The sequence below is a fragment of the Amycolatopsis camponoti genome, from assembly GCF_902497555.1.
Lineage (GTDB): Bacteria > Actinomycetota > Actinomycetes > Mycobacteriales > Pseudonocardiaceae > Amycolatopsis > Amycolatopsis camponoti.
Window position 1 is genome coordinate 236134 of the sequence record NZ_CABVGP010000002.1, and the last position, 461373, is coordinate 697506.

The 461373-nt window shown below is 70.2% G+C and carries 380 protein-coding genes, 1 tRNA gene and 3 pseudogenes (2 of these 384 cut by a window edge); 214 read left to right on the forward strand and 170 right to left on the reverse strand.

Features of this window, described 5'->3' with window-relative positions:
* Positions 1 to 409: the start of an FAD-binding oxidoreductase gene (locus tag AA23TX_RS21905; protein ID WP_155547218.1), read on the reverse strand. It extends 974 nt beyond the left edge of the window; only the first 409 of its 1383 coding nucleotides appear in the window; its start codon is at positions 407 to 409; the stop codon falls past the left edge of the window.
* Positions 357 to 1811 carry a dihydrolipoyl dehydrogenase family protein gene (locus tag AA23TX_RS21910; protein ID WP_155544745.1) on the reverse strand — a complete coding sequence of 485 codons (1455 nt, stop codon included), beginning with the start codon at positions 1809 to 1811 and terminating at the stop codon, positions 357 to 359. Before AA23TX_RS21910 ends, AA23TX_RS21905 begins: the two co-directional genes overlap by 53 nt.
* Positions 1812 to 1885: 74 nt before the next feature.
* Here AA23TX_RS21910 and AA23TX_RS21915 point away from each other — a divergent pair, with 74 nt between their 5' ends.
* The 3 genes from AA23TX_RS21915 (at position 1886) to AA23TX_RS21925 (ending at position 4671) form a co-directional block, all read left to right on the forward strand.
* The gene (locus tag AA23TX_RS21915) at positions 1886 to 2800 is read left to right on the forward strand and encodes an AraC family transcriptional regulator (protein ID WP_155544746.1); all 915 of its coding nucleotides are present in this window, start codon (positions 1886 to 1888) and stop codon (positions 2798 to 2800) included.
* 153 nt (positions 2801 to 2953) lie between these two features.
* On the forward strand, positions 2954 to 3328 hold the full coding sequence (locus AA23TX_RS21920; protein WP_155544747.1) for an STAS domain-containing protein: 375 nt from the start codon (positions 2954 to 2956) through the stop codon (positions 3326 to 3328).
* Positions 3329 to 3396: 68 nt separating this feature from the next.
* Positions 3397 to 4671: an HNH endonuclease signature motif containing protein gene (locus AA23TX_RS21925; protein ID WP_155544748.1), complete on the forward strand. Its 1275-nt coding sequence runs from the start codon at positions 3397 to 3399 to the stop codon at positions 4669 to 4671.
* Positions 4672 to 5179: 508 nt separating this feature from the next.
* On the opposite strand, the gene AA23TX_RS21930 is transcribed toward AA23TX_RS21925, so the two are convergent.
* Positions 5180 to 5581, reverse strand: coding sequence for an ATP-binding protein (locus AA23TX_RS21930; RefSeq protein ID WP_230862655.1), 402 nt, complete (start codon positions 5579 to 5581; stop codon positions 5180 to 5182).
* A 179-nt stretch (positions 5582 to 5760) separates the two neighbouring features.
* On the opposite strand from AA23TX_RS21930, the gene AA23TX_RS21935 reads away from it, so the two are divergent.
* Genes AA23TX_RS21935 through AA23TX_RS21945 form a run of 3 tightly spaced genes read left to right on the forward strand, consistent with a single transcriptional unit; the run spans position 5761 to position 8277 of the window.
* A complete protein-coding gene (locus tag AA23TX_RS21935) occupies positions 5761 to 6522 on the forward strand; it encodes a thioesterase II family protein (RefSeq protein ID WP_155547219.1) in 762 nt (253 codons plus the stop codon).
* A gap of 49 nt (positions 6523 to 6571) precedes the next feature.
* Positions 6572 to 8095, forward strand: a complete 1524-nt coding sequence (locus AA23TX_RS21940) for an acyl-CoA carboxylase subunit beta (protein WP_230862930.1) — start codon at positions 6572 to 6574, stop codon at positions 8093 to 8095.
* The gene (locus AA23TX_RS21945) at positions 8095 to 8277 is read left to right on the forward strand and encodes an acyl-CoA carboxylase epsilon subunit (RefSeq protein WP_155544750.1); all 183 of its coding nucleotides are present in this window, start codon (positions 8095 to 8097) and stop codon (positions 8275 to 8277) included. Before AA23TX_RS21940 ends, AA23TX_RS21945 begins: the two co-directional genes overlap by 1 nt.
* A gap of 56 nt (positions 8278 to 8333) precedes the next feature.
* Here AA23TX_RS21945 and AA23TX_RS21950 read toward each other — a convergent pair whose 3' ends face one another.
* From AA23TX_RS21950 to AA23TX_RS21960, 3 genes are read right to left on the reverse strand one after another with little or no spacing between them, the layout of a single operon-like run.
* Entirely contained in the window at positions 8334 to 8987 is a 654-nt protein-coding gene (locus AA23TX_RS21950; protein ID WP_155544751.1) for a response regulator transcription factor, read from the reverse strand.
* Positions 8988 to 9004: 17 nt separating this feature from the next.
* The gene (locus AA23TX_RS21955; protein ID WP_155544752.1) at positions 9005 to 10120 is read right to left on the reverse strand and encodes a sensor histidine kinase; all 1116 of its coding nucleotides are present in this window, start codon (positions 10118 to 10120) and stop codon (positions 9005 to 9007) included.
* A complete protein-coding gene (locus tag AA23TX_RS21960; protein WP_155544753.1) occupies positions 10111 to 11373 on the reverse strand; it encodes a nucleotide disphospho-sugar-binding domain-containing protein in 1263 nt (420 codons plus the stop codon). The genes AA23TX_RS21955 and AA23TX_RS21960 overlap by 10 nt, the downstream gene beginning before the upstream one ends.
* Positions 11374 to 11656: 283 nt before the next feature.
* On the opposite strand from AA23TX_RS21960, the gene AA23TX_RS21965 reads away from it, so the two are divergent.
* Positions 11657 to 12607, forward strand: coding sequence for a proline iminopeptidase-family hydrolase (locus AA23TX_RS21965; RefSeq protein WP_155544754.1), 951 nt, complete (start codon positions 11657 to 11659; stop codon positions 12605 to 12607).
* Entirely contained in the window at positions 12600 to 13559 is a 960-nt protein-coding gene (locus tag AA23TX_RS21970) for an ACP S-malonyltransferase (RefSeq protein ID WP_155544755.1), read from the forward strand. Before AA23TX_RS21965 ends, AA23TX_RS21970 begins: the two co-directional genes overlap by 8 nt.
* Here the strand turns inward: AA23TX_RS21970 and AA23TX_RS21975 are convergent.
* Entirely contained in the window at positions 13552 to 13797 is a 246-nt protein-coding gene (locus AA23TX_RS21975; protein ID WP_155544756.1) for a phosphopantetheine-binding protein, read from the reverse strand. The genes AA23TX_RS21970 and AA23TX_RS21975 overlap by 8 nt on opposite strands.
* A 231-nt stretch (positions 13798 to 14028) precedes the next feature.
* On the opposite strand from AA23TX_RS21975, the gene AA23TX_RS21980 reads away from it, so the two are divergent.
* From AA23TX_RS21980 to AA23TX_RS22015, 8 genes are all read left to right on the forward strand, one after another.
* Positions 14029 to 15486 carry an AMP-binding protein gene (locus AA23TX_RS21980; RefSeq protein WP_155544757.1) on the forward strand — a complete coding sequence of 486 codons (1458 nt, stop codon included), beginning with the start codon at positions 14029 to 14031 and terminating at the stop codon, positions 15484 to 15486.
* A 214-nt stretch (positions 15487 to 15700) separates the two neighbouring features.
* Positions 15701 to 17149, forward strand: a complete 1449-nt coding sequence (locus AA23TX_RS21985) for an AMP-binding protein (RefSeq protein ID WP_155544758.1) — start codon at positions 15701 to 15703, stop codon at positions 17147 to 17149.
* Positions 17146 to 18354 (forward strand): type III PLP-dependent enzyme domain-containing protein, encoded by a 1209-nt coding sequence (locus AA23TX_RS21990; protein ID WP_155544759.1) that lies wholly within the window; start codon positions 17146 to 17148, stop codon positions 18352 to 18354. Before AA23TX_RS21985 ends, AA23TX_RS21990 begins: the two co-directional genes overlap by 4 nt.
* The gene (locus AA23TX_RS21995; RefSeq protein WP_155544760.1) at positions 18351 to 18827 is read left to right on the forward strand and encodes a cobalamin B12-binding domain-containing protein; all 477 of its coding nucleotides are present in this window, start codon (positions 18351 to 18353) and stop codon (positions 18825 to 18827) included. Before AA23TX_RS21990 ends, AA23TX_RS21995 begins: the two co-directional genes overlap by 4 nt.
* On the forward strand, positions 18824 to 20095 hold the full coding sequence (locus tag AA23TX_RS22000; RefSeq protein ID WP_155544761.1) for a methylaspartate mutase: 1272 nt from the start codon (positions 18824 to 18826) through the stop codon (positions 20093 to 20095). The genes AA23TX_RS21995 and AA23TX_RS22000 overlap by 4 nt, the downstream gene beginning before the upstream one ends.
* Before the next feature lie 38 nt (positions 20096 to 20133).
* The gene (locus AA23TX_RS22005; protein WP_155544762.1) at positions 20134 to 21291 is read left to right on the forward strand and encodes a cytochrome P450; all 1158 of its coding nucleotides are present in this window, start codon (positions 20134 to 20136) and stop codon (positions 21289 to 21291) included.
* A 108-nt stretch (positions 21292 to 21399) separates the two neighbouring features.
* A complete protein-coding gene (locus AA23TX_RS22010; protein WP_196425475.1) occupies positions 21400 to 37266 on the forward strand; it encodes a type I polyketide synthase in 15867 nt (5288 codons plus the stop codon).
* Positions 37263 to 42545 carry a type I polyketide synthase gene (locus AA23TX_RS22015; protein ID WP_196425476.1) on the forward strand — a complete coding sequence of 1761 codons (5283 nt, stop codon included), beginning with the start codon at positions 37263 to 37265 and terminating at the stop codon, positions 42543 to 42545. The genes AA23TX_RS22010 and AA23TX_RS22015 overlap by 4 nt, the downstream gene beginning before the upstream one ends.
* A 173-nt stretch (positions 42546 to 42718) precedes the next feature.
* On the opposite strand, the gene AA23TX_RS22020 is transcribed toward AA23TX_RS22015, so the two are convergent.
* Together AA23TX_RS22020 and AA23TX_RS22025 are read right to left on the reverse strand one after the other, a co-directional pair.
* Positions 42719 to 42985, reverse strand: a complete 267-nt coding sequence (locus AA23TX_RS22020; RefSeq protein WP_230862656.1) for a hypothetical protein — start codon at positions 42983 to 42985, stop codon at positions 42719 to 42721.
* A gap of 117 nt (positions 42986 to 43102) precedes the next feature.
* Positions 43103 to 43870, reverse strand: coding sequence for a thioesterase II family protein (locus AA23TX_RS22025; protein WP_338422508.1), 768 nt, complete (start codon positions 43868 to 43870; stop codon positions 43103 to 43105).
* A 163-nt stretch (positions 43871 to 44033) separates the two neighbouring features.
* On the opposite strand from AA23TX_RS22025, the gene AA23TX_RS22030 reads away from it, so the two are divergent.
* Positions 44034 to 46619: a helix-turn-helix transcriptional regulator gene (locus AA23TX_RS22030; RefSeq protein WP_155544765.1), complete on the forward strand. Its 2586-nt coding sequence runs from the start codon at positions 44034 to 44036 to the stop codon at positions 46617 to 46619.
* Positions 46616 to 46774 (forward strand): hypothetical protein, encoded by a 159-nt coding sequence (locus AA23TX_RS22035; RefSeq protein WP_155544766.1) that lies wholly within the window; start codon positions 46616 to 46618, stop codon positions 46772 to 46774. The genes AA23TX_RS22030 and AA23TX_RS22035 overlap by 4 nt, the downstream gene beginning before the upstream one ends.
* Before the next feature lie 58 nt (positions 46775 to 46832).
* On the opposite strand, the gene AA23TX_RS22040 is transcribed toward AA23TX_RS22035, so the two are convergent.
* From AA23TX_RS22040 to AA23TX_RS22050, 3 genes are all read right to left on the reverse strand, one after another.
* The gene (locus AA23TX_RS22040) at positions 46833 to 47795 is read right to left on the reverse strand and encodes an NAD-dependent epimerase/dehydratase family protein (protein ID WP_155544767.1); all 963 of its coding nucleotides are present in this window, start codon (positions 47793 to 47795) and stop codon (positions 46833 to 46835) included.
* Between the two features lie 74 nt (positions 47796 to 47869).
* Positions 47870 to 49162: a nucleotide sugar dehydrogenase gene (locus AA23TX_RS22045; RefSeq protein ID WP_155544768.1), complete on the reverse strand. Its 1293-nt coding sequence runs from the start codon at positions 49160 to 49162 to the stop codon at positions 47870 to 47872.
* A gap of 34 nt (positions 49163 to 49196) precedes the next feature.
* A complete protein-coding gene (locus AA23TX_RS22050; RefSeq protein ID WP_155544769.1) occupies positions 49197 to 49880 on the reverse strand; it encodes a PIG-L deacetylase family protein in 684 nt (227 codons plus the stop codon).
* A gap of 292 nt (positions 49881 to 50172) precedes the next feature.
* Here AA23TX_RS22050 and AA23TX_RS22055 point away from each other — a divergent pair.
* Positions 50173 to 60993, forward strand: a pseudogene (locus AA23TX_RS22055) (SDR family NAD(P)-dependent oxidoreductase); the annotation flags it as partial.
* A 69-nt stretch (positions 60994 to 61062) separates the two neighbouring features.
* On the opposite strand, the gene AA23TX_RS22060 reads toward AA23TX_RS22055, so the two are convergent.
* Complete coding sequence (locus AA23TX_RS22060) at positions 61063 to 61788, reverse strand: TetR/AcrR family transcriptional regulator (protein ID WP_155544771.1); 726 nt, start codon at positions 61786 to 61788, stop codon at positions 61063 to 61065.
* Positions 61789 to 61864: 76 nt separating this feature from the next.
* On the opposite strand from AA23TX_RS22060, the gene AA23TX_RS22065 reads away from it, so the two are divergent.
* The 6 genes and pseudogenes from AA23TX_RS22065 to AA23TX_RS22090 form a co-directional block, all read left to right on the forward strand.
* Positions 61865 to 62296, forward strand: a complete 432-nt coding sequence (locus AA23TX_RS22065) for a hypothetical protein (protein ID WP_155544772.1) — start codon at positions 61865 to 61867, stop codon at positions 62294 to 62296.
* A gap of 110 nt (positions 62297 to 62406) precedes the next feature.
* On the forward strand, positions 62407 to 62643 hold the full coding sequence (locus tag AA23TX_RS22070; protein ID WP_155544773.1) for a hypothetical protein: 237 nt from the start codon (positions 62407 to 62409) through the stop codon (positions 62641 to 62643).
* Positions 62640 to 63407 (forward strand): ABC transporter ATP-binding protein, encoded by a 768-nt coding sequence (locus AA23TX_RS22075; protein WP_155544774.1) that lies wholly within the window; start codon positions 62640 to 62642, stop codon positions 63405 to 63407. Before AA23TX_RS22070 ends, AA23TX_RS22075 begins: the two co-directional genes overlap by 4 nt.
* Positions 63404 to 65959 (forward strand): ABC transporter permease, encoded by a 2556-nt coding sequence (locus tag AA23TX_RS22080; protein ID WP_230862657.1) that lies wholly within the window; start codon positions 63404 to 63406, stop codon positions 65957 to 65959. The genes AA23TX_RS22075 and AA23TX_RS22080 overlap by 4 nt, the downstream gene beginning before the upstream one ends.
* A gap of 98 nt (positions 65960 to 66057) precedes the next feature.
* Positions 66058 to 66903: a nucleotide disphospho-sugar-binding domain-containing protein gene (locus AA23TX_RS22085; RefSeq protein ID WP_155544775.1), complete on the forward strand. Its 846-nt coding sequence runs from the start codon at positions 66058 to 66060 to the stop codon at positions 66901 to 66903.
* A gap of 149 nt (positions 66904 to 67052) precedes the next feature.
* A pseudogene (locus AA23TX_RS22090) lies at positions 67053 to 72167 on the forward strand (type I polyketide synthase); the annotation flags it as partial.
* 46 nt (positions 72168 to 72213) lie between these two features.
* On the opposite strand, the gene AA23TX_RS22095 reads toward AA23TX_RS22090, so the two are convergent.
* The gene (locus AA23TX_RS22095; RefSeq protein ID WP_155544777.1) at positions 72214 to 73398 is read right to left on the reverse strand and encodes an RNA-guided endonuclease InsQ/TnpB family protein; all 1185 of its coding nucleotides are present in this window, start codon (positions 73396 to 73398) and stop codon (positions 72214 to 72216) included.
* A 71-nt stretch (positions 73399 to 73469) separates the two neighbouring features.
* Between AA23TX_RS22095 and AA23TX_RS22100 the strand changes: the two genes are divergently transcribed.
* From AA23TX_RS22100 to AA23TX_RS50245, 5 genes are all read left to right on the forward strand, one after another.
* The gene (locus AA23TX_RS22100; RefSeq protein ID WP_439328790.1) at positions 73470 to 78197 is read left to right on the forward strand and encodes a type I polyketide synthase; all 4728 of its coding nucleotides are present in this window, start codon (positions 73470 to 73472) and stop codon (positions 78195 to 78197) included.
* 14 nt (positions 78198 to 78211) lie between these two features.
* Complete coding sequence (locus tag AA23TX_RS22105) at positions 78212 to 88438, forward strand: type I polyketide synthase (protein WP_155544778.1); 10227 nt, start codon at positions 78212 to 78214, stop codon at positions 88436 to 88438.
* Positions 88439 to 88616: 178 nt separating this feature from the next.
* A complete protein-coding gene (locus tag AA23TX_RS22110) occupies positions 88617 to 89543 on the forward strand; it encodes an ATP-binding cassette domain-containing protein (RefSeq protein WP_155544779.1) in 927 nt (308 codons plus the stop codon).
* On the forward strand, positions 89540 to 90367 hold the full coding sequence (locus tag AA23TX_RS22115) for an ABC transporter permease (RefSeq protein WP_155544780.1): 828 nt from the start codon (positions 89540 to 89542) through the stop codon (positions 90365 to 90367). Before AA23TX_RS22110 ends, AA23TX_RS22115 begins: the two co-directional genes overlap by 4 nt.
* Positions 90368 to 90499: 132 nt before the next feature.
* Entirely contained in the window at positions 90500 to 91075 is a 576-nt protein-coding gene (locus AA23TX_RS50245; protein WP_230862659.1) for a class I SAM-dependent methyltransferase, read from the forward strand.
* Between the two features lie 67 nt (positions 91076 to 91142).
* Here AA23TX_RS50245 and AA23TX_RS22125 read toward each other — a convergent pair whose 3' ends face one another.
* Positions 91143 to 91907, reverse strand: coding sequence for an AfsR/SARP family transcriptional regulator (locus AA23TX_RS22125; RefSeq protein ID WP_155544781.1), 765 nt, complete (start codon positions 91905 to 91907; stop codon positions 91143 to 91145).
* 292 nt (positions 91908 to 92199) lie between these two features.
* Here AA23TX_RS22125 and AA23TX_RS22130 point away from each other — a divergent pair, with 292 nt between their 5' ends.
* On the forward strand, positions 92200 to 92817 hold the full coding sequence (locus AA23TX_RS22130; protein WP_230862660.1) for a ScbR family autoregulator-binding transcription factor: 618 nt from the start codon (positions 92200 to 92202) through the stop codon (positions 92815 to 92817).
* A gap of 31 nt (positions 92818 to 92848) precedes the next feature.
* Here the strand turns inward: AA23TX_RS22130 and AA23TX_RS22135 are convergent, their stop codons facing one another.
* On the reverse strand, positions 92849 to 93478 hold the full coding sequence (locus tag AA23TX_RS22135) for a ScbR family autoregulator-binding transcription factor (RefSeq protein ID WP_155544782.1): 630 nt from the start codon (positions 93476 to 93478) through the stop codon (positions 92849 to 92851).
* Positions 93479 to 93684: 206 nt separating this feature from the next.
* Here AA23TX_RS22135 and AA23TX_RS22140 point away from each other — a divergent pair, with 206 nt between their 5' ends.
* The 3 genes and pseudogenes from AA23TX_RS22140 (at position 93685) to AA23TX_RS49655 (ending at position 96635) form a co-directional block, all read left to right on the forward strand.
* Positions 93685 to 94653 carry a ScbA/BarX family gamma-butyrolactone biosynthesis protein gene (locus AA23TX_RS22140; protein WP_155544783.1) on the forward strand — a complete coding sequence of 323 codons (969 nt, stop codon included), beginning with the start codon at positions 93685 to 93687 and terminating at the stop codon, positions 94651 to 94653.
* Positions 94650 to 95012, forward strand: a pseudogene (locus tag AA23TX_RS22145) (NAD-dependent epimerase/dehydratase family protein); the annotation flags it as partial. The gene AA23TX_RS22140 and the pseudogene AA23TX_RS22145, both read left to right, overlap by 4 nt.
* Before the next feature lie 1047 nt (positions 95013 to 96059).
* Positions 96060 to 96635 (forward strand): NAD-dependent epimerase/dehydratase family protein, encoded by a 576-nt coding sequence (locus AA23TX_RS49655; protein ID WP_196425730.1) that lies wholly within the window; start codon positions 96060 to 96062, stop codon positions 96633 to 96635.
* Here AA23TX_RS49655 and AA23TX_RS22150 read toward each other — a convergent pair.
* Positions 96610 to 97035, reverse strand: coding sequence for a M15 family metallopeptidase (locus AA23TX_RS22150; RefSeq protein WP_155544784.1), 426 nt, complete (start codon positions 97033 to 97035; stop codon positions 96610 to 96612). The two genes, AA23TX_RS49655 and AA23TX_RS22150, sit on opposite strands and share 26 nt — an antisense overlap.
* An 87-nt stretch (positions 97036 to 97122) precedes the next feature.
* On the opposite strand from AA23TX_RS22150, the gene AA23TX_RS22155 reads away from it, so the two are divergent.
* Complete coding sequence (locus AA23TX_RS22155; RefSeq protein WP_196425477.1) at positions 97123 to 97782, forward strand: response regulator transcription factor; 660 nt, start codon at positions 97123 to 97125, stop codon at positions 97780 to 97782.
* Positions 97783 to 97849: 67 nt separating this feature from the next.
* Positions 97850 to 98857: a sensor histidine kinase gene (locus AA23TX_RS22160; protein WP_155547227.1), complete on the forward strand. Its 1008-nt coding sequence runs from the start codon at positions 97850 to 97852 to the stop codon at positions 98855 to 98857.
* Here AA23TX_RS22160 and vanX read toward each other — a convergent pair.
* The 5 genes from vanX to AA23TX_RS22185 all read right to left on the reverse strand — a co-directional run bounded on the left by vanX (position 98823) and on the right by AA23TX_RS22185 (position 102509).
* A complete protein-coding gene (gene vanX, locus AA23TX_RS22165; RefSeq protein WP_155544785.1) occupies positions 98823 to 99458 on the reverse strand; it encodes a D-Ala-D-Ala dipeptidase VanX in 636 nt (211 codons plus the stop codon). The two genes, AA23TX_RS22160 and vanX, sit on opposite strands and share 35 nt — an antisense overlap.
* On the reverse strand, positions 99455 to 100495 hold the full coding sequence (vanA, locus tag AA23TX_RS22170) for a D-alanine--(R)-lactate ligase (RefSeq protein ID WP_155544786.1): 1041 nt from the start codon (positions 100493 to 100495) through the stop codon (positions 99455 to 99457). The genes vanX and vanA overlap by 4 nt, the downstream gene beginning before the upstream one ends.
* Positions 100488 to 101507, reverse strand: coding sequence for a D-isomer specific 2-hydroxyacid dehydrogenase family protein (locus AA23TX_RS22175; protein WP_196425478.1), 1020 nt, complete (start codon positions 101505 to 101507; stop codon positions 100488 to 100490). The genes vanA and AA23TX_RS22175 overlap by 8 nt, the downstream gene beginning before the upstream one ends.
* Positions 101508 to 101668: 161 nt before the next feature.
* Positions 101669 to 102076, reverse strand: coding sequence for an HPF/RaiA family ribosome-associated protein (locus tag AA23TX_RS22180; RefSeq protein ID WP_230862661.1), 408 nt, complete (start codon positions 102074 to 102076; stop codon positions 101669 to 101671).
* A 64-nt stretch (positions 102077 to 102140) separates the two neighbouring features.
* Positions 102141 to 102509 carry a VOC family protein gene (locus tag AA23TX_RS22185; protein WP_155544787.1) on the reverse strand — a complete coding sequence of 123 codons (369 nt, stop codon included), beginning with the start codon at positions 102507 to 102509 and terminating at the stop codon, positions 102141 to 102143.
* 167 nt (positions 102510 to 102676) lie between these two features.
* Between AA23TX_RS22185 and AA23TX_RS22190 the strand changes: the two genes are divergently transcribed.
* The gene (locus AA23TX_RS22190) at positions 102677 to 103135 is read left to right on the forward strand and encodes a hypothetical protein (RefSeq protein ID WP_155544788.1); all 459 of its coding nucleotides are present in this window, start codon (positions 102677 to 102679) and stop codon (positions 103133 to 103135) included.
* Positions 103136 to 103148: 13 nt separating this feature from the next.
* On the opposite strand, the gene AA23TX_RS22195 is transcribed toward AA23TX_RS22190, so the two are convergent.
* Both AA23TX_RS22195 and AA23TX_RS22200 read right to left on the reverse strand, forming a co-directional pair.
* Positions 103149 to 103658: a hypothetical protein gene (locus AA23TX_RS22195; protein ID WP_230862662.1), complete on the reverse strand. Its 510-nt coding sequence runs from the start codon at positions 103656 to 103658 to the stop codon at positions 103149 to 103151.
* Between the two features lie 53 nt (positions 103659 to 103711).
* Positions 103712 to 104398, reverse strand: a complete 687-nt coding sequence (locus AA23TX_RS22200; protein WP_155544790.1) for a class I SAM-dependent methyltransferase — start codon at positions 104396 to 104398, stop codon at positions 103712 to 103714.
* A 46-nt stretch (positions 104399 to 104444) separates the two neighbouring features.
* Between AA23TX_RS22200 and AA23TX_RS22205 the strand changes: the two genes are divergently transcribed.
* Together AA23TX_RS22205 and AA23TX_RS22210 are read left to right on the forward strand one after the other, a co-directional pair.
* Entirely contained in the window at positions 104445 to 104894 is a 450-nt protein-coding gene (locus AA23TX_RS22205; RefSeq protein ID WP_155544791.1) for a MarR family winged helix-turn-helix transcriptional regulator, read from the forward strand.
* A gap of 83 nt (positions 104895 to 104977) precedes the next feature.
* Positions 104978 to 108673, forward strand: coding sequence for a S8 family serine peptidase (locus AA23TX_RS22210; protein ID WP_155544792.1), 3696 nt, complete (start codon positions 104978 to 104980; stop codon positions 108671 to 108673).
* Here the strand turns inward: AA23TX_RS22210 and AA23TX_RS22215 are convergent.
* Entirely contained in the window at positions 108670 to 109698 is a 1029-nt protein-coding gene (locus AA23TX_RS22215; protein WP_155544793.1) for a helix-turn-helix transcriptional regulator, read from the reverse strand. The genes AA23TX_RS22210 and AA23TX_RS22215 overlap by 4 nt on opposite strands.
* A gap of 148 nt (positions 109699 to 109846) precedes the next feature.
* Here AA23TX_RS22215 and AA23TX_RS22220 point away from each other — a divergent pair, with 148 nt between their 5' ends.
* Together AA23TX_RS22220 and AA23TX_RS22225 are read left to right on the forward strand one after the other, a co-directional pair.
* A complete protein-coding gene (locus AA23TX_RS22220; protein WP_155544794.1) occupies positions 109847 to 110455 on the forward strand; it encodes a TetR/AcrR family transcriptional regulator in 609 nt (202 codons plus the stop codon).
* Between the two features lie 74 nt (positions 110456 to 110529).
* Entirely contained in the window at positions 110530 to 111291 is a 762-nt protein-coding gene (locus tag AA23TX_RS22225; RefSeq protein ID WP_155544795.1) for an alpha/beta fold hydrolase, read from the forward strand.
* A gap of 105 nt (positions 111292 to 111396) precedes the next feature.
* Here AA23TX_RS22225 and AA23TX_RS22230 read toward each other — a convergent pair whose 3' ends face one another.
* Complete coding sequence (locus tag AA23TX_RS22230; protein ID WP_155544796.1) at positions 111397 to 116301, reverse strand: RHS repeat-associated core domain-containing protein; 4905 nt, start codon at positions 116299 to 116301, stop codon at positions 111397 to 111399.
* Positions 116302 to 116494: 193 nt separating this feature from the next.
* Between AA23TX_RS22230 and AA23TX_RS22235 the strand changes: the two genes are divergently transcribed.
* Complete coding sequence (locus AA23TX_RS22235; RefSeq protein ID WP_155544797.1) at positions 116495 to 117634, forward strand: serine hydrolase domain-containing protein; 1140 nt, start codon at positions 116495 to 116497, stop codon at positions 117632 to 117634.
* A gap of 21 nt (positions 117635 to 117655) precedes the next feature.
* Here the strand turns inward: AA23TX_RS22235 and AA23TX_RS22240 are convergent, their stop codons facing one another.
* Positions 117656 to 118273, reverse strand: a complete 618-nt coding sequence (locus AA23TX_RS22240) for a TetR family transcriptional regulator (RefSeq protein ID WP_155544798.1) — start codon at positions 118271 to 118273, stop codon at positions 117656 to 117658.
* Between the two features lie 95 nt (positions 118274 to 118368).
* On the opposite strand from AA23TX_RS22240, the gene AA23TX_RS22245 reads away from it, so the two are divergent.
* The 6 genes from AA23TX_RS22245 to AA23TX_RS22270 all read left to right on the forward strand — a co-directional run bounded on the left by AA23TX_RS22245 (position 118369) and on the right by AA23TX_RS22270 (position 122673).
* Positions 118369 to 118851: a nitroreductase/quinone reductase family protein gene (locus tag AA23TX_RS22245; protein ID WP_155544799.1), complete on the forward strand. Its 483-nt coding sequence runs from the start codon at positions 118369 to 118371 to the stop codon at positions 118849 to 118851.
* Between the two features lie 9 nt (positions 118852 to 118860).
* Positions 118861 to 119811, forward strand: coding sequence for a GlxA family transcriptional regulator (locus AA23TX_RS22250; protein WP_230862664.1), 951 nt, complete (start codon positions 118861 to 118863; stop codon positions 119809 to 119811).
* 107 nt (positions 119812 to 119918) lie between these two features.
* A complete protein-coding gene (locus AA23TX_RS22255; protein WP_155544800.1) occupies positions 119919 to 120635 on the forward strand; it encodes an alpha/beta fold hydrolase in 717 nt (238 codons plus the stop codon).
* Positions 120636 to 120715: 80 nt separating this feature from the next.
* Positions 120716 to 121090, forward strand: a complete 375-nt coding sequence (locus AA23TX_RS22260; RefSeq protein WP_230862665.1) for a putative quinol monooxygenase — start codon at positions 120716 to 120718, stop codon at positions 121088 to 121090.
* Positions 121091 to 121289: 199 nt separating this feature from the next.
* Entirely contained in the window at positions 121290 to 121859 is a 570-nt protein-coding gene (locus tag AA23TX_RS22265; RefSeq protein WP_155544801.1) for a carboxymuconolactone decarboxylase family protein, read from the forward strand.
* Entirely contained in the window at positions 121852 to 122673 is an 822-nt protein-coding gene (locus AA23TX_RS22270; RefSeq protein ID WP_155544802.1) for a helix-turn-helix domain-containing protein, read from the forward strand. Before AA23TX_RS22265 ends, AA23TX_RS22270 begins: the two co-directional genes overlap by 8 nt.
* Here AA23TX_RS22270 and AA23TX_RS22275 read toward each other — a convergent pair.
* Positions 122635 to 123222, reverse strand: coding sequence for a TetR/AcrR family transcriptional regulator (locus AA23TX_RS22275; protein WP_155544803.1), 588 nt, complete (start codon positions 123220 to 123222; stop codon positions 122635 to 122637). The two genes, AA23TX_RS22270 and AA23TX_RS22275, sit on opposite strands and share 39 nt — an antisense overlap.
* Positions 123223 to 123318: 96 nt before the next feature.
* Here AA23TX_RS22275 and AA23TX_RS22280 point away from each other — a divergent pair, with 96 nt between their 5' ends.
* Entirely contained in the window at positions 123319 to 124371 is a 1053-nt protein-coding gene (locus tag AA23TX_RS22280) for an NAD(P)-dependent alcohol dehydrogenase (RefSeq protein ID WP_155544804.1), read from the forward strand.
* On the opposite strand, the gene AA23TX_RS22285 is transcribed toward AA23TX_RS22280, so the two are convergent.
* Both AA23TX_RS22285 and AA23TX_RS22290 read right to left on the reverse strand, forming a co-directional pair.
* Entirely contained in the window at positions 124355 to 127804 is a 3450-nt protein-coding gene (locus AA23TX_RS22285) for a ricin-type beta-trefoil lectin domain protein (RefSeq protein ID WP_155544805.1), read from the reverse strand. The genes AA23TX_RS22280 and AA23TX_RS22285 overlap by 17 nt on opposite strands.
* Before the next feature lie 77 nt (positions 127805 to 127881).
* Positions 127882 to 128526 (reverse strand): NADPH-dependent F420 reductase, encoded by a 645-nt coding sequence (locus AA23TX_RS22290; RefSeq protein ID WP_155544806.1) that lies wholly within the window; start codon positions 128524 to 128526, stop codon positions 127882 to 127884.
* 89 nt (positions 128527 to 128615) lie between these two features.
* On the opposite strand from AA23TX_RS22290, the gene AA23TX_RS22295 reads away from it, so the two are divergent.
* Positions 128616 to 129083: a MarR family winged helix-turn-helix transcriptional regulator gene (locus AA23TX_RS22295; protein WP_155544807.1), complete on the forward strand. Its 468-nt coding sequence runs from the start codon at positions 128616 to 128618 to the stop codon at positions 129081 to 129083.
* Positions 129084 to 129127: 44 nt separating this feature from the next.
* On the forward strand, positions 129128 to 129535 hold the full coding sequence (locus AA23TX_RS22300; protein ID WP_155544808.1) for a hypothetical protein: 408 nt from the start codon (positions 129128 to 129130) through the stop codon (positions 129533 to 129535).
* Between the two features lie 253 nt (positions 129536 to 129788).
* Here the strand turns inward: AA23TX_RS22300 and AA23TX_RS22305 are convergent, their stop codons facing one another.
* The 7 genes from AA23TX_RS22305 to AA23TX_RS22335 all read right to left on the reverse strand — a co-directional run bounded on the left by AA23TX_RS22305 (position 129789) and on the right by AA23TX_RS22335 (position 136181).
* Positions 129789 to 132938, reverse strand: a complete 3150-nt coding sequence (locus AA23TX_RS22305) for an AfsR/SARP family transcriptional regulator (protein WP_196425479.1) — start codon at positions 132936 to 132938, stop codon at positions 129789 to 129791.
* 158 nt (positions 132939 to 133096) lie between these two features.
* On the reverse strand, positions 133097 to 133339 hold the full coding sequence (locus tag AA23TX_RS22310) for a hypothetical protein (RefSeq protein WP_155544810.1): 243 nt from the start codon (positions 133337 to 133339) through the stop codon (positions 133097 to 133099).
* Positions 133340 to 133581: 242 nt separating this feature from the next.
* Positions 133582 to 134172, reverse strand: coding sequence for a DUF3558 family protein (locus AA23TX_RS22315; RefSeq protein ID WP_155544811.1), 591 nt, complete (start codon positions 134170 to 134172; stop codon positions 133582 to 133584).
* Positions 134169 to 134924 carry a WXG100 family type VII secretion target gene (locus tag AA23TX_RS22320; RefSeq protein ID WP_230862666.1) on the reverse strand — a complete coding sequence of 252 codons (756 nt, stop codon included), beginning with the start codon at positions 134922 to 134924 and terminating at the stop codon, positions 134169 to 134171. The genes AA23TX_RS22315 and AA23TX_RS22320 overlap by 4 nt, the downstream gene beginning before the upstream one ends.
* Positions 134921 to 135298, reverse strand: a complete 378-nt coding sequence (locus tag AA23TX_RS22325; protein ID WP_155544812.1) for a hypothetical protein — start codon at positions 135296 to 135298, stop codon at positions 134921 to 134923. Before AA23TX_RS22325 ends, AA23TX_RS22320 begins: the two co-directional genes overlap by 4 nt.
* A complete protein-coding gene (locus tag AA23TX_RS22330; protein WP_155544813.1) occupies positions 135295 to 135606 on the reverse strand; it encodes a hypothetical protein in 312 nt (103 codons plus the stop codon). The genes AA23TX_RS22325 and AA23TX_RS22330 overlap by 4 nt, the downstream gene beginning before the upstream one ends.
* Positions 135603 to 136181 (reverse strand): YbaB/EbfC family nucleoid-associated protein, encoded by a 579-nt coding sequence (locus tag AA23TX_RS22335; RefSeq protein ID WP_230862667.1) that lies wholly within the window; start codon positions 136179 to 136181, stop codon positions 135603 to 135605. Before AA23TX_RS22335 ends, AA23TX_RS22330 begins: the two co-directional genes overlap by 4 nt.
* 266 nt (positions 136182 to 136447) lie before the next feature.
* Between AA23TX_RS22335 and AA23TX_RS22340 the strand changes: the two genes are divergently transcribed.
* The gene (locus AA23TX_RS22340; protein WP_155544814.1) at positions 136448 to 136648 is read left to right on the forward strand and encodes a hypothetical protein; all 201 of its coding nucleotides are present in this window, start codon (positions 136448 to 136450) and stop codon (positions 136646 to 136648) included.
* Between the two features lie 9 nt (positions 136649 to 136657).
* Here AA23TX_RS22340 and AA23TX_RS22345 read toward each other — a convergent pair whose 3' ends face one another.
* Positions 136658 to 137485: a dienelactone hydrolase family protein gene (locus AA23TX_RS22345; protein ID WP_155544815.1), complete on the reverse strand. Its 828-nt coding sequence runs from the start codon at positions 137483 to 137485 to the stop codon at positions 136658 to 136660.
* Positions 137486 to 137505: 20 nt separating this feature from the next.
* On the opposite strand from AA23TX_RS22345, the gene AA23TX_RS22350 reads away from it, so the two are divergent.
* A complete protein-coding gene (locus AA23TX_RS22350; protein ID WP_230862668.1) occupies positions 137506 to 138549 on the forward strand; it encodes a GlxA family transcriptional regulator in 1044 nt (347 codons plus the stop codon).
* Here the strand turns inward: AA23TX_RS22350 and AA23TX_RS22355 are convergent.
* Positions 138539 to 139444: a DUF1963 domain-containing protein gene (locus tag AA23TX_RS22355; RefSeq protein ID WP_155544816.1), complete on the reverse strand. Its 906-nt coding sequence runs from the start codon at positions 139442 to 139444 to the stop codon at positions 138539 to 138541. The two genes, AA23TX_RS22350 and AA23TX_RS22355, sit on opposite strands and share 11 nt — an antisense overlap.
* A 240-nt stretch (positions 139445 to 139684) precedes the next feature.
* Here AA23TX_RS22355 and AA23TX_RS22360 point away from each other — a divergent pair, with 240 nt between their 5' ends.
* A complete protein-coding gene (locus AA23TX_RS22360) occupies positions 139685 to 140176 on the forward strand; it encodes a phosphoribosyltransferase family protein (protein ID WP_230862669.1) in 492 nt (163 codons plus the stop codon).
* Positions 140177 to 140373: 197 nt separating this feature from the next.
* On the opposite strand, the gene AA23TX_RS50785 is transcribed toward AA23TX_RS22360, so the two are convergent.
* Complete coding sequence (locus AA23TX_RS50785; protein WP_277875416.1) at positions 140374 to 140499, reverse strand: hypothetical protein; 126 nt, start codon at positions 140497 to 140499, stop codon at positions 140374 to 140376.
* 165 nt (positions 140500 to 140664) lie between these two features.
* Here AA23TX_RS50785 and AA23TX_RS22365 point away from each other — a divergent pair, with 165 nt between their 5' ends.
* Together AA23TX_RS22365 and AA23TX_RS22370 are read left to right on the forward strand one after the other, a co-directional pair.
* A complete protein-coding gene (locus AA23TX_RS22365; protein ID WP_230862670.1) occupies positions 140665 to 141225 on the forward strand; it encodes a hypothetical protein in 561 nt (186 codons plus the stop codon).
* Positions 141226 to 141313: 88 nt separating this feature from the next.
* Positions 141314 to 142516, forward strand: coding sequence for a L,D-transpeptidase (locus AA23TX_RS22370; RefSeq protein WP_155547236.1), 1203 nt, complete (start codon positions 141314 to 141316; stop codon positions 142514 to 142516).
* Positions 142517 to 142574: 58 nt separating this feature from the next.
* Here AA23TX_RS22370 and AA23TX_RS22375 read toward each other — a convergent pair whose 3' ends face one another.
* A complete protein-coding gene (locus AA23TX_RS22375; protein WP_155544817.1) occupies positions 142575 to 143453 on the reverse strand; it encodes an aldo/keto reductase family oxidoreductase in 879 nt (292 codons plus the stop codon).
* 94 nt (positions 143454 to 143547) lie between these two features.
* On the opposite strand from AA23TX_RS22375, the gene AA23TX_RS22380 reads away from it, so the two are divergent.
* A complete protein-coding gene (locus tag AA23TX_RS22380) occupies positions 143548 to 144402 on the forward strand; it encodes a LysR family transcriptional regulator (RefSeq protein ID WP_155544818.1) in 855 nt (284 codons plus the stop codon).
* Between the two features lie 35 nt (positions 144403 to 144437).
* Here AA23TX_RS22380 and AA23TX_RS22385 read toward each other — a convergent pair whose 3' ends face one another.
* From AA23TX_RS22385 to AA23TX_RS22415, 7 genes are all read right to left on the reverse strand, one after another.
* The gene (locus AA23TX_RS22385; RefSeq protein ID WP_155544819.1) at positions 144438 to 144887 is read right to left on the reverse strand and encodes a DUF1931 family protein; all 450 of its coding nucleotides are present in this window, start codon (positions 144885 to 144887) and stop codon (positions 144438 to 144440) included.
* An 80-nt stretch (positions 144888 to 144967) separates the two neighbouring features.
* Positions 144968 to 145270 carry a putative quinol monooxygenase gene (locus AA23TX_RS22390; protein ID WP_155544820.1) on the reverse strand — a complete coding sequence of 101 codons (303 nt, stop codon included), beginning with the start codon at positions 145268 to 145270 and terminating at the stop codon, positions 144968 to 144970.
* Positions 145271 to 145406: 136 nt separating this feature from the next.
* The gene (locus AA23TX_RS22395; protein ID WP_155544821.1) at positions 145407 to 146006 is read right to left on the reverse strand and encodes an MEDS domain-containing protein; all 600 of its coding nucleotides are present in this window, start codon (positions 146004 to 146006) and stop codon (positions 145407 to 145409) included.
* Positions 146003 to 146626: an MEDS domain-containing protein gene (locus tag AA23TX_RS22400; RefSeq protein WP_230862933.1), complete on the reverse strand. Its 624-nt coding sequence runs from the start codon at positions 146624 to 146626 to the stop codon at positions 146003 to 146005. Before AA23TX_RS22400 ends, AA23TX_RS22395 begins: the two co-directional genes overlap by 4 nt.
* Positions 146627 to 146638: 12 nt before the next feature.
* Positions 146639 to 148330, reverse strand: a complete 1692-nt coding sequence (locus AA23TX_RS22405; RefSeq protein WP_155544823.1) for a PucR family transcriptional regulator — start codon at positions 148328 to 148330, stop codon at positions 146639 to 146641.
* Positions 148331 to 148531: 201 nt separating this feature from the next.
* The gene (locus AA23TX_RS22410) at positions 148532 to 149638 is read right to left on the reverse strand and encodes a Gfo/Idh/MocA family protein (protein WP_155544824.1); all 1107 of its coding nucleotides are present in this window, start codon (positions 149636 to 149638) and stop codon (positions 148532 to 148534) included.
* A 22-nt stretch (positions 149639 to 149660) separates the two neighbouring features.
* On the reverse strand, positions 149661 to 150284 hold the full coding sequence (locus tag AA23TX_RS22415; RefSeq protein ID WP_155544825.1) for a TetR/AcrR family transcriptional regulator: 624 nt from the start codon (positions 150282 to 150284) through the stop codon (positions 149661 to 149663).
* A 135-nt stretch (positions 150285 to 150419) separates the two neighbouring features.
* Here AA23TX_RS22415 and AA23TX_RS22420 point away from each other — a divergent pair, with 135 nt between their 5' ends.
* The 9 genes from AA23TX_RS22420 (at position 150420) to AA23TX_RS22460 (ending at position 160149) form a co-directional block, all read left to right on the forward strand.
* Positions 150420 to 151391 (forward strand): aldo/keto reductase, encoded by a 972-nt coding sequence (locus AA23TX_RS22420; protein WP_155544826.1) that lies wholly within the window; start codon positions 150420 to 150422, stop codon positions 151389 to 151391.
* Positions 151392 to 151418: 27 nt separating this feature from the next.
* Positions 151419 to 152441: an alpha/beta fold hydrolase gene (locus AA23TX_RS22425; protein ID WP_230862671.1), complete on the forward strand. Its 1023-nt coding sequence runs from the start codon at positions 151419 to 151421 to the stop codon at positions 152439 to 152441.
* Between the two features lie 1000 nt (positions 152442 to 153441).
* Positions 153442 to 154056 (forward strand): TetR/AcrR family transcriptional regulator, encoded by a 615-nt coding sequence (locus AA23TX_RS22430; RefSeq protein ID WP_155544827.1) that lies wholly within the window; start codon positions 153442 to 153444, stop codon positions 154054 to 154056.
* A gap of 11 nt (positions 154057 to 154067) precedes the next feature.
* Positions 154068 to 155114, forward strand: a complete 1047-nt coding sequence (locus AA23TX_RS22435; RefSeq protein ID WP_155544828.1) for an SDR family oxidoreductase — start codon at positions 154068 to 154070, stop codon at positions 155112 to 155114.
* 26 nt (positions 155115 to 155140) lie between these two features.
* Entirely contained in the window at positions 155141 to 156091 is a 951-nt protein-coding gene (locus AA23TX_RS22440; protein WP_155544829.1) for an NADP-dependent oxidoreductase, read from the forward strand.
* A gap of 433 nt (positions 156092 to 156524) precedes the next feature.
* Positions 156525 to 157619: a tyrosine-type recombinase/integrase gene (locus AA23TX_RS22445; protein WP_155544830.1), complete on the forward strand. Its 1095-nt coding sequence runs from the start codon at positions 156525 to 156527 to the stop codon at positions 157617 to 157619.
* Positions 157620 to 157965: 346 nt separating this feature from the next.
* Positions 157966 to 158424 (forward strand): hypothetical protein, encoded by a 459-nt coding sequence (locus AA23TX_RS22450; protein ID WP_230862672.1) that lies wholly within the window; start codon positions 157966 to 157968, stop codon positions 158422 to 158424.
* 74 nt (positions 158425 to 158498) lie between these two features.
* The gene (locus AA23TX_RS22455; RefSeq protein WP_230862673.1) at positions 158499 to 159221 is read left to right on the forward strand and encodes a hypothetical protein; all 723 of its coding nucleotides are present in this window, start codon (positions 158499 to 158501) and stop codon (positions 159219 to 159221) included.
* Between the two features lie 115 nt (positions 159222 to 159336).
* Positions 159337 to 160149: a hypothetical protein gene (locus AA23TX_RS22460; protein WP_155544832.1), complete on the forward strand. Its 813-nt coding sequence runs from the start codon at positions 159337 to 159339 to the stop codon at positions 160147 to 160149.
* A 436-nt stretch (positions 160150 to 160585) separates the two neighbouring features.
* Here AA23TX_RS22460 and AA23TX_RS22465 read toward each other — a convergent pair whose 3' ends face one another.
* The 3 genes from AA23TX_RS22465 to AA23TX_RS22475 form a co-directional block, all read right to left on the reverse strand.
* Entirely contained in the window at positions 160586 to 164926 is a 4341-nt protein-coding gene (locus AA23TX_RS22465) for a WD40 repeat domain-containing protein (protein WP_155544833.1), read from the reverse strand.
* A 2-nt stretch (positions 164927 to 164928) separates the two neighbouring features.
* Complete coding sequence (locus AA23TX_RS22470) at positions 164929 to 165759, reverse strand: hypothetical protein (protein ID WP_155544834.1); 831 nt, start codon at positions 165757 to 165759, stop codon at positions 164929 to 164931.
* A gap of 1382 nt (positions 165760 to 167141) precedes the next feature.
* Positions 167142 to 169961, reverse strand: a complete 2820-nt coding sequence (locus AA23TX_RS22475) for a tetratricopeptide repeat protein (RefSeq protein WP_230862674.1) — start codon at positions 169959 to 169961, stop codon at positions 167142 to 167144.
* A 285-nt stretch (positions 169962 to 170246) separates the two neighbouring features.
* Here AA23TX_RS22475 and AA23TX_RS22480 point away from each other — a divergent pair, with 285 nt between their 5' ends.
* On the forward strand, positions 170247 to 171545 hold the full coding sequence (locus AA23TX_RS22480) for an IS256 family transposase (protein ID WP_439328791.1): 1299 nt from the start codon (positions 170247 to 170249) through the stop codon (positions 171543 to 171545).
* 89 nt (positions 171546 to 171634) lie between these two features.
* Here the strand turns inward: AA23TX_RS22480 and AA23TX_RS22485 are convergent, their stop codons facing one another.
* On the reverse strand, positions 171635 to 172849 hold the full coding sequence (locus tag AA23TX_RS22485) for a hypothetical protein (RefSeq protein WP_230862675.1): 1215 nt from the start codon (positions 172847 to 172849) through the stop codon (positions 171635 to 171637).
* Positions 172850 to 173067: 218 nt separating this feature from the next.
* Between AA23TX_RS22485 and AA23TX_RS22490 the strand changes: the two genes are divergently transcribed.
* Positions 173068 to 173418: an RIP homotypic interaction motif-containing protein gene (locus AA23TX_RS22490; protein ID WP_155544836.1), complete on the forward strand. Its 351-nt coding sequence runs from the start codon at positions 173068 to 173070 to the stop codon at positions 173416 to 173418.
* Positions 173419 to 173512: 94 nt separating this feature from the next.
* Here the strand turns inward: AA23TX_RS22490 and AA23TX_RS22500 are convergent, their stop codons facing one another.
* The gene (locus tag AA23TX_RS22500; RefSeq protein WP_155544838.1) at positions 173513 to 173902 is read right to left on the reverse strand and encodes a hypothetical protein; all 390 of its coding nucleotides are present in this window, start codon (positions 173900 to 173902) and stop codon (positions 173513 to 173515) included.
* 197 nt (positions 173903 to 174099) lie between these two features.
* On the opposite strand from AA23TX_RS22500, the gene AA23TX_RS22505 reads away from it, so the two are divergent.
* Together AA23TX_RS22505 and AA23TX_RS22510 are read left to right on the forward strand one after the other, a co-directional pair.
* On the forward strand, positions 174100 to 174558 hold the full coding sequence (locus AA23TX_RS22505; protein ID WP_196425481.1) for a helix-turn-helix domain-containing protein: 459 nt from the start codon (positions 174100 to 174102) through the stop codon (positions 174556 to 174558).
* Between the two features lie 14 nt (positions 174559 to 174572).
* Positions 174573 to 175352, forward strand: coding sequence for a hypothetical protein (locus AA23TX_RS22510; RefSeq protein WP_155547242.1), 780 nt, complete (start codon positions 174573 to 174575; stop codon positions 175350 to 175352).
* A gap of 8 nt (positions 175353 to 175360) precedes the next feature.
* On the opposite strand, the gene AA23TX_RS22515 is transcribed toward AA23TX_RS22510, so the two are convergent.
* The 4 genes from AA23TX_RS22515 to AA23TX_RS22530 all read right to left on the reverse strand — a co-directional run bounded on the left by AA23TX_RS22515 (position 175361) and on the right by AA23TX_RS22530 (position 181572).
* Positions 175361 to 177421 (reverse strand): serine/threonine-protein kinase, encoded by a 2061-nt coding sequence (locus tag AA23TX_RS22515; RefSeq protein WP_155544839.1) that lies wholly within the window; start codon positions 177419 to 177421, stop codon positions 175361 to 175363.
* A 46-nt stretch (positions 177422 to 177467) separates the two neighbouring features.
* The gene (locus AA23TX_RS22520) at positions 177468 to 179468 is read right to left on the reverse strand and encodes a hypothetical protein (protein ID WP_155544840.1); all 2001 of its coding nucleotides are present in this window, start codon (positions 179466 to 179468) and stop codon (positions 177468 to 177470) included.
* On the reverse strand, positions 179465 to 180163 hold the full coding sequence (locus AA23TX_RS22525) for a hypothetical protein (RefSeq protein WP_230862677.1): 699 nt from the start codon (positions 180161 to 180163) through the stop codon (positions 179465 to 179467). The genes AA23TX_RS22520 and AA23TX_RS22525 overlap by 4 nt, the downstream gene beginning before the upstream one ends.
* 398 nt (positions 180164 to 180561) lie before the next feature.
* On the reverse strand, positions 180562 to 181572 hold the full coding sequence (locus AA23TX_RS22530; RefSeq protein ID WP_155544841.1) for a hypothetical protein: 1011 nt from the start codon (positions 181570 to 181572) through the stop codon (positions 180562 to 180564).
* Between the two features lie 518 nt (positions 181573 to 182090).
* Here AA23TX_RS22530 and AA23TX_RS22535 point away from each other — a divergent pair.
* Positions 182091 to 182276: a hypothetical protein gene (locus AA23TX_RS22535; RefSeq protein ID WP_155544842.1), complete on the forward strand. Its 186-nt coding sequence runs from the start codon at positions 182091 to 182093 to the stop codon at positions 182274 to 182276.
* Here AA23TX_RS22535 and imuA' read toward each other — a convergent pair.
* Positions 182268 to 183035 (reverse strand): DnaE2-dependent mutagenesis accessory factor ImuA', encoded by a 768-nt coding sequence (imuA', locus tag AA23TX_RS51285; RefSeq protein ID WP_500676494.1) that lies wholly within the window; start codon positions 183033 to 183035, stop codon positions 182268 to 182270. The two genes, AA23TX_RS22535 and imuA', sit on opposite strands and share 9 nt — an antisense overlap.
* Before the next feature lie 585 nt (positions 183036 to 183620).
* On the reverse strand, positions 183621 to 186221 hold the full coding sequence (locus AA23TX_RS22545) for a DEAD/DEAH box helicase family protein (protein WP_155544844.1): 2601 nt from the start codon (positions 186219 to 186221) through the stop codon (positions 183621 to 183623).
* Between the two features lie 609 nt (positions 186222 to 186830).
* Here AA23TX_RS22545 and AA23TX_RS22550 point away from each other — a divergent pair.
* From AA23TX_RS22550 to AA23TX_RS22565, 4 genes are all read left to right on the forward strand, one after another.
* The gene (locus tag AA23TX_RS22550; RefSeq protein ID WP_155544845.1) at positions 186831 to 189905 is read left to right on the forward strand and encodes a hypothetical protein; all 3075 of its coding nucleotides are present in this window, start codon (positions 186831 to 186833) and stop codon (positions 189903 to 189905) included.
* Positions 189906 to 190079: 174 nt separating this feature from the next.
* Positions 190080 to 190814 (forward strand): hypothetical protein, encoded by a 735-nt coding sequence (locus AA23TX_RS22555; RefSeq protein ID WP_155544846.1) that lies wholly within the window; start codon positions 190080 to 190082, stop codon positions 190812 to 190814.
* Between the two features lie 676 nt (positions 190815 to 191490).
* The gene (locus AA23TX_RS22560; RefSeq protein WP_155544847.1) at positions 191491 to 192375 is read left to right on the forward strand and encodes a pentapeptide repeat-containing protein; all 885 of its coding nucleotides are present in this window, start codon (positions 191491 to 191493) and stop codon (positions 192373 to 192375) included.
* A 541-nt stretch (positions 192376 to 192916) separates the two neighbouring features.
* Entirely contained in the window at positions 192917 to 193450 is a 534-nt protein-coding gene (locus tag AA23TX_RS22565; RefSeq protein ID WP_196425483.1) for an NUDIX hydrolase, read from the forward strand.
* A gap of 46 nt (positions 193451 to 193496) precedes the next feature.
* Here AA23TX_RS22565 and AA23TX_RS22570 read toward each other — a convergent pair whose 3' ends face one another.
* The 11 genes from AA23TX_RS22570 to AA23TX_RS22620 all read right to left on the reverse strand — a co-directional run bounded on the left by AA23TX_RS22570 (position 193497) and on the right by AA23TX_RS22620 (position 214817).
* Positions 193497 to 195152 (reverse strand): phosphotransferase, encoded by a 1656-nt coding sequence (locus AA23TX_RS22570; RefSeq protein ID WP_155544849.1) that lies wholly within the window; start codon positions 195150 to 195152, stop codon positions 193497 to 193499.
* Positions 195146 to 195970, reverse strand: a complete 825-nt coding sequence (locus AA23TX_RS22575; protein ID WP_155544850.1) for an inositol monophosphatase family protein — start codon at positions 195968 to 195970, stop codon at positions 195146 to 195148. The genes AA23TX_RS22570 and AA23TX_RS22575 overlap by 7 nt, the downstream gene beginning before the upstream one ends.
* Positions 195967 to 196545: a P-loop nucleotide/nucleoside kinase family protein gene (locus tag AA23TX_RS22580; RefSeq protein WP_155544851.1), complete on the reverse strand. Its 579-nt coding sequence runs from the start codon at positions 196543 to 196545 to the stop codon at positions 195967 to 195969. Before AA23TX_RS22580 ends, AA23TX_RS22575 begins: the two co-directional genes overlap by 4 nt.
* Complete coding sequence (locus AA23TX_RS22585) at positions 196542 to 197384, reverse strand: nucleotidyltransferase family protein (protein ID WP_155544852.1); 843 nt, start codon at positions 197382 to 197384, stop codon at positions 196542 to 196544. The genes AA23TX_RS22580 and AA23TX_RS22585 overlap by 4 nt, the downstream gene beginning before the upstream one ends.
* Positions 197381 to 198568 (reverse strand): phosphoenolpyruvate carboxykinase (ATP), encoded by a 1188-nt coding sequence (locus AA23TX_RS22590; protein ID WP_155544853.1) that lies wholly within the window; start codon positions 198566 to 198568, stop codon positions 197381 to 197383. The genes AA23TX_RS22585 and AA23TX_RS22590 overlap by 4 nt, the downstream gene beginning before the upstream one ends.
* On the reverse strand, positions 198565 to 199440 hold the full coding sequence (locus AA23TX_RS22595; RefSeq protein WP_155544854.1) for a hypothetical protein: 876 nt from the start codon (positions 199438 to 199440) through the stop codon (positions 198565 to 198567). Before AA23TX_RS22595 ends, AA23TX_RS22590 begins: the two co-directional genes overlap by 4 nt.
* 26 nt (positions 199441 to 199466) lie before the next feature.
* Positions 199467 to 200213, reverse strand: coding sequence for an HAD family hydrolase (locus AA23TX_RS22600; protein ID WP_155544855.1), 747 nt, complete (start codon positions 200211 to 200213; stop codon positions 199467 to 199469).
* 531 nt (positions 200214 to 200744) lie between these two features.
* Positions 200745 to 202640: a DUF262 domain-containing protein gene (locus AA23TX_RS22605; protein WP_155544856.1), complete on the reverse strand. Its 1896-nt coding sequence runs from the start codon at positions 202638 to 202640 to the stop codon at positions 200745 to 200747.
* A gap of 7 nt (positions 202641 to 202647) precedes the next feature.
* Positions 202648 to 206652: an Eco57I restriction-modification methylase domain-containing protein gene (locus tag AA23TX_RS22610; protein ID WP_230862678.1), complete on the reverse strand. Its 4005-nt coding sequence runs from the start codon at positions 206650 to 206652 to the stop codon at positions 202648 to 202650.
* Between the two features lie 126 nt (positions 206653 to 206778).
* A complete protein-coding gene (locus AA23TX_RS22615) occupies positions 206779 to 209643 on the reverse strand; it encodes a DUF8741 domain-containing protein (RefSeq protein ID WP_155544858.1) in 2865 nt (954 codons plus the stop codon).
* Positions 209640 to 214817 carry a DEAD/DEAH box helicase gene (locus AA23TX_RS22620; RefSeq protein ID WP_155544859.1) on the reverse strand — a complete coding sequence of 1726 codons (5178 nt, stop codon included), beginning with the start codon at positions 214815 to 214817 and terminating at the stop codon, positions 209640 to 209642. The genes AA23TX_RS22615 and AA23TX_RS22620 overlap by 4 nt, the downstream gene beginning before the upstream one ends.
* Before the next feature lie 417 nt (positions 214818 to 215234).
* Between AA23TX_RS22620 and AA23TX_RS22625 the strand changes: the two genes are divergently transcribed.
* Positions 215235 to 216434, forward strand: coding sequence for a tyrosine-type recombinase/integrase (locus tag AA23TX_RS22625; protein ID WP_155544860.1), 1200 nt, complete (start codon positions 215235 to 215237; stop codon positions 216432 to 216434).
* Positions 216435 to 216721: 287 nt separating this feature from the next.
* Here AA23TX_RS22625 and AA23TX_RS22630 read toward each other — a convergent pair.
* Positions 216722 to 216794 (reverse strand) — tRNA-Ala (locus AA23TX_RS22630).
* 288 nt (positions 216795 to 217082) lie between these two features.
* Here AA23TX_RS22630 and AA23TX_RS22635 point away from each other — a divergent pair.
* The 10 genes from AA23TX_RS22635 (at position 217083) to AA23TX_RS22680 (ending at position 229981) form a co-directional block, all read left to right on the forward strand.
* Positions 217083 to 219269 carry an RICIN domain-containing protein gene (locus tag AA23TX_RS22635; protein WP_196425484.1) on the forward strand — a complete coding sequence of 729 codons (2187 nt, stop codon included), beginning with the start codon at positions 217083 to 217085 and terminating at the stop codon, positions 219267 to 219269.
* Between the two features lie 149 nt (positions 219270 to 219418).
* The gene (locus AA23TX_RS22640) at positions 219419 to 219988 is read left to right on the forward strand and encodes an HdeD family acid-resistance protein (protein ID WP_155544861.1); all 570 of its coding nucleotides are present in this window, start codon (positions 219419 to 219421) and stop codon (positions 219986 to 219988) included.
* 13 nt (positions 219989 to 220001) lie between these two features.
* On the forward strand, positions 220002 to 220928 hold the full coding sequence (locus AA23TX_RS22645; RefSeq protein ID WP_155544862.1) for a ribonuclease Z: 927 nt from the start codon (positions 220002 to 220004) through the stop codon (positions 220926 to 220928).
* Positions 220929 to 220938: 10 nt separating this feature from the next.
* Positions 220939 to 222591, forward strand: coding sequence for a response regulator (locus AA23TX_RS22650; RefSeq protein ID WP_155544863.1), 1653 nt, complete (start codon positions 220939 to 220941; stop codon positions 222589 to 222591).
* The gene (locus tag AA23TX_RS22655; protein WP_155544864.1) at positions 222588 to 224009 is read left to right on the forward strand and encodes an ATP-binding protein; all 1422 of its coding nucleotides are present in this window, start codon (positions 222588 to 222590) and stop codon (positions 224007 to 224009) included. The genes AA23TX_RS22650 and AA23TX_RS22655 overlap by 4 nt, the downstream gene beginning before the upstream one ends.
* Positions 224009 to 225502: a carboxylesterase/lipase family protein gene (locus AA23TX_RS22660; protein ID WP_155544865.1), complete on the forward strand. Its 1494-nt coding sequence runs from the start codon at positions 224009 to 224011 to the stop codon at positions 225500 to 225502. Before AA23TX_RS22655 ends, AA23TX_RS22660 begins: the two co-directional genes overlap by 1 nt.
* Before the next feature lie 91 nt (positions 225503 to 225593).
* Positions 225594 to 226673 (forward strand): hypothetical protein, encoded by a 1080-nt coding sequence (locus AA23TX_RS22665; RefSeq protein WP_155544866.1) that lies wholly within the window; start codon positions 225594 to 225596, stop codon positions 226671 to 226673.
* Position 226674: 1 nt separating this feature from the next.
* Positions 226675 to 227805 carry a toxic anion resistance protein gene (locus AA23TX_RS22670; protein WP_155544867.1) on the forward strand — a complete coding sequence of 377 codons (1131 nt, stop codon included), beginning with the start codon at positions 226675 to 226677 and terminating at the stop codon, positions 227803 to 227805.
* Positions 227802 to 229418 (forward strand): VWA domain-containing protein, encoded by a 1617-nt coding sequence (locus tag AA23TX_RS22675; RefSeq protein ID WP_196425485.1) that lies wholly within the window; start codon positions 227802 to 227804, stop codon positions 229416 to 229418. The genes AA23TX_RS22670 and AA23TX_RS22675 overlap by 4 nt, the downstream gene beginning before the upstream one ends.
* A complete protein-coding gene (locus AA23TX_RS22680) occupies positions 229415 to 229981 on the forward strand; it encodes a hypothetical protein (RefSeq protein WP_155544868.1) in 567 nt (188 codons plus the stop codon). Before AA23TX_RS22675 ends, AA23TX_RS22680 begins: the two co-directional genes overlap by 4 nt.
* 83 nt (positions 229982 to 230064) lie before the next feature.
* Here AA23TX_RS22680 and AA23TX_RS22685 read toward each other — a convergent pair whose 3' ends face one another.
* The 3 genes from AA23TX_RS22685 to AA23TX_RS22695 form a co-directional block, all read right to left on the reverse strand.
* The gene (locus AA23TX_RS22685; RefSeq protein ID WP_155544869.1) at positions 230065 to 230877 is read right to left on the reverse strand and encodes an LmeA family phospholipid-binding protein; all 813 of its coding nucleotides are present in this window, start codon (positions 230875 to 230877) and stop codon (positions 230065 to 230067) included.
* 197 nt (positions 230878 to 231074) lie between these two features.
* A complete protein-coding gene (locus AA23TX_RS22690) occupies positions 231075 to 231329 on the reverse strand; it encodes a hypothetical protein (RefSeq protein ID WP_155544870.1) in 255 nt (84 codons plus the stop codon).
* Positions 231330 to 231641: 312 nt separating this feature from the next.
* Complete coding sequence (locus tag AA23TX_RS22695) at positions 231642 to 232544, reverse strand: ornithine cyclodeaminase family protein (protein WP_155544871.1); 903 nt, start codon at positions 232542 to 232544, stop codon at positions 231642 to 231644.
* A 44-nt stretch (positions 232545 to 232588) separates the two neighbouring features.
* On the opposite strand from AA23TX_RS22695, the gene AA23TX_RS22700 reads away from it, so the two are divergent.
* From AA23TX_RS22700 to AA23TX_RS22715, 4 genes are all read left to right on the forward strand, one after another.
* Entirely contained in the window at positions 232589 to 233200 is a 612-nt protein-coding gene (locus AA23TX_RS22700) for a pentapeptide repeat-containing protein (protein WP_155544872.1), read from the forward strand.
* A gap of 29 nt (positions 233201 to 233229) precedes the next feature.
* Positions 233230 to 233829, forward strand: a complete 600-nt coding sequence (locus tag AA23TX_RS22705) for a sulfite oxidase-like oxidoreductase (RefSeq protein WP_155544873.1) — start codon at positions 233230 to 233232, stop codon at positions 233827 to 233829.
* Positions 233799 to 234542: a ferredoxin reductase gene (locus AA23TX_RS22710; protein WP_155544874.1), complete on the forward strand. Its 744-nt coding sequence runs from the start codon at positions 233799 to 233801 to the stop codon at positions 234540 to 234542. The genes AA23TX_RS22705 and AA23TX_RS22710 overlap by 31 nt, the downstream gene beginning before the upstream one ends.
* Before the next feature lie 554 nt (positions 234543 to 235096).
* Positions 235097 to 237730, forward strand: a complete 2634-nt coding sequence (locus tag AA23TX_RS22715; protein ID WP_155544875.1) for a fibronectin type III domain-containing protein — start codon at positions 235097 to 235099, stop codon at positions 237728 to 237730.
* Positions 237731 to 237742: 12 nt separating this feature from the next.
* Here the strand turns inward: AA23TX_RS22715 and AA23TX_RS22720 are convergent, their stop codons facing one another.
* Positions 237743 to 240262, reverse strand: coding sequence for a helix-turn-helix transcriptional regulator (locus AA23TX_RS22720; RefSeq protein ID WP_439328773.1), 2520 nt, complete (start codon positions 240260 to 240262; stop codon positions 237743 to 237745).
* Complete coding sequence (locus tag AA23TX_RS22725) at positions 240259 to 241389, reverse strand: Hsp70 family protein (protein WP_155544876.1); 1131 nt, start codon at positions 241387 to 241389, stop codon at positions 240259 to 240261. Before AA23TX_RS22725 ends, AA23TX_RS22720 begins: the two co-directional genes overlap by 4 nt.
* Before the next feature lie 303 nt (positions 241390 to 241692).
* On the opposite strand from AA23TX_RS22725, the gene AA23TX_RS22730 reads away from it, so the two are divergent.
* The 3 genes from AA23TX_RS22730 to AA23TX_RS22740 all read left to right on the forward strand — a co-directional run bounded on the left by AA23TX_RS22730 (position 241693) and on the right by AA23TX_RS22740 (position 245767).
* Complete coding sequence (locus AA23TX_RS22730; protein ID WP_155544877.1) at positions 241693 to 242682, forward strand: IniB N-terminal domain-containing protein; 990 nt, start codon at positions 241693 to 241695, stop codon at positions 242680 to 242682.
* 101 nt (positions 242683 to 242783) lie between these two features.
* Entirely contained in the window at positions 242784 to 244568 is a 1785-nt protein-coding gene (locus tag AA23TX_RS22735) for a P-loop NTPase family protein (RefSeq protein ID WP_196425486.1), read from the forward strand.
* A complete protein-coding gene (locus AA23TX_RS22740) occupies positions 244565 to 245767 on the forward strand; it encodes a GTPase (protein WP_155544879.1) in 1203 nt (400 codons plus the stop codon). Before AA23TX_RS22735 ends, AA23TX_RS22740 begins: the two co-directional genes overlap by 4 nt.
* Here AA23TX_RS22740 and AA23TX_RS22745 read toward each other — a convergent pair.
* Positions 245764 to 246150: a RidA family protein gene (locus tag AA23TX_RS22745; protein WP_155544880.1), complete on the reverse strand. Its 387-nt coding sequence runs from the start codon at positions 246148 to 246150 to the stop codon at positions 245764 to 245766. The two genes, AA23TX_RS22740 and AA23TX_RS22745, sit on opposite strands and share 4 nt — an antisense overlap.
* A 92-nt stretch (positions 246151 to 246242) precedes the next feature.
* On the opposite strand from AA23TX_RS22745, the gene AA23TX_RS22750 reads away from it, so the two are divergent.
* The 3 genes from AA23TX_RS22750 to AA23TX_RS22760 all read left to right on the forward strand — a co-directional run bounded on the left by AA23TX_RS22750 (position 246243) and on the right by AA23TX_RS22760 (position 248746).
* A complete protein-coding gene (locus AA23TX_RS22750) occupies positions 246243 to 246605 on the forward strand; it encodes a winged helix-turn-helix transcriptional regulator (protein ID WP_155544881.1) in 363 nt (120 codons plus the stop codon).
* Positions 246606 to 246671: 66 nt separating this feature from the next.
* Entirely contained in the window at positions 246672 to 248204 is a 1533-nt protein-coding gene (locus AA23TX_RS22755) for an acyl-CoA synthetase (RefSeq protein WP_155544882.1), read from the forward strand.
* A complete protein-coding gene (locus AA23TX_RS22760) occupies positions 248204 to 248746 on the forward strand; it encodes a TetR/AcrR family transcriptional regulator (protein ID WP_155544883.1) in 543 nt (180 codons plus the stop codon). The genes AA23TX_RS22755 and AA23TX_RS22760 overlap by 1 nt, the downstream gene beginning before the upstream one ends.
* Before the next feature lie 43 nt (positions 248747 to 248789).
* Here AA23TX_RS22760 and AA23TX_RS22765 read toward each other — a convergent pair whose 3' ends face one another.
* A complete protein-coding gene (locus tag AA23TX_RS22765) occupies positions 248790 to 249182 on the reverse strand; it encodes a TIGR03618 family F420-dependent PPOX class oxidoreductase (RefSeq protein WP_196425487.1) in 393 nt (130 codons plus the stop codon).
* Between the two features lie 159 nt (positions 249183 to 249341).
* On the opposite strand from AA23TX_RS22765, the gene AA23TX_RS22770 reads away from it, so the two are divergent.
* Entirely contained in the window at positions 249342 to 250547 is a 1206-nt protein-coding gene (locus AA23TX_RS22770) for a family 8 glycosyl hydrolase (RefSeq protein ID WP_155544885.1), read from the forward strand.
* A 61-nt stretch (positions 250548 to 250608) separates the two neighbouring features.
* Here the strand turns inward: AA23TX_RS22770 and AA23TX_RS22775 are convergent, their stop codons facing one another.
* Entirely contained in the window at positions 250609 to 251595 is a 987-nt protein-coding gene (locus AA23TX_RS22775) for a Gfo/Idh/MocA family protein (RefSeq protein ID WP_155544886.1), read from the reverse strand.
* Between the two features lie 96 nt (positions 251596 to 251691).
* Between AA23TX_RS22775 and AA23TX_RS22780 the strand changes: the two genes are divergently transcribed.
* From AA23TX_RS22780 to AA23TX_RS22835, 12 genes are all read left to right on the forward strand, one after another.
* Positions 251692 to 252639 carry an ABC transporter substrate-binding protein gene (locus AA23TX_RS22780; protein WP_155544887.1) on the forward strand — a complete coding sequence of 316 codons (948 nt, stop codon included), beginning with the start codon at positions 251692 to 251694 and terminating at the stop codon, positions 252637 to 252639.
* Complete coding sequence (locus AA23TX_RS22785; RefSeq protein WP_155544888.1) at positions 252626 to 253504, forward strand: amino acid ABC transporter permease; 879 nt, start codon at positions 252626 to 252628, stop codon at positions 253502 to 253504. Before AA23TX_RS22780 ends, AA23TX_RS22785 begins: the two co-directional genes overlap by 14 nt.
* A complete protein-coding gene (locus tag AA23TX_RS22790) occupies positions 253497 to 254264 on the forward strand; it encodes an amino acid ABC transporter ATP-binding protein (RefSeq protein ID WP_155544889.1) in 768 nt (255 codons plus the stop codon). Before AA23TX_RS22785 ends, AA23TX_RS22790 begins: the two co-directional genes overlap by 8 nt.
* The gene (locus tag AA23TX_RS22795) at positions 254261 to 255979 is read left to right on the forward strand and encodes an aminotransferase class V-fold PLP-dependent enzyme (RefSeq protein ID WP_155544890.1); all 1719 of its coding nucleotides are present in this window, start codon (positions 254261 to 254263) and stop codon (positions 255977 to 255979) included. Before AA23TX_RS22790 ends, AA23TX_RS22795 begins: the two co-directional genes overlap by 4 nt.
* A gap of 44 nt (positions 255980 to 256023) precedes the next feature.
* On the forward strand, positions 256024 to 256404 hold the full coding sequence (locus AA23TX_RS22800) for an effector-associated constant component EACC1 (protein WP_155544891.1): 381 nt from the start codon (positions 256024 to 256026) through the stop codon (positions 256402 to 256404).
* Positions 256405 to 256557: 153 nt separating this feature from the next.
* On the forward strand, positions 256558 to 258132 hold the full coding sequence (locus tag AA23TX_RS22805) for an alpha/beta hydrolase (RefSeq protein ID WP_230862679.1): 1575 nt from the start codon (positions 256558 to 256560) through the stop codon (positions 258130 to 258132).
* 208 nt (positions 258133 to 258340) lie between these two features.
* Positions 258341 to 258637, forward strand: a complete 297-nt coding sequence (locus tag AA23TX_RS22810) for a hypothetical protein (protein ID WP_155544892.1) — start codon at positions 258341 to 258343, stop codon at positions 258635 to 258637.
* Positions 258638 to 258795: 158 nt separating this feature from the next.
* Complete coding sequence (locus AA23TX_RS22815; RefSeq protein WP_155544893.1) at positions 258796 to 259704, forward strand: ABC transporter ATP-binding protein; 909 nt, start codon at positions 258796 to 258798, stop codon at positions 259702 to 259704.
* Positions 259701 to 260432, forward strand: a complete 732-nt coding sequence (locus AA23TX_RS22820) for an ABC transporter permease (protein ID WP_155544894.1) — start codon at positions 259701 to 259703, stop codon at positions 260430 to 260432. The genes AA23TX_RS22815 and AA23TX_RS22820 overlap by 4 nt, the downstream gene beginning before the upstream one ends.
* A 57-nt stretch (positions 260433 to 260489) precedes the next feature.
* Complete coding sequence (locus tag AA23TX_RS22825; protein ID WP_155544895.1) at positions 260490 to 261110, forward strand: hypothetical protein; 621 nt, start codon at positions 260490 to 260492, stop codon at positions 261108 to 261110.
* Positions 261107 to 261418: a winged helix-turn-helix domain-containing protein gene (locus AA23TX_RS22830; RefSeq protein WP_155544896.1), complete on the forward strand. Its 312-nt coding sequence runs from the start codon at positions 261107 to 261109 to the stop codon at positions 261416 to 261418. The genes AA23TX_RS22825 and AA23TX_RS22830 overlap by 4 nt, the downstream gene beginning before the upstream one ends.
* Position 261419: 1 nt before the next feature.
* Complete coding sequence (locus AA23TX_RS22835; RefSeq protein WP_155544897.1) at positions 261420 to 262730, forward strand: DNA polymerase IV; 1311 nt, start codon at positions 261420 to 261422, stop codon at positions 262728 to 262730.
* A gap of 1 nt (position 262731) precedes the next feature.
* Here the strand turns inward: AA23TX_RS22835 and AA23TX_RS22840 are convergent, their stop codons facing one another.
* The 5 genes from AA23TX_RS22840 to AA23TX_RS22860 form a co-directional block, all read right to left on the reverse strand.
* The gene (locus AA23TX_RS22840; protein ID WP_155544898.1) at positions 262732 to 263817 is read right to left on the reverse strand and encodes a glycoside hydrolase family 88 protein; all 1086 of its coding nucleotides are present in this window, start codon (positions 263815 to 263817) and stop codon (positions 262732 to 262734) included.
* A 72-nt stretch (positions 263818 to 263889) separates the two neighbouring features.
* On the reverse strand, positions 263890 to 264546 hold the full coding sequence (locus tag AA23TX_RS22845; protein ID WP_155544899.1) for a FadR/GntR family transcriptional regulator: 657 nt from the start codon (positions 264544 to 264546) through the stop codon (positions 263890 to 263892).
* A 3-nt stretch (positions 264547 to 264549) separates the two neighbouring features.
* Positions 264550 to 265575, reverse strand: coding sequence for an ABC transporter permease (locus tag AA23TX_RS22850; RefSeq protein WP_155544900.1), 1026 nt, complete (start codon positions 265573 to 265575; stop codon positions 264550 to 264552).
* Entirely contained in the window at positions 265572 to 267110 is a 1539-nt protein-coding gene (locus tag AA23TX_RS22855; protein ID WP_155544901.1) for a sugar ABC transporter ATP-binding protein, read from the reverse strand. The genes AA23TX_RS22850 and AA23TX_RS22855 overlap by 4 nt, the downstream gene beginning before the upstream one ends.
* 73 nt (positions 267111 to 267183) lie before the next feature.
* The gene (locus AA23TX_RS22860; protein WP_155544902.1) at positions 267184 to 268158 is read right to left on the reverse strand and encodes a substrate-binding domain-containing protein; all 975 of its coding nucleotides are present in this window, start codon (positions 268156 to 268158) and stop codon (positions 267184 to 267186) included.
* Positions 268159 to 268527: 369 nt separating this feature from the next.
* Here AA23TX_RS22860 and AA23TX_RS22865 point away from each other — a divergent pair, with 369 nt between their 5' ends.
* Positions 268528 to 269664 carry a CapA family protein gene (locus AA23TX_RS22865; protein ID WP_155544903.1) on the forward strand — a complete coding sequence of 379 codons (1137 nt, stop codon included), beginning with the start codon at positions 268528 to 268530 and terminating at the stop codon, positions 269662 to 269664.
* A 129-nt stretch (positions 269665 to 269793) separates the two neighbouring features.
* Here the strand turns inward: AA23TX_RS22865 and AA23TX_RS22870 are convergent, their stop codons facing one another.
* The 3 genes from AA23TX_RS22870 to AA23TX_RS22880 are packed head-to-tail and all read right to left on the reverse strand — an operon-like array spanning position 269794 to position 273595.
* Positions 269794 to 270810 carry a family 2 encapsulin nanocompartment cargo protein polyprenyl transferase gene (locus AA23TX_RS22870; protein ID WP_155544904.1) on the reverse strand — a complete coding sequence of 339 codons (1017 nt, stop codon included), beginning with the start codon at positions 270808 to 270810 and terminating at the stop codon, positions 269794 to 269796.
* On the reverse strand, positions 270807 to 272186 hold the full coding sequence (locus AA23TX_RS22875; protein WP_155544905.1) for a family 2B encapsulin nanocompartment shell protein: 1380 nt from the start codon (positions 272184 to 272186) through the stop codon (positions 270807 to 270809). Before AA23TX_RS22875 ends, AA23TX_RS22870 begins: the two co-directional genes overlap by 4 nt.
* A gap of 5 nt (positions 272187 to 272191) precedes the next feature.
* Complete coding sequence (locus AA23TX_RS22880) at positions 272192 to 273595, reverse strand: family 2B encapsulin nanocompartment shell protein (protein WP_155544906.1); 1404 nt, start codon at positions 273593 to 273595, stop codon at positions 272192 to 272194.
* Positions 273596 to 274006: 411 nt separating this feature from the next.
* Here AA23TX_RS22880 and AA23TX_RS22885 point away from each other — a divergent pair, with 411 nt between their 5' ends.
* The 3 genes from AA23TX_RS22885 to AA23TX_RS22895 all read left to right on the forward strand — a co-directional run bounded on the left by AA23TX_RS22885 (position 274007) and on the right by AA23TX_RS22895 (position 277826).
* Complete coding sequence (locus tag AA23TX_RS22885) at positions 274007 to 274771, forward strand: bestrophin-like domain (RefSeq protein WP_155544907.1); 765 nt, start codon at positions 274007 to 274009, stop codon at positions 274769 to 274771.
* Entirely contained in the window at positions 274768 to 276081 is a 1314-nt protein-coding gene (locus AA23TX_RS22890) for a DUF6923 family protein (RefSeq protein ID WP_155544908.1), read from the forward strand. Before AA23TX_RS22885 ends, AA23TX_RS22890 begins: the two co-directional genes overlap by 4 nt.
* A 182-nt stretch (positions 276082 to 276263) precedes the next feature.
* Entirely contained in the window at positions 276264 to 277826 is a 1563-nt protein-coding gene (locus AA23TX_RS22895; protein WP_155544909.1) for an esterase-like activity of phytase family protein, read from the forward strand.
* Positions 277827 to 277830: 4 nt separating this feature from the next.
* Here the strand turns inward: AA23TX_RS22895 and AA23TX_RS22900 are convergent, their stop codons facing one another.
* Positions 277831 to 278847: an autoinducer 2 ABC transporter substrate-binding protein gene (locus AA23TX_RS22900; RefSeq protein ID WP_196425488.1), complete on the reverse strand. Its 1017-nt coding sequence runs from the start codon at positions 278845 to 278847 to the stop codon at positions 277831 to 277833.
* A 262-nt stretch (positions 278848 to 279109) separates the two neighbouring features.
* Here AA23TX_RS22900 and AA23TX_RS22905 point away from each other — a divergent pair, with 262 nt between their 5' ends.
* Entirely contained in the window at positions 279110 to 279565 is a 456-nt protein-coding gene (locus AA23TX_RS22905; protein ID WP_155544911.1) for a DUF4396 domain-containing protein, read from the forward strand.
* Between the two features lie 28 nt (positions 279566 to 279593).
* Here the strand turns inward: AA23TX_RS22905 and AA23TX_RS22910 are convergent, their stop codons facing one another.
* From AA23TX_RS22910 to AA23TX_RS22920, 3 genes are all read right to left on the reverse strand, one after another.
* Positions 279594 to 280829, reverse strand: a complete 1236-nt coding sequence (locus AA23TX_RS22910) for a glycoside hydrolase family 88 protein (RefSeq protein WP_155544912.1) — start codon at positions 280827 to 280829, stop codon at positions 279594 to 279596.
* Positions 280830 to 281057: 228 nt separating this feature from the next.
* Positions 281058 to 282281: a DUF8814 domain-containing protein gene (locus AA23TX_RS22915; protein WP_155544913.1), complete on the reverse strand. Its 1224-nt coding sequence runs from the start codon at positions 282279 to 282281 to the stop codon at positions 281058 to 281060.
* An 87-nt stretch (positions 282282 to 282368) separates the two neighbouring features.
* Positions 282369 to 285302, reverse strand: a complete 2934-nt coding sequence (locus AA23TX_RS22920; protein ID WP_155544914.1) for an AfsR/SARP family transcriptional regulator — start codon at positions 285300 to 285302, stop codon at positions 282369 to 282371.
* A 113-nt stretch (positions 285303 to 285415) separates the two neighbouring features.
* Between AA23TX_RS22920 and AA23TX_RS22925 the strand changes: the two genes are divergently transcribed.
* The 4 genes from AA23TX_RS22925 (at position 285416) to AA23TX_RS22940 (ending at position 290148) form a co-directional block, all read left to right on the forward strand.
* Positions 285416 to 286072 carry a hypothetical protein gene (locus AA23TX_RS22925; RefSeq protein WP_155544915.1) on the forward strand — a complete coding sequence of 219 codons (657 nt, stop codon included), beginning with the start codon at positions 285416 to 285418 and terminating at the stop codon, positions 286070 to 286072.
* A gap of 34 nt (positions 286073 to 286106) precedes the next feature.
* Positions 286107 to 287678, forward strand: a complete 1572-nt coding sequence (locus AA23TX_RS22930; RefSeq protein ID WP_155544916.1) for an alkaline phosphatase D family protein — start codon at positions 286107 to 286109, stop codon at positions 287676 to 287678.
* A gap of 24 nt (positions 287679 to 287702) precedes the next feature.
* A complete protein-coding gene (locus tag AA23TX_RS22935) occupies positions 287703 to 288329 on the forward strand; it encodes a TetR family transcriptional regulator (protein WP_155544917.1) in 627 nt (208 codons plus the stop codon).
* 337 nt (positions 288330 to 288666) lie between these two features.
* Positions 288667 to 290148 (forward strand): glycoside hydrolase family 28 protein, encoded by a 1482-nt coding sequence (locus AA23TX_RS22940; protein WP_155544918.1) that lies wholly within the window; start codon positions 288667 to 288669, stop codon positions 290146 to 290148.
* 308 nt (positions 290149 to 290456) lie between these two features.
* On the opposite strand, the gene AA23TX_RS22945 is transcribed toward AA23TX_RS22940, so the two are convergent.
* Positions 290457 to 291644: a glycoside hydrolase family 88/105 protein gene (locus tag AA23TX_RS22945; RefSeq protein ID WP_155544919.1), complete on the reverse strand. Its 1188-nt coding sequence runs from the start codon at positions 291642 to 291644 to the stop codon at positions 290457 to 290459.
* A 390-nt stretch (positions 291645 to 292034) separates the two neighbouring features.
* Here AA23TX_RS22945 and AA23TX_RS22950 point away from each other — a divergent pair, with 390 nt between their 5' ends.
* Positions 292035 to 293807, forward strand: coding sequence for an alpha-L-fucosidase (locus AA23TX_RS22950; protein ID WP_155544920.1), 1773 nt, complete (start codon positions 292035 to 292037; stop codon positions 293805 to 293807).
* On the opposite strand, the gene AA23TX_RS22955 is transcribed toward AA23TX_RS22950, so the two are convergent.
* Positions 293786 to 295024 (reverse strand): MGH1-like glycoside hydrolase domain-containing protein, encoded by a 1239-nt coding sequence (locus AA23TX_RS22955; RefSeq protein ID WP_155544921.1) that lies wholly within the window; start codon positions 295022 to 295024, stop codon positions 293786 to 293788. The two genes, AA23TX_RS22950 and AA23TX_RS22955, sit on opposite strands and share 22 nt — an antisense overlap.
* 58 nt (positions 295025 to 295082) lie before the next feature.
* Here AA23TX_RS22955 and AA23TX_RS22960 point away from each other — a divergent pair, with 58 nt between their 5' ends.
* Both AA23TX_RS22960 and AA23TX_RS22965 read left to right on the forward strand, forming a co-directional pair.
* Complete coding sequence (locus tag AA23TX_RS22960) at positions 295083 to 296225, forward strand: ROK family transcriptional regulator (protein ID WP_155544922.1); 1143 nt, start codon at positions 295083 to 295085, stop codon at positions 296223 to 296225.
* Positions 296226 to 296528: 303 nt separating this feature from the next.
* Positions 296529 to 298460: a S53 family peptidase gene (locus AA23TX_RS22965; protein WP_155544923.1), complete on the forward strand. Its 1932-nt coding sequence runs from the start codon at positions 296529 to 296531 to the stop codon at positions 298458 to 298460.
* 48 nt (positions 298461 to 298508) lie between these two features.
* On the opposite strand, the gene AA23TX_RS22970 is transcribed toward AA23TX_RS22965, so the two are convergent.
* A complete protein-coding gene (locus tag AA23TX_RS22970; RefSeq protein WP_155547248.1) occupies positions 298509 to 300026 on the reverse strand; it encodes a sensor histidine kinase in 1518 nt (505 codons plus the stop codon).
* 169 nt (positions 300027 to 300195) lie between these two features.
* Here AA23TX_RS22970 and AA23TX_RS22975 point away from each other — a divergent pair, with 169 nt between their 5' ends.
* From AA23TX_RS22975 to AA23TX_RS22985, 3 genes are read left to right on the forward strand one after another with little or no spacing between them, the layout of a single operon-like run.
* On the forward strand, positions 300196 to 301557 hold the full coding sequence (locus tag AA23TX_RS22975) for a purine-cytosine permease family protein (RefSeq protein WP_155544924.1): 1362 nt from the start codon (positions 300196 to 300198) through the stop codon (positions 301555 to 301557).
* Positions 301558 to 301601: 44 nt separating this feature from the next.
* A complete protein-coding gene (locus AA23TX_RS22980; RefSeq protein WP_196425489.1) occupies positions 301602 to 302273 on the forward strand; it encodes an SDR family NAD(P)-dependent oxidoreductase in 672 nt (223 codons plus the stop codon).
* Positions 302270 to 303271: an S-adenosylmethionine:tRNA ribosyltransferase-isomerase gene (locus tag AA23TX_RS22985; protein ID WP_155544926.1), complete on the forward strand. Its 1002-nt coding sequence runs from the start codon at positions 302270 to 302272 to the stop codon at positions 303269 to 303271. The genes AA23TX_RS22980 and AA23TX_RS22985 overlap by 4 nt, the downstream gene beginning before the upstream one ends.
* A 202-nt stretch (positions 303272 to 303473) precedes the next feature.
* Here AA23TX_RS22985 and AA23TX_RS22990 read toward each other — a convergent pair whose 3' ends face one another.
* Positions 303474 to 303860 carry a hypothetical protein gene (locus AA23TX_RS22990; protein ID WP_155544927.1) on the reverse strand — a complete coding sequence of 129 codons (387 nt, stop codon included), beginning with the start codon at positions 303858 to 303860 and terminating at the stop codon, positions 303474 to 303476.
* 35 nt (positions 303861 to 303895) lie between these two features.
* Positions 303896 to 304297 (reverse strand): hypothetical protein, encoded by a 402-nt coding sequence (locus AA23TX_RS22995; protein WP_155544928.1) that lies wholly within the window; start codon positions 304295 to 304297, stop codon positions 303896 to 303898.
* A 187-nt stretch (positions 304298 to 304484) separates the two neighbouring features.
* Between AA23TX_RS22995 and AA23TX_RS23000 the strand changes: the two genes are divergently transcribed.
* The 5 genes from AA23TX_RS23000 (at position 304485) to AA23TX_RS23020 (ending at position 308496) form a co-directional block, all read left to right on the forward strand.
* Positions 304485 to 305546: an ABC transporter substrate-binding protein gene (locus AA23TX_RS23000; protein WP_155544929.1), complete on the forward strand. Its 1062-nt coding sequence runs from the start codon at positions 304485 to 304487 to the stop codon at positions 305544 to 305546.
* 19 nt (positions 305547 to 305565) lie between these two features.
* Positions 305566 to 306357: an ABC transporter ATP-binding protein gene (locus AA23TX_RS23005; RefSeq protein ID WP_155544930.1), complete on the forward strand. Its 792-nt coding sequence runs from the start codon at positions 305566 to 305568 to the stop codon at positions 306355 to 306357.
* The gene (locus tag AA23TX_RS23010; protein WP_155544931.1) at positions 306344 to 307237 is read left to right on the forward strand and encodes an ABC transporter permease; all 894 of its coding nucleotides are present in this window, start codon (positions 306344 to 306346) and stop codon (positions 307235 to 307237) included. Before AA23TX_RS23005 ends, AA23TX_RS23010 begins: the two co-directional genes overlap by 14 nt.
* A 72-nt stretch (positions 307238 to 307309) precedes the next feature.
* Positions 307310 to 307675: a DUF1761 domain-containing protein gene (locus AA23TX_RS23015; RefSeq protein WP_155544932.1), complete on the forward strand. Its 366-nt coding sequence runs from the start codon at positions 307310 to 307312 to the stop codon at positions 307673 to 307675.
* Positions 307672 to 308496: an SMP-30/gluconolactonase/LRE family protein gene (locus AA23TX_RS23020; RefSeq protein ID WP_230862681.1), complete on the forward strand. Its 825-nt coding sequence runs from the start codon at positions 307672 to 307674 to the stop codon at positions 308494 to 308496. Before AA23TX_RS23015 ends, AA23TX_RS23020 begins: the two co-directional genes overlap by 4 nt.
* On the opposite strand, the gene AA23TX_RS23025 is transcribed toward AA23TX_RS23020, so the two are convergent.
* Both AA23TX_RS23025 and AA23TX_RS23030 read right to left on the reverse strand, forming a co-directional pair.
* Positions 308482 to 308847 (reverse strand): hypothetical protein, encoded by a 366-nt coding sequence (locus tag AA23TX_RS23025; RefSeq protein WP_155544934.1) that lies wholly within the window; start codon positions 308845 to 308847, stop codon positions 308482 to 308484. The two genes, AA23TX_RS23020 and AA23TX_RS23025, sit on opposite strands and share 15 nt — an antisense overlap.
* 95 nt (positions 308848 to 308942) lie before the next feature.
* Entirely contained in the window at positions 308943 to 310484 is a 1542-nt protein-coding gene (locus AA23TX_RS23030; protein WP_155544935.1) for a DEAD/DEAH box helicase, read from the reverse strand.
* Between the two features lie 235 nt (positions 310485 to 310719).
* Here AA23TX_RS23030 and AA23TX_RS23035 point away from each other — a divergent pair, with 235 nt between their 5' ends.
* From AA23TX_RS23035 to AA23TX_RS23055, 5 genes are read left to right on the forward strand one after another with little or no spacing between them, the layout of a single operon-like run.
* A complete protein-coding gene (locus tag AA23TX_RS23035; protein ID WP_155544936.1) occupies positions 310720 to 312426 on the forward strand; it encodes an acyl-CoA dehydrogenase family protein in 1707 nt (568 codons plus the stop codon).
* Entirely contained in the window at positions 312426 to 312872 is a 447-nt protein-coding gene (locus AA23TX_RS23040; protein ID WP_196425490.1) for a nitroreductase family deazaflavin-dependent oxidoreductase, read from the forward strand. Before AA23TX_RS23035 ends, AA23TX_RS23040 begins: the two co-directional genes overlap by 1 nt.
* Entirely contained in the window at positions 312869 to 313639 is a 771-nt protein-coding gene (locus tag AA23TX_RS23045; protein ID WP_155544938.1) for a 2-keto-4-pentenoate hydratase, read from the forward strand. The genes AA23TX_RS23040 and AA23TX_RS23045 overlap by 4 nt, the downstream gene beginning before the upstream one ends.
* Positions 313555 to 314262: a VOC family protein gene (locus tag AA23TX_RS23050; RefSeq protein ID WP_155544939.1), complete on the forward strand. Its 708-nt coding sequence runs from the start codon at positions 313555 to 313557 to the stop codon at positions 314260 to 314262. Before AA23TX_RS23045 ends, AA23TX_RS23050 begins: the two co-directional genes overlap by 85 nt.
* Positions 314263 to 314271: 9 nt before the next feature.
* Positions 314272 to 314685: a hypothetical protein gene (locus AA23TX_RS23055; protein ID WP_155544940.1), complete on the forward strand. Its 414-nt coding sequence runs from the start codon at positions 314272 to 314274 to the stop codon at positions 314683 to 314685.
* 130 nt (positions 314686 to 314815) lie between these two features.
* Here AA23TX_RS23055 and AA23TX_RS23060 read toward each other — a convergent pair whose 3' ends face one another.
* Positions 314816 to 317206 carry a Tex family protein gene (locus AA23TX_RS23060; RefSeq protein ID WP_155544941.1) on the reverse strand — a complete coding sequence of 797 codons (2391 nt, stop codon included), beginning with the start codon at positions 317204 to 317206 and terminating at the stop codon, positions 314816 to 314818.
* Between the two features lie 145 nt (positions 317207 to 317351).
* Here AA23TX_RS23060 and AA23TX_RS23065 point away from each other — a divergent pair, with 145 nt between their 5' ends.
* Positions 317352 to 318836: a chitinase gene (locus tag AA23TX_RS23065; RefSeq protein WP_155544942.1), complete on the forward strand. Its 1485-nt coding sequence runs from the start codon at positions 317352 to 317354 to the stop codon at positions 318834 to 318836.
* A 54-nt stretch (positions 318837 to 318890) separates the two neighbouring features.
* Here the strand turns inward: AA23TX_RS23065 and AA23TX_RS23070 are convergent, their stop codons facing one another.
* From AA23TX_RS23070 to AA23TX_RS23090, 5 genes are all read right to left on the reverse strand, one after another.
* On the reverse strand, positions 318891 to 319331 hold the full coding sequence (locus AA23TX_RS23070) for a barstar family protein (RefSeq protein ID WP_155544943.1): 441 nt from the start codon (positions 319329 to 319331) through the stop codon (positions 318891 to 318893).
* A gap of 24 nt (positions 319332 to 319355) precedes the next feature.
* Positions 319356 to 320009, reverse strand: coding sequence for a hypothetical protein (locus tag AA23TX_RS23075; protein ID WP_155544944.1), 654 nt, complete (start codon positions 320007 to 320009; stop codon positions 319356 to 319358).
* 75 nt (positions 320010 to 320084) lie between these two features.
* Positions 320085 to 321743 (reverse strand): GMC family oxidoreductase, encoded by a 1659-nt coding sequence (locus AA23TX_RS23080; RefSeq protein ID WP_155544945.1) that lies wholly within the window; start codon positions 321741 to 321743, stop codon positions 320085 to 320087.
* Positions 321743 to 323206 carry a flavin-containing monooxygenase gene (locus AA23TX_RS23085; protein WP_155544946.1) on the reverse strand — a complete coding sequence of 488 codons (1464 nt, stop codon included), beginning with the start codon at positions 323204 to 323206 and terminating at the stop codon, positions 321743 to 321745. The genes AA23TX_RS23080 and AA23TX_RS23085 overlap by 1 nt, the downstream gene beginning before the upstream one ends.
* 76 nt (positions 323207 to 323282) lie before the next feature.
* The gene (locus AA23TX_RS23090) at positions 323283 to 324368 is read right to left on the reverse strand and encodes a winged helix DNA-binding domain-containing protein (RefSeq protein ID WP_155544947.1); all 1086 of its coding nucleotides are present in this window, start codon (positions 324366 to 324368) and stop codon (positions 323283 to 323285) included.
* Between the two features lie 50 nt (positions 324369 to 324418).
* Between AA23TX_RS23090 and AA23TX_RS23095 the strand changes: the two genes are divergently transcribed.
* Positions 324419 to 325474 carry an AraC family transcriptional regulator gene (locus AA23TX_RS23095; RefSeq protein WP_155544948.1) on the forward strand — a complete coding sequence of 352 codons (1056 nt, stop codon included), beginning with the start codon at positions 324419 to 324421 and terminating at the stop codon, positions 325472 to 325474.
* On the opposite strand, the gene AA23TX_RS23100 is transcribed toward AA23TX_RS23095, so the two are convergent.
* Complete coding sequence (locus AA23TX_RS23100; protein ID WP_155544949.1) at positions 325395 to 326066, reverse strand: TetR/AcrR family transcriptional regulator; 672 nt, start codon at positions 326064 to 326066, stop codon at positions 325395 to 325397. The genes AA23TX_RS23095 and AA23TX_RS23100 overlap by 80 nt on opposite strands.
* A gap of 193 nt (positions 326067 to 326259) precedes the next feature.
* Between AA23TX_RS23100 and AA23TX_RS23105 the strand changes: the two genes are divergently transcribed.
* Entirely contained in the window at positions 326260 to 326571 is a 312-nt protein-coding gene (locus tag AA23TX_RS23105) for a hypothetical protein (RefSeq protein ID WP_155544950.1), read from the forward strand.
* 36 nt (positions 326572 to 326607) lie between these two features.
* On the opposite strand, the gene AA23TX_RS23110 is transcribed toward AA23TX_RS23105, so the two are convergent.
* From AA23TX_RS23110 to paaI, 3 genes are read right to left on the reverse strand one after another with little or no spacing between them, the layout of a single operon-like run.
* Complete coding sequence (locus AA23TX_RS23110; RefSeq protein WP_155544951.1) at positions 326608 to 327201, reverse strand: TetR/AcrR family transcriptional regulator; 594 nt, start codon at positions 327199 to 327201, stop codon at positions 326608 to 326610.
* Positions 327198 to 328475 carry a phenylacetate--CoA ligase PaaK gene (paaK, locus tag AA23TX_RS23115; RefSeq protein ID WP_155544952.1) on the reverse strand — a complete coding sequence of 426 codons (1278 nt, stop codon included), beginning with the start codon at positions 328473 to 328475 and terminating at the stop codon, positions 327198 to 327200. Before paaK ends, AA23TX_RS23110 begins: the two co-directional genes overlap by 4 nt.
* Positions 328472 to 328888 carry a hydroxyphenylacetyl-CoA thioesterase PaaI gene (gene paaI / locus AA23TX_RS23120; RefSeq protein ID WP_155544953.1) on the reverse strand — a complete coding sequence of 139 codons (417 nt, stop codon included), beginning with the start codon at positions 328886 to 328888 and terminating at the stop codon, positions 328472 to 328474. Before paaI ends, paaK begins: the two co-directional genes overlap by 4 nt.
* A gap of 168 nt (positions 328889 to 329056) precedes the next feature.
* On the opposite strand from paaI, the gene paaZ reads away from it, so the two are divergent.
* The 6 genes from paaZ to paaE all read left to right on the forward strand — a co-directional run bounded on the left by paaZ (position 329057) and on the right by paaE (position 334771).
* Entirely contained in the window at positions 329057 to 331084 is a 2028-nt protein-coding gene (gene paaZ / locus AA23TX_RS23125) for a phenylacetic acid degradation bifunctional protein PaaZ (RefSeq protein WP_155544954.1), read from the forward strand.
* A 2-nt stretch (positions 331085 to 331086) separates the two neighbouring features.
* Positions 331087 to 332019, forward strand: a complete 933-nt coding sequence (gene paaA / locus AA23TX_RS23130; protein ID WP_439328792.1) for a 1,2-phenylacetyl-CoA epoxidase subunit PaaA — start codon at positions 331087 to 331089, stop codon at positions 332017 to 332019.
* A 68-nt stretch (positions 332020 to 332087) separates the two neighbouring features.
* A complete protein-coding gene (gene paaB / locus AA23TX_RS23135) occupies positions 332088 to 332372 on the forward strand; it encodes a 1,2-phenylacetyl-CoA epoxidase subunit PaaB (RefSeq protein WP_043792750.1) in 285 nt (94 codons plus the stop codon).
* Positions 332369 to 333226, forward strand: a complete 858-nt coding sequence (gene paaC / locus AA23TX_RS23140; RefSeq protein ID WP_155544957.1) for a 1,2-phenylacetyl-CoA epoxidase subunit PaaC — start codon at positions 332369 to 332371, stop codon at positions 333224 to 333226. Before paaB ends, paaC begins: the two co-directional genes overlap by 4 nt.
* Positions 333220 to 333708: a 1,2-phenylacetyl-CoA epoxidase subunit PaaD gene (gene paaD / locus AA23TX_RS23145; protein WP_155544958.1), complete on the forward strand. Its 489-nt coding sequence runs from the start codon at positions 333220 to 333222 to the stop codon at positions 333706 to 333708. The genes paaC and paaD overlap by 7 nt, the downstream gene beginning before the upstream one ends.
* A gap of 1 nt (position 333709) precedes the next feature.
* On the forward strand, positions 333710 to 334771 hold the full coding sequence (paaE, locus tag AA23TX_RS23150; protein WP_155544959.1) for a 1,2-phenylacetyl-CoA epoxidase subunit PaaE: 1062 nt from the start codon (positions 333710 to 333712) through the stop codon (positions 334769 to 334771).
* A 263-nt stretch (positions 334772 to 335034) separates the two neighbouring features.
* Here paaE and AA23TX_RS23155 read toward each other — a convergent pair whose 3' ends face one another.
* The 4 genes from AA23TX_RS23155 to ccrA all read right to left on the reverse strand — a co-directional run bounded on the left by AA23TX_RS23155 (position 335035) and on the right by ccrA (position 339438).
* Positions 335035 to 336147 carry an adenylate/guanylate cyclase domain-containing protein gene (locus AA23TX_RS23155; RefSeq protein WP_155544960.1) on the reverse strand — a complete coding sequence of 371 codons (1113 nt, stop codon included), beginning with the start codon at positions 336145 to 336147 and terminating at the stop codon, positions 335035 to 335037.
* Between the two features lie 4 nt (positions 336148 to 336151).
* Positions 336152 to 336604, reverse strand: a complete 453-nt coding sequence (locus AA23TX_RS23160) for a universal stress protein (RefSeq protein WP_155544961.1) — start codon at positions 336602 to 336604, stop codon at positions 336152 to 336154.
* 93 nt (positions 336605 to 336697) lie between these two features.
* The gene (locus tag AA23TX_RS23165; protein ID WP_230862682.1) at positions 336698 to 337915 is read right to left on the reverse strand and encodes a coiled-coil domain-containing protein; all 1218 of its coding nucleotides are present in this window, start codon (positions 337913 to 337915) and stop codon (positions 336698 to 336700) included.
* 182 nt (positions 337916 to 338097) lie between these two features.
* Entirely contained in the window at positions 338098 to 339438 is a 1341-nt protein-coding gene (gene ccrA, locus AA23TX_RS23170; protein WP_155544962.1) for a crotonyl-CoA carboxylase/reductase, read from the reverse strand.
* Positions 339439 to 339643: 205 nt separating this feature from the next.
* On the opposite strand from ccrA, the gene AA23TX_RS23175 reads away from it, so the two are divergent.
* Both AA23TX_RS23175 and AA23TX_RS23180 read left to right on the forward strand, forming a co-directional pair.
* Complete coding sequence (locus tag AA23TX_RS23175; protein ID WP_196425492.1) at positions 339644 to 340012, forward strand: SPW repeat domain-containing protein; 369 nt, start codon at positions 339644 to 339646, stop codon at positions 340010 to 340012.
* A gap of 19 nt (positions 340013 to 340031) precedes the next feature.
* Positions 340032 to 340604: a TetR/AcrR family transcriptional regulator gene (locus AA23TX_RS23180; RefSeq protein ID WP_155544963.1), complete on the forward strand. Its 573-nt coding sequence runs from the start codon at positions 340032 to 340034 to the stop codon at positions 340602 to 340604.
* 284 nt (positions 340605 to 340888) lie between these two features.
* Here AA23TX_RS23180 and mce read toward each other — a convergent pair whose 3' ends face one another.
* Entirely contained in the window at positions 340889 to 341344 is a 456-nt protein-coding gene (gene mce, locus AA23TX_RS23185; RefSeq protein WP_155544964.1) for a methylmalonyl-CoA epimerase, read from the reverse strand.
* Between the two features lie 137 nt (positions 341345 to 341481).
* Between mce and AA23TX_RS23190 the strand changes: the two genes are divergently transcribed.
* From AA23TX_RS23190 to AA23TX_RS23200, 3 genes are all read left to right on the forward strand, one after another.
* Entirely contained in the window at positions 341482 to 342669 is a 1188-nt protein-coding gene (locus AA23TX_RS23190; protein WP_155544965.1) for an acetyl-CoA C-acetyltransferase, read from the forward strand.
* A complete protein-coding gene (meaB, locus tag AA23TX_RS23195) occupies positions 342670 to 343635 on the forward strand; it encodes a methylmalonyl Co-A mutase-associated GTPase MeaB (RefSeq protein ID WP_155544966.1) in 966 nt (321 codons plus the stop codon).
* A gap of 273 nt (positions 343636 to 343908) precedes the next feature.
* Positions 343909 to 344634 (forward strand): peptidylprolyl isomerase, encoded by a 726-nt coding sequence (locus AA23TX_RS23200; protein WP_155544967.1) that lies wholly within the window; start codon positions 343909 to 343911, stop codon positions 344632 to 344634.
* Between the two features lie 207 nt (positions 344635 to 344841).
* Here the strand turns inward: AA23TX_RS23200 and pdxR are convergent, their stop codons facing one another.
* On the reverse strand, positions 344842 to 346212 hold the full coding sequence (pdxR, locus tag AA23TX_RS23205) for a MocR-like pyridoxine biosynthesis transcription factor PdxR (RefSeq protein ID WP_155544968.1): 1371 nt from the start codon (positions 346210 to 346212) through the stop codon (positions 344842 to 344844).
* 46 nt (positions 346213 to 346258) lie between these two features.
* Here pdxR and AA23TX_RS23210 point away from each other — a divergent pair, with 46 nt between their 5' ends.
* Positions 346259 to 346720 (forward strand): carboxymuconolactone decarboxylase family protein, encoded by a 462-nt coding sequence (locus AA23TX_RS23210; RefSeq protein WP_196425493.1) that lies wholly within the window; start codon positions 346259 to 346261, stop codon positions 346718 to 346720.
* Positions 346717 to 347454: an isocitrate lyase/PEP mutase family protein gene (locus AA23TX_RS23215; RefSeq protein ID WP_155544970.1), complete on the forward strand. Its 738-nt coding sequence runs from the start codon at positions 346717 to 346719 to the stop codon at positions 347452 to 347454. Before AA23TX_RS23210 ends, AA23TX_RS23215 begins: the two co-directional genes overlap by 4 nt.
* A gap of 63 nt (positions 347455 to 347517) precedes the next feature.
* On the opposite strand, the gene AA23TX_RS23220 is transcribed toward AA23TX_RS23215, so the two are convergent.
* The 12 genes from AA23TX_RS23220 to AA23TX_RS23275 all read right to left on the reverse strand — a co-directional run bounded on the left by AA23TX_RS23220 (position 347518) and on the right by AA23TX_RS23275 (position 359230).
* Positions 347518 to 349128 carry a monocarboxylic acid transporter gene (locus AA23TX_RS23220; RefSeq protein WP_155544971.1) on the reverse strand — a complete coding sequence of 537 codons (1611 nt, stop codon included), beginning with the start codon at positions 349126 to 349128 and terminating at the stop codon, positions 347518 to 347520.
* Positions 349125 to 349487 (reverse strand): DUF485 domain-containing protein, encoded by a 363-nt coding sequence (locus AA23TX_RS23225; RefSeq protein ID WP_155544972.1) that lies wholly within the window; start codon positions 349485 to 349487, stop codon positions 349125 to 349127. Before AA23TX_RS23225 ends, AA23TX_RS23220 begins: the two co-directional genes overlap by 4 nt.
* A gap of 70 nt (positions 349488 to 349557) precedes the next feature.
* Positions 349558 to 351282 (reverse strand): sodium/solute symporter, encoded by a 1725-nt coding sequence (locus AA23TX_RS23230; protein ID WP_155544973.1) that lies wholly within the window; start codon positions 351280 to 351282, stop codon positions 349558 to 349560.
* Positions 351282 to 351632 (reverse strand): hypothetical protein, encoded by a 351-nt coding sequence (locus AA23TX_RS23235; protein ID WP_155544974.1) that lies wholly within the window; start codon positions 351630 to 351632, stop codon positions 351282 to 351284. Before AA23TX_RS23235 ends, AA23TX_RS23230 begins: the two co-directional genes overlap by 1 nt.
* Positions 351629 to 352384, reverse strand: a complete 756-nt coding sequence (locus tag AA23TX_RS23240) for a LytR/AlgR family response regulator transcription factor (RefSeq protein WP_155544975.1) — start codon at positions 352382 to 352384, stop codon at positions 351629 to 351631. Before AA23TX_RS23240 ends, AA23TX_RS23235 begins: the two co-directional genes overlap by 4 nt.
* Positions 352381 to 353433: a sensor histidine kinase gene (locus AA23TX_RS23245; protein ID WP_196425494.1), complete on the reverse strand. Its 1053-nt coding sequence runs from the start codon at positions 353431 to 353433 to the stop codon at positions 352381 to 352383. The genes AA23TX_RS23240 and AA23TX_RS23245 overlap by 4 nt, the downstream gene beginning before the upstream one ends.
* A 45-nt stretch (positions 353434 to 353478) precedes the next feature.
* On the reverse strand, positions 353479 to 354186 hold the full coding sequence (locus AA23TX_RS23250; RefSeq protein ID WP_155544976.1) for a hypothetical protein: 708 nt from the start codon (positions 354184 to 354186) through the stop codon (positions 353479 to 353481).
* Positions 354187 to 354384: 198 nt separating this feature from the next.
* The gene (locus AA23TX_RS23255) at positions 354385 to 355383 is read right to left on the reverse strand and encodes an ABC transporter substrate-binding protein (RefSeq protein WP_155544977.1); all 999 of its coding nucleotides are present in this window, start codon (positions 355381 to 355383) and stop codon (positions 354385 to 354387) included.
* 28 nt (positions 355384 to 355411) lie between these two features.
* Entirely contained in the window at positions 355412 to 356455 is a 1044-nt protein-coding gene (locus AA23TX_RS23260; RefSeq protein WP_155544978.1) for an ABC transporter permease, read from the reverse strand.
* Complete coding sequence (locus AA23TX_RS23265) at positions 356452 to 357216, reverse strand: ATP-binding cassette domain-containing protein (protein WP_155544979.1); 765 nt, start codon at positions 357214 to 357216, stop codon at positions 356452 to 356454. Before AA23TX_RS23265 ends, AA23TX_RS23260 begins: the two co-directional genes overlap by 4 nt.
* Positions 357213 to 358250, reverse strand: coding sequence for a class I mannose-6-phosphate isomerase (locus tag AA23TX_RS23270; protein ID WP_155544980.1), 1038 nt, complete (start codon positions 358248 to 358250; stop codon positions 357213 to 357215). Before AA23TX_RS23270 ends, AA23TX_RS23265 begins: the two co-directional genes overlap by 4 nt.
* On the reverse strand, positions 358247 to 359230 hold the full coding sequence (locus tag AA23TX_RS23275) for a LacI family DNA-binding transcriptional regulator (protein WP_155544981.1): 984 nt from the start codon (positions 359228 to 359230) through the stop codon (positions 358247 to 358249). The genes AA23TX_RS23270 and AA23TX_RS23275 overlap by 4 nt, the downstream gene beginning before the upstream one ends.
* Positions 359231 to 359534: 304 nt before the next feature.
* Here AA23TX_RS23275 and AA23TX_RS23280 point away from each other — a divergent pair, with 304 nt between their 5' ends.
* From AA23TX_RS23280 to AA23TX_RS23335, 12 genes are all read left to right on the forward strand, one after another.
* The gene (locus AA23TX_RS23280; protein ID WP_155544982.1) at positions 359535 to 362759 is read left to right on the forward strand and encodes a GH92 family glycosyl hydrolase; all 3225 of its coding nucleotides are present in this window, start codon (positions 359535 to 359537) and stop codon (positions 362757 to 362759) included.
* A gap of 161 nt (positions 362760 to 362920) precedes the next feature.
* Entirely contained in the window at positions 362921 to 363340 is a 420-nt protein-coding gene (locus tag AA23TX_RS23285; protein ID WP_155544983.1) for a hypothetical protein, read from the forward strand.
* 30 nt (positions 363341 to 363370) lie between these two features.
* A complete protein-coding gene (locus AA23TX_RS23290) occupies positions 363371 to 363955 on the forward strand; it encodes a phage tail tube protein (RefSeq protein WP_155544984.1) in 585 nt (194 codons plus the stop codon).
* Between the two features lie 23 nt (positions 363956 to 363978).
* Positions 363979 to 364287 carry a hypothetical protein gene (locus AA23TX_RS23295; protein WP_155544985.1) on the forward strand — a complete coding sequence of 103 codons (309 nt, stop codon included), beginning with the start codon at positions 363979 to 363981 and terminating at the stop codon, positions 364285 to 364287.
* Between the two features lie 47 nt (positions 364288 to 364334).
* Positions 364335 to 364655: a hypothetical protein gene (locus tag AA23TX_RS23300; RefSeq protein WP_230862683.1), complete on the forward strand. Its 321-nt coding sequence runs from the start codon at positions 364335 to 364337 to the stop codon at positions 364653 to 364655.
* Between the two features lie 4 nt (positions 364656 to 364659).
* Complete coding sequence (locus AA23TX_RS23305) at positions 364660 to 366291, forward strand: phage tail protein (RefSeq protein ID WP_155544987.1); 1632 nt, start codon at positions 364660 to 364662, stop codon at positions 366289 to 366291.
* Positions 366273 to 367142: a phage distal tail protein gene (locus AA23TX_RS23310; protein WP_155544988.1), complete on the forward strand. Its 870-nt coding sequence runs from the start codon at positions 366273 to 366275 to the stop codon at positions 367140 to 367142. Before AA23TX_RS23305 ends, AA23TX_RS23310 begins: the two co-directional genes overlap by 19 nt.
* A 22-nt stretch (positions 367143 to 367164) precedes the next feature.
* A complete protein-coding gene (locus tag AA23TX_RS23315; protein WP_155544989.1) occupies positions 367165 to 368109 on the forward strand; it encodes a hypothetical protein in 945 nt (314 codons plus the stop codon).
* A gap of 9 nt (positions 368110 to 368118) precedes the next feature.
* Positions 368119 to 369231 carry a hypothetical protein gene (locus AA23TX_RS23320; RefSeq protein WP_155544990.1) on the forward strand — a complete coding sequence of 371 codons (1113 nt, stop codon included), beginning with the start codon at positions 368119 to 368121 and terminating at the stop codon, positions 369229 to 369231.
* Positions 369228 to 369659, forward strand: a complete 432-nt coding sequence (locus tag AA23TX_RS23325) for a hypothetical protein (RefSeq protein WP_155544991.1) — start codon at positions 369228 to 369230, stop codon at positions 369657 to 369659. The genes AA23TX_RS23320 and AA23TX_RS23325 overlap by 4 nt, the downstream gene beginning before the upstream one ends.
* Positions 369660 to 369733: 74 nt before the next feature.
* Positions 369734 to 372148 carry a GH92 family glycosyl hydrolase gene (locus AA23TX_RS23330; RefSeq protein WP_155544992.1) on the forward strand — a complete coding sequence of 805 codons (2415 nt, stop codon included), beginning with the start codon at positions 369734 to 369736 and terminating at the stop codon, positions 372146 to 372148.
* A 214-nt stretch (positions 372149 to 372362) separates the two neighbouring features.
* Positions 372363 to 372728 (forward strand): DUF3817 domain-containing protein, encoded by a 366-nt coding sequence (locus AA23TX_RS23335; RefSeq protein WP_155544993.1) that lies wholly within the window; start codon positions 372363 to 372365, stop codon positions 372726 to 372728.
* 56 nt (positions 372729 to 372784) lie between these two features.
* Here AA23TX_RS23335 and AA23TX_RS23340 read toward each other — a convergent pair whose 3' ends face one another.
* Positions 372785 to 373285, reverse strand: a complete 501-nt coding sequence (locus AA23TX_RS23340; protein WP_155544994.1) for a MarR family winged helix-turn-helix transcriptional regulator — start codon at positions 373283 to 373285, stop codon at positions 372785 to 372787.
* Between the two features lie 77 nt (positions 373286 to 373362).
* On the opposite strand from AA23TX_RS23340, the gene AA23TX_RS23345 reads away from it, so the two are divergent.
* The gene (locus tag AA23TX_RS23345; protein ID WP_155544995.1) at positions 373363 to 373665 is read left to right on the forward strand and encodes a thiamine-binding protein; all 303 of its coding nucleotides are present in this window, start codon (positions 373363 to 373365) and stop codon (positions 373663 to 373665) included.
* An 8-nt stretch (positions 373666 to 373673) separates the two neighbouring features.
* On the opposite strand, the gene AA23TX_RS23350 is transcribed toward AA23TX_RS23345, so the two are convergent.
* Entirely contained in the window at positions 373674 to 374081 is a 408-nt protein-coding gene (locus AA23TX_RS23350; protein ID WP_155544996.1) for a hypothetical protein, read from the reverse strand.
* Between the two features lie 91 nt (positions 374082 to 374172).
* Here AA23TX_RS23350 and AA23TX_RS23355 point away from each other — a divergent pair, with 91 nt between their 5' ends.
* A complete protein-coding gene (locus AA23TX_RS23355; RefSeq protein WP_155544997.1) occupies positions 374173 to 375153 on the forward strand; it encodes a tetratricopeptide repeat protein in 981 nt (326 codons plus the stop codon).
* A 51-nt stretch (positions 375154 to 375204) separates the two neighbouring features.
* Here the strand turns inward: AA23TX_RS23355 and AA23TX_RS23360 are convergent, their stop codons facing one another.
* Positions 375205 to 376638 carry a neutral zinc metallopeptidase gene (locus AA23TX_RS23360; protein ID WP_155544998.1) on the reverse strand — a complete coding sequence of 478 codons (1434 nt, stop codon included), beginning with the start codon at positions 376636 to 376638 and terminating at the stop codon, positions 375205 to 375207.
* A 133-nt stretch (positions 376639 to 376771) separates the two neighbouring features.
* Between AA23TX_RS23360 and glgP the strand changes: the two genes are divergently transcribed.
* Both glgP and AA23TX_RS23370 read left to right on the forward strand, forming a co-directional pair.
* Positions 376772 to 379297, forward strand: a complete 2526-nt coding sequence (gene glgP, locus AA23TX_RS23365) for an alpha-glucan family phosphorylase (RefSeq protein ID WP_155544999.1) — start codon at positions 376772 to 376774, stop codon at positions 379295 to 379297.
* A gap of 63 nt (positions 379298 to 379360) precedes the next feature.
* Positions 379361 to 380347 (forward strand): LLM class F420-dependent oxidoreductase, encoded by a 987-nt coding sequence (locus AA23TX_RS23370; protein ID WP_155545000.1) that lies wholly within the window; start codon positions 379361 to 379363, stop codon positions 380345 to 380347.
* Here the strand turns inward: AA23TX_RS23370 and AA23TX_RS23375 are convergent.
* Together AA23TX_RS23375 and AA23TX_RS23380 are read right to left on the reverse strand one after the other, a co-directional pair.
* Positions 380344 to 380739, reverse strand: a complete 396-nt coding sequence (locus AA23TX_RS23375) for a rhodanese-like domain-containing protein (protein WP_155545001.1) — start codon at positions 380737 to 380739, stop codon at positions 380344 to 380346. The two genes, AA23TX_RS23370 and AA23TX_RS23375, sit on opposite strands and share 4 nt — an antisense overlap.
* On the reverse strand, positions 380736 to 381281 hold the full coding sequence (locus tag AA23TX_RS23380; RefSeq protein ID WP_155545002.1) for a cysteine dioxygenase: 546 nt from the start codon (positions 381279 to 381281) through the stop codon (positions 380736 to 380738). The genes AA23TX_RS23375 and AA23TX_RS23380 overlap by 4 nt, the downstream gene beginning before the upstream one ends.
* 327 nt (positions 381282 to 381608) lie before the next feature.
* Between AA23TX_RS23380 and AA23TX_RS23385 the strand changes: the two genes are divergently transcribed.
* The 7 genes from AA23TX_RS23385 (at position 381609) to AA23TX_RS23415 (ending at position 387539) form a co-directional block, all read left to right on the forward strand.
* Complete coding sequence (locus tag AA23TX_RS23385) at positions 381609 to 382430, forward strand: ABC transporter ATP-binding protein (RefSeq protein ID WP_196425495.1); 822 nt, start codon at positions 381609 to 381611, stop codon at positions 382428 to 382430.
* 55 nt (positions 382431 to 382485) lie between these two features.
* Positions 382486 to 383265 carry an enoyl-CoA hydratase/isomerase family protein gene (locus tag AA23TX_RS23390; RefSeq protein WP_155545004.1) on the forward strand — a complete coding sequence of 260 codons (780 nt, stop codon included), beginning with the start codon at positions 382486 to 382488 and terminating at the stop codon, positions 383263 to 383265.
* Positions 383266 to 383269: 4 nt separating this feature from the next.
* Positions 383270 to 384235 carry a class I SAM-dependent methyltransferase gene (locus AA23TX_RS23395; protein ID WP_155545005.1) on the forward strand — a complete coding sequence of 322 codons (966 nt, stop codon included), beginning with the start codon at positions 383270 to 383272 and terminating at the stop codon, positions 384233 to 384235.
* On the forward strand, positions 384236 to 385402 hold the full coding sequence (locus tag AA23TX_RS23400; RefSeq protein WP_155545006.1) for a class I SAM-dependent methyltransferase: 1167 nt from the start codon (positions 384236 to 384238) through the stop codon (positions 385400 to 385402).
* An 81-nt stretch (positions 385403 to 385483) separates the two neighbouring features.
* Positions 385484 to 386248: an HAD family acid phosphatase gene (locus tag AA23TX_RS23405; RefSeq protein ID WP_155545007.1), complete on the forward strand. Its 765-nt coding sequence runs from the start codon at positions 385484 to 385486 to the stop codon at positions 386246 to 386248.
* A gap of 63 nt (positions 386249 to 386311) precedes the next feature.
* Complete coding sequence (locus AA23TX_RS23410) at positions 386312 to 386692, forward strand: DUF427 domain-containing protein (RefSeq protein WP_155545008.1); 381 nt, start codon at positions 386312 to 386314, stop codon at positions 386690 to 386692.
* A 16-nt stretch (positions 386693 to 386708) separates the two neighbouring features.
* Positions 386709 to 387539 (forward strand): LysR family transcriptional regulator, encoded by an 831-nt coding sequence (locus tag AA23TX_RS23415; protein ID WP_155545009.1) that lies wholly within the window; start codon positions 386709 to 386711, stop codon positions 387537 to 387539.
* A gap of 12 nt (positions 387540 to 387551) precedes the next feature.
* On the opposite strand, the gene AA23TX_RS23420 is transcribed toward AA23TX_RS23415, so the two are convergent.
* Both AA23TX_RS23420 and AA23TX_RS23425 read right to left on the reverse strand, forming a co-directional pair.
* Complete coding sequence (locus tag AA23TX_RS23420) at positions 387552 to 388346, reverse strand: TRADD-N-associated membrane domain-containing protein (RefSeq protein WP_155545010.1); 795 nt, start codon at positions 388344 to 388346, stop codon at positions 387552 to 387554.
* An 80-nt stretch (positions 388347 to 388426) separates the two neighbouring features.
* Positions 388427 to 389392, reverse strand: a complete 966-nt coding sequence (locus AA23TX_RS23425) for a chitinase (RefSeq protein ID WP_155545011.1) — start codon at positions 389390 to 389392, stop codon at positions 388427 to 388429.
* A gap of 135 nt (positions 389393 to 389527) precedes the next feature.
* Here AA23TX_RS23425 and AA23TX_RS23430 point away from each other — a divergent pair, with 135 nt between their 5' ends.
* Positions 389528 to 390049 (forward strand): GNAT family N-acetyltransferase, encoded by a 522-nt coding sequence (locus AA23TX_RS23430; protein WP_439328774.1) that lies wholly within the window; start codon positions 389528 to 389530, stop codon positions 390047 to 390049.
* A 199-nt stretch (positions 390050 to 390248) separates the two neighbouring features.
* Here AA23TX_RS23430 and AA23TX_RS23435 read toward each other — a convergent pair whose 3' ends face one another.
* The 7 genes from AA23TX_RS23435 to AA23TX_RS23465 all read right to left on the reverse strand — a co-directional run bounded on the left by AA23TX_RS23435 (position 390249) and on the right by AA23TX_RS23465 (position 395749).
* Entirely contained in the window at positions 390249 to 391715 is a 1467-nt protein-coding gene (locus tag AA23TX_RS23435; RefSeq protein WP_155545013.1) for an FAD-dependent monooxygenase, read from the reverse strand.
* Positions 391716 to 391724: 9 nt separating this feature from the next.
* Positions 391725 to 392300 carry a PadR family transcriptional regulator gene (locus AA23TX_RS23440; protein ID WP_155545014.1) on the reverse strand — a complete coding sequence of 192 codons (576 nt, stop codon included), beginning with the start codon at positions 392298 to 392300 and terminating at the stop codon, positions 391725 to 391727.
* A gap of 41 nt (positions 392301 to 392341) precedes the next feature.
* Positions 392342 to 392770, reverse strand: a complete 429-nt coding sequence (locus AA23TX_RS23445; RefSeq protein ID WP_155545015.1) for a MarR family winged helix-turn-helix transcriptional regulator — start codon at positions 392768 to 392770, stop codon at positions 392342 to 392344.
* Between the two features lie 96 nt (positions 392771 to 392866).
* Positions 392867 to 393637 carry a maleylpyruvate isomerase family mycothiol-dependent enzyme gene (locus AA23TX_RS23450; protein ID WP_155545016.1) on the reverse strand — a complete coding sequence of 257 codons (771 nt, stop codon included), beginning with the start codon at positions 393635 to 393637 and terminating at the stop codon, positions 392867 to 392869.
* Positions 393638 to 393679: 42 nt separating this feature from the next.
* Positions 393680 to 394891: an RNA polymerase sigma factor gene (locus tag AA23TX_RS23455; protein ID WP_155545017.1), complete on the reverse strand. Its 1212-nt coding sequence runs from the start codon at positions 394889 to 394891 to the stop codon at positions 393680 to 393682.
* Positions 394891 to 395286 carry a YciI family protein gene (locus tag AA23TX_RS23460; protein WP_155545018.1) on the reverse strand — a complete coding sequence of 132 codons (396 nt, stop codon included), beginning with the start codon at positions 395284 to 395286 and terminating at the stop codon, positions 394891 to 394893. The genes AA23TX_RS23455 and AA23TX_RS23460 overlap by 1 nt, the downstream gene beginning before the upstream one ends.
* A 67-nt stretch (positions 395287 to 395353) precedes the next feature.
* On the reverse strand, positions 395354 to 395749 hold the full coding sequence (locus AA23TX_RS23465; RefSeq protein ID WP_155545019.1) for an MmcQ/YjbR family DNA-binding protein: 396 nt from the start codon (positions 395747 to 395749) through the stop codon (positions 395354 to 395356).
* Between the two features lie 22 nt (positions 395750 to 395771).
* Here AA23TX_RS23465 and AA23TX_RS23470 point away from each other — a divergent pair, with 22 nt between their 5' ends.
* Positions 395772 to 396923: an MFS transporter gene (locus AA23TX_RS23470; protein WP_155545020.1), complete on the forward strand. Its 1152-nt coding sequence runs from the start codon at positions 395772 to 395774 to the stop codon at positions 396921 to 396923.
* Here AA23TX_RS23470 and AA23TX_RS23475 read toward each other — a convergent pair.
* Positions 396913 to 397707: a helix-turn-helix transcriptional regulator gene (locus tag AA23TX_RS23475; RefSeq protein ID WP_155545021.1), complete on the reverse strand. Its 795-nt coding sequence runs from the start codon at positions 397705 to 397707 to the stop codon at positions 396913 to 396915. The two genes, AA23TX_RS23470 and AA23TX_RS23475, sit on opposite strands and share 11 nt — an antisense overlap.
* 78 nt (positions 397708 to 397785) lie before the next feature.
* On the opposite strand from AA23TX_RS23475, the gene AA23TX_RS23480 reads away from it, so the two are divergent.
* Positions 397786 to 398634, forward strand: a complete 849-nt coding sequence (locus AA23TX_RS23480; RefSeq protein ID WP_155545022.1) for an SDR family oxidoreductase — start codon at positions 397786 to 397788, stop codon at positions 398632 to 398634.
* 1 nt (position 398635) lies between these two features.
* Here the strand turns inward: AA23TX_RS23480 and AA23TX_RS23485 are convergent, their stop codons facing one another.
* Positions 398636 to 399265 (reverse strand): winged helix-turn-helix transcriptional regulator, encoded by a 630-nt coding sequence (locus AA23TX_RS23485; protein WP_155545023.1) that lies wholly within the window; start codon positions 399263 to 399265, stop codon positions 398636 to 398638.
* 58 nt (positions 399266 to 399323) lie between these two features.
* On the opposite strand from AA23TX_RS23485, the gene AA23TX_RS23490 reads away from it, so the two are divergent.
* The gene (locus tag AA23TX_RS23490) at positions 399324 to 399692 is read left to right on the forward strand and encodes a VOC family protein (RefSeq protein WP_155545024.1); all 369 of its coding nucleotides are present in this window, start codon (positions 399324 to 399326) and stop codon (positions 399690 to 399692) included.
* Here AA23TX_RS23490 and AA23TX_RS23495 read toward each other — a convergent pair.
* Positions 399689 to 400228, reverse strand: coding sequence for a hypothetical protein (locus AA23TX_RS23495; protein WP_155545025.1), 540 nt, complete (start codon positions 400226 to 400228; stop codon positions 399689 to 399691). The genes AA23TX_RS23490 and AA23TX_RS23495 overlap by 4 nt on opposite strands.
* Before the next feature lie 68 nt (positions 400229 to 400296).
* Here AA23TX_RS23495 and AA23TX_RS23500 point away from each other — a divergent pair, with 68 nt between their 5' ends.
* Positions 400297 to 401118 (forward strand): MBL fold metallo-hydrolase, encoded by an 822-nt coding sequence (locus AA23TX_RS23500; RefSeq protein ID WP_155545026.1) that lies wholly within the window; start codon positions 400297 to 400299, stop codon positions 401116 to 401118.
* 370 nt (positions 401119 to 401488) lie between these two features.
* Here AA23TX_RS23500 and AA23TX_RS23505 read toward each other — a convergent pair whose 3' ends face one another.
* The 6 genes from AA23TX_RS23505 to AA23TX_RS23530 form a co-directional block, all read right to left on the reverse strand.
* The gene (locus tag AA23TX_RS23505; RefSeq protein ID WP_155545027.1) at positions 401489 to 402634 is read right to left on the reverse strand and encodes an RNA polymerase sigma factor; all 1146 of its coding nucleotides are present in this window, start codon (positions 402632 to 402634) and stop codon (positions 401489 to 401491) included.
* Positions 402635 to 402637: 3 nt separating this feature from the next.
* The gene (locus AA23TX_RS23510; protein WP_155545028.1) at positions 402638 to 403087 is read right to left on the reverse strand and encodes a VOC family protein; all 450 of its coding nucleotides are present in this window, start codon (positions 403085 to 403087) and stop codon (positions 402638 to 402640) included.
* A gap of 13 nt (positions 403088 to 403100) precedes the next feature.
* Positions 403101 to 403598, reverse strand: coding sequence for a pyridoxamine 5'-phosphate oxidase family protein (locus tag AA23TX_RS23515; protein WP_155545029.1), 498 nt, complete (start codon positions 403596 to 403598; stop codon positions 403101 to 403103).
* A gap of 86 nt (positions 403599 to 403684) precedes the next feature.
* Positions 403685 to 404092, reverse strand: a complete 408-nt coding sequence (locus tag AA23TX_RS23520) for a YciI family protein (RefSeq protein WP_155545030.1) — start codon at positions 404090 to 404092, stop codon at positions 403685 to 403687.
* 110 nt (positions 404093 to 404202) lie between these two features.
* Complete coding sequence (locus tag AA23TX_RS23525) at positions 404203 to 405327, reverse strand: C40 family peptidase (RefSeq protein WP_155547252.1); 1125 nt, start codon at positions 405325 to 405327, stop codon at positions 404203 to 404205.
* Positions 405328 to 405350: 23 nt separating this feature from the next.
* Positions 405351 to 406313, reverse strand: a complete 963-nt coding sequence (locus AA23TX_RS23530; RefSeq protein ID WP_155545031.1) for a nucleoside hydrolase — start codon at positions 406311 to 406313, stop codon at positions 405351 to 405353.
* Between the two features lie 52 nt (positions 406314 to 406365).
* On the opposite strand from AA23TX_RS23530, the gene AA23TX_RS23535 reads away from it, so the two are divergent.
* Both AA23TX_RS23535 and AA23TX_RS23540 read left to right on the forward strand, forming a co-directional pair.
* Entirely contained in the window at positions 406366 to 407118 is a 753-nt protein-coding gene (locus AA23TX_RS23535) for an acyltransferase (protein WP_155545032.1), read from the forward strand.
* Between the two features lie 43 nt (positions 407119 to 407161).
* Positions 407162 to 407539: a hypothetical protein gene (locus AA23TX_RS23540; RefSeq protein ID WP_155545033.1), complete on the forward strand. Its 378-nt coding sequence runs from the start codon at positions 407162 to 407164 to the stop codon at positions 407537 to 407539.
* A 1-nt stretch (position 407540) separates the two neighbouring features.
* Here AA23TX_RS23540 and AA23TX_RS23545 read toward each other — a convergent pair whose 3' ends face one another.
* Together AA23TX_RS23545 and AA23TX_RS23550 are read right to left on the reverse strand one after the other, a co-directional pair.
* Positions 407541 to 408866 (reverse strand): APC family permease, encoded by a 1326-nt coding sequence (locus AA23TX_RS23545; protein WP_155545034.1) that lies wholly within the window; start codon positions 408864 to 408866, stop codon positions 407541 to 407543.
* Positions 408863 to 409738 carry a carbon-nitrogen hydrolase family protein gene (locus tag AA23TX_RS23550; RefSeq protein WP_155545035.1) on the reverse strand — a complete coding sequence of 292 codons (876 nt, stop codon included), beginning with the start codon at positions 409736 to 409738 and terminating at the stop codon, positions 408863 to 408865. The genes AA23TX_RS23545 and AA23TX_RS23550 overlap by 4 nt, the downstream gene beginning before the upstream one ends.
* Positions 409739 to 409813: 75 nt before the next feature.
* Between AA23TX_RS23550 and AA23TX_RS23555 the strand changes: the two genes are divergently transcribed.
* Complete coding sequence (locus tag AA23TX_RS23555) at positions 409814 to 410545, forward strand: FadR/GntR family transcriptional regulator (RefSeq protein ID WP_155545036.1); 732 nt, start codon at positions 409814 to 409816, stop codon at positions 410543 to 410545.
* 196 nt (positions 410546 to 410741) lie between these two features.
* Positions 410742 to 410915 (forward strand): hypothetical protein, encoded by a 174-nt coding sequence (locus tag AA23TX_RS23560; protein ID WP_277875447.1) that lies wholly within the window; start codon positions 410742 to 410744, stop codon positions 410913 to 410915.
* 1 nt (position 410916) lies between these two features.
* Here AA23TX_RS23560 and ybiA read toward each other — a convergent pair whose 3' ends face one another.
* Together ybiA and ilvA are read right to left on the reverse strand one after the other, a co-directional pair.
* Positions 410917 to 411483 carry a riboflavin biosynthesis intermediates N-glycosidase gene (ybiA, locus tag AA23TX_RS23565; protein WP_155545038.1) on the reverse strand — a complete coding sequence of 189 codons (567 nt, stop codon included), beginning with the start codon at positions 411481 to 411483 and terminating at the stop codon, positions 410917 to 410919.
* A 20-nt stretch (positions 411484 to 411503) separates the two neighbouring features.
* Positions 411504 to 412760 (reverse strand): threonine ammonia-lyase IlvA, encoded by a 1257-nt coding sequence (gene ilvA / locus AA23TX_RS23570; RefSeq protein ID WP_155545039.1) that lies wholly within the window; start codon positions 412758 to 412760, stop codon positions 411504 to 411506.
* An 88-nt stretch (positions 412761 to 412848) separates the two neighbouring features.
* On the opposite strand from ilvA, the gene AA23TX_RS23575 reads away from it, so the two are divergent.
* Both AA23TX_RS23575 and AA23TX_RS23580 read left to right on the forward strand, forming a co-directional pair.
* On the forward strand, positions 412849 to 413340 hold the full coding sequence (locus tag AA23TX_RS23575; protein ID WP_155545040.1) for a SigE family RNA polymerase sigma factor: 492 nt from the start codon (positions 412849 to 412851) through the stop codon (positions 413338 to 413340).
* A complete protein-coding gene (locus tag AA23TX_RS23580) occupies positions 413337 to 414323 on the forward strand; it encodes a hypothetical protein (RefSeq protein ID WP_155545041.1) in 987 nt (328 codons plus the stop codon). The genes AA23TX_RS23575 and AA23TX_RS23580 overlap by 4 nt, the downstream gene beginning before the upstream one ends.
* Here AA23TX_RS23580 and AA23TX_RS23585 read toward each other — a convergent pair.
* Positions 414313 to 415737, reverse strand: coding sequence for a short-chain fatty acyl-CoA regulator family protein (locus tag AA23TX_RS23585; protein ID WP_155545042.1), 1425 nt, complete (start codon positions 415735 to 415737; stop codon positions 414313 to 414315). The genes AA23TX_RS23580 and AA23TX_RS23585 overlap by 11 nt on opposite strands.
* A gap of 228 nt (positions 415738 to 415965) precedes the next feature.
* On the opposite strand from AA23TX_RS23585, the gene aceA reads away from it, so the two are divergent.
* From aceA to AA23TX_RS23605, 4 genes are all read left to right on the forward strand, one after another.
* The gene (gene aceA, locus AA23TX_RS23590) at positions 415966 to 417246 is read left to right on the forward strand and encodes an isocitrate lyase (protein WP_155545043.1); all 1281 of its coding nucleotides are present in this window, start codon (positions 415966 to 415968) and stop codon (positions 417244 to 417246) included.
* A 100-nt stretch (positions 417247 to 417346) separates the two neighbouring features.
* Positions 417347 to 418954 carry a malate synthase A gene (gene aceB / locus AA23TX_RS23595; RefSeq protein ID WP_155545044.1) on the forward strand — a complete coding sequence of 536 codons (1608 nt, stop codon included), beginning with the start codon at positions 417347 to 417349 and terminating at the stop codon, positions 418952 to 418954.
* 183 nt (positions 418955 to 419137) lie between these two features.
* A complete protein-coding gene (locus AA23TX_RS23600; RefSeq protein WP_155545045.1) occupies positions 419138 to 419629 on the forward strand; it encodes a SigE family RNA polymerase sigma factor in 492 nt (163 codons plus the stop codon).
* A 10-nt stretch (positions 419630 to 419639) separates the two neighbouring features.
* A complete protein-coding gene (locus tag AA23TX_RS23605; RefSeq protein ID WP_155545046.1) occupies positions 419640 to 420506 on the forward strand; it encodes a hypothetical protein in 867 nt (288 codons plus the stop codon).
* Here AA23TX_RS23605 and AA23TX_RS23610 read toward each other — a convergent pair.
* Complete coding sequence (locus AA23TX_RS23610) at positions 420497 to 421030, reverse strand: TetR/AcrR family transcriptional regulator (RefSeq protein WP_155545047.1); 534 nt, start codon at positions 421028 to 421030, stop codon at positions 420497 to 420499. The genes AA23TX_RS23605 and AA23TX_RS23610 overlap by 10 nt on opposite strands.
* Positions 421031 to 421111: 81 nt before the next feature.
* Here AA23TX_RS23610 and AA23TX_RS23615 point away from each other — a divergent pair, with 81 nt between their 5' ends.
* Positions 421112 to 421570: a nuclear transport factor 2 family protein gene (locus AA23TX_RS23615; protein WP_155545048.1), complete on the forward strand. Its 459-nt coding sequence runs from the start codon at positions 421112 to 421114 to the stop codon at positions 421568 to 421570.
* Here the strand turns inward: AA23TX_RS23615 and AA23TX_RS23620 are convergent.
* The gene (locus AA23TX_RS23620; RefSeq protein WP_155545049.1) at positions 421567 to 421983 is read right to left on the reverse strand and encodes a hypothetical protein; all 417 of its coding nucleotides are present in this window, start codon (positions 421981 to 421983) and stop codon (positions 421567 to 421569) included. The two genes, AA23TX_RS23615 and AA23TX_RS23620, sit on opposite strands and share 4 nt — an antisense overlap.
* Positions 421984 to 422126: 143 nt before the next feature.
* On the opposite strand from AA23TX_RS23620, the gene AA23TX_RS23625 reads away from it, so the two are divergent.
* Entirely contained in the window at positions 422127 to 422906 is a 780-nt protein-coding gene (locus AA23TX_RS23625; RefSeq protein WP_155545050.1) for a class I SAM-dependent methyltransferase, read from the forward strand.
* Between the two features lie 141 nt (positions 422907 to 423047).
* The gene (locus tag AA23TX_RS50790) at positions 423048 to 423176 is read left to right on the forward strand and encodes a hypothetical protein (RefSeq protein WP_277875417.1); all 129 of its coding nucleotides are present in this window, start codon (positions 423048 to 423050) and stop codon (positions 423174 to 423176) included.
* Between the two features lie 105 nt (positions 423177 to 423281).
* Here AA23TX_RS50790 and AA23TX_RS23630 read toward each other — a convergent pair whose 3' ends face one another.
* Entirely contained in the window at positions 423282 to 424559 is a 1278-nt protein-coding gene (locus AA23TX_RS23630) for a glycosyltransferase family 4 protein (protein WP_155545051.1), read from the reverse strand.
* 125 nt (positions 424560 to 424684) lie between these two features.
* On the opposite strand from AA23TX_RS23630, the gene AA23TX_RS23635 reads away from it, so the two are divergent.
* Positions 424685 to 426448, forward strand: a complete 1764-nt coding sequence (locus AA23TX_RS23635; RefSeq protein WP_155545052.1) for a glycoside hydrolase family 2 protein — start codon at positions 424685 to 424687, stop codon at positions 426446 to 426448.
* Positions 426449 to 426501: 53 nt separating this feature from the next.
* Here AA23TX_RS23635 and AA23TX_RS23640 read toward each other — a convergent pair whose 3' ends face one another.
* Positions 426502 to 427617, reverse strand: a complete 1116-nt coding sequence (locus tag AA23TX_RS23640) for an ROK family transcriptional regulator (protein WP_155545053.1) — start codon at positions 427615 to 427617, stop codon at positions 426502 to 426504.
* 88 nt (positions 427618 to 427705) lie between these two features.
* Here AA23TX_RS23640 and AA23TX_RS23645 point away from each other — a divergent pair, with 88 nt between their 5' ends.
* Positions 427706 to 428935 (forward strand): YbiU family protein, encoded by a 1230-nt coding sequence (locus AA23TX_RS23645; RefSeq protein ID WP_155545054.1) that lies wholly within the window; start codon positions 427706 to 427708, stop codon positions 428933 to 428935.
* 47 nt (positions 428936 to 428982) lie between these two features.
* On the opposite strand, the gene AA23TX_RS23650 is transcribed toward AA23TX_RS23645, so the two are convergent.
* From AA23TX_RS23650 to AA23TX_RS23665, 4 genes are all read right to left on the reverse strand, one after another.
* Positions 428983 to 429195 (reverse strand): hypothetical protein, encoded by a 213-nt coding sequence (locus tag AA23TX_RS23650; RefSeq protein WP_155545055.1) that lies wholly within the window; start codon positions 429193 to 429195, stop codon positions 428983 to 428985.
* Between the two features lie 217 nt (positions 429196 to 429412).
* Positions 429413 to 429901 (reverse strand): glutathione peroxidase, encoded by a 489-nt coding sequence (locus tag AA23TX_RS23655; protein ID WP_155545056.1) that lies wholly within the window; start codon positions 429899 to 429901, stop codon positions 429413 to 429415.
* A gap of 9 nt (positions 429902 to 429910) precedes the next feature.
* Complete coding sequence (locus AA23TX_RS23660; protein WP_155545057.1) at positions 429911 to 431416, reverse strand: 1,4-alpha-glucan branching protein domain-containing protein; 1506 nt, start codon at positions 431414 to 431416, stop codon at positions 429911 to 429913.
* The gene (locus tag AA23TX_RS23665; RefSeq protein ID WP_155545058.1) at positions 431413 to 432186 is read right to left on the reverse strand and encodes a class I SAM-dependent methyltransferase; all 774 of its coding nucleotides are present in this window, start codon (positions 432184 to 432186) and stop codon (positions 431413 to 431415) included. Before AA23TX_RS23665 ends, AA23TX_RS23660 begins: the two co-directional genes overlap by 4 nt.
* A gap of 53 nt (positions 432187 to 432239) precedes the next feature.
* Here AA23TX_RS23665 and AA23TX_RS23670 point away from each other — a divergent pair, with 53 nt between their 5' ends.
* Positions 432240 to 432665 (forward strand): hypothetical protein, encoded by a 426-nt coding sequence (locus AA23TX_RS23670; RefSeq protein WP_196425497.1) that lies wholly within the window; start codon positions 432240 to 432242, stop codon positions 432663 to 432665.
* Here the strand turns inward: AA23TX_RS23670 and AA23TX_RS23675 are convergent.
* A complete protein-coding gene (locus AA23TX_RS23675; protein ID WP_155545060.1) occupies positions 432643 to 433488 on the reverse strand; it encodes a DegV family protein in 846 nt (281 codons plus the stop codon). The two genes, AA23TX_RS23670 and AA23TX_RS23675, sit on opposite strands and share 23 nt — an antisense overlap.
* Positions 433489 to 433731: 243 nt before the next feature.
* Between AA23TX_RS23675 and AA23TX_RS23680 the strand changes: the two genes are divergently transcribed.
* The 4 genes from AA23TX_RS23680 to AA23TX_RS23695 all read left to right on the forward strand — a co-directional run bounded on the left by AA23TX_RS23680 (position 433732) and on the right by AA23TX_RS23695 (position 437328).
* Positions 433732 to 434517: an electron transfer flavoprotein subunit beta/FixA family protein gene (locus AA23TX_RS23680; protein ID WP_155545061.1), complete on the forward strand. Its 786-nt coding sequence runs from the start codon at positions 433732 to 433734 to the stop codon at positions 434515 to 434517.
* 29 nt (positions 434518 to 434546) lie between these two features.
* Entirely contained in the window at positions 434547 to 435506 is a 960-nt protein-coding gene (locus AA23TX_RS23685; RefSeq protein WP_155545062.1) for an electron transfer flavoprotein subunit alpha/FixB family protein, read from the forward strand.
* Between the two features lie 158 nt (positions 435507 to 435664).
* The gene (locus AA23TX_RS23690) at positions 435665 to 436447 is read left to right on the forward strand and encodes a GNAT family N-acetyltransferase (protein ID WP_155545063.1); all 783 of its coding nucleotides are present in this window, start codon (positions 435665 to 435667) and stop codon (positions 436445 to 436447) included.
* Complete coding sequence (locus tag AA23TX_RS23695; protein WP_155545064.1) at positions 436444 to 437328, forward strand: lysophospholipid acyltransferase family protein; 885 nt, start codon at positions 436444 to 436446, stop codon at positions 437326 to 437328. Before AA23TX_RS23690 ends, AA23TX_RS23695 begins: the two co-directional genes overlap by 4 nt.
* Before the next feature lie 196 nt (positions 437329 to 437524).
* On the opposite strand, the gene AA23TX_RS23700 is transcribed toward AA23TX_RS23695, so the two are convergent.
* On the reverse strand, positions 437525 to 438427 hold the full coding sequence (locus AA23TX_RS23700; RefSeq protein WP_155545065.1) for an NADP-dependent oxidoreductase: 903 nt from the start codon (positions 438425 to 438427) through the stop codon (positions 437525 to 437527).
* A gap of 150 nt (positions 438428 to 438577) precedes the next feature.
* Here AA23TX_RS23700 and AA23TX_RS23705 point away from each other — a divergent pair, with 150 nt between their 5' ends.
* The 4 genes from AA23TX_RS23705 (at position 438578) to mnmA (ending at position 443630) form a co-directional block, all read left to right on the forward strand.
* Positions 438578 to 439861: a helix-turn-helix transcriptional regulator gene (locus AA23TX_RS23705; protein ID WP_155545066.1), complete on the forward strand. Its 1284-nt coding sequence runs from the start codon at positions 438578 to 438580 to the stop codon at positions 439859 to 439861.
* 44 nt (positions 439862 to 439905) lie between these two features.
* Positions 439906 to 441273, forward strand: a complete 1368-nt coding sequence (locus AA23TX_RS23710; protein WP_155545067.1) for an MFS transporter — start codon at positions 439906 to 439908, stop codon at positions 441271 to 441273.
* Positions 441274 to 441337: 64 nt separating this feature from the next.
* Entirely contained in the window at positions 441338 to 442534 is a 1197-nt protein-coding gene (locus AA23TX_RS23715) for a cysteine desulfurase family protein (RefSeq protein ID WP_155545068.1), read from the forward strand.
* A gap of 4 nt (positions 442535 to 442538) precedes the next feature.
* On the forward strand, positions 442539 to 443630 hold the full coding sequence (gene mnmA / locus AA23TX_RS23720) for a tRNA 2-thiouridine(34) synthase MnmA (RefSeq protein ID WP_155545069.1): 1092 nt from the start codon (positions 442539 to 442541) through the stop codon (positions 443628 to 443630).
* A 7-nt stretch (positions 443631 to 443637) separates the two neighbouring features.
* On the opposite strand, the gene AA23TX_RS23725 is transcribed toward mnmA, so the two are convergent.
* The 5 genes from AA23TX_RS23725 to AA23TX_RS23745 all read right to left on the reverse strand — a co-directional run bounded on the left by AA23TX_RS23725 (position 443638) and on the right by AA23TX_RS23745 (position 448053).
* Positions 443638 to 444918 (reverse strand): DUF222 domain-containing protein, encoded by a 1281-nt coding sequence (locus tag AA23TX_RS23725; RefSeq protein ID WP_155545070.1) that lies wholly within the window; start codon positions 444916 to 444918, stop codon positions 443638 to 443640.
* Between the two features lie 229 nt (positions 444919 to 445147).
* Positions 445148 to 445600: a GNAT family N-acetyltransferase gene (locus AA23TX_RS23730; protein WP_155545071.1), complete on the reverse strand. Its 453-nt coding sequence runs from the start codon at positions 445598 to 445600 to the stop codon at positions 445148 to 445150.
* A 10-nt stretch (positions 445601 to 445610) separates the two neighbouring features.
* Entirely contained in the window at positions 445611 to 446012 is a 402-nt protein-coding gene (locus AA23TX_RS23735) for a GNAT family N-acetyltransferase (protein WP_155545072.1), read from the reverse strand.
* Between the two features lie 68 nt (positions 446013 to 446080).
* On the reverse strand, positions 446081 to 447124 hold the full coding sequence (locus AA23TX_RS23740; protein WP_155545073.1) for an MBL fold metallo-hydrolase: 1044 nt from the start codon (positions 447122 to 447124) through the stop codon (positions 446081 to 446083).
* 104 nt (positions 447125 to 447228) lie between these two features.
* Positions 447229 to 448053, reverse strand: a complete 825-nt coding sequence (locus tag AA23TX_RS23745; RefSeq protein ID WP_155545074.1) for an LURP-one-related family protein — start codon at positions 448051 to 448053, stop codon at positions 447229 to 447231.
* Between the two features lie 134 nt (positions 448054 to 448187).
* Between AA23TX_RS23745 and AA23TX_RS23750 the strand changes: the two genes are divergently transcribed.
* The 4 genes from AA23TX_RS23750 (at position 448188) to AA23TX_RS23765 (ending at position 452693) form a co-directional block, all read left to right on the forward strand.
* Positions 448188 to 449225: a uroporphyrinogen decarboxylase/cobalamine-independent methonine synthase family protein gene (locus tag AA23TX_RS23750; RefSeq protein WP_155545075.1), complete on the forward strand. Its 1038-nt coding sequence runs from the start codon at positions 448188 to 448190 to the stop codon at positions 449223 to 449225.
* Between the two features lie 84 nt (positions 449226 to 449309).
* Positions 449310 to 450014: a hypothetical protein gene (locus AA23TX_RS23755; protein ID WP_155545076.1), complete on the forward strand. Its 705-nt coding sequence runs from the start codon at positions 449310 to 449312 to the stop codon at positions 450012 to 450014.
* An 11-nt stretch (positions 450015 to 450025) separates the two neighbouring features.
* Complete coding sequence (gene ligA, locus AA23TX_RS23760) at positions 450026 to 452206, forward strand: NAD-dependent DNA ligase LigA (RefSeq protein WP_155545077.1); 2181 nt, start codon at positions 450026 to 450028, stop codon at positions 452204 to 452206.
* Positions 452199 to 452693, forward strand: coding sequence for a GNAT family N-acetyltransferase (locus AA23TX_RS23765; protein WP_155545078.1), 495 nt, complete (start codon positions 452199 to 452201; stop codon positions 452691 to 452693). Before ligA ends, AA23TX_RS23765 begins: the two co-directional genes overlap by 8 nt.
* A 65-nt stretch (positions 452694 to 452758) precedes the next feature.
* Here the strand turns inward: AA23TX_RS23765 and AA23TX_RS23770 are convergent, their stop codons facing one another.
* Complete coding sequence (locus tag AA23TX_RS23770; RefSeq protein WP_155545079.1) at positions 452759 to 453412, reverse strand: ACT domain-containing protein; 654 nt, start codon at positions 453410 to 453412, stop codon at positions 452759 to 452761.
* A gap of 235 nt (positions 453413 to 453647) precedes the next feature.
* Here AA23TX_RS23770 and gatC point away from each other — a divergent pair, with 235 nt between their 5' ends.
* The 8 genes from gatC to AA23TX_RS23810 all read left to right on the forward strand — a co-directional run.
* A complete protein-coding gene (gene gatC, locus AA23TX_RS23775) occupies positions 453648 to 453947 on the forward strand; it encodes an Asp-tRNA(Asn)/Glu-tRNA(Gln) amidotransferase subunit GatC (RefSeq protein WP_155545080.1) in 300 nt (99 codons plus the stop codon).
* A complete protein-coding gene (gene gatA / locus AA23TX_RS23780) occupies positions 453944 to 455461 on the forward strand; it encodes an Asp-tRNA(Asn)/Glu-tRNA(Gln) amidotransferase subunit GatA (protein ID WP_155545081.1) in 1518 nt (505 codons plus the stop codon). Before gatC ends, gatA begins: the two co-directional genes overlap by 4 nt.
* Entirely contained in the window at positions 455458 to 456963 is a 1506-nt protein-coding gene (gene gatB, locus AA23TX_RS23785) for an Asp-tRNA(Asn)/Glu-tRNA(Gln) amidotransferase subunit GatB (protein WP_155545082.1), read from the forward strand. Before gatA ends, gatB begins: the two co-directional genes overlap by 4 nt.
* Before the next feature lie 3 nt (positions 456964 to 456966).
* Complete coding sequence (locus tag AA23TX_RS23790) at positions 456967 to 457497, forward strand: hypothetical protein (protein WP_155545083.1); 531 nt, start codon at positions 456967 to 456969, stop codon at positions 457495 to 457497.
* Between the two features lie 579 nt (positions 457498 to 458076).
* Positions 458077 to 459189 (forward strand): Gfo/Idh/MocA family protein, encoded by a 1113-nt coding sequence (locus tag AA23TX_RS23795; RefSeq protein WP_196425498.1) that lies wholly within the window; start codon positions 458077 to 458079, stop codon positions 459187 to 459189.
* Positions 459186 to 460106 (forward strand): DUF6807 domain-containing protein, encoded by a 921-nt coding sequence (locus tag AA23TX_RS23800; protein ID WP_155545085.1) that lies wholly within the window; start codon positions 459186 to 459188, stop codon positions 460104 to 460106. Before AA23TX_RS23795 ends, AA23TX_RS23800 begins: the two co-directional genes overlap by 4 nt.
* On the forward strand, positions 460103 to 460852 hold the full coding sequence (locus tag AA23TX_RS23805; RefSeq protein ID WP_155545086.1) for a cupin domain-containing protein: 750 nt from the start codon (positions 460103 to 460105) through the stop codon (positions 460850 to 460852). Before AA23TX_RS23800 ends, AA23TX_RS23805 begins: the two co-directional genes overlap by 4 nt.
* Positions 460849 to 461373, forward strand: the 5' portion of a protein-coding gene (locus AA23TX_RS23810; protein ID WP_155545087.1) for a Gfo/Idh/MocA family protein. Its footprint extends 618 nt past the window's final position; only the first 525 of its 1143 coding nucleotides appear in the window; it begins with the start codon at positions 460849 to 460851; its stop codon lies off the right edge, out of view. The genes AA23TX_RS23805 and AA23TX_RS23810 overlap by 4 nt, the downstream gene beginning before the upstream one ends.

The window sequence follows — 461373 nt, forward strand, 5'->3', positions numbered from 1 at the left end:
TCGACCACGGCGAGCTGGCCGGGTCCGGCGGGTACCAGAGGCCGCGTTCCGCGCAGGCGGCGCGCAGGTCGTCGTTGACGACGCCGGGCTCGACGACGGCGTACCGCTCCCGCTCGTCGATCTCCTTGATCGCGGTGAGCCGGTCGGTGACGAGGACGACGCAGCCGCCGACCGCGTTCGCCCCGCCGGACAAGCCGGTACCGGCCCCGCGCGTGACGAGCGGGGTCCGGTGCTCCAGGCAGGCCCTGACCACGGCCTGGACCTCTTCGGCGGTGTGCGGCCGGACGACCACGGCGGGCAGCGCGTAGGGCGCCCACTCGGCCTCGTCGTGGGCGAAGCCCGCCAGCACGTCCGGGTCACGGACCAGCCGGTCCTTCGGCAGCCGGGCGGCCAGGTCGTCGATCAGCATCCGCGGGAACCTCCTCGTCACCTGTTCCCACGCTAGCCTTGCCGAAGACCTCGTTGAAAGCTTCGGTCGAGCTGGGGTGCGTGTAGATCGAGTTCCGCAGCTCGGTCGCGGTGATGTCGTGGCGGATGGCCAGCGCGACGGTGTTGACGACCTCCTGCGCGTCGATGCTGAGCAGCGCCGCGCCGAGGATCAGGTCGGTGTCGGCGTCCACGACGAACTTCATCATCCCGCGCGTCTCCTCGACCGTGTAGGCCCGCGGCATGGCGACGATGTCGGCGACCTTTTCGCTCGCCACCTTGATGTTCAGGCCCCGCGCGCGGGCTTCGCGCTCGGTCAGGCCGACGGTCGCCAGCGGCGGGGTGGTGAAAAGCGTGTGCGGCACGGCGACCCGGTCGGCCGTGGTGCGCTTGCCCTCGCCGAGCAGCTGGTCCAGCACGATCCGGGCGTCGTCGAGGGCCACGTAGGTGAACTGCGGGCCGCCGTTGACGTCGCCGACGGCGTAGATGTGCGGCCGGCTCGTGCGCAGGTGCTCGTCGACCTGGACGGCGCCGTCCGGGGTGGTCCGGACGCCGGCCGCGTCGAGCCGCAGGCCGTCGGTGACGGGACGGCGGCCCGTGGCCGGCAGGAGCGCGCTCGCTTCGACGCTGTGCGTCTGCCCGTCCTTTTCGTAGCTGACCTTCGCGACGGCGCCGCTGTCTTCGACCTCGGTGATCTTCGCGCCGGTGATGATCCGGACGCCGTCGCCTTCGAGGATTTCCCGGACGGTGCCGGCGATGTCCTCGTCTTCGCGGGGCAGCAGCCGTTCCGCTCCTTCGAGGACGGTGACGTGCGTGCCGAAGTGCTGGTAGATCGACGCGAACTCGAGCCCGAGGTAGCCGCCGCCGACGACGATCAGGCGCTCCGGCAGCGTCGCCGCCTGCGTGAGCTCGGTGCTGCTGACCAGGTGCTTGCTGGTGGCCAGGCCCGGGATCGGCGCGATGACCGGCGCGGAGCCGGTGCTGAGGATGATCGTCGGCGCGGTGACCGTGATGAGGTCGTCGCCTTCGCCGACGGCGACGGTGTGCTGGTCGACGAACCGGGCGGTGCCGGTGATGACGGTCGCGGTGTTCTTCCCGTCGAGCGACGCGAAGTTGCCCGCGCGGAAAGCGCTGGTCAGCGCGCGGACGCCGGCGATCGAGTGGGCGAAGAACTCCTGCGCGTCGTCTTCGACGCGGCGTCCGTTCGAGTAGTGGAAGAGCATCTTGGTCGGCACGCAGCCGACGTTCGGGCAGGTGCCGCCGTACATGTTCGCGGACCGCTCGACGAGGACGACGCGCCGGCCGGCGTCGCTGAGCGCGTGTGCGGCGGTCTTCCCGCCCTTGCCGAAGCCGATGACCAGGACGTCCGCGGTGAGCTTTTCCATGCGGTCGAGCGTGCCTCGGCGAAGATGAGACGACCAGGCTTGCCAGTATCAGTTTTCTGCCCGAAAGTATCACCGTGGACACTGTCAGCCGGTTGCTTCGCATGGCCGACCTCGTGGCTTCGCTCGAGAAGCACTGCCTGCTCGGGGCGGGCACGCGCATGGACGTCGCCCGGTCCCGGGCGCTGAGGGTGCCGTTCCACGTGCTGCTCGAGGGGGAGTGCCGGCTGCACGTCGGCCGTCAGGTGTTCGAGCTGCGCCCCGGCGACGTCGTGCTGATCCCGAGCGGCGCCGGGCACCGGGTGGTCACGGCCGGGGCGGGCCGGCCGCGGGGCACCGTCGAGACCGTCGGCGAGGCGTTCGCGACCCAGCACAGCGAGCGCGGCGGCGACCCGGTCATCGACTTGTTCTGCGGCCACTACGCGGTCAACGCGGGCGCGGGCGCGCTGCTGTTCCGGAGCCTGCCGGGCGCGATCCACGTGTCGTTCGGGCAGTCTTCCGAAACGGACGAAGTCCTGCGTGGGCTGAGTTTCCTGTTGCGGGGGGAAGCGCGCCGCGAGGGGGCCGGGACGGCGGCGATCCTGTCCGCGCTGAGCACGGTGCTGCTGGCGATGGTGCTGCGGACGGCCCGCGGCGCGGCGACGGCGGACGTGCTGTGGACGGCGGTGACCGACGAAGGGATCGCGGAGGCCGTTTCCAGCGTCCTGGACGACCCCGGGGCGGACTGGACGATCGAGCGGCTCAGCCGTCAGGTGGCGATGTCCCGCGCGACGTTCCTGCGACGGTTCGCCCGCGAGACGGGAACGACGGCGGGGGAGTTCGTCACCCGCGCCCGGATGATGGCGGCGGCCCACTTGCTCTCCACTTCCGACGCGACGGTCGCCGTGGTGGCGGGCCGCGTCGGCTACCAGTCGGAGTCGGCGTTTTCCCGCGCGTTCCGGGCCGAACTGGGGACGACGCCCGCCCGATTCCGCCGTGACCAGCGGATTTGATCCACTGTGCATCGTTTGCGCATCGGTTGTAAGGTAGAGGGAGCGGTTCAGCCTGCAGCCGTCGTGCCTCGATCCCCGCAGCCCCCACCCGGGCTGCCGTGGGCCCGGACCGGCTTCCGGCCTCACGGTGTTTTCGCCAAGGAGGCCTTCGCGATGCTCATCCCCGCCCCGCGCACCCGCCGATCCGCGACGTTCGAAGTGACCACGACATCCGAAGCGACGGTGGTGACCGCGACCGGCGACCTCGATCTGGCGGTCACCGGCCGTCTCGCCACGGTATTGCAGGAGGAAATCCGGCTGGCCCCGCAGGCGTTGGTGTTCGACGCATCAGCGGTGACGTTCTGCAGCGCGCGTGTGCTGACGATCCTGCTGGACGCGGCGACGTCCGCGGTGCCGTTCGCGGTCGCCGGCCGGTGCCGTCCACTGCTGCGGCCGATCACTGTTCTCGGGTTGGATTCCTTGCTGCCGGTGCATTGGAGTGCGGAGGAGGCTTTGGCTTGGTTGAAGCTGGTGCCGCTGTTGTCTTAGGTTTCTCGGTCTGATTGATCACCTGTTCGTGTGATGAACATGCGTTCGGGCGGCGGTAATCTTGGTTTGTGGACAGCGAAGCGGTGTGGCGTGCGGATGCGGTGGCTTTGGCCGACCGCATCTCCGCTCTGCTCACCGTTGTGCGGTCCGCGGAGGCGGAGATCGGTTCGCTGCTCGCGGAAATCGAGTCGCGCGGAGTTATGGAGCTGTTCGGATATCGTTCTGTGGCGCGGCTTTTCGAGCATCTGGCCGATGTGCCCAAGGCTGCGGCTGAGGCTGTGGTGAAGCGTGCCCGGGCGCTCACACCGGGCTGCGCGCTTGACGGCACTCCGGTGCCTGCTGTCGCTCCTGGCACCGGGGTTGCTGCTTTGGCTGGCCGGTTGAGCACTCCGATGATCGACACGATCGTCGGCGTGATGACGCAAGTCCCGCCCGAGCACCGCGCCGACGCTGAGCAGCATCTGCTGTCCTTCGCCTCCGATGCCGGGCACAAGCAGGTCGCGGCGTTGGGTGCACGGATCCTGGCCCACCTCGACCCCGACGGCGCCGAACCTGACACCACCGAACCGGCCACCCCGAGCCGCGAACTCTCGTTGCGCCGCAAAAGAACCGGGACCTGGGAGCTTCAGGGCCGTTTCGACGACGAGACCGGCACCCGAGCCAGCGCCCTGCTGGACTCCCTGGCCCACCGCCGCACGACCGACGAAGGCCCAGACTTACGCTCCCCACTGGAACGCTACGGCGACGCGTTCTCCGACGCGATCGACTTGGCGTTGAGCTGTCCGGAGCTGCCGATGCAGGCCGGGGAGCGAGCCCACGTGATGGTCGCGGTGTCGCTGGAGGACCTGAAGTCCGGCCTTGGCCAAGGGATCCTCGGCGACGGAAGCCGACCCCAGGCGCGCACCGGTCGAGCCACCCTCGGCGATCTTGGCACGATCTCCGCGGCCGAGGCCCGGATCCACGCCTGTGACTGCATGCTCATCCCCGCCGTCCTGGGCGCCAAGAGCGAACCTCTCGACCTCGGACGCCAGCGCCGCCTGGTCCCGCCGGGAATCCGCCGCGCGCTCTACCTGCGCGACCGCGGCTGTGCTTTCCCGGGTTGCCACCGCCCACCCCGGCACTGCCAGGGCCACCACATCCGCCACTGGGCTGACGGCGGCCCGACCGAGCTGGGCAACCTGGTCCTGATGTGCGCCCACCATCACCGGCTCCTGCATCGTTCCGGTTGGCAGGTCCGCATCGCCGCCGACGGGTTGCCCGAGTTCCTGCCACCGGTGTTCCTGGACAGGCGTCGAAAACCCAGGCGCAACAACCTTCATCAACCTTTGCCGTTCGCGGCCTGAACAGGACATGGGAAAGGCCCGCAGCCACCGGCTGCGGGCCTACACCCACGCCCCGAACAATCCCCTGCCGCTATTGGCGGCAGTCGTTCTGCTTGTCACCGGTAGTGGCATCTTCGTCCGCAACTACCACGCAACATCCCGTGAAGTCGCAGGGCGATCCGCCGAAGCAGCGATCGCCGCCCGGCCTGTTCAACGGCATCCACGGTCGACCACGACTGTGGCGTTCGTCCGGCCGCAACCGTGGGCGTCGGCAATCCGCAGGTACTCCGCCAGCGTTGGTGACAGCCGATTCGCGGTTCAGCGGGCGTCCACACTCGACACCGGCGGCGGGCTCGCGGCCGTTGACACCAGGCCTACCCGCATCCCAGAGGCTACCGGCGCTACCGAACCTCGAACCCGGCACTGCTAACCGGGCGAGGCACTCCGCCGACCTGGCACCAGCCGATTCGGTATCCGCCCCCGCCACGACCGGCCGAGCAAGCGTGAGCCGATGAACAAAGCCCCCGAGCTAACCCTCCGAACACCCCACCCGAGCCCAAACCAGCTTCCCGTCGTCATGACGGCTGACACCCCAGTCCAAGCAAAGCTGATCCACCAGCAACAACCCCCGCCCACCCCTGCTGTCCGGCGCTCGCAGCTTCGGCTCGCCTCCGCCGACGTCCGCTACCGCCACCGTCACCTCGCAAGGGTCGTGCGCGTGGTGGATCCGCAGCTGGCGGGGCCCTCCGCCGTGGACGTAAGCGTTCTCCAGCAGCTCGCAGACGATGATCAGCGTGTCGATCAGATCCGTCTCGCGGATCGTGCCCAGCTTGGCCTCGGCCCAGCGGCGGGCCGCCGTCAGGCCGGGCCGGTCGGTGCCCGCCACGTCCAGCACCTGCCAGCCTGGCTGGTCGGCTCCGTTCCAGCTCACGCGCACCGTTCGACCTCCTGCCGCCGCGCTTTCCCCCGATTGCGGCACCCATCTCAAGGGGACTACCCGGAACTGCCGCTTTTACCCGCCGCGTTAGGGGGGCTTAGGGGTCGTTGCCCACCTCGCGCGCTGGCTAGCTTGGCCGGAGGAGCCTCCGATACCGAAGGGCGGTGGACGACATGGTCGCCCACGTGGACAACGCCGGGGAGAACTGGTTCCGCCGGTTCGCCGCGTCACCCGAGGCGAAAGCGCGGCTCGTCTGCCTTCCGCACGCCGGGGGGTCGGCACCCTTCTACTTCCCCGTCGCCAAGGCGCTCGCGCCGGACGTCGAAGTGCTCGCCGTCCAGTACCCGGGGCGGCAGGACCGGCGGCACGAACCCTTCCTGACCAGCATCGATGCCATGGCCGACCGGGTCGCCGACCTCCTGCTGAGGCACACCGACCGGCCGCTCGCCCTCTTCGGGCACAGCATGGGCGCCATGGTCGCCTATGAGACCGCCCGGCGGCTCGAGCGGGCCGGTCACGAAATCGCCGCCCTGTTCGTCTCCGGGCGGCGTGCTCCCTCGCGAGTCCGCGATGAAAGCGTGCACACCCGGACCGACGACGGCATCGTCGCCGAGCTGCGGCGGCTCAGTGGCACCGAGGCGGACCTGCTCGGCGACGACGACGTCGTCCGCATGATCCTGCCGGTCGTGCGCAACGACTACCGGGCCGTCGAGACCTACCGGTACACCGCTGGCGACCTCCTGAGAGCGCCGATCGTGGCCTTCACCGGCTCCGACGACCCGATGGCCACCGTCGACGAGGTCGCCTCCTGGGCCGACCACACCGCCGGCGGCTTCGAGCTGGTCGAGCTGGCCGGCGGGCACTTCTTCCTCACCCGGCACCAAGGCGTGATCCTCCGGCGCCTCGCCGACGAGCTGGGAGGCGTCCGTGTCTGAGGCAGCGTTGTCCGAAGCGCCGGCCGCGTTCGCCAGCCGGCTCGGCGAACTGCGGGAGATCAAGGAGGCCGCGCGCCGCGGGCCCGACGACGCCGCGACGCAGCGCCAGCACGACCGCGGCAAGCTGACCGCGCACGAACGCATCGAACTGCTCCTCGACCCGGGCTCGTTCACCGAGCTCGAAGCCCTGCGCCGGCACCGCGCGACCGGGTTCGGGCTCGAACAGCGCCGTCCGCACTCCGACGGCGTCGTCTGCGGCTGGGGCACCGTCGACGGCCGGACGGTCTTCGTCTACGCCCACGACTTCCGGATCTTCGGCGGCGCGCTCGGCGAAGCGCACGCGCAGAAGATCCACAAGGTGATGGACCTCGCCGAGGCCGCGGGCGCGCCGCTCGTGTCACTCAACGACGGCGCCGGCGCCCGGATCCAGGAGGGCGTCACGGCGCTGGCCGGCTACGGCGGCATCTTCCGGCGCAACACCCGGTGCTCCGGGGTCATCCCGCAGATCTCCGTGATGCTCGGCCCGTGCGCGGGCGGCGCGGCGTACTCGCCCGCGCTGACCGACTTCGTGTTCATGGTCCGCGAGACCTCGCAGATGTTCATCACCGGGCCCGACGTCGTGCAGGCGGTGACCGGCGAGGAGATCACGCAGAACGGCCTCGGCGGCGCCGACGTGCACGCCGAGACCTCCGGCGTCGCCGCGTTCGCCTACGACGACGAGGCGACCTGCCTGGCCGACGTCCGCTACCTGCTTTCCCTGCTGCCGGCCAACAACAACGAGGCACCGCCGCACGTGCCCGCCGACGACTCGCCGAGCCGCCGCACCGACCGGCTGCTCGACGTCGTGCCCACCGACCCGGCGCGCGCCTACGACATCTGCGACGTCATCGCGGAGATCGTCGACGACGGCGAGTTCCTGCAGGTGCACGCGGGCTGGGCGACCAACGTCGTGTGCGCGCTCGCCCGCCTGGACGGGCACGTCGTCGGGATCGTCGCGAACCAGCCCGCCGTCCTCGCCGGGGTGCTCGACATCGAGGCGAGCGAGAAGGCCGCCCGGTTCGTGCAGACCTGCGACGCCTTCAACATCCCGCTCGTGACGCTGGTGGACGTCCCCGGCTTCCTGCCCGGCGTCGACCAGGAACACGGTGGCATCATCCGCCACGGCGCGAAGCTGCTCTACGCCTACTGCAACGCCACCGTGCCGCGGGTGCAGGTGATCCTGCGCAAGGCCTACGGCGGCGCGTACATCGTGATGGACTCGCGGTCGATCGGCACCGACGTCTCGCTGGCGTGGCCGACGAACGAGATCGCCGTGATGGGGGCCGAGGGCGCCGCGAACGTGATCTTCCGCCGCGAGATCAAGGCGGCCGACGACCCGGAAGCCGTGCGGGCGCTGAAGATCAAGGAGTACCGCACCGAGTTGATGCACCCGTACTACGCGGCCGAACGCGGTCTCGTGGACGACGTGATCGAGCCGGGCGAGACGCGCGAGCTGCTGATCCGCTCGCTCGCGATGCTCCGCACCAAGCACGCCGACCTCCCGGCGCGCAAGCACGGGAACCCGCCGGTCTGATGGGCGAACCGGTGGTGCGGGTCCTGCGCGGCGCACCCGACGAGACCGAGCTGGCGGCGCTTCTCACGGTCCTGGCCGCGGTCGGCGCCGCGAAGCCCGCCGCGCCGGAACCGCCCAAGCCTGCGCGCCCCCGCCGCCGCCCCCGGTTCCAGGGGGCGACCAGCTGGCGCACCCGCCGCTGAGTGCAAGTGGTCGTGAGTGAGAAACAGGGTTAGAACACTGTTTCTCACTCACGACCTCAGGTCCGGACCGTCGTGCTGTCCAGGTAGGTGAGCACCGCGCGGATGCGGCGGTTCTGGTCGCGGCTGGCTTCGAGGCCGAGCTTCGCGAAGATGTTGCTGATGTGGTTCTCCACCGCGCCCTGGGTGACGACCAGGTTCTTCGCGATGGCCGCGTTCGACAGCCCCTGCGCCATCTCGCCGAGGACCTCCGTCTCGCGGGCGGTCAGGCCTTCGAGGGGGCTGCGGTTGCGCGACAGCATCTGCGCGACGACGTCGGGGTCGATCGCGGAACCGCCGCCGGCCACCCGGCGGACCGCTTCGAGGAAGTCGGCCACGTCGGCGACGCGCTCCTTCAGCAGGTAGCCGACGCCGGAGGTGCCTTCGGCGATCAGCTCGACCGCGTAGCTGCCCTCCACGTACTGCGAGACCACCAGCACCGGCAGGCCGGGAACCTCCTTGCGGGCCGCGATCGCGGCCCGGATGCCCTCGTCGGTGAACGTCGGGGGCATCCGGACGTCGGCGATGACGAGGTCCGGCTGGTGCTCCCGCACGGCGACCAGCAGGTCGTCGCCGTTGGACACCGCGGCCGCGGTCTCGATGCCGACGTCCGCGAGCAGGCTCTGCACGCCCGCCCGCAGCAGGACGGAGTCTTCGGCGATGACGACACGCATTTCGCTCTCCCGGGAGTTCACCAGCGGACGGGCAGGTCGGCGCGCACCACCGTGGGGCCGCCCACCGGGCTGACCACGGTGAGCACGCCGTCGATGGTCGCGGCCCGGTCGGCGAGCCCGGCCAGGCCGCCACCGGGGCGGACGGAGGCGCCGCCGTGACCGTTGTCGAGGATCTCGACGACCACGGTCTCGTCGTCGCGGGTCACGCGCACCGACGCGCGGTCGGCGCCGGCGTGCTTGGTGATGTTGGTCAGCGTCTCGCTGACGATGAAGTACGTCGTGGTCTCCACCGGCGCCGGCGGGCGCGGGTCGACGCTCACCTCGACGACGACCGGGATCGGCATCCGCGCGGTGAGCGACGACAGCGCCGCGTCGAGGCCGCGGTCCTGCAGCACCGGCGGGTAGATCCCGCGGGCGAGGTCGCGCAGCTCGGACACCGCGAGCTTGGCGTCCGCGTGCGCCGCGCCGATCAGCTCGCGGACGGCGACCGGGTCGTCCAGATCGAGTTTCAGCTGCGCCCGGCCCAGGCTCATCGCGACGGCCACCAGCCGCTGCTGCGCGCCGTCGTGCAGGTCGCGTTCGATGCGCCGGCGCTCGGCCTCGACGGCGTCGACGCCCCGGGCGCGCGAGTCGCTCAGCTGCCGGGTGCGGGCCTCCAGCTGCTGCGTCCGGTCCGGTCCCAGCATCGACGCTGTCAGCGCGGCGTGCATCGCCCCGATCCGCGGCGCGACGAAGATCCCGAACGGCGGCACGGCGACCGAGACGATCCCGGCCACGAACTCGACGATGCCCAGCGGGAAGGCGAGCAGCACGTAGTTCACCTCGCGCCAGGTCGTCTGGTCGACCAGACGGACCTGCCACGTCTGCAGCAGCCCGGGCCCGTGTTCGCGCCGGCGCGGCGGCGGGACGTCGACGCCGAGCATGGTGTGGACCCAGCGGCGCTCGAAGGCGGCGAAGTTCTGCACCATCGAGGTGGCGGTGATCAGGATCGGGATGCCGACCCACAGCATGGTGGTGGCGATGCCCAGCAGCATGGTGACCAGCACGACGACGAAGGCCGCGATCCGCATCGGCAGGCTCCCGATGAGGAACCCGATGGTGCGCACGACCTTTGGCCGTCCGGTCACCGGCATCGTGCGATCCGTTCCAGCTCCGGCACGAGGTCGTCCAGGGTCGGCGTGGCCAGCATCTCGTCGCGGACCTCGAGCGCGCAGTCCCGGAAGGACGGTTCCTCGAGCAGCCGGAGGAGTCCACTTCGGACGGACTGCGGCGTGACGTCCTCGAGGTCGAGCACCAGGCCGTTGCCTCGCTTCTCCTGGGCGACGGCGGAGACCCGCTCGCTCCAGGTGGTGCCGGGGATGACCAGCTGGGGGACGCCGTTGACGACCGCGTTGCCGATCGTCGCGCCGCCGCCCTGGTGGATGATGGCCGAGCAGCTCGCGAGGAGCTCGTTCATCGGCACGAAGTCCACCGCGCGCACGTTGTCCGGGATCTTCTTCACCGAGGCGAGCTGGGCGGCGTTCAGCGTCGCGATCACCTCGACGTCGAGGTCCGCGAGACCGTCGAGCAGGTCGGCCACCGACGTCTCCTCGACGCCGAGCACCTGCCGGTTCGAGATGCCCAGGGTCAGCATCACGCGCCGGCGTTCGGGCTTTTCGAGCACCCACGAGGGGATCGCCATCGGCTTGTTCTGCGGGATGAACCGCGCCGGCACGTAGTCGACGTCGACGCCGTCGTAGCGCAGGTAGGACGGGTGGCAGTCGAGGGTCTTGACGCCGTGGCGCAGGGCCTCGTCGTACGACGCGCCGAACCGGCCCACGGCGGCGGACATCCACTCGACGAAGGGGTCCGGCGTGGTGTCTTCGGGATGGGCCGCGCGCAGGTCCCGGTACTGCGCCGCGATCCGCGCGGTCTGGTCCGCCGCGTACATCATCCGCAGGTGCGGGACACCGAGGGCGTGCGCGACGATCGGGGCGGCGTAGATCATCGGGTCCCACACGACCAGGTCCGGTTTCCAGCCCTTCGCGAACCGCACCAGCTCGTCGAGCAGTGAGTCCGGGGTGGTCCAGCGGAAGACCTCGACCCAGTGCTCGTAGACCGTGCGGACGTACTCCTCGGTGTAGCGCTCCGGCCGGCTTTCGGAGATGCGGAAGCCGCCCTGCATGGCGTTGTCGCCGTCCATCTGCAGCTGCCGGTGGCGGGCGATGTCGAGCTCCTCGCCGAACCACATCGCGTCGAGGCCGGTTTCGGCGAACGACGCCACCTCGCGCGGGTTGCACTGGCCGACGAAGCGCACCTCGTGCCCGGCCGCGGCGAGCGCCCAGCCCACCGGGGCCATGCTGTAGACGTGCGTCCTCGTCGGGAACACCATCATCATGACGCGCATCGACGCACTCTCCGAACTCGGGGGCGAAACACCGCTACAAGGGAAAAGGTAGTGCCGGCACACCGCCAGGCCGACCCGGCAACGCGGCGGTAGGGGTCGCGAACCCCTGTTCCGGCGCGGATTCCTTCCCCGGCGCTGCGCCGTGCGCTAAGCAGGTCGAGCAGAGTTTGGACCGGCTTTAGACGCCCCTTAGGGGCTGGCTCCGGCGGGCTCGCGGCGACTAGACAGGAACGTGGGTCCGGCCGCGTGTGCCGGGTGCGAGGGAAACGAAGAGGTGATGAGCATGGCCGTGGCACCCATCGCGAAGGGCTGGGTTCCCTTCGGCGGGTACCGCACCTGGTACCGGGTCACCGGCACCGCCGGGGGCGAGCTGCCGGCCGTCGTCGTGGTGCACGGCGGGCCGGGGAGCACGCACGACTACCTGCTGAACCTCTGCTCGCTCGCCGAGCACGGGTTCCCGGTCGTGCACTACGACCAGCTGGGCAGCGGCGGTTCTACGCGGCTGCCGGGCAAGGGCGCGGACTTCTGGACGCCGGAGCTGTTCGGCGACGAGCTGGACAACCTGGTCCAGCACCTGGGCATCGAGGACAACTACGTCCTCTTCGGACAGTCGTGGGGCGGGCTGGTCGTCGCGCGGCACGCCGCGCAGCGGCCGGACGGCCTGCGCGGGCTGGTGATCGCCGACTCGCCGGCGTCGTACCCGCTGTGGCGCCAGGAGATGGACGTGCTGCGCGCGCAGCTGCCGCCCGGCGTCGACGACCAGCTGCGGGCGCACGAAGCCGCGGGCACCACCGGCGCGCCGGAGTATTTCGAGCTGATGCGCGCGTTCTACGACCGGCACGTCTGCCGCGTGCTGCCGTGGCCGGCCGACTACCTGGCCTCGTTCATGGAGATGGCCGACGACAACACCGTCTACGCCACGATGAACGGGCCGAGCGAGTTCACCGTCACCGGCACGCTCAAGGACTACTCGGTGACCGAGTACCTCGACGACATCGAGGTGCCGACGCTGCTCGTCTCCGGCCGTCACGACGAAGCCACCCCCGTCACGATCCAGCCGTACTTCGACCGGATCCACGACGTGCGCTGGGAGATCTTCGAAGACTCCAGCCACGTCCCGCACCTCGAGGAACCCGAACGGTTCCGCGAAGTCCTCCTGGGTTTCCTCGAGGACATCCAGCCCACCGCACCCGCGAGCCGGGTCGCCGAACGAGAGGTCGCCAGCCATGGATGAGGCCACCCGGCCGGGGTCGGCGGTCGTCTTCCCCGGGATGAGCCCCTGTCGCTTCGCCGACTTCGGCAAGTTCCTGCTCATCAACCCCTTCGCCCGCAAGCTGATCTCGCAGGCCAACGACCGGCTCGGCTATTCGCTGGTCGACCGCTTCCGCGAGACCGAAGGCGACTACTCGGCCTACGCCCAGGTCGGGTTCATGCTCACCTGCGTCGCCCTGGCCCAGTGGGCCGAGGAGGAGCAGGGGATGAGCCCCGACTACTGCGCCGGTCCGAGCTTCGGCGAGAAGCCGGCCAGCGTGTACGCCGGTTCGCTCACCTTCCCGGACGCGGTGTGGATGACGGCGGAGCTCGCCCGCTGCCTCACCGAGTTCTTCGCGACCGAGTACACCGACGTCGTGACGCACTCGTTCGTCCGCACGCCGGAGGAGAAGCTCACCGATGCCCTGTCCCAGCTGGAGGGAAAGGGCGAGTGGTTCGACATCTCGTGCTACATCGACCACGACTTCTACATGGTCTCGCTGCGCGAGCGGAACCTCGACTGGCTGAAGCAGACGGTCCGGAGCATGGGCGGGCTCTCCCTCTACACGATGCGGCCGCCGTTGCACTCACGGGCGTTCGGCGCGCTGCGCCGCAAGGCCGAGGACGAGGTGCTCGGCGGGCTGGACTTCCACGACCCGCTGCTGCCGATCGTCGCCGACCAGGACGGTGAGATCCTGAGCAGCGGCGAGCAGGTGCGCACGATGCTGCTCGACAGCATCGTCAAACCGCTGCGCTGGCCGGACGTCGTCTCGACGCTGGCGGACAACGGCGTGGGCAAGCTCTGGATCGCGGGGCCGGACACGCTGTTCGGGCGCGTCCGCGTCACCACGAGCCGCTTCGAGGTCGTCACGGTGAACCCGCGCCTGGCCCTGCAGCCCCGCCGCCGGGGCGCAGGACCCTCGCGGGTCAGCTAGCGGGCTGCAGCCGGGCCAGCGTGCTCCACAGCCGGCCGGGGTTCTCGAACGTCTCCAGGTTCAGGGCGTCGTCCTCGAACCGCACGTTGTAGCTCTGCTCCAGCACGGAAAGCAGCTCCACGGTGGCGAGCGAGTCCAGCCCGTACTCCCGCAGCGGCGTCTCGGCGGTCAACGCCTCATCGGCCGGCAGGAACGGGAGGTACGAGCGCAGCGTCTCGTCGAAAGTGCTGTCCCACATGGCTACTCCGGATCGCTAGGTTGGGATCTACCGAGAGGAAACCGACCGCCCGGTTCGGTTTTGGACTCTACCGCGCGTCACCGTCCCGGATCGACGCATCGGCACCCCTATTTACCAATCCGGCCAAAAGCAGGCCGACCCCTGAGCGGTAGGCGACTGTTCCTACGAGAGCCGTTCGGCCGTGACTGTGGCCGGATTGGTAACGATCAGCACAGAACGCGGAGGACTTCGATGGACACGGTGCTCACGGGCGGGCCGCACACGCGGTTCCTGCGCGGCCTGGAGCTTTCCGGCGGCGGCGTGGCCGTCCACGTCGGCGACCAGGCGCTCACCTACGAACAGCTGCACGAGCTCGCGCTGCGGTGGGGCGGCGCGCTGGCCGAGCGCGGCGCGCGCACGGTAGGGGTGCTGGCGGGCAAGGGGGTCACCGCGTACGCGGGAGTCCTGGCCGCGTTGTACGCCGGGGCGACGGTCGTGCCGCTGCGCCCCGACTTCCCGGCGGCGCGGACGGCCCAGATGGTCGAGGCCGCGGGCATCGACGTGATCATCACCGATGGGCAGGCCCCGGCGGGGGTGCCCGTTCTCGACCAGCGTGCCGGTCGGGCTCTCTCGGCGCCGCTCGCGCCCGCAGACACGTCGTACGTGCTGTTCACCTCGGGGTCGACCGGACGTCCCAAGGGCGTCCGGATCGGGCGCACGGCGCTCGACCACTACTTCGGCCTGCTCGACGCGCGGTACGACTTCACCCCGGACGACGTCTTCTCTCAGACGTTCGACCTGAACTTCGACTGCGCGATGTTCGACCTGTTCTGCGCGTGGGGCGCGGGGGCACCGGCGGTCGTGCTGCCGGGCGGGGCGTACCGGAACCTGCCGCGGTTCGCGGCCGAGCGCGGCCTGACCGTGTGGTTCTCCACGCCGAGCGCCATCGACCTCGTCCGCCGCACCGGCGGCCTGACCCCGGGTGCGCTGCCCGGCCTGCGGTGGAGCTTCTTCGCGGGTGAAGCGCTGACGGTGCGCGACACGGCCGACTGGCGCGCCGCGGCGTCGTCGTCGATCGTGGAGAACCTCTACGGGCCCACCGAACTCACGGTGACGGTCTCGGGGTACCGCTGGGACGACGTCGAGACGCCGCGGGTCGCGGTCAACGGCGTGGTGCCGATCGGCGAAGTGCACGCGGGGCACGACTACCTGCTCCTGGACGAAGCCGCCGGCGAAGGCGAGCTGTGCATCGCCGGACCGCAGATGACCCCGGGCTACCTCGACCCGGCCGACGAACAGGGCCGGTTCCTGGACCGCGACGGCCGGCGCTTCTACCGCACGGGCGATCGCGTCCGCCGGCTCGCCGACGGTCTCGCCTACCTCGGGCGGCTCGACTCCCAGGTCCAGGTGCTGGGCTGGCGCGTCGAGCTGACCGAGGTCGAGCACGCCCTGCGCGACTGCGGTGTCGGAGACGTGGTGGTGCTGGGCGTCGCCGGAGACGCGGGGACCGAGCTGTTCGTCTTCTACACGGGCGGAGAACGGCCGGTGCTGGAAATGGTGCGCGCCCTGCGGGCGGTGCTGCCGGAAGGCGTGATCCCGCGGCACTACCGGCACGTGGACGAGTTCCCGCTGAACTCCAACCGCAAGATCGACCGCAAGACCCTGGCCGCCCGCGCGGCCGACCTCCTGGCCCCGGTGCCCGTGGGCTGAGCAGTCTGCCGCGGCCTGGTCGTGAGTGGGAAACAGGGTTAGAACACTGTTTCCCACTCACGACCGCTTTGGCGTGCCCGGACTCGGTGAGGCGGGGGTTAGGGGCCGTTAGGGGTGGGGATCCGCAGGTCGGCGCGGCTAGCTTTTCGAAGGTCTCCAGGTGTGTCTTCCACGCCGGCCCGGTGATCCTTCGAGTCCCTACGGAGTGGCAGTCGTGAACGATTCCTTGGTCCATTCTCTGCTCGACGCCGCGGTGGGCGACGCGGCCGGGGCGACGGCCGTCCGCGACCGCGCCGGTGCGTGGACCTACGCGGAGCTCGACGCGTGGAGCCACGCCGTCGCCGTGGTGCTCGCGCGCCGCGGGGTCGGGCACGGCGATCGCGTCGTCGTGCAGCTGCCCACCGATCGGGCGCTCGTCGCCCTCTTCTACGGCACTTCGCGGCGCGGGGCGGTGTTCGTGCCGATCAACCCGGCGATGAAGAAGTTCCACTTCGACTCCGTCGTGGCCAACGCCGAACCCGTGCTGGTGCTGACCCCCGAGGAGTTCGGTCCCTTGTGGACCGAGGTCGAGGAAGCCCGCGGTAGCAAAGCGGAACCCGTCGACATCCACGAAGACGACATCGCCGTCCTCGTCTACACCTCCGGCAGCACCGCCGCGCCGAAGGGTGTGATCGGCCCGCACCGGCAGGTCACCTTCGCCACCCGCGCGATCCAGGAAGTCCTCGGCTACCGCCGCGACGACGTCGTCTTCTGCCGGTTCCCGATGTCCTGGGACTACGGCCTCTACAAGGTCCTGATGTCCACAGTGGGCCGCAGCGAGATCGTGCTCGCCGACGCCGAGTCGGATCTGCGGCTGCTGCAGCGGATGCGGGAGGTCGGTGCCACCGTCGTGCCGATCGTGCCGTCGCTGGCCACCATGATCGCCACGCTCGCCGCGCGCGACAGCGAACCCGCCGCGCCCGTGCGGCTGTTCACCAACACCGGCGCCGCCCTGCCGGACGCCACCATCGCCCAGCTGCGCGCGGCCTTCCCGCAGGCCAAGGTCGTCCGCCAGTTCGGGCAGACCGAGTGCAAGCGGATCACGATCATGCCGCCCGGCGAGGACACCGAGCGACCCGGTTCGTCCGGGCTGCCGCTGCCGGGCACCTCCGTGCTGATCCTCGCCGCCGACGGGACCGAGCTGCCGGCCGGGGACATCGGTGAGATCGTCGCCGCCGGCCCGCACGTGATGCCCGGCTACTGGCGGGCCCCCGAGATCTCCGCCCGCGCGTTCCGCCGCGACGAGACCACCGGCGAGCTGCGCCTGCACACCGGCGACTACGGCCGCCTCGACGCCGACGGCTACCTCTACTTCGAGGGCCGCCGCGACGACATGTTCAAGCGCAAGGGAATCCGGATGTCCACTTTGGAGATCGAAGCCGCGGCGATGGACATCCCCGGCGTCCGCGCGGCCGGCGCGATCCCGCCGAGCGACACGCGGGACCTCGCCATCTGCGTCGAGACCGACCTGCCGCCCACGACGGTGCTGCGCGAGCTGGCCAAACGGCTGGAGCCGCAGAAGGTCCCGTCACTGTGCCACGTCGTCGAGGAGTTCCCGCTCACGGCGCACGGCAAGAACGCCACCAAGGAACTCGCGCTGCTCGTGGAAGGGGCCCGCCGATGAGCATCGACATCGCCGGTGAATACGGCACGCCCACCTACGTCTACGACCTCGACGTCGTCGCCGAGTCACGTGACCAGCTCTTCGGCCTGCTGCCCGAGGGCTTCCACCTGTTCTACGCGCTGAAGTCCAACCCCCATCCCGAGATCGCCCGCGAGCTGCGTCGCGGCGGCTGCCGCGCGGAGATCAGCTCCACCGGCGAGCTGGCCAACGCGCTGCAGGCCGGGTTCGACCCGGCCGGGATCCTCTACACCGGACCCGGCAAGACCGACGACGAGCTGGAGCACGCGATCGCCACCGGCGTCCGGCTGTTCTCCGTCGAGTCGCTGACCGACCTGCAGCACGTCGGAGCCGCGGCGGAGAAGCACGGCGTCACCGCGTCCGCGCTGCTGCGCGTGAACACCACCGCGAGCAGCGGCGGCACCGGCATCCGGATGATGGGCCGTCCGTCGCAGTTCGGCATCGACGCCGAGACGCTGCCCGAGATCATGCCCGCGCTGAAGGCGGTACCCGGCGCCCGGGTCGTCGGCGCGCACTTCTTCACCATGAGCAACGCCCAGGACGAGGACGCCCTGCTCGGCGAGTACGAGTTCGTGCTCACCTCGGCCGCGAAGCTGCGCGACGAGGTCGGGCTGCCCCTGGAGATCCTGGACATCGGCGGCGGGTTCTCCTCGCCGTACGCGGTCCCGGGCCCGCGCACCGACTACCCGAAGCTGCGCTCGGGCCTCGAGACCCTGCTTGACCTGCACCTGCCCGAGTGGCGCGACGGCGGGATCGAGCTGGCGTGCGAGTCGGGCCGCTACCTGTCCGGCAGCTGCGGATCCCTGCTGGCCGGCGTGGTGAACGTCAAGGAAAGCCGCGGCAGCCGGTTCGTCGTCCTCGACGCCGGGATCAACGTCGTCGGCGGCCTGTCCGGGATCGGCAGGCTGCTCCCCGCGGCCGTCGGCATCGAGGAGACCGGCGACGCGACGGGCAGCCTCGTCGGTCCACTGTGTACTCCCGGCGACTCGCTCGCCAAGGCCTCGAAGCTGCCTGAGCTGGCTTCCGGCGACGTCGTCACCGTGCCCAACGTCGGTGCCTACGGCGTCACCGCGAGTCTCATCAGCTTCCTCGGACGGCCCGCGCCGACGGAGGTCGTGGTGCGCGGCGACGAGGTCGTCTCGGTATCGCGGTTGGACTACCAGCGCGTCTACGAGGTTTCGCCATGACGGAAGAACTGCACTCCTACGCGGGCGGGGTCGTCACTGAGCCGTCGCGGCGGACGGTGATCGTGAGCAGCATGGCCTCGGACTCCCACACGTGGAACCTGGTCTACCTCGAGCTGCTCGTCGGCGAGCTGGGCTTCGACGTCGTCAACCTCGGCGCGTGCGTGCCCGACGAGCTGCTGGAGACGGAGTGCCTGAGCCGCCGCCCGGCGATGCTCGTGCTGAGCAGCGTCAACGGCCACGGCCACCAGGACGGCCTGCGCGTGATCCAGCGGCTGCGGACCTTCCCCGAGCTGCGCGCCATGCCGGTGGTGATCGGCGGCAAGCTCGGCGTCGGCGGGGCGCTCAGCGCGGAGGAGACCGCGCAACTGCTGCTCGCCGGGTTCGACGCGGTCTTCGACGACCAGCAGGGTGCCGCGTCGTTCCGCCGGTTCGCCGCGACGCTCTCGGCAGGCGTGACCCAGGTGGAGGCGTGAGTTTCGAAGAGTTCGTCGCGCGTCGCCACGCCGCGGGCGAGCTTGTCGTCCAGCCTCGCATGGGCTTCGCCGACCCCGCCGCCATGCGCGCCGGGCTGGCCGCGACCAGGTCGGCGGCCGCCGCGACCGTCGGCACCGTCACGCTCGACAGCTACACCCGCGTCTGCGACACCGCGTCCGTCGCGCACGCGCTGCGCAACGGGATCGCCCTCAACGGCTACCCGATCGTCAACCACCCGGCCGACGTCACGCGCGCGATGCTCGACGGCCTCGAAGGCCCGGAGTTCCCGGTGCAGGTGCGGCACGGTTCGGCGCGGCCCGCGGACATCTTCCGCGCCATGATCGCCGCCGGCCTGCACGCCACCGAGGGCGGCCCGGTCTCCTACTGCCTGCCCTACAGCCGCACGCCGCTCGACGAGTCCGTGCGCAACTGGGCGCACTGCTGCGACCTGCTCCTGGACGCCGAGCACCCGGCCGGGCGCCCGCACCTGGAGACGTTCGGCGGCTGCATGATGGGCCAGCTGTGCCCGCCGAGCGAGCTGGTCGCACTGTCGGTGCTGGAGGCGTTGTTCTTCTACCGCAGGGGTGTGCGCAGCATTTCGGTCAGCTACGCGCAGCAGACGAACATGACGCAGGACCAGGAAGCCGTCTCCGCGCTGCGCCGGCTGTGCGCCGAGCTGCTGCCCGAGGCCACCTGGCACGTCGTGATCTACGCCTACATGGGCCTGTTCCCCCGGACGTCGGACGGAGCGCGGGGCCTGCTCGGGACGGCGGCCGAGCTGGCCGTGAGCACCGGGTCGGAACGGCTGATCGTCAAGACCACCGCCGAAGCGCACCGGATCCCGACGGTGGCCGAGAACGTGGCGGCGCTGGAACACGCCGGCGCGGTGGCGCGGTCGGTCACCGGCAAGGCCACCGTGGACAGGGACAACCAGGTCTACCGCGAGGCGTACGCGCTCGTCGACGCCGTGCTGAACAGCCACGCCGACCTCGGCCGCGCGATCGTCGTCGCGTTCAAGCGCGGCCTGCTCGACGTCCCGTACTGCCTGCACCCGGACAACGCCGGGCAGGCGCGCAGCTACCTCGACCCCACGGGCCGGCTCGGCTGGTCGGAGCTCGGGTCGCTGCCGCTGCGCCGCGTGGTGGAGAGCCACCACGCGGACCGGATCACGTCGTCGACGCTGATGTCGGCGCTTTCCCACATCCAGAACGTCTACGACGCCGAGGCGCTGGAACAACCGATGAGAGCGATTGGGGGCGAGTCGTGACGAGTTCACGCCGGACAGTCCGTGCGTATCCGTTCGACATGCACGAGATCTCCGTTTCCGAGCAGTACCACGTCCTGCAGCGCGAAGAGCCGATGAGCCGGGTGCAGATGCCCTTCGGCGAACCGGCCTGGCTGGCGACGAAGTACGCCGACGTCAAGCTGGTGACGACCGACCCGCGGTTCAGCCGGGAGCTCGCGCAGGGCCTCGACCAGCCGCGGATGCGCCGTCAGCAGATGGGCGACGGCATCATGGGGATGGACCCGCCGGACCACTCCCGGCTGCGCCGCCTGGTCGGCAAGGCGTTCACCGCGCGTCGCCTGGAGCAGATGCGCGACGGCGTGAAGGACCTGGTCAACCGCCTGCTCGACGACATGCAGGCGCACGGGAACAGCGCCGACCTCGTCGAAGAGCTGGCACGGCCGCTGCCGGTCACCGTGATCTGCGACCTGCTCGGGGTGCCGCAGGAGGACCACAAGATCTTCCGCGAGTGGACCCAGGCGCTGGTCAGCGACGCCACGGCGAAGGGCGACGTCCTCGACGTCTACGGCGACCAGCTCGACAACTACGTCGCCGGGCTGGTGGCCCAGCGCCGCGAGGAGCCGACCGACGACCTGCTCGGCGCGCTCGTCTACGCCCGCGACGCCGGGGACAAGCTGACCGAGAACGAGCTGATCTCGATCGCCGGCGCCGGCCTGCTGACCGGTGGCGTCGAGACGGTGTCGACGGCGCTGCCCAGCTTCGTCTTCACGTTGCTCACGCAGCCCGAGCTGCTGGCGCAACTGCGCGCGGACCCGGACTTGATGCCGACGGCGATCGAGGAGCTCCTGCGGTACGTGCCGATCAACACCGCGGCGATGTTCGCGCGCTACGCCACCGAGGACATCCGCTTCGGTGACGTCGTCGTGCGGGCGGGCGACCCGGTGCTGCCGGCGCTGCACGCGGCCAACCGCGACCCGGAGGTCTTCGCCGACCCGGACCGCATCGACCTGACCCGCAAGCCGAACCCGCACGTGGCGTTCGGCCACGGCCCGCACCACTGCATCGGTGCGCAGCTGGCGCGGCTGGAGCTGCAGGAAGCGCTGAAGGCGATTCTCGCGCGGTTCCCGGACCTGCGGTTCGCGGATGGGCGCGAGGGCGTCAAGTGGGAGTACGGCGTCATCGTGCGCGGGCCTTCGCTGCTGCGCATCGCCTGGTGATTTCCCGCCCCTAGAACGCTTTTCAGGGGATCCGGCCGCGGTGCGCGCCGACCTAAGATCGAAAAAGACGACCATGAGTGCTGGCTTGCTACAGCGGTGGAGTGCGGAATGCGTGAGTTTGAAACCGAATCGAATCGGGCGTCCGGGTTCGCGGAGCGGCTGACCGAACTGCCCTCCGGTGACCGCTCGGCATTCCTGGCCGACGTCGTCCACGACGCCACCCGGGCCGCGCTGCTGGCGGCGCGCCCGGACGTCCCGGCGGTGCTCGACCCCGAAAAGGCGTTCTCCGACCACGGGTTCGACTCGCTGGCCGCGGTGGAGCTGCACGCTCGGCTCACCGAGGCCACCGGGCTCGACCTGCCGGTCACCCTGGCCTTCGACCACCCGACGCCGGTCGCCGTCGCGCGCTTCCTGCACGCGGCGGTGTTCGGTGCGGAGGTCATCCACAGTGGACTCGCGAACACGAGCGACCCGGACGAGCCGGTCGCGATCGTCGGCATCGGCTGCCGCTACCCGGGCGGGGCCGCCTCGCCCGAGGACCTCTGGCGGCTCGTCGCCGAAGAGGTGCACACCATCACCGGGTTCCCGACCGACCGCGGCTGGGACCTCGACGGCCTCTACGACCCCGACCCGGACCGCCCGGGCAGCAGCTACGTCACCTCCGGTGGCTTCCTGCCCGACGCGGGCGAGTTCGACGCGGGCTTCTTCGGCATCGCCCCGCGCGAGGCGTCGGCGATGGACCCGCAGCAGCGGCTCGTCCTCGAGACGGCGTGGGAAGCACTGGAGCGCGCCAAGATCGACCCGACGACGCTGCGCGGCACGCCCGCCGGCGTCTTCATCGGCGCCGAGGCCCAGGAGTACGGCCCGCGCCTGCACGAGGCCCCGGACGGCCTCGACGGATACATGCTCACCGGCAACGCGCCCAGCGTCGTCTCGGGCCGCGTCGCCTACGCGCTCGGCCTCGAAGGCCCGACGCTGACCGTCGACACCGCGTGCTCCGGCTCGCTCGTCGCGCTGCACCTCGCCGTGCAGGCCCTGCGCCGCGGCGAAACCCCGCTCGCGCTCGCCGGCGGTGTCGCCGTCATGGGCGGGCCCGGCACGTTCACCGCGTTCAGCCGCCAGCGCGGCCTCGCCGAGGACGGCCGCTGCAAGGCCTTCGCCGCGGCCGCCGACGGCACCGGGTTCGCCGAGGGCGTCGGTGTCCTGGTGCTGGAACGGCTGTCCGACGCCGTCGCGAACGGGCACACCGTGCTCGCGATCGTCCGCGGCACCGCCATCAACTCCGACGGCGCGTCCAACGGCCTCACCGCCCCCAACGGCCCGTCGCAGCAGCGCGTCATCCACCGCGCTCTCGCCGACGCACGCCTGGAAGCGTCCGAAGTGGACGCTGTCGAGGCGCACGGCACCGGCACCCGGCTCGGCGACCCGATCGAGGCGCAGGCGCTGCTCGCCACCTACGGCCAGAGCCGCGAAACCCCGCTGCTGCTCGGCTCGATCAAGTCCAACATCGGCCACACCCAGGCCGCGGCCGGCGTGGCCGGCGTGATCAAGATGGTCGAGGCGATCCGCCGCGGCCGCCTGCCGAAGACCCTGCACGTCGACGCGCCGACCCCGCACGTCGACTGGACCGCGGGCGCGGTCGAGCTGCTGACCGAGGCCCGCGAGTGGCCCGCGGTCGAGCGTCCGCGCCGCGCCGGTGTCTCGTCGTTCGGCGTCAGCGGCACCAACGCGCATGTCATCATCGAGCAGGCGCCCGAGACCGCCGACGAGACGGTCGACACCCGGCCGCTGCCCGTCGTGCCGCTGCTCGTCTCGGCCCGCAGCGAGGAAGCCCTGCGGGCGCAGGCCGAAAAGCTGGTGTCCGCGGTGGAGTCCGCTGATCTCACCGAGGTCGGTTTCTCCCTCGCCGGCACGCGTGCCGCGCACGACCACCGCGCCGTCGTCGTCGCCGAGAGCACCGAGGACGCCGTCCGCGGCCTGCGCGCACTCGCCGCGGGGGAGCCGGACAGCGCCGTCGTCACCGGCGAACGCACGCCGGGCAAGCTCGCCATGCTGTTCACCGGCCAGGGCTCGCAGCGCCTCGCCATGGGCAAGGAGCTGTACCTCGCCCACCCGGTCTTCGCCGAGGTCTTCGACGAGGCCATCGACCACCTCGACGTCCAGATGGACCGCCCGCTGCGGGACGTCCTCTTCGGCGACGACGCCGAGGAGCTGAACGGCACCCAGTACGCGCAGTGCACGCTGTTCGCGATCGAGGTCGCGCTGGCGCGGCTGCTGGAGTCCTGGGGCGTCAGGCCGGCCGTCCTGCTCGGCCACTCGATCGGCGAGCTGGCCGCCGCGCACATCGCCGGTGTCTGGTCGCTGGAGGACGCCTGCCTGGTCGTCGCCGCGCGTGGGCGGCTCATGCAGGCCCTGCCCGAGGGCGGGGCGATGGTCGCCATCGCCGCGACCGAGGACGAGGTCGGCCCGCTGCTCACGGACGGCGTGAGCATCGCCGCGATCAACGGGCCCACGTCGGTCGTCGTCTCCGGCGAGCGCGCCGAGGTCGAGGCCGTCGCCGAGGTGTTCCGCCTGCAGGGCCGCAAGACGAGCGAGCTGCGCGTGTCGCACGCGTTCCACTCGCCGCTGATGGAGCCGATGCTCGCCGGGTTCCGGGAGGTCCTGGAGGTCGTCGACTACGCGCCGCCGTCGATCCCCCTCGTCTCGAACGTCACCGGCCGCCTGGCCACCGCCGAGGAGCTGTGCTCGCCCGGCTACTGGCTCTACCACGTGCGACGGCCGGTCCGGTTCGCCGACGGCGTCGCCGCGCTCGCCGCGGCCGGCGTCACCACCGCCCTCGAGGTCGGCCCGGACGCCGTCCTGGCGGCGATGGCCGCCACCGGCCCGCACGGCCGCGACATCGCGTTCGTGCCCGCGCAGCGCCGCGGCCACGCCGAGGTCCCGGCGCTCGCCGGCGCGCTCGGCCGGCTGCACACACGGGGCGTGGCCGTCGGCTGGACCGCGTTCTTCGGCCCGGCCAACGCCGTCGACCTGCCGACGTACGCCTTCCAGCGCAAGCACTTCTGGCTCACCGCGCGCGGCGCCACCGACTTCGGCCAGCTCGCCTCCGGCCACCCGCTGCTGGCCGCCGAGATCGGCCTGGCCGACCACGACGGCCTGGTTCTGACCGGCCGCATCGGCCTGCGGTCGCACCCGTGGCTCGCCGACCACACCATCGCCGGCACGGCTCTGCTGCCCGGCACCGCGTTCGTCGAGATGGCCCTGCACGCCGCCGGGCGCGCGGGCTGCGACGTCGTCGACGAGCTGACCCTGCAGGCGCCGCTCGCCGTGCCCGAAGGCGCCGGCGCCGAGGTGCAGGCCGTGGTCGGCCCGGTCGAGGACGGGCGCCGCACCATCGAGTTCTACTCGCGGACCACGCACGACGTCGCCTGGACCCGCCACGCCGTCGGCGTGCTGGCCGAGGCTCCGGCCGCGGAGCCCGCGCCGATCACCGAGTGGCCCCCGTCCGGCGCCGAGGTCGTCGCCACGCACGAGCTGTACGAAGAGCTGGCCGCGCAGGGTTACGGTTACGGCTCGCTGTTCCAGGGCCTGCGGACCGCGTGGAAGCGCGACGACGTCGTGTACGCCGAGGTCGCCCTGCCCACGCGGGACGACTCCTTCGGCATCCACCCCGCGCTGCTCGACGCCGTCCTGCACGCCACCGACTTCGCCCCGGGCGAGGCCCGGGAGGCCGACGAGATCCGCCTGCCGTTCGCGTGGACCGGCGTGCGGCTGCACGCCTCCGGCGCGGCCGAGGTCCGGGTGCGGATCACCTCGCCCGCCACCGGCGGTGTCTCCCTCGAGGTCACCGACCCGGCGGGGACGCCGGTGCTGTCGGTCGAGTCGTTCCGCTCCCGCCCGGTCAGCGGCGCCGACCTGGGCCCGCGGGCCCAGGACCTGCTGCACACCGTCGAATGGACGCCGGTCGCGATCGCCGACGGGGACATCGCCGTCACCGAGGTCACCGACCTGGCCCAGCTGACCGAGGTGCCGGACACGATCGTCGTGCCGGTCGCCGCGAAGGGCCGGAGCGTCCCGGCGGCGGCCAAGCAAGCCGCCCACCGCGTGCTCGCCGTCCTCCAGGCGTTCGTCGCCGACGAGCGCTTCGCCGCGGCCAAGCTCGTGCTCCGGACTCCCGGCTCGCTCGCCGACTCCGTCGTGCGCGGGCTGGTGCGCTCGGCGCAGGCCGAGCAGCCGGGCCGGATCGTCCTGATCGAGGGCGACACCACCGCCGCGACGCTGGCCACCGCGCTCGCGTCCGGCGAGCCGGAGCTGCGCGTCGACGGTGACCGGGTGCTGGCCCCACGGCTCGTCCGCCTGCACACCGACGCACCGGCCTGGCAGCCCGACGGCACCGTGCTGATCACCGGCGGCACCGGCGGCCTCGGCGCGCAGGTCGCGCGGCACCTCGTCACCACCCACGGCGTCCGGCACCTGGTGCTGCTCAGCCGCCGCGGAAGCGACGCCCCGGGCGCCGCCGAGCTGGTCGCGGAGCTGGCGGAAACCGCGACGGTGCAGGTCATCGCCTGTGACGTCACGAAGAAGCGGTCGCTGTCGGCCGCGCTGAAGAAGATCGAGCAGCCGCTGACCGCCGTCGTCCACACCGCCGGTGTGCTCGACGACGCCCTGATCGGCTCGCTCACCGACGAGCGCCTCGACGCCGTCCTCGGCCCCAAGGTCGACGCCGCGTGGGCGCTGCACGAGCTGACTTCGGACCTGGCCGCGTTCGTCCTGTTCTCCTCCTCGGCCGGCCTGGTCGACGGCGTGGGCCAGGCCAACTACGCCGCGGGCAACACCTTCCTCGACGCGCTCGCCGAGCACCGCCGCGAGCAGGGCCTCCCCGCGACGTCGCTGGCCTGGGGCCTGTGGACCGACGACGGCGCCGCGCTCGGCATGAGCGCCGGACTGTCCGAAAAGGACCTGAGCCGGATCGGCCGGCTGGGTCTCGCCCCGCTGACCGCGGCCGAAAGCCTGGCCGCGCTGGACGCCGCGATCGCCTCGGACACGGCCACCGTCGTGCCCACCCGCGTCGACCGCGTCGCCCTCGGGGCCCGCGACGACATCCCGGCCCTGCTGCGCGGCCTGGCCCCGGCCGGACGCCGTCGGGTCGCCGCCGCGGCCGCCGGGGAGCTGACGCCGGAGCGGCAGTTCGCCGAGCGGTTCGTCTCCCTGTCCGAGGCCGACCGCGACCGCGCGGTGCTCGACCTGGTGCGCACCCACGTGGCGGCCGTGCTCGGCCACGACGGCCCGTCGGCGATCAGCCCGTCCCGCCCGTTCGGCGAGATCGGCTTCGACTCGCTCGCCGCGGTGGAGCTGCGCAACATCCTCGACTCCGTCACCGGCCTGCGGCTGCCCGCGACGCTCGTCTTCGACCACCCGACCCCGCGGGCGCTGGCCGGGTACCTCGTGACGCGCATCGCCGGGCTGGCCCCGGTCAAGGCGATCGCGCCGGTGACCACGGCCGACCCCGAGGAGCCGATCGCCATCGTCGGCATCGCCTGCCGCTACCCCGGCGGCGTCGCGACGCCGGAGGACCTGTGGCGGCTCGTCTCGGGCGGCGAAGAAGCGCTGACGCCGTTCCCGGCCGACCGCGGCTGGAACGTCGACGCCCTCTACGACCCCGAGCCCGGCAAGCCCGGCCACTCCTACGTCAAGCACGGCGCGTTCCTGCACGACGCCGCCGAGTTCGACGCGGACTTCTTCGAGATCAGCCCGCGCGAGGCGGCCGCGATGGACCCGCAGCAGCGGCTGCTGCTGGAAGTGTCCTGGGAGGCGTTCGAGCGGGCCGGCATCGACCCGGTTTCGTTGCGCGGCAGCGCGACCGGCGTGTTCGCCGGCGTCATGTACCACGACTGGGGCACCCGCCTCGGCACGGTGTCCGACGACATCGCGGGCTACCTCGGCAACGGCAGCCTCGCCAGCGTCGTCTCCGGCCGCGTCTCGTACGCGCTCGGTCTCGAGGGCCCGACGGTCACCGTCGACACGGCGTGCTCGTCGTCGCTGGTCGCCCTGCACTGGGCGGTCCAGGCGCTGCGCCGCGGCGAGTGCACGCTCGCCCTGGCCGGCGGTGTCACCGTGATGTCCACTCCGGACACGTTCGTCGACTTCAGTCGCCAGCGCGGCCTGTCCGCCGACGGCCGCTGCCGCTCGTTCGCCGACGCGGCCGACGGCACCGGCTGGGGCGAGGGCGCGGGCATGCTGCTCGTCGAGCGGCTCTCCGACGCCAAGCGCAACGGGCACCCGGTGCTCGCGCTGCTCAAGGGCTCCGCGGTCAACCACGACGGCGCGTCCAACGGCCTCACCGCCCCGAACGGTCCCTCGCAGCAGCGCGTGATCACGAAGGCACTGGCCGACGCGGGCCTGAATCCGTCCGAAGTGGACGCCGTCGAAGGCCACGGCACCGGCACCACGCTGGGCGACCCGATCGAGGCCCAGGCCCTGCTGGCCACCTACGGCCAGGACCGCGCCGAGGACCAGCCCCTGTGGCTCGGTTCGATCAAGTCCAACATCGGCCACACCCAGGCCGCCGCGGGCGTCGCGGGCATCATCAAGATGGTCATGGCGCTGCGCAACGAGCAGCTGCCGCAGACCCTGCACGTCGACCTTCCGTCCACTGTGGTCGACTGGGACACCGGTGCGGTGCGGCTGCTCACCGAGGCGCGCGACTGGTCGCCCAACGGCCACCCGCGCCGGGCCGCCGTCTCGTCGTTCGGCATCAGCGGGACCAACGCCCACGTCATCATCGAGCAGGCCCCGGCCGACGCCGTCACCACCGTCTTTCGGGGGTTCCGGGTGGCGGAGCCCCCGGCCCGGGGCGAAGCCCCGGTTGGCACCGAGCAGCCGGCCGAGCCGCAGCCCGAAGCCGTCGTCCCCGTCGCGCTCTCCGGCCGCACCCCGGCCGCCGTGCGCGGCCAGGCCGCCCGGCTGCGGGAGTACGTCGCCGACCACGCGGACGTCACCGTCGCCGAGCTGGCCCGGTCGCTGAACTCGACCCGGGCGGCCCTGGAACAGCGGGCCGTGGTGATCGCCGGGACCCCGGCCGAGCTGGCCGACGGCCTGGACGCGCTGGCGACCGGCGAGCCCGGCACCGACGTCGTCACCGGCACCGCCGGCGAGGGCAAGCTGGCGTTCCTGTTCTCCGGTCAGGGCGCCCAGCGCGTCGGCATGGGCCAGGCGCTGCACGCCACCTACCCGGTGTTCGCCGAAGCCTTCGACGCCGTCTGCGCCGCGATCGACCCGCTGCTCGACCTGCCGCTGCGCGACGTCGTCTTCGACACGACCGCGCTGGCGAACCGCGGCCTGCTCGACCAGACGCAGTACACGCAGACCGCGCTGTTCGCCGTCGAGGTTTCGCTGTTCCGGCTCGCCGAGGCGTGGGGGATCGTCCCCGACGCCTTGGCCGGGCACTCCATCGGTGAGCTGGCCGCGGCGCACGTCGCCGGGGTGCTCTCCCTCGAGGACGCGGCGAAGCTGGTCGCGGCTCGCGGACGCCTGATGGGTTCCCTGAGCGAGCCGCCGGGTGCGATGGTTTCCCTGGCCACGACCGAAGAGGCCGCGCGGGAGCTGCTGCGCGGGCACGAGGACGAGGTCAGCATCGCCGCCGTCAACGGCCCCGAGTCGGTCGTCGTCTCCGGCGTCGCCGAGGTCGTCGCGCGGATCGAGCGGGCGGCCACGGTCGCCGACATCCGGACGCGCCGGCTGCGCGTGAGCCACGCGTTCCACTCGCCGCTGATGGCCCCGATGCTCGACGAGTTCCGCGAGATCGCCGCCGGGCTGACGTTCCACGCGCCGGAGATCCCGATCTTCTCCACGGTTTCGCCCGGCGCGGACCTGACTTCGCCGGAGTACTGGGTCACCCATGTCCGCGAAGCCGTGCGCTTCGGGGACGCGATCACGGCCCTGGAGGCCGACGGCGTCGAGACGTTCCTCGAGCTGGGCCCCGACAGCGTGCTCTCGGCGCTCGGCCCGCAGAGCGTGGCGAACCCGGACGCGGTCGCGTTCGTGCCCTTCGGCCGCCGCGACCGGGACGAGGTCCGCACCGCGCTGGCCGCGCTCGGCCGCCTGCAGACCCGGGGTGCCGCCCGGCTGGACCGCGTGCTCGGTGACGGCCCGATCCGGCTCGACCTGCCGACGTACGCTTTCCAGCACAAGCGTTTCTGGCTCGACGCGACGCCGTCCGGCGACGTGACGGCGGTAGGCCAGCAGCCGCTGCCGCACCCCATGCTGGGCGCGGTCGTCCCGCTGTCCGGCTCGGACACGACGGTGCTCACCGGCCGGCTGTCCGCCGGGTCGGTGCCGTGGGTGGCGGACCACGTCGTCAAGGGCGCGATCCTGGTGCCCGGCACCGGGTTCGTCGAGCTGGCCATCGCGGCCGGCGACCAGGTCGGCCACTCGACGGTCGAAGAGCTGACGCTGCAGGCGCCGCTCGTCCTGCCGCCGGACGGCGCCGTCGCGCTCCAGGTCGTGGTCGGTCCCGCCGACGGCGACCGCCGCCCGGTCACCGTGTTCTCCCGCCCGACCGACGGCGACGAGTGGACCCAGCACGCGCTCGGCACGCTGTCCGCGGCGCCGCGGCCCGAGCCCGCCGGGCTCACCGAATGGCCGCCGGCGGGCGCGAACCGCATCGAGGTCGAAGGCGCGTACGACCTGCTCAGCGAGCGTGGGTACGGCTACGGCCCGTCCTTCCAGGGGCTCACGGCCGCCTGGAAGCGGGGCAACGAAGTCTTCGCCGAGGTCGCGCTGCCGGAACCGGCGGCGTCGACGGCGAGCCTCTACGGCCTGCACCCGGCGCTGCTCGACATCGCGATGCACGCCGACCTGCTCGGCGACCCGGGCGGCGCGACGCTGCTGCCGTTCGTCTGGAACGGCGTCACGCTGCACGCCGCCGGTGCTTCGGTGCTGCGGGTGCGGATCGAGCGGCTGAACGGCGACGAGGTGTCGGCCATCGAGGTGGCCGACAGCGAGGGCCGCCCGGTCGCGACCATCGACTCGCTCGTCTCACGCCCGGTCCGCCGGGAGCTGACGGCGTCGGCCGCCGAGACCGACGGCTCGCTGCTGAAGATCGCCTGGCAGCCCGTTTCCGTGCCGCAGTCCGACGCCGCGGTGGTCGCCATCGGCCGCGGCCGCATCGGGGTGGCCGCCACCTACGCCGGGTTCGCCGACCTCGTCGCGGCCATCGACCGCGGCGAGCCGGTACCGGCCCTGATCACGGTGACCGTGCCGGGCGCCGAATGGGATGTCCCGGCGGCGGCCCGCGAGAACACCGCGTGGCTGCTCGCCGAACTGCAGGCCTGGCTGGCCGACGCCCGGTTCGGGATCACCAAGCTGGCCGTGGTCACGCAGGACGCGGTGCCCGCCGGTGAGTCCACTGTGGACGTCACGCAGGGGCTGCTGTGGGGCCTGGCGCGCGGGGCACAGGCCGAGCACCCCGGGCGCGTGTTCGTGGTCGACGCCGATTCCGGCACGGCGGCCGCCTCGATCGCGGCGGTCATCGCCTCCGGGGAACCGGAGGCCGCGATCCGCGCCGGCGCTACGCTCGTGCCTCGCTACGCCAAGACGGTCGTGAGTGAGAAACAGGGTTCTAACCCTGTTTCTCACTCACGACCCTGGGGCGACGGCGCGGTGCTGATCACCGGTGGGACCGGCGGGCTCGGCAGCCTGCTGGCCCGCTACCTGGTGGCCGAGCACGGCGTCACCGACCTGGTGCTCACGAGCCGTCGCGGGCTCGGCGCGCCGGGGGCCCGGCAGCTGGTCGAAGACCTGAAGGACCTGGGGGCCCGGGTGCGGGTCGCCGCGTGCGACGTCACCGAGCGCGCCCAGGTCGAGAGCCTGCTCGGGGCGATCGACGGCCTGACCGCCGTGGTGCACGCGGCGGGCACGGCCGACAGCGGCGTCTTCGACTCGCTGACCCCGGAACGGCTCGACTCGGTCCTGCGGGCCAAGGTCGACGCCGCCTGGCACCTGCACGAGCTGACCCAGGACCTGGCCGCGTTCGTCCTGTTCTCGTCGGCCGGTGGCCAGGTGCTGCCCGCGGGCCAGGCGAACTACGCCGCGGCCAACGCGTTCCTCGACGGACTCGCCGCCCACCGGCGGGCTTCGGGCCTCCCGGCGACGGCGCTGGCCTGGGGTCTCTGGGCCGAGAACACCGGCCTCGGCGGCGAGCTGGCCGAGGCGGACCTCGCCCGGATGGCGCGGCTCGGCCTCCCCGCGGTCACCGCGGAGCAGGGGCTCGCGCTGTTCGACGCGGCGACCGCCACCGAGGACGCCGTGATCGCCCCGCTGCGGGTCGACGTCGCGGCGCTGCGGGCCCGGACCGACGACCTGCCCGCGTTGCTGCGCGGGTTCGTCCCGCCGAAGGCCCGCCGGACCGCCAAGGCGGCGAAGGCGGCCGACAACGCACTGGCCGCCGAGCTGGCCGGGCTGGCCGACAACGAGCGTGACCGCGTGCTGCTGGACATCGTCCGCACGCAGGTGGCCACCGTGCTCGGCTACGCGGACAAGTCCGAAGTGGACGGCACCCGCGCGTTCAAGGAGCTGGGCTTCGACTCGCTCGCCGCGGTCGAGCTGCGCAACCTGCTCGGCACCGCGACCGGCCTGACCCTGCCGGCGACGCTGATCTTCGACCACCCGACCGCCAAGGCGGTGGCGGACTTCGTCAAGGGCAAGCTGCTCGGCGCCGTCGCCAAGGTCCCGGCCACGACGACCCGGACGAACGCGTCGATGCAGGAGCCGATCGCGATCGTCGGCATGGCCTGCCGGTACCCCGGCGGCGTCCGGTCGCCGGAGGACCTCTGGCAGCTGCTGGTCGACGAAGTCGACGCCGTGTCGGAGTTCCCGACCAACCGCGGCTGGGACATCGAGAGCATCTACGACCCCGAGCGCGGCAAGCGCGGCAAGACCTACGCCCGCGAAGGCGGCTTCCTCCACGAGGGCACCCTGTTCGACCCGGCGTTCTTCGGTATCGGCCCGCGCGAGGCGCTGGCCATGGACCCGCAGCAGCGGCTCCTGCTGGAGACGGCGTGGGAGGCCATCGAGCGGGCCGGCATCGACCCGACCGCGCTGCGCGGCAGCATGACCGGCGTCTTCACCGGCGCGATGTACGACGACTACGGCAGCCGCGTCCCCGGCGCGCCCCTCGACGTCGCCGCCTACATTCCCAACGGCAGCTCGGGCGCGGTCGTCTCCGGCCGCATCTCCTACCTGCTGGGGCTGGAAGGCCCGTGCATGACGGTCGACACCGCATGCTCGTCCTCGCTGGTCACGCTGCACCTCGCGGTGCAGGCGCTGCGGGCGGGGGAGTGCGGGCTGGCGCTCGCCGGCGGTGTCACGCTGCTCTCGCAGCCGGATCTGTTCGTCGACTCCAGCCGTCAGGGTGTGCTTTCGCCCAACGGCCGGTCGAAGTCGTTCTCCGCGGCGTCCGACGGCGTCGGCTGGGCCGAGGGCGCGGGCCTGCTCCTGCTGGAGCGGCTGTCCGATGCCCAGCGCAACGGGCACGAGGTCCTCGCCGTGGTCCGCTCCAGCGCCGTCAACCAGGACGGCGCGTCCAACGGCCTCACCGCGCCGAACGGGCCGTCGCAGGAACGCGTGATCCACGCGGCCCTCGCGGCGGGCGGGCTCACGCCGTCCGAAGTGGACGCCGTCGAAGCCCACGGTTCGGGCACGAAGCTGGGTGACCCGATCGAGGCGCAGGCACTGCTGGCCACCTACGGCCAGGACCGTCCGGACGGGCGGCCGCTGTACCTGGGCTCGGTGAAGTCCAACATCGGCCACGCGCAGGCTTCCGGTGGCGCGGCGGGCGTGATCAAGGTCGTCCAGGCGATGCGGCACAACACGCTGCCGAAGTCGCTGCACATCGACGCTCCGTCGCCGGTCGTCGACTGGACCACGGGCGACATCGAGCTGCTGACCGAGGCCCGGCCGTGGCTGCCCAACGGGCGTCCGCGCCGAGCCGGTGTCTCGTCGTTCGGCATCAGCGGGACCAACGCGCACATCATCATCGAAGAGGCGCCTCCGTCCACTGTGGAACGTCCGCGCCGGACGGCGCCGGTGTTGCCGTCGGTGCCGTTGCCGATCGCCGGGACCACGGCCGCGGCCCTCGCCGGCCAGGCCGCCCGGATGGCCGCGTGGATCCGGTCGAACCCCGAGCTGGACCTCACCGACGTCGGCTACTCGCTCGCCACCGGGCGGGCCGCGCTCGACCACCGCTCGGTGGTCCTGGCGGCGACCCGTGACGCCGCTTTGAAGGCGCTCGACGGCCTCGCCACCGGCGGGACCCCGGCGGGCACGGTGACCGGCACGACCAGCGCGGCCGACCTGACCGCGTTCCTGTTCACCGGCCAGGGCGCCCAGCAGCCGGGCATGGGCCGCGAGCTGTACGAGGCCTTCCCGGTCTTCGCCGGAACCTTCGACGAAGCGTGCGGCCTGTTCGACACCGAGGTCCCGCTGAAGCAGGTCATCTGGGCCGAGAAGGGGTCCGAGGACGGCGAACTGCTGAACAAGACCGCGTACACGCAGTGCGCGCTGTTCGCGATCGAGGTCGCGCTCTACCGCCTGGTCGAGTCGTGGGGCCTCACGCCGGACTACGTCGCCGGGCACTCGATCGGCGAGCTGGCCGCGGCGCACGTCGCCGGGGTGCTTTCCCTGGCCGACGCCTGTGCCCTGGTCGCCGCCCGCGGCCGGCTGATGCAGGCGCTGCCGGCCGGGGGCGCCATGGCGGCCATCGCGGCCACCGAGGACGAGGTGCGCGCCGCGCTCCCGGCCGACGTGGACGTCGCGGCGGTCAACGGCCCGCGTTCGGTGGTCGTCTCCGGGCCCGAGGCCGCGGTGAAGGCGGCGATGGCGGCCTTCAAGAACGCCGGACGGCGGACGAAGCAGCTGGTCGTCTCGCACGCCTTCCACTCCTCGCTGATGGAGCCGATGCTGGCCGACTTCGCCGTGGTGGCGGAGAAGCTGACGTACTCGGCGCCGGGTATCCCGGTCGTCTCCAACGTGACCGGCCGGATCGCCACCGCCGAGCAGCTCTGCTCGCCGGAGTACTGGGTGAACCACGTGCGGGAAGCCGTGCGGTTCGCCGACGGCGTCGGCACGCTGCTCGCCGCCGGGGTGACCCGGTTCGTCGAGCTGGGCCCGGACGCGGTGCTGACCGGCATGGCCCGCGAATGCGACACCTCGGCCGCCGACCGGCCCGACCGCGTCGTGGGCGTGCCCGCGCTGCGCCGGGGCCGCGACGAGGTCCCGACGCTGTTCACCGCGCTGGCCACGCTGTACTCGCGGGGTGCGAAGCCCGACTGGGCCGCGGTGTTCGCCGGCCGCGGTGCGTCCACTGTGGACCTGCCGACGTACGCCTTCCAGAACAAGGAGTACTGGCTCAACGCGACGAACCGGGCCGGCGACGTCGGCTCGCTCGGTGCCAAGGCCGCCGGGCACCCGCTGCTCGGCGCGCTGGTGGAGCTGCCCGACGGCGGCGCGGTCCTCACCGGTCGGCTCGCCGTCGACCGGCAGACCTGGCTGGCCGACCACGTGGTGCTGGGCCGGACGATGCTGCCCGGCACCGCGTACGTCGAGCTGGCCCTGCACGCCGGCGACCAGGTCGGCTGCGACGTCCTGGAGGAGCTGACCCAGCAGGCCCCGCTGCTGCTGCCCGAGGAGGGCGGCGTCGACATCCGCGTCGTCGTCGGCGCACCCGGCGCGGACGGCCGTCGCGAGCTGTCGGTGCACTCCCGTACCGAAGACGTGTGGACGCAGCACGCGGCGGGCACGCTCGCCACGGGTGCGCGGCCGGCGGAGTTCGACCTCTCGGTGTGGCCGCCGGAGAACGCCGAAGCCGTCGACCTCGCCGGCCTCTACGACGACCTGGCCGGGCTCGGTTTCGGCTACGGCCCGGTGTTCCGGAACCTGCGTGCGGTGTGGCTGCGTGACGGCGAAGTCTTCGCCGAGGTGGCGCTGCCCGAGGGCACCGATTCCAGGGAGTTCGGGCTGCACCCGGGTCTGCTGGACTCGGCGCTGGGTGCGACGGACTTCCTCGTCCCCGGCGGCCCGAAGGCGTTGACCGAGACGACGATCCCGTTCGCCTGGAACCAGGTCTCGCTGCACGCTTCCGGTGCCACGACGCTGCGGGTGCGGGTCCGTAAGGAAGGGAAGGACGCTTCGCTCGCCTTGGCCGACGCGACCGGTTCGCCGGTCGCCTGGATCGAGTCGCTGGTGACGCGGCCGGTGTCGGAGGGCCAGCTGGGCGCGAAGGTGCCCGACTCGCTCTACCGGATCGACTGGCAGCCCGCGGCCGGTGTCCGCCTGGTCAAGTCCCTCGAGGGCTGGGCCGTGCTCGGCGCCGACGACCTCGGCCTGGGCGTGCCGACGCACGACGAGCCGGTGGCGGCCGACGTGCTGGTCCTGCCGGTCGTGTCCGGCGCCGGGGACGTGCCGTCGCAGGTCCACGCGACCGTCCGGAAGACGTTGGCGCAGCTGCAGACCTGGCTCGGCGGTTCGTCCGACGGCAAGCTCCTGGTCGTCACGCGCAACGCCGTGGCGGACCGCCCGGACCTCGCACAGGCACCGGTCTGGGGACTGGTGCGGGCGGCGCAGGCGGAGAACCCCGGCCGGATCCAGGTCGTCGACGTCGACGACCTGTCCCAGTCGATGCGGGCGCTCCCCGCGGTGGTCGCCTCCGGTGAGCCGGAAGCGACCGTCCGGGTCGGCGAGGTCCGCGTGCCGCGGCTGGCCAAGGTCACCACGGTCGGCGACCCGGTCGAGTGGGACGCCGACGGCACGGTGCTCATCACCGGCGGCGCCGGCCTGCTCGGCGGCCACCTGGCCCGGCACCTCGCGGCTCGCGGCGCCCGGAAGCTGGTCCTGACCAGCCGCCGGGGCCTGGACGCGCCGGGTGCTCGTGAACTGGTCGACGAGCTGGGCGCTTCGGTGACCGTCGCGGCCTGCGACGTCACGAACCGGGACGAGCTGGCGACCCTGATCGGGTCGCTGCCCGACCTCACCGCCGTGGTCCACGCGGCCGGGCAGATGGACAGCGCGGTGCTGAACGCGCTCACGCCGTCGCAGATCGAGAACGTCCTGCGGCCCAAGGTGGACGCCGCCTGGCACCTGCACGAGCTGACCGCGTCGCTGGACCTCAAGGCGTTCGTCCTCTACTCCTCGGCGGGCGGCCTGCTGCTCGCCGCCGGGCAGGCGAACTACGCCGCGGGCAACGTCTTCCTCGACGCGCTGGCCGAGCACCGCGCGGCGCTGGGCCTCCCGGCGACCGCGCTGGCCTGGGGTCCGTGGGAAGGCAGCGGGGACGCGGTCGACCTGACGCACATCGCCCGGTCCGGGGTCGCGGAGCTGGCCGTCACCGACGGTCTCGCGCTCTTCGACGCCGCGCTCGCGGCCGGCGAACCGGCCCTGGTGCCGGTGAAGCTCGCCGACCTGCGTGAGGCCGACCGGATCGCGCCGCTCCTGCGAGGCCTGGTCACGGCCACTCCGCGACGCGCCGCCGCGGCGGCGGGCAGTGTGACGGCGGCACCCGAAGCCGGGTTCGCCGAGAAGCTGACCGGGATGTCGGCCGACGAGCGGGAAGCGGCGCTGCTGCAGCTGGTCTGCGAGCACGCGGCGGCCGTCCTCGGCTACGACGACGCGTCGGCGGTCGGCGTCGAGAAGGGCTTCACCGACCTGGGCATCGACTCGCTGGCCGCGCTGGAACTGCGCAACCGGCTCGGGGCGGCCTGCGGGCTGCGCCTGCCGGCCACGCTGATCTTCGACTACCCGAGCCCGCTGCCGCTGACCCGCTTCCTGCTCGGCGAGCTGCTGCCCGAACTGGGCGAGCCGGTCGAAGAGGTCGCCGAGGCCAACGGAACCGACGAAGTGGCCGCCATCGCCGGGATGGACCTGGCCGACCTGGTCAAGTCCGCGATGGCGGGCACCCAGACCGATGGAGGGGACTCGAAGTGACTCAGGCGCCGTCCACCGAGCAGATCGTCGCCGCGCTGCGCCAGTCCATGATGGACAACGAGCGGCTCAAGGCGGACAACCAGAAGCTCACCGCGGCGATGAGCGAGCCGATCGCCATCATCGGGATGGGCTGCCGGTACCCCGGTGGCGTCACCACGCCGTCGGAGCTCTGGGACCTCGTCGCGGGCGGCACCGACGCCATCGGCGAGTTCCCGGACGACCGGGGCTGGGACACCGCGGCGATCTTCGACCCCGCCGGCCGGCCCGGGACGACGTACTCGAAGGAGGGCGGCTTCCTCCTCGAAGCCGCCGACTTCGAGCCGGAGTTCTTCGGGATCTCGCCGCGCGAAGCCAAGACGCTCGACCCGCAGCAGCGGATCGTGCTGGAGACGGCGTGGGAGGCCGTGGAACGCGCGGGCATCGTGCCGTCGACGTTGCGCGGCAGCAAGACCGGCGTCTTCGCCGGCGTGATGTACCACGACTACGGCGCCGGGAGCAGCGACGGCAGTCTCATCTCCGGCCGCATCTCCTACACCCTCGGCCTCGAAGGCCCGTCGGTGTCGGTGGACACGGCGTGCTCGTCGTCGCTGGTCGCCCTGCACTGGGCGGCGCAGGCACTGCGCCGCGGCGAGTGCTCGCTGGCGCTGGCCGGCGGCGTGACCGTGATGGTGACGCCGGACATGTTCGTCTACTTCAGCGAGCAGCAGGGCCTCGCCCCGGACGGCCGCTGCAAGGCGTTCGGCAGCGGCGCCGACGGCGTCGGCTGCTCCGAGGGTGCCGGGATGCTGTTGCTGGAGAAGCTTTCCGATGCGCGCCGCAACGGCCACCAAGTGCTGGCCGTGCTGCGCGGCAGCGCGGTGAACTCCGACGGCGCGTCCAGCGGCATCACCGTGCCGAACGGGCCCGCGCAGCAGCGGGTGATCCGCGCGGCGCTGGCCGACGGCGGGCTCGAACTGTCCGATGTGGACGCCGTCGAAGCGCACGGCACCGGCACCAAGCTGGGTGACCCGATCGAGGCACAGGCGCTGATCTCGACCTACGGCAAGGCGGCGACGCCCGAGCGGCCGCTGCACGTCGGGTCGTTCAAGTCGAACGTCGGCCACACGCAGGCGGCCGCCGGCGTCGGCGGCGTCATCAAGATGGTGGAAGCGCTGCGGCGCGGGGTCCTCCCGCGCACGCTGCACGCCGAGGAGCCGTCACCGCACGTCGAGTGGACGGACACGGTCTCGCTGCTCAGCGCGGAACTGCCGTGGCCGGAGACCGGGCGGCCGCGCCGCGCCGGGGTGTCGTCGTTCGGCATCAGCGGGACCAACGCCCACGTGATCGTGGAGCAAGGTGACCCCGTGGCTCTTTCGTCGTCGGACGAAGGGCCGGTGACCTGGCTGCTGTCCGCCAACGACCCGGACGCCCTGCGGGCCCAGGCCGGCAAGCTCGCCTCTTCCGCCGGCGACGCGTCCACTGTGGACGTCGGATACTCGCTGGTCACCACCCGCACCCTCGCCGAGCACCGCGCCGGGGTCGTGGCCGCCGACCGGGCGGGTGCTCTGCGCGCCCTCACCGAGTACGCGGCCGGACGTCCGGCCGGGGTCGTCGAGGGCGTGGCCGGGCCGGGGCGCACGGCGTTCCTGTTCACCGGCCAGGGCGCGCAGCGGGCCGGGATGGGCCTGGAGCTGGCGGCCGCGTTCCCGGCGTTCTCCGAGGTCTTCGACCTGGTGGCCGCCGAGCTGGACAAGCACCTGGACGTTCCCCTCAAGACCGTGCTCGGCTCCGACGACACCGGGTACACGCAGCCCGCGTTGTTCGCCGTCGAGGTCGCGGTGTTCCGCCTGCTCGAGTCGTGGGGCGTCCAGCCGGACTACCTGCTCGGGCACTCGATCGGCGAGCTGGCCGCGGCGCACGTCGCCGGCGTGCTCTCGCTCGAGGACGCGTGCACGCTGGTGACCGCCCGGGCGCGATTGATGCAGGCTTTGCCGACGGGCGGTGCGATGGTCGCCGTGGCGGCGGCCGAAGCCGACGTCGTGCCGCTGCTGACCGAGGGCGTGTCGATCGCCGCCGTCAACGGGCCGTCGTCGGTGGTGCTCTCCGGCGACGAGGACGCGGTGCTCGCCCTGGCTTCGAACTTCTCGAAGACGACGCGGCTGAAGGTGTCGCACGCGTTCCACTCGGCGCTGATGGAGCCGATGCTGGCCGACTTCGCCTTCATCGCCCGGAACCTGACCTACCGCACGCCGGAGATCCCGATCGTCTCGACGGTTTCGCCGGACGCCGACCTGACCTCGCCGGAGTACTGGGTGAGCCAGGTGCGCGACGCGGTCCGGTTCGCCGACGGGATCCGCACGCTGCTCGACGCCGGCGTCACGACGTTCGTCGAGGTCGGGCCGTCGGCGGTGCTCACCGCGATGGGCCGGACGTGCCTGGGCGCGGACGACTCGGCGACGTTCGTCCCGGTGCTGCGCAAGGACCGGCCCGAAGCCGAGTCGGCGGCCGCCGCGGTCGCGGCGCTCTTCGTGACCGGGTCCACTGTGGACTTCTCGGCGTTCTACGCCGGTGGCTCGGTGGTGGAGCTGCCGACGTACGCCTTCCAGCGCAAGCGTTACTGGCTGGAGAACCCGACCGGCGCCCGCGTCCGCGGCGTCGCCGAGATCGGGCAGCGCGACGCGGAGCACCCGCTGCTGGGTGCCGTCGTCGTCGCGGCCGACTCGGGCGGGGCCGTCTTGACCGGCCGGCTTTCGGCGCGGACGCAGCCGTGGCTCGCCGACCACGTCGTGCAGGGCTCGCTGGTGTTCCCCGGGACGGCGTTCGTCGAGCTGGCGGTCCGCGCGGGCGATGAGGTCGGCTGCGGGCGGCTCGACGAGCTGACCCTGGCCGCGCCGCTGATCCTGCCGCCGGACGGGGCCGTCCGGCTGCAGGTCGTCGTCGGTGCTCTCGAAGCAGAGCAGCGCTCTCTTGGCATCTTCTCGCAGGCCGAGGACTCTTCCGAGTGGGTCCAGCACGGCACCGGACGCCTGTCTTCCGCGGTCCCGGCTCCCGCCGCGGTGACCGAGTGGCCGCCCGCGGGGGCGACCGAGATCGACGTGACCTCCCGCTACGACGACCTCGCCGCCCAAGGCTTCGACTACGGGCCGGTGTTCGCCGGGCTGCGTCGCGTGTGGCAGGACGGCGACACGCTGGCCGCTGAAGTCGCGCTGCCGGAGGACGCGGACGCGTCGGCGTTCGGCCTGCACCCGGCGCTGCTCGACGCCGCGCTGCACACGATCGGCCTGGCCGGGCCGACGGAGGACAAGCCGGTGCTGCCGTTCGCGTGGTCGGGTGTGTCGCTGCACGCCGCCGGCGCGGCCGAACTGCGGGTCTTGATCTCTTCGGACGTCGAGAACACCGTGTCGCTGACCGCGACGGACGCCACCGGCGCGCCGGTGCTCAGCGTCGAATCGCTGTCGCTGCGCCCGATCGCGGCTGACGCGTTCCGCGCCGCGCGCTCGGCGGTGGACGACTCGCTCTTCCGCGTCGAGTGGCAGCCGTTCGCGGGTGACGCCGTCTCGGGTGTCTCGTCCGCGGTGCTCGGCACCGGCTTCGGACTGCCGGGTAAGTCCTATGTGGACCTTCCCGAGCTGATTTCCGCCGGGGTAGCGCCGGATGTCGTGTTCGCGCCGTTCGAGGCGCCCGTCTCGGCTTCGCCGGTCGCGGCCCGGGAGGCGACGCATCGGTTGCTGGCGCTGGCCCAGGCTTGGGTCGCCGAAGAGACTTTGGCGTCGTCCCGGCTGGTCGTGGTCGCGTCCAGGGCGATCGGGACGCGTCCCGAGGAGGGCGTCGACGATCTGACGCACGCCGCGCTGTGGGGCGTGATCCGGACCGCTCAGCTGGAGTATCCGGACCGATTCATGGTCGTGGACGTCGACGGTGGTGACCTGCCCCTCGACGCGGTGCTCGGGGCGATGTACGCCGACGAGCCGGGTGTCGCGGTGCGGGACGGTGCGGTGCTGGTGCACCGGCTGGCGAAGTACGTCCCTTCGGCGGAACCGGCCCGCCTCGATCCTGCCGGAACCGTGCTGGTCACGGGCGGTACCGGCGTGCTGGGGCAGCTGATCGCGCGGCACCTGGTGACCGAGCACGGCGTCAAGAGCCTGCTGCTCACGAGCCGTCGTGGTGCTTCGGCACCGGGAGCCTCGGAGCTGGTTTCGTCACTGACCGAGCTGGGGGCCGAGGTTTCGCTCGCGGCCTGCGATCTCGCCGATCGGGACGCGGTGGCCGGGCTGCTCACGGGTGTCGACTTGTCGGCGGTCGTGCACACGGCGGGCGTCGTCGACGACGGCGTGCTGCTCGCGCTGACGCCGGAGCGGATGGACGCGGTGCTGCGGCCGAAGGTCGACGCGGCGTGGAACCTGCACGCGCTGACCGCGTCGCTGGACATCCCGTTCGTCCTGTACTCGTCCGCGGGCGGCACGCTCGGCGCGGCGGGCCAGGCGAACTACTCGGCGGCGAACGTCTTCCTGGACGCGCTGGCCCACCACCGCGCGGCCACCGGACGGCACGCGGTGTCGCTGGCGTGGGGGCTGTGGTCCGAGGGCGGCATGTCGGGCGAGCTGGCCGACACCGACCTGATCCGGATGGCCCGCTCGGGCGTGCTGGGCTTGTCGTTCGCGGACGGGCTTTCGCTGTTCGACGCGACGTTCGGGACCGAGCAGCCGTCGCTGGTGCCGGTCCGGCTGGACATGTCCGGGGTGCGTGCCGACGCGCACAGCGTCCCGGCGATGCTGAGGGGTCTGGTCCGCGGCGGTGTCCGTCGCCGGGCCGAGGTGGTCGACGACTCGTGGGCCCGGGTGGTGGCGCTGCCGGTGGCGGAGCGCGGACGTGCGTTGCTGGACCTGGTGTGCGGCACGGCGGCGGTGGTACTGGGCCACGAGCGTCGTGACGCGATCGACCCGCGCAAGGGCTTCATCGAGCTGGGTTTCGACTCCCTGACGGCGATCGAGCTGCGCAACCGCCTGGAGTCCCTGACGGGACAACGCCTCCCGGCCACGCTGATCTTCGACCACCCGTCGGCCGGCGCGCTTGCTTCGTTCCTCGGCGACGGGCTGGCCGAACCGCCGTCCGCGGTGGAGGTCCGGCTGAGCGACCTGGAGACCGAGCTGCGCGCGCTGGACTCCGCCGGGCGGGCGTCGGTCGTGGGCCGCCTTCGCGAGCTGGTGGCGACGTTCTCCCCGGCCGACCGGGAACTCGAGGAGGCCGGCGCGGACGAGTTGTTCGCGATGCTGGACGAGGAACTGGAGTCGCAGGGCTGAGTCTCCCGGCCGCCTCCCCCGGCCGGGATCAGGGACCGCTTCCGCCAACGGCGTCGGAGGCGGTCCCTTTCGTTGTGCGTGCCGTGCCGGTCGCCGGAACCGGGAGGTCCGTGAGCACAGCAAAAAGGCGGTGTACGGCGACCCGAGCCGTGCACCGCCTCTTCTCAAGCCCGTCACACCTCGGCGAGCAGCCCCAGGGAGCACAGGGAACCCGCCAGCAGCATCATGTCGTACCGCGTCTCCTCGACGTCGGTCTCCCACAGCGCCGCCAGCACCGCGCTGGCGCGGTCCACGTCTCCGTTGTGCTGCTTCAGGGCGATCCACATCGCCGCCGCCACGGGCTCGCACTCGACCTGGCGGCTCGTGTTGCGGCAGCTCAGCCGGAGGTGGCCGTTGGGGAGCATCCGCTGGGTGACGCCGGGAACGGTCTGGATCGCCATCATGACTACCTCCGAGGGGCGGGTCGTTTTCTCGATGTACCAAGTTTCGCGGACCGGGCCCTCCCGGACCATGGGGTCCGCACCTGAACTCCGCCTGGGGTTTCCTCACCCCACCCCCTAGGGGATCCAGTCACCCAGCCGGGCCTTGACACTGGCCAGGACGCCCGCCAGCTGCGCGTTCAGGTAGAAGTGCCCACCGGGGAACACCTCCACGACGCACTCGCCGGTCGTGTGGGCGCGCCAGGCGTCCGCCTCGGCGATCTCCGTCACCGGGTCGTCGTCGCCCACCAGCACGTGGATCGGGCACTCCAGCTCACGTCCCGGGCGGTGCCGGTACGTCTCCACCGCCGTGTAGTCGCCGCGGATCGCCGGCAGCACCATGCGCAGCAGCTCGTCGTCGCCCAGCACGGCGCTGTCGGTGCCGCTGAGCTCCCGGATGGCCGCGATCAGGCCGTCGTCGTCGCGCTGGTGGACGTACTCGATCCGCTGGGCGGACGGCGCCCGGCAGGCGGACGCGAACAGGCCCAGCGGCCGCGCGCCCCGCGCTTCGAGACGGCGGGCGACCTCGTAGCCGAGCGTCGCGCCCATGCTGTGGCCGAAGAGCGCCACGGGCCGGTCGAACCACGGGCCGAGGTCGTCGGCGATCGCGTCGGCCATGGCGTCGACGTCGTCGTAACAAGCTTCGCCGAGGCGGTCCTGACGGCCGGGGTACTGGACGGCGACGATGTCGGCGTCCAGCCCGGCTCCGGCGGCCGCGCGCGAGAACGGGAAGTACGCCGTCGCGGACCCACCCGCGTGCGGCAGGCAGACCAGCCGCACGGCGGCGTCGTCGGCCACGTGGAAGCGCCGGATCCACCGGCTCGTTCTTTCGTTCAGGGCTGTCACAGTTTCCGAAGTGTTCGGGGCTTTCCCCGCTCTGGCAACCCCTACCGAAACTGTGTGCGATTCACTCCGTTGGGTGACTTTAGGTTGCGGTTGGCCCTGCTTAGGCGCCTGCTGCGAACGTCGTAGGGGCAGGAAGACAACCGCCTGCTTCGAGGAGCTTGCGATGGGCGCGATCTGGGGGCAGAACCGCCGCGAAAATCCGCAGGGGGCCTTGGCTTTTCTCGAGGACCTGTTGATCGAATGCGACGCCGGCACAGGAGAAACGGTGCTGGTCGGTGGGGGACCGGCCAGCGGGAAGACACACTTGCAGCACCAGGTGGTGGTGCGGGCCAAAGAGCTGGGCATCGTCACGCTCGCCGCGGCCGGAGCCGCCGACGAGCGTGGCGTGGACGGTGGCGTGATCGACCAGCTGCTGGCGAGCCCGCTGCTGCCGCCGTCACTGACCGGCCTCCCGGCCGGCGGGGACGGCGCCGACACGGATGAACGGATCGCCGCGCTGTGCAGCGCGATCCACCGGCTGGCCCGCGAACGCGCGGTGCTGGTGGCGGTCGACGACCTCCACCACGTGGACGAGACCTCGGCGCGGCTCCTGCTCCGCCTGCAGCGACGGGCGCCCTCCGCGGCGTTGCTGCTGGTCCTCAACCACACCGACGGGTCGTACGCCGATTCGCCGTTCACCTCGCTGCCGCACCGGCACGTCGAGCTGACGCCGTTGTCGGTCCAGGCCATCGCGGAGCTGGTGGAAGGGGAAGGGCTGCCGGAGCGGATCCACGAGCTGAGCGCCGGGAACCCGCTGCTGGTCCGGGCGCTCGTCGACGCCCACCGCGGCAGCGCGGACACCGGCTCGGCGTACTCCGAGGCCGTCCAGCGGCTGCTGCACCGCTACGGCTCGCCGCTCCGCGAGGTCGCGACCGCGATCGCGGTGCTGGACAGCGACGTCACCACCGAGGCCGTCGCCATCGTCGCCGGGGTCGACCCGCTGGAGGCCGAGACGTCCACCGGGCGGCTCGCCGAGGCGGGGCTGGTCGCGGGCTTCCGGTTCCGGCCGCCGGCCGCCGCCGCGGTGGTGTGCGGGCTGCGCGGGCCGGAGAAGGTCCGGCTGCACGTCCGGGCCGCCGAAGTCAAGCACGCCCGCGGGCTGAGCCCCGCCGAAGTCGCCCGGCACCTCGTCGCGGCCGGGGAGGCCGAGGCCGACTGGGCGCTGCCGGTGCTTGTCGCGGCGGCGGAGCAGGTGATGCTCGGCGACGACATCGACTTCGCCACCCGCTGCCTCAAGCTCGCCGCGTCGGTCTCGACGGCGCGCTGGGAGCAGCAGACGATCTCCCAGCTGCTCGCCAAGATCACCTGGCGCGTCAACCCGGCGGCCGCCGCGCCGCACCTGAGATCGCTGCGCGAGGCGGGTTCGCTGGACTCCTCCGACCGGATCGGGCTCGCCCGGCAGTCGCTGTGGCTCGGCGACCGGGACACCTTCGAGCGCTCGTTCGCCGCGCTCGAGCACGACGTCGAACCGCTCGACCCGCGGACCTCGGCCGAGCTCGTCCTCGCCGGCTACTGGCACTACGGCGTCTCGACGACGACGGCCGAGCCCGGCGATCCCTGGCTGCACACGGCCACCTCGCTGGCCGCGATGTGGCGCACCGGGGGCACCGAGACGACGTCGGCGTGCGCGGAACGGATCCTGCAGAACTGCCGGCTTTCCGACACCTCGCTGGAGGCGCTGGCGACGGCGATCCTCGCGCTGGCCCACGACGACAAGGCCGACCGCGCCGAAGGCTGGTGCACCTCGCTCAGCGAGGAAGCCGAATACCGGGGCGCGATCACGTGGAAGGCGATGCTCGACGCGATCGGCGCGAGCCTGCGGCTGCGGCGGGGCGACGTCCCCGGCGCCGTCGACCTCGGGACCCGGGCGCTGGGCATGCTGGACGCGCCGAACTGGGGCGTCGCGATCAGCTACCCGCTGGCCACGCTGCTGATCGCGCACACCGCGGCCGGGGCGTTCAAGGACGCGGCGGCGATCCTGCGGCACCCGCTGCCGGACGCGGCGTGGGGGACCCTGGGCGGCGTCCGGTACCTGCGGGCCCGCGGGCACTTCCACCTGGCGACCAACCGTGGCCTCGCGGCCGTGAGCGACCTGCAGCAGTGCCGCCGGATCCTGCACGAGCAGGACCTGGAGCTGCCGGCGGTCCTGCCGTGGCAGGCCGACCTCGCGGAGGCGAACCTCGGGCTGGGCAACACGGCCATCGCCGTCGAGCTGGCCCGGCAGTCACTGGCCGGCCCGGTGGACGCGTACTCGCGCGGGTCCGCGCTGCGGGTGCTGGCCCTGGCCGGCGACGCGGCGGCCCGCCCGGGGCTGCTGAACCGGGCGGCGGAGGCGTTCAAGGCGTCCGGCGACCGGCTGGAGCTGGCGAAGACGATGCGCACGATCAACCACCTGAGCCAGCGCGCGGAGCGAGCGGGAAGCCTGGTGAAAGCGGTGCACGTGCCGCGCCAGGGCCGGTCCCGGCCGGCGGTTCCCCGCCCGGTGGCGCGCCCCGAGCCGGCGTCGCCGTCGGCGTCCGTGCTGAGCGAGGCGGAGCTGCGGGTGGCCGAGCTGGCCGTGGAGGGCCGGACGAACCGGCAGATCGCGGAGACGCTGTACATCACGGTGAGCACGGTGGAGCAGCACCTGACCCGGGTGTACCGCAAGCTGGGCGTGGCCGGCCGGGCCGCGCTGGCCGGCGAGTTCGCCGACGCCGAGGGCGGACAGTGAACGTGCTGCTGACCGAGGCCGAGCTGCGGGTCGCCGAGCTGGCCGCGGACGCGACGGGCATCGAGGCGATCGCGGAGGTGCTGGGGGTGCGGCCAGAGGACGCGGCGGGGGTTTTGGAGACGGTGTACCGGAAGCTGGGCCCGGCAAAGCGGTAAAGCCGTGAAGGCCACCATGGGATCCATGGTGGCCTTCACGGCTTCGCGCAGACGCGGCTCAGGAACCGCGCTGGTCCGCCACCACCGCGGCGATGATGTCGTCCAGCGTGCGGGTCGGGGAGAACCCGATCTGCCCCAACGCCTTCTCGCAGTTCGGGATGCGGCGCTGCATGTCCTCGTACCCGTCGCCGTACGCCTCCTCGTACGGCACCTTCGCGATCGTGCTCGCCGAGCCGGTCGCCGAGATCACGCGCTCGGCGAGCTGGGCGATCGTCGTCTGCTCGGTGCTGCCGAGGTTGAACACGTTGCTGTACGCGGATTCGTCGGACAGCAGCGCCACCAGCGCCGGGACGACGTCGTGGACGTGGCAGAAGCAGCGCGTCTGCTGGCCGTCGCCGAAGACCGTGATCGGTTCGCCGGCCAGTGCCTGCTTCACGAAGCGGGGGATGACCATGCCGTAACGGCCCGTCTGGCGGGGGCCGACCGTGTTGAACGGGCGGACGATCACCGTGCGGAGGCCGTGCTCGACCGCGTACAGGTACGCGAACGTCTCGTCCAGCGCCTTGGCCTCGGCGTAGGACCAGCGGTTCTTCAGCGGCGAGCCGATGATCCGGTCGGCGTCCTCGGTGAGGCCGTCGGCGGCGTTCTTGCCGTAGATCTCGCTGGTGGACGCGACCAGGATCGGCACGTCGTGCTGCAGCGCCGCGTCCAGCATGGTCTCGGTGCCGTGCAGGTTGGTGCGCAGGCTTTCCATCGTCTTGTCGAGGATGGTGAAGACGCCGACCGCGGCCGCGAGGTGGAAGATCGCGTCGATGCCGGCCATGCACGCCTCGACCGCCGAAGGGTCGGTCACCGAGCCGCGCACGAAGCGGAAGCCGTGGTGGTCGCGCACGCCGGCCAGGTTGTCGAGCGTGCCGGTGCTGAGGTTGTCGAGCGCGACGACCTCGTGGCCGCGCTCCAGGAGGTGCTCGGTCAGGTGGGAGCCGATGAAGCCGGCGCCGCCGGTGATGAGGTAACGCACGTCGGGTGTCCTCTCAATGTCTTTGGGGGGTTCCGGGTGGCGGAGCCCCGGCCTGGGGCGGAGCCCCGGAAGATTCAGTTCGCGAAGAGCGAAGGGTCGAAGCGGTAGGTGGCGTCGATGACGAGCGGGCACTCGCCGAGCCAGTCGTACCCGTGGCCGGGCTGGATGGTGTGGATCAGCGCGACGTCCCAGTCTTCACCGTCCGGCTCGGCGACGTTGTCCAGCTGGCCGCCGGTGACGCGGATGGTCGACACGAGCGGGTCGTGGTAACCGACCTTCGCGCCCTTCGCCGCCAGCAGGTCGATGATGTCCAAAGCGGACGACGACCGGACGTCCTGGACGCCGGGCTTGTACGTCACGCCGACGACCAGCACGCGCGTGCCGGCCAGGCCCTTCCCGTTGCGGGACAGAGTGTTGCCGATGCGCTCGACGACCTGCTTGGGACGTTCGGCGATGGCGTGCATGGCCTGCGTGACGAGCGGCGCGTTGTGCTGCGTCGCGCGCAGCTGCCAGAGCAGGTAGTGCGGGTCGCAGGGGATGCAGTGCCCGCCGACGCCCGGGCCGGGGTGGAAGGCCATGAAGCCGTACGGCTTGCTCGCCGCGGCGTCGATCACCTCGATCGGGTCGATCGAGAAGCCGTCGCTGATCTCCGCGAACTCGTTGGCCAGTGCGATGTTCACCGCGCGGAAGGTGTTCTCGTAGAGCTTCGTCAGCTCGGCGACCTCGGCGGAGCTGACGCAGTGCACCGCCGGGGTCAGCAGGTTGACGACGCGCTGCGCCATCGCGGTGCACGCCGGCGTCACGCCGCCCAGGACACGCGGGGTCTCCTGCTGCGTGTGCGTGACGTTGCCGGGGTCGATGCGCTCGGGGCTGGACGCGACGAAGATGTCGCGGCCGATCTTGAACCCCTTGGCGACCAGCGGCTTCACCAGCAACCGGCCGGCGGTGCCGACGTAGCTGGTGGAGGTGAGGATCAGCGTCTGGCCGACCCGGGCGTGCGCGATCAACGCCGCGCAGGCGCTCTCGAGCGGGCCGAGGTCGGGCATCAGGTACTCGTCCAGCCCGGTCGGCACGCACACCAGCACCGCGTCGGCCTCGGCCATCCGCGCGAGGTCGGCGGTGAGCTGGAAGTCCTCCTGGTGCACGGCTTTCTCCAGCCGGCGGTGGTCGGCCTCGATCAGGTCGACCTCGCCGGAGCGGATCGCGTCGAGGCGGTTCTGCGAAAGGTCGATGCCGATGATCCCGACACCGCTCTCGTGCAGGCCCAGGGCGGTCGGCAGACCGACGTACCCCATCCCGATCACCGCGACGGAGGTCAGTTCGTTCAGCTCGGCCAGGATTTCGTGTTCGGCGACAGTACTCGTCATTGTGGTTCACCCGTCTCTTGCACGGTGGAAGGGGTCAGTACACGACCCGGACGATTTCGAAAGCTTCGGCGAGCTCGGTGGAGATCTGCGAGCCGCGGTATTCGGCCAGGGCGCGCACACCCCGCTCGCTGCGCGGGTGGGGCCACGGCTCGAGTTCCTTGCCGTACGCGCGCAGCGCTTCGACCTTGCGCTCGATGTGCGTCTCCTCGAGGCGCTGCCAGCAGTTGGGGCGGAAGGTGACCGGGAGCCCGGACGCCTCGCCGACGTCGGTGGCGGAGCGGATCTCGAACGTCCGCACCTCCTGCACGCTGCCCTTGCCCGGCCGGCCCGCGACCCGGGCGGCCCGGCTGACCAGCGCGTGGTCGGTGCTCAGGTCGCACATGCTGGTGGTGAGGATCGTGTCGGGCTCGAAGTCCCGGACCTCGTTCTCCACCGTCCGGTTCAGCTCGAGGTGGCTGACGGTGTCGAGGCGGTTGTCCCCGAACTCGTGGATGCGCACGCGTTCGATGCCGAGCGTCTTCGCGGCCAGCTCGATCGCGGCGGTGCGGTTGACGACCCCGGCCCCGTTCGCCGAGCGCGAGCCGTCGTCGTTGGTGAGGATGCAGAGCGAGATCGTCACGCCCTCGTCGGCGAGCCGGGCGATGGTGCCGCCCGCGCCGAGGGTCTCGTCGTCGCCGTGCGCTCCCACGACCAGCAGCTTGCTTATTTTCCTGTGCATAGCGGATCCCCAGTCTCGGTGCTGATGGAAGTGCCGTCGCACGGCATCACGAGCAGCGGAAGTGTCTTCGCAGAAATCTGACATCCGCCGGTCGCGACCGACAACCCCTAAAGACCGTCTAAAGCGGACCTTGGCGGGGCGGCGGACGCCCGGCTTAGGGGCGCGATCACCGTGTCATCCGGGGCCATTAGGGGTGGGTGCGCCCGCGGTGCGCTCGTATCGTCAGCCGTATTGCTGTGGGGGTGCGCGATCCCCCTTTCCAGCGCAGGCGACGTGGAAGGAAAGAGGACTCGTGGGCAACTCCGAAGACAAGCTGGTCGGTGCGCTCCGTGCCTCCCTCAAGGAGAGCGAACGGCTGCGCGAGAAGAACCGGCGGCTCACCGAAGCCGCGCGGGAACCGATCGCGATCATCGGCATGGCCTGCCGGTTCCCGGGCGGCGCCACGACCCCGGAGGAACTCTGGCGGATCCTCGACGGCGGCGTCGACGCGATCGGCGAGTTCCCCGCGAACCGCGGCTGGGACCTGGACCGGCTCTACGACCCGACCGGCGAGCGCACGGGCTCGAGCTACGTCCGCGAAGGCGGTTTCCTCCACGACGCCCTGGACTTCGACGCCGACCTCTTCGGCATCAGCCCGCGCGAAGCGCTGCTCATGGACCCGCAGCAACGGCTCCTGCTGGAAACCTCCTGGGAGGCCTTCGAACGCGCGGGCATCGCGCCGCATTCGGTGAAGGGCAGCCCCACCGGCGTCTTCGCCGGCACGATGTACCACAACTACCAGGGCAGCTACGGCTCTTCCGGTGTCATCTCCGGCCGGCTCGCCTACACCTTCGGCCTGGAAGGGCCCGCCGTCACCATCGACACGGCGTGCTCGTCGTCGCTCGTCGCGCTGCACATGGCCGTGCAGGCGCTGCGCTCCGGCGAGTGCTCGCTCGCCCTCGCGGGCGGCGTTTCGGTGATGTCGACGCCGCGCACCTTCGTCGAGTTCAGCCTCGACGGCACGCTCGCCCGCAGTGCCCGCTGCCGCGCCTTCGCCGACTCCGCCGACGGCACCGGCTGGTCCGAGGGCTGCGGGATGCTGCTGGTGGAAAAGCTTTCCGACGCCCGACGCAACGGTCACCCGGTCCTCGCCATCGTGCGCGGCACCGCGATCAACCAGGACGGCGCGTCCAACGGCATGACCGCGCCCAACGGTCCCGCCCAGCAGCGCGTGATCCGCCAGGCCCTCGCCAACGCCCGGGTCAGCCCGGACGAGGTCGACGTCGTCGAGGCGCACGGCACCGCCACCAAGCTCGGCGACCCGATCGAGGCGGGCGCGCTGCTCGCCACCTACGGTCAGGGCCGCCCCGAGAACTCGCCGCTGTGGCTGGGTTCGGTGAAGTCGAACGTCGGCCACACGCAGGCCGCGTCCGGCGTCGCCGGCGTGCTGAAGATCGTGCTGGCGTTGAACAACGAGGTGCTGCCGCAGACGCTGCACGTCGACCAGCCGACCCGGCAGGTCGACTGGAGCGCCGGGCAGGTCGAGCTGCTCACCGAGCGACGGCCGTGGGAGCGCAACGGCCACCCGCGCCGCGGCGCCGTTTCGTGCTTCGGCCTGAGCGGCACCAACGCCCACGTCATCCTCGAAGAGGCCCCGGACCCCGAGGACATCGAAGAGACCCCGCGTGACGACGCCGCGATCCCGTTCGTCCTGTCCGGCCGGACGCCGCAGGCGCTGCGCGCGCAGGCCGAGCGGCTGCTCACGGCCCTCGACGAGAACCCCGCCGAACTGCTCGACGTCGCTCGCACGCTGGCCGCCGGGCGCACGCACCTCGACCACCGCGCCGCTTTCGTGGCGAGCGACCGTGCCGAGCTGCTCACGGCGCTGCGCGGGTTCGCGGACGGCGAGCCGGGCGCGTTGACCGGCGTCGCCCGCGGTGAGACGAACACCGCGTTCCTGTTCTCCGGCCAGGGTTCCCAGCGATCCGGCATGGGCGCGGTCCTCGGCGCGAAGTACCCGGTGTTCGCGCAGGCGTACGCCGAGGCCTGCGCCGAGCTGGACCAGCACCTCGACCGCCCGATCCGCGAAGTGATCGACACCGACGCGGACGCCCTGTCGCAGACCGGGAACACCCAAGCCGCCCTGTTCGCCTTCGAGGTCGCGCTCTTCCGGCTCGTCGCGTCGTGGGGTCTGGTCCCGGACGCCGTCTGCGGCCACTCCATCGGCGAACTCGCCGCCGCCCACTGCGCCGGCGTGCTTTCCCTCGCCGACGCGGCGAAGCTCGTCGCCGCTCGCGGACGGCTGATGCAGGCCCTGCCGACCGGCGGCGCGATGGTCGCCGTCGAAGGGACGCCCGAAGAGGTCGCCGCCTACGATCCACAAGGGACGGTCGATGTCGCCGCCGTCAACGGCCCGCGATCCGTCGTCATCTCCGGTGCCGAAAGCGCGGTCGTCGCGGTCGGCGACAAGTTCGTCGACGCCGGACGCCGGACGACGCGCTTGAAGGTCTCGCACGCGTTCCACTCGCGGCTGATGGACCCGATGCTCGCCGAGTTCCGTGCGGTGGCGAAGAGTCTCACGTACGCGCGGCCCGAGCTGACCGTCATTTCGAGCGTCACCGGCGCCGAGGTCTCCGCCGAGCTGACCGACCCCGAGTACTGGGTGAGCAACGTCCGGCAGCCGGTCCGGTTCGCCGACGCCGTCCGCGCGCTGGCCGCCGAGGGCGTCAACCGGTTCCTGGAGCTGGGCCCGGACGCGCCGCTGACCGCCGCCGTCCCGCAGTCCGCCGAAACCGCGGTCGCCGTCGCGGCGCAGCGCCGGGACGTCCCCGAGGACGTCGCACTCACCACGGCGCTCGCGCACCTGCACGTCCGTGGCGTCGTCCCGGACTGGGCCGCGCACTTCGCCTCCCGCGGCGCGGGCCGGGCGGACCTGCCGACCTACGCCTTCCAGAACCAGCGGTACTGGCTGGAGGTCTCGTCGGAGTCCGGCGACCTCTCGTCGATCGGCCTCGACCCGGTCGACCACCCCCTGCTCGGCGCGGCCACGCTGCTGGCCGACGCCGACGGCCTGGTGCTGTCCGGCCGGATCTCCGCCACCACCCACCCATGGCTCGACGACCACGTCGTCGGCGGCGCGATCCTGCTGCCCGGCACGGCGTTCGTCGAGCTGGCCGTCCGCGCGGGCGACGAAGCCGGCTGCGGCCGCGTCCGCGACCTGACCCTGCACGCCCCGCTGGTGCTGCCCGCGAAGGGCGCCGCGCGGATCCAGGTCTGGATCGGCAAGCCCGCCGCCGACGGGTCACGCCCGATCAGCGTCCACTCGCGACCGGACGACCTGGCCGTGACCGCCGGCTGGACCCGGCACGCCGACGGCACCCTCGCTCCCGCCACGGCCGGGACGACGTTCGACCTGAGCGCGTGGCCGCCCGCCGGTGCCGAGGTCGTCGACCTCGACGGCATGTACGACCTGCTGGCGGAGGCCGGCATGGCGTACGGCCCCGTCTTCCAGGGCCTGCGCGCGGCTTGGCGGGCCGGCGACGACATCTTCGCCGAAGTCGCCCTGCCGGAGCAGGACCGCCTCGGCGCCGAAGCGTTCGGCCTGCACCCCGCGGTCTTCGACGCGTCCCTGCACGCCGTCGGGCTCAGCTCGGCTGCCGGTGAGGGCACCACGCTGCCGTACTCCTGGTCCGACGTCGAGCTGCTGGCCGCGGGCGCGGCTTCGCTGCGGGTGCACGTCCGCCCGACCGGCGACCAGACGGTCGAGCTGCGCCTGGCCGATTCGGCCGGGGCGCCGGTCGCCCGCGTCGGGCAGCTGGGGCTGCGCCGGATCAGCGAGGAACAGCTCGCCGCGGCCCGCGCCAAGCCGGGTGGCACCGACTCCCTCTACCGCGTCGACTGGGTTCCCACGACGCTGCCGGAAGCGTCCGAAGTGGACTTCTCGGTGTACGAGGTCAAGCCGGGAACGACCGCCGCCGCGGCGAAGAAGGCCGTCCACAGTGCACTGCCGGAGATCCGGGAGGCCGACGGACGCCTGCTCGTGGTGACCTCCGGCGACCTGGCCGGTGCCGCCGTCGCCGGGCTCGTCCGCTCGGCGCAGGTCGAGAACCCCGGCCGGATCGTGCTCGTCGAAGGCACCGCGACGCCGGAGCAGCTCGCCGCGATCTCCGCCGCGGACGAGACGTCCGTGCGCGTCACGGGCACCGAAGTCGCGGTCCCGCGCCTGGTCCGCGCCACCCCCGAGGCCGGAGATACCCCGGAGTGGGGCACGGTGCTCATCACCGGCGGTACCGGCGCGCTGGGCAGGCTCGTCGCGAAGCACCTCGTGCGGCAGCACGGGGTCAAGGACCTCGTGCTCGTCAGCCGTCGCGGCCCGGACGCCGGGGGCGCCGCGGAACTCGTCGCCGAACTGGCCGAGCTGGGCGCCGAGGCGACCGTCGTGGCCGCCGACCTCGCGAACCGCGCGAAGGTCCGTGCCCTGCTGAAGAAGTACCCGGTCACCTCGGTCGTCCACGCGGCCGGCGTGCTCGACGACGGTGTCCTCGCTTCGATGACGCCCGAGCGCATCGACGGCGTCTTCGACCCGAAGGCCCTGGCCGCCTGGCACCTGCACGAGCTGGCCGGCGACCTCACCGCGTTCGTCACGTTCTCCTCGGCCGCCGGCGTGCTGGGCGCGCCGGGCCAGGCGAACTACGCCGCCGCCAACGCCTTCCTGGACGCGCTCACCGCGGTGCGCCGCGCCGAGGGCAAGCCGGGGCACTCGCTCGCCTGGGGCATGTGGGAGTCGGCGGCCGGCATGGCCGGCGAAACCCACGGCAAGCGCGGCCTCGGCGCCTTCGGCGTGGAGGAGGGCCTGGCCCTGTTCGACGCCGCGGTCGGCGCGGCGGGCGACGAGTACGTCCCGATCAAGCTCGACCTGCCCGCCCTGCGCGAGGCGGGCGGCGGCGTCCCCGACCTGCTGCGCGGCCTCGTCCCTGCGTCCCGGCGGACGGTGTCCGACCGCGAGGCGGGTGCGGACTCGCTGCTGGGCAAGCTGATCCGGCTGCCCGCGGAGAAGCGCCTCGGCCACCTGCTCGACCTGGTGGTCCAGCACTCGGCCGCGGTGCTCGGCCACGGCTCGGCCGACCTGGTCGACGCCGACCGCGCGTTCAAGGACCTCGGGTTCGACTCGCTGACCGCGGTCGAGCTGCGCAACGCGCTCAACGAGGCCACCGGCCTGACCCTGACCGCGACGCTCGTCTTCGACTACCCGACCGCGGGCGACCTCGCGGCGCACCTCCACGAGTCGCTGCTCGGCGAGCTGGAAGACGCCGTCGAGGCCGAAGAAGTCACCGCGAGCACCGACGAGCCGATCGCGATCGTCGGCATGGCCTGCCGGTTCCCCGGCGGCGTCACGACCCCGGACGAGCTGTGGGAGCTGGTCGCGGCCGGCCGCGACGGCACTTCGCGGTTCCCCGAAGACCGCTCGTGGGACCTCGACTACTGGCTCGGCATGGCGGCCGCGGCGGGCAAGGAGCCCAACGGCGGGTTCGTCACCGGTGCCACCGACTTCGACGCCGGCTTCTTCGGCATCAGCCCGAACGAAGCCGTGATGATGGACCCGCAGCAGCGGATGCTGCTCGAAGCGTGCTGGGAGGCATGCGAATCCGCGGGCATCGACCCGTTGTCGCTCAAGGGCACCGACACCGGCGTGTTCGCCGGCGTCATGCAGTCCGACTACGACCCGGGCCCGCTCGGCACGGTCGAGCACAACGGCCTCTTCCGCGGCTCCGGCGCGCTCGGCAGCGTCGTGTCCGGCCGGGTCGCCTACACCTACGGGCTCGAGGGGCCCGCGGTGTCGATCGACACCGCCTGCTCGTCTTCGCTGGTGGCGCTGCACCTGGCCGTCCAGGCCCTGCGCCAGGGTGACTGCTCGCTGGCCCTGGCCGGCGGCGTCGCCGCGCTGGTCTCGCCGGAACCGTTCGTGCACTTCGACAACAGCGGCACCGCCACCGACGGGCGGACGAAGGCCTACTCGGCCGCGGCCGACGGCGTGGGCTGGGCCGAGGGCGTCGGCCTGCTGGTCGTCGAACGGCTCTCCGACGCCCGGCGCAACGGGCACGAGGTCCTCGCCGTCGTCCGCTCGAGCGCGGTGAACTCCGACGGCGCGTCCAACGGCCTCACCGCCCCGAACGGCCCGTCGCAGGAGCGCGTGATCAAGCGCGCGCTCAAGATCGCCGGCCTTCGCGCGGCCGACGTCGACGCCGTCGAGGGCCACGGCACCGGAACCACGCTGGGCGACCCGATCGAAGCCAACGCCCTGCTCGCCACCTACGGCCGCGACCGGTCCGACGACGAGCCGCTGTGGCTGGGGTCCGTCAAGTCCAACATCGGCCACGCGCAGGCCGCGGCCGGCGTCGCCGGGGTCATCAAGATGATCCTCGCGATGCGCCACGGCGAGCTGCCGATGACCCGCCACGGCGACGACCCGTCGCCGCACGTCGACTGGTCCGCGGGCGCGGTCCGGCTGCTCGCCGAGACGATCCCGTGGCCGGACCGGGGCCACCCGCGCCGCGCCGGTGTGTCGGCTTTCGGCTACAGCGGCACCAACGCGCACGTGATCCTGGAGCAGGCCCCGCCGGCCGAAGCGGCCGAGCCGGTGCGCGCCGCGGGAGAGCGGCCGTCGGTGCTCCCGCCGTGGCTGCTGACCGCCCGCACCCCGGAAGCCCTGCCGCTGCAGGCCGCCGCGCTGCTGACCCACCTGGACGAGCACCCGGACCTGGATCCCCTGGACGTGGGGTTCTCGCTGGCCGTCCGCGAGCCGGTGTTGCCCTACCGCGCCGCCGTGGTCGGAGACGACTTCGTCGCTGGTCTGACCGCGTTGGCCGCGGGTGAGGACTCGCCGATCGTCGTGCGGGGAACCGCCCGCGGCGGCAAGACGGCGTTCCTGTTCCCCGGCCAGGGCACCCAGCGGCCCGGCATGGGCCGTGAGCTGTGCGCCGCGTTCGGCGTCTTCGAGCACGCCTTCACGCAGACGAGTGCGCTCTTCGACGGCCACCTCGGCCGGTCGCTGCGCCAGGTGATGTTCGCCGAGGAGGGCTCGGCCGACGCGCAGCTGCTCGACCGGACCGCGTTCACCCAGGCCGCGCTCTTCACCATGCAGGTCGCGCTCTACCGCCTGGTCGAGTCGTGGGGCCTGCGCCCGGATGTGCTGATGGGCCACTCCGTCGGCGAGATCGCCGCGGCCCACGTTTCCGGGGTGCTTTCGCTGAAGGACGCCGTCAAGCTGGTCGCCCACCGCGGTCAGCTCATGGGGGAGCTGTCCGGTGGTGCCGTCGTCGCGGTGGAAGCCGCCGAGGACGAGGTGACGCCGTTGCTCACCGCCGCCTGCGGGATCGCGGCGATCAACGGACCCACGTCTCTGGTGGTGTCCGGTGCCGAGTCCGACGTCGTCGCGATCGCCGAGCACTTCACGGCGCGGGGCCGGCGGACCAAGCGGCTGGTGATCAGCCAGGCGATCCACTCACCGCTGCTCGACGAGATCCTGGACGAGCTGCGCGAGATCGCCGAAGAACTGACTTACGAACCCGCCCGGATCCCGGCAGTGTCCACAGTGGACGGCACCGCGATCGATCCGGAGCGGTGGGCCGACCCGGAGTACTGGGTGGCCAACTGCCGGAACTCCGTCCGGTTCCTCGACGGCGTCCGCGCCCTCGAAGCCGCCGGAGTCGGCCGGTACGTCGAGCTGGGCACCGACGGCACCCTCGCCGCGATGACCCAGGGCTGCCTGGCCGGCGACCCGCGCGACGCCGTGGTGATCGCGCTGCGGGCCAAGACCCAGGACGAGGTCCGGGGCGCGCAGCTGGCGGCGGGACGCTTCTTCGCCCACGGCCTCGGCCTGACCGGCGCGAAGCTGTTCCGCGGCGCCGAGCGCGTCGCGCTGCCGCCGTACGCCTTCCACCGCAGCCGGTACTGGCCGGACGTCGACATGGAAGCCCTGCACGCGACCGGCGACCTCGCCGCGACCGGGCTCGATTCGACCGAGCACCCGCTGGTCTCCGCCGCGCTCGCGGTGGCGGGGTCGACGCAGGTGGTGCTGACCGGGCAGATCTCGGTGCACACGCACCCGTGGCTGGCCGACCACACCGTCGGTGGCACGATCGTCTTCCCCGGCGCGGGATTCGTCGAGCTGGCCGTGCGGGCCGGCGACGAGACCGGCTGCCCGCGGCTCGACGAGCTGACCCTGGAAGCGCCGCTGGTGCTGCCCGAGCTGGGCAAGGTGCGGCTGCAGGTCGTCGTCGACGAGCCGGCGGCTTCCGGCCACCGCGCGGTCGCGGTGTACTCGCAGACCGACAGCGACGACCCCTGGATCCGGCACGCCGCTGGTGTCCTGGCGCCCGCCGCGGATGCGGAGCCGGGTGGGCTGACGGCCTGGCCGCCCGCCGGTGCCGAGCCGGTTTCCCTGGACGGGCTGTACGAAGGGTTCGCCGCCGCCGGGCTCGGCTACGGGCCCGCGTTCCAGGGCCTGTCCGCGGCTTGGACCCGCGACGGCGAGGTGTTCGCCGAGGTCGTCGCGACCGAGGCCGTTGCCGGGTTCGGGCTGCACCCGGCCGTCCTCGACGCGGCCCTGCACGCGATCGGCCTCTGCGACACCGTGACGGTCGCGGGCGGGTTGCCGTTCGCGTGGACCGGCGTCGAACTGCACGCGGCGGGCGCGTCCCGGCTGCGGGTCCGAGTCGTCCCGCTCGGCGCCGACTCGGTGTCCCTCGAACTGGCGGACCAGACGGGCCGCCCGGTCGCTTCGGTCGGTTCGCTCGTGCTGCGGGCGGCGGCGGCGACGGGTGTCGCGGTGACGCGGCCGCCCAAGTCCTTGCACGGCTGGGCGTGGCAGCAAGTGCCCGTGCCCACCGGTCCGGTCGCCGACGTCGAGATCCTGGATCCGCCCACTTCGGACTCGGTGGCGGAGACCCTGGCCCGGGTGCTCGACCGGGTGCGGGACCGGCTGAGCGGGTCGCAGGCCACGGTGGTGGTGGTCACCCGCGGCGCGGTCGCGCTCGACGGCGAGGACGTCACCGATCTGGCCGGTGCGGCCGTGTGGGGCCTGATCCGCTCCGCGCAGTCCGAGAACCCCGGCCGGTTCGTGCTCGCCGACATCGACGCGCACGCCGGTTCGGCGGCCGTCCTGCCGCGGCTCGTGGCCGCCGGGGAACCGCAGCTCGTCGTGCGGAACGGCGTCGCGTACGGCGGTCGGCTGACCCGGCTCGCGCCGTCCACCGAAGGGCCCGCGTCGGAGTTCGACGGCACCACGCTCGTCACCGGAGCGACCGGCGCGCTCGGCTCGCAACTGGTGCGGCACCTGGTCACCGAGCACGGCGTCCGGAAGCTGGTGCTCGTCAGCCGCCGGGGCGCGGCTCCCGGCCAGGTCGAGGAGCTGACCGAACTGGGCGCGGACGTCACGGTCGCCGCGTGCGACGCCGCCGACGCCGACGCGCTGAAGGAAGTGCTTGCTGAGCACGAGGTGACCGCGGTGGTGCACCTGGCGGCCGTGGTGGACGATGCGACGCTGCCGTCCCTGACCCCCGACCGGCTGGCCGCCGTCCTGCGGCCCAAGGTCGACGCGGCGCTCAACCTGCACCGGCTGACGTCGAACCTGAAGGCGTTCGTGCTGTTCTCGTCGGTCGCCGGGCTCCTGGGCAACGCCGGCCAGGGCGCGTACGCCGCCGCGAACAGCTTCCTCGACGGACTGGCCGCGCACCGGCGTGCCCAGGGAATGCCCGCGCAGTCCCTGGCCTGGGGGCTGTGGGAGGCGACCGCGGGGCTGTCCGAAGTGGACCGGACGCGGATGGCGCGCACCGGCCTGACGCCACTGTCCACAGAGGAAGGATTGGCGCTGTTCGACGCGGCCGTCGCCCGGCCGGAGGCCCTGCTGGTGCCGATGAAGGTCGACACCGGTTCGGAGGCGGGCGACGTCCCGCCGGCGTTCCGGGCACTGGTGCCGCAAACGCGGCGGACGGCGTCGGCGGGCGGGCCGACGCTGAAGGAGCGCCTGGCCGGGCTCGAACCGCTGCGGCGGGAGCGGGCCGTGCTCGACCTCGTCCTGGACCGGACCGCGGGCCTGCTCGGCTACGCCGGCGGCAGCGCGATCGAGGCACAGCGGCACTTCCTGGAGTCCGGTTTGGACTCGCTGACCGCCGTCGAGCTGCGCAACGGGCTCAACGAGGACACCGGGCTGCGGCTGCCGCCGACCGTCGTCTTCGACCACCAGACTCCCGCGGGGCTGGCCGCGCACCTGCTGTCCGAACTGGACGGTGACGTGGCCGTGGCGGTGCGGGCCGCGGAACCCGACGCGCTGGCGGACGTCTTCGCCGACGCGGTGCGGGCCGGTCGCGTCGAGGACGGGCTGAGCATGCTGGCCGCGGTGGCCAACCTCCGGCCGGCGTTCACCTCGCCCGCCGACATCGACGGCCTGCCGGCCCCGGTGCGGCTGAAGGAAGGCACGGCCGGGACCGAGCTGTTCTGCTTCAGCACGCCGGTCGCGACCGGCGGCGTCTACCAGTACGCGAAGCTGGCCGCCGGCTTCGGCGACGACCGGGAGCTGCACGCCGTGCCGATGCCCGGTTTCCTGCCGGGAGAAGCACTTCCGGCGACGTCGGAGGCGATCGTCGAGGTGCTGGCGGAGAGCCTGCGCAAGTCCGCGGGCGACCGGCCGTTCGCGCTGCTCGGGTACTCCTCGGCGGGCATCCTGGTGCACGCGGTGGCGGAGTGCCTGGAACGCGGCGGAACCCCGGCGGCGGGCATCGTCCTCCTGGACACGTACGTGATCAACGGCGACGACGCGATCGGCGACGGCGCGGCGGACCTGGCGAAGGGCATGCTGGCGAACGAGTCCCAGTACGGCTCGTTCGACCGGGCGAAGCTGACGGCGATGGCCCGCTACATGGACCTGCTGCCCGGCATCGCGATCGGCGGCATCTCGACGCCGTCGTTGCTGGTCCGCGCCGGGGAGCCGTTCGACGCGGAGGCCCGCAACTGGCAGACGACGTGGTCGCACGCGGACGACGTGCGCATCGCGAAGGGGCACCACTTCACGCTGATCGACACCGACGCCCCGACCACGGCGGCCACGGTCGCCGACTGGCTCGCGGGCCTGGACTGACGCGGTCGTGAGTGAGAAACAGTGTTCTAACCCTGTTTCTCACTCACGACCAGCCGCGGCAGACCCGGGTCAGAAGATGCTCGCCATCCCGGCCACGCCGGCCAGCACGGGCTCGAGCCCGGCCGTCAGGAACGCTTCGCGGTCCTCGGCGGTGACCGGGTACCGGCCGTCGGACACCAGGGCCGCCAGCTCGTCCGACCCGTGCCGGGGCAGGTGGAGCGCCAGGTGGTCGCGCACGGCCGCCGCTTCGGCGGGCGCCGCCGGGGTGGCCAGGCGGACGGCCGCGGCGGTGGCGAACCCCGTCACCATCGTTTCGCAGCCGAGCAGGTGCTCACCGCGGACACCCGCGGCGGCACACGCCCGCAGGAGGAGCTCGGTCCACGCCAGGCGGTTCGGGGTCACCGGGTCGCCGCGCATCGGCAGGTCCAGCAGCCAGGTCCGGCTCAGCAGCCGGTCGAGCACCGCCCGCGTCCAGTCCCGGACGTCGGCACGCCAGTCGCCCGACGACGCGAGCCCCTCGGGCGGCGGGCCCCAGCCCGCGTCGGCGAGCAGGACCGTCAGCTCCTCCTTGGAGCTCACGTACCGGTACAGCGCGTTGGTCGTCACGCCCACCTCGTGGGCGATGTTCGGCAGCGAGGCGTTCGCCACGCCCTCGGCGTCGGCGAGTCCCACGGCCGCCGCGACGATCTGCGCCACCGAGTGCGACGGCTTGGGCCCGCGGCGGGGCGGCGGCGTGCCGCCCCAGGCCAGTGTCATCCCGGGGGGCAGCTCCGGGGTGGTGTCCCTGTCCAGCATGGTGCGTCTTCCCTGGCGAGTGCTCCGGCAGTAAACTGTGAGAGTCTTACACTGATTTGGGCGGAGGGCGAGCGACGTGAGCGAGAACAGGCCGGTGGCCACGGCCGTCGGCCGGCTCCTGTGGCCGGAGCGTACGCGGGTCACCGAGCTGGATCGCAAGCTCGCCATCACGCGGATCGAGCACGACCGCGCCGAGGGCCGGTGCCCCGACGCCGAGGTCAGGCTCGCCCGCGTGCGGCTGGCCACGACGCAGGCGGCGCTGGACAGCGCGGTCGCCGGCCGGTCCGAATCCGCGGTGCCGCCCATCCTGGAAGCCGCCCCGCGGGTCGGGCTCGCGGTCTGGGCCGTGGTCAGCGTGGTCAACCTGGTGGTCTACCTGGTCCTCGGGATGGCGAACGGCCAGTGGGACGGGCCGTGGGTGCTGTGGCCGGTGCTCGGCGGCGGCCTGCTGGTGCTCGGCCTGTGGTCCACGCGGGAGCGGGACCGCCGGATGCGGCTGGGCGAGTAGGGGCGACCCCTGTTCCCGGTCACCGGGGTCCGGGTTCCCCTCGGCGCGGGACTGCGTTAAACTGTGCAATCCATACACAGTTTTGTTCGTACCTGAGATCGGGGGCCGAGATGGCCGAGACGACAGACGGTTCCACGACCGGGGGGCGCACGGCCCTCAAGGTGGTCACGATCGTGTGGCTCGCCGGCACCGGCATTCACCTGCTGATCTGGCTGATCATGTGCTTCGCGACGCTCAGCCTGCACTCGCCGTTCTTCATCTGGCCGCTGATCGGCGGCGCGGTCATCGTGGTGCCCTGGTACCTCGCGACCCGCAACCGCTCGACCGAACGGATCGCCCGGGGATGACTACCTTGACGACCACCGGTTCGCCCGTCCGGCTGGACTCGGTGAAGAAGACGTACGGGCGCGGCGAGAGCGGCGTGGTCGCGCTCGCCGGGGTCAGCGTGGAGTTCCCCGCCGGCAGCTTCACCGCCGTGATGGGGCCTTCGGGGTCCGGCAAGAGCACCCTGCTGCACTGCGCCGCCGGGCTCGACCGGCCCGACGAGGGCAGCGTCACGCTCGTCGGCGTCGACCTCAAGGGCCGCAACGAGACCCAGCTGACCGAACTGCGCCGCGAGCACGTGGCGTTCGTTTTCCAGTCCTTCAACCTGATGCCCGCGCTCAACGTCGAGGAGAACATCACCCTCCCGATGCTGCTGGCGGGCAAGGAACCGGACCGGACGTGGATCGCGCAGGTCGTCGAGCGGGTCGGCCTGTCGCAGCGGGTCGGGCACCGTCCCGGCGAGCTGTCCGGCGGCCAGCAGCAGCGCGTGGCGATCGCCCGCGCGCTCGCCGGCCGCTCGGCGGTGACCTTCGCCGACGAGCCGACCGGCGCCTTGGACACGACCACCGCGCTCGAGGTGCTCGGTCTGCTGCGCGAGCTGGCCGACGCCGGCCAGACGATCGTCATGGTCACCCACGACCCGGTCGCCGCGTCGTTCGCCGACGAGGTGCTCTTCCTGGTGGACGGGCAGATCGTGACCAAGATGGCCACCCCGGCCGTCGAGATGGTCGCCGCGGAGCTGGCGCGTCTCGGTGCCCAGGCCAAGCAGGCGAGGGGGCGGCAGTGAGCCCGCGGCGGGTGGTCCTGCGGATGGCGCTGGCCAGCCTGCGGTTCCGCGCGGCCGCCTCGCTGGCGACGCTCGTCGCGGTCCTGGTCGGCTGCTCGCTGCTGATCGCGTGCGGCGGCCTGTTCGAAACGGCGCTCTCGCTCGACGCCCAGCCGCAGCGGCTGGCGGCCGCGCCGGTCGTCGTGACCGGTTCGGCCGGGTTCAAGCTGCCGGACGAGGAGTCGCAGGTCGTTCCCTACGGAGAGCGCTCCGGCATTCCGGCCGGGCAGCTGGCCCAGCTCGCGTCGGTGCCGGGCGTGCGGCAGGTCGTGCCGGACACCACGTTCGCCGCGGTCGTCGTCACCGGGTCCGGTCCGCAGAGCGCCGACGCTCCGCTCGCCGGGCACGGCTGGGACTCCGCCGCGCTCGCGCCTTACTCCCTTGTGGACGGTGCGCCGCCGCACACCCCGGGCCAGGTCGTGCTCGACGAGGCTTCGGCCCAGGCCGCGGGAGTCGGCACCGGGGGCCAGGTCGGCATCGCCGTGAACGGCGCGCCCCCGCGTGACTTCGTGGTCACCGGGATCGCGCACGCGGACACGGTCGGCCCCGCCTTGTTCTTCTCACCCGCCGACGCCCAGCAGTTCTCGGTGCACCCCGGCACGGTCGACCTGGCCGGGATCTTCCCCGCCGACGGCGTGGACGCCGGTGAGCTCGCCGCCCGGATCGCCGAGCGCGTGCCCGGGCTGAACGTGCTGACCGGCGCGGACCGCGGGTCCGCCGAGTTCCCCGGCATCGACGGCGCCCAGCTGCCGCTGATCCTGCTCGCCGGCGTGTTCGGCGGCATGGTCCTGGTGGTCATGGCGCTGGTGGTGTCGGCGACGATCAGCCTCACCGTGCGGCAGCGGCAGCAGGAGCTCGCGCTCCTGCGGGCGACCGGCGCGACCCCGCGTCAGGTGCACCGGATGGTGCTCGCCGAGACGATGGTGGTGGCGGCGCTGGGTGCTCTCGCCGGGCTGGCCGGCGGCCGTTTCATCGGCGCGGAGATCTTCAGCTTCACCACGGGCAACGGGATGCTGCCGCCCCAGCTGGAGTTCCAGCAGGGGATCATCGCCTTCGGCGGCGGTCTCGTGCTTTCGCTCGCGATTTCGTTCGCCGCCGCGTGGTTCGCCGCGCTGCCGGCGGCGCGGGCCCGGCCGCTGCAGGCGCTCGTCGAGGCGTCCATCCCGCCCGCGAAGGTGAACGACGTCCGCCGCTTCGGCGCGAAGGTGTTCGCCGGGGTGACCGTGCTGCTGGCCGTCGCGACCCTGTTCATGCCGGTCGACATCGCCTCCGCCGTGTGCGGTCCCGCCGTGCTCACCGGCTCGATCGCCGTCGCGCTGATCGGCCCCGAGCTGATGGCGTTCGTCGCGACCCGCTTCGGCCCGTTGATCCGGCGGGTCGGCGGCCGGGACGCGGTGCTCGCGGTGATCAACTCGCGGACCCGGGCGGTGGCGTTCGCCGCCGTACTGACCCCGATCACGCTGGCCACCGCGGTCGCGCTCGGCAACGTCTACGCCGAAACCACGCAGCAGCACGCGATCATCGGTGCCTACGCCGACCAGTTGCGGGCCGACGCGGTGGTGACCAGCGGCACCGGGGCGGTCTCGCCCGCGCTGGCCGACGCCGTCCGGCAGGCGCCGGGCGTCGGGTCGGTGTCGCCGCTGGTGACCAGCCAGGGCTGGATCGAAGAGCCCTACGACGGCAACGGCAGCGACCCGGGCCGGCTGCTCGGCCTCGACGTCCGGGACGCGAACGGCGTGCTGGCGACGCCGGTGACGTCCGGCTCGCTGGGGGAGCTCACCGGGGAGACGGTGGCGCTGCCCGAAGGCATCGCGGACGACCTCGACCTGAAGCTCGGCGATCAGATCACCATGCGCCTCGGCGACGGCGCACAGGCGAAGGTTCGCATCGTCGCGTTGCTGGACAGCCCGTCGGGCTACCCCAGCATCGTGCTGCCGGCCGCGCTGCTCGCCCCGCACACGACGTCGGGCGTGGCGAACCGGCTGCTGGTCCGCGCGGCGGACGGACAGGACGCTGCCGCGGTCGTCTCGGCGGTCACGTCGGCGACGGTGAACTGGCCGGGAGCCACCGTCGGCGACTCCGACGCGGTCACCGAAAGCTTCGCGGCCAGTGCCGACATCGAGGCGATGATCCACTACCTGCTGGCCGTGCTGGCGATCGCGTACGCGGCGATCGCGGCGGTGAACACGCTCGCCGTGGCGGTGCTTTCGCGGCGTCGCGAGTTCGGCGTGCAGCGGCTCGCGGGTGCGCGGCGGGGACAGGTCCGGTCGATGCTGATGATCGAGGGCGGCATCCTCGCCGTGCTCGGCCTGGTGCTCGGCACGGGGATCTCACTGTTCACGGTGATTCCCATGGCGCTCTCGTCCGGCACGATCGTGCCGGACGGCCCGCTGTGGGTGTTCCTCGCGGTCATCGCCGCGGTGTTCCTGATCGTCTGGCCGGTCACCGCGCTCTCCTCGCGGCTGGCGATGCGGCGCAGCCCGATCGAAGCGGTGACGCTGCCGGGGCAATAGCGATTCATAGGGGTTAGCGGGCCGGCCCGGTGCGGATAGTGTCGAAATCGACTATCCGCACCGGGCCGGCCCGGTTTCCTTTTCTGGAGTGGATCCCCATGCGCGTACTCCTGGCCGCCCCGCCGTCGCCCGCGCGGCTGCACAACCTGGTTCCCCTCGCGTGGGCACTGCGGACCGCCGGCCACGACGTGAAGATCGCCGGACGGACATCGTTCGTCGACGAGATCCTTCGCACGGGTTGCGTCGCCGTCGACCTCGGCACCTCGGAGTCCGCGGCGCTGACCGGGTTCGCCGAGCTGTGGGGGCCCGACGTCGTGGTCTCCTCCCCGGGGGCCCCTGCTTACGGTGGCGACACGGTCCGGGTGCTGGGTCCGCTGGACGAGCCTGGCTCTTCCGACGCGGACACGACGTTCGACACCGTGCCGCCGTCGCTGCGGGACTCTTCGAACGTCCGCCCGGTCCGGCACGTGCCGTATTCCGGTCCGGTCGTGGTGCCGGAGTGGTTGCGCCGCAAGGCAAGGCGCAGCCGCGTGCTGCTGTCGCTCACGGACCCGACGCTGGCCGGGCCGGTGTTCGACGCCGTCGGCGGTCTCGAGGCCGAGGTCGTCTGGGCGACCGATTCGAGCCCCGCGGGCGTGTCGATGCCGCCCAACGTCCGGCTCGTCGACACCGCTCCTCCGGCGGCGCTCCTGCCGACGTGCTCAGCGGTCATCCACGACGGCGACGCATCCCTCGCCCTCGCGGCGGCGACGCACGGTGTGCCGCAGCTTTCCCTGACGGAGACGGCGATCGGCGCTCGCATCGCGGCGGTCGGCGCCGGGCTGGTGGGGTCCGCGGGCGGCGTCGCGGAGCTGGCTGCGCTGAGTGCCGCGGCGACCGCGTTGCGGGACGAGATCGCCGGCCTGCCGGCGCCGCGCGAGCTGATCGGCGCGCTGACCCGCTGATTGTGGGGCCGTTAGGGGTGGGGCGGCACAAAGACCGTCGGTAGCGTTTTCGACGTGGCACCTTCCACTCTTTTCCGCGGTTAGGTGGTCGATTACGTGAATACCGTTTTCCAGGGGGTAATGGCGTGAGCGCCGAAAACGAGCGGAAACTGCTCGACTACCTCAAGCGCGCGACCGCCGACCTGCGCGAGGCCAAGGGCGCCCTGCAGGAGGTCCGGCGGCGCGACAGCGAGCCGATCGCGATCGTCGGCATGGACTGCCGCTATCCCGGCGGGGTCTCCTCCGCCGACGACCTCTGGGAGCTGGTCGGCACCGGGACCGACGCCATCGGCGCGTTCCCGGCCGACCGCGGCTGGCCCCTCGACCGCCTCTACGACCCTGCGGGCGAGCGGCCCGGCACCACGAACACGCGCGAAGGCGGCTTCCTGCGCGACGCCGCGGAGTTCGACCCCGAGTTCTTCGGGATCTCGCCCCGCGAAGCGCTCGGCATGGACGCTCAGCAGCGGCTGCTGCTGGAGACGTCGTGGACGGCGCTGGAGCGGGCGGGCATCGTCCCGGAAACCCTGCGCGGCAGCAGCACCGGCGTCTTCGCCGGCGTGATGTACCACGACTACCTCGGCCACGCGGCCGCCGGCAGCGTCGTCTCCGGCCGGGTCGCCTACGCACTCGGCCTGGAAGGCCCCGCGGTCTCGGTCGACACCGCCTGCTCGTCGTCCCTGGTCGCCCTGCACTGGGCCACGCAGGCGCTTCGCCGCGGCGACTGCTCGCTGGCCCTCGTCGGCGGCGTCACGGTGATGGCCACCCCCGAAACGTTCGTCTACTTCACCGAGCAGCGCGGCCTGTCCGACGACGGCCGCTGCAAGGCCTTCGCCGCGGGTGCCGACGGCACCGGCTGGGGCGAAGGCGTCGGCGTGCTCGTCGTCGAGCGCCTCTCCGACGCCCAGCGCCTTGGCCACGAGATCCTCGCCGTCGTCCGCGGCAGCGCGGTCAACTCCGACGGCGCTTCCAGCGGTCTGACCGTCCCCAACGGACCGGCCCAGCAGCGCGTGATCCGCCAGGCCCTCGCCACCGCCGGACTGTCCACAGCGGACGTCGACCTCGTCGAAGGGCACGGCACCGGCACGAAGCTCGGCGACCCGATCGAGGCGCAGGCGCTGCTGGCCACCTACGGCCAGGACCGCCCGGCGGACCAGCCCCTGTGGCTCGGCTCGCTCAAGTCCAACATCGGGCACACCCAGGCGGCCGCGGGCGTCGGCGGCGTGATCAAGGTCGTGCAGGCCATCCGGCACGGCGTCCTGCCGAAGACCTTGCACGTGGACACGCCGTCACCGCACGTCGACTGGTCGGCCGGTGCGGTGGAACTGCTCACCGAGGCCCGCGAGTGGCCCGCGGCCGACCGGCCCCGCCGCGGCGCGGTGTCGTCGTTCGGCATCAGCGGCACCAACGCCCACGTGATCATCGAGCAGGCCGAATCCGCCGCCGAAGAGCCCTCGGGGGCTGACGTCCCGGTGGTCGCGTGGCCGGTCTCGGCGGACACCGCGGACGCTGTCGCCGCTCAGGCCCAGCAGCTCGTGGACCACGAGGGAGACCTGGCGGACGTCGGGTTCTCGCTGGCCACGACCCGCTCGGCGCTGGACCACCGCGCCGTCGTCGTCGGCTCCGACATCGCCGAGCTGCGTGCCGGGCTGACCGCGCTCGCTGCCGGGGAGAACGCGCCGAACGTCGTCCGCGACCGCCGGGGCACCGGCCGGACGGCCTTCCTCTTCACCGGCCAGGGCGCCCAGCGCGCCGGCATGGGCACGGTCCTCGCCGCGAAGTACCCGGTGTTCGCCGCCGCGCTCGACGCCGTGTGCGACCGGCTCGACCTCGACCGCGCGGTCTTCGACGACGCCGATGCCCTGGCCCGGACCGGTTTCACGCAACCCGCGCTGTTCGCGTTCGAGGTCGCGCTATACCGGCTGTTCGAGTCGTGGGGCCTGAAGCCCGACCACCTGCTGGGCCACTCGATCGGCGAGCTGGCCGCGGCCCACGTGGCCGGGATCCTCTCGCTCGACGACGCTTGCACGCTCGTCGCGGCCCGTGCGCGGCTCATGCAGGCTCTCCCCGCCGGCGGGGCGATGGTCACGATCCCGGCGACCGAGGCCGAGGTGACCCCGCTGCTGACGGCCGGGGTGAGCATCGCCGCGATCAACGGCCCCCGCTCCCTGGTGGTCTCGGGCGCCGAGGACGAGGTCGCCGCCGTCGTCGCGCACTTCGAACGCCCCAAGAAGCTGCACGTCTCGCACGCCTTCCACTCGCCGCTGATGGAGCCGATGCTGGCCGAGTTCGCGGCCGTGGCGGCGAAACTCACCTACGCGAAGCCCGAAATCCCGATCGTCTCCACGGTGTCCGCCGACGCCGACCTGACTTCGCCGGAGTACTGGGTGGAGCAGGTCCGCGCGACCGTCCGGTTCGACGACGGCCTGCGCTCGCTTCTCGAAGAGGGCGTCCGGACGTTCGTCGAGATCGGCCCGGCCCCGGTCCTGACCGCCGCCGCGAGCACCGCCTCCGACGACGAATCGCTCGCCTTCGTCCCGGCCGCCCGCAAGGACCGCGACGAGGCGCACGCCGTCGTCACCGCGGTCGCCGCGCTGCACGCCCGCGGGATTCCCGTGGACTGGACGGCGTTCTACGCCGGGGCGCGACGCGTCGAGCTGCCGACCTACGCCTTCCGCCGCACCCGCTACTGGCTGCCGGCCACCACCACGACCGGCGACGCCGCCGACCACGGCCAGCAGCCGGCCGCGCACCCGATGCTCAGCGCCGTCGTCCGCGTGCCCGAGTCGGACACGGTCGTGCTGACCGGGCGGCTGTCGGCCGAGACCGTGCCGTGGATCGCCGACCACGTCGTGCTTGGCACGATCCTGCTGCCCGGCACGGCGTTCGTCGAGCTGGCGCGCGCCGCCGCCGACGAGATCGGCTACACCGGGATCGAAGAGCTGACCCTGCAGGCCCCGCTCGCCTTGACGACGGGCGCGGCCCTCCAGGTCACCCTGGACGCCGAGGACGGCGGCCGGCGGCGGCTGACCGTCCACTCGCGACCGGACGGCGAAGACGCCTGGACCCGGCACGCCGAAGGGTTCATCACGGCCGAAGCGGACGTGCCGGCGTTCGACCTCGCCGAATGGCCGCCCGCCGGAGCCACCGAGATCCCCCTGGAAGACCCATACGCGCAGCTCGCGGACCTGGGCTACGACTACGGCCCGGCGTTCCAGGGCCTGCGCGCGATGTGGCGCCGCGGCGACGACGTCTACGCGGAGGTCGCGCTCCCCGAGGGCGCCCGCGACTACGGCCTGCACCCGGCGCTGTTCGACGCCGCGATGCACGCCCAGCTGCTCGGCCCGGCCCCCGGCGACGACGACGTCAAGCCGATGCTGCCGTTCTCCTTCAGCGGCACGACCTGGCACGCCGCCGGAACCGAAGCGGTCCGCGTCCACGTGTCGCCGACCGGGCCGGAGACCATCACCCTGCGGATCGCCGATGCCACCGGAAACCCGGTGCTGACGGTCGATTCCCTGGCCGCACGGGCGATCTCGCTCGACAAGCTCACCCCGAACGCGCTGTTCCGCACGGCTTGGGAGCCGGCACCCTCGGGCCCGGCGGTCGTCGCGAAGGTGCTGGAAGTGTCCACACCGGACGGTCCGGTTCCGGAGCGGGCCCGCGCGGCCACCCGGCAGGTGCTGGCCGCCATCCAGGGCTCCGAGGAGCGCCTGGCCGTGGTCACGCGCGGCGCGGTGTCGGTCGACGGCGAGGACGTCGACCCGGCGCTCGCGACGGTGTGGGGCCTGGTGCGCGCGGCGGAAGCCGAGAACCCGGGCCGGTTCGTGCTCGTCGACGGCGACGCCGAAACCGCGCTGGCCACCGGCGAGCCCGAGGTGGCCGTCCGCGACGGAAAGGCGTACGTCCCCCGGCTGGTCGCGGCGACGCCGTCCGGTGACCTGGGCTGGAACCTCGAACGCACGGTCCTGATCACCGGCGGTACCGGCGGCCTCGGCGCTGTCGTCGCGAAGCACCTGGTGACCGACCACGGCGTCCGGAACCTGCTGCTGACCAGCCGCCGCGGCGCGGACGCACCCGGCGCCGCGGCCCTGCGCGAAGAGCTGAAGTCCTGGGGCGCCGAAGTCACCATCGCCAGCTGCGACGTCACCGACCGCGCGTCAGTGGCGGCGCTGCTCGACGGCGTCGAGCTGACCGCGGTGGTGCACGCGGCGGGCGTCCCGTCCGCGGGCCGCGTCGAGAACCTCACCGACGAGGAGCTGGACCGCGTCTTCGCCCCGAAGGTCGACGGTGCCTGGCACCTGCACGAGCTCACGCGCGACCTCGACGCGTTCATCCTGTTCTCCTCGGCCGCGAGCACGGTGCTGGCCGCCGGGCAGGCCGGGTACGCCGCGGCCAACGCCTTCCTCGACGAACTCGCCCGCCACCGCCACGCCCAGGGTCTCCCGGCGACCGCGCTGGACTGGGGCGCCTGGGCCGAAGACGGCGGCATGGCCGGCGAGCTGGCCGAGGCCGACTTCCGCCGCCTGCGCCGCCTCGGCACCCCGCCGATGGCCACCGCCGACGCACTCGCGCTGTTCGACGCCTGCCTGGTCGCCGAGGACGCCGTCCTCGCGCCGGTGATGCTGGACATGGCGGCCCTGCGGTCTCGCGCGGACTCGCTGCCGCCGGTCCTGCGTGGCATGGTCCGGCCCGCGGCACCTCGCCGGACGGCGGCGAAGACCGACGGCGCCGTCCCGGCCCGGCTCGCGACGCTCCCGGAGTCCGAACGTCAGGCGTACCTGCTGGAGGTCGTGTCCGGCCAGGTCAAGGCGGTGCTGGGCCTGGGGTTCGTCGAGCCGGAGCGGGCCTTCCAGGAGATGGGCTTCGACTCCCTGACGTCGGTCGAGCTGCGCAACCAGCTCGGCGCCCTGACCGGCCTGAAGCTGACCGCGACGATCGTGTTCGACCACCCGACACCGGCCGCGCTGGCCGCGCGCCTGCACGCCCTACTGGGCCCGGGCCGCGGCCCGGCCGACTCGCTGCTGGCCGAGATCGACCGCCTGGAGGCGTCCCTGGCCGCCGCGGGCTCGCTGAACGGCTCGACGGCGAAGGTCACCGCCCGCCTCGAGGCGCTGTCCCGCAAGTGGACCGAGGCGAACACGGGCACCCCCGAGGCCGCCGACCTGGACGAAGCCACCGACGACGAGCTCTTCGCCGTGCTCGATGAAGAACTGGGGATCTCTTGACATCCTCCCTCGCCGGTCGGTGAGGGATTCAACTCAGAACCAGCGCCTACGCGAGGGAGGTCGAGAGGTGAGGTTCACGCTTCGCAGACCGGCTGTTGCCGAGGTCTCCGCGTGCTGCGACCGCCTGCCCGGCGGCGATGTTGCGAGCGGCGTTGACGTCGGCGTTGGCGCGGTGTCCGCAGGCAACGCATCGGAACACCGCTTGGCTCTTGCGGTTTTCCGACGCGCGGTGCCCACAGACCGAGCAAGTCTGCGACGTGTACGCGGCCTTGGTCTTTTCCACCCGACCGGCGGCTTTGTGCTCCAGCCGGGTCGCGAGCAGGCCCCAGCCGCTGGCGAGGATGCCCCGGTTCAACCCGGCTTTGGACGGGACGTGGACGCCCGGCCGCTCCCGGGTGCCCCTCGCGGACCTGGTCATACTCGTGACATCGAGGTTCTCGATTCGGATCACGTCGAACCGGCGAGCCAGCTCGGTACTCGTCTTTTCGACCCAGTCCTTACGTCGATCCCGCTCGCGAGCTTTGAGCTTCGCGATGGCGGCCTTGACGTTGGCTCGCCGGCGCGAACCGGGCACGCAGCGGGCGAACTTGCGCTGCAGGCGAAGGAGCCGCCGCCGTTCGCCGGCGGTCAGCGGGGGAACTACGAGAAGTTCGCCGGTGGAAAGCGCGGCCGAGACCACGACGCCTCGATCGACCCCTACCACCGCACCGTTTCCGGGCGCGGGGATCGGGTCCGGGACGGCGGCGAACGCAAGATGCCAACGGTGCGCCGCATCCCGGGTGATCCGATAGGATTTCACGCCCCCGGGCACTACACGGGACCAGCGAAATCGCACCCAGCCCACCTTCGGCACCCACGCACGGCCGGCCTTGCGGCCGAGTCGCTGCACATGGTCGGGCTTCACCGCAACTTGGCGGAACCCCTCATCGCGGCCGGCTTTCCGCCAGGACGGTTGCCGGGTTGTGCCCGCGAAGAAGTTCCGCATAGCCTGGGCGAAGTCCCGCAACGCTTGTTGTTGCACCGTAACCGATCCGGCCCGAAGCCAAGCGAATTCGGCGCGGGCTTCGGTCAGCTGACGGGCTTGCTCGAAGTAGCCGGGTGCCGCGCCGCCGCCCGGCCGCCGGTACGCGTGCTGTTCGACTGCCAGGTTCCAGACGAACCTGGCTTGCCGGGCGTGTTCCAGCAGCCCGGCCACCTGGACGGGCGTGGGCAGCAACCGGTATCTGGACATCGTGATCAAGGTAGCGCGTCCCACCGACGGAACAGGCTTTCTCTTCTGGGCGAACCCAGGGGGCGCAGTCGATTGGAGCTTCGATGAACGGGAAAGCCATGAGCAACGAGGACAAGCTCCGCGACTACCTGAAGCGCGCGACGGCGGACTTGCAGGCGGCCCGCCGCCGCGTGCAGGAGCTGGAAGCCCAGCACTCCGAACCCATCGCCATCATCGGCATGAGCTGCCGCTACCCCGGGGACGTCCGCACGCCGGACGACCTGTGGGACCTGGTCGACCAGGGGCGGGACGTCATCGGGGAGTTCCCCGCCGACCGCGGGTGGGACGTCGAGGGCATCTACGACCCCACCCCCGACCGGCCCGGCAAGACCTACACGCGGCACGGCGGTTTCCTCTACGACGCCCCGGGCTTCGACGCCGAGTTCTTCGGCATCAGCCCCCGAGACGCCCGCCGCTCCGACCCGCAGCAGCGGATCCTCCTGGAAGCTTCGTGGGAGGCCTTCGAACGCGCCGGGCTCGACCCGCACGCGCTCAAAGGCAGTCCGACCGGGGTCTACGCCGGCGTCATGTACCACGACTACAGCGGCGGCAGCCCCGACGGCAGCCTCGTCTCCGGCCAGGTCTCCTACACCCTCGGCCTCGAAGGCCCGTCCGTCTCGGTCGACACCGCGTGCTCGTCGTCGCTGGTCGCGCTGCACATGGCCGCGCAGGGCCTGCGGGACGGCGACTGCACGCTCGCACTCGCCGGCGGCGTCGCCGTGATGGGGACGCCCGAGATGTTCGTCGACTTCAGCGGCCGCCGCGGGCTGGCCGCCGACGGCCGCAGCCGGTCCTTTTCGGACGATGCCGACGGGACGTCGTGGGCCGAGGGCGTCGGCGTCCTCGTGCTGGAAAAGCTGTCCGACGCACGCCGCAACGGCCACCGCGTCCTCGCGCTGCTGCGCGGCTCCGCGATCAACCAGGACGGTGCCAGCAACGGCTTCTCCGCGCCCAACGGCCCGTCACAGGTCCGGGTGATCGAGGCCGCGCTGGCCGACGCCGGCCTGTCGCGGTCCGATGTGGACCTCGTCGAGGCGCACGGCACCGGCACCGCGCTCGGCGACCCGATCGAGGCGCAGTCGCTGATGGAGACCTACGGCCAGCGGGCCACGGGCGAGCCGCTGCTGCTCGGCTCGATCAAGTCCAACATGGGCCACCCGCAGGCCGCCGCCGGTGTCGCGGGCGTGATCAAGATGGTGCAGGCGCTGCGGCACGGCAAGGCGCCGCGCACCCTGCACGTCGGCACGCCGTCGACGCACGTCGACTGGACGGCCGGCGCCATCGAGCTGCTCACCGAGCCGCGCGACTGGCCCGAGGTGAACCGGCCGCGCCGGGCCGCCGTGTCGTCGTTCGGCGTCAGCGGCACCAACGCGCACGTCATCCTGGAGCAGGCCCCCGAGGCCGACGTCGCCGAGGCGCCGAAGCCCGCGGTCTGCCCGCTCGTGCTGTCGGCGAAGACCCCGGCCGCGCTGGCCGAGGCCGCCGGGCAGCTGGCGTCGCAAGTGGACGGTGACCTCACCGACATCGCCTACACCCTCGCCGCCGGGCGCGCGAAGCTCGACCACCGCGCCGTGGTGCTCTCGACGGACGCCACGCAGGCCCTGGAGACGCTGGCCGCGGGCGGTTCGCGGCCCGACGTCGTCACCGGGACCGCCGACGTCCGCGGCAAGACCGTGTTCGTCTTCCCCGGCCAGGGCTCCCAGTGGACCGGCATGGCGATCGAGCTGATCGAGCAGTCGCCCGCGTTCGCCGAGCGGATGACCGAGTGCGACGCCGCGCTGCGGGAGTTCACGGACTGGTCGGTGCTCGCCGTGCTGCGCGGCGAGCCCGGCACGCCGCCGGCCGACCGCGTCGACGTCGTCCAGCCGATGCTGTGGGCCGTGATGGTTTCGCTGGCCGCGCTGTGGCGCGCGCACGGCGTCGAGCCGGACATGGTCATCGGGCACTCGCAGGGCGAGATCGCCGCGGCGAGCGTCTCCGGCGCACTGTCCCTTCAGGACGGTGCCCGCGTGGTCGCGCTGCGGAGCAAGGCGATCGGGGACGTCCTCGGTGGCCGCGGCGGCGGCATGCTCGCCGCCGGTCTCCCCGCCGCCGAGCTGCTCACCCGGCTGGACGCCTGGGACGGCCGGATCTCCCTGGCCGCCGACAACGGCGCCACCTCGGCCGTGCTGTCCGGCGACGGCGAGGCCCTCGACGAGCTGCGCGACCAGCTCGTCAAGGAGGGCTTCCGCGCCAAGCGCGTGCCGGTGGACTACGCGTCGCACTCCGCGCACGTCGAGCACCTCGCCGACCGCCTGCTGGCCGACCTCGGCCCGATCGCGCCCGGTGCCGGAAGCGTCGCGATGACGTCCACGGTGACCGAGGAGCCCGGGGCCACCATGGACGCCCGGTACTGGTTCACCAACCTGCGCACCACGGTCCGGTTCGCGCCGGTCGTGGCGAAGCTCGCCGAGGCGGGCTACACCCGGTTCGTCGAGATCAGCCCGCACCCGGTGCTCGCGATGAGCATCCAGGAGACCCTGGACGAAGGCGGGTACCACGGTTCCGTCACCGGCACCCTGCGGCGCGACGAAGGCGGCCTCACGCGGTTCGCGACGTCGCTGGCCGAGCACTCGGTCCGCGGCGGCGCGGCGGACTGGGCGTCGCTGGTGCCCGGCGGCCGGATCACCGACGTGCCGACCTACCCCTTCCAGCACAAGCGCTTCTGGCTCGAGGAAGAAGCCACCACGACGGCGGCGCCCGCGCGGGTTGCCGACCAGGACTTCTGGCAGGACGTCACGAGCGGAGACGTCGACAGTCTCGCGGAGCGGCTCGGCGTCGAAGCCGCCCCGCTGGCCGAGATCGTCCCGGCACTCGCGGCCTGGCACGGCCGCCGCACTGAGCTGTCCACAGTGGAGTCCTGGCGCTACCGCGTCTCCTGGGCGCCGGTGAGCGTCACGGGCGGGCTGATCGGCACCTGGCTGGTCGTCGTCCCGGCCGGCGTCCCCGAGGCGGCCGAACTGGCCGACGCACTCGCCGATCAGGGCGATGTCGTCCGGGTGATCGCCGAGCACGGGGAACTGGTCGAGGTGCTCACCGAAGCGACGGCGGTGCGGCCGTTCGACGGCGTGCTGTCGCTGCTGGCCCTCGACACCCGCGAACACCCGGAGCATCCCGCGCTCAGCACCGCCGTCGCCGCCACCATCGCACTTCTGCAGGCCCTCCGCGACAGCGACGCTCCGGTGTGGGTCGTCACTCGTGGCGCCGTCGCGGTCGACGCCTTCTCCGGCGCCGACCCGGCCGCCGCCGCCGTGTGGGGCCTCGGCACGGTCGCCGCGCTCGACCAGCCCGCCACTTGGGGTGGCCTCGTCGACGTCGACGGCCCCGCCGACGCCGCCCGCCTGGCCGCCGTCGTGTCCGGTGTGGACAGTGAAGACCAGGTCGCGATCCGGCCGTCGGGCGTGTTCGCCCGGCGCATGGTCCATGCCCCGCTCAAGGGCACCGCGGACGAGTGGCAGCCGCGCGGGACGGTCCTGGTCACCGGCGGCACGGGGGCGGTCGGCGCGCACGTCGCGCGCTGGCTGGCCGGTCGCGGCGCCGAAAACATCGTGCTCACCAGCCGTCGAGGGCTCGACGCGCCCGGTGCGCGGGAGCTGGCCGACGAACTGGGGGTGACGGTCGTGGCCTGCGACGTCTCCGACAAGGAGCAGGTCGAGGCGCTGCTGGCCGAGCACCCGCCGACCGCCGTCGTGCACGCCGCCGGTGTCCTCACCGCCGAGTCGCCGCTGTCCGACGTCACGCCCGCCGAGTTCGCCGCGGCCACTCGCGCCAAGGTCACCGGCGCGGCGCTGCTCGACGAGCTGCTCGGCGACACCGAGCTGGACGCCTTCGTGCTGATGTCCTCCGGTGCCGCCGTGTGGGGCACCTCGGGCCAGCCCGCCTACGCCGCGGGCAACGCCTACCTCGACGCCCTCGCCCGGCGCCGCCGGGCCGCGGGCCGCACCGCGACCGCGATCGCCTGGGGCTCCTGGGGTGGCGGGGGCATGGTCGACGCCGAGGCGAGCGACCTGCTGCGCCGCATGGGGCTGGCCGAGATGGCACCGGAACTCGCCGTCGAAGCACTGGGCCAGGCCCTCGACCACGACGAAACCCACCTGGTCGTCGCGGACATCGACTGGGCCGCGTTCGCCCCGGTCTACCAGCTCGCCCGCCCGCGGCCGCTGCTGCGCGCGCTGCCCGAGGTCGCCGAGGACAAGACCGAAGCCGTCGAGAACACCGGCGACTTCAAGGCGAAGCTGGCCGCGCTCACCCCGGCCGAGCAGCAGCGGACGCTGCTGGACCTGGTGCGCGGCCAGGTCGCCGTGGTCGCCGGCTACGACGGCGGATCGGCGGTCGAGCCGGCCCGCGCGTTCAAGGAGCTGGGCTTCGACTCCGTCACCGCGGTCGACCTGCGCAACCGGCTCGGCGCGGCCACCGGGCTGAAGCTCCCGGCGACCGTCGCCTTCGACCACGTCAACCCGCAGGCGCTCGCCGAGCACCTGTGGACCCAGCTGGGCGGCGGCGAGGCCGCCGTCCCGCTCGAAGTGGAGCTGGACCGGCTGGAAGCCGTGGCGGCCGGGCTGGACGCCGCCGAGATCGACCGGTCCCGGATCGTCGCCCGGCTGCAGGCGATGGTCACCACCCTGCACAAGACCCTGTCCGGCACCAAGGCCACCGACGTGCTGGAGACCGCGACCACGGATGAGCTGTTCGCCCTCATCGACAACGAGCTCGGCGCCTGAGAGGTATCTCCACGATGACTGACGAAAGCAAGCTGGTCGACTACCTGAAGCGGGTGACCGCCACCCTGCAGGAGACGCGGGAGCGGCTGCGCGAGGTCGAAGCCGCGGACGCCGAGCCGATCGCGATCGTCGCGATGGGCTGCCGGTACCCCGGCGACGTCCGCTCGCCGGAGGACCTCTGGACCCTGGTCGCCGAAGGCCGCGACGCCATCGGCCCGTTCCCCACCGACCGCGGCTGGGGCCTGGACTCGATGTTCGACGCCGACCCCGACAGCCCCGGCACCAGCTACGTGAGCGAGGGCGGCTTCATCCACGACGTCGCCCAGTTCGACGCGCCCTTCTTCGGCGTCTCGCCGCGCGAAGCCCTGGCCATGGACCCGCAGCAGCGGCTGGTCCTGGAGCTGGCGTGGGAGACCTTCGAACGCGGCGGCATCGCGCCGCATTCGCTGGCGAAGCAGCAGGTCGGCGTCTTCCTCGGCAGCGGCGACCAGGACTACTACGACGAGCTGCCGCCGTCGGTGCTCGCCGGTGAAGTGCAGGACTACCTGAGCACCGGCAACGCCGGCTCGGTCATCTCCGGCCGGATCGCCTACGCACTGGGCCTGGAAGGCCCGGCCATCACGATCGACACGGCCTGCTCGTCTTCGCTGGTCGCGCTGCACCTGGCCGTGCAGGCCCTGCGCCAGCGCGACTGCGCGCTGGCGCTCGCCGGCGGCGTGATGGTGATGTCGCGCCCGGGCCCGTTCGTCGCCTTCAGCCGCCAGCGCGGGCTCGCCGCCGACGGCCGCTGCAAGCCGTTCTCCGACAGCGCCGACGGCACCGGCTGGGCCGAGGGCGCGGGCACCCTCCTGCTGGAGCGCCTGTCCGACGCGCGCCGCAACGGCCACCCCGTCCTCGCCGTCGTGCGTGGGTCCGCGGTCAACTCCGACGGCGCGTCCAACGGCCTCACCGCTCCCAACGGGCCGTCCCAGCAGCGCGTCATCCGCCAGGCACTGGCGAACGCGCAGCTCTCGGCGTCCGATGTGGACGCCGTCGAAGGACACGGCACCGGCACCACGCTCGGCGACCCGATCGAGGCGCAGGCCCTGCTCGCCACCTACGGCCAGGACCGCGACCGTCCCTTGTGGCTCGGTTCGATCAAGTCGAACATCGGGCACGCCCAGGGCGCGGCCGGCGTCGGCGGCGTGATCAAGATGGTGCAGGCCATGCGGAACGGCCTGTTGCCGAAGACCCTGCACGTCACCGAGCCGACCACCGAGGTCGACTGGACGGCCGGGAACGTCGAGCTGCTGACCGAGGAACGTTCGTGGGAGGCGGGCTCGACGCCGCGTCGCGCGGGTGTGTCGTCGTTCGGGGTGAGCGGCACCAACGCGCACGTGATCATCGAGGAAGCGCCCGCCATCGACGTCGAGGACGTCACGCCGAGCTGGCCCGCGGACGTGCCGGTCCCGTGGCCCCTCTCCGGGCACGGTGCCGCCGCGCTGAAGGCGCAGGCAGCCCGACTGTCCGAGGTGGAGGCCTCGGCACTCGACATCGGGTTCTCGTTGGCGACGTCACGCTCGCCGCTGAGCCACCGTGCGGTGGTGTTCGACGGCAAGGCGGGTCTCGCGGCCGTGGAAGCCGGCGAGCTGGTCGAAGGGCAGACCGCGTTCCTGTTCTCCGGTCAGGGCGCGCAGCGGGCCGGCATGGGGGCCGAGCTGGCCGCCGCGTTCCCGGTCTTCGCCACCGCGCTGGACGAGGTCTGCGCCGAGCTGGACCAGCACCTCGACCGTCCACTGAAGACGGTCGTGTTCGACAAGCCGCGCCTGATCAACCAGACCGGCTACACCCAGCCCGCGCTGTTCGCGATCGAGGTCGCGCTGTTCCGGCTGCTGTCGTCGTGGGGCATCAAGCCCGACTTCCTGCTCGGCCACTCGGTCGGCGAGCTGGCCGCCGCGCACGTCGCCGGGGTGCTGTCCCTGGCCGACGCCTGCACGCTGGTCGCGGCCCGGGCGAAGCTGATGCAGGCGCTGCCCACCGGGGGCGCGATGGTCGCGCTGCGGGCGACCGAGGACGAGGTCACGCCGCACCTCACCGAAGACGTCAGCATCGCCGCGATCAACGGCCCGGACTCGGTTGTGCTGTCCGGTACCGAAGACGCCGTCACCGCCGTGGTCGCGCGGTTCGAAGGCCGCAAGTCGTCGAAGCTCAAGGTGTCGCACGCGTTCCACTCGCCGCTGATGGAGCCGATGCTGGCCGAGTTCGCCGAGGTCGCGCGCACGCTCACCTACTCCGAGCCCACGATCCCCTTGGTGTCCAACGTCTCCGGCTCGATCGCCGGGGCCGAGATCGCCACGCCGGAGTACTGGGTCTCGCACGTCCGCGCGGCCGTCCGGTTCCACGACGGGCTCACCGCGCTCAGCGACCAGGGCGTCTCGCGGTTCGTCGAGGTCGGGCCGGACGGCGTGCTGTCCGCGCTCACCCAGCAGGCGACGGACGCCGTGGTCGTGCCGGTCCTGCGCAAGGACCGTCCCGAACCGCGGGCGGCGCTCACGGCGCTGGCCGAGCTGTACGTCAGCGGCCTGAACCCGGACTGGGCCGCGGTGTTCGACGGCCGTGGCGCCCGGCGCGCCGACCTGCCGCCGTACGCCTTCCAGCGCAAGCGCTACTGGCTCGACGCCCGCGCCAACCGCGACGAGGTGACCGCGGCCGGCCTGACGTCCGCCGGGCACCCGCTGCTCGGCGCGGCCATCGCGCTCGCCGACACCGACGGCGTCGTCCTCACCGGCCGCCTGTCGCTCGAGACGCACGCCTGGCTGGACGGGCACCGGCTCGGCGACGTCGCCACCATGCCCGGCACGGCCTTCCTGGAGCTGGCCATCCGCGCCGGCGACCAGGTCGGCTGCGGCCGGATCGAAGAACTGACGCTCGGCAGCCCCCTGGTCGTCCCGGACCGCACCGGCGTCCAGGTGCAGGTGACGGTCGGTGCCGCGGACGAGAACGGCGTCCGCCCGGTGCAGATCCACTCGCGCCCCGAAGACACCGGCGAGCCGTGGGTGCTGCATGCCGGCGGGACCGTCGCGCCGCAGACCCACCGCGGCACCGAACTGACCGAATGGCCGCCCGCGGGCGCCGAGCCCGTCGCGATCGACGGCATCTACGACGACTTCGCCGACACCGGCCTCACCTACGGCCCGCTCTTCCGCTCGCTGCGCGCCGTCTTCAAGCGCGGCCGCGAGGTGTTCGCCGAGGTCGCCCTGCCCGAGGACAGCGACGCCGAGCGCTTCGGCCTCCACCCGGCCGCGCTCGACGCCTGCACGCACGCACTGCGCGTCGCGGGCGGGGGAGACGGCGGAGTCGGCCGCGTCCCGTTCTGCTGGACCGGCGTCGAGCTGCACGCCACCGGCGCCTCCGCGCTGCGGGTGCGGTTCACCCCGACCACCGAGGACGGCTTCGCGGTCGACCTCGCCGACACGACCGGCGCGCCGGTCGCCACCGTCGCCGAGACCGTGTTCCGTGCGTTCACCGCGCCGGTCGCGGCCGAGGCGCCGCTCTACCGGATCGAATGGCAGCGAATCCCCGCTGAGTCCACTGTGGACGCATCCGCCGCCGAGGTCTTCGAGTGCGCGGGCACCGACACCCACGAACTGACCCACAGTGTGCTGGCCGCGCTGCAGAACTGGCTCGCCGAGGAGCACCCGGCGGACGCGCGCCTGGTCGTCGTCACCCGCGGAGCCGTTGCCGCCGCCGGGGGCGTCAGCGACCTCGCCGCCTCAGCGGCTTGGGGACTCGTGCGCTCGGCGCAGGAGGAGAACCCGGACACGTTCGTGCTGCTGGACCTGGACGCGGAAAGCACCGCGGCCGAGGTCCTGCCCCAGGTCCTCGGGACCGGGGAACCCCAAGCCGCCGTCCGCTTCGGCACGGTGCTCGTCCCGCGCCTGGTGCGCACCGCGGCGGCCGCCGAACCGGCGTACTTCCACCCGGGCGGCACCGTGCTGGTCACCGGCGCGTCCGGCGCGATCGGCGGCGCGCTCGTCCGGCACCTGGCGCGGCAGCACGACGTCCGGCGCTTCCTGCTGGTCAGCCGCCGCAGCACGCCCGAGCTGGAGAGCCTGGGTGCCGAGCTGGACGTCCACGTCGACATCGCGCTCTGCGACGTCGCCGACCGTGCCGCCCTCGCCGCGGTGCTGGCCGCGATCCCCGCCGAGCACCCGCTCACGTCCGTGGTGCACGCCGCCGGCGTCCTCGACGACGGCGTCATCACCGCGCTGACGCCCGAGCGCGTCGACACCGTGCTGCGGCCGAAGGTCGACGGCGCGCTCAACCTGCACGAACTCACCCGCGACACGGCGCTCTCGGCGTTCGTGCTGTTCTCGTCGGTCTCCGGCGTCCTCGGCGCTCCGGGCCAGGGCGGGTACGCCGCCGCGAACGCGTTCCTCGACGGCCTCGCCGCCCACCGCGTCGCGCACGGCCTGCCCGCGCTGTCGCTGGGCTGGGGCCTGTGGGGCGAGGTCGGCGGTATGGGCGGCACCCTGTCCGCCGCCGAGGTCGCCCGCCTCGGCGCGGGTGGCGTCGTGCCACTGTCCACTTCGGACGCTCTGGACCTGTTCGACCGCGCGCTGGCCTCCCGCCAGGCCGCCGTCGTGCCGGTGAAGCTCGACCTGCCGGCGTTGCGGAAGCTGGACCGGATCCCGAAGACCCTGGAGGAACTGACCGGACGGCCGACCCGGCGCGTCGCGGCCGGAACGCCGACCGTGGCCGACTCGTTCGCCACCCGCCTGCTGGCCCTGCCGGAGGCGGACCGGGCCGACGCCGTCCTCGAGCTGGTCCGCGGCCACGCCGCCACCGTGCTCGGCTACGGCGGTGCGCACGAGATCGAGCCGTCCGCGCAGTTCCAGTCGCTCGGCTTCGACTCGCTCACCGCGATCGAGCTGCGCAACGGCCTCACGGCGGCGACCGGGCAGCGGCTGCCCGCGACCCTGATCTTCGACCACCCGACGCCGTCGGCGCTGGCCACCCACCTGCTCACCGAGCTGGTGGGCGCGCCGGACCAGGTCGTCACCGTGGCGTCCGCGGCGCACGACGAGCCCATCGCGATCGTCGGCATGGCCTGCCGGCTGCCCGGCGGGGTCACCTCGCCCGAGCAGCTGTGGGAGCTGGTCGCCAACGGCCGGGACGCCATCGGCGACTTCCCCGCCGACCGCGGCTGGGACGTCGACGGCCTGCTCGACCCGACCGGCCGCCGTCCCGGGACCACCTATGTCGCCCGCGGCGGGTTCGTCCACGACGCCGGCGACTTCGACGCGACGTTCTTCGGCGTCTCGCCGAAGGAAGCCCCGGCCATCGACCCGCAGCAGCGGCTCCTGCTGGAAGCCTGCTGGGAGGCCCTCGAGCGCTCGGGCATCGACCCGACGTCGCTCAAGGGCAGCCCGACCGGCGTCTACGCGGGCGTCCAGTACCACGACTACGTGGGCGCGAACAGCGCCGGCTCGATCGTCACCGGCCGGGTGTCCTACACGCTCGGCCTGGAGGGCCCGGCGGTCAGCGTCGACACGGCGTGCTCGTCTTCGCTGGTCGCGATGCACATGGCCGCCCAGGCCCTGCGCGGCGGCGACTGCACGCTGGCGCTGGCCGGTGGCGTCACCGTGATGGCGACGCCGGAGACGTTCGTCGAGTTCAGCCGTCAGAAGGGACTGGCCGCCGACGGCCGCTGCAAGGTCTTCTCCGACGACGCTGACGGCACCACCTGGTCCGAGGGCGTCGGCGTGGTCGTGCTGGAACGGCTCTCCGACGCCCGCCGCCTCGGTCACCCGGTGCTCGCGGTGCTCAAGGGCAGCGCGGTCAACCAGGACGGCACGTCCAACGGCCTCACCGCTCCCAACGGCCCCGCTCAGCAGCGCGTCATCCGGGCGGCGCTGGCCGACGCGGGCATCACCGCGGCCGACGTCGACGCCGTCGAGGCCCACGGCACCGGTACGAAGCTGGGCGACCCGATCGAGGTCCAGGCCCTGCTGGCCACCTACGGCAAGGAGACCTCGGCCGACCGTCCGCTGTGGATCGGGTCGGTCAAGTCGAACCTCGGCCACACGCAGGCCGCGGCCGGCGCGGCCGGGGTGATCAAGATGGTCATGGCCATGAGCCAGGGCGAGCTGCCCGCGACGCTGCACGTCGGCCGTCCGTCCACCGAGATCGACTGGTCGTCCGGCTCGGTCCGGGCCCTGGTGGAGCCGGTGAAGTGGCTGCCCAACGGGCACATCCGCCGGGCCGGCGTCTCGTCGTTCGGCGTCAGCGGCACCAACGCCCACGTCATCCTGGAGGAGGGTGACCGCCGGGAAGTCACCGCCGGGCACGACTACGAAGGCCCGGTCGCCTGGCCGGTGTCCGGTCGCGGCGCCGCCGCGCTGCGGGCGCGGGCCGAGCAGCTGATGTCCTATGTGGACGAAGATCCGGAGGGCAGCCTCGCCGACATCGGGTTCTCGCTGGCCACCACGCGCAGCGCGTTCGACCGGCGTGCGGTGCTGATCGGCAGCCGGTCGCCGCAGTTCGTCCGCGGTCTCGCCGCGCTGGTCGACGAAGAGGAGGCGCGCGGAGTCGTCAGCGGTATCGCGACGGCGGGCGGGCGCACGGCGTTCTTGTTCGCGGGCCAGGGTGCGCAGCGCGTCGGCATGGGGGCCCGGCTCGCGGAGCAGTTCCCGGCCTTCGCGGCCGCGTACGACGAGGTCTGCGCGGAAGTCGACCGGCACCTGGACCGTCCGATCCGCTCGGTCACCGACGAGCTGGACGAGACCCGCTACACCCAGCCCGCGCTGTTCGCGCTGGAGGTCGCGCTGTTCCGCCTGGTGCGGGCGTGGGGCGTCAAGCCGGACGTCCTCGTCGGCCACTCGATCGGTGAGATCGCCGCGGCCCACTGCGCCGGAGTGCTCTCTTTGGCGGACGCGGCCAAGCTGGTGGTCGCCCGGGGTGCGCTGATGCAGGCTCTGCCGACCGGCGGCGCGATGGTGGCGATCGAAGCGACGCCGGAGGAAGTTCGCGACGACAGCGTCGACATCGCCGCGGTCAACGGGCCGAACTCCGTCGTGATCTCGGGCGCGGCCGACGCCGTGGCCGCGGTGGCGGCGAAGTTCGAGCGCACCAAGCAGCTGAAGGTGTCGCACGCGTTCCACTCCCGCCTGATGGACCCGATGCTCGAGGAGTTCCGCGCGATCGCCGCGGAGCTGACCTACGCGTCGCCGCGGATCCCGGTCATCTCGACGGTCGCCGAGGGCGCCGACCTGACCTCCCCGGAGTACTGGGTCCAGCAGGTGCGCGAAGGCGTCCGGTTCGCCGACGCGGTCACCCGCGCCGCGGCCGAGGGCGTCAACCGGTTCCTGGAGCTGGGTCCGGACACCACGCTCGCCGCGATGACGGCCGCGTGCTTCGACGAACGGCCGGAGGTCCTGGCGTCCATGCTGCACAAGGAGAACGACGAAGCCGTCGCCGCGCTGACCGGCGTCGCGCAGCTGCACGTCAGCGGCGTCGACGTCGACTGGGCCGCGATCTACGAGCCCACCGACGCCCGGCCGGTCGCCGTGCCGACCTACCCGTTCCAGCGGCAGCGCTTCTGGCTGGAGAGCACCACCGGATCGGTGAGCCAGGAGGACCACCCGCTGCTCGGGTCGGCGCTGGAACTGGCCGGCGCCGAGGGACTGCTGTTCTCCGGACGGCTGTCCGTGGGCACCCACCCGTGGCTGGCCGACCACGTCGTCGGCGGCGCGATCCTGTTCCCCGGTACGGGGTTCGTCGAGATGGCGATCCGCGCGGGCGACGAGGCGGGCTGCCCGCGGCTGGACGAGCTGACCCTGGAGTACCCGCTGGTCGTGCCGGAGCGGACCGGCGTCCGCGTCCAGTTCGCCCTCGACGCCCCGGGCGCCGACGGCACCCGCGCGTTCAGCGTCCACTCGCGTCCCGAAGGCTCGGCGGCCGCGTGGACGCGGCACGCCACCGGCAAGCTCGCCAAGGCGGGCAAGGCGGCGGACTTCGACCTGACGGCCTGGCCGCCCGCCGGTGCCGAGCAGGTCAACCTGGAGGGCACCTACGAGGAGCTGGCCGCCGACGGCCTGGCCTACGGTCCGGCGTTCCGCGGGCTCGTCGCGGCCTGGAAGCGCGACGGCGAGGCGTTCGCCGAGATCCGGCTCCCGGCTTCGGTGTCCGATGTGGACCGTTACGGCGTCCACCCGGCCGTGCTCGACGCCGCGCTGCACACCATCGGCGTCTCCGGCGCGGCCGGGTCCGAACCGGCCCTGCCCTTCGCGTGGGAAGGCGTGCGGCTGCACGCCGTCGGCGCGACGACCCTGCGCGTCCACGTCCGCCCGGTCGGCACCGGTGCGGTCGCGCTGGACGTCGCCGACGGGGCCGGCGCCCCGGTCGCGTCCGTGGAATCGCTGCTGCTGCGCCCGATGTCCGCCGTTCCGCAGGCCGCGCAGACCGGCGGGGGCGACTCGCTGTTCCGCGTCGCCTGGGAGCCGGCCGAGCTGGACGCGGTCGCCGAAGTCACCGACTGGTCCGTGCTGGGCGACGACGCCTTCGGCCTCACCGAGGCCCTTTGCGCCCAGGCGGGGGCAACCGGCCACGCTGTGCTCCCGGTGGCCGGCGACGACCTGCACGCCGAACTGCACCGCGTGCTCGGCCTGCTGCAGTCCTGGCTGGCCGGACCGGGGGAGTCGCTGATCGTCGTGACCCGCGGTGCGGTGGCCACCGAGGCGGGGGAGAACCCCGACCCGGTCGGGGCCGCGGTGGCCGGCCTGGTCCGCTCGGCGCAGGCCGAGCACCCGGACCGGATCACCCTCGTCGACCTCGGCGCGGGCACCCCGGCGGGCCGGACGCTCGCCGCGGTGGCGGCGTCCGACGAGCCGCAGGTCGCCCTTCGGGCCGGTGCGGTCCTGGTGCCGCGGCTGGCCAAGGCGGCCGACGCGGTCGCGGCCCCGGTGTGGGACCCCGAAGGCACGGTCCTGGTCACCGGCGCCACCGGCGCGCTGGGCTCGGCCGTGGCGAAGCACCTGGTCGCCGAGCACGGCGTGCGGAACCTGCTGCTGGTCAGCCGCCGAGGCGCCGACGCGCCGGGGGCGGCCGAACTGGCCGCGCTCGACGCGGACGTCACGATCGCCGCTTGCGACGTCGCCGACCGCGACGCCGTCGCCGCACTGCTGGCCGGGATCCCGGCGGAAGCGCCGCTGCGGGGGGTGGTGCACGCCGCCGGTGTCCTCGACGACGGCATCCTGACGTCGCTGACCCCGGACCGCCTGGACACGGTGCTGCGGCCGAAGGCCGACGCGGCGTCGGTCCTCGACGAACTGACCCGGGACCTGGACCTGACCGCGTTCGTGCTGTTCTCCTCGGCCGCCGGCGTCCTCGGCGCCCCAGGACAGGGCAGCTACGCCGCGGCCAACGCGTTCCTCGACGCTCTCGCCGTCCGGCGCCGGGCCGAAGGTCTCCCGGGCACGTCGCTCGCGTGGGGCCTGTGGGCCGGTGGCATGGGCGAGGCCCTGGAAGGCGCGGACACGCACCACATCGGGATCACGGCGCTGTCCACTGAGGACGGACTGCGGCTGCTGGACTCGACGGCCGGTGCCGCGGAAGCGCTGCTGGTGCCGATCGCGCTGGACACCCGGGTGCTGGCGTCGTCCGGTGACGACGACCTGCCCGCCGTCCTGCGCGGGTTGGCGGGCACACCCGGCCGGCGCGCGGCGCAGGACGCGGCCGAGGACACCGAGACACTGGCCCGCAAGCTGGCGGGCCTGCCGGTGGCCAAGCGCGTCCCGACCGTGCTGACGCTGGTGCGCACGCACGCCGCCGCCCTGCTCGGCCACGCCGGGCCGGAGGCGGTGGAACCGGATCGCTCGTTCAACGAGGTCGGCTTCGACTCGCTGTCCGCCACCGGGTTCCGCAACAAGCTCAGCCTCGTCACCGGCCTGAAGCTGCCGGTGAGCCTGATCTTCGACTACCCGACCCCGCGGATCCTCGCCGAGCACCTGGTCGGCGAACTCGCGCCGGCCGAGGTCGAGGTCGTCGAGGAAACCGTTACCGAGCAAGGGGTTCGCGACGCGCTGGCGGGCATCCCGCTGGAGAAGCTGCGCGCCGCGGGGCTCCTGGACGGGCTGTTGGAGCTGGCCGGAGTGCGTCTGCCCGAAGAAGAAGAGACCGAAGCCGTCGAAGAGGCCACGATCGACGACCTCGACACCGACGCCCTGATCAGCATGGCGATCGGCGGTGGGGACGACGACTAGGGGGTCGTGAGTGAGAAACAGTGTTCTAACCCTGTTTCTCACTCACGACAAGCCGCGGCAGACCCCTAACTTGGCCCGACCCGGCCATTATTGCCGCTCCCGAACGGGCTATGGCCCACTGGAACGGAGAGTTCCCGTGCTTCACCACGATCTTGATCCGAATGAGGAGAGGTAACCGATGGTCACCGGCTACGCAATCGAAGCACGGGGGCTGCGCAAGTCCTATGGCGACGTGGACGTCCTGGAAGGCGTCGACCTGAGTGTCCAGCGCGGCACGATGTTCGCGCTGCTGGGCCCGAACGGCGCCGGGAAGACCACGACGGTGCGGATCCTGAGCACCCTGCTGGACGCCGACGCCGGCACCGTGACCATCAACGGCCACGACCTCGGCGGGCCCAAGCGCAAGGTGCGGGAGCAGATCGGCCTCACCGGGCAGGACACCGCGGTCGACGAGCTGCTCACCGGCCGCGAAAACCTGCGGATGATGGCTCGGCTGTTCCACCTCGCCACGGCCGAGGCGAAGACCCGCACCACCGAGCTGCTCACCCAGTTCGACCTGACCGAAGCCGCCGACCGCCAGGTCAAGACCTACTCCGGGGGCATGCGCCGCCGGCTCGACCTGGCCATCAGCCTGATCACCTCGCCGCCGGTGCTGTTCCTCGACGAGCCCACCACCGGCCTCGACCCGCGCAGCCGCTCGGCGATGTGGGACGCGATCCGCGAGCTGCTCGACGGCGGCACCACGATCCTGCTCACCACGCAGTACCTCGAAGAGGCCGACCAGCTGGCCGACCGGATCGCGGTGATCGACAAGGGCCGCGTCGTCGCCGAGGGCACCGCGGCCGAGCTGAAGCGCAAGGTCGGGACCGAGCGGCTGAAGCTCACCTTCGCCACCGCCGCCGAAGCGGAGCGCGCGTACGGCATCACCGGCGGCGTGCTGATCGACGACACGGTCAGCGTCGCCATCGACCAGCCCGGCCAGGTCCGGCGGGTGCTGAACCAGGTCGCCGACGCGGGTTTCGAGACCACCGGCCTCGAGCTGTCCGAGCCGACCCTGGACGACGTTTTCCACACCCTTACCGGAACCGCGGGAGAGAAGCGATGACCCAGACCCTGTCCAGGGAGGTCGAGGGAACGCAGCTCCCCGACACCCCGAGCCGATCCTCGTTCGCGCTGGCGCTGTCCGACTGCCGCGTGCTGGTCGGGCGCAACGTCAAGCACATCGCGCGCAACATGGAGATGCTGATCCAGGCGGTCTCGCTGCCGATCACGCTCCTGCTGCTGTTCCGCTTCATGTTCGGTGGCGCCATCACCGTGCCGGGCATGGCTTACATCGACTACCTGGTGCCCGGCCTGCTGGCCATCAGCGTCGCCTTCAACTCGACGTCCACGGTGGTGGGCGTGGCCTCGGACCTCACGCAGGGCCTGGTGGAACGGTTCCGGTCGATGCCCATGGCGGGCCCGGCCGTGCTCGTGGGCCACGTCGTGTCCGGCGTGCTGCGCAGCCTGCTTTCGTTCGTGGTGATGGTCGCGGTCGGCCTGGCCGTCGGGTTCCGCCCCGCGGCCGGCGTGCTCGGCTGGCTCGGCGCGATCGGCCTGCTGACGCTGTTCGCCACCGGCGTGTTCTGGCTCGCGACGCTCCTGGGGTCGATCGCCAAGACCGTCGAAGGCGCGGGCGGTCTCGGCATGATCCTCGTCTTCGTCCCCTACGCCACCAGCGCGCTGGTGCCCACGGCGTCGATGCCGTCGGTGCTGCGGGTGGTCGTCGACAACCAGCCGGTGACCGTGCTCATCGACGCCCTCCGCGGCCTGATGAACGGCACGGACCTGGGCTCGACCGGCTGGCTGGCGCTGGCCTGGTGGACGGTCATCACCGCCGGGGCCGCGTACCTGGCGATCCGGAAGTTCCACCAGCGCGCCCGCGGCTGATCTCCCGCGAACGCCCAGGCGGCCCGTGCTCCGAGCACGGGCCGCCTTTTCGCGTGCGCTAGGTCGACTTTAGATCGGTCCGGCACTCTGCGTAGAGAACATCCGACCAGTCCGTGAAGTGAGGTGGCCCCGATGCCGACCCGCATCGCCGAGAACCCGGCCGTGGCCCTTGACGCCTGGTCCGCACCGCTGGCCGCGGATCCGGCCGGCGCGGCGGCGTTCCTCGCCGAGGTCGCCGACCGCGTCGCCCGCCGCCCGCGCGTGCTCGTCCCGGGCGGTGGCCCGGTGGCGGACACGCTCGCGTCGGCCGGGTACGCCGTCACCGAGGCAGGCTTCGACAATCTGCCCGGCCAGCGCTTCGACGTCGTCTACGCGGGCTCGGACGTCCTCTCCCGGCTGCTCGTGCAGCGGGAGCAGGTGCGCCTCGTTCGCCGGCTCGCGACGCTGCTGCGTCCCGGCGGCGGCCTGGTCGTCCAGGGGTTCCACCCCGACCCGGCACGCTGGGCGGCGCACCCGCTCGTCACCGGGCACGACTGCGCCCGCCAGACGCTGTTCCTGAGTGACGGCGTGCCGCTGCGCTACGTGTGGCCCGCGGAGCTGGACCTGATGGCGGAGCTGGCCGATCTCGCGCTCGATAGCCGCTGGGGCGGTTGGTACGGCGAGCCCGCCGCGTGCGGCTCGCCGGTCGTTTCCCTCTACCGCAGCTGACGAAGAAGCCCGGTCCCCCGCTGGTGGCGGTGGACCGGGCTGCCTTCGGGCCGGACGCGGAAGAGGATCAGACCGCGTCCGACATCTCGCCGACGAGGATGCTGTGGTGCAGCTTCCGCAGCGAGCTGCCGGGCTCGATGCCCAGCTGCTGGACGAGGTGGTGCCGGGCGGAAGCGAAGGTCTCCAGCGCTTCGGCACGGCGGTTCGACCGCAGCAGGGCCGTCATCAGGTACTCGTAGAACGTTTCGCGCAGCGTGTGTTCCTTGGCCAGCGCGGAAAGCTGCCCGACGACCTCGCGGTGCCTGCCGATCAGCAGCTCGGTCTCCATCAGCAGCTCCAGGCACTCCAGCCGGGTCTCCTCCAGCAGGGTGGCGTACGCCTGGACGTCGGGGGAGTCGGTGAAGCCGCCGAACGCCTCGCCGCGCCACAGGTTCGCGGCTTGGCGCAGGACGGCCGCGGCCTCCTTGTAGTTGCGGTCCCAGTACAGGGCCCGGCCTCGCTCGTAGAGGCGGGTGAAGCGGTCGGCGTCCAGCTCGCCGTCGGTGACGTGCAGTGAATAGCCGCGCGGGCTCGTCACGACCGGGCTGTCGTCCGCGTCTTCACCCGTGCCGCGCAGGAGCTTCCGCAGCTGCGAGACGTAGACGTACAGCGCGGCGCTCGCCCGGGCCGGCGGGTGCTCTCCCCAGAGCTCGCCGATCAGGTGCTCGGTGGTCGCCACCTGGTTGCGCTTGACCAGCAGCACGGCGAGCAGTGTCTCGATCTTGCGTGCCCGCGGGGCGCTGACGCCGGGCCGCCCGCCGACTTTCAGCTGCCCCAGTATCTCGTAGTCCATTTCCAGTGCCTCCGGTGTCCGCGTCGATCGGATCTGCCCGGCCTGGCGCCCCCAGTGTGTCCTCCAGCGCCCATGTGCCCGGTCCCACACTGGGGAGCGTACTAAACCGGGAGGTCGGTTTTCAAGACAAAACCGGGAGGTCGGTCGGTTTGTTCTTCGAACGGTCGTCAAGTGCCTTGCCAGGGGCTGGTTTCTGGGGTTCCCCTAGTTGTAAACCGGGCGGTTGGTATGTAATCATGATCGGGACGCGCAGGGTCCCTGCGCCGGACGGCTCGACCTGAGGGGACCGACGGTGACCAAGCAGGCACGCTCGGAACACACGCGGCGCCTGTTGCTGGAAGCCGCGGCCGTGCTCCTGCACCAGGACGGGTACGCCGCGACCAGCATGGTGGGCATCGCGCAGGCGGCCGGCGTCACCAAGGGCGGCCTGTACTTCCACTTCTCCTCCAAGGACGAGATCTGCGACGAGGTCCAGATCGCCGCCGTGGACGTGCTGCGCGGGCAGGTGAGCCGTCAGCTCGCCGTGTCCCGGCCGGCCCTGCGGCGCCTCGCCGAGCTCAGCCGCGCCCTCATGCACTGGCTCGAAACCGATCCGAAGGTCGGCGCGAGCTTCCGCATGGCCAGGGAGATGGGGTCCGTGGACGAGCGGTTCGTCGTGTTCTCCCGGACGTGGCTGGCCCAGGTCCACGAGTACGTCGCCGACGCGATCGACGGCGGCGAGCTCGGCCCGGACGTGCCGCTCGAGACCGCCGAGCTGCTGGTGGTGGTCACCTGCGTCGGCCTCGAATCCGTGGTGTCCAGCCGGATCGTCGTGCCGGACAGCGACCTCGCCGTGACACTCGGCAAGCTGTGGCGCCTCATCGAGCTGGCCGAGCGGTCACCGCGGCCGACCGCCGGCGCGGGAGCCTGACCGGCCCGATCCGGCGTGGCTTCTCGCGTGGTCAGACGGAAGCGGGCTCGCCGAGCGTGCCCTGCGGCAGGAAGCGGTGCAGCCGCCGGGGCGGCACCACGGAAACCAGGATCATGTTCCACATGAACGTGATCCGCTCCAGCAGGTCCGTCCGCCCGGTGAGCACCTGCGAGCTCAGCTGGATCCCGGTGAACGACGCCTGCACGAACTGCGCGAGGTCGTGCGGGTTGGTCTCCTTGCGCAGGTCGCCCGCCGCCTTCGCGGCCAGCAGGCAACCGTGGATCGTGTCGATCCACCGCTTGTAGGCGTTGGCCGCCGGCGCGATGAACGAGCCCTGCTCGATGACGAGCCGGATGCTGGCACGCACCCGGACGTCGGACTGCAGGCTGGCCGCCATGCCCTGCGTGAGGTCGATGACCGTCTGCAGTCCCGGGTTCTCGATCTGCTCGAGCGGGTCCGACACCGTGAACTGCTCGTCGATCAGCGCGTCGGCCAGATCTTCCTTCGACTTGAAGTGGAAGTACAGCGCACCCTTCGTGACACCCGCTTCGGTCAGGATGTCCGACAGGCTCGCGCCGAGGAAGCCGACCGCGTCGAACCGGGAGGCCGCGGCCTCGAGGATCGCGTTCCGTGTCTGCTCCGCACGTTCTTGGCGAGCCACGTCCAGCCCCTCTCGCTTCTGGCCGGCGGTCCACAGTAGACCATTCGGCGGTACCTCATGCGTCGATACGCCAGTCTACGGCCCGGGACGCGGGAAAGCCACTAAAAAAAACCGCTCGGTTGGTATGGTTTTAGGTGTCCGGTTCGGCTACAAATGGAGCGGGGGAGTACTGGGGTACTGGGGTAGAACATTCTAGGAGGACCGTCATGGTCGGCACCATCCTTCAGGAATCTGCGCGCGAAATACCGGAAACCAAGATCATCGGTGTGCCCGCGGGGCGGGCGGTCGACTTCCAGCAGACGATCCCGCGGAGCCTCGTGCACCGCGCGGCCGTCTCGGAGGTCTTCGTCACCGATTTGAACATCCTCGGCGAGGGCCGGTTCGAGGTCGGGGCGCAGTGGCCGCGCCGGCACAGCTTCTTCGGGCCGCGGACGCCGGTGTTCCACGATCCGATGCTGTACGCGGAAACGATCCGCCAGGCGGCGCTGCTGATCGCGCACCGCGCGTACGGCGTGCCGCTGAGTCACAGCTTTCTTTCCGACCACAAGGAGTACTCGGTCGAGGAGACCGGGCTGGCCACCCTGGGCCGTCCGGTCGACGTGGTGCTGCGGGTCAGCGCGCACGAGGTCGAGTACCGCGGCAAGAATGTCGGCGGCATGAGGCTCGACTTCGAGTGCTTCCGCGACGGCCGCCGGATCGGCACGGCGTCGGAGCGGTGGCGCACCGTGTCGTCGGCGGTCTACCGCCGGGTGCGGGGCGACCACTTCGCGGCGACCCCGTTCCAGGCGGCGGTCCTGTGCGGCGTCGCGCCGGCCTCGGTCGGCCGGGACCGCGCGGAGGACGTGCTGGTGGCGGCGACACCGACGGAAGGGACGTGGGCGCTGCGCTTCGACCCGGACCACGCGGTGCTCTTCGACCACCCGATCGACCACGTGCCGGGCATGGTCCTCATCGAAGGCGCGCGGCAGGCGGCCCTGCTGGCGATCGGCGACCCGTACGCCCTCCCGGCGCGCGCGGACTTCCGGTTCGACACGTACGTGGAGTTCGACTCCGAGTGCCTGCTGGCGGTCGAAGCGGACAAAGCGGGGCCGGACCGCACGCGGACGGTCCGGGTCGAGGTCCGCCAGAAGGGGACCACGGCCGCGAGCGGCACGCTGGGGATGCGCTTGTCGTGAGAGCCGGTGAGCCGGACATCCTGGTCACCGGCGCCACAGGCTTCGTCGGCACGGCGGTGCTGCGCGAGCTGGTCGGGCGAGGAATGGGCCCCCGGGTCCGCATCCTCGCCCGGCGGCCGCCGCCGGAGTGGATGACCATCGCGGGCGTGACGACGTGGCCGGGCGACCTGACGGACGCGCCGGGCCTCGCGGGGCTGTGCACGGGCATAACGACGCTGCTCCACCTGGCCTCCCAGGTGGGCGGCGACCCCGCCCGCTGCACGGCGGTCAACGAGGGCGGAACGGCGAACCTCCTGGCCGAGGCGCACCGGGCGGGAACGCGAAGCGTGCTGTACCTGAGCACCTGCGCGGTGTACCAGGACGGCACCCACCGCGGTGCGCGGGTCCCGGGTGAGGGGACAGGACGGTTTGCCACGGCGGACGGGGGTCCGGGAGCCGGGTCCGGGTTGGCGGCGGCTCTGGGGCCGCCACCAGTCCGGGGTGCTGCGGGGGTGCGGGGGCCGCTGACCAGTGGGGACTGGTCGGAGGGGGAGCGCTCGGGCGGGTCCGGCGTGGTGGCGGACCCGGGGTTGACCGGTGGGGACCGGTCGGCTGACGGGGGTCCGGGGGTCGGATCCGGGTGGGCTGCGGATCTGGATTCGTTGATCGGTGGGATCGGGTCGGCTGGTGTGGTCTTGGGAGGTGGCCTGGGGTCGCCGGTCAGTGGGGACGGGACGGCGGGCGGGGTCTTGCGCGGCGAGCCCGAGTCGCTGACCAGCGAAAGCAAGCCAGCAGGTGAGCGCCGAGGGTCCGGGCTGGGGGTGGACCCCGCTTCGCTGGTCGGTCGAAGTGGTTTGGTCGGGGAGGGGCTGCGGGCTGGGTCCGGGCTGGTACCGGACTCCGCCTTGCCGGTCGGTCGGAGTGGTTTGGTCGGTGAGGGCCTGCGGGTCGGGTTCGGGCTGGTACCGGACCCCGCCTCGTTGAGTGGCCGGAGTGGTCTGGTCGGCGAGGGGCCGCAGGCCGAGTCCGGGCTGGTACCGGATCCGGCTTCACCTACCGACCGGCGAGGTCTGGCTGGCGAGGGGCCGCGGGCCGGGCTGGTACCGGACTCTGCCTTGCTGGTCGGTCGGAGTGGTCTGGCTGGCGAGGGGCCGCGGGTCGGGTCCGGGCGGATACCGGACCCGGCTTCACCTACCGACCGGCGCGACTTGGCCGGTGAGACCCTGCCCTCCAGGGTCGAGTCGGCGGCGGAGCCGGGCTCACCGACCGGCGGGAGCGGGCCGGCGGGCGGCCGCCTGCCCACCCCGGCCGGACCGGCGGCCCCGGAGTCGTCGACCGGTCGGAGCGGGCCCACACCCGAGTGCGAGCCACCGGCGGATCCGGAGTCGCCAACCGGCGACCACCCACCCGACCCCTCCGAGCTGGTCATGGGCCCGGCCTCCCCGACCAGCCGCAGCAGGCTGGCCGGCGAGCGGCTGGTGCTCGCGGCCGGGGGCACCGTCCTGCGGCCGCACCTCGTGCACGGTCCCGGCGATCGGCACGTCGTCCCCGCGCTCGTCCGCTGGATCCGGGCCGTTCCGGCCTGGGCGGCGGGTGGGGTGGCGCGGACGTCGCTCGTGGCGGTGGCCGATCTGGCCGCCGCGATCGCCGTGCTGGCGCTCGATCCGCGGCTGAGCCGGCCGGGGGAGGTCCTGCACGTCGCCGATCCCCGGCCGGTCACCATCCGGGGCCTGGTCACCGCCGTGTGCGGGCTGCTCGACCTGCCGCTGCCGGCGGCCGATCTGCCGCTCGCCGAGCACCGGGCCCGCACGCGGGCGGCACTCCCGGCGCTGACCGACCACCAGTACTCCCTGCTCACGCGGGATCACTGGTACGAGAGCAGCCGCATCTGGGAGCTCACCGGCGTCTTGCCCGGCCGCCGGCTGGCCGAGGCGGCGGACTGGTACCGCGAGTCACTCGGCATCCCCGGCGGGACCGTCATCGCATCCTCGGATCGTGCGTAGGGTCGGGGTACATCGGCGGGCAGCCGTGCCGGGCAGCCTCGGGCCGCAGTTCGAAGTGCCAGGGCTCGTTGCGGTAGATCTGGCAAAGCCCGTACGCGGCGCCGTGTTCGGACAGCCACGCCCTGGCCTCGGCCGGACCGATGTCGACCGCGTCGCCCGACACGTGCGCGGACGTGCCGGGCGTGGCCACCCAGCGGGCGGCTTCCGCTTCGGACCCGTACTTCGAGACCGCCGCCCGGTACAACTCTGCCTGGTACTCGGCGGAACGCCGGCCGCTGTTGACGACGAACTCGATCCCCGCGTCCGTCGCGGCCCGGCGCAGGGCGGCGAGCAGCGCGGGATCGAGGCCCACCACGGCCGGGGAGTCGTCGAAGACCCGCACCGGGTCGGAAAGAGTCATGTCCGCAGTCAAGGCAGTGCGGCGTTGCCGGCCCGTATCCGGGTTTCGATATGCCGGCGATAGGGCCCGGCTCGTAGCATCGGCACCGTGCGCGTGCTGATCGTCGAGGACGAGCCCTACCTGGCGGAAGCGGTCCGCGACGGCCTGCGCCTGGAAGCGATCGCCGCCGACATCGCCGGTGACGGCCACACCGCCCTCGAACTGCTGGGCGTCAACGCCTACGACATCGCCGTCCTCGACCGCGACATCCCCGGCCCGTCCGGTGACGAGGTCGCCGAGCGCATCGTCGCCTCCGGCAGCGGCATGCCGATCCTCATGCTCACCGCCGCGGACCGGATCGACGACAAGGCGTCCGGCTTCGAGCTCGGCGCCGACGACTACCTCACGAAGCCGTTCGAGCTTCGTGAACTCGTGCTCCGGCTCCGGGCCCTCGACCGGCGGCGCGCGCACAACCGGCCTCCCGTCCGGGAGATCGCGGGCCTGCGCCTGGACCCGTTCCGCCGCGAGGTCTACCGCGACGGCCGTTACGTCGCGCTCACCCGGAAGCAGTTCGCCGTGCTCGAAGTCCTCGTCGGGGCCGAAGGCGGGGTCGTCAGCGCCGAAGAGCTCCTGGAACGGGCGTGGGACGAGAACGCCGACCCGTTCACCAACGCCGTGCGCATCACGGTTTCCGCCCTGCGCAAGCGGCTCGGCGAACCCTGGGTCATCACCACCGTCGCCGGCGTCGGCTACCGGATCGACACCTGACGTGGGGATCCGGAAGCCGGGGCCGAGCGTTCGCCTCAAACTGACCCTCAGCTACGCCGGGTTCCTCATGCTCGCCGGCGCCTTGCTGCTGATGACCGTGTGGGTGTTCCTGCGCAGTCACCTGCCCGAAGTCGCGGTCATGCCCGGCGGCGTGCTGAACCGCGCGACGCTGATGAGCACCTTCACCTCGGCCGCCGGCGTGGTCGTGGTGTTCCTGCTGGTGTTCGGCCTCCTGGGCGGCTGGATCCTCGCCGGCCGCATGCTCGCGCCGCTGACCCGCATCACCGACGCCGCCCGCAGGGCCACCGGCGGTTCGCTGTCCCACCGGATCCGGCTCGACGGCCGCAAGGACGAGTTCCGCGAGCTCGCCGACGCCTTCGACGCGATGCTCACCCGGCTCGAAGCCCAGGTCGCCGAGCAGCAGCGGTTCGCCGCCAACGCGTCCCACGAACTGCGCACCCCGCTGGCGATTTCGCAGGCGCTGCTCGAGGTGGCCCGCACCGATCCGGCGGGGGTGCCGGGCGAGCTCGTCGATCGCCTCCACGCCGTCAACAGCCGGGCGATCGACCTGACCGAAGCGCTGCTGCTGCTCAGCCAGGCCGATCAGCGTTCGTTCACCCGGGACCGCGTCGACTTGTCGCTCGTCGCGGAAGAGGCCACGGAAACGCTGCTCCCGCTCGCGGAAAAGCGCGGCCTCACCATCGAGACCACCGGTGAGATCACGCCGACCCACGGCTCGCACGCGCTCCTGCTGCAGCTGACGACGAACCTCGTGCACAACGCGATCGTCCACGGCCGGGGCACGGTGTGGGTCACGACCGCCGCGGAGCCCAAGGCGGTGGTGCTCACGGTCGAGAACGCGGGCGAGGAGCTCACCCCGCAGCTGGTTTCCACGCTGGTCGAGCCGTTTCAGCGCGGCACCGAACGCGTCCGCGCCGACCACGCGGGTGTCGGCCTCGGCCTGGCGATCGTCAAGAGCATCACCCAGGCCCACGACGGGACGCTGACGCTCACCCCGCGCCCCGGCGGCGGGCTCGGCATCACGGTGCGGCTACCGCGCTGGTGGCTCCGATGATCGGGAAGTCGAAGTACGTGTCCGGAAAGGGCTCGTCCCGCAGCGTGTAGTGCCACCACTCGCGGTCGTACCGCCGGAAACCGCAGGCCTCCATGAGGGAACAGAGATGCCGCCGGTTCTCGGCTTCGACCGTCGTGATCCCGCTCGCGCCGTGGTGGGAGATCGAGTCCATCAGGTCGTGGTCACCGCCCATGGCCGCGAGCTCGCCGGTGGCCAGGTGGTACAGCGTCAAGTCGACGGTGCTGCCCCGGCTGTGCCCGGACTTCGCGGCCACGTAACCCTTTTCGAACATCTCCGCCCGCTCGATGTTCGGGTAGTGCCGCCGCTTCGTCCGGCCGTCCTCGGGCTGCCGCGACCAGCGCAGGAAGCAGTCCACGGCGCGTTGCGGGCGGTAGCCGTCCCACAGGAGCAGGCCGAAGCCGAGCGACTCGGCCTTTTCCTGCGCCCTTTCCAGGGCCACGCACAGGGCCCGCGTGCCGGCGACCCGGTTCGCCAGGTACCCGTCCACCGGCTTGCCGGTGAAGTTGTCCCAGGTGGCGTACTTGGCGTCCCAGCGGATGCCGGGCGCGAACTCGTCCACGAAGACGAAGTCGTCCTTCACTGGGACTTCCCGGTCAACGCCAGCGACACCAGGCGGTCGAGCACTTCGCCCAGCGGCAGCCCGGCGGCCGCCATCATCCGCGGGTAACGGCTGTACGAGGTCAGCCCGGGCAAGGTGTTGACCTCGTTGAGAACCACCGTCCCGTCGTCCTTCAGGAACAGGTCCACCCGCGCCAGCCCGCGGCAGCCCAGCGCACGGTAGATCGCCTTCGCCGTCTCCTGCACCAGCGCGCGCGACTCCGCCGGGATGTCCGCCGGGACGACGAACGTCGAGTTCTCGGAACCGCTTTCTGGGTCGCTTTCCTGGTGGATCTTGAAGAAGCCGTGGGAGAGCGCGACCCGGTCCAGCTCGCCCACGAGCAGGTCCTGGTCGTTCCCCAGGACCGAACAGCCGATCTCGCGGCCGGCGACCGCCTCCTCGACCAGCACCTTCGAGTCGTACTGCCGCGCGGCCTCCACCGCGCCAGGCAGTTCTTCCGCACGGGACACCTTGCCGACGCCGAACGAAGACCCGGAGCGGGCCGGCTTGACGAAGACGGGATAGGTGAGCCCGCCGGGGTCGACGGTCTCGTCCGCCGTGACGGTCCGGAACACCGGCGTCGCGATTCCCGCGCTCGCGGTGACGAGGTAGGTGAGGGACTTGTCCATGCACAGTGCGGAACTCGGGACGTCACAGCCGACGTAGGGGACGCCGGCGAGTTCGGCTAACCCCTGCATCGCGCCGTCCTCGCCGAGCCTGCCGTGGAGGAGGGGCAGTAAGACGTCCAGCCGGATCGTTTCGTACCGCCCCTGCTCCAGGACGAGCAGTCCGTGCACACCGCGGTCCGGCGACAACACGACCGGACGGCTGCCGCCGGTTTCCCAGCCCGCGTCGGGGCCGTCGCAAAGCCGCCATTCGCCGCTTTTCGTGATCCCGATCCAGAACGGCTCGTACTTCCCGGTGTCGAGGTGCTTCGCGACTTCTCGCGCGGATTTGACGGAAACGGGGTGCTCTTCCGTGGCTCCCCCGAAGATGATTCCGATCTTCACCCTATCCATGCTGCTTCCCGCTTTCGAAGGTCAGGCAGTTGACGAGACAGTTTTCGACCGTGTCGCTCAATGCGTGGTCGGTGTAGTACGCGGTGTGCGGGCTGATCAGCACGTTCGGCATTCTTTGCAGCCGCACCAAAGCCTCGCTGCCGAGCGGTTTGTCCCGGCAATCGGCGTAGAAGATTCCTTCTTCACCTTCGACGACGTCCAACGCCGCGCCGCCCAGCTTTCCGCTCTCCAGCGCGAGAACCAGGGCTTCGGTGTCGAGAAGGGGACCTCGTCCGGTGTTGACGACGACCGCGCCGCGCCGCATCTGCTCGATGCGCCGGCGGTCCAGGAGGTGGTGGGTCTCGGCGGTGAGCGGCGTGTGGAGCGTGACGATGTCGCTCTGCACGAGCAGGTCGTCGAGCGGAACGTAGTCGGCGGAGGTCTGCGGACGGCTGTCGTAGGCGAGCGTCTGGCAGCCGAAACCCCGCAGCCGGTCGATGACCGCGGCGCCGATGCGTCCCGTTCCGACGACCCCGACGGTCAGGTCGCGCAGTTCTTTCCCGCGTACCTCGCTCAACCGGTAGTCGTGGACCTCCGCGCGGCGGAGGACGGATTTCGCGTTCCGCACCACCATGAGCATCAACATCAGGGTGTAGTCGGCGACGCTGTCGGGGGAGTAGGCGACGTTCCCCACGGAAATGCCGACGCGCTCCGCGTAGCCGACGTCGATGTGGTCGAACCCGGCGCTTCTAGTGGAGATGTACTCCACTCCGGCTTCACTGAGCGCGCGAAGGGCCGAGCTGGTGACGCGGGTTTTGTGGCCGACACTGATGCAGCGCCGGCCGAGCGCGAGTTCGCTGGTGGTTTCGGACACCGCGGCGTCGGTGATGGTCGGCACGACGCCGAAGCGGGGAGCCATCTCCCGGAACAGGGCGGCTTCGTCCGGCTCGCACCCGTAGATCGTGATCCCGGTGACCGCCGCGGGCGGGGCCGGCGATCGGACCGCGGTGCGTACTGGTTCGCCGTAGGTCATGCCCGGCAGTCAAACCGGCGGGCTGTTGCCGGCTCGTATGCGGTTTTCGATAGGCCGGCGATAAGTGGCCGGTCAGCCTGCGCTTCGCGCCACTACGGAGGTGGCCCGGGCGGTGGGCCGGTAGCGGCCCACCGGATCCGGTGGGGACAGGCGATCGCGGCTCAGTCCCTCGGCTCGTCCTCGAGCACGCCGACCTGCTCGGGGTCCTCGGGCGCGGGCATGTGCCGGATGCTCTCGCTGCCCTTGTGGTCGTGGGCGCGGGTGTACCGGGAATCCAGTACCCGCCCCAATTTGTGCGCCGCCCCGGCATACGCGTCGTCGACGGTGGTCGCGTGGTGGGTGACCGCGACGGGCTGCTTACCGCCGGGCCGCGCTTCGATCACGCACTTCTTGTCATCCGGTTTGCTGCCACCGTCTTCGCTGAGGTGCACCTCCACCCGGGTCACCCAACCGCCGAACCGGGCCAGGCTGTCCTCCAGGTCGGTGGTCACAAAGGTGGCCAGTCGCTCGCCACCGTGGACGTTGTGGTCGGTGTTGACCTGGATCTGCACGAGCACCCTCCAAAGCACGACAGCGATGATCTCCGTCAGTACCACGAGGGCGGCCGGCTCAAACCCGGCACGCGCGCGAGCGTCAGGCGCGGTCGTGGAGGGTGACCTGGTAGCCGTCGGGGTCGGCGAAGGTGAACGTCCGGCCGAAGGGACCGTCGATCGGTGCGGAGACGATGGTGTGGCCGTCGGCGGCGAGCGCGTCGTGAATGGCTTGGACATCGGTGGCGTGGAGCCAGATCGCGGCCCCGATGCCGGGCTGGGCAACGGAAGCGAGATCGGTGCCGGGAACGACATCGCGGAGCGCGAAGGCGATCGGCTTCGTCTCGAAGACGACGGCGTGCGGCGGTCCGGCCGGCGAGCGGACGAGGCCGAGGTAGTGCTCGTAGAACGCCCGCGAAGCGTCGAGATCGCGCGCCTGCAGCGAGAGGAAGTCGGGGCCGGTGACGGGCATGGTGCTGCTCCTTCTCTTGGATGTCAGGTTCCTGACATGCACCACTGTATGTCAGGAACCTGACATAGGTCAAGTCTCGCCGAACCGGCCACGCGGGCGTCGTGACCGCCTAGGATCGGCGCAGCCCGGACGCCGCGAGGTCCGGCGGAGACCGGTGGAGGGCAGGCATGTCACCCTTGACGTTGACGAGCATCGAGATCGTCCCGCGCGTGCTCCAGCTCGTCGTGGGCCTGCTCGGCTTGATCTTTTCGATCAAGGGGCGGTCCCGGGGAGTCTCCGGCCTCATGGTGGCCGCATTCGTCATCATGCTGGCCACGACGGCGGCGGGCATCGCGTGGCAGTTCGTGTCGTTGAACGCGCCGTCGTGGAGCAGGGCCAGTCACCTCAGCATCGACGACATTCAGCTGATTTTCTTGGCGGTGGGCATTCCGCTCGACACCGCCGCGGTGCTGTCGTGGCTCTTGGTCGCGCTCGCGGTCGTCAAGAGCAGCCGCCCGCCCCGGCCGTATCCGGGGCCGGTCGGCTACCCGATGGCGCCGCAGCCGGGTTTCGCGAGTCCTCAGCCCGGCTACGCGCAGCCCGGTTATCCGCAGCCCGGTCCGCAAAGCCAGCAGCCGCCAGGCTAGCGGTGCCGGGGGCTCACAAGGGGTCGTACTCGTCGCCGTTTTCGTTGAGCAGCACGTATCCGGGTGACAGTTCGGTCAGGCACCTGCTCAGCGACGCCAGCAGTTCTTCGACGGAGACCTGGTCGAGGTCCAGCTCCGAGATGACCTCGGCGCCGAGCTGGTCGATCCGCGGCTCGTCCGCCCTCAGCTCGGCGTAAGAAGCTTCGAAGGAGGCGCGCATCGCGTCGGTGTCAGGTGCGTCCGCCACGACGTCCTGCCAGGTCGGCACCCCGACGACCAGCCGAATCGTGGCGTCCAGGTCGGCGGCGACGATCCCCGCGGTGCCCTCGGAGCCGGCGTAGAGCACGGGGCCGTCGTCGCACACGAAGAACGTCCCGCCCGAGGCATCGCCGGCGACGGCGCGCAACTCGCCGCCCGATGCCAATCGCACCGGCTCGACGGGATCGAGGCGGGCGATGTCGAAGTCGAAAACGTCCGCCAGCAACGCGGCGGCGCGGGAATTCTCGCGGATGCGATCGACCATGGCGAGACGATAGCCCATGTGCCGTCAGGGAAAGAGCGGCTCGGCGCCGAAGGTCAGGCCATGTGGGCCGAGAGTAGCCACGCGGGGGCCGACTTGCGGCCGTTGCCCTCGTCCCGGACATCGCTGCCGGCGAACTCCGCGAAGTCCGGGAAGCCCTCGGGGACGTTGGCGTGGATGCGGGCCGGCCGGATCTCGTCGATCGTCCAGTACTCGCGCACCACCTCCCGCAGTTCCTTCGCCGAGACCGGGTTCACCTTGTCCGACGGCACGGACCCACTGTCGAACACCAGCACGAAGTAGGACGCGCCGGGCGCCGCGGCGCGCGCGATCGATTCCTGGTACCCCTGGCGCAGCTCGACCGGCATCGAGTGGAACAACGTGCTGTCGACGATGGTGCCGAACCGGCCGTCGTAGCCGGTGAACGTGCTGATGTCGGCGACCGCGAACCGGGCGTTGTCCAACCCGCGCTGGGCGGCTTCCGTGCGCGCGAGCGCGATCGCGGTCGGTGACTGGTCCAGGCCGACGGTGGTGAAGCCCTGATTGGCGAGGTAGAGGGACGTCGCGCCCTCGCCGCAGCCGGCGTCGAGGACGTCGCCGTGGAAGGCGCCCGCGTCGATGAGCGCGGCGATTGCGGGTTGCGGTTCGCCGAGGCTCCACGGCGGCCGGAAGCCCGGCCCCATCTCCGGAGCCTGGCCACGGTAGGCGGATTCGAACAACGCGTCGCTCGAGTAGTTCGTCATGCACCTCAGAGTGTCAACCGGGTTGATATATGTCAACATGGTTGACATGGAAAGCTTCCGGGACGAGCCACTCGGCTACCTGCTGCACCGGGTCACCGCGGCCTTGCGCGCCGAGGTGGCCGCGGCCGTGCTCGAGCCGGCGGAGCTGGCGGCGCCCGAGTACCTCTGCCTGCGGATGCTGGCGCGGTCGCCGAAGTCCAACGCTCAGCTGGCCCGCGAGGCCCAGGTGTCGCCGCAGGCGATGAACAAGGTGGTTCGCGAGCTGCAGGAGCGCGGCCTGGTGACGCGACCCGCCACGGTGTCGTCCGGCAGGTCGTTGCCCGCCACGTTGACGCGCGAGGGCGCGACCGTGCTCGCGCGCCTCGACCCCGAGGTGGTCCAGGCCGAGGATCGGGTGCTGGCCAACCTCGGCGAACAGGATCGGCGCGAGCTCCGGCGGCTCCTGGTCGCGGTCGGGTCCCCACCACGGCGCGACAACCACTCCCGTGTCCGGTGAACAGCTGACGAAGATGCGACGTGTCGTGATTCGGACGCCTCCGCCCTAGTGACGGATGACGGCGGCGGGGCGAGCCTGGTGCGATGCACTGGAGATCATCTGTTCTGGTCCTGACCTGCGTCGGCACCCTCGTCGCGGGCACCGCCGGAGCCGCGGACGCGGCCCCCGGCCCGACGGCGGCACCGTCACCCGCGGCCACCGAACGTCATTCGGTCACCCTGCTCACCGGTGACGTCGTCCAGGTCGAACGGCAGCCCGGTGGCAAGCAGGCCGCCACCGTCCAGCCCGCGCCCGGCCGCGAGAAGATCCGGTTCCACCAGCAGGAGGTCGACGGCCACCTCAGCGTCTTCCCCGAGGACGTCGCGCCGCGGCTGGGCTCGAAGCAGGTCGACCGGACCCTGTTCGACGTCACCGAGCTGATCGCCGAGGGGTACGCCGACGAGCAGTCGAAGACCCTCCCGCTGATCCTCACCTACCGCAAGGGCGCGGACCTCCGCGCCAAGGAAGCCGCCCCGGCCGCCGCCGAGCTGGGCGCGACGCTGACCAGCGTCAACGGCCGTTCCGCGCGGGCCAGCAAGGCCGACGCCGGCGCGTTCTGGACCTCGTCGGCGGGCAGCGCGATCGAGCGGATCTCCCTGGACCGCAAGGTCCGTGCCTCCCTCGACCGCAGCGTCCCGCAGATCGGCGCGCCCGAGGCGTGGGCCGCGGGCTACGACGGCACCGGCACCACGGTCGCGGTGCTCGACACCGGCTACGACCCCACCCACCCCGACCTGGCCGGCCGCGTGCAGGAGGCGGTCAACTTCACGACCAGCCCCGACACCACCGACCACTTCGGCCACGGCACGCACGTCGCCTCGACGATCGCGGGCTCCGGCGCCGCCTCGGGCGGCCGGCTCAAGGGTGCCGCGCCGGGCGCGAAACTGCTCGTCGGCAAGGTGCTCGACGACGACGGCTTCGGCTACGAGTCCTGGGTCCTCGCCGGGATGGAGTGGGCGGCGCACTCCGGCGCCAAGGCGGTCAACATGAGCCTCGGTGGCGGCCCGACCGACGGCACCGACGAGCTCAGCCTCGGTCTCGACGCGCTCAGCGCGCAGACCGGCACGCTCTTCGTGGTGGCCGGCGGCAACGACGGCGAACAAGGCGCCTACACGATCGGCTCGCCGGGCACCGCCGAAGCCGCGCTGACCGTCGGCGCGGTCGGCCGGGACGAGAGCCTGGCGTCGTTCTCCAGCCGCGGCCCGCGCCTGGGCGACAACGCCGTCAAGCCGGACATCACCGCGCCCGGCGTCGGCATCGTCGCCGCGCGCGCCGCGGGGACCGCCATGGGCGACGTCGTCGACGACCACTACACCGCCGCTTCCGGCACCTCGATGGCGACGCCGCACGTCGCGGGTGCGGTGGCGATCCTCGCCCAGCAGCACCCCGATTGGACGGGCCGCCGGCTCAAGGACGCGCTGGCCAGCACGTCCCTGACCGCCCCCGGGCGTTCGGTGTTCGAGCAGGGCGGCGGCCGGGTCGACGTGGCCCGCGCGGTGAAGCAGAAGGTGTTCGCCACCGGCACGCTCGACCTCGGCGCGGTCGAGGACGGCAAGGCACCGGTGTCCAAGCAGGTCACTTACACCAACGCCGGCACCACGCCGGTCTCGCTGAAGCTCGCCCTCGACGCCAAGTCCCTGGCCGGCGTCCCCGCCGCCGACGGGATCCGGCTCGGCAAATCCACTGTGGACGTTCCGGCCGGCGGAAGCACGACGGTGACGATCACCGGCGACCCGGCGAAACTCGCGCCGGGCACCTACAGCGGACGGCTCACCGCGACCGCGGACGGCGTGGTGGTGCACACCTCGCTCGGCGCGGACAAGACCGCGCCGAAGCACAAGGTCACCCTCACCGCGCTCGACCTGCAGGGCAAGCCCACCGTCGCGCCGTGGCTGCTGATGTACGGCGAGGACTACCGCTTCGACGTCAACACCTGGCTGGGCGGCGACAGCCTGACGGTCGAGCTCGGCGCGGGCGTGTACTACCTGACCGCCGAGGTCGACGGGACCCGGGACGGCCTCACCGCCACCCAGGTCGTCCTGCCGGAGCTGCGGATCACCGGCGACACGACCGTCGTGCTGGACGCCCGCAAGGCGGTGAAGGTGGACATCCAGACCCCGCAACCGTCCGAACAGGCCGGGATCTGGAGCTACTACACCTACCGGGAACTCGGCCCGCGCAAGATCGCGAACTACGCCATGCAGTTCGACTACACCCGCGAACTCCGCGTCACCCCGACCCCGAAGGTGACCACCGGCGCCTTCGAGTTCGGGTCCCGCTGGTCGAGGATCGCACCGCCGTTGACGGTGAACGTCCTGGGCGGCCGTGACGCGCTGACGAACCGCTACCTCGCCGGGTCACCCAAGCTGGACGGCCGGCGGCTGCTGCAAGCCGTCTCCGCGGGGCACGGCAAACCGGGGGACTTCGAGAACGTGCGCGGGAAGGCCGCGATCGTCGACCCGGACCCGGCGGACTACAACCGCGACGAGGTCTCCCGCGCCGCCGCGGACGCCGGGGCGGCGATCGTCTTCATCGTCGTGCCGGACGGCTGGGGGACCGCCTCGGTGCCGTCGATCAGCGCGGCGCCCAACCTGGCGATCCCGACCGTCCAGCTCGACCGGGACCAGGGGCTCGCGCTGCTGGACCGGATCAAGCGGTTCCCGGCTTTCTTGAGCCTGCAGGGGATCGCGGTCAGCCCGTACCTCTACGACGTGGTGCAGACCGAGCGCGACCGGATTCCCGACAAGCCCGTCCACCGGGTCACCGCGGCGAACACCGCGACCGTCACCACTCACTACCGGCAGGCCGGCAGCGGCGGTGAGGCGAAGGAACAGCGGTTCGCGTGGAAGCCGTGGCAGGACTTCGCCGTCAACGAGTACCAGCGGTACGTGGCGACGCCGTCGACCCGGGAGGAGTACGTCAGCTCGGGGGACATCCTGTGGCAGCACCGGGTCAAGCACGGCCTGGTCTGGGACGAGATGTCGCCGCTCGACGGCGGCATGACCGCGGCGCCGCGCACCTACACGGGCAAGGAAAACCTGACCGAGGACTGGTTCGCGCCGGTCGTCCGGCCCGCCATCCCGCGGGGCGTGCCGGGCATGGACTCGACCCGTGACGGCGACAGCCTCCGGATCCGGATCCCGGAGTTCGTCGACAGCCAGGCCGGGCACTACGGCTTCAACGAAGGCGACGACCAGGCCGCGCCGGCCACCACGTCGGCGAAGCTGTTCCGGGACGGCAAGCTCGTGTCGGAGCAGCCCTACGCGTGGGGCACCTTCCCCGCCGGCGCGGACCCGGCGACCTACCGGCTCGACCTGTCGGTGCGGCGCGATTCGCCGGAGTGGCTGTTCGGTACCAGCACGCAGACGTCGTGGACGTTCCGCTCGGCAAGATCGGCGGCACCGGCGCTGCTTCCGTTGCTGCAGCTGGACTACGCGGTGGACGCCGACTCCGGCAACCGGCTCCCGGCCGGCCGCCGGGCCGGGATCGGGCTGACCGCGCGGTTCCAGGACGGGATGGCCGCGCCGGACGTGCGGTCGATGAAGGCCTGGGCGTCCTACGACGACGGCAAGACCTGGCGCGCCGTCGACGTCAAACGCACCGGGAAGTCCTACGAGGCCACGATCGACCACCCGTCGCTCGGGGCCACGAACAAGTACGTCGCGGTGCGGGTGCAGGCCACCGACAGCGCGGGCAACGCCGTGGACCAGACGGTGCTGCGGGCGTACGGGCTGCGCTAGCCGGTTTCGCTCAGGGGCTCCGGGTGCCTCCCGCCGGTTCGCGGCAGGAGGTGCCCGGGGCTCGGCTCGTCCAGCCAGCCGAGCTTGCTGGCCTGCCAGGCCAGCTGCATCCGGGTGCGGGCGTTGACCCGGCGCATCAGGTCCTGCAGGCGCCGCTGGACGGTCCGGTAGCTGACGTCGAGCTGGGTCGCGATCGACTTGTCGCTGACGCCGCCGATGAGCAGGGACAGCAGCCGCCGCTCGTCGGGGTCGAGGTGGCTCGTGGGCGCGGTGTCGCCGATCCGCAGCGGCGACGCGCGTTCCCAGTAGACCTCGAACAACGCGACCAGCGCGGACAGCAGGCTGCTTTCCCGGACGAGCGCGGCGGTGGGTTCGCCCGTGCTGTCGTGGCTGACCAGCGGGCACAGCGCCACCCGGCGGTCGGAGATGGCCAGGCGTACGGGCAGTTTCGAGATCGAGCGGGCGATCTCGCCACCCTCGATGCCCTCCAGGACGTTGACGATCCGGCCGGGTTCCTCGAGCAGGCCGGTCTCGTAGATCACGCGGTACCGCACGCCGCGGGCCTGCGCCAGCGCCTCTTCGACGTTCTCCGACGCCGCCATCGCGACGTTGCCCTCCAGGCAGAACCACAGCGACTCTTCGCGGGCGCCGCGCTGGATGGCCAGTGCCTGCCGCCGGATCGCGTCGACCCCGGTGATGACCTCGACGAGCTGCGCGGAGTCCCGTCGCCGCGCGCTGCCGCGGTACTCCTCGGCGAGCTGGGTCACCGCGGCCCTGGCGGCCTCCAGCCTCTCCTGGCCGTGCACCAGCAGCGGGCCGAGCGAGACGTCCGGTGGCGCGGACACGTAGTGCCCGTCGGCCCGGTTGACGAGCCCCTTCGCCAGCAGGACCTCCAGGATCGGCTCCACCTCGCCGCGGCCCACGCCGAGCTTGCCCGCGATCTCGCCGGGCGCGGTCCGGTATCCGCCGACGACCACGCGGTAGACCCGTTCTTCGTCGGGAGTCATGCCCAGCGCTTCCAGCACAGTGCCTCCTAGCCACGCGGCCCCAGGGTCTCCATCGGCGTTGACGGCTCGTTGACAACGTACAACGCGGGTGCGGGCCGGGAACGGACGGCGGGAGGACGCCGTGGCACACTTCGTTGACCATGAGGCCGGCCAGGGGGTGTGACGCGTGACCGATCGGCCGGCCAGGCGAACGCAGGAGCAGCGACGCGCCGAGGCCGAACGGCGCGTGCTGGACGCGGCGATGGCGCTCATCGCGCGCAGCGGGTCCCGAGCCGTCACGCTCGCCGAGGTCGGGGAGGCCGCCGGGTACAGCCGCGGCATCGTCTACCACCACTTCGGCAGCCGGGAGCGGCTGCTGGAAGCCGTGGTCGACGAGGCACAGCGGTTCGACGTCCCCGCCTACCAGGGCGACGGCCTGGACCACCTGGTGCGGATCGTCGAGGCGTACCTGCGCAACGTCGTGCGGCGGACACCGGCGGCGCGCGCGTTCCTGCAGCTGTGGGGCGAGGCGATCGCGGCCGACCCCGCGCTGGCTCCGCTGTTCGCCCGCCGGGACGCCGACTTCCGGCAGCTCCTGGCCGACGTGGTCCGCCAGGGCGTCGCCGACGGGTCCGTCCGGCCCGACGCGAACCCGGCCGCGGCCGCCGTGCTGGTCGTCGCCCTGGTCCGCGGTACCGGGCTGCAGCTCATCGCCCAGCCTCCGGTGCGCAACGTCCCCGCCCTCATCCGGGAAGCGACGCGCTCGGTACGCGCGGCGTTCGCTGTCTCGCCGTAGTTTTCCGGCCGTGGTCTCCCGCGCCGGCCGCTGCTACACTTACTTGCATACATGCACGCAACTTAGGAGTGATGATGGCTGTTCCCCTGGTACTCGTGCACGGCAATCCGGAGAGCTCCGGCGTGTGGGGACCGCTGATCGCCGCGCTCGGCCGGGACGACGCGGTGTCGCTGTCCCCGCCCGGCTTCGGGGTGCCGGCGTCGGACGATTTCCCCGCCACCGTCGAGGGCTACCGCGAGTGGCTCGCCGCGCGGCTGGAGCAGTTCCGGGAACCCGTCGACCTCGTCGGCCACGACTGGGGTGGCGCGCACGTCGTCCAGATCGCGATGACCCGCCCGGACCTGATCCGCAGCTGGGCGTCGGACGCGCTCGGCCTCTTCGACCCGGGCTACGTCTGGCACCCGCGGGCCCAGGTGTGGCAGCAGGAGGGGGCGGGCGAGGCCTCGGTGAAGGAGATCTTCAGCGGTACGTTCGAGCAGCGGCTGGCGGTCGTCACCGCGCTCGGGATGACCGGCCCGTTCGCGGAACGCGTAGCCGCCGGGATGGACGACGGCATGGGGCGGGCGGTGCTCTCGCTGCTGCGGTCGGCGGCCCAGCCGGTGATGGCGGAGGCGGGCCGCGGCCTCGCGAAGGCACGCCGGCGGCCCGGCCTGGCCCTGGTCGCCCTCGCGGACGCCGAACAAGCCAGTGGAACGCCGGCGCAGCACCGCTCCGCGGGCGCGGCCGCCGGCGCGGAGATCGCCGAACTGGCCGACGTCGGCCACTGGTGGCCGGTGACGGACCCCCACCGGGTGGCGCGCGCTTTGACGGCGTTCTGGTCGCGTGTGGACGGTTAGGGCGCCGTCCGGGAAGACGCGGTGGTCGCGGCACCGAGTCCGACAGCGGCCGTCCCGGCTCGCGCCCGGCGCACCGAATGGTTCCGGCCGACCTCGATACCGGTCCTACCCGAACCTCGGCCGCTTCGCCGGACGGTCGTCGATGGGCGACGCCGGTGGTGTGTGGCCCGGGGGAAGGCCGTTCGGGGGCCGCTCGGTGGTCGGCGCGTGCGGCATCGGGGTGCCGTCCGGCAGGATGCCCGACGAGTTCGGCGGCAGGCCGTTCGGCGCCTGGGGATACGACGGCCACGGACCGCCCGTGTGGCCCGGCGCGGCCGGGTTGGTGTAGCCCGGGTGGGAACCGCGGTCGGGGCGCGGGGGCAGGTACTTGTCCTCGTGCGCGCCGGTGCCCGACGAGCTCTTCGAGTACTCGACCTGGCCGTAGCTGCTGCCCTGCCGGTTGTAGTGCTTGTTGGCCTCGATGGGCAGCTTGTGCCCGGTCTCGTTGAAATAGGTGCCCGCCGCCTTGTTGTGCCCCATGATGGCGTTCTTCTTGGGGACGATCTGGTCCGGCGTGCCGTCCTGGTGGTAGGTCTGGAACTGGCCGTTCTTCTGCATCCACTTGTTCTGCGCGTCGGTCTTGAGACCGGGCGGCATCTGGTGCTTGTTGACCAGGGCGTCCTCGAACATCGGCCGGATGTTCTGGTGCGTCCAGCTGGGGTTGTCCATGCCCGCCGCCGGCCGGTTCTTCTTGTTCTTCATCGGCCCTGCCGGCGCCGACTCCTTGTACCAGCCGCCACCGGGGGACTGGCTGTACTTCCCCCCACCCGGCGACTGCATGATGGGGTTGTTCCCCACGTTCGTGTCGATGGTCAGCTTGGGCTTGCCGCAGGACTGCGGGGCGAGGCCCAGCGGGTCGATCTGCCCGAACGGGTTGTCCACGTAGGCGTAGGGATTGGGTCCCGGCGCCAGGCCGAGCGGGTCGGGGCTGAGGTAGCGCGCGGTCACCGGGTCGTAGTAGCGCTGGGCGTTGTAGTGCAACCCGGTCTCGGCGTCGAAGTACTGCCCGGGGAACCGCAGCGGGGTCGCCGAAGGGCCACCGACCCCGAAGACACTCGTGCGGGCACACCACGTGATCCGGCCCTGGTCGTCGACCAGCTCCGCGGGACTGCCCGTCAGGTCGGCGACGATGGCGTCGAACCGGGTGTCCACCCACGCCTGCCCCGGCCGGGCCGCCCGGCCGCGCTGCGCGAGCGGCCGGTAGTCGCCGGGCTCGTAGTCCCACACCGTGGCCTGCACGCCGTCGGGCGTGTGCCGGGCCTCCTCGACCAGCAGCTGCCCGTCCCAGGTGAACTCGACGCGTTCGAGCGGCGTGCGGCCGTCGGCGGCCAGGTGCTCCTTGGTGACGCGGCGGCCCAGCGCGTCGTAGGTGTAGCGCCAGGTGCTGCCGTCCGGAACTCCGGCGGCGACGAGCCGGTCGTCGCCGTCCCAGGTGAACCGCCAGGTCAGCTTCGCGCCGCCCGGCATCGTGCGTTCGCGCAGCACGACCCGGCCGCGCCGGTCGTGCCCGTACCGCGTCCCGCCGGCCGCGGTGACGAGCGGGCCCGCGAACGTTCGCCTCCCGACGAGGTCGGGCTCGGCCGTGGGCCACGACGCTTCGGTGATGTTCCCGGCTTCGTCGTAGCGGTAGGACTCGGACCCGCGCGGTGAACGCACCTCCGTGACCCGGCCGAGCGGGTCGAGGCCGAACTCGCGCGGACCGGCCGCCTGGTCGTGCAGCGCGACCAGCTCGCCGTCGGCCCGGTAGCCGTACGAGCGCTGCTGGCGGGTGGCGCTGGCCCGGTCGGTGATCACCTGGGACGCCAGCTGCGAGTTCGGCGTCCAGGTCTGCACCAGGGTGGCGCCGGTACCGAGGGTGCGGCGCACCTCGCGCCCCGCGGCGTCGTGGACGAACCGCAGGTCCCGGCCGGCGAGCCGGGCGGCGACCGGCAGCCCGGCGGCGTCGAACTCCCACGCGCTTTCCGCGCCGGACGGCGTGAGCCGGTGCACCCGGCGGCCCGCGGCGTCGTAGGCGGACCGCACCGTGCGGCCGTTGACCGTCTCGGCCAGGACCCGCCCGACCGCGTCCCGCTCGTAGCTGATCCGCGTGGTGCCGTCGTCGGCCGACAGCAGCTGCCCGGTGGCGCTGACCTCGAACCGGGTGGTGCGGTTTCCGTCGACCTGCTCGACCAGGTGGCCGGCCAGGTCGTAGCGGAACGTCGTGCGCTGCCCGTCGGGGCGGACGCGCTCGACCTGCCGGCCGGCCGCGTCGTAGCCGAACGTCGTCACGCCGCCGGCGAAGTCGGTTTCCCGGACCAGGTTCCCGGCCGCGTCCCGTTCGTAGCGCCAGACCCGGCCCTGCCCGTCGGTCACCGCGTCGACCCGCAGCTCGCCGTCGTAGCTGACCGAGATCCGGCTTCCGTCCGGCAGGATCTGCGCCGTCGGCTGGTCGAAACCGCCGTATTCGTAGCGGGTGACGCCGCCGGCCGCGCCGGTGTGCATCCGGTTGTTGCCCTCGCCGTCCAGCACCCACCGGTCCTGGCTGCCGTCGGGGTTCTGGTGCCAGGCGAGCTTTCCGTCGACGGAGTAGGCGAAGCGCTCCACCCCGCCGACGGGGTCGGTGATCGCGACGAGGCGCCCGAACTCGTCCCGTTCGTAGCGGGTGACGGCGCCCAGCGGATCGGTCACCTCGACCGGCAGGCCCGCCTCGTCGTTGACGATGGTGGCCGTGGCCCCGGTCGCGTCGGTCAGCGCGACCGTGAACCCCCGGTCGTCGTAGCGGTAGCGGGTGGTCGCGCCGTCCGGCGCCACGACCGTGACGAGGTTCCCTCGCTCGTCGAACTCCTGGCGCGTCGCGACGCCGGGTGCCTCGTGCAGCACCAGCGTCCGGCCGTCCGCGGCGCGGTCCCAGGTGCGTTCCGTGCCGTCCGGACGGATCTCGGCGACGAGGTTGCCGAGCTCGTCGTAGCGGTAGCGGGTGGTGCGGCCCAGCGGGTCCGTCGAGCTCAGCAGGTGACCGCGGGCGTCCCACTCCGAGACCGTCGCCTGCCCGAGCGGGTCGACCTCGCGGGTCACCTGGCCGGCTTCGTTGTAGTGGAATTCGGAGGTGTGGCCGAGCGCGTCGGTCGACCGGGTGACGCGGTTGTCCGGGTCGTACTCGAGCACGCAGTCCAGGAAGCCGCCCGAGCCTTCGGTGCGCACGACGCGGCCGGCGGGGTCGTAGTGGTAGCGGAACCATTCGCCGTTGCGGTCGGTCCAGCCCACGATGCGCTCCGCGCGGTCGTAGGTGTAGGTCATCGGCTGCCCCGACGGATTGGTGACCGAGACCAGGTTCCGGCGGTCGTAGGCGTAGCGGACCAGCTCGACCTCGCCGTCGCCGGTGACCGCGAACAGCGCGGTGACGAGCCCGTCGGCGGTTTCGAAGCGGACGCGGTGCCCGGCGGTGTGCCGGATCTCCAGCGGACGGCCGTCGTCGGCGCGCACGATCTCGAAGGCGTTGCCGTTGCGGTCGGTCACCGAGGTCAGCAACGCCCGCCGGCCGCCCGGCGCGAAGTAGAGCAGCCGCCCCAGCTCCTGGTCGTCGACCAGGTAGCCGCCGTCCGGCGCGCGCTTCAACGGGCGCAGCGGTCCGCTTTCGGCGACGACCCAGTCGTCCGTGCCCGGCAGCGGGTAGCGCAGCAGGGTGCCGTCTTCGGCGGCGAAGCTGACCCCGCGCTCGTCGGCCTCGATCCGCTGGTCCACAGTGGACACCCAGCTGCCGCCGAGGAAGATTCCCGCGCGGTAGCCGGAGAAGTGCGTCCGCCGGAACACCAGGGGCAGCACGCCGAGGAGACCGGCGTCGACCTCTTCCATCACCATCTGCCCGGTCGAGACGGCGACCGGGTCGGTCACGCAGACCTCGTTGCCGATCGAGCGGTTGTTCTCGCCCTGGCCGCGGATCCCCTGCGGCGTGGTGCCGTCGGGGTTGCCCCGGGAACCGTTGCCGCCCGGGGACTTCTCGCCGCCACCGCCCGGGCCCTTGTCGTGGGCGCCGGAGGGACCGGTGCTGTCGCCGTTGCCCGGGGAACCCTTGCCCTTGTCGCCCGCGGTGTCGGTGGAGTCGCCCTTGTGGCCGCCCGGGGTGCCCCCGCCGTGGTCACCGGCGGCGCTGGTGGAGTCGCCGCCCTTGCCCTTGGGCCCGTCCAGGCCCTTGGGGCTGCCGTTGATGTCGGCGTGCTTCGGCGCCGGCGCGGCCTTGCCCGGCTTGATGTTCTTCAGCGCCTTGCCCGCGTCACCGAACAGGTCACCGGCCCGCTTCAGCAGCGGCATCAGCGCCTTGAGCGCCTTGACCAGCTTGGTGGTGAGCTGGCTGATCTTCGACGCGGTCTTCGCGACGGCGCCGATGACCTGCGGCACCACCCAGGTCAGCCCGATGCCGAGGGTGAACACCACCTGCAACGCCCAGGAGATCAGGTGCCCGATCAGTTCGGCGATGATGTCGCGCACCAGGGCGCGGACCGCCGCGACGACCTCGCCGGCCGTCTTCACGCCGCTGGACGCGCCTTCGCAGCCCTTCTGCGCGCTGGCGATCAGCGTCGAAGTGTCTTCGGCGCGCTGGCGGTAGGCGTCGGCCGCCGGGCCGCTCCACCCGCCGAGGTCCGCCTTGACCATGTCCACCAGGTCGGTGGACACGCTTCCCAGCTCCTTGGCGACGTTCGCCCAGGTCTCCGCCTGCGCGGCGATCTCGTCCGCGTTGCCGGTCAGCGCGTTGAGGGCTTCCTTGAGCGGGCCGACGTGCTCGATCAGCCACCCGACACCGGCGGCGAGGATGGCGCCGAACGGGTCCATCGCCATCGACAGCGCGTCGAGCGCGGTCCCCACCGCGCCCATCGCCACGGACGCCCAGTCGCCGCTCTCGATCGCCGACTTCAGGTCGGAAGCGCTTTCCAGCAGCGACACCCCGGAAATGGCCGTGGTCGAATCCTTCACCGGCGCAACCAGTGGATTACTCACCGCGCGAGCCCCCTACAGCAACCTTCACGATCACCCCGTCGAAGCACTCGACCCTAGCGAAACCGGCCTTCGCCGGGGCGAACCTTGCCTCATCGGGCAAGAAGGAGGGCCGCGGACGCACCCGGCGAACGGCGGACGCAACCGGTCCGGCACCTTGCCCCTGACACCAATGTCAGGTCTTACCGTTGCCCGCATGACCGAAATCCACGGAAAGCACGACCGCCGCTTCGACGACGTCCGAGCCGCGCTCGAGAAGAACGTGGCCTCCGGGGAGGAGCTGGGCGCGTCGCTCGTCGTCGACCTCGACGGCGAGGTCGTCGCCGATCTGTGGGGCGGCTTCCGCGACGAGGCCCGCACCGTCGCGTGGGACGAGCACACCATCACGAACGTCTGGTCGACGACGAAGACCGTGACCAGCCTGGCCGCGCTGATGCTCGTCGACCGGGGCGCCCTCGACGTCCACGAGCCGGTCGCGAAGTACTGGCCGGAGTTCGCCGCCAACGGCAAGGAGGACGTCGAGGTCCGGCACCTGCTGTCGCACACGTCCGGCGTCTCCGGCCTCGAGCGGCCCGCGGTGGTCGAGGACCTCTACGACCTCGAGACGTCGACGGCCCGGATGGCGGCGCAGGCACCGTGGTGGCCGCCGGGCACGGCTTCGGGTTATCACGCGACGAACTTCGGGCACCTGGTCGGCGAGGTCGTCCGCCGGGTGAGCGGGAAGCCGCTCAAGGCGTTCGTCGCCGAGGAGATCGCCGGGCCGCTGGGCGCGGACTTCCGGATCGGGGCCGCCGAAGCGGACTGGGGCCGGATCGCCGACGTCGTCCCGCCGCCGCCGGCGCAGTTCGACCTCGAAGCTCTGGGCCCGGACAACGTGATCGTCAAGACGCTGACCGGGCCGGCCATCGACGCGAGGGTCGCCAACACGCCGGCGTGGCGCCGCGCGGAACTCGGCGCGGTGAACGGGCACGGCAACGCGCGCTCGGTCGCGCGGATCCTGTCGGCGCTCGCGCTGGGCGGCACGGTCGGCGGCGTCCGCCTGCTCGGCCCGGGCACGATCGACCTGATCTTCGAGGAGCAGGCCAACGGCGTCGACCTCGGGCTGGGTGTCCCGCTGCGCTGGGGAATCGGCTACGGGCTGCCCCTGCGCGAGACGGTGCCGTGGATCCCGGACGGCCGCATCTGCTTCTGGGGCGGCTGGGGCGGTTCGATGATCATCACGGACCTCGACCGGCGGCTGACGATCGCGTACATGATGAACCGGATGGCCCCCGGCGTCATCGGCTCCGACCGCAGCGGCACGTACGTCCAGGCGATCTACGACGCGCTGGGCTGATCGGGCACGCCGCGCCTTCGGCTATTCCGCCGAGTGGTTCAAGCCCTTGGTGAGCAGTCCGAACGCCTGGTGGACGAGTTCCGAGACCGGTGTTCCGGGATGGATCTCCTGCCAGGCACCGACGGTGGTCCGGACCGCGCACAGCGAGATCGACGCGACGAGGTGCGGACGCGGGTCGAGGCGGGCGTCCACCCCCAGCCGCCGGGCGAGGAGCTCCGCCAGTTCGTCCAGGCGGCCGGTGCTGCGTCCGAGGCAGGCGGCCATGAGCGCGGGAGTGGCGGCCACCAGGTCCTGCATGCTCCGGTGGCGGTTCCCCTTGCCCGGATCCCCGCCGGTTTCGTAGGTCCGGATGACTTCGACCGCGGCGTTCTCGATGGCGGTGATCACGGGCTCCGCGGCCGGGCGCGCGGCCAGGGCCGTCATCATCTCCGTGAGCTGCTGGTCGAGCGGGGCGAGGGCGAGGTCTTCCTTGGACGCGAAGTACCGGAAGAACGTCCTGGGCGAGATGTTCACGGCGGCCGCGATCTCGTCGACGGTCGTCGCGTCGTAGCCCCGCCGGCGGAACAGCTCGTACGCCGTGTCGACGAGAGCGTCCGTGGTCTGCTGTTTCTTCCGCTCTCGCAGGCCCGGACCGGTCATCAGGCCAGCATACGGGCTGCGCCGGTCGCTGCCACTAGTCAGTCCCTGACAAATGGCAGCTTGTGACAAATGGCGTGCCGTGCCACCATGAATCCATGGTCAAAGCACCTTCGTCTTCATCGCCGTGGTGGACGATCCAGCGCCGGCTGGCCCGCCTCAACAAAGCCCTGTTCTCGGCCACGCGGGGCCGGGTCGGCGCCACCTACTTCGGCGCCCCGGTCCTGCTGCTCGACCACGTCGGCCGGCGGACGGGGCAGGCCCGGACCAACCCGCTGATCTACCTCGACGACGCGCCGAACCTCGTCGTCGTCGGATCCAAGGGCGGCACCGACGCGCACCCGCACTGGTTCCACAACCTCATGGCGATGGACAGCACCGAGGTCGAGCTTCCGGGCGGTGTACGCCGCCGCGTCAGGCCGCGGCTCGCGGACGGGACGGAACGAGAGGCGTTGTGGTCACGTCTGGTCGCGTTGTACCGGCCGTATGCGACGTACGCGAACCGCACCGATCGGCGGATTCCGGTGATCGTGCTCGAACCGGCGCCGGACCACTCTGGCAGTAGTGCCACGCACCACTAGGATACTGCCATGACCCGGCACCGGATGGTGGTCGTCCTGCTCGAGGACGTCCTGCCGCTCGACTACGCCATCCCGGTCCACGTCTTCGGGCGGGAGGCGTCGGAGGCCTACCACCTGGTGACGGTGTCCGTCGGCGGGGGAGCGGTGCCGGTGGCCGGCGGGACGTCGGTGGTTCCGGACGGCGGGCTGGAGCTGCTGCGCCGGGCGGACACGATCGTCGTGCCCGGCTATGCCGACGCGGCGGACCGTGAGCTGCCCGGTTCGCTGCTGCGGGCGCTGGTGGGAGCGCATCGACGAGGTGTCCGGATGGTGTCCATCTGCTCCGGCGCGTTCGCACTGGCGCGGGCCGGGATCCTCGACGGGCTGACCGTGACCACGCACTGGTCGCTGTGCGCGGCGCTCGCCGAGCGGTTCCCGGCGATCACGGTCGACCAGTCGGTACTCGTGGCCGGCACCGGCTCGGTCCTGACCTCGGGCGGCGTCACCGCCGGGGTGGATCTGTGCCTGCACCTGCTCAACGCCGACCTGGGACCGGCGGCCGCGCGGCACGTCGCGCGGCGCATAGTCATGGCGCCGCGGCCGGCCGACGGCCAGCGGCAGTTCGTGGAGAAGGCGGTCGTCCCGCCCGGTGACGACGTCATCGCCCGGGCCCAGCAGTGGATGCTCGTGTCGCTGGAGCAGAACTTGTCGGTGAAGGACGTGGCCACCCGGTTCGCCATGTCGGAGCGGACGTTCCACCGGCGTTTCCGGGAGAAGGCCGGCCTTCCGCCGTTGACCTGGCTGCGCGACCAGCGCATCGCCCGGGCCAAGGAGCTCTTGGAGAGCTCGGAGCTCTCCGTCGAGGACATCGCGCGCCGGGTCGGGTTCGGCACGGCGACCACCCTGCGGGTCCAGTTCCGGCGCGCGACGAACGTTTCTCCGCGCGAGCACCGGAAGGCGTTCACCTTCGACCGCGCCTGACCGGGTGGCGGGAACGTTTCGTTAGTCGGCAGTACTGCCACTGTCCGAGGGTGTCCCCCGAGGCGAGACTCGGTGTCAGACCGATTCGACCTCAGGAGAGCGAACCCATGAACCAGCCGACCTTCGTCCTCGTCCACGGCGCCCTGACCGATGCCTCGGTGTGGCGCCGGGTCTCCGTGCGCCTGCAGGACGCGGGGTACCCCGTCATCGCGCCGTCCCTGCCCCTGCGCGACTTCGACGGTGACATCGCCTACCTCAAGCAGTTCCTGGCCACCCTCGACGGCCCCCTCGTGGTCGCCGCGCACTCCTACGCCGGGTCGGTGATCTCGGCTCCGGAGGCGTTGACGGCGGCGGTCCGGTCGCTGGTGTTCGTCACCGCGTTCCAGCAGGACGCGGGGGAGACGGCGGGCGCGCTGAACGGGAAGTTCCCGGGCAGCCTGCTCATCCCGGACAACCTGGTCGTGCGCGAGTACCCGGGTGGCGCGGAGATCTACCTCCGGCCGGACAAGTTCGCCGACGTCTACGCCGGCGACGCCGGTGCGCGGGACCGGAAGATCCTCGCCGCCGCCCAGAAGCCGTTCGATCCGGTCACCCTGGAAGGCAGCTTTTCGGCCGCTGCCAGCTGGCACACGCTGCCGTCGTGGGCGGTGGTGTCCACTCAGGACAGTTCCATCCCCACCGAGGCCCAGCGGTGGATGGCCGAGCGGGCCGGCTCCACCGTCGTCGAGGTCGACTCCACCCACGCCGTCCCGCTGGTGCACCCCGATGTGGTGGCCAAGGCCATCCTCGACGCGGCGAGCCGAGATCGCCCCTCGGTAGGGTAAGCCGTTTCGCGGCACGGTCGCCGACGAAGATCCGGCTGCGAGCTACCTTCGTACCCATCAGCCGGTAAAGGAGATCTCACGTGACGCAGCACAACGAACCCCACGCGGGCGTCGTGATGACGGGACGCGACGGGGAAGACGGCACGAAAGCCTTCTACATTCACATCGAGGCCAAACCGGACAAGGTCGCCGAAGTCCGGCAGATGCTTGCCGACATCCTCGGCCACGTCGAGGGTGAGCCGGCGACCGGGCCTTGGTACGGGGTGCAGTCCTCGCCGACCACCTTCGCGATCTTCGAGGTGTTCCCGGACATCGTCGGCCGGCAGGCGCACGTCGACGGCGGCGGGGGCGACATCTTCCGCGACGTCGAGCGGATGAACGACATCCTCGCCGCGCCGGCGCACGTTCAGAAGGTCGATGTCCTGCTGAGCAAGCAGGTCTTCACCGCGCAGTGACCGACGCTCGGGCTTTCCGGTGCGAACGGGGGGTCATCCGACGGGAGGCCGGAGGAGCGACGCGACCGCGTCGGCGAACTCCTCCGGCGCTTCCTGCGGAGGGTTGTGCCCGGCGCCAGGCAACGCCGGGCACCGGAGACAGTCGATGTTTACCTCCGAGGGAATTGGTTCGGTGCGGTGACTGCCGCAGACTCGGACCATGACCAGTTACCGGATCCACACCGCCGACACCGCCCCCGAGGCCGCGAAGGAGCCGCTCAAGGTCCTCGAAAGCGCTTTCGGCTTCGTTCCCGCCGGCGCGGGCCTCATGGCGAACTCGCCGGCGCTGATCACCACCTTCTTCTCCGCCTTCGGCCACTTCCGGGGCGGCGGCACGTTCGGGCCGGACGAGCGGCAGGTCCTGCTGCTGTCCAACGCGGTCGCCAACCGCAGCGAATGGGCGGTGGCTTTCCACACCCTGGAGTCCTCGCAGGACGGCGTCGAGCCGGCCGTGGTCGAGGCGATCCGGCAGGGCGAGGTGCCCGGAAACCGGCGGATGGCGGCACTTTCCACGTTCACCCGGTCACTGATCGAGCAGCGTGGGCACGTCGACGACGCCGAGGTGGCGGCGTTCAGGTCGGCGGGCTTCACCGAGGAGCAGGTGTTCGAGGTGATCACCGCGGTGGCGATCTCGGCGATGACCAACTACACGGCCAACTTCACCCGGCCGCCGCTGGAGGACGCGGTGGCGCCGCACGCCTGGAAGGCGGGATACTCGGCCGGTGCCTGACGTCGGTCCTCTGCTGAAACACTGGCGCGGTGCCCGGCGGTTGAGCCAGCTGGCTCTGGCCTCCGAGGCCGCCGTGTCGGTCCGCCACCTGAGCTTCGTCGAGACGGGGCGGGCGAACCCGAGCCGTGCCATGGTGCTGAAGCTGGCGGAGGTGCTCGACGTTCCTTTGCGGGAGCGCAACACCCTGCTGCTCAGCGCCGGATTCTCGCCCGAGTACCCGGAGTCCGCATTGGACGCACCGGAACTGGCCGCGGTGCGGGAAGCGCTGGAGACCGTTCTCGCCCAGCAGGAGCCGTTCCCGGCTCTGGTGATCGACCGCAGCTGGGACATCCGGCACACCAACACCGCCGCTCGCCGCTTCTTCGCCTACCTCCAGGACGGACAGCCGGCGAATCCGCCGGGGCCGGCGAACGTGCTTCGCCGGATGTTTCACCCGGACGGGGTGCGGCAGCACGTGACGAACTGGCTGGAGGTCGCCGAGGCGCTGGTGCGACGCGCGCGGCGCGAGGCGATCGGCGGGGCCGCGGACGAGCGGGCCCAGCTGATCCTCGACGAAGTGCTGGACTACCCGGGCGTGCCCTCGCACCTGCGGGTGGTGGACGTGACCGCGCCGGTCCTCCCGATCGTGCCGATCCGGTACGAGCGCGGTGACCGGCGGTTCGAGTACTTCTCGATGGTGACCACCCTGGGCACACCGCAGGACGTGACGCTCCAGGAACTGCGGATCGAGTGCTTCTTCCCGATGAACGACGAAACCCGGGAGCAAGCCCGTGAACTAGCCGGTCATCACCGCGCGGCGGACGGTCTCCCGTAGCAGCGCGCGGCGTCCGTCGTGCCGGTCCGCGGGCTCGTCCGCGGTCGCCGCGTAGACGTTGCTGACCGGTGACCACGCCATCGACATGGCGATGACCACGGCCATGATGTCGAACGGGTCGCCGGATCGCACGAGCCCGGCGGCCTGCGCTTCGGTGATCGCCGAGAGCTTCCGGTCGTCGAGCCGGTCGGCGTCGGCGACGAGGTGGCCGGCCGGGCGCCGTTCCAGGCGGGCCCACGTGGCCAGGCGGATCAGGTCGGGGCGGCGCAGGTACTCGTCGTAGAGGCGCACGGCCCAGTCCGCGAGGTCGGTGGCGTCGATCGGGACGACGTTCACGATCCGCTCCAGCGAAGCGAAGAAGATCGCGTCGAAGAGTCCGTCCTTGCTGCCGAAGTACGTGTAGAGCTGCGCCTTGTTGGTGCGCGCCGTGCTCACGATCCGCTCGATGCGGGCGCCCGCGATCCCGTGCTCCGCGAACTCCTGGGTCGCCACCTCGAGGATGCGGTCGCGGGTCGCGGTGCCGCGGGCGGTCAAGGGGTGGTCGGCCATCGGGCGAGCCTACCAAACAGAACAGTTGGTTTGCTTTCTGACGAGAGGGTGTCTACGGTGAAATAGACCGAACAGTCTGTTTGGAAAGGAGCCGGTATGCGGGAGACAGTGGGCTGGGGAGTGGACGGCGAAGCCGCGGTGCTGCGGCGGCTGCGCCTCGAACGCCGGGACCTCCGCCCGGACGACATCGCGATCCGGGTCGACTACTGCGGCGTGTGCCACACCGACGTCCACTCCCTCGACGCTCACGCCGGCGGCCTCCTCGTGCCGGGCCACGAGTTCACGGGAGTCGTGACCGAAGCCGGGTCCGAGGTCACGCGGTTCGCGGCCGGCGACCCGGTGGCCGTCGGCAACATCGTCGACTCGTGCGGCGAGTGCGTCATGTGCGAAGCCGGGCAGGAGAACTTCTGCCGCGAGTTCCCCACCCTGACCTACGGCGGCACCGACCGGCGCGACGGCTCGACGACCGCGGGCGCCTACGCCCGGGAGTACGTCGTCCGCGAACGCTTCGCCTACCGCCTTCCCGCCGGCCTCGACCCGGCCGGCGCGGCGCCACTGCTCTGCGCCGGGATCACCGTCTGGGAACCGCTGCACAGCCTCGGCGTGGGGCCGGGCACGCGGGTCGCCGTCGCCGGGCTGGGCGGGCTCGGGCACCTCGCGGTCAAGTTCGCCGTGGCGCTGGGCGCGGGAACGACCGTCATCAGCCGATCGGCGGGCAAAGCCGAGGACGCCCGCAAGCTCGGGGCCCGGGACGTCGTCGTCTCGACCGACCCGGACCAGCTGGCCGCCGCCCGGGACCGGTTCGACGTCGTCGTCGACACCATCTCCGCACCGCACGACCTCGGTCCGTACCTGGGGCTCGTCGCCATGGACGGAACGCTCAGCCAGGTCGGCCACCTCGGGCCGGTCACCGTGCGGACGATGGATTTGCTGGTCGGGCGCAAGAAGCTGACGTCAGCCGGCAGCGGTGGGGTGCCCGCGACCGCCGCCATGCTGGCCTTCTGCGCCGAGCACGGCGTGACCGCGGACGTCGAAGTGCTCCCGTCGGCGCGGGTCAACGAAGCCTTCGACCGCCTGCGGCGCAACGACGTCCGCTACCGCTTCGTGCTGGACCTGGCGGACCTGGCCCGAGTCACGACCCCAGCGTGAACCGCTGCGCGGTGGTCGTGTTGCAGTCGTAAATCCGGAGGCGGTCGCCGGGCTTGCCGGCGTTGTCCGGATCGTCGAGGCAGCGTCCCGAGCCGACGTTGCGCAGCGTCCCGTCCGTGCCGGACGTCCATTGCTGTGCGGCGGATCCGTTGCAGTCCCACAGCTGCACGGGCGTGGTGTTCGCCGTTCCGCCGTTGACGACGTCGAGGCACTTCCCCAGCGTGCGCAGGGAACTGTCGCCCGGTGCGCTCCACCGCTGGGCGTCGCTGCCGTTGCAGCCGTAGAGCTGCACCGCGGTGCCCGACGCGGGATAGGCGTCGACGACGTCGGCGCAGAGCCCGGCCGGGCCGGTGAGCGGGGCCGGCGGGAAGCGCCACACCTGGTCGGCGGTGGCGGCGCAGTCGGCGAGGCGCATCCCGTCCCCGGCCGCCGTGGCGGCCAGGCAGCGGCCGGAGTTCATCAGCCGGCCCGCGGTCGTCAGGGTCCACACCTGCGCGGACGTGCTGTTGCAGGTGTAGAGCTGGACCGGCGTGCCCGCCGTCGTCGAGCCGCCGGCGACGTCCAGGCACTTGCCCGAGACGCGCACCGCGCCGCCGGCGGGCGGGGCGAACTGCTGTCCGGCCGAGTGGTCGCACGCGGCCAGCTCCAGCGCGGTGCCGTCGGCCGTCTGTCCGTTGTGGACGGCGAGGCACAGTCCGCCGCGGCCGTTCACCTGGCCCGCGGCGGGGTTGCCGGCGGCGCTGCCGGTCAGGGTGACCGTGTGCCGGGCGGTCGAGGCGAGGCTCGCCGTGGTCACCGTGACCGTACGGGAGTTGGTGTTGTACGACCACGCCGTCTCGGGCAGCCGTTGACCGTCGACCGAGACGGCGGTGGGCGCGGCGGAGTTGGCCAGCCGGAGGGTGTAGGCGCGGGCCGGTGCGGTACCGGATGCCGGGTCGACAGTGAGCGTCTTCGCCGCGTCCTGCCAGCCGAAGCGGGTGGTCGACGACGCTCCGGCGCCCTCGCCGGAGTCCTCGTAGAGCGAGAAGGTGCCGTCGGCGCCCGCGGTCACGTCGAGCGTCAGCTGGTCGAGTGGTGCGGCGGCGTTGTCGACGTAGTTCGTGCGGATCGGCACGATGCCACCCGCCTTGACGAGCACCGGCATCTCGGATAGCGGCTTGGTGATCGTCGCTGTCGACGGTCCCGTGTAGACGGTGCCGGTGAAGTAGTCGGTCCAGGTGCCCGGCGGGATCCACGCCGACACCGATCCGCCGGCCGTGGTGATCGGGGCGACGAGGACGTTGTCGCCGTACAGGTACTCCTGCGGGTGGGTGTAGGCCGCGTCCTGGTCCGGGTAGTTCAGGTAGAGCGGCTGCGTGATCGGCACGCCGGTCTGGTTCGCCTGCTTGGCCAGCGTATAGGTGTAGGGGACCAGCGATTCGCGCAGCCGCAGGAACTTCTCCGCGCTGTCGCCCGCCGCGCCGGGGTAGTCCCAGGGCAGCCGGTCGCCGTGGTCGGAGTGCAGCCGGTCGACCGGCTGGAACGTCCCCAGCTGCAGCCACCGGGCATAGAGCTCGTCGGGCAGGTGCCCGCCGTGGAAGCTGCCGATGTCGTGGCTGATGTTGCTGAGCCCGGCGGCCGCCTCGTCCGGCGTGAAGTGGGCTTCGTAGGCGAGCATGTCCCAGCTCAGCGGCGTGTCACCGGTGAACTGGAGCGTGGTGCGGCGTTCCGACCAGGGGCCGAGCGGGTAGCTGCTGTGGATGCCGCCCTGCTCGGCGCCGCCGATGCGGCCGAAGGAGAAGCCCCGCAGGCCCTGCGCCGCGGCGTGGTCGGCGTAGGCCTGGTTGATGAAGTTGTCCGGGGCGACGCCCGGGTCGGAGGCGGTCGAGCGGCCGCAGCCGGTGCAGTAGTCCAGCCACCACGTCCGGACGCCCTGGGCGTCGAAGGGCTTGTGCAGGTCGAAGTAGGAGCGCAGGTGCGCCGGGTTCGACCAGTCGAAGACGTAGTTCGAGCCGTCGGGGATCAGGCCGCCCGCCGTGGCGTTGGCCGTCGCGAACCGCGGGTCGTTGCCGGCGATGGACGTGTGGATGTTGAGCGAGACGGCGAGGTTCTGTTGCTTCGTCCAGTTCAGGAAACCCTGCGGATCGGGGAAGAGCGCACTGTTCCAGTTCCAGCCGTTCCACTGCGACGGCGACTTCCAGTCCGTGTCGACGACCAGCCAGTCGATCGGGGTGAACGTCGAGCGGAACTTCGGCAGCAGCGTCGTGCGGTAGTCGTTGTCGGAGTAGGCGAAGTAGCGGGAGAACCAGACGCCGTAGGCGGAGCGCGGCAAGAGCGCCGTGCCGCCGGTGAGCGCGTTGAGGTCGGCCAGGCCCTGCTTGAAGTTCTTGCCGTAGCCGAAGAAGTAGCCGTCCTGGTAGGGCTGCGTGCCGTGGGACGGCCGGTCGGTGACCGTGCGGTCGGCGTTGAGCACGGCGGAACGGGTGTCGTCGAGCAGGTACCAGCCGTCGCGATCGAGCAGGCCGGGGTGTTGCGGTGTCGGGACGGCTTCCGGGTTGTCCAGTGACCGGTCCCAGCCGCCCAGCACGGACTTCGGGCCCGCGCCGTAGGCGGTGGTGAGCAGCGAGGAGTCGGCGGCGGGGTAGGCGGCCGCGGCCGTGGTGACGGCGAGGCTGTCGAGGTTGACGTTGCCCGAGTCGCCGGACTTCCGGTCGATGCGGACGGAGTTCGTCCCGGCGTTGAGCGGGACCGTCACCGACGCCGTCGCCCAGGTGTTCCAGGAAGACGTCGGCGGCAGGCTGAACTTCGGGCCGGGGGCGCCGTTGACCGTGGTGGACAGGGTGCGCGTGGTGGTCTGGCCGTCGCCGCCCTGGGCGTTCGCGTAGCGGACCGTCAGCTTGTACTGCCCGGCCGACGGCACGGCGGAGACGTCCTGACTGAGCGACGCGCCGGTGGACTCGAACCCGGCGAGGAACCCCGAGCCGGTGTTGCCGGTGTGGTCGTAGGCGGTGGACGCCGAGCCGCCCGGGATGCCGTTCTCGGCCTCGCACGCCATGCCGAAGGCGCAGTAGGACGGGAACAGCGGGGCGGCGGTGACGTTCGTCGTCGTGAGCTGGACGGAGGTGTTGTCCCGGGTGAACGGGCCGCTGCCCTGCCGGTACCGCAGCGTGAGGCTCGCGGTCCGGATCTCGCGGTACCCGCCGCTGACCGTGGTCGTGTAGCTGGGCGCGGGGATGGACCGGTTGACGGCGGTGAAGGTGGCCTGGTCCTGGAAGTGGTCGTCACCGGCGTACTCGAGCCGGATCAGCGTCGGCGTCAGCACATCGAACCGCGCGTGGCCGTCCAGGACGACGGCTTGGTCCGCGAGCCGGGTCGCCGGGGCCTGCGCGGCCGCGGTGCCCGCGACCGTGACCAGGCTCGTCAGGACCGCCACCACGGTGTGGATCGTCTTCATCGACACGCGCACTCCCTTGTCCACGCTTCGAACCGGCGATTCCGCACACCCACTGTCAACGTTGTCCACAAGACAAGTCAGCCGCCGAATGCCGCATCCTCCCGACGAGCGGGAACCGCCTGCGGTGCGTCCTCGCGAACCGCGTGCAGACCCGTCAGCGGGCCGTCGATCTGCATGAGCCGGCCCATCGTCAGCGGTCCGAGGTCCACCGGCGCGAAGCCGAATTCCTCCACCACCGCCCGGAAACCGGACTTCGCGTCCGCGTCGTCACCGGCGTAGAAGAGGATCCGCCGGCCCGCCGGAGTGACCGGGTCGGCCGCGATGACCGGGCCGAAGAGGTTGTCGAACGCCTTGATCACGTGGGCGTCCGGCACCAGGGACGCGACCAGCTCGCTGCCGCCGACGTCCAGTAGCTCGGGGACGGCGGCGGGTGGCGCTTCCGCCCACTGGTTGGTCGCGTCGATCAGCACGCGGCCCGGCCGCGACGGCAGCGCGCGCAGAGCATCGCGGATCCGGTTCCACCGCACGGCCAGGACGACGAAATCGGCGTCGCCCGCTTCCTCGACGGTGCCGGCCGAGGCGCCCCGGCCGAGCCGTTCGACCAGCTCGGTGAGGCTGTCCGGCCCCCGGCTGTTGCTGAAGACCACTTCGTGGCCGGCCTTGAGCGGGTGACTGGCGATGGCCTGGGACAGCGTCCCGGCCCCGATCATCCCGAACTTCATCCGGCCTCCCTGACCATTTGGTTAACGTGTTAACCCGAAGCTACGCCGCAATTTGTTAACGTGTCAACCAAATGGGTACAGTGGCGGTCATGACCGAGGTGCGGTGGCTGGACGACCGGGAAGAGCGGGCCTGGCGCAGCCTGATGGCGATGCAGGAGGGCCTGGCGGAGTTCATCGACCGCCGGCTCCGGCACCGGTGCGGTCTGTCCCAGGGCGACTACCAGGTGCTGGCCCACCTGTCGGAGGCGGCGGATCCGCTGCGGGCGTTCGAGCTCGGCCGGTTGCTGCGCTGGGAGAAGAGCCGCTTGTCCCAGCACCTGACCCGCATGGAGAAACGCGGCCTGGTGCGGCGCGAACAGTGCGACACCGATCAGCGGGGTTCGGTCATCGCCATCACCGTCAAGGGCATCGAGCTGATCGAGGCGGCGGCACCCCAGCACGTCGCGGACATCCGCGAGGTGGTCGTCGACCACCTGACGGCGGCCGAGCTCGAAGCGCTCACGGCGATCAGCGACAAGGTCCGCAAACGCCTGGCGGCGCAGGACCCGCAGCGCTGAGGCCGTACGGAAACCCTTTCGCTGCCGTACGGAATGATGGTCCGGTGCTGGTTCAGGTGGAGCGGCTCTCCCGGACTCCCGACGATGTCACGCTGGTCACCCTGCGGACCCCGATCGGGACCGTGTCGGCCTGCTGGGCCGGAAACCTGGAGGCGGCAGCGGGCGAACACCACGTCGAGTGGGAACTGGACGAGGAGTTCCGGTGGGGATCCAACTGCTTGCCGGTCGCCGTGGAGGAACCGTGCCTGCGCCAGGACGAACACGCAGTCTTCTGCCGAGGGCGGCTCGGTCTCACCGGAATCGAGGCGGCGCAGCCGTTCGCGCACCTGGAGCTGGCTGACGCGGTGATCGACCTCGGCCACGTCGACGCCCTGCCGCCGGGGATGGCCGGTGCATGGGTCGAGGTCCACCTCGGACCCGAGAAGATCACGATCTATCCCTATCAGCTATGACCTGCCGGCCAGTGTCGTCCCGAGTTGGCCGCGTCGGCCAGTGACGGCACGTCGAGCTGGTAGTCGCCCGCCAGGTAGACGGGGCCGAGGTTCTCGCGCAGTGTCGCGAGCGAGGCCCTCTCGCCGGGCGCCCGGAACGGCACGACCCGTGGGTGCCGGTGGGCTTGCGCGTCTCCCCGCGACGCAGGGCGGCGGCGTGGTCGGACACCGCCTGGAACGACAGCTTTCATTGACCATGGTGAGCGGCTCGGCTTCAGTCGAGAGCCGCGAGAGTGTCCCGGACGGTGTCGGCGTCGGGGACGTCAAGATCGACAAAAAGTGCCAGCGCCTGCCGCAGGTTGCGTCGTGCTTGCGGGAGATCACCGACGGCGAGATCGTACTGGGCGGCGCCATGGCAGGCTTGGGCCTGCTCGTAGGGGTCACTGAGTTCGGTGGCCAGAGCGAGGGCGGCCCGATGGTGGATTCGCGCTTGGTCCAAGAATCCACTCGCCAGGGAGGTTTCGCCGAGATTGTTGAGCATTTGCGGTTCGGTGACGCGGTCACCGATCTCGCGAGCCGCCGCGAGGGCCTGCCGGTGGTGCGCGGCCGCCCGCCCGTAGTGCCCCTGCCGGCAAAGCACGACGCCGAGGTTGTTCGTGGCCACGGTTTCACCCGCCACGAAGCCGATCTCGCGGAACACGACGAGTGCCTGCTCGAGATGCTCAGCGGCCGGCCCGTATCGACTTCGTCGAATATCGACCACACCCAAGTTGTTCAACGCCAACGCCTCTCCCGCCCGGTCGCCGATGTCACGGGAGATGGCGATCGACCGCTGGTGCTGCTCGATCGCCAGTTCGTGACGACCCTGTAGCCGGTGAACCACACCGCAGTTGTTCATCGCGAAGGCTTCCACCACTCGGTCGCCGATGCGCCGGCCGATCTCCGCCGCGCGTCGGTAACAGTCGATGGCCTGGGCATACTGGCCGTGCTGCGAGCGGACGAGGCCGAGATAGTTCACCGTGGTGGCTTCGGCTGCTTTGTTGTCGTTGCCGCGGGCCAGCACCAGCGCGCGCCGGTAGCCCTCCGTCGCGAGCCGGTGGTTGCCTTGGCGCCAGTGCACCAGGCCGAGATAATTCAGGGCGAGGGCTTCGCCGGTGGGATTGCCGATTTCTCGGGAAATCTTGATCGCGTACTCATGATGGTGGATGGCCTGCTCGTAGTGACCTTGTTGCCAGTGGCCGATGCCGACGTAGATCAGTGCGTAGACTTCGGTGGCGTGAGCGCCGGCATCCCGCGCCGCACGCAGAGCGTGGCCGTAGCTGGTCAACGAGTCAGCGTAGTTTTCCCCGAGTTCGGCACAACGGAAGAGCCGGGCGATGTCGGCGTACGAACGACGTGCGGCCGCGTGGGCGATTATCGCGCTGAGGTTGACCATTTCCGCGGTGAGCCAGGCGTCGGCGGTCGCGAGGTCGACGACCGGTGACGCAACGGGCTGGGGAACATCAGACCAGTACTGGTCTTCCGGATGGTGGAGGAAGCGCATCGCGGAAGCGGTCGTCTGCAGGTAGTGGTCGAACAGGCGGGTCGTCGCACTCGACTGGTCATCTTCCGGATCGTGAGTCGCGGTGAGGCTCGCGGCATAGGCACGCAAAAGATCGTGACACGTGTAACGGCCGGGGGCGTGCTGCATCAGCAGATGCGTCTGGACCAGCTCATCGAGGGTTTCCCGGGTCCGGGCCGGGTCCCGGTCGGCGAGCCGGGCGGCGGAGGACAGGGCGAGATGGGGACCTGGATGCAGCCCGAAAAGCCGGAACATCCGGCCGGCCTCGGCACTGAGGTGGTCGTAGGAACAGGAGAACACGGCACGGATGTTCGTCGCGGCGTCGCCGGTGTCCAAGCCCGCCAGCCGAGTGGACGCGTCGGAAAGTTCTTTGGCGAGCACCCTCAACGCGAAGCTCGGGTAGGCGGTGGCTCGCGCCGCCACGATCGCCAGCGCGAGCGGCAACCGGGCGCACCGCTCGATCAGTTCGGTGACGGTGTCCGGATCGGCGGCCACCCGGTCGTGGCCGAGGTGCCGGATCAGCAGTGCCCGCGCGTCCTCGGCGGTGAGCACGTCCAGCGTGAGGGGACGAGCTCCTTCCTGAGCGGACAGGCCGGCGAGCTGATTTCGGCTGGTGACCACCACCAGGCATCCCGGGCCGGCTGGCAGCAACGGCCGTACGTGCTCGACGTCACGGGCGTTGTCCAGCACGACCAGCAGACGTCGATCGGCCGTGAGGCTGCGGTACAACGCCGCTTGCGCGTCCACGGTGGCGGGAATCTGCTCGGGGTGCACACCGAGGGCGTGCAGGAACCCGCGCAGGGTCTCGCCGGGCAGCGCCGGCGTACCGGTGGGATCGAAACCCCGCAGATTCACGTAAAGCTGCCCGTCCGGGAACCGCTCGGCGACGTGGTGCGCCCAGTGCAGCGCCAACGCGGTCTTGCCGACCCCCGCTGTGCCGTTGATCGCGGTGATCACGACCGTGGCCACGCCGTCTTGCGAGGATTTGTCGACCAAGGTCTCCAGTTCGGCCAGTTCGTTCGCGCGCCCCGCGAAACGGGGCGTACGGGCGGGTAGCTGCCGGGGTACCGGTGGCCGCACGGGCGCCGGGACCGGGATCGATGCGCTCTTCCCGCTCGACAACGGTTCGCCGCGGAGAATCGCGGCGTTCAACGCGCGCAGTTCCGGGCCGGGGTCGCTCCCCAGTTCGTCTCCCAGCCGGCTCCGGGTGAGGGAATACCGGTCCAAGGCCTCGGAGTCCCGGCCCGCGGCCACGAGGGCGCGCATTAGTATCGCGGTCAGTGGTTCGGTCAGCGGGTGTTCGATCAGCAGCTTCCGAACCGGCCCGATCACCTTGTCGTGGTGGCCGAGCCGTAGCTCGGCTCGTGCCCAGGCAACGGTGGCATCCAGCCGTTGCTGGTTCCAGTCCTCGCGCATCCGGGCGGCCCATTCGCCGGGCAGGTCGGCCAGCGGAGGCCCCCGCCACAGGCCAAGGGCCTCGTCGAGCAGGTCGGCCTGCTCGGCGACCGGACAGCCGGGGTGACGGGCGGCGGTGGTCAACCGGTGAAACCGGTGCAGGTCGACGCTGTCCGGGTCGATGTCCAACGCGTATCCGCCCGCTTGGCGCACCGGCTCTCCCCGCGGGACCGTTTCGGCCTGGCTCAGGGCACTTCGCAGCCGAGAGACGTGGGCGTACAGCGCCGGCCTGGCCGCGGCCGGGGGCGCCTGGTCCCAGATCCGATTGATGAGCGTCTGCAACATCACCGGACGGCCGGCGTCCACGGCCAGCGCCGCCAGGACGGTCCGTTGTTGCGGTGTGCCGAGGTCCGGCAGCCGCTTGTCGCGGTCCCAGACCTCGACGACTCCCAGCAGCCGGATTTCCACGACCTCACCACCACCGCCGACGCGCCTTGCCGGACCGGACACCGGCAGCCACCGAGGATCCCCCAGGCTGCGAGTCATTATCCGGCGAGCACAGCCGACCTGTCCATCGCCGATTTCATTTTTCCTGTCTCCATGGACGGCTCAAACGGACGGATCTCCTAGTAGAGCATCCATGCCGCGATCAGGCCATTGCTGAAGTTGATGTTGAGAATCAGTTCTCCCGCCGAAATCCCTGCCCCGTTCGCGACGTTGACCGGGTCGTACACGCTTCCGTAGTTACCCATCCAATGCCACTGCTTGACCCCCGAACTCTCGGCGGCGAGGCGCTTCTGGATTTCGACCCCTTCCGCCGCGGAGAGGACTCGGGTAGGGGCGATGTCGCCATAGTTCTGATTGTTCATGCAGGTCCTCCTGGTTCAATGGCCGCGCTGATCCAGTCTCGGCCGGCCGAATCGTGCCGATATTCGTCACGTGCACCCACCTCTTCGGGTCGGCTGCTTCACCGTCGCGCCCCACCCTGGTTCCGAACCTTGCGCCAACCTTGCAAGCGGGCCCGCGCTGCCTGGCTGGATGGAGGTCAGTCGGAGCTTGGAGAATCCCGTTCGGTCGAGCCGAGGGACGGGCAAGTGAAGGTGCGGTGCGCTTACGCGGTCAGATTGTTGACGGTGAGTGCGGCGATCTTTTTCGCGGCGCCACAGGGGTCGTGCTGCCAAGGGCCGGCTTCGGACTCGTCAGCGGTGGCGGCGTTGATGTAGACGAGGGTGGTGTCGTCGGCGGCGAGTGCGAGAGTGCAACCGAGCGGGCCCTCGGCCTGCTTGCTGGGGACGTTCTCCTCGATGGCGACGATGACCGCTGGGTAGATGGTCTCGACAGTGATCGGCTCCCAGTGATTGCCGGTGTCGTGGCCCAAGGCATGCTCCTGGAACAGGATGCGCAGGCTGTCACCTCGGTTCGAGGTGCTGACACTGGCGACGGTACCGAACCTGGTGACGCATCGGTTCCCGTCGCGGCTGCGTTCACCGCCGGCGAAGCCGATGGCGGTGAGTTGCTCGACGGTGACCGCGGCGCACGGATCGGTACGGAACCGCCCGGCGCCGCTCATCCCGACCCCGGGGATCGGCGGAACCGACACCGACGGCTCTGCCGGGGCCGGTGACCCACCGGGCGAGCAGCCGGCACCCAGCCCCAGACCCAGCACGGCGACGACAACGCAGAGAGTTCGGCGATCGATCATGGGTGAGTGGCTCCAGGCTTGACCCGCCAGCGACCCGGGTCGTCGATGACCTCGTTGCTGTCCCCGACGTCGGGCAGCGTGGCGAAGTTGGCTTCGATCGTGGTCAGCTGGATGCGGTTGCCGAGCAACCTGCCGATGTTGGTCATCAGCCCGCCGAGCAAGGCCAGGCAGTCGTTCCAGAATGTCGCGAACGCCGAGTTGATCGCGTCGGCGACGTCTCTGAAACCGATGACGGCCAGCGGTGGCAGCGCAGCCGACTCCGCAACGGCGATGCCGATTTTCCCACCGAGCTGGGCGAGGTTGATCGCGCATTTGCCGATGGTCATGAGCAGGTTCTTGTAGGTGTCGATGATCGTCTCGGCAATCGAAGACATGGTGCTGGTCAGGCTGATCATCGAGTTCTGGTTCTGGCCCAGCGCAGTCACGGCCTTGCCGGCGTAGGCGTTGAACTGGTCGGCGGCGTCGCCGTGCCAGGCTTTCGCCAGAGTCAGCTGGGCGGCGTTGAGCTGTTCAGCCGCTTTGGTCAGGGCCGTCTCGGTGGCGAACGTGTCGGCGAGGTGGAGGACCTTGCCGATGTCGCCGGCGATGAAGACGCGAAGCTTGTCCAGCAAGGTGATGATGCCGTGCGCACCGATGAATTCGGCCCAGAAGCGGATCTTCGCGTCGGCGTCGGCGGGGTAGGGCATCTCAGCCTGCGACGGTGTGACCGGTGTCGGAGGGGCGGCCGACCATGACGGGGGAAAGGCGCTCATGGGAGGCCTCCTTCGAGCTTCTTGAGCCGCTCGTGCTCGGCGGCGTCCTGCTGTTCGTAGTAAGAGGCAGCGGTCTGCAGAGCGTGGGCCAGCTGCTGCAGTGTCTCCGCGTTCTTGGTCGAGATCCCGCGGATGGTCTCGATGGCCCGGTTGTACTGCTCGACCGTTCCCGCGCCGTTTCTGTTGGGCATGATCGTCGTCAGCGTCCCGGGCAGTCCCAGATCGAACTCGCCGAGCAGCGTTCCGGCCAGGTCCTGCTGAGCGAACGTGACGACGAGCTCGGCGGCGGTGGTGACGTCGTCGGCGGCTTTGCGCAGGGATTCGGGGTAGACGCGGTAGCCGTGGCCGGTGATGTCGTTGGGGTCGAAGGTCATGCCAGCCCCGTTTCGGTGACCGCCGTGGCGATGGTGTCGCCACGGCGCTGATCGGCTCGTTGTTCGGCGTCCCGGATTCCTTGCAGTACGGTGCGGGACAGCGCGTCGGCGGAGTATTGGTGCATCTCGGTGATGTCGAGGGTCGCCGCGGTCAGTTCGCCGGCCCCGGACACGGTCACCGTGCCCAGTTCGCCCGGCAGCCGCCATTCCAGCGGCGCGTGTTCGGCACCGCGAGCGGTTTGCGTCACGGCGGCCACAGTGGCGTCGATTTCCCGCGCCAGGTTGTACAACTCGTCCTGGTAGTTCACCAGCGTCCCCGTTCCTCGTCCTCGCCGCTGTCGTCGCCGAGGAAGTCGAGGTTCTCGAAGTTCTCCTCTTCGGCTTCGTCGGTGTGGGGACGTGCGCGCGCCGGCGGGGAGCTCGGCGGGAGGGGGTCTGGTTGCGTGCGTTGGTCGTGGGTGGCGCCGCTCCAGCGGTCGCTGCCGACGCTGTGCGGTGGCGGGACTGGGGATGGCTGCCATACCTGGTCTTTGTCCAGGACCGCGCGGATCTTCGCGGTGGCCAGGGTGCTGGCTTGCCGGCGTGCGGCCGCCACGGCCTCGACCACGTCGGGTCCGATGGTGTGCGGATGGGCGCCGCGCATCGCTGCCGCGCTGATCTTCAGGTCCATGAGCCGTCCGTGGCCGCTGACGGCGGCGGTCACCGCGCCGTCGCGCGACTGGCCGGTGAACTGGACCCGGTCGAGTTCCTCGTCCAGTTCTGCGGCTTGTTGCCGCATCACGTCCGCGTTGAACACCACGTCGGTGTCGCCTCCCCACGTTCCCGACACGCACTCTCCGGGGTCGATACCTGCGATCATCACTGGTGGTCGCAGGTCGGTCACCCCACGCGGGTCAGCGTAGCTGATCGAGGGGCGGGCGATCCCGCTGTTTGAGGCCACTCTCACCGACAGCGTGCAGGTTTGGGACCCGACCACCCGAACAACCAGGTCTGTCCGCTCGAACATCGAGAGGGCCTCATATCCAGCCCTTCGAGGGCGCAGCAGAGGAGGCGCCGGAAATGTGACAAGCTTGCACCGCAGGCCCTTGCCACCCACGGGCAATCGGCGCCGGGATCGCGCGTTGCGATCGATCGACAGCGAGGCAGGCGATGAGCGAAGGCGAATCGGCGAGGCCGAACGGAAAGTACTCCGTCGGCACTTTCGTTCTCTTTCTCGTCATCTCGTTCGCAGGTGTCACCTTGATCCACCAGGAGGCACTCCGGACGTGGTGGCCGCTCGTGGCCGGTGCGCTGGCCGCCATCGTCGGGCTGGCGTGCCGGCGGCTTCTCGGCGGTCGGAGCGGCGGCTGAGCCTGCCGATCAATGCTCTTCGTGGCCGAGCCGTTCGGCGAGGAAGTCCAGGATCTCGTCCCTGGCGCGCAGCGTGGGGTGTCCGTGCTGGTCGATGAGGTGGGCCGTGACGACGCTGTGAGGGCAGCCGACGACGTCACGGAAGAACGGGGGTGGCGCGGGGTTGGCCGTCTCGCCCGGGATGACGCGTCCGTCGAACGCGTCGCCCAGGAGCGCCCGGTAGGCGGCGAACCGCCGGCCGGTGCACCACCGGTCGTTGTCGAAACGGTAGGCGAGGACCTTCAGTCCGTCACGCTCGACGCGCTCGCGCACCGTGGCCGCGTCCTCGTCGCTGATCTCCAGCCCGGCGGGGTCGTCCAGTGGCAGCGAAGGATGGTTGACCACCGGCGCGATGACCGCCGGTTCGAGTGTCATGGTGAGCGCGAAGTTGCCGGTGAAGCACAGCCCGATCGCGCCCACACCGGGCCCGCCGCACTCGGCCATCGCGGTCCTGGCCAACCCTCGAAGCCAGACCGTGATCGGGCTGGTGCCGCCACCGGCGAACGCCCGGAACTCCGCGCTGACGCAAGCACGGCGGACGACCTTCTCCCCGTCGGCGACGGTGGGGAAGGCGCCGTCGACGCCGAACAGCGACGGCAGGTAGACCGTGAATCCCGCGTCTCGAATCCAGCGCGCCAATCGGACGACGTCCGGGCTGATGCCGGGCATCTCCGGCATCAGCACGACGGCCGGCCCGGACCCGCCGACGTAGACGGTCTTGCCGACGCCCTCGATGTCGACCAGCCGCTTCGAGAAGTCCGTGAGAGCGTCGTCCGGCCGCGGTTCAGTGATCGCCATAGCGGCATCGTCGGGCCGGCGTGGCTGGTACGGCCAGTGGCGAGATCGCCACATGTCCGGGTAATCTCGCCACCGTGGTGGCTCCGCTTCGCGTCGGTGTGCTCGCCTATCCAGGCTGCTTCGCGTCGGAAGTCTTCGGAGTTCCCGACCTTCTCACGATGGCCTCGCACATCGCCGCGCCCACCGGGAATCCGCTGTACGACGTGTCGATCCTGTCGCCGCGGCGGCGCGTGGTCGCCGCCGGCGGGGCGGTGATCACGGTCGTGCCCGTGCGGCAGGTCGACGTTCTCGTCGTACCCGGGTTCGAGCTGCACCCCGGACTCGACCTGGACGCGACCCTCACGTCGCTCAGGCCGGAGATCGAAACCATCAGATCCAGTGCGCAATCGGGAGTCGCGCTGGTTTCGATCTGTGTCGGCGCGTTTCTGCTGGCGGATGCCGGCCTGCTCGACGGGCGGGAGTCGACGACCTCGTGGCTGTTCGCCCACCGGCTGGCAGACCGGTGTCCCGGCACCGACGTCAGACCGGAGAAACTCGTGGTCACCGACCGTGGGGTGACGACGACCGGCGCGTTCAGCGCGATGTACGACTTCGCCCTCGGCCTCATCCGCGAGCACAACGGCAGCCGCGTCGCCCGCGCCACCGCGCGTGTTGCGCTCGTCGACGACGCGAGGTCCAGCCAGGCTCCGTACGTCGACAGGGAACTGTTGCCGGCCACCGGAAGCCAGTTTTCGCAAGGCGTCAAACGCTGGCTGGACCAGAACATGCGCGAGCGCTACGACCTCGGGCTGCTCTCCGCGACGTTCCACGTCAGCACGCGAACGCTCCTGCGGCGGTTCCGCGCCGAGACCGGCCAGACCCCGCTCGGATACCTGCAGGCGGAACGGGTGCGCAAGGCGAAACACCTGCTCGAGACCACCGAGCGGACAGTCGCCGGCATCGCCGCCGATGTCGGCTATCGCGACCCGGGCGCGTTCAGCGCCATCTTCACTCGCCTGGCGGGGAAACGGCCGCAGGACTACCGCGCGACATTCAAGGCGCACGCCGAACCGTCTACTCCGTGAACATGGTCAGCGACCGAACTCGGTCGAAGCGCCGGGCAGCCAGGTCTTCGTGGCGGATCAGGAAGCGGCCGACGTGGACCTGGTCCGCCAACTGGAACTGGGCCAGCGGTATCCACTCGCTCATCAGCCGGGTCGTCTCCTCCTCCACGAGCCGGTCGCGGTCCGGCACGTCGTGCGCGATCGAGTCCTCCGCCATGCCGTACTCGGCGTTTTCGCCGATGCCCAACTCCATCGAATAGCCGCCGAGGTAGAGGTCGGCGCCCGTGGTCACCTGCGGCCAGAGCTCGGTGAACAAGGTGCGGAGATCTTCGAGGTGGGCGGTGTCGCCCACCTGCAGCTGGACGACGTCCGACTCGAACTCGAGGTTCCCCGGTTCGTCGAACCAGCCCGGCATCTCCGGCTGGACCAGAGCGACGAGGTCGGACCGCGGCCGGAGGAAACCCGATTCGAACCAGTCGTCGTCGTGAGGCGGTGGCTGTTCGATCTGTTCGGTGGCGGTGCCGGCCGGAATGTGGACGACCCGTGCGAACTCGTGCTCGTCGTGCGCGTGCAGAGCGTGCTCGTGCGCCAAGAAGAACAGCAGCGACCCGTCCGCCGGGAGCTGGAGGCCGTCGGCCCGTGGCAGCTTCGCGCAGTCGAGCGAGGCGATGAACGGAAGCGGCAACCGGCCCAGGCCGTTGATGTCGGCGTACGGCCATTCCGCGCCGGCCGGCAGGCGGGGCAGCCCGCCGTTCTGTCCGGCCACGCCACCGTGCCGCTCGGCCGACCCGATGCCGTACCGGTTGGCGTTGCACACCCAGATCGCCACACGGAGAAAGCGGCCGATCCGGTCGGCCGCTCCGGCCGGGATGCCGCGCTCGATCGCCGTACTCCGAAGCTGTTCGAGATGGTTCATGGCCGAGCACTCTCGCACATCCGCCGGTGATCGTCCGATCTGAGCCCGGCGATCGTCGTAGTGGTTCATCAATCGGTTCTGTTCATGAGAGCGATGGCGCATCGACGCGAAAGCATGTGCGATGAGTTCTTCCCCGGCTGTGTCGTCGCATTGCGGTCACGGGTGCGGGGAAAGCGGACAGGTCGGGCAGGTGAAATAAACCCGATTGCCGGCAGAAGCCGTCGACGCGATCATGGGCCGGTGTCTGTGGACGTGCGGCTGGAAGAGGTGAAGTCCGGGCTTCGCGGTGCGTTCACCTGGCGGGGCGATAGCACGGATCAGCATCGCTATGCCGACGTCACAGGTTGGTGGCGCCGGCCCGATCTGCTCAAGTGTCTTGGTCCCGCACTGGCGCAGCTGTTCGCGGGCGAGCGCCCCACGGTCGTCCTTGGACCGGAATCTCGTGGCTGTCTCTTGGGGCCGTTGGTCGCTCTGGTCTTCGACGTCGGGTTCGTTGAGGTTCGCAAGGACCGCGTGGGGTCGAGCGATAGTGATGTCTGGTTGCAGCGAACAACACCACCGGACTATCGAGACCGTCACCTCACTCTCGGTTTCCGCAAAAGCCTGATCAACAGTGGCGATCGAGTGTTGTTCGTCGACGACTGGACAGAGACCGGCGGGCAGGCCAGTGGCGCCCACATGTTGATCCAGGATGCCGGGGGCTTCCTGGCTCGGTGTTGCGACGGTGGTTGACGCGCTGAGCAGCAACCAGGTCCGACGGCAATTGAACGTACGGTCACTGCTGCATGTCCGAGAGCTCTGACCTCTTCGGTGGCTGAGCCGTTGCCGTCGCCTCGGTCGTATCAACTGCCGACCAGCGGCATGAGGGTGTGTTTCAGGGCTAATCGCCAGTTCTGAGCCTGGGTCGGACGGAAAAGACCATTCGACCGTCAGCGACTGTCATGGTGTACGTCGTCTCCGGCGGTCCGGGTTCCGCCGATCAATTCGACGCCGTAGATCTCGCCGTCGGGTTCGGTCATCACCTCGTACCGGAAGGTTTGCAGCAGCTCGGTCAAGGACTGCACCGTGCTCGCCCCGGGTCCACCCGCTCTTCAGATCGTCGCACTGGTTCAACGCACATATCGCGCTCAGTGCTCGCTCGTCGCCATGAGCGGATGTCGGCGACGTCCGCTCGATGGCCAGCCCCACCCGAGGGGCGCGGTGATCGGTACTGTCTGCCGGTGGGGTTCACCGAGCGGGCGCGCAGGGTGCGTGACGGGCGGCTGGCGTATGGCCGGCGGGTCGCCGCGCTGTGTTCGTGTGTGGGCCTATACCACCCGATCGGCCATCGAGCGACGTTGAGCTTCCTCGGTGAGCTGGCGGGGCCGTATCAGCAGCACGAGCCGGCTCTGCTGCGGGCGCTCGAGGCGTTGGAGGCCAGTCGCGCGGTGTGGCGCGAGGAGGTCGCTTCCTACGTCGGCGCACGGGTGAGGCAGAAGCGGCTCGGCCGGCGGGTGCCCTCGCCCGGGGATCCGCCGCCGAGCAGGATGGGTGGCCATTGGTACGCCTCGACCCCGGACGTGTCGCGCCGCGCTGCGCTGCACGCGCTCAAACTGTGGGAGCGGGGTCAGCAGGCGGACCACGAGGTGCGGTCCGTCGTGCGGTGCTGCATCGCCACCGGCGGGCGGTTGACGGACGAGCAGCTGGACGTCGTTTCGCGCCGACGTGTGTCGGATGAGACCGAGGAGGCTCGCTGGGCGATCACGCTCGTCGCGTCCGCCAGCGGTGCGGTCCGCGCGTGACTCGCCGGTGGGCGTCGGCGAGCGGTGCGTCGAAGTTCGGATGGTCATGCAACGCCAGGGGCGGTGAGACGTCCTGGTGATCGTGAGACTGATCCGTATCGCCGGGCTCGGCCTGGGTGTCCTGGTCCTGGCCGCGTGCAGCGGGCAGACCGCCGGAACCGCGTATCCGGCCGGAGCTGCCGGAGCGACCGCGACGACGACATCGCCCGGAGCACCGGCCGCGACGGTGGCGTTCGCTCCCGCGGATCAGCTGAACCCGAAGGACCCGATCGTCGTCAAGGCCTCGGGCGGCACACTGCAGGCGGTCACGGTCACGAACCCGCAGACCGGCAACGCCGTCCAGGGCGGTCTCTCACCGGACAAGACGACCTGGACCAGCACGGACCACCTCCGGTACGCGGCCACGTACCAGGTGGTCGCCACCGCGGTGAACCAGGCGGGTGCGGCGACCGAGCAGCGCGGGGAAGTGCACACGCTGAAGCCGGCCGGGGTCGCCACGCCGGCACTCTTCCAACCGGCGTCGGGTGATTTCGGCGTCGGCCTGATCATCGGCCTGAAGTTCGACCACGACATCACCGACAAGGCCGCAGCCGAGAAGTCCTTCAAGGTGACCTCCGCACCCGCCCAGGAGGGCGGCTGGTACTGGGTGGGCAAGCGCGAGGTGCACTTCCGGCCCAAGGACTACTGGAAGGCCGGCTCGACGGTGAAGCTCGAGACCACGACCTTCGGTACGCCGATCGGCGGCGGGGTGTACGGCGGCCAGGACGTCTCGGCCACCTACAAAGTGCATGACTCGTGGGTCGCCAAGGCTGACGGCAAGACGCACCAGATCCAGGCGTTCCACAACGGGCAGCTGGTGAAGACCGCGCCGACCAGCATGGGCAAGACCGCCGACACCCCGCCGCGAGGCGCGACGCCGACCTTCACCGGCACCCACACGGTGCTGGGGAAGGAGGAGCACAAGATCATGGACTCCTGCAGCTACGGCGTGTGCGAGGGCGACCCCGGCTACTACAGCGCGCCGGAGAACTGGAACGTCCGGATCTCCAACGACGGCGAATACCTGCACGAGAACCTGAAGACGGTCGGCGTGCAGGGCAGTGCCAACGTCTCGAACGGCTGCCTCAACATGAACACCGAGAACGCCAAGTGGTTCTTCGACAACTTCAACGTCGGCGACGTCGTCGAGGTCACCAACTCGGGCGGCCCGCAACTGGCGATCAACAACGGTCACGGCGACTGGGCCATCAGCTGGAGTGCTTGGAAGGCCGGCAGCGCCTTGCGCGGCTGAGTTCCGCCTGCAGCGCGTTTCCCGGTCTGTCGAACGCAACGAGCCTGTGCGCGCCGGATCACCCGGCAGCCCCGATCTTGTCCAGCTGGGCCACGTCGTCCTCCGAGAGGCGGACTCCGGCGCCCGCGATGTTCTGGGTCAGGTGCGCCACCGACGAGGTGCCGGGGATGAGCAGGATGTTCGGCGACCGCCGCAGCAGCCAGGCCAGTGCGACCGACATCGGTGTCGTGCCCAGCCGGGTGGCCACGGCCGACAGCGCCGACGACTGCAGCGGGCTGAACCCGCCGAGGGGGAAGAAGGGTACGTAGGCGATGCCCTGGCCGGCGAGTTCGTCGATCAGCCGGTCGTCGTGCCGGTGGGCGAGGTTGTACATGTTCTGCACGCACACGATCGGCGCGATCGCCTGGGCTTCGGCGACCTGTTCGGGGGTGGCGTTGGAGACGCCGAGGTGCCGGATCAGGCCCTGCTGCCGGAGCTCGACCAGGGTGCCGAACGCCTCGGCGAGGGAGCCGGGCTGCGGTCCCGTGGCGTCGCCGAGGCGGAGGTTGACCACGTCGAGCCGTTCGAGGCGGAGGGTTTCCAGGTTGTCGTGGACCGCCCGGCGCAGGTCCGCGGGCCGCCGGGCCGGGGGCCAGCCGCCGTGCTCGTCGCGGTGCGCGCCGACCTTGGTCACGATGTGCAGCGATGCGGGGTAGGGGTGCAGTGCCTCGCGGATCAGTTCGTTGGTGACGCGCGGGCCGTAGGCGTCCGCGGTGTCGATGTGGGTGATGCCGAGGTCGACGGCCTCGCGCAGGACGGCGAGCGCGCCGTCGCGGTCGGCGGGCGGCCCCATGACCCCGGGGCCGGCCAGCTGCATGGCGCCGTAACCGAATCGGGTGACGGTCAGCTCGCCCAGCGACCACGTGCCGCCGGGCAGGAAAACGGTGTTCGTGCTCATGCCGTCGATCTTGGTGCGCGGCCGGGCGCGGCGGCCAACACCGATCCGGTGGACTGTGATACCGGGGAGGTATCACAGCGAGGTACGCTGTGGTGTGGACACCTTGGAGACCCGGGAGCTGCGGTACTTCATCGCCGTCGCCGAAGAACTGCACTTCGGCCGGGCCGCCGAGCGGCTCGGCATGGCCCAGCCGCCGTTGTCCCGGGCCATCCAGCAGCTCGAGCGCCGCCTCGGCGTCACCCTGCTGGAGCGCAACCGCCGCGGCGTGTCCCTGACCGGCGCCGGGGAAATCCTGCTGCGAGAGGGCCGCGCGGCTCTCGACGCGACCACCGCCGCCGTCCGCCGCACCCGCCGGGCCGGCGGACCGGGTGGCTCCCACGATCGGCTGGTGCTGGCGGTGAAGGCCGGCGCGTTCCACGAGCTGCTGAACAAGCTGCTCGACGCCTACACGGCCGAGCCCGGCGCCGCCGCGATCGAGGTCCTGCCGAGCGGCATGTGCGAGCAGGAAGGGATGCTGCGCGACGGCCGCGCCGACGTGGCGCTGATGCACACGCCGTTCAACTCCCTGGCCGGGTTCGACAGCGTCGAACTGATGACGGAGGCACAGGTGGCGGTCCTGCCCGCGAGGCACCCCCTGGCCGCGCGCAAGACGTTGTCCCTGGCCGAGATCTCCGACGTTCCCGGCCTGCCGCTCGCCCGCTGGCCACGCCACGACACCTACCCGCCCGGCCCGGGGCCCGAGGTCCACGACCAGACGCAGCTGGCCCAGCTGATCGCCCTCGGGCGCACCATGACGGTCTTCCCCGAGTCCGCCCGCACGTGGCTGTGGGAAGAGCACGCCGCCGTCCCTCTCAGCGACGCACCACCGGTCACCACCCATATCGTCTGGCCCGCGCACAGCCGCTCACGCGCACTGGCCGGGCTGATCCGGACGGCCTCGCGGCTCTGACCCGCCACGGTGATACCGCCCTGCGCGCAGCCCGTTCAGAGAAGCAGGTCGAACATCCGGAAGACCTGGTCCCATTCGGCGGAGCCGGGGTTCTTCACGCGGGGGTCGATGATCTTGAACGCCTGGGCGAGAGCCACGCTGAGGCCGCCGGCGACGGCCGGGAGCCGGCCCTCGGTCTCTTCGGAGATCGCGACCCCCAACGCGGGACGCGCCAGGAGCTGCTCGAGCAGCGGCACCACTTCCAGGTCCTCGTCCAGCTTGAGGAACTCGTGCATGCGCTCCTGCAGTCCCTTGGTGATCGGCAGGTCCCGCGGTTCGATGACGTCCCGCCCGTTGGCCTTGGCCGTGGCCTTGGCCACCACGAAGAGGTCGTAGACCTTGCGGTCCAGGAACTCGTCGTACCGTTTCAGATCGCTCTTGTCGACGTCCAGGCTCGCGGCCACCCGGAAGAACCGTTCGAACCGCGTCGCACCCATGACCGGCATCAGGCCTCCTGTGAGAGATGTTCGTGGACGAACCGAACGGCTCGAATGGATTTCGCGGACGAGGTCGCGGTGGCGATCCGTCAAGCCAGCTTCGACGCCAGCACATCGAGCTGCGCGACGTCGGGCGGCTTCGCGAACAGCTCGGCGGCCCTCTCGCCGAGCGCTTGGCCGACCTTGCCCTGCAGATGGGCCGTGCGGCCGGCGTCGTCGGGAAAGAAGTCAACGATCGCGTACGTCGTCGGTCCGAGCTTGACGGCGAACCACGGGTAAGTGGCCGGCTCGTCCTCGACCAGCGAGCGACCGGCGTTGAGGAACTCCTCGACGTCGGCCTCCTTGCCCGGCTGCGCCTCCAGCGTCACCAGCAGTCCCACCGTGACGGCCATCGCTACCTCCTGCGGTTCGTTCGATCACTGCGGAGGTCAGCATCGGGCAGTGCGGGCGGGCGGCGCATCAGCCCGCCAGGCCCGACATCGATCGCGGTTGTAGGCCTGGTGGGCCAGGCCTCACGGTGACGGAGGGTTACACCAGGGTCGCCGGGGGCACGTAGTACGGGTTCTCCAGCAGCACTCCGCACATCAGCACCTGCGGGTGCGTCTTCAGCAGGTCGAACACGATGTTCTCGCGGTACCGGGAGACGTCGTACACGCACAGGATCGCCTGTGGGTAACGGCGGGTGAAGTCGTTCAACGCGGCCTCGTACCGGAACAACTCGGGCAGCCCGGGCAGCTGCGGGTGCCACCAACGCGCCTCTGCCCCGAGCCGGACGAACGGGTAGCCCGCGGCCATCGCGGCGGACACGGCCTCGTCCCAGAACTCGATGATCCGGTCCACGGAGAACTCCTCCGGCGACAGCAGCCGGTCTCCCGCCGCCCGGATGTCCAGCTGCGCCGAGTCGACGCGCCCGCCGATGTCGTCGACGTCCTCGCCGAGCCGGTCGAGAAAGCCGTCGACCTCGTCCTCGTGCACGCCGAACAGGCACTTTTCGCCGGCACGCAAGCCTTCGGTCAGGAAGGGCAGGAGGACGCTGTCCCGGTCTTCCTCGCCCACGTGCAGTGCGCAGATGTGCTGCCCCGGCTCGATGACGACGCCAGGGGTGCCGAACTTCCGGGAACCGGTCATGACGGAATCCTCTGTTCGAAATCGGGATCGTAAACGTTTTTCGGCGGTGAGAGGTAATACGGGTTTTCGACGAGCGTCCCGGCCATCCAGACCTTCGGATGTGCCTTGATCATCGGAATGATCAGGTCGCCGCCGAACAGGTCCAGGTCGTAGAAGCACAGCACGACCTGCGGGAACTTTTCCCCCCACGCGGTTATCGCGACCTCTTCGGCGAGGAGCGCGTCGATCAGAGCGGGACTCAGCCGGGGCGCGGCCCAGCTCATGTCTCCGACAATTCGCCCGAACGGATGGTCGCCGGTGCCGAACCTGCGCCGCGACCAGCCGTCCAGCATCGCGAAGAGCTCGTCGGGCGCGAACTCACCGTCCCGGAGGTGGCCGTCGTCCGGCTCGGTCACCACGAGGTCGCCGACGTGGTCCAGCCGTTCGCGGAAGTTCTCCCGCTCACCCTCGGCGCCCAGGTAGAGCACGGCGTCCCCCGCCCGCAGGCCCTCGGTGAGGAAAGGGACCAAGAGGTGGTCCCGCTCGGCTCTCCCCCGGTGGAAGACGCACAGGTGGTCACCTGGCGCCAGCAGGGCCCCGCCGAGGGCCACCTCGCGATCGGTCCGATGCTTCCGGTCCATCGTCACCTCCGGTCACGGCGATCCCCGCAGCACCTGCCACACCCGGGTGGCGAGGTGCAGGTTCAGCCTGCTGTCCACATCGTTGAGGTCGAGCTCCGTGATCTCCCGGATCCGGCCGAGCCGGTAGCGCAGCGTGCTCCGGTGGATCGTCAGCGCGGCCGCGGTGTCGTCGTAACTCCCGCCGCACTCGAGGTACTGCGCGAGCGTCGCCACCAGCTCGGCGTTGCGCTGGGTGTCGTAGTCGAGCAGCTTGCCGAGCCACTCGCGGACGAACTCGACGACGTCGCCGTGGTTCTGCCCGGTGTCGAGGATGCGGTAGATCCCCAGTTGTTCGAAGGTGGTGACACCGTTCGGGGCCTGCGAAGTGCGCCGGATCTCGAGCGCCCGCACCGCTTCCGTGTAGGACTTGGGCAGCCGCCCCGGGGTTTCGCAGCGGCTGCCGATACCGATCGCGCCCCCGGCACCGAGGCTTTCCGACAGCGAGGCGTACAGCGCCGCACCGTCCAGCGGCCCGGCAACCAGCAGCACGATCGCGCCCGAGTGGCGCGAGACGAGCGAGGCGAGCCCGAGCGTCGTCACGGCGCGTCCGGTGGCCTCGGCGACCACGTCCTCGGCGAGGTCGCCGGCCCAGCGCAGCACGACCACGTGGTGCGGACGGCGAAGATCGTGCCCGATCGCCTCGGCGCGGGCGTGCGCGCTGCCGTCGTCGGTTCCGGCGATGAGGTCGTCCACGAGGTCACGGCGCAGGCGCAGCTCGACTTCGGCCAGGCTGCGCTGGTGGGAGAGCTCCAGCGCCAGCACGGTCGAGCCGTACTCGAGGGCGAACACCTGTTCCGCGCCGGCGGTGTGCGCCGGGTCGATGAGGGCGAGCACGCCGAGCACCTCGTGCCGCGGCCGCACCAGGGAGATGAGCCGGTCCTTCACCCGGACCGGCTCGGACAGGGTCGCGGCGTGCCGGAGCAGCTCCTCGCGCCGGTGCACGCCGACCTTCGGGTACGGGTCCGGGCGGCCGGGACCGCCCCACGCGCGCAGGTTGCCGAACCGATCCTCGATCGCTACCGGCAGCGCGGTCAGCTGGTGCAGCGCGTGCGCGATGCCCGGCTCGCCGGCCCTGGAAGCCGGGATGGTGGACAGCACGTCGTGCACCAGCTTCTGCTGCTTGAGCCGCTCCACCGACGCGGACAGCTGATCGTTGAGCTCCCGCAGCGCCACCGACTGCCGCCGCTCCCGCTTGAGCAGCGCGGAGTTCGCCAGCGCCGTGGCGGTCTGCTGGCACAGCGAGTTGAGCAGGAAGACTTCGTCAGGTGAGGGCGGGTGCTCGGCCCGGACCACGAGGTGGCCCGTCAGGCCGCCGAGCCCGCGCAGCGCGTGGCACCAGCGCCAGCGGCCGTCGGCCAGCTCGATCCGCCCGCTCTGCCCACCGAGCTTGCCGACTTCCGCGCCGAGGCCGGGATGAGCCTTCTCCGCACCGTTCTGCGGGGTGACCGTGCCGTCCTCGTCGACGAGGTACGCCGCATCGGTTGTGCAACCACTAAGCGACGCCACCGAGGTCGCGGCGAGCCGCAAAATGTCCGCCGCTTCGCGGCCGTCGGCCATCATCATCGAAATCGCGGAGAGGCCGTAGAGATTCGACAACTGGGCGCGCCACCAGCTGTCCGTTCGGGCTTCCGCGTCCTGTGTGGACGCGTCGTTCTCGGGTGTCATCTCCGGCCTCCCCGACGCGACCTGGTGTTTCGCACCCTACGCGGTCGGCGGCCGTTCTGCCGGGCCGAAAGCCGCGTACCGCGCCTGGCACGCAGGAAGGCTTGCGCAGCAGGCGGTCCACCACAAAATCGGTTTGGATCGGACACTCACGGCATGACGATCCGTCCCGGGATCGGTTCGGTGTTGTTCTTGGTTTCCTTGTCAGAGGCCGGGGAGAGACACTCGTCGTCCTTCGGCGGCGGACCGGCCGATCGCGTCCAGGAGCCGGTGCCGTTTGACGGCGTGGGTGAAGTCCGGGGCGGTCGCGGTGCCGTGGGTGAGATCGTCGCGGATCGCCGCGTAGGCGTGCGCCAAGGTGTGCGTCGGTGTTCCGGCCAGCTGAGGGTAGTCGTCGTAGCCGTCGGGCAAGGTCAGCTCCGACAGCCCGGCACGCCCGTGTGAGCCGCGGACCGTGACGGGGCCGAGGTGCGGGTACCCGGTGGCGGCGGTGACCTCGAGGGTTCCCTCGGTGCCGTCGACGAGAAGAGAGAAGCCAGGTCCCGACAGCGTCCCGCCGCGGTGGTGGGCGGAGAGAACGGCTCCGCCCGGCAACGTGCCCGAGACGGCGATCTGGTCCTCGGCCGTCATCGGGACCGTCCGGCCGGTGCCGCTCAACGGGACGAGCGGTCGCCGGACCGCTGTCGAAGCGACCACGTCCTGCAACTCGCCGACGATCATGGACACCAGGTCGATGGCGTGCCCGAAGGCGATGGTGAGCATCGTGGCCCCGAGTGCGCGTTCGAGCGTGTATCGCATGCGCTCGGAGACGGGGGTGCCCCACTCGACCGATGCCGCCAGCACCGTCGCGGACAGGACCTTTCCCACGTATCCGCCGGCGACGAGGTCGGCCAGCCAGCGGGCGGTGGGGGAGGAACGCCCTTGGAGCCCGATGAAGGTACGCGTCCCGCGGGCGGCTCGGTGCAGTTCTCCGGCCTCGGTCAAATCGACGGCGAGCGGCCACTCGCTGAGCACCGGCACTCCCGCCGCCAGCACGGGCAAGATCAGCTCGCGATGCCTGGGCACCTGGACCGCGACGACCACCAGGTCGACGTTCTCGTCCTCGGCGAGCTGCTGGACCGACGCGTAGCCGGGCACCCCGAACGCGGCGCCGGCCGCGACCGCCGAGGCTTCGGAACTCGTCGCCAGAGCGGTCAGTTCCAGGCCGTCGACGGCCGAAAGCGCGGGCAGGTGTGCTCCGGACGCCCATCCTCCCGACGCGCTCAGGCCCACGATCCCGACCCCGATCGGCCGTTTTCCGGGTTCTGCCATCGTCTTCCTTTGGCATCGCCGGCTACGACGTGCGGGGGTGCTGACCCGGCCAGGCGAGCAGCGCGGTGGCGGCGATCTCATCGAGTTCGGCGGTCCCCAGGCCGTTCGCGGCCTGGACCGCGATGCCGAACCCCATCGTCATGACGAACCGGGCGAGACGCCTCGGATCGGCGTCCGGCCCGAGGTCGCCCTCGTCGACCGCCCGCCGGAAGCGCTCCTCGAGCCGTACGCCCGCATCGTTGCGCCAGTCGACGAGCACATCGTGCGCCGGGCGGCCCTGCTCGCTCAGCGCCAGTGCGCCCTGAACGGACAGGCACCCGGCGGGCGCGCCGGGCGATGTCGTGGTCCGGACGGCTCCGCGAAGGAACGCCTCGGCCACCCCTCGTGCCGTGGGCTCGTGCAGGGCGCGCGTCGCGTAGGAGGCGGGGCCCTCGGCGTAGCGCTTCACCGCCTTGCGGAAGAGCTGCTCCTTGTTGCCGAAGGCGGCATACATGCTCGACTTGGTGATCCCCATGGCACCGGTCAGATCCGTCAGGCTCGTGCCGTCGTAGCCCCGAGCCCAGAACACCTGCATGGCGCACTCCAGCGCCTCGTCGATGTCGAACTCCCGGGGGCGGCCGAACGCTGTGCTCCCCGAACCACCCATGGCGGCGTCCTCCTCGTTCCAGAGCCACCGGCTCTCGTCACAGCAGACTTTAGTACCGAGCGGTCCTGATGTGCTAGCGTTCTGTACCGATCGGAACTTAAAGCGGTCGACCTCACGTCAGAAAAGGACATCAGGATGAAAACCGCCTCGCTCGGAGGGCTGGAGATCTCCCGCATCGGTCTCGGCGCGATGGGAATGTCAGCCTTCTACACCGGAGCCGGCCGGCTGAACGACCAGTCGATCCGCACGATCCGGCACGCTCTGGATCTCGGTGTCACCCACATCGACACCGCCGAGGTCTACGGCCCCTTCGTCAACGAAGAGCTGGTCGGCCAGGCCATCAAGGGGCGCCGGGACGAAGTCGTCGTGGCCACCAAGTTCGGCCTCGTCTCGCACACCGGGCGCCCCGGCCCGGACAGCAGCCCGGCCGGCATCCGGGTCGCCGTCGAAGGATCCTTGCGGCGCCTGGGCACCGACCACATCGACCTCTACTACCAGCACCGCGTCGATCCGGACACCCCGATCGAGGACACCGTCGGAGCCCTGACCGAACTGGTCGCCGAGGGCAAGGTCCGCCACATCGGCCTGTCCGAGGCGGGCCCCACGACGATCCGGCGCGCGCACGCGGTGCACCCGCTCGCCGCTGTGCAGTCCGAGTACTCGCTGTGGACCCGCGACCCCGAAGCGGAGGTTCTGCCGGTCCTGCGAGAGCTCGGCGTGGGCCTCGTCCCGTACTCGCCGCTCGGCCACGGGTTCCTCACCGGCACCATCCGCTCGCTGGACGGCCTCGACGCCGACGATTGGCGCCGCACCAACCCGCGGTTCACCGGCGGCAACCTCGAACTCAACCTGCGCATCGTCGACGAGGTCAACGCCGTCGCCGCCGAAGCCGGGGCCACGCCCGCACAGGTCGCCCTCGCTTGGCTGCTCGCCCAGGGCGACGACATCGCCCCCATTCCCGGCACCACCCGCATCGACCGGCTCGAGGAAAACACGGCCGCCGACCACATCGGACTCACCGACGCCCACGTCGCCCGGCTGAACAACCTGGAGTCGGCCGCCGGTGACCGCTACGCCGAAGCCGACCTGGCCGCCATCGACCGCTGACCGACGATCACACTTTCAGGGGAACACATGAGAAAGAAAATGACGGTCCTGACCAGAACAGTCGTCGCCGTCGTCACCGCGGCCACCGCCGTCGTGGGGACCGGCCTGGTCTCGGCCGATGCCGCCGTGACCGCAAGACCGGAGTCGGCTGCCGTGCAGAGCACCGCCACCCGGACCGGCGAACCGGCCAACCGGCCGCCGACCGGCTACCAGTCGAACTACGCGTGGGTGAACGGTTTCCGGATGCATTACCTCCGTGGAGGCAGCGGCTCACCGGTCGTTCTCCTGCACGGTTTTCCGCAGACGTCCGCCGAGTGGGAGCCGCAACTTCAGGCCCTCGCCAAGAACCACACGGTGATCGCTGTCGACCTTCGTGGAACAGGTGACTCCTCGGTTCCGGAGACCGGCTACGACACGACACAGCTGGCTGACGACGTCCACACGCTGCTCGCCCGCCTCAACCTCGACAAGGGCATCCAGATCGTGGCCCACGACATCGGCGCGTGGATCGCCTACCCTTACGCCGCGATGTGGCCCACCGAGGTCAGCAGGATGGTGGTGATGGAGGGGCCCATCCCCGACCGGTCCCTCTACACGTTCCCGGCTTTCTCTCCCGAGGGCGAGCTTTCGACGTGGCACCTGGGATTCTTCCAGAAGGACTTCGCTCAGGATCTGGTCCGTGGGCACGAGCGCGACCTGGTCAAGGGGTTCATCGAGCAGTACCTGGCCGTGGACAGTGCGTTCGATGACGGCGACTACGAGTTCTACGCCCGATACCTCCGCGAGCCCGGCCGGTTCAAGGCGTGGATGGCCATGTACCAAGCGCTGCACACCGACATCGCCCAGAACGAGAAGTTCCGCGGGGCGGGGCTGCTGAAGATGCCGGTCCTGGCCGTCGGCGGCGAAGAGGCGCTGAGCGGTGCCGTCGGTACACAGTGGAAGGGTTACGCCTCGAACGTCGAGACCCGGGTAATGGCCGACACCGGCCACTGGCTCACCGAAGAACGACCGCGGGAACTCACCGCGCTGCTGCTGGAGTTTCTGCGCTGACGGCTGGAAACGCTGAAGCCAACCGCTGAACATCAGGGCGTGCACTGTCCGAGGACCGTGCACGCCCTGACGTTCTCGATGCGGTGGCCGCCGATCCTCGAGGGCCCGTGGCGTCGACTACGGTCAGGCGCACCCGAGCCTTCGCCACACGGCGGATGGGAACCACACAGTTGCGAGCCAACGGTTGGGCGTGACCGAGTGGGCTCGAGAGCTGGAGCGAGCGGGGCTCGCCCCGTCGACGGTGAGCTGGAGCACAAGATCACACCGCAAGCCGATCACCGAAGATCGAACCCGGAACGCGAAAAACCCCTCCGACCAGCCACAACGGCTGAAACGAAGGGGTTCTGCGAGAGTGGAGCTAAGGGGACTCGAACCCCTGGCCCCTCACTGCCAGTGAGGGCCGATCATGGTCCTGACCTGCGGCGATGGAGAATCGCCTAGTGAAATGATGCGCTTCGGTGCCGTTCTTGGCAACTGGGTGTTGTTGAGCGCGATTGCGGCAGGGGGTTTGCCCCAGCTGTGCCCCGGCGAAATTAGTGAGAGGAATGGCCGCGCTCGTATCGAACATCCGGTGCAGCTGGCAGGCGGTCCGGGCTTGGATCCACCCGAGGGGAACCAGGTCGGGCCGTGTCGTGTGCCCTTGCTCTGACCGTTGCCTTGAGTTGTGCCCTTGTCCCGGCTGCTCTTTGGGCTGATCGTGCGGACGACATCCGATCTGGTCGAACAGCCGTGCGCCGCCTTCTCCGATGTCCTCCCGGCAGTCTGCACCCGAGCCCGACGACCTGCGCATCTCGGCGCGTGCTTGCGTCGCGGCAGCGTGGTGCCGGCATCGGCGAGTGTTCGCGCTGGTGGCGAAGGAGGGAGCCACGACAGCTCCCATGGCTCCGAAGAGCGCTGTTTGACAACGCGTTTTCGACAGCCTACTTTCGAAAAGACGTTTTCGATACATGCCCGGCGAATGATCTCCCAGTGATCGACGCCGGGCTCGGAGGGTTCAGCCATGAGCAAGCAGACGCCAACGCCGGCAGCGAGGTCGGTGCGGCGTAAGCGGCTGACCGCCGAGCGGGAACGCGAGATCCTGGACGCGACGTTCGAGCTGGTCGCCGAGGTCGGCTACGACCACGCCACGGTCGACGAGGTCGCACGGCGCACCCGGTCCAGTACCGCCACGCTGTACCGGCAGTGGGACAACAAACCCACCCTGGTGATCACCGCGCTCCGCACGCGCAAGTACCCGCCGTTGCCCCCGATCGACACCGGTGACCTGCGCGGGGACCTGGTCGCACTGGCCCGGCACATGCCCCCACCGCATCCCGCGGGCGCCCCGACGCTCGGGATCTGGCAGGCGGTGATGTCCGACCCGGCGCTGGCCAGGGCCCTGCGGGACGTCCTGCTCGCCCCCTATGTCCAGGCGCTGCAAGCGATCCTGGAACGGCACGTCGAGCGAGGGGCGATCCGGCCGGACAACCCGGCGCTGGAGCATGCCGAGATGTTCCTGCTCGGCAGCTTCTTCATCGAGAAGCTCCTCAACGGCGAGGAAGCCACCGCGCGGCAGCTGATCGCCGTGATGGACGCCCTGCTGCTCCCTGCTCTCACCGCCGGCACGGCACGTTGAAAGGCACATCGATGACCAGCAGTTCCAGCGACACCATCCTCGTCACCGGAGGCTCCGGGTTTCTGGGCGGTCGCATCATCGCCCAGGCCCTGGCCGCGGGCTACCGCGTGCGCACCACAGTGCGCTCCCCAGATCGCGAACCCCGGGTCCGGCAGAACCTCGAGGCCATGGGCGTCTCCGCGGGCGAAGCACTCACCTTCGTCACGGCCGACCTCACTGGCGACGCGGGCTGGACCGACGCCGTGGCCGGCTGCCGGTATGTCCTGCACGTCGCCTCTCCGTTCCCCGCCGGGGAGCCCGAGCACGAGGACGAGCTGATCGTGCCCGCGCGGGAAGGCACGCTGCGAGTGCTGCGCGCCGCGCGTGACGCCCGGGTGCAGCGGGTGGTCGTCACGTCCTCGTTCGCCGCGATCGGCTACGGCCACCCCCAAACGGATCGCGCGTTCACCGAAGAGGACTGGACGGACACGACCGGGCCGATCACCCCGTACATCAAATCCAAGGCCGTGGCCGAACGCGCGGCGTGGGAGTTCGTCGAGCACGAGGGCAACGGCCTGGAGCTGGCCGTGGTCAACCCGGTCGGCATCTTCGGCCCGGTCGTCGGCGCCGATTCCTCCTCTTCGATCGGCATGATCAGCCAGCTGTTCACGGGCGCCACGCCCGGCACGCCTCGCCTGTACTTCGCGGTGGTCGACGTCCGGGACGCCGCCGACCTGCACCTGCGCGCGATGACCAGCCCCAAGGCCGCCGGGCAGCGGTTCATCGCCGCGGCGGGCGACGCCGTGTCCCTGCACGAAATCGCCCTGGCCATCCGCGACCGGCTCGGCGACGCGGCGAACGCGGTGCCCGCCACCGAACTCCCCGACGACGTGATCCGTGCCGCGGCCGAGAACACCCCCGCGTTGCAGGGCATGCTGCCCAACCTCGGCGTGATCCGCCACGTCTCCAACGAGAAGGCCCGCACGCTACTCGGGTGGCGACCGCGCTCCGCCGCGGACACCGTCGTCGCGACCGCGGAAAGCCTGCTCGCCCTCGGTCTGCTCCCGACCGGCTCGTAGCAACATATGTCCTTAGTGGAGGTTCAATGCGCGCGGTGGTGATGTCCGGCTACGGCAGGCCGGACGTGCTGAACATGTCCGAGGTCGACCTCCCCGAACCCGGTGATGGCCAGATCCGGCTGGCCGTCCGGCTGGCGGGCGTCGGCCCGACCGACCTGGCGATCCGAGGCGGCCACCTGCGGCACGCGTTCCCGATGACCGATCCCGCGATCCTCGGCTTCGAGGCGGCAGGTGTCGTCGACGCGGTCGGCCCAGGGGTCGACGACGTCGCGCCGGGCGACGAGGTCGCCGCGTCCTTACCCGGCCTGGGCGGTTATGCCGAGTACGTGGTGGCGGACTACTGGGTCCGCAAGCCCGAGGCGGTCAGCTGGGCGGACGCCGCCGCGGTTCCTGCCTCGGGCGAGGCCGCCGTGCGCGTCCTGCGCCTGCTCGGGGTCACCGCAGGCGAGACGCTGCTGATCCTCGGCGGAGCAGGCGCGGTCGGGACCATCGCCACACAACTGGCCGTCGCGGCCGGCGTCACCGTGATCTCGGCTGTACGCGAACAGGACTTCGCCGTGACCGGGCAGTGGGGTGCGACTCCGATCGATTACACCCGGCCGCTCGGCGACAGCGTGACCGCGGTGGACGCCGTGTTCGACGCGGCCGGCCGCTCCGACCTCGGGACCGCGGTCCACCTGGCAGGTGGCCCGGAACGCGTGATCACACTGTCTGATCCACGCGGACCGCAGATCGGCGTCACCCTCTCCAGCTCCGTCCCGGGCGGGATCCGACCAGCGTTGAGCGAGGTGATGACCCGGCTCGGCGAGCAGCGCCTGACGCTTCGGCCGCACACGGTCCGGCCGCTGACCGAGGCCGCCGCCGTGCATGCAGGACTGGAATCCGGTGCCCTGCACACAAAAGTTCTCCTCGCCACGAGCAAGACGGGCCGTACGCCGTTGGAGGCTTTGCGCTCGACCGACCGCGAAGGGCGTTGACAGCTCCCGACAGAGCAACAGTCCAGGGCTGGCGTACTCGTCGGACGTCAGCCGGTGCGGCCTCAGAACATCGACTCGCCGCCGTCATCGCGACTTGGACGCGGCCGACATGCCGCCAGATCATGTCGAAGCCCCAACCATGACCATATCCGCCCCTGCGTCGCCTCGGGCCATCCGCCCATCGGCTACTCAAGACTGGGCGATAAGACCGGGTCCGGCCAGACTCTGGTCCAAGGTGCTCGGTGAGTCGCTCCCACATTGCGGCTGCCGCCGGTGTCATGGGCGTGGCTCTCTCATGGCATGCGTCTCACCGAGCACCGGGCGAGGAGTGGCTGAAAGGGATTGTTCTGCTCGACGTGCGGTGCCCTCCTTGCTGACATCGTCACGTCGAGGGTGATGCTGGGACGGCCTTATCTGGTGTGTGGATGTCGTCATGGCGTGGGTCGAGCAGACGGGTCAGGTTTCGTGGCGGGTCCGGTACCGCCGCGTGGACGGGACTGTGGGGTCGGTGCCGGGGTTTTGCAGTCGCCGGAGTGCGGAGGCCTACGCCGGTGACGTGAAGTCCGATCAACGGCGGCAGGTGTGGATCGACCCTGCGGGCGGCCGGCTCACATTGCGATCGTGGGAGCGGTGGTTGCCAATGCAGGATCTGGATCCCCGGACGGTGGACAACTACGAGAGCTACCCGCGGTGCCACGTTCTCGTCCGGTTCGGCGCGACGCCGTTGGGGGAGATCACGGCGCTGGATGTGGATGCGTGGGTGAAGGAGTCGCGGGAGGCCGGCTACGCGACGGCGACGGTGGCGAGTTGGGCGAAGCTGCTGTCGATGATCTTGAGTGATGCGGTGAGGCAGCGGCTGATTTCGGTCAATCCGGTGTGGCAGCGGCGCCGGCGTGGTCGCCGGTCTTGGGCGATGGTGGCGGAGCGGGTGTGGGCGAGCCCGGGGCAGGTGCTGCGGATCGCGAATCAGGCTGGCGTGCTCGGGGGACCGGTGGCGCGGTTGCTGGTGATCACTGCGGCGTGGACGGGGTGCCGGTGGGGTGAGCTCGCGGCCCTGCACCGCGACAACCTCTACCTGGACGCCGGCCGGCTGGTCGTTGACGCCGAGGCCGGGTCCCTGCACGAGTCGCGAGGCCGGCGGTGGCTGGGTCCGCCGAAGACGCCGTCCTCGGCCCGCACCATCGCGCTGCCGCCGTTCCTGATCGGGCTGTTGCGTCGGCATCTGGAGACGCATCCGTTCGAGTTCGTGTTCACCAACGCGTGCGGCACCTGGTTGTGGCGCTCGAGCTTCGACCGCCGCGTGTTGCGGCCGGCGATCGACGGTGGTGGCAAGGCGGGGGTGCGGTTGTATGCGGTCCGGCCCGGGTTGACGTTCCACGGGTTGCGGCACAGCCACAAGACGTGGCTGATCGCCGGAGGAGCTCCCGAGATCGCCCAGGCCCGCCGCTTGGGTCATCACCTGCCGAACCCGGGTCGTCGAGGTCTATTCGCACGTGGCGCCGGAGGTGGAGAGGCGGTTGCTGGCTGATCTGCAGCGCCGTTGGCAGAAGGCGACCCGCAGTCCGTATCCGAAAGGGCCGAAGCCGAAGGTGGCAGCGACAGGCAAGCCGCAGACGGCCCCGTCGGCTAAAGACACCCGATCGGTGCAGGCTGCCCCTATTGCCGCTGGTGGGAGGGACCACCTCGGCGGCACCGTCCGGGAGCGGCGGCGACGGGGTGCCAGAGGCCCGGCGGGCGGGAGCGTAGTGCTCCAGAAACGCCCCAGCAGTGACACCGATGCACCGGTTGAAGCGGATCACCCAAGATCGTTCCGGGATACGAAGAAACCCCTTCGACCTGCCGGAACGGCGTGACCGAAAGGGTTCTGCGAGAGAGTGGACGTTAGGGGACCTTACTCGAACATAAAAGGCCAGCTCACGGCCCTGGAAGAGCTCCGTGAGAAGCTTCCCAGCCTCGATACCCCCGAGCCGCCGTCGATGAAGCGCGACCGACCCGGCCGGGCCCGGCAACTCCGTGCCGACCAAGTCGAGCAGCTGATCGCCGACTACCAGTCCGGCGCGACGGTGTACGAACTCGGCGACCGGTTCGGCATCGAACGGCGAACAGTCAGCACCATCCTCCGCCGACACGGTGTGCCGATGCGCCGCCGCGGACTCTCGCCAGACCAGGTCGACGACGCGATCCACCTCTACAACCTCGGCTGGTCCCTGGCACGAATCGGCATCCACATGGACGTCGCGGCCGACACCGTACGCAAACACCTCCTCGAACACGGCGTCGCCATGCGTGACACCCACGGGCGCCCGCGCACCGAAGCAGGCACCCCACGATGACCCGGCCAGCAACCACACTGCCACCTCGATCAGGTTCGAACAGCACTACCGTCGTTCAAGCCGTCACCGTGCTCATGGGCATCGTCGTCGGACTCACCTTCCTCTTCGGCTTCGGGAACGTACTTAACCTCGCACTCCGCCTCGACGTGCCCGCCTGGGTCGCTCCCCTAGTCGCCCCCGCCGTCGACCTCTCGATCCTTGGACTTCTCCTCGGCAGCCGACACCTCGCCCTGGCAGGAGTGACGCCGGTACAACTGCGGCCGGCACGCCGGCTGCTGATCTTCGCGAGCGTCGTGACGCTGGCCTTGAACGTGACCGACCCGCTCGTAGCCGGCCAGTACGGCAAAGCCGCCTTCGACGCCGTCGGCCCGCTGCTGCTGATCGGCTGGGCGGAGGTCGGTCCCGACCTGCTCAGGGCACTGACCACCGCGAATCGGCCAACCGATGCAGTGCACGACCAGGTGGAAACGGAGCGGACCCCGCACCGCGACGAGTCGACCGCCGTCGTGCAGAGGGCACCCGAAACGTCCGAGGGCGGGGCGAATCCCGACGAGACCCCGACAGACGACCAGATCAATTTCCCAACTACCAGGACGGTTGACAATGAGCTGCTTGAGCGAGCAAGGGAGGAAGACACGCGCCATTGGAACGTGCATGGCCGGCCGATCAGCGCAGACACGCTCCGGAAGAAGCTCCGCATCGGCGCGGCCCGCGCCAGGCTGCTCGTCGCTGTCGTCCGGGCGGACTCGCAACGACGACCAGCTCACGACGGTGTGCCTACCCAGGCTGGAGTGTGATGACCGATGATCACCGCAGTTCGGGTTCCTTCTTGGGCGTGTCGACGACGACCGCTCGAAGGGTAGACAATCGGCCCCCTGCAAGGTCGATATTGAACCGCAGGTTGGGGGTCGTATGCGTTCCATTCCGGAGAAGACCTTGGAGCATTGGGCGAGCATCTACCTGTCGAGCCGGTTTCCGAACGGAGCGATGTGGTGGCCCACCTCCGGCGAGGATGTCTTGGCCGCACTACCGCGGCTCGCTGCGTCCGGGCCGGGAAAGACGTTAGCTCTCGAACTGAAGACAACCGAGGCGACCCGTACCGATCACGCGCTGTGGATCGATACCCGGCAACTGGACCGCTATCTCAACCCACCGTCAGGGCCACCCCTTCCTGTCTATTACGTGTTTCCGGTACCGCATTGGACTGGGCCGCTGACGTCCTGGTCGGGCACAGCACCTGCTGCTCCGGCCACGATGACCGCAGCGCCACCGGAGTGGTGGCGACGGCGGGTGGGATGGCCGTGGTTCGGTGATTGGCTCTACGTGATGTCAGCACAGTCACTCAGCGAGGCATTGCCGACCACCTGGACGGCCTCGTCGAAGGCGAAAGCGAAACTCTTCACCCTGAACGCATCCCGCGCTGTCGGCATGAAGCCGGACTGGACGACTCTGTTCACCCGGACGCCGACCGCGGCACCGATGGACTGGACGTCGTTCTGGAAGGTAGTGACGCGGTGCGGGCCACACGACGGAGTGCGATGGCGCACCATCGCTGGTGAGGGCGACCAGCCAGACCGCGTGCTGGTCCTCAGTAGCAACGAGGAACGCGAGTGGCAGTTCGACCAACTGCCAGGCCGGTTGCGGCGGGAACTCGAACCGCTTGCCGCTGACGAGGGCGGAACCGAACGCGTGGTGCTGCACGTCCCTGAATCGGCACTTATTTGACCGGAGCACCGCGCGCCGACAGACCGTCCTCGATGCCTGGCGGTGCTGCCCGACCTCGCCCAGGGACCGGCAGGAGCCCCATGATCTACGCCGCCGGCGGCATCGTCCACCTCCGGTGCGGACCGCCGCTGTCGCCGGATCGTGGTCATTCGCGATCCAGCACCTCGCAGCGCCTGCCGGGCACGGCAGGATGTCCACGGTACGACGCCTTGCCGTCGTCCATTCCGATGATCACGACCAGTTGCCAACTGCCGCCGCTGCCGGTTCGTCACGCTGACCAGCCACGGGATCCGGCCGCTCACCGACATGATCCGCGAGAATGGCATTCAACTGGAACCAGTACGGACGACGCTATACGACACCTTCAAGGACTGATCACCGAGCACGTACCACAGGTGGGCGGACCGGGCATCCGTCAGCGGCGACATAGCCTCGATCAAACCCGGAGCGGGTTCAGAGTGTCTTGTCCGTGCAATAGTTCAGCAACGATGATGTGGGCGCCACCAATGACGAGCCACGCCGCATCTCTCTGGTGAACTGCCAGCGCGCGGGCATCAACGTTGGTCAGGGAACGGCCGAGCGAAGCGCCAGTGGCCAAGTCATATACACAGACCGTTGCGTCGTCACCGGTGGTGATCGCGGCGATGCGACCGTTGGACAATACTGCTGTGGCTATAGCAAAGAGTCTTCCGGTATGAGCAGTCCATGGCTGGCAGGGCTGGGCCCGCGTAGCCAGGTTCCACAGTTGCACTGTCCCGTCCAGTCCGCCAGCGACTACGACGACAGTCCCGTCAGGCAACACCGCAGTCGCCAATGCGCCGATACCGCCAGCGTGACCCGGCAGCGGATCATAGAGTGGCTTGCCGGCGGCCAGGTCCCATACCCGCACCGTCCCATCCCAGCTGCCGCCGGTGACAGCGACCACGCGTTGGTCGGGCAGTGCGACAGTCGCAACGGCTGCAACTGGCCCCACATGGCCGGTCAAAGGTTCATAGAGTGTGGCCCTCGTTGCTAGGTCCCGTACCTGCACCCTACCGTCGCCGCCAGCGGTGACAGCCACAACACGTTTGTCAGCCAGTACCGCGGTGGCCGCGACTGCGCCGCGGCCTACATGGCCGGACAACGGTGTGCCGACAGGGCCACCAGTGGTCAGGTCCCACATACGCACTGTTCCATCCCAGCCGCTAGCGGTCACGGCAACGACACGGTTGTCGGGCAGTTGCGCCGTGGCTACTGCGTCCACCCCCGTTTTGTGGCCAGTTAGCGGTGGTCCGAAGGGTTTGCCAGTGGTCAGGTCCCACACACGCACTGTTCCATCCCAGCCGCTAGCGGTCACGGCAACGACACGGTTGTCGGGCAGTTGCGCCGTGGCAATGGCTTCGATCTTCCCTGCGTGGGTTCCCAAAATTGTCGAGGATCGAGCGTACGCAGCGAGGTCCCAAACCCGCGTGGCACCGTCGATACTGGTAGTGATGGCGACGGTGCGGTGGTCGGGTAATCTGGCGGCTGCCAGCGACGTGACTTGCTTTGTGTGGCCGGTTAGTGGCAGACCGAGTCGAGTTCCCGTGGCAAGATTCCACAATTGTGGCGTGCTACTATAGGCCTTGACTGTGACGAGGATGGCACGCTCGTCGGGAAGTTTTGTAGTGGCTGAAAAAAATACATTGTTGGCTTTGATTATCCGGGACTTGCGTACATCTTCGGGTAGCTCATCGTTATAATCGCTTTCGCTTCCGCGCAGCGGCTCCCTGAGCGGCTTGCCAACAGTCAGATCCCACATCAGCGTCGGCGTCGGGTCGGGCTTTCTGGCGGAGGCGATTGCTCGCCCGTCAGGTAATGTCGTGGTAGTCAGACCCCATATTTCACCGACGAACCATGGCTCGTACAGGAGGATTCCCGTGATCAGGTCCCACACGCGCACCGTCTCGTCTTTGCTACTGGTAACAGCGAGTGCTCGGCGGTCCGGAAGTATTGCGGTTTCGAGTGCCGTGACAAGATTGGTGTGGCCGGTCAACGGCTCGTATAGTGGGGCGCCGGTTGTAAGATCCCACACCCGTATGGTGTTTTCGAGGCCGCAGGTGACGAGAACAGGGCGTCCGTCGGGCAGTCGGGTCGTTCTGAGGTGCCAGATACCGCCTTGCGCTCGATGATTGAACGGCTCGTAGAGGAGATCGCCAGCGGCGAGATCCCAAACCAGTATCTTGCCTCCGCTGCTGGCTATTGCCACTGCGCGCCCATCCGGCAATTCCGCTGTCGCCAAATTTTCGGCATGGGTAAGTTTGGTTCTTATTTCAGAAGCGCTTGTTTGTTGGGATGCCCAGGCAACTCGCCACGGCCCGCCAATAGGATGATCGGCGAGTTTTTGGTCAAGTGCGGCCTCCAAGCTGAGGGCGACTGCGTTCGCAGAGGGCTGACTCCAATCCCAAAGGTGGCTAGTCGCGCGAATGGCCGGCAGGAGAGGCAGATGAACTGGGTGTTTCTGGGCTGATGTTGACGCGGCCGCACGGAGGACTACTGGGTCCAGATAGGGCAGGAAGGCGTTGGGAATTATGTGCTCGTTGAGAATGCCGCCGAAGGCTGCGTGTTCAGCCAGATGTCGGCGAACATAGGTCGGCGGAGGGCGGTCGCAGTCTGTGGTGGCAGGTACGTCGGCGAGACGGGCGAGCTCACGAGCGATGCGCGCCTCAACGATCGAGGCATCTTTGGACACTGCGTGGCCATGCTCCTCCGCCGTGATCTGATGCTTGGTACTCGTCGTTGGAGCAGTGAGCAAGTCACGCCAGTGCTCCCGCAGAGTTGTTCGCAACATGTCATGGAATAGTCGGTACGTGGTTGTGTCGTCTTCGCGGTCGGCAATGAGGTAAGCTCCGAAGCGAGTGTTGTTTAGAAGCCAGGCTATGTCGCTGTCGCCATAGTAGCCATCGTTGTCGTCCACAGCGTGGGCAACAAGGGGCCAGATATTGCGCCAGGGCAGGCCATCGCCATAAGCGAATGCGACGGCACGCAGGAGAACGACGGCACGATGGCGATCATTGGCAACGGGCAAGCTTTGGTGTAGGTCCTGTCGGAATACCCCGACCACGCCTTGCTCCAGAGCGGCTCGCCAGCTCGCGTCGTCGGCGCCTATGACAGTGTCTTGCGCAGCTAGGGTCGTGGCAGCGAGTCGCGCTATGAGGAAAGACCGGCCCGCGTTGTGTCCGAGTGCTTCCGCGACCTTGGTAGTCATCTCGGCCTCAACGGCTGAGTAAGGCGATTTGGGCGTGTGGCGGAGAATACTCGCCACATAGTCAGCGAGGTCATGCTGGTGCCACCACGGTGCCTCGTCGACCGCGATACGCCGTGCGTGCAAGACGCGCTGCATGGCGTCGGCCATCGCGACTGGCTCGGGACGCTGGATGGTCAGCGCCCCTGAAACGTCGTCGACTGCGAGGGAGCGAATACCAAGGACCATCCGGATACGCGGCTGAGCTGGGTCGGGTTCAAGCTGGGCGAGAACGTCGTTGACAAGGGTCTGCGGGTGGGCAGCTTCGTCGACGGCATCTACGACAATTGTCACCTGGCGAGACTGCCCTTTCAGCCAGGTATGCCAGGCATGCAGCCGCTCGCGGACGGTTGGTTCTGGCTGGATACTGGTGGGAGCCGGGACGTGCAGGGCGGCGCAGATCTGAGCAAGAACTTGCGTGTGCAGTTTGCCCGTGGCGATGACGGCGACATCCACAGCACCCAGTGGGGGTCGCAGATCGTCCGGGATGGAGGCGACCTCGTCTGCGTATTGGCCGAGGAACCGCTCATCGCTTAAAGTGACCAGCCGGGCGAGGGCAGCGGACTTGCCGCTGCCCGCTCCGCCGGCGACCACGGTCGCGCCCGGCGCGCCGGTGGCAGCGTTAATCAGTTCCTGCATTAGCGCGGCGCGGCCGGTGAACAGCCACCTCTTCTCCTCGTCACTGGCCACGCCGCGGGCGCGTGGGCTCCAATGGGTCGTGAGGTCCTGCCGTGGAAGCGCCAGGTCGTGGCGCGCTGCGAGAACTTCGACGACCGAGTCGGGGCGGTAGTGTGGGTTGGGTAGGCATAGATGAGGCCGACGTCGTCGGCTGCCGTATATCGGCAGTAGAGACTGCCCGTCGCCCAGCTTGTCCTGCACTCCCTCAAGGAAGTCATCGACAGTTAGGTAAGGGCTCAACCCGTACTTTTCCCCGCTGTCTGAGCCCAGTTCAGCGAGGAAGTCCCTGATCGCCCCGGTGAGCGCGCCTGTCACCGCTTCCTGGTCCTTCGTGGCACTAGGCAGTACCAGCCACGTTTCAGGCGGTCTCTTGTCTAGCCGTATGGTCTCCTTCTCCACTTGGCCGGCGTAGCAGGCGTCGAGTATCAGTAACAGATGCTGGATGCGGGTCTCGGCCAACCATCCGATCAGATCGGCCGACCGTATTGCGGTTCTGTTCAACTGGGATAAGTTGGTGTTCTTGAGGATCAGGTAATGGGTGTAATTAGCGGCGACGCCATGTCCGGTGATGAACACCACCGCGGCGTCGGCGTCGCGCCAGGTCTCCTCCTCTGGAGGACTTTCCAGTCTGTCGCGGATCTGGCCTTTAGTGGGATTGTCAGCCAACTCTGTGTAACAAGAACGGAATTTGCGGCTGTCGAGAGCGTCACTACACAGCCACTCTCGCACCGCGTCCACCTCTGGTGTGAGCACGAGGTCGGTTACCGCGGGATCGTCGTATTCGCTAGTCGCAATCGCCACGAAATGTCGGCGCAGGATGCTCTCGTCCGTCGTCACGGTTACTCCTCAGTGAGGTGAGGCAAGGCCTGCAATAGGACTTGTCCAACCGTCCGTTTGCTTAGGTAGCATTCCACCGAGTGGGCGTCGCCGTCGTTGTCGACAATCAACTCATCATCGGCATTGATCTGTGGCCACCACTCACACAGAGGGCCTGCGCAGGCTACTGGATCGCGGAGATCCCGCACCGTCACCCAGTTCGGCGTACTCAACGCCACCACTTGTAGTCTGCTGCGGACCATTCGTAGCCCAAGCGGCGATCCAACCGAGATGAATAGTTCGACTCCTGACGACGGATGTTGGCGCAGATACTCGTAGGCCACCACCGACCCCAGCGAGTGACCTATCAGTACGCGGCCCCTCTCCCCGACACCCTCCTCGACGCGTCGGTCGATACGCGCCTTGACGTCGAGGTCATGCAGGTAGCGATACACTTGCCGCAGTACGCCCAGATACAACACCCCGGCTGCGGCACCGAATCGCCGATCCACAGCACGTAGCAGCACCTGCACCGGCCGTGGTACCCGCGTATAGCCCATGGTTACTTGCTGCTCGGCTGCCTCGATGTCGCTGTCCGCCACTGCCTCGGTGAGGACCTGGCTCAGTTCAGCCAACTCCTGGCCAGACATGCCGTCGAGCACCGACTCTGCATCGGCGGTCTTCGTAGACGGGCAGTTGCGGTCAGGTAAGAACACGTCGCCGTAAAATGCTAAGTCGAGATCAGGCAACGTGATTTTTTGCCCTGATGCGCGCTCTAAGCCGTCGCCCAACGCTGGCCGCCAAGCAGCCAGCAGTTGGTGTCGGCCGCGCTGCTGCTGAGCGATGCCGTGCACACCTATAACTTCTGCCATTTCGCTCCCTCAGTCGTCGTAGCAATGATTGCGCTAAATGCGAACCCGTGTCTCACGGCTGGCAGGCCTCTCAGGATTCTACGATCGTCAAGACAACGGGCGATCCGTCGACCAACCGCGAGCCTCCATGGGAAGTCGCCGGGAAACCTACACGCGTTAGCACTCCCCGTGCGGCTCGTAAAGCCGGCGCTGCAGGTGGGAGCTCTGCCCGTGGAGCGATCGGTGGTTCGGATACTGCGCGGATGATCATCTCGTTGTTGTACCGAGCCACCCTTGAGTTGCTGTGCGTGCTGGCGGTAGTGCCGCACCGGGACGCCGCCGAGGACGCCGAGCTGCCGGTGCTGCAGCACCAGAACGCAGTGCTGCGGCAGCTCAGCGGTCCGGTCCGGTCCGCTACGAGCCCACAGATCGGTTCTGGCTGGCCGTGCTGTCGTCGCTGCTCCGTGACTATCGACATGCTGCTTAACCTGCATGGGCATAGTTTTCGGCACGCACACCCACCGACAGGACCTCTGCCGAGCCTGCCGCTGGGACCTCTTACGAGGTCCCATGCGCATTTTCCGGGTGCATGCTGACCTCATGACTCACTCACCAAGAGGCGACTGACCTGGTTGTCGTGCTGAGCTGCCAGTCGCGCAGCCTCGGCTGGGCTCGCCGACGGCGCGACGGTCACAACGGGGTCGTCACCTTGTGAACCCTCCTCCTCAGGCGCGCTCCTGACGACGCTCTCCATCCCGTGGACCCTACGCCGATGTCACCTCTGACCTGGGGAAGTTCGCCGACAGGATGCCCAAACGGTGTAGCGCGGCTCGGAGAGACTCGCCGACAGAGTGCTGACGTCCGGCTGCGCCTTTGTCTACTCGCGCTTCCGCAGTGTGGAGAACGGAACGAGTTGGTCGACCGGTCGCAGCTTGTTGCGTCGACCGTCTGCGAACGGAATCTCATAGTGACGAACTCCAAGCCAGTCGCCTTCGACGCTCGGGAAGCGTCCGTGGAGCCGTCCGTGGGCTCACTCGAAGGATCCTTGCGATGACCGTGCCTGTACTCATCCCGACGCCTTCGCGGACACAGGGTGCTCTGCTGACCGGCGTTCCTGCAGCTGCAGACCGGTCGGCGGCTTCGTTCATGCGGCTACGCTATCTGAATAGTGCCGCGGTCCACGTGACCACCGGCATTGAGGACAACGGTCAGTAAGGCTTTCCGCGCAACTTCGTGTGAGTTGGGAGATCAACTTTGTTGATCACGTGGTGCGGCCGGGCCCATGTGAAGTTGATCTGCGAGAGGACTGCTTCGCAGCAGGACTTCCGCGCTTTCACATGCGCCCTGGCTCAAATCGCACCAAGATCACACAACGGCGCGAATCGTTACCCGAACGGCTCAATATCCGAGGAGCCGACCGCTGCGGACAGCTTCGCGCGAATGGTCTCCGTCAGCGAGTGCTCCACGCCCAGCAATCGCTCACTGTCGACGAGAGCCTGCTCGTAGAGCGGGATCGCCTGGTCCAGATCACCCGCCGCCTGGTAAGCGCAGGCCAAGTTGTTCCGTGAATTCGGGCTGTTGGGGTTGTCTGCGCCTAGCGTTCGTTCAATGTCGGCGAGAGTCTGTTCGAACAGCGGGATCGCTCGTCCCAGATCACCCGCCGCTTGGTAGGCGTACGCCAGGTTGTTTCGCGAATTCAGAGTGTCGGGGTGGTCGACGCCGAGTACTCGCTCCCGATCGGCGAGAGTGCGTTCGAACAGCGGGATCGCCTGGTCCAGATCACCCGCAGCCTCGTAGGCGCCAGCCAGGTTGTTCCGCGAATCCAAGGTTGCAGGGTGATCGACGCCGAGTACCCGCTCCCGATCGGCGAGAGTCTGTTGGTAGTGAGAAACCGCCTGGCCCAGATCACCCGCCGCTTGGTAGGCGTACGCCAGGTTGTTCCTCGTGCTCAGAGTGTCGGGGTGGTCGACGCCGAGTACCCGCTCCCGATCGGCGAGGGTCTGCTGGTGGAGCGGGATCGCCTGGCTCAGGTCACCCGCCGCCTCGTACGCCGTGGCTAAGTTGTTCCGCGAGTTTAAGGTTTGGGGGTGGTCGGCGCCGAGTACCCGCTCCTGATCAGCGACAGTTTGTTGGAGGAGCGGGATCGCTTGGCTCAGGTCACCCGCCGCCTCGTAGGTCTTGGCTAGATTTATCCGCGTGCTCTGCGTGTCGACGTGGTCGACGCCGAGTGTCCGCTCGCTGTCGGCGAGAGCCTGTTGATAGAGAGAGATCGCTTGATCCAGATCACCCGCCGCTCGGTAGGCGCCGGCCAGGTAGTCCCGCGAGGAGATCGTGTCGGGAGCTAGAGCACCCAGCATCTCCTCATTGTCTGCGAGGGTCTGTTGATAGAGCGGGATCGCCCGACCTAGATCACCTGCCACACCGTAGGCGTTCGCCAGGCGATCTCGCGAGCGTTGGGTGTGCGGGTGCTTGGCACCAAGCACCCGCTCCCTATCGGCGAGGATCTGCCGGTGCAGCGATATCGCACGACCTAGATCACCCGCAGCAACATAGGCGGTAGCCAGGTTGCTGCGCGCGGCGAGGGTGTCGGGATGGTCGGAGCCGAGGATACGTTCACGGCTGGTGTAGGCGCGGTGAAAGTATGCCCGCGCCTGGATCAAGTTTCCTTGATCCGCCAGGAAGGTCGCTGCCTCGTTGAGGAGATCGGCGGTGGTGATGGTGTCGAGGGTGGCGTGGCGGGTGAGGGCATCGATGTGTGGGAGCAGGCGCCGCCACTGCGGCCAGGTACGCGGGTCCTCATGGTCGGGGAGGGCGTCATTGAGGAAGGTGGCGGCGTGGTCGCGGGCCTGCGTGATGTGGTCTGTCCTGCGGTGTGGGTCGGGAGAGTCGGTGGGGTCGGGGGTGCGTGCGAGGGTTTGCACAAGCCTGTGCACGCTGATGGCGTGCTCGTCCAGGGTGATCATCGAATAGGTGGCGAGGAGCCCGACCGCATGGAGCAACTTGGGTGGGTCGGCGAGCTCATCGAGGAGAGTGCGGGGAATGTCGGTGGGTGCCCACCAGGCCAGGATCCGCAGTATTTGCCCGGTGAGCGGATCGAGGTGGACGAGATGGTCGAGGGTGATCCGCCAAACCTGCGCCACGCTGCGCTCCGATGCTCCCACACTTGACGGAGACTGAGTGGTGGCGGCGAGCATGCTAGCCGGGTACTGGGCCAGCAGGTCGAGGTAGGCGGTGGGGGTGATGGCGGTCTCGGCGCAATAGGCGCCGATTTGCTCGATCGCCAGCGGCAGATACCCCACCACCGCACACACCTGCTCCGCACCTACATGGTTGATCGCGCGGGCGGGATCGTGGGTCAGGATCGACACCAACAACTGCTTTGCCTCGGCGGGATCGAGCACACCCAGGGTGATCGGGGTGGCGATACCGTGCCACCCGGTGCCCCTCCGCGAGGTGATCAGGAAGCGGCCGGTCCGGACCTGCCCGACCAGGCCGGCGATGTGGGTGGGGTCGGTGACGTTGTCCAACACCACCAACCACCCGCTGTGGGAGCCCAACCACTGCACTGCCCGCTGCTGCAACGCCTCGGCTGGCAACAGCGTCGCCAGCCCCGGCTGTAACGCGGCCGCCAACTCAGCCAAGCCCGTGTCGACACCAGCCGGAGTGTCCGCAGTGATCCACCACACCAACGTGAATGGTGGCCGCCGGGTAGCAGCCCAGTGCGCAGCCAGCGTGGACTTCCCGATCCCACCCAACCCCTGCACCACCACACAAGCAGTGGTGGTGGGGTCGAGGTGCTGCAGAACCTCGCTGCGGCCAACGAACAGGTCCGGGCGGGGCGGCAGGTTCGTCAACCCCCGCGGCACCGACACCACCTCCATCGGCGCATAAGCCTGCGCTGGCAACACGTGCTCTGCGGTCACATTTACCGCGAACGAATTGTCGCCGGTCGCAGCCGCACCGACGTCCCCTGCAGCCGCCACAGACCGCTCCCCCGCACGGACCGACATCCCGGTAGCCGCCGGGTCGGTGAGCTGACGCCGCTGGCCAGTTTGGTGCGCGCGCACCGCCAACACCACCGACACCACCGTCAGGACCACCACTGCGGCCCAAACCACCACCGACCAACCCGACGGCAAGACCACCGTGTTGGTCGCGATGTTGCCAACTAATGCAGCCAGCACCGCGACCAACACGGTGGACACCGCTAGCCACACCCCACCGCGCACCTCAACGCCTCCCATTGTCGCCCTCTATATCGTGGCGCTGGCCGAGACAATTACTGTCGGCTCGGCCCTAACGGTGTCCGGCGTCGATCGCCGAAGCGACGGCTGCCACTACGTCACCACGACTGTGGCTGCCCCTAGAGCCTCGGAACGTCGTGGCTGGCAGCCGCTCTGGTCCTTCTACATCACGAGCACGGCAGCACCACGTGATCAACAGGGACTGTAAAACGAGCGGTGTAACTCCCGATCATGGAAGTGCACCTGATGACCGACATGATGTCCGGCGTGGAGAACACTGAGGACTCGAAGCCCAAGTCCGAGACCGGGCTGGGCGGCCTGGACGAGCAGCTCGTCGCGCAGCTGGAGAGCCGCGCGAAGGCCGGCGGGCTGGCGCTGACCGGCGAAGGCGGGGTGCTGGCGCAGCTGACCAAACGGCTGCTGGAGTCCGCGCTCGAGGGCGAGATCACCGATCACCTGGGCTATGACAAGCACGACCCGGCCGGCCGCGGGACCGGCAACTCACGCAACGGCACCCGCTCCAAGACCGTGCTCACCGACGTAGGCCCGGTCGAGATCGACGTGCCGCGGGACCGGGATGCCAGCTTCGAGCCGAAGATCGTGGCCAAGCGGCAGAAACGCCTGGGCGGCGTGGACGAGATGGTGATCTCCCTGGCCGCGAAAGGTCTCACGACCGGGGAGATCTCCGCGCACCTGGCCGAGGTCTATGGCGCCGAGGTGTCCCGCCAGAGCATCTCCACGATCACCGACAAGGTGGTGGAGGGCATGGTCGAGTGGCAGAACCGGCCGCTTGACCCGGTGTATCCGGTGATCTTCATCGACGCCATCCACGTCAAGATCCGCGACGGGAAGGTCGCCAACCGGCCGATCTACGTCGCCTTGGCGGTCACGTGCGAGGGCCGACGCGACATCCTCGGCTTGTGGGCCGGCGACGGCGGCGAAGGCGCCAAGTACTGGCTGCACGTGCTCACCGAGCTGAAGAACCGCGGCGTGGCCGACGTGCTCATGGTCGTCTGCGACGGGCTGACCGGTCTAGCGGACGCGATCACCGCGGTCTGGTCGCAGGCGATCACCCAGACTTGCATCGTGCACTTGCTGCGCAACAGCTTCCGCTATGCCGGCCGCCAGCACTGGGACGCGATCGCCAAGGCCCTCAAGCCGGTCTATACCGCAGCCACGGAGGCCGCCGCGCGGGAGCGGTTCGCCGAGTTCGTGCAGGAGTGGGGTGCGCGGTATCCGGCGATCGTGCGGTTGTGGGAGAACGCTTGGGCGGAGTTTGTGCCGTTCCTGGCGTTCGATCCGGAGATCCGGCGGGTGATCTGCTCGACCAACGCGATCGAGAGCGTCAACGCCCGCATCCGCCGCGCGGTGAAGACCCGCGGTCACTTCCCGAACGAGCAGGCTGCGCTCAAGTGTGTCTACATGGCGATCATGAGCCTGGACCCGACCGGCGCCGGTCGCAAACGCTGGACGATGCGGTGGAAGCCCGCGCTGAACGCGTTCGAGATAGCCTTCGACGGCCGCCTGGCCGCTGGCCGCAAGTAGTTCCTTTCAACCCGAGTTACACCGCTCGTTTGACAGACCCGATCAACAAGGTCGCTCTCCCAGCGTCACAAGAAGTTACGCGGAAAACCTCAGTCTCCTCGGGCGACCGAAACCGACAGAGGTTCTTCTGCGGTCGGTTCGCTTCGCCACTGGACGTCGATGCGGCTTTGGCCGGCGAGGAACAGGTCGGCCGTGGCGAGAGTCGAAATCTTGATGCTGGTGCCGTGGATTTCGATGTCCTCGGGCCTGACTTGCAAGACTACTTCCCCGTTCTTGGAAGTGTAGTCAACGTCCCACCCTGGTGAGCCCTGGTCGTAGTCGGCTTTGTAGGCCATCCCTGGGGTGTACTGGGGCTTTCCGTTGCGGCCCGAGACGGTGATGCCCAAGACCGTCGAACCAGGAAGCGGAGGCCGTCGAAGTTCAAGGTCGATCGTTAGACGGTCGTTAGCGAAGACGCCGCACAGCTTTCTGATTTCGCCAGTGGTGCGTTCGGTGCACGCCGACTGTGCCGGTCTTCCGGTTGCACTCGCCATCGAGTTGTAACGGCGGCCGAGTTCCGAAAGCTCGTCCGCTCGGGCATCCGCCTGCAGAGAAAGAGCTTTCGCGACCGTTTCACCATTCTTGCGTATGCAATCTCGGTTCCAGAGCGGAGCCACCGTCAGGTTTTCAAGCCCTTCACCAGGGAAGGTGACCAGTGCGGCTGTCCCTGCCCGCGTGGTCTTACCGTCGTCGCCGCGGAGGCCGACGTCGGCGACGATCACCCATGGTGTGGTCGATGACCTGGTCTGCTCCTCGGGGCCGATCGAGAGAGTAAAACGGTCAGTGGTACCGCCCCTGACCTCGAAGCGGATATCGCGAGGGATCGTGAATGGCCGTTCGGGCATCTTGCTTGGAAGCTTGACCGCGTAGTCTGCAGCTACAGTGACCTCACCACCGCGCTCGTTGCAGTCATCGAGTGTCTCTGCGTAGATGACCTTCACGTCGGCGCCGAGCAGCACAGCCGGAGCGGTTCCGTCGTTCTTCAGTGTGACATCGATTGCCGTAGCATCGACGGGATCGTGTCCGAGCACCTCTTCTTGGGTCTTGTTGTTCATCTCGTACACCGAATGCTGCTTGGCGTCGACCTTCGACGGCTCTTGAACCGAGAAGGCGGAGACCTCCAACTCTGCGTGAGGGACGGTTCGGTAGAGCAACACGAAGACGCCGGTAAGGGTGAGCGTGACCACGACCGAGATGCCTATCAGCCACCTGCGCTTGCGCGGGTCCGTGAATATCTGAAGCAGGTTATTGGAGCCGATCTGCACCCCGACAGAATGACTGACGTCCACGCCTGGCGCATCACGCCCATGATCTTCTGTCGGCCATCCCTTGTCTGTCACCTCCTACTAGTCGGCGGAGGGGCGAGATCTGCTACACCGGTCGTTCCGACTTTCGCTACACGATCACTTGTAGCGAAACGGCTGCATCTCGCGACTGAGTCGGTGGCGGTGAACCCGTTGCCGCACGTTGTCAGGGAGTTCAGGTGAGTACTCGCGCGCGTCGAGTGTGGTGGTTTGCCAGCGGGGCAATCGGGAGCGGCGTCGCGGTGTGGGCGGCGTTGCGATTCGGCGTACTGGCGTGGCTGGGTGACGAAAACCACCCGGTACGCCCGGTGGTGGAAGCGTTGAGCTGGGTCGCGGGCGTAGCCGGATTTGCCGTCGCCTTGGTCGCTCTTGTAGCCGCACGGCGCCAGGCAAGAGACACGGCCGATGTTGGCGGTGCGCAGGGCGGGAGCCCGACCGGCACAACTGCGAAGTACCAGGTCGACGTGCGTGACAGCCGGGGCGTTCAGATCGGCGACAACAACACGCAGAAGAACAACTTAAAAGGATGATCAATCCGATACTGAGAACGATGCGACTGATGGCGGCGGCACCCGAATTCAGTAGCTTTTGAGCGATGCTCAGCTGCGGGAACCTGGAGGAACGTCACGTACAACCGGGCGCCCAGCACCGGGTTGAGGGCGTGCTCCAGACCCGTTCGACACCCCACACCTTCAGCAGGTCACCGATGAGGTCGTTGAACAGTTGACCGCGGCGCTGGGGCGTCAGGCCGTCCAGCCGGCGCATCCGGCCGTACTCGGCGATCAACTCCCCGGGCCGCAGCGTTGTCGGCAGATCGAAGTCGTCTTGGTGCACCTTCCTGCCCTGCTGCCCCGACGTTGGCGCAAGGATAGCCGCGTCGGACGTGAACGGACGGCACACATCGGCGGTAAACAGCCGCGTTCTGTTCGACGACCGAGATACTCTCAACGCCGTGTACACGAGCAGGTCACAGTGGGCGTTGGATGGCTGCGCCTCGATCAGTACTGTTCGCATCCGCGTCGGTTCTCGTCAATCACCGACACGAGTGCGCTGCTGACGGTAGCTGCCCATGGCTTCCGATGGGCCGGTTGGCAGGTCGGACGACTTATTGCCTGGCAAGCCTGTGCGGCAAGGTCCCTGATCGGGCACCGATCGAGCCAGCCCAATAACGAAACCGACTCAATTCGGCATCGCGTGTCCAAAATACGTCGGTGGAGGTTAGGGGACCTTACTCGAACACAAAAGACCAGGTCAGAGTCCTGGAAGAGCTCCGCGAGAAGCTCCCCAGCCTCGATACACCCGAGCCACCGTCGATCAAGCGCGACCGCCCGCGCCGCGCCCGACAACTCGACGCCGCTCAAGTCGAGCAGCTGATCGCCGACTACCAGTCCGGTGCGACGGTGTACGAGCTCGGCGACCGGTTCGGCATCGAGCGGCGAACGGTCAGCAGCATCCTCCACCGGCACGGCGTGCCGATGCGCCGCCGCGGCCTCTCGCCAGATCAGGTCGACGACGCCATCCACCTCTACAACCTCGGCTGGTCCCTCGCACGAGTCGGCGACCACCTCGGCGTCAACCACACCACCGTGCTCACCAAACTGCGCGAACGCGGCATCCCCACCCGAGACACCCACGGGCGCCCACGAGTCGAAGCAGGTGATGCGCGATGACACCGCGCGCAGCTATGTCGACTCGATCAGCTTCGGACGGGGCCTCCGTCGTTCAGGCCGTCACCGTGATCATGGGCGTCGTCGTCGGCCTCACCTTTCTCTTCGGCTTCGGCAACGTCCTCAACCTCGCACTGCGGCTCGGCGTGCCCGTCTGGGTCGCTCCGCTCGTCGCGCCTGCTGTCGACCTCTCGATCCTCGGGCTCCTCCTCGGCAGTCGGCAGTTGGCCCTGGCAGGCGTGACGCCAGCGCAACTGCGGCCAGCCCGGCGACTGCTGATCTTCGCCAGCGTGGTGACCCTGGCACTGAACGTAGCCGAACCGGTCATCGCCGGTCAGTACGGCAAGGCTGCGTTCGACGCCGTGGGCCCGCTGCTGCTGATCGGGTGGGCCGAGGTCGGCCCGGATCTGCTAGGGGAACTGGCTGCCGCAAGTCGGCCGGCTGAAGCAACGTTCGACGACGCGAGGCCGGTGCGGGCACCGTTCGCCGTCGAACCAACTAACGTCGGACTGACGCCGCCGGAACTGTCCGTGGAGGATCCGAAGCCAGTTAGCGTGTCGGCAGACGAGCAAAGCACTCATCCAGCTTCCAGGATGGTTGATGACAACCTGCTTGAGCTGGCAAGGGAGGCGGACGCGCGCCATTGGGATGCACATCGCCGACCGATCTCCGCGGACACCCTTCGAAGGAAGCTCCACATTGGAGCAGCCCGCTCCAGGCTGCTTGTCAAGATCATTCGAGACGACTCGCAAGGACGATCGCTCCAAGACGAACCAACGGCCCAGGTAGGAGTGTGATGTCGGGGCTACGAGGAAAGATCGCTGGGTGTGAGGCGGTTGCCGGCCACCACACCGACCACGACCATGCGATCTTTCGTTGCTCCGGGAGGACGATGCCGGGCAAGCCATACCGACTCGTCGAGCCTCGGCGCGCCGTCGGGGTGCGGCGTCAAGTCGAGTACGAGAAGTTGGCCGAACGGCACGTTTGTATTGCTGTATTCGGCAGCTTGGTGGAGGTATTTATCCTCAAGGCTTTCCGGCGTGGAGTCGGTGAATTCCCGTTTGATCTCGATGAGATAGCGGATAGTTCCGAACGTCACGATAACGTCCGCGCGGCCCAGGGCGATGTCGATGCGTTCTACAGCGACCAATCCACTCAGCGGACCGGTCTGAAGCCATTGATGGAAGTCCTGTTGTAGGTCAGCCTCCAGGGGGCGGGTGTCACCGCCTTTGAGCACTCGACGATAGTCGTTGTCCTTCTTGTGCATACCCCATGTCTTGGTCGTGAGGTCGGCTCGGCTAAGAAGAAACAGCAGGGTCTGTTCCAACAGCAGGCCAAAGGTGTCTCGTACGTCGCCGACGAAGTCGGGAGACTGGGCCAGTTGCTGGAGCAGAGCTTCCAGAAGACGGTCGAGTATCGGGTGCGCGGTTCGTGACCGCGCGAGTTCGGTGCTATGCACGATCCCTTCCAGCACCTGGAGCTTGTCATCCGCGATGTCGTTGGCCACGTCTGCTGCCTGGCGCTCGCCGAGGATGTGGACCAGGGAAGGGGCAAGGCGATACAGCCGAGCCGTATCGACCGGGTGAGGCTCCTCGTCGTCGTCCCCATCAGACGCCGGCCGGGGTGAGCGGGTATGGCTTGCGCGCGATCCGGTCGCCGCGGTCTCGATCCTGGTAAGGAGCAGCTCGGCCGTGGTCGCGTCAAGCGGTGGAGTGTCGAGCTTAGACAGTTCGCTCACGGAGCGCCGTAGTGCGGCAAGCAGGCTCTGCTGGCGCATTATCGCGTTCTCGATGGCCGGTTCGACAACGGCGGTCAGTCCGGGTACCGCATCCAAGCCCGGTAGCGGACGGGCCGTTCGTGCTTGAGCATAGGCATCGACAACCGTCGCGAGCGCGTCCCAGACGTCCATCCACACGGTTTCGGCCAGCCGATCGGCAGCCGCGCCCAGAACGAGTGCGAGTCGCCGCCACGCAAGTTCCGCGGCACGCCGAGGTTGCAGCCACGTCGGCGCGTTCATGCCGCTCAGCCACGCGACGCGCTGGTCCAGCGCGGTGGTGAGCCGTCCGTTTGCGTCGACCAGCCGGGCGTGATCCTGTGCAGCGAAAGCGAGCAAGGCGTCGCATGCGGCGGCATACGCTTGCGCGTCGTGGCGGCCCTCCTCTGCGGCGTCGACAGTGGCGAAGTCGGAGCGCGCGGCAGTGAGCGCGTCCATTGCTGCGGACAGCGTTTCCGCGGTGAGCGCGGACCGCAGGCGCCAGCACGCGATCTCGAACGCCGCGTCGACGCCTGCAGCCGCGTCGTGACGCAGTTGGTCCAGGGCAGCGCGCAACGCGGCGGCAATCGTCTCCTCGTTCGCCCAGCGGTCGATGGCGGCGCCGAGCAAGCGTGGGAGGCGTTCAGTGAACTCCTCCGGTGCGCTGGGCGGGGACGCCGTGAGGTGGCCGAGTACTCCGAAAGGTGGCGTGGCCCCGGCGACAGCCAGGCGTACCGCACCTTCCAGCCGGCCAGCTGCCAGCAAGGGGTTGGCATGGATCAGCGGGGTGAGGTCACGCAAGAGCGCGTTTGACAGTTGCGTTCCTTGAACTCTGACCGTGCTCGGGCTGGAGAGGAGTTCATCCAGGCTGCTCGCCAAAGCAAGCAGGCTTTCTTGGCCGGACATGCCTTCGATGAAGCTGGCCGTCGCCGCGTGCCATTCGTCAGGTGCGGTGTCCACTACCGCGGCGAGGGCGCGGGCCAACATTGGGGCCAGCGGGCCCGCGGCAATGTCGCCGGCCTCGTCGGCGACTGCCTCCGCTCCGAGTTGAGTGAGCGCAGGTACCGCTCCTTCGGTCGCGGGGTCAGCAAGGTGTTCGGCCAGAGGGGTCACGACCACGACCGCCCGACGACCGAACGTAGATCCCCAGGACGTGGTATCACCACAGCGGCGCGCCTTCCTCGGCCATCACCAGGCAACCTTCAGGCAGCGCAGACTGGCTAACGTCGAAGTCCGCTGTTGTGATCAACACCTGGACGTGGTCGCCCGCAGCCAACTCGGCCAGTTCGGTGAACAGAGCTGCTGCGTCGAGGTCCTGGACCTCCTCCGCCTTCGGGCTGTCGAGCAGGATCAAGCTCGGATGGGTCGAGATCCCGCGACGCGCACCGATGCGCAGCAACGCGATCACAACAGCGATCCGTAGGCGTACCTGCTCACCAGGACTCTGCTTGCCGAAGAACGACTGTGCGCCACCGCCCTTGATCACTTTCAAGCGGGCAGCACGGTCGATCTCTACTCTTTCCAGAGCGGCCATGCCGAATCGATGACTCAGGTCGGCGATCTCGGTGTTCAGCTCGGCGAGCAGGTCGGCTGCTGCGGATTTGCTGTCCTGATCGAGCACCTTGTCCGCGGCGGCCAACACCGCCAGGACGGTGTTCTCCTGCCCACCGTCCGCAGAATCGTCCTGCGGCAGCATCTCCAGGGCACCTTTCCACCGGGCGACCTCAAGCTCGGCGCTCATGCGCTCGCGCACCGTATCGGCGGTGCTGTCGGTCCGCAGCCGCTCCTGTGCCGTATCCAGTTGAGCGGTAAGGCGTGACAGGGCCGACTCGGCCGCTTCAAGCTCTTCGCGTGCCTTGCTTTCGGCGGCGCGGCTAGCATCCAGCCGCGCTTGTGCCTCCGACACCACCTCCTCATCGTTTCCCGACTCGCCCACCACTTCGGCCGTGCACACGGCACAGCGGTGGACGTTGAGCTCCTCCTGGCGGCGTTGCGTGGTGATCGGCGTCTCGCACCGCGGGCACGCACTCGGGTCCAGGCCGTGGAACAGCAGCCGCGCGATCTCGCTCTCTTTGACGTTGTTCAGGGCCTTTTCGTCCGCCTGCCTTTGCCGTCGGACTTCCCGGTAGACGCGGTTGAGCTCGTCCCACTCGTCCTGAGCATCGGCGACCTCGTGAGCACGCCGGTTCGCAGCGTCGGCAAGGTCAGTCAAGGAGGGCCCAGGGGCCTGCTGCTGGAGTCGAGCGAGCTCGCCTTCCGCCGCGGTCAGTGCTTCCTGCACCCGTGTCCGATCTGTGGCGCGCTGTTCGGCAGCCTGTCGAACTCGCTCTCGCTCCTCGGTGACCTCGGCCTGCAAGACATCACGAGCAGCCTTCACCCGCGTGAGAACTGCCGCGGCCGGCAGATCGAGGAACACCTGCAGCAACCGTCCGGCCAGGCCGCCCATGGACTGCTCGCCGACCAACGGCTTGTCGGGGCCGGCTGGCAGGTTGATCGCGGAGAAGTAGGCCGGCCACCCATGCGTCTGTGTGCCGACCTGCGCGCCCCTGGTAACAGCGTTGACGACGGGCTGCAAATCGAGGCGGTCGAGCATCAGCGTCGCAACTTGAGCGGCGAAGTCGTCGGTGTCCCCGGTGTCGATCAGCGTTGAGACTCCGTCACGGCTGGCGGCAACGTCGCTGTCGGCGAGTATGCCCAGGTCGGTCGCCGCGAGCACGATCCCTCGGGTCAGCTCGCCCGCATCGAGCGAAAGCCGGAACCCGAGAGCCTGTCCGGCCACAGTGGCATCGAGTTCGACGCCCGCGAGCCAGCGGCGAACATCGGCCTGCAACCGATCACGAGGTGACCCCCGCAGGCACCACGTGATGATCTCCAGCACACTGGTCTTGCCGCGCAGGTTCGAAGCGACCAAGGCCGTGAAGTCGTTATCGAAGGTGAACGAGCGATCGAACGGCCCGTCATGACCAGTTCCCGCGCGCACCCCGTGGACACGCAGACGGTGAACGCGCACGTGACGTGGCCGTGCCGGCGGGTAGGCCAACGGGATGCCGTAGGTCGCGAACACCTCGACAACGTCATCTTCCGCCGTGTGCGCTGCCGAAGCGATCCGAGCTACGACTGAGCCAGCATGCCCTGCGCTCGACGGTTCCGCCGCGGTCATGCGCCGACCCCATCTGCTGCCGGTGTCGTAGCCCGGAGTTGGGCAAGTCGGGCACGGGCACGGGCACTGATACTGCCGATCCGTGCGCCGCGCTCGGTGGTCGCGTACTCGTCCTGGAGGTACTGGCGGGTCTTCAACTCGTTCCCTCCTCGTCCGTCGGCCAGATCCAGCACCAACTGCACTCGTTCCACGTAGTAGCGGAACGGGGGTGCGTCGGCGACGACCGTCTGGGCGACTTCCCTGCCCCGGTTGAGCAGGTAATAGTCGTGACGCGAGGTGCGGCCGACCTGACCTCGGCGCCGTCGTACGACCAGTCCGGCGCTGCGCAGGACAGCAAGGGCGTCATCTAGCGGCTCGTAGGCGCCGAAGTGGTGACGAAGCATCGGATACCGGCGGACTTCAGGCTCTTCGGAGTCCAAGATCTGGGTGGCCAAGTCGAGCAGCCGGGCTTCGCCGCTTCGTTCGTAGTCGTTGAGCAGTTCGTCAGCGAGGTAGTCGGGGCTGCGGAGCCAGAAGTCCAGCTTTTGCAGCCGGGTCTGTCCCTCGACCACTCCTACGGCATCCGTCAGGGCCTGGTCGTCGGCTATCGGACCAGGCAACGGCTCGGCGGCGCCATCGATCAGCAGCAGGATCCTGACCGCGTCCTGCTCGCGGCTCGTTACGGCTTCGCCGTTGCCCTCGCCCTCGCCATCCACGAACAGCTACCCTAGGCCACCCTGAGTGACATCTGAAGATCCAAATGCCCGGTTGCGGACTTCGTTATCCAGGTGAGAGAAGGTTCCGCCAGCAAGTGGGGCTTCCTCTTGAAGGATCAGCCGGGCCCGGTTCGGCCGGGCTGCGGACCCGCGGCCACGCACTGTGACCTGACTTGGGCCACGATCTCGGTCTGGGGAGCAGCCCGCTTCGCTGACCTGCGGGTTCGCTGTGGAGGTGCGCGAAATCTGTGCACTAATCCCTACGGGTGGCCTGTGTCCGGACCGTGAAGACCGATGTCAGCTCAAGTTGCTTCAGACCGTGGCCCGTCAGCGGCTTACGGCCGGGCAGGGCCAATTGGACCTCGGGCTGGACCCGACGCCGGAGGCGGTGCTTTGGCTTACCGGGCAGCAGGGCCCAACGATGGACGCAATCTAGTACCTGCGAATTCTATCTCACCAAGATCATGAGCCATAATGGCAGATAACCAGCCTTCGGGCTGGTGGCGGAACTTCTTCACTTGCCCGTCAGACGTAATAGTCGCCTCGTTGTACGCGGCTGAGAAGATCCTGCTCAGCCATGCCACCTGAGCAAAACCGCGATCGCAGACCTGCGACTCCAGCGGAGTTTGGACTAGTCGAGCCTCACGTATACGCCCCATTGTGTCGTTTTCAACCTTGCAGTCCGTTGTCCAGCCCGGCTTATGCAAGCTGTAGAATTTCCACAAGATGGTACGCTCTAGCTCATTTCGAATCACCTGATCGCCGCTTGACATCCACCAATCGGTTAGTGTTGCCTGCGCAATTCCATTTAGAAATTGACCGCCGTCGACGACGAAAGTTGCAGTAATCGGCGGTCTCAGACTTATCAGGAGGTCACCGAGTATGAACAGTTCGTTTGCCTTCATAGCGGTTGGAAAATCGAGAGCGTAGTCGCGGCCTTCCCGCTGCAGTACAGCGGGGTCGATCAGGGTCCATATATTGATGTGCGACCAATAGTGTGCATAGAGTAGTCTACTGCTGGTCAAGTCGGCATAGCGTTTCTCCTGGTCAAGGTCGGAAGCCCTAATTTTCTGACTCTTCTCCTTGTATTTCGGGGCCACGTTCTTGACCTCAACCAACAGTTGCTCACGTTTGTCCGTAACAATACGAAAATCTGGAGGCTTCACCGAGCCATTAATGTCGTCAAAGTGATAGCTTCCGACGTCTTCCTGCTTCACAATGCTGACATGCCGCAAGTGTGTTGCCATCGCCTCGAACAATGCCTGGACGCGCCATCCATGCAACCGAGCTTCTTGAGCAAGGGATTCGTCCATGCCCGCACTAAGTCTGTTGAGGACCGATTCGCGTCGAATAGGATCTGTTATCAGCCCGACCGCTTGATCATTGGTAGAATCAAATTGTTCGAACACGCTGAGGGACTCTATCCCAATAGACATCTTCCGGCTCTTGCGTGTTGACACGTGATCCTCTCTTCAACGTACCGCCGGGGTCACTCAACATGCTATCGCGGTAGTCCATAGAAATATCTGGGAGTCATGGTCGTAAGCGACGCGCGTACCCCTGATCCTCGCGGTTGTCCTGCTGCTGGCCACCATCCGTCGCGGATGTGTCGCCCGGTGTTCGGTGACGGGTGCAGGTCCCGGTTGGCTGGAGTGTGGGACGGGCGCACCCCGGCTTCTTCGATGCCGATCGGAGCCAGCCGGTTTACCCAGGTCAGGACATGGTGTATGAAAAAGCATTGACACCGCCGGTGAATACGAGCACGTCCAGACCCGAGAGCGCCGCAGCCAACGTCGCGATCTCCCGGCGCAGCCCGTGGAGGTAGACCCTCGAACGCCAGCTCCGCATTCCTCGCCACCGCCCAACTCGCCCGAGTTGCTACGCACCAATTTGGCCCAACTCGGGTGCGGAGCCAGAAGTCCAGCTTTTGCAGCCGGGTCTGTCCCTCGACCACTCCTACGGCATCCGTCAGGGCCTGGTCGTCGGCTATCGGACCAGGCAACGGCTCGGCGGCGCCATCGATCAGCAGCAGGATCCTGACCGCGTCCTGCTCGCGGCTCGTTACGGCTTCGCCGTTGCCCTCGCCCTCGCCATCCACGAACAGCTACCCTAGGCCACCCTGAGTGACATCTGAAGATCCAAATGCCCGGTTGCGGACTTCGTTATCCAGGTGAGAGAAGGTTCCGCCAGCAAGTGGGGCTTCCTCTTGAAGGATCAGCCGGGCCCGGTTCGGCCGGGCTGCGGACCCGCGGCCACGCACTGTGACCACCGTTTCGTGGACGGTGAGGTAACCGTGGCCATCGTCGAACCCGCTCCAGCGACGATCGGTCGCGGACAACCTCAACTCCGCCGCAGGCCACAACCCACCGGCGCCGAACGGGACCAAGACGCCGCCCCGGCTGCGCGCCCGCGCAGTCAGTCGCCGGGCCATCGCCTGCCCCTTCATGCCGTCTCGAACAAGGTCGGCAGCGGCGATTACGACCAGGTCAGCGCCGTCGAGCAGAGCCGCGACGACGGACGCGAGTGCGTTTCCAGGGTCAGGAACGAGGACGAGCCGGTGCAGCGCCACGCCGATCTCGCTGGCGGCGAGCAGGCCGATATCTGGCATCCCAACCACCGCGGCCCAACAACCTTCGGACGTGGCTGTCGCCAGCAGAGTTAGCAGTAGTGCGGTCGACCCATCCACGGCGACGGTGGTGCCCCTCCGCAGCCCACCTGCCGGAAGCAGAGTGGCGAGGTCCCCGCGCACCCTCAGCACTGGCCCGGCTGCGCGGTTCTCCGTCGCGGCGGCTACAGCGCTAGCTGTGCTGACCGTGCCGGGGAGCTGACCTTCGATCAGTGACGTTAACGATGCGGTCGCCGCGGCGGACACGGTTTACCCCCTGGTGCGTCGTGCGCGAGGTGCGCGCACCGCCGGGGAAGTCAGCGGCTTGCGGACGTGGTGCTCTTGTTAGCGCCTGGTCTCGCTGTAGGCGGTTTCGTCCAGTTCGGCGCGGTTGGCCAGCGGTCCTGAACTGCGGAAGATCCAACTATGGTCGACGTCGCCGGTCGTCGCGCAGCGGTCGCATCGAACACGAAGTACGCCGTTACCTTCGGTAACCCGGTAGCCAGCTACCGCAAGTCGATGAAGGCCCCGGCGACAGGTTGCCGGCAGCACGACAGCACGGGTGCCGGCGCCGTCGACCCGATACCGGGCGTCGCCGTGACATCGGGGAAGTTCAGGGCCGCGCAGTGCCATGACCAGCACCTTACCATGAATGCGAACACGTGTTCGATCGAGTCTGGCGGCGCGGAAGACGAGGTGCGGCGACGACGTGATCCGTCGCTCTCGGCAAGCTCGGCGCTGTCAGGATCGGGCCCGAACCTGTGCCGCTCACGTCGAGCCGTCTACATCGTGCCACCGGTCTCTGTCGGCAACACGCGTCTCGCGCAGCCGTTACGCGCCATCCTGCATTTCTTACCTCGGCCATTCCCGCAGAAGTGTTTCGCCGTCGGCAAATATGGCCGTGGCGTCAAGGGCGCGAATGAGCCAGCCTGTGGCTGGAAGATATGCCGACACGCTCTCAGCTGCCGCGAGCCGTGCTTCGGGGACTTCCGCGGACCATGTACTTGCGTATACCCCAAGTAGTTCGTTGACGCGAGTCCACAGTGCTGTGACGGCATCCTGACGGACTACTTTGATGACGCCAATGCTGGCGGCTCCTGCGGGATCAAGTTGTTCGAGGTGTGTGACAATGACGCCTCGAATCGCATAGCCTTGACTGTTGAGTTCTGTCCATGCGCGTGATGCCTGATTGTGCGCTTGACCTACAGCATGTGCGTCGACAGCACTGCTGTCCTGATGCTCGATCTTTGCTTCCCAGGTCACCACTTCACGGTGGTTGCCGAATACCCCACGCCACCGACAATCCGTGGCGGCCCCATAGCTGGGTCGCGTTGCGCTGAATCCGAGCAGGGTTCCAAGGATTTGAAGCGCCTCGGCGTATTGATCGTGGCTTCTGGAGGTCAATCCGGCAGTAAGACGCGCTCGCCACTTTTCGAACCGAGGGCCTATGCCGAGCTGTTCCAGACGGTCATCGAAACTCTGCACCACAACAACCCGGAAATCATCCGGATTGACGGGCCGAGCGGCGGGTGCCTGTTGCTGGTGACGGAGAAGGGATGAGCGCAGACGGTTGAACCACGACGATACTCCGCCGCGTGCGATGGCATGCTGGAGTATGTCGAGAGAGCGGACGGCGGCGGACGTGTCCCCGCGGCGGCCTTCAAGAAAGGCGGCCTTCGCTTCACACCACTGTGCGAATGCGCCGAGCTCGCGCATCCCTAAGGTGCTGCATGCTTCTTGTCGCTGGCGAAAGGATTCCTCTGCGGAACGGTAGTCTTGTCGTGAATGCAGCTCCAACCATCCGGTTACCTCGGCGATGGAGTCATCGCGCCCGACATCGTTCACGACCTGCGGCAATGCCGCTGCAGCCTGAGTCAAGTCGCGGTCGAAGTCCTGGAAGTCGCGATTGAGGAACGCGGTGACCCGCGCCACAAGAGCGTTGTCGTCAAGCAGGGTGTCGTTCTCCGCGAGGTCGATCTCGGCCTGCACGTTCGCGGGCAAGCCTCGTCGACGTGACTCCTGACCGAAGTGGGCACCAAAGCGACGATCCGCGAGGATGTAGACGCCGAAGTCGTCCGCTGCCCGATTGCACCGTCCCAGCGCCTGCACGATGCGTTGATTCAAGCGCTGCATCATGAACCCGGCATCGCGGAGGTAGTCAGCGGCGAATTCCTCTTGCGGATTGATGGCTCGCGGCTGGGTTGCGAGGACCACTAGACGACATTGATCGGCCGAGAAGTCCATTCCGTCAAAGCGGCCACCCACAAACAGGTGTCCAGCCGGCGCCGCTTTGAACTGCTCAATCTCGTCCCCAAGACTCGACAGTAGCCATGCGGGTCCCGCGGGCAAGTTCATAGTTCCCAGCCATGGGACGATGGTATTGCGGTATCCCTCGGCGTCCTGCTTAGACGCACACAGCCACACGCTCTTGGGCTGGATCCGCAACGCCGCGGCGATGACGTTCGCGAGTCGCACCGGTACGTCGGCAGCGTCGTCCGGATTAAGTACGAGGAGCCGACGACCGTAGGTCTCCGCCGCCTGGCCAGCATCAATCGGCAATGTCACGATTGGCTTCGTACCTAGCCGGCGTGCAAGATCGGACGGGTCACCAATGGTTGCGGAGAGGTAGAGTCGCTGCTCAGGATCGGCGTATCGGGGATTATCTTGCAGTGGGTAGATGTAGGGTCGCAGCCAGAGGGACCGTGTGGAGCAATAGATATTCACCTCGTGGAGACGTTCACGCACACGGCCCCATCGGTAGCGCAAGTCAATATCTGTCTGCAACTCGGCGGCAGAATCGACGATCGCGCGGAATCTGTCGACGAACGCGCTTTGGTCGAGAAATGACAGCAATTCGGTGCCCGTGCGCGATGAGGTATCCGTCAACGCATCCTGAAAAGTCGCGTAGTCAGGGAAGGCTTGGGCAAGGTCACGCACGAGCGCTTGGAATAACGCCGGCTGGGCGTGGCGATCGATCTCGACGGAGTAAAGGGAGTCTAGTGCCCCCTCGGCCAGATGCGCGTCATCGACAACCAGCAGATCCGCGCTGTCGACCACTGGGTTTTGATTGAACATCACCCAGTAGTTCATGACTGCGATCGCCTGTGCTCGTCGATACAGTCGTCGATCCGGCAGAGGGATCGTGTCCCCTGCGCCCTCAAAGCGCACGACCGGCACGCCGAGCTGCTGCCCCTCATGCTCCATCTGGCGGGCCAGTGTCTTGTTCCCGGTGAGCACGGCGACTGTCTTGCCCTCACGTCGCCATGCCTCGCAGATCAGCAGGGCGATCAGGCTCTTGCCGGCACCGGTGGGTAGCTCAATGGCCAGATCAGGCTTCGCACTGTGATCAGCAGCGTAGCGCTCCAGGGCTGCACGCTGCGCAGGGCGTAGGACGTTGAAGGTGGCTGAGCTCAGCTCTCTGAGCAATCGGACATAGTCGATGTCGCCAGGCACCTAGGTCGTTGTACACGACCAGCAGTACCAGCGACAGCCGACGAGCCGTGAACGCGGTCAGATCCAGTGTCGCCCTGCCTGAGCTGGTGGTCGAGCTCGAAGCTGAGGCATCGGTCGCACCTCATTGGCGGTCCGATCGCACACCATCTGCCAGGCACGCCGCGCCCGGCGCCTCAGCAACCACCGGGCCCGCGCTCCTGGTCGGCACACGCGCGGGAACCACCATCACGCCTCTGCCCCGTCCCTACCTGCGGGTTGTCATGTACAACCTTCCGCGTCCTGATGGCTTCCCTCCCATTTGACCGGCCGCTCGCGGCACCATCCACCGCACGCCGCCAATGCCACCCGACCGAGGACTCACGCCGCCATCGGCGTGACCCCACACGCGATTGTGGGACGGGCGGCCCTGCGGTACTGGGTCGCGAGCAACGCCGACGGCCTGGGCGTCGATGAGGAGCAGCCCGCCCGCGGCGGGCGCTCTAAACGTGACCATGCGTGTCGACACAACGACCCGATCGCAGCCCGTGAGAAGCTTATTCGCTGAGGGCGCAGGGTAGAGCCTGCTCTTGGGAGAGCGGCGATGCCCGCCGAGGCAAGAAATGAGATGCGGTGGCTACTCCGGTCGAGACAGCGCAGATAGTCAGGATCGCGTTCGGCCTGCTGTCAGGGGAGAACGGGCATCACTCCTTCGAGGACCTGTGTCGCCAGGTGGCCAAGAGGCGGATCGCCAGCAACGTTCTGCCGGCCACCGGCCCCGTTTCCGCTGGCGGCGACCAGGGCAGGGACTTCGAGACCTTCCGAACCTACTTGGCCGAGGAGTTGCCCTTCGCCCTCGGGTTCTTGGCCTTGGCATCTCAGGATGTCGTTATCTTCGCCTGCACTATCCAACGGGACAAGCTCAAGGCGAAGTTCGAGGGCGACATCAAGGCCATCTGCACGCAGGGGACCCGTGTCGACCGGATCTATATCTTCGCCGCCGCGGAAGTTCCGGTCCGGCTGCGGCACGACCTGGAAGTCTGGGCTCAAGACCAGTACGAGGTCGGTCTGGAAATCATCGACGGGTTAGCGTTGGCGGAATTCCTTGCCGAGCCCGACCTGTACTGGGTCGCCCAGCAGTATCTTCGCTTGCCGGCCGAACTGGCACCAGATCGAGTCAACCAGCCTGATGAGGCGGGCCTTCCCGCTTGGTACGTCGAGCTCCGGGAGTACTGGCAGGACCCTGTTCGTGCACCATCCAACCTCGGCGACATGTTCGACCTACGTCACGGACTCAGGCATGCGATACCGCCGGGGCCAGCGCGAGGCGACCTCGACGGGTGGTTGACCCTCATGACCCGGCTGGCGGAGCAGAGCCCGGATGTGGAGGTGCGGCTGCACGCCGTCTACGAGATCACGGCCGCGCGCATCCGAGGGAAGGCTGATCTTCGGCCCGCGGAGCCGCTGATCCGCCGGTTCATGTCCGAGATCGAGCTGAGCGACGACCCGAGCATCCTGTTCGACGGGAGTGTGCTGGTCCAGTTCTGTACGACGGCGGCCGTGCTCAACCGCACCGACATATCGCTGTCTGAGGTCATTGCGTGGATCCCACACGTGCGGCGCCACGTCGATGAGATCCTTGAAGAGGATCTTGGGGCGAACGCCCGAGCGGGCCTGCTCCAGGTCTCTGCGCACCTTGCGCTGCACGTCGACTATTCGGATGCGGAGGTTCGGGGCAGCGTTACGCTCGCCGAGATCGATCAGCAGTACGACGCGCTGATGGACGCGATCGCCCAAGGAGGGCTCCAGCAGCACCTGAATGCGGCGCCGCTTGTGGACCTAGACGGCGGCATGCGGCGACTGCTCGAACTCAGCGAGCTGCTGCCCGACGCGCCTGCCTACCCGATCGATACCTTTAGCACCGTCGTTGATCTTCTAGCGCCGAGCCTGCGTGACCATCCTCTGTACCGGCAGGTGTGCGATGGGTTGGACGATGCCGTCAAGCGGCAGGAGGGTGACGCTGCGGTTGGTGACAAGTGCCGACAACGAGCTACCGCTCTGAAGAAGGCCGGACGCCTGCTCGATGCCTTGCGCGAGTTTCACCAAGCCAAAGTCAATTGGTTCCACGGTGATACGCTCTACGGCGCGCTGAGGGCGATGGCCAACATCGTGGACATCTACTGCGCGCTGGGCATGTACCTTGCCGCCAAGAAGTACGCACTTGCCATGGCCGTTTTCGCGCGCGGCAGCCAGGATCCGTCCGATCGCGAGTTCGTTCCGATGGCGCTATTCGCTGCGGCCAACCAGGACCACTTGGCCGGCGCGTGGATTGCCTCCGCAGACCTAGCGTCGATCGCAAGCCTTGCCCATGCCGCCTACGCGCCTGACGCAGCGAACCTCGATCGCCACGCCTACGTGTCCGAGGCAGCGGCGTACCAGGTGAACACGGCGCTGGCGGCACGTCAGGTCCGCCCGGACTTCGAGCCCGCCCTGTGGGAGATCCTCGATCAAGGGCACCTGGGTGCCTTGGTACGGCGCGGGGTCGAAGAGTTCGCCGCGAGGGTGTCGAGGACCGAGCAAGAGTGGCTGGACTGGCTGTCCGACAAGGCTGGCGCACCGTTCAGCGATGTCGGCCCGGAGCGCACTATTGCGTTCCGGGCCCTGGGCGTGCTGTGGACCATCCACGGCCGCAACGAGCAGGACACCGTGCTCGCCATGGAAGACTTTGCTTCGACGCTACAGATCTTGCTGGTGGAGTTCGCCTCCCTCGACCCCGTGATCATTCCCCAGGATGTCGACATCGAGATCCGTGCTTATCCGACCGACCGGCAACCCGCCGACACATACTTGACCCGCGTCGACGGCGATCGGCGCTTGTGGCTGCTGTTCCTGCCTGCTGAGCCGCAAGATGACGTTGACAACGAGGCGCACATGCGCCAGGACGTCGTCCATCTGGCGTTCCAGGTCCTGCTCGGCAACTCCCTTCTTGGCCAAGAATCATTCAGCCGACTCATGGACCGAGCCACGCGAAATGGTCTATTTCACAACCTCGAAATCGGCCGTCCCTACCGGGAACTCGCTCGGTTCCGGACACGGCCCATCCCGCCTCTTGCCGAATCCCGAAACATTCCTCTTGCGGATCGCGATCGCCGAAATCCCCGAGCCGGTTCAGCGCAACTCGATGCGCGCTCCGGTCCTGGACCTGGCTACAACGTTGAGAAGGCGCAATCGATCTTGGCTGAGCGCTACGATTTGCTACCTGTTCCCATCCGCCTGACCTTGCCAGAACTGCTGCAAGACGAGCGGGTGCGGACGCTCTTCCAGGACCTGCGAGAGGAAGGCTGGAAGGACTGGCATCTACTCACCGTCGTGATGAATCTGACCGTCAACCTTCAGGTCGAAGCCCGCCACGAGGCGATAACCGCAGAAAGCGTAGGACGATTGGCGGACGCTGTCTTCGACGAGTCGAAACGAGAAGAACGGCCAGACGATCCACGGATCTCAACCTCGGAGGTCACGCGCGAAGTCATGCTGAACAGAATTCGAATGGTCGCGATGAGCAGCCTGCGCCGCTGGGACCTGACCCTCCATCATGGAGACACCTACGCCGACCCGGTGATGAAAGTACTCGAACACCGATACGGATTCTGGGCTGACGACATCCCTCACTCCGATCCCTTCCACGGGCTACTGACCACAGCGGCTTGACCGTTGCCCTAACGATCTAATTTCAGAGCCAACGCGGGTACTTTGAAGGAACGGAAAGAGGTGACGTCCGTCAACTCCCTCGCAGACTTAAGGATACGTGACCTGCAGGAAGCCATAAACACCCCTGCCTGAGACCCCTCCGAGAGGCCCGTGGTTTACCTCGACTGCCATAGCGTGGACGCCGCGCTGGCGTCCTTCGCAGCTGCTTGCCAGCGACCGGTCGCCGCTGTCGCGGAGGCGGTCCTGTCCTACCGAACTGAATGGACCGAGTACGAGCCGCACCTCGTTGCCGCCGGACCGCGCGAGGTTTTCCGCCTCTTGGACGTGGCCGAGACTGATGCCACATTCGAAGGCGTCTATTACTTCCACGGTACGCGGATCTTCGACACGACAACATTCCGCAAGGAAGGCATTTTGCCGCTCGGCCAGATGATCGACCGGCTCTGGGCTTCCCTGTACACCCTTGTAGCCGACATAGTCACCGACACGGAGTGGCGCCGCCTCCGTGCTGACATCGAAGCTGGAGCAGGAGCTGGTGGATATCAGTACTGCCTCAAAACACCGAGTCCGAACCTGCATGGACCGTACGCTCATTTGGCTCGCGAGCACCACCTCCCGCGAGATGGGCACCACAACTATTTGACGATTCCCGAGATCGTGGAGGATATTGCACGAAGCTGCGGGCTTGACCTCGCACAACGGTTTCAGGACACGACTACGCCTTGTGTCGTCAAGTTTCGTACGACCGGCGTGGACACCGAAACTCTGCACGCTGGCTTCTGGTACATCCATGGCATGTTGCACAACGGGACCCCGGGCTGGTTTTCCCAGTCTGACTACGACGGCAGAGGGAACGCGGTGCCGCCCGAGGATGTCGTCAGCGTCGAGTTGATCGACGCAACCCGATAGCCACGTACTCTGCAGGTACGGGACGCGGGGGAACGTCCTGGGGATAGCTGTTCGCGAGTCGACGACACCCGACCAGCTGGGATACTCCGGTTACGGGGCGTACACAACGAACCCAGGGGTGGGTCCGTTCAACGGCCATAGCGACGCCGTGTGCCACAACCGTCCACGGAAGTGTCGCAGTTACACTGTGTGCCTCCGGGCCGTCTGCCCCGGATGCGGGTACTTGTCCGCTGAGCTGCGGCATTGGCTGTTCGTCACGCGCGGTGACTCGGAGCCGCTGCTGGACGCGGTGACCGGCCGCTACAGCAAGACGATTCAAGGAGCTGGCCTGCCCAGCGCCGGATTCTGGACGCGGCGTCACGGTCAAGCTGCGGGTGATCAAGCGTCGGCGCGGGACTTTGGAGCGACACCGTCGCCTGGAGAGGCAGTCGCCTACGTCGATCGACCACACCACCTATCGGAGGTTCACGCCGATGGTGTCCGCGGCGAGAGTCAACCGTGCCGCGGATCAGGCTAGAAGTGACACAGAAGCCGCGTGAAATGCGACTGCTGTCTTGTGACCGCAACCCGCAGCACCTCCAGTAGACCGCGCCGCCACCTACCTACGTCGCCAGCCTTGGGGCGATCGTCGCGGGTTCGCCTGCGTCGACCAGCCCCGCTGCGCAGCAAGCACCGAATGACTGTTAACTGGGCTGCCATTAGCTCGCTCATCACGGGACTTGCGGCGTTGGGTGCTTTGATATTCACCGGACAGGCCGTAACTGCCTCGCAAGAACAAGTAGCCATCGCGCAGGCTCAAAACCAGCTTGCCGAACAAGGCCAGATTACCGACCGGTACGGCAAGGCTGTCGAGCAAATCGGCCAGGAGGGTCCGGAACATCTTCAGCTCCGACTGGGTGGCATCTACTCGTTGGAACGAATCGCCCACGACTCGCCCCGCGACCAGCCGACTATCCTCGAAGTCCTTCTGGCATTCATCCGAACGAACACGCATGCCAATTTTGTTGCGCCGGCAGGTAGTCCGATCCGAGCCAACAACACCTGCTCAACCCTGCCGACTACCGGTCCGGACATTCAGGCCGCCCTTGCCGTCATTGGCCGCCGCGACGTCAAGCATGACGATTATTCCCGAATTAATCTCAGTAAGGCTTGCCTTCGTGGCGCTAGGATTAGCGGTCGATTTGACAACGCTTCGCTCGACTATGCTGATCTAAGTGGTGCAAATCTTAGCGGCGCCGACTTTAATCATTCAACTTTTCTTTATACCATTTTTAATGGTGGTTTTCTCTTGGATGCCAACTTCGATCACGCGCAATTTCCGAGCGCCTCCTTCTTGGGTACATATCTTTACAGGTCCAATCTTAAGGATGCGCGCCTCAATGGCGCGAATCTCACTAACGGCCTGCTCAACGACGCGCGCCTCAACGGTGCGGACCTCACTGCTGCAAACTTCACCAACTCCATTCTTCGCGGTGTGGACCTCACTGGCGTACGCCACGACGCCACCACCTCCATGGGTGGTGCACAAACGGACGGTGCGACACGGGGTATGTGGTGGTGACGTCGGGTCGCTCGCACTATGAGAGGCGCTAGCGAAGGCACTGGCAACTTTGTGACAACTAGCACTTTGGTGGCAAATTTGCACATCCGCCGGCGTCGAACCGCCAGGTGGCATCCCCCGCGTGGTAACAGATGTCGTCACCGATCACACCTGACACCTCGCACGCCACGCCTGCCCCGTTACCCGTGCGGCGGCCGGCGAACTGTGCGCGGCAGGCGGGCTACTGCGCAGAGTCCGTCACGGGCGTCGAGATGTTCTCCGGCACGAAGGCCCAGCCGAGCACCGGCCGGTAGACCTCCGTCTGGACCGCGTAGATGACCTCGGGGTCGTCCTGGGTCGGCTCGGAGCAGCTGCCAGCAGCGGCGGTGACGGTCGCGACGTCGTGCCACTTGACGTTAAGGTGCGGTCAACCTGAGACCTGCCTCGCTACCCGATCGTTGCCCGAAATCGGATCAGTGCCGGTCAGTGAACAACTCACGACGCGCGAGTATCTCCTGGTCGCGCAATCTGGCCGTGCGGTCGGGCCTGGCAAACTCATGGAGTGATCAAGCACCTCACATCGAGCGTGTTCATCTTCGGGCTGGTCGGTGAAGTGTGGAGTCTGGGGCTGATCGAGCATCCTCGCCTGCGGCGTTGGATGATCCCCGGTGGTCATGTCGAACTGGGCGAGTCGCAGGTTGATTCCGCACTTCGCGAGGTCGAAGAGGAAACTGGCCGACGGGTTCGATTGGTGCGGCCCCCTGGTCCAGCAGTCCCGCCCGCCTTTCCGCGCACCGTGCTGACGATGCCGTGGTGGATCACCGAGCAGCCGGTGCCGCCGGATGCGCACTGCGGGGATCGTCACGTGCATGTCGATCACCAGTACGTCGCCCTCGTCACCGACCCTGACGAGATGATCCGGGAGCCGGAGCACCCGTTCCGCTGGGTTCGGCCGGACGAACTCGACGGCCTCGCGATGTTCGCCGACACGCGGCTGCTCGCCACTGGCTTGTTCGCGGTCGTGCCGATGCTCGGCGCCGGCGACGTCGACGCGGTGACCGTGATGAGGTCGCTGGCGGGTGATCGGCAGTCGTGATTCAGTCCTGGAGGGCACGGACCCGCTCGTGTAGAGCGGTGAACTCTTAGACCCGCTTGGTGCGCTGCTTCCACAACACGGCGAGCCACCGCAGGGCGATGGTGCGCCGCGCGGCGTCGAATCGGGCGCGGTTGCCCGGCGTAATGCCGAGTTCGGCTTCGGCGCTGGTCCAGACGTCGTCGGGAATGACGCGGGCGCTGATGTGCTCGATGTGGTCGGCGGCGTCGACGGCGATGTCGGAGAAGCCGCTGAACTCGAAGTCCGCGACGTAGGTGGTCTCGCCGTCGTGGAGCCAGTTGAGCAGGTTCGCGTCGCCGCGGGAGTAGACGGGGGTGGCGGGCTGTGCGAGCAGTTCGGGGTCGCCGCTGTTCTCCCAGCGGTGCAGGAGAGCGAGCATGTCCGGGGTCTGGGGGTCGTCGGCGGCGTCGGCGAGCTGGCCGGGCCAGACATCGGTGAGCCGGGCGATGTAGTGGCCGATGGAGTCGACGCGTTCCAGGCTGGCTAGCGGTTCTTTCAGCGGAATGCTCTGCAGGACGCGGGTGGTGTTGGCCAGCGACTTGATGGCCGACGCCGGGTCGAGAACGTCGAGGATTGGGGAGCCGGGCAGCAGTGTCATGCCGAGTGCTGGCTGTTCGGGGTGCTCGTCGAGCCACAGCGGTTCCGGTGCGCTGCCCAGGCCGGCGGCGTGGGTGAGGCCGTGCCACTCGCGCTCGACGCGCTGCCGGTCCGTCTTCTTGTAGAGCTTGATGCAGATCGGCGTGGGGGCCGTGGTCCAGGCGAAGACGTCGTTGTTGCGACCACCGTCGAGTGCGTGCAACCCGTGTTCGTCGAGTGTGGCGGCCAGTGCGTCGGCTCCGGCTGCACGCGCGGTGCGCAGGGCGCTGAGCAGGTCGATGGGAGCGGTGTTCTCGCGGTGGCTGGCCAACGTGGTCATCGTCTCGGACTCTCGGTTTCGGCTCGGCGCGGATGGGCGGGATTCAGCGTAGGAGACAGGCTCGGCGGTTTCGTGGTGCCCCGCACACGGGCTCAGGTCGATGTCGCCCGTCTGGCTGATCTGACGCAGAGTGGCGTGAATAGCTTGGTGGGTGTCGACCGGGTCGAGATCGGTGACATCGAGGACGGTTAGCTGGGGGTCTCGTGCGGCAAGCAGTGCGTAGCCGTGGTCGACCCAGGTGAGGTGGGCGCGTTGTTCGCCGGTGAATGCGTGGCGGCGGTCTCCTCCGCGTTGGTCGGCGCGACGAGCGGCGACCTCTGGGGGTACTCGCAGCCACAGTGCTCGGGTGGGGCGTGGCCCGGCCAGCGCTGTGAGGGCGTTCAGCCAGTCGAGCGCGACGTCGGCGGGTGCGCGGTGCTGGCGGAGTAGGGCGGCGATCGCGTAGGAGGCCATCGTGTGTATGCCGCGGTCTTCGATCACGACGGTGGCAGGGTCCTCGGCCAGCGCTGGATCGAGGACGGTGGCGACGAGGTCAGCCCGGATGGCAGCAGTGATCATGGTGTCGGTGATGGCGTCGCCGCTGCGCAGGAAGGGGTCACCGCTGGTGCGCAGCAGTTCGACGAGGCTGGCCGCCACGGGATCGGTGTCCAGGGTGGCCAGGTCGGACAGAACAGTGACGGGCTGACCGCTGGCTTTCAGACACCTCGCGAGCATCCGGCTCTGGGTGCTCTTGCCCGCGCCGGGCAGCCCCTCGAACGTGATCAGCACGCCACGACCTCCTCGCCGGTGAAACCGTTGATCGCGCTCGCACGCTGGACGATGCCGAGGATGTCCTCGATCAGGGTGGGTGCGGCGGCGATGGTGCAGCGGGAGGCAGTGGTGTGGTCAGTGCCGTCGAGATCGGTCACGTTGGCGCCGGCTTCGCGGGCGATGACGGCTCCGGCGGCCATGTCCCAGGTGCGGTTGCCGAGGGTGATCGACGCGCCCAGGGCGGAGTCGGCCAGCAGCGCGAGGTCGGCCGCGGCGGTTCCGAGCATCCGGATGCGTTGCGCTCGGGGCGCGAGGTCGGCGTGGATCGCCAGCATCGCCGCGTTGCGGGCGGCGGCGTCGGGTCCGGTGCCGTAGTCGCCGACCGCGACGATCGCCTCATCCAGGCGGGCCGGGCCGGCGATGCGGATCGGGTGGCCGTCCCGGCAGGCGCCGAGACCGTCCGCCGCACAGTACGTGCGGCCGAGCTGGGGCAGGGCGATGACCCCGAGCGGGGGGTCCTCGTCGACGACCAGGGCAAGGGAGATGCCGGTCAGCGGGATGTCGTGGGTGAGGTTGGCGGTGCCGTCGACCGGGTCGATGACCCAGCGGGTGCCGCTGGTCGGGCCGCCTTCTTCTTCGCCTTGGACACCGATTCCTGGAGTGGCGCGGGTCAGCTCGTCGCGCACGATCCGTTCGATGGCGAGGTCGACGTCGGTGGCCATATCCCGGTCACCTTTGCCAGTGCAGGTGCGGGGACGGTGGGTGCGCAAGAACGCCGCGCCGTGCTCGACGGTCGCCTGCGCGATCAGCAGCAATCCTGGCAGTTCGGTGCTCACGAGGTCTCCACGGTGGTCGGGGCCGGCGGATGAATCACGGCTTCGGACGGAGCGAGGGTGTCCAGGTGGCGCAGGACGATGTCGACGTTGGTCGCGACGGGCTTTCTGGTGTCCAGCAGCAGTTTCGGGCCGGTGATCGGCACAGCGGTGGCGGCGAGTTTCTGGTGTAGCTGCGGGGTGCGGTTGGCCGCTGGGTGAAGGCCATGCTGGTGATCGGCGGTCAGCCGGGCGTGAGCGACGTCCACTGGGCAGACGCATTCGAGCAGCAGCAGGGGTTGCCGGTGCGCCCCGGCGAAGGACCGCAGGTCCTCGACCTGGCCGGGAGCCAGCCAGGTCCGCCCGTCGAGCACGACGCTCGTGGCGGGAGCACGCAGCCACTGCCAGACCGCGGTCGCGAACAGGACCTGGACGCAGTGGTCGTCCTGGTCGCGGGTGTAGGTGGTGTGCTCGGTGCCGAACAGCGCGTGCCGGACGGCGTCTTTGCGCAGCAGCAGCGCGCCGGGAATGTGGCTGGTGAGGTGCTCTGCCAGCGTGGTCTTGCCGACGCCGGGCAGCCCGGCCAAGGCGATGATCATCGGTGCGGCTCCTCGTCGACTGGGAAGCGGGCCGGGTCGGCGGGCAGCAGAGGCCAATGGGAGCGCAGCACCGACCAGCCGGCGAGGACGTCGGCGTGATGCGGTGCGGGCGGCGCGGTCGCACGGACTTGGCGGATCGCGTCGGCGGCGAGCGGCCAGCGCGGTCGTGCCGCGAGCCGGGCCAGTGTGTGGTTGACCGCGTCGGACGGCGCGAGAATGGGCAGCGGATGGTCGTGCGGGGGCACGTTGATCCCGGTGCGGCGGGCCAGCAGGCCGGGGACGTCGTCGGTGCAGCCGCGCGGCAGGGTCGTGGCCAGGTCGACGACTATGAGCGGGACGATCGGGTCGCCGGTCTGCCGCGTCCAGGTCCGGTTGTCCCGGCTGGGCTCGTAGCCCTGGGCGCGGAGGACGACCTGCGCGCGGTCGGCGTCGCCGGGCGCGATGAGCAGGTCGATGTCGCTGAACTGGCGAGCGCCGGTGCTGGCGTAGAGGGCGTGTTCCACGCTGAGCCCCCCGAGTACGACAGCGGATACTCCAGCGGTGCCCAACGCCGCCGTGTCGGCGAGCGCGGCCACGCGACAGGCGTAGGTCTTGTACCGGTTGGCGCGCAACGTGCTGTCGAGGAACCGCGTCACCGCGCGATCCAGCTCGGGGACGGAGTGGTCGTGTAGGTACGCGGCCAGCAGGCAGAGCGTCTTCGACCGTACCGACTGCTCCAGTACCGCGCCCAGCTCGGTGAGCACGGCATGAGCGATCATCTCGTGACTGTCGGCACCGGTGCCCCAGCACAAGGCCCGCACGGCGTCCTCGGCGAGGCGGCCTGCCCGTCGGTCGGTCATCCCCGACCACCCGGCCCGGCCGCCTGGGTTGCTGCGTGGTCGAGCAGGGCAGCCACGCGGGCTGCCAACGTGTTGGGCGAGTCGGTGACCGGGATCCGAACACACGGCACGGTCCGGGCGAGCTGGTCCGCGACGGCGGTGAGCGCGAGCGCGGTCCGATCTTGGTCGGGCGGCAGCAGCCAGTGGTTGCGGTGCGAGGTGACGCGGGTGACCGGATCATGCATGAAGAACTGCGTGCGTACCAGGACGTCGCGTACCTCGGCCGCAGGCACTGGCTCGGGCGGGAGGTCGCTGGCGCTGCGGTAGGGCCAGAGCATCAGCGTGGGCCGGACCTCGCCGAGGATCTGCGCGGCGGGCAGCGCGGCCCGCAGCTCGCCCGGCTCGATTGCGATCTTGCCGCTGGGCGCGGACTGGCCGGCAGGGCTGTTCTGCTGCTGTTCGGCGGGCAGGAACCTGTTCATCCCCGGTACGGCGCGCAGCGTGCTGGCGGTGGCCCGCAGGTGCATCGGCCAGGCGTAGCCGACCGTGCCGCCGTCGGGGTCACGGCGGAGCAGAAGCCGGTCGTTGGTGACGAAGTCCCCGCCCACCAGCCGCAGGGCGCTCAGCAGGGTGGTGGTCTTGCCTGCGCCCTTCGGCCCGGCGATCAGCAGGCCGTGATCGGCGCGCACGAGCGCGGCGGCGTGCGCGTAGACCGCGTCGTGCTCCAGAAGCTGGGCGGTCATGGCCTGCCGCACGAGTCGGGCGGCGAAGAACCTCGCGGCGTCCAGGCCGCCGGCGTGCACGGTGATTGTGCCGAGCAGTTCGTCGAGGTGCACGAGGGTGGCGTGGTCGCGGATCCAGAACGCCCGGCCGCCGGGCACCCCGATCGACTGGGCCTGGAGGTTCGGCCCGATGTCGTGGTCATCGGCGTCGGCGAACCGGGCGTTCACTCCTGCTTGGTCGACGCGCACGCCGGTGTGCAGGGTGATGGTCCACCGGCTGGCCGCGGTCCGAGTGCGTGCGTAGGAGTAGAGCGTGGTCTCCGCGCCCCTGATCAACTCGCCGCGGTCGGCGCGCAGGGTGACGCTGGCCGTGCCCTGGACGAAGCGGCGCGTCGCGCCGGCAGGCGCGCCGTAGCCGATCAGCGGCCGGATCGGACAGGAGGCGTCGGTGGGCGCGGGTTGATGCTTGCGCGAGCTCGTCATGACGCCGCGGCGGGGATAGGGCGGCGGCCGAAATGTGCGGCGTGCTCCTGCAACCGGGCCAGTTCGGCGGCCGGGGCATGGCGGTAGAGCGCCGCCAGCCCGGAGGGCATCAGCAGGGGCTCGGCCCAGCTCGGGGACTCACCGCGCCGCAAAGGTCGCTCGGTGAGCTCGCGGCAGGAGCCGATCACGGCGATCTTCGAGTCCGTGCGTGCGATGGTCAGCTCAGGCGCGGGCGCCACTCGGTACTTCAGGTCACTGTCGACCGCCTCCCGACTGGTGTGTCCGGTCAGCAGGTCAGCGACGTCGGTATAGACGTTGAACACCGCCGCTGGGGCGTCGAGCACGACGGTCAGGTGCCAGGCACCGAACGGGATGACGACGTGATCACCAGCCCGGCACACGTGATAGTCCATTGTGGAGTTGCCGTCGCGGTCGATGTTGGTGTGCAACATGAGAACCCGCCCGGAGAGACACTGGAAGATTTCGACCTGTGCCGGGGTGTTCCAGTGGCCGAGCGACCGGCCGAGTTCCGGGCTGCCACCGAGATTTGCCGCGGTGTAGACGACGAGGTCAGCGAACCAGGTGTGCGTGCCTTCCGCGCCGTCGATCGGCTGGCCGGTCTTGGGCCGGGGCGCGGCGATGTCGCGGTAAGCGAGGTAGAGCTGCGGATCGATGCCGCGATTGAGCATTGCGCGCACCTCGTCCGAGTGGGCCAGGTAGACCGATCCGTCGGCGTCGGCTCCCGTCAGCAGATCGCGGAGATGCCGAGCACGGCCTTCGCGCGCTGATGCCGCGACGAGCAGATCCAGGCCGCCCGGCGGCAGCGGGCATGGAGAGACACGGGCCGTGGGGATGTCCAGCGGCGTGATCATCAAACGGGTTCCTCGGATCGGTGGGTTCAGGAGCAGGTGGCCAGGACGGCGTCGGGCATCTGGTCGAGGCTGGTGATGGCCCGCACGCCGGCCGGGCAGGGTTTGCCACGCGGGTTAAACAGCACCGCGCGGCATCCGGCGTTCAGCGCGCCGTGGATGTCGGTGGTCAGGCTGTTCCCGACGTGCACGACCCGGTCCAGGTCCGCACCTGCGGCGGCGGCGACCGCCACGAACATCTCCCGGCGAGGCTTCGCCAGCCCGACGTCGGAGGAGAAGACGGTCTCGTCGAAAACCGCGGCCAGGTCGTGATCGTCGAGGATGAGCCGGGACACAGACGCCGGGGTGGCGAGTGTGTTCGAGGTCAGCACGAGCCGGGCTCCGGCCTGCCTCAACGCCCAGAGCGCGCTGTGCGCGCCGGGGATGAGGTCGGGGCAGGCTCGCAGGACCGCGTGGGTGTGCGGCACGAGCAGGGTGTCGACCAGCCGCTTGTCCAGGGGCAGATCCATGACGGTGAGCATCTGCTCGACTTGGCCGCGCACTGGAGGTTGTTCGCCAGTCGCGCGTTGGCGTTGCTGGGTTTCCGCCCGCACGGTGAGGATCGCCTCGCGGACCTGGCCGTCGGGTAGGTCGTGGCCGAACGCGGTGAGCACGGTCGCGAACTCGCGGATCCGCCAGGCGGCTTCGGCGTCACGGTCGCCGTAGGTGATCAACGTTCCCCACAGGTCGACGCTGACCACCCAGCTCTCCAGCGGGCCTGCCGCGGCCGGTGTCACGTTCGCTCCTCGACGCGTTTTCCGTCGAACGCCACGTCGCCCCGCTGGTTGTGCAACCAGATGGTGGTGGCGGCGAGATCGTCGCTGCCCAGCAGCAGCGATCCGGCGACCAGGCCACAGCGACCAGCCTGCTGCCCACAAACAAGAAGGCCACCCGCAATGCGGGTGGCCCCTGCTCGCCTTCAGGCGTCGCGGTCCTACTTCGTGGCCTTCAGCCAGGCACTTGTTCTAGTAAGACCTCTAAGGTGGAGCTAAGGGGACTCGAACCCCTGACCCCCTCACTGCCAGTGAGGGTCGATCATGGTCCTGACCTGCGGCGATAGAGAATCGCCTAGTGAAATGATGCGCTTGGGCGCCGTTGTTTGCAACTGTGTGTTGTTGAGTGCAGTTGTGACAGGGGGTTTGCCCCAGCTGTGCCCCAGTGAAATTAGTGAGAGAACTGGGCATGTAGGCCTCGGACATCCGGCGCACCCCTGGACCGTGGCAACGCCGTGCCCGGCGAACGGGGTTCTCAGGCCGGTTGCAAACAGATCAGAGGTCGTCGGCTTCCTGGTCGTCCGGTTCGGGTTCGAACTCTTCGGGGCGCTCGTCGTCGCCGTACTGTGCGACAGCCTGGTCGCTGAGGTCCAGCACGACCGGTTTGCCCATCGCCTCGGATGCCACTTTGACCAAGGCCGCGGTGCGGGCTTCGAAGAACTTGTCGAAGTCGGCGGCGCGGAGGGTCGCGGGATCGATGTGGTGAGTGGCCACGATCGTGTCCAGGGCCTCCGCCGTTAGACCGGTGTCCTTCTCGAGCTTGGCGAGGTAGTCGCGAGGAGATCGTCCGCCGATCGAGCGGTTGGTCTCGTAGGAGATGGGTGTCTTGTTGACGATACTTTCGCGACGCGCATCGTCGACGTCGTTCTTCGCGCACCAGGCTTTCGGGAAGATGTGGTGTACGTCGATCTTGAGCGGCACAAAGGTGGCGTGTCCGATGATCTTCCGGTACTTCCAGTCGGTCGCGCCTCCGCGCATCATCAGCGCGTAGAGACCCTTATAGGCAGAACTGTTCCTGGTCTTCAGCGACAGTAGCCGACTTTCGCGGAAGCCGGCGCGAGCTACCGTCTCCGGCACGGCGGCAGATTCGCCGAGGGCCCAGGCCGGCACCTGTTCGACGTCGCGGGTGAAGCGTGTCTCGACGGCGCCGCCGTACAACTCGCCCAACACTCCGCACCAGTACCACCGGCGGACGCGCCGGCTCGTCGTGTGGACATCGATCCGGTCGCCCAGCAAGACCCGCAGTACAGCCAGCGGGACCAGCTGCGTCCGGTACGACAGGTCGGCGTCGGTGAACACGTTCTCCTGGGCGAGGAAGCCCGCTGCCCACTCCAGTCCATCGGCGACCTGCGGTGCCCACTTGAGGTAGTCCTGCAGCGACAGTTTCAGAATGTCGGCTCGGCGTGCGCTGGTCGCCGGTAGGTCTCCGGTGTTCGTGGCGGCCTCGGTGCGCTTTCGGCGTCCGTGGGTGGCCAGCAGAGTGACCGCTTGCAGCAGGTCGCTGCTCTGCAGCCCTCTGAGCACCAGGTGATGGTCGAGCCGTTCCTTGAGCTGTCGCCAGTTGTCGTTGAGCCGGAAGTCGGTGCCGTGTTCGGCGAAGTAGGCCGCGTCACCGGCGAACATGGCCGTCAGGAGTTCGAAGACGTCGAGGGCGAGGCCGCCGGTGTTAACTTTCTCGAAGACGGTGCAGACGGCTTCCTTCGTGGTGTCCTTGCCGAGCATGATTGCGGGGATGCGGTAGCCGATCATCGGCGTCAGGATCTCCGCCTGGAAGCGTTGTACAGTGGCAATCCGCGCGTTATCGGCCAGTCCGCCGGGGGCTGCGTACTCCATCAACCACTTCATCGCCGCGGCTTGGTCGAAGGCCAGTGACATCGGGAACATGCCGGCGGCCTGCTCCGAGGGGGAGGTGAACAGATCGAGATCGACGGCACGGCCGAAGTCCGACCGCACCTTGCGATCCGCGGGCACGGACACGATGGCCTCGTCGCGATCGACCGGATCGCCCAGGGCGTTGCCGATGTCCAGGTAATACCATCGCTGGAGCTTCTTCTTGCGGGCATCGGTGGTCTCGACGGGTCGTCCTCCGGTGAGCGCTTGGAACAGCGACGTCATGCGCTGCTGGCCGTCGAGGAGAAGATGGCTCGGGTGGACGTCGTTCTTCAAGGACACGCCTGCCAGTGTCTTGGGCTTGAACCTGGTGTGCGTGCTGCCCGTTTCCAGCATCATGAGCACCCCCATCGGATGCCCCAACGTGAGGGTGGCGAGCAACGAGCGGATGCGGTCATCGTCCCACTTGTACTCCCGCTGGAAATCCGGGAGCTGCAGCTTGCCGCTGCGGACCTGCTGCAGTAGGTCCGTCAAGGGCAACTGCGGGCTCTGAAAACTCATGCTCTTCCTACCTCGTTTCTTCGGGTGCAGGGTGACGTTTGGCCGCGCGCACGGTGGGTGTGGCGCTGCTTCTGGGTTGCGGCACCGTTGGATGCGGAGTCGCAGGATGTCTGGGGCCTTCACCGGCTGGTGGCGTCGCGAGCGGGATCCAGCCGTGCCCGCCGCGTGCGGTCGCGTCGGTCATCCGGTCGAAAGCCTCGAGGACGAGACGGCGCGTGCGGTACTCGCTGAAATCGCGCTGCTCGTATTTGCGTACGACGGGGAACGAGTCCAGGATGTGCTCAGACTCGGCGCGGGTCAGGCCGTAGACGTGGAGCATGGCGGCGTCAAGGTCGGCGCGCAGCAGTGCCCGACGGTCGGGGTCCCAGTGGAACGGTGGGCTGTCGTCGTCAATTTCGTTGGCGTACGGCTGAAGTCGCCATGAGGTGTAGGACAGCTCCAGAACGTACGGGGTGACCCACTCGGCAAGAGTGCGTTCGGCTTGCCAGGAGGTCGGTTGGGCAAAGACAGTGGGGGTAGGGCAGGCAAGCTGTTTGACTACTGAGTAGATCATGTGCGTACCACTGATCTTTTGCCTGACGATATAATCGACGGCTATCGACGACCAGATCGCATGCAGGAGCATCCCGTGTTTGGGGTCTTTGGGGAAGGCGAGTGGAAACACGTGGGCGACAGCGCTGCTAGGCAGCACGGATGGTACGAACGTGCGCATGTCGCTGGCGCGGGCAATGTCGCGCCAGCCCAGTAGCCACTTTCGATCCCATTTGGCGTCCAGGGCTGCTGCGACCTTCGGCTGGGCAACCCAGTATCGGGCTAAGGCTTCTGTCTGTGGGTCGTCATGTTGCTCCGCAGTCAGCCTCGGGAGGGAGCCGACGTTCAGCTGAGCCTGGGTCGCATCGCGGTATGTGGAGAAGCGGTGGTCGAAGTGGCCGAGCATCTTCGCCTCGTACAGTGGCAGATACTCGTACTCTTGTCTCTCATACGACCAGCCGTTGAATGTTGCCGCAGTCAGGTCCGTGGGTTGGTGGAACAGCCCTGAATCGTTTGCCATATCGAACAAGCGGCAGAACGACAAGCCCCATGGGTTTCCATCGGCATTGCCGTCTCGGATGAGCACTGGGTGGCGGCGGTAGATGCCTAGGGTGATGTCGGCGTCGGTGCGCGTCCGGAACATGGGGAGCGTTCCGGTGTTGGGGTTCAGCGCCAGAACCTCGTCCGGGGCGAGTTCAAAACGTCTGTCCGGTACATCGGCCAGGTGACGGGTGAGGAAAGCGAAGCGGGTTTGCGCCACGGCCCTGTTTATCCCGGAGATTGCTGTGATCGCGAACCGCATCCGGTGATCGGTTCCGGAGAAGACTCTGTCTTCGTTTTCGAAGTCGTAGAACGTAAGAAGACGCTTCTCGTCGAGTGTGTCCGCGAAGAACGGCGCAGTGGTTTTGTCTGTGGCGAGACCAGTGGGGGTGAGCATGCCGGCGATTCCGGTCGGTGCGGTTATGGTGCGCATGGTTTCTGCGAAGACGCTGTAACTATTGACATCTCCTTGGCCAGTGAGGGGATAGCGGCCGCTGTGAAGAAGGAGGTGGCTGACGCCGTCCGACATGCGAAGTGCTGACAGATAGGCGTCGTACAGGGGCGGATCTTGGATGGCCAGGACCTTGATCATGCTGGTGCGGATGGCGGCGGTTTTGGCGTCGGCGATGTCCTTGCGCCCGATCGCGGAGAAGAACTCTTTGTCTTGGATCTTCACTCGGTCCCAGGTCGGGTTGCCGATGACGCACGAGAAGCCGCCCTGCCAACCGGTTACGGGTTCTACGCTCTTGGAACCAGTTTCGGGGGCGGTGAAGATGCCGGGGAACTCGAGATGCCAGTGGAAGACGCGGTACTGCCGAGCGAGGTCGCCAACAGTCTTGCGAAGGGATGCGGGAACACTGGTGGGGTCCTCGATGATCTGGCGAACGGTGTCGTGGGTGATGCTTTGGCCGGTTGAACGTGATTTGAGCTGGAGGAACGCGGTGCACCAGGCGTCTGCGGCGAACTTCTTGGTAGCGAGGTCAGGATCGTCTTCCAGACGACGCCAGCTGTCAGCTCGGGCACGAATCGTCGCGAGGGTTGTGGCTGGCATCTCCTCAAGTTGGCGTGCCTGCTTGGTCAGCGCGGCAGTCTCGACGTCGAACGCCGTCACTTGGCCGGATTCGCGGGCCCGTTCGGCCTTGTTGCGGGCCTTGAGCTTGGCAGTCCAGGCGGGGTCGTCGCCGGTGAGGACAGCGAACGCAGCGTCGGGGACGCCCTTGCGGATCAGCGCGGGAGTGGTCCCGAGTAAGGAGTTGCCGACCTTGAAGTGGGCGTCGAGGAAGGGAAATGGCCGGGAGCCGTCGAAGGCTTCCAGCCAGAGTGCGACCTTGGTGATCTCGATGGCCAGGTCGTTGAGGTCGACCCCGTAGAGGCACCGTTCGATGACGTCTGCGGTGGCAGCACGGAGTACGCGAGGGCTGGGTTCGGTGTCGCCGGTGCGAACAGTGGCCAGGGCGGTGGCGATGCGTCGGGCTGCAGCGACGACGAAGTGTCCGCTGCCCACGGCGGGGTCGACGACGGTGATGGCCAGCAACGCGGCTTCGGGGTCGGCAGTGTCGAGGGCTTCGGTGATGAGCGGGTCCAGGGCCTCGTCGAGGACGAGCGCGATGAGGCCGGATGGCGTGTAGTAGGAGCCAGATTTCTTGCGGTCGTTGCCGGCGGCGATTTCCAGGCTGAAGGTTCGGGCGGCTGCGTCGTAGCGCGGGGTGTAGGCGAGGAGTCCTTCGTAGATACCGCCGAGTTCTTCGCTGTCGAGGTTGCGGTAGTCGACTGGGCGAGCGGCGCCCGTTTTGATGTCGGTGATCTCGGCGAGGGCGCGGATGGCGGCCAGCAGGTCGCGGTTGGGAAGGACGGCGTTGGCGAGGATGCCGAGGTTTTCCCTGGTGAAGAGGGTGGCGCCGAGTCCGGGGAGGGCGAGTTCGTCGAGGCCGTCGCCGGCGAGGGCGTCGGTGACGATCTGGTGGGCGGCCCACAGGTCGGTGTGCCGGGTTCCGGTGCGGGTGGTCGCCAGGTGGCGTAGGCGAGTGGTGGAGAAGTACTCGTTGTAGAGGTTCTGGGCGTCGGTGTCGGTGCTGGCGTTGTGCAGCAGGTCTCGGTCTTCGGCGACGAAGAGCACGATGAACCGGTAGGCGATGCGCAATAGCGCGCGGTGCAGATCCTTGGCCGCGTCGGGTGATGTGGCGAGCATGGACCGTAGGTGGCTGTTCCACGGGTGGGCGACGAATCCGGTTCCCAGGTGGGTCAGTGCGGTGGCGACGCCTTCGCGCAGTTTGGTCAGGGCGCGGGTGCCGTCGGCGATGGCCGCTGTGCGCCATTGCTCCAGCCAGCAGCTCTCCGGGGCGAGTGTGGGTGAGTCCGATTCCTTGTCGTCTGCGATGGGTGCGACGCGGCTGGCGTGGACGGTGAGGAGGAAGAGCCGGAAGTCGGCGTAGCGTTGGTTGTCGAAGATGTCGTCGAGGTCGAACTCCACATAGGACTGTTTGGTCAGGGTGGAGGCGTCCCGGAGCAGCCGGAGGGTGTGGCCGTTCGAGACGATTCCCCAGAGATTGCTGCGGCTGCGGTTGAGGTAGTCCTGCACCATCGATTGGGGTGCGCGGGCGGTGACGCCGGGGGTGCTGTTGTCGATGCTGATGCCGCCGCCCACCAGATGCAAGGGCACGACAGTGGTGGGCTCGCCGGCTCCAGCGGACCAGGTGATGCGATGGGAGAGGGGGAAGTGCGTCGGTTGGGTTTCGCCGAGGCCCGGGGGCAGGTCGATCCCGCCGGTGAGCGTTTCGGGGCGGCCGTAGCCGAGTTCGTAGAGCAGCGGCAGGAGCCACCGGTCCCGGGTCAACGCGGTGGCCGCGTCCCCGGCCGGCCGCCGCGCTAGGGCGGCTTTCCAGGCGTGGTGGGCGCCCAGCGCGGCGTCCCAGGCTCGGGCGACCGCGGCGCTGACGGTCATGCCTGGGGTGAGCTGGTAGTCCTCTGCGGTTTGGCCTGGCATCCGCAGGTCGACGGCGTGGGTGAGGGCCTCGCTGGGCAGTACCGTGCCGACCGTGGCGACGGAGCGGAATGCCGTGAGAGTGGTCTACGTGGTCCGATCTGGCAGGTAGAGGTAGACGCCGAGGACGTCGGGCGGGGGCAGGAGCCGGGCCTGGAGCCCGCGCAGTGCGACGTGACTGCTGCGGCGCACCGCGCGGTGCGCCTTCACCGCCTCGGTGGCGATCGACTTGCCGCGGACGCCCAGGTGCGCTTGGAGTTCGGGCAGGCGATCCAGAGCGTGCTGGAGCTGGCCCCGGGCGAGGTCGTCGCGGACGTTGGCGGTCGGTCGGGCCAGGAGCAGCGTGTCGGTCGTGGCCGGGTCGAGCCAGCGGACCAGCCCGTTGTGCACGGTGAAACCGAGGAACTGGGCGTCTTCGGCTACTTGGGTGATGGTGCGGCGTGAGCCGGGGATGACGAGTTCGACGCGGAACCGGACGACCAGCAGGGTCGTGACGGTGTCGACGGCGGTGGTCCGGATGACGGCGGCCCGGCGTGCAGGACGCGCGACGTCCGGGAGCAGGGGGTCCAGCGCCGCGTCCAGGACGTAGCGGGCGAGCGCCTCAACGGTGGGATCGGTACGGGCGAGCAACGGCTCGCCTGGCGGGACGGGCAGGGATCGGTGGAATCGCAGTGCCGATGCCTTGGTGGCCGGAAGCTGGTCGACCAGGGCGTGGGGGAGGGTGTCGATGCGCACGATGAACCCGTCGTCGGTGTCGGTGAGCTGACCGGAGAGCAGAGCCAAGGCGTCCCGCGTGAACCGTTCGGCGTCGGCGGGCCCGCCGAGGGACCGGCGGACGTCGGCGAGGGTGGCTTCCACCTCGTCGGGGTGCAGAGCGGCTTGGCGGAACCGGGATCGGGACGCTTTTTCCCGTTCCGCGGCGTCGATCCACCGGGTGAGGACGGCGTCGGCGGTCTCGCTGTCGGTGGCCGCGCCGAGGTCGAGGGAGAGTTGCTGGGGGTCGGTGCCGCGTAGCAGCAGGGACTCCCAGATCGCGTTCATCACGGTGGTGGAGTCGACCGGGACTGGGACTGAGACGCCGGTGGTGCGGCGGATGCTTTCGTGGCGGCGGAGGAGGACGTCCAGGACGACGCCGTCGATCTTGTTGTCGGCGCCGTAGTAGGTGACCGCGCGGACCGTCTTCGCGGTCTGACCGAATCGGTCGATGCGGCCTTCGCGTTGTTCGTGGCGCGTCGGGTTCCAGGCCAGGTCGTAGTGGACGACCGCGGTGAAGCCCTCCTGGAGGTTGACGCCTTCGGAAAGGCAGTCCGTTGAGACGAGGACCCGCGGTCCGGGGTGGGCGGTGAGGTCTTGGACGCGCGACTCGCGCTCTTCGGGGGGCAGGGTGCCGCTGACGGCTTCGACGCGTATGCCGGGCAGCTTGCGTAGGGCTGTCGCGAGGTGTTCGGCGACGTACTCCGTCGTCGGGATGTAGCGGCAGAAGACGATCGGGTGGTAGCCGTCGGCCACCAGCGCGCTGACGATGGCGACGACGCGCTTGAGCTTCGCGTCGAACTTGACTCCCCGCAGCGCCGCGGCTTCGGCGGCGAAACCGCGTAGGCGCCGGCGGGCCGAGGCTTGCGGGCCGTCGCTGGTGGAGATGGCGGCGCCCAAGGCGGTGTCGTCCCCGTCGACGGTGTCGTCGAGGTCGACGTCGAACACGCGAGGTCCGGCGACCGAGTCGGCGTCTTCCACACTCTGGGCGTCGTCGAGTTGCGAGCGGTTGAGGAGCGTTTGCTCCGCGGCGGCCGGGCTGGACGCGATGGAGCGCAGCAGCGCGATCGCGGACCACCAGCGCACTCGTCGCCGGACGTGACCGATCGACGGGTCAGCTACCTGTTCGTGGGCGTAGGAGAGCACGCGGTCGAACAGCTTCCGATATGCCGGGGTCAGCTTGTAGCTCTCCTCTGCGCGTTCGCGGGTGGGGAAGGGTGTCTCCTCGGACAGGTAGTCGCGGATGTCGGCGCGCTGACGCTGGATGAGGAACTTCGCGAGCAGCTTGCGGTCGTCGTCGCGGTCCGGTCCGGAGAGGTCGACGGGCAGTTCGGCGAAGCGGTCGTCCAGCAGGCCGACGAGGCGTTGCCAGGCGCCGTCGTCGCCGTTGTGCGGGGTGGCGGTGAGCAGCAGCAGGTGCCGGGACTGATCGTCGGCGAGTTTGCGCAGCAGGATGTAGCGCTGGTGCGCATGGGAAGAACCGACTGTTGACGTGGGGGCGATGCACGTGTGCGCTTCGTCGACGATCACCAGTTCGGGACAGAGCAGGGCGAACTCGTCGCGACGACTGTGCTGCTTGATGTAGTCGGTGGAGATGATCAGGTACGGGTAGTGCTCGTAGACGGTCGATCCGAACGGCACCGAACGCGCGAGCCGGTTCGCCGTCGAGGGCAGCAGCAGCTCGGCGTTGATCCCGAACTTGGTACGCAGCTCCGACTGCCACTGCGGCGCGAGCTGGGGCGAGCAGAGCACCGCCAGCCGCTGGGCGTCGCCGCTGGCGATGAGCTCGGCGGCGATCAGGCCCGCTTCGATGGTTTTTCCCACACCGACTCCGTCGGCAATAAGCAGGCGGACGGTGTCCTGCGCGGCGGCCATCATCAGCGGGACGAGCTGGTAGTTGCGTGGGGTGACCGCCAGTTGGGCGAAGGATCGGAACGGCCCGGCCGTGGCGCGGAACGACAGGCGTAGCGCGTCGCGCAGGAGGCGGGCGCGGGCGGCGTCTCCGCGGTCGTCGACGCTCGGGACGTCGAAGGTCGCGGCTGTGGGGCTGTCCTGGTCCGGGAGCAGCACGGTGGTCTCGTCGTCGCGGCCGCCCAGCGGGCGAGCGAGGAGCATCCCGGCGGGGGAGCCGGGCAGGACCAGCCATTCGCGGCCGCGCGCGGCGACGAGGGTGCCGGGACGGAACTCAGTCATGGTCATGACGTGTCCTTGCCAGTGCCGAAGACGGTCGGATTGCTCGTCGTCACCTGTTGCCAGCTCGGCGGGTTCCCGCAGGCGCTGGTGCGTTCGTCCTCGTGGTGGAACCGCAGAACCAGCCAGCCGGCTTCGTCTTCGAGCTTGGCCCGGGCAGCTTCGTCCTTGATCGCCTGGTGCGCGCTGTCATGGATCGGGCCGTCGACGAAGATGGCGACGTTTCCGTCGGGGCTGAGGAAGGTGAAATCGGGGCGGACGTAGTAGTCCTCGACGATCTGCTGGGCCTCGTCGGGCAAGCGGTAGCCGCCCTCGGCGAGGAAGTGCAGGAACTGCTTTTCCAGCCCGTTGCTGTGCTCTTCCAAACGAGCCAGTTTTTCCCTGCTGTCCGGCTCGGCGCTGTCCTCAACAGTGAGAGTGGCCGTGGTGAGCTGACTGAGCAGATCGATCACGACGTGGCGATCGAGCGTCTGGTGATCAAGCTGGTTGCTGTAGGACAACAAGCAGTCGTAGCAAGCCTGGGCGCACGGCTCGGTAGCGTGGTCGGCCTTCCCGAGATCTGCGCCGGTATCGGGGTCGTAATGCATGAGCTCGATGGCTCGGCGCGCCACCCGGCGGATCTGATCCGGTTCGGTGGCAAGTCTGCGGAGTACTCCCGCGCCCCCTTCCGCCGCTTCGAACATCAGCAACACCGACCAGGCGTGGTCACTGGTCCGGTCGGGCATCGGCTCAGCCGCGAGCTCGCTGCTTTCCAGCTGGAACTTGGCTTCCACCGCGCGCTTGAGTGCGTACATCGCGGCGATGCGCTGTTCCCTGGCAATGTGCGGGGCAAGCTTGAACAACAGGGCGTTGCGGTGGTCCTCGACGTAGGGCACCACGCGCTGGATACGGCCATCGGGTCCTTGGGGGAGGGCTGAGCCGTCTGCCGCGCTGACGTCCGCGGTGCGGGCCCACTTGCCGTCGAGAGTGTCGAGCAGGTAGCCCTGGTCGGTCTTGTTCTTGCGGCGGCGCAGCCCGACGTTCATCCGGCGGATCAGTGCGGTGTCGCCGTAGCTCAGGTTCGCGAGGAGACCACCGTTGCGATCGGTGAGCGTGCCCTTCAGCTCGCTCGTGCGTTCGCCGTAGGGCTCAAATCGGATGGCGGTGGTGATCTCGTGTCCAGCGCGTTGACGTTCCTCCTCGTCGGCGCTGATGCGATCACGACGCCGGGTCTTCACCGCGAGCAGCTTCATCATCCGGCTCATGGTGAGCAGCTCGCCCGAGCCACAGTACTGGCACGTCTCATGGGCGGTCGGGCCGTTGCTGTCGTGCAGGTAGCCGCAGGCCTGGCAGCGTTTGATCTCGGTGACGTTGATGCCCGAGCCGTCATCGCGGGTCGGGAGGCTGACCCGGTTGACCTCATAACGAGCGCCTTCGTGATAGACGAACGCCCCCGGGCCGAACTCGCTGATCGCCAGGAATCTAGGCCTCTGGACATAGTCTCCCTGTCCATGGCGGGTCTTGCGCTCGGCCGGGATAAACGCCGCCAGCGGCAGCCGGGGGAACGAGTAGCCAGGCAGGAAGCCTTCAGAGGCGAAGTAGCGGTAAGGGTAGAAGTCGCCTTGATTGACGTCGTCGGTCTCGCCCTTGAGGAGGTCCAACGCGGCACGGGCTTCCGATATCTGTCCGCGGGCGCGTCTCTTCGACGGTTCAGAAGCGCCGATGTTTTTCAGGATTTCGTTGGCGGAGTCGAGCTCGGCGCGGGCTTCGCGATAGAGGCCGCGCCAGCGTTCCAGCGCCTGCTGGAACCGCTGGGGCGCTTCCGCGACGGCGGCATTGATCCAGTCGTCACGCCACCATGGAGCACTCGTTACCTCGCGGGTTGCGGACAGGACGGTGCTGATGGCGATGGTCGCTTTCGCCGCCGATCCGGAGATCTTCGAAACGATGTCCTCGCGCAGCGGCTGCTTGGGCAGGTCGACGTCGAGCAGGTCGGTCATGCTCGCCTTGAGGTCGAGATCGATGACGACCAGCCAGATGGCGTGGGCGTGGGCGCGCACGAGGTCCTGATTGCTCAATTCCAGCCGTGGCGGTGCGACCGCGCCGGCGACCATGTCCTGGCTGTGCCCGAAGTAGTAGTTGTCGTGGGCGTTTCCGGTAGCGCAGTACGTCAACACGACGGCCGGTTGCCCGGAGCGTCCCGCGCGGCCGGAGCGCTGGGCGTAGTTGGCCGGGGTAGGCGGCACGTTGCGCATCCCGACGACGTTGAGGCTCTTGATGTCCACGCCCAGCTCCATCGTCGGGGAGCAGTACAGCACGGGCAGTTCAGCGTCACTGAAGCGTCGTTCTCGGTCCTGCCGGTTCTCGGGGCTCACTTGAGCGGTGTGCTCGCGCGCTTCGAGCCCAGCCAGCCCGGTCGCTGTCTCCGCGTAGAAACGTCGGAAGTAGGGGTTGACTCTGCCTGCGAGAGTGTTGGTGCGGAGTGGGTCGGGCGCGCGATGTGTGCCGTCGCCGGCCCGCCACTCGATGATGCCGGCTTGGACGCGGTACCCGGTGCGCCTGGTGCGCTCCTCGACTTTGGCGAGCATGCCGACGGTGGCCAGCACACCCAACAGTGTGGTGATGAGCTTGTCTGCGTCTTTCACCGTCAATCGGGACGTGAGGTGCGGGAATCGGTCCGGGCGGCGGAGCCAACGTCCGAACTGGCCCAAGCCGGAGAGGTACAGGTCACGGCCGATCCCGGCGGGTGCACGAGGACGGGCGCCCGCATAGCAGGTGGCGGCGTAGACACCTTGTTCATCCGTGAGCGCCCACGGCGCACGTAGCCACTCCTGGCTGGCCCGCTTGATGTCTTCGTAGCGATCCTCGGTGAGATAGGACGACTCGATACAGATATTGCGCCGCAACTCGTTCAGCAACGTCTCCATGATCAACAGTCGGGTGGCGGGATCAGTGCCGGTGAGCGGTTGTCCCTTGGTCTCCCACTTCGCTTCGTCCCCGGCCAGTTCGTCCAGACCCGCGTAGGTCAACAGGAGCTGGCCGGTCTGTTCGAGGTTGGGCATGGTGATGCGCCAGCCGCGACGCAGATCGGCCCATACCCGGTAGGTGACCGACTCTCGCAGCGCCCGGATGACCTTCGTCTTGGCCGCGTACTCGACGTCGGGATTCAGGGCGTAGTCAGCGATCTGTACCTTCAAGCACTCGATCACCCGGCGGCCGAGGTCCTCGTCGGTGAGCGATTCATCGGGGAACCGCCGTTGCTGCTGCACTGCCGCCTGGTACAGCGCGGAGCGGACCATGCCGACGAGGACGAAGTCGTTGAAATGTCCCGCCTGCAGACTGGCATCCTGGCGGTTGTCGGAGAAGACCAGGAACTTGCGGGCCTCCGCATCGAGGTCCTCAGCCTCGCGCAAGGTGCGTACCACCGCCTGAGACAGGACGGACACCGCGCTGGCACGCCCTTCCGTGCCCAGACTCGCGACCCGGGAGAACTCAGACTGCATTGCGCTTTCGTAGCTCGTCTTGCACGTCGGGCAGAAATGTAACGTCTCGAAGAACGCGGCCGTGACGCCGTCGTCGCAGGCGTCACCGAAAACGTCGACGCGGACACCCTTCGGCAGCCGCGGCCAGCGGGCTTTGTCCAGCACCCGGTCGTCTCCGGACTCGACGATCCAGTCGTCGGGGACGAGTTCGAGCAGGTCCGGAGATGACCGGTCCGGCCAGGCTTTCTCAGTGATCAGCAGCAGTCCCGCAGCGTTGTCCTGCTCGCCAAGGCCGCCGCCGAGCAGGCGAGGTTCGAACCGCTCGCCACCCTTCTTTCTGGTAACGACAAGGAAATCCTGACCGCATTCGCGGCAGAAGGCGAGCGGGAACAACGGCTGCCCCGCCGGTCCCTGAGGAGCACTGCGCTGATAGTGCGTCGTGAGATATCGCTGTTCGGGACGGTCGAGGGTGACGTAGGCGGTGTCGCCCTTGCCGATGAACTGGTGAAGCTTGAAGGCGAACAGAGAGCGTCCATCTTCGTCGCGGGACTGCGAGCCGGCCAGCAGAGTTTCCCGCAATGCTCGAGCACACGTCGCGACATCTGTGCCGGTCAACTCGGCGAGTCGCCCAGCCGCATCCTGCAGCCGAACGGGCGGTAGGCGGGAGAGGCTGCCTTCGTCGTCCGTACCCAGTCCGAAGGTCTGCTCGATCCAGATCGCCAGGTCGTCGCGGCGCAAGGCATCCTGGTCCGCCGGTGGGCTCGCGAGCACGCGCGTGGCCAGCCGGTGTGAGCTGCTCTCGCCGACGGTCGCCCGCCGCAGGGACTCCCCGACGATATTGGCGGCCGGGATCGACGTACCGAACAACCGGCTCGCCAACGTCGCCACTTCCGCCCGCTGAGCCGCCCTGGTCCCAGGGCCGGCAAGGGTCGCGCTGGTGCCGACGCACTGCAGGTGCTCCGCGCCCACGGCTCCGCGCAGGCGGCGGATCAGCATGGCGACGTCGGCGCCCTGGCGGCCTCGGTAGGTGTGCAGCTCGTCGAGCACCAGGAACGAGAGGTTCCGGGCGCTGGTGATGAGACTCGTGCGCTCCCGGGGGCGGGTCAGCATCAGCTCTAGCATCACGTAGTTGGTGAGCAGGATGTCGGGAGGCCGGGCGAGGATGACGTCGCGTTCGGCCCGGCTCTCCTGACCGGTGTACCGCTTGAACGTCACCTTCGGTGCGACCTTGCCGAGGAACTTCTCGAGCTCGCCACGTTGGCTGTTGGCCAGGGCGTTCATCGGGTAGACGATGATCGCGCGGACACCTCGCCCGGACCCTTCCCGCAGGACGCGATCGACGATCGGCACGATGTAGGCCATCGACTTTCCTGAGCCGGTTCCGGTGGTCAGGACGTAGGACTCGCGGCGCGCTGCGATCTCGATGGCGTCGACCTGGTGCTGGTGAAAGGCGATTTCCTGCCCATCGGCGCTCGAGGTCGCGCGAGCACGGAAGATGCCTCGATTGTCCGGATGCAGGAGTCCCCGGTCGACGAGCTCGCCGACTGAACCGCCGGGCTCGAAGGCGGGATTCAGCGCGAGCCACGGTTCGGGCCACATCAGCCCGTTATCAACTTCACGCTGCACTTTTGCCAGGATTTCCGGGTCGCGAATATTGAGAAATCCCCGCACGAAAGCCTTGTAGTCCTCGAGTACCTCGCCGAGTGCAGCGAAAGCGTCCATTTTCCCTGATCTCCGCACGCCACCCCGCCGTGACAGCGGACGCGGTCAGTGCTGTTCGCCGCCTGGGCTATCAGGATCACGGACGCGACCAAATCCCACGAACCTCGAAACCGGCGCAGATCCGTCGTTTGACGACGTCACAAAACCGGTCGACTCCCTAGTCTAAGTCCTCTCCACGTCACGCTTCCAGACACAGTTGTCACCATGACTGTCGCGCTCGCGGTGCGAACCGTTTCATATTGGGCCATTCGTGGTGCTGAACCGAGTTGACGATGCAATGGGATATGGCGAGATTTCGTCGCTCAGCGCAGGGTGGTCGACGGCTGTCGGGTGCGACCGTCGAGATCGATTTGCGGAGCTGTCGCTGGTGGCGCAGACCTGGTCTGTCCACCTTTGAAGCCAACCCTGGAGGTCACCATGGCCTGGACAGAGAAGATCGGCCCACACTCGTGGCGCGTCCGCTATCCCACCGCCGACGGCAGGATCGGTTCATGCTCCGGCTTCGGGACCAAGAAGATCGCCAACGACTACGCCAACCAGATCGAGGCCGACCAGCGGCGCGGTACCTGGTTGGATCCCCAGGCGGCCAAGACCAGTGTCTCTGTCTGGGCTGCGTTGTGGGCTGACACCCTCGATGTGGAGATCCGCACCGAGGAGAACTATCTCAGCCGGATCCGCAATCACATTGAGCCCCGGTGGGCGAATACTGCGCTGGGTGACATTACCGCGCTCGCGGTCACGCTCTGGATCAAGCAGCTACGGCGTCACTACGCGAGGTCGACCGTGGCCGGCATCGTCACCGTGTTCTCGATGATGCTCGACGACGCCGTCGACGAGCGGCTCATCGCCGTCAATCCGGTGCGCCGGCGGGCAAGGCGGGGCCGACGCCGCGAGCAGTCACCCGTTCCTTCCGAACGTATCTGGGCGACTCCGGAGCAGGTCGTCCGGATCGCGGACAACTCCGAGTCGCTCGGCAACCACTGCTACGGGCTGCTTGTTGTGACCGCGGGTTGGACCGGTGCCCGCTGGGGTGAGTTGACTGGGCTGCGCCGGGTCAACACCCACCTTGACGATGGCTGCCTCGTCATCGATCCCGACACCGGCTGTCTGCACGAAGGTAGCCATCGGCTGTGGCTGGGACCGCCGAAGACTCCCGCGTCGGCGCGCACTATCACCTTGCCGCCGTTCCTGATCGAGCTGCTGCGTGAGCACCTCGATGATCAGGGTGGCGACTTCGTGTTCGCCAGTCCACGTCGCTGCTGGCTGCGGCGCAGCGACTTCGACCGGCGGGTCTTCCGTCCCGCCATCGACGGCAACCTGCATCGGCCGGACGTCGCGGCGCCGATCGAGCCGGTCCAGCCGGGGTTGACGTTCCACGGGCTGCGTCACAGTCACAAGACGTGGATGATCGCTGACGGCATCCCCGAGATTGCCCAGGCCCGGCGGCTTGGCCACCGCCTCGACAACCGCATCGTCGAGACCTACAGCCACGTCGCTCCCGAGGTGGAACGCCGCCTGCTCCGCTGCCTGGAACGCCGCTGGCGCAAGGCGCGGACTACGGTGGACCGTGCGGTGGCTCTACCCGCGGCCATCCAGGGGCCCGCTGGCTCGGCCTGACCCCCCACCGCGTCCCGGTGGTGGGAAACCGGGGTTGTTTCGCAGTGGCCGCGACGAGTTCTCCCGCGCCGCTAAGCATTGAGTCTTCTGCGTTGAGGGGGCGGAAGCCTGAGGGAGATCACTGGGCGCCTGAAGAGCAAGATCGATCCTCCAGAAATCCTCCATCGGGATCGTCTGAATCGATTCACCGTTGATCATCGAATGATCAGCAGAAGATTGGTGATGATACGAAGAAACCCTCCTGGGCCTGCGGAAACTCCGCTAGCTCAGGAGGGTTCTCGGCGATGTGGAGCTAAGGGGACTCGAACCCCTGACCCCCTCACTGCCAGTGAGGTGCGCTACCAGCTGCGCCATAGCCCCGAGGCGAAGGTGAACTCCGCATCTCGTATGGCAATACCGTACATGACCCCCGCGCGGTCTCCGTCGAGGGGGTCCCCCTGTGAGCCGGTCCCGGTGAGCGGGGCGCTGACCTGCCACTTTAAGCCTTATTTTTAGTCGTGTATTGACTCCGGGTGTGGCCGCCGTTACATTTTCGGCGGTTGTGACGCCGAGGTCCCCGCCCGTTACGCCGCGTCTACCCCTAGACCGGGCATGCCTCTGCCGTTTCCTGCTCTACGGACGCCGCGAACTGCGGCAGAGGAGGTTTCGATGAAGACGAGACGGCGGGTGATGACGCTGCTCTCCGCGGCGTTCGCCCTGGTCGCGGGCACCGCGGTCGCGACGAACGCGCAAGCGGCGGTCACCCCGGACGGCTGGTACACCGTGGCCGCCGTCAACAGCGGGAAGTGCGTCGACGCTCGGGCCGCCGGGACGGCCAACGGCACCGTCGTGCAGCAGTACTCCTGCAACCAGACCGCCTCGCAGGAGTGGCAGTTCCAGTCGACCGGCGACGGCTACTTCCGGGTGAACACCCGCGGCAACCCCGCCGCGGCCTGGGACGTCACCGGCGTCTCCACCGCCGATGGCGGGCTCGTGCAGCTCTGGTCCTACTCGAACGGCGCCAACCAGCAGTGGCAGGCCGTCGACGAGGGCAACGGCCGCTACCACTTCGTCAGCCGCAACAGCGGGAAGTGCCTCGACGTCCCCGGGGCCTCCGTCGCCGATTCCGTGCAGCTCCAGCAGTACGCCTGCAACGGCACCACCGCCCAGTCGTTCATCCTGAACCCCGTGAACACGACGCAGCCCGGTCAGCCGGACCTCGGCCCGAACGTGGTGATCTTCGACCCGTCGATGTCGAGCTCCAGCATCCAGAGCCGGCTCAACAGCATCTTCAGCCAGCAGGAACGCAACCAGTTCGGCAGCCAGCGCTACGCCGTCATGTTCAAGCCCGGCACGTACTCCAACGACGTCAACGTCGGCTTCTACACGCAGGTGCTGGGCCTCGGCCTGAGCCCCGACGCCGTGACGATCAACGGCGCCGTGCACGTCGAGGCCGACTGGTTCCCGCCGCAGAACGCGACGCAGAACTTCTGGCGCGGTGCCGAGAACCTGTCCGTGAACCCGACCGGCGGCGCCGACCGCTGGGCCGTCAGCCAGGCCGCGCCGTACCGCCGCATGCACGTCCGCGGTGACCTGCAGCTCGACGACGGCGGCTGGGCCAGCGGCGGCTGGATCTCCGACTCGAAGATCGACGGCCAGGTCCGCTCGGGCTCGCAGCAGCAGTGGATCTCGCGCAACTCGCAGTTCGGCAGCTGGAACGGCTCCAACTGGAACATGGTCTTCGCGGGCGTCCAGGGCGCTCCCTCGAACACCTTCCCGGCGCCGCCGTACACGACCGTCAACCAGACGCCGGTCGTGCGCGAAAAGCCGTTCCTCTACATCGACAACGCCGGCAACTACCAGGTCTTCGTGCCCGGCGTGAAGACCAATGCGTCCGGCACGAGCTGGGCGAACGGCACCGCGCCGGGCTCGTCGATCCCGATCGACCAGTTCTACATCGCCAAGCCCGGCGCCACCGCCGCGGACATGAACGCCGCGCTCGCCGCGGGCAAGAACCTGCTGGTCACGCCGGGTGTCTACCACCTCAACCAGGCTCTGCACGTCACCCGGCCGGACACCGTCGTGCTCGGGCTCGGCATCGCCACGATGGTGCCGGACAACGGCGTCACCGCGATGAACGTCGACGACGTCGACGGCGTCAAGGTCGCCGGCCTGCTGATCGACGCCGGCACGACCAACTCGAACACCCTCATGCAGGTCGGCCAGGCCGGCTCGACCGCCGACCACTCGGCCGACCCGACGTCGCTGCACGACGTCTTCTTCCGGATCGGCGGCGGCGCCGTCGGGAAGGCGACGAACAGCCTGGTCGTCAACAGCAACAACGTGATCGGCGACCACATGTGGATCTGGCGCGCCGACCACGCCGACCGCAACGAGTACGTCGGCTGGGGCACCAACACGGCCGACAACGGGCTCACCGTCAACGGCAACAACGTGACGATGTACGGCCTGTTCGTCGAGCACTACCAGAAGACGCAGGTCGTCTGGAACGGCAACGGCGGCCGGACGTACTTCTTCCAGAACGAGATGCCCTACGACGTGCCGAACCAGGCCGGCTGGATGAACGGGTCCACGAAGGGCTACTCCGCCTACAAGGTGGGCCCGAACGTCACCAGCCACGAGGCGTGGGGGCTGGGCAGCTACTGCTACTTCAGCACCAACCCGGCCGTCGCCAGCGCTCACGCGTTCGAGGCGCCGAACACCTCGGGTGTCCGGTTCCACGACATGGTGACCGTGTCGCTCAACTACCAGGGCACGATCACGCACGTCATCAACACCACGGGTGACACGACCCCGACCGGCACCAAGCCGGTCAACCTGGTCAGCTACCCCTGAGCAACCGGCGTGCGCCGTGGTGGCGGCCGCGGCGCACGCCGGTCCTATGTGTCCGGACACAGTGGACGCATGGCCCGAACGGGTGGTGAATCACGCCGGCCGGGCGATCAGTCGCGATAATGGGACGCCCCACACCCGAGGAGCGACCCATGACCTCCTTCGCAGCGTTTTCCGTTGTCGAACCCCGCCGAGCCTGGCCGATCGCCGCCGTCCGTGGCGTGTTCGCCGTGCTTTTCGGGCTCTTCGCCCTGATTTGGCCGGGCGCCACGGTGCTCGTGCTGGCGATCCTGTACGGCGTGTACGCGATCGTCGACGGCATCGGCGGCCTGATGCAGGCCTTCCGCCCGGGCGACACCGGCCACCGCGTGGCCTACGGAATCCTCGGCGCGCTCGGCATCATCGCCGGAATCCTGGTCTTGGTCTGGCCCGGGATCACGGTTCTGCTCCTGGCCCTGCTGGTCGGCCTGTGGGCGATCATCACCGGCGTCGCCGAGATCGCCGCCGCGATCCGCCTGCGCAAGCAGATCCAGGGTGAGGCGTTCCTCATCGCCGCCGGAGCGCTCTCCGTGATCGCCGGTGTGCTCATCGTGATCAACCCGATCGCCGGCGCTTTCGGCATCGCGCTGCTCGTCGGCATCTACGCGCTGCTCTACGGGATCATGCTGCTGGTGCTGGCCTTCCGGCTGCGCAAACTGGGGGACACCGCTCCCGCCGCGTGAGTAGCGTGCGGGGGTGTCGACCCGCGAACTGGTGGTGCTGGGCACCGCGAGCCAGGTGCCCACGCGCCACCGCAACCAGAACGGCTACTTGCTGAGATGGGACGGCGAGGGCCTCCTCTTCGACCCCGGCGAAGGCACCCAGCGGCAGATGCTGCGGGCGGGTGTCGCCGCCACCGACATCACCCGGATCTGTCTCACGCACTTCCACGGCGACCACACCCTCGGCCTGCCCGGCGTGATCCAGCGGCTGTCGCTGGACGCGGTCAAGCACCCGGTCCACGCCCACTTCCCGGCGTCCGGCACGCACTACTTCGAGCGGCTGCGGCACGCGACGTCGTTCTACGAGCAGGCCGACCTACGTGAACACCCGATCGCCGAGGACGGCCCGATCGCCACCGGGAAGTTCACGCTCGAGGCCCGGCGCCTCAGCCACCCGGTCGAAGCCTTCGGCTACCGCCTGGTCGAGCCGGACGGCCGCACCATGCTCCCCGGAAAACTCCGGGAACGCGGCATCGCCGGCCCGGACGTCGGCAAGCTCCAACGGGAAGGACACCTCGGGAGCACGAGACTCGAAGACGTCAGCACGCCCAGGCCGGGCCAGCGGTTCGCGTTCGTCATGGACACCCGCCTCTGCGACGCCGTGTACGCGCTCAGCGAAAAAGCCGACATGCTCGTGATCGAGTCGACGTTCCTGGCCGAAGACACCCGGCTGGCGGAAGACTTCGGGCACCTGACCGCGCAGCAGGCCGCCCGCGTCGCCGCCGAGTCCGGCGTCCGGCAGCTCGTGCTGACCCACTTCTCCCAGCGCTACCCCGACCCGCAGCGCTTCCTGGACGAGGCGAAAGCCGAGTTCGACGGCGAGATCGTGGTGGCCGAGGACCTGGAGCGGGTCCAGGTGCCGAAACGCCGGTCCTCCCCAGCGGACCACCCGGCGCCGTAGGCTGCATCTCGTGAGCCAGCCGATCCTGATGACCGTCGACGACGATCCCGCCGTGTCCCGCTCGGTCGCCCGTGACCTGCGGCGCCGCTACGGGAAGGACTACCGCGTCATCCGCGCCGACTCCGGCGCGGACGCCCTCGACGCGCTGCGCGAGATCAAGCTGCGCGGCGACGCCGTCGCGGCGATCCTCGCCGACTACCGGATGCCGCAGATGGACGGGATCGCCTTCCTCGAGAAGGCGATGGACCTGTTCCCGCACGCCCGCCGCGCCCTGCTGACCGCCTACGCCGACACCGACGCCGCGATCCAGGCGATCAACGTCGTCGACGTCGACCACTACCTGCTCAAGCCGTGGGACCCGCCGGAGGAGAAGCTCTACCCGGTGATCGACGCCCTGGTCGAGACCTGGAAAGCCGTCGGCGACAAGCCGGTCGAAGAGGTCAAGCTCATCGGCCACCGCTTCAACTCGCCGTCGTTCCACATGCGCGACTTCCTCGCCCGCAACGCCGTCCCGTACCGGTGGTACTCGGTCGAAGACGACGAGGGGCGCCGGATCCTGCAGGCCGCGGAGGCCACCGCCGCCGACATCCCGGTCGTCGTCACCCCCGACGGCACCGTGCTCAAGCACCCCTCCGGCAGCGAGATCGCCGACGCGGTCGGTTTGTCGACCCGTCCGGCGCAGGAGTTCTACGACCTCGTCGTGATCGGCGGCGGGCCGGCCGGCCTCGGCGCCGCCGTCTATGGCGCGTCCGAGGGCCTGCGCACGGTCCTCGTCGAGAAGAAGGCCACCGGTGGCCAGGCCGGCACCAGTTCGCGCATCGAGAACTACCTCGGCTTCCCCGACGGCGTCTCCGGCGCGCAGCTGACCGACCGGGCGCGGCGCCAGGCGCAGAAGTTCGGCGCCGAGGTGCTGACCGCGCGCGATGTCGTCGGCCTCGAAGCGCGCGGCTCGTCGCGGGTCGTCACCTTCGGCGACGGCAGCGAGATCGCCGCGCACTCGGTGATCCTCGCCAGCGGCGTCACCTACCGCGCGCTGGACGCCGAGGGCATCGAGGAGCTGAGCGGCCGCGGCGTCTACTACGGCTCGGCCGCGACCGAGGCGCCCGAGTGCAAGGGCGAGCACGTCTACATCGTCGGCGGCGCCAACTCCGCCGGACAGGCGGCGGTGTTCTTCTCCCGGCACGCGAGCGACGTCACGATCCTCGTGCGCGGGGAGTCGCTGGAGTCGTCGATGTCGCACTACCTGATCGAGCAGATCGCCGGCATCGAGAACATCCACGTCCGCACGCACACCACGGTCAAGCAGGCCCACGGCGACGAGCACCTCGAACGTCTCACGCTGTGCGAGAACGGCGTCACCGAGACGGTCGAGAGCGGCCACCTGTTCATCTTCATCGGTGCCGCCCCGCGCACCGAGTGGCTCGGCGACGCGATCCACCGCGACGAGCACGGCTTCGTGTGCACCGGCCCCGACCTGACGGCGAACGGGCAGCGGCCGGCGGGCTGGACCCTCGACCGTGATCCGCACTACCTCGAGTCGTCCGTCCCCGGCGTGTTCGTGGCCGGTGACGTGCGGGCGCAGTCGGTCAAGCGGGTGGCGTCCGCGGTCGGCGAAGGCGCGATGGCCGTGACGCTGGTACACCGGTACCTGGAGGAACAATGAGCGCACTGCCGCGGGAAGAGCTTCGCGGGCTCTTCCTTTTCGAACACCTTTCCGAAGACCAGCTCGACTGGATCGCCGCCAACGCCGTGCTCGAGGAGTACGCGGCCGACTCCACCGTCATCAGCGAGGGCGACGAGGCGACCTGCTTCTACGTCCTGCTCGGCGGCGCGATCCGGATGACGCGCCTGGTCAGCGGCACCGAAGTGGAGACCAACCGGTCCGACCAGCGCGGCGCCTACTTCGGCGCGACGCAGTTCTTCGTGCACCAGGAGAGCGAGCACACCTACAACGCCACGGTGCGCGCGCTGTCCGACGTCACGTTCCTGACGCTGCCGTCGAAGGAGTTCTCCTTCGAGTTCCGCCGGTGGTTCCCGATGGCGACGCACCTCCTCGAGGGCATGTACCTCGGCTGGCGCAACAGCGACACCGTGATCGGCTCGCGTCGCCGTCTCCTCGCCCTCGGCGAACTCTCGGCCGGTCTCACGCACGAGCTGAACAACCCGGCCGCGGCTGCCGTCCGGGCGACGTCCGCCCTGCGCGAACGCGTCGCCGGGATGCGGCACAAGCTCGCCTTCCTCGCCAAGAAGGACATCGATCCGGAGCTGCTCTACCAGCTCATCGACGTCCAGGAACGCCTGGTCAAGCAGGTCGTCAACGCCGAAAAGCTGTCCGCGATGCAGCAGGCCGACCGCGAGGACGAGATCACCGGCTGGTTCGAGGACCGCGGCATCGACCAGGGCTGGGACCTCGCCGACATCTACGTCCGGGCCGGCCTGACCACGACCGACCTGGACAACGTCCTCGAGCAGGTCGGCGACACCTTCATCGACGGCGCCGTCCGCTGGCTCGCCTACGCGCTCGAGACCGAGATGCTGATGGGCGAGATCGAGGACTCGACGACCCGCATCTCCGCGCTGGTCGGCAAGGCCAAGCAGTACTCCCAGATGGACCGCGCGCCGCACCAGTGGGTCGACGTCCACGACGGCCTCGACTCCACGCTCGTCATGCTCGCGGGCAAGATCGGCCCCGGCGTCCGCGTAGTCAAGGAGTACGACCGCGGCCTGCCGAAGATCCCGGCGTACCCGGCCGAGCTGAACCAGGTCTGGACGAACGTCATCGACAACGCCCTCGGCGCGATGCAGGGCGAAGGCACGCTGACGCTGCGGACGTGGGGCCAGAACGACCAGGTCCGCGTCGAGATCGGCGACACCGGCCCCGGCATCCCGGCGGACATCAAGCAGCGGATCTTCGAGCCGTTCTTCACGACGAAACCGGTCGGCGAGGGCACCGGGCTCGGCCTGGACATCTCGTGGAAGATCGTCGTCGAACGCCACCAGGGCGACCTGCGCGTCGAGTCCGAGCCCGGGAACACCCGGTTCGAGATCTGCCTGCCGACGGTCGAGCAGGCCTCGCTCTGATGGCTTCCGTCCCGACGGTCACGACCGAGCTCGGGGCGCTGGTGGGGCTGGCGGGCGACGGCGTCCGCCGGTGGCGCGGGATCCCGTACGCCCGCCCGCCGGTCGGGGAGCTGCGGTGGAAGGCGCCGCGGCCGCCGTCGCTCTCGGGCGGCGTGCACGTCGCGACGGAGTACGGGCCGCACGCGATGCAGGCACCGGACCCGATGAACCCTTCCGCCGTGTGCGACGAGGACTGCCTGTACCTCAACGTCTGCACGCCGGAAGGCCCGGTCCCCGAGGGCGGCTGGCCGGTGCTGTTCTGGCTGCACGGCGGCGGCTACCGCGTCGGCCACGGCGAGCAGCTCGGTGACGGCGAGGAGTTCGCACGCGCCGGGATCGTCGTCGTCACGATCAACTACCGCCTCGGCTCGCTCGGCTTCCTGCACCTCGCCGGCCTCTTCGGCGAGCCGGAAGCGGACGCCGGCGTGTGCGGGTTCCTCGACCAGGTCGAGGCCCTGAAATGGGTGCGCCGCAACATCTCCGCGTTCGGCGGCGACCCCGATCGGATCACCGTCTATGGCGTCTCGGCGGGCGCGAAGAGCGTCGGGAACCTGATGGGCAGCCCGCTGGGCACGGGGTTGTTCGCCCAGGCGATCAGCAGCAGCGGCGGCGCGGACCACGTCGCGACGCCGGAGGCCGGGACCGCGCTGGCCCGGCGGCTCCTGGACGAGGTCGGCTGCCACGACGTCGAAGCGCTGCGCGCCTTGCCGGCGAAGGAGTTCGTCGAGGCGCAGGAACGGATCCTCACCGGTTTCCAGGCGCTGTGGCTGTGGCGGCCGACGCTGCACCCCCGTGTGCTGCCGGAGGTGCCGATCGAGCCGATCCGCCGGGGGAGCGCGGCCGGCGTCTCGCTGCTCGTGGGCTGCAACAGCAACGAAGGCAGCACGTACGCGCTGATGCTCGGCGACGACGTCGCGACGGCTCCGGCGAGCGGCGTGCTGAACGGAATCCTCGGCGACGAAGGAGCTTCGCGGCTTCTCGAGACGTACCTTCGCCGCGTCCCCGACCTGAAGTCCGCGAAGATCGCCGCGATGGGCGACGAGCGCTACGGCGTCCCGACGCAGCGCCTCGCCGACGCGCAGTCCGCCTACGCGGCCGTCTACCGCTACCGCATCGACATCGCCGCGCCCGGCGTGCCCGAACAGCTCGACGGCGGCCACGGCACCGAGACGACGATGGCCTGGAAGACGCCGCTGCCGCTCGCCACGCAGGGCTCCGCCGTCAACCCGAAGCGCGAACGCGCGGCACTGCTCATCCACCGCAGCTGGGTGCGGTTCATCCGGGACGGCGTCGCGGACGCCGACGGTCCCGAATGGCCGCCGTACGGCCCCGAACTGCGGCCGGTGCTCGTTTTCCGGGAAGACACGGATCTGGTGCTCGACCCACGATCCGACGAGCGGAACGCCTGGGGCGACACGGAATGGGAGTCCGGGACCTGGTTCCCGGTGACCTGAGACCGTTCCTTCACCCGTTGTTCACTTCGAACCGGACCCCTCCCGCGTCAAATGGGCGAAGGCCCTGAAGGGCCGTCGAGGGGAGTGGCTCGTGAAACGCCGGGTGTCCATCGGGCTGGCCGTGGTGCTGTTGCTGGCCGTCGTCGCCGTGATCATCTGGGGCCGGGGGGACGACACCGCGCGGGGTGGCGACCTGACCACCGTGCGCGGCGTGATCGGTTCGGAGAAGCAGGCCTTCTTCACCGACCAGCGCGTCGTCGACGCGTTCGCCCGCCACGGCTTGAAGGTCGAAGTGGACACCGCGGGGTCGCGGCAGATCGCGACGACCGTCGACCTCGGGAAGTACGCGTTCGCGTTCCCGTCGTCGTCGCCCGCCGCGCAGAAGATCCAGCGCGACCGCAAGGTGACCACGGTCTACACGCCGTTCCAGTCGCCGATGGCGATCGCCACCTTCGAGCCGATCGCGCAGCTGCTGAAGGCGAACGGCGTGGTGCACAAGGGCGCCGGCGACTACGACGTCCTCGACATCGCGAAGTACCTCGACCTGGCGAAGGCCGGGACGCGCTGGGACCAGCTGCCCGGCAACACCGCGTACCCGGCGCGCAAGAACGTCCTCGTCACGACGACCGACCCGCGCGAGTCGAACTCCGCCGCGATGTACCTGTCGATCGTTTCCTTCGTGGCGAACGGCAACACCGTCGTCAGCACGCCCGACCAGGAGGCGAAGGTGCTGCCCGCGGTGTCGAAGCTGTTCCTGGACCAGGGGTACACGCAGAACAGCACCGAAGGGCCGTTCGAGGACTACCTGGCGGCGGGGATGGGGAAGACGCCGCTCGCGCTGATCTACGAGTCGCAGTTCGTCGACCGGGTCGTGCGCGGCGACGGCTCGATCCGGCCGGACATGCGCATGATCTACACCGCGCCGACGGTGTACTCGAAGCACACGCTCGTCCCGCTCTCCGGTGACGGCGACAAGGTGGGGCAGCTCCTCGCGACCGACCCTGAGCTGGGCGAGCTCGCCGCGACCTTCGGGTTCCGCACGAACAACCCGCAGCTGTTCGCGGACGTCGCCGCCCCGGCGCACGCGCCGGCCGACCTCGTGGACGCCGTCGAACCGCCGTCGTTCGAGACCCTCGAACGGCTGCTCGACGCCGTCGGCAAGCAGTACTGACATGGACGAGTTCACCCTCGCGCCGCCCGAGCCGGTGACGGCGATCCCGGTCGAGCGCGCCGCCGGGCTCATCACGCTCAGCGACGACACCCGGTCGGAAGTCGCCGTTCGCGCCGCGAAGTTCGCTTCGCGGCTGGAAGCCCTCGACGTCCGGTCGCCGGAGTTCACGGACCTCTTGGACGAGCTGCTGGCCGTCGGCGAGGCCGACATGCGGGCCGCGGCCGGCGTCGCGGGGTCGATGCTGGACCGGTCCCTGCGCAGCGCGGCCTCCCCGCAGGACGGGGTCACGACGAGTCTCACCAGCCTGCGCCGCACCGTCGCCGAGCTGGACCCGGCGAAGCTCCCGCTGACCGGGCGCAAGCTGCTCGGGATGTTCCCGGTCGCCCAGGGCGCGAAGCGGGCCCTGGACCGCTACCGCGCGGCGAACGAGCCGGTCAACGCGCTGGTCGTCGACCTCCGCGGCCGCCAGGACGTCCTGCGTCGCGACAATGCCGCGATCAAGGGCGAGCGTGAGCGGCTGTGGAAGGTCATGGGGAAGCTCGCCGAGGCGGCCGCGTTCGCCGAGGCCGTCGACGGTGCGATCGAGGCGCAGGCCGGCGTCTTCGACCTGACGGATCCCGCGCGCGCCAACGCGTTGCGCGCCGACGTGCTGTACCCGATCCGGCAACGCCACCAGGACCTGCTGACCCAGCTCGCGGTCAGTGCGCAGGGCTACCTCGCGCTGGACCTGGTGCGCAAGAACAACGACGAGCTGGTCCGCGGCGTCGAGCGGGCGGTGTCGACGACCGTGTCCGCGCTGCGGGTCGCCCTGCTGGTCAGCGGCGCTCTGGCGAGCCAGCGCGACGTCCTCGACGAGGTCGCGGCGCTGCAGGCGACCACCGACGGGCTGATCCGCGCCAACTCGGAGCTCCTGACGCTGCAGTCCGCGGAGATCCGCAAGGCGAGCGGCGACCCGGCCGTCGCGACCGAGACGATCCGGCAGTCGTTCGACCGGATCTACGCCTCGATCGACGCGATCGACGGGTTCCGCGCCGACGCCGTCCGCAGCATGGCGGCGACCGTCGAGTCGCTGTCCGGCGAGATCCGCCGCGCCGAAGACCATCTGCGGCGCTCGCACGAGGGGGAAGCATGATCAGGAAAGTTCTCGCGCTGGCGCTGGGCGCGGCCTTGCTGGCCGGGTGTTCCGAACCCTCTTCGTCGGCGCCTCTCGGCGACCCCGAGCCGGGGACGCTGCGGATCCTCGCGGGCAGCGAACTGGCGGACATGCAGCCGGTGCTCGACGAAGCCGCTCGCGCCACCGGAGTGACGGTCAAGTTCACCTTTACCGGGACCCTCGAAGGCGCCGAAGCGCTGGCGAACGGCAGCGTCGACGGCAAGTACGACGCCGTCTGGTTCTCCTCGAACCGTTATCCCGCGGGCATTCCCGAAGCGGCGAAACGACTCGGGAACCAGGTGAAGATCATGAGCTCGCCGGTGGTGCTGGGGCTGGCGTCGTCCGTGGTGCAGCGGCTCGGCTGGGCGGGCAAGCCCGTCAGCTGGGGCGAGATCGCCGCGCAGGCGGGGAAGAAGGCGTTCAGCTACGGGATGACGGACCCGTCGGCGTCGAACTCGGGGTTCTCGGCGCTGGTCGGCGTCGCGTCGGCGCTCGCGGGCGCGGGCAACGCGATCGACGCCCAGCAGATCGCTTCGGTGACTCCGCAGCTGACGCAGTTCTTCAGCGCCCAGGCGCTTTCGGCCGGGTCGTCAGGCTGGCTGTCGGACGCGTACACGCGGCGCGCGACCGGCCAGGACCCGGGGCAGAAGGTCGACGGGCTGATCAACTACGAGTCCGTGCTGCTCTCGGCGAACGCGTCCGGGAAGCTGCCCGAACCGCTGACGCTCGTCTACCCGAGCGACGGCGTCGTCACGGCGGACTACCCGCTTTCCTTGCTGGCCGACGCCGGTTCGGACGCGCGTTCCGCGCACCAGCGGCTTTCGGACTACCTGCGGACGCCCGGCGTCCAGAAGAAGATCATGGAGACCACGCAGCGGCGGCCGGTGGTCCCGGGCGTCGCGTTGGCACCGCAGTTCGCGGCGCACGACCTCGTCGAGCTGCCGTTCCCGGCGACGCAGCAGGCGGTCGACGCGCTGCTCCAGGCCTACTTCGACAAGATCCGGCGGCCGTCGCGGACGCTGTACGTGCTCGACACTTCCGGGTCGATGAAGGGCGACCGCATCGACTCGCTGCGGAGCGCGCTGGTCGGGCTGACGGGCGCGGACACGTCGCTGACCGGGCGGTTCCGGCGGTTCCGGAGCCGGGAGGAGGTGACGATGTTGCCGTTCGACTCGAGTCCTTCGCGGCCTTCGACGTTCACCGTGCCGGAGCAGAACCCCCAGGGCGAGCTGGACCGCATCAAGGCGTTCGCCGAGGGGCTGTCGGCCGGCGGCGGGACGGCGATCTACGACAGCCTGTCCGAGGCCTACCGGGTGCTGGAACCCTTGGCGGCGCGCGATCCCGACCGGTTCACCTCGATCGTCCTGATGACCGACGGCGAGAACGCGAACGGCTCGTCGTTGGCGGACTTCCAGGCGTCGTTCGGCTCGCTGCCGCCCGCCATGAAGCAGGTGCCGGTGTTCACCGTGCTGTTCGGGGAGGGCAGCAGCGACGAGCTGACCCAGGTCGCCGGGTCCACCGGCGGCAAGGTGTTCGACGCGCGGAAAGTCCAGCTGTCCAGCGTGTTCCAGGAGATCCGCGGGTACCAATGATGCTGCGCTACCTGGGGTCGACCAAGAACCTCCTCGGCTGCGTCGGAGGGCTTCTTGGTGTCGTGCTGTACCTGACCGGCGTGGTCGGGTGGTTCTGGCCGTTCGTCGTGGTGGCGTTGTACCTGGTGGGGGCGCTGCTCGCGCCTTCCGAGAAGGTCCGGTTGGTGCCGGACACCTCGGCCGAGCTGCGCTCTTCGCTGGAAGTCCTGGTGCGCCGGGTCTCGGCGCAGGCTTCGCGCATGCCGACGTCCACTGTGGACACCGTGGGGCGCATCGCCGAAGTCCTGCGGGACCTGCTGTCGCAGCCTGCGCGGCTCGCGGCCGATCCCGACCTGCAGCACTCGGTCGGACGGTTGGCGCGCACGGATCTGCCGCTGTCGCTGGAAACCTATTTGAACCTGCCGTGGTGGTTCGCTTCGCGGCGGACCGGTGCGGGCGAAGAACTGGTGGCGCAGCTGGGTTTGCTCGAGGCGGAGGCGCACCGGGTGGCCGAGCGGTTCTACGCTTCCGAGGTCGACCGGCAGGCCGATCACACGCGGTATCTGCGGGACCGGGACGCGTGAATCCCCGGCCCTACCCTTGTGAGTGATGACGTTCGAACACGCGTTCTAGTAGCGTTTTCGGTGTCCGGCTCGTCGAGGAGGGGTCATGAACGGGTGCCGAGGTTCGGCAGGGTCAGTGTCATCGCGGCGGTCGTCAGCCAGCTCAGCAAGTCCGCCAGCGGAATGCGGGAAAGCCGGTCCGGCCATTCCTCCGCCACCGTGTGCAACACGAGTTCGTCCTGCCGTGGCTCGACCTTCGTCAGCTTTATGCCCGGCGGGAGTTCCGGCAGGGGAAGCACGATGGGCCGGAAGCGCTTCGGTGGCCGGAGCTTCCGCTGTCCGATGTGGAGGTTCCGCGGCTCGAGCACCACGGCGTCGTCCTCTACCCGGGCCGCCAACGTCAGGTGGCCCCACTGCGGCTTCTTGGCCCAGTGGATCTGGAGCAGTCCGCTTCCGGCCGGGGCGGCGACGATCCCGGGGCGGACTTTCGCCACCCGTTCGCGCAGCACGTCCGCGGACACGGCGATCCGCAGTTCGACGCGGGCCGGCTTGGCGGCCGGCGTGGGCAGCGAGCGGAGGCGGACGTCTTCGGCGAGCACGGTGACCCGGCGCAGCGGAATGCTGCCGCCTTCGGGCTCGGGCCAGTCGACGTCCTCGGCGACGATCCGGACGTCCCCGACGCGGCCGGTGGCCAGGCGGAGGCTGTCGGCCGGGTAGTCGAGTTCGGTGAGCGTCAGGCCGACGTCGCGGCCGTCGACCTTGGCGGTGAGCCGGCGCCCGACGAGCTGCTCGGTCACGGTGCGCGCCAAGGCGGCCGGCGTCACCGGGACGTTCGGGAGCAGAGAACGTCCGGCCGCGGCCAGCCCGGCCAGTTCGGGCCAGGGCGACCAGCCGTCGAACCACCTGCCGTCGCTCATCCGTCCAGTGTCGCCGAAGGGGAGGAGGTATGCCGACAGGAGGTCACGCGAAAGCGGCGATTCTCACGCGGCGGTGGTGGTACCGAAGATGGGTGCGATGGCTTGTCGCACCCATCGACGAGGTGGTGCACCACCTGCCGTCACCGGAGGGGGCGGTGACGACAGGTGGCCGTTCGGAGGGCGGTGTCGCCCGCCGGTCACCGGCCGGCGAACCGGGCGATGATGCCGGTGATGACCAGCCAGAACACCGCGGCCAAGCCGAAGTCGAGGATGACCTGCAGGCTGGCGTTGTCCACGTTGAACAGCCCCGGCCAGAACAACGCGAGAGGGACCGCCAACGACTTGATGAAGATGAAGAATGCGTTGCCGGCGTTCGCACCGGCGAGCACCATGATCATGTAAAGGACTTCGATCCCCGCGAAGATCGCGCCGATCGCCGTGATGACCCGCACGGCCGTGTTCCGTCTGGTGGTGGTTCGCCAAGGAGACATGTCCGGAAAATTCCCGGAACGGGTGACCGATCAAACGCTCCAGCCCCAAGATTGCGCCGTTCGGCGGCTCCCGTTGCTCTCTGCCGCCCCTCCCACACGGTCCGCAGCCCCTCCCGATGCCCCTCCAGTCACGCATGATGCCCGCCCAGTCACGCTCGATGCCCCTCCAAACACGCGCGAGGCCCGCCCAGCCACGCGGGTTCGGTCCTTGATCACTCGAGTTCCGGGGTTGGTGCCCTCGGCCGGGGTTCGCGTTTCGTCGGTTCGCGACCGTCACCGCGGTCCGGCGTCACCCAGCAACCGGGCGATGGCCCAATCCTGCACGGCGAGCCCCACCGACTTGAACACCGTTCGTCCACCCACCGCCGGCGGCGTCCGCAACGCGTCACCGAACTCGACCAACGAGGAGCGCTTCATCAACCCACTCTCCACCGCGTGGATCACCTCGCCGGCCTCTTCGAGCACGGCCTCGACCTGATCCACCACGACACACCCGGCGGTGCCGAGCAGCTCAGCCGGAAGCTCCCGCATGGAAGGCAGATAGGACCCGATCGCGTTGACGTGGACCTGCTCGGGCAGATCGTCCACTGCGAAGAGAGGAGTCGAAGACGAAGTAGCGCAGCACACGATCTCCGCATCGGCGACCGCGTCGGCAGCCGACCCTGCGACCCGCGTCGCGATTCCCGGGAACTCGGCACGCAGACGGTCCGCGAACCCGTGAGCACGCGACGGATCCCTTCCGAACACCGCCAGCCGGCTCACCGGCCGGACCGCCGCCATCGCCCGCACCTGGTCGGCGGCCTGGGCACCGGTGCCCAGGAGAGCCAAGCGGCTGGCGGAGGCCGGCGCGAGCAGGTCCGTCGCGACGCCGGACGCCGCGCCCGTGCGCAGCGTGGTCACCTCGATCGCGTCGGCGACCAGCTGGCCCGCGGCCGTGTTCCACACCAGCGTCCCCAGGATCATCGGCGTGCGGCCGGCGACGAGACTGAGCGTCTTGACCACCGTCGTCGACGTCGGCGTGTGGCACGCGCTCATCACCAACGTCGTGCCGCCACCGAAGGACAACCGTTGTGGCATCACGAAACGGCCGGCGGCGAGGTCGAGGAAGGCTTCCCGCACCGCGTCGACGGCGGCGCTCATCGGCACGGCCGCCCGGACGGCGTGAGCATCGAGCATGAAGGGACCCTTCGAAGTCGGAAACCTGCGGCTAGCCTGACGAGGTGTCCGACCCCACGCAAGATCAGCCCGCCGAGGAACAGCGGTTCGTCCGCGACGACTGGTACGGGGAGGAGATCACCGGACGGCACTACGTGCGGTGCGAGTTCCGAGAAGTCGACTTCTCGGAGGCGCAGACGCGGAACTCGGTCTTCACCGACTGCGTGTTCGGCAACGTGCGCTTCAACGCGTCCCGGCACGCGGACTCGGCGTTCACCGGCTGCGCCTTCAAGCGGTGCAACTTCTTCGACGCCGAGTTCACCGGGTGCAAGCTCGTCGGCGCGACGTTCAGCGAGTGCGAGCTGCGCCCGCTGCGGGTCACCGGCGGCGACTGGTCGTTCGCCAGCCTGGCGGGCGCCGACCTGCGATCGGTCGCCTTCCACGGGGTGCGCATGCGCGAGGCCGACCTCACCGGGGCGAACTGCGCCGACGCCGTGTTCGCCGACGTCGACCTTTCGGCGGTGGCGCTGCACGCCGTCAAGCTGTCCCGCGCCGACCTGCGCGGCAGCGATCTGTCGGCGCTCGACCCGGTGAACGCTGAGCTGACGGGCGCGATCGTGTCACCCGAACAGGCTGCGGTCCTCGTCACGTCGCTCGGGCTGCGCGTCCGGGCGTAGGCTCGGGCCGACCGGAAGGAGGGGCCGCGATGGGCGTCGTGACACCGGGATTCAGCGGCCGGGCCCGCAGTGGCAACCCGCGCCTGCCACCGGGGCAGTACCTGGCCGAGGACTTCCCCGTGCTGTCGGCTGGCCCGACCCCGCGCGTGCGCACCGAGACGTGGGAGTTCACGGTCACCACGGAGACCGGCGAAAAGCACGCCTGGAGCTGGGCCGAGCTGATGGCCCTGCCCAGCGAGAAGTTCACGGTGGACATCCACTGCGTCACCCAGTGGTCCAAACTGGACACGCACTGGCGCGGCGTCGCGGTGGACACCCTGGTCGGCGGCCTCGACACGGCTGCGGACTACGTCATGGTCCACTCCTACGGCGGTTACACGACGAACCTGCCGCTCGCCGATCTGCTCGACGGGCAGGCCTGGATCGCCTACGAGTACGGCGGCAAGCCGCTCACCCCGGAGCACGGCGGCCCGGCGCGGCTGGTCGTGCCGCACCTGTACTTCTGGAAGTCCGCGAAGTGGGTGCGCGGGCTCGAGCTGAAGACCCGGGACGAGCCCGGCTTCTGGGAGAACGTCGGCTACCACGACTACGGGGATCCATGGCGCGAACAGCGGTATCAGGGCGACTAGCCTGGCGGGTCGCCCGCCTGGCCGAATTCCGCGACGAGACCCCGACGGCCCGCACGCTCGTCTTCGACCTGCCCGGCTGGCCGGGGCACCTGGCGGGCCAGCACGTCGACGTCCGCCTCACCGCGGCCGACGGTTATCGAGCGCAGCGCAGCTACTCGCTCGCCGCGCCCGCCGACGGTGATCGAGTCGAGCTGACGGTCCAGCGCGTCCCCGGCGGCGAGGTGTCGGAGCACCTCGCCGGCCCGTACGCGATCGGCGACCCGGTGGAGATCCGCGGCCCGGTCGGCGGCTGGTTCGTCTGGCGCCCGACGGACCCGTCCCCGGTCCTCCTGATCGCGGGCGGCACCGGAATCGTCCCGGTGATGGCCATGATCCGCGCCCGCCGGGCGGCGGGCGTCCGCACGCCGTTCAAGCTGATCTACTCGCTGCGCACCCCGGCAGAGCTGTACTACGCGGACGAGCTGCGCAAGCCGGTCCCCGGGCTGGACATCACGTACGTGTACACCCGCGAGCTACCGGAGGGCCGTCCGGGAATCCCCCGGCGCATCGACGTGGCCACGCTCAACACAGCAGGCTGGCCGGCCGAGTTCGGGGCGTCGAGCTTCATCTGCGGCCCGACCGGCTTCGTGGAGACGGCAGCGGACATCCTGGTCGCCCTGGGCCACGACCCGCACCGCATCCGCACGGAGAGGTTCGGCCCCAGCCGCGACTGACCCCGCGGGCAGCCCACCACCCGGCCGCGGTGGGACAACTCGCTCACCCAGGCGCGGCCGTGGCGACCCGACACCCGCCACCGCCACCGCCACCCGCCACTGGTTCCGGGGGACCGCCCCCGTGCCTCGGCCGCCGCCGTGCCACCGCCGCCCCGGCCGCCGCCGTGCCTCGGCCACTGCCACTGCCACTGCCACTGCCACTGCCGCCACCGTGCCACGGCCACGGCCACGGCCACGGCCACGGCCACGGCCACGGCCGCGGCCACCGCCACCGTGCCTAGGCCACCGCCATCGCCATCGCCACCGCCACCGCCACCGCGCCTCGGCCACCGCCACGCTGCGCGTGCCGCCCAAGGCTTCCGGAGCAGCCGCCGCATCGGCTCGCATCGACTTGCCCCCGGCAACCTCGCCACAGGGCCCACTGCCATCCTGCCCACCGCTTCGGGCTTCGACACCGCCGTTCGCTCGATATCCATCCGATGATTAGGTGACCCAACGCCCCGCTGAGCGGGAAATCATCGACATTCCCACCCAGAGATCCTATCTTTCTCCCCATGCTGACCAAGCGAGCCTCGAAGCGGCGCAGCACCGTGGTGACCGTCCTCCTCGGGGCAAGCGCCCTGCTCACCACGACCACTCCCGCGGCCGCCGCGGACGCCGGCTCCGCGAGCCGTGATGTCTACGTCTCGCCAACCGGCTCCGATCGCGCCGCCGGGACCGCTCGGCAGCCCCTGCGGACCCTCGACAAGGCACGCGACCTCGTGCGCCAACGGGCGCCGCACCTCACTCGTGATCTCACCGTGCACCTCGACTCCGGGGTCTTCCGGCTGGCTCAGCCGCTGCGCCTCGATGCCCGGGACTCCGGCGGCAACGGTCACCGCGTGATCTGGCAGGGCACCGGTGACACCGAACTGAACGGCGGCGTGCGCGTCACCGGGTGGCGGCCCGTCCCCGGCCGGCCCGGGTTGTTCGCCGCCGCCGCGCCCGCCAGGCTGGATGACACCCGGCAGCTCTACGTCGACGGGGTCCGTGAGCAACGCGCGCGCGGTCCGTTGCCCGTTGCCGTCAAGGCCACCGCCACCGGGTACACCGCCGACGCGGACACCCTCGCGCACTGGCGCAACCCGGAAGACGTCGAGTTCGTCTACACCGCGGGCGAAGCGCTCTGGAACGTCCAGCGTGACGGCCTCGGCCAGTGGACCGAGCCCCGCTGTCCGCTCGCCGCGGCCCAGGGCACGACCATCACCATGGCCCAGCCGTGCTGGGACAACTCGACCAAGCGCGTCCTGTTCCCGGACATCCCCGGCCGCAGCGTGAACATGGTCGGCCCGGCCGACCTCACCAACGGACGGCACCCCACCTACGCGGAAAACGCTCTCGAGCTGCTCGACGACCCCGGCGAGTGGTACCTCGACCGGTCCGCCCACCTCGTCTACTACCGGCCGGCGCCGGGCCAGGACCTGCGGCGGGCCGATGTCGAGATGCCGGTGCTGGAGCAGCTCGTCGACGCGCGGGGCACCGCTGACGCGCCGATCCACGACGTCGCCTTCCGCGGCTTGCGCTTCTCCTACGCGACCTGGCTCCGGCCTTCGTCGCCGGAGGGGTTCTCCGAAATCCAGGCCGGGTACACGATCACCGGCTCCGACGGCTGGGCCGTCCAAGGACTCTGCCAGTTCGTGCCCGGCGGCACCTGCCCGTACGCCTCGTGGACGCGCGAACCCGCGAACGTCTCCGTGTCCCACGGCCGGCGCGTCGAGTTCGCCGACAGCGTGTTCGCACACCTCGGCGGGGCCGGGCTCGACCTCGTCGACGGCACCAAGGAATCCCAGGTCCGCGGCGACGTCTTCACCGACATCTCGGGCAACGGCGTGCAGCTCGGCGGGGTCGACAAGCCGGTCACGGACACTGACGCGGACGTCGTGCGCGACGTCGCGGTGACCGACAACCACCTCTACGGCCTGCCGCGCGAGTTCCACGGTGGCGTCCCGATCGTCGACGGCTACACCGTGCGGAACACCATCTCCCACAACCAGATCGACCACGTCGGCTACTCGGCGGTCTCCCTCGGCTGGGGCGGCTGGCCGGACAAGATCAAGAGCCCGGCGACGCCGAACCTCTCGCACGACAACGCCGTCTCGGACAACCTGATCTTCGACTACATGCTGATGCTGGACGACGGTGGCGGCATCTACACCCAGGGCATCACCGGCAGCTCCCTCGACGATGGCGAGCACGTCACCGGCAACGTGGTCCACGACCAGTGGGGGCTCGGCAAGGGCATCTACACCGACAACGGCAACACGTACGAGACGATCCGCGGCAACGTCCTGTACCGCATGGCGTACGCCAACGTCGGCACGGTGCACGTCGACTACCGCGACGGCCTCGGCAACAACGACCCGACGCTGACCGAGGACAACTACTGGGAGCAGGGCGACCGCGACAAGGTCGACAAGGGCGCGGTCCTGCGCGGCAACAAGCTCCTCGGGAGCCCGGCCGACGCCCCGGCGGCGATCGTCGCGAACGCGGGCCTGGAACCGGCTTACCGCGGCCTGCTCACGCGCCGGGTCGGCGGCGCCGCGCCGCCCGAAGCGCCATCTCGGGTCGGCACGTTCGCCGTTTCGGGAAAGCTGTACGCCACGTGGAACCCGACCTACGCGGTCAACAACGCACCGGTGACGGACTACGTCGTGACGGCGACGGGTGTCGGCGGCGCGAAGTCCGCGACGGTGTCCGCGGCCGACTTCGCGAAGCGCGCGTACGCGGAGGTCCCGGGCCTGACCGACGGGACGCCCTACACGGTGACGGTTTCGGCGCGCAACGCTTACGGCACAAGCCAACCGTCGCTCGCCGCGGCCCCGGTGACGCCCGGCCCGAAGCCGGCGGTGCCGCCGGGCGTCCCGACGAGCGCGAAGGCCTTGCCGAGCGCGACGGCGGCCTCGATCCGCTGGAACCCGCCGGCGGCCGCGGGGGACACCCCGGTGCTGGGTTACGTGATCACGGTGTCCGACGGCCGCACGATCCCGGTCGAGGGCCGTGACGCCCTGGTCACGCAGCCGACGGTCAAGGGCATGACGAGGGTGGTCGGCGACCTCGAGCCCGCGACGGCGTACACGTTCACGGTCGCGGCGGTGACGGCCACCGGAACGGGCCCGGCGGCGTCGTTCACGGCGACGACGGCGGCCTGATCGCGGGCGGGGTCAGGGGGCGTCCGGGCGGGAAAGCAGCTCCCGCAGGGTCGCGAGCAGCTCGCGCCGATCGGCCGCCCCCAGCTTGCCCCGGATGCGGGCCATGTGGTGCTCCACCGTCTTCCCGGAGATGAACAGCTTCGAACCCGCCTGCTTGTACGTCAGCCCCTCGACCACCAGCCGGGCCACCTCGAGCTCTCGCTCGCTCAGCGCCGCCAAGCCCGTTCCGGCCGCCGCGGTTTCCGCTGTCCCCTGCTCCCGGCGGGCCGCCGTTCCCTGGAACTGACGGGCCGCCTCCAGGAGCTGGACCATCGCCTTGCGGTCGGACGTGCGGATCGCCGCCTGGCCGGCCAGGCGGGCCGCGTCCCAGCGCAGGCCCAGGTCGTGCATCTCGGCCGCCGCCGTCGTGATCGTGTCCGGGGCGAACGTGCCGCCGAGGACCGACAGCCAGCACCGGGCCGCCGTGGCCAGCGCGTGCGGGTAGCGGCCGCAATGGGCGTGCGTCGCCAACGTCGCCAGGTGCGCCTCCGCCGCGTCGGCGTCCTCCAGCGTGATCGCCGCGTGCAGCTCGTGCCACACCAGGGAGACCGTCCACAGTGGAGGTTCGCCGAGGCGGGCCAGCAGGGCGTGGGCGCGTTCCAGCTGGCCCGAGATCTTCGCGAACGCGCCGGTGCGGGCCGCCGCGATCGCCAGCTCGCCCAGCGGCAGCAGCGTGAACAGGTCCGTCTGCTGCCGCATCGACGCCTGGTACGCGCGGTGCCACGACCGCTGCAGCCCCACGAGGTCGCTGGCGCGGCGCGCCAAGCCGAGCTCCAGCGTCGCGAAGAACAGCTCGTCGCGGGCTTCCAGCGAAAGCCCGGCGACGGCGTCCCGGTGTTCCGCCGCCGTCGCGAGGTCGCCCGCGGTCATCGCGACCCAGCCCAGCAGCAGGCGGTGGCGCACCGACAGCAGGTCGCCGCCGATCCCGCCGTCGAGGGCGCGGGTCAGCACCGGCTCCGCCAGCGCCAGCTCACCCGTGTGCAGCGCGGCGAGGGCGGCCAGCGCCGCCGGGCTGTCGGGCAGCAACGTGCCGCCCAGCGCCGGTTCCAGCATCGCCGCCGCGCCGAGCAGCGTCGACAACGTCTCCGTCGCGCAGCCGGACACCGAATCGGCGATGCCGCGGGCCATCCGGGTGGCCGCGCCGGCGAACAACGTCGGCGCGACGCCGGGTGCCGGGGAGTCGAGGAGCCGGCGGGCGCCGTCGAGGTCGCCGGTGCCGACCAGCGCGATCGCCGCGAACGCGTCGGCCCCTGCCCAGGCACCCGTGCCGGAAAGCCCGGTGCCCGCGGGGAACCTGCCGCCGCCCGCGAGCCCGGCGCCCGCGGGGAGCCCGGTGCCGCCGGAGACTCCGGCGCCGAGCCCGTCGCCGCCGGCCGCCATCGTGTCGATGCTGCGCGAAGCCCAGTGGTACAGCTCCGCACTGCGCGCCAGCTCACCCCGGTGCGCGAGGACCGTGGCCGCGATCGCCGCCCCGGCCGCGCGGGTCTCGGGGTCGGCCGCGCCGAGCATGCCGTCGCCGAGGCGCAGCGCCGTGTCGAGGTCGCCCGACAACGCGGTCGCGCGCGCCCAGCCCGCCGTGACCGCCGACGAGCGGTCGCCCGCTTCGGCCGCGGCCTCGAACAGCCGGGCCGCGAGCCGCGCGTCGGAGGGCAGGGCTTCCGCGGCCGCCGCGGCGAAGGCGGCCGCTGCGGACGCCCCGGAGCTGCCCGTGCCGAGCAGCGCGCGCGCCAGGTCGAGCACCGGGAGGCCGTTCGCCAGCTGCAGCTCGACGAGCCGCTGCACCGTCGTCAGCCGGCGCGCGGGCGGCCCGAAGTCGCGGACGGCGGCCGCGGCCAGCGGCAGCAGCGCGTCGTCCGGGCCGAGCAGCCCGGTCGCGCGGGCGGCGTCGACGATCGCGGGCAGCTGCTCCGGACCGCGGTCCAGCAGTGCGCACAGCAGGTCGAGGTTGCGCCCCGCGCCGGCTTCGGCCGCGACCAGGTAGCGCAGGACGTCGTCGTCGAGCTCGTCCAGCTCCGGCCGGAAGTCCTCCAGCCGCCCGAGCAGGTCGCGCTCGGCCAGCCGCGGCACCCCGCCGCTGCGGGCGTGCAGTTCGGCGGCCGCCGCGGGGTCGGCGGGCGAACCCGTCACCGCCGAGATCAGCCGCGCGACGTCTTCGGCACCGAGCGGGCCGAGCTGCAGCAACGTCCAGCTCGCGGACACCGCGGCCGGCCGGTGCGCGACGACGATCGGCCCGTCCGCGCCGGTGAGCAGCTCCTCGAGCTGGTCGGGAGCCAGCCGGTCGGCGTCGTCGACGAGCAGGGCGTCGACGCCGGCCGCGCGGTAGACGCGGTCGAGCGCGGCGAGCAGCACGCTCTTGCCGTACCCGCCGGGGGCGACGACGGCCAGCCGCAGCGGCGCGGCCGGGTCGGCCGTGACCTGGTCGAGCAGCCGCAACGCCGCGGGGTGCACGGGGATGGCGCGAAGCGGGGGGACCTGCGTAAGCAGAGTGTTCAACAGTGACCTTCACCGGAGGGGGCGCCGGGGTGGGCGCAGTGGCTCGGGGCGGGGGACGGGCCGGGGCCGGCGGTGGCTTCGCGGGCGGTGACGGTGATGACCAGGGCCGAGAGGGCCGCGGCGAGCACGAGCACCGCGGCGGCGAGGGGGCGCCGCCGCCGGAACAGGTTCATCGGGTTGCTCCGCTCGGGCAGCTCGAACGGCGTGATCTCGACCGGCGGCCGGGGTGGCCGCTCGCCGAGGTCACCGAGCGTGTCCACCTGGGGGAGCAGGGTGGTTTCGACGGCGGGGGGTTCGTGCGGGGCACCCCGGTGGTCCGCGCGCAGCGCCGCGAGGGCGGCCGCGCCGAGCGCGGTGGCCGCCGGCGGAACCGGTCCCGCGAACACCGGGCACGGCGGCCGGGCGGGCAGCGCGTGCGGCGGGACGTCGCCGCAGAACACCACGCCGGCGAGCCCCCGGGGGGACGTCGACGCCGCGCCGGCGAGGGCGAAAAGGGTGCTGAGCGCCGCGGCCGGGGCCACGCCTTCGGCGCTCGCGGCCGGCTGCCAGCCGCTCGCGCCGGTCGCCGTGGCCAGCGTGACGTTCACGCCGTCGGCGCCGAACTCGCAGACGCCGGCGGCGGTGGCGCCGGGGCCGGGGAAGGGCAGGTGCGCGCCGAGCGCGGCGATCGAGCCGGGGACCAGCGTGACCGCGGTGAACCCGGCGTCGGCCAGTGCGCGGCGCAGCACGTCACGGCGGTAGCCGCCCCAGTCCCCGGGGTGGGTCAGCACCAGGTGGTCCGGGGCGCCGCCGAACTGGTTCGCGGCGTGCTCGGCGATGCTCTCGACGAGCACGGTGGTCAGCGTTTCGGGTGGGAACGGCTCGCCTTCGACGAGCATCGGCACGTCGTCGCCGATCCGGCGGTGGAAGCCGGTGAGCAGCCGGGACGGGACCCGGGCGCCGGCCTGCGCGGCGGCGTCCCCGGTCAGCAGGTAACCCTCGTCGTCCAGGAAGAGAGCGGACGCGGCGGCGGGGGTCCGGTCACCCAGCCAGAGCGGCTCGGGTTCGCCCCAGCCGGGACCTTGCCTGCGGCAGGTTGCGGCGTGGGTCCGCCCCTGTGCCACATCGATCCCGAGGACGTAGGACAACGGCGCTTCCTCCTCACCTCGCGGGGGCCGATCGGGGGCGCGGAATCCCCCTAGGGCTCGGGGCATCCTCACCCAAACGGGTTAGTCAATCAAGTGGCTGGAGGGATTTAACCCAACTGAGCGCGTCTCGGATGAGCCCCTAACTCCCTAACGATGACATATCGATCCCCTATCGGCTGACCGGCCCGCAACTCGGAGTGATCCCCGATGTGCGTGGGGGGACCGGCTCCCTAACTTGATGTCGGAGCAGCGGTCCTTGCGGCCGATGCCGTCCCCCGAACCACCGGACCAGGAGAGAACCCCATGGACTCCGTGCAGACGTTGCACGACTTCGCGCTGAACCTGCTCAACGACCCGACCGCGCTCGCGGCCTTCGGGACGGACCCGCAGGGCGTCCTCGCTGCCGCCGGTCTCGGCGACGTCAGCGCCGCCGACGTGCACGAGGTCATCCCGCTGGTCCTCGACTTCGTCCCCGTCGACAGCCTCCCGGCCGTGGGCGCCCTGCCCGTCGTCGGCGACCTGTCCTCGGTCGGCACCGACGCCCCCGGCATCCAGGGTGCGATCGACCAGCTCACCGCCCTCACCGCGGGCCTCGGCCTGCCGGCCGTCCCGGAGCTGCCGGGTGTCGGCGACCTCGGCGGTTCGCTGCCGGGCGTGGGCGACCTCGGCCTGCCGGCCGTCCCGGGCGTCGGCGCGCTGCCGGGCGTGAACGACATCACGACCACCGCCGCGGGCGTCACCGCCCTGGCCGGCGACTTCGGCACCGGCGGCGACCTCGGCTCCAGCCTGGACGCCGTCCAGGTCGCCGGGAACCTCGTGTACTCGGTCACCGACACCGACCACAGCGCGGTCGTCGGCACGGTCGAGCAGGCCGCCCACCTCGGCGACGCCGTCACGAACAACGTGTCGTACAACGCCGTCACCCCGGTCTACGAGGCCACCTCGCAGGTCGGCGACATCAGCGGTGACCTGAACCACACCGTGAGCTCCGTCGTCGGCCAGGTCGGCGACTTCTCCGGCATCCTCCAGGGCGCCGGCAACCTCGACGTCTCGCACGTCACCCACGAGGTCTCGAACGTGACCCACGGCCTCGGCGACGTCACCAGCGTCGTGACGAACGCCACCGGCGTCGACGTCAGCCACAACGTGGCCGGCCAGGTCGGCGACATCGCGAGCGGCAACACCTCCGCCGTCCACGACGTGGTCTCCGACGTCTCCGACGTCAGCCACAACGCCCTGGGCAACCTGCACATCGGCGACATCGCGTCCAACGACATCCACCTCGGGCACTGATTCCCGAACCGGTCACCGGTGCCCGTCCCGCGGTCTGGGTGCAGCCGCGGGACGGGCACCCGGTGTGCGTACGGGGAGTAAACCGGGGACACTCATCCGCTGTGACCGCACCGGCTTGGCTCGAAGTGCTCAACGAGACGCTGGACGCGTGCCGCACCCACGGCCGCGCCGATCTCGCCGAGCGCCTCCGCAGACGTCGTGACGCCCCCGAGGGGCAGATCCGCCTCGGCGTGCTCGGATTCCCCAAACAGGGCAAGGGATACCTGCTCAACGCGGTGCTGAACGCGCCCGTGTGCGCGGTCGGCGACGCCCCGACCCCCGAGGTCCCCACCGAAATCGGCTACGCCCCCGAACCCGCCGCCACCCTGGTCGGCCGCTCCCTCGAACGGATTCCCGTCGCGGTCGAACGGCTCACCGGCGAGCTCGGCGCCCGCCCCGCGGGCACGCTCAGCCGCGTCGAGGTCGGCGTGCCGCGTGAGCTCCTCTCCGCCGGGCTCGTCCTGGTGGACACCCCACCGGTCGGTGATCCGCGGTCGCCGCGCACCGCCGCCGCGCTCGACCTGCTCGCCGAAGCGGACGCCGTGATCCTCGTGTCCGACGCGACCGCGCCGCTCAGCGCCGCCGAGCTCGCGCTGGCCCGCCACGTCCGCACCTGGTGCCCGCACGTCGTGCTGGCGCTCACCAAGATCGACGCTTCCCCGGGGTGGCGCGCGGTCGCCGAGCGCAACCGCGGGATGCTCGCCGAGGCGGGGATCGACGCGCCCGTGCTGCCGGTTTCGGCCGTCGTGCGCCAAGCCGCCGCGCGGGCCGGGGACGCCGAGCTCAACGCGCGTTCGGGCTTCCCCGAGCTGCTCACGTGGATCGCCGAGCAGGCCGCGCGGCCGCCGGAGCAGTCCCGCGCGCTGCTCGCCGCCGTCGGCGTGCGCGCCGCGGCCGCGGAGCTCGTGGAGTCGCTGCGCGACCGCATCGACGCGGCGGCCCAGGACGCCGGGCTCGGCCAGGCCGCGCTGCTGCAGCGCGCGCAACGCCGCGCCGACGACCTGCGGCGGCAGAACACCCGGTGGCAGAACCTGCTTTCCGACGAGGTCACCGACCTGATGGGCGACGTCGAGTACGACCTGCGCGAGCGGACGCGCAAGATCGTCAACACCATCGACCAGACCTTCGACGAGGGCGACCCGGCGAAGGTGTGGGACGAGTTCGCGCCGTGGCTGGACGAGACCCTGGCCGAAGCCGTCGAAACGAACTACGCGTGGCTGGCCGAGCGGGCGCAGTGGACCGCCCAGGCGGTCGCGGCGTGCTTCGGCGCCCAGTACGACCGGGCACTGCCGGAACTGCCGCTCGACGGCTCGGGCATCGAGTACCTCGACGACGTCCGGCGCCCGAAGATCGAGAAGTTCAAGATCGGCCAGCAGGCCTTCACGGGCCTGCGCGGCTCGTACGGCGGTGTGCTGATGTTCGGCCTGGTCACCAGCCTGCCCTGGCTGGGCCTGCCGTTGATCAACCCGGTGTCGATCAGCGCCGGCGCGGCGTTCGCCGTGAAGACGATCCGCGACGAGGGCGGGATGCGGCTGCAGCGGCGCCAAGCCGTCGCCAAGCAGGCCGCGCAACGCCACGTCGACGACGTCTTCCTGCGCTACAGCAAGGAGTTCCGCGACGGGATCCGCGTCGTGCAGCGCCGGCTGCGCGACCACTTCACCGGGCTGGCCGAGGAACTCGCGGACGAGCTGACGCGCGAGCGCGAGACGATCATGGCCGGCACGGCCGAGCGCGAGCGCAAGACCGGGCACATCCGCCGGGAGATCGACCGCCTGGCCGGGCTGCACCAGCGCGCGGGCGAGCTCGGCACGATCGCCGGGCGGAAGCCGCGGGAGCTTTCGGCGTGACGCAGGACGTTCGCGACCTGCTGCACGCCGCGGCGGGGCTCTACCGGGACGACCCGCGCGCGTCGGCCCTGCTGCACGACTGCCTGAACCGGCTGGAGCAACCGCTGCGCGTCGGGTTCACCGGGGCGTCGTCGTCGGGGAAGACGACGCTCGCCGCCGCGCTCGGCGAGTGGCCGACGCGCGCGCTGCGCGACCTCGTGCTGCTGGACGACCCCGGCCCGGCCGACGACCTCCCGGACGCGACGGTGCGCCTGGTGCGTCACCTCGAGCCGGACGAGCTGGCGGCGGCCCACTCGCCGGGTGGCTCGCCGTTCGCCCGGCAGAGCGCGGTCAACTCGGTGCTGGTGCTCGCGCGTGCGGACGAGGTCGGCGCGGGCCGGATCGACGCGTTGCTGACCGCGAAGCAGCTGGCGCGCCGGGCCTGGCGCGAAGACCCGCTGTGCACGGGGTTCCTGGGCGTGATCGCCGTCGCGGGCCAGCTGGCCTACGGCGGCCGGTCCCTGCGCGACGACGAGTTCGACCTTCTGGCGGCCTTCGCCGCGGTGCCCCGCGAAGAGCTGGAACGGCACGTGCTTTCGGTGGACTCGTTCACCGACCCGGCGTTCCCCGGCCCGATCCCGGTCGAGACGCGGCGGTCGCTGGTGGTGCGGTTCGGGATGTTCGGCGTCCGCCTGGCGCTGACGCTGATCCGCACCGGTTGCGACGACCGCGTCAAGCTGTCGGCGGAGCTGGTGCGCCGCAGCGGTCTCGGCGAGCTGCGCGACACCCTCGCCGGGTGTTTCGTGGCCCGCGCCGAGGCGTTGAAGGCCCGCACGGCGATCATCCGGCTGGAGACCCTGCTGGCGGCCCAGCCCCGCCCGGGCGGCGATCGCCTGGTGTCCCGGGTGGAGCGCTTCGCGGCGGCCGCGCACGACTTCCGCGAGCTGCGCCTGATCGCCGACATCCGCGGCGGCCGGACGGCGCTGTCCGGCGAGCCGGCGGAGGAGGCGGTCCGGTTGCTGGGCGCGGAGGGCACGGCCCCGGCGGACCGCCTGAACCTGGAACCGGACGCGGACCCGGGCGACATCTACGACGCGGGCCTGGACGCGCTCCGCCGGTGGCGGCACGAGGCGGAACGCCCGGACAAGCCGCACGCGGAGCGGACCGCGGCGCATGTCGTGGTGCGCTCGACCGAGGGGCTGCTGTCGCTGTTCGCCTAGCGCACCGCGGTGACTTCGACCTCGACGAGGTGCTCGGGAACGTCCAGCGCGGCGACGCCGATCAGGGTGGCGGGCGGCTTCGCGGTGGTTCCCAGCTTCGCGCTGCCCCGGGCGATTCCGTCGAGGAGCGCGGGCATCTTGTCCGGCGTCCAGTCGACGACGTAGCAGATCAGTTTCACGACGTCGTCGAACGAACCGCCGGCCGCGGCGAGGGCCGCGCCGACGTTGACGTAGCACTGCTCGACCTGGGCGGCGAGGTCGGGCCCGGTCTCCCAGGCGACCTGCCCGGCGACGAACACCAGCTTCGTCCCGGACGCGATCGACACCTGGTGGTACACGTCGATCTCGGGCAGCTCCGGGGGATTCACCAGGGTGACAGTCACTTTTCCTCCGTGGTCTCTTGTGGTTACCCAGGAACCATAGGAGAGTGTTGGACGGTACGGAAGAAGGCACTTTTCGGTGACGGGGGAACCAGATGGTGACCAAGCAGGACGCGGACCTTTCCCGCGCGGATTCGCTGGCGCGCGAGATCTTTTCCGACGTCGCCAACAAGTGGGCGTTCCTGATCATCGAGACCCTCGGTGACCGCACCCTGCGCTTCAGCGAGCTGCGGGACGCGGTCGAGGGCATCAGCCACAAGATGCTCACCCAGAACCTGCGCATGCTGGAGCGCAACGGGCTGGTCGAGCGCGAGGTGCACCCGACCGTGCCGCCTCGCGTCGAGTACACCCTCACCGAACCGGGTCAGGGGCTGCGCGCGACCGTCGACAGCATGTGCGGCTGGACGCAGCGCTACCTCGCGGACATCGAAGCCGCCCGCGGCCGTTTTGCCCGTTGACGGACGGGCCACCGCGACGCACCATAGACCGGTCTACGGTCCAGTGCCGGTCCGAAGGGAACGCCCATGCTCGAAGATGTCCGCCCTCGCGTCCGGCTGTTCGGCGAACTCCTGGCGCACTGGGCGCGGGAACGCCCGGGCGACACCGCGCTGATCTTCGGTGAGCAGTCCTGGACCTGGGCGGAGTTCGACGAGCGGGTCCGCCGGCTCTCGGGCGCCCTCGCGAAAGCCGGTGTCGGAAAGGGCGACCGCGTCGCGTTCGTCGACAAGAACCACCCCGCCTGCCTGGAAACGACGTTCGCGGCGGCGGGGATCGGGGCGGCCAACGCCGTGGTGAACTGGCGGCTGTCCGGCGACGAACTGGCCTACGTCCTCGACGACTCGGGCGCGAAGGTCGTGTTCGTCGGCACGGACCTGCTGCCCGTCCTCGACGGGATCCGCGACCGGCTGCCCGCCCTCGAGCGCGTGGTGGTCCTCGACGAATACGAGCCGTTCCTGGCGAGCGCCGAGCCGCACACCGGGTCCGGGCTCGACGAGGACGACGGCGTCCTGGTCATGTACACCAGCGGGACCACCGGCTTCCCGGAGGGCGCGGTGCTCACGCACCGCAGCGTCCTCGCCCACGGCCTCGCCGCGGGCACCGCGTTCCCGATCAGCCCGGGCGACGTCAACCTCGTCGCGATGCCGCTGTTCCACGTCGGCGGCAGCTGCTACGCCGTTTCCGGGTTCCTCTACGGCGAACCGTCCTTCCTGACCCGCGAGCCGGACGCGGCGTCGCTGTTCGCGGCGCTGCGGGCCGGGATCACGCACGCCTTCCTGGTGCCCGCCGTGGTCGCCGGGATCGCGCAGGGCGGCGAGGCCGCGCTCACGGCGTTCTCCCGGCTGAAGTACCTCTGCTACGGCGCGTCGCCGATGCCGCTCCCGCTGCTGCGCACGGTGCTGGCGGCCTGGCCGGACGTCCGGTTCGCGCAGGTCTACGGCATGACCGAGCTGTCCGGCGCGGTCACCGCGCTCGACCCGGAGGCGCACCGGGACGCCTCGCGCCCCGAGCGGCTCGCGTCGGCGGGCACCGCACTGTCCGGTGTGGACATCCGGATCGTCGACCCGGTGACGCTCGAGGACAGTGCCACCGGCGAGGTCTGGATCCGCACCGAGCAGCGGATGGCGGGCTACCTGGGCAAACCCGAGGCGACCGCGGAGACCATCGTGGACGGCTGGGTGCGCACCGGCGACGTCGGCCGGCTCGACGACGGCGGGTTCCTGTTCCTCGAGGACCGCGTCAAGGACATGATCATCACCGGCGGCGAGAACGTCTACTCGCCGGAGGTCGAGCGCGTCGTCGCGGAGTTCCCCGGCGTGGCCGAGGTGGCGGTGATCGGCGTGCCCGACGACCGGTGGGGCGAGCAGGTCAAGGCCGTCGTCGCCGGTGAAGGGCTCGACGCCGACAAGCTCATGGAGTTCTGCCGTGAGCGGCTGGCACATTTCAAGTGCCCGCGCAGCGTCGACGTCGTGGCGGCCCTGCCGCGCAACGCGACCGGCAAGATCCTCAAGCGCTCGCTGCGCGAACCCTATTGGCGGGACCGGGACCGGAACGTCTGATGCCCTCGGTCACGCGGCAGGCGTACTTCGCGGCCGCCCTGGACGTGCTGGCGGAACACGGCTTCACCGAGCTGAACGTCGGCCGGCTGTGCCGCGACCTCGGCGTGACGAGCGGGTCGTTCTACCACCACTTCGGCGGCTGGCCGGGCTTCGTGGAGCAGCTCCTGGACCACTGGGAGAACCGGCAGGTGCTCTTCCTGCGCGAGCGGAACTTCGGCAGCGGCGGGCCGTCGGCGGACTTCGCCGCGCTGATGGACCTGACGCTCGGGTTGCCGCACGAGGCCGAGGCCGCCATCCGCGCGTGGGCGGCGAACGACGAAGCCGTGCGGGCGGCGCAGAAACGCGTCGACTCCGCGCGGCTGCGGACGGTCGGCAAGGCGGTCAAGGGCATCGTCGGCGACCGCGAACTCGCGCGGACGCTGACGTCCCTGGGCATGGCGATGCTGGTGGGGCACCAGCAGCTGGCGTCGGCGGGGGAGCACAGCGAGCTGGCGACGCTGCTGGCCGAGTACACGCGGCTGGTGCACGCCCGCGCCTCGTGAGTGAGAAACTGGGTTAGAACACTGTTTCTCACTCACGACCTCTTCAGGCGTTGCCGAGGATCCGGGTCACCGCGATCTCCAGCACCACGCGCTGCGGGTTCGGCTTGGGCTGCCGGTAGCGCGCGGCGTAGCGGTTTTCCGCGTCCCGCACCGAGTCCGGGTCGTCGCGCAGCACCGCGCGTCCCTCCAAAGTGGACCACTTCGGGCCCTCCAGCTGGCAGACCGCGACCGGGACGCCGTCGGTGCCCGCGGCCCGGATCAGCCGGGCCTTGACGGACGTGCCGAAGGTGATCACGCGGGCGAGGCCGGCGTCGAAGTCCACGGTCACGCCGACCGCGACGACGTGCGGGGTGCCGTCCGGCCGGACCGTCGTCAGGGTGGCCAGCCGGCGTTCGGTCCAGAAGGCGCGGAAGTCCGCGCCGCGGTCGATCTTCATGTGGTCCACGCTAGTCCGTCCGGGTGGCCGAACGGTGGTGAGGCCACTCACGGTAATAGTAAGGAAAGTTTCCTAACGGTCTTGACCTGGTCTTGAACCTTCTGTCAGGCTCTGATCGCCCTCGCCGCAGCCAACGATGACTGTCTTTACGGAGGACCGATGAAGAGAATCGTCCGGGCGGTGGTGGCCACGGCCGCGCTGGCCGCCGGGCTGCTGAGCGTGCCGGCGACCGCGTCCGCCGCGGGTACCCCGTACGTGCCGGGAACCCTGCGGCCGTCCGTGTCGCAGGCCACGCAGGACCAGGCGCTGCAGAAGTACTACGACTTCTGGAAGAAGAACTTCCTCACCACCAAGTGCGGCAGCGGCACCTACGCGGTGCTGTCCAAGGACGCCGACCACGCCTTCGTCGCCGAGGGCGAGGGCTACGGCATGACGATCTCGGCGATGATGGGCGACAAGGACCCGGCGGCCCGCTCGATCGTCGACGGGATCCTGAAGTTCGTGAAGGCGCACCCGTCGGTCAACAACAAGGACCTGCACGCGGCCGAGCAGAACTCGAGCTGCAAGAGCGTCAACGGCAGTGACTCGGCCACCGACGGCGACCTCGAAATCGCCTACGGCCTGCTGATCGCGGACAAGAAGTGGGGCAGCACGGGCTCGGTGAACTACAAGGCCGAGGCCGTCCGGATCATCAACGCCATCAAGAAGAGCGAAGTCAACAACAGCACCAAGTTCACGCTGCTCGGCGACTGGGGCAACGACGCGGAGTACAAGAACAGCTCGCGGTCGTCGGACTGGATGCCGGGACACCTGCGGGCCTTCGCGGCGGCGACCGGCGACAGCTTCTGGGACCAGGTCCGGACCCGGTCGGAGACGGCGGTGAGCCAGCTGCAGTCGTCGTACGCGCCGAACACCGGCCTGCTGCCGGACTTCGTGGTCGGCACGAACTCGACGCCCAAGCCGGCGCCGGGGAACTTCCTCGAGGGCCCGAACGACGGCAAGTACAGCTGGAACGCCTGCCGCGACCCGTGGCGCCTGGGCGCGGACGCGATCACGGCACCCGGGAGCGCGGCCACGGCCCAGGTCCGCAAGATGAACACGTGGATCAAGTCCGCGACGGGCGGCGACCCGGCGAAGATCCAGAGCGGCTACTCGCTGTCGGGCTCGAAGGTGGAGAGCGGCCAGCACCCCTGCTTCACGGCCCCGTTCGCGGTGGCGGCGATGACGGACGCGGGCAGCCAGGCGTGGCTGGACAAGCTGTGGACGGCGGTTTCGTCGTGGTCCCCGGACGCGACGGACTACTACGGGACCGGGATCACGGTCCAGGTACTGCTGATCCTGAGCGGCAACTACGTGGCCGCCTAGTCAAGGTCCGTGAAGGGCACAGCGAGGGACTCCCAGTCCCTCGCTGTGCCCTTCACGGCTTTCAGCTGGGCTCTCGCACCGGGAGCCCGGCCGCGCGGTAGATCTCGTCGATCACGGTCATCGTCTCGACCGCGTCGGCCGCCGAGGTCTTCACCGGTTCGCCGTGCAGGACGGCCGCCGCGAACGCGTCCAGCTGGTACTCGTACGTCGCCCGGCGGGGGAACTTCTCCGTGCGGCGAGCGCCGCCCACCCGGACCGAAAACCGGTGGTACGCCTGGGGCATCAGCGGGTTGATCACGCTGAGCGAGCCCTTCGAGCCGGTCACCTTCGCGCTGATCTTCAGCACCGACGACGACCACATCGAGCACTCCACCCGGCCGGTGTGACCCGACGGGTAGCGAAGCTCCGCCGTCATCGCCCGGTCGACGCCGGGGGACCGCAGCTTCGCCGTGGCCGAAACCACGGACGGCGTCTCGCCGCCGCCGAAGGTCCGGGCCATGTGGACCGCGTAGCAGCCCGCGTCCATCGTCGCGCCGCCCGCCAGTCCGAGGTTGTAGCGGATGTCCGAGAACTTCGGCAGCGGGAAGCACAACGCCGTCTCCACGCGCTCCAGCGTGCCCAGCTCGCCCGACGCCACGATCTCCTCCACCCGCAGCGCCAGCGGGTGGTAGCGGTAGTGGAACGCCTCCATCACGACGCGATCGGACTCGCCGGCCAGGCGGGCGATCTCCCGCGCCTCCGCCGCGTTGGCCGTGAACGGCTTCTCGCACAGCACGTGCTTGCCCGCTTCCAGGGCCGCCCGCGTCCACCGGCCGTGGAGGCCGTTCGGCAGCGGGTTGTACACGGCGTCGAGGTCCGGATCGGCGAGCAGCGCCTCGTACGACGCATGCACCCGGGCGATCCCGTGCCGAGTGGCAAACGCTTGCGCGCGTTCCTTCGAGCGCGCCGCGACCGCCTTCACCGAGACCGAAGAGTTCGAAGAAGCGGGCTTGACCAGGGCAGCGGGGGCGATGCTCGCCGCCCCGAGGATGCCGATCCGGAGGCTCATGCGCGCAAGCTAGCACCGAAGCAGATTTCAACAGCCAGTTGACCTCTTCAACAACGAGTTGTACCGTTCCGGCCAGCCGAACAGTGGAGGTCCGTTATGTCCCGTTGTCGTGCCGCACAGGCAGTGCTGCTCGCGAGCCTGGCCGTCCTGGTGACGGCCTGTGGTGGTGGCCCGGACGGCGCGGGCGGGACGTCGCAGGCCGCCGGCGCGCCCGCGTCCGGCATCCCGGACACCGCCGCGATCGTCCAGGCCGTGCAGAAGGACGCCCAGCTCAACGCGGCTCTGCCGGCGAACGTCAAGCAGGCGGGGCTGCACCTGGCGTCCAACCTGCAGTCCGCGCCCAACAACTTCTACGCCGCCGACGGCAAGACCCCGATCGGCTACGAGGTCGACCTCGCCAAGGCGATCGCCGCCAAGCTCGGCGTCACCGTGACCCACCAGGACATGGCGTTCGGCTCGCTCATCACCAGCCTCCAGTCCGGCCGCATCGACCTCACGATGGCCGGCATGAACGACACCAAGGCCCGCCAGGCGCAGATCGACTTCGTCGACTACTTCACCTCGGGCATCACGATCATGATCCGCAAGGGCAACCCGGACGGCATCACCGGACCGGACGCGCTCTGCGGCAAGAACGTCGCCGTCGTGCAGGGCACCAGCCACCAGAAGTTCGCCGAGGCGCAGAGCACCAAGTGCACGCAGGCCGGCAAGCCCGCGCTGAACGTCACCGCGACCGACAGCGACAACCAGAACCAGAACCAGCTGCGCACCGGCCGCGTCGCGGCGATCCTCAACGACCTCCCCAGCGCCGTCTACATCTCGCGGACGGCGGGCGACGGCAAGTTCTTCGAGGTCGTCCCCGGCGAGCCGATCGAGGGCGGGCCGTACGGGATCGGCGTCAACAAGCAGAACACGCCGCTGCGCGATTCCGTCCAGAAGGCGCTGCAGGCCCTGATCACCGACGGCACCTACGGCAAGATCCTGCAGGCCTGGGGCGTCGAGCAGGGCGCGATCAAGGAGGCCGCGGTCAATGGCGGGTCCTGAACCGCTGCCCATCGTCCGGCTCCGCCACTGGGGCCGGTGGGTCGCCGCCGCGATCATCCTCGCGCTGCTCGTGCTGCTGGGCATCGCCCTCGGCAACGCGCAGATCGCGTGGAACCAGGTCCCGGACTTCGTCTTCTACAAGGTGATGGCGACCGGCCTGCTCAACACGGTCGTGCTGGCGGTGCTGTCGCAGGCCGTCGCGATCGTGCTCGGCATCGTCATCGCCCTGCTGCGCCGCAGCGCCAACCCGGTCGCGCGGTGGTTCGCCGCCGGCTACATCTGGATCTTCCGCGGCCTTCCCGTGCTGCTCCAGATCCTGCTTTGGTACAACCTGGCGCTCGTCTTCCCGGTCATCGACATCCCGTTCCTGGTCCACGAGCAGACGAACGTGCTGATCAGCGCGTTCACCGCCGCGTTCCTCGGCCTCGCGCTCAACGAAAGCGCGTACATGGCCGAGATCGTCCGCGCCGGGCTGAACAGCGTCGACAGCGGCCAGACCGAAGCCGCGAAGTCGATCGGCATGACGCCGGCCGCGACCCTGCGCCGGGTCGTGCTGCCCCAAGCCATGCGCGTGATCATCCCGCCGACCGGCAACGACTTCATCAACATGCTCAAGGGTACGTCGATGGCGTCGGTGATCGGCGTGACCGAGCTGATCCACGCGGCCAACAACATCTCGTCGAACAACCTGCTGGTGATGGAGACGCTGCTGGCCGCGGCCGTCTGGTACATGGTCGTGGTGACCGTCGCCGGGGTCGGCCAGCACTACCTGGAACGCTCCTTCGGGCAGGCCGATCGCGGGCCGCTTTCCCGCGCCGGCAAGGCGTTGCGCGGCGTGCCGCTGGTGAGGAGTGCCCGTGTCTGAGCCGCTGCTGCGCGCCGTCGGCGTCAAGAAGTCCTACGGCCACACCGAGGTCCTCGGCGGCATCGACCTGGACGTCCACAAGGGACAGGTCGTCTGCCTGCTCGGGCCGTCCGGCGCCGGGAAGAGCACGTTCCTGCGCTGCATCAACCACCTCGAGACGATCGACGCCGGCCAGATCTGGGTCGACGGCGAGCCGATCGGCTTCCGGCAGCGCGGCGGGAAGCTGTACGAACTGCGCGAACGCGACGTCGCCCGCCAGCGCCGCGACATCGGCATGGTCTTCCAGCGGTTCAACCTGTTCGCGCACCGGACGGCCCTGGAGAACGTCAGCGAGGGCCCGATCCGGGTCCTCGGCCTCAAACCGGACGAGGCGCGCAAGCAGGGCCTCGAGCTGCTCGACCGCGTGGGCCTCGGGCACCGCGGTGACGCCTACCCGGCGCAGCTGTCCGGCGGGCAGCAACAGCGCGTCGCGATCGCGCGGTCGCTGGCGATGAAACCCAAGCTGATGCTGTTCGACGAGCCGACGTCGGCGCTGGACCCGGAGCTGGTCGGGGAGGTGCTGGAAGTGATGAGTACGTTGGCGGGGGAGGGGATGACGATGGTCGTCGTGACGCACGAAATGAGCTTCGCCGCGGAGGCCGCCGACGAGGTGGTGTTCCTGGCCGACGGCGCCGTCGTCGAGACCGGGCCGCCTTCGGAGGTGCTCAGCGCCCCGAAGCACGAGCGGACCCGGCAGTTCCTGGCGAGGATCCTCGCGTGACGCGGATTTCGCCCCGGTACCTGCTCCAGTTCGACGAGCCCGCCGGCTACCTCGACTTCGCCCGGTTCGGGCCGCCGTCGCACGCGGTGCTCGACACGACGGCCGCGCTGCTCGACCAGGCCACCACGGCCGGTCCGTCCACTGTGGACGAGCTGATGCGGCAGGAGATCCGGGCCAAGGCCGCCGCCGCGCGGCTGTCCGGCTCGGACACCGACCACACGGTCCTGCTGCCGAACACCAGCCTCGGGTTGTTCCAGGCCGCGTTCCACAGCAGCGGCGACGTCCTGGTGTCGGCCGCGGAGTTCCCCGCCAACACCTACCCGTGGGCGCGCGCCGAACAGGCCGGACGCCTTCGCGTCCGCCGCCTGACCGGCGGTTATGTGACCCCTGAGCGGGTCGCGGAAGCGTTGACGCCGGAGATCACCACGGTCAGCGTCAGCGCGGTCGACTTCCGCACCGGCTTCCGCGCCGACCTCGCGGCCCTGCGGGACGTCGTCGGCGACCGGCTGCTGGTCGTCGACGGTATCCAGGGCTTCGGCGTGGTCGAGGAGCCGTGGGAGGCCGCCGACGTCCTGGTCGTCGGCGGGCAGAAGTGGCTGCGCGCGGGCTGGGGCACCGGCTTCGCGGTGCTGTCGGATCTTGCGTTGGAGCGGATGGACCCGGTGCTGTCGGGCTGGACCGGGGCGCGCGACCCCGGCCTGTTCGACGACGAGATCCACCCGCCGGACGCCACCGCCCAGTCCTGGTCCATTTCGAACCTCAGCCCGATCACGTCGGGCGCGTTCGCCGAGGCCCTGGAGCTGGTGGAGGACGCCGGTGTCGGCGCCATCGCGGCGCGGATCGCCGAGCGGCTGGCCTCCTTCGAGGAGGTGCTGGCGTCCTGCGGCGCCGAGGTCGTCTCGGCAACTGAACGGCGGGCGGGCATCCTGGCGTTCACCCTGCCCGGGCACCCGGCCGAGCAGGTCGGCGCGGCGCTGGCCACGGCGGGAATCGCGGCGACCGTGCGGCCCGAGCACGTCCGGCTCTCGCCGCACGCCTCCACTCCGGCGGCCGCCGCGGATCTGCTCCGGGAAGCGCTGGAGACGCTGACGAAGCCGCGCGAACCGCTGGTCGTCCCGGCCGCGGGCGCGACGACGCACGAGGTGCTGACCGCGCTGGTGCCCGCGATCCCGGGGCTGGCCGCGATGCTCGGGCCGGGCAACGAGGTGCTGCTGCACGACCTGAGCCGGCTGCCGGACTCGATCGTCGCGATCGCGGGCGACCTGACCGGCCGCAACGTCGGCGGCCCGATGACCGACCTGCTGCTCGGCCTGGTCCGCCGCGGCACCACCCAGGACCTGACGAACTACCGCACGCACGGCCCGGACGGCCGCCCGATCCGCTCGTCGACGCTGTTCCTGCGCGACGCCGACGGGGTCGCGGTCGGCTGCCTGTGCGTCAACAGCGTCGACGGGTCCGCGCCGGCGGGCGGCAACGGGGAACCGGAGACTTTCCCACCGGACGTCGACAGCCTGCAACGCTTCCTCGTCGACCGCGCGGTCACCAAGGCCGGGATCCCGGTGGACCTCATGAAGAAGCGGCACAAGGCGGCGGTGGTCCGCGAGCTCGACGAAGCCGGTTATTTCCTCATCAAGGACGCGGTCGACCACCTGGCCGGGCGCCTCGACGTCACGCGCTACACGATCTACAACTACCTCAACGAAATCCGCGCCTGATCGGGGCCTTGCCCGCGGTGGTCCGGGAGCGGACCATGGCGCGCATGACCGAATCGGACACCCGGCGGGCGCTGGTGCGGCTCGAAGCGGACGACGAGGCCGACGCCGAGGAGCTCGACCGGCTCGCCCGGCGCCTGCGGGCGGAGCTGGGCGAGCTCGACGTCGACCTGCGGGCGGTGCCGGGCGAGGTACCGGACGGCGCGAAGTCGGCCGACCCGGTGACGGTCGGTTCGCTGATGGTGGCGTTCAGCGCGGCCGGCGGAGTGTTCCCGGGCCTGGTGGAGACGCTGCGCGAGTGGCTCGGCCGCCAGGCGGGCCGCCACAAGATCACGATGACGATCGACGGGGACACGGTCGAGCTGGAGCGGGCGACGTCGGCCGAGCGGCAGCAGCTGATCGACGCCTTCGTCCAGCGGCACGGCTGACCCAGCGTCCACTCCGGACAGTGAGGTGACCCGGGTATCCGATTTCCGCCTTTCGTAGGGCATTCGCCGTGCTGCACCCGTTTGCCGTCCCTCGACGACCGGGGCGGGACTAGGGTTCACCCGCCCGAAGTCGCAGGGGAAAGGGAGAAAACAGTGAGACGTACCGTTTTCGCCGCGGTGGCCGCCGCCGCGGTGGCGTCCGCGCTCGTGGCCGCTCCGGCCGCGACCGCGGCGCCCGCACCGGCAGCCGGGACGATCGCCTGGGGGCCGTGCACCGACCCCACGCTCGTCGCCGCCGGCGCCGAATGCGGGTACCTGGGGGTTCCCCTCGACTACTCCAAGCCGCACGGCGAGCAGATCCAGCTCGCCGTCGACCGCGTCAAGCACAAGGTGCCCGACGCGCAGTACCAGGGCGTCATGCTGACCAACCCGGGTGGCCCCGGCGGCTCCGGGCTGCTGCTCGCGACCCGCGGCCCGCGCGTGCCGAACCACGCCGGCGACGCCTACGACTGGATCGGCTTCGACCCGCGCGGTGTCGGTTCCAGCAAGCCCGCGCTGAGCTGCGACCCGAACTACATGGACTACAACCGTCCCCAGTACGTGCCGTTCACCCCGCAGCTGGAGAAGACCTGGCTGAACCGCTCCAAGGGGTACGCCGAGGCCTGCGCGAAGAACAACTCGAAGGCCCTGCTGGAGAACATGAAGACGACCGACACGGTCAAGGACATGGACTCCATCCGCAAGGCACTCGGTGCGAAGCAGCTGAACTTCTATGGCTACTCCTACGGCACCTACCTCGGTCAGGTGTACGGCACGCTGTTCCCGCAGAACGTCCGCCGGATGGTGCTCGACTCGACCGTCGACCCGCGCGGCGTCTGGTACGGCGACAACCTGGACCAGGACGTCGCGTTCGACAAGAACATCCTCATCTGGTTCGGCTGGCTCGCCCAGCACGACGACGTCTACCACCTCGGCAAGACCCAGTCCGCGGTGCAGCGCGTGGTCAACGAGCAGCTGCTCAAGGCGCAGTTCAACCCGGCGGGCGGCGTGATCGGCCCGGACGAGATCCTCGACGTCATCCAGCAGGCCTCGTACTACCAGCTGCGGTGGACGCTGCTGGGCGACGCGCTTTCGCGGTTCGTCAACCAGGGCGACTGGCAGAACTGGAAGTCGCTGTTCGAGGCCTTCGGCGGCCGTGGCGACGACAACGGTTACGCGGTCTACCTGGCCGTCCAGTGCTCCGACGTCCAGTGGCCGCAGAGCTGGAACCAGTGGAAGATCGACAACTGGAAGACGTTCACGAAGGCGCCGTACTTCACCTGGCAGAACGCGTGGTTCAACGCGCCGTGCCTGTACTGGCCCGCGAAGGCCGGCAAGCCGACCAAGGTCGACGGTCGCGGCGTCCAGAGCGTCCTGATGATCGACGAGACCCTGGACGCGGCGACGCCGTTCCCGGGCAGCCTCGAGGTCCGCGGCCGCTTCCCCGGCGCTTCGCTGATCGCGGAGCCGGGTGGCACGAGCCACGCGATCACCCCGCGCGGCAACGCGTGCGTGGACAACAAGATCGCGGACTACCTGGCGACAGGCGCGCTCCCGGCCCGCAAGCCGGGCCGCACGGCCGACGTCGAGTGCGCCCCGCTGCCCCAGCCGACGCCCCCGGCGCCGACCGCGGCGAAGGCCGATCTCGGCGCGACTCAGGGTCTGGTGGCCGGGCGGTTCACCGGCTGACCTGCGGAAACCCCTGATGGACGGGGTGTCGGGCACGCTGCCCGGCACCCCGTTTTGTTGTGAGGCTGGGTTGTCGAGGGTGTCACGTCGCATTCGACCGTCGACCAGGTCGGCGGCAAGCCGGTGTCCTCCGGCGGCTGATGGCCTGTCCATCTGGCCGGTCTCCCGGCTAAGGGTCAGAGGGAAAGCCAAGAAAATGGAGAACGCCATGACTGTCGAGAAGCTGCCGGATCTGGTCGCCGTCATGATGCCGCGCGATACGGCCGAGGGTATCCGGGAGGCTCTGCGGGACGTCGAGCGAGACGACCCGGTCGCAGTTCGCTACGCGCTCGCTCGTCGCGAGCAGTCCCGTCTCGACGAGGCCCGCGCGGCCGGCGTTGCCACCGACGTCGCCGACTGGCGCGGCCGCGAGTGGCTCTGGAGGTCGCTGCTCCAGCCGACGCCCCCGGGCAAGGCCGATCTCGGCGCGACTCAGGGTCTGGTGGCCGGGCGGTTCACCGGCTGACCTGCGGAAACCCGTGACGGACGGGGTGTCGGGCACGCTGCCCGGCACCCCGTTTTTCGTGCTTTCCAGAAACGTGGGCTTTGAACTTGCGCGGACTTTGTGTTACAAAGTTCGCAGCGACTTTGCGATACAAAGTCCACGGACGAAAGGAGAGCGCCATGACTGGGGGACCGGCGTTCGCGCTCCAAGGGCTGACCAAGCGGTTCGGGCGGGTCACCGCCGTCGACGGGGTTTCCGTCGAGGTCGCGCGCGGCGAGGTCGTCGCGCTGCTCGGGCCGAACGGGGCGGGCAAGTCGACCACCGTCGACATGCTGCTCGGGCTGACCAAGCCGGACGCGGGGGCGGTGACCGTCGCCGGGGGCAGCCCGCGTGAGGCCGTCGACCGCGGGCTGGTCGGCGCCATGATGCAGAACGGTGCGCTGCTGGGGGACGCCACGGTCGGCGAGATCGTCGACCTCATCGTCTCGACGCACGTCCAGCCGCTGCCCGCCGCGGAGGTGATCGCGCGGGCCGACCTGGAGAACCTCGTCAAGCGCCGCTGCGGCAAGCTCTCCGGCGGCGAACGGCAGCGCGTCCGCTTCGCCCTCGCGCTGGCCGGCGACCCGCAGGTGCTGGTGCTCGACGAGCCCACCGCCGCGATGGACGTCGACGGCAGGCGGGCGTTCTGGGCGGCCATCCGCGAGTTCGCCGCCACCGGCCGGACCATCCTGTTCGCGACGCACTACCTCGCCGAGGCCGAGGACTACGCCGACCGCGTCGTGCTGATGCGCCACGGCGTCGTCGTCGCCGACGGCCCGGTCGCCGAGGTCCGGGCCGGGGTGTCCGGGCGGGTGCTCAAGGCCGTCGTGCCGGACGCCACCGAAGCGGACCTGGCGCGTCTCCCCGGCGTCACGACCGTCCAGCTGCGCGCCGGCCGTGCCGAGCTGGCCTGCTCCGACTCCGACGCCGCCATCCGCGCGTTGCTGGCGAAGTACCCGCGGGCGGCCGGCATCGAAATCACCGCGCTGGGCCTCGAAGAGGCCTTCCTGGCGCTCACCGCAGACGAGACCGAAGGGGCGGCCGCGTGAACACCACCTACCTGAGCCTGGAGATCAAGCGGATCGTCCGCAGTCCGCAGTTCACGATCTTCACCATCGGCATGCCGGTGGCGATGTTCGTCCTGTTCGGCTCGATCTTCGGCAAGCTCATCGCGCCGAACGGCATCGCGGCGGACGTCCAGACGATGATCAACCTCGCCGCGTACGGCGCGAGCGGCGGCGCCCTGTTCACCGGGACCCGGGTGGCGCAGGAACGCACCGACGGCTGGCAGCGCCAGCTGCGCCTGACGCCGATGCGCGGCCCCGGCTACCTGGTCGTCAAGGTCATCTCGGCGATGGCCGTGGCGCTGCCGGTGCTGCTCGTGGTCTTCCTGGCGGGCCTCGCGCTCGGCGTCCACATGACCGCCGCGCAGTGGGGCCTGGTGCTGGTGTCGCTGTGGGTCGGCGTGCTCCCGTTCGCCGTGCTCGGCCTGGCCATCGGCCTGTTCGGCAAGGGCGACACGGTCGGCGCGGTCACCGGCGCGCTGATGATGCCGCTGGGCATGCTCGGCGGCCTGTGGATCCCGCTGTACGTCCTGCCGGACTGGATGGCGACGCTGGCGCACTTCTTCCCGACGTACTGGCTCGGCCGGCTCGGCCTGGAACCGCTCGCCCACGCCGGCGGGCTGGGTCTCGCGGTGCTGGTGCTGGCCGGCTGGCTGGTCGTGCCCGCCCTGGTCGTGGTGCGCCGGTTCCGGCTGGACACGGCCAGGCTGTGAATGCTTGTTAACCTCCGTGCAGCGTTGAGGGGTCTGCACGGACGAAGGGCGGGACGGGTGGACGACGAGCCGATGTCGGCGGAGGAGTCGCTGAACCTGATCGCCCAGCAGTCCCGGCGCAACCGCCGGGAACTGGGCGGGGGCCCCGCGCGCATGCTCGCCGCGTGGGCCTTCGCCTGGCTGCTCGGCTGGGGGTTCACCTACTTCGCGACGCAGACCGCGAGCGTGCCCGGCTGGCTTTGCGGGGTGCTCGTCGCGGTGCTGTTCGTCTTCGCGATCACCTACACCGGATACGTGAGCGCCCGGGCCGGCCGGGGGATCCGCGGCCCGTCCCGGACGGTCGGCGCGATGTACGGCTACAGCTGGGCGCTCTCCTCGATCGGCCTGAGCGTGATCGACATCCGGATCACGCAGTTCGGGTCGCTGACCTCCGACCAGGTGTCGCTGCTGTGGTCGGGCACCTGGCTGCTGCTCACCGGTGTCCTGTACCTCGCCGGCGGCATGCTCTGGCAGGACAAGCTGATGTACGGCCTCGGCGCGTGGATGATCGTCTCCGCCGGGCTCAGCGTGGTGGTCGGGTTCCCGGCCAACTTCCTGGTGCTGGCGCTCTGCGGTGGCGGCGGCTTCCTGCTCGCGGCGATCGTCTACTTCGTCCGTGAGAAGTCCGGCCGCCGATGAGCGACCTGCCGCAGCTCGACCCGGTCATCCACGCCCAGGCGCGGCTGCGGGTCACCGTCGCGCTCGCCGGGCTCCACACCGACGACCAGATCACCTTCCCGCGCCTGCAGCAGCTCCTGGACATGACGGCCGGCAACCTCTCGACGCACCTGCGCAAGCTCGAGGACGCCGAGTACGTCGAGATCACCAAGGCCTACGAGCACCGCACGCCGGTCACGCTGGTCCGGCTGACCGCGGCCGGGCGCGCGGCGTTCGAGAGCTACACCAAGGCGCTGCACCAGCTGCTGGACGCCACCGGCGGGGACTGACGTGGCCCGCTGGGTGATCCACCTCGACCTGGACGCCTTCTACGCTTCGGCCGAGCAGCTCACCCGCCCGACGCTGGCCGGGCGTCCGGTGCTCGTCGGCGGCACCGGGCCACGCGGCGTCGTCGCGGGCGCGAGCTACGAGTCCCGCGCGTTCGGCATCAAGTCGGCGATGCCGATGGCCCAGGCGCGGCGGCTGCTCCCGGCGAACGGCGTGATCGTGCCGCCGCGGTTCCGCGTCTACGAACGGCTCAGCCAGGAGGTCTTCGCCGTCGTCACGTCGGTGGCGCCGGTGCTGGAGAAGATCTCCCTGGACGAGGCGTTCGCCGAGCCGCCGGCGCTGGCGGGCGCGTCGCTCGACGAGGTGACTTCCTTCTGCGCCTCGCTGCGGTCCCGCATCCGCGAGGAGACCGGGCTGGTGGCGTCGATCGGCGCCGGCAACGGGAAGCAGATCGCCAAGATCGCGTCGGACGAAGCCAAGCCGGACGGCCTGCTCGTGGTGCCGCAGGGCACCGAACGGGAGTTCCTCGCGCCGCTGCCGGTGCGCGCGCTGTGGGGGATCGGGCCGGTGGCCGAGGGCAAGCTGCGGTTCATCGGCGTCCAGACGCTCGGGCAGCTGGCGGCACTGTCCGAACAGGACGCGGTCGCGACGCTGGGCGGCGTGGTCGGCCGCGACCTGCGTCGCCTGGCGACGGGCTTCGACGACCGCCCGGTGGCCGACCGCGGCGAGACCAAACAGGTCAGCGCGGAGACGACGTTCGACACGGACATCAAGGACCTGGCCTCGTTGCGGGCGGAGGTCCGGCGGATCGCGGTGGGGGCGCACAAGCGGCTGGTCAAGGCCGAGCGCGTGGCCCGCACGGTGGTGATCAAGCTGCGGCACACGGACATGCACACGGTGACCCGCTCCGAGACGATCTCCGCGCCCACGGACGACTTGGCGGAGCTTTCGGCGGTGGCGGAACGCCTGCTGCTGGACCCGGCGGAGTTCGGCGGCATCCGGCTGGCGGGCGTCGCGTACAGCGGGTTGTCGGTGCCGCACCAGGACGCGCTGTTCAGTCTCTCCGTTCCGGAAGCCCCGGCTTCGACGGTGGTCACCGCCGCGGCCCCGGTCGCCGCCCCGCCGCCGTCGGAGTGGCGGCAGGGCGACGACGTGGTGCACGAAGAGTTCGGCACGGGCTGGGTCCAGGGCGCGGGCCACGGCCGCGTGACGGTCCGGTTCGAGCACCGGACGAGTGGCCCGGGCGCGGCGAAGACGTTCCCCCAGACCGACCCGGCCCTGACCCGCGGCGACCCTGGCGACTGCCTGCGCTGACCTACTCGGCCGAGCAGCCCTGCAGCTTGGCCACTTCCTGGCCCGCCAGCAGGAACGCGCCGACGCCGTAAGCCGACGTGTCGGACGCTTGCGCCGTCGCCGGGCGGTCGCCGACCGGCTGCACGTAACCGACCTTGCCGTCGGCCTGCAACGCCTTCGTCGACAGCGCCGTCCACGCCTTGTCCACCACCGGGCGGAACCGCTTCGCATCCAAGACGCCCGCGCTGATGCCCCAGCCGATGCCGTACGTGAAGAACGCCGTGCCGCTCGTCTCCGGGCCGCCGTGGTCCCACGGGTTCAGCAGGTCCGAGTTCCAGAAGCCGTCACGGCGCTGCACCAGCGCCAGCGTCGAGGCCATCTTCTTGTAGACGCGCAGGTACTCCGGCCGCCGCGGGTCGTCCGTCGGCAGCACCTGCAGCACCTTCGTCAAGGCCGCCAGGGCCCAGCCGTTGCCGCGCGACCAGAACACGCCCGAGCCCGTGAACCGCGCGTCGCGGTACCAGAGGCCCGTGAACTCGTTGTACAGCTTGTGTTCGGACGACTTGAACAGCTTGTCCATGGCGTCCGAATAGGACGGATCGTGGTCGATGACGCTCATCCGCGCGAACGACGGCATCGCCATGTTCAGCGCGTCGACGTAGTTCCAGTAGTCGCGGTGCCCGGCCTGCACGGACGCGACCTCGTCCTTGATCCGGGTGCGGATCGAGTCGAGCGAGATCTCCGGGTGGAAGTACGTGTACAGGTCCAGGTACGCCTCGCCGGCGGCCTGGTTGTCCGGGAAGAACGGCCGCTTCGGGTCGAGCGGTAGCTGGTAGTTGTTGGCCTGCGCCCACGGCAGCGTCTTGTGGTTCGACTGGCCGGTGGTCCGGACCAGCGCGAGGTTGCCGACGTGGAACGTCGCGTTCTGCCAGTCCGGGGCGGCCAGGTTCGTCCCGTTGGTCACCCAGTAGTTGCCCGCGGCCACCATCTGGTCGGTGATCGGGCAGGCCGGCGGGGCTGCCGCCGTGGCCGCCGGAGCAGTGAACAGGCTGCCCGCCACCGCAGCGGCCGCGAGCACGCCGAAGCCACGAATACCCGGGAAACGCATGGAAGCGTCCTCCTCAGCACGTCATGGCGGCGGGTGGGTCGCAGCGAGTGTTCAGGCTTCCCGGTGGACGTGTCAAGGTGCCGGTGAGCGGTACGGCGCAACGGTTTCCAGCAACCGGCGCGACGCGGATTCGGCCCCGTCGGCGTTCTTCGCCAGCACCAGCGTCAGCACGCGGGAGTGCGCGACGAGCTCCAGCGGCTCGCCGTGCGCCCGCAGTGCCGCGACGACGGGCACCTGCAGCTGCGCGATGAGCGCGTTGCCGGAAGCGCGGATCAAGGCCGCGTGGAACTCCGAGTCGGCGTCGTGGAAGGCCGCGGTGTCCCCGCGTTCCACCGCGTCCGCCATCAGCTCGTAGGCCGCGGCCATCGCCGACAGCTCGCCCGGACGCCGGTGGTGCGCGGCCAGCCGGGCCGCCTGCGGCTCGATGGTCAGCCGCAGCTCCTGCAGCTCGTGCAGGTGCTTGCGGCCGTCGGGCCCGTTGACGCGCCACGCGATGACGTCCGGGTCGATCGCGTCCCACGCCTCCGGTGGCAGCGTCCACGTACCGACCCGCGGCCGCGCGGTCACCATGCCCTTGGATTCCAGCACGCGCAACGCTTCGCGGACCACTGTCCGGGAAGCGGAGAAGCGGCGGCCGAGCTCCTCGGGGACGAGCGGCTGCCCGTCCCCGAGGACGCCTTCCACGATGAGCCTGCCCAGTTCGTCCACTATCCGGGCGTGGAGGTTCACCCGCTACTCGGGCAGGCCGACGCGGCGCTCTCCGCTGCGCAGCTGCTGCAGCACGACCGCGATCACGAGCAGGGCGCCGTGGGCGACGTTCTGCCAGAACGGGTTGATGCCCAGCCCGGACATGCCGTTGTCGAGCACGCCCAGGATGATCACCGCGAGCACGGTGGAGATGATCGACCCGCGGCCGCCCTTGAGCATCGTGCCGCCGAGCGCGGCGCCGGTGACGGCCTGCAGCTCCAGGCCCTCGGACCCGGACACCGGCTGCCCGGAGCCCGTCCGCGCGGTGATCAGCACGCCCGCGACCGCCGCGACCACGCCGGCCAGCGCGTAGACGCCGATGATGTACCGGTTGATGTTGATGCCGGCCAGCCGCGCGGCGGTGTCGTTGCCGCCGATGGCGTAGACGTTGCGGCCGATGTCGGTGTACTTGAGCAGGAAGTGCAGCAGCGCCGCGACGATCAGGAACACCCACACCAGCGACGGCAGGCCCGCGATCGCGCCCTTGGCCAGGAAGATGAAGAGGTCGTCGCCGCCGGTGTAGCCCTGCGACTTGCCGTCCGAGATGACCTGCGCGACCCCCTTGTAGGTGGCGAGCATGGCCAGCGTCGCGACGACCGGGTTGACCCGGCCGAAGATGATGATCATGCCGTTGATCAGGCCGCAGAGGATGCCGACGCCGACCGCGGCGAGGATGCCGACCCCGGCGCTGCCGGTCGAGGTGAACACCATCGCCGAGATGACCGAGGCGAGCCCGGCCATCGAACCGACCGAGATGTCCAGCGCGCCCAGGATGATCACCAGCGTCTGCACCAGGGCGAGCAGCCCCATGATGGTGATCGCGCTGCCGATCAGCAGCAGGTTGTTGGTGCGCAGGAAGTTGTCGTTCAGGATGCTCAGCAGGACGATCAACGCGATCAGCGTGATGATCAGGCTGGAGTTCTGCACGCCGATGCCGGTGAGCACGCGGCGCGCGGCGCTCGGCTGCGCGGGTGCGGCAGGGGCCGAAGTTTCCTTGGTGGGGGTACTCATGCGCCGATCTCCTGCTGCTCTTCTACTGCGGGTTCGGTTTCGGGGATGGCGAGGGTCAGCACGGCTTCCTCGGTCGCCTCTTCGCGGCTGATCTCGCCGGCCAGGCGCCCGGCGCGCATCACGAGGATGCGGTCGGCGAGCGTCAGCACCTCGGGCAGGTCGGACGAGATGACCAGCAGTGCGATGCCTTCCGCGGCGAGGCCGTCGATGATCCGGTAGATCTCGGCCTTCGCGCCGACGTCGACCCCGCGGGTCGGCTCGTCGAGGATCAGCAGCTTCGGCCGCCGCGCGAGCCAGCGTGCGAGGACGGCCTTCTGCTGGTTGCCGCCGGACAGCTTGCGGACTTCCTGCTCCATCGACGGCGTCCGCACGCGAAGCTCGTTGATGTACTCCTCGACGAGCGCGCGTTCCTTCGCGCGCTTCACCACGCGGAAGCGGCGAAGGCGGTCGAGCACCGAGATGGAGATGTTGTCGCGGACGGACCGCTGCATGAGCAACGCGTCCGTCTTGCGCTCTTCGGGCGCGAAGCCGATGCCGGCCTTGACCGCGTCACCCGGGTTGTGCGCGCGCAGCCGCTTGCCGTCCAGCTCGACCGTGCCCGACCGGATCGGCAGGTCGCCGACGATCGCGCGGGCCAGCTCGGAGCGTCCGGCGCCGACCAGCCCGGCCAGGCAGACGACCTCGCCCGCGCGGACCTCCAGCGAGATGCCGGTGACGTCGTCGGTCGTGATGTCGTCGAGCTTCAGCACGACGTCGCCGGTGTCCTGCGTGACGCGGCGTTCCAGCGCCGAGAGGTCGCGGCCGATCATCATCCGGACCAGGCCGGGCTCGTCGGTCTCCGCGACCTGCTGGACGCCGACGAGCTTGCCGTCGCGCAGCACGGCGACCCGGTCCGCGAGCTGGAAGATCTCCTTCATCCGGTGCGAGACGTAGACGACCGCGACCCCGCTGTCGCGCAGCCGTCCGATCAGCCGGAAGAGTGCCTCGACCTCGTGCTCGGACAGCGACGACGTCGGCTCGTCGAACGCGATCACCTTCGGCGGGGTGGCCGCGGTGAGGACGCGCAGGATCTCGACGATCTGGCGCTGGGCGGCCGACAGCTTGACGCCGAGCGTCGCCGGGTTGAGGACGCCTTCGAAGCCGTACTCGGCGAGCGCGTCCTGCGTCGCCTTCAGCAGCGTGCGGCGGTTGAACACGCGCGCCTTGGCCGGGAGCTCGCCGACGAAGACGTTCTCCGCCACCGAAACGTGCGGGATGATCTCGGGTTCCTGGTAGATCACGCGGACCCCGGCGGCCATCGCCGCGCGCGGGGTGTCGAACGTGACCTCGGTGCCGTCGAGCAGCAGGCGCCCGTCGTCGGGGCCCTGGTCGCCGGAGAGGACGCGCAGCAGCGTCGACTTCCCGGCGCCGTTCTCGCCCATCAACGCGAGCACCTCGCCGGAGCGGAACTCCAGCGAGACGTCGTCGAGGGCGGTGACGCCGGAGAAGCGCTTGCCGATGCCCTCGACGGCGAGCGCGGGTGAAGAGGAGGACATGGTCGCCTTCCGTACGGCGGTCGTGAGTGAGAAACAGTGTTAGAACACTGTTTCTCACTCACGACGGGATCGGTCAGGTGCAGTTGACGCCGGCCTGCTTGTAGTTGTCCTTGTTGACGATCGTGGTCTTCGCGATCGTCTCCGCGGGCAGCTCCTTGCCGTTCTTCACCTTGTCCACCAGCACCTGGATCGCCGAGCGGCCGACCTCGGCGCCGGAGATGTAGAGCGCGGACTTGTTGCCGGTGTCCTTGCCGGCCGCCCAGTCCTTGCAGTCCAGGTAGGCGCCGAGCCCGACGCCGATGATGTTGTTCGCCTGCACGCCCGAGTTGGCGAGCGCGGTCACGACCCCGGTCTCGTTCTCGTCGTTGCAGCCCCAGACGACCCAGTGCTTGACGCCGGGGTTGGAGCCGATCACCGCGCCGGAGCGGTTCTGCGCGTCGACGGGGGAGTTGTCGGTGCCGACGTCGATCACCTGGACGCCCGGGTCGCCGGCCTTCGCGAACGCGGACTTGGCGGCGTTGACGCGGTCGGTGCAGACGCTCAGGTCCTGCTTGTACGCGCTGATGATCTTCGTGTCGGCGGCGGTCCAGCCGGCGGCCTTGAACAGCTTCCCGGCCTCGGTGCCGACCGAGTCGCCCATCTGGCTGCCGTTGAAGCCGACGAACGGGGCCTTCGCGCCGGTGCCGTCCTTGATGACGTCGTCGGAGGCGATGATCGGGATGCCCGCGCTCTTGGCCTTGTCGATCACCTGCGGGCCGATGGCCTGGTCCGGGACGACGATGGCGACGCCGTTCGCGCCCTGCGCGACCGCGGCGTCCAGCTCGGTGATCGCCTTGTTGGCGTCCTGGCCGAGGTTGACGACCTTGAGCTCGACGCCGAGCTCCTTCGCCTTCTCCTGCGCCCCCTGCGCCTGCTCGACGAAGTACTGCTGGTCACCCTGTTTCTGCAGGTAGTAGAGGGTGATCTTGCCGTTGGCGGGCGCCTGCTGCGATGCGGGCGCCTCGGTCTTGCCGGAGGAGCACGAAGCCATCAGGACGCCGGAAATCAAACAACAACCAACAACGCTCCAGGTGCGCAGCCTGTGCGAGTGTGGGGACATCGTTGCTCCCAAGTAGGCCGGGGTTCGAGTGGCGCGTGGGGGCGCCGGTGAGTGACTGGTATTACAAAACACCCGTTCGTGCAGCGTCAAGTCGCAGTTAGCGGAGCGATACCTACTCTGGGTAGTTGCATCGTGGCACACGACCGCGTGATTTATCGTATTTTTTCGGGGCTGTCCTGCACGTTGTCCGGTTTTGTCTTGTGCGAATGTTCTGATCGGTGTTGTCGACTGTGGTGGAAGTTTCCGTTGAACGGGAGGGTGCACGTGCCGGGTTCGTCCGGATGGCAGGATGGCCGGACCACAGCAGCAGGGGGACCGATGACGAAGCTCCGCGTCGCCGCGCTCGCCGGGGTCGCCGTCCTGGCGGCCGCGTGCAGCAGCCCGCCGCAGTCCGGCCCGGCGCCGACGCCGTTCCCGGAGACGGCTCCCGCCGCTCCCGCGTCTTCGGAGGCCGCGCCGGACGGCTCGTTCAGCGTTGTCGCGACCGGCGACGTCCTGATCCACCCGGCGCTCACCGAGCAGGCCGAGGCCGACGGCGGCGGGAAGATCGACTACCGGCCGCTGCTCGCCGGGATCAAGCCGCTGATCTCCGGCGCCGACCTCGGGATCTGCCACCTCGAGACGCCACTGGCGCCGGAAGGCGGCCCGTACAGCGGCTATCCGTCGTTCAGCGCGCCGCCGGAGATCGCGGACGCGCTCAAGGACACCGGCTACGACACCTGCTCGACGTCGTCGAACCACACGATCGACCAGGGCGCCGACGGCGTGAAGCGGACGCTGGACAAGCTCGACGCCACCGGGATCAAGCACACGGGCTCGGCGCGGTCGGCCGCCGAAGCGGCGAAACCGCTGATCCTCGACGTCCACGGCGTGAAGGTCGCGCAGGTGTCGTACGCCTTCGGGTTCAACGGCATCAAGGTGCCGGCCGGGAAGCCGTGGCTGGCCAACCAGATCGACGTCGACGACGTCCTGGCGTCGGCTCGCAAAGCGCGTGAGGCCGGGGCGCAGGTCGTGATCGCGAGCCTGCACTGGGGTGTCGAGTACCAGCACGACCCGACGGCCGAGCAGCGGTCGCAGGCCAAGAAGCTCCTGGCGTCGGACGACATCGACCTGATCGTCGGCCACCACGCGCACGTCGTCCAGCCGTTCGAGAAGATCGGCGACAAGTGGGTGGCCTACGGGCTCGGCAACAGCGTCGCCCGCCACTCCGAGCCGCGCGGCGACACGGAGGAGGGTGCGGCGGCCCGCTTCCGCTTCGTCCGCGACGGTGACCGCTGGAAGGTCGACAAGGCGGAGTACATCCCGACGTACATCAAGCTGGACAACCCGATCCGCCTGATCGACTTGTCGACATCACCGGCGTCAACACAGGTCACGAAGGCCCTGGGCGACACGGACAAGAACATCCTGAGCCTCAAAGCAGACAAAGTCGGCCTGACCCGCCCCGGCAAGTAACCGTGATCAGACGGTCGACACGCGTGATTGAGGAGTCGACACGGCAGCCACCGGCCTACCGCGGCGTGTCGACCCTCCCATCACGTGAGTTGGCGTTCTGATCACGCGAGTTGGCGCTTCGATCACGGCTCAGTGGGTGCGGGTGGTGATCAGGCGGGCCAGGGTGGCCAGTTCGGCTGCCGGGCGGGAGACCGGGTTCACCGTTGCCAGCTCGCGCAGGCCCTTCGCCACCAGCGCCGCGGCCTGGGCCTGGCTCCACTGGCGGCCGCCGGCTTCGTCGACGAGCGTGGCCGCGAGGGCCAGCTCGACGTCGTCCAGCGGGTCGGTGCCGGAGTACAGCGTCGCCAGCTCCGCGCCCGCCGAGGTGCCGGACGCCAGCGCCGTCACCACCGGGAGCGACTTCTTGCGGTTCTGCAGGTCCGAGTACACCGGCTTGCCCGTCTCGGCGGGGTTGCCCCAGATCCCGAGCAGGTCGTCGACGTGCTGGAACGCCAGCCCGATCGACCGGCCGAACGCGCCGAACCGCGGCACCGCCTCGGGCCGCCCGGCGAGCAGCGCGCCCAGCTCGCAGGAGGCGCCGATCAACGCCGCCGTCTTGCCGCCGGCCATCCGGACGCACTCCGCCTGCGTGACGTCGTCGCGCTGCTCGAAGTCGACGTCGGCGGCCTGGCCTTCCAGCAGTTCGAGCACACCCTGGGACAGCAGCCTCGCCCCGTCGGGCGTCAGTTGCTCGAACGCCACGCTCAGCAACGCGTCTCCGGCGAGCACCGCGGGCCCGGTGCCGAACACCGTCCACGCCGTCGGGCGGTGCCGCCGGGTGGTGTCGCCGTCCATGACGTCGTCGTGCAGCAGCGAAAAGTTGTGCACGAACTCGACCGCGACGGCGGCGGGCACGGCGTCCGCCGGGGTGCCGCCCGCGGCTTCCGCGCACAGCAGCACGAGCGCCGGCCGCAACGCCTTGCCGCCGTCCGCCGACGACGGCTCGCCGTGGGCGTCTTCCCAGCCGAAGTGGTAGCCGGCGATCCGCCGCATCGTCTCGGGCAGCCGCTCGGCCGCGGTGCGCAAAGCCGGGTCGACCAGGCTCTTGCTCCACGCGAGGACGTCGGCGAGGGGGCGGGCGGCGGTCCGGGAGTCCATGGTCGTCATCGGCCGACCTCCACGTGGTCGAGGACGCCGAGTGCGTCCGGGACCAGGACGGCGGCGGAGTGGTAGGCGCTGACCAGGTAGGACGTGACGGCGCGGTCGTTGATGCCCATGAACCGGACGTTCAGGCCGGGTTGGTACTCGTCCGGTAGTGACTTGGGGCGGAGGCCGATGACGCCGGCGTCGTCTTCGCCGGTGCGCATGGCCAGGATGGACGTGGTGCCGGTGTCGGTGATCGGGATTTTGTCGCAGGGCAGGATGGGGACGCCGCGCCAGGCCGTCACGCGTTTGCCGTCGAGGGTGGCGGGTTCTGGGTAGATCCGCGCTCGGGTGCATTCGCGGCCGAACGCGGCGATGGCGCGGGGGTGGGCGAGGAAGAATTTCGTCTTGCGGCGGCGGCAGAGCAGGTCGTCCATGTCGAGGGGTGTGGGTGGGCCGGTGCGGGTGGTGAGGCGCTGCTTGAGATCGGTGTTGTGCAGGAGCCCGAAGTCGGTGTTGTTGACCAGTTCGTGTTCCTGGCGTTCCCGTAACGCTTCGACGGTGAGCCGGAGCTGTTGTTCGAGCTGGTTCATGGGCTGGTTGTAGAGGTCGGTGACGCGGTTGTGGACCCGCAGGACGGTTTGGGCGACGGCGAGGTCGTATTCGCGGGGTGAGGGGTCGTAGTCGACGTAGGTGCCGGAGAGGATCGGTTCGCCGTCGTGGCCGGCGGAGAGGTCGATGCTGGCTTCGCCTTTGGGGTTCTGGGGTTTCCGTGGTCGTGTGATGGCTTCGGCGACGTGGGCGCGGAGGGGTTCGGAGCGGCCGTTGAGGCGGGCGTAGGTTTCGGCGGGTAGCGCGAGGGCGATGACGTGGGTGGCGGCGCGGGCGGTGTAGTCCCAGGTGGCGTCGTCGTGGGCGAGGAGTTCGGCGCCGAGGTGGTCGCCGTCGGTGGCGGTGCCGAGGGTGGTTTCGTCGCCGTATTCGCCGCGGGCGTGGCGGGTGACTTTGCCGTGGGCGATGAGGATGAGCGTGTCGAGGGGGCGGCCCGCGGTGACGATGGTGTCGCCGGGTTCGTATTCGCGTTGTTCGAAGGCTTCGGCGAGGGCCGTCAACGCGGTCTCGTCGGTGAAGTCGCGGAGGAGTTCGAGTTCGGTGAGTTCGGCGGGGACGACGTGGACGCGGGCGCCGGTGGTGTAGAAGGAGACTTTGCCGTCGCCGATGGTGTAGGTGAGGCGGCGGTTGACGCGGTAGCTGCCGGCGGGGACGTCGACCCAGGGGAGTTGGGAGAGCAGCCAGCGGGTGGTGATGCCGCGCATCTGCGGCAGGGTCTTGGTGGTCGTGGTGAGTGTCCGCGCGGCTTTGACGCTCAGGGACAGCTGGAGCTCTTCCGTCACCGTCATCGGTGTCAGCCTTCTCGGCCGAGTTCGGCGCTTTCCAGCACCGCGAGCGCGTCCGGCACCAGCACCGCGGCCGAGTAGTAGGCCGACACCAGGTAGGAGATGATCGCCTGCTCCGACACGCCCATGAACCGGACGTTGAGTCCGGGCTGGTATTCGTCCGGGAGTCCGGTCTGGTGCAATCCCACCACGCCTTGGGCCTGTTCCCCGGTTCGCATCAGCAGGATCGAGCTGGTGCGGGTCTCGGTGACGGGGATCTTGTTGCAGGGCAGGATCGGCACCCCGCGCCAGGCCGGGACGTGGTGCCCGCCGAAGTCGACGGCGTCGGGGTAGAGCCCGGCCTTGGTGCATTCCCGCCCGAACGCGGCGATGGTCTTGGGGTGGGCGAGGAAGAACCCGGGGTCTTTCCACACCAACGCCAGCAGCTCGTCCAGGTCGTCGGGGGTGGGTGGGCCGGTGCGGGTGGGGATGCGCTGGGCGAAGTCGGCGTTGTGCAGGAGCCCGAAGTCGGTGTTGTTGATCAGTTCGTGTTCCTGGCGTTCCCGCAGGGCTTCGATGGTCAGCCGCAGCTGCTGCTCGATCTGGTTCATCGGCTGGTTGTAGAGATCCGCGACGCGGGAGTGCACCCGCAGGACGGTCTGGGCGACCGAGAGTTCGTATTCCCGGGGTTGGGCGTCGTAGTCGACGAACGTGCCCGGCAGCGTCGGCTCGCCGTCGTGCCCGGAGGCCAGGGAGATCTCGGCTTCGCCGTGGTCGTTGCGGGCGGATGAGCCGTCGGCGGTGAAGGCGTCGAGGTGGGCTTGCAGGGTCTCCGAGCGGGACAGGACGTCCTGGAACGCGGCGCGGGGCAGGGTCAGGACGGTGCAGGTGGTGACGGCTTTGGCGGTGAACTCCCAGATTCCGTCGGCGCGGATCAGGGCGGTTTCGCCGAAGTAGTCGCCGTCGGCGAGGGTGCCCAGGACGGTCTGGTCGCCGTAGGCGCCGGTGCCGACTTTGGTGATTTTGCCGTGGGCGATGAGGTACACCTGGTCGGCGCGGGAGCCGAACTCGACGAGGGTGTCGCCGGGGACGTATTCGTGCTGGGTGAAGCGGGAGGCGAGTTCGGTGAGGACGTCGTCGTCGTCGTAGCCGCGCAGGGGGGCGAGTTCGCCGAGTTCGGGTGGGATGACGCGGACGTCGGCGCCGGTGGTGGTGAAGGTGACGCGGCCGTCGCCGACGGAGTAGGACAGGCGGCGGTTGACGCGGTAGGCACCGCCGGAGACCTCGACCCAGGGCAGGACTTTGAGGAGCCAGCGGGAGGAGATGCCCTGCATCTGCGGGACCGACTTGGTCGTGGTGGCCAGGGTGCGGGCCGCGGCCCGGCCGAGGCTCAGCGGTGCCTGGTCGGTGTCCACCGGGTCGGTGACAGTCACAACGAGAACCACCCAATCATTCGGAAGCCGGGAATGCCCGAGGCTGGCAACGAAGAATCAACATAGCAACGGCGTGCGGCCGCACAATGACACGATCGGGTCGGCGGGATATTCACCTGGTTGGTTTCCGGTCGTTTCGGGCACCCTCGCCCCGTCGGCGCTCGCCGGTCATCACCCGCCGTTCGCGGCTGTCACCCGGTCGAGAAGATCGCAGGCCATAAGGGGAATTCGTCGTCGCGGTGGGGAGCGACGACGGCCGCCCCGGTGCCGGTGAACTGCGCCGAACCGGCTATGGTCGCGGCCTGGGTGAGGCCACTCGGATGAACCGAACAATTCCCGGTTGTCCGCCCGAAAACGTATGACTAACTTGAGCGATCCGGCGGTGAATCCGTCCGGTGGGAAAGGACGTGGATGAACATCTTCGTGGCCGGCGGTCTGTGGGTGGCCGGCGCGGCCCTCGTCGGGGGCGTGATCGCGTACCTGGTCCGCCGGTTCGGCTGGGACGAGGGGCGGCCGGACAACAACGACGCGGCGGGCCAGGTGTTCACCATCGTCGGCGGGCTGCACGCGGTGCTCGTCGCGTTCGTGCTCATCTCGCTGTTCGACTCGGTCGGCGGCGCGACCCAGGACGCGCAGACCGAGGCGGACAGCCTGATCGCGGCGACCTGGGCGGCCGACGCCCTGCCCGCCGAGACGAAGGACCGGGTGCACCAGCTCGCCGTCGCGTACGCGCGGACCGTCGAGCAGCAGGAGTGGCCGCGCCTCGGCGACGGCAGCGAGATCCCCGCCACGGGCTGGACGCAGCTGGACCAGATGCGCCAGGCCGTCGCGGCCGCCGAGGTCGACGGCGACTGGCAGATCGACCGCAAGACCGAGGCCAGCAACCAGCTCTGGTCGGTCTACCAGGCCCGTACGCAGCGGCTGAACAACGCGGGCGGCGGCGGGGTCGGGGCCGTCGTCTGGTTCGCGCTGATCCTCGGCAGCCTGATCACCGCGATCCTGCTGCCCAACCTCTTCGGCGGCACGCGGCTGGCCGCGCACATCATCATCGTCTCCACCCTGGCCGGCACGATCACGTTGCTGCTGTTCGCGATCTACCAGCTCCAGAACCCGTTCAGCGGGGGCGCGAAGATCCCGGCGGACGCGTTCACCGGCGCGCTGGCCAGGCTGGCTTGACCGGCGGGCGGGCCCGCTGGGCGGCGATGCTCGGCGTGGCCGCGGCGGTGTCGGCTCTGCTCGCGGCGACGGGCTGGCTCGCGCCCGCGTCACCGCGGTACCAGGACCCGGCGGCCCAGGACCCGGGCGCCTGCACGATCCTCCAGGCGGAGAACGAACGCGACGGCGCGCCGACGACGTTGCGGCTGCTGTCCCTGCCCGGCGGGGCGACGAAACGCCTGACCCAGGCGGGCTACTGGATCAACGCGATGGGGTACTCGGCCGCGCAGGACGTCGTGTACGGCGTCGCCGACGGAACGCGCGGCGGCCGGTACGACCACGGTTCGCACGCGGTGCGGATCGACGCGTCGGGCACCGTGGCGGACCTCGGCATCGTCGGCCGCGCGGGCTCGCCGCGTCCGGCGTGGAGTCAGGTCACCGGTGCGACGGCGGGTGCGATCGCCGGGAACCGCTGGTACGTGAGGCAGGACAGCGATCTGTACACAGTGGACGTCGACCCGGCGTCCGCGGACTACGTGCGCGTGGTGCACCGGACGGCGCTGCGGCCGGTGTCGCTCGCGGTGGGGGTCGACGACTTCGCGTACGACCCGTCTTCCGGCTTGCTGTACGGCGTCTCGACGACCTCGCGCGGGGACAGCTCGGTGGTGACGCTGGACCCGGCGACGGGGAAGGTCGCGGTGGTGCCCGGGCTGCGGTTCCCGCCCGGGGGCGCGTACGGATCGGTGGTGCTCGGACCCGAAGCGATCTACGCGACGGCCAACCGGGACGGGCGCCGGAGCGTGACCTACCGGGTGCCCCGCGACGGTTCGGGCCCGGCGGTGGAGGTGTCGACCGGCCCGACGCTGGTGAGCGGGGACGCGGCCGGGTGTTTCGCCGAGGCCACTCCGCCGCCTCCGTCCACGACCGTCTCGGAGACACCGACGTCGAGTCCGCCCATACCGCCGAACACGCCGCCTTCCGAGACACCGCCGCCGAACTCGGCGACTCCGGCACCGACGCCGTCGGCCACGCCGGTGCCGGTGCCGGTGCGGGAGCCACCACCGCCGTCGCGGCCGCCACCGGTGGAGCAACCGGTAGCGGTGGCCGCGACCCCGGCGCCGACCCCGCCTCCGGTGGCCACGCCCACGCCGAGGGCCGTGGAGCTGCCCCCGCCACCGTCGAGGCGGCACGTGCAGCCGACGCCGACGCCGGAGCCGGTGGTCGAAGGCACCGCGGTGAAGACGCAGGAGAAGCGCCGCTGGGGACTGACGGCACTGATCCTGGTGCTGGGCGGTGGAGCGGCGGCAGGCCACGTCCGACGGCACCGCTGACCTGGTGGCCGGTCGTGAGTGAGGAACCGGGTTAGAACACTGTTTCTCACTCACGACCGGCCGCGGCAGACGCGCCGGTCGCACCGTTAACGTCCCGGCCTCCTCGATGCCAGCCGGCGTCCACTTCGGCCACGAAGACTCCTCCTCCGGCGCGGTCCACGCGCCGGAGGAGGAGAAACGGGATGAAGCGGGTAACGATCGCCCTGGTCGCCGGGGTGCTGGCCCTGCCACTGGCCGCCGGTCCGGCCGAGGCGCACGACCACGGGCCGCGGGCGAAGGACGACCACTTCCGCACCCACGCCGGGCGGAGCCTGACCGCGGACGTGCTCGGCAACGACCGCGCCACCGCCGTCGTCCGGCACACCGCCGCCGCGCACGGGACCGTCGACCTCGCCGCCGACGGCACCCTCCGCTACACCCCCGCGCCCGGATTCACCGGCCGGGATTCCTTCACCTACACCGTTTCCGACGCCGTGAAGCTCTACCCGACGGCCCTCGCGCCGCTGGCCACCATCGGCGGCGTGCAGCTCAAGGGCGGTGCGTACGGCTCCGCGCTCACGCCCGTGCCCGGCGAGAAGGACGAGTTCTACGGCCTCACCGATCGCGGCCCGAACGTCGACGCGCCCGACGGCGGCAAGATCGAGCCGCTGCCCGCCTTCACCCCCGCCATCGGGAAGTTCCGGCTCCGGCACGGCAAGGCTGTGCTGGAGAAGACCATCCCGTTGCGCGCCGAGGACGGCACGCCGTACAACGGCCAGGTCAGCCCGCTCGCCGACACCGGCGAGAAGATCGTCGACCTGAACGGGAACGTCCTGCCGAAGTCGGCGAACGGCTATGACTCCGAAGGCCTGGTCGCGCAGAAGGACGGCACCTTCTGGATCTCCGACGAGTACGGTCCCTTCATCACCCACTTCGGCCGTGACGGCCGCGCGCTCGAGCGGCTGTCGCCGTTCGACGGCTCGCTACCCGCCGAACTGAAGTACCGCGTGCCCAACAAGGGCATGGAGGGTCTCGCGCTCACCCCGGACGGCCGGACGCTCGTCGGCGTCATGCAGTCGGCGCTGCAGCAGCCGGACCTGACGAAGAAGCCGGGCAACGTCACCACGCTGCGGATCGTCACCGTCGACCTGCGCACCCGCGCCACCCACGAGTACCTCTACCTGCTCGACGACCCGGACAAGACGAGCACCGCGGTCAGCGAGATCACCGCGCTCTCGGCGACGCGCTTCCTGGTGGACGAGCGTGACGGAAAGCCGGAACCGGGCGCCGTCAAGAAGCTCTACGAGATCGACCTGACCGGCGCCACCGACGTCGGCCCGAAGGCCGCCGGGTACGACGCCGTCAAGGGCGGCCTGCTCGTCGGCGGCAAGAGCATCGACGCCTACGTCGGCAAGGACACGACGGCCGAGGCGACGAAGGACCTCGCCGCCGCCGGGATCACGCCGGTGAGCAAGAAGCTGTTCCTCGACCTCGGTGCCCTCGTCACGAGCCTGGACCCGAGCGGCGGCTTCTTCGGGCACGACAAGGTCGAGGGCGTCGCGACGACCGATGGCGGCCGGACCCTCGTGATCAGCAACGACAACGACTTCGGCATCGACGGCGTGACGAACGCGGCGCCGCCGTACGCGCTGCACCCGAAGACGCTGCCGGACGGCCGCCAGGACGACGGCGAATACCTCGCGGTCGACACGACGAAGCTCCCGGCGGCGACGAGCACCGCGACGGTCACGATCGACGTGCGGTAGCCCGTCAGTACTTGAACTGGTCGACGTTGTCGGCGGTGATGAGCAGCGGATCGCCCAGCAGGACGGTCTTCGACTCGGGGTCGTACTTCACCGCCGGCAACTCCAGGCTCACCTTGTTGAACGCGCTCAGCTGCTTGCCGTCGGCGACCTGCTTCGCCGTCCACGCGGTCAGGTAGCCGAGCGACTCGACGTTCCACAGCACGGACTGCGAGCACGAGCCGTCGAGCAGGTACGGCTTGATCGACTGGGGTGTCCCGATGCCGACGGTGAACACCTGGCCGATCTTCTGCTGCTCCTGGACGGCCTTCGCGACGCCGGGCGCGGACGTCGTGCACTCGCCCACCATGCCGTTGAGGTCCGGGTGGCGGGCCATCAGCTCCTTGGCGAGGTTCGTCGCGTTGTCCTGGTCTTCGCCCGCGTACACGGTTTCGACGAGCTGCGCCTTCGGGTAGTGCGCGGCCGTGTAGGTCTTCTGCACCGAGATCCAGGTGTTGAGGTTCGCCGCGGCCGGGCCGCACGAGACGATCGCGTACTTGCCGGTGCCGCCGGTCCGCTTCATCAGCGCGTCGGTGAGCGCGGCGCCGATGCCCTCGGCGCTGGCCTGGTTGACGAACACCTCGCGCTGCGTCCCGGGCGCGTCGGTGTCCGAAGTGAGCACGTGGATGCCCTTCGCGCGCGCCTCGGCGATGGCCGGCGCGAGCGCGGCCGGGTCGTTCGGCGCGACGACGATGACGTCGGTCTTCTTCGCGATCAGGTCGCGCACGATGGTGACCTGGTCGGCGGGGTCGACGGTCTTCGGGCCGACCATGGACCACTGCACGCCCAGCTGCTTCGCCGCTTCGAGGCCGCCGGTGTTCATCGCCTGGAAGTACGGGATGCCGTCGACCTTGGGCACGAACGCGATCCGCGTCGGCGTCGGCGCCGGGGCGCTGCCCAGCTGGTCCGAGCAGCCCCCGAGCGCGAGCGCCGCACCCAGCAGCAGCGTCGCGACCAGCCGGAACGTCTTCGTCGGCCCTCGCATCCCCACCCATTCCTCGGGACTTTCGAACGGTCTGCGCGCGGTGGAGACCAAGGGCGAAGGTAGGGCCCCGCGTAACGGTGGTCAACGGGATGTGCGCAAAGGGTTACGGAAGCGAGTTCTACCTGGTGGGTTTCTGGCGGGATTCGCCTGGTCGGCGGTATTGGACACGGTGAGTGACGACGGCTCGTCCCAGTGTCACTCGCCGCTGCGGGGTGGCGTACCAGACAGCGCGTTGATACCCCTTGGGGGTATAGTGGCGGGCATGAGCGAACAGCACGGAGCTTCGTGGGCGACAGCGATCCAGGCGACCCTGCACTGCCTGACCGGCTGTGCGATCGGTGAGGTGCTCGGGATGGTCATCGGCACGGCGTTCGGCCTGCACAACGCGGCCACCGTCGTCCTGTCGATCGTCCTGGCGTTCGTCTTCGGCTACGGCCTGACCATGCGGGGCGTGCTGAAGTCGGGGCTGCCCGCGGCGGCGGCGTTCAAGGTCGCGCTGGCCGCGGACACGGTGTCGATCGCCGTCATGGAGCTGATCGACAACACGGTCGTCGTGGCGATCCCGGGGGCGATGAACGCCGGCCTCGCCAGCTTCCTCTTCTGGCTGGCGCTGGTGCTTTCGCTGGCCATCGCGTTCGTCGTCACGGTGCCGGTGAACAAGTGGATGATCGGGCGCGGCCTCGGCCACGCGAAGGTGCACGCGCACCACCAGCACTGACGGGGGAGGTGGCGGCCTCCCCGGCGGGTCAGACGCTCGAGAGGTCGACGGCGCGGTCGACCTTCCGCCGGTCGAGCACCCGCAGGACGCCTTCCAGCAGGTAGTAGTCGGCGTAGGGGAGCGACACCTCGATGCCGTCCTCGGCCGGCCGGTTGCGGGTGCAGCGCGCGACGCTCGCCTCGGCCCGGGTGGACTTCGTCGTCAGGCAGGTCCGCGAGATCGCCGACAGGATCCGCAGCGCGCTGTCGCGGTACTGCGAGCGGTGGGTGAGCTCCGCGAGGTCGAGCAGGCCGCAGGCCATGATCACGCCGGCGGAGGCGTCCTTGACGTCGTCCGGTGCCTGGGGCGCGAGGTAGTCCCACACCGGCACGTGGTCGGACGTCAGGTGCGCCAGCGCGAAGTCCGCGAGTTTCCGGGCGGTGGCCAGGAACTCCTGGTCGCCGGTGCGGCGGTGGATGGTCGTGAAGCCGTAGATGCCCCACGCCTGCCCGCGAGACCAGCAGGACGCCGGGCTGTAGCCCTGCACCGTGTTCGGCCCGATCGGCGCGCCGGTCACCGGGTCGAAGTCGAAGACGTGGGGAGTGGACCCGTCCGGGCGGACGAAGTTCTTCTGCGCGGTCTTCGCGTGCGCCACGGCGATTTCGAGGTACCGCGGGTCCCCGGACTGCTTGGTGGCGAACGCCAGCAGGTCGAGGTTCATCATCGTGTCCATGATGACGCGGCCCGCGTCCTTGGGATCGGTGAGCGCGCCCCAGGCGCGGATGAACCCGCCGGCCGGGTTGTAGCGCTTGATCAGCGACGACGCGGCCTGCACCGCGCCCGCCCGCCACTTGTCGTCGCCGGTGAGCCGCCACGCGGTGACCCACGACGGGTAGAAGAGGAAACCGAGGTCGTGCGTGCCGGTGTCGTTCTGCCGCGGCGCGAGTTTCTCCGCGGACGCCAGGGCGAGGGTCTTGAATTGTTCGTCGCCGCTGTGCAGGTACGCCAGCCACAACTGGCCGGGCCAGAATCCGCCGACCCAGTCGCCATTCTGCGAATAGGTCCATTTCTCGAACTTCGTGCCGACCGGAAACGCGGTGACGCCGGGGGCCACCGCGCGCAGCTTGGCGACCGCGTAGTCGGCCGCTTGGCGGAGCGTCCGGGTGACGGATGCCTGGTCGGAGGCATCGGGGGAGGCCGCGGAAGCGGCCGTGGAAGTGCTGGCGCTCACCGCCACCGCGGCACCGGCCGCGGTGGTCAGCAGGGTTCTCCGGGTAACGCTCACAGGTGCCCGCCATTCCGTGTGGGGAAATGCTCCAGGTGCCCGGAGTTTTTCACAATCGTCACGACGTGTACAGCGGGCGGACATTAGTTCATGAATGTGAATGATAGACCGGTGAGTGGAATACCCCGGAAAGGGCGAAGGCCCGGCGGGGGACACCGGGCCTTCGCTTCTCTCGCGGGGATGAGGGCAGTCAACCACGCGAACCTCGGGGCTCGATCGAGCCGCGGTTCAGCACAGGGGCGCGACCGGTTCGTCGGAGCCGGTCTGCAGGTACGTGTCCGAGACGTAGTTGTTCGGGCCGATCCGGTCCCAGATGGTGCTGGTGCCGAACGTGCCGGTGACGCTGTCGCCCAGGACGTAGCACTCGATGTTGACCCGGGCGTAGTTCGCCGCGAGACCCTTGACGGCGGCCGAGGTGCTCGCGCTCGCCCGCACGTTCATCGGGTCGCCCGCGGTCTTCACCGTGCCGGTCGGGCCGGTGCCGGTCCACAGGTAGGTGACGTTCACGTTCCCGTTGTCCGACATGCCGAGCCCGTCGTAGAAGACGCCGTCGCCGAGGTCGATGCCGGCCGGGTTGCCGACCTTGTAGCCGAGGTCGTCCTTGCCGCCGTTGTAGCCGTTGTGGTAGGCGGCGTAGGCCTCGGGCTGGCCCTGCGGGAGGTCCTTGTACTCGTAGCGCACCGAAGCCGGGTTCCAGTAGTCGTCCTTGGTGTTCCACGGGCCGACGTCCCACACCGGCGCGTACTCGCAGCGGCTGTTGTCGGTCTTGCAGACGCGGACGCTGTACGAGCCGGACGCCTTCGGGGAGAGCCCGCGGCCGGACGGCAGTGCGACGAAGTGGTCGCGGCTGGTGATGACGTGGCCGTTCGCGGTGGTGCCGCCGACGAGACCTTCGCGGGTGGCGTAGATCTTGTAGGTCAGCGCGGCCGTCGCGGCGAGCGCGTTCACCTGCGGGGCGCTGTCGGCGCTCAGCCCGAGGCCCTTGACGGCCGGGCGGACGCCGTCGGTGTCGCTGTGCAGGCTGACCCGCGCCTGCACGACGCTGACGGCGGTCTTGAACGCCGTGCCGGCGGGCGTCCACTCGGTCCAGTCGTTCACCCCGGTGCGGCCGCGGACGTCGACGTCGACCGCGGTGCCCTTCGGGGTGTCGGCCGACAGTTCCGCGCTGACGCGGTTCGCCGGGGTGCCCAGGGCGTGCTCGGCGGTGATGAAGCTGCCTTCACTGCCGGCGAACACCTGCGCGGTTCTGTGCCACGCGGCATCGGCCAGGGTCAGGGTTCCGCCCGCACCGGTGACGTTGACGTCGTCGAAGTCCACAGTGGACACGTTTTCCTGCCAGCTCGCGCCACTGGTGGTGGTCGCGGCCTGGGCGGGTGCTCCGGCCAGCGCCGTCACCGCCCCGGCGGCCAGAACCGCCGCGGTCACGCGGCCGGCTTTCTTGATCCGGATCATCCCCGGTTCTCCTCTCGCACTCGTTCACTCGAACGTGGCGAAAGACTGACGGGGTGGCGTACATGATCCGTACAAGCAGTGCGTGGGTCAGGCCGAAACGATGTGCGGCGGCTCCTCCACCGAGGTCGCGGGCTCCGGCGGCCGCGACGAAAGCTCCCGCCAGATCGCCAGCGCGCGCTCCGAATAGTCCCGCGACCGCTCCGGCTGCGACAACGCCCGGTGCAGCTCGCCGAGCAGCTGCGACACCTCGGCCTCCGAGCGCCGGTCGCCGTTGCGCCGGTGCACCGAAAGGGAGTTCACCAGCAGCAGCTGCGCGTGCGCGAAATCCCCGCTGTGCAAGCACAGCTCTCCGAGGTTCTGGTTCGCGTACCCCACGCAGTGGTCGTCGCCGAGGTCGGTGAAGATCGCGATCGCCTGGTCGACGTGCTCGCGCGCCGCCGCGAGGTTGCCCTGGTGCTGGAACAGCAGCCCCAGCCGCTTGTACGCGTGCGCCTCGCGGTGGCGGTCGCCGATCGCCGCCGACAGCTCCAGCGCGTCGGTGAACCAGCGCTTCGCCGCCGCGTAGCAGCCGCGCGACATCCAGACCGCGCCCGCGCCCAGGCGGGCCACCGCTTCGCCGTTCGGGTCGCCTTCCTCCGCGAACAGCTTCAGCGCTTCGTGGCAGTGGTCGAGCGCCAGGCCGTCCTGGCCGTCGATGCGCAGGATCGTGGCCAGCCCGGTCAGCGCGATGGCCACGCCCTGCGCGTCGCCGACCCGCTCGAACAGCGCCTTCGACTCCGCGAACGCCACTCGCGAGCCCGCGTATTCGTCCTGGTAAAGCAGGTACTGACCGAGGTTGCGCTGGACGATCGCCTCCCCGCGCAGCGAACCGGTCCGGCGGGCCGCCTCGAGCGCGATCGTGTGGGTGCTGTGCCAGTCGTCCTGGTGGCCGCGCAGGTCGAAGTACGGCGTCAACGCCGACGCCAGTTGCCACGCCAAGTCATCGAAGCCGTGCGAAGCGGCCAGCGAGACCGCCGCGACGCTCGTGTGCCGCTCGGCCGCGAACCACGCCGCCGGGTCGTCGGGCAGCACGTCGGCGGGCACGGCCGGGCGCGGCAGCTCGTCGTCGCAGTACATGCCGAAGAAGTGCAACGGCATCCGCCGCGCGGCTTCCAGGGCGAGCGCCAGGTATCCCTCGAGAACCCGGCGAAGCGCCGCGCGCGTCTTCGCCGCGTCGCTCTGCTCCGCCAGCTCCACCGCGTACACGCGCAACAGATCGTGCAGCCGGTAGCGCGGCTGCCCGGCCGAGTCGGAGCCGACGAGCTCGACGAGGTGGCCGTCGACCAGCACGTCGAGGACGTCCTCGGCCTCGCGGCGGCCCAGCACGGCCGCGACCGCCCACGCCGGGAACTGCACCGGCCCGAGCAGCCCGAGCCCGCGGAACGCCGTGGCCGCCGACATCGGCAGCAGGTCGTAGGACAGTGTCACGCTCGCGCGGACGGCGAGGTCGCCGACGCGCAGCTCGTCGAGCCGGCGGTGCTCGTCGCGCAGCCGGTCGGCCAGCAGCCGCAGCGTCCAGCCCGGCCGGTTCGTCAGCTTCGCGCCGGCCACCCGGATCGCCAGCGGCAGGTGCCCGCACTGGCGCAGGATCGCCGCGGCGCTCTCCGGCTCGGCGGCCACCCGCTCGGCACCGACGATGCCTTCCAGCAGCCGCGCGCCTTCGTCCTCGGGCAGCAGGTCGACGTCGACCGGCGTCGCCCCGGGGAGGCCGGGCAGCCGGAGCCGGCTGGTCACCAGCACCGCGCACGCGCCGGCGCCGGGCAGCAGCGGGCGCACCTGGGCGGCGCTGCCCGCGTCGTCGAGCACCACGCACATCCGCCGCCCCGCCAGCCGCGAGCGCAGCAGCGCCGAGCGTTCGGCCGGCTCGCGCGGCAGGCCGGCGTCCGGGATGCCGAGCGCGCGCAGCAGTTCCGCGAGGACGCCCATCGGGGCCCGCGGCGACGACGACGTGCCGGCCAGGTCGACGTGCAGCTGGCCGTCGGGGAAGTCGTCGCGCACCGCGTGCGCGACCCGGACGGCGACCGCCGACTTCCCGACGCCGGGGGCGCCGGCGAGCACGACCACCGCGGGCGTGCCCGAGTCAGCGCGCTCCCGCAGCAAGCCGGTGACCTCGGCGATCACGTCGTCACGGCCGGTGAAGTCCGGCAGGTCGAGCGGCAGCTGGCAGACCGGGACGAAGTCCGCCGGGCGCCCGGCGGGCAGGCTCTCGGTCACCAGCGTCGCGCGCAGCTCCCGCAGCCGCGCGCCCGGCTCGGCGCCGAGCTCTTCGCGCAGCACGCGCTCGGCCGACTCGTACGCCTCGACGGCGTCCGCGGTCCGGCCGGCGGCCCGCAGTGCGACGATCAGCTGCGCCCACAGCTCTTCGCGCAGCGGGTGCTCGGTGACCAGGCCGCGCAGTTCGGCGACGGCTTCGCCGCACCGGCCGAGGTCGATCCGGGCGCGCAGGCGCTGTTCCTGCACCGAAAGCCGGAGTTCGGCGAGCCGGGCGACGCTCGCGCCCCAGCTGTGGTCGTGCGGGAGTCCTTCGAGGACTTCGCCGCGCCACAGCGCGTCGGCCCGGTCGAGCAGCTTGAGAGCGCTCTCCGCGTCGGCCCGGTCGAGCGCTTCCTGCGCTTCGGCGGCCAGCGCCGTGAAGGCGAGGTGGTCCAGCTCTTCGGCCGACGCGGTCAGCAGGTAGCCGGACGCCCGGCTGCTGATCCGTTCGCCGAGGTCGGGGTTGATCTCGGCGAACCGTCTCCGGAGCGAATGGACGTACGTGCGGATGTTCGCCGCGGCCGAACGCGGGGCCGCCTGCGGCCACAACACCTCGACCAGCAGGTCCGCGGACACGACGACGTTCGGCTGCAGCGCCAGCGCGGCCAGCAGCAGCCGGGGCTTCGGCCCGCCGAGCGGGATCACCTGCCCGGCGGCGGTGACCTCCAGCGGACCGAGGACGCGGATCGTCAGCGAGGTGGCCTCAACCTGCCCGATGAGTTCCCCCATGAGCGGATGCTATGACCCGTTCGACCTCAGGGGATAGATCCATTCGGAGTGTCTGCCCGCAGCCGTCCGGACCTTTGTACGAGTCGTGTACGAGCCCGGGTCACGCTCCCGCCATGAAGCGTTCGAACCTCCGGCGGATGGCCGGATCAGCAGTCGTCCTCGCGACGGTCGGCGCGCTGGCGACGGGTGGCGCGATCGAGGCGTCGGCCGCGGCGACCGGCACCGTCAAGACCGCGGGCGACCCCCTCAACGTCCGCCGGGCACCCACCGCGGGGGCCACGGCCGTCAAGACCGTCGCGAACGGCGCGTCCGTCACCATCGACTGCCAGACGATCGGCACGTCGGTGACCGGGACCTACGGCACGGGCACGTTGTGGGACTACGTTCCCGCGCTCGGCGGGTACATCTCGGACACCTACGTCTACACCGGCTCCGACCAGCGGGTCGCGCCCGACTGCGGCGTCGGTTCGGGCAGCGGCCAGTGCGCCGACGCGTGCGCCGGCGAAGGGCAGTACCGCTCGTCCGACTCCCACTTCCTGGTCTACGACACCGATGCCGACGGCTACTCGGCCGTCGTCGCGTACTGGCTCAAGGGCGGCGCCGGGCCGTTCTACGTCTGGAACTCCGGCGGCGAGGGCACGAAGGTCGACAAGGCTGTCACCGTCCCGCACGGGGGCTGGGTGTTCTACAAGGTCTGCGTCGCGAACTACACGACCGCCAAGCCGGACCTGAAGTCCTGCAGCGACGGCATCACCGACTTCGCGGCCTGACCGCGTCTTCCCCTTCCCCGAAAGGCATTCCGACATGGTTCAGGTCAACCGGCGCAAGGTGCTCCTCGGCGGGCTCGCCGCGGTCACCGCCACCGCGGCGTCGGCGGCGCTGCCGTCGTGGGCGAACGCCCGCACCACGGCGGCCGCCCCCACGATCCACGACCCCTTCCAGCTCGGCGTCGCGTCCGGCGATCCGCTTCCCGACAGCGTGGTGCTCTGGACGAGACTCGCGCCGGCGCCGCTCAACGCCGACGGCTACGGCGGCATGCCGGACGCCACCTACGCGGTCGACTGGGAGATCGCGAACGACGAGGCGTTCTCCTCGATCGTCCAGACCGGCTCGGTGAACGCGGCCCGCGCGTCCGCGCACAGCGTCCACATCGAACCGGTGGGCCTGCAGCCGGCGCGCGAGTACTTCTACCGCTTCAAGAGCTCCGGCTACATCTCGCCGGTCGGCCGCACGCGCACCGCGCCCGCCGCCGGTGCCGCGGTCAACCAGCTCAAGTACTGCTTCACCTCCTGCCAGCACTGGGAGGAGGGCTACTACCACGCGTACAAGGGCGTCGTGGCCGACGACCCGGACCTGGTGCTGTTCCTCGGCGACTACATCTACGAGAAGAAGTCGGGCCGCACCGCGCAGGAGCGAAACCCGCGCAGCCTCGCCGTCGCCGACGACGCGACCACGCTCGCCCTGTACCGCGCCCGCCACGGCCAGCACAAGACCGACTCCGACCTGCAGGCCGCGCACGCGATCGCGCCGTGGGTCGTGGTCTTCGACGACCACGAGGTCATGAACAACTGGAACGGCACCACCTCGCCCGCGCCCGCCGCGCGCAAGGCCGCCGGGTTCCAGGCTTTCTACGAGCACACCCCGATCCGCTCGACGGCCAAGCCGAACGGCGCGTCGATCCAGCTGTACCGGCAGCTCATGTGGGGCAATCTGGCGCGGTTCCACATGCTCGACACGCGCCAGTACCGCAGCGCGCAGGTGGCCGACCCGTCCGGTTCGGCGGGGCCGGCCTGCACCGACATGCGCAACACCTCGCGCAGCATCCTCGGCAGCACCGAAGAAGCGTGGCTGCTCAAGCAGTTCGAGTCGCACCCGGCCACCTGGGACTTCCTCGGCCAGCAGGTCTTCTTCGCGACGCGGGACGGCGACGGCGACAAGGCGACCTGCGAGAGTCCCGACTCCTGGCAGGGCTACGAGGCGTCCCGGAACCGGATCCAGCAGGGCTGGGTCGACCGGAAGGTCGCCAACCCGGTGGTGCTCACCGGCGACGTCCACCGGCACTGGGCCGCCGACCTGCGGCTCGACTACTTCGACCACAGCGACCCGCTGATCGGCTCGGAGCTGGTCACGACGTCGGTGACGAGCAACAGCGACACCGCGACCCCGCCGACCGCGGCCTGGCTGGCGAACAACCCGCACGTCAAGTACTGCAAGGGCGAGCGCGGCTACGTCCGCGTCACGACCACGCCGGGGCAGATGCGAGCCGATTTCATGACGACGTCCGACACCAGCGTCTACGACCCGGCGTCGGTCGTGATCAAGAACGATGTCAGCTACGTAGTGCAAGCAGGACGGCCTGGCCTGCAGAAGGTCTGACGCCGGGGCGCTACGCTCAGTGACGTGAGCGAAGAACTGGGTCTGCGGGAGCGCAAGAAGCTCCGCACGCGGGCGGCGATCTCGGCGGCGGCCATCGGGCTCTTCCTCGAGCGCGGTTTCGATGCGGTCGGGGTCGCCGAGGTGGCGCGGGTGGCCGAGGTGTCCAAGCGGACCCTCTTCGCCTACTTCCCGTCCAAGGAGGACCTGGTGCTGCACCGGTTCGCCGACCACGAGACCGACGCGGCGGACATCGTCCGCGCGCGGCGGCCGGGGCAGGGGGCGCTGTCGGCGTTGCGGGAGGCGTTCCTGCGCGGGCTCGAAGAGCGTTCACCGGTCACCGGCCTGTGCGACGAGCCCGCGGTGCTCGCGGTGTTCCGGCTGGTCACCGGCACGCCGGCGCTGGTCGCGCGGCTCGCGGAGTTCGCGTCCGCGGGAGAGGTGGCGCTGGCCGCCGCGCTCGCCGAGGCCGGCGTCCCCGCCCCGGACGCCGGCCTGGCCGCCGCGCAGATCGCGGCGGTCCGCCGGACGCTCGCCACGGCGAACATGGACGCGGTCGCGGCCGGCGTCCCCGCGGACCGGCGCCACCCGGAGGCCGCGGCGGCGGCCGAACGGGCGTTCCACCTGCTGGCGTCCGGAGTAGGGTTCGCCTGAGCCGCCCGGATCATGACGAATTCATGGTCCGGACCATGACGGATGCACGTTTTCACCGGGCTCTTCGAAGGTAGACTGCGAATCCGGAAAGGACGCCGGAGCCGGCCCCGGTGTCCCCGCCGCGGCCCGGCCGCGGTTTCCGGCCACACACGAACACCGGGGGACCCGCGTCCGACTGGGGGTGGCGCGGGTCCCCCGGGCCTCACGGGAATGGGCTTTCCCCGCTTTCCCGCCGATCTTGACACCTCGCTCGCGGCCCTCGTAGGCTGAGTGCTCCGCCGTCATGTCCCGCTTTCCCGAAGCATTGCGAGCTCGAATCATGACAAGGCGGTCAACGGTGAAAAGATTCTTGCTGGTTTCCTGCGCGGTCGCGGCATTGGTGGTGGCCGGTGCGGGGGTGTCCGCCGCCGCTCCCGGCGGCGTTTACGACGTCAAGGACTACGGCGCCAAGGGGAACGGGTCCACCAACGATTCCGGCGCCATCGACAAGGCGATCACGGCGGCCAACGCCGCGGGCGGCGGTACCGTCCGGTTCACTTCGGGGAACTACAAGTCGGCCGACACGGTCCACCTGAAGAGCAACGTGACGATCCAGCTGGACGCGGGCGCGACGATCACCGGGTCGAGCGCGGACAGTTACGACAAGCCCGAGTCCAACCCGAACGACAGCTACCAGGACTACGGCCACAGCCACTTCCACAACGCGATGTTCTACGGTGACAAGCTGACGAACATCGGTTTCACCGGCGCCGGCACGATCGACGGCGGCGGAAACCTCATCACCGGCAACCCGAAGTCCGGCGAGGCCGACAAGATCCTTTCGCTCACCCGCTGTGACGGTCTCACGCTGTCCGGGATCAAGCTGCGCCGAGGCGGCCACTTCGCGGCGCTGATCAACGGCTGCACGAACGTCGTCTCCGACAAGCTGACGATCGACACGGCGAGCGACCGCGACGGCTGGAACATCATCAGCACGACGAACGTCACGATCACGAATGCCACCATCGCGGCGAACGACGACGCACTCGTGTTCAAGAGCGACTACGCGCTCGGCGCGAAACTGCCGAACGGGAACGTCACGGTGACCGGCGCGAAACTGTCGGCGGTCTGCTGCAACGCGCTGATGTTCGGTTCCGAGACGTGCGGCGACTTCACCGGTTACCAGTTCTCGGACATCACGATCACCGGCGCCCACAAATCGGGTCTCGGTATCGTTTCGATGGACGGCGCGAAGATTTCCGACGTGCACTACCGCAACATCACGATGTCGGGCACGTATTCGCCGATCATGATGAAGATCGGCACGCGCAAGAGGTGCGGCAACAAGCCGGGCGTCGGCTCGATCAGCGGGATCACGTTCGACAACGTCACCGGGACGCACACGGGCACCAACTTCAGCCCGACGATCTGGGGCGCGGACAGCACCCACCGCGTCTCCGACGTGACGTTCACCGGCGTCCACCTGAACGTCCCGGGCGGCAACGGCACCGCGGGCACCGGCGTCCCGAGCAACAACGCGACGGACTACAACCCGAAGAGCATCGGCACGCGGCCGTCGTACGGCTGGTACGTGCACTACGCGTCGGGCGTCAAGTTCGTGGACAGCTCGGTGGAGTTCGCGAAGGACGACGGCCGGCCGGCGAGCATCGTGAACAACAGCTCGGACGTGACGTTCGACCACTTCACGGCGGAGAAGGGCTCGAAGAGCCCGTTCGACATCGGCTTCCAGACAGTGACGGGCTACTGCGTCAAGAACTCGGCGACGACGTCGGGCTCGGCCCTGCGGCTGAACACCTCAGGCTCGACCTCCACCTGCTGACCAGCGTGCCGGGGCCCCTTCCCGCGAGCGGGAAGGGGCCCCACGCGTGTCGGGAGAGGCATCACGCGTGATTGAAGGGGCATCACTCGTGATCAGAGGGTCGACACGGCGGAACCGCCCGGCGACGTCGTGTCGACCTCCCCATCACGCGAGTCGACCCTCCAATCACGCGTGATGCCTCCCCAGTCACGCGTGATGCCTCCCCAGTCACGCGTGATGCCTCCTCGATCACGCGTGATGCCCTTTTCCGCACGGACGAAGGGGCCCCGGCTGGTGAGCCGGGGCCCCTTCTGCGGCGCGCCTCGAGGTCAGTGCGAGTACTGCTCGTTCATGATCAGGAACGCGCCCAGGCCGTGGAAGTCGTTCGTCTTGCGGGCGCGGGCGTAGTAGTACGACAGGTCGCCGACGTTCGTGCCCTCGCAGATGTCCGTGATGTTCGTCAGGCCGTCCGACCCCACCGACACCTTCTTCAGCACGCCGGCGTACCCGCGGTCCGCGACCGCCTGGTACGACGCCGGCAGGTAGCCGCGCTGCACGCCCCGGGCCATCGTGAACGTGTACATCGACGACGCCGACGTCTCCAGCCAGTTCTTCGAGTCGCCACCGCGGTCGACGACCTGGTACCAGCGGCCGGTCGACGCGTCCTGGTAGCGCTGGTAGCCCGCCGCCAGGAACTGGACGATCTCGATCAGCGCCGCCCGCCGCGGGTGGTTCGCGGGCAGCACCTCGAGGATGTCGATGGCCGCCATGCCGAACCAGCCGATCGCGCGGGCCCAGTGGTACTTCGAGTGGTGCCCGGTGCCGGACGCCCACGACTCGGAGCCGTCCTCGTCGTAGGCGTGGTACAGCAGGCCCTTCGCCGGTTCGCGCAGGTGGCTGAAGTAGACGACGAGGTTCTTCGCCGACTCCTCGAAGCAGTAGCCGCCGTCGGCGAACGCCGCGCCGTACAGCGCGAGGAACGGCTGGGCCATGTAGACGCCGTCGCCCCACAGCTGGCCGACCTTGCTCGTCGCGTGGAACATGCCGCCGTCGGACGTGCGCGGGTAGGCCGGGAACCGCTTGCGCAGCTGGTCGGCGGCCGTCTTGTACTTCTTGCGGCCCGTCTCCGCGAACAGCAGCGGCAGCATCTGGCACGAGCGCATCGAGTCGAGGTTGGTGAAGCTGTTCGAGATCCCGCTGTCGGTGATGAAACGGTCGTACCACGCGACGATGTAGTCGAGGTACTTCTGCTCACCGGTGCGCTTGTAGAAGAGGTACTGGCCGTAGAGGTACAGCCCGAGGGTGTAGCCCCAGCCGCCGATCTTCGCCGGCGTGTAGCGCTTCATCGTCGAGTCGATGACCGCGCGGGACCAGTCCGCCGGTGCCGTCGCGCCGCCGATCGGGGGTAGCCGGTCCGCCGCGCGCGCGACGGGACCCGCCGCGGCGAGGGCGCCCAACGCGCCCAGGGTGCCGGCCAGGACCGCGCGCCGGGTCGGGCGAAGGGGGTGCTCGGACATTCGTTGTCCTTTCGTGCACGGGCCCCGGTGGACCGGGCACTTCCCCGGGGGCACCTTCGAAGGTGTCCCCGGGGAAGAAGGTGGCCGGGATGCCGATCCGCCGTCCGTCGGCATCCCGACCAGCTCTGGGGGGCGCGGCGTGCTGCCCGTGTCGCCGGAGCGGTGGGGGAGAGCGAAAGCGCTCTCTGGGGAGAACATCTACTCGCTTCCGGGAGGTCGAGTCAAGAGAGATCGGATCTCTCGTGTCATATATCAGATATTTAACCCGGTTGGCCGCAGTCGTGATGTACCGGCCGCTGGGACGTCGCGAAAAGGTCGGATCACAGTATTGACCGTGCCCGGAACCCAGGAGTACACCACCGAGTGGACCAGACCACTTGGAGGTCACTGATGTCAGCCAAGTTCCTGCGCCGGGTGCTCGCCGCGTGCGCTTCGATGCTGGTGGTGGCCGGGCTTCTCGCCGCACCCGCGTCGGCCGACCTGCAGAAGCCGTCACAGCAATGGCTGCGCGACAGTCAGGCGGGCCTGTTCCTGCACTGGGGCATGCGCACGTCACCCGGCTACACCAGTTGCAGCGCCTGGGAAAAGGCGATCACCGACGGCGGGTGGAGTCCCGCCTACTGGGTCACCGAAGCCAAGAAGCTGCACGCGTCGTACCTCGTGCTCGCGTCGTTCCACAGCCGGCTCGGCTACTCACGGGCCTGGCCGTCGAAGATCCCCGGCAGCTGTACCACCAAGCGGGACTTCCTCGGCGAGCTGATCGCCGCGGCGAAACCCCAGGGGCTCAAGGTCATCCTCTACATGACCAACGACGCCCAGTGGCACGACGAGGGCGGCCACGAGTGGCTCGACTCGGCGGGCTACTCGAAGTACAAGGGCAAGACCGTCGACCTCGACAGCCAGAGCGGCTTCGGCCAGTTCAGCTACGACAACTTCTTCGAGGTCATGAAGAACTACCCGGACCTCGGCGGGTTCTGGATCGACAACGACAACGCCTACTGGGAGTCCCACGACCTGTACCAGCAGATCTACCAGCAGCGGCCGGACTACTTGCTGAGCAACAACAACGAAGACACGCCGATCATGGACACGATCAGCAACGAGCAGAAGACCGGCATGACGCCGTCCTACGACTACCCGCAGGCGACCTACACGGCGATGCCGCGGCTGACCGAGGCCTGTTTCAAGCTGCCCGACACCGGCTCGTGGTGGTACGGCGGCTCGAACTCGGCGGTGAACAAGGCGCTTAACATCGGACGTCTGGTGACGAACTCGGGTTCGTCGATCAAGTCGCTGATGGCCGAGACGGCGATGGTGAACGGCAAGTTCCCGTCGAACCAGGAAGCGTTCAACAACTTCGCGAACACCTACCTCGGCGCGATCTGGGAGTCTCTCGGCGGCACCGAGGGCGCCGGGTACATGTACGGCGGCATGCAACCCGGCTTCTGGAACGACGGCGCGCACGGCGTCATCACGATCAAGGGCGACACGCAGTACGTGCACGTCCTGACCAAGCCGTCCGGCAGCACCCTGAAGATCCGCGACAACGGCTACCGCGTCTCGAAGGTGACGAACCTGCGCACCGGCGCGGCGATCTCCTTCAGCCAGGGCAGCGGCAGCCTGACGCTCAGCGGCCTGTCCGGCTGGGACACCTACGACACGGTGTTCAAGGTCGAGACGGCCGGCCGCACCGGCACGTACGACCCGAAGACGGTGACGCTCAAGGCGAGCGCGTCCGCGAGTGGCCACAGTGGACAGGCCGCGAGCGACGGTGACTACCTGACGTACTTCGACAACAACAAGACCTTGCCGGTCAACCTCGACTACGACCTCGGCTCGGCGAAGAAGGTCCAGTACCTCGGCGTCAACCAGCGGGAGGACTCGGTCAGCTACGCCCGGTCGGACAGCGAACAGTCCGCGCGGATCAAGGCGTACAAGGTGTTCGTCTCGAGCGACGGCAAGAACTGGGGGAGCGCGGTGAAGTCCGGCACGCTCCCGAGCCACCGCGGCGTCCAGTTCGTCGATCTCACGGCGGTGACGTCGAGGTACGTCCGCTTGCAGGTGACGAGCACGTACGCGGCGTCGAGCGACAGCACGCGCTACAAGCGCCTGCGGATCGACGAGACCTGGCTGGGCTCGGACTACGCGACGACGGCCGGCTGAGCCAGCAGGTCCAGGGTCAGTGCCGCGGTCCAGCCGAACGACCGGGCGCCGTGCCCGGCGCCGGTCAGCGGGTCGACGTACTCGGCGAACTCCGTCCGTGACGCCGTCTCGACGAGGTCGTCGCCCAGCCGGGCGGCGAGGGCGTGCTCGCCGTGGCGCTGCAGCCCCTGCCGGACCAGCCAGCCGACGTTGGCCCACGACGGGCCGCGCCAGTAGCGGCCCGCGTCGAAGTCCGCCGCGGTCAGGTCGTGGCTCGGGACGCCGTGCACGCGCCCGAGGCGGAACCGCGGCCCGGTGGCCGTCGCCAGCAGGGCCGGGGCGACGGCCAGGTCCGGCAGCAGCAGCGGCAGCAGGCCCGCGCACGTGTGTGCGCGGGTCCGCTCGCCGGTCCTGACGTCCCGGGCGAAGAAGAAGCCGTTGTCCCACAGGGCTTCCTGCATCGCCTTTTCGACGCGGGCCGCGGCTTCGCGGTGCGTGGCGGCGGCCGCGGGCAGGCCGAGTTCGACGGCGATCTCGGCCAGCGCCAGCTCGGCGTCGGCCAGGATCGCGTTGAAGCCGGGGTCCTCCACGACGAAGTCGCCGAAGTCCTGGTAGCCGCTGTCCCGGTAGTCCGCGGCGAGGCGGACGTACCGGCCGTAGTCGTCGTCGCTCGGCCGGTCGGCGGCGGCGCCGTGCTGCAGGTCGCGGCGGACGAACCCGGCCGACGGCGTGACACGCGCGAGCGGCTCGTCCCAGGCCGGGCTGTTGTCCATGCCGGACTCCCACGGGTGCACGATCGCCGCGAGCCCGCGCCCGCCGGCGTCGCGGTGGGTCCGCAGGTACTCGTGCCAGGCCCGCAGTTTCGGGTACAGCGTGGCGAGGAACGTGTGGTCGGGCTCGGCCTCGTGCACCGCGAGCACCGCCCGCGCGTGCACCGGCGGCTGGATCAGCCCCGACGTCCGCCGCGCGCGCCAGAAGTCCGGGCCGGGGAAGTACGCCTCGGGCGGGGTGTCGGGGTTGAAGAGGATGTGCGGGACGCGGCCGTCGCGCCACTGGGCGGAGAACAGCGTCAGCAGCTCACGGCGGGCGCGCGAGGGCGACAGGTGCCGCAGGCCGATCGCGATGAACGCCGAGTCCCAGCTCCACTGGTGCGGGTAGAGCGAGCGTGAGGGCACGGTCGACGAGCCGAGCCAGTTGTCTTCCAGCACAGCCGCGGCCCGCCCCCATGTTACGTCCATGTGTCCAATCTATCTCCGACTTGTGTATTGTCAATGGACAAAAGTACGGGGGAGGGCGATGACGACCAGCGCCGGCGAGCTGTTGCAGCTGGTCAGGACCGGGCAGGCGACCACGCGGAAAGTCCTGCTCACGCGCAGCGGGCTGTCCCGGACGACGCTCACCGCGCGGCTGGACCGGCTCCACGCGGCGGGCCTGCTGATCGAGGGCGCTCAGGAGGATTCCACGGGCGGCCGTCCGGCCCGGCGGCTGCGCTTCGACGACCGGCACGCCGTCGTCCTCGCCGCGAGCGTCGACACGATGCACGCCGAGGCCGCGCTCACCGACCTGTCGGGACGCCGGCTGGCCCACCGCGCGGGCGACCTGCGCGTCGCCGACGGGCCGGAGCCGGTGCTCGGCCGGATCGCGGAGTGGTTCGAGGAGATGCTGGCCGGGGTCGACCGGCCGGTGTGCGGCGTGGGGATTTCGGTGCCGGGGCCGGTCGAGCCCGGCGGCGGGCGCGTCACGCAGCCGCCGATCATGCCGGGCTGGGACGGCTACCCGATCGACGCCTTCCTCGGTGCGCGGTTCGGCGCCCCGGTGCTGGTCGACAACGACGCGAACCTGATGGCGCTGGGCGAGCACCGCGCCCGCTACCCGGACACGGCCGCGCTGGTCGTGGTCAAGGCGTCCACCGGAATCGGCGCCGGCCTGGTGATCGGTGGCGAGGTGTACCGCGGCATCGACGGGGGCGCGGGCGACATCGGGCACGTCCGCCTGCCCGGCCACGAGGACGCGCGCTGCTTGTGCGGCTCACTCGGCTGCCTGGCGGCGGTGGCCGGCGGAGGCGCGCTGGCCGCCCGTCTGACGGACCTGGGCCTGCCGACGACGTCGGGCTCGGGAGTCCGTTCGCGGATCCTGGCCGGCTCGCCCATCGCGGTGCGGCTCGCCGAGGAGGCCGGGCGGCAGGTGGGGGAGGTGCTCGCGACGCTGGTGTGCGTGGTCAACCCGGGCGTGCTGGTGATCGCCGGGGATCTGGCCGAGCCGCATTTCGTGGCGGGGGTCCGCGAGGTGCTGTACCGGCGGGCGCTGCCGCGTTCGACGCGGAACCTGCGGGTCGAGATCGGTGGGCGCGGGGAAGCTCTCGGTGGGGCGGTGGCCATGGTCGTGGAGGCGGAGTTCGCGCCCGCGGCGGTGGATCGGCGGCTCGGGACGACGGGCTGACGGCCGAACTACCGTCACCCGCGGACTGTCCCGAGTGGACGGAGCAACCGACTTTCGTAGGTGGCAGGAGCCCCGCCCACCTGATCCGCAATACAGCCACAAATCGGACTTACCTCTCATCAAGCATTATTCCTCGCGTAATCCGAGTGACAAATCGGATTTCCGTACCACGCGCGGGACCCCGTGAATTCGCGACCAGATAACGGTTCCGCAAGTACTTCCCCGCGAGCGGAACACCGATCTAGTCTCGTCCGGTGTTCCAGGCCCATTTCCTGGGGGCCGCTTTCGAAGAGGGAGATTTCTGTGCGAAGAAGCTCCACCCTGCTCCTTTCGCTCGCGGTGGTGGGTGGCCTGACCGGCGCCCTGCCGGCGACGGCGTCCGCGCAGGGGCGTCAGGACATTCCGCAGTCGCACCCGTTGTGGGCGAACGCGCAGGCGAAGGTCGCCGACACGGCGCCCGCGTCCAAGCTGAGCTTCCGGGTCTACCTGAACCAGCGCGACAACGCCGGCGCCGAGGCGCTGGCGCAGGCCGTGTCCGACCCGGACAGCAAGACCTACCGCCAGTACCTCAACCCGGACCAGGTGCGTGACCGGTTCGCGGCCAGCGATGCGACGGTGAACGCCGTCAAGACCTGGCTGACCGGCAGCGGGTTCAGCGTCGGTGACGTCCCGTCGAACCGCGCGTACGTCGAGGCCACCGGCACCGCCGACCAGACGCAGAACGCGTTCGGCGTCAAGCTGGCCAAGTACAAGGTCAAGGGCCAGACCCTCCGCGCCGCCGACAAGAACCTGTCGGTGCCGGCGAACCTGGCGGCCGACGTCCTCGGTGTCGTCGGCGTCGACCAGGCGACCAACCTGTTCAAGCCCGACCACGCCACCGGCTCCGCGACGCCGGCCGACGTCCCGCCCGGCCCCGGCTTCCGCAACGCGCGGCCGTGCAGCGCCTACTACGGCGAGAAGATCGACACCACCGATCCCGCCTACAACGGCAAGCACCTGCCCTACGCCCCCTGCGGCTACACCCCGGCGCAGCTGCGGTCGGCCTACGGCGTCGACAAGGTCGGCGCGGACGGCAAGGGCACCACGATCGCCATCGTGGACGCGTTCGCCTCGCCGACCATCTACTCCGACGCGAGCACGTACGCGAAGAAGAACGACCCGCAGCACCCGCTGAAGCAGAGCCAGTTCAAGCAGCACGTGTTCCCGGCGAACCCGGTTCTCGAGCCGCCGGACCAGTGCGACGCGGCGGGCTGGTACGGCGAGGAGACCCTCGACGTCGAGGCCGCTCACGGTCTCGCGCCGGGTGCCGACATCCTGTACGTCGGCGGCGAGTCCTGCGAGGACAACGCCCTCGACGTGGCGCTGAACTACGTGATCGCCGGCCACAAGGCCGACATCGTGTCGAATTCCTACGGCGACACCGGCGAAGACATCCCGGCCGACGAGGTCAAGGTCTTCAACCAGATCTCGCTGCAGGCGGTGCTCGAGGGCATCGGCGTCTACTTCTCCTCGGGCGACAACGGTGACGAGGTCGCGCGCCTCGGCACGCCGTCGCCGGACTTCTCCGCCTCGGCGCCGTGGATCACCGCGGTCGGCGGCACGTCCATCGCGATCGGCAAGGACGGCAAGCGGATCTTCGAGACCGGCTGGGAGACCAGCAAGTCGCTGCTGACCAACGGCGTCTACGGCCCGGCCAACTACACCAGCGGTTCCGGTGGCGGCACGAGCCGGCTGTTCGCGCAGCCCTTCTACCAGAAGGGTGTCGTGCCGGACGCGCTGGCGAAGAAGAACCAGACCGGCAACAACAAGGGCCGCGTGGTGCCCGACATCTCCGCGGTCGGCGACCCGAACACCGGCTTCCTGGTCGGCCAGACGCAGACCTTCCCGGACGGCGCCTACTACGACCAGTACCGGATCGGCGGCACGAGCCTCGCGTCGCCGGTGTTCGCCGGCATCATGGCGGTGGCCGACAGCTTCGACCACTTCCACCACGGCTTCATCAACCCCGTGATCTACAAGCTGACCTCCCGCACCTCGGCGATCAGCGACGTGAAGCACGTGGACGCCGCCGTGGAGCGCGTCGACTACGCGAACTCGGTCGACGCTTCGGACGGCCTGCTCACCTCGGTGCGCACGCTCGACTACCAGGGTCTGACCATCCACACGACCCCGGGCTACGACGACGTGACGGGTCTCGGCACGCCCAACGGGCTGCTGTTCCTGCTGCTCGTCTAGCGAGTGATTCCCGAAGGGCCCCCTCGTCGCTGCGGCGAGGGGGTCCTTTCACGTCCGGAGCGGGATGGCCGCCCGGACCGTCGTCCCGCCGTCGTCGCTCGTGACGTGCAGCTCGCCGCCCAGGGCCTCGACGCGGTCGCGCAGGCCCGCCAGCCCGGTTCCGCCCTCGAGCGACGCGCCCCCGACACCCGCGTCGCGGACTTCGACGCGCAGCTCGGCGCCCTCGACCGCGATCCGCACGACCACGTCGTCGGTCCGCGCGTGCTTGAGGGCGTTCGTCAGCGCTTCCGACGCCACGAAGTACGCCGTGGCCTCGACGGCCGCGTCCAGCCGGGGCACCGTGCCGACCGTCAGGGCGACCTCCATCGGGATCCGGTCGGCGAGCGAGCGCACCGCCGCGACCAGGCCCGCTTCGGTGAGGATCGCCGGGCGGATCCCGCGGGCCAGCTCCCGCAGCTCGGTGATCGCCGTCTGCAGCTCGTCGACCGTGCCGGACAGCAGCGCCCGGACCTCGGCCGGCAGCGCACCGCCGTACCGCCGGCCGGTCATCCGCAGCAGCAGCACCACGCTCACCAGCCGCTGCTGGGCGCCGTCGTGCAGGTCGCGTTCCAGGCGGCGGCGTTCCTCGTCACCGGCCGCGACGAGCCGGGCCCGCGACGCCCGCACCTCCGCCAGCCGCTGCTCCAGCTCCGCCGTCAGCCGCTGGTTGTCCAGCACCAGGCCGGCCGCCGCGTTCAGCGCGTCGATCGACCGGCTGTCCTTCCACACCTCGTCGTCCTGCACCAGCGCGGCCAACCCGGTGCCGTCGCGTTCCAGCAGCAGCCGGATCATCTCGGCGTTGCCGACGCGGGCGCGCAGCACGCCGGCCAGGAACGCCAGCGGCCACAGGCAGAACAGGATCCGGTAGACCTGCAGCAGCGGCTCCGACAGCGGGTGCCCGTCTCCGAGCGCCGTGCCGACCCCCGACGCGAGCGCGCCGGACAGCGCGATCGCGATCACCGGCGACAGCAGCCGCCGCTGCGGCAGGCGGCCGGTCAGCCACCGGTAGAGCAGCACGATGATCACGCCGAGGCTGATCGCCGTGGCGGTGAGCTCCAGCACGCGGTCGGCGATGCCGTGGCCCGCGTGGCCGGCGGAGACCGCCAGCAGGTCGCGCGGGTCGTCGCCGAAGAGCAGCCCGAGCACGCCCAGGCCGAACACCACCAGGTAGGACGCGGCGACGAGCAGCCGTTCCCACCGCGACCGGAGCCTCCCGTGCGGGAAGGCGAGCACGAGGTGCGCGATCACCGGGCCGGACGCGGCGCGCAACGGCACGGCGATCGTGTAGAGCACCGGGTCCGGGGTGAACTGCAGGTCCTCGAGGAACACCGCGACGCCGGCGAGCGCGATGAGCACGCCGATCGGGTTGGCCGGGCGCCGCACGTGCGCGACCGCGCCGGCCAGCAGGAACAGGAACCCCGTGGCGGTGCTCAGGGCCGTGTCGAGCGCGGAGTGGGCGCCGTCGGCCACCTTCAGCGTCAACGCGGTGACGCCGAGCGCGAAACCGGCGGCCAGCAGGCCGGTCATCGCGAGCGTCCGCGGGTGCTCGGCCACGCAACCCTCCCGTGAGCCCCGCCGGGTGATCCTGACGGGTGTGTGCGGCGGTCCGGCAACGGCCAACCGTGATTCGCCCGTTCGGGCCGTCGCGTTACACCACGCGGCCGCGCTTTAGGGTGAACGCGACAGGAGGCAGCACATGAGCGGCTTGGGTGCGGAGGTCTTCGGCGGGCGCATGCCCAGCGGAGGTCGTGACCTGGCGATCGAGACCCACGGCATCGCGCCGGTGCCCGAGGGCAACCGGTTCGGGCGGCCGTGGCGCCTGTTCAGCGTGTGGTTCGCGCCGAACCTGACCATGACGGCGGTGTTCACCGGCACGCTCGCCGCGGCGTACGGCCTCGGGTTCTGGACGGGCCTGGCCGCGATGCTCGCCGGCACCGTGCTCGGGTCGCTGCCGGTGGCGTACCTGTCCACCTGGGGACCGCGCACCGGCACCGGCCAGCTGCCGCTCGCCCGGCTGCCCTTCGGCGGCGGCGTCGTGCTGCCGGGGCTCGTCCAGTGGCTCGGCTCGATCGCCTGGGACGCGCTGGTCGGCCTGTTCGGCGGTGAGGCGCTGGCCGAGCTGACCGGGCTGCCGTTCTGGGCGGCGGTGCTGATCGTGCTGGTGCTGCAGTGCGCGCTCGGCGTGTTCGGCTACGCCCTGATCCACCGCGTGCAGGCGGTGATGAGCGTGCTGCTGGTGCTCGCGTTCGCGGCGCTCGCCGTGAAGGTCCTTTCCGGACACCCGATCGCGACCGCCGACACGGCCTCGGGCGCCGACCTGGCGGGAAGTGTCGTGCTGTTCACGACGATCACGCTGTCACTGGCGATCTCGTGGGCGCCCTACGCGTCGGACTTCAGCCGCTACCTGCCCGCTTCGACGTCCTCGCGAAGCGTCTTCTGGGCGACGCTGCTCGGTCTCGTCGTTTCGTACACGATCGGCGAAACCCTGGGGCTCGCGCTGGGGTCGTCGCTCGGCGACCAGACGGCCACCGGCGTCGCCGCACTCCTCGGCGGCGGCTTCCTGGGCGCGCTGGCGCTGGCGGTGATCGCGCTCGCGGCGGTGTCGTCGAACGCGATGAACGACTACAGCGGCTCGCTGGCCCTGCAGACCGTCGGCGTCCGGCTGCGGCGCCCGGTGTCGGCGGTGATCGTCACGGTGCTCGCGTTCGCGCTGATCCTCTGGATGCACAGCGGCGAGCTGGCGGCCAAGTTCCAGAACGTGCTGCTGTTCGTCAGCTACTGGATCCCGCCGTTCCTCGGCGTCGTCATCCCGGACTGGCTCGCGCGGACCCGCGGCGGGCGGCGCGTGGACGTGCTGGAGTCGACGTCCGTGCGTCCCTGGGCCGCGCTCGTGGCGTTCGTCGTGGGGTTCGGCGCGGCGGTGCCGTTCATGAACACGTCCCTCTACACCGGACCGGTCGCCTCGGCGCTGCACGGCGCCGATCTCGCGTACTACGTCGGGTTCGTCGTTTCGCTGGCAGCGTACTTCCCGCTGCGGCGCCGCCTTGACCTCAAGTAATGTAGAGGTCTGACGATGGTGTGGTACCCCTCGAAGGAGGAACCATGCCAACCGCACTCGTCACCGGTGCATCCGCGGGCCTGGGCCGTGCCCTCGCCGCCGCACTGGTGAGTCGCAAGTGGACAGTCATCGGCGACGGCCGGGACGCGGCCGCTCTGGGTTCCGCCGCCCGCGAGACCGGCTTCACGGCCGTTCCCGGCGACGTCACCGACCCGGCCCACCGCGCCGCGCTCGCCGACGCCTGTCCATCTCTGGACCTGCTCGTCAACAACGCCAGTTCCCTGGGCGTCAGCCCGTTGCCGCCGTTGGGGAGCTATCCCTTGGCGGAGCTGGAAAACGTCTACCGCGTGAACGTGTTCGCGCCGCTCGCCCTGACGCAGCTGCTGCTGCCCGCGCTGACGCGCGCCCGGGGCACCGTCATCGACATCAGCTCGGACGCCGCCGTCGAAGCGTACGAAGGCTGGGGCGGCTACGGCTCGGCGAAGGCCGCGCTCGACCAGGTCACCGCCGTGCTCGGCGCGGAGAACCCGGACCTGGCGGTGTACGCGGTCGACCCGGGCGACCTGCGCACGGCGATGCACCAGCGCGCGTTCCCGGGCGAGGACATCTCGGACCGGCCGCTGCCGTCGTCCGCGGTCCCGGCGTTCCTGCGGTTGCTGGAGGAGCGTCCGCCGAGCGGCCGCTACCGGGCGGCGGACCTGCTGGTGAGCGCATGAACATCCGGTTCGACCTGCCGGACGGGCTGTCGGCGTCGGCGCCTCCCGAGGCGCGTGGCTTGGCGCGGGACGAGGTCCGCCTGCTGGTCGCGTCGCCCGCGGGCGTCCACCACACGGTGTTCTCGTCCCTGGGTTCGCACCTTCGCCCCGGGGACCTGCTGGTGGTCAACACGTCGGGAACGCTGCCGGCGGCGGTCGACGCCGTCCGCGCGGGCCGGCCGGTCGTGGTCCACTTCTCGACCTCACTCGACGACGGTTCGTGGGTCATCGAGCTGCGCGCGCCCGGCGGCCCCCTGCTCGACGGCCGGGCGGGGGAGCGCCTCGAGCTGCCCGGGGGCGCGTCACTGACGTTGCTGGCCCCGGCTTCGCCGGGTGTCGCGCGGTTGTGGCGGGCCGCGGTGGCGGTGGAGGGTTCGGTGCCGGGGTTCTTGTCGGCGGCGGGCCGCCCGATCCGCTACGGGTACGTGCCGCGGGCGTGGCCGTTGCCGGACTACCAGACGGTGTTCGCCCGCGAGCCGGGAAGCGCGGAGATGCCCTCGGCGGCGCGGCCGTTCTCGGAGTCCCTGGTGGTGCGTTTGGTGACCGACGGTGTGCTGTTCGCGCCGCTGGTGCTGCACACGGGAGTGTCGTCGCCGGAGGCGGGCGAGCCACCGCAGGCGGAGCGGTTCCGGGTGCCCCCGACAACGGCGGCGCTGGTGTCGTGGGTGCGATCCCAGGGGGGCCGGGTGATCGCGGTGGGCACCACGGCGGCGCGAGCACTGGAGTCGGCCGCCGAGGGGACTTCGGAGGGGTGGACGGATTTGGTCCTGGGCCCCGAACGTCCGGCGCGGGTGGTGGACGGGATCGTCACGGGCTTGCACGCACCGGAGGCGTCCCACCTGCTGTTGCTGGAGGCGGTGGCCGGGAGGGGCCTGGTCCAGCGAGCGTACGACGCGGCGGTGGAGCGCCGGTACCTGTGGCACGAGTTCGGCGACGTTTCCCTGCTGCTGCGCCGGTGACGCGGTGTGGTGGCCGGTGCTGCGGGCGGCAGCGGGGGTTTTGCGCCGCCGGCCGAGCGCCCCGCCCCAGAGCAGCCCCCGCCCTCTCCGGGGGTCCGGCCCCGCATCCAGCCTACCGACGCCACCCGACGAAAAGCCGGGAAAACGACAGCCCGGGCCTGCCCCTCCACATCAGGCCCGGGCTGTGGACAAAGTCGAGCCGCTACCGTCGCGCCGGCTCCTCGCGACGTCGGGCTCGCAGCAACCCCGCCACCGATACCACCGCGATCCCCAGCCCCACGCCGGTGACGATCGAAGCCACCAGGCTCGCCTCGCCCGTGACCAGGCCGAACGCACCGCCCAGGTACACCGGGATGCTCACCGCCACCGGCAGCCAGTTCCGCAACGAAAACGCCCGGTCCGACGCCAGCCACAACACCAGCGTCACCGCCGCCCCCGTGAAGACCGGGATCGCCCAGACCACCAGGCTCGTCACCGCGTCCATCCCCAGTGACCTGAACCACTCGAACGTCGCCTGGCCCATCCCGATGAACAGCACGACCAGCGCCACGCGGACGCCGGTGGCTCCCTGGCCCCGTCGGCTTGTCATGTTTCCTCCCGAATTCGTCGTCACTCGTACCACGTTCAGGTGACGTCGGAGGTTGCCTCGGTGCGCCGGACGGTTCGCCACCGCGCGAGCGCGACCAGCAAGAAGATCGCCAGCGGGACCGCCGTGAAGACGAGCACGAACGTGTGACCGCGGGTCGCCGACCCGGTGACCAGGCCGGACAGGCCGAGGACGGTGACCGGGGCGGCCAGGCCGAGCAGCGGGGCCGTCCGGCGGGCCGGACGCTTGCCCGTGAACCGCCAGAAGAGGAAACCGACGGCCACGCAGGCCGGGCCCAGAGCGGCCGCCAGCACCACGGCCGTCCACTCGCCCAGGCCGATCGCGGTCAGCCAGTCGGCCCCGATCGGCCCGAGCGCGCAGCCCGCCCACACCGCGTACGCCACCAGGACCATCAGCCGGATCTCCGCGACTGTCTTCATCCGTTCCCCCTCGAAGTCGTCCGATCACCACCACGCGCGAGGGGGCCGGGCGGTTGCCTATAGGCGCACGCCGATACCCGTGTCAAGAAATCTCAGCGGATTTCCCGGGATGCGGATGGCTATGCGCCTGAGTGGGTGACCGTGCGAACCTCGCCCCGACACCGATCCCGCGAAAGGCGACGCCGACGTGCGCACCCACCACAGAACCCGCTTCCTGGCCTCGGCGCTGGCCGCCCTGACCGCCGTGGGCGTGCTCGCGGGCTGTTCCCGCGCCGCGGAGAACACCGCCGCCCCGGCCGCGAACGCCGGTGCCGCCGGCGAGGTGCGGCTCGGGTACTTCCCGAACGTCACGCACGCGCCCGCGCTGATCGGCGTCAAGAAGGACTTCTTCAAGCAAGAGCTGGGCTCGACCAAGCTCACCACCCAGACCTTCAACGCCGGCCCCGACGAGGTCAACGCGCTGCTGGGCAACTCGCTCGACATCGCCTTCATCGGCTCGGGCCCGGCGATCAACGCCTTCACCAAGTCCAAGGGCACGATCCAGCTGATCTCGGGCGCCGTCTCCGGCGGTGCGCAGCTGGTCGTCAAGCCGGACATCACCGGCGTCGACCAGCTCAAGGGCAAGACGATCGCCACGCCGCAGCTGGCCAACACCCAGGACGTCGCCCTGAAGAAGTTCCTGGCCGGCAAGCAGCTGACCGACCAGGTCAAGATCACCAACCTGGACAACTCCAAGACGCTCGACGCCTTCAAGAAGGGCGAGCTCGACGGCGGCTGGCTGCCCGAGCCGTGGGCGTCCCGGCTGGTCCTCGACGCCGGCGCGAAGGTCCTGGTCGACGAGAAGGACCTGTGGCCCGGCGGCCGCTTCCCGACCACTGTCGTCATCGTGCGCAGCGAGTTCCTGCAGCAGCACCCGGACACCGTCAAGGCGGTGCTCAAGGGCCAGCTCGCCGCGATCGACTGGGCTAAGGCCAACCCGGCGGACGCCAAGACCGTCGTCAACAGCGCGCTCAAGGAGCTCGCCGGCAGCAGCCTTAGCCAGGGCGTAATCGACCGCGCGTTCTCCGGCATCGAGCTGACCACCGACCCGATCCCGGCCGAGTTCCCGCAGCTCGCGCAGGACTCGGTGACGGCGGGGGTGGTCAAGTCGGCGGTCGCGCTGAAAGGCTTCGCCGACTTCGGCCCGCTCAACGACGTCCTCAAGGAGAAGAACCAGCCGTCCGTGAACGCGCCCGAACTCGCCAAGTGATCCCGAGAGGCAGCCAGCGATGACCACGACCCTCCCGACCGGCCGGAGCAGCTTCACCGGCGCGACCGCGGTCCGGCTCGACGGCGTCCGCAAGACGTTCGGCCCGGCCGGCCGGGCGGTCGTCGCACTCGACGGCGTGGACCTCACGGTCGCGCCCGGCGAGTTCGTCTGCCTGCTCGGCGCGTCCGGGTGCGGCAAGAGCACGCTGCTGAACCTGGTCGCCGGGCTGGACGCGCCGTCGGCGGGGGAGATCACGCTGAACACCTCGCGGCCCGCGGTCATGTTCCAGGAGGCCGCGCTGATGCCGTGGCTGACCGCCGCCCGCAACGTCGAGCTGCCGCTGCGGCTGGCCGGCTTCGGGCGCGCCGAGCGCCGCGAAAAGGCCGCCGAGCTGCTGGAGCTCGTCCGGCTGAACGGCGCGGGCGGCAAGCGGCCGCACGAGCTGTCCGGCGGGATGCGGCAGCGGGTCGCGCTGGCGCGCGCGCTGGCCGCGACCCTGCGCGTCGGCGGCGACCCGGAGCAGGCGCTGCTGCTGATGGACGAGCCGTTCGCCGCGCTCGACGCCATCACCCGTGACGTCCTGCAGGGCGAGCTGCTGCGCGTCTACCGCAGCACCGGCACGTCGGTGCTGTTCGTGACCCACGACGTGCGCGAAGCCGTCCGGCTCGGGCAGCGCGTCGTGCTGCTGTCGTCGCGGCCGGGCAAGGTCGTCCGGGAGTGGACGGACGTCCCGCTGGCCGACGCCGAGGAGCTCACCGATGAGATCACCGGGCACCTGCGAGAGGTGATCAGTACCCATGCCGCAGCTTGACCGGTCCGAAGCGGACGCTGTCGAGGACCTCGACGCGGTCGGTGCCGGACTGGATTCGCTCGACGCCCCGGTCGGCGAGCGCCGCCCGAGCTTCTGGAAGCGGTTCGCCTGGGGTTTCCTGCCGCCGGTGCTCGCGCTCGTCCTGCTGATCGTCGTCTGGCAGGTCCTCTGGGCGGCGGCGTTCTGGTCGGAGGCCCAGCTGCCCGCGCCGCTGGCGGTGTGGGACGAGTTCTGGGGCCGCGTCGCCGACGGCCAGGTGTTCGGCTTCGTCTGGACGTCGGTCCACCGCGCCGCGCTCGGTTTCATCGCCGGCGTGGTCATCGGCACGCCGCTGGGCCTGGTCGTGGCCAAGGTCCGGGTGGTGCGGGCGGCGATCGGGCCGCTGCTGAGCGGGCTGCAGAGCCTGCCGTCGGTGGCGTGGGTGCCGGCCGCGATCCTGTGGTTCGGCATCAACGACGGCGCGATCTACTTCGTCGTCCTGCTCGGCTCGGTGCCGTCGATCGCGAACGGCCTGGTGTCCGGCATCGACCAGATCCCGCCGATCCTGCCGCGCGTCGGCCAGGTGATGGGCGCGAACCGGCTCTCGTCGGCCCGGCACATCCTGCTGCCCGCGGCCCTGCCCGGCTTCCTGGCGGGGCTGAAGCAGGGGTGGGCGTTCTCGTGGCGTTCGCTGATGGCCGCCGAGCTGATCGCGTTGTCGCCACAGCTGGGCGTCGGCCTCGGCGCGTACCTGAACCAGGGGTCGTCGCTGAACAGCATCGAGACGGTGATCGCGGCGATCTTCCTGATCCTGCTGGTCGGCGTCGGGATCGAGCTGCTGGTGTTCCGCCCGATGGAGCGCGCGGTGCTGCGGGCCCGCGGGCTGACTTCTTCGCTCTAGTTCCCCGCCCGATGTCGAAGCCGGGTCGCCGGCGTCGACGTCCCCTTCGAAAGCGGACGAAGGGAGCAGGCGATGGTTGTCCCGGTGCTGGTGGCGGCGGTGGCCGCGGTCGTGGTGAGCGCGGTCTGGTACACGGTGTTCGGACGGGTCTGGGCCGAGCTGAGCGCGGCGGGCGCGGCGGCGCGGCCCTCACCGTGGCGGATGGGCGCGGAGTTCGGGCGGACGCTCGCGCTGGTGGTGGTGTTCGCGGTGCTGGCGGCGGCCACCTCTTGGCCGGTGCTCGGCCTGGCGGTGCTGGTGTGGGCCGGGTTCCCGGTGATCATCCTGGCGGGTTCGGTGCTGCACGAGCGTGTCCCGGTCCGGCTGGCCGCGTTGCACGCGGGCGACTGGCTGGTGAAGATCGTCGTCGTGGCACTGGTGCTGGGAGGGTGGCGATGACGGAACCGCTCCTCGACGGGATCGCGTTCGGCGAGTCCCCCCGCTGGCACGACGGCCGCCTGTGGTTCGCCGACTGGCTGGCCCACGAAATCGTCGCCGTCACCCCGGCGGGACAGCGCGAGGTGGTCTTCCGCGCGGACTTCCCGACCATGCCGATGTGCTTCGACTTCCTCGACGGGCAGCCGCTGGTCGTCTCCTCGTCGGACGGCCTCCTGCTGCGGCTCACCGAGTCCGGTCCGGTCACCCACGCCGAGCTGGGCGGGTCGGGGTACAACGAGATCGTGGTGGCGCGCGACGGCGGCTGCTACGTCAACGGGGGCGGCTTCGACCTGATGGCGGGGGAGGAGTTCCGGCCCGGGCTGGTCCTCCACGTGAGCGCGGCGGGCGAGGTCCGCGAGGTCGCCGACGGGATCGCGTTCGGCAACGGCATGGCCCTGACCCCGGACGGCTCGACGTTGATCGTGGCCGAGTCGTACGCGAAGCGCCTGACCGCGTTCTCCGTCCGGCCGGACGGCTCGCTGACCGGCCGCCGGGTGTGGGCCGACCTGGGCGACGGCGTCCCGGACGGCATCGCGCTCGACGCCTCGGGCGCGGTGTGGGTGTCGGACGTCCCGAACCGGTCGTGCACCCGGGTCCAAGAGGGCGGTCGGGTGCTGGAGCGGCTGACGTTCGGCCACGGCTGCTTCGCCTGCGCGCTGAGCGACGACACGTTGTTCGTGGTGACCCAGGAGTGGCGGGGCGTCGGCGGCGTGGACGCGGCGGACCGGACGGGCGAGATCCTGGCCCACCCGGTTCCGGTCGGCCGATCAGTCCTCCGGTGAGTCGACGGCGACCTCGAGGGAGAGCTGCTGGAGGAGGTGCAGGACGTCCGGCCCGGGATTTTCCTCCTCGTAGGCCTCGACGACCTTGACGAACCCCATCAGCAGCCCGCGCATGACCGCCTCCTGGCGGTGCGCCAGCTCGTCGACCGCCTGCTTGACGATGTCCTGGACGTCGGCGAGGTACTCCGGTGGCACGGGGGAGTCCGCCGTCATCGTGAAGTCGAGCGCTCCTTCGAGCAGCTCGGGGTAACCGCTCGCGCCGGCCTCGCCGTCGTTCTCCAGGTTCTGGCGAAGTCGGTAGACCGACGCCAGCAGGCCGATACCGGTCTGCACCAGGTCCGTGTCCTCCATCACGGAAGCATGGCACGCCATCGGCGCCCTCGCCGTCGACGGAGACGACTCGACCCCGGGCCGCCGGCCCGGGGTCGAGTCGTTCGCTTGCCGGCTCAGCGGCCCCGGCGGCCGCCCGCACGGGTGCCGGACGAGAACGCCGCCGCGCCCCCACTCGAGCCGGAGCCCGAACGGCGGCCGCCCGCGGCCGCGGGAGCGCCGGAGCGTCGTGCCCCACCCGAAGCGGCCGGGGCGCCGGAGCGTCGCGAACCGCCGGAAGCGCCCGCCGACCGGCCGGAACCCTGGCGCTCCGACCGCGGCTGCTGCGCCTCGTCGCGGCGGGCCTGGCCGTTCGCGCGGGAACGCTGGCCGCCGCGGTTCTCCTTCGGCGTGGCGGGTGCGCCACGGCGGCCGCGGCCGCCGCCCGGCGCCGCGCCCGAAGCGGTGACCTTCTTCGGCCGGTCGTCCACCGGCGGCCGCTTCGGCGACGCCGTGAACGAACGCTCACCCGGGGCCAGCTCCGCCAGCAGCGGGTGACCCGGGCCGAGCTGGGTCGTCGTCGGCTTGATGCCGGCCTTGCGCGTCAGGTCGCGCACGTCGCGGACCTGCGCGTCCGTCATCAGCGTCACGACCGTGCCCGACGCGCCCGCGCGCGCCGTGCGGCCCGAGCGGTGCAGGTACGCCTTGTGCTCGACCGGCGGGTCCGCGTGGATGACCAGGCGGACGTCGTCGACGTGGATGCCGCGGGCCGCGATGTCGGTCGCGACCAGCGTCTTGGCGGCGCCGGACGAGAACGCCTCCAGGTTGCGGGTGCGCGCGTTCTGGCCCAGGTTGCCGTGCAGCTCGACCGCCGGGACACCGGACGCCACGAGCTTGCGCGTCAGCGCCTTCGCGCGGCTCTTCGTCCGGGTGAACACCAGCGTGCGGCCCGGGGCGGCGGTCAGGTCGACCAGCACCGGCAGCCGGTGGGTCTCCTCGAGGTGCAGGACGTGGTGCTCCATCGTCGACACCGGCGACTGCGCCGAGTCGACGCTGTGCGTGATCGGGTCGTTCATGAAGCGCTTGACCAGCACGTCGACACCGTTGTCCAGCGTCGCGGAGAACAGCATGCGCTGCCCGCGCGACGGCGTCTGGTCCATGATCCGGCGCACCTCGGGCAGGAAGCCCAGGTCGGCCATGTGGTCGGCCTCGTCGAGGACGGTGATCTCGATCGCGTCGAGCTTCACGTGGCCGGAGCGCATGTGGTCGGCGAGCCGGCCGGGGCAGGCGACGACGACGTCGACGCCGTCACGCAGCCGCGTGATCTGCGGGTTCGCGCTCACGCCACCGAAGATGGTGGTCGTCTTCAGGCCCAGCGGCTTCGCCAGCGGCAGGATCGAGGCTTCGATCTGGGTCGCGAGCTCGCGGGTCGGCGCCAGGATCAGCGCGCGGGGGCGGCCCGGCTTGCGCCGCGTCGGGCCCGCCGAGAGGCGCGCCAGCAGGGGCAGGACGAAGCCGTAGGTCTTGCCGGAGCCGGTCCGGCCGCGGCCGAGCACGTCGCGCCCGGCGAGGGTGTGCGGCAGGGTCGCCGCCTGGATGGGGAAGGGCTCGGTGACGCCCTGCGCGGCCAGTGCGTCCACCAGGGTCGTGGGCAGGCCGAGTTCAGCGAAAGTGCTCATAAGTGCATGCGGGCGCCACTGCGCCCTGGTCTCCGTAATCTGAGAAGGGTTGTCCTGCCCGGCGCAGACCGGTCAACGGCCGCGGCGCGTGGTAGTCGACAACAGCAGCGGGCCGAGGCAGAACTGAGCGGCCCGCAAGATCAGTGTAGCCGGTGGGAGTGACGTACCCCTAGTGAGATTGCCCGCACTCGAGGAGACTTGCTAAGTTACCGGTCGGTAATCGAAGAGGAGCGCCATGCTGCTGAACCCGCACGAGTACGACCCGAGCCACTTCGACGCGGAGACGCGCCGGCTGCTCCGGGCCACCATCGACTGGTTCGAGCAGCGCGGCAAGGCGAAGCTGGCCGAGGACTACCACGCCCGCACCTTCTACGCGGACTTCCTCGAGTTCGCGGGCAAGGAAGGCCTGTTCTCGACCTTCCTGACGCCGGCCGCGAACGCCGGCGGCAACCCGGACAAGCGCTGGGACACCGCCCGCGTCGCCGCGCTGTCGGAGATCCTCGGGTTCTACGGCCTGAACTACTGGTACCCGTGGCAGGTCACGATCCTCGGCCTCGGCCCGGTCTGGCAGAGCGGCAACGACGTCGCCCGCAAGCGCGCGGCGGACGCCCTCGACGCCGGCGGCGTCGGGGCCTTCGGACTGTCCGAAAAGGACCACGGCGCCGACATCTACTCGTCCGACCTGGTGCTGACGAAGGACGGCGACGGCTACCGCGCCACCGGCTCGAAGTACTACATCGGCAACGGCAACTGCGCGCGCACGGTGTCGGTCTTCGGCCGCATCGACGGCGTCGAGGGCCCGGACCAGTACGTCTTCTTCTACGCCGATTCCGAGCACCCGAACTACCACGTGGTCAAGAACGTGGTGCCGTCGCAGATGTACGTCGCTGAGTTCCGGCTCGAGGACTACCCGGTGCACGCCGACGACATCCTCCACATCGGCGCCGAAGCCTTCAGCGCCGCGTTGAACACGGTCAACATCGGCAAGTTCAACCTCTGCTTCGGCGGCATCGGCATGGCGACGCACTCGCTGTACGAAGCCATCACGCACGCGCACAACCGCGTCCTGTACGGCAAGCCCGTCACGAACTTCCCGCACGTGCGCCGCGAGTTCGTCGAGGCCTACGCGCGGCTGACCGCGATGAAGCTGTTCTCCGACCGCGCCGTCGACTACTTCCGCAGCGCGCACGCCGAAGACCGCCGCTACCTGCTGTTCAACCCGATCACCAAGATGAAGGTGACGACCGAGGCGCAGAAGGTGATCGGCCTGGTCGCCGACGTCGTCGCGGCCAAGGGCTTCGAGGCCGACACGTACCTCGCGATGTCCAAGAACGACATCGACGGCCTGCCCAAGCTCGAAGGCACGGTGGCCGTGAACCTCGCGCTGATCGCGAAGTTCATGCCCGCGTACCTCTTCGCGCCGCAGGAGTACGCGCCGGTAGGGACCCGCACCGACGCCGCGGACGACGAGTTCCTCTTCCGCCAGGGCCCGGCGCGCGGCCTGTCGAAGGTCCGCTTCCACGACTGGAAGACCGCCTACGCCGGCGCCGCGCACATCCCGAACGTCGCGCTGTTCACCGAGCAGGCGGGATACCTCGTCAAGCTGCTGACGGAGGCCGCGCCGGACGAGGCCCAGCAGGCCGACCTCGACTTCGGGCTCGCGCTGACCGAGCTGTTCACGCTCATCGTGTACGGCCAGCTGATCCTGGAGCAGGCCGAGATCACCGGCCTCGACGAGGAGGTCGTCGACCAGATCTTCGCCGTGCTGGTGCAGGACTTCAGCGCCGCGGCGGTCGACCTCAACGGCAAGGCGAGCTCGACCGAGGCCCAGCAGGCGATCGCGCTGGCCGCGCTGCGCAAGCCGGTGGTGGACGCCGAGCGCTTCGAGAACGTCTGGACGAGGGTCCGCGAGCTTTCCGGGGTCTACGCTATGCACCCGTGATGGCCAGGAAGTACCAGCTCGGCGTGACGCGCAAGGCCGCGAACGTCGTCGTGACGGCGTTGCTGGAGCGCGGGATCCCGGTCAACGGGCGCACCGGCTACCTGCTGACCACGCGAGGACGCAAGAGCGGAGTGGACCGGACCACTCCGGTCAACGTCCTCGAGGTCGGCGGTGACCGCTGGCTCGTCTCGCCGTACGGGCAGGTCGGCTGGGTGCACAACCTGCGCGCCGACGCCACCGCCCGGCTGCGGCGCGGCCGCACGCGCGAGACGTGGTCCGTCGAAGAGGCCGACGCCGCGGCGGCCGGACCGGTGCTGCGCGCGTACGTCCGCAAGATCCCCGTGACGGCGCCGTTCTTCGACGCGAAGCTCAGCGACCCCGCCGAGGCCTTCGCCGCGGAAGCCGATCGACACCCGGTCTTCCGGTTGGCAAGATCGCGAGGGTGAACCGAGAGCGGGCGGCGGAACTCATCTGGGATGCGTGGCAGACCGGGAAACGCCTCGACGGCCTTCCCGACGACGCCCGCCCGCGCGATCTCGCCGAGGGCATGGCCGCGCAGGCGGCGCTCGCCGCGCTGGCCGGGCCGGTGTCCGGCTGGAAGATCGCCGCGACGACCGCGTACGCCCGCCAGTACCTCGACGTCCCCGGCCCGCTGGCGGGGGTGATGTTCGAGCGGTACCGCCACGCCGAGGGCGAGCCGGTGCCGGCCGACACGATGACGATGGGCGTCGCCGAGCCCGAGTTCGCCTTCCGGCTCAAGGCCGACCCCGGGCTGTCGCCGTCGCTGACCGCGGTGCTCGACGCCGTCGACACGATGGTCCTCGCGCTCGAGATGCCGGACAGCCGCTACACCGACCACCGGCACGCGGGCGGGCCGCAGCTGCTGGCCGACGTCGCGTGCGCGGGCCGGTTCGTCGAGGGGCGGGCGGTGCCGGGCTGGCGCGACCTCGACCTCCCGCGGCAGCAGGTCGTCCTGCACGCCGACGGCGAGGAGTTCTCGCGCGGCAGCGGCAGCCTGGTGCTCGGCGACCCGCGGCTGGCGCTGCACTGGCTGGCGATGGAACTGCCCCGCCACGGCCTCGCGTTGCGCCCCGGCGACATCGTGACGACGGGGACGGCGACCCCGCCGTGCCCGATCCACGCCGGCGGGCACGTGGTCGCCGACTTCGGCGCGCTGGGCGCGGTCGAGGTGCGGTTCGCCGGGGTAGGGTAGATCGTCGCGTTGGCGAGCGCGGCAGGCCACGGCACCCCGACCGGCTGACCCCCGCCGAGTGGCGGGTGGTCGACGCGGTCCGCCTCGGCCTGAGCAACGGCGAGATCGCCCGGCGGCGCGGCACGAGCCGGGACGCCGTCAAGTTCCACGTCGGCAACGCCGTCCGCAAGCTCGGCCTGACCGAAAGGGCCGAGCTGCGCACGTGGCGCGGCGCCGCGGCGGACAGCGCGCTCGCGGGCCGGGTTTCGGAGGAGGCACCGATGCTGGGACCGATCGGCCAGGTTTCGCGGACCGTGACGGATCTCGACCGCGCGAAGGCGTTCTACGGCGACGTGCTCGGCCTGGAGCACCTCTACACGTTCGGGGACTTGGCGTTCTTCGACTGCGACGGCGTCCGGCTGTTCCTGACGGCGGGCGAGCCGCGCGGAGCGGAGTCGGTGCTGTACTTCACGGTCCCGGACATCGACGCGGCGTACGACTCGCTGCGCGCGCGGGGCGTCGAGTTCGTCGGCGCGCCGCACCTGATCTTCCGCCACGAGTCCGGGGTGGAGGAGTGGATGGCGTTCTTCACCGACCCCGACGGCCACCCGACCGCGATCATGGCGCGCGTCCAGCCTGGCTAGAGTGACCGGGTGCTGACGTTCCGTGCCGGGTTCCTGGTGTTGGCCACGGTGGTTTTCGTGCTCGACGCGGGGTTCTGGTGGTTCGCGCGGGCTCAGCACCAGACGACGGCGCGCATCGGCTTCCTCGTGGCGTTCGTGGTGGTGCTGGCGCTGCTCGCTTTGGCCGCCGGGCTGGTCCGGTGGGAGATCGCGGCCCCGCTGGGTGCGGCGTCGACGTCCGGCTTGTTCTTCGTGGGGGCGGCGGCGATCTTCAGCGTGGGTTTCGGGTTCCTGCTGGCGGCGGTGGTGGAGGCGGCGCTGGTGAGACGGCTGGTGCTGGACGCGTCCCCGGTGGGTTGGCGCGGCGGAACCGGGGTGATCAGCTCGGCGGCCGCGGTGGTGCCGGGGGTGTTGTTCGTGGTCGGCTTGGCCGCGCTGCGCTGAGCTTCGGCATGGCCCGCGGCTCTCCAGGGGAACGTCCCGGCTCCAGTCTATCGGCGCTCACCGACGAACCTGCCTGAAAAGCCACAGGCCGGCGGAGTTGTCCACAACTCCGCCGGCCTGTGGGTAATCGCTACTTGCCGAACCCGGCCCGCCGCAGCGCGTCCGCCATGGAACCGCTGCCGCCAGAGCCGGAGCCGGAGTTCCCGCCCCGACCGCCGCCACCACCGGAGCCGCCGCGCTGACCGCCACCGCCACCAGAACCGCCGCGACGCTGACCGCCGCCACCCTGACCCCGGTCACGACCCCCACCGCCGCCACCGCGGTTCCCAGCCGGGGCACCCGGCTCGTCGTCCAACCGCAGCGTCAGCGAAATCCGCTTCCGCGGCACATCGACGTCCAACACCTTCACCTTCACGATGTCCCCGGGCTTCACCACTTCCCGAGGATCCTTCACGAAGTTCTTCGACAGCGCCGAAACGTGCGCGAGCCCGTCCTGGTGCACGCCCACGTCGATGAACGCCCCGAACGCCGCCACGTTCGTCACGACTCCCTCGAGCCGCATCCCCGGCTTCAGGTCGCCGATCTTGTCGACGCCCTCCGCGAACGTCGCCGTCTTGAACGCCGGGCGGGGGTCGCGGCCCGGCTTGTCCAGCTCCGCCAGGATGTCCGTCACCGTCGGGAGACCGAACGTCTCGTCCACGAACTGCGCCGGCTTCAACGACGACAGCGTCCGCGTGTTGCCGATCAGCGAGCGCAGGTCCGTGCCCGTCGCCGACAGGATGCGCCGGACCACCGGGTACGCCTCCGGGTGCACCGACGACGAGTCGAGCGGGTCGTCGCCGTCCGGGATGCGCAGGAAGCCCGCGCACTGCTCGAACGCCTTCGGGCCGAGGCGCGCGACCTCCTTCAGTGCCGTCCGGGAGCGGAACGGCCCGTTCGTGTCGCGGTGGGAGACGATGTTCTCCGCCAGCCCCGTCGTGATGCCCGAGACGCGGGTCAGCAGGGGCGCCGACGCCGTGTTGACGTCGACGCCGACCGCGTTCACGCAGTCCTCGACCACCGCGTCGAGGGAGCGCGACAGCGAAACCTCGGACAGGTCGTGCTGGTACTGCCCGACACCGATCGACTTCGGGTCGATCTTCACCAGCTCGGCCAGCGGGTCCTGCAGCCGGCGGGCGATCGAGACCGCGCCGCGCAGCGAGACGTCCATGTTCGGCAGCTCCGCCGAAGCGAACGCCGACGCCGAGTACACCGACGCGCCCGCCTCGGACACGATCGCCTTGGTCAGCTTCAGCTCGGGGTGCTTCTTGATGAGCTCGATCGCGAGCTTGTCCGTCTCGCGCGACGCCGTGCCGTTGCCGATCGAGATCAGGTCGACCTGGTGCCGGGCGCACAGCGCCGCCAGCTCCGCGATCGACTGGTCCCACTTGTTCGCCGGCTGGTGCGGGTAGATGACGTGGGTGTCGACGACCTTGCCGGTCGCGTCCACGACGGCCACCTTGACGCCGGTGCGGAAGCCCGGGTCGAGGCCCATCGTGGCGCGGGTGCCGGCCGGCGCGGCCAGCAGCAGGTCGCGCAGGTTGGCCGCGAACACGCGCACGGCGTCGTCCTCGGCCGCCTGGCGCAGCCGCATCCGCAGGTCGATGCCCAGGTGCAGGAGAATCTTGGTGCGCCACGCCCAGCGCACGGTGTCGCCGAGCCACTTGTCGCCCGGCCGGCCCTGCTGCGTGATGCCGAACTTCGCGGCGATGCGCGTCTCGTAGTCGGTCGGGCCGACCTGCGGCTCGTCGGTGGGCTCGTCCGGCGACATCGTGAGGTCGAGGACCTCTTCCTTCTCGCCGCGCAGCATCGCGAGGATCCGGTGCGAGGGGAGCTTGGTGTAGGGCTCGGAGAAGTCGAAGTAGTCGGAGAACTTCGCGCCTTCCTCCTCCTTGCCCGCGCGCACCTTGGCGACCAGGTGACCCTGACCCCACATCTTCTCGCGCAGGTCACCGATGAGGTCGGCGTCCTCGGCGAAGCGCTCGACGAGGATCGAGCGGGCGCCGTCGAGGGCGGCCTGCGCGTCCGCGACGCCCTTGTCCGCGTCGACGAACACGGCGGCCGCGGCCTGCGGGTCCGTCGTCGGGTCGTTCAGCAGGCCGTCGGCCAGCGGCTCGAGGCCCGCTTCGCGCGCGATCATGGCCTTCGTGCGGCGCTTCGGCTTGAACGGGAGGTAGATGTCCTCCAGCCGCGACTTCGTGTCCGCGGCGAGGATCGACGCCTCGAGGGCCTCGTCCAGCTTGCCCTGGCTGCGGATGGATTCGAGCACCGCGAGCCGGCGCTCGTCGAGTTCCCGCAGGTAGCGCAGCCGCTCTTCGAGCGTGCGCAGCTGCGCGTCGTCGAGCATGCCGGTGACTTCCTTGCGGTACCGCGCGATGAACGGGACGGTCGAACCGCCGTCGAGCAGCTCGACGGTGGCCTTGACCTGTCCTTCGCGCACGCCCAGTTCTTCGGCGATCCTCTGCTCGACCGACACGCTCACTGCAACACGCTCCTGCTTCGCCTGGTTCCGATCGTCTCATTCTGCCGTTTCCGCCACCCCGACTTTCGGATGGGGCTCCTTGACAATCAGATTGGTCTAGTCCATTTTGTGGTGACCTGCCTCACCGCCTTCGTGGAGGTCGCCCGTGGTCCCCAAGGTTCGTCTAGCCCTGCTTTCGTTACTTTCCGTGGTCGCGCTGAGTCTCGGCGTGACGTTCGTCCTGGCCGGCAACGCCTCGGCGGCGAACATCCTGGCCAACCCCGGCTTCGAAGCCGGCACCTCGGGCTGGACGTGCACCTCCCCGCCGACCGCGGTGAGCAGCCCGGTCCACAGCGGGAGCCGCGCGCTGAACGTGACGCCGACGTCGTCGGACAACGCGCAGTGCTCGCAGACGCTCTCCGTCTCGGCGAACACGGCCTACAAGCTGTCGGCCTGGGTCCAGGGCAGCTACGTCTACCTGGGCGTTTCCGGCTCGGCGACGACCAGCACGTGGACCCCGGGCACCAGCGGCTACCAGCAGCTGTCGCTGAGCTTCACGACCGGCTCGAGCACGTCGCTGACGGTGTACCTGCACGGCTGGTACGGCCAGCCGACGTACTACGCCGACGACGTCAGCCTCGACGGCCCGGGCACCCCGCCGCCGACGACGCCGACCACGCCCACGACGCCGACTACGCCGACGACCCCGCCCACCACCACGACCCCGCCGACGACGACCACGCCGCCGCCCACACAGGGTGACCTGCCGAAGCACGTCCTGACCGGCTACTGGCAGAACTTCTACAACGGCGCCAAGGCGCTGAAGCTGGCGGACGTCCCGACGAAGTACAACATCATCGCGGTGTCGTTCGCGGACGCGACGGGAACGCCGGGCGCGGTGAGCTTCACGCTCGACTCGGGCCTGTCGTCGCAGCTCGGCGGTTACACCGACGCGCAGTTCAAGGCCGACATCAGGACGGTCCAGGCGCGCGGCCAGCGGGTCATCATCTCGGTCGGCGGCCAGAACGGCACGATCAGCGTGAGCGACTCTTCGTCGGCGAACAACTTCGCGAACAGCGTCAAGTCGCTGATCTCGAACTACGGTTTCGACGGCGTCGACATCGACCTCGAGAACGGCATCAACGCGACGTACATGGGCCAGGCGCTGCGCAGCATCTACAACGGCGGCGGCAAGGTCATCACGATGGCGCCGCAGACGATCGACATGCAGTCCACCCAGGGCGGCTACTTCCAGCTGGCGCTGGGCATCAAGGACATCCTGACGGTCGTCAACATGCAGTACTACAACTCCGGCACGATGCTCGGCTGCAACGGCAGCGTGTACGCGCAGGGCACGGTCGACTTCCTGACGGCGCTGGCGTGCATCCAGCTCCAGGGCGGCTTGCGCGCGGACCAGGTGGGCCTGGGCCTCCCGGCGTCCTCGCAGGCGGCGGGCGGCGGGTACCAGGCGCCGTCGAACACGGTGTCGGCGCTGAACTGCCTGGCGCGAGGAACATCGTGCGGCTCGTTCAAGCCGTCGGCGACATACCCGACGATCCGCGGCGCGATGACGTGGTCGATCAACTGGGACGCGTCGAACGGGTACGCGTTCGCCAACACGGTGTCGGCCGGGCTCGCGGGCCTGCCGTAACCGTGCGCTGAAAGGCCCTCCCGGAAGCGCGGTCCGGGAGGGCCTTTTCGCGTTCTAGCCGCGCAGCTCGGTCCGCAGCGCTTCGACGTCGGCTTCCGCGGCGAGGAGGACGGTCCGGAACGGGACCCCGGCATTGCCCGGCCGGCCCAACGGGTTCGCCCACTCCCGCGCGGCCCGCCCGAGGATTCCGAGGAGGGTCCGCCGGCCTTCCGCGTCGCCGCCCAGCAACCGCATCGGCTCCTCGACGACGACCAGGTACCGGTCCGCCGGCAGCCAGTTCAGGTCGCGCAGGCAGTCGGAGAGGGCGTCCCAGTTCCAGCCGAAGTAGGCCGGGAAGCGCAGCGCGTCCGAGAACTGGCCGAACAGTTCGTCCTCGCTCCCGGCGGCGGCGCCGTCGATCCGGGCGACGGCGATCACCCCTTGCGGCGGGACGGCGTCGATTGCCGCGATCCCCTGGTCCCAGGGCAGGACGATGATGCCGGGTGTCGCCCACATGGGGACATTGTCGTCGCCGGCCGCTCACTTCTCGTAGGTGGTGACGTCGAAGCTGACTTTCGTCGCGCTCACAGCAGTCAGGCGGACCGCCGCGAAGCGTCCGTCGGAGGTCTTGACGCAGTAGCTCTGGCCGGCCGCCAGATCATCGAGTGCGTACCGGCCGTTTTCGTATCCGGTCTCCTCGCGGCACGATTGGTAGCTGCTCGTGGCCGAGCTGGGGAGCTTCACCGTCGAGCTCCAGCCGACGTAGCCGAAGTCGCGACCGTTGAAGCTCAGGTCGTTCTTGCCGGTGAAGGAGCCGGTGGTGCCCCATTGCGGATCCGACGCGGGGCTGTCGAGGTCTACCGTGAAGTCGCGCGCGATGCTGACATTTCCCTCGTGCCGCACGGTTCCCCCGGTCTGGGCCGCGGTGGGGGAGGCTTCGGTGGCCGGCGGGGAAGTCTGCTGCTTCAGGCTGCTGATTTCCTGCTGGGCCGAGGTCAGCCGGCTGCCCCGGTCGGCGGCGGTCGACTCCGCGAGGCTCTTCTCGCGGTTGGCGTTCACCGTCAACAGGGTCAAGAGGCTGGCGGCCACCGTCAGCAACCCGGAGACCACCGCGAGGACCTGGCCGATGGTCTTCCACTTCTCCTCGGAACGGCGCGGCGGCGGCCCGGGCGTCGTCGGGTGGGTGACGGTCACTTCCGGCCTCCGGTCTCGTCGGGAACCGGCTCCGGCCGGTCCACCTGCCCAGAGTCGCCCGAAGCGAGCGAACTGCTACACCGGCGTGATCGGCAGCCGCAGGGCTCCCGGGGCCTCCGACGGGACTACCGGGTTCTTCGGTGCCACCGCCGCCACCCGCTGATAAGGCTCGCCCAGCGGAGGCCGCGGATCCACCTCACCCCGATTCGGCCAGAAAGCCATCGCCCGCTCCGCCTGTGCCGTGATCGTCAGCGACGGGTTCACCCCCAAGTTCGCCGAAATCGCCGACCCGTCGACAACGTGCAACCCCGGATACCCGAACACCCGCTGATAAGGATCCACGACCCCGGTCGAAGCCGAATCCCCGATCGCGCACCCGCCGATGAAGTGGCCCGTGATCGGGATGTTCGCCATGTCCGTCCACGCGCCCTGCGGCAGGCCGCCGATCTTCGCGGCCACCCGGCGTGTCACCTCGTGGCCCGCCGGGATCCAGGACGGCGAAGGCGCTCCGGAACCCTGGCGGGTCGTCATCCGGCGGCCGAACAACCCACGTTTTGTGTAGGTCGTCACCGAATTGTCCAAAGTCTGCATCACCAGCAGCCCGATCATCCGCTCCGACCAGTGCCGCGGGTTGTGGATGCGCAGCAGATGACGACGCTGCCGCCACAGCTCGCGCAACCCCAGGACCCAACGGCGGCGGCCCGCGACGCCGTCCACCAGCACCGTGGCCATCAGGCCCATCACGTTGCTGCCCCGCCCGTACCGCACCGGCTCCACGTGCGTCACGTCGTCCGGGTGGATCGACGACGTGATCGCCACGCCGCGCGTGTAGTCCGTGTCCGAGCGCAGCGACCTCGCCGCCAGTACCGCCTCCGAGTTCGTCCGCGCCAACAGACCCAGTCGCGGGGAAAGCGAAGGCAAAACACCGGTGTCGCGCATGCGGTGCAACAACCGCTGCGTCCCCAACGCCGCGGCCGAGAACACGACCTGCGACGCCGTGAACGTCCGGCGGGAAAGCCCGCCGGTCCTCCGCGTGTCGACCGCGTACCCGCCGGGCACCGGCCGCACCGTCACCGCGGTGGTCAAGGGGTGAACCACGGCACCCGCCTGCTCGGCCAGGTACAGGTAGTTCTTCACCGTGGTGTTCTTCGCCCCGACCCGGCAGCCGGTCATGCACTCGCCGCACAACGTACACGACTGACGCGAAGGCCCGGCCCCGCCGAAGAACGGGTCCACTCCGGACTGTCCGAAGTAGACGCCGACCGGGGTGCGGCGGTACGTGTGGCCGATGCCCATGTCCTCGGCCACCTCGGAAAGCACCCGGTCCGCGGCCGTCGTCGCCGGGTTCTCGACCACGCCCAGCATCCGCTTCGCCTGGTCGTAGTACGGCGACAGCTCGTCCTTCCAGTCGGTGATGTGCGCCCACTGGGGATCGGCGTAGAACTTGTCCGGCGGCTCGTACAGCGTGTTCGCGTACACCAGCGAACCGCCGCCGACGCCGGAGCCGCTCATCACGAACGTGTTCTTCAGCAGCGTCAGCCGCTGGATGCCGAAACACCCCAGCGCGGGCGCCCACAGGTACTTCCGCAGCCGCCACGACGTCTTCGCGAACTCGTCGTCGGCGAACCGGCGGCCGGTCTCCAGCACGCCGACGCGGTAGCCCTTCTCGGTCAGCCGCAGCGCCGTGACGCTCCCGCCGAAGCCCGACCCGATCACCAGGACGTCGTAGTCCATCACGCCACCACCCGGAAGTCGGCGGGTTCGAGCCGCCGGGTCCGGCGGTCGTACTCGGTGACCAGGCCCGGCCAGTTGGTCGTCACCCGGCCGTCGGCCTGCCGGTACCAGCTCGTGCAGGCGCTCCACACGCTGTGACCCAGCCGCCCCTGGACCTCCCGGTCGTAACGCTCCTCGACCTCCGCCCGTACGTCCACGTAGGACACGCCGGGCCGCGCGAGCTGCTCGACCGCCTGGCGGATGTAGCGCGCCTGCCGCTCGATCATGTAGATGATGGACCCGGCGCCGAGGTTGGTGTTCGGCCCGTAGACGCAGAACATGTTGGGGAACCCGGGCACGGCGATGCCCAGGTAGGCCCGCGCGCCCCCGGCCCACTCGTCCCGCAGGGACCGCCCGCCGAGGCCGCGCACCTCGATCCGGCCGAGGAAGTCCGTCGCGGCGAACCCGGTGCCGTAGACCAGGACGTCCGCGTCGATCTCGGTCCCGTCCTCGACGCGCACGCCGCGCGGCGTGATCGACGAGATCCGCCGCGTCTCGACGTCGACGTCCGGTTGCGCCAGCGCGGGCAGGTACTCGTTGGTGAACAAGATCCGCTTGCAGCCCAGGGGATAGGCCGGCTTCAGCTTCGCGCGCAGCTCCGGGTCCTTGATGTGACGACGGCGCAGCTGCGCCGTCCGCAGCTCGAACATCTTCGCCAGCACGGGGTGCTTCGTCATCGCGTACGTCGCGTATTCGGCGAGCAGGAAGATCCGCAGCCGCCCGAGCAGCTGCGTGGGCGGCACGTGCTCGAACAGCCAGTGCTGCCACCGCCGGTAGGTCGGGTCGGACTTCGCCATGACGTACGGTGGCGTGCGCTGGAAGACCGTGACGTGCTTCGCCCGCTTGCGCAGCTCGGGCACGAACTGGACGGCGCTGGCCCCGGTCCCGATGACGGCGACGCGCTTGCCGGCCAGGTCGACGTCGTGGTCCCAGCGCGCCGAGTGGAAAGCGTCGCCGCCGAAGCTCTCGCGGCCCGGGATGTCCGGCAGCACCGGCCGCGACAGCTGGCCGACGGCGGGGACGAAAACGTTTGCCTCGTGCGTTTCACCGCTCCGGGTCTCGACGCGCCAGACCCCGCGTCCCTCGTCGAACGCGGCCCCGGTGACCTCGGTCCGGTAGCGGATGTGCGGCTCGAGCCCGTACTTCGCGATGACGCGCCGCAGGTAGCCCAGGATGTCCGGCTGGTGCGAGAACCGCTTCGGCCAGCGCGGGTTCGGCTCGAAGGAGAACGAGTAGAGCGGCGACGGGATGTCGCACGCGGCGCCGGGGTAGGTGTTGTCCCGCCAGACGCCGCCGGGCTCGGCCGCGCTCTCCAGGATCGTGAAGTCGGTGAACCCGGCGCGCTTCAGCTCGATCGCCGTCCCGATGCCGCCGAAACCGGTGCCCACGATCAGCACCGACGGCCCCTTCGCCGAACTACTCATGCGAGGAAAGCTACGCAGCCGAAGCCTGTGACAACAGGCCACGAACGGTCACTCGATCGAGAATTCCGGCCAGCGGTCAGTCCGGCGCGTGGATGCGCACCTCCCGGTTCTCCGCGTCCGGCTCCGCCCAGGTCAGCAGGCGTCCGGCCGCGCTCTCCAACGCCGCGAGGTCGCGCTTCGGCAGCTTCTCGAACGGCGACAGCTCCAGCACCGCGGCCTTGCGCTCCCAGAACCCGCGGACGTACCCGCCCACCAGCAGCGTGCCCTTGACCAGGCCGTTCTGCGTGATCACCCGCTTGCGGTGCGCGTCGGAGATGACCCGGGTCCGGTCCGCGTACGACAGGAGCGTCTGGTCGAACGGGCCCAGCAGCCGGGGCGGCGCCGGGACGTCCTCGTCCGGTACGGAAAGCTCCGGCAGGTCCAGCAGCTCGCGCCCGTCTTCGTCGCGGTGCCGCCGGAGGTCCATCGAAGCCGCCACCTCGCCCAGCCGGGTGATGCCCGCCCACGTCTGGACGTCGGCCACCGTCGCCGGGCCGAACGCGCGCAGGTAGCGCGAAATCAGCGAAGCGGGCGAAGGTGGGGGTAGCGACGCGCCCACCCACTGGTCGAGGCACGCGTACGTCGTCTGCCCGGCCTTGCCCCAGATCGCCCGCGGCGGAGTCTGGACCAGCGGCAACCGCCCCCGGGCCAGGTGCGTCAGGGAGGCCGCGGGGACGTCCCAGCGCCGCGCCAGCTCGGCACCCAGCGCTGTGCTGGACAACGCCGAAGCGGCCAGTAGCTCACGCGCCGCCGAGGCGACGACGTCGTGGTCCAGGCCGGCCAGCGCCTTCGCGTGCAGCGTGTTCGTCTTGAGGTCGCGGTCGTAGAGCACTTGGACCGCCGGCCGCCACGCCAGTGCGTCCGCCGCCGTCACCAGGTGGACCGTGCCGCGCATCAGCGCGATCCGGACCACCTGCCTGCTCTCCAGCAGCGCGGCCAGGTCGGCGGGCCGGAAGCCGTGCAGCCGCGCCCACAGCGCGTAGTACGGCGGGAACGGCGCTTGCGCCTGGAGTCCCGCGAGGTGCTCGACGGCGTCGAGCGCGGACATCTTCGCGCGGCGAAGCAGCAGCTGGCGCTCCAGCGTCGCCCGGTTCAGTGCCTGTCGGCTCACCGTCGTGGTCACCGGGCCACCCTAGCGAGCGGCACCGACAGTTCCGGGTCCATAATCCGGCCATGGCCGAGCTCGCCGCGCCCGCCGTCGGGGACTGGGACTTCCCGCGGGGCACCGCGAGCATCGAGCTGATGACCCGGTTCGCCACCGACCGCGGCCTGCCCGCCGGGAAGCTGCTGGCCGCGACGACGCTCTCGCCGGAGCTCCTCGCCGACCCGTCGGTGCAGGTCGACGCGCGTCAGGAGCTGGCCGTCGTCCGCGCGCTGGCCGAACTGGACGGCTCGGACGCGACGGCACTGGAGCTCGGCCGCCGCTACCGCGTCACCACCTTCGGCATCTTCGGCTTCGCCTGCATCAGCAGCCCGACCCTGCGGGACGCGATGCTGTTCTCCCTGCGCTACTTCGACCTCAGCTTCGCCTTCTGCATCCCGCACGTCGAGCTGGAGAGCGACCGCCTGACGCTGGAACTGGACGACAGCCGCGTGCCCGCCGACGTCGCCCGGTTCCTCGTGCTGCGCGACCTGGCGGCGATCTTCTCGGTGATGCGCGACCTGCTGCCGGAGATCGTGCTGGACGACCTGAGCTTCCGGCACGAGGCGTCCACAGTGGACACCTACCGGGCCGCGTTCGGCCTGGTGCCGCGGTTCGGTGCCGACGCCTGCCGCGCGACGCTCGACCCCGCGCTGCTGACGCTGCCGCTGCCGCAGGCCAACGACCAGACCGTCGCGCTGTGCGCCGCGCAGTGCGAAGCGCTCGTCGCGCGCAAACGCCGCCGGTCGGGCATCTCGCAGCAGGTCCGGGAACGCCTGGTCCGGCTCGGCGGCGTCGACGCCGGCATGGACGAGATCGCGCGCCAGCTGACGCTCAGCACGCGCACGCTGCGGCGGCGCCTGACCGAGTCCGGCACCAGCTACCGCGCGCTGGTCGACGAGGTCCGCCAGACGCTGGCCGAAGAGCTGCTCGACACCGGCGTCCTGTCGGTCGAGGACGTCGCGTACCGGCTCGGGTACGCCGAGGCGTCGAGCTTCATCTACGCGTTCAAGCGCTGGACCGGGATGACGCCGGCGGCGTTCGCGCGGCGCTTCCGGGCCGCTCGGCAAGCACCGCCGGGTAGGTGAGCTTGAGCAGGTTGAGGATCGAATCGGTGAGGAAGGTGCGCAGCGCCGCGCGGTCGAGCGTGCCGCGGATCAGCCATTCGCGCGAAGCGGCCCGCAGCATCCCGCCGAACGACCGGATCATCGCGCGCAGCTCCTCGCGGCCGTCGGTGACGTCGGTCATCAGCGCGGCTTCCAGCACCCGGTCGGCGGCGATCTCGTCGGCTTCCAGCATGATCCGCTCGATCTCGGGGTCGCGGCCCGCGGACTCGGGGCCGATGACGGTCAGCCAGGCGTCGCGGTTGCGGTCCACGACGTCGATCCACCGCTCGACGCCGATCGTCAGCCGCTCTTCCATCGTGGTGTCCGGCAGCGCTTCGGTGACCGGCGCGGGCACGATCATCAACTGCCGCACCACTTCCAGGTACAGCTCGCGCTTGCCGCCGAAGTAGTGGTTGATGAGCGGCCGCGCCACCCCGGCCGCCTCGGCGATGTCCGAAGTGGACACCGAGGCGTAGCTGCCCGCGCCGAACAGGTGCCGGGCGGCGGCGAGGATCTCCGCGCGCCGTTCGGCCGGTTCGAGACGGCGCCGCCGCGGCCGGGTCCCACTGGTCATCCGCTCAGCCTCGCGGGGGAGCGGCATGCTGTCAACAAGTAGTTGACCCATCGTCAAAGAGTGGCTCCGGTGGCGGGCAACGGGTGTTTCGCGCAAACCTTTGTCGTTACGCAACCGGAACAACCGGCCGGTAACTTCCCGGCGCCCGGATGCGACGAGACGGCAGAGGCCAGCGACCGGGGGTAGGAGCCAGATGACCGAAGAAGGCGCGCCGATCCGGCCGGCCGGACGCTGGGTGAGCGTCCGCCTGCAGCATCGTCACGTCAGCTTCGACGAGGGCTTCGAAGCGGACGAGCCCCTCCCGGACGGCGACTGCGCGGACGACGAGTCCCTGTCGTACTCGGGAATAGTGATCACGGGCTACGACGAGGGTTCGAAGGTTTCCGAGCGCTGGATCCCGTTGGGCGTCGACCCGTCCGAAGCGGACGACGAGCGGTTGATCGAGCAACTGCGCGAAGCCCTTCTCTGGCAAGCGGGGCGCCCGCCCCAGAATGCCGACGACTGACCGGTCGTGAGCGGAAAACGGAACACTGTTTCCCGCTCACGACCCGGTGCGTAGGCCCTCGAAAGCCACCTTGCACACGAAGTCCGCCACTTCGGTCGCCGACGAGCCGCGCCGCGGCTTGTACCACTCGATCAGCGAGTTCACCATGCCGAAGATCAGCCGCGCGGTCACCGCCGGGTCGACGTCCGGGCGGATGTCGCCCTCCGCTTCCGCCTGCTTCACCAGGTCCGTCACCAGCAGGTCGAACTCGCGGCGTCGGGCCAGCGCCGCCCGCTCCACCTTCGTGTTGCCGCGGACCCTCAGCAGCAGCGTCACGAACGGCAGCCGGTCGGCCAGCACCAGCACGCTGCCGCGCACCAGGTGCTCCAGCCGGTCGATCGCGCGCCCGTCCAGCTGCGACGTCGAAGCCGCCACTTCGAACAGCCCGTCCAGGGCCCGGTCGACCGCCAGCCGCAGCAGTTCCTCCTTGCTGGGCACGTGGTGGTAGATCGCCGACTTCGTGATGCCGAGCTTGCGGGAGAGGTCCTCCATGCTCGTGCCGTCGTACCCGCGCTCGTTGAACAGCCGGACCGCCACCTGCAGCAGCGATTCGAGGTCGTAGCCCGGGCGCCCGCGACGCGGTGTGGTCACGTCCGGTTCCGCTGGTCGATGATCCGCCGCATCTTGCCCATCGACCGCTCGAGGGTGTCCGGGTCGACGACGTCCACCGACACCGTCACGCCCACGCCGTCCTTCACGCCCGAGATCAGCGAGGCAGCGGCCTGCTCCCGGGCGGCGGCCGAAGCGTCGTGGCGCGCCTCGACCAGCACGGTCAGGTGGTCGAGGCGCCCGCGCGTGGACCGGACGAGCTGGAAGTGCGGGCTCAGCGATTCCGTGCGCAGCACGATTTCCTCGATCTGCGTCGGGAAGACGTTGACCCCGCGCAGGATGATCAGGTCGTCCGTGCGGCCGGTGACCTTGTCCATCCGCCGGAACGCCGGGCGCGCGGTCCCCGGCGACAGCGCCGTGAGGTCGCGGGTGCGGTAGCGGATGATCGGCAGCGCCTGCTTCGTCAGCGACGTGAACACCAGCTCGCCGGTTTCGCCGTCACTCAGCACGTTCTCGGCGAAGGGGTCGATCACCTCGGGGTAGAAGTGGTCCTCCCAGATGTGCAGGCCGTCCTTCGTCTCGACGCACTCCTGCGCGACGCCCGGGCCCATCACCTCGGACAGCCCGTAGATGTCGACGGCGTCGATCGCGAACCGCTCCTCGATCTCGGCGCGCATCTGCTCGGTCCACGGCTCCGCGCCGAAGATGCCCACCTTGAGCGAGCTCGCACGCGGGTCGACGCCCTGGCGCTCGAACTCGTCGAGCAGCGTCAGCATGTACGACGGCGTGACCATGATGATCTCGGGCTCGAAGTCGGTGATCAGCTGGACCTGGCGCGCCGTCATCCCGCCCGACGCGGGGATCACCGTGCAGCCCAGCTTCTCCGCGCCGTAGTGCGCGCCGAGACCGCCGGTGAACAGGCCGTAGCCGTACGCGTTGTGCAGCTTGTGGCCCGGACGGCCGCCGGCGGCGTGGATCGACCGGGCCATCACCGTCGCCCAGGTGTCGATGTCCTGCTCGGTGTACCCGACGACGGTGGCCTTGCCGGTCGTGCCGCTGGAGGCGTGGATGCGCCGCACCTGGTCCTGCGGCACGGCGAACATCCCGAACGGGTAGTTCTCCCGCAGGTCCTGCTTCGTCGTGAACGGGAACTTCGCCAGGTCGGCGAGCTCCTTGCAGTCGTCCGGGTGGACGCCGGCGTCGTCGAACTTCTTCCGGTACGCCGGAACGTTCGTGTACGCGTGCCGGAGTGTCCATTGCAGACGCTCGAGCTGCAGGGCGGCCAGCTCGTCGGCGGAGGGGTTCGCCTCGATCATGCATCGCCTCGTTTCGCGGAGATGGCGCGGCTGCGGCCGCGGAATTCGGCGACGACCTCGGGGCCGCCGGGGGTGTCCCGGTGCACGGTGACGTCGTAGATGCCGTTGCGGCCGTAGCGGGTGCGCTCGGTGGCCGTGGCGACGAGGTGGTCGCCGAGCCGGCCGGCCGCGACGAACGAGATTTCGGCACCCGCGGCGACCGTCACCGGCCCGTGGGTGTTGCAGGCGCAGGCGAAGGCGGTGTCGGCGAGCAGGAAGACGTACCCGCCGTGGGCGATGTCGTGGCCGTTGACCATCGCGGGGGTGATCGTCATGGTCGCCACGGCCCGGCCGTCACCGGCTTCGACCAGCTCGATGCCCAGCGCGCGCGACGCCTCGTCGGCGGCGAACATGGTGTGCGCGGCGTTGGTCATTCGTCCTCCGTGCCTGACCTACCGAATGGACGGTCACCTGGCGGTGTCGCTCAGTAAAGGCAGTGGCCCGGCCGGTGTCAAGCGTCGCCCCTTCCGATCCCGGCGCCCGGCGGCTACCATGCAAATAACTGAACGTCCGGTAGGTAATTCGGTGGAGGTCGGGACCTGATGGCAGTGCTGCGCAGCTACGTCTCCGGGGAGTGGCACACGGCGGATGACGGCGTCCCGCTGCACGACGCGGCCACGGGCGAGGAGGTCGCCCGGATCTCGTCGGCGGGCGTCGACTTCGCGGGCGCGCTGGAGTACGGCCGCCGCGTGGGCGGCCCGGCGCTGCGGGAGCTGACGTTCCACCAGCGTGCGGCCCTGCTGAAGGCGCTGGCCTCGCACCTGCGGGAGCACCGCGAGGAGCTGTACGCACTCTCCGCGCGCACGGGCGCCACGCTGGGTGACTCGAAGTTCGACATCGACGGCGGCATCGGCGTCCTGTTCAGCTACGGCTCGAAGGGCAAGCGCGAGCTGCCCAACGACACCGTCTACGTCGAGGGCGCCGTCGAACCCCTGAGCAAGGGCGGCACGTTCGTCGCCCAGCACATCGCGACCCCGCTGCGGGGCGTCGCCGTCCAGATCAACGCCTTCAACTTCCCGGTGTGGGGGCCGCTGGAGAAGTTCGCCCCCGCGTTCCTCGCCGGGGTCCCGAGCCTGGTCAAGCCGGCCAGCTCGACGGCGTACCTGACCGCGCGGCTCGTCGAGCTGATCATCGAGTCCGGGATCCTGCCGGAGGGGTCGCTGCAGTTCGTCGCCGGCGGCGTCGGCGACCTCCTCGACCACGTGACCGCGCAGGACCTGGTGTCGTTCACCGGCTCGGCGTCCACCGCCCAGAAGCTGCGGGCGCACCCGGCGATCATCCGCAACGCCGTCCGGTTCAACGCCGAGGCCGACTCGCTGAACTGCTCGATCCTCGGTCCGGACGCGGTGCGCGGGACCACCGAGTTCGACCTGTTCGTCAAGCAGCTGACCAGCGAGATGACGGTCAAGGCGGGCCAGAAGTGCACCGCCATCCGCCGCGCGTTCGTCCCGGCCTCGTTGCTGGACGACGTCGCCGCGGCGGCTTCGGAGCGGCTCGCGAAGGTGACGGTCGGGAATCCCACCGCCGAGGGCGTCCGGATGGGCGCGCTGGCCAGCCTTGAACAGCGTGAGGAGGTCCGGCGGTCGCTGAAGGCGCTGCTGGACGCCGGGAGCATCGTCTTCGGCGACCCGGAAAAGGTCGACGTCGTCGATGCCGACGCCGAGCGGGGCGCGTTCATCTCGCCGGTGCTGCTCAAGGCCGACCCGGAGCGCTCGGAGCCGCACGAGGTCGAGGCGTTCGGCCCGGTCTCGACGCTGATGCCGTACACGTCCACCGAGCAGGTCGTCGAGTTCGCCGCGCGCGGTGGCGGCAGCCTGGCGGGCTCGATCGTCTCCGCCGACAAGGAGTTCGTGCGCGACGTCGTCCTCGGCGCGGCGCCGTTCCACGGCCGTTTGCTGGTGCTGGACGCCGACGACGCCAAGGAGTCCACCGGTCACGGCTCGCCGATGCCGCAGCTGGTCCACGGCGGCCCCGGCCGCGCTGGCGGCGGCGAGGAGATGGGCGGCATCCGCGGCGTGCTGCACCACATGCAGCGCACGGCGGTCCAGGGTTCGCCCGCCGTGCTCAGCGCGGTGACCGGCCGCTGGGTGACCGGCGCACCGCGCACCGAGGGCGACGTCCACCCGTTCCGGAAATCCTTGGCGGAGCTGCGCATCGGTGACTCGGTCGTCGCCGGGCCGCGGACGGTCAGCCAGGAGGACGTCGACCACTTCGCCGAGTTCACCGGCGACACGTTCTACGCCCACACCGACCCCGAGGCCGCGGCCGCGAACCCGCTGTTCGGCGGGATCGTCGCGCACGGCTACCTGGTCGTCTCGTTCGCCGCCGGCCTGTTCGTCTCGCCCGAACCCGGCCCGGTGCTGGCCAACTACGGCCTGGAGAACCTGCGGTTCCTCACCCCGGTCAAGGTCGGCGACTCGCTGACGGTGACGCTCACCGCCAAGCAGATCACCCCGCGGATCGACCAGGAGTACGGCGAGGTCCGCTGGGACGCCGACGTCACCAACGCCGACGGCGAGTCCGTGGCCAAGTACGACGTCCTCACCCTCGTGTCGAAGGAGCAGCCGTGACCTTGGATCAGACACTGCCTCAGGAGCACTTCGAGCACACCATCGAGCGCGACCAGCGCATCGAGCCGCGCGACTGGGTGCCCGAGGGCTACCGCAAGACGATGATCCGGCAGATCGCGCAGCACGCGCACTCGGAGATCATCGGCATGCAGCCCGAAGGCAACTGGATCACGCGCGCGCCGTCGTTGCGCCGCAAGGCGATCCTGCTCGCCAAGGTCCAGGACGAGGCCGGCCACGGGCTTTACCTGTACTCGGCGGCGGCGACGCTGGGCGCCGACCGCGCGGACCTGACCGACAAGCTGATCACCGGCAGGCAGAAGTACTCGTCGATCTTCAACTACCCGACGCTGACCTTCGCCGACGTCGGCGTGATCGGCTGGCTGGTCGACGGCGCGGCGATCTGCAACCAGGTGCCGCTGTGCCGGTCGTCGTACGGGCCGTACGCGCGGGCGATGATCCGGATCTGCAAGGAAGAGTCGTTCCACCAGCGGCAGGGCTACGAGCTGCTGATGACGATGATGAAGGGCACCCAGCAGCAGCGGGACATGGTCCAGGAGGCCGTCGACCGCTGGTGGTGGCCGTCGCTGATGATGTTCGGGCCGCCGGACGCCGACTCGCCGAACACCGCGCAGTCGATGGCGTGGAAGGTCAAGCGGCACACCAACGACGAGCTGCGGCAGCGCTTCGTCGACATGTCGGTGCCGCAGGCTTCCGCGCTGGGCGTCACGTTCCCGGATCCCGACCTGAAGTGGAACGCCGAGCGCGGGCACTACGACTTCGGCGCGGTCGACTGGGACGAGTTCAAGAACGTGCTGAAGGGCAACGGCCCGTGCAACGCGTCGCGGATCGCGCACCGACGCCGCGCGCACGAAGACGGCGCCTGGGTCCGTGAAGCCGCGGTGGCGCACGCCGCGAAGAACGAGGAGCGCAAGTGAGCGACCTGACTGCCGAAGGCGGCCACGGCGCCGTCCCGCTGGAGGGCGTCCCCGCCGAACCCGGCCCGGTGAAGCACGACTGGCCGCTGTACGAGGTGTTCGTCCGCGGCAAGCGCGGCCTGAACCACGTGCACGTCGGGTCGCTGCACGCGGCCGACGACCAGATGGCGTTGCACCACGCGCGTGACCTCTACACCCGCCGCAACGAAGGCGTGTCGATCTGGGTCGTGCGCGCGTCGGACATCACGGCGTCGTCGCCGGACGAGAAGGACCCGTTCTTCGCGCCGAGCGGCGACAAGGTCTACCGGCACCCGACGTTCTACGACATCCCCGAGGAGGTGCCGCACATATGAGTTTCGACAACGTCTACGAGTCGCTGACCGAGGAGAACGACGCCCGCTGGGCGTTCGGCACCGGCTTCGAGGACCCGCTGTCCGGAGTGGACACGTCGGTGCCGTCCGGTGTGGACGGTTCCGCGCTGGCCGCCTACTGCCTGATGCTGGGCGACGACGCGCTGATCTTCTCCCACCGGCTGCAGGAGTGGTGCACCAACGCGCCCGAGCTGGAGGACGAGGTCGCGATCGCCAACATCGGCCTCGACCTGCTCGGCCAGGCGCGCCTGCTGCTCGCCCGCGCCGGCAAGGCCGACGGCTCGTCGCGCACGGAGGACTCGTTCGCCTTCGACCGCGTCGAAAACGAGTTCCGCAACGTCCGGCTCGCCGAGCTGGGCGGCGGCCACTTCGGGCACCTGATCGCGCGGCTGTTCGTGTTCTCGACATGGCGCCTGGCTTTGTTGCAACGGCTGGTGTCGTCGGTGGACCCGGTACTCGCGGCGATCGCGGTCAAGGGCGTCAAGGAAGTCACCTACCACCGCGACTACGCGGCGCAGTGGCTGGTCCGCCTCGGCGACGGGACGCCGCTGTCGCGTTCGCGGATGCAGGAGGGCCTGGACGCGGTCTGGCCGTACGTCGGGGAGCTGTTCCGCACGCACCCGCTCGAGCTGGTGGACGCGGCTTCGCTGCGCCCGGAGTTCGATGCGGTGCTGGACCAGGCGCTGGCCGCGGCGACGCTTGTTTTGCCCGCAGCCGGTGAGCTGGCCGGCGTTTCGGGCCGGACGGGCCGCGACGGCGTCCACACCGAGCAGATGGGGTTCCTGCTCGCGGAGCTGCAGAGCGTGGCCCGGGCGATGCCGGACGCGAAGTGGTGACCGCGGCGGCCGTCGCGGCCACGGTCACCGACCCCGAGCTGCCGATGCTGACGCTGGCGGACCTGGGCGTGCTGCGCTCGGTGTCCGAGTCGGACGGCCGCGTCGTCGTCGCGATCACGCCGACGTACACGGGCTGCCCGGCGATGGACACGATGCGCGACGACCTCGAGCACGCGCTGGTTTCGGCGGGCTACGCCGACGTCGAGATCCGGACGCAGCTGTCGCCGGCGTGGACGTCGGACTGGATTTCGGCCTCGGGGCGCCAGAAGCTGGCCTCGGCCGGCATCGCCCCGCCGGGCGCGGCCCCGCGGCGGTCGGGGCCGATCCCGCTGACGCTGTCGGCGCCGGTCTCGCGGATTCCGTGTCCGCTGTGCGGGTCCGAGGACACGGAGGAGCAGTCCCGCTTCGGCGCGACGGCCTGCAAGGCGCTGCGGCGCTGCCGGTCGTGCGCCGAGCCGTTCGAGCACGTCAAGGAGATCTGAGGTGGCGCTTACCCGAGGGTTCCACGACCTGAAGGTCGCGGGCATCGAGCGGCTGTGCGAAGACGCGGTCGCGGTGACGTTCGACGTGCCGTCCGCCCTGTCGGCGGAGTACGACTTCAAGCCGGGCCAGTCGTTGACGCTCCGGCGCGAGGTGGCGGGCCGCGACGAGCGCCGGTCGTACTCGATCTGCGCGGCGGCGGGTTCCGCGCCCCGCGTGGGGGTGCGCCTGGTGCCGGGCGGGTTGTTCTCGTCGTGGCTGCTGAACGACGTCCGCGCGGGCGACACGATCTCGGTGGCCCCGCCGTCCGGGTCGTTCACGCCCGACCTGTCCGCGGGCGGCCACCACGTGCTGATCGCGGCGGGGTCGGGGATCACCCCGGTGCTGTCGATCGTGTCGTCGCTGCTGCGTTTTTCCGAGGCCACAGTTACGGTTTTGTACGGCAACCGCCGCACGGACACGGTGATGTTCGCGGACGAGCTGGCGGATCTGAAGGACCGCGCGCCGTCTCGCCTGGAGCTGATCCACGTTCTTTCGCGTGAGCCGCGCGAGGCGGATCTGTTCACGGGACGGCTGGACGTGCCGAAGCTGCGTTCCCTGTTCTCTTCGTTGGTGCCGGTGTCGTCGGTGGACCACTGGTGGTTGTGCGGCCCGTTCGAGATGGTGACGGGCGCGCAGGAGCTGCTGGCTTCCCTGGGCGTCCCGGAATCCCGGGTGCACCAGGAGCTGTTCTACGTGGACACGCCCCCGGAGCCGGTGACGCACCTCGACCCGGAGGTGGCGGGGGAGTCTTCGGAGGTCCGCGTGGTCCTGGACGGCCGCTCCAGCACGATGACCCTGCCCCGCACGTCTTCGGTCCTGGACGGGGCGCAGAAGTTCCGGCCGGACCTGCCGTTCGCGTGCAAGGGCGGAGTCTGCGGAACCTGCCGCGCGAAGGTCACGGACGGCAAGGTCGACCTGCGGCGGAACTTCGCGCTGGAGAAGGCGGAGGTGGACGCGGGGTTCGTGCTGACGTGCCAGTCGTACCCGGTCTCGGAGACGATCACGGTCGATTTCGACGCTTGAAACTCGGGTTGTCCACAGGGTGGTTTCCTTGTGGACAACCAGGTCCGCCACGGGCATTTCCGCTGGGTCAGTCGGGCGGCACCGCTAGAATTGGCCTGGGGACGCCCCCCTGGGAGCGGTGGGGGCTGTCTGTGGGTGGGCTGTCCGGTGGGGCGGAGGCGAAGGGGCGGTTTCGGCGGAGCTGCGGGTGAGCGAGCCACTGCGACTTTGCCGGGGCCCTGCCTGGGAGCGGTGGGGCTGTCTGTGGGTGGGCTGTCCGCGGGTCAGCGGTTGCGCCCTCGTCTGCGGCGGCGGGGGCGGGGCTCGGTCTCCTCCTCGGCGGCCGGCTCCGCGACCGGGCTGGTCAGGCCCAGCATCTCCGCCGCCAGTTGCTGCGAGCTCGCGAACATCCCCGTCGGTGCCTCGCTTGCCCGCCGCAGCGCTGCCGGGCGGAGGCGGTTGTAGCCGCGGACCGTCACCGGCCTGCGCTGGCGCAGCTCGTACGCCTTCTCCTCCGAAAGCTCCGACGCCAGCTCGCGGTCCACCAGGATCGTGCCCGGGCGGGCCACCGATGTCAGGCGGGCCGCCAGGTTGACCACCGAGCCGTACACGTCGCCGAAGCGCGACAGGATGCGGCCTGAAGCCATTCCCGCGCGGACCGCCGGCAGGGTCTCGTCCGCCGACGTGCGCTCCGTCAGCGCCAGGGCGATCTCCGCCGCGTCGACTGCCGCGTCCGCCACGAACAGGACCTCGTCGCCGATCATCTTCACCACGCGGCCGTGGTGCTCGGCGATCGTCTCCGTCGCCAGCAGCTCGAACGCGTCGAGGACCCGGCTCAGCTCTTCTTCATCGATCTGGCGCGTCAGGCGCGTGTAGCCGACCATGTCGACGAACCCGACCACCTGGGTGCGCGCCTCCAGGCTCTCGTCCGGCGCCGCGAACGCCCGCCCGGCGTACGCCGCCAGGTGCCGGCGCCACACGAAGTTCTGCACCCGCTCGAGCTCCGGCAGCAGCCGGTCGACCAGCCGGGCCACCTGGCGCTCGCTGCGCCCCAGCTCCGGCTGCTCCTTGATCAGCTGCCAGAGCATGTCGACCTGCCACTCGGCCAGCCGGGACAGGTGCTGGCCGAGCGCGCGCGTCACCGACACCTCGATGCTCGGGTCGATCAACCCCGACTGGACCAGCTGGTCCGCGGTGCGCATCGCCTCGACGTCCGCGTCGGTGAAGACGACCTCGTCGTCGCGCACCGTCGCGAACCCCAGTGCACGCCAAAGCCGGCGTGACCGCTCCTCGGGCACGCCGGCTTTTTCGGCCACTTCGAGCCGCGTGTACTTCCGCCTGCCGCCGAGCAGGACGCGTTCGAGCCGCTGCTGGAGCTCTTCGCTCGAATCGGTCACGTGCTCAGGTCGTGTGGACGATCAGCACGTCCACACCGGACTTGCGCGCCACCTCCGACGGCACCGAGCCCAGGATCCGGCCGGCGATCGTGTTCAGCCCGCGGTTGCCGACCACCAGCAGGTCGGCCTCGCGCTCGTGCACGACCTTGCGCAGCGAGTCGACCGGGTCGCCCTTGACCGCGAGCGTGTCGATCTTCTGCGCGCCGGCCCGCACCGCCCGGTCCCGCGCCGACTGCAGCGTGTCCTCGGCCGGCGCCGAGCCGACGACCTGGTACGCCTCGTCGCCGAGGACGTCCTGGGCCTTGTCGACGTCGGTCTTGCTGGCCGGGTAGAACGCACACGCGATGACGAGCGTGGCGCCCGCGTCGCCGGCCACCGCCGCCGCGCGGTCCACCGCCGCGAACGAGGACTCCGAGCCGTCCGTGCCCACCACCACGGTCCGATATGCCGCACCCATGCGCAAAACCTCCAGGTGATCCCGCGTGAGCAGGGACGATAGCCGGTCGGTACCGACCGTGCCTGCTCGTCCGCGCCCGTGTCGGGTGGAAGGTTACTCGCCAGTCGCTTTCTGCGCTCCGCTTGGCCGCGGTGTCGGCTTCGGAGCCGGTTTGGCGGCCTGCTTGGGGGCGGGCTTCGGCTTCGGGACGTCGGAGGCCTTGATCCGGATGGTCTGCTCGACGTCGCTCACCGGCGTCGTCTTCCCGGTGTCCTCCGCCGGCTTCTCCGTCTTGAGGTCGTCGGCCTTCAGGTCGGTCGTGACGTCGGCGGGCACCTTGACCTCGTCACCGAGGACGGTGTGCGCCTCGGCCAGCACCGCCCGCGCCGCGCGGACCTGCTCGGCCAGCCCGCCGCGCACCTTGCGCAGGCTGTCGACGCGCTCGTTGGCCTGGGTGATCCGCCGGTTCGACTCCTCGGTCGCCGTCGTCACGCGGCGCCGCGCCTCGTCGGCGGCTTCCGCGAGCCGGGCGTTGGCCTCGGTGATCGAGTCCTGACGGCGCTTGTTCGCCTCGGCGATCGACTCCCGCGAACGGCGTTCGATGTCCGCCTTCGCGGTCTTCTCTTCTTCGAGGACCTTCGCGCGGATGTCGGCGGCGTCCTGCGTCGCCTCCTGGACGCGGCGGGCGGCCTCGGCCTTGCTCGCCGCCTCCTGCTCGGCCAGCACGCGCATCGCCTCGGTGCGGCGGGCGGCCATCGCGATCTCGAAGTCTTCTTCGACTTTCGTGCGACGGTCCGACGATTCGGCGTCGAGCTTCGTGCGCTCGGCCTCGGCCTTGTCGGTGATCTCCTTGGCCTGCGCGCGGGCGTCCTCGAGCACCTTGCGGTGCTCCGCCTCCATCTCCTTGCGGCGCAGGTCGAGCTCGGTGAGCAGCTGCTCGTAGCGGGCGCGCATGGCACTCGCGTCGGTCTCGGCCTTGGCCCGGATGTGCCCGGCCTCGGCTTCGGCGCGGGCGCGCGTGTCGGCGGATTCGTCCTGTGCGAGGCGCAGCATCCGCTGCAGCCGCTCGGACAGGCCTTCGACGCTCGTAGGCGGCTGGGCGAGCCGGTCGACCTGCCCGCGCAGGTCCGCGATCTCGCCGCGCGCGATCTCCAGCTGCCGGGCCAGGTCGCCGGCCTGCGCGATGGCGGCGTCCCGATCGGCCGTGAGCATCTTGAGGTCGGCGTCCAGCCGTTCGAGGTGCTCGTCGACCTGCGCTCGGCTGTACCCGCGCTTCGCTACGTCGAAGCCGGCTCCCAGCGGCACAAGCTCCCGTTCATCGCCAAGGCTCATGGGCCTACCGTAGTCGCAGCCCGGTCACGGAAGGGTGAGCACCCGTGCGGTGCGCCGAACGTGCCGTGTGATGCGGCGAAGGGAACTGGCCGGATCCGGTGGTATCCGGGCGGAATCCGACGCCGGGTGCGGCAGCCGCCCCCGGCGTCGTCGTGATCAGGCCTCTTGATCAGGCTTCTTGGTCAGGCACCGCGGAAGGCGTTGATCCCCTCGATGTGCTTGGCGCGCTTTTCCTCGTCGCGGACGCCGAGGCCTTCCTGCGGGGCGAGCGCGAGCACGCCGACCTTGCCCTGGTGGGCGTTGCGGTGCACGTCCAGCGCGGCCTGCCCGGTCTCTTCGAGCGGGTACGTCTTCGACAGCGTCGGGTGGATCAGCCCCTTCGAGATCAGTCGGTTCGCTTCCCAGGACTCGCGGTAGTTCGCGAAGTGGGAGCCGATGATCCGTTTCAGGTTCATCCACAGGTAGCGGTTGTCGTACTGGTGCATGTACCCCGAGGTGGACGCGCACGTGACGATCGTGCCGCCCTTGCGCGCGGCGTAGACGGACGCGCCGAACGTCTCCCGGCCCGGGTGCTCGAACACGATGTCCGGGTCGTCGCCGCCGGTCAGCTCGCGGATCTTCGCGCCGAAGCGCTGCCACTCCTTCGGGTCCTGCTCGGTCTCGGACTTCCAGAACTTGTAGTCCTCGGCGCTGCGGTCGATGATCAGCTCGGCACCGAGCTTCCGGCAGATCGCGGCCTTTTCCGGGCTGGAGACGACGCAGACCGGGATCGCGCCGCCGTTCAGCGCGTACTGCGTCGCGTAGGAGCCGAGGCCGCCCGAGGCGCCCCAGATCAGGACGACGTCGCCCTGCTTCATGTCCGCGCCGTTGCGTGAGACCAGCTGGCGGTAGGCGGTGGAGTTGACCAGCCCGGGGGAGGCGGCTTCCTCCCAGGTGAGGTGGTCCGGCTTCGGCATCAGCTGGTTGGCCTTGACCAGTGCGATCTCGGCGAGGCCGCCGAAGTTCGTCTCGAAGCCCCAGATCCGCTGCTCGGTGTCGAGCATCGTGTCGTTGTGCCCGTCCGGGCTCTCGAGCTCGACGTTCAGGCAGTGCGCGACCACCTCGTCGCCCGGCTTCCAGTTGTGCACGCCGACGCCGGTGCGCAGCACGACGCCGGACAGGTCCGAGCCGACGACGTGGTAGGGCAGGTCGTGCCGCTTGGCCAGCGGCGAGAGCTTCCCGTACTTCTTCAGGAACTTGAACGTGGGGATCGGCTCGAAGATCGACGTCCACACGGTGTTGTAGTTGATGGCGCTCGCCATCACGGCGACCAGCGCCTCGCCCGGGCCCAGCTCGGGCACGGGGACGTCGTCGAGGTGCAACGACTTGCGCGGGTCCTTGTCCCGGCTCTCGAGGCCCTCGAACATGTCGACCTCGTCGGCGCGCACGGTCACCCCGCGATAGCTCTCGGGGACGGGCAGGGAGCCGACCGCGGCGGACTCGCCGTTCAGGATGGCTTGCTGGATCTCGCCGAGCTGCGTCATCGGTTCCTCCGCGGAGATGGGGGTCAACGGCGTTGGCGGCAGAAATTACTCGCCGGTAACTCGCGCACACAACTGTACGAGACGGACAGCACGATTACACGTCGAACTGTGACCGATCAGTCTTGACCGGCTGGCCAGTCAAGCGGATCATCGGCTGTGGGAACACCCACCCGACCAGCAGTTTCACCGACGGAGGTGAGCACGAATGAGTGAAGTCTCTACGCGCGCATGGGCCCGGCCACACGATTGGGCCGAGGTCGTCATCGGGGTCGTCGCCGCTCTTTCACCCCTTTGGCTGAGCACGGACTCGACCGCGATGTGGACGATGGTCGTCCTGGGCGCCTTGATCGCACTCGACGGCCTGGTCTCGCTGGCCATGCCGGGCATGGTCTACGGCGAAGGCATCCAGATCGCGCTCGGTGTGCTGTTCTTCATCGCGCCGTGGGTGATGGGATACACCGAGTTCAACGGCGCGTCCTGGACGTCCTGGATCGCCGGGGTGCTCGTGGTCATCGCCGGCGCGGCGGCGATGCCGGTCGCGAGCGCCGCGCACCGCACGGCAGGCCAGCACTGACGGACCAGGAGGCACCCGCATGACCGAGGATTCGGCGAAGGAGCGCATCCTCCGCGCCGCCGAGGCGCTCTTCGCCGAGTCCGGCTTCGACGCCACCCCGACCTCTCGCATCGCCGAGCGGGCCGGGGTGCCGAAGGGGCTGGTGCACTACTACTTCCGGCACAAGGCGGACCTGCTCACCGCGCTGGTCGAGCGACTGCCCGACGAGCGCATCGAGCCGGCCGTGGTCGTCGTCCCCGGCGACCTGGTGGGCAGCCTGCGGCGGCTGGTCCGCGAGCTCGACCACCGCTTCAGCCGGTCGCTCGGGCTCTCGCACCTGCTGTGGCGCGAGGCGGACACCCACCACGTCGTCCGCGACGCCCTCCACGAGCGTTTCCAGGTGCTCGTGCGCCAGGTTCACGCGGTGATCCTGGCGGCAACAGGCGGCGGCGTCCCCGCGGCCGACATCGACCGCGCGTCGGGCCTGCTGGCCCGCGCGGTCAGCCACCGCCACGCGACGGCCCGCCACTCCGACGACGACCTGCCCGCCGAGTTCGACGGCGAGCTGACGTTCATCGCCGACGCCCTCGTGTCGAAGACCGCGCCGGCTTAGCCGTGGCCGGGGCCGTGTACCCGCGGAGTGCGGCGGACGCGCGGTTCCGGCGTGCGGGGATGCGGCGGGGATGCGGCGGGGTGCGGGAGTGCGGTGCGCGGCTCCTGCGCGCGGGGATGCGCGGCCGGACTGGGCCCGGGCCGTTGACGCCGCCGGCCCGGGCAGTGCCGAAGTCGGCTGGCCTCTCAGTGCCCCCGGCCCCGCCCCGCCCCTCCGCCCTGCTTGTTGTCACCGAAGTGCGGTTGCCCCGCGCCGGAGTTGTTGCGCCTGAACGGGTTTGGTGCTCAGTGCGCCGCGTTGTCCTTGGCCGGCTCCACCAGCTCCACCAGGACGCCGCCCGCGTCCTTCGGGTGGATGAAGTTCACCCGGCTGTTGGACGTTCCGCGCTTCGCCGCCTCGTACAGCAGGCGCAGGCCCTGCTCGCGCAGTGCCGCCGACGCCGCGTCCACATCGGACACGCGGTACGCCAGCTGCTGCAGCCCCGGGCCGCTCTTGGCCAGGAACTTGCCGATCGCCGAGTCGTCGCGCAGCGGGGCGAGCAGCTGGATCTGCGTCTCCGTGCCCGCCGTGCCGGGCGCGCGCAGCATCGCCTCGCGCACTCCCTGCTCCTCGTTCACCTCCTCGTGCGCCACTTCCAGGCCGAAGTGCGCGCGGTGGAACTCGATGGCCGCGTCCAGGTCCGGGACCGCGATGCCGACGTGGTCGATGGCCGTCACGAACGGCCGCAGGGCGTCATTCATGGAGGCAGGATAGGGGGCGCCCGCCCGGCGTTCCCCCAGAATCGTCGCGTGCCCCGCCTCACACTGGCTCCATCAAGAAGCCCGCCCTCCGGGTATGGTCGGAAAAACTGCCCATGCGCCGAAGCTTGGAGGACGCCGTGTCCGGTTCCGTGATCCTGGGTGCCGCCCGTACACCGATCGGGCGCTTGCTCGGATCCCTCAAGGACTTCACGGGGGCACAGCTGGGCGGGGTCGCGATCAAGGCGGCCCTCGAACGCGCCGGGGTCTCCCCGGACGCGGTGCAGTACACGATCATGGGCCAGGTGCTCACCGCAGGTGCCGGCCAGATCCCGGCCCGCCAGGCCGCGGTCGCCGCGGGCATCCCGATGAGCGTGCCCGCCCTGACGATCAACAAGGTCTGCCTTTCGGGCCTCGACGCCATCGCGCTCGCCGACCAGCTGATCCGGGCCGGCGAGTTCGACATCGTCGTGGCCGGCGGCCAGGAGTCGATGACCCAGGCGCCGCACCTGCTGCCCAAGTCCCGCTCCGGCTTCAAGTACGGCGACACGACGCTCGTCGACCACATGGCCTACGACGGGCTCTTCTGCGCGTTCGACCAGGTCGCCATGGGCTCCTCGACGGAGAAGTACAACTCCCGCTACGGCGTCACCCGCGAGCAGCAGGACGCGTTCTCCGCCCGTTCGCACCAGCGCGCGGCCGAGGCGATCAAGAACGGCTACTTCACCGACGAGATCGCGCCCGTCTCCATCCCGCAGCGCAAGGGCGACCCGGTCGTCTTCGACACCGACGAAGGCGTCCGCGCCGACACCACCGCGGAAAGCCTCGCCAAGCTGCGCCCCGCCTTCGCTTCCGACGGCACCATCACCGCGGGCTCGGCCTCGCAGATCTCCGACGGCGCCGCCGCGGTCGTCGTGGCCAGCAAGGCGAAGGCCGAGGAGCTCGGCCTCACCGCGATCGCCGAGATCGGCGCGCACGGCGTCGTCGCCGGGCCGGACGCCAGCCTGCACGAGCAGCCGTCGAACGCCATCCTCGCCGCGCTGGCGAAGGCGAACCTCGGCGCCGACGCGCTCGACCTCGTCGAGATCAACGAAGCCTTCGCCGCGGTCGGGCTCGTCTCCACCGAGAAGCTCGGCCTCGACCCCGAGAAGGTCAACGTCAACGGCGGGGCCATCGCCCTCGGCCACCCGATCGGCGCCTCCGGGGCCCGGCTCGCCGTGCACCTGATCCACGAGCTGCGCCGCCGCGGTGGCGGGCTCGGCGCGGCCGCGCTGTGCGGCGGCGGCGGCCAGGGCGACGCCCTCCTGCTGCGGGTGCCGTCCGCGTAAGTGGCCGGCGCACTCGACCTCGACGACCTGGTCGGCCGCGCGCGGGACGGGCAGCCCCGCGCCGTCGCGCGGCTGCTGTCGCTCGTCGAGGACGCCCATCCCCGCGTCGCCGAGATCGCGCGAGCGCTGACCCCGCACACCGGGCGGGCCCGGGTCATCGGGCTGACCGGACCGCCGGGTGTCGGCAAGTCGACATCGACCTCGGCGCTGCTCACCGCGTTGCGCGCGGAGGGCAAGCGGGTCGGGGTTCTCGCCATCGACCCGTCTTCGCCGTTTTCGGGCGGCGCGCTGCTCGGCGACCGGATCCGGATGACCGAGCACGCCACCGATCCCGGCGTGTTCATCCGCTCGATGGCCACGCGCGGGCACCTCGGCGGCTTGTCGTGGGCGACCCCGCAGGCGGTGCGCGTGCTCGACGCCGCCGGCTTCGACGTGGTGCTGATCGAGACCGTCGGCGTCGGACAGTCCGAAGTGGACGTCGTGAAGCTGGCCGACACCACGGTGGTGTTGCTCGCCCCGGGCATGGGCGATGGCATCCAGGCCGCGAAAGCGGGAGTGCTGGAGATCGCCGACGTCTTCGTCGTGAACAAGGCGGACCGCGAGGGTGCGGACGCGACGGTGCACGACCTCAAGCAGATGATCTCGCTGGCGCGCCGGGAGATCCGGGGCGCGAGCTGGCGCCAGCCGATCGTGCGGACGGTGGCGGCGAAGGGCGAGGGCATCGATGAAGTCGTGGACGCGCTGGCCGCGCACCACGACTGGCTGGTGGAGCACGACGAGCTGGCCCGGCGCCGGGTGGCGCGGGCACGCGACGAGGTCGAGGCCATCGCTGTGCGGCGGTTGCGGGCCGAGCTGGCCGACCTGCGGGGCGGGGGACGGCTGGCCGGGGTGGCGGAGCGCGTCGTCGCACGCGAGATCGATCCGTTCGCCGCCGCGGATGAGCTGATCGCGGACCTGCGGGAGTAGTGCGGCCCGGACCGCTGACGCGAGCCGCGTGAGCAGAAACCGTGTCACGGCAACGGGTCTTCGCCGGAATGTCATGACGCTCTCCCCTCGGGTGCGGCGGGCTTGCCGCGTGTTGACCATCGTGCGCCGGGGGTCCGACAATTTCGGGGGTTCCGGCGTCGAGGTTCACCCGACCGCGTGACGCGAGCGACTTTCGCCGGTTCTTGTTGTCGGTGCCGAGCCCTAGACTGCGGGGCGCTCCGGAACCGGGCGATCACTGGGAGGGCGTGCAGGATGAAGAAGACACTCGTCACGGCGCTGACGGTCGGCGCGTTGTTCGTGGCCGGCAACGGCGTCGCCACCGCGGCCGACGCTCCGCCGCCGAAGACGACGCACGGGCCGTGCCAGTACACCGAGACGCCGGACGAACCGGCGTCGCGGCCGGTGCCGCTGCCGCCCGACCCGCGGCACACGCCGAGCCACGGCAAGGTCGACGTCGCCGTCCCGACCAGCCAGGGCGCGCTGCCGCTGCGGCTCGACCGCGCGAAGGCGCCGTGCACCGTACAGAGCTTCCTGCACCTGGCGAACCACCGGTTCTACGACCACACGGTGTGCCACCGGCTGACCGCGTATCCGACGTTGAAGGTCCTGCAGTGCGGCGACCCGAGCGCGACCGGCGAGGGCGGGCCGGGCTACAAATACAAGGACGAGCTGCCGGTGGACCTGCCGCCGGCGCCGACCGACCCGACCGGGGCGCGCAAGGTCTACGCGCGCGGGCTGCTGGCCATGGCCAACGCGGGACCGGACACGAACGGCTCGCAGTTCTTCGTCGTGTACGGCGATTCCGCGCTGCGGCCGAACTACACGGTGTTCGGCACGGTCGGGGCACAGGGGCTGAAGACCCTGGATCGAGTGGCCGCGGGCGGGATCGTGCCGACCGCGGACGACCCGGCGCCGGTCGACGGGACGCCCGCGCTGCGGACGGAACTGCTCCGCGTCCGGCCTGACTGCTGGTCCTGACGGCGAACGCGGGCCACTCCCGGTTCGGGGGTGGCCCGCTCGGGGCATCTCGCGTGATTGAAGGGGCATCACGCGTGTCTGGGGAGGCATCACGCGTGATTGGAGGGGCATCACGCGTGATTGGGAGGTCGACACGCGTGTCTGGAGGGTCGGCACGCGTACGCAGGCGGACGACACGCGTACTTCGGGGACGACGCGTGTCTGGGGTTAGGACGTGATTTCCCAGAGGGCTTCTATCAGGGTTTGGGTTGCGCCGGCGAACGCGTGTTTTGGGGTTGCCGCGTAGCCGACTATCAGGCCGCCGGGGCCGTTGGGGGTCATCCAGTAGTCCGTCAGGCCCTCTAGGCCGAGTGCGCGGCGGCGGCAGGCCGCCAAGGCCGTCGCCTCGGACGGGCCGTCGGGCGGGAGCCTCAGCAGCAGGTGGAGGCCCGCCGCGATGCCTTGCGGACGGACGAAGTCCGGGAGCGCGGCCATGAGACGAGCGCGGCGTGAGCGGTACTCGGCCCGGCTGCGGCGGACGTGCTGGTCGTACGCACCCGAGCCGATCAGCTCGGCCAGCGCCAGCTGGTTCAGCACCGCCGGGCGGGACCCGCTGTCGGCCAGCGCCGCGTGGACCGGCTCCACCAGCGTCCGCGGCAGCACCAGCCACGCCAGCCGGAGCGCCGGCGCCAGCGTCTTGCTGGCCGTCCCCGCGTAGATCACCCGCTCCGGGGCGAGCGCCTGCAGCGCCCCGACCTGCTGGCGGTCGAAACGGAACTCGCCGTCGTAGTCGTCCTCCAGCACGAACGCGCCCGATCGGGCCAGCTCGGTGCGGCGGTGCGGGGCCAGCGTGACGCCGGTGGGGTACTGGTGCGCCGCCGTCACGACCACCGCCGGACTGTCCAAAGCGGACACATCGAGGCCGTGCTCGTCCACCGGGACGCCGACGACCCGCTGACCCTGCGCCGCCGCGATCGAGCGGTACATCTCCAGCGACGGGTTCTCGAACGCCATTTCGCCGACGCCGAGCGAGGAAAGCGCGCGGGACACCACGGCGATCGCGTGCGAATACCCGTGGCACACGACGATCCGGTCCGGGTCCGCGACGACTCCGCGGGCCCGGGCGAGGTAGCCGGCCAGGGTGTCCCGCAGCTCGGGCGCGCCCAGTTCCGACTCGTAGCCGAACGCCGACGCCGGGGTCCGCAGCAGGGCGCGGCGGGTCGCGCTGATCCACGCCTGCCGGGGGAACGCCGTCAGGTCCGGACGTCCCGGCCGCAGGTCCCAGCGCGGGGCCGGCTCGCGCGGTGCCTGCCGCGGAGCGGACTGGGGCAGCGAGCCCGCCGTCGCCACGCGGGTCGGCGCGCCCTGGGCCGTGCGCAGGTACCCCTCGGCGGCCAGGTCGGCGTACACGCGGGTGACCGTGCCGCGCGCGACGCCCAGGTCGTGGGCCAGGGACCGGGTCGAGGGCACCGCCGAACCCGCCTGCCACCGGCCCTCGCGGATGGCCGCGCGGATCGCCGCCGCGAGGCCGCCCCGGCCGGTCGAGGGCTCCCAGCCGAGGTGGACGTCGAGGCCGGAACTGGACCACGAATCCGTCATGTGACTGGACCATACCCGTGGACCAGTTCCGGCTAGCGTGGATGCCATGACGAAGCGAATCGGACTCGGGCGCGCGCCCGAGATCTACCAGGCGATGGCGAACCTGCAGGCCGAGGTGAACAAGGCCGCCGCGAACGCGGGGGTCGACCCGAAGCTGCTGGAACTGGTGAAGATGCGGGCCTCCCAGCTCAACGGCTGCGCGTACTGCCTCGACATGCACAGCCGCGACGCCCTCGAGCTGGGCGAGTCGGCCCGCCGGTTGTTCGTGCTCGACGGCTGGCGCGAGACCGACCTGTTCACCGAAGAGGAGGAGGCCGCCCTCGTCCTCACCGAGGCGATGACCAAGCTGTCGGCGACCCAGAGCGTCCCCGACGACGTCTACGAGCAGGCGACGAAGGTGCTCACCGAAGACCAGTACCGCGCGATCGCGTGGGAGGTCATCGCGATCAACAGCTGGAACCGCATGGCCGTGACCAGTCACAGCCCGCTCCCGAAGCGCGACGCGTGAGCGCCGCCGCGCTCAGGGCGCTGCACGTCCCCGGCAAGCCGCTGGTGCTGCCGAACGCGTGGGACGCCGACACCGCCCGGCTCGTCGAGGCCGCCGGGTTCCCGGTCGTGGCGACCAGCTCCGTCGCCGTGGCGTCCGTGCTCGGCTTCCCCGACGGCGAAAAGGCCCCGGCCGGCGAGATGTTCGCGGCGGCGAAACGCATCGCGGACGCCGTGAGCATCCCGGTGACCGTCGACGCCGAGTCGGGCTACGGCCTGTCCAGTGCCGAGCTGGCGTCCCGGCTGCTCGACGCCGGCGCCGTCGGCTGCAACTTCGAGGACACCGACCACGCCACCGGCGACGTGCGGCCGGTCGCCGAGCAGGCGGAGCGCATCGCCGCCCTGCGTGAAGCGGCGGGCGACGGCCTGGTGATCAACGCCCGCGTCGACTCCTTCCGCGGCGTCGATCCGAAGGAGCACCTGGTCGACGGCATCGCCCGGGCGAAGGCCTACTTCGAGGCGGGCGCCGACTGCGTCTATCCGATCCACCTGCGCACGCCCGAGGTGCTCGCGGTGTTCGTGCAGGGGGTCGGCGGGGCCGTCAACGCGCCCGCGTGGCCGGGCAGCCCGGGCCTCGGCGGCCTCGCCGAACTGGGGGTGGCGAGGATCTCGCTGGGTGGCGGGCTGTGGCAGTACGCCCGCAAGCACCTCGAAGCGACTCTCGCGGGCGTCGCCGAGGGAAAACTGCCGTACTGACCACGGAATGGCCGAAGGCCGCCGCGAGGGTGACTCGCGACGGCCTTCGGTGTCTCGGGGACGTCAGTGCGCGACGGCCTTCTCGGCGCCCGCGCCGGTCAGGGACCGGACCTCCATCTCGGCGTACTTCTTCTCGTCGTGCTCCTTCGACAGGACCGTGCCCAGCCAGCCCAGGATGAACGCGGCCGGGATCGAGACGATGCCGGGGTTGCTCAGCGGGAACCAGGCGAAGTCCGCGGTCTTGATCATCGACGTGCTCTTGCCGGACACCGCCGGCGAGAAGACGATCAGCACGATCGTGATGGCCAGGCCGCCGTAGATCGACCACAGCGCGCCCTGGGTGTTGAACCGCTTCCAGAACAGCGAGTAGAGGATCGTCGGCAGGTTCGCCGACGCCGCCACCGCGAACGCGAGTGCCACCAGGAACGCGACGTTCTGCCCGTTGGCCAGGATGCCGCCGCCGATGGCGAGAGCACCGATCACCACCGCGGTGATCCGGGCGACCTTGACCTCCGAGTCCGGCGACGTCTTGCCCCGCTTGACGACGTTCGCGTAGACGTCGTGCGCGAAGGACGCGGACGCCGTGATCGTCAGGCCGGCGACCACCGCGAGGATCGTCGCGAAGGCGACCGCGGAGATGAGGCCCAGCAGCACCGGCCCGCCCAGTTCGAGCGCGAGCAGCGGGGCCGCGGAGTTCACCCCGCCCGGCGCCTTCTTGATCGTGTCCGGCCCGACCAGCGCACCGGCGCCGTAGCCGAGGACCAGCGTGAACAGGTAGAACACGCCGATCAGGACGATCGCCCAGACCACCGAGCGACGCGCGTCGCGAGCGGTCGGCACCGTGTAGAAGCGCATCAGGACGTGCGGCAGGCCCGCGGTGCCCAGCACCAAGGCGATGCCGAGGGAGAAGAAGTCCAGTTTGGACGTTCCGGTGGCGCCGTACTGCTTGCCCGGGCCGAGCAGCGTCTCGCCGGCCTTGCCCGCCTTGTCGACGGCGGCCTGCAGCAGGCTGGAGAAGTTGAAGTTGTACTTGCCGAGCACCCACAGGGTGATCACGAGCGCGCCGACGATCAGCAGCGCGGCCTTGATGATCTGCACCCAGGTGGTGCCCTTCATGCCGCCGATGAGGACGTAGGCGATCATGATGATGCCGACCACGGCGATCACGATGGCCTGCGCGCCACCGCCTTCGACGCCGAGCAGCAGCGCGACGAGACCGCCGGCACCGGCCATCTGCGCCAGCAGGTAGAAGAAGGACACGGCCAGCGTCGACGTCGCGGCCGCGGCCCGCACCGGGCGCTGCTTCATCCGGAACGCCAGCACGTCGCCCATCGTGAACTTGCCGGTGTTGCGCAGCAGTTCCGCGACCAGCAGCAGCGCGACGAGCCACGCGACCAGGAAGCCGATGGAGTAGAGGAAGCCGTCGTAGCCGTTGATGGCGATCGCGCCGGCGATGCCGAGGAACGACGCCGCCGAAAGGTAGTCACCCGAGATCGCGATGCCGTTCTGGGGACCGGTGAAGGCGCGGCCGGCGGCGTAGTAGTCCGACGCGGTCTTCGTGTTGCGGCTGGCCCGGAACACGATCACCAGCGTGATGAGGACGAAGGCGGCGAAGATGAGGATGTTGAGAAGCGGGTTGCTGCCTTCCACACCCGCGGCGATGTTCGTCGTCATGCCTGCTCCTTCGCGGATTCGCCTTCGATGTCCTCACGGATCTTCTCGGCGACCGGGTCCAGCTTCCGGTTGGCGTACCGGACGTAGAGGCCGGTGATCACGAACGTCGAGACGAACTGCAGCAGGCCGAAGATCAAGCCGATGTTGACGTTGCCGAACACCTTCGTGCTCATGAAGCCGTGCGCGTAGTCCGCGAGGAGCACGTACAGCAGGTACCAGAGGAGGAACACCGCCGTCATCGGGAAGACGAACCGGCGCAGGCGGCTGCGGAGCTCACGGAACTCGGTGCTCTCGTGCGCGCGTTCCCAGATGGTCTCTGACGTGTCCGGGGGCCCGCCGCCGGTGTCCGTCGTGCTCATCGCTGCTCCCTGCGACATTGCGGAAAGTGGTCCGCGTCACCGTAGGGAGGCGTGAGGTCGGAGTGAAGATTCAGCGGCTCAACAGCCGGGCCAGACGACGAACGGTTGACGAACGGTCGCGCGGTCCCGACGAACGGGGTTCGTCCAGGTGCAGGCGCAGCATCGCGGCCGTGGACCAAGCGGGTGGCCTGCCCCGCAAGGAGACCAACGCCATTACGCCGAACGCCAGCGGTACCGACCAGGGTGCCGGTTGCTGCACCAAGATCGCCACCCAGCCGTGCAGCGGCGGCCCGGCGAGGGCGAACAGGATCGAGCCCGACGACGCGACGAGCCCGGTCAGCACCCCGGCGATCCCGCCGGCCGCCGTCAGCCGCGGCCACCAGATGCCGAGCACGAGCAGCGGGCAGAACGTCGACGCGGCGACGGTGAAGCCCCACGTGACGAGCACCCCGGCGTCGAGCTCGGCCGACCGCAGCGCCAGCAGCACCATGATCGCGGCGACGCCGAACACCGCGATCCGCAGCCGGCGCAGCCCGCCCGGGACGAGGTCGTGCGCGATCGCGCCGGACATCACCAGCAGCAGGCCGAGCGACGTCGCCAGGAACGCCGCGAACGCGCCCGCGGTGAGCAACGCCGTGAAGAGGCCGCCGGCCCAGCCACTGTCCACTTGGTACGGCAGCGCGACGACGACCGTGTCCGTCGCGCCGGAGAGGTAGAGCCCGGGGACGAGCACGCGGCCGAGGACGCCGTAGACGCCGGGGAAGAGGTAGAAGACGCCGAGGAGCGCGACCGTGATCGCGGCGGTGCGGCGGGCGGCGCGGCCGTCGGGGCTGGTGTGGAAGCGCATGAGCACGTGCGGCAGGCCCATCGTGCCGAGCATGGTCGCGATCAGCACCGCCCACGTCCCGAGCAGCGGGTAGCCCTGGTCGCCGAGGTCGAGCAGCGGCCGCTGCCAGTCGTGCCCGCCGAGCGGGGCGCCGCCGCGGACCGCCGGGACCGCCGCGCCCGCGCCGAACACGACCTCGTCCTGGCTGCGCGCGATGAACTCGCCGGGCGGCAGGGTTTCCAGGACGCCGTTGCGCCGCACGGCGGTCGGCTCGCGGATTTCCATCGTGACTTCGACTTCGAACTTCACCGGCGTCTCGCGGGCGAAGTGGGTGAACTCGACCGGGTTCAGGGCGTCGGTCCGGTTGACGGCGCCGGCCTGCAGTACGAGCCAGATGGCCGGGATCAGGAACAGCAGCAGCTTCAGCACGAACTGGAAGGCCTGGACGTACGTCGCCGCGCGCATGCCGCCCAGTGCGAGGGTGACGCTGACCGCGGCGCCGGCCAGCACGACGCCGACCCAGTACGGCGTGTGGCCGACCGCGGTGAGCACCAGGCCGGCGGTGCGGAACTGCGGAACGACGTAGATGGTGCCGATCACCAGCACGACGACGGCGGTGAGACGGCGCAGGGCGGGGGAGTTGAGCCGCGCCTCGGCGAAGTCGGGGACGGTCAGCGCGCCCGAGCGCCGCATCGGCGCGGCCACGAGCACGAGCATCGCGATGTAGCCGGCGGTGAAGCCGACCGGGTACCAGAGCGCCCCGATGCCGTCCTTGACCACGAGCCCGGCGACGCCGAGGAACGACGCCGCGCTCAGGTACTCGCCCGAGACGGCGGCGGAGTTCACCAGCGGCGAGATCCGCCGTGAGGCCACGAGGAAGTCCGACGTCGTGCGCATCGCGGCGACCCCGCGGACGCCGATCAGCAGCGTCACGAGCACGACCGGCGCGACGGCGAGCGCGACGCCCACTAGCCGTCGTCCTCGAGGCGTTCGGCGCGGCGCAGCTGCCAGCGCGCCAGCAGGGCCATCGCCGGGTACGGCAGCACGGCGATCATCAGCCAGGACACCGGGATCCCCAGCAGCCGCGCGGTGTCCAGGCCCGGGAAGATCGCGAAGACGCCGGGCAGGCCGAGGAGGAGGACGAACATCAGGACGAGGGCGGGCACGCCGCGACGGCGCTGGGCGCGGTAGAGCGTGGTGGCGCGCTGGGTGTCGCCGACGGGGAGGCGGGTTTGCCGCCAGCGGTGCCGGGAGCGGCGCCGGGCGTGCGCGAGGCGGGTCTGCGGGCTGGTCACGGCGACCCGGCGGATCTTGCTCATCGCGAGCCCGGCCCGAGCTGACCTCGTTGAGCGGCCTCCAGCAGCCGGTCCCGCAGGTCACGCGCGTGCCGGCGGCTGACCGGGACGTCGCCGGCGTCCGTGTGGGCCAGCAGGCCGCCCGCCGAGTCGCTGCGCAGTTCCAGCACCGCCCCCACCGCGAGCAGGAACCCGCGGTGCACCCGGCTGAACCCGGTGCCCTCCCAGTACTCCTCGAGCCGCGAAATCGGCATCCGCACCAGGTGGACCCCGCCACGCGTGTGCAGCCGGACGTAGTCGCCGTGGGCCTCCACGAACAGCACGTCGTCGCGGCGGACGTACCGCGTGCGGCCGCCGGACTCCACGGGGAGCGCCGCCATCGCGTCCGGGGTCGAGCGCGACGACGGCGTCGCGTTGCGCGTCACCTTGGCCAGTGCGGCGGAAAGCCGTTCGGCGCGGACCGGCTTGAGCAGGTAGTCGACGGCGCCGATGCCGTACGCCGCCACCGCGTGCCCGTCGTGCGCCGTGACGAACACGATCACCGGCGGCTCGCTCAGCTTCGCCAGCAGCCCGGCGAGTTCGAGACCGTCGAGGCCCGGCATGGAGATGTCGAGGAACACCGCGTCGAAGCGGTCGGCTTGAAGCAGCCTCAACGCCTTCAGCGCGTCAGCCGCGCCGACGACTTCGCCGACTTCGGGCGCTTCGCGCAGCATGCGGCACAACTCGTCCAAAGCCGGCGCCAGGTCGTCGACGGCGAGTACGCGAAGCCCGGTCACGGCAGCACCCCCGGCTGGAACCGCGGCACCCGCACGATCACCCGGGTGCCCGCGCCGACCTCGGTTTCCACGGTCAGCCCGTACCAGGCGCCGTAGACGTCCCGCAGCCGCCGGTCCACATTGGCCAGTCCGAGGCCCGCGGGGTCGTCGTCGCCGGTGCGCCCGGCCAGGATGTCCGCCGCGCGCTTCGGGTTCATGCCCACCCCGTCGTCCTCGACGAAGATCACGCAGTCGTTCCCTTCCGCCTGGCCGTGCACCTGGACCAGCCCGGTGCCCGAGCGCGGCTCGATGCCGTGCCGGATCGCGTTCTCCACCAACGGCTCCAGCACGAGGTAGGGCACCGCGACGGCGAGGATCTCCGGCGCGACCCGCACCTGGACGCGCAGCCGTTCGCCGAGCACGGCCCGCTGCAATGCCAGGTACGTCTCGATCGCGCGGAACTCCTCGGCGACCACGGTGTACTCGCCGTGGCGCGCCAGGCTGTAACGGGTGTAGTCGGCGAAGTCGAGCATGAGGTCGCGGGCGCGGTCGGGGTCCGAGCGCACCAGCGACGCGATGACGGTCAGCGCGTTGTAGACGAAGTGCGGCGACATCTCGGCCCGCAGCGCCCGCAGTTCGGCCTGGGCCGCCTGCTCGGCCGACGCTTCGAGCCGGCCTCGCTCCAGAGCCTGGACGACGAGGTCGGCGGCCTGGCCGGCGACCGCGTCCCGGACGTCGCCGACGACCAGCAGCGCCCCGGCCAGTTCGTCGTGGACGTGCAGCGGCAGCACGAGGACGTCCGGCGCCGAGCCGGGTTCCTCGGTGTGGAGCACGCCGTCGAGGACCGTCGCGACGACCGCGTCCGGCCCCGGCCGCCCCGACCAGAGCAGCGAGCCGGAGAGGTCGGTGAGGCCGAGCCCCGGGAAGCCGAAGAGCCGGCGCAGGCCGTGCGCGGCACGGCGGGCCCGGGTGCCGGACAGGCCGTCGCGCAGGTCGTCGGTGATCCGGCGGGCGGCGGCGAGCACCGGCAGCGGGTCGGCGCGGGACGCCGGGCGCAGGTGCACGGTCATCGGGCCTCCCCTCGGCGACGGTGTCCAGGGGACCAGATCCTACGGCTACGCGGGGCCGTCGCGGTCGGCCAGCACCTGGGCGTGGCGGCGGTGGCGGCGCCAGGTGCGGTAGTCGTCGAGCGCCGTGACCGGGGCGGGCTCCCGGTCCAGCAGGTTCGCGTCGGCGGGGTACGGCCGGTCCGGCAGCGAGATCCAGCCGGTCGTGCGGGTCTCCTTGACCGCCACCGGCACCGGCCGGAACGTCGTCGGGTCGAGCCCGTCGCTGTGCCGGACGACCTCCTCGAAGAACCAGGCCGACGTGATCAGCGCCAGCACCCCGCGCGAGGACTTGAGCGCCGCCCTCAGCGGAGCGGCCTCCAGGAGCCGGAACGTCTGGTTGATCGCCGGTGCGGTGACGCCGAAGTCGTCGAAGGCGACTTCGCCCGCGTGCAGTGCCATCCGCAGCCGGATCCGGGCCCCGGGGTGGTGGGTCAGGTTGTGCCGGTGCACCGCCACGGCGAGCGCGTTGGGCAGGAACTCGACGAAGGGCCCCTTGGGGATCTCCGCCGGGACGAGGACGAAGACGCCGTCCCCGCAGTCTTCCCTCCGGCAGTGCCGCCACGGGACGCCGGCGTCGTCGAAGGCCCGGATCAGCGCGCGGTACAGCCCTTCGCGCAGCGCCAGGCGATGTGGTGTGGTCCTGCGCCGGTCTCCGTAGCCCTCGACGTCCACGGCGAAGATCGTCCGGTGCGCGGCCGGCCGTTCGTAGTTCATCGCACCCTCCCTGCGATCATGCATGTGCTGATGCATGTGCAAGTGAGTGTGACGCCGGGCACCCGACCGGGGGAACGGGTGGTGCGCCGAACGGTCCTCTCGCGGCGGTGACCGGCATTGAGCGACTACTGCTGGTGAACCGCTGGTCAGAGCCCCGCAAGAGGTGCGCACACCCCTCGCAGGACCCTGACGGACGGATCAGCAGGACTGCTTGTAGAAGTACTGAGAGTTGGCGTCCATGTCCGCCTTGGTGATCGAGTGCAGTTCCGCGGTGAGGTTCCGCGTCACCGGCTTGCCCTCGACGGCCGCCACCGCCTGCTGGACGCCCTGGGTGCCGATCGAGGCCGGGTCCTGGGCGATCAGGGCCTGGTACTGGCCGTTCTTGAGGCCCTCGACCTCGGACGGGCTGGCGTCGAAGCCGATCAGGTTCACCGCGCCGACCTTGCCGGAGTTGCGGAGGCCGGTCGCCGCGCCTTCGCCGGTGTTGAGGTTGGTCGCGAAGACGCCGATGAGGTCCGGGTTGGCGGCCAGCGCCGCGGTCACCTTGGACGCGGCCTGGTCGGGCTCGTTCTGGGTGAACTGGATGCCGATGGACTTGAGGTTCGGGGTGTTCTTGAGCTCCTCCTCGAAGCCCTTCGCGCGCGCCGCCGTCGTCGACGTGCCGGCGATGGTGTCGAGCACCAGTACCGAGCCGGCCTTGCCGGCGGCCAGCTTCGCCATGGTCTGCGCGGCGAGCTTGCCGCCGGCGGCGTTGTCGGAAGAGATCGAAGACGCCGCGACGCTCGTGTCCTTCAGCGCCGTGTCGACCTCGACGATCTTCGCGCCGCGCGCCTTGACCTGCTGGATCGGCGCGAGCATCGCCGTGTCGTCGGTCGGGGCGATGAGCAGCGCGGCCGGCGGGTTCGCGCCGAGCGCGTTGACGAGCTGGGTCTGCAGGGGCGCGTCGAACTTCTGGGGCGCCTGCGTGGTCAGCTCGTAGCCGAGCTTCTTCGCCTCGGCCTCCGCGCCGCACTGCAGGGAGATGTAGAACGGCTCGGCCTGCACCCCCGGGATCAGCGCGAGCTTCTTGGCGTTGGCCGAGTTCGCCTGGCTGGTGCCGCCGCCGGTGTCGCCCACCGTGCCGGAACCGCACGCGGTGAGCAGCGCGGCGGCGGACGCCAGCGCGCCGGCCGCGACGAGCGTCTTGGTCAAGTTCATCGAAAGCACCTCTTCGTACTCGGGGAACTCAGCGGGAGTTGCGTTGACGGCGGCGGCGCTGGTCGAACCAGACCGCGGCGATGAGCACGGCGCCGACCGCGATCATCTGCCAGAAGTCCGGGACGCCGGTGATGTTGAACCCCTTCTTCAGCACGGCCGGGATGAACACGCCGATCACGGTGCCGAGCACCGAGCCGATGCCGCCGAAGAGGCTCGTCCCGCCCATCACCGTCGCCGCGATGGCGTTGAGGTTGTCGCTGGTGTGCCCGGTGATGGTGGTCGAGTTGTAGTAGGCCAGCGACAGGAACCCGGCGAGCCCGGCCAGGACGCCGGTCAGCGTGTACACCTTCATCAGGTGCGCGGTGACGCCGATGCCCGCGCGCCGCGCGCCTTCGGCGTTCGAGCCGATGGCGAACGTGTAGCGGCCGAACTTCGTGGTGTGCAGCAGCCACGCGCCGACCAGCGTGATCACCACGGCGATCAGCACCAGGTTCGGGACGACGCCGAACGACGTGCCGTAGCCGAGCTGCTTGTTCAGCACGACCGGGACCGTGCGGACGTCACTGCCGTTGTTGAGCAGCAGGGACGCACCGAGCGCCGCGCCCATCGTGCCGAGCGTGACGATCAGCGGCGGGATGCCCGCGACCGCGATGAGGAAGCCGTTGATCAGGCCCCACACCGTCCCGGCGAGGATGGCGACGATCAGCCCGACGATGATCACGCCCCAGCCCGCGCCACCGGCGTTGCCCCCGGACATCGCCTCCATCGTCTTGCCGCCGACCATACCGGCGAAGATCAGCACCGAGCCCACCGACAGGTCGATGCCGGACGTGATGATCACGAACGTCATGCCGACCGAAAGCACGAGCAGGACGGCCGTCTCGATGAGCAGCAGCTGGAAGTTGTACAGCGTCGGGAACGCGCTCGGCGCGAGCACGCTGAACACGATGATCAGCGCCACCAGCACGAGGGCGATCCAGAACGTGTTGGCACCGACCAGGCGCTTGCCCAGCGGCCGCTTGCCGAAACCCGCTTCGGGCGTTTCCTGGATGTCCTGGGTGGGTGCGCTCACGCGGCCTCCTCCTGCACGAGCGCGCCGGTCATCGCCGCGACGAGGTCCTCGAGCTTCGTGTCCGGACCGGTGAACCGGGCGACGCGCTTGCCGAGCCGCAGCACCTCGACGCGGTCGGCGACCGACAGCACCTCGGGCATGTTGTGGCTGATCAGCACGACGGCGATGCCCTTGTCGCGCACCTTCTTGATGACGTCGAGCACGCGCTCGCGCTGCACGACGCCGAGCGCCGCGGTCGGCTCGTCCATGAACACGACCTTCGACGCCCACACGACCGACCGCGCGACCGCGACGCTCTGGCGCTGCCCGCCGGACAGCGAGCCGATCGGGACGTCGGTGCTCTGCAGCGTCACGCCGAGGCGCTGGAACTCCTCGACGGCCTGCCGCCGCATCTCGGCCTTGTCGAGCATGCCGAGCTTGCCGAGGATGCCCTTGCGGTGGATTTCGCGGCCCAGGAACAGGTTGGCCGCCGGGTCCAGCTCGGGGGCGACGGCCAGGTCCTGGTACACGGTCTCGATGCCGAGGCGCCGGGCCGTGGTCGGCGAGTCGAAGTGCGCCTCGGCGCCGTCGAGGAGGATCTTCCCCGACGTCGGCTGTTCCGCGCCAGAGAGGCATTTGACCAAAGTGGACTTGCCGGCGCCGTTGTCGCCGATCAAGGCCGTCACCTCGCCCGCGCGGGCCTGGAAAGCCGCCCCGCGCAAGGCTTCGACCGACCCGTAGTGCTTCGTCAGGTCGACCGCTTCCAGCAGGATTTCGCTCATCCGTGCCTCTCCTCCGGCGCCGGCGGACGGCAGCGGATCACCGTCGCCGTGCCGGACAGCTCGGTCTGGCCGGCGTCGAACGGCACGACGTAGGTGTCGCCCTTCGCCAGCGCGTGCTCGCCGCCGTGCTCGGTGCGCAGGGTGCCCTCGCCGTCGAGGACGACGAGCACCGCGAACGACGGGTCGAGTGACAACGTTGTCGTTTCGTCGGTGCGCAGCTGGTCGGCTCGGAAGAACCGCTCCGATCCGCCGGCGAGCAGGTCCACGGTGGACGCGCGATCGCCCGCCGTGCGCTTGACGATCGTCTCGAGCCGCTCGGCGTCCCAGCCCGAAGTGTCGAGTGCCTCGATGGCGGTGTCGAAGCCGAGCCCGAGGTGGCCCTTTTCCGGCGACGCGAGGAAGTCACGCCACTCGATGGTGAGCGAGAAGTCCGTCGGCTGCTGCAGCTCGACGACGAACACGCCCTCGCCGATCGCGTGCGGGAGCCCGGCCGGGATGTAGACGGTGTCGCCCGGGGTCACCGGGACGCTGTTCAGCGCGCCCAGCATGCTCGGCACGTCCTGCTCTCGCGTCCACTCGGACACGGTCGCCTTGGACAACGTCTCCTTGAAGCCGGGGTAGACGCGCGGGTCGTCGCCGTAGGTGCCGACCACGATCCACGCCTCGGTCTTGCCGAAGTGCGAGTCGAAGTGCTGCTTCGCGAAGGCGTCGTCCGGGTGGAAGTGCACGGGCAGCCGCTGACCCGCGTCGAGCAGCTTGACCAGCAGCCCGGTCGACGTCCCGAGCGCCTCGACGTGCTTGGCGCCGAGCCAGCCGTTCGGGTTCGCGACGACCGCGTCGCGCAGCCAGTCACCGCCGGGGAGCCGGGTCAGGCCGTTGGTCTCCTGGCCGAACATGGTGCTCACCGAGGCGACCCAGTCTTCCGGGCCGAACTTCTTGTCCGGCGACGCGCCGCGCAGTGCCGCGATGGCGTCGCCGCCGCGGTAGAACTGCGGCGGCTGGTTGGCGGGGAGCCGGAGGGGTTCGAGGGTCACGGGGCGACCTCACCGGAGCCGCGGGCGACGAGATGCACGGGCAGGACGACCTTTCTGGGCGGGGACTGATCTCCTTGGACACGGGCGAAGAGCAGCTCGGCCGCGGCGTGGCCGAGCGCGCTCACGTCGTGCGCGACGACGGTGACCGGCGGGTCGAGCAGGTCCGCCAGCTCGAAGTCGTCGAAGCCGACCATCGCCGGGCGCTGCTCGGCGTGGGCCAGCGCGCGCAGCACGTGCACGGCGACCCGGTTGTTGCCGGCGATCACCGCGGTGGCCGCGTCCGGGCCGTGCATCAGGCGCTTCACGGCGTCGCCGATGTACTCCTGCGTCGGCGTCCGCATGGAGACCAGCGACTCGTCGTAGGAGATCCCGTTGCGGACGCAGCCTTCGCGGAACCCGCGCAGGCGCTCGGCCGCGGTGAAGATGTCCGGGCTGTCGCCGAGGAACGCGATCCGGCGGTGGCCGTGCTTCGCCAGGTGGGTGACGGCCTCGATGGTGCCGCCGAGGTTGTCGACCAGCACCGTGTCGGCCACGATGTCGCCGGCCGGCCGGTCGATGAACACCACCGGCGTGCCCGCGCGCATCTCCGGCACCAGGTAGCCGTGCTGCAGGCCGGCCGGGACGACGAGGATGCCGTCCACCCGCCGCGCGCAGAACTCCAGCACGAGCTCGCGCTCGCGGTCGGAGTTCTCCTCGGACGAGCCGGTGAGCACCTGGCGCCCGAACGACGTCGCGATACGCTCGACCGCACGGTTCAGCTCGGAGTAGAAGGGGTTGCCGACGTCCTCGACGATCAGACCGATGGTGCCGGTGGTCGACCCGCGGCGCAGGTTGCGCGCGCCCAGGTTGCGCCGGAACCCCAGCTGCTCGATGGCCGCCATGACCCGCTCGGCGGTGTCCGGGTGCACCGCCGGTTCGTCGTTGACCACGCGCGAGACGGTCTTGATGCTGACGCCCGCCAGCCGGGCCACATCGCTCATGGTGGCCCGCCTGCTCGCGGTGCGCGGTGCGCCGTCGCGGTCCCGGCCGGGAGGAGACAACGTTGTCATAGTGCACGGGATTGAACGCCACCCGCCCATGGCTTGTCAACGGTCTGCGTGCGGATTGTGCCGATTCGGCTACCGACGTCGTAGGTCAGACGGCTGATCTTGCTGTCCCGAAGTGGACAGGTCTTGACGGGACCCTTGACGGTCCGGTGAGCCGCTGCCCAAGGTTGCCCCGTTCGACCGACTGCGCGACAAGGTTGTCATTTCGGTCGCGCTGACGACGTGAGAGGCGATGGCCATGGCGCGTTTGCGCTTCAGAGCCGGTTTGACCTTTTTGACACTGGCGGTGACCGCAGCGGTGGCTCCCGCTGTCCCCGCCGCGGCAGCTCAGAGCACCGATTTCGCGAAGTGGGTCAACCCCTTCGTGGGCACGCGGCCCGGCGGCGCCGACCACGGCACCGGGGGCGGTGCCGGCAACACGTTCCCGGGCGCGGTGGCGCCGTTCGGGATGGTCCAGTGGAGTCCCGACACGGTGAAGTCCCAGCCCGGCGGGTACTTCTACGACGACGACGCCCTGACCGGGTTCAGCCTCACGCACCTTTCGGGCGCCGGCTGTTCGACCTATCAGGACATCCCGTTCATCCCTTATGTCGGTGAAGTGACGACTTCGCCGGCGACCGACCCGGCGCACTACACGTCGAAGTTCTCGCACGCCAACGAACACGCGACCGCCGGTGCCTACGACGTCACCCTCGACAGCGGCGCGAAGGTCGAGCTGAGCGCGACCCAGCGCACCGGCTCCGCGCGGCTGACCTACCCGGCCGGCGCGTCCTCGACGCTGCTGGTCAACACCTCGGGCTCGGTCAACGGCACCGACGACGCGTCGATCACCATCGGCAAGGACACCATCAGCGGCTGGGCCACCAGCGGCCGCTTCTGCGGGGCGCGCAACAGCTACCGCGTCTACTTCTCGGCCAAGTTCGACACGCCGTTCGCGTCGATCGGCACCTGGAAGAACGGCGCCGTGACGCCGAACAAGGCCGCGGAAACCGGTGGGGCCAAGGCGAAGGTCGCGCAGCCCAACGGCGTCGACGCGTCGATCGCGCGCACCACCACGGCCAAGCAGCAGAACACGACCGTCAGCGGCCCGGGCAGCGGCGGGTACGTCACCTTCGCGAACCTCAACGGCGCCCAGGTGAACGTCCAGGTCGGACTGTCCTTTGTGTCCGTCGACGGCGCGAAGGCGAACTTGAAGGCGGAGAACACCGGCAAGTCCTTCGACACCATCGCGGCGGGCGCGCGCAAGGCGTGGAACGCGCAGCTCGGCAAGATCGCCGTCACCGGCGGTTCCGACGCCGACATGACGACGTTCTACACCTCGCTCTACCACTCGCTGATCCAGCCGAACGTCTTCTCCGACGTCAACGGGCAGTACATCGGCTTCGACGGCCGGATCCACACGGCCGACAAGGGCCACGCGATGTACACCAACTTCTCCGGCTGGGACATCTACCGCTCGGAGGTCCCCCTCCTGGCGACGATCGACCCGAAGGAGACCTCGGACATCGTCCGGTCGATGATGGCCTACGCCGAGCAGGGCGGGTCGTGGGACCGCTGGACGGTGGCCAACGACTACACCGGCGTGATGAACGGCGACCCGTACCACATCATCGTCTCCAGCGCGTACGCGTTCGGCGCGCGTGACTTCGACGCCCAGAAGGCGTTGCTGCTCATGATCAAGGGAGCCACCCAGCCGACACAGGGCTACACCGAGCGGCCGGGCCTCGACGACTACCAGAAGCTCGGGTACGTGCCGGGCGCCGGCGCGGACACCCTCGAATACACCAGCGCCGACTTCTCCATCGCCCAGTTCGCCAAGCGGCTCGGCGACAGCGCGACGTACACGACGTTCATGAAGCGCGCGCAGAACTGGCAGAACCTCTACAACCCGGGCACCGGCCACCTGCAGCCGCGCAACGCGGACGGCTCGTTCGCCGGCACCTACGACCCCGCCAGCTCGCAGGGCTGGGTCGAGGGCAACGGCGCGCAGTACGAGTGGATGGTGCCCTACGACCTCGGCGGCGTCGTGACGGCGTTCGGCGGGAACACCGCGACCCAGTCGCGGCTGGACACCTTCTTCACCCAGCTGAACGCGGGCACGCAGGAGCCGTACGCCTTCATGGGCAACGAGCCGAACTCCAACGCGCCGTACGTCTACTCCTACGCGGGCGCCCCGGCCAAGACCCAGTCGATCGTGCACCGCTCGATGGACGAGCTGTACAACCCGCGTCCCGAAGGCCTGATCGGCAACGACGACCTCGGCCAGATGTCGGCCTGGTACGTCTGGTCGGCGCTCGGCGTCTACCCGGAGATCCCGGGCCGCGCCGAGACGCTGCTCGTCACCCCGCGCTTCGAGCACGCCGTGCTCACCACCGGCGCGGGCAAGAAGGTCACCATCAACGCCCCGGGCACCGGTGACTACGTGGGCAGCCTCAAGGTCAACGGCGGCGCGGCCGCCAAGGCATGGCTGCCGGAGGCGCTCATCTCCAGCGGTGGCACGCTCGACTACACCCGCTCCGCGACGGCGACGGCGTGGGGCAGCGCGACGGCCGACGCGCCGCCGTCGTTCCGCGAGCAGGAGAAGCCGAGCCTGTCCTTTGTGGACCCGGCGCGCGCGGTGACCCCTGCGGGGTCGACGTCCCAGGCGTCCGTGGGAGTCCAGGACCTCTCCGGGACCGCCCGGACCTGGACCTACACCGCGGGCAGCGTCGACGGGATCACGCTGACGCCGGCGTCGGGCAGCATCGCCGTCCCGGCGGGCGGCAAGGCGCACGCCGACCTGACGGTTTCGGTGCCGGCCGGTCTGGCCGACGGCGCCCGCCGCATCCCGGTGACGTTCTCGGCGCCGGGCGTGGCTTCGACGCAAGCGGTGCTGACGGTGCTCGTGGCGCAGCCGAACAGCTGGCTCGCCACGGTCGACAACGCCGGCATCTCGCCGGACTCCGACTCGTCGAAGGCCAACTTCGACGGCGGCGGCTGGAGCTACTCGGCCGACGCGCTGGCCGCGGCCGGCGCCACCCCGGGCGGCACGGTGACGAGTGACGGCATCAAGTTCACCTGGCCGTCGTTCCCGGCCGGCGACCCCGACAACGTGGTCGCGAACGGCCAGACGGTGAACGTCTCCGGTTCCGGACGCCTGGCGCTGCTCGGCTCGGCGTCCAACGGCAACGCGTCGGGAACGCTGACGGTGACCTACACCGACGGCAGCCAGTCGACGGCCACCATCGGGTTCTCCGACTGGACCCTCGGTGGCGGCGGCGCGCAGCCGTCGTTCGGCAACCGGATCGTGCTGTCCACGCCGTACCGCAACGCTTCGGGCAGCGACCCGCAGCAGATCCGCACCATGGTGTTCGGCACCAACCCGATCACCTTGGACGCGGGCAAGACGGTGGCGAGCGTGACGCTGCCGTCGAACGTCAGCGGCGGCGCGCTCCACGTGTTCGCCATCGGCGTCGGCGCGTAAACCCCCGAAGACGACGGCCCCCTCCCGCACGGGAGGGGGCCGTTCCCATGACGGCGGAATGGCCGGATCCGGCCAGCGTCATCCCCCGTTCGGCCCCTTACTCGCGATGATCTCTGCGTTACGTTGGTCCGACCCAAGGGGAGTGGGGAGGTGGGTCGCGCGTGCCGGTTTCGCCGGAACCGTTGGTGTTCCCGGATGTCGAGCAGGCCGTCGCGGAGTTCCTCCGCGCCCGGCCCGAACTGTCCGGCGTCCCGGTGGGATCGTCGGTCCCGCCGGGCTTCGACGGTACCCAACGAGCCGTCGTGCTCACCCGGCTCGGCGGCGTCTACCTCGACGACGACCGGCTCGACCACGCGGAAGTGCGGCTGGACTCCTACGGTCCGGACAAGACCGCCGCGCACGCGGTCGCGCTGGCCGTGCGGGGTGTGCTGCCGCTCCTGGGCGTTTCCGGCGGCACGGTGTTCCCCGACACGACCGAGCTCCAGGGGCCGTGCTTCGTGCTCGACCGGAGGCATTCCGACGCGAACCGGTACGTCATGCGGTACCGGTTCGTCGCGCAAGTCGTATCCAGACCGGCCTGACCGGCCGGCGGCGCAGTGGGAGGGCTGCTCATGCCAGGACTGAACGCCAGCGAGATCCGGGTGGCGGGAACCGGGGCCATCTACGTGGCGCCGGCGCACACCGCCGCACCGGCCGACTTCACCAAGCCGTGGGCGTCGCCGTGGGTCGACCTCGGCTACACCACCGCCGACGGCGTCAAGTTCGTCAAGAAGGACAAGCTGGACCCGGTGGACACGTGGCAGTCGGTGGCCGCGATCCGGTACGTCTTCAGCGACCGCGACTTCTCCGCGAAGTTCTCGCTGCTGCAGATCAACAGCGACACCCTGCAGTTCTTCTTCAGCGCACCCGCCGGGACGAACGGCGTCTACAACATCGCCGCCGCGCCCCGGGTCGACGAACGCGCGCTCGGCATCGAGTTCAGCGACGGCCCGAACGTGAAGCACCGGTTCTACATCCCGCGCGGGGTCGTCACCGAGACCGACGAAACCGCGATCACCCGGACGTCGGCGATCAAGCTCGGCGTCACCTTCACCGCGATGACACCGATCAACAGCACGTCCGAGCCGCTCGCGCAGTGGTCGATCAACCCGGCCGCCGGCGCCGCGGCGGCCGCCGCCGAAGAAAAGTCCGCCTGAGCGGGCGAGGGGGAACGCACGAAATGGCGAAGTACAACGTCAACGCCGTCCGCGCGCAGCGCCTGGAAGCCCTGGGGGAGCGCTGGGAGTTCGAGCTGGACGGCGACACCTTCAGCCTGCCGACCGAGCTGCCCCGGGAAGCGGTGGCGCGGTTGTCCGGTCTCGATCCGTCCGATTTGGACGGTCTGCTCGAGGTGCTGCTCGGCGCCGAGCAGTTCGAGAAGCTCGGCCGGCACGCGCTGAGCGTGCAGGACGTCCAGGCCCTGCTGGAGGCCTACGGCCGAGACACCGGTATGGCGCTGGGGGAATCCTCGGCCTCGACGCGCTCCTGAGCGAGCACGGCGAGGCCGTCGAAGCCGACCTGCTCCGGTTCTACCGGGTGGACCTGCTCGACTACTACCGCGGCAAGCTGACACCGAGGCGGCTGCGGGTGCTGATCCGGCACCTGCCCCGCGAGTCGGCGCTGGTCCGCGCCCTGCACGGCGAGGCGGCCGAGTGGGGCCTGACCGAGCACCTGCTCGCGGGCGCGGTCGACGAGCTGGCGGTGGGCAATTGGCTGTTCGTCGCGGCCAACTCCGCCGAGGGCGCCGACCAGCCGGACCGGCCGCGGCCGGTCCCGCGCCCGGGGCTGGAGCCCGAACCCGACCCGGCGGCGAGCACCGACGAGATCGCCGCGTTCTTCGGCACCCCAGGGAGGTGAATTCGTGACGCAGCCGACGTCGGCCATCACCAACGCGGCGCAGGCCCAGGTGACGGCGCTGATCGACGGCATCCGCGAGTCGATCACGAACGCCGTCTCCGACGCGGCCACGAAGCTGACCGAAGGGTTCACCGAGCACGTCAACAAGGAACTCGGCGAGATGACCGCCAAGTTCAAGGAGACGCACCCGGCCGTGACCGCGGCGGTCACCGACGTGGTGGGCTTCGCCGACGCGATCAACACCGCGTCGACCGCCGTGCAGAACACCGTCGGGCAGGTCAAGGATGCCGCGGCCGCGATGCGGGAGCTGCCGGGCGCCATCAAGGACCTGCGCACCGGGCTGCGCGAAAGCGCCGTCGAAGTGCAGAAGCTCGGCAACGACCTCAAGAACATGGTCAAGAACGCCCCAGGCGCGATCCGCGACCTCGGGACGTCGCTGCGGGGTGCGCTCACCCAGGGGCTGAACAGCGCCCGGCAGGCCGCGACGAGCGCGGGGCAGGCGATCGGCCGGTTCGCCGCCCAAGCCCGGAGCACGGCACTGGCCGCCGCGGGCGCCGTGCGGAACCTGGCTCAGCTCGCCGTCGCCTACGCGAAAACCGCGGTCCAGGCGGTGATCGCGACCGCGCGGACGGTGGCGATGGCCGTCGCGCAACGCGTCGTCGCCGTCGCGACCCGGCTCTGGTCGATCGCGCAAGGACTGCTCAACGTCGTCATGCGGCTCAACCCCATCGGCCTGATCATCACCGCGATCACCCTGCTCGTGGCGGCGGTCGTGCTGGCCTACAACCGCAGCACCACGTTCCGGAACATCGTGAACGCCGTCTTCACCGCCGTGAAGAACGTCGTGCTCGGGGCGGTGAACACGATCCGCGGCGTCATCGCGGTTGTGTGGCCCTACATCGCGAAGGTCATCCAAGTCGCGGTCACCGTGATCCGCACGTACGTCACCACCTACTTCACCATCGTGCGCACGGTCGTCACGGCGGTGTTCAACGCGGTCAAGGCGGTGGTCACCGGCGCGATCCGCACGGTCGTCGCGACGGTCCGCGGCGTCGGTCAGGTGGTCGGCATCGTGCGGAACGCCTTCGACCAGGCCAGATCCGCGGTGAGCAACGCCATCTCCGGGGTCGTTTCGTTCGTGCGCGGGCTGCCCGGCCGGGTCGTCGGCGCGCTCGGCAACATCGGGAAGACCCTCTACGGCGCCGGGAAGTCGCTGATCGAAGGGTTCATCGGCGGGATCCGCGACATGGCGGGGAACATCGTCTCGGCGATCAAGAACTTCATCGTCGACAAGATCCCCGGCCCGATCAAGAGCGTGCTCAAGATCTTCTCGCCGTCGCAGGTGATGGCCGACATCGGCCGCAACATCGGGGCCGGGCTGACGGTCGGCATCGAGGCGAGCGGTGACCAGGTCTCCGGCGCGATGACCCGGCTCGTGCCACTGCCGGGTTCCTCGACGATCCGCCCTGCGGTGGCGAACCTGGCCAAGACGGTCGCGGCGTCCGCGGTGGGCCCGGTCGCCCGCTCCGCGCCGGGTGGCTCGGTGACGGTCAACGTGCACCCGCGGGCGGGCCAGTCCGAATACGAGATCGGCCGCGTCGCGGCCCGGGAGGTGGCATGGGCGGCGAAACGCTGAGTGCCGTGTCGCTCGCGCTGCCGGTCTACGAAGTGGACGGCTGGGCGGGCAACGTCGTGGACGCGGACGGCGTCGAGTGGTGGGTGACCAAGGAGGACGGCTGGTCGACCGGGCCCGGCGTGCGGCTCGAACTCGCCGACCGCCCCCAGCGCGACGGCGCTTTCGACGCGCCGTCGTTCCGCGCGGCGCGGGTGATCACCTTGGAGGGCACCGCCGTCGCGCCCGACGAAGACGCCCACGAGCGGGCGAAGGACCGGATCGCCGCGGTCCTCGCGGACGGCTCGGCACCGGCCGAGCTCGTCGTGCGGGAGCGCACCGTGACCCGCCGTGCGCTGGTCCGGCTGTCCGCCGGGACCAAGGTCGCCGACACCACACCGGTGAGCTTCGACTGGTCCCTGCAGGTCACCGCGCCCGATCCGCTGCGCTACGGCGCGGACGTCCACGAGCTGTCCTGCGGGCTGCCGAAACCCGGGCGAGGCATCACCTTGCCGCTCCGGTTCCCGTTGGTGTTCGGGCAATCCGAGGGCGGCTCACTGGCGGTCGTGAACGGCGGCACGGTGACCACCCGTCCGGTGTGGACGATCACCGGCCCGTGCACGCAGCCGGTGATCCGCAACGATTCGACCGGCGAACGGCTCGCGTTCTCGCTGAGCCTCGCCGAAGGGGACGTGCTGACCGTCGACACCGCCGCGCGCACGGTGTTCCTCGGCACGGCGTCCCGCCGTTCGGTGCTGCAGCCGCGGTCGAGCTGGTTCGGGTTCCCGCCGGGCGGCACGGCGATCGGGTTCGAAGCTTTCGACGACGCCGAAGCGGGCACGCTGACCGTCCGCTGGCGGGACGCGTGGATCTGAAGAGCGAGAAGGGGAGCTTGCGATGGCGGAACGGCACGCGGGGTGGGTCGACGGCGTCGACTCGGCCGAAGCCCGGTTGATCACCGGCGCACTGGTGCAGGCGGACGCGACCGGCGACGCGCTCGACCCGCTACGGGCGCGCCCGGGCATCCGGGACTCGCCGGGCACGCCCGGGCTGGTCGCGATCGCGTCGAACAAGCTGCGCGTCAACCCGTTCCAGGCCGTGCTCACCGACCGGGCCCGGCCGGGCGACGGCCCCTACATCGTCACGCTGGACGCGGTGAAGGAACTGCCCTTCGGCGCGGCGCACGCGTCACTGTCCCGAGTGGACCTCGTGGTCGCCGAGATCGTCGGTGGCGCCTTCGCGGTCAACGTCTACGCGGGGGAGAACGCGGCCGCCCCGGTCCGGCCGACCCCGAGCGGGTCCCCGGTGCTCGTGCTGGCCGAAGTGCAGGTGCCGCCGGCGGGTACCGCGCCGACGCTGCTCGACCGGCGCCAGTTCACCGCCGCGCTGAGCGGGATCCTGCCGGTGCGCGGGGACGCCGACCTGCCGCCGGTCGCGACCACGCACAGCAGCCAGTTCGTCTACCGCCTCGACACCGGGGTGCTGCTGTGCAAGCGCGGCACCGCGTGGGTGCCCTACCGCCCGCCGCGCGGGGACACCTGGCGCACGGCGACGTTGCAGAACAGCTGGGTCAACTACGGCGGCGGGTTCACCACCGCCGCCTACACCCTGATGGACGACGGCTGGGTGCGCCTGCGCGGCCTGGTCCGCAACGGTGTCTTCGACAAGCCGATCTTGACGCTGCCGGTCGGCTACCGGCCGGTCGCACACTGGCTGCTCGGCGTCTCCACCACCCCGGACGCGCACGGCCGCGTGGACATCCTGCCGACCGGCGAGGTGATGGCGACGACGGGCAACGCCGGCTGGTTCTCCCTCGACGGCCTCACGTTCTCGACCTACTAGGCGCGGCACATGGGCACGTCGTACACCTACCTGATCGCGGACCTGCGCACCGGCGCGATCCTCGACGAACTCCCGCTGGCCGGCGTGCAGTTCGACAAGAAGCTGAACGACACCGGCACGCTGCGCGGGCAGCTACGGGTCGACGACCCGGAGATCCGCATCCGGGAGCCGCGGCTGCTCGCCGAGCCGGGCCGTACCGCGCTCTACGTCGACCGGGACGGCGACCTGGTGTGGGGCGGCATCGTCTGGACCAGCCGCTACAGCGCGGCCGGCGGCGTGCTGGAGCTGACCGCCGCGGACTTCGCGTCCTACTTCGACCACCGGCTGGTCCTCGACCCCGCGGACCTGACCCGGCCGGTGTCGTTCACGGCCACCGACCAGCTCGCGATCGTGCGAGGGCTGCTGGACCTCGCGCAGGCGGCGGACGGCGGCGACCTCGGGGTGGTGGTGACCGGCTCGGCGAGCTCCGGCGTCCTGCGCACGGTGAGCTACGCCTCGGCCGACCTGAAGTCGGTCGCGGAGGTCGTGCGGGACCTCGCCAACACCGACACCGGGTTCGACTTCGGCTTCGACGTCCGTTACGACGAGAGCGGCCAGCCGGAACGCCTGCTGCGCCTGGGGTACCCGCGCCTGGGCCTGCCCGGCGGGGAGCGCGCGTTCGTCTGGGAGTACGGCGCGAACCTGGTCGACTTCGTCTGGCCGAGCGACGCCGCGAGCATGGCGACCCGGGTGCTCGGGATGGGGAACGCCGCCGCCGGGGGCGTCCCGGTGGTGCGGTCGGATCCGAGCGCCACGACGGGTGGCTGGCCGTTGCTGGAAGCCGCGGCCGCGCCGGTGGACACCACCGACGCCGCGATGCTCGCCGCGCACGTCGCCGGCGAGCTGGCGGCGCGGCGGCGGCCCGTCGTGCTGCCCGAGCTGACCGTGCGCGCCGATCTCGACCCCGTCGTCGGGTCGTACTCGGTCGGCGACGACGCGCGGATCGTCGTCGACGACCCGTTCTTCGCCGGGGACCAGCTCGACGTCACCGTCCGGCTGCTCGGGCTGTCGGTCACCCCCGGCGACGACGCCGGGCAGGAGGAGGTCGTGTTGACCGTCGAACCCTTTCTGGAGCCGTCGTGAGCCGCGTCAACCACCCGGACACGCTCGTCACGCTGCTGCGGGAGGTGCAGCGGCGCCTGCGCGTGCTCGAAGGCACCCGCCACACCGCGACGTTCGCGGCGGCGGTCGCCGCCGAGCCCGGCCCGGCGCTGGCCTTCCAACCGGCGCGCCCGCAGGACTGGCCCGGCACGACCGCGGGCGGCTGGACCCCGTTGGTCCGGCTGCTCACCCGGCCCGGCGCGTTCGTGGTCGTACTGGAGGCCGTGGCCGACAGCGAAGGCGAGGTACGGGTGGTCGTGGACGGCGAAGCGGCCGAGACCTTCGCGGTCACCGGCGACGTCAGCCGCCACGAAGTCGCCGTCGCCGCGAGCGCCGAGCTGGTGGTCGAAGCGCGGCGGACCGGGGCCACGGGGACAGTGCGGGTGACGGCCTTCGCGCTCGCGGGCTGACCGCTGTCCGGAACGAGACAGGTATTCACCGCCCTCTTGACCGGTTCGTCGGGCGTTGCCGAAGGTGTCGGGGGATGACATCGTTGGCAGGAGGAAGCTCAGTGAAGAGCAAGGTCCTGGCGGGCGCGTTGACGCTCGCCGTGGTGGCGACGGGGGTGAGTCCCGCCGTCGCTTCGGCCTCGGGCGGGGACGCCTTCGACGCCGTCAACACGTTCATCGGTACGCAGGACGAGGGCAACACCTTCCCCGGCGCCTCGGCGCCGTTCGGGATGACGCAGGTCAGCCCGATCACCTCGCACTACGCCGGCTACCGCTACACCGACACCGCGATCCGCGGCTTCGGCCACTTCTTCCTCTCCGGGGCGGGCTGCTGGGAGCAGGGCGGCCTCGTCTCGACCCTGCCGACCACCGGCGAGATCGGTCCCGGCAAGGCCTTCGACACGAGTGCGCCTGGAACATTCGACCAGAAGCGGTACGCGGCGCCGTTCACCCACGACGGCGAGGTCGGCAAGCCCGGCTACTACAAGGTCCACCTGACCGGCTACGGCGGTGTCGACGTCGAGACGACCGCGGCCACCCGCGCCGGCGTCGAGCGGTACACCTTCACCAAACCCGGCGATGCCAACGTCTTCGTCAACGTCGGCCAGGCCAACGACAAGGAACCCGTGACGGGCAGCAGCATCCGCGTCGTCGACGACCGGACCGTCGAAGGGACCGTGGAGTCGCAGGCGTTCTGCGGTGGCAAGGCCTACACGACGTACTTCACCACGAAGTTCGACAAGCCGTTCAAGTCCTCGGGCACGTGGTCGTCGACCGGCGGCACGCCGGGCAGTCGCGAGTCGGAGGGTGGCGCCGGTCTGCGCGGCGCCTGGCTGACGTTCGGCGGTCAGAGCCAGGTCACCGCGACCACCGCGATCTCCCAGGTGGACGCGCAGGGCGCGCGGGTCAACCTGGCGGCGGAGAAGATCCGGTCGTTCGACGCCGCCAAGGCCGACGTCCAGCACACCTGGCGGCACGAGCTGTCCACTGTGGACATCAAGGGCGGCTCGACAGACGACCGCACGGTCTTCTACACCTCGCTGTACCACGCGTTGCTGCAGCCGCTGACCGCCAACGACGCCGACGGCCGCTACTACGGCTTCGACAAGAAGATCCACCGCGCGGTCGGCTGGACCTACTACGACTTCTTCTCGCTGTGGGACACCTACCGCACGCAGAACCAGCTGCTGGCGCTGCTGCGGCCGGACCGGGCGAAGGACGTCGCGAAGAGCATCCTCGCCATCCACGACCAGGGTGGCTGGCTGCCGCGGTGGGCGTACGCGAGCCAGGAGACGAACACGATGACCGGCGACCCGGTCACGCCGTTCCTGGTCGACCTCTGGCGGTTCGGCGCGCTGTCGGGCAACGAAATGCGCGCCTACCAGGCGTTGCTGCAGAACTCGACGCAGATCCCGCCCGCGTCTTCGCCGTTCCAGGGTCGCTCGGGCAACGCGAGCTACCAGGCCGACGGGTTCGTCCAGTACGACCCGGACTTCCCGAAGAAGGGCCAGGACACCGACCCGAACCACGGCGCGTCGGCGACCTTGGAGTACGCGCTCGGTGACTGTTCGCTGTCGGTCATGGCGGCCGCACTCGGCAAGAAGGACGACGCGGCCGCGCTGAAGGCGAAGGGCCGGACCTACCGGACGCTCTGGGACGAAACGCAGACCGACCGCGGCTTCACCGGCTTCTTCCGGCCGAAGGTCGCGGGCGGCGACTGGTTCACCCCCGCCGACAAGCCGTACAGCCCGCAGAGCCAGGACGGCTTCCACGAGGGCACGGCCTGGCAGTACCAGTGGCTGGTCCAGCAGGACGTCCCCGGGCTCGTGCGGCGCATGGGCGGCCCGGCGGCCACCGGCAAGCGGCTCGACGACTTCTTCGCCTACGACGAGCTGGTGAAGAACCCGGCGACGGCCGTCCGTGAGAACTGGGTCGTCGGCCCGTACGACTACTACGACCAGTTCCGCTACAACCCGAACAACGAGCCGGACCTGCACTCGCCGTGGATGTACGCGCTCACCGGGCAGCCGGCGAAGACGTCGACGGTCGTGCGGGCGGCGCACACGCTGTTCACCGACGCGCCCAACGGCGTCACCGGCAACGACGACCTCGGCACGATGTCGGCGTGGTACGTATTCAGTGCTCTCGGGCTCTATCCCGCCGTCCCAGGGACTGGGAACTTCGTGCTGAACGCGCCGCGGTTCGCGAAGTCCGTGCTGCACCTGGAGAACGGCCGCGACATCACGATCAACGCGCCGGGCGCCGACGGCTCGAAGCTGCAGTACGTCTCGGGCCTGAAGGTCGAGTCGCGCGCCAGTGATCGCGTGTACGTCAACGTGGACCAGCTGGAGCGTGGCACGACGCTCGACTTCCGCCTGACCACCGACGCCGCGACGGCGACGTGGGGGACGTCACCGGCGTCCGCGCCGGTTTCGCCCTGCTCGGAGTAGACAACCGACGCTCACGACCGTGGTTCAGACCACAGTGGACCACGGTCGTGAGCATCGTCACGGGCCCCGGTGTTCCCGTGAGGGCCATCACGCCTCACACTGGTATCAGCACGTCCGACAGCGCCGTTGACGTCCACAGGCAGTCCGCCTTGGACGGTGCGTCGGGCGTTTTTTGCGCAACAACCACAGTGGTGAGACCCCACAGGAGGAAGAAGTGTCCAGCAAGGCCGCTCTAGTTTTCCGCGTGGCCGCAGTCGCCGAAGCCCTTTCCTGGGCGGCGCTGCTTGTCGGGATGTTCCTCAAGTACGTCGTCCACTCTTCCGGTGAGGGCGGCGTGCCCGTCATCGGCATGGTGCACGGCGTGATCTTCGTCCTCTACGTGGTCGTCTCCCTGTCCGTGGCGAAGCCGCTCGGCTGGCGCCCGAAGACGCTGGTCCTCGCCCTGCTCGCGAGCATCCCGCCGCTGTTCACGTGGCTGTTCGAGAAGTGGGCGCTGCGCAACGGCAAGCTCGACGGCCCGCAGCGGCTGACCCACGGCGGTGTCGGCCTGTTCCAGGTCCAGGAACCCGTCGCCGTCTGATCCCGATATGTGAGAAGGGCCCGCACTCCGGTGCGGGCCCTTCTGCTTTCGGCCGGTTATTCCGTGAAGTCGCCGGCGGCGCGGCGCACCTTCGTCAGCAAGTCCGTGAGCTGCTCGGTCTGCCGCTCGGTGAGCCCGGTCAGCCCGAAGCCGATGTCGTTGACGGCGACGGTCGCGGACTCGCGCCGCTTCCGGCCTTCGTCGGTGATTTCGACGAGCGTCGTGCGCCGGTCGGTCGGGTGCGGCACGCGCTTCACGAGCCCGTCCTTCTCCAGCCGGTCGACTATGTTGGTGACACTGGTGGGGTGCAGCTGGAGCCGCTCGCCCATCACCCGCATCGGCAGGCTGGCGCTGCGGGCGAAGGTGAGCAGCACCAGTGCTTCGTACCGGGCGAAGGTCAGGCCGTGCGGCTTGAGCGCGCCGTCCACCGCGGACTGGATGATCTGCTGGACCCGCATCACGCCGGTGACCGCGGCCATGGTGCCGGAGGGCCCGATCCGGGCCTCCCAGAGCTGTGCCGCGCGGGCGATCGGGTCGAACGGCAGCGGACGGTTCATGACACGCGAAGTTACCAGCGGGTACCGGCGGGTGTCGCCCGACCGGCGGAAAGAACACCGAAGAAGGGACTTCCGACATGATCGTCGCGTTCAGCGTGAGCCCGTCCGGCGGCGAGCCCGACGGCGGGGTGAGCGAGGCCGTCGCCCGCGCCGTCAAGGTCGTCCGCGACTCGGGGCTGCCCAATTCGACCAACGCGATGTTCACCAACATCGAGGGCGAGTGGGACGAAGTGATGGACGTCGTGAAGCGCGCGGTCGAGGCGGCGGGGGAGGGCTCGGCGCGCGTCGGCCTGGTCCTGAAAGCGGACATCCGGCCCGGCTTCGAAGGTCAGCTCGAGGCCAAGGTGGACCGCGTCGAAGCCCACCTGCGCGACTCCTGACGGACCGGTCAGGGGAGGGGCGGGGTGAAGGCGACCGTCCAGCGGCCGTCTTCGCTCGTCACGTTCAGCGGGTAGCTGAACGGCGTGCCGTCGCCGAGGGCGCCGGTGATCGTCGCGCGGGCCGGGGCCGCCGCGTCCGGGCCCAGCTCCACGCGCACGTCGTGGACGCCGCGGTCCGCCAGCACGGTGACGTAGTCCTTCGCGAAGTCGCCGCCGCCGGAACCCGGGTAGTCGAGCAGGCCCGCGAACGCGTCGGCGTCGTGCCCGGAAAGCGCCGAGGCCAGCCGGTCACGCAGCTCGCCGGGGGAGCCGGCGCCCGGGTCCGGTTCGTGCACGATGAGCAGCGTCACCGCGCCGATCCAGGCGACGGCGGCCACGATCGACAGGCCCACCTTCACGTCACGCCGGATGTGCACCCGGCCGAGCCTGCCCCAGCGGCGCCGTCCTGCCAAGCGGACCGGCCGGGCACCCGGTGAAACGCTCCGGCGCGCGTGCCAGGATGGAGAGGTGACCCAACCACGCGGATCTGCAGCGAAGTCAGCGGCCTTGTCCGCCGCCCTTTCCGGCGCGGTCGACCTGTCCGCGCTCAAGGCCCGCGCCGAAACGGCGCACAGGCAGCCGGCCCCGCCGGCCGGCCCGTCCGGAGGCGACGCCCCGCCGCCGTCCGCCCCGGGTTCGTCCGAGGCCGTGATCGATGTCACCGAGGCCACCTTCCAGGCCGAGGTCGTGGAGCGGTCCCTGCACCAGCTGGTGATCGTCGACCTCTGGGCCGAGTGGTGCGGCCCGTGCAAGCAGCTGTCCCCGGTGCTGGAGCGGATGGCCGCGGAGTCCGGCGGTGCCTGGATCGTCGCGAAGGTGGACGTCGACGCGAACCCGCGCATCGCGCAGCTGTTCGGCGCGCAGTCCATCCCGACGATCGTCGCCATCGGCGGCGGCCAGCCGGTCGACGCGTTTTCCGGCGCGCTGCCCGAGCCCGAGATCCGCAAGTGGATCAACGCGCTGCTCGACGCCCTGCGCGACAAGCTCCCGGCGATCCGCGAGGCCGAGGCCAACGGCGCCGGCCCGGTCGAGGAGCCCGAGGACCCGCGCTTCACCGAGGCGGAAGAGGCGTTCGAGCGAGGCGACTTCGCCGCGGCGCAGGCGGCGTACGAGCGCATCCTCGACGTCGAGCCGGCGAACGAGCTGGCGAAGAACGCCCTGGCCCAGGTCAAGTTCACCGCCCGCGCGGAGAGCGCCGACCCGGAGGCCCGCGCGAAGGCCGACGCTGACCCGTCCGACCTGGCGGCCCAGCTCGACGCGGCCGACCTGGAGATCGCGGAGAACAACGTGGAGGCGGGCTTCAAGCGCCTGATCGACACGGTCCGCCGCACGGCGGGCGACGACCGCAACAAGGTCCGCGAGCACTTGGTGGCCCTGTTCGACCTGTTCGACCCGGCTGACGACCGCGTCATGAAGGCCCGCCGCGACCTGGCTAGCGCTCTCTTCTAGGACTCATGAGAAAGGCCCCCCACCACGCGGTGGGGGGCCTTTCTCATGAACTCACGCGTACTGCTTCGAACAGACCGAAGACCCCTCGAGGTACCCCCGCCGCAGCGACTCGACCCGGTCGAAACCGCTGTCCGGGCGCTTCCCGTTCACGTCCGCCGAGATCAGGCTCTCCGGCTGCAGCAGGTCCGCGATCGCCTCGTCGAGGTCGCCCGCCGACAGCCGCAGGTCGCCCGGGCGGTTCGTGAACGCCGCCCACGCTCCCACCAGGCATGCCGTGCGCAGCCCCGCGTTCGCGTTGTCGATCGACGCGCCGACGCCCTTCTGGATGCCCAGCGCGTACCGCGAAGCGACTTCCGAGAACGCGGCGAAGTCACCCATGCCGCCCGGGTCGTCGCCCTTCATCTCGGCTTCGCGGTCGATCGGCTGGGCCAGCTGCGAAAGCTTCGCCAGGTCGATGGCCACCGTGTTGTCGCCGGGGCAGTACGACGCAGGCGGCGTGGTCTGGCAGCTGCCGCCGTCGGCGATCTCCGGCGCGGCCACCCCGGCGCCCTTGAACGCCTCGTCGAGGCTCTTCTTCAGCAGGTCCACGGCCTGAGCGTTGAACTTCGCGTCGCCCTTGCCCTTGTCCCCCGCGTCGAACGGGCGCTCGGTGAGGCGCGCCTTGACGTTCTCGGTGTTCATCGCCGCGCACTCCTTCGGGCCCTTCTCGAACCCGGTCTGGAACGCGAAGGTGCGGTCGAACGCCGTGCCGTGCGCGCCGCGGTCGGCGCCGCTGGTGCCCGCCTGGTCGCGGATCAGGAACATCGCCGCCATCACCTGGTTCAGGCCTTCGGACGTCGACACCCGGTAGTACTTGCTCTTGTCTTCGGCGACCCAGCGGAAGTACCCGCCGGCGAAGCAGTCGGCCTGCTGCTCCTTCACGACGGTCGGGGTGCTCTTGGTCATGTTGGCCTTGTCACCGAGCCGGTACTGCACGGCGTGGCCGAACTCGTGCGCCAGCACGACGACCACCGACATCGGCCCGAACCGCTGGCGCAGCATCGGCAGCAGCACGCCGCGGTCCCACGCCACCGAGTCGTCGACCGAGCAGTAGAACGCGTTCACGAGCTTCTTGACGCTGCCGCAGCCGGTCTTCTCGGTGTCGGTCTGCGAGTCGTAGGACAGCAGGGACTTCACCGGCTCGAACTGCTGCCCGAAGTCGGCGGGCAGCCGCTCGCCCCAGTACGTCTGGATGTCGTCGATCGCCGCGGTGGCGAGCTTGTCGTCCTCACTGCCGGCGGCGTTCTTGACTTCGATGCCCGGCGTGGGAGCGTCCGGCTTGAGGCCGCTCTCGAAGTGCGTCACCGGCAGCCCGGCGACGGCTCCGGCGCCGGTGTCCTTGCTGGGGTCGCCCGTGGCGCCGTCCTTGCTGTTGCACCCGCTCACGGCGACCGCCGCGACCGCGAGCAACGCGACCAGCGCGCGCCGTCCTCCCCCTGAGGTCATCTTCACTCGCTCCACTCCCGAACCGCCCGTAACCGACTGGCCAGGACCATACCCAGGGCATACGCGGGGCGTGCACGTTATCCCCGAACTCCTCCTGCGCAGGTCGGGCCGCGGCCCGATATCGTCGCTTCCCATGCGTGCAGTCCGCCGGTTCACCGTTCGCGCCAGCCTTCCCGAGTCGCTGTCCGGCCTGGGCGCGCTGGCCACCAACCTGCGCTGGACGTGGCACCCGCCGACGCGCGACCTGTTCGCGTCGATGGACGCCGAGCTGTTCAACGCCGTGCGCGACCCGCTGCGGATGCTCACCGCGCTGCCGCCGTCGCGCCTCGACGAGCTCGCCGTCGACGACGACTTCCTCGCCCGCGCCCGGGACGCGGCCGCGGACCTGGAGAACTACCTGTCCGAGCCGCGCTGGTACCAGCAGCGTGACGACGACCTCCCGCCCGCGGTCGCCTACTTCTCGATGGAGTTCGGCGTCACCGAAGCGCTGCCGAACTACTCCGGCGGCCTCGGCGTGCTGGCCGGCGACCACCTCAAGGCCGCGTCCGACCTGGGCGTGCCGATGATCGGCGTCGGGCTGCTCTACCGCAACGGCTACTTCCGGCAGTCGCTGTCGCTGGACGGCTGGCAGGTCGAGCACTACCCGGTGATCGACCCCAACGCGTTCCCCCTCGAACTGCTCACCGCCGGGGGACGGCCGGTGCTGATCGGGGTCGCGATGCCGGGCGGGCGCGAGCTGTGCGCGCAGATCTGGCAGGCCCGCGTCGGGCGGGTGCCGCTGCTGCTGCTCGACACCGACACCGAGGCCAACGACGACGACCTGCGCGGCGTCACCGACCGGCTCTACGGCGGCGACGCCGACCACCGGCTGCGCCAGGAGATCCTCGCCGGCATCGGCGGGTTCCGCGCGGTCCGGAAGTACTGCGAGCTGACCGGCCACCCGCAGCCGATGGTGTTTCACACGAACGAGGGACACGCGGGCTTCCTCGGCCTCGAACGCGCCCGCGAGATCGTCCAGGCCGACGGCCTCGCCTTCGACGAGGCCATGCCCGCGGTCCGCGCCGGGACGCTGTTCACCACGCACACCCCGGTCAGCGCGGGCATCGACCGGTTCCCGGTGGACCTGGTCCAGCGCTACTTCAACGACGGGCGGCTGGTGCCCGACATCGACCCGCGGCGTGTGCTCGCGCTCGGCGCCGAAGACAACCCCGGCCTGTTCAACATGGCGCACATGGGCCTGCGGCTGGCGCAGCGCGCGAACGGCGTCTCCCGGCTGCACGGGCGCGTCACGCGGAAGATGTTCTCGCGGCTGTGGCCCGGGTTCGACCACGACGAGGTGCCGATCTCCTCGGTGACGAACGGCGTCCACGGCCCGACGTGGGTGGCGCGCGAGCTGAGCACGCTGCTCGGCCGCGAATGGGGTCTCGACGTCGGGGAAGGGCCGTTGCGGGACGGCGTTTCGGACGCCCAGCTGTGGGGGCTGCGGCGCGAGCTGCGCGAGAAGCTCGTGTTCGAGGTGCGGCGCCGGGTGCGGGCGGCGTGGCTGCAGCGCGGCGCGTCCCCGTTGGAGCTGGGCTGGGTGGACTCGGTGTTCGACCCGGACGTGCTGACCGTGGGCTTCGCGCGTCGCGTCCCGACGTACAAGCGGCTGACGCTGATGCTGCGCGACCCCGAGCGGCTGCGCACGCTGCTGCTCGACGACGACCGCCCGATCCAGGTCGTCGTCGCCGGGAAGTCGCACCCGGCCGACGAGAACGGCAAGCAGCTGATCCAGCAGATCGTCCGGTTCGTCGACGGCGCGGACGTGCGACACCGGATCGTCTTCCTGCCGGACTACGACATGTCGATGGCCCGGTACCTCTACCGCGGTTGCGACGTCTGGCTGAACAACCCGGTGCGGCCCCTCGAAGCGTGCGGGACGTCGGGGATGAAGTCGGCGCTCAACGGCGGGTTGAACCTGTCGATCCGCGACGGCTGGTGGGACGAGTGCTACGACGGCAGCAACGGCTGGGCGATCCCGACCGCGGACGGCGTCACCGACCCCCTGCGCCGCGACGACCTCGAGGCGGCGGCGCTGTACGAGCTGCTCGGTCAGCAGATCTCCCCGCTGTTCTACGACCGGTCGGGTGACGGCGTGCCGACCGGCTGGCTGTCGATGGTGTGGCACACGCTGGAGACGCTCGGCCCGCGGGTCCAGGCGTCCCGGATGGTCCGCGAGTACGTCGACAACGGCTACCTGCCGGCGTCCCGCATGGTCGCGGCGGCCACCGGCGACGGCTACCGCGGCGCGCTCTCGCTGGCCGACTACCGCACCAAGCTGGAGGTGTCGTGGCCGCGGCTGCGGATCTTCGACTCCGAGCTGCAGGTCGAGGCGACCGAGCCGCTGGTCGTCGGCACGGAGGTGACGATCCGGGCGCGCATCGACCTGGCGGGCCTCGATCCGTCCGAAGTGGACATCCAGGCGGTGGTCGGCCGGGTCGGCGACGACGACGAGCTGCGCGACGCGGTGACCGTCCCGATGACGGCGGACGGCATCGGCGCGTTCGCGGCCCGGCTGAAGCTCCCGCGGCCGGGGTCGATCGGGTACACGGTCCGGGTGCTCCCGAAGCACGGCCTGCTGGCGGCCCCGGCCGAACTGGCCCGCGTGGTGCTGGCCTGACCTGGAGTTACTCCACCTCGAAATCGCTGCGCACCAGGGCACGGGCGGCGTTAAGTTGAACGCATGCGCTTCGGAATGTTCGTCCCGCAGGGGTGGCGGCTGGACCTGGCCGGCATCGATCCCGCGGACCACTGGAAGACCATGCTCGGCCTCGCGAAGCACGCGGAAGCCGGGCCCTTCGAATCGATCTGGGTCTACGACCACTTCCACACCGTGCCCGTCCCGACCGAGGAGGCCACGCACGAGGCCTGGTCGCTGATCTCGGCGTTCGCCGCCGCGACCGACACCGTGCGCCTCGGCCAGATGTGCACCTGCATGGGGTACCGCAACCCCGCCTACCTGGCGAAGGTCGCCGCCACGGCCGACACCATCGCCGGCGGCCGCGTCGAGATGGGCATCGGCGCCGGCTGGTACGAGCACGAGTGGCGGGCCTACGGCTACGGCTTCCCCAGCGCCGGCGAGCGCCTCGGCCAGCTGGACGAGGGCGTGCAGATCATGCGCGACCTCTGGACCACCGGCACGTCCACACTGGACGGCAAGCACTACCAGACGGACGGCGCGATCCTGCGCCCGTTGCCGCCGCAGGAAGGCGGCATCCCGCTGTGGATCGCCGGCGGCGGCGAGAAGAAGACGCTCAAGATCGCCGCCAAGTACGCGAGGTACACGAACTTCGCCGGCGACCCCGAGACGTTCACCCGCAAGTCGGAGATCCTCGCGCAGCACTGCAAGGACGTCGGCACCGACTTCGACGCGATCGTCCGCTCGGTCAACCACAACGTGGTCATCGGCGAGACGGAGAAGGACGTCCAGGACAAGCTGGCCTGGCTCAAGTCCCACCTCGACAAGTACGCGCCGGCGGACGCGGCGGAGCGGTGGCACGGCGTCTTCGTGAACAGCCCCACCACCGGCACGCCCGAGCAGGTCACCGAAAAGCTCGCCGCGCTGGGTGAGCTCGGCATGTCCTACGCGATCTTCAACTTCCCGGAAGCCGCGTACGACCGTTCCGGCATCGACCTGTTCACCGAAAAGGTCGCCCCGGCGCTGGCCTAAGGCACCGCGGGGCTGCCGCCGGTCTCCACCGGGAGGCCGGCGGCCGCCCAGGCGCGGAAGCCGCCTTCGAGGTCCGTCGCGTTGCGCAACCCGAGCCGCTGCAGGTCCGCCGCGGCCAGGCTCGACGAGTAGCCCTCGTTGCACAGCACGACGACCGTCGTGTCCGGCGTCACCGAGGGCAGCTTCCACTCGCTGTCCGGCGCCAGCCGCCACTCCAGGTGGATCCGCTCGACGACCACCGAGCCCGGGATCTCGCCCTCGGCCTGCCGGTTCGCGAGGGGACGGATGTCGACGAGCAGCGCGCCCGCCTCCTGCAGTTCGAGGGCCCGCGGCGGCGCGACCCGGTCCAATCCGGACCGGGCCTTCTCCAGGAACGAATCGATGGCGCTCATCCCCGGACGATAACCGGTAGCGGCGGGATCTCGGCCGGGACGTCGGCGAGCGTCGCGTACTCCCGCGTCGGCACCAGCGGCGGCGAGTACGCGTGGACGCTCGCCGCGGGCGCGTCCCCGATGCCGGTGACCTGGTGGGCGCGGCCGGCGCCGAAGCCGATGCCCTCGCCGGCGACGTGCGTGCGGCGCCGGATCGGGCCGCCGGGGTAGCGGTACTCCTCGCCCAGCTCGCCCTGCAGGACCGTGAACGAGCCGGACGCGCCGCCGTGGTCGTGCGGCTTGGTGTGCTGGCCGGGCAGCCACGACAGCAGCCACAGCTCGACGCCGTCGGTCAGGGCCAGCCGGGCCCACCAGCGGCGGTCGTCGTCGAACCGCAGGATGTTCTTGACGCTCGCGGTCAGCTCGGTGGTCACGGTGGCGGTGAGGTCCGCCAGCTCACGCGGGGTCCACAGCAGCCGCGACGGGTGCAGCAGCTCGGGCAGCAGCGGATCGGTCAGCTGCGGGTGGATCTCGACGGCGGGACGGGTGATCGAAGTGGTCAACGCGGGTGCTCCTCGGACGCGAAGGTGATCGGGACGCGAACCAGCGCGGCACCGCACCCGCCCGTCACGGCGCGAGGGATCAGCGGAGCCGCGCCCGCGTACACCCGGCCGAAGCGACGAGGAGCAGGTCGATCGCACGACGGCGCCAGAACGAGCCCCGGGTGACGGGGGTGGCGTGCACGTCGGCTGACATGCTGCCGATCCTGCCACAACCGCGTGGCGCACGGCACTTCCGGTGTGCGCCGTTCCACGTCGTGGACACGCTCCGACCAGCCGGTTCGCCGTCTCGCCCGGGCGGGTGCGCACGCGCGCGCGTCGGCAGACAGAATGGGCTTCGTGAGCGAGCCGATCCAGCCCAGCGAACTTGACGATCTCGTGGTCCGGATGGCCGGTGTCGGCGTCCGCCGGGGGACCAACGACCTCCTCGCCGGCCTCGACTGGTCCGTGGAACTGGACGAGCGCTGGGTGGTGCTCGGGCCGAACGGCGCGGGCAAGACCACCCTGCTGCGCCTCGCCGCGGCCGAGCTGCACCCGACCACCGGCGAGGTGGACCTGCTCGGCGAGCGGATCGGCCGGGTCAACATCTTCGACCTGCGTCCGCGCATCGGCTTCACCTCGGCGGCCATCGCCCAGCGCGTGCCGGGCGACGAGCTGGTCAAGGACGTCGTGGTCAGCGCCGGCTACGCGGTGCTCGGCCGCTGGCGTGAGGAGTACGACACCCTCGACACCGCCCGCGCGACCGAGCTGCTGGAAGCGATGGGCATCGGGAACCTCGCCGAGCGCACCTTCGGCACGTTGTCCGAGGGCGAGCGCAAGCGCGCGCTGATCGCCCGCTCGCTGATGACCGACCCGGAGATGCTGCTGCTCGACGAGCCGGCCGCCGGGCTCGACCTGGGCGGCCGTGAGGACCTGGTGGCGCGCCTCTCGGCGCTGGCCCTCGACCCGGACGCACCGGCGCTCGTGCTGGTCACCCACCACGTCGAGGAGATCCCGCCGGGGTTCACCCACGCGCTGCTCCTGCGCGACGGCCACGCGGTGGTGTCCGGGCTCGTCGACGACGTCATCACCAGCGAAAACCTCTCGAAGACGTTCGACCAGGACCTCGTGCTCGAGCGTTCCGGGGATCGCTTCTTCGCCCGCCGTCGCTAAGCTGTCGCTTACCCGCCGGTAGCGTGCTGGCAGATCGTCAACGAGGAGGATGGGCGTGGGAGAGTTCGCAACCCTTGAAGTCAAGGACGGGGTCGGCACGATCCGGCTCGACCGGCCGCCGGTCAACGCCCTGAACGCCCAGGTCACCGCCGAACTCGCCGAGCTGGCGAAGGAGGCCACCGAGCGCGACGACGTCCGCGCGGTGATCCTCTACGGCGGCGAAAAGACCTTCGCCGGCGGCGCGGACATCAAGGAGATGGCCACCCGCACCTACCCGGAGATCGCGAAGTTCGGCGCCACCCTCACCGGCACCCTCGCGGCCATCGCGAACATCCCGAAGCCGGTCGTCGCGGCCATCACCGGGTACGCCCTCGGCGGCGGCCTCGAACTGGCGCTCACCGCGGACTGGCGGGTCGCCGGCGACAACGTCAAGGTCGGCCAGCCGGAGATCCAGCTCGGCGTCATCCCCGGCGCGGGCGGCACCCAGCGCCTGGCGCGCCTGATCGGGCCGAGCAAGACCAAGGACATCGTCTACACCGGACGGTTCGTCAAGGCCGAAGAGGCCCTGTCGCTGGGCATCGTCGACCAGGTCGTGGCCCCGGACGACGTCTACGCGGCGGCGCACAAGTGGGCGGCCCAGTTCGCGAACGGCCCGGCCGTGGCGCTGCGCGCGGCGAAGGCGGCCATCGACGGCGGCCTCGACACCGACCTCGCGAACGGGCTCAAGCTCGAATCGCACCTGTTCGCCGCCCTCTGGGCGACCGAAGACCAGCGGAACGGCATGAAGTCGTTCATCGAAAACGGGCCCGGCAAGGCCACCTTCGAAGGGAAATGACGCCTTGACCGACGTGAACGACCCGGCCCCGAACCCGCACGCCACCGCCGACGAGGTCCAAGCGGCCTGGGCCGACCCCAAGCTGGCGAACGTGCTGTACCACGACTGGGAAGCCGGCACCTACGACGAGAAGTGGTCGATCTCGTACGACGAGCGCTGCATCTCCTACGCCACCGACGTGTTCAACGCCGTCGCGGGCGAGGACGGCCAGCCCTACCAGCACGCGATGGAACTGGGCAGCGGCACCGGGTTCTTCCTGCTGAACCTCATGCAGGGCGGCGTCGCCAAGAAGGGCTCGGTCACCGACCTCTCGCCCGGCATGGTCCAGGTCGCGCTGCGCAACGCCGAGAAGCTCGGCCTCGACGTCGACGGCCGGGTCGCCGACGCCGAGCGCATCCCGTACGAGGACAACACCTTCGACCTCGTCGTCGGGCACGCCGTGCTGCACCACATCCCGGACGTCCAGGCGGCGTTCCGCGAGGTGCTGCGCGTGCTCAAGCCGGGCGGCCGGTTCGTCTTCGCCGGCGAGCCGACCAAGATCGGCGACTTCTACGCCCGCAAGCTCGGCCAGTTCACCTGGTTCTTGACGACCCGCGTGACGAAGCTGCCCGCGCTGAGCGGCTGGCGCCGTCCGCAGGAGGAGCTCGACGAGTCCTCCCGCGCCGCCGCGCTGGAAGCCGTGGTCGACATCCACACCTTCGACCCCTCGGAGCTGGAGTCGTGGGCCCGCGGGGCCGGCGCGCAGGACGTCCACGCCGTCACCGAGGAGTTCGCCGCGGCGCTCGCCGGCTGGCCGATCCGGACGTTCGAGGCCGCGGTGCCGCAGGAGAAGCTGACCGTCCGCTGGCGGCTGTTCGCCTACAAGCTGTGGCTGCGGCTGTCCGCTGTGGACAAGAAGCTGCTCTCCAAGGTGCTCCCGCGTGAGCTGTTCTACAACGTGATGATCACCGGGACCAAGCGGCCGTCCTGAGTGGGCTATTCGTTCAGCCTCGGCGACGTCGCCTACCTGCGCTCCGGCGCGGGTGAGGCGGCGCTCGCCGAGGTTTCGTCGTTGCCGCTGACCGATCGCATCGCGTCCGTGGCCGCCGTGCGCCGCCTGGTCGGCGAGGACTACGCGAGCGCTGTGCTGGAAACCGTGCTGCTGCGCCGGAAAGCCGTGTCCAAAGTGGACTCCGACGGCTGGCTGTTCACTTCGGACGCGCTCCAGCAGGCGAGTGCCACGCCTGTCGCGCGGCACCGGGCCGCCCGGCTGGCCGGGCTCGACGTCCACGACGTCACGTGTTCCGTCGGCGCGGACCTCGTCGAGATCGCGCGGGTGGCGCGGCGCGTGCTCGGGTCCGATCTGGACCCGGTGCGGCTGGAGATGGCCCGGCACAACGGAACCACCGCCGGCGTCGCGTTCGGACTGGCCCGAGCCGACGCTCTGCGTCCGGTGAGCCGCGCGGGCGTCGTCGTCGCCGACCCGGCTCGCCGCGACTCCGCGGGACGACGGGCGTGGAAGCCCGCGGACTTCGCGCCACCGCTGGACGGGCTGGTCGAGGCCTATCCGGGGCGGGCCCTGTCCGTGAAGTGCGCGCCCGGCCTCGACTTCGCGCTCACGCCGTGGGCCGACGAGGTCGAGCTGGTCTCGCTCGACGGCCAGGTTCGCGAGTCCTGCCTGTGGCGGGGGCTCGGCACCGGCGTCACCCGGCGGGCGACCGTGCTGCGCTCGGACGGGACACAGTGGACGGTCACCGACGCCGAACCGGACGAACTGCCCACACGGGAGCCGGGGGAGTGGATCGTCGACCCCGACGGCGCCGTCGTCCGGGCCGGCCTGGTCCGCCACTACGCGGCGCGGCACGGGCTGTGGCAGCTCGACGAACGCATCGCGTACCTGACCGGTGACACCCCGCCGCCGGGCGTGCGGGCCTTCCGCGTCCTGGAGCACGGGCCCTACACCGAGAAAGCGCTGAAGTCCGTCCTCAAGCGACACGACGTCGGCCGCCTGGAAATCCTGGTGCGCGGCCTCGACGTCGACCCGGACGCGTTGCGGCGGCGGCTGAAACCCCGTGGTGGTGCGGAAGCTTCGGTGGTGCTGACGCGAATCGGGCGCTCGCCCGTCGCGTTCGTCTGCCGGGCCGAACGGCCAAAGTGAACGGAAACTTTCGAGGGGTGGAACTCCGGGTGAACGTGACGTAGGTTCCCCGGGTCGTCAAGTTTCCACTGGAGGGTCGCCGTGTCCGGAAAATGGTCAGGTCTCGTCAAGCTCGCCGCCGCCGCGGCCATCGGCGCCACCGTCGTCTCGGGGGCCACCGCGCTCGCCGGCTCGGACGACGCGACCGCCGCCCGGTCGAAGGAACCGGCCAACATCGGCCAGGTCAAGAACGACGTCAAGGCCTACTACGGCGACTACCTCGACGCCGCCGGCAAGCACCACTACTCCGACACCAGCCGGTTCGTGAAGGACACCGACCGCATCGTCGCCGACGCGAAGCGCTACCTGCAGCAGCAGCTCGGCAAGGTCAAGAACCCGGCGATCGTGCTGGACGTCGACGACACCTCCGAGATCACCTACGGCTGGGAGGCCGACAACGACTTCGGCTTCGACCCGGTCAAGCAGCAGCAGGCCATCGACAACGGCACGTTCGTCGCGAACAAGCCGGTGCTGGCGCTGGCCAACTGGGCCGTGCAACACGGCGTCAAGCTGTACTTCCTGACCGGCCGCAACGAGCTGCAGGGCCCGCAGTCGCTGAAGAACCTGGCCAACGAGGGCTACCCGGCCCCGGCGGACGCGTTCTTCAAGCCGAAGGTGACCGCGCCGGACTACCTGCCGTGTGGTCTGACCTGCAACACCGTCCAGTACAAGTCGGGCACGCGGGCGCACATCGAGGCGACCGGCGCGAAGATCGTGCTGAACGTCGGTGACCAGTTCAGCGACCTCGAGGGCGGCTACGCGCTGCACCCGACCAAGCTGCCGAACCCGATGTACTACCTGCCCTGAGGTGGAATAACCACCGGGTCCCGGGTGCTGCTCCCAGTACACGACTTTTTTCGAGGAGCTGACATGCCGGAGAAGAAGGTGCTGGTCCCGGGCCCGGACCACCCGATCACCGTCGAGCCGACCAAGGCGCGCGTGGTGGTCAAGGCGGGCGGGCGCGTGGTGGCCGACAGCCGCAACGCGCTGACGCTGCAGGAGTCGAACTACCCGGCGGCGCAGTACATCCCGCGGGCGGACGTCGACTTCAGCCTGCTGGAGCGGACCGACCACGAGACGTACTGCCCGTACAAGGGCGACAGCAACTACTACAGCCTGAACGCCGGTGACGTGAAGGCCGAAAACGCGATCTGGACGTACGAGAAGCCGTACGACGCGGTCGCGGCGATCAAGGACCACGTCGCGTTCTACCCGAACGTCGTGGACTCGATCGAGCTGATCGAGGACTGAGCTGGACCTCGACCTGCTGAGGACGTTCCTGGCCGTTCACCGGGCAGGATCGCTGACCGGCGCGGCGCCGTCGCTGGGGTTGTCCCAGCCGACGGTGACCGCGCAGGTCAAGGCCCTCGAAGAGCAGCTCGGCCGGCAGCTGTTCGTCCGGCGCGCCCGCGGCGTGACCCCGACCCCGGCGGCCGACGAACTGGCCGCCCGGATCGCCCCGCACGTCGACGCGCTTTCTTCCGTGACCTTCGGCGAGGCCGACCCCTTCACCGCGCCGGTGCACCTGGCCGGCCCGGCGGAGCTGATGACGCTGCGAGTGCTGCCCGCGTTGACCGGCCTGGTCACGTCCGGGCTGAAGCTGCGGGTGACGTTCGGCCTGGCCGACGACCTGCTCACGGGTCTCTCGCAACGCCGGTTCGACCTGGTGGTCTCCACGATCCGGCCCCGTGGCCGCGGTCTCACGGCGACCCCGCTGACCGACGAGGAGTTCGTCCTGGTCGGCCCCCGCGGGTTTTCCGGCGACCCTCGCACCGCACCGCTGGTGGCGTACGCCGAGGACCTGCCGATCATCCGCCGCTACTGGCGTTCGGTGTTCGGCACCCGGCCACCTTCGGGGCCTTCGGTCGTGGTTCCGGACCTGCGCGGGGTGCTGACGTGCGTGCTGGCCGGATACGGCGTCAGCGTGCTCCCGCGGTACCTGTGCGCGGCCGAGCTGGCTTCCGGCTCGCTGATCGCCCTGCTCGACCCGGAGGAGCCGCCGATCAACACGCTCTTCGCGGTCACGCGGACCGAGCCGTGCCAGGCGGGGCCCGCGGCCGTGCGGGACGCACTGCTCGCGGACGCCGCCCGCTGGTGAACCGGATCCCGCTCACGGCTCGACCGTGCGAGAACCGGCGTTCGCCAGCTCAAGTGCGACGTCGGCGAGCAGTTTGTCGCGTAGCTCCTGGCTCGAGACACGGTCGATCAGATCGATGGCGACGGCCCGCCCTTGGTCCGACCACATGTCCTTCTGCAGGCTGGACGTCTGCTTCTCCATGTGGGCGAGTGCCTTGTTGGCTTGGCGATGGAACAAAATGCCCACCGCGTTGGTGACGACTCCGGAAGCGCTCACGATCAGGGAGATCTGCACGCCGTTCCCGAGCACTTCGCTCGTACCGGAAACGACGGCGAGCAGGACTCCGATCACGATGACCGACATGCCGAGCCAGGACGACCTGCGGCTGCTCGCGGAGCTGCTGCGCGCCTCGACCAGGCCATGCGCGTAGTACTCGATGAGCAACGTGGTGAATCGGACATCCTGGGGAACGGTCGCGGCAAGGGTCGAGTCGGAGCTTGTGAGCAGCCGCAGCCGTTCGCGTTCGTAGTTCACCGCCTTCGCATGGTTCTCTTCGGCGGTGAGCATCGGCTTCATGGTGACGACGAGGCTCCCGATGGCCAGGACAAGACTGGCGCAGGCAACGGACACGGAGATTTGTTTCCCGAAGTCCGACGTGGTTTTGAAGATGTAGGTGGCGCACGCCGCGACGACTCCGGCGGTCACCGCCGCGGCGATGACGCGGGCCAACGGGGGCAACCGCCGGCCGGGACGTTCGTCGGGCAAGCCAGGGGACGCGGTGGGCATGGTCCAGTAGTCGAGCCGCGGCGGGGGCGCGTTACCGGCCACCACCGCAGGCTGGAACCCCGACCAGGCGGGGCCCACGGCCGTGCGGGACGCACTGCTCGCGGACGCCGCCCGGTGGTACGTCAGCCCGTGTAACCGGCGAAGATCTTCGCGAACTCGTACTTCGACTGCGGCACGTTGGTGCACTTGTAGAGCGCGCCGGTGCACGCGTTGGCGTCGCGGCCGGCCTCCCAGAACGACAGCATGCCCAGGTGGACGGTCTTCGCGAACGCCACCAGCGCCTTCGCGTCCTTCTGGTAGAAGATCTCGTTCTGCGAGTCGTTGACGCCGATCATCGGGGTCACGCCGACCTTCTTCCACGCCGCCGCGTCGCTGAGCCCGAAGATGGACTTCAGCTGCGCCTGGGTGGCCTTCGCCGCGGAAATCGCTTTCGCGCCTTGGTCTCCCGCGCCCTGGTAGTAGTCCATCGCCATGATGTTGACCATGTCGAGGGTGACGCCCGCGTTCTTGGCCGCGTTGACGACGTTGACGCCGTTCGCGTCGAGTCCGTTCGGCAGGACCGGCAGCGTCAGCGAGATCTTCAGGCCCGGGTTGTTGTTCTGGAGGGTTTTGAGGGCTTGAGAGCGGCGGGCGATCGACGCCGGGTCCGCGACGGCCGCGCCCTCGATGTCGAAGTCGGCGTACTTCAGGCCGTACGCCTTGACGACGGCGTCGTACTCGGCGGCGACCTGCGCGGAGGTGCTGCACGCCTGGGCCAGCTCGATGCCGGACGCGCCGCCGAAGGAGATCTTGACGTCACCGCCGGCGTTGCGGATCTTGGTGATTTCGTCCTTCTGCCAGGCGGTGCGCGGGTCGTAGGCGCCGAACCAGCTGGCCTTGCAGCCGTAGGAGTTGACGAAGGCGAGTGTGAAGCCCTTGACGCCGCTGGCAGCGGACATCGCCGAGAGACTGGGGGTGGGCCAGGCACCCATGTCGACGTAGGGCCCGACGGGGATCGGCGACCCGGCGGCGGCTTCGGCGGGAGCGCCGAGCCCGGTGCTCACGAGCGCGAGGCCGGCCAGCCCGGCCAGCAGGGAACGGAGACGCATGGTGGAACCTCCACGACGACGAGCGCGGCGGCGGGGATTTCCGGACTTAATTGGTATAGACCATTAATGTGGTCCGGACCATAGGCTGAACGGGCTACCCTCGTGACCGGCGGTGACGGACGGCCTAGGATTCCGATGGTGCTGATCACCACGGAACGGCTCACACTCCACTCGTGGGCCGAGGAGTACTTCGACGAGCTGTTCGCGCTGGCCCAGATTCCGGAGACGGTCCGGTATGTCGGAACCGGCGAGCCGTGGACCCCCGAGTACACCCGGGCCAAGCACCAGGCCACGCTCGCCCACTGGGCGACGCACGAATTCGGCTGGTTCGCGGTGTCCGCTGCCCCGGGCTCGTTCGATGGAGTGGTATCGCTGGTCCACCGCAGCCCCACGGAGTCCGGCTTGGGGTTGCCGGCGGTGGAGATGGGCTGGTGGATAGCACCATCGGGCTGGGGCCGTGGTTACGCAACCGAGGCGACGACGGCGGCCCGCGAATTCGTCTTTTCATCAGGTTTCACGGATCGTCTGCTGGCGGTGTACGAGCCGGCGAACAAGGCATCGGCGCGGGTGGTGGAGAAGCTGGGCTTCACCCCGCACAGCCGGTTCACGCTGGAGGGAAGGGTCGAGCAGCGGGCAGTCTTGGATCGCCCGCACTGACCTGTCCCCAGGCCGGCCCGAATGTGGACAACTCGAGCGCTTGCCGCGCGATCCGGCGGTTTCGACCCACCCCACCGATAGACTGGACTCGGGGACGCCCCCCAGGGAAGGGCGGGGGCCGCGGTGGTGCCGATCCGGCGGTGCACAGCCTCCGCGAGGCCCTCGTCGCCCCGGACCGTTGCCCGGGATCAGGGCACAGTCACTCGCCGCCGGCCGGCAGACCGCTGGAGACCGCCGGAACGGGGTTGGTTCCCACCCAACGGCGCACAGCCTCCGCGAGCCCCTCGTCGCCCGCCCCCGGTGTGCCCACCCAAGCCGCGTGCCCGTCCGGCCGCAGCAGCACCGCGTCGATGTCCGAAGTGGACGGACTCGAAGCCGCGACCACCTCCACCGCCGACGACCAAGCGCCAAAAACGCCCGTCAAATCCAGCAAAACCGCCCGCCCCGGGTGCAGCAACGCGGCCAAGTGCGTCTCGGTCGCACCCACGACGAGCGGCACATCCGGCGCCAATCGCCCCAGCCACGGATGCCCGCCCGGCTCGTAACGCGCGTCCAACCCGGTGATGATCTCCGCCAAAGCCCGGTTCCCCGCCGGGTGCGCCGCGACCCGCCGCATCAGGTCGGCGAGCGGTTCGTCCGGAGCCTCGTCCAACGCCACCTGCGCCCGCGTGTTCGCCAGGATCCGCTCGCCCGCCGTGTGGCGCTCGGCGTGGTACGTGTCCAGCAACCCCTCCGGCGCCGTCCCGCGCACCGTCGCCGCGAGCTTCCAGCCCAGGTTGAACGCGTCGTCCAAAGCCACGTTCACCCCGATCGCCCCGGCCGGCGGGTGGATGTGCGCCGCGTCGCCCGCCAGCAGGACCCGGCCTTCGCGGTAGTGCGTCGCCAGGCGGGCCGCGTCGCCGAAACGCGTCAGCCAACGCGGTGAACGAAGCTCCACGTGCCGGCCGAGCACCGCGTCCACCTGGGCTTGGAGCCGCTCGAGCGTCACCGGCGCGTACTTGTCGGCCGGTGGGTCATCCTCGCGCACCACGACCCGGACGTACCCCGGCCGCGGGATGACGAACACCGTGCGGCCGTCCGGGCCGGCCGAAACCCCGTACGGCAGCTCGCATTCGACGTCGCCGAGCAGCGCGTACCAGCGCGCGTCGACACCCGGGAAGCCGATCCCGGCCTGCTTGCGGACCTCGCTGCGCCCGCCGTCGCACCCCACCAGGAAGCGCGCGGTGATCGTCCGGCCGAATCGTCCATTGTGGACTACTGTGGAAACGCTTTCCGGGGACTGCGTGAACGACCGCAGCTCGTGACCCCGCAGGATGTCGACGCCGAGGTCGGCGGCCCACTCCTCCAGGACCTCCTCGACGCGGGTCTGCGGGATCCCCAGCGAGAACGGGTGATCGGTCGCCGCGTCGGTGAGCTGCAGTGGCCCGGGCAGGCCGGTGACCGGCGCGTGTGGCACCCGATGGCCCTCGGCGACCAGGCCCGCGGCCAGCCCGCGGCGGGCCAGCAGGTCCAGTGAGCGCGAGTTGAGGTTGAAGCCGCGGCAGTACGGCGGCCGTACGGGATGGCGTTCGACGATCGTGGTGCGGACGCCGCCCAACGCGAGCTCCGCGGCCAGGAGCAAGCCGGCCGGGCCGGCGCCGGCGACGAGCACATCGGTCTCGAGCACGATTTCCCCTCAGGAGTGGTCGGGCCAGGGCAGGGAGCCGGAGCGGATTTCGGCGGCGGTGGCGCGGGCCCAGCCGAGCTCGGCCTGCCACGCGTGCCGGACGAACTCGACCTCGATCATGAACAGCCTCGGCGCGCCCTGGCCGACGGTCTCGTCGAGGGCCTTGTTCGCGCCGTCGATGCGGTCGGCGAGGTGACGCGCGCGTTCCTCCAGCGCGGCGGCGGCGCGCTCCGGGCCGAGCGCGCCGAGGTAGCTCACCGCCGCGACGAACTTCGGGTACTCCGCGACCGGCTCGCGGACGAGTTCGTCGAGCCACGCGATGAACTCCTGGCGGCCGAGTTCGGTGTGCGCGTAGACGGTCCGCTCCGGCCGGTTGCCCTCCCGGACCGTCTCGACGGGCTCGATCCAGCGGTGCTTCGCCAGCGACTCCACGGTGTCGTAGAGCGAGCCGGGGTTGATCTTGAAGCTGCTGTCCTTGAAGCGTTCGCGCAGCGTGGACGCCATTTCGTACGGGTGCATCGGCCGTTCCAGCAGCAGGCCGAGCAACGCCAGCGCGAGGGTGTTGCGGATCTTGCGAGGTGGCACTAGTCGCTCCCTATCAGTCGGAACCGACTATATGACGGCCGTCAAGTCAGGTTGCCGACGCAGGTGTGCAGCAGGTCCGCCAGGTAGCGCCGCTGATCCGCCGACAGGTCGCCGAGCATCTCTTCTTCGACCCGCGTGATCAGCTCTTCGGCGGCGCGCAGCTTCGTGCGGCCGGACGTCGTCAGTGCCACCGGTCGCGCCCGGCCCGTGCTCGCCTGCTCGGCCACGGTGACCAGTCCCGCCGACCGCAGTCCGCCCAGGACGTCCCGCAGCGACTGCCGGGTGACGAACGTGATCCGCGCCAGTTCGGCCGACGACGCGCCCGGGTGGTCGTCGAGCGCGCGCAGCACGGCGTACTGCGACATCGACAGCTCCAGTGGCCGCAGCCGGTCCGTGCAGGCCTGGTTGAGCGCCTGCTGGGCGCGTTTGATCAGGTAACCGGGTCGATCGCCGGTCCGGGATTGACTCATGACAGGAACCTTACACATCCTGCTGCTTGGGTAAGGATCCTGACATCGCGGCGGACTCGCGTCGATACCGCCATCAACGCGACCGTCGCCGGGCCCTCAGAACTTCGTGTTCTCCCGCCAGTGCCGGAACAGTCCCGCGTCGCCGGAAATCGTCAACCGCGGGTCGTCCGCGGCGATGCGCCCGGTCAGCGCGAGGAGCAGGTCGGCGGCGCGGCCCGCGACAACGACGTCGGCGTCGGCCTGCTCGAGACTCACCTCGACGCCCGACGGTGTCCGCCGGGCGAGCCAGGCCAGATCCGGTGCGGTGGCCCGGAACAGCAGGGTCTCGCCGGTGCCGCGCAGCGACGTCCGGTCCAGCGCCGGGTGCTCCAGCTTCGAGAAGACAGCCACCAGGTCGAGGCCTTCGGCGATCCCGTCCGCGGCCAGATCGCCGTCGACTTCGTACGGTTCGCCGGTCGCGAACGCGGCGTCCGCGCGGTGCACGACGGTCTCGTGGGTGAGCCGGCGCGTCCAGAAACCGGCGCGGCGATCGGGCGTCCAGGTCGACGTCGGCGTCTCGGGGCCGACGTCGGTCACCGCCTCGACGAGCCGCTCCGCGCCGTCGACGAGCCAGTCGCCGAGAGCGTCGAAGCCCGGTGGGTCGTCGACGGTGACGGCGTCGAACGGCACGTACTCCGTGGGCCGGCTCGCGATGATCGCGGCCGACTTGTGGTAGGCCAGCCCGACGTGGCAGGTCAGGTCACGCAGGGTCCATTCGGGACAGGTCGGGACGCGCACCTCCGGGCCCGCGCCCTCGATCGCCATCCCGAACAGCTCCGCCTCGGCGATGAGCGCCTCGGCCAGCCGGTCGTGGCTCAAGGATTTCACCCGGCCACCGTAGTGGGAATCGAGGCCGCCGTGGGAGGGTTTTCAGCCGCTCCGGCCCGACTCCCGCAGCCGGGCGGCCCGCGTCAGGAGATACCGCTGCTCCGGGGTGTTCGTCGTCCGCGCGACCGCGGCGTCGTAGTGCCGGACGGCGCCGTCGACGTCCCCGGCCAGCTCCAGCAGGTGCGCGCGGACGGCGTCGAGCCGGTGCCCGGCCAGCTCGACGGTTTCCAGCAGCGCGAGCCCGGCGTCGGGCCCGTGCACCATCGCCGTCGCGATCGCGCGGTTGAGCGTCACCACCGGGTTGTCCGTCAGCCGCTCCAGCCGCCGGTAGGTCCGCAGGATCCGGTCCCAGTCGGTGTCTTCGACGCGCGGCGCGATGTCGTGCGCGGCGGCGATCGCGGCCTGCAGCCGGTACTCGCCCGCGTCGCCGAGGGCGAGCGCCTCGGTGACCAGCGCGACGCCTTCCCGGATCTGGTCACGGTCCCACTTCGCCCGGTTCTGCTCAGCCAGCGGCACCAGCTCGCCGGAGGGCCCGGTGCGGGCCGGGCGCCGCGCGTCCGTGAGCAGCATCAGCGCCAGCAGACCGGTGACCTCGCCGTCGGCCGGCAGCATCGCGTGCAGCAGCCGGGTCAGCCGGATCGCCTCGCCGGACAGCTCGGTGCGGTGCAGACGACCGCCTGCGCTGCTCGTGTAGCCCTCGTTGAACACGAGGTAGAGCACGTGCAGCACAGACCTCAGCCGGGCTTCGCGTTCTTCGCTCGCGGGCAGGCGGAACGGCACGTCCGACGCCTTGATCTTCGCCTTGGCCCGGGTGATCCGCTGCGCCATCGTCGCTTCCGGGACCAGGAACGCCCCGGCGATCTCGGCCGTGGTCAGGCCGCCGACCGCGCGCAGGGTCAGGGCGATCGCCGACGCGGGCGTGAGCGCCGGGTGGCAGCAGAGAAACAGCAGCACGAGGGTGTCGTCGCGATCCGGGACATCCGGCGGCGGTGGTTCGAGCGCCGCCGCGTCTTCCCGGCGGCGACGGGCCTGGTCGCTGCGGAGCTGGTCGGTCAGCCGGTTGACGGCGGCCTGGATCAGCCACCCGCGCGGGTTGTCCGGCAACCCCTCGGACGGCCAGTGCCGCGCGGCCGCGAGCAGCGCTTCCTGGACGGCGTCCTCCGCGGCGTCGAAGTCGCGGAACCGCCGCGCGACGACGCCGAGGACCTGCGGCGCGAGCGTCCGCAGCAGGTCCTCGACCTCGACGGCGGCCATCAGGCGGGCGCGCTCATCACCTGGCGGACCTCGATCGGCTGCCCGATCGGCACCCCGCCCGGCCCGGGTGCGGCCGAGGCCTGCGCCGCGATCTCCAGCGCGCGCTCCTCGCTTTCGACGTCGACGATCCAGTAGCCGGCCAGCAGCTCCTTGCCCTCCGGGTACGGCCCGTCGGTGACCACGGGGCTGGTCCGGCCGTCGGAGACCACCGTCTTCGCCACGTCGGGGCCGGCCAGGCCCTGCGCGTCGACGAGCTCACCCTTGTCCCGCAGTTCGGCGTCGAGCGCGTGCTGGAAGTCGATGTGCGCGCGGATGTCCTCCGGCGGCCATTCGCCCATCGGCAGGTCGCACGCGGTGCTCCCGCTGTAGCTCATCAGCAGCATGTACTTCGCCATGATCGGCTCCTTCTTCGGCGCCCCGGTGGCGCGTTCACGGGAAAGGACGGAGTCCGGCCCGCGGTCTCTACATGGTTCGCCGATTTTCCAGCCACGTTTTCGCCAGCCGCTTCGGCGCCCGGCACAACCAGGCCTCGACCAGCACTTCTTCGAGCGTCGGCAGGTCGACCCGGTCGAGCTCGACGAGGATCGCGGGGAAGCCGCGGAAGTGCGGAGTCGTGAAGAAGACGGCCGGGTCGTCGGCGACCAGCGCGTCCTTGACCCCGACGTCCGGCACGTACGCGCAGAGCACCGGCCCGGAGGGCGCCCGCGCGCCGAGCGCCTCGACGTCGCCCTTGCGCAGCGGGCGCTCCCAGGCGAAGCCCTTCTTGCCGACCTGCCACGCCAGATATCCGCGCGAGCTGTCCTCGGCCACCTCGGGCAGCCCGCGCGCGATCCGGCCGACGTCGTCCCAGCTGACCACGGCGATCAGGATAATCGCCGAAGTGACCGAGGACCTGAGACGCGCTCGCCGGGGAGTTTCCGTCGTCTTCGCCGTCTGCGGCGCGGCGTTCGCGACCTGGCTGGCGCGGGTGCCGGCGGTGCAGGAGCAGCTGGGCCTGACCACGGGCCAGCTCGCGACCGGCCTCTTCGGCCTCGCCCTGGGGTCGGTGGTCGCGCTGGTGGCGGCGGGGGCGCTGCTCACCCGGATCGGCAGCCGCGCGGCCGTCGTGCTCGGCGCAATCATCCTGTGCGGCGGGCTCCCGCTGGTGGCGTTCGCGTGGTCGGCGCCGGTGTTCGTCGCGGCGCTCGTCGTGCTCGGCGTGGGCAACAGCCTGCTCGACGTCGCGATGAACGCGCACGCGGCTCGCGTCGAGGAGGGCTACTGTCGCCCGATCTTCGCCGGCTTCCACGCGTTCTGGAACATCGGCGGCCTCGCGGGTTCCGGCGTCGACGCGCTGATGGAGGCCCTGCACGTCCCGGTTGCGGTGCACTTCCCGATCGCCGCCGCGGTGCTGCTCGCGCTGGCGCTGTGGGGGAGGGCGCGCTTCCTGACCGGAGCCGACCGCGGCCAGGGCGACGCGGCGTTCGCGTGGCCGAGCCGGGCACTGGTGCCGCTCGGCGTGATCGCGTTCTGCGGGTTCGTCGCCGAAGGCGCGGTCAACAGCTGGAGCGCGGTGTACCTCGCGGACGTCACCGGCGCGACGCCCGCGCTCGCGTCGCTGGGTTACTTCGCCTTCTCCGGGACGATGATCGCGGTCCGCCTGGTCGCCGACCGGGTGGTGGCGCGCGCCGGCGCGGTGCGGTTCGTCCGCGTGGCGACCACGATCGCGGTGCTCGGCTTCGCCGTGGTCCTTTTCGCGCCGTGGCCGGTCGCGGTGGTGTCCGGCTTCGCGGTGGTCGGCCTCGGCGTGGCCGGGATCGTGCCGATCGCGTGGAGCGTGGCGAGCCGCAAGCAGGCGGACGCGCCGGGGCGCGCGGTCGCCGCCGTCGCCGCGTGCGGGTACCTGGGTTTCCTGGTGGAGCCGGTGCTGGTGGGGGCGCTGGCGACGCGGATCGGCCTGCACTGGGCGTTGTCGTCGGCGGTCGTGGTGACCTTCGGGATCTTGTTCCTGGCGCCTTCGCTGCGGGTCCGCGAGCCGGCGCTCACGCGCTGAGGAGCCGCTTCAGTCCTTCAGCGGACGGCGTGCCCGGCGCCGCCGTGTAGACGAGGAGCCGGTGCTCGTGGCCGGGGACGGCGAGGATCTCGCAGTCGAGCTCCAGCGGGCCCGCGACCGGGTGGACGGTCCGCTTGGTCAGCGTCCGCTGCACGACGACCTCCCGCTCCGCCCACAACCGGGCGAACTCGGGGCTGTCCCCGAGGAGGTCGTCGACGAGTGAACGAACGGCGTGATCCGCCGGGTACCGCCCGCTCGCCCGCAGGTCCGCGACACACAGCCGGGCCAGGTCCAGGCGGTTGCCGGTGATCGTGTCGCCGGTGTCGAACAGCCGGCGCAGCCGGTTTCGCCGCCGTGGTGACCACGCGGCCGGGTCGCCGATCAGCGCGACCAGCATCCGGTTCCAGGCCACCAGGTCGTAGCGCGCGTCGATCACCATCGCCGGCACGTCGCCGAGGCGGTCGAGCAGCCGCAGGACGTTCCCGGGTACCGGCCGTGGCGAGGGCACCGGAGCCGGACGCGTCAGCCGCCGCAGGTACGCCTGTTCGTCGCCGGTCAGGCGCAGCGCGCGGCCGAGCGCGGTGAGGACCTGGTCCGACGGCTGCGGTCCGCGGCCCTGTTCGAGCCGCAGGTAGTAGTCGACGGAGATCCCGGCCAGCAGCGCCACCTCCGCGCGCCGCAGCCCCGGCGTCTGCCGCCGTCCGCCGGGCACGAGGCCGACGTCGGCGGGCTGTAGCCGGGCTCGCCGGCTACGCAGGAACCCGCTCAGCTCCGCCCTGTCCACGCCTCCATCATCACCCCGCGCCGGGGTGGTACCGCCAGTGCCTACCCCGTTCCGTCCACGCGGGACGAACCTTCGGACATGACGATTCTGGTGACCGGCGCCCGCGGGAACATCGCCCGCGCGCTGGTGGGACAACTGCTCGAAGACGGACACGAGGTGCGCGCGGCCGGTCGCGACCCGGGCAGGGCGCGGCTGCCCGGCGGGGTCGAGGTGGTCGCCGCCGACCTGGCCCGGCCCGAGAGCTGGGACGCGGCCCTGGACGGCGTCACGAAGGCGTTCCTCTACGCGGGCACGGCCGGGCTCGCCGGGTTCCTCTCTCGGGCGGGCGGCCTGGCGCAGGTCGTGCTGCTGTCCGCCCTGGGCGCGGATCCCGCGTCGGAGGACGCCATCACCCGCGCCCACGGCGAAGCCGAGCAGGCCGTCCGGGATTCGGGGATCCCGTGGACGTTCCTGCGCCCTGGCGGTTTCGCGGCCAACCGGCTGATGTGGGCGGAGTCGGTCCGCGACGGCGTCGTGCGCGACCCGTTCCCCGACTCGCACGCGGCGTTGATCCACGAAGCCGACATCGCCGCCGTCGCCGCGTGCGCGTTGACGTCCTCCGGCCACCTCGGTGCGGCGTACGCCCTGACCGGGTCCGAATCGCTCACGGTGCGGGACCAGGTCTCGGTACTCGGCCGCGTGGCCGGACATCCGGTCCGGCTCGAGACCCAGGATCTCGGCGACTACCGCCGTGAGCTCGCGGCGGCGTTCGAGGCCCGCGGGCTCGGCCGCGTCGGTTCGGCGGAGGTGATCGAAGCCCGCATCCGGCGGCTGGCCGCCCTGGTGGACCGGCCGCAGGCGACGACGGAGACGGTCCTGGCGGTCACCGGCCGTCCGGCGCGAAGCTTCGCGGAGTGGGCCGGCGACCACGCCGGGGACTTCGCGTGAGTCAACCTTCGTGTTCCCTCAGCAGCCGGCGGACGGCCTTCCGGTCGCCATCGACCGTCATCCGACCATCGGCGATCGCCGCGTCGAGGTCCTGGGGCCGTTCGAGGAGTGCGTTCAGCGTCGGCGGGTCGGTCCGGATCGTCGCGTCGGGTGCGGCGGGTTCGCCCGGCTCGACCGTCAGCCGGCCCGGTTCGGTGCGGACCGTCCACACGCGAGCGTCCAGTTCGACGCGGTAGCGGGCCGTCGCGCTGGGGCGCGCGGAGCCGCGGAGGAAGAGCAGCATCGACGTCGCGCCGAGCGTCGCCGGCCGTGGGAGGGGGACGCGGGCGGCCCACGCCCCCAGCGCCAGCACGATCGGCTCCAGCTCACGACCCCACTCGGTCAGTTCGTAGACCGTCGACGCCGCCGGGGGCGGCAGCTTCCGGCGGGTGACGACGCCGTGGCCTTCGAGCTCGCGGAGCCGGTCGGTGACCAGGTTGGAGCTGGCGCCGGGCAGCGCGCGGCGGACGTCGGAGAAGCGCTGGGGCCCGAGCAGCAGCTCGCGCACGACGAGCAGCGCCCAGCGTTCCCCGACGACGTCCAGCGCGCGGGCGGTGGCGCACGCGTCCCCGTAGCTCCGGCTCGTCGGCATGGTGCCAATCTACAACTTGGAGGTTGTTTTTAACAACTAGCGGCGTACGGTGGCAGCCATGGCCAATCCGGTAGTGCACTTCGAGATCATCGGCACCGACCCGGCGCGCTTGCGCGGGTACTACGGCGAGCTGTTCGGCTGGGACTACGACACATCCGGGCCGGTGTCGGACCAGGTGTCGGAAGCGGGCAACTACGGCTTCGTCGAAACGGAGACCATCCCGGGCGGCGTCGGCGGCGGCGCGGGACACGAGAGTCACGTGGTGTTCTACGTGGGCGTCCCGGACGTCGCGGCGGCGCTGGCCGAGGCCGAACGCCTCGGCGGAACGCGTCGGATGGGCCCGGACCGCGCGCCGGGACGGGACCTGGTGGTCGCCCACTTCTCCGACCCCGAAGGCAACCTGATCGGGCTCGCCGGCCCGGCTTAGAGGTCTGGCGCCGTGCCTTGGACGTCGGCGCGGCAGGCTTCGAGGAACCGGTCGCCGGACTCGCTGATCCCCGTCAGCACGTGGTCGAGGCTGGCGCGCCGCACCGCCGTCTCCCCGGAGTCCAGTTCGGCGAGGATGGCGTTCACCCCGTTGCGGGCGACTTTCCACAGGTCCTTGCCGCGGCGGCGGGGTTCGTCGGTGCCGAACAGGGCGACCTGGTTGTGCGCTTTGCGCAGCTCGTTGCGCCGCTCGCGCCACCGGGCCTCGACCTCGTCGCGATTCTCCGGTCGCAGTGTGGCGAACTCCGACCGGATCAGCTGGAACGCCTCTTCGCCCGCGTTCGACATGCCCGCGTAGGCCTTGACCCGTTCGTCACGCAGCCAGTTGGCGTGGTCGGCCGCGCGCTTCTGTGCCTCGGCGTGCCGAGTCGCCTTGAGCTTGCGGCCCTCCACGAGCGTCGTGGTCAGCAGCGTGAGCACGACGCCGCCGAGCGTCGCTCCCACGGTGATCAGCTGCGTGGTCGTCCCCGAGTCCATGGCGGAATTGTCCAGCACTCGCGCGCGGAGGTTGACCTCGACCTTGCTGGAGCTTCAAGACTGGTGTCATGACGATCTGGATCTGCGGAACCTGCGGGGTCGAACACCCCGACACCGACCAGCCCCCGGCGGGTACCTGCGCCATCTGCGCCGACGACCGCCAGTGGGTGCCCGCCTCCGGGCAAGTGTGGACGACCCTCGACAAGCTGTCGGCCGGCGGCCACGACGTGGTGCACGAGGAGCCGGAACCGGGACTGCACCGGTTCAACCGCGAGCCGCCGTTCGGCATCGGCCAGTGGACGCACCTGGTCCGGACAGCGGAGGGCAACCTGCTGTGGGACCCGCCGAACCACCTCGACGCGGCGCTCGCCACCCGCGTCGAGGAACTCGGCGGCGCCGCGGTGATCGTGGCGAGCCACCCGCACATGTACGGCTCCCAGGTCAGCTGGAGCCACCGGCTCGGCCGAGTCCCGGTGCTGGTGCACGCCGCCGACCGGCAGTGGGTGCGGCGCGAGGACCCGGTGATCCGGGAGTGGTCCGGCACCGAACGGGTCCTGCCCGGCGTGACGCTGGTCGAGGCCGGCGGCCACTTCCCGGGCGCGGCGGTGGCCCACGTCGAGAACGAGACGGGCGGAACCCTGCTGGTCGGCGACACGATGCTGCCGGTGGCGGCGGCGGGGTGGGTGACGTTCATGCGGAGCTACCCCAACCGGATCCCGCTGTCGGCCGGACTGGTGCGGCGGATCGTGGACCGGCTGGAGCCGTACGAGTTCGACCGCCTCTACGGCCTCCTGGGCGGCAAGATCCTGGGAGATGCGAAGGGGGCGGTCCGCCGGTCGGCCGAGCGCTACATCGAGTGGGTCAGCGGGGCCAACGACCACCTCGGCTGAGGGGGCGGTCGGCGGCCGACTCGGGGAGGCGAGTCCGAGCAGGCCGACTCGGTTCCAGGTGCGCTGGCCAGGCGGCGCCGACGCCAGCCGCCCGGCCACGGTTTCCGGGCGGCCGTCGGGTCGCCCCGATGGCGTCCGACTCGGCTCCGGCGGCGCCCGCTCTGCGATGCCGATCGTGGCTGACGTTGGTTTCGGGTGGCCGCCGGGGCCGGATGGCGGCGGACTCGGTTTCAAGTGCGTCGGCCAACCGCCGCCAACGTCGGCCGGTCGACCGCCCACCTTGACTCCGGGCGGCCGCCTTGGTTCCGAGGCGGCCGCCACCGAACAATGTCGCGTGATCGACCACCACTCCCACCAGGCATCGAGCCGATCAGCCGCGCAAGCGCGTGTTGAGCCGCGCGGCCTGCCGGGTCAAGTGGTCGCGTTCCGCGAGGTTCGGTGCCTTCTGCGCCGCTTCCGCGTACAGCCGCGCGGCCGTCGCCAGGTCGCCGTCGCGTTCGTGGAGGTACGCCGCCACCGCCGCGTGGCGGGGCAGCGCCTCGTCCAGTTCGGCCAGCGCCGCCAGGCCGGCGCGCGGTCCGTCGGCCTCGCCCACCGCCACCGCGCGGTTGAGCCGGACGACCGGGCTGCCGGTCAGGCTCGCGAGCTCGTCGTACCACTCGACGATTTGCACCCAGTCCGTCTCCTCGGCGGTCGGCGCGTCGGCGTGCAGAGCCGCGATCGCCGCCTGGGCCTGGAACTCGCCCAGCCGGTCGCGGGCGAGCGCCGTCTGCAGGATCGCGACGCCCTCGGCGATCGCGGAGGTGTCCCACCGGCCGCGGTCCTGCTCGGCGAGGGGCACCAGGCTGCCGTCGGCCGCGGTCCGCCCGGCGCGTCGCGCGTGGTGCAGCAGCATGAGCGCCAGCAGCCCCGCGACCTCGGGGTGGTCGATCGCGGCCGCGAGCTGCCGGGTCAGCCGGATGGCCTCGGCGGACAGGTCGACGTCGCCGGAGTAGCCCTCGTTGAAGACCAAGTAGAGGACGCGCAGCACGGTCGCGACGTCACCGGGCTGGTCGAACCGCACCTGCCCGACCGTGCGCTTGGCCCGGCTGATGCGCTGCGCCATGGTCGCTTCGGGGACCAAGTAGGCCTGCGCGATCTGGCGGGTGGTCAGCCCGCCGACCGCGCGAAGCGTGAGCGCGACCGCCGAAGACGGCGTCAACGACGGATGCGCGCACAAGAAGTACAGCTGCAGCGTGTCGTCCGCGGCGGCCGCCGGCCCGGGCGCCGGCTCGACGTCGACGAGGTCCTCACGCCGCCGGCGGGCGGTGTCCGACCTGGTCGCGTCGAGGAACTTGCGCCAGGCGACCGTCACCAGCCAGCCCTTCGGATCGCCCGGCGGTTCGGCCGGCCAGACGCGGAACGCCTCGACCAGCGCGTCCTGCACGGCGTCCTCCGCCGACGCGAAGTCGGCGCCCCGCCGCACGACGATGCCGAGCACGTGCGGCGTCAGGCTCCGGAGCAGGACCTCGTCCACCGTTCACCCGACCTTTTCGGCCAGCTCGACGATGATCCCCGCGGGGCCACGCAGGTAGCAGAGCCGATAGTTGTCCTCGTACTGCGCGACCTCGCCGACGAGCTCGGCGCCGTGCTTCCGCAGCCGCTCGACGACGTCGTCGAGGTCCGCGACCTCGAACAGGATGTGCCGGAGGCCGGGCGTGTTCGCCGGCGCGGCCGAGTCACCGGCCGGACCCACGGGCGTCTGGTACCTGATCAGTTCGAGGCATCCGTGACCGTCCGGGGTCCGCATCATCGCGACGTCCGAGCGGACCCCGGCGAGCCCGGTGATGAGGTCGACCACGCGGCCTTCGACCGTCATCTCGCCCTGAAGCTCCAGCCCGAGCTCGGTGAAGAAGGCTTTGGCGACGCCGAGGTCCTCGACGACGATGCCGACGTGTTCGAGGCGAGCCGGCACACGGTTGGCACTCATGTCGATCTCCTTCTCAAGCCTGCTGGCGTTCCTTCTGCCGCTGCATCAGCTCTTCGACGGCGCTGGGCAGCGTCGTCTCGAAGTCGATCAGCTTGGCCCACGTCGGCGTGACCACGATCCGGACCATGCCGTCGTAGAGCGACCGCACGCCCGCCTCCCACTCCACCCGCTGCTCGGGCGTCATCTGGTAAGTGCCGTTGAACTGCAGGTACTCGTCCGGGATGCCGTCGACCACGTCCAGCTCGACCGTGCCGCGGATCAGCAGGATCTTCGGCGGGTGCACCTCGGTGTCGATGGTCAGGGCGACCGCCGGGTGCCGACGCAGCGCCGGCAGCTTCGGCGCGTTCGTCGACGTGCAGAGGACGATCTCCGAGCCGTTCCAGGTGAAGCCGATCGGGATCGAGCGGGGCGTGCCGTCGAGGGCGGTGTAGGCCAGCCTCGTCAGATCCCGGCCCAGCAGCTCCCGGCTGAGCGGGCGGTTCAGGACTTCGTCGATGGCGCTCTGGTCCATGGCGGTCTCCTCGTCGATCGGCGGTGCGTTCGAGCCGGGGACGGAGCTGTGGGCGGTTTCTCGACAACACTTGATTGTGACGCAGGTCACTCGGTGATGGTCTGCATCGGGCCCCAGAACGGACGCACCTCGAGCCACTCGCACACCGGCTCGCCGCCCGCACCCGGGGCGGCCGACAGCTCCGCGGCCAGCTCGAGGGCGCGCTCGTAGCTGTCGACGTCGATGACGGTCCAGCCGGCGATGAGGTCCTTCGTCTCGGCGAACGGGCCGTCGGTGACCGGCGGGCGCCCCTCGCCGTCGAACCGGACGAACGTTCCCTCGGGGGTGAGCGCCTGGTGCTCGACGAACTCGCCGGTCTCCTCGAGCCGGGTCCCGAAGTCCTGCATGTACTTCACGTGGGCCGTGATCTCCTCCGGCGTCCACTGGTCCATGGGCACGTCGTTGCCCGAAGCCGGGGCGCCGCGGTAGTGCTTGAGCAGCAGGTACTTGGCCATGGTGGTTCTCCTCGGTGCGGGTGCGGCCCATCTTGGCCGCGTTCGGCACGGGGACGCAGCCGGGCACGGGATCTCGACATCACCGGCCAGGTTTTTCCCGGCGGCCGCGATCAGGCCGTCGGGCGGCCGGCTCCGGCGTAGTCGTCGCCGTTCTTGCGGTAGGAGTGCACCTGCACGGCCTGGCCGGTCTGCGGCGCGTCGATCATCTGCTGGTTGCCGATGTAGAGCCCGACGTGGTGGATCTTCGTCGCCGGCTCGCCGTAGAAGATCAGGTCGCCCAGCTGCGGATCGGTCACGTGCGGGACGCTCCGGAACTGCGTGTCGGCCGTGCGCATCAGCTTGACGCCGGCGCTCCCGTACGCCGCCGTCGTCAAGCCCGAGCAATCGAAGCCGGGGTCGTTGCCGCCGGTGCCGTTGCCGCCCCAGATGTAGGGGAGGCCGATCTTGTCGATGGCGAAGTTCACCGCGCTCAGCACCGCCGGGTTCGGCGGGGCCGCGCCCTGGCCGACCGTGCCGTAGACGTTGACCGTGGCCAGCGTCCGGTGCAGGAGCAGGGGAGCCGACTGCAGCTTCGCGACCGAGTCCCACCACGGCTGGCCCTGGGACAGGTCGGTGCCTCCGTCGCAGAGCGCGCGTCCGATGGTCAGCGCGGCGTCGTCGATGTTCTGGACATCGGGCTTCCCGCCGGTGTAGCTCGCCTGGTACTTCGCCCAGATCGCCGGGGCGACCTGCATCGGACCGGCGGCGTTCGCCGTCGAGACGACCTTGTCGTAGAAGTCGCGCACCTCGATCGTGCCGAGCGGCTTGTCCAGCACGCCGGTGGTGCCGATCTGCCCGCCCTGCGCGCGGCCGTGGTCCGTGGTCACTTTCCCGACCGCGGCCAGCGTCACCCACGACAGGTGGCAGCCCGGGACGTCCTTGCCGATTTTCGTCGTCGCCTTCGCGTAGCCGACCATCGCGCGCAGGGGGACGTCGAGCCACTGGCTGGTCTTGGACGCCCAGGCGTCGAACTCACTCGCTTCGGGCACCTTCGGCGGCGCCGACGTCCGCGGCGGCGTGGTCATCTTCGGAACGGACGTCGACTGCGCGACCGTCGCGGCGGCGTTCGTCGTCTCCTGCTGATCCGGCGCGAACCGGACGCCGACCACGAGCGCGGCGGCGACCACGACCACCGCGGCGACCACGACGGCGGCCTTGCGCCGACGGGGCTCAGCCTTCTCCCCGGTCTCCTCCACCGGCACGACCTCGGGCTCGTCGCTCACCGCGCGGCCCCGGTCAGCCGGTCGAGGACGAAGCCGCGGAGGCCGTCGAGGTCGGTGTCCATCGCGACCTCGATCGGGCGGCCGGGACTGAACTGCGGATCGTCCTCGCCGAGTCGTCGCCGATCGACCAGGGTCTGGCCGCGCGCCGGGCCCAGCCCGCAGTCGACGTCGACGCGGTAGGTCTCGGTGTGCAGGATCCCCGGTGAGATCGCTTCCGCGACCGCGACGGCGTCGTGCATGACCATCCGGTCCTCGCCGAACACGCGCGTGTAGTGCTGCCGGTAGGTGGACGTGAGGCCTTCGAGGGTGGCGCCGATCGGACCGGACGCCGCGAGCTTCGCCAGCCAGTCGGCGTCGACGGCGCAGCGGTGCGTGAGGTCGAGCGGCACGAGCACGACCGGGACGTCTTCCTCGACCAGTACGCGGCGAGCCGACTCGGGGTCGCTCCAGATGTTGAACTCGGCGGCGGTGGTGCTGTTGCCGAAGGTGACCCCGCCGCCCATGATCACGAGCCGCGCGATCTTCGCCGCGGCGCCCGGGTGGGCGGCCAGCAGCGCGGCGATGTTCGTCAGCGGCCCGATCGGCGCGATGGTCACCGGCTCGTCGGCGGCTTCGAGGAGGTCGAGCATCAGGCGGACGGCGTCGCGCTCTTCGAGGGGACGGGTCGCCTCGGGCAGCGTGTAGGAGTGGCCCGACAGGCCGTCGCCGCCGTGCACCTCTTTCGCGTCACGCGGCTTCGAATAGACCAGCGGTCGCGCGGCCCCGGCGGCCACCGGCACGTCGGCGCGGCCGAACAGCTCCAGCAGCCGGCGCGCGTTCGAGGTCGTGCGGTCCAGCGGCACGTTGCCGAAAACCGACGTCACACCCAGCAGGTCGACGTCCGGCGACAGCGCCGCCAGCGCGATCGCCAGCGCGTCGTCGACGCCCGGGTCGGTGTCGATGATCAGCTTCGTGCCCATCCAGCTCCCCTTGCCTGTGAACCCGTCCCGCACACAGGTTACGGTCACCGGCATGACGTCGATGTGGGGTGCGCCCGCGCTGTCGCGGGTGCGGGCCTGGCGGCGCGCACGGCGCGATCCGCGGCAGGCGAAGTTCCTGACCGCCGACTCGCTGCGCTGGGTGCTGCGCAACCGCGCGTACACGCCCTGGTACCTCGTCCGGTACTACCGGCTGCTCAAGTTCCGGCTCGCCAACCCGCACATCATCCTGCGCGGCATGCTCTTCCTCGGGAAGGGCGTCGAGATCCACTGCCGCCCGGGCTACGGGCGGCTGGAGATCGGCCGCTGGGTCCACATCGGCGACGGCAACGCGATCCGCTGCCACGAGGGTTCGCTGCGGATCGGCGACAAGTCCGTGTTCGGCCGCCAGAACGTCATCAACTGCTACCTCGACATCGAGCTCGGCGCGGCCACGCTGGTCGCCGACTGGGTGTACATCTGTGACTTCGACCACGTCATCGCCGACATTCACGTGCCGATCAAGGACCAGGGCATCGTGAAGTCGCCGGTACGCATCGGGCCGGACACGTGGCTCGGCACGAAGGTCAGCGTCCTGAAGGGCACCCGCATCGGCCGCGGTTCGGTACTGGGCGCGCACGCGGTCGTCCGCGGCGACATCCCGGACTACTCGATCGCGGTCGGTGCGCCGGCCCGTGTGGTCCGCAACCGCGAAGAGGATTACGCGGCCGACGCTGCTCGCCGTGAAGCCGTCGCGGACATGGCGCGGAAGGCGAACAAGGCGCTGCAGAAGACCCTCGAGCAGTAGATCTACTCAGGTCTTTCGTCTTCCCGCCGGACATACTGACCGGGTGGGGGAACTTCGGACCGCGTGGTCCTCGGTCGTGCTGGCGCTGTGCGCCGTGGGCCTGCTGCTCGTCGTGCCGTACTTGTTCTTGCAGGGTTTCGTGGCGAGCTTCCCGCTGTTCGGGTCGGGCGGTCACGCGGGCGACGGCTACCTGACCTGGGCGGCCTGGCTCGGCGCCGGGCTACCGCTGGTGGGCGTGACCGTCGCCGCTCTCGGGCGGCGTCGCGGATGGACGTGGTTCTTCGGGGTCTGCCTGGTCCTGGCCGTCGCGGTCGCCGGGATGAACTGGGTCGACCACGTCCGCCATGCGCCGCCGCCCCCGCCGGAGCCGCGCCACTGCGTCGAGCGCAGCGGCGGCGACAACGAGTGCCCGGGCGACTGAGCTACTCCTCGAACGTCATCTCGGGCGGCGGCCGCCGGAAGCCACGGGTGATCGCCGCCAGCACGACGACGCCGATCGCGAGCCAGACCAGCCCGAACACCAGCGCGATGCCGTCCAGGTTGACCAGCAGCCACAAATCGACCACGGCGCCGATCACCGGGAAGACCACCCAGGTCAGGACGTGTTTCCCGGCCCGGTCGCGCAGCCACGTCGCCAGCACGCTGACGTTGACGAACGTGAACGCCGTGAACGCCCCGAAGTTGATGAACGACGTCGACGTGCTGACGTCCAGCGACAACGCGACCAGTCCGACGAGCCCGGTCAGGACGATGCCGAACACGGGCGTCGCGAACCGCGGCTGGAGCTTGCCGAAGATCCGCGGCAGGACGCCGTCGCGGCCCATGGCGAACATCAGCCGCGACGCGCTCGCCTGCGCGGCGATCCCCGACGCGAACTGCGCGACGACCAGACCGGCGAGGAAGAACGACGCGAAGAGGTTGCCACCGATCGTTGTCGCGATTTCGAACGCGGCGGACGACTCGTCGGTGAACGCGCTGCCCGGGTGCGCGAGCTGGGTGAAGTAGGCGAGCACGATGAAGATGCCGCCGCCGATCAGCGCGGTCAGCAGGATCGCGCGGGGGATGGTCCGGCGCGGCTCTGTCGTTTCTTCGGTCAACGTCGTGACGGCGTCGAACCCGAGGAACGAGTACGTCGCGAGCGCGGCGCCACCGGAGATCGTCCCCAGCGTGCTGCCCGGGTGGAAGAACGGGTGGGTGCTCGCCAACGAGCCGCCGACATGCAGCACCTGCTTGACCGAAAGAACGACGAAGAAACCGATCACGAGGATCTGGAAGGCCATCAGCACGAAGTTCGCCTTCTCGGCGATCTTGATGCCGAGCACGTTGAGGATCGTGGTCAGCAGGATAAAAGTGATCAACCAGAGCCAATTGGGCACCGACGGGAACTCGGCCGACAGGTAGGCACCGCCGATCAGCCAGATCACCATCGGCAGGAAGAAGTAGTCGAGCAGCACGGCCCAACCGACGAGGAACCCGGCGCGCGCGTCGACCGATTTCCGGACATAGGTGTAGGCCGAGCCGGCGACGGGGTGGGTCGCGGCCATCTTCCCGTAGCTCGCGGCCGTGAACAGCATCGCGACCAGGGCGAGCAGGTAAGCCGAGGGCACGGTGCCGTCGGTCGACGTCGCGACGATGCCGAACGTGCCGAGCACGATCAGCGGAGCCATGTAGGCGAGCCCGAACAGGACGACGCCGGGCAGCCCGAGCCGGCGCTGCAGGGCGGCCGGGGCCGCGGCCGTGGAGGTCATCGGTCGTCTCCTTCTCGTGGACGCCAGCGGTCCGGGTCGATGCGGCCCTGGTAGAGCGGCAGGTCGAGGGGCGCGTCCGCGGACGTGAACTGCGCCCACATGCGGTTGGTGCCCGCGGTGCCCACGCGGCGAACGCGCGCCACCTCGTCGAGGTCGATCGTGTCGGCGAGAACGCCTTCGGCGCTGCCGGGCAGCGCGCCGAGCACGTCGCCTTCGGGTCCGACGAGCAGGCTGTCGCCCATCCCGAACGGCCCGGCCGTGTTCACGCTGGCGACGAAGACCTGGTTGACGATGGCGTTCGCCCGGGCCAGCACGAGCTCCTGGGCGCGGTCGGGGGTCGTGGTCTGGACGGGGTTGAGCACGACCTCGGCACCCATCCAGGCGAGGTGCCGGGTCACTTCGGGGAACCAGGCGTCGTAGCAGATGGAGAACCCGACGCGGCCGGCCTCGGCCAGATCGGCGACGACGAACCGGTCGCCGGGGTCGTAGGGCTCGTGCGGTCGCCAGGGGAAGACCTTGCGGTACCAGCCTGCCAGCTCGCCTCGCGGGGAGAAGACCAGCGCGGTGTTGAACAGCTCGCCGTGGTCGCCTTCTTCGCAAACGGTGCCGGGCGCCAGCCAGATCCCCAGGTCGCCGGCCAGGTCGGCGAGTGCTTTGGTCCGTTTTCCGGCCAGGGGCTGGGCGGCGGCTCGGAGCTGCTCGGTGCGTTCGTCGCCTTCGCTGTCGACGCCGCAGAGGTGCAGTTCGGGGAAGGCGATCAGGCGCGTGTCCGGGAACCGGCCGAGGACGGCTTCGACCTCACCCGCGAACCCGTCGTCTCCGACGGGCCGGGGCGGCGCTTGCACCAAGGCGATCGGCAGGGGGCGCGGCATGGACGAAAAATAGTCCATCTTGAACACTTAAACAAGAGTGCTCAAGATGAGCAGTTTGTGCGGTACGGTCGGTTCATGGCGACGGCAGACCTGAGCGCCCCGGCTCTGACCGGCATCCGGCGGCTGTCCGCACTGGACACCGTCCGCGCTCGCATCGCGCTCGCCGTGGAACTGAGCCTGCTGAAGCCAGGGGAGCGACTACCGGCGAACGCCGATATCGCGCGAGCGCTCGGGGTCGCCGAGATCACCGTGCGGAGGGCCCTGGAGTCCCTGGCCGGCGACGGCCTGATCGAACGTCGCCGCGGCCGAAGCGGTGGAACGCTCGTGGCCGCGGATCCGCCGGCGGAGCGAGTCCGCGAGGTCGGCGCCTACCGCGAGTCGGCGCCCGAGGTTCGTGACCTGATCGACCACCGCCTGGTTCTGGAGGTGGGTTTGGTCCAGTTGGTGGCGAAACGATCACCGGACCTCCCGCGCTTGCGGACGTTGGTCGCCCGCATGGACACGGCGACGGGCTGGGCGGAGTTCCACGAACTCGACGCGGAGTTCCACCGAACGGTGGCGGCTCCCGCCCCGGCGGCCGTGGTGGCGCAGTACGAGACGGTGCTGGCCGAGCTGTACCGGTTCTACCTGCCGTACCCGATGGCAAAGCTGCGCGAGTCGAACCGCGACCACGCGCGCTTGGTGAAGGCACTGGCAGCGGGCGACCCGGACGCGGCGGCCCGGGTGACCAGAAAGCACGTGCGCGGCCTGCACCAGACGATGTTCGTCGGCCTCGACGCAGGGGACTCGGCGACGACCGATAGTTGACGACGGCCTCGGCTGCACGGGCTCGGCCCGGCAAAGGCCGGAAACCGGCAACAGCTCGGTCGATCGGCAAAGCTCTGGCCGGCGATCGTCAGAATCCGGCCACGGTTGGGTCGGCGGGCAGCCTGGATCGCTTTGGCGATCGCCGGGTTTCGGTTGTGGCTAGCTCGTCGGCCACCTCTAGGAGCCGGTCACGCCGATCGGCCGGGCGCTCCGGATGCGGCAGAAGATCGGCGGCGCACTCATGACCGTCGACGACGACGCCCACGGCTCGCTGTCCTCACTCCCGTGCGCCGACCCCGCCGTCACTTTCTTCGACACGGGTCAGACGACGTCGAAATCGTGCCCGGGCGCGCCGGTCCCCACGCTGTGACTCAGCGGGGTCGCAGCTGCTCGCGGACCTCCATCAGCGCGAAGCCGAGCAGGTTCAGCCCGCGCCAGTAGTCCGGCTTGGTCGCGTTCTTCTCCTCGCGCGCGAGGCCGGTGCCCCACACCAGGTCCTTCTTCGACGCCTCGACGATCACCGCTTCGCCCGTCCCGAGCAGGAACCGGCGCAGGTCGCGGTGAGCGCGGAACTTGGCCAGGTTGCCGTCGACGACGATGTCGAACCGGTGCCGCTCCCAGGTGGCGGCGTCGAACCCCTCGACCTCGCGGCCGAGAACCTTCGCCGTCTTCGCGTCGGGCGTCTCCCGGATCAGCGCGGCCTTCTCGTGGTCACCGAACAGCGCGGCCTTGCCGGCCATCATGTAGTGCTCGGCGGTCGGGTAGACGACGCCGTCGGCCTCGAACGGGTCGACCCACCACTGGCTCAGGCAGCTCGACGTCACCCGCCCCGACTTCGTGGGCGTGTGCCCGTAGAACAGCAGGTATTCGGGCTCCGCACCCTCGTGGACCTTTTCGCGCAACGCCTCGACACTGCGGACCCCGTCGACCTTCACCATCCGCCTAGTGGACCACGGCCTTAAAGCAGGAAGTGGAACAGGGGGCTGCCCGGCTCGATCCGCTCCACCTGAAGGGGGCTCGCGTCCATCCGCGCCAGCAGGCCGGGGAGGTCGGATGACCGGGCGATTTCCACGCCGACCAGGGCCGGGCCCATCTCGCGGTTGGTGCGCTTGACGTACTCGAAGCGGGTGATGTCGTCCTCGGGCCCGAGCACCTGCTCGAGGAACCGCCGCAGCGCGCCCGGCTCCTGCGGGAAACCGACCAGGAAGTAGTGCTTCAGCCCTTCGTGCATCAGCGAGCGTTCGAGGATCTCGCTGTAGCGGCTGACGTCGTTGTTGCCCCCGGAGACCACAACGACGACGGTCTGCCCCGGCTCGACCCGGACCACGGAGCCGAGCGAGGCCGCGGCCAGCGCCCCCGCCGGCTCGGCGATGATGCCGTCGGACTGGTACATCGCGAGCATCTCGGTGCAGATCGCGCCCTCGGCGACCGACGTCAGCTCGGCGCCGCTCTCGCGGATCAGCGGGTAAGTGACCGCGCCGGCCTGGCGCACGGCGGCGCCGTCGACGAACGTGTCGAGCTCGGACAGCCGCACCGGGTGTCCGGCGTCCAGCGCAGCGGCCATGCACGCCGCCCCCGCGGGTTCGACGCCGACGACCCGGACGTCCGGGTGCCGCTCCCGCAGCCAGCTGCCGACGCCGGCGAGGAGCCCGCCGCCGCCGACCGGAACGACCACGACGTCCGGGATGAAGCCGAGCTGCTCGATGACCTCCAGAGCGACCGTGCCCTGGCCGGCGACGGTGCGGACGTCGTCGAACGCCGGCACGAGCGTCGCCCCGGTCCGCTGCGCGTCCTCGTTGGCCGCGGCGAAGGCGTCTTCGTAGGTCTCGCCGACGACGATGACCTCGATGTGCGCGCCGCCGAGCGTCGCGATGCGTTCGCGCTTCTGCCGCGGCGTGGTCCCCGGGACGTACACGCGCCCGTTCGCGCCCAGCCGCCGGCACGCGTACGCGACGCCCTGGGCGTGGTTTCCGGCGCTGGCGCAGACGACGCCCAAGGCTCGAGTGGTGTCGTCCAGCTGGACGATGAAGTTGTAGGCGCCGCGGATCTTGTACGACCGGACGGTCTGCAGGTCTTCGCGCTTCACCCAGACCTGGGCGTTCACCCGGGACGACAGCCGCGCGCTCGGCTCCAGCGGCGTGCGGGTCACCACCCCGGCCAGCCGCTCGGCGGCCTTTTCGATGGTCGCCGCGGTCACCGTGTCGATGTCGTGCACCTCGATGAATCTACGACTCGCGCGTGACAGGCAACCGTCCGGCCCTCCGGCCGCATCAAAGGGGTGACGAACAGGACAGGGGGCGCCGGTGAACGACTTCACCGAGTACGTGACGGCACGGTCGGCTTGGCTGCGCAAGGTCGCGTACCTGCTCTGCGGCGACTGGCACCGGGCCGACGACCTGGTCCAGGCGGCGATCACCCGGCTCTACGCGAGCTGGCCGCGCGCCGCCCGGGCGGACAACCTCGACGGTTACGTGCGCCGCACGCTGGTCAACGTGTACTTGGCCGAGCAGCGCACGGCGTGGTGGAGACGGGTGGATCTGCGCGGCGCCGACCACGACTCGCCACCGGCACCCGGCCCGGACCTCGATTCGGCGCTCGACCTGCGGGCCGCGCTGGACCGGCTGCCCGCGCGCCAGCGGGCGACCGTCGTCCTTCGCTACTTCGGCGACCAGTCGGTCGCCGAAACCGCCCGGGCCCTCAGGTGCTCCGAAGGCACCGTCAAGAGCCAGACCGCGAAAGCCGTCGACACGCTCCGCGGCCTGCTGGCCGAACCCATCCGGGAGGGACGGGCATGACCGACCACGAGCTGGCCACCAAGCTGAAGGAACTCGCCGACGCGCCCGCGCCGCCGCCTCGGATCGACCTCGATCGCGCCCGGCGGCTGGGGGGACGTCGTCGTCGCGCGCGGACCACGGCGCTGGTCGTCGGCTGCGCCGCGGTGGTGACGGCCGCGGGGCTGACGGCCGTGTCGGTGTTCCGGACCACGCCCCCGCCGGCGCCGCCCGCCGTCCTGCCCACGCCCGCCCCCGTCGCGCCGGCGCCCACCGACAACCCGCTGGTGGCGAAGGCGAGCTTCGGCTGGCTGCCGGAGCCGATCACGGGCATCGAGTACGGCTCCGGCGGCCACGGCGACTACGCGCTGGCCATCGGCCGCGGCGATCTGGCGCCGATGATCTGGCTCGCGGTGTACGACCAGGAACCACCGTTGGACCGCAGGCACGACATGGGCGGGCGGGCGGTGCGCGTCCCGGTCCGGGTCGGCGACCGCGACGGCTACTGGGTCACGACCGATGCGCGGGACCCCCTCAACCAGGGCAACAGCTACCTGCGCTGGCCGACCCCGGACGGCCGCTGGGCCGAGCTGAACGCCTACTACCTCGCGCTTCCCGACCTGCAGCAGGTCTTGCTGCGCGTCGCCGGCGAAGTGAAGTTCGCGAACCGCGCGGTGCCCCTGCCGCTGCACGTCACCGGTCTGCCGGAGACGTTCCGCGTCGCCGACGTCAACCTGTGGCGCCGTCCCGACGCCGACAACGTCCCGTGGCGGGCGGTGCTGCAGTACTCGTCGAACGGCGCGTTGGCGACGATCACGGTCACCCTCCCCGGGGGCCGCGCGGACGGCCTCGGCACGCCGGTGTGCACGACGAAGAACGGGCTGCGGGCGTGCGTCGCGATCGACCACCCCCAGGCCGCGGGCGTCACTTCGCAGGAGCTGCTGAGCCGGATCACGCTGCTCGGCCCGGACGAGTCGAAGTGGACGACGCACGTGATCAGCCCTTAGGAACCGCCGGGTAGGGGACGAAGGTGCTGGTGTTCTCGTCGACGGTGAGCTGCTTGCCGATCGTCGGGAAGGCGCGTTGGGAGCAAGCCGGCCGTTCGCAGACTTTGCAGCCCATCCCGATGGGTGTCGCGGCGGCCGGCTCGTCCAGGTCGAGCCCGGTCGAATAGACGAGCCGTCCGGCGTGGCGAAGTTCGCAGCCCAGACCGACCGTGAACGTCTTCCCGGGGCTGCCGTACCCGCCGATGTTCCGCGAGATCGTGCGCGCGATCCAGAAGTAGCTCTTCCCGTCGGGCAGGGTCGCGATCTGCGTGAGGATCTTCCCCGGCTGGGTGAACGCCTCGTAGATGTTCCACAGGGGACAGGCGCCGCCCACCCGGGAGAAGTGGAACCCGGCCGCGGACTGGCGCTTCGACATGTTCCCGGCCCGGTCCACCCGCACGAAGGAGAACGGCACCCCGCGCTGCTTCGGACGTTGCAACGTGGACAGCCGGTGGCACACGGTCTCGAAGCCGACGCCGAAGTGGTCGCACAGCCGCTCGATGTCGTAGCGGAACCGCTCGGCCGTGGCCAGGAACGGTCCATAGGGGAGGATCAGCGCCCCGGCGAAGTAGTTCGCCAGGCCGACGCGGGCCAGCGAGCGCGCGGCCGGTCCGGAGAACGCCCACGAGTCGGCCAGCTCGGTGATCAGGTCGTCGTACTCGAGCAGCGCGATCTGCGAAGCCATGCGAAACGCCTGCTGCCCGACGCGCAGGCTCGGTGCCAGCCGCAGCACACGGGTCACCGGCTCGTAGCGGTGCTGCTGACCGGCGGATTCGTCGATCCCGTCGCTGGTCACCTCGACGCCGTAGCGCTGCCAAAGCCGTTCCTTCAGGGCGCCGAGCACCTGGCCGCGCTGCAGCGGGATGTCGGCCGCCATCTTCTCGGCGCGTTCGTCCAGTTCGGCGACGTAGTTCTCGCGCTCGTAGAAAAAGTCCCGGACCTCCTCGTGCGGCAACGGTGCCGCCGCGCTGCCGTGCAGGCCCAGGCCGTTTTCCGTGGTCAGCGCGGCGGTGCTTTCGACGGCGTTGCGGTAGCTGCGGTGCAGCTTGACCAGCGCCTGCGCGAGGGCAGGCAGGTTCGTGGCCAGCTCGTTGAGCTCGCTCATCGTGACGTCCACGCCGAGAACCTCGTCGAGCAGGGCTTCCTTGACGTCGGCGACCAGCCGGGACGTGTCGTTGTTCGCGAAGAACTCGGTGTCGACCCCGAACGCCTGCGTGATCCGCAGCAGCACCGGGACCGTCAGCGGTCGCGAATTGTGCTCGATCTGGTTGAGGTAGCTGGGTGAGATCTCCAGCACACGAGCGAGGTCGGCCTGGCTCATCGACCGGCTTTCGCGCAAGTGGCGCAACCTCGCTCCGGCGAAAGTCTTCTCCATTCGAGCCCACCTCTCCGGAAGGTTTCCGGTCCTGAACGGTTACGTGAACGGTCAAGAACGCGGATTTTCGTGGCAGTTGCGAAACGGCTATTCGCAACCTTTGCAAAGAGCCTACGTATCCTTCGCATAAATTGGCAACTTGGACAACTGGACCCGGTTTTCCCAGCCATGCGAGGGTCAGGCCAGGCAAGGCGAGCAATCGCAAACTTCGCAACACCGGGAGTACCGATGACGGAACAGGCCAAGCAGGCGGCCGCGGAGCTGGCGGCGCAGTGGGCGAACGACCCGCGCTGGGCGGGCGTGCAGCGCTCCTACTCGGCCGAAGACGTGATCAAGCTGCGCGGCAGCGTCGTCGAGGAGCACACCCTGGCCCGCCGCGGCGCGGAGAAGCTGTGGAACCTCCTGCACACCGAGGACTACATCCACGCGCTGGGCGCTTTGACCGGTAACCAGGCCGTCCAGCAGGTCCGTGCGGGCCTGCAGGCCATCTACCTGTCCGGCTGGCAGGTCGCGGCCGACGCCAACCTGTCCGGCCAGACCTACCCGGACCAGAGCCTCTACCCGGCCAACTCCGTGCCGGCCGTGGTCCGCCGCATCAACAACGCGCTGGGCCGTGCCGACCAGATCAACTGGGCCGAGGGCAACACGGACATCGACTGGTACGCCCCGATCGTCGCCGACGCGGAGGCCGGCTTCGGTGGCCCGCTCAACGCGTTCGAGCTGATGAAGGGCATGATCGCGGCCGGCGCCGCGGGTGTGCACTGGGAAGACCAGCTCGCGTCCGAGAAGAAGTGTGGTCACCTCGGCGGCAAGGTCCTCATCCCGACCAAGCAGCACGAGCGCACGCTGAACGCCGCCCGCCTCGCCGCGGACGTGCTGAACGTGCCGTCGCTGATCGTCGCCCGCACCGACGCGCAGGCCGCGACGCTGCTGACCAGCGACGTCGACGAGCGCGACCAGCAGTTCCTCACCGGCGGCCGCACCGCCGAGGGCTTCTACGAGGTCACCAACGGCATCCAGCCGTGCATCGAGCGCGGCCTGGCCTACGCCCAGTACGCCGACCTGCTCTGGATGGAGACGTCCGAGCCGGACCTCGAGGTCGCGCGCAAGTACGCCGAGGCCATCAAGGCGAAGTTCCCGGACCAGATGCTGGCCTACAACTGCTCGCCGTCGTTCAACTGGAAGAAGCACCTGGACGACGCGACGATCGCGAAGTTCCAGCGCGAACTCGGCCACATGGGCTACAAGTTCCAGTTCATCACGCTGGCCGGCTTCCACGCGCTGAACTACTCGATGTTCGACCTGGCGCACGGTTACGCCCGCGAAGGCATGACCGCCTACGTCGACCTGCAGGAGCGCGAGTTCGCTTCGGAGAGCCGCGGCTACACCGCCACCAAGCACCAGCGCGAGGTCGGCACCGGCTACTTCGACAACGTCGCGACGGCGCTGAACCCGGAGAGCTCGACCACCGCGCTCAAGGGCTCCACCGAAGAAGCCCAGTTCCACTGATCCCGGCCGCGGCCTGACGACGTCGCCCCCCTCGTCGTCGTCAGGCCGCGTCCCTCCCCTTCTTTCCTTCCCTGCACAGCTCTGCTCGCGGAGGCACCCCATGGTTGATCGGCTGAACTACCGCATCGAGGTCACCGGCGAGGTCGACGGCCGGTTCGCGGAGATCCTGACCCCGGCGGCACTCGACTTCCTGGCCAAGCTGGACAACACGTTCGCCGGCCGCCGTCGCGAGCTGCTCGACGCCCGTCGAGTGCGGCGGGAGGAACTGCAGTCCGGCGAGAAGCCGCTCGGCTTCCTGCCGGAGACGCGCCGGGTGCGCGAGGACCGCTCGTGGCAGGTCGCCCCGACCGCGCCGGGCCTGGAGGACCGCCGCGTCGAGATCACCGGCCCGACCGACCGCAAGATGACGGTCAACGCGCTGAACTCCGGGGCGAAGGTGTGGCTGGCGGACTTCGAGGACGCGACGTCGCCGACGTGGCACAACGTCATCGACGGCCAGATCAACCTCTACGACGCGATCCGCCGCAACATCGACTTCACCACGGACGCGGGCAAGCACTACACGATCGGCGACGACCCGGCGACGATCGTCGCGCGTCCCCGCGGCTGGCACCTGGTGGAGAAGCACATCCGCATCGACGGTCGTCCGGTCTCGGCGAGCCTGGTCGACTTCGGGCTGTTCTTCTTCCACAACGCGCGCCAGCTCGTCGCGCGCGGCGTCGGCCCGTACTTCTACCTGCCGAAGCTCGAGAACCACCTCGAAGCGCGGCTGTGGAACGACGTCTTCCTGCTGGCGCAGCGCGAGCTCGGCATCCCGCGCGGCACGATCCGCGCCACCGTGCTGATCGAGACGATCACCGCCGCGTTCGAGATGGACGAGATCCTCTACGAGCTGCGCGAGCACGCGGCGGGCCTCAACGCCGGCCGCTGGGACTACATCTTCAGCCTGATCAAGAACTTCGCCGCGCACGGCGCCGACTTCGTGCTGCCGGACCGCGCGCAGGTCACGATGACCGTGCCGTTCATGCGCGCCTACACCGAGCTGCTGGTGAGCACCTGCCACCAGCGCGGCGCGCACGCCATCGGCGGCATGGCCGCGTTCATCCCGAGCAAGGACCCGGAGATCAACGCGACCGCGGCCGAGAAGGTCCGCGCCGACAAGGAACGCGAGGCCAACGACGGTTTCGACGGCTCGTGGGTCGCGCACCCGGGCCTGGTGCCGATCTGCCGCGAGGTCTTCGACGGCGTGCTCGGCGGCTGGCCCAACCAGCTCGGCAAGCTGCGCGAGGACGTCCACGTCACCGCCGAGGACCTGCTCGACGTGGCCAGCGCCGGCGGCGAGGTCACCGAAGCGGGCGTGCGCGCGAACATCAACGTCGCGCTGCGCTACGTCGACGCGTGGCTGCGCGGCACCGGCGCGGCGGCGATCCACAACCTTATGGAGGACGCGGCCACGGCGGAGATCGCGCGCTGCCAGGTCTGGCAGTGGATCCGCAACGGCACGAAGCTCGAGGACGGCACGGCGCTGACCCGCGAGCTGGCGATCGAATTCCTGGACGACGAACTCGCCTCGGTGCGCGCGGAGCTGGGCACCGGCAACCGCCTCGACGACGCGTACGCGATCTTCACCGAGACCGCGCTGGGCGAGAAGCTGCCGAGCTTCCTCACCACGGGTGCCTACGCGCGGTACCTCACGGACGCCCGGTAGCAGGGCTCCGAGGACCTCTACCTGACGAGGGGTCCTCGGACACCACACTGGTTGGGATGGTGTGGTCACGAACCGGTCCGGCGACGGTGGCTCCCCGTCGCCGGACCGGTTTTTCGCGTTCCGGGCAACCTCCACGTCGACCGGCCCCGTTGAAGCGGGTGTGGGGGCGACGAGGAGGAACGCGTGAAACGCTCGGAAGAGGTGGGGTTCCGCGACTACGTCACGGCCAGGATGGACGTCCTGCGCCGGACGGGCTTTCTGCTGTGCCGGGACTGGCATCTCGCCGACGACCTGGTGTCGATCACGATCGGCAAGCTGTACCGGCACTGGCCGCGGGTGCGGCTGATGGACCACGTCGACGCCTACGTGCGCCGGGTCCTGGTGCGAACGTGGCTCGACGAGAAGTCCCGGGCGTGGCGGCGGGAAGAACCGGCGGAGACGCTGCCGGAACCGGCCGTGCTGCCCGGCGACGACGTCATCGAACGGCTCGGGCTGCTCGAACTGCTCGACGCGCTGCCGCCGCGGCGCCGGGCCGCCGTCGTGCTGCGCTACTACTGCGACCTCTCCGTCGAGGAGACCGCCGAGATCCTCGAGTGTTCGCCCGGAACCGTGAAGAGCCAGACCGCGCGCGGGCTCGACTCGCTGCGCGCGCTCGTGGCCGCGAGCCAGAGCTGAAGGAGGGGCCATGAGCAGGGAACAGTTCGACGCCGCGATCGGTGCGGTGCCGGCGTCCACAGTGGACTTCGAAGCGGTGCTGGACCGCGAACGCCGTCGCGCGCGGGTGCGGCGGGTGGCGGTCCCGTGGACGGCCGCGGGGGCGGGCGTGGCGGCGGTGGCCGTCGGCGCGGCTTTCGTGTTCGCGCCCGGTGATCCGGCCGGGACCCTGGTGCCGGCCGGCACGCCTTCGGCGCCGGCGTCCCCGGATCCGTGCGCGGTCAGTCCCTACCCGCCGCAGACCGGCGCGCCGATCCCGGAAAAGACGGACGTCGCGACGCACCGGCTGACCGGTGTGCTGACCGCCGCCGTCCAGCAGCGGGTCGCCCGCGGGACGAAACTGCAACCGCACGCCGAGGGCGAGTACCCGAAGGGGACGCAGCACGGGCCGCTGACCTTCTACCACGTGTTTTCCGCGCAGGTGCGGCACGAGAGCTCGTGCAGCGGCGGCGAGGACTACTTCCTGGCCGCGGCGACGACGGTCGACGGATCGCGCAGGGGCAACGTCTGGGCGATCGTCACCCGGCTCGGCGGCAACGCCACGCCGGCCACCGAGTGCGGTAAGCCGCCCGAGAACATGCAGCAATCGTGTGAGCGGAAGGCCGGGCCGCACGGCGAGACGGTCGTCGAGGAAACACTCAAGTCACCGGGACAGGCGACGGTCAACCGGACGAACGTCACCAAACCCGACGGCACGGGCGTCATGGTGGAGGCGCAGAACGTCGCCGACGACGCCAAGAAGCCTCACCCGAGCGGGCCGGACATGCCGTCGCCGCCGCTGAGCCTTGCCCAGCTGACCGACATCGCGCTCGACCCCGGGCTGACGCTCTACCCGTGAGCGCCTAGGAGGACCTTCGCGGCTTCGCGCGCCGTGCTCGCTTCGCCCGCGTTGCCGGTGATCGCGGCGAGCACGGTCGCGCCCTCGACGAGCGAAAACAGCTGGTCGGCGATGCTTTCGTCGCCTACGAGACCACGCACGTAGGCCCGCACCCGGTCCTTGTGCTCACGGATCGCGGCCGCGACGCCCGGCGCCGGCTCGCCGAACTCGCCGAAGGAGTTGATGAACGCGCAGCCGCGGAAGCCGGGCTCGGAGAACCAGTTCCGCAGCCAGTCGAACACGGCCAGCGGGTCGTCACCGCGGGCGTGGACGAATTCGCGCAACGACCTCCGCCAACGCTCGTCGCGGCGTCGGAGGTAGGCCTCGACCAGGTCGTTCTTCGCTGGGAAGGTCTGGTAGAGCCGCTTGAGCGAGACGCCCGAGCGCGCGCGGACGGCGTCCATCCCGACCGCCTGGACGCCGTGGGCGTAGAAGAGCTCCTCGGCGGCTTCCAGGAGCCGGTCGGTCGCCTCCGTGGGAGTCATGTCAGCTGCCTCTGGTGCGGAGAATGGGCGTTCTCTAGACTACCGGAGAACGCACGTTCTCCACGTCTCGAAGGAGTGCTCATGACCCCGCGTCCGCCGTTCCCGCCGTTCGACGAGGACACCGCCCGCCAGAAGGTCCAGGCCGCCGAGGACGCGTGGAACACCCGCGACCCGGAACGGGTCTCGCTGGCGTACACGGAGGATTCGGTGTGGCGCAATCGCGACCAGCACGTCGTCGGACGCGCGGAGATCGTCAGGTTCCTGACGGCGAAGTGGGAGCGGGAGCTGGACTACGCGTTGCGCAAGGAGCTGTGGGGCTTCCGAGGCAACCGCATCGGCGTCCGGTTCCAGTACGAGTCCCGCAATGCCGGCGGCCAGTGGTTCCGCAGCTACGGCAACGAGCTGTGGGAGTTCAGCGACGAAGGCCTGATGCGCCGGCGGGAGGCGAGCATCAACGACGTGCCGATCGAGGCGTCGGAGCGCCGGATCTTCGGCCCGCGCCCGGAGTCCGAGCACGGCGTCCTGCTGCCGATCTTCTAAGCGGCCGAGCCGTCGCCGGTCCGGGGTGCACCGTGCGGGACGACCTTCACCTGCCCGGGCCGGGACTTCGCCGCCAAGACCGTGAAGCGCACGGTGACGGGCTCTCCCGCGCAGCGGAAGGAAACCGGGTAGGTGGCGGGCGCGACGGCGGCGACGACGCTTTCGCCGAACAACGCCCACGGCTGGTGTCCTTCGGCGTTGGGGGCCGGGGGTGTCGTGATGCGTAGCGCCTTGGTCGTGACAGGGCCCGCTTCACCATCGCAGGCGACGGTGAGGGAGACCTTCTCTCCGGGATGTCCGCTGTAGACGGACAACTTCAGCCAGGTGGGCAGTGGCGGTGGTGACGTGGTCTGCGCGGCGGCGGCCGGTGTGAGCACGAGCAGGAACGCGGCGGTGAGGGAGAGGATCTTCATGGTGACCTCACGGAGTTCGATTCGTGTACACAAGGCGTTTGCGCAGGCCAGGGGATTGCCGGTCGAGATCCGACTGTGACGCTCGAATGCGCCCTGAGCGGAAGGAGGACCGGCCGGGGGCCGCCTCGGACAGGCTGAGGGCCATGACGGGATCGGCGTTCGGCGGCGAAGTGAGCGAGTTCTACCAGCGGTTCCGCCGCGGCTACCCAGCCGCGGTGGGGGATGCGCTGACGGCGGCGTTCACGCTGACGCGCGACGACGTCGTGCTCGACCTCGGCTGCGGCACCGGCCAGCTCACCCGCGTCCTGGCTCCCCGGGTGGGCGCGGTGCTGGGCATGGATCCGGAACCGGCGATGCTCGACCAAGCCCGCAAGGCGGGTTCGCCGCCCAACGTGAGCTGGCTCCTGGGTGCGGACTCCGACGTCGGCGCGCTGACACCGGCCCTCGGCCCGCGCCGGCTGGGCGCGGTGACGGTGGCGCAGGCGTTGCATTGGATGGACCACGCGACGCTGTTCGCGGCGGCGCGCCCGCTGCTGCGTCCGCGCGGCGGTGTCGCGGTGGTGACCAACGGCGAGCCGCTGTGGCTGCAGGACGCGGCCTGGTCGGCGGCGCTGCGCGAGGTGGTCTCGTCGTATTTGGGGACACCGCTGCACCGGACGTGCGGCACTGACGAGACGAGCCAGTCGCGCTACGCGGACGCCCTCTCGTCGGCGGGGTACTCCGTCGATTCCCTGGTCGTCTCGTACGACGCGCCGCTGAATGTCGAGGAGATCGTCGGTGGCGTGTTTTCGGCCATGAGCCCGGCCCAGCTGCCGGCGATCGAGGCGCGGACGGCGTTCACCCAGCGCGTCCGGGAGGCGTTGTCGCCGTTCGGACCACTGCGTGAGCAGGTCCGGGTGCGCGTGCTGACCGGGACCCGTTGACCGGACCTTGGCCGGCCCCCGACCGGTCACGCAAGGCGAATGGGTAGCGGCCCCTGGTGTTCCGCTTATTGTTTCCGCGGGAACCGGCGCGGATGCTCGCTGCGAGGCGCGTCCTTGCGCCGGTCGTCCCGAGGAGTCCCCATGACCAGCAGGTTGAGAGCTGTCGTCGCCGCCGTCTTCGTCGTGTTTTCGTTCTCGTTCGGTGCCGTGGTGGTCGTGACCGCGCCCGCCTCGGCGCACTCCGACTGCTTCCGGCCCTGCCGCTTCTGAGCGGGCCGCTACCTACAGTTCGGCTTCCGAACTGCGGCTTTCGGTCGATGCTCGGTAGGCCACGGCGTCGCGTCGCCCGGGTTTGGTCGCCATCGCGCCGGTTACCTACAGTTCCGGCAGCCCGGCCGCGACCGGCTCGAACGCGTTGCCGGTGGCGATCTTCGGCCGCGGCAGCTCGACGGGTTCGCCCGGCTTGGTCCGCTTGTAAACCGCGGCGGTCGCCTCGGCGATCCGGCCCCAGTCGAAGTCCGCGGCCAACCGCGACTGCGCGGCCTTCGCCCGTTTCGCGGCGGCCGGCGCGTCGTCGAGCACGGCCGTCACCGCGTTGGCCAGTTCCGCGACATCGCCGGGGCTGAACGCCAGCCCGGTCTCGCCGTGCACCACGACCTCGCCGAGCCCGCCGGCCGTCGACGCCACCAGCGGCGCCTTCGCGGCAGCTGCCTCCAGCGCGACGATCCCGAACGGCTCGTACCGGCTGGGCAGCACCACGGCGTCGGCCGCGGCCAGCGCCGCCCGCAGGTCGCGGTCGGAAAGGTGCCCGACGAAGTCGACGGCGCGCCGCACCCGCAGCTTGCGCGACTGCTCGACCAGCTCGTCGAAGTGTCGTCCTTTTCCGGCGACGACCACCCGCGTGCCGGGGTGGCGGCGCCGGATGCGGGGGAGCGCGGCCAGCAGGTCCTGCACGCCCTTCTCCCACTCGAGTCGTCCGAAGTAGAGCAACAGCGGCGCCCCGGCCGGGCTGTAGACCTCGCGGGCGTGGGCGATCTCCTTCGCCGGCACCTGCCAGCCGCGTTCCTCGATGCCGTTGTGGATCACCGTGACATCGTCGGCCTCGACCTCGAAGAGGTGCGCGACCTCGCGGCGCATGGCCTGCGAGCACGTGATGAGCGCGTCGGCGCGGTTCGCCAGCCACCACTCGACCGAGTGAACTTGCTGGTTCAGCGGGTGCGACAGCCAGCCGGAGTGCCGGCCGGCCTCGGTCGCGTGGATCGTGCCGACCAGCGGCACCCGCGCGGCCTCGGCGATCGCGATGGCCGGATGGGCGACCAGCCAGTCATGCGCGTGCACGACGTCCGGCTGCCAGCCGCGCAGCAGGTCCTGCGCCGCGCGGATCATGGCGTGCCCCATGGCCAGCGTCCAGGCGACGAGGTCGCGTTCGAACGTCACGTGCATCGGGTCTTCGGCGACCCGGATGATCCGCACGCCCTCGACGACCCGGTCGGTGCGCGGATGCGTCCCGGCGTCGGTGCCCGCCGCGTGCCGGCACAGGACGACGACCTCGTGACCCTGCCGGGCCAGGTGGCAGGCGAGCGCGTGCACGTGCCGGGCCAGGCCACCGATGGCCACTGGCGGGTACTCCCAGGACAGCATCAGCACACGCATGCGCAGAGGTTACTCGCGAGTCGGGACGGCCCGGCGGCGCCCGTGCCAGCCGACCGGCCAGATCGTTCGCGGAATGTGGTCCGACTCACTGGCGAGCCCGGCGATCTCTGCCACCATCGGCCGGGATGACTTCACCAGAGGACACCGGCTGGCGCCGGCTCGACCCGCCCCTGTCCACCCCGTGGACCGGCGAAGCCGGCCCGGACAACGCCCTGCCCGAGTACCCGCGGCCGCAGCTGACCCGGCCGCGCTGGCTGAACCTCAACGGCGTCTGGGAGTACGCGGGCTGGCCGTCGTCGCCGGAGGAACCACGGCAGTCCGGCTACGCCGAGCGGATCCTGGTCCCGTTCCCGCCGGAGTCGGCGTTGTCCGGAATCGGCCGACGCGACGAGGTCCTCTGGTACCGGCGCCTGGTCGAGATCCCGGCTGAGTGGTCTGGCCGGCGGGTCCTGCTCCACTTCGGCGCGGTCGATCAGACAGCGAAGGTGTGGGTCAACAATCAGCTCGTCGCGACGCACGAGGGCGGCTACACGGCGTTCAGCGCGGACATCACCGACGTCCTGCGGGCGTCGGGCCCACAGGAACTGACCGTGCGGGCCGAGGACCGCACCGACATCGAGCCCTTTCCGGTCGGCAAGCAGCGCAACGCACCCGGCGGGATCTGCTATACGGCGTCGTCCGGAATCTGGCAGACGGTCTGGCTCGAGCCGGTGCCCGAGACCCGCGTCGAACGCCTCGACCTGACCCCGGACCTCACCGGCGTGACGGTGTCCCCGCAGGTCACCGGCGGTGCCGAGGTCGTGGTCGTCGTTTCGGACACGGACGGCGAAGTCGCTCGCGGCTCGGGCGCGGCCGGGACGTCGGTGCGCGTGGACGTTCCCGAACCACGCCTCTGGACGCCCGACGATCCGCACCTGTACACACTGCGTGTCCGGCTGCTCGACCGGCATGGCGCGGTTTTGGACGAAGTCGGCAGCTACGCCGGTCTCCGGACGGTGGGCCTGCTCCCGGACGCCGAAGGCCGCCCGCGGATCGCGCTCAACGGACGGCCCACGTTCCTGCACGGTCCGCTCGACCAGGGCTACTGGCCGGATGGCATCTCGACCGCGCCCACCGACGACGCCCTGCGCTTCGACCTCGAAAAGACGAAGGAGCTGGGCTTCAACTTCGTCCGCAAACACGTCAAGGTCGAGCCGGCGCGCTGGTACTTCTGGGCCGACACGCTGGGCCTGGTCGTCTGGCAGGACATGCCGTCGCTGACGGTGTCGTTCGACGGTCCGCCCGGCATCGCGCCGGACCCGGTCCCACGGGCCCGCGAGCGGTTCGAAGCCGAATTGATCGAAATGATCATTCAACTCCGAGCGGTCCCGTCGATCGTCGGCTGGGTGCCGTTCAACGAGGGCTGGGGCGAGTTCGACACCGCCCGTGTCGCGGAACTGGTCAAGACCCTCGACCCGACCCGGCTGGTGATCGCGAACAGCGGGGTCAACTGCTGCTTCTCCCGCCCGGACACGGGCGCGGGTGACGTCTACGATGACCACACGTACGTGGGCCCAGGCGAGCCGACGGTCACCGACGGCCGGGCGATCGTCGACGGCGAGTACGGCGGCCTCGGTCTCGTCTTGGACGACCACCGCTGGCCGGGCCTGCCGAACGCGTACGAGATGACGACGACCCGGGAGCGGCTGACCGAGCGCTACGCGGAGGTGAGTGCCGTTCTGGAGCGTGTGGTCGTCGAGCGAGGCTTGTCCGGCGCGATCTACACCCAGACGACCGATGTCGAGAACGAGGTCAACGGCCTGCTGACGTACGACCGTCGCGTGGTCAAGGTCGACCCGTCGGTGGTCGCGAAGTGCGTGCGAGCGGTAATCGACGCCGGCTCGGCCTAAGCGGCCTCGCTGCCACCTGTTCGCACCGGAGTCTCGCCCTGACAGGCTCGTGGTCAGCTTTCGGCGACGGCCTTGACCAGGCGATCCCGCCCGTGGTCGAGCGCCGACAACAACGCGCCGCGCAGGGCCGCGGAGTCCGTCACCGCGCCGGCCTCCACCCGAACCGGTCCCGGCGCCGCCGCGCGAACCGTTCGCCGGATTTCGGCCACGAGATCCGGCCGGCTCCCCGCCGGGCCGCCCAGTAGCACCAGGTCCGGATCGACGATCGTGCAGATCGCGGCGACGGCCCTCCCGAGCGTCGCGCCGAGCAGCCGTAGTCGTTCGGCGGCCACGGTGTCGGCGGCGGCCTGGTCGAGCGTGGTCAAGATCGCGTCGACGTCCAGCGAAGGCGCGTCGGACCTGCCGAAACCCTGGTCGGCGAGAGCCGACGCGAGCGTGGTCCCCGAACTGTCCAGGTAGCCGATCTCGCCCGCCAGCCCGTGAGCCCCGCGCACGAGTTGATCGCCGACGTAAAGACTGACGCCGAGCCCGGCGCCGATGTAGACGTAAGCGAAGCTCTTCGCCTCCTGGGCGGCGCCCTCTCGTCGTTCGGCGAGCGCGGAGAAGTTGACGTCGTTGTCGAGCAGAACGTCCCGCCCGATCTCGTCGGCCCGGAGCGTCCCCTCGGGAAAAGGCGACCCCGGCAGCGCGACGACCTCGTGCGTGACTGGGTCGACCGGGTTGGCCACCGAGATCGCGATCGCTCGCACCGGACCTGAGCCCGCTTCGGCCGCCGCGGCGACGGCGTCCCGGACGGCGGTCGTCACCGGCCGGTCGGCGGGCGGGCGCCGCTCGGTCGCCAGGACCGTCCCGATCAGGTCGGTGGTGATCGTGCGGACGCCCTGCTGGTTGACCTCCGCGGCGACCACGCGGCCGGCGTCGGCGGCCAGTTCGTAGAAGGTGGCGATCCGGCCGCGGCGGCCGGTCTGGTCGGTGCCGGTGGCCCGCAGCGCGCCCGCCGTCTCCAGCCGCCGGACCGACTCGGAGATCGTCGGCTTCGAGATCCCGGTGGTCGCGGCGAGCTCCGCACGGGTGGTCCGGCCGTGGACGAATACGTGGTCGAGGACTGCGCGGTCGGTCATGGCCCGCAGCATCGCCAGGCGCGGAAGCGGCCGGTCGGGGTCGGACATCGCACCTCTTGTGGCGGGAGACGGACAGGGGTTACCGTAGCCGGGACATTCTAGTAAGGAGTCCTAACCAAAGATCGTGAGGACACCGATGACGACCACAGAGCTGCCCGCGAACATGTCCGAGGCCATCTCGCGGACCAAGCACGAGCTGCGCGCCCGGATCGGCGACGTCGCCGGCGTGTTCGCCGAGGTCCGTGACGGGCTGCGGCGGGAGGTCGACGCCGTCGCCGCCGACCCGGACGCCTTCCCGGTCGTCCGATTCCGCGACATCGCCGACGGGATCGTGTCGCAGCGGACGCTCGACGCGGTCCGGCGCCGTGGCTGCGCCGTCGTCAAGGGCACCTTCGCGCGCGAAGCGGCCGAAGCCTGGGACGCCGAACTGGCCGCTTACCTGGCCGACAACGACTTCGCCGGGACGTACCAGGGTCCTGCCGACGACGTTTTCGCCGGCCTCGCGTCGAGCCAGCCGCAGATCTACCCGGTCTATTGGTCGAAGCTGCAGATCCAGGCTCGGCAGCACGAGCACATGGTCGCCGTCCGGCGGTTCCTCAACTCCTTCTGGCGGCACGAGTCCGAGGGCCGCGTCTGGTTCGACCCCGATCGCGACACGGCCTACCCCGACCGTATCCGCCGCCGCCCGCCCGGCTCGGCGTCACTCGGCCTGTCCGCCCACACCGACTCCGGCTCGGTCGAACGCTGGCTGCTGCCCGCCTACCAGCAGGTGTTCCGCCACGTCTTCGCCGGAAACTGGCAGGAGTACGACCCGTGGGACGGCGCCTACCGCACCGAAGTCGACGAATACCCGTCGACCGTCATGTGCTCGGCCTTCCGCACCTTCCAGGGCTGGACGGCGTTGTCGGAAATGCACCAGGGCGACGGCGTCCTGCACGTGGTGCCGATCCCGTCGGCGATCACGTACGTGCTGCTCCGCGCGCTGCAGGACGACATCCCCGAGGGCGATCTCTGCGGCGCGGCCAACGGCCAGGCCCTGCCGGTGAGCGACAAGTACCACGACGACCTGCTGCCCGCGCTGACCTCCATCCCGGACGTCGAACCGGGTGACACGGTCTGGTGGCACGGCGACGTCATCCATTCCGTCGCCGACGGCTCCAATCCGGATCGCTGGGGAAACGTCATGTACATCCCGGCGAGCCCGCATTGCGCGAAGAATGCCGCCTACGCCGAAAAATGCGGCCGCGCATTCCTGGCCGGCGCGAGCCCGGGCGATTTCGCACCCGAAGACTACGAAGTGAACTGGGCCGGCCGCGCCACAATCGGCGACCTCGACGCGGTCGGGCGCGAACAGCTCGGCCTCTGACCGCGCCACGCCGGGGCGGCCGCACTCCGCCCCGGCGCGACCGGGAGCTACAGGTGCAGCCAGAGCCCGAGGTGCAGACCCAGGAGATGGATGTGCCCGTGGTGATGGTGGTGGCCGACGCACAGCACGCAGTGGCGAGCCTGGTCCGCCGCGTCGGACGACGGCGCGGCCGACGCGGTGCCCACCGCGGGGCCGGCCAGCAGCAGCCCGAGTGCCACGGGGAACGCGGCCAGCGCGGCCCGTCGCCTGGAGGTAGTCATCCCATGATCCCTTCTCCGCACATCGGCGCCGGAGTGGCGTCGTGAAAAGTATTCAGTGCGAAGCGGGGGAAATGGCAGGCTGATCACCCGGGATCCGCCCGACCGGATCATGGGAATCATTTTCGGTACTGTTTCGGTGGTACCCGGCTGGCCGCAGAAACCCGTCGATCCGGTGAATTCCGGGGAAGGCGGGGGACACGACGTCCCCCGCCCCGTGTCACGCCGGCAGCGCGGCCTCGATGGCCTTGACGACCGCGTCGTCCTCCGGCTCGGTCCGCGGCCGGAACCGCGCGAGGACCTCGCCGTCGGCGCTGACGAGGAACTTCTCGAAGTTCCACTGGACGTCGCCGGAGGCGCCTTCGGCGTCGGCGGTCTTGGTCAGCTCCGCGTACAACGGGTGCCGGCCCTCGCCGTTGACGTCGATCTTCTCGAACAGCGGGAAGGTCACGCCGTAGGTCGTCGAGCAGAACGTCTGGATCTCGTCGGCGCTGCCCGGCTCCTGCCCCGCGAACTGGTTGCACGGAAAACCGACGACGGAGAAACCCTGGCCGCCGAAGCGCTCCTGCAGCCGTTCGAGGCCGGAGTACTGCGGGGTCAGGCCGCACTTCGACGCGACGTTGACCACGAGCAGCGCTTTGCCCGCGAGCGAGCCCAGTGAGCTGTCCTGCCCGTCGAGGGTCTTGACCGGAATTTCCTGGATGCCCATGAGTCCCTTTCAGTCGTGCTTCAGTGCCCGGGCGTCGAGGTGCCCGAACGGTCCGTCGGCGGCGCGATAGGTCGCCGCCAGTTCTTCGGCTCGTGTGCGGTCGCCGCGTCGCAGCAGTCCGGCCAAGGCGTCGAAGCGCTCGGTGTGCACCGCCGCGCGGCGGCGCGCGTAGTCCGCTGCGGAGTCCTTGGTGACCATGAACGCCCAGTCGCTCTCCAGAGCCAGCATCGCTTCGGCCACGGCCTGGTCGGCGACGGTGTCCCGGGCCGTGGTCGGCAAACCGGCAACGAGCGAAAGGAGCCGTTCCTGCAACGCCGTGTTGGCGTCGACCATGTCCTTGACCTGCTCGCCGTCCCAGACACGCCAGTCCTTGCCCGACCCCCACGACGACGCGGGCAGCTCGATCGGCTCGCCGACGAGCCCGGCGTCGAGCGCGCCTTTCAGCGTTGTCACGCGGACGCCCGCCTCGGGCAGCGCGCGCAACACGCCCTCCAGCCAAGCCGGCCCTTCGTGCCACCAGTGCCCGAACAGCTCCGTGTCGTAAGCGGCGACCACGAGCGCCTCGCGCCCGTGTTGCTTCTTCAGCGAACGCAGCCGCGTGACCACGGTGTCGACGAAGTCCTTGACGTGCAGTCCCAGCACATCCGCGGCCAGCGACGGGTCGTACGGCGCCTTGTCCGGCGGTTCGACCGTCTTCCCGGTGACGCGCGACGCCTTGAGCCCGACCTCGTGCGCCCAGGTGTGGAAGTCGCGGTAGGCGGCGTGGCCGGGGTAGCCGGCCTTCGGCGACCACACACGGTAGGTGACCTCGAGGTCGCGTCCGAACGCGACCACGTCGCTGTCGCCGACCGGTCGCGCCGCCCAGGTGTCGCCGCGCAGCGACGGCCCGTCGACCATGAACCGCCGCACGCCGGCGGCCGCGTAGTCCTTTTCCATGCCAGGCGCGTAGCCGCACTCCGGCGCCCAAATCCCCTCGGGCCGCGACCCGACCCGCAATGCCGTGTCGGCCAGGCCGGCGTTCAACGCGAACTCGCGCACCCGCGGGTCGAGCAGCGGCTGGAACGGGTGGGCCAGCGGGCCGCCGAGCAGCTCGATCGTCGAGTTGTCGACCAAGGAACGAAGGATCGGGGAAAAGCCGTGACGCCAGCGGGTGCCCAGTTCTTCAGCCGCGCGGACCGCGGTGCGGTGTTCGGCCGCGGCGAGTTCGCGCAGCGTCGGGTCGCCCCGCCACAGCGTCGACGCGTGCTGGGCGCGCAGCTGCCAGTGGCCGAGCCAGTCGTGGAACGCGCGGATGCTGTACGGGTCGTCGAGCTGCGCGGCGAGCACCGGCGTGACGCCCAGCGTCAGCACGTCCCGGCGGCCTTCGGCGGCGAGCCGCTCCAGCAACTCGACCATCGGCAGGTACGAGTGCGCCCACGCCTGGTAGAGCCATTCCTCGCCGACCGGCCAGCTCCCGTGGTGCGGCAACCACGGCAGGTGGCTGTGCACGACGAGGCAGAAGGTGCCTTCGTTCACCGGCGCACCGCCACGGCGACCAGGTCGAGGCTCGCGTCGAGGTCGTCACCGTGGATGTCGAACCCGGTCGCGTCGATAGCGGCCACGTCGGCGAGCAGCGCCTCCGGCCAGGCGGCTTGGCCGGGCAGCGAGCCCATGACCACGTCGAGCTGGGCGTCGATGATCGAACCGCCGTACCGCTCGTCGAGCGCGCGGACAGCCTCGCCGTGGTGCAGGCCGTGGAGCGCTTCGACGTCGAAACCGGCCTCGGCGAGGAGTCCGGCCAGCTCGGCCGGCGCCAGCTCGCGGGTGTGGAACGGGTTCAGCGGCGTGTCGCTGTCCGGGGTGAAGGTCAGCCGGTTCGGCGTCGTGACCAGCAGTTTGCCGCCCGGCGACAACACCCGCCGGCACTCGGCGAGGAACCCGGCCTGATCCCACAGGTGCTCGATGACCTGGAAATTGGCCACGACGTCGACAGCGCCGTCGCCCACCGGCAGGAAAGCGAGGTTCGCCCGGGCGACGGCGACTTCGGGGTAGCGGCGGGCGACGTGCTCGGTCGTCGGCACGTCGTAGTCCAGGGCGAGCACCCGGCGGGCCGTCGTCGCGAGGAGGCTCGCGCCGTAGCCCTCGCCGCAGCCGGCTTCGAGCACCTTCGCGTCCGCGCAGTGGGGGAGCAGGGCGAGGTAGGCGGCCTCGTGGCGGCGGAACCAGTAGTTCTCCTCGGCGATGCCGGGGACGGTCCGTTCGCCGGTCAGGTGCAGCGCCTCGGCCCGGGTGGCTGGGGTGGTCACCTCCGCGACCCTAGCGGGTGTCACGTCCGGCCCGGCCGTCTCGTTCCGTGGTCATGCAACGGACCATCACCCGCGTTCTGCTCGTCCTCTTCGGCCTGATCGAGGTCCCGATCGGACTGTGGCCACTGATCACACCAATCGGCTTCTACCAGGACTTTCCCGGCGTCCGCACGGGCTGGGTTTCGATGGACGGCCCCTTCAACGAACACCTGCTGCGCGACTTCGGCGGCCTCAACCTGGCGCTCGCGGCCACGCTGATCGGCGCCGCCGTGATCGGCACCACAGCAGTCGCGCGGCTGGCGGCGATCGCCGCCTTGCTCTTCGGCGTGCCGCACTTCTTCTACCACCTCGGGCACGTGTCGCATTTCGAGACGATCGACCAGGTGCTCATCATCGGGTTGACGGGGCTCAGCGCGCTGGTGCCGCTGGTGCTCCTGGCGATTCCCGGCCGCCGGGTCAGTACACCGGTGACACCGTGATGCCGAGCGCGCCCGGGCCGAGGTGCGCGCCGATGACCGTGCTCGCTTCGACGACCATGCTCTCGGCCATCGCCGGGACCCGGCGTTCGATCTGCCGGCCGATCTCGAGTTCGTGGTCGCTCGCGCCGAACCGCGTAACGGCGATGTCGGCGCGGAAGCCGCCGGACTTCTTGACCGCGAGATCGACCATCTTGGCCAGCGCCCGCCGCGTGCCGGGGACGCGGGCAAGCGGCGCGACCTCGCCGTCCTTGACCGTGAGCAGCGGCTTGATCGAGAACGCGGTGCCGAGCATCGCCTGCGCGGCGCCGATCCGCCCGCCTCGGCGCAGGAACTCCAGCGTGTCGACGTAGATGAACTCGGTGCTGGTGAAGCACCGGCGTTCGGCGGCTTCGATGACCCGGCCGGCGTCCCCGCCCGCCGCGGCCGCGCGGGCCGCCGACACCGCGGCGAAGCCCAGGCTCATCCCGGTGGTGCGGCTGTCCAGGACGTGCACCGGGATGCGCACCTGCTGGGCGGCCTCCCGGGCCGCGCGGACGGTGTCGGACATGCGGCCGGAGATGTGGATGCTGACGATGGCGGTCGCGCCGGAGGCGGCCGCTTCCTGGTAGGTCCAGAAGAACGCCCCCGGATCCGGGGGCGAGGTGGTGATCGTGTGCCCCTCTCTCATGGCGTTGATCACCTCGCCGCGGTCGAAGCGGTTTTCGTCGTCGAAGTGACCACCCAGGTTCAGCTGGATCTGGACGACTCCGATGGCCCAGCGGGAGGCGACGAGGTCGGGCAGGCAGGAGCTCGAGTCGGTGATGACGGCGATGCGCGAGGGCATGGTGGGGGAGGTTAATGCCTGACACCCACTGCGAGTATGCCGTGGTTGGTCCGATCGGACGAACGGCAGTTCGGGTGGGGCAACCGGTCGACTACCGGGACGATGGTCCCATTAGATTGCGCATCCAGGTGAATGGCGTCACCTCGGCGGGTCCTGGCGGCGGAATGGCCCTAATCTACCGGCCAGTAGAGCACTGACCCGTGGTGCGTCCGCGGGCCACAACCGGGAGGTCGAAGAAGACCCATGACCAACATCGTTGTCCTGGTCAAGCAGGTACCGGACACCTACTCGGAGCGAAAGCTCAACGGGTCCGACCACACCCTTGACCGCGAATCCGCCGACGCCGTGCTCGATGAGATCAACGAGAAGGCCGTCGAAGAAGCGCTGAAGATCAAGGAAGCCGGCGAGGGCGAGGTCACTGTGATCTCGGTGGGCCCGGCCCGCGCGACCGACGCCATCCGCAAGGCGCTGTCCATGGGCGCCGACAAGGCCATCCACGTCTCCGACGAGGCGCTGCACGGCTCCGACGCCATCGCCACCGCCAAGGTGCTCGCCGCCGCGATCGCGAAGGTCGAAGGCTACGACCTGATCATCGCCGGCAACGAGTCGTCCGACGGCCGCGGCGGCGCCATCCCGGCGATCCTCGCCGAGCTGCTCGGCCTGCCGCAGGTCACCTACGCGCGTGAGGTCACGGTCGAGGGCACGACCATCAAGGCCGTCCGCGAGACCGAGGACGGCCTGACCCGCCTCGAGGCGAGCCTGCCCGCGGTGGTCAGCGTCGGCGAGAAGATCAACGAGCCGCGCTACCCGTCCTTCAAGGGCATCATGGCCGCGAAGAAGAAGCCGGTCGAGACGTTCACCATCGCCGACCTGGGCATCGACGCGGGCGAGGTCGGCCTCGGCAACGCGTGGTCCACCGTGACCGAATCCTCGCCGAAACCGCCGCGCACCGCCGGTGAGAAGGTCGAGGACGAGGGCGACGGCGGCACCAAGGTCGCCGAGTACCTGGTCGGCCAGAAGCTCATCTGACAACGGCTCTTCGAGGAGGATCAAAGAACATGGCTGAAGTACTCGTCCTCGTCGACCACGTCGACGGTGAGGTCAAGAAGGTCACGCTCGAGCTGCTGACCGCGGCCCGCGCGCTCGGTGAGCCGTCGGCGGTCGTCGTCGGCCCGACCGGGACCGCCGCCAAGGCGAAGCAGTCGCTGGCTTCCCACGGTGCCGCCAAGGTGTATGTCGCCGAAGGTGACGACGCCGCGAACTACCTGGTCACGCCCAAGGTGGACGTCCTCGCCGCGCTGGCGCAGCAGGCGTCCCCGGCCGCCGTGCTCGTCACCGCCAGCGGTGAGGGCAAGGAGGTCGCCGCCCGCCTGGCCGTGCGCCTGGGCTCCGGCCTGATCTACGACGCCGTGGGCGTCAACGGCGACGGCGTCATCGACCAGTCCATCTTCGGTGGCGCGTTCTCGGTGAAGTCGAAGTCCGCGAAGGGCGCGCCGATCGTCTCGATCCGCCCGGGTGCGGTCGAGGCCGAGCCGGCCGAGGGTGCGGCGGCCGAGGAGACCGTCGAGCTCCCGGCCACCGACGCGGCGAAGTCGACCAAGATCACCGGCGTCGAGCCGGTGACCGGCGGTGACCGTCCGGAGCTGACCGAGGCCTCGATCGTGGTCTCCGGTGGACGTGGTGTCGGCTCGGCGGAAAAGTTCGACGTCGTCGAGAAGCTGGCCGACTCGCTCGGCGCGGCTGTCGGCGCGTCGCGCGCCGCCGTCGACTCCGGCTACTACCCGGCGCAGTTCCAGGTGGGCCAGACCGGCAAGACCGTGTCGCCGCAGCTGTACATCGCGCTCGGCATCTCCGGCGCGATCCAGCACCGCGCCGGCATGCAGACGTCGAAGACGATCATCGCCGTCAACAAGGACGCGGAGGCGCCGATCTTCGAGATCGCCGACTTCGGCATCGTCGGCGACCTGTTCAACGTCGCGCCGCAGCTGACCGAAGCGGTCGAGAAGCGCAAGGGCTGATCCGACGCTCCGAAGGGCCTTCCGGGACCACCCGGAAGGCCCTTCGCGCGTTTCCGGGACCTGAGAGAAGCCTGAGAACCCGCCATTAACTGAACGTGCACTAATCGGTCATCGGATGGCACTCTCCGCGGTTTCCTCCGCGCGGGTAAACCTTGACCATGACGACGTCACAGCTCCTCGTCAGCACTGATCAGGCGGGTGCCGACCTTCCCGCGGACGCTCCCCGGTACTCCCTTCTCGTCGCCCATGCGAACGAAGAAGTGGTCGCCGCGCAGAAGCTGCGTCACCGCGTTTTCGCCGAGGAGATGGGCGCGCGGCTGCACTCGCCGGTCGCCGGTCTCGACGCCGACGAGTTCGACGAGTTCTGCGACCACCTCGTGGTCCGCGACGACAACACGGGCGAGATCGTCGGCACCTACCGGATGCTGCCACCGGACCGCGCCGCGCAGGCCGGGAAGCTCTACGCCGACAGCGAGTTCGACCTGAGCGCGCTCGACGCGCTGCGGCCGTCCCTGGTCGAAACCGGGCGGTCGTGCGTGCACCCGGACCACCGCAGCGGCGCCGTCGTCAGCCTGGTCTGGGCCGGGATCGCCCGCTACATGCTGCTTTCCGGCCACCGCTACCTCGCCGGCTGCGCGTCGGTCCCGCTGGTCGACGGCGGGTCGTTCGCCGCCGGCGTCTGGGACGTCCTGCGCACCAAGCACTACTCGGACGAGGCCACGCGCGTCTCGCCGCTGATCCCGTGGGACGCGTCGGGGATCGAACGCCCCGCCCGCTCGATCCTGCCGCCGCTGATCAAGGGCTACGTCCGGCTCGGCGCCAAGGCCTACGGCCCGCCCGCGCTCGACGCCGACTTCGGCGTCGCGGACTTCTTCGTCGTGCTGGACCTGCACAACGTCGACGAGCGCTACCTGAAGTTCTTCCTCGGGGTCCAGGTATGAGCCACGCCTGGATGCCGTCCTCGCCGTGCGGCGACGGCTGCCTGACCGACGCCGACCCCGTGGTCGCTTTTCCCCGGCGCGTCTTGCGCGTCACCGCGGCGGTCTTCGTCGTTTTTTCGGCGTTGCTGACGGCGCCCCTGCTGCTGGTGTCGTGGGGTCGCGAGCGCCGGGTCCGGCTGATCTTCCGCGGCGTGCTGCGGGCGTTCGGCGTCCGGCTGGACATCCACGGCGGCGAGGACTTCCTGACCGCGCCCGCCGGCCGTGGTGCGCTGGTGGTCAACAACCACATCTCGTGGCTGGACATCGTCGCGATCAACGCGCTGCGTCCGATGCGCGCGCTGGCCAAGAAGGAGATCGCGAGCTGGCCGGTGCTGGGCGGCCTGGTCCGCCGCGGCGGCAGCATCTTCCTCGACCGCGAGCGGCTGACGACACTGCCGGCCACGATGGCGTCCCTGGCCGACGCACTCAGGACGGGCTCGCTGGTGAGCGTGACGCCGGAGGGCACGACCTGGTGCGGACTGGCGTCCGGTCGGTTCACGACGGCGACGTTCCAGGCGGCCATCGACGGTGGCGTCCCGGTCCGCCCGATCGCGCTCAGGTACCGCCTCGCGGACGGCCGCGAGACGAGCCGTCCGGCGTTCATCGGCCCGGAGTCGCTGATCGCGTCCCTGCGCCGGGTCGCGGCGCTGCGCGGGCTGGCGCTCGAGATCCACATCTGCCCGGAGATCGCGCCGGGGCGCGCGGAGAACCGTCGTGAGCTGGCGGCGCTCGCCGAGGCGGCGGTGCATTCGGCGCTGGGGACGGTGCAGATCCCGGCCCAGCAGCGGCGGCGGACTCCGCGTCCCCAGCCGGTCCCCCTGGTTTCGCCTCCCGCGAACTGATCCGGGCTCTGTCGCCGCGATCCGGCGACAGACCCGGATCGGGAGGCGTTCGCGGTTTTGTAAGCGCGGGCCTGTCATCGTGATCCGATGACAGGCCCGTTCGATCGACTCCGAGTTCGCGCCGGTTCGTCTGGACTCACTCGGCTCGCGGTGATCTCGGCTCCGTACTGCCCGGGAGATCTCCAGCCCGGTCCGTTCAGCCGACAGCGAGCGTGAGCTTCCCTCCGGGATGCCCGTTCTCGCTCTCGACCTGGGCAGTGGCGGCCTCGGCGAGTGGGTAGCTCTTGCCCTGGGCGATGCGGAGGCCGTGGTCGGTCACCCAGCCGGCGATCCCGGTCAGGACCTCACGCGACTGGTCGCCTCCGCTCGAGAACGGGATGTCCAGCTCGAACGCGGCGCCGTCGGCGATGGTGATGATCCGGTCTTTCGTGCCCCGCAGCTCGACCGACCCGGGCAGCACTCCGTGTCCGGTGGCGTCGAACACGGCGTCCACCGGCCCGGGCGCGGCTTCGCGGACCCGGTCCAGCCAGCCGTCGCCGTAGAGCACCGGGACGACGCCCAGCGACTTCAGGTCGTCGAGGTTCCGGCTGCCGGCGGTGCCGATGACGGTCAGCCCCTGGGCGACGGCGACCTGCGCGGCGAACCGCCCGACCGTGCCGCTGGCGCCGTGGATCAGCAGCGTCTCGCCTTCGCGGACCTCGAGCAGCCTGAGGACGCGAAGCGCCGTCTCGCCGGCGACCGGCAATGCCGCGGCGTCCGCCCACGAAATGCCGGTGGGCTTCGGCGCGAGCGTCTTCGCCAGCGCGTACTCGGCGTACGCGCCGGTCTCCGACCAGCCGAACACCTCGTCACCGACGGCGAAGTCCGCGCCCTCGCCGACGGCGTCGACGACGCCCGCCACCTCCAGACCAGGGATGTGCGGGAAGGCGACTTGGAAGCTCTGCTGCATGAAGCCGTTGCGGATCTTCCAGTCGACCGGGTTGATCCCGGCGGCCCGGATGGCCAGCCGCACCTGTCCCGGGCCGGGCTCCGGCACCGGAACCTCGGACAGCTGCAGGACGTCCGGCCCGCCGTAGGCGGAGAAGGTGATCGCTCGCATGGTGTTCGCTGCGCTCCTCGGGTCTGTGACTTCGAATGTCCTCTCCAAGGAGTCAACTCGCGCCGCTATTCCGCCGAACCACCCGGACGAGCAGTGTTCACTAGCCGGACGAGCAGGCTGCGCCTTCGCGGACGCGCCTACCTTGGACGCATGGACGCTTCCTGGTCGGATCCGCGACACGTGCTGGACGTCGTCCAGCGGCTGTTGTCGGCGCCGCGGCCGCACCTCCTGCTCGGGTTCTCCGCCGAGCTGGGGAAGCTGATCCCGCACCGCGCGGCGGCCATGCAGACCGGCGACTGTCCGCGCAGCCCGCTCAAGGTCGTCGGCGACCAAGTGATCGCCGACGCCGTGACGAGCGTCGAGCTGCAACGGCTGGTCGACCGCAGCGAGCCGGGCAAGGCCCTGGTGGTCGACGGCGTACTGGGCGGCGTCGAGCGCCGTCTCGTCCTTCTTTCGTCGATGCCGGCGGTCGGCCAGGGCGCGGTGCTGGCTGTCGTTCCGGAGGACACCGAACTGCCGGCGGCTGAACTGGAGCTGGCCGCGCAGCTGTGGCACGTCCTCAGCACCGACGCGGGCCAGCGCGCGGCCGACCCAGGCCCGGAGGTCCTGGCCGGCAACCTCGCGGCGGCCACGGCTCGGGCCCAGGCGATCACCGACCTCGGCCAAACCCACGCGGCGGCTCTGACCACGCTCCTGGCGGTGCTGCGCTCCGGACGTCTCTCCGACGTCGTCGCCCGCCGCACCGCGGTCGACCTGGCCACCGACTCGCTGCTGGAGCTGAAAGGCGTCATCGATCGCGACCAAGCCATGTCCGAGGAACGGGCTGGCACGGCCTTCGCCCTGCTCCGGACCCAGCTCGCCGACTTGGTCCGCCACACCGAGGTCGAAGTCGACTTGGTCGACCCGGCCGGTGACGCGTCGCTTCCACAGGACATCGCCCACACAGCGCGGACGATGACGCGCGGGCTGGTGCTCGCCGCCTTGGACCGTCCGACGACCACGCGCCTGCGGGCGTCGTGGCGGCTCGACGGCCCGGTGCTGCGGATCACGGTCCGCGACGACAGCCCCGAGGTCGCCGACGCGATCCCCGCCCGCGGCTTGACCGACCGGCTCGCCACCCTCGGCGGTCACTGGGAGGTCGACGCGGTGCCGGGCTGGGGCACGACGGTCACCGCGGTCCTCCCGCTCGGCATCGCCGAACCGCCGGAACTGCGTCCGCTCGACCGGCTCAACCCGCGCGAGGTCGAGGTCCTGACCGGGATCTCGCAGGGCCGGCGCAACCGGCAGATCGCCGAGCAGTTGCAGCTCAGCGAGCACACCGTGAAGTTCCACGTCCGCAACATCCTCGACAAGCTGGACGTGAGCTCCCGCGGCGAGGCCGCCGCGCTGGCTCGCGACCTGCGCCTGGAGCCGGTGGCGCGCCGGACGGCCTGAACCGGCTTGACCTCCAGCGGGCTGGAGGTTGCACGCTGCTGATCATGGCCTCGACGCTCGACTCCACACCCCGTCGCCGCAGCGTGCTCTGGACGGCGGAGCACCGCCTGACGACGATCGCGCTGCTGCTCGTGGTCACCCTGGTCGCGTTCGAGAACATGGGCGTCGCGACAGCGATGCCGACCCTGGTCGCCGACCTTCACGGGTTGTCCCTGTACTCGTGGCCGTTCACGATCTTCCTCATTTCGAGCGTGGTCGCGACGGTGCTGTCGGGCCGGATCGGCGACCGCCGTGGCCCGGCGCCCGCGCTGCTGGCCGGGCCGGTGTTGTTCGCGGTGGGCCTGGTCTTCGCGGGGACAGCGAGTGGAATGCCGACGTTCCTCTTCGGCCGCGCCTTGCAGGGCTTCGGCTCGGGGCTCCTCCTGGTTTCGGTTTCGCTCCTGATCGCGTTGACGTTCACCGACCAGGAACGCCCGGTGATCTACGCGGCGAACGCGGCCGCCTGGGTCCTGCCGGCGGTGATCGGGCCGTCCCTGGCCGGAGTGGTGACGGCCAGCATCGGCTGGCGCTGGGTCTTCCTCGGCCTGGTTCCGCTGGTGGTCATCGGGGCGGCGATGCTGGTGGTGGTCATCCGTCGCCTACCGGCGCACATGCCGTTCGCCGGCGGCCATCGCGCAGGCGTGGTCAAGGCGATCGTCGCGGCCCTCGGCGTCGCGGCGTTGACGTGGGCGGCCCAGCACCAGTCGTTGCTGGCCCTCGTCTACGGCGCGGCCGGGCTCGTCGCCCTGGGCTGGGCCCTCCGGACGCTGCTTCCGACCGGAACGCTGTCATCTCGCCCCGGCCTCCCGACGGTCATCGCCTCCCGTGCTCTTATCGCGGGCGCTTACGCCGGAATGGAGGCGTACTTGCCCCTGACGATGAGCGCGGTCCACGGCTACAGCCCGGCGCTCGCCGGCCTGCCACTGACGATCACAGCCTTGGGCTGGTCAGCGGCTTCTGCGGCGCAAGGCCGGTTCCTCAACTGGTCGAGGGAAGCATCCCTCCGCACAGGGTTCTGGCTGGTCGCGGCCGGTTTGGTGTGCTTCGGCCTCGTCTCCCAGCCCTGGTTCCCCGCCTGGACGGCGTTCGTGGCGTGCGCGGTCGGCGGCGCGGGCATGGGGATCGCGATGCCGGCGATCTCCGTCCTCCTGCTGCGCTATTCACCCGAGGGTGAACGCGGCTTCAACACCTCGGCGATGCAGCTGGCCGACTGGGTGGGCTCCGCGCTGCTCATCGGCCTGGGCGGCGTCCTGCTCGGTCTGGTGGGCTCGGTTCTCGATCCGTCACCGGCGATGGCCCTGCTCACAGTGGCCTTGGTGGCACTGGCGCTGCTGGGGGTCCGGCTGACCGGACGCTGGCCGTCGAAGGTGTGACAGCCCACTTCGAGGGCCAGGGTGGGCTTCGTCACGCGGTGGAGCGGACTACCCTGATGGAGCGATGACCTATCTCGACCACGCGGCGACCACTCCGATGTTGCCCGAAGCCATAGCGGCGATGACCGAGGCGCTGTCCAACGTGGGCAACGCCTCCGCGTTGCACTCTTCGGGTCGTCGCGCCCGGCGGATGGTCGAGGAAGCTCGTGAAACCATCGCCGATGCTCTGGGCGCCCGTCCTTCCGAAGTGATCTTCACCGGCGGCGGCACCGAGAGCGACAACCTCGCACTCAAAGGCATCTTCTGGGCCCGCCACGACGAGCAGGAGCAGCGTCGTCGCATCTTGGTGGGCGCCGCGGAGCACCACGCCGTACTGGACACGGTCGAATGGCTCGAATCCCATTGCGGCGCCGAGATCACGCTGCTGGAGGTCGACAGCCAGGGGCGCGTCTCACCCGACACCCTCCGAGCGGCGATCGCGGCGGATCCCGAAGCCGTGGCGCTGGTCACGGTGATGTGGGCCAACAACGAGGTCGGGACGATCAATCCGATCGCCGAGCTGGCCGCGGTCTGCGCCGAGTTCGACATCCCGCTCCACACCGACGCGGTCCAGGCCGTCGGCGCCGTCCCGGTCGACTTCGCGGCCAGCGGCGCCGCCGCACTCACCCTGACCGGACACAAGCTCGGTGGCCCCTTTGGCGTGGGTGCCCTCCTGCTCGGCCGCGATGTGACGTGCGTCCCCCTCCTTCACGGCGGAGGCCAGGAACGCAGCGTTCGTTCCGGCACCCTCGACGTCCCCGCGATCGTCAGCTTCGCGGCTGCGGTCCAAGCCAGTGTCTCGACCAGGGCTGACTACGCAAAGCGTGTCGAGGAGCTCCGCGACGGACTCATCGAAGTCATCCAGCGTGAAGTACCCGACGCCATCCTCAACGGTGACGACGGTGAGCGGCTCCCCAGCCACGCTCACTTCACATTTCCTGGTTGCGCCGGCGACAGCCTGCTGATGCTGCTCGACGCCAAGGGCATCGAATGCTCGACGGGGTCCGCGTGTACAGCAGGCGTCGCCCAGCCGAGCCACGTGCTGCTCGCCATGGGCGCCGACCCTGCAGCTGCTCGGGGGTCTCTCCGTTTCTCTCTCGGTCACACATCCACCTCCGCGGACGTAGAGGCGGTAGCCGCCGAGATCGGCGGAGTCGTCACGCGTGCCCGGCAGGCCGGCTTGGCAGGAATGCGCAAGCAGAACCAGAAGCAAGAGGTGTAAGGCAATGCGGGTTTTGGCCGCGATGAGCGGAGGAGTGGACTCGGCAGTGGCTGCGGCACGTGCGGTCGATGCCGGGCACGACGTCGTCGGCGTGCACCTGGCGCTGTCGGCCAAACCCGGCACCTTGCGCACCGGGTCACGCGGTTGCTGCACCATCGAAGACTCACACGACGCCCGGCGGGCCGCTGACATCCTCGGAATCCCTTTCTACATCTGGGATTTCGCGGAGCGCTTCACCGAAGAGGTCGTCGAGACCTTTGTCGGCGAATACGCCGCAGGCCGCACGCCGAACCCGTGTGTCACCTGCAACGAGAAGATCAAGTTCGAAGCTCTCCTCGAGAAGGCGATGGCTCTCGGCTTCGACGCGGTCGCGACTGGCCACTATGCGCGCCTCTCCGTGATGGACGGCGTACCCGAGCTGCGCCGCAGTGCCGACAGCGGCAAGGATCAGTCCTACGTACTCGCCTCCCTGACCGCGGAGCAGCTGAGCCACGCCATGTTCCCTTTGGGTGACTCGTGGAAGACCGATGTGCGTGCCGAGGCAGAGCGGCGTGGTCTGTCCGTCGCCAACAAGCCGGACAGCCACGACATCTGCTTCATCCCGGACGGCGACACCAAGAAGTTCTTGGAGAACCGGCTGGGGCAGCGCCCTGGTGAACTCGTCGACGCGGAGACCGGCGCGGTGCTCGGCCGTCACACCGGAGTGCACGGATTCACCGTCGGACAGCGTAAGGGACTCGGGATCGAGGCCCCGGCGCCTGACGGCCGTCCTCGCTATGTCCTGTCGCTCGAACCGGTTTCCGGCTCCGTCAAAGTCGGCTCCGCGGCAGGGCTCGGGATCAAGACGATCGAGGCCGACCGCGCGATCTGGCCCAGTGGCGAGCCGCTGACCGAACCGACTGAGTGCATAGTGCAGGTCAGGGCGCACGGAGGCATCGTCGACGCGGTCGCCGACGTGGACTCCGACACCATGACGTTGCATCTGCGCGAACCGCTGCGCGGGGTCGCCCCGGGCCAGGTCGTCGTGCTCTACCGACCGGATGCCGATGGCGGGGACATCGTCCTGGGCAGCGCGAAGATCTCGGGCACGCGCTGACCCTCGGTCATAGCCGCGGCTTCTTGCGGCTCCGATTCGTTCGCCGCCGGCCTGAACTCATCGACGGCGGTGTTGTCGAGTGCGTCCGGCCGGCTGGCGTTGCGACGTTCACCGTGCCATCAGAGGTGATTTCGTAGTCCCAACCGGGCCGACTCTTCAGCCTGCGGTGCCGCGAGCAGTACGTGACCGGCTGATCGGCTGCCCCCTCGCTCTCGCCCTGAGCCCGGGTCGCTTCGATCCCGCAGTTCTGCGCAGGGCGCGTGCATCCGGGCTGCCGGCACTCGCGGTCCCGGACCCGGATGAACTCGTCGTGCGCCGGATCCAGCGGGTACCGCGTCGGTGACAGCTCGATCGCTCGGCCAGTGCGCGGATCGGTGAGGACTCGTCGGAGCGTCGTGTCGGAGCCGCTGATGATGCGACGTGCCACCGCGGCCGCGATGGGTCCGCGTCCGGCCAGAACTGCCGGCGAGTCGCTCACACCGAGATAGGTCGCCAAGTCGACGTGCAGGAACACCTCGGTGCGCTCGCTCGGGCCGCCCATTCCGCTGAGCAGCAGATCCATGGCGACGTCCGCCCGGAGCTGGTCCAGCGTTCGAGACTCGTCCGAGGTCTTCAAGGCTCGGGCAGCTTGGTCGATACGTGTGTAGGCCGCGGTCGCCTTCTCGGTGGTGGCGTTGTTGATCGAAAGACTGGTCACGCCGGTGTCCTGATGGTGCAGAGCCAGCCGCCTTTCGACGAAGGCCCGTTCGGTGCGCTGCGCCGCGCCTTCCGGATCGGCTTTCGCCGCCGCATAGGCCGCTGCCCGGCGGACCTGGGTGGCATTGCGTCCTGGAACGCGGTCCTCGAGCGTGGCGTCGACGAGGCGTACGTGGTCTCTGGACAACCATGCCGTCGCATCCGTGACCTTCATGGCGCGATACAGGTCGAGCCGTCCGTCGTCCATGAGATTGAGCATTCGGGGAAGCCGGGCGATCAGCGCGTTCGCCGCCGAGACCATGGTGCCGGCCCGATGTTCTGTGATGGACAGGGCCAACGCCACTTCGGAAGCTGTACCGGGCGCCCGTCTCCGGCGCACGCTGAGGTCTGCGATCGCCCGTAGTTGCAGGGCTTGCAGCTTGGAGATCTCGGCATCAGTGATGCGCATCAGATCGACGAGCTGGTCATCTTTCATGCGTTGCAGCACATCCGGGTCGGCCCGGACGGTTCTTAGCACGAACGGTAGCTCGTCGTGAGTGCTCGAGGAGCCGGCGGGAGGGACAAGTTTGCGGAGCGGTTGCGAAGCTGTCATGAGCCCGACGGTACGAGGCCTCGCGGGAAATGTCACCGAGATTCAGAAGAATGGGTGGTAAAAGGGAGCGAACGGTCCTTTCGCGCCCTTCGCGACTTGACGTACGCGAATTGATTCGGAATGGTTCGCGTGCGTGTACGTGTGCGTCGCCGATTCCGGGAGGAAGCTGATCGAGTCAACGTCCTATTCGGACAAAGGAGAGTCCGTTGTATTGCAACGACTTCGATGCTCAGAGCGTGAGCTTGAAACCGGTGTGGCTGGGAACGAAGCCGAGCCGCTCGTAGAACCGGTGAGCGCCGGTCCTCGAGACGTCCGATGTGAGCTGTACGAGTGCGCATCCGCGTTGTCGAGCCTCGTCGATCGCCCAGTGCATGAGGTCGGAGCCGAGCCCGGAGCCGCGATGGTCGGCGTGGATCCGGACGGCCTCGACCTGGCCGCGAAGGGCACCGCGCCGGGCAAGGCCGGGGATGAGCGTCAACTGCAACGTCCCGACCGGCTCGTCGTCGGCGGTCACGACGACCAGTAACTGGTTAGGATCTGCGTCGATTTGCTCGAAAGCGCTCAGGTACGGCGCGAGGTTGTGGGGGTCGTCGCGCGCCGCGCCGAGCTGGTCGTCCGCCAACATGCGCACTATCGCGCCGATGTCCTCACGCCGTGCCCTGCGGATCGTGTAGTCGCTCACCGCGCCAGTATCACAGGACGCGGGTGAACCCTTGATAGCTTTGCTCGAACCCGAAGCGCGCGTAGAACTCCCGCAGGTCGGCGCGCTTGAGGCCGGAATCGAGGTGAAGGCGGCTACAACCTCGTCGACGGGCTTCGTCGATGCCCCAGGTCAGAAGCGCGCTGGTCACTCCACGCCGCGCGGCGCGGATGCCTTCGAGCAAGCCGCGGGTCGCGCCTTCCCACGCGAGCCCTCGCAGCACCGTCAGCTGGGCGGTGCCGGCGACGCCGTTGTCGTCCTCGGCGACGACCAGTGTGACGTGCGGGGTGTTCATGAGCTCTCGAAGTGCGGCTGCCAGCGGCTCGCCCGGCGCACCGAACAGGCGCACGATCGCCTCGATGTCCGTCGCCCTGGCACGCCTGATGACATCCATTTCACCCAGTATGCAGGACGCTCGGCCGAGCGTCGTAACTGCGACGACGTGGCTACCCGCGGTGCCGGTCAGGGGATCGTGTAGTGGCGGACACCTTCGACGATCTGGGCGGTCAGTTTGCCCTGGGACACCAGCAGGTCGAGATGCGCCGCAGTCTCCAGGACTGCGAGTGTCTGGTTGAACGAGTCCATTTCGGACAGTTTGCGGTTGCGGCGGGTCCAGCCGATCCGGTGCGCGGCCTCGAAAGCGGTGCCCGCGCCGGCGGTGATCTGGGAGCCGATCGTCTCGAGGCGTTGCCGATGGTGTTCCAGCAGTTCGTCGACCCGTGTGTGCACGCTTTCGGACACCGGACCGTGCGCGGGAAGCATGCGGCGGTCCGGCATCGCGCGCACCAGGCGCAGCGAGTCGATGAAGTCGTTGAGCGGCAACTCGGCCGGCACGGGCTGAAATCCGATCGAAGGCGTGATGTGCGGCAGCACGTGATCGCCGGAGAACAGCAGATCGGCGCTGTCGTCGACGAACACGACATGGCCGGCCGTGTGACCGGGAGTGGCGACGACATCGAACTCGCGACCGGGCAGGATCGAGCGTCGTCCCGGAGTCAGCCACTCGTCGGGAGCTTCCCAGAGGTCCGCCTCCGTGTGCCGGCGATCCGTGCCGAAGTCGCGGGCCAAGGCCTCGACGACTTCGCCGGCGCCGGCCTGGAACAGCAAGTCGATCTGGGCCTCCATCGGCAGCCGGTCGGGGTTGCCGGAAGCCTTCAACGACGGCTCTTCGTCCTGGCCCAGAGCGATCTTCGAGCCGAACTCGCGCCGAAGGACGACAGCCTGTGAATAGTGGTCGCGGTGCACGTGGGTCACGAGGAACTCGCTGACGTCGGCCAGTTCCGCACCGATCCCGCCGAGTGCATTCGCGAGCTGTTCCCGAGCTACGCCCAGCGCCCAGCCCGAGTCGACCAGGACCAGCCTGTCGCCGTCGGTGACCGCGTAGACGTTGACCGCGCGCAGAGCATCGTTGGGTAGAGGCAGCGGGATCCGGTAAACGCCGGCCGAGACCTCGTAGACTCCGGGCTCGGTCCAGTTCCTGTCGCTGCTTTCCGGCAACGGTTCCACGGTGACCTCCGTCCCGGCGAGACTGCGATGTCCCGGCCTCCATTCACCCTGAGCCGTGCCGGGCGCGCTGTCCACCTGGGGGAGCTGAGACGCCGGTCACTCGCTCAGTTGGTGTCCTGCTTCAGGGCGGTGTCGATCGTGAGGGCCGCGGCGACCACCATGCTGGCGAGCGGATCGGGCAGCGGGTGGGGGATTTCCACGACGTAGTTGTCGGCGGTGGTGAAGGCGGCCTTGAGGAACCCGCCCCACGTCTTGGTCACTCGGGCGACCTCGGTGTCGGCGTGGTCGCGGATCGAGAAGTTCCAGGCCCGCCAGTTCTCGGCGAAGATCCCGCCCACCGAGCGGCCGTCGACGACGAAGCCGAAGCGGATCTTCCCGAAGACGTTCTCCTGGACGATCTCGCCGATCGGAGTCTCGTCGGCCCTGGTGACGAGGAAGCGCGACTTGAAGACCTTGGCGGGCCGCGTCACCTTGAGCACGGTGCTGTGGTTGGCGTCCCGGACCTCGAACTTGTGGGTCAGGAACTGGTCGTAGTTGGTGAGCAGCCGGATTGCCTTCTTCAAGGTGCTCTGCCCGACCTCGACGACTCCGCCGAGCCGGGTGCCGTGCTGGTCGAAGACGCCGAACTCGTTGGCCATCTCGATCAGCTTCGCGCGCTGGTTGACCACCAGGACCGGCTCGGTGAACAGCGTCCCGCCGCCGGCGCGCGCGGCTCCCCGGCCGCGCGTCGCGCGACTGACCTGGTCTTGGACGCGTGCCGGATCGTGGGCCCGCTCGATGTCCAGCTCGATCAGCTCGGAGTCGCTCGGTGGCGACGCCTGATTGGCCGGCCGGGTGTTGGTGGTCCAGGCCCGGCCGTCCCACCAACGGTGCAGACGGGGGTCCCGCGCGTCGGGATACCAGCCCGGTTGCGGTGGCGAACTCGTCATGGCGGGTGAGCCTATCCGCGCTGACCCCGCCACGGTGCCGGTAAAGGCAAATGCGGCGTATGTCTGTCTCCGGACGGCTCGGTGCGGCAGCCCGGTCGGCGCCGCCCGCGGGCGGTCGACCAGAATCGGTGGTCGTGAATGAGCGAGCTTGGCCCAGCGGTGCCGCGACGGCGATCGGCTCGATGCCGGGCACGGACCCCGCGGAAGCGGCGGAGATCCTGTTCGGCGAGCTGCCGGACTTCCCGCACCTGCCGGAGTTGCCCGCCCGCGGCGTCGGTGCCGACATGCTCGGCCGCACCGCCGCACTGCTGGTCGACTTGGCCGTCGAGGTCGTGCCGAGCGGCTACCGCGTGGCGGCGCGGCCGGGCCACGAGCACCGCCGGGCCGTCGACCTGCTTCGCTGGGATCTCGACGCCGTGCAGGAAGCGCGGGAGAAGGCCGGTGCCACCCCGCCGGTCTTCAAGGTCCAGCTGGCCGGCCCGTGGACGCTCGGTGCCGGGATCGAACTGCCCCGTGGCCATCGGGTGCTCACCGACCGGGGCGCCTTGCGGGACTTCACGTCCTCCCTGCTGGACGGCCTCGCCGGGCACGTCGCGGAGGTCCAGGCCAGGACCGGGGCACCGGTCGTCGTCCAGTTCGACGAGCCGTCCTTGCCCGCGGTGCTGGCCGGTGGCCTGTCGACGCCGTCCGGCTACGGAAACGTCGCCGCGGTGCCGGAGCCCGAGGCCCGTGACCTGCTCGCGACGGTGATCGACGGCGCGAGGGCGATCACCGGCCGGCCGGTGATCCTGCACTGCTGTGCCGCGAAGCCACCGCTCGGTCTGCTGCGCGACGCCGGAGCCGACGCTCTGGCTTTCGACCTCGCGGCGCTCGACGGCGCCTCCGCCGTGTTCCTCGACGAGATCGGCGAGGTCTGGGACGGCGGGGCGACGCTGTTCCTGGGCGCGGTCCCGACGAATGCCCCCGCGTCTCCGCTGACCCTGAAGGACGTCGGCGAGCCGGCGTTCCGACTGGCCGACCGGCTCGGCTTCAACCGCAGCGTCCTCGCCGAACGCGCGGTGCCGACCCCCGCCTGCGGCCTCGCCGGAGCCACGCCGGAATGGATGCGCCGGGCCCTCTCGCTGACGCGCGATCTCGGCAAGGCCTTCGTGGAGCCCCCGGAAGGCTGGTGACGGAATCTTGCGACTCGCCGACGTCCGCGCGGCCCGGCCAGTAGCGTGGCGGGGTAGCCGACCGAACGAGGACCACCCTTAACCATGCGCCTGTTCCGCCGCAAGAACACCGCCGCCGATCCGCCCGACCCGCGCACCGCGTGGCCCGAGCAGCACGTACCCGATGACCCGGCGGCGGCCGCAGAGGCGTTCTGGCGCGGTTGGTACGACCTGCTCCCGATGATCAGCGCGGCGCTCGGCGAGGGTGAACCGCACCGCGTGGAGCACGAGCTCTGCCAGCTGGTCGAGGCGCTGCACCCGCGGCTGCACTTTTCGCTCGAACGTGGTCGCCGGGCGATCTACGCCCTGGTCGTGACCGGTCAGGAGGACCCGGAGCTGCGCCCGTTCACCGACGCGTGGCGGGCCGCGGCGCCGCCGGAAGACGCGATCTGGGAGTACCACGACTCGGTCCCGCCGGTGCCCGATCCGACGGAGGTCACCGTCAACCTCGGTGAGCACCGGATCGCGCTGGCCGACGTCCGGGTCGTCGCGCAGGTCGACGAGGACGAGCACGTCGTCGACGTCGCCGTCTTCCACCCGGGCTTCGCCGACCTCGACGAAGCCGCCCGGCGGACCATGACGTTCCTCCCGCTCGACGCGACATTGGGTGAACGTCTGGCCGCCGAACGACTACGGCGTGTGGAGACTGCGGCGGCCGAGCCGGCCGGTGCGATCACCCTTCCGGAGTTCCGTGAACTGGTCCGCGGACTGGCCAGCGGTACCGACGAAATTGTCGGTCCCCCCGACTAGGGTTACCACCCGTGAGCAGCACCGAACTTCCCCAGGACCAGGTTGCGGCGGTCGACGCCCCGGTGGCCGCCGAGGACGTCGCCGACGTCCCGGCCGAGGTTCGCGAGCGGCACGTGGCCCTCGCGGAGGACCTGCGCAACCACCAGTTCCGCTACTACGTCCTGGACTCGCCGATCATCTCCGACGGGCAGTTCGACGAGTTGCTCGGCGAACTGCAGCGGATCGAGGACGCACACCCGTCGCTGGTCACGCCCGAGTCGCCGACCCAGCGCGTCGGCGGCACCTTCTCGACCGAGTTCACCGCGCACGACCACCTCGAGCGCATGCTCAGCCTGGACAACGTGTTCGACCGGGACGAGTTCCTGGCCTGGGTGGAACGCGTCGAGAAGGAGGTCGGCCGCACCGAGTTCCTCGCCGAGCTGAAGATCGACGGCCTGGCGATCAACCTCTTGTACGAAAACGGTCAACTCACCCGGGCGCTCACTCGCGGTGACGGACGGACCGGCGAAGACGTCACGCTGAACATGCGCACTCTGGACCAGGTGCCCGAGACTCTCACAGGCACCGAGCAGTTCCCTGTGCCCGCTCTGGTCGAGGTCCGCGGCGAGGTCTATTTCCGCGTCGAGGACTTCCTCGAGCTGAACGCGAAGATGGTCGAAGCGGGCAAGCCGCCCTACGCGAACCCGCGCAACACCGCGGCCGGTTCGCTGCGCCAGAAGGACCCGAAGATCACCCGTGAGCGCCGGCTGCGACTGATCTGCCACGGTCTCGGCAAGCGCGAGGGCTTCGAGCCGCAGCGCCAGTCGGAGGCGTACGACGCGCTGGCCGCGTGGGGGCTGCCGGTGTCGCCGCACAGCAAGGTCCTGACCACGGCCGAGGAACTCACCGAGCACATCGTCTACTGGGGAGAGCACCGGCACGACGCCGAGCACGAGATCGACGGCGTCGTCATCAAGGTCGACCAGGTAGCGCTGCAGCGCCGGCTGGGCACGACGTCGCGGGCGCCGCGGTGGGCGATCGCTTACAAGTACCCGCCGGAAGAAGCGATCACCACGCTGCTGGACATCCAGGTCGGTGTCGGGCGCACCGGACGAGTGACCCCGTTCGCGGTCACCGAGCCGGTCACGGTCGCGGGGTCGACCGTCGCGCGGGCCACCCTCCACAACCAGGAGGAAGTCAAGCGCAAGGGCGTGCTGATCGGTGACCGGATCGTCATTCGCAAGGCGGGTGATGTCATCCCCGAGGTCCTCGGGCCGGTGGTGGACGCGCGCACGGGCGAAGAGCGCGAGTTCGTCATGCCCACCCACTGCCCGGAATGCGGCACCGAGCTCGCCTACGAGAAGGAAGGCGACAAGGACATCCGCTGCCCGAACACGCGGTTCTGTCCCGCGCAGTTGCGGGAACGGCTCTTCCACCTGGCCGGGCGCGGCGCCTTCGACATCGAGGTCCTCGGGTACGAGGCCGCGGTCGCGCTGCTCGATGCGCGGGTGGTCGCCGACGAGGGTGACGTCTTCGACCTGAACGAGGACAGCCTCGCCGAGGTCGAGCTGTTCCGCACGAAGGCCGGCGAGTTGTCCGCGAACGCGCGAAAGCTGCTCGCGAACCTCGACGTGGCCAAAGATCGGCCACTGTGGAAGGTGCTGGTCGCTTTGTCGATCCGGCACGTCGGGCCGACTGCGGCGCAGGCGCTGGCCCGCGAGTTCGGTTCGATCGAGCGGATCGAGCAGGCCACCGAAGAGGAGCTCGCGGACGTCGACGGCGTCGGCCCGACCATCGCGCACGCGACGCAGGAGTGGTTCGAGGTCGGCTGGCACCGGGAGATCGTCGAAAAGTGGCGACGCGCCGGCGTGCGGATGGAGGAGGAGCGCGACGAGTCGATCCCGCGCAACCTCGAGGGCCTGTCGATCGTGGTGACGGGTTCGCTCGACGGCTTCTCCCGCGACGAGGCCAAGGAGGTCATCATGGCCCGGGGCGGCAAGGCCGCCGGGTCGGTCTCGAAGAAGACCTCGTTCGTCGTCGTCGGGGATTCGCCTGGTTCGAAATACGACAAGGCTGTGCAACTCAAGGTGCCGGTGCTCGACGAAGCCGGCTTCCGTGTCCTGCTGGAGCGGGGGCCCGAGGCGGCGCAGGAGGTGGCGCTGCCGGCCGGCGATGAGAGCGTCGAAGACGAGACTGGGGAGACGGATGGTTGATGTCGAGATCCGGCCACCGCGGCCCGAGGAGTACGCCGCCGCGGGCGAGGTCACGGTCCAGGCTTACGACGCCGATGGTCACTTGGCCGGTGATGTCGGTTATGACGCGAAGCTGCGTGACGTCGCGAGCCGGGCCGAGCTGGCCGAAGTGCTCGTCGCCGTCGATGCGTCGGGGGAGGTGCTTGGCACCGTGACCGTCGTGCGGCCGGGGTCGCCGTACGCCGAGATCTCGCGTCCGGGAGAGCTGGAGTTCCGGATGCTCGCGGTGGCGCCGTCGGCGCGTGGTCGCGGTGTCGGCGAGGCGCTGACGCGGGCCGTGCTCGGCCGTGCGCGGGCGCTGGGCATCCCCAAGGTGGTGTTGAGCAGTCTCGACCGGATGCAAGCCGCGCACCGGCTCTACGAGCGACTCGGGTTCGCGCGCCTGGCAGAGCGGGACTGGCGGCCGTTTCCGCACATCAGCCTGATCGCCTACCAGATCGACGTCTGACTTGGCGTTCGTCGAAAAGGGGACGAGCCGACACGGCCTAGTCCCCTTTTCGGCAACGTGCGGGGCTAGCCGTCGAGGACGACTGCGACGATCCCGGCGAGGTGAGCCAGCCGGGCGACCTCGGCCGCTCGGAAGGCCGGGCCGCCGGGGCGGGCGACGAGCAGCGCCTTGCCCGGCTTGCCCAGCGGCGTGGCCGCCAGCTCGGTGCCCAGTTCCTTCCACGTCTCCGGGATCCAGGCTTCTTCGCCGTCGAGCACCGTCGCGCGCTCGAGCGGCAGCCAGGGCAGGTCGGTGATCGGGGTCTCCGGCGCGGCGCTCGACGACGCCAGCCGGAGGGCGCCGGTCTCGGAGTGTTCGACGATCATCGCCCAGCCGGCGCGCACGATCCGGGGCACGCCTTCGGCCAGGATGTCGAGGCCGGACTTCGGCTGCGCGGCGATCTCTTCGACGAGTTCGAGCTCGCGGTGCGTGTCGAGCACGCCCGCGTAGGGGCGGACAGCGTCCACTTCGACGCCTTCGACACTCTCCGCCGCCGTGATGAGCGCGTCGGGCAGCCGACCGGACGGGAGTTCAACCACCAGGTCGTCGACCGCCACTCCGGTGCCGCGCTCGACGACGTCCACGCTGAGGATGTCGGCGCCCACCGTGCCGAGCGCCGTGGCGACCGCGCCGAGGGTTCCCGGGCTGTCCGGAAGGAGGACCCGGATCAGGAACGACACGACGCGCCCCTCTCGCCTCTGGCGTCCCAGCCTTGCCGTGGGACGCTCGATGCCGGTCGCCGATTGTGACAGACCCACCCGGCCAGCGGACCCTCTGTCCGCCGGGCGGGACGTCGGTGTCGCCGGACGGCACCCGGCCTGCGCCGGGCGTAACCCAGTCGAGTCCGCCGACGTCGTCACCATAGACTTGCAGCTTCCGAGACAACCCGCACAGCACAACCCGGGAGTCACCCGCGTGCCCAACATTTCCCGAGACGAGGTCGCGCACCTCGCGAAGCTGGCCAGGCTGGCCGTGACCTACGACGAGATCGACGTCTTCGCCGGCCAGCTCGACCAGATCCTGGACTCGGTGGCCAAGGTGAGCGAGGTCGCCGCCGCCGATGTGCCGCCGACGTCGCACGCCGTGCCGCTGACGAACGTCTTCCGGGAGGACGTCGTCCGTCCCGGGCTCACGCAGCAGCAGGCGCTGGCCGGCGCGCCGGCCGCCGAGGACGGCCGCTTCCGGGTGCCGCGGATTCTGGGGGAAGAGCAGTGACCGAGCTCATCAAGCTGACCGCCGCGGAACTGGCGGAAAAAATCCACACGCGTGAGGTGTCCGCGGTCGAGGTCACCCAGGCTCACCTGGACCGGATCACCGAGGTCGACGACCACATCCACGCGTTCCTGCACGTCGACACCGCGGGCGCGCTGGCCGCGGCCAAGGCCGTCGACGAGGGCATCGCCGGGGGGAACGCGCCCGTGTCGGCGCTGGCCGGCGTGCCGCTCGCGCTCAAGGACGTCCTGACCACCGAGGGCGTGCCGACGACCTGTGGTTCGAAAACGCTCGAAGGCTGGATCCCGCCGTACGACGCGACCGTGACGCGCAAGCTGCGCGAGGCCGGTGTCGTGATTCTCGGCAAGACGAACATGGACGAGTTCGCCATGGGCTCGTCGACCGAGAACTCGGCGTACGGCCCGACGCACAACCCGTGGGACCACGCCCGCATCCCGGGCGGGTCGGGCGGTGGCTCGTCGGCGTCGATCGCGGCGTTCGAGGCGGCCATCGCGATCGGCACCGACACCGGTGGCTCGATCCGGCAGCCAGGGTCCGTCACCGGCACCGTCGGGGTCAAGCCGACCTACGGCGGGGTGTCGCGGTACGGCCTCGTCGCTTTTTCGTCGTCGCTCGACCAGGCCGGGCCGTGCGCGCGGACAGTGCTCGACGCCGCCCTGCTGCACGAGGTCATCGCCGGGCACGACCCGCTGGACTCGACCTCCATCGACGCGCCGGTGCCGCCGGTGGTCGCCGCGGCCCGCCAGGGCATGACGGGTGACCTCAAGGGCGTCAAGGTCGGCGTCGTGAAGGAGTTCGGCGGCGATGGCTACCAGCTGGGCGTGGAGCGGTCGTTCCAGGCCGCGGTCGAGCAGCTGCGGGCGCTCGGGGCCGAGGTCGTCGAGGTCTCTTGTCCGCACTTCGTCTACGCGCTGCCCGCGTACTACCTGATCGCGCCGAGCGAGGCCTCGTCGAACCTCGCGCGGTTCGACGCCATGCGCTACGGCCTGCGCGTCGCCGACGACGGCAACCACAGCGCCGAAGAGGTCATGTCGCTCACCCGCGAGAAGGGCTTCGGCGCCGAGGTGAAGCGGCGCATCATGCTGGGCACCTACGCGTTGTCGTCCGGCTACTACGACGCCTACTACGGCTCGGCGCAGAAGGTGCGCACGCTGATCACGCGTGACTTCGCGGCCGCGTTCGAAAAGGTCGATGTCCTCGTTTCGCCCACGACGCCGACCACGGCGTTCAAGATCGGCGAGCGCGTGGACGACCCGATGGCGATGTACCTCGCCGACCTGTGCACGATCCCGTCGAACCTCGCCGGCAACGCCGCCATGAGCGTGCCGAGCGGGCTGTCCGACGAAGACGGGCTGCCGGTCGGCCTGCAGATCATGGCCCCGGCGCTCGCCGACGACCGGCTCTACCGGGTCGGCGCCGCCTACGAGGCCGCCCGTGACGCCGCCGCCGGTGGGGCGCTCATCCACAAGGTCCCGGAGCTGGGAGGAACGAAGTGACTGCCGTGGCCGAGTTGATGGACTACGCCGACGTCATCGAGCGGTTCGACCCCGTGCTGGGGCTCGAGGTGCACGTCGAGCTGAACACCAACACCAAGATGTTCTGCGGCTGCGCCAACGAGTTCGGCGGCGAGCCGAACACGAAGGTCTGCCCGACCTGCCTCGGCCTGCCCGGGGCGCTGCCTGCGCTCAACGGCAAGGCGGTCGAAGGCGCGATCCGGATCGGGCTCGCGCTGAACTGCGAGATCGCCGAGTGGTGCCGGTTCGCCCGGAAGAACTACTTCTACCCGGACATGCCGAAGAACTTCCAGACGTCGCAGTACGACGAGCCGATCGCCTTCAACGGCTACCTCGACGTCACGCTCGACGACGGCGAGGTCGTGCGCGTCGAGATCGAGCGCGCGCACATGGAAGAGGACACCGGGAAGTCGCTGCACGTCGGCGGCGCCACCGGGCGGATCCACGGCGCCGAGCACTCGCTGCTCGACTACAACCGGGCCGGCGTGCCGCTGATCGAGATCGTCACCAAGACGATCGAGGGCACCGGCGAGCGGGCCCCCGAGGTCGCGCGGGCGTACGTCAGCGCGCTGCGGGACCTGCTGCGCGCGCTCGACGTGTCCGACGTCCGCATGGACCAGGGCTCGCTGCGGTGCGACGCGAACGTTTCGCTCATGCCGAAGGGCGCCACCGAGTTCGGTACGCGCACCGAGACGAAGAACGTCAACTCGCTGCGCAGCGTCGAACGGGCCGTTCGCTACGAGATGACGCGGCAGGCGGCGATCCTCGCCGAAGGCGGCAAGATCAAGCAGGAGACGCGGCACTTCCAGGAGGCCGACGGCACCACGTCGCCCGGCCGGACGAAGGAGACCGCGGAGGACTACCGGTACTTCCCGGAGCCCGACCTGGTCCCGATCGCGCCCGCGCGCGAGTGGGTCGAACAGCTGCGCGGCACGCTGCCGGAGATGCCGTCCGAGCGGCGGAAGCGGATCCAGACGGAGTGGTCGCTTTCCGACGAAGCCCTGCGTGACCTGCTGAACGTCGGTGCCGTCGACCTCGTCGCGGCCACGGTCGAGGCCGGCGCGTCGCCGGACGAGGCGCGCGGCTGGTGGGTCAACACCCTGGCGCAGGAGGCGAACGCCCGCGAGGTCGAGCTGGCCGACCTGACGATCACGCCGAAGCAGGTGGCCGAGGTCATCGGGCTGGTGTCCTCCGGCGAGCTGACGAACAAGCTTGCCAAGGAGGTCGTCCAGGGCGTGCTCGCCGGCGAGGGCGAGCCGCGCGAGGTCGTCGAGAAGCGCGGGCTGAAGGTCGTCTCGGACGACTCGGCGTTGCTCGCGGCGATCGACGAGGCCTTGGCGGGGCAGCCGGACGTCGCGGACAAGATCCGCGGCGGCAAGGTCGCCGCGGCGGGCGCGATCGTCGGCGCGGTCATGAAGGCGACCAAGGGGCAGGCCGACGCCAAGCGGGTCCGCGAGCTGATCATCGAACGCGTCGGTTCCTGACCGTTGTCGTTCTCTGTCAAAAGCGTCACCTGGCGCGAGTGGCTCGGCCTGGCGGCCGGGCTGCTCGCGCTGGGCTCGATGTTCCTGCCGTGGACCACGCTGAGCACCAACAAGCCGGACATCGAGGACATCCTCGCGCAGCTGGACCACAGTGACGTCGTCCGCGACGCGTGGCACTCGAGCTTCTTCGCGTGGTGCCCGCCGCTGCCGTTGCTGCTGGCCGGGCTGGTCGTGGTTTTCTTCGGGCGAATCCGGAAGGCGCGGGTCAGCGGCCTGCCGCACTTGTGGCTGGCGGTCGCCGTGGCGGCGCTGCTGCTGATGGTCGTCGGCTGGTTCACGCTGGACTGGGAGTTCGACGCCGACCAGCGTGGCATCTTCGACGCCGCCGGCATCGCCATCGGTCCCGGCTTCGGCCGGTTCCTCGGGTTGCTGGCCGCGCTCGTGTCGTGCGTAGCCGCTTTCTTGGACATGCGAGCGGCGCGGGCCGAGAGTCGGCAGCCGCGGAAACGTGAGCCTCGTAGCAAGAGCCGCTGACTCCTTCCCGGCGACCACGCAACGGTTGAAGTGATGGCGGGCCGGTTTGCGAGGTGACGGCCACGCAACCGCTGAGGGTTGTGGGCTGTAGCGGCCTTCGCTTTCGCTCGGGGTCGAGTCGTCCGTTCCGGTTGAGGACAAGGGGTGACAACGTTGACATTCTTGGCGGCCGTTGCGTGAGAAAGCGCTTTCTGAGACGGTCGAAGAGGCGGGCCGCAGAGGGCTGTGGGCGGCCGGCGGGAGAAACCGGCGACATTGCCGAAGGATCTGCACGGCGAACGGAATCTGCCAATGACGGGTCTGCGGCGGAGGGAGTGCTTCGGCGGCGAGCCGCCATGCGGAGGGAGTGCTTCGGCGGCGGGCCGGCAGGCGGGAGGCGTACTTCTGCGGTGGGCCGGCCGGAGGGAGTGCTTCGGCGGCGGGGCTGCCAGGCGGAAGGCGTGGCCGCCGAAAAGTCTGTCCGGCGCTAGCGGTGCGCCGGCGGAAGAGTCGAGCGGCGGATAGCGAGCCGCGAGGGCCCGCGATCCGCAAGGGTCCGGCGGTGGAAGGCGTGCGACGGGCGGCGAGAAGGAGTGCGGGTTGGCTCAAGGAAAGCGCTTGCGGGTTGCCGTCGTCGGGGCCGGGGCTATTGCTGACAGCCACCGCGTCGCCTACCAAGCTCGCCGGGATGATGTCGATCTCGTGGCCGTCGCCGATGTCGATGAGGGTCGGGCCCTTGCCTTCTGTGCGGCCACCGAGCACGCCAAGCCCTATCGCGATCTCGATTCCCTGCTCGCCGAGCAGGAACCCGACCTCGTCTCGATCTGCACACCGCCGGGGCTGCACGTCGAACAGACCAAACGAGTCCTCGAGTGCGGTGCCTGGGTCTGGTGCGAGAAGCCGCCTTGTCGCTCGCTCGCCGAGTACGACGAGATGACCTCCGCCGAACTCGAGGGGGGTCCGTATGTCTCTTTCGTCTACCAGCAGAGGTCCGGGTCCGGCGTTGCCCATTTCCGGGAACTGCGCGCGAAGGGCGAACTCGGGCGTCCGCTCGTCGCGCATTGTCAGACCACCTGGTACCGCGATGCCGGGTACTACGCGGTTCCGTGGCGTGGTCGTTGGGCGACCGAAGGCGGTGGGCCGGCCATGGGGCACGGCATTCACCAGATGGACCTGCTGCTCCACCTGCTCACCGACGACGCCGACGGCGACGGCGAGGTCAGCGGGGACGGGGAATGGGCCGAAGTCCAGGCGATGACCGCACGGCTCGTCCACGATGTCGAGACCGAGGATGTCTCCACCTCGCTCGTGCGGTTCGGGTCCGGGGCGCTGGCCACCGTCGTCAACAGCGTCCTTTCGCCCGACGAAGTCAGCCGGATCCGGATCGACTGCGAGCGGGCCACCGTCGAGCTCGCGCACCTCTACGGCCACCGGGCCGAAAACTGGCGGTACACCCCCGCTCCGCACGTTGCCGGAATTCCGACCGAACCGGCCGAGGACGTCGGCAGCTCGCACGCCGCCGCGCTCGGGCCCGTCTTGGACGCCTATCGGACCAGGCGGCGGCCTCCCTGCAGCGGGGCTGACGGGCGGCGGGTGCTGGAGTTCGTCGCCGCTCTCTACAAGGCCGCCTTCACCGGGCGAATCGTGCGCCGCGGGGAGATCGGGCCTGGGGATCCCTTCTACCGGGACATGGCCGGGGTGAGCGTGGGATGAGCGCGGCGATCACCGTCACTCACCGGCACGGCGACCGCGTGACCGTCGAGGCCGCCGGGGTCCCGCTCATGTCCTATGTGTACAAGCCGGACCCCGTCGCCTACGAGTCGCGCAAGCCCTACACCCACCCGCTGCGCACCCTGCGGGGAAGGCGCGTCAGCGGCTACCGGCCCGCCGACCACCGGTGGCACAAGGGCCTGCAGATGACGTCGAGCCACCTGTCCGGCCAGAACTTCTGGGGTGGCCACACCTACGTCCCCGGCCACTGGTACCAGGACCTGCCCGACCGCATCGGCTCGATGCGCCACGACGGGTTCGCCGGCTTCACCGTCGACGGCGATCGGCTGACCTTCACCGAACGGCTCACCTGGGTCGCCCACCGCGGTGACGAGTGGGCGCGCGAGCGGCGGGACATCGTCGTCCACTCCGTCGAACCCGGCGAGGGTGCCTGGGCGATCGACTGGGGCATCGAACTGACCAACGTCCGCGACGCGCCGCTCGTGTTCGGCAGTCCGACCACCGCCGGCCGCGAGCAGGCCGGGTACACCGGGCTGCACTGGCGGGGCCCGCGTGACTTCGGCGGTGGCCGCGTCTTCGGGCCCGGTGGTCTCGACGGCGACGACATGATGGGCACGCAAGCGCCGTGGCTGGCCTTCGTCGGCGAACACGACGACGTCGACGCGCACTCGACGCTCGTCTTCGCGCATTCGCCGGAAAACGACGACGCGATCCACGAGTCGCACTGGTTCGTCCGGAGCAAGGACACGCCCATGGTGGCCTTCTCGTGGGCGTTCTTCGAAGAGTTCGCCCTCCCGCCGGGGGAGAGCTTCACGTACCGCTACCGGGTCGTCGTCGCCGATGGAGCGTGGGACCGCGATCAGGTGGCCGGGTACCTCGACAGGCACGGATGGTCATGAACGAATTCCCCCTACCGGGTGACATCGGCGTTTCGCACCTGCGCGCCTACGACTGGGAAGCCGAGGACGGTGTCTGCGGGGGCAGCCCGCACCTGCACCTCGCCTGCACCGAGGCCTACGTCGTCACGGCCGGGCGTGGCGCCGTCCAGACGTTGAGCACCGGCGGGTACGCCGAGACGCCGCTCGAGCCCGGCGTGATCGCCTGGTTCGCGCCGGGGACCGTCCACCGGATGGTGCAGGGCGGCGGCTTGCGAGTCACCGTCCTCATGCAGAACAGCGGCCTGCCCGAGGAGGGTGACGCCGTGTTCACTTTTCCGCCCGACGTGCTCGCGGACGCGGAGGCCTACGCCGTGGCCGCCGCGTTGCCGAAAACCGACGAGGCCGCCAAAAGGCGTCGTGACCTGGCGGTTCGTGGCTACCTGCCGCTGCGCGAAGCGCTGCTGGACGGCGATGCCGAGCCGCTGCGGACTTTCCACCGGGCGGCCGTCGCGCTGGTGTCGCCGAAAATCGGAGACTGGGTACCGCGCTGGCAGGCGGGGGCGCTGAAGGCCGCCGAACAGACCGGCGCGCACCTCAAAGCCCTCGCCGACGGCGACGGGAGCCACCTCGACCAGTCGGGCGTCCGGGTCACGACCCCGTCGAACCCCGACGGCTACGGCATGTGCGGGCGTCGCGCGGAATACGACATCCCGGGTGTCACCTCGCCGTACGGCGAGGAAGCCCTCGACCAGGAAGGCCGGCGATGAACCAGACCGCCATCGGAGTGCTGCTCAACGGGGTCACCGGCCGGATGGGCTACCGACAGCACCTGCTCCGGTCGGTGCTGGCCATCCGCGAGCAGGGCGGCGTCGAGCTGCCCGACGGCACCCGCGTGCAGCTCGAACCGATCCTCGCCGGGCGCAACGCGGCGAAACTGAAGGAACTCGCCGACCGGCACGGCTTGACCGCGTGGACGACCGACGTCGATTCCGCGCTGGACGACGTCCGGATCTACTTCGACGCGCAGCTGACGTCGGCGCGCGAGCCGTCCGTGCGCAAAGCGATCGCCGCCGGCAAGCACGTCTACGCCGAGAAGCCCCTGGCCGACACGTTGCCCGCGGCCCTGGAGCTGGCCGGGCTCGCGCGGGACGCCGGGATCTGCCACGGCGTCGTCCACGACAAGCTGTTCCTCCCCGGGCTGCGGAAGCTGCGGCGGCTGGTCGACGGCGGGTTCTTCGGGCGGGTCCTGTCCGTGCGCGGCGAGTTCGGCTACTGGGTCTTCGAGGGC

Bases quoted from the DNA above. Each gene is read 5' to 3' on its own strand.
- AA23TX_RS22830 (WP_155544896.1), top strand. From the start codon at position 261,107: ATGAGCGACCTGCCGCAGCTCGACCCGGTCATCCACGCCCAGGCGCGG.
- AA23TX_RS23515 (WP_155545029.1), bottom strand. From the start codon at position 403,598: ATGGACCAGAGCGCCATCGACGAAGTCCTGAACCGCCCGCTCAGCCGG.
- AA23TX_RS23180 (WP_155544963.1), top strand. From the start codon at position 340,032: ATGACCGAGGATTCGGCGAAGGAGCGCATCCTCCGCGCCGCCGAGGCG.
- AA23TX_RS22205 (WP_155544791.1), top strand. From the start codon at position 104,445: ATGGAAAGCTTCCGGGACGAGCCACTCGGCTACCTGCTGCACCGGGTC.
- AA23TX_RS23640 (WP_155545053.1), bottom strand. From the start codon at position 427,617: ATGTCCGACCCCGACCGGCCGCTTCCGCGCCTGGCGATGCTGCGGGCC.
- AA23TX_RS23430 (WP_439328774.1), top strand. From the start codon at position 389,528: ATGGTGCTGATCACCACGGAACGGCTCACACTCCACTCGTGGGCCGAG.
- AA23TX_RS23095 (WP_155544948.1), top strand. From the start codon at position 324,419: ATGGCCGAGCTCGCCGCGCCCGCCGTCGGGGACTGGGACTTCCCGCGG.
- AA23TX_RS22310 (WP_155544810.1), bottom strand. From the start codon at position 133,339: ATGAACAATCAGAACTATGGCGACATCGCCCCTACCCGAGTCCTCTCC.
- AA23TX_RS49655 (WP_196425730.1), top strand. From the start codon at position 96,060: ATGGGCCCGGCCTCCCCGACCAGCCGCAGCAGGCTGGCCGGCGAGCGG.
- AA23TX_RS23485 (WP_155545023.1), bottom strand. From the start codon at position 399,265: ATGCCGACGAGCCGGAGCTACGGGGACGCGTGCGCCACCGCCCGCGCG.
- AA23TX_RS22945 (WP_155544919.1), bottom strand. From the start codon at position 291,644: ATGTCCGAGCACCCCCTTCGCCCGACCCGGCGCGCGGTCCTGGCCGGC.
- AA23TX_RS22560 (WP_155544847.1), top strand. From the start codon at position 191,491: ATGACTGTTAACTGGGCTGCCATTAGCTCGCTCATCACGGGACTTGCG.
- AA23TX_RS22730 (WP_155544877.1), top strand. From the start codon at position 241,693: ATGGACTCCGTGCAGACGTTGCACGACTTCGCGCTGAACCTGCTCAAC.
- AA23TX_RS22625 (WP_155544860.1), top strand. From the start codon at position 215,235: ATGGCCTGGACAGAGAAGATCGGCCCACACTCGTGGCGCGTCCGCTAT.
- AA23TX_RS23425 (WP_155545011.1), bottom strand. From the start codon at position 389,392: ATGCGTCTCCGTTCCCTGCTGGCCGGGCTGGCCGGCCTCGCGCTCGTG.
- AA23TX_RS23800 (WP_155545085.1), top strand. From the start codon at position 459,186: ATGAGCGCGGCGATCACCGTCACTCACCGGCACGGCGACCGCGTGACC.
- AA23TX_RS23625 (WP_155545050.1), top strand. From the start codon at position 422,127: ATGACGGGATCGGCGTTCGGCGGCGAAGTGAGCGAGTTCTACCAGCGG.
- AA23TX_RS23455 (WP_155545017.1), bottom strand. From the start codon at position 394,891: ATGGCCGCCGTCGAGGTCGAGGACCTGCTGCGGACGCTCGCGCCGCAG.
- AA23TX_RS22455 (WP_230862673.1), top strand. From the start codon at position 158,499: ATGGGCATCGTCGTCGGACTCACCTTCCTCTTCGGCTTCGGGAACGTA.
- AA23TX_RS22140 (WP_155544783.1), top strand. From the start codon at position 93,685: ATGGTCGGCACCATCCTTCAGGAATCTGCGCGCGAAATACCGGAAACC.
- AA23TX_RS22125 (WP_155544781.1), bottom strand. From the start codon at position 91,907: ATGGACTACGAGATACTGGGGCAGCTGAAAGTCGGCGGGCGGCCCGGC.
- AA23TX_RS23015 (WP_155544932.1), top strand. From the start codon at position 307,310: ATGGTTGTCCCGGTGCTGGTGGCGGCGGTGGCCGCGGTCGTGGTGAGC.
- AA23TX_RS23005 (WP_155544930.1), top strand. From the start codon at position 305,566: ATGACCACGACCCTCCCGACCGGCCGGAGCAGCTTCACCGGCGCGACC.
- AA23TX_RS22755 (WP_155544882.1), top strand. From the start codon at position 246,672: ATGCTCGAAGATGTCCGCCCTCGCGTCCGGCTGTTCGGCGAACTCCTG.
- AA23TX_RS22770 (WP_155544885.1), top strand. From the start codon at position 249,342: ATGAAGAGAATCGTCCGGGCGGTGGTGGCCACGGCCGCGCTGGCCGCC.
- AA23TX_RS23535 (WP_155545032.1), top strand. From the start codon at position 406,366: ATGACGTCGATGTGGGGTGCGCCCGCGCTGTCGCGGGTGCGGGCCTGG.
- AA23TX_RS22265 (WP_155544801.1), top strand. From the start codon at position 121,290: ATGACCAGTTACCGGATCCACACCGCCGACACCGCCCCCGAGGCCGCG.
- AA23TX_RS23715 (WP_155545068.1), top strand. From the start codon at position 441,338: ATGACCTATCTCGACCACGCGGCGACCACTCCGATGTTGCCCGAAGCC.
- AA23TX_RS23705 (WP_155545066.1), top strand. From the start codon at position 438,578: ATGGACGCTTCCTGGTCGGATCCGCGACACGTGCTGGACGTCGTCCAG.
- AA23TX_RS22610 (WP_230862678.1), bottom strand. From the start codon at position 206,652: ATGACCGTCAGCGCCGCGGTCGCCCGAGCCTGGGACGCCGCGCTGGGC.
- AA23TX_RS22435 (WP_155544828.1), top strand. From the start codon at position 154,068: ATGACCAGCAGTTCCAGCGACACCATCCTCGTCACCGGAGGCTCCGGG.
- AA23TX_RS23225 (WP_155544972.1), bottom strand. From the start codon at position 349,487: ATGAGCACGACGGACACCGGCGGCGGGCCCCCGGACACGTCAGAGACC.
- AA23TX_RS22715 (WP_155544875.1), top strand. From the start codon at position 235,097: ATGCTGACCAAGCGAGCCTCGAAGCGGCGCAGCACCGTGGTGACCGTC.
- vanA (WP_155544786.1), bottom strand. From the start codon at position 100,495: ATGGATAGGGTGAAGATCGGAATCATCTTCGGGGGAGCCACGGAAGAG.
- AA23TX_RS22445 (WP_155544830.1), top strand. From the start codon at position 156,525: ATGGCGTGGGTCGAGCAGACGGGTCAGGTTTCGTGGCGGGTCCGGTAC.
- mce (WP_155544964.1), bottom strand. From the start codon at position 341,344: ATGAATGACGCCCTGCGGCCGTTCGTGACGGCCATCGACCACGTCGGC.
- AA23TX_RS22800 (WP_155544891.1), top strand. From the start codon at position 256,024: ATGACCGAATCGGACACCCGGCGGGCGCTGGTGCGGCTCGAAGCGGAC.
- AA23TX_RS23480 (WP_155545022.1), top strand. From the start codon at position 397,786: ATGACGATTCTGGTGACCGGCGCCCGCGGGAACATCGCCCGCGCGCTG.
- AA23TX_RS23370 (WP_155545000.1), top strand. From the start codon at position 379,361: ATGCGCTTCGGAATGTTCGTCCCGCAGGGGTGGCGGCTGGACCTGGCC.
- AA23TX_RS23080 (WP_155544945.1), bottom strand. From the start codon at position 321,743: ATGGACTACGACGTCCTGGTGATCGGGTCGGGCTTCGGCGGGAGCGTC.
- AA23TX_RS23175 (WP_196425492.1), top strand. From the start codon at position 339,644: ATGAGTGAAGTCTCTACGCGCGCATGGGCCCGGCCACACGATTGGGCC.
- AA23TX_RS23025 (WP_155544934.1), bottom strand. From the start codon at position 308,847: ATGGAGGACACGGACCTGGTGCAGACCGGTATCGGCCTGCTGGCGTCG.
- AA23TX_RS23645 (WP_155545054.1), top strand. From the start codon at position 427,706: ATGACGACCACAGAGCTGCCCGCGAACATGTCCGAGGCCATCTCGCGG.
- AA23TX_RS22160 (WP_155547227.1), top strand. From the start codon at position 97,850: ATGCTCGCCGGCGCCTTGCTGCTGATGACCGTGTGGGTGTTCCTGCGC.
- AA23TX_RS22325 (WP_155544812.1), bottom strand. From the start codon at position 135,298: ATGACCTTCGACCCCAACGACATCACCGGCCACGGCTACCGCGTCTAC.
- AA23TX_RS21990 (WP_155544759.1), top strand. From the start codon at position 17,146: ATGAGCATCGACATCGCCGGTGAATACGGCACGCCCACCTACGTCTAC.
- AA23TX_RS23630 (WP_155545051.1), bottom strand. From the start codon at position 424,559: ATGCGTGTGCTGATGCTGTCCTGGGAGTACCCGCCAGTGGCCATCGGT.
- AA23TX_RS22070 (WP_155544773.1), top strand. From the start codon at position 62,407: ATGGCCGAGACGACAGACGGTTCCACGACCGGGGGGCGCACGGCCCTC.
- AA23TX_RS22885 (WP_155544907.1), top strand. From the start codon at position 274,007: ATGAACATCTTCGTGGCCGGCGGTCTGTGGGTGGCCGGCGCGGCCCTC.
- AA23TX_RS22250 (WP_230862664.1), top strand. From the start codon at position 118,861: ATGACCCGGCACCGGATGGTGGTCGTCCTGCTCGAGGACGTCCTGCCG.
- AA23TX_RS22020 (WP_230862656.1), bottom strand. From the start codon at position 42,985: ATGGCGATCCAGACCGTTCCCGGCGTCACCCAGCGGATGCTCCCCAAC.
- AA23TX_RS23375 (WP_155545001.1), bottom strand. From the start codon at position 380,739: ATGAGCGCCATCGATTCGTTCCTGGAGAAGGCCCGGTCCGGATTGGAC.
- pdxR (WP_155544968.1), bottom strand. From the start codon at position 346,212: ATGACGGATTCGTGGTCCAGTTCCGGCCTCGACGTCCACCTCGGCTGG.
- AA23TX_RS22990 (WP_155544927.1), bottom strand. From the start codon at position 303,860: ATGACAAGCCGACGGGGCCAGGGAGCCACCGGCGTCCGCGTGGCGCTG.
- AA23TX_RS22105 (WP_155544778.1), top strand. From the start codon at position 78,212: ATGACTGACGAAAGCAAGCTGGTCGACTACCTGAAGCGGGTGACCGCC.
- AA23TX_RS23745 (WP_155545074.1), bottom strand. From the start codon at position 448,053: ATGACGAGTTCGCCACCGCAACCGGGCTGGTATCCCGACGCGCGGGAC.
- AA23TX_RS23030 (WP_155544935.1), bottom strand. From the start codon at position 310,484: ATGAGCACTTTCGCTGAACTCGGCCTGCCCACGACCCTGGTGGACGCA.
- AA23TX_RS23165 (WP_230862682.1), bottom strand. From the start codon at position 337,915: ATGAGCCTTGGCGATGAACGGGAGCTTGTGCCGCTGGGAGCCGGCTTC.
- AA23TX_RS22340 (WP_155544814.1), top strand. From the start codon at position 136,448: ATGAGCGAAGGCGAATCGGCGAGGCCGAACGGAAAGTACTCCGTCGGC.
- AA23TX_RS22775 (WP_155544886.1), bottom strand. From the start codon at position 251,595: ATGAGCCTCCGGATCGGCATCCTCGGGGCGGCGAGCATCGCCCCCGCT.
- AA23TX_RS22185 (WP_155544787.1), bottom strand. From the start codon at position 102,509: ATGCCCGTCACCGGCCCCGACTTCCTCTCGCTGCAGGCGCGCGATCTC.
- AA23TX_RS23765 (WP_155545078.1), top strand. From the start codon at position 452,199: ATGGTTGATGTCGAGATCCGGCCACCGCGGCCCGAGGAGTACGCCGCC.
- AA23TX_RS23250 (WP_155544976.1), bottom strand. From the start codon at position 354,186: ATGAACTACGAACGGCCGGCCGCGCACCGGACGATCTTCGCCGTGGAC.
- AA23TX_RS23495 (WP_155545025.1), bottom strand. From the start codon at position 400,228: ATGGACTCGGGGACGACCACGCAGCTGATCACCGTGGGAGCGACGCTC.
- AA23TX_RS23160 (WP_155544961.1), bottom strand. From the start codon at position 336,604: ATGGGTGCGGCATATCGGACCGTGGTGGTGGGCACGGACGGCTCGGAG.
- paaK (WP_155544952.1), bottom strand. From the start codon at position 328,475: ATGATCGAGGCGAACCCCTCCGCCGACGAGCTGGCCGCCCTGCAGCTC.
- AA23TX_RS22115 (WP_155544780.1), top strand. From the start codon at position 89,540: ATGACCCAGACCCTGTCCAGGGAGGTCGAGGGAACGCAGCTCCCCGAC.
- AA23TX_RS22030 (WP_155544765.1), top strand. From the start codon at position 44,034: ATGGGCGCGATCTGGGGGCAGAACCGCCGCGAAAATCCGCAGGGGGCC.
- AA23TX_RS22245 (WP_155544799.1), top strand. From the start codon at position 118,369: ATGGTCAAAGCACCTTCGTCTTCATCGCCGTGGTGGACGATCCAGCGC.
- AA23TX_RS23040 (WP_196425490.1), top strand. From the start codon at position 312,426: ATGGCCAGGAAGTACCAGCTCGGCGTGACGCGCAAGGCCGCGAACGTC.
- AA23TX_RS23500 (WP_155545026.1), top strand. From the start codon at position 400,297: ATGACGATCTGGATCTGCGGAACCTGCGGGGTCGAACACCCCGACACC.
- AA23TX_RS23460 (WP_155545018.1), bottom strand. From the start codon at position 395,286: ATGGCGAAGTACATGCTGCTGATGAGCTACAGCGGGAGCACCGCGTGC.
- AA23TX_RS23680 (WP_155545061.1), top strand. From the start codon at position 433,732: ATGACCAACATCGTTGTCCTGGTCAAGCAGGTACCGGACACCTACTCG.
- AA23TX_RS23310 (WP_155544988.1), top strand. From the start codon at position 366,273: ATGGGCGGCGAAACGCTGAGTGCCGTGTCGCTCGCGCTGCCGGTCTAC.
- ccrA (WP_155544962.1), bottom strand. From the start codon at position 339,438: ATGACGCAGCTCGGCGAGATCCAGCAAGCCATCCTGAACGGCGAGTCC.
- AA23TX_RS21955 (WP_155544752.1), bottom strand. From the start codon at position 10,120: ATGCCGGTGACCGGACGGCCAAAGGTCGTGCGCACCATCGGGTTCCTC.
- AA23TX_RS23345 (WP_155544995.1), top strand. From the start codon at position 373,363: ATGATCGTCGCGTTCAGCGTGAGCCCGTCCGGCGGCGAGCCCGACGGC.
- AA23TX_RS23605 (WP_155545046.1), top strand. From the start codon at position 419,640: ATGAGCAGGGAACAGTTCGACGCCGCGATCGGTGCGGTGCCGGCGTCC.
- AA23TX_RS22210 (WP_155544792.1), top strand. From the start codon at position 104,978: ATGCACTGGAGATCATCTGTTCTGGTCCTGACCTGCGTCGGCACCCTC.
- AA23TX_RS22390 (WP_155544820.1), bottom strand. From the start codon at position 145,270: ATGGCCGTCACGGTGGGACTGCTGGTGACGCTGGAGGCGCAGCCGGGC.
- AA23TX_RS23580 (WP_155545041.1), top strand. From the start codon at position 413,337: ATGACCGACCACGAGCTGGCCACCAAGCTGAAGGAACTCGCCGACGCG.
- AA23TX_RS21970 (WP_155544755.1), top strand. From the start codon at position 12,600: ATGGATGAGGCCACCCGGCCGGGGTCGGCGGTCGTCTTCCCCGGGATG.
- AA23TX_RS23620 (WP_155545049.1), bottom strand. From the start codon at position 421,983: ATGAAGATCCTCTCCCTCACCGCCGCGTTCCTGCTCGTGCTCACACCG.
- AA23TX_RS23700 (WP_155545065.1), bottom strand. From the start codon at position 438,427: ATGCGAGCGATCACCTTCTCCGCCTACGGCGGGCCGGACGTCCTGCAG.
- AA23TX_RS22240 (WP_155544798.1), bottom strand. From the start codon at position 118,273: ATGACCGGTCCGGGCCTGCGAGAGCGGAAGAAACAGCAGACCACGGAC.
- AA23TX_RS22760 (WP_155544883.1), top strand. From the start codon at position 248,204: ATGCCCTCGGTCACGCGGCAGGCGTACTTCGCGGCCGCCCTGGACGTG.
- AA23TX_RS23275 (WP_155544981.1), bottom strand. From the start codon at position 359,230: ATGAGCGATGTGGCCCGGCTGGCGGGCGTCAGCATCAAGACCGTCTCG.
- AA23TX_RS23265 (WP_155544979.1), bottom strand. From the start codon at position 357,216: ATGAGCGAAATCCTGCTGGAAGCGGTCGACCTGACGAAGCACTACGGG.
- AA23TX_RS22110 (WP_155544779.1), top strand. From the start codon at position 88,617: ATGGTCACCGGCTACGCAATCGAAGCACGGGGGCTGCGCAAGTCCTAT.
- AA23TX_RS23445 (WP_155545015.1), bottom strand. From the start codon at position 392,770: ATGAGTCAATCCCGGACCGGCGATCGACCCGGTTACCTGATCAAACGC.
- AA23TX_RS22460 (WP_155544832.1), top strand. From the start codon at position 159,337: ATGCGTTCCATTCCGGAGAAGACCTTGGAGCATTGGGCGAGCATCTAC.
- AA23TX_RS23255 (WP_155544977.1), bottom strand. From the start codon at position 355,383: ATGAACTTGACCAAGACGCTCGTCGCGGCCGGCGCGCTGGCGTCCGCC.
- AA23TX_RS22285 (WP_155544805.1), bottom strand. From the start codon at position 127,804: ATGAAGACGATCCACACCGTGGTGGCGGTCCTGACGAGCCTGGTCACG.
- AA23TX_RS23530 (WP_155545031.1), bottom strand. From the start codon at position 406,313: ATGGGCACGAAGCTGATCATCGACACCGACCCGGGCGTCGACGACGCG.
- AA23TX_RS23755 (WP_155545076.1), top strand. From the start codon at position 449,310: ATGCGCCTGTTCCGCCGCAAGAACACCGCCGCCGATCCGCCCGACCCG.
- AA23TX_RS21975 (WP_155544756.1), bottom strand. From the start codon at position 13,797: ATGTGGGACAGCACTTTCGACGAGACGCTGCGCTCGTACCTCCCGTTC.
- AA23TX_RS23650 (WP_155545055.1), bottom strand. From the start codon at position 429,195: ATGACTACCTCCAGGCGACGGGCCGCGCTGGCCGCGTTCCCCGTGGCA.
- AA23TX_RS22400 (WP_230862933.1), bottom strand. From the start codon at position 146,626: ATGGACCGGAAGCATCGGACCGATCGCGAGGTGGCCCTCGGCGGGGCC.
- AA23TX_RS22905 (WP_155544911.1), top strand. From the start codon at position 279,110: ATGAGCGAACAGCACGGAGCTTCGTGGGCGACAGCGATCCAGGCGACC.
- AA23TX_RS23220 (WP_155544971.1), bottom strand. From the start codon at position 349,128: ATGACGACGAACATCGCCGCGGGTGTGGAAGGCAGCAACCCGCTTCTC.
- AA23TX_RS22850 (WP_155544900.1), bottom strand. From the start codon at position 265,575: ATGAGTACCCCCACCAAGGAAACTTCGGCCCCTGCCGCACCCGCGCAG.
- glgP (WP_155544999.1), top strand. From the start codon at position 376,772: ATGCGTGCAGTCCGCCGGTTCACCGTTCGCGCCAGCCTTCCCGAGTCG.
- AA23TX_RS21935 (WP_155547219.1), top strand. From the start codon at position 5,761: ATGGTCGCCCACGTGGACAACGCCGGGGAGAACTGGTTCCGCCGGTTC.
- AA23TX_RS50245 (WP_230862659.1), top strand. From the start codon at position 90,500: ATGCCGACCCGCATCGCCGAGAACCCGGCCGTGGCCCTTGACGCCTGG.
- mnmA (WP_155545069.1), top strand. From the start codon at position 442,539: ATGCGGGTTTTGGCCGCGATGAGCGGAGGAGTGGACTCGGCAGTGGCT.
- AA23TX_RS22050 (WP_155544769.1), bottom strand. From the start codon at position 49,880: ATGCACAGGAAAATAAGCAAGCTGCTGGTCGTGGGAGCGCACGGCGAC.
- AA23TX_RS50790 (WP_277875417.1), top strand. From the start codon at position 423,048: ATGACCAGCAGGTTGAGAGCTGTCGTCGCCGCCGTCTTCGTCGTGTTT.
- AA23TX_RS23510 (WP_155545028.1), bottom strand. From the start codon at position 403,087: ATGAGTGCCAACCGTGTGCCGGCTCGCCTCGAACACGTCGGCATCGTC.
- AA23TX_RS23685 (WP_155545062.1), top strand. From the start codon at position 434,547: ATGGCTGAAGTACTCGTCCTCGTCGACCACGTCGACGGTGAGGTCAAG.
- AA23TX_RS23360 (WP_155544998.1), bottom strand. From the start codon at position 376,638: ATGACCTCAGGGGGAGGACGGCGCGCGCTGGTCGCGTTGCTCGCGGTC.
- AA23TX_RS21980 (WP_155544757.1), top strand. From the start codon at position 14,029: ATGGACACGGTGCTCACGGGCGGGCCGCACACGCGGTTCCTGCGCGGC.
- AA23TX_RS23735 (WP_155545072.1), bottom strand. From the start codon at position 446,012: ATGGATGTCATCAGGCGTGCCAGGGCGACGGACATCGAGGCGATCGTG.
- AA23TX_RS23385 (WP_196425495.1), top strand. From the start codon at position 381,609: ATGGGCTTCGTGAGCGAGCCGATCCAGCCCAGCGAACTTGACGATCTC.
- AA23TX_RS22235 (WP_155544797.1), top strand. From the start codon at position 116,495: ATGACCGAAATCCACGGAAAGCACGACCGCCGCTTCGACGACGTCCGA.
- AA23TX_RS22785 (WP_155544888.1), top strand. From the start codon at position 252,626: ATGGCGGGTCCTGAACCGCTGCCCATCGTCCGGCTCCGCCACTGGGGC.
- AA23TX_RS22930 (WP_155544916.1), top strand. From the start codon at position 286,107: ATGGTTCAGGTCAACCGGCGCAAGGTGCTCCTCGGCGGGCTCGCCGCG.
- AA23TX_RS22320 (WP_230862666.1), bottom strand. From the start codon at position 134,924: ATGAGCGCCTTTCCCCCGTCATGGTCGGCCGCCCCTCCGACACCGGTC.
- AA23TX_RS22765 (WP_196425487.1), bottom strand. From the start codon at position 249,182: ATGAAGATCGACCGCGGCGCGGACTTCCGCGCCTTCTGGACCGAACGC.
- AA23TX_RS23610 (WP_155545047.1), bottom strand. From the start codon at position 421,030: ATGACTCCCACGGAGGCGACCGACCGGCTCCTGGAAGCCGCCGAGGAG.
- AA23TX_RS22005 (WP_155544762.1), top strand. From the start codon at position 20,134: ATGCACGAGATCTCCGTTTCCGAGCAGTACCACGTCCTGCAGCGCGAA.
- AA23TX_RS22280 (WP_155544804.1), top strand. From the start codon at position 123,319: ATGCGGGAGACAGTGGGCTGGGGAGTGGACGGCGAAGCCGCGGTGCTG.
- AA23TX_RS22810 (WP_155544892.1), top strand. From the start codon at position 258,341: ATGACTGTCGAGAAGCTGCCGGATCTGGTCGCCGTCATGATGCCGCGC.
- AA23TX_RS21945 (WP_155544750.1), top strand. From the start codon at position 8,095: ATGGGCGAACCGGTGGTGCGGGTCCTGCGCGGCGCACCCGACGAGACC.
- AA23TX_RS22620 (WP_155544859.1), bottom strand. From the start codon at position 214,817: ATGGACGCTTTCGCTGCACTCGGCGAGGTACTCGAGGACTACAAGGCT.
- AA23TX_RS22915 (WP_155544913.1), bottom strand. From the start codon at position 282,281: ATGATCCGGATCAAGAAAGCCGGCCGCGTGACCGCGGCGGTTCTGGCC.
- AA23TX_RS22605 (WP_155544856.1), bottom strand. From the start codon at position 202,640: ATGAGTTTTCAGAGCCCGCAGTTGCCCTTGACGGACCTACTGCAGCAG.
- AA23TX_RS23035 (WP_155544936.1), top strand. From the start codon at position 310,720: ATGCTGCTGAACCCGCACGAGTACGACCCGAGCCACTTCGACGCGGAG.
- AA23TX_RS23725 (WP_155545070.1), bottom strand. From the start codon at position 444,918: ATGACAGCTTCGCAACCGCTCCGCAAACTTGTCCCTCCCGCCGGCTCC.
- AA23TX_RS22585 (WP_155544852.1), bottom strand. From the start codon at position 197,384: ATGACCGACCGACGGGCAGGCCGCCTCGCCGAGGACGCCGTGCGGGCC.
- AA23TX_RS22010 (WP_196425475.1), top strand. From the start codon at position 21,400: ATGCGTGAGTTTGAAACCGAATCGAATCGGGCGTCCGGGTTCGCGGAG.
- AA23TX_RS22780 (WP_155544887.1), top strand. From the start codon at position 251,692: ATGTCCCGTTGTCGTGCCGCACAGGCAGTGCTGCTCGCGAGCCTGGCC.
- AA23TX_RS22975 (WP_155544924.1), top strand. From the start codon at position 300,196: ATGAGCGGCTTGGGTGCGGAGGTCTTCGGCGGGCGCATGCCCAGCGGA.
- AA23TX_RS22865 (WP_155544903.1), top strand. From the start codon at position 268,528: ATGACGAAGCTCCGCGTCGCCGCGCTCGCCGGGGTCGCCGTCCTGGCG.
- AA23TX_RS22520 (WP_155544840.1), bottom strand. From the start codon at position 179,468: ATGACCGCGGCGGAACCGTCGAGCGCAGGGCATGCTGGCTCAGTCGTA.
- AA23TX_RS22925 (WP_155544915.1), top strand. From the start codon at position 285,416: ATGAAGCGTTCGAACCTCCGGCGGATGGCCGGATCAGCAGTCGTCCTC.
- AA23TX_RS22695 (WP_155544871.1), bottom strand. From the start codon at position 232,544: ATGCTCGATGCTCACGCCGTCCGGGCGGCCGTGCCGATGAGCGCCGCC.
- AA23TX_RS22480 (WP_439328791.1), top strand. From the start codon at position 170,247: ATGACCGACATGATGTCCGGCGTGGAGAACACTGAGGACTCGAAGCCC.
- AA23TX_RS22295 (WP_155544807.1), top strand. From the start codon at position 128,616: ATGACCGAGGTGCGGTGGCTGGACGACCGGGAAGAGCGGGCCTGGCGC.
- AA23TX_RS22095 (WP_155544777.1), bottom strand. From the start codon at position 73,398: ATGTCCAGATACCGGTTGCTGCCCACGCCCGTCCAGGTGGCCGGGCTG.
- AA23TX_RS23550 (WP_155545035.1), bottom strand. From the start codon at position 409,738: ATGCCGCGCCCCCTGCCGATCGCCTTGGTGCAAGCGCCGCCCCGGCCC.
- AA23TX_RS22315 (WP_155544811.1), bottom strand. From the start codon at position 134,172: ATGATCGATCGCCGAACTCTCTGCGTTGTCGTCGCCGTGCTGGGTCTG.
- AA23TX_RS23490 (WP_155545024.1), top strand. From the start codon at position 399,324: ATGGCCAATCCGGTAGTGCACTTCGAGATCATCGGCACCGACCCGGCG.
- AA23TX_RS22895 (WP_155544909.1), top strand. From the start codon at position 276,264: ATGAAGCGGGTAACGATCGCCCTGGTCGCCGGGGTGCTGGCCCTGCCA.
- AA23TX_RS22750 (WP_155544881.1), top strand. From the start codon at position 246,243: ATGGTGACCAAGCAGGACGCGGACCTTTCCCGCGCGGATTCGCTGGCG.
- AA23TX_RS22660 (WP_155544865.1), top strand. From the start codon at position 224,009: ATGGCTTCCGTCCCGACGGTCACGACCGAGCTCGGGGCGCTGGTGGGG.
- AA23TX_RS23545 (WP_155545034.1), bottom strand. From the start codon at position 408,866: ATGACCTCCACGGCCGCGGCCCCGGCCGCCCTGCAGCGCCGGCTCGGG.
- AA23TX_RS22710 (WP_155544874.1), top strand. From the start codon at position 233,799: ATGGCGCGAACAGCGGTATCAGGGCGACTAGCCTGGCGGGTCGCCCGC.
- AA23TX_RS22430 (WP_155544827.1), top strand. From the start codon at position 153,442: ATGAGCAAGCAGACGCCAACGCCGGCAGCGAGGTCGGTGCGGCGTAAG.
- AA23TX_RS22985 (WP_155544926.1), top strand. From the start codon at position 302,270: ATGAACATCCGGTTCGACCTGCCGGACGGGCTGTCGGCGTCGGCGCCT.
- ybiA (WP_155545038.1), bottom strand. From the start codon at position 411,483: ATGGTGAAGGTCGACGGGGTCCGCAGTGTCGAGGCGTTGCGCGAAAAG.
- AA23TX_RS22875 (WP_155544905.1), bottom strand. From the start codon at position 272,186: ATGACGGTGACGGAAGAGCTCCAGCTGTCCCTGAGCGTCAAAGCCGCG.
- AA23TX_RS21920 (WP_155544747.1), top strand. From the start codon at position 2,954: ATGCTCATCCCCGCCCCGCGCACCCGCCGATCCGCGACGTTCGAAGTG.
- AA23TX_RS23020 (WP_230862681.1), top strand. From the start codon at position 307,672: ATGACGGAACCGCTCCTCGACGGGATCGCGTTCGGCGAGTCCCCCCGC.
- AA23TX_RS22840 (WP_155544898.1), bottom strand. From the start codon at position 263,817: ATGCGTTTCCCGGGTATTCGTGGCTTCGGCGTGCTCGCGGCCGCTGCG.
- AA23TX_RS22995 (WP_155544928.1), bottom strand. From the start codon at position 304,297: ATGAAGACAGTCGCGGAGATCCGGCTGATGGTCCTGGTGGCGTACGCG.
- AA23TX_RS23315 (WP_155544989.1), top strand. From the start codon at position 367,165: ATGGCGGAACGGCACGCGGGGTGGGTCGACGGCGTCGACTCGGCCGAA.
- AA23TX_RS22275 (WP_155544803.1), bottom strand. From the start codon at position 123,222: ATGGCCGACCACCCCTTGACCGCCCGCGGCACCGCGACCCGCGACCGC.
- AA23TX_RS23585 (WP_155545042.1), bottom strand. From the start codon at position 415,737: ATGGAGAAGACTTTCGCCGGAGCGAGGTTGCGCCACTTGCGCGAAAGC.
- AA23TX_RS23290 (WP_155544984.1), top strand. From the start codon at position 363,371: ATGCCAGGACTGAACGCCAGCGAGATCCGGGTGGCGGGAACCGGGGCC.
- AA23TX_RS23070 (WP_155544943.1), bottom strand. From the start codon at position 319,331: ATGTGGGCGACACCCGGCATCATCGTCCTGCCCTGGGACCAGGGGATC.
- AA23TX_RS22855 (WP_155544901.1), bottom strand. From the start codon at position 267,110: ATGTCCTCCTCTTCACCCGCGCTCGCCGTCGAGGGCATCGGCAAGCGC.
- AA23TX_RS23805 (WP_155545086.1), top strand. From the start codon at position 460,103: ATGAACGAATTCCCCCTACCGGGTGACATCGGCGTTTCGCACCTGCGC.
- aceA (WP_155545043.1), top strand. From the start codon at position 415,966: ATGACGGAACAGGCCAAGCAGGCGGCCGCGGAGCTGGCGGCGCAGTGG.
- AA23TX_RS22900 (WP_196425488.1), bottom strand. From the start codon at position 278,847: ATGCGAGGGCCGACGAAGACGTTCCGGCTGGTCGCGACGCTGCTGCTG.
- AA23TX_RS23280 (WP_155544982.1), top strand. From the start codon at position 359,535: ATGGCGCGTTTGCGCTTCAGAGCCGGTTTGACCTTTTTGACACTGGCG.
- paaI (WP_155544953.1), bottom strand. From the start codon at position 328,888: ATGACCAACGCCGCGCACACCATGTTCGCCGCCGACGAGGCGTCGCGC.
- aceB (WP_155545044.1), top strand. From the start codon at position 417,347: ATGGTTGATCGGCTGAACTACCGCATCGAGGTCACCGGCGAGGTCGAC.
- AA23TX_RS23555 (WP_155545036.1), top strand. From the start codon at position 409,814: ATGGCGACGGCAGACCTGAGCGCCCCGGCTCTGACCGGCATCCGGCGG.
- AA23TX_RS22980 (WP_196425489.1), top strand. From the start codon at position 301,602: ATGCCAACCGCACTCGTCACCGGTGCATCCGCGGGCCTGGGCCGTGCC.
- AA23TX_RS23340 (WP_155544994.1), bottom strand. From the start codon at position 373,285: ATGAACCGTCCGCTGCCGTTCGACCCGATCGCCCGCGCGGCACAGCTC.
- AA23TX_RS21910 (WP_155544745.1), bottom strand. From the start codon at position 1,811: ATGGAAAAGCTCACCGCGGACGTCCTGGTCATCGGCTTCGGCAAGGGC.
- AA23TX_RS22175 (WP_196425478.1), bottom strand. From the start codon at position 101,507: ATGACCTACGGCGAACCAGTACGCACCGCGGTCCGATCGCCGGCCCCG.
- AA23TX_RS22415 (WP_155544825.1), bottom strand. From the start codon at position 150,284: ATGGGTGGTTCGGGGAGCACAGCGTTCGGCCGCCCCCGGGAGTTCGAC.
- AA23TX_RS23710 (WP_155545067.1), top strand. From the start codon at position 439,906: ATGGCCTCGACGCTCGACTCCACACCCCGTCGCCGCAGCGTGCTCTGG.
- paaZ (WP_155544954.1), top strand. From the start codon at position 329,057: ATGGCAGTGCTGCGCAGCTACGTCTCCGGGGAGTGGCACACGGCGGAT.
- AA23TX_RS22950 (WP_155544920.1), top strand. From the start codon at position 292,035: ATGTCAGCCAAGTTCCTGCGCCGGGTGCTCGCCGCGTGCGCTTCGATG.
- AA23TX_RS22955 (WP_155544921.1), bottom strand. From the start codon at position 295,024: ATGGACGTAACATGGGGGCGGGCCGCGGCTGTGCTGGAAGACAACTGG.
- AA23TX_RS23410 (WP_155545008.1), top strand. From the start codon at position 386,312: ATGCCGGAGAAGAAGGTGCTGGTCCCGGGCCCGGACCACCCGATCACC.
- AA23TX_RS22815 (WP_155544893.1), top strand. From the start codon at position 258,796: ATGACTGGGGGACCGGCGTTCGCGCTCCAAGGGCTGACCAAGCGGTTC.
- AA23TX_RS22395 (WP_155544821.1), bottom strand. From the start codon at position 146,006: ATGACCGGTTCCCGGAAGTTCGGCACCCCTGGCGTCGTCATCGAGCCG.
- AA23TX_RS22440 (WP_155544829.1), top strand. From the start codon at position 155,141: ATGCGCGCGGTGGTGATGTCCGGCTACGGCAGGCCGGACGTGCTGAAC.
- AA23TX_RS22500 (WP_155544838.1), bottom strand. From the start codon at position 173,902: ATGCGAACAGTACTGATCGAGGCGCAGCCATCCAACGCCCACTGTGAC.
- AA23TX_RS23235 (WP_155544974.1), bottom strand. From the start codon at position 351,632: ATGAGCAAGATCCGCCGGGTCGCCGTGACCAGCCCGCAGACCCGCCTC.
- AA23TX_RS23245 (WP_196425494.1), bottom strand. From the start codon at position 353,433: ATGACCGTGCACCTGCGCCCGGCGTCCCGCGCCGACCCGCTGCCGGTG.
- AA23TX_RS22345 (WP_155544815.1), bottom strand. From the start codon at position 137,485: ATGGCGATCACTGAACCGCGGCCGGACGACGCTCTCACGGACTTCTCG.
- AA23TX_RS22635 (WP_196425484.1), top strand. From the start codon at position 217,083: ATGAAGACGAGACGGCGGGTGATGACGCTGCTCTCCGCGGCGTTCGCC.
- AA23TX_RS22255 (WP_155544800.1), top strand. From the start codon at position 119,919: ATGAACCAGCCGACCTTCGTCCTCGTCCACGGCGCCCTGACCGATGCC.
- AA23TX_RS21965 (WP_155544754.1), top strand. From the start codon at position 11,657: ATGGCCGTGGCACCCATCGCGAAGGGCTGGGTTCCCTTCGGCGGGTAC.
- AA23TX_RS23675 (WP_155545060.1), bottom strand. From the start codon at position 433,488: ATGCCCTCGCGCATCGCCGTCATCACCGACTCGAGCTCCTGCCTGCCC.
- AA23TX_RS23010 (WP_155544931.1), top strand. From the start codon at position 306,344: ATGCCGCAGCTTGACCGGTCCGAAGCGGACGCTGTCGAGGACCTCGAC.
- AA23TX_RS22405 (WP_155544823.1), bottom strand. From the start codon at position 148,330: ATGACACCCGAGAACGACGCGTCCACACAGGACGCGGAAGCCCGAACG.
- AA23TX_RS22870 (WP_155544904.1), bottom strand. From the start codon at position 270,810: ATGACGACCATGGACTCCCGGACCGCCGCCCGCCCCCTCGCCGACGTC.
- AA23TX_RS22580 (WP_155544851.1), bottom strand. From the start codon at position 196,545: ATGATCATCGCCTTGGCCGGGCTGCCCGGCGTCGGCAAGACCACGCTG.
- AA23TX_RS22615 (WP_155544858.1), bottom strand. From the start codon at position 209,643: ATGACCATGACTGAGTTCCGTCCCGGCACCCTCGTCGCCGCGCGCGGC.
- AA23TX_RS22670 (WP_155544867.1), top strand. From the start codon at position 226,675: ATGGACGAGTTCACCCTCGCGCCGCCCGAGCCGGTGACGGCGATCCCG.
- AA23TX_RS22680 (WP_155544868.1), top strand. From the start codon at position 229,415: ATGATGCTGCGCTACCTGGGGTCGACCAAGAACCTCCTCGGCTGCGTC.
- AA23TX_RS22655 (WP_155544864.1), top strand. From the start codon at position 222,588: ATGAGCGCACTGCCGCGGGAAGAGCTTCGCGGGCTCTTCCTTTTCGAA.
- AA23TX_RS23655 (WP_155545056.1), bottom strand. From the start codon at position 429,901: ATGGGCATCCAGGAAATTCCGGTCAAGACCCTCGACGGGCAGGACAGC.
- AA23TX_RS23690 (WP_155545063.1), top strand. From the start codon at position 435,665: ATGACGACGTCACAGCTCCTCGTCAGCACTGATCAGGCGGGTGCCGAC.
- AA23TX_RS22640 (WP_155544861.1), top strand. From the start codon at position 219,419: ATGACCTCCTTCGCAGCGTTTTCCGTTGTCGAACCCCGCCGAGCCTGG.
- AA23TX_RS23635 (WP_155545052.1), top strand. From the start codon at position 424,685: ATGACTTCACCAGAGGACACCGGCTGGCGCCGGCTCGACCCGCCCCTG.
- AA23TX_RS22960 (WP_155544922.1), top strand. From the start codon at position 295,083: ATGACGACCAGCGCCGGCGAGCTGTTGCAGCTGGTCAGGACCGGGCAG.
- AA23TX_RS23105 (WP_155544950.1), top strand. From the start codon at position 326,260: ATGACCGAAGAAGGCGCGCCGATCCGGCCGGCCGGACGCTGGGTGAGC.
- AA23TX_RS22195 (WP_230862662.1), bottom strand. From the start codon at position 103,658: ATGGTCGATCGCATCCGCGAGAATTCCCGCGCCGCCGCGTTGCTGGCG.
- AA23TX_RS21960 (WP_155544753.1), bottom strand. From the start codon at position 11,373: ATGCGCGTCATGATGATGGTGTTCCCGACGAGGACGCACGTCTACAGC.
- AA23TX_RS23210 (WP_196425493.1), top strand. From the start codon at position 346,259: ATGACGAAGCGAATCGGACTCGGGCGCGCGCCCGAGATCTACCAGGCG.
- AA23TX_RS22200 (WP_155544790.1), bottom strand. From the start codon at position 104,398: ATGACGAACTACTCGAGCGACGCGTTGTTCGAATCCGCCTACCGTGGC.
- AA23TX_RS23295 (WP_155544985.1), top strand. From the start codon at position 363,979: ATGGCGAAGTACAACGTCAACGCCGTCCGCGCGCAGCGCCTGGAAGCC.
- AA23TX_RS22375 (WP_155544817.1), bottom strand. From the start codon at position 143,453: ATGAGCACGAACACCGTTTTCCTGCCCGGCGGCACGTGGTCGCTGGGC.
- AA23TX_RS23320 (WP_155544990.1), top strand. From the start codon at position 368,119: ATGGGCACGTCGTACACCTACCTGATCGCGGACCTGCGCACCGGCGCG.
- AA23TX_RS22075 (WP_155544774.1), top strand. From the start codon at position 62,640: ATGACTACCTTGACGACCACCGGTTCGCCCGTCCGGCTGGACTCGGTG.
- AA23TX_RS23200 (WP_155544967.1), top strand. From the start codon at position 343,909: ATGAAGAAGACACTCGTCACGGCGCTGACGGTCGGCGCGTTGTTCGTG.
- AA23TX_RS22590 (WP_155544853.1), bottom strand. From the start codon at position 198,568: ATGACGAGCTCGCGCAAGCATCAACCCGCGCCCACCGACGCCTCCTGT.
- AA23TX_RS22045 (WP_155544768.1), bottom strand. From the start codon at position 49,162: ATGACGAGTACTGTCGCCGAACACGAAATCCTGGCCGAGCTGAACGAA.
- AA23TX_RS22420 (WP_155544826.1), top strand. From the start codon at position 150,420: ATGAAAACCGCCTCGCTCGGAGGGCTGGAGATCTCCCGCATCGGTCTC.
- AA23TX_RS22970 (WP_155547248.1), bottom strand. From the start codon at position 300,026: ATGACCGGCCTGCTGGCCGCCGGTTTCGCGCTCGGCGTCACCGCGTTG.
- AA23TX_RS22510 (WP_155547242.1), top strand. From the start codon at position 174,573: ATGTCGACTCGATCAGCTTCGGACGGGGCCTCCGTCGTTCAGGCCGTC.
- AA23TX_RS22225 (WP_155544795.1), top strand. From the start codon at position 110,530: ATGGCTGTTCCCCTGGTACTCGTGCACGGCAATCCGGAGAGCTCCGGC.
- AA23TX_RS21950 (WP_155544751.1), bottom strand. From the start codon at position 8,987: ATGCGTGTCGTCATCGCCGAAGACTCCGTCCTGCTGCGGGCGGGCGTG.
- AA23TX_RS22675 (WP_196425485.1), top strand. From the start codon at position 227,802: ATGATCAGGAAAGTTCTCGCGCTGGCGCTGGGCGCGGCCTTGCTGGCC.
- AA23TX_RS22190 (WP_155544788.1), top strand. From the start codon at position 102,677: ATGTCACCCTTGACGTTGACGAGCATCGAGATCGTCCCGCGCGTGCTC.
- paaC (WP_155544957.1), top strand. From the start codon at position 332,369: ATGAGTTTCGACAACGTCTACGAGTCGCTGACCGAGGAGAACGACGCC.
- AA23TX_RS23330 (WP_155544992.1), top strand. From the start codon at position 369,734: ATGACATCGTTGGCAGGAGGAAGCTCAGTGAAGAGCAAGGTCCTGGCG.
- AA23TX_RS22425 (WP_230862671.1), top strand. From the start codon at position 151,419: ATGAGAAAGAAAATGACGGTCCTGACCAGAACAGTCGTCGCCGTCGTC.
- AA23TX_RS22355 (WP_155544816.1), bottom strand. From the start codon at position 139,444: ATGAACCATCTCGAACAGCTTCGGAGTACGGCGATCGAGCGCGGCATC.
- AA23TX_RS22920 (WP_155544914.1), bottom strand. From the start codon at position 285,302: ATGGGGGAACTCATCGGGCAGGTTGAGGCCACCTCGCTGACGATCCGC.
- AA23TX_RS22290 (WP_155544806.1), bottom strand. From the start codon at position 128,526: ATGAAGTTCGGGATGATCGGGGCCGGGACGCTGTCCCAGGCCATCGCC.
- AA23TX_RS22685 (WP_155544869.1), bottom strand. From the start codon at position 230,877: ATGAGCGACGGCAGGTGGTTCGACGGCTGGTCGCCCTGGCCCGAACTG.
- AA23TX_RS22085 (WP_155544775.1), top strand. From the start codon at position 66,058: ATGCGCGTACTCCTGGCCGCCCCGCCGTCGCCCGCGCGGCTGCACAAC.
- AA23TX_RS22595 (WP_155544854.1), bottom strand. From the start codon at position 199,440: ATGATCACGCCGCTGGACATCCCCACGGCCCGTGTCTCTCCATGCCCG.
- AA23TX_RS21995 (WP_155544760.1), top strand. From the start codon at position 18,351: ATGACGGAAGAACTGCACTCCTACGCGGGCGGGGTCGTCACTGAGCCG.
- AA23TX_RS23520 (WP_155545030.1), bottom strand. From the start codon at position 404,092: ATGGCCAAGTACCTGCTGCTCAAGCACTACCGCGGCGCCCCGGCTTCG.
- AA23TX_RS22410 (WP_155544824.1), bottom strand. From the start codon at position 149,638: ATGGCAGAACCCGGAAAACGGCCGATCGGGGTCGGGATCGTGGGCCTG.
- AA23TX_RS23085 (WP_155544946.1), bottom strand. From the start codon at position 323,206: ATGAGTAGTTCGGCGAAGGGGCCGTCGGTGCTGATCGTGGGCACCGGT.
- AA23TX_RS22705 (WP_155544873.1), top strand. From the start codon at position 233,230: ATGGGCGTCGTGACACCGGGATTCAGCGGCCGGGCCCGCAGTGGCAAC.
- AA23TX_RS22385 (WP_155544819.1), bottom strand. From the start codon at position 144,887: ATGCCGGTCATGGGTGCGACGCGGTTCGAACGGTTCTTCCGGGTGGCC.
- AA23TX_RS23670 (WP_196425497.1), top strand. From the start codon at position 432,240: ATGCAACGGACCATCACCCGCGTTCTGCTCGTCCTCTTCGGCCTGATC.
- AA23TX_RS23615 (WP_155545048.1), top strand. From the start codon at position 421,112: ATGACCCCGCGTCCGCCGTTCCCGCCGTTCGACGAGGACACCGCCCGC.
- AA23TX_RS22150 (WP_155544784.1), bottom strand. From the start codon at position 97,035: ATGACTCTTTCCGACCCGGTGCGGGTCTTCGACGACTCCCCGGCCGTG.
- AA23TX_RS22060 (WP_155544771.1), bottom strand. From the start codon at position 61,788: ATGCTGGACAGGGACACCACCCCGGAGCTGCCCCCCGGGATGACACTG.
- AA23TX_RS23695 (WP_155545064.1), top strand. From the start codon at position 436,444: ATGAGCCACGCCTGGATGCCGTCCTCGCCGTGCGGCGACGGCTGCCTG.
- AA23TX_RS23100 (WP_155544949.1), bottom strand. From the start codon at position 326,066: ATGACCAGTGGGACCCGGCCGCGGCGGCGCCGTCTCGAACCGGCCGAA.